Below are 461,373 nucleotides of genomic sequence, written 5' to 3' on the forward strand. Positions count from 1 at the left end.
TATGTCTCCGTTAGGATCACCACCACCTTTTGGACTCATATTTTCCCAAAAAAGACTATGACAATAATGACCCCCTCCATTGTTCCTTACTTTTGTTTGAATATCCTTTGGCAAAGAAGAAAGGTTAGCAAGAATCTCCGGTAGCGATTTTCCTTGTAATCCTTCAGTTGAGGACAGCGCATTATTTAAATTTTTTACATACGTTGCATGATGTTTACTATGATGGATCTCCAATGTCCTTGCATCGATGTAGGGCTCGAGATCATCATAGTCATATTGTAAATCTGGTAAGATATGAATCAATCTCACCTCCCTTTTGTTGTATTAAGGAAAAATTATTTCCTTAAGCAAATATTATAACATGTCCTAACTAATGTCAAACGAAAAACTTCTTTTTAAAAAAGAAAAAGTAGCCTCCTTTTTTAGAAAGCTACTTTTTATGTTTACACTGCTCCGCTTCGGTCTTTTTGTCGTCACCAATAAATATTAAACCAAGCTCATGATGCTCGCCTTCATACATTGAACGTTGAACAAAACGAACCTCTCCATTAAACCCGATCACATCAAGCTTACAATACGTACGATTTTTTTGTAAAGCCTCATAAAACCCAGAAACCGTCGTGACAGGTTGCCCATTCACCTGGATGATCATTTCCCCAACTTGTAAATTTAATTGATTCGCCGGGGAACTTGGAAGAATTCCTAATATGACTAAACCTTGATCTCTTTTAGAAAAATAAAAAGCAGCAGAATCATCATTCATGCGTTGTTTAATAGAAATAAATTGATGACCAACGAAGGAAAATCCAACACTCCATAAACAAGAGGAGTCCACCAAAGACTCGCAATCGCAAAGGTAAGCGTTAATAACCCTAGCCAAATGATTCTTCGACCTGTTACTTGAATACTTTCCTTCGGCATTGAACCTTGAATTCTTTGGTGAAATCCGACAAATAACGGAACACACAAAAGCCAAAAGGAATCTCCATGTAACGTAAAATGAGACCAGTCTGTAATTGATAGGCTTCCTCCTGGAATTAACAAAAGAGTCGGCAGCCATCCAAACTTTATCGGAACGATGGTTACCAATCGATTTTCCCCGACTACTCATTTTGATAGAGGGAGACGTTTTAAGATGACCTGAACGATAAACTAAAAACCCTTCTATTATTATTAGTAAGGCTAATAATATTGCTAATGTTGGCAAAGAAGTCGTCTCTACATTGATAAGATATTGACTAAACCAATATTCTTTTAAGTCAATCATAGAAAGGATGCTGACTAACAAAATTGTTCCACCCATTGTATACACAGGAGATAATAGTCTTGTCTGGAGTGTTATACATAGCAACAATGTCCATACAGTCATTAAAACAATGGTCCCAAACGGAAGCATTAATCCTGTTAATAGAATTACAAGGGAAAAAAGCACGCCAAGAAAAAGTCCTTTTAGAAAAGTGAACTTCACTTCCTCTAAAGTATCGTAAATTCTTATATGAAAAGACTTTCTCTCTCTCTTTACTCTAAGAACTCCAATTATTACACAATAAAAAAGCATAAAGTATAACAACGGATTCAGAAAAAAACGACCGATACCTTTCGATAACTCCATTAACCATTGTTCTAACAAATGATACACCGCCTTTGAAAGAAATAGCTTTATTTCTTTCATTCTACCAAATTTCTACTAGGCCGTGTTTAAAAAGTATTTCTAGATTGAATAGACTTCTGTGAAAACGATGAAGCTAAAATCTTGAAGAAGACTGTAAATTTGTCCATAAAGAAGTATTATTCAAGGAAAAATCAAACAAATAATTCATCGATGAAATGTTTGTAAAATCTTGAATGGCTAAGATCGTCCTTTTTATATCTGTCAAATTCACACCTAGTCTTTTTTGTTCCTTTATTAAGTAAGAGAAAAACTCTTCAACTGTTTGCTCATCAATTGAAGAAATTTCTTTAATAGAGGTGTAATTTGCAATATACAGACAAAACTGCTGTATACCAATAAAAATTTTTGTGTTTGAGAGGTTCGATTCTTGATCAACCGCTTTGAATTGATGAAACAAATCCTCAAATCTTTCTTTTCTTAATGCACTTGCTCGCTTACTCAATGAATCCCCAACTTTCTAAATTATTCTTCGACCCAACATTATAATAATAACGATTTTACAAGATTCATTTCAACCTTATAAAGACTCATTTTCATTTTTATGCAGGAATGAGAGTTAATATAAAAGAATACGTGAGAAGTTAAGAAAAGTGCAAGCGCCCGTTTAGCAACGAAGGATTAGGAACGTCAACTAAGTACAGTCACGTCCTGTGACAAACGTTGACGCTAGCACATCGTATGCGTCGGAGTTGCTGGCAATGGAGCTAGACAAAAATAAAAGCAACATCCAAATAAGGACAGATTTTTTTACTTTTTTACTCTGTAAAAAAAGCGTAGCACGAATCTTATGATTCAAACTACGCCTTAAGCTTTTGTCCCATAAAAGTTTCTAGTTTACTTGACTAAAATAACGTTTGTACAGCTGCCTTTAATTGCAAATCTTGATTTTTATCTCTTTTTAATTTTTCAATTTCCTCATTTATTTTTGCAGCCGTTTTTTTATCAATTATGCCTGTTGGATTCAATTCAACCTTTTTTTGAAAAGACTCCACGGCCTTCTCCATTATTTTGCTATAATACCCATCTTGTCTTCCTGCATCGTACCCTAATCCAGAAAGTAATACTTGCGCACGTATAATTTGTTCATTATTCATATCGAGTTTCAAAGGTTCTTCAATTTGAATAGGACTAGCATCGAAGAATGATGGCTGTTCCACCTTCAAAGTAGGTTCAACCCCTTTTTTTATGAATCCATTTCCCTTCAGGCGTTAACCATTTATACAGAGTAAGCTTAATATTACTGCCATCGCCCATAGGTATTGCTTGTTGTACCGTTCCTTTTCCAAAGGAGGTTTCACCCACAATAGGTGCATCATTGGTTTCTTTCAACGCACCAGCTAAAATTTCAGATGCAGACGCACTTCCTTTGTTAATTAAAACGGATACGGGATAATCTTTTTCTTTCTTTAACTCAGAATAGTGAACTTCTCGATCACCATCTCTTTCTTCGATTTGAATAATTGGTTTTTTGTTTGGAACAAACTTTTGTAAAATCTCTTCCACCGAAGTCAAGTAGCCTCCTGGATTTCCTCTCACATCAATAATCAAACCTTCAATACCGTCTTTCTCTAGTTGATTTAATCCCTTATTAAAATCCTCAGCAGTCTTCTCAGAAAAAGAGGTAATTTGTATGTACCCATAAGGGTGATTTTTATATGTACCTTTCTCTGCGTGCACCGTTTGAATTGGAATTTTATCTCTCTTCACTTTAAACTTTAAAGGTAATTCTGAGCCTGTCCGTTTTACCTCAATGTTGACACTAGTCCCTTTTTCCCCTCTTATCTTCAACACAGTTTCATGTAAGTCCAGCTCCTCAGTTGAATGGCCATCGACGGAAAGGATGACATCATTTGGCTTTAATCCAGCAACATCCGCTGGTGATCCTTTGAACGGTGAAATAATGACAACTTGTCCATCCACCATTCCTACTTCTGCCCCTATCCCCTCAAATGAAGAATCTAAAGACTGTGTAAATTGCTGAGCAGTTTCTTTATCCATGTAAACGGAGTAAGGGTCTTCCAAGGTAGAGAGCATCCCTTCTATCGCACCTTCTAGTAGCTCCTCATCGTCTACCTCTTGTACATATTTAGTTTTTATAGGCTCAAACGCTTTTTCTAATTTTTCAAAATCGGTCTCACTAGAAGATTCACTTACTTTTACTTCTCCAACTCCCGCATTTGCCATGATTGCTTCTGATTGTTGTTCAAGAGTTTCATTTACTATAAAAACAGCACCTGTCCCAACTAATATTGTCAAAACAAGCGTTCTAGTCAACCACAATCGCTTCATCCTTCTCCATCCTTTCAAGATTCATTCTCGTCCAAGCTATTGTGGTGATAGTATATGCAAGAAGGGAAAGAATCATACGATTAGAAAGTGAAAGGATGACGCTCAAACCATTCTTGATTACGCAAAAAAGCTTAAGGAGTTATTCCTTAAGCTTTTTCTCTTTATTGTATGAAATCAATTGGGTTAACAGGGTTACCATAGCCACCTACGTGAATTTCAAAGTGTAAATGTGGTCCAGTCGAATATCCCGTGCTTCCCATAATACCAATTGGTTGTCCTTTTGATACAGATTGACCTGCAGAAACCATCGGTGAATCTTTCATATGACCATACAGGGTTACATATTTTTGTCCTCCAATATTATGTGCAATTAACGCCCAATTTCCATATCCACCAGAATTCCAGCCAGCCTCGATCACGGTACCATCAGCTGCAGCGTATATCGCAACGTTAGAAGCACGTGAAGCAATGTCTACACCTTTATGCATTTTTCCCCATCTGTAGCCATATCCTGATGAAAGATAAGTAGCAGCTGATGGCCAAGTCCAGTCTCCACTCGAGATATTAGTTGCCATTGATAGAGTGGAACTACTGCTACTTGAACTAGATGAAGAGCTTGATGAACTAGAACCTTTCTTCGCTTTTACTCTAACTGTTTCTGCTTTCATTGCCGCTTCTTGTTGTTTTAATATCTCTGCTTCGTTTTCTAGTTCATCAATATGACCATGCAAATCCTCTGCTTCTGTCTCAATATCTTTTAGAAGCGCATCTTTTTCTTTTTTCGTCGTCTCTAGTTCAGCTTTTAATTCATCTAATTCTTCTTTTTCAGCTGTAAGCTTTTCTAACTCAATTGTTAATTCCGTTTCTTTTTCTTCTAATAGTTTTTGGTCGGCCACGTGCTCTTCTAAAATACGCTCATCCTCTTCAAGGATCGTAGAAATCATACCCACATTCGAGATAAAATCACTGAAGTTTTTAGAACCTAAAAGTACGTCGATATATTTGACAGCTCCGCCGCTATCTTGAATTGCAACAGCACGTTCTTTTAACAATTCTTCTCGTTGTTCAATTCGTTCCTTTACTTCAACAATTTGTTTTTTTAGCTCTTCAATTTTTTTCTCTGCTTCTGCAATTTTTTCCTCAGTATCGCCAATCTTAGCAGAAACCTCAATCATTTGATTATCGAGTTTTTCAATTTCAGCATTTAATTGTTTTTCTTTTTGTTCTAATTCAGCAAGTTCTGAATTTTTTTGATCTATATTGGATTCAATACTAGAACGTTCATTTTGAATATCTTTTAACGATGACGCAATCGCATCATTACTTAAAGGTATAAGGATGGCACTAGTTCCTAATAAAGTAGCTAAACTCAACGACATAATCTTATTAGATTTTTTCATTGTTTTTCCCCTTTTCCCTATGTATTTAATACTGTAGGAAAACTAGTAGAGAGTATTTTGGTGAATTTCTCTATAGTCTTAATAACTTTAAACACTCTCTACTTTATTTCCTTCAATCTATCAATCTATATTCTTAAAAACTTTCTAATGGACATTAAACTTCCCCAAACACCAATTATGGAACCAATTAACATGATAATACCAGAAACTTGGAAAATAAATGGGTTATAAGGTAAGATCTCATAAAATGTTCCTGCCGTATAATTTGTCAACCATTGATAAACTTTATCATAAGAAGTTAACAATAAAACAACTGGGATGACAGAACCTAATAAACCAAGAAAGATTCCTTCCATTAAAAATGGCCAGCGTATGAACCAGTTGGTAGCCCCAACAAGCTTCATAATTTCAATTTCATGACGACGAGCAAAGATCGTAATCTTAATTGTATTTGAGATTAGAAACATCGCTGTAAAGAGCAACCCAATCACAAGCACACTCCCAACAATTCTTGCATTATCTGTAAAACCAAATAGCTTTTCAACGGTTTCTTCACCATATGTTACTTTAGATACATTTTCTAGTCCCTCTGCTTCTTTAGCTATCACACTAGTATCTTGAGGAACTTTTGGTTTTATAATATAGACATCTTTTAATGGGTTGTTTTGTTCATAAAAGTCAAAGGCATCACCCATCGTCTCTTGTAGTTGCTCAAGCTGTTCATCCTTTGATGAAAAAACAACAGAACTTACTTTATCAATTTCTTGAAGCTCTGTTTTTAACTGTTCAATTTGTTCTTCGTCTGCTGCAGGATCAATTTGCACACTGACTTCAACCTGCTCTTCGACCTTTGACGCAACATGGTTTAAATTAAATATGACAACTAAAAAAGTTCCTACTAATAACAGTGTTACAGTAACGGCCGATATAGAAGCAAATGTCATCCATGCATTTCTTCCTAAACTTTTGATCGACTCCTGAAAATGACGTAGAAGAGTACTAATCATATAAACCATACTCCCCTCTTGTCTCATCTCGAACAATCGTCCCATCTTCAATCGCAATTACACGTTTTTTTAGCGTGTTCACAATCTCCTTATTATGGGTCGCCATCACAACGGTTGTTCCTCGATAATTTATATCTTGTAGTAATCTCATAATCTCCCATGAAGTTGAGGGATCTAAGTTACCAGTCGGCTCATCACATATTAATACTGATGGATTGTTTACAATGGCCCGTGCAATCGACACCCTTTGCTGCTCTCCACCTGACAACTCACTTGGGTAAAATCTAGCTTTATGCTTTATTTGCACTAAGTCTAAAATATCTAGTACTTTTTTTCGTATACTCGCCTTCGATTCTCCAATAACTTCTAAAGCAAAGGCAACGTTTTCATAAGCTGTTAAATTAGGGAGTAATTTAAAGTCTTGAAAGACAACTCCTATTGACCTTCTTAAAAAAGGGACGTTTTTCTCTTTTATTTGTGAAAGGTTCTGTTTTTTTATCGTAATCTCACCTTTAGTGGGTTTGACTTCACGATAAATCATCTTTATAAACGTCGATTTTCCAGCACCACTGGGTCCAACGATATAGACAAATTCACCAGAACGAATCGTAACGCTAAGGTCGCTAATGGCTAACACACCATTTTTATATTTTTTACTTACATTTTTCATTACTATCATTGTTGATCACCTGAAGGATTAATTTTTAGAAGCTGTTCAAGAAGCCTATGATCTTTTTTATCGACTTGTTAAACAATCACTTTTAGGGATCGTATAAGATTTTTTAGCAAATACGAAACTTTTTTAATAACTCAATCGTCTATAGTATTTGATACCATTTGAAGCCTTTTCACAAAAACCATTATACCATCAAATTTCATCAAAAATAGACTTTTTCGTGTTACAATTTCATTTCATTTGTCGGTAAATATTGTTACATTGTTTGACAATTCTATAGAACTCTCTAATTTTTCAACCTAGGTATAATGACCTTGTTATTTTCAAGAACATTGGACGTGACATATTTCGACAAATATCATAAGTAATCATATCGTACTTTTAAACAAAATGGAAGGCTATCTGGATATCACGTTAAAATTTCAGTCATTTACCAAAAAAAAGAACACTCCATGAAACTTTCTCATTAAGTGTTCTTTTTCTCTTTATTTTTTTTCTGCTAACCATTTGGCTAAAGCCTCGGCTTCGGCATCTTCTACTATTCCACCTGGCATTGCCCCTTGTCCGTTCACAATAATGGCTTTAATTTCTTCCTCACTGTATTTAGAGCCAATTCCTTTTAACGTAGGACCTGATGCGCCTTCCAAGTTGTTACCGTGACAACCAAAACAGGTTTGTTTATAAATTTCTTCTGCATCGGACACATCCACCGTATCTGAAGATGAATTTGTCGAATCACTTGATTCAGTACTTTCTTTACTCGAATCATCACCATTACTTCCACAAGCGGATAACAATATAATCATTCCAATAAGGATTAAACTTAACATCTTTTTCATGTTAAGACCCCCTCTTATAAATGGTCTCTCTTAAGAAGGTATTCAAATTTTGTCGCAATCAGAGCAAAGCTAAACACCTTCTACTGAAATTATATCGTATCTACGTCCGTTTGAAACCTTCTCCGAACACCTCATATGCGTCCATAACAACAACAAAAGCTGATGGGTCTATGCTTTTTACTAATTGTTTCAATTTCGTGAACTCTGTTTGGTCCACTACACACATTAATACTGACTTGTTAGAGTCAGTGAACCCCCCCCTTGCGCTTTCAGTTTCGTGACTCCACGATCAATTTCATTCAACAAAGCATGCCGTACCTCTTCTTCTTGGTTAGATATAATCATCGCCGTTTTCGAGCGACTGAATCCAATTTGAACGATATCGATGGTTTTTCCTGTAACATATAATCCTATAAGTGCATATAATCCAGCTTCAATTTCAAAAACAAACGCAGCTGATAAAACAATTAATCCATCGATAATAGCCACGCACGTCCCTAAAGTCAAACCTGTATACTTATGGATGATTTGAGCAACTAGATCAACTCCACCAGTAGAGGCATTCCCTCTAAAAACAAGTCCTAATCCTAATCCAACACCTATTCCACCAAAAAGAGCCCCTAGCAAAGGTGTTTCTGTCGCAGGTTGAATATCTTTCGTTACTATAACCACAAAAGGGAGAAATAACGTTCCTACTAGAGAACGAAATCCAAATTGTTTACCAAGAAAAAGAACACCTAAAAGAAAGAGTGGAATATTTAATGCCCATTGAACATAACCTGGCTCCCACCCGTATAGTTCTTCTAATATAATACTGATTCCACTAACGCCACCTGAAGCAACATTATTTGGTTGTAAAAACAAATTGAATGAAATGGCTACAATACTGGAACCGATAAGAATATAGATAATTTGAAAAACAAGCAGTAACCATTTATCTTCTGGTTTATCCAGAAATGGCGTTTTTCTTTTATTTCTTTTCATTCATTATGTACCTCCGTCTATGCAAGTCCTCAAGCAGTATATCACCAACAACTTCATGGTGTAAATAACATTGGTATAACGCATTAATAGCTTAAAGAGGTTGTTCAAACCTCATAAAACACAACTGTTAGATTGTTATAGTTTTCTTCAAGATTGCGAAAATAAACCAAAAAACCTAGTTACCGTGTTATAGTAACTAGGCTTCTTTGTTTGATTCGTTAAATTCTTGAGCGAAGATAAGCATCTATGAATGGATCAAGGTCTCCATCCATTACCGCTTGTGTATTGCCTATTTCTACATTTGTTCGATGATCTTTTACCATCGAATAAGGGTGGAAAACATAGGAACGAATCTGGCTTCCCCAGCCAATCTCTTTTTGCTCTCCTCTGATTTCATCTAACTCTTGTTGCTGCTCTTCAATTTTTCTTTGATAAAGCTTAGATTTTAATGTTTTCATCGCTTTTTCTCGGTTTTTTATTTGCGAGCGTTCTGTTTGACATGTAACCACGATATTGGTTGGCAAATGCGTGATCCGCACTGCTGAATCAGTCGTATTAACGTGCTGACCTCCAGCTCCACTAGAACGATAGGTATCGATTTTTAAATCATCGGTACGAATATCGATCTCAATCTCTTCATTAAATTCAGGCATTACTTCACAAGAAACAAAGGAAGTGTGACGACGGCCTGAAGAGTCAAAAGGAGAAATACGAACTAGACGATGTACCCCTTTTTCAGCTTTTAAATAACCATAGGCATTATGTCCTTTAAGAAGTAAAGTCACACTTTTAATCCCTGCTTCATCTCCAGGGAGATAATCCAGTGTCTCTACTTTAAAGCCTTTCTTCTCTCCCCATCGAGTATACATACGAAGAAGCATGGAACCCCAATCTTGGGACTCTGTCCCTCCTGCACCTGGGTGAAGCTCTAAAATAGCATTATTTTTATCATGAGGGTCACTTAACAATAATTCTAGCTCAAAGGCATTCATATCATTAGTTAAAGAAGTTAATTCCTCTTCTAATTCAGTTTGAAGATCTTCATCCTCTTCTTCTTTTAACAATTCTAACGAAACTTCTATGTTTTCATAGCGACTGTTTAAGTCATTAAATTGGTTGACTTGCTCCTTTAAACTGTTTGCCTCATTTATGACTGTTTGAGCTGCGTTTTGATCATCCCAAAAGTCAGGTGCCGTCATATCATGGTCTAATTGTTCGATTCGTGTCTGTTTTGTTTCTAAGTCAAAGAGACCCCCTAAAGTCTTCTAGTCGTTTTTCCATTTTTTCTAATTCATTACGGATATCTGCTAATTCCATTATTACACCTCTATTATTTTTATACTAAAGGATCTTAGGTCTGAACCACTTAAAATAAAAGATAACCGGACAGATGACTGTCCGGAACATGATCATTGACCATGACATTGTTTATATTTTTTCCCACTTCCACAAGGACAAGGATCGTTTCTACCTACCATCACTTTTTTTCGAACAGGTTGCTTTTTCGCCTTGTCCTCTCCATCTTTCGGCTGAACAGCCTCACCTTTAGCGACTTCTTGTCGTTCAAGATTCTTTTGTATTTGTGCTTTCATAATATACTTAGAAACGTCTTCTTGAATAGCCGCAACCATGTTTTCAAACATGGAGTACCCTTCCATTCGGTACTCTCGAAGTGGATCATTTTGACCATAGGCTCTTAAATGAATTCCTTGACGAAGCTGATCCATCGTATCAATATGTTCCATCCACTTAGAGTCTACTGCTCGAAGAACAACCACTCGTTCAAATTCCCGCATTTGTTCTTCCCCAAATGATTCTTCTTTCTCATCATAGGTATGTTTTACTTTTTCCCAAACTACTTCAACGATTTCATCAGGTTCTTTCCCTCGAACATCGTTTAATTGCAGAGCACCTTCAGATAGAAGATTAATGTTGAACCATTCAACAAGTCCATCTAGGTTCCAGTCTTCAGGTAATTCTTCAGCCGTATACAGTCCGACTTTATTTTCAATCGTGCCATGAATCATCTCTTCAACGCTCTCTCGTAAGTTTTCTGAAGAAATGACATCAAAACGTTGTTTATAAATAATTTCCCTTTGCTCTCGTAACACATCATCATATTGCAAAAGTTGTTTACGAGCGTCAAAGTTATTGCCTTCCACACGTTTTTGAGCAGATTCGACAGCTTTAGAAACCATCTTACTTCGTATAGGTTGAGTATCATCCATTCCTAAACGATCCATCATATTCATCATGCTATCTGAACCAAATCGGCGCATGAGTTCATCTTCCATCGATAAATAAAATTGAGTGATACCAGGATCTCCTTGACGTCCAGAACGACCACGAAGCTGATTATCAATCCTTCTTGATTCATGACGTTCAGTCCCAACAACAGCTAATCCACCAATTTCTTTTACACCTTCACCAAGCTTAATGTCAGTTCCACGACCGGCCATATTCGTTGCAATCGTAACTGCTCCTTTTTGACCTGCTTCTTCAATAATTTCTGCTTCACTTGCATGTTGTTTCGCATTTAAAACATGGTGTGGAATCTTACGTTTTTTTAATAACGTTGAAATTAGTTCTGATGTTTCAACAGCGACTGTACCGACAAGAACTGGCTGACCAAGATCATGCCTTTGAGCAATCTCTTCAACCACTGCATTGAACTTCCCTTCCATTGTCCTGTAAACTAAATCGGAACGATCATCTCGAACAATGGGTCTATTGGTGGGAATAGCAACTACTTGCATATTATAAATATTACGGAATTCCTCTTCTTCCGTTTTTGCCGTACCCGTCATACCTGAAAGCTTTCCATACATTCTAAAATAGTTTTGGAATGTAATTGTAGCTAAAGTCATACTTTCATTTTGAATGGTCAATCCTTCTTTTGCTTCTATCGCTTGGTGCAATCCGTCGCTATAGCGTCGACCTTTCATTAAACGACCTGTAAAGGAGTCAACAATGACGACTTCCTCTTCTTGAACGACATAATCAACATCCTTTTGCATAACAAACTGTGCCTTTAAAGCATTATTCAAATGATGATTAAGGGCAACATGTGATAGATCGAATAAATTTTCAATCCCGAAAGCTTTTTCCGCTTTTGTAATACCTTCTTCTGTTAATTGAACAGCTTTTGTTTTTTCATCAAATGAAAAGTCTTCTTCCTTATTTAAGGTGCGAATAAAAGCATTTGCTTGCAAATAAAGTTTCGTTGATTTCGCTGCTTGTCCAGATATGATAAGCGGTGTTCTCGCTTCATCAATTAAAATCGAGTCAACTTCATCGATAACGGCAAAGTGAAGAGGACGTTGAACCATTTGTTCTTTATAAAGAACCATATTGTCACGTAAATAATCAAACCCTAGTTCATTATTAGTTGAATACGTGATATCAGCTGCATAGGCTTCTCTTTTGGCATCTTTATCAAGACCGTTAAAATTAAGGCCAACCGTTAATCCTAAATACTGAAATAGTTCCCCCATTTCTTCTGCATCACGCTTCGCTAAATAATCATTCACAGTCACAACGTGAACGCCTTTTTGAGTAAGCGCGTTTAAATAAACAGGCATGGTAGAAGTTAAAGTTTTACCTTCCCCTGTTTTCATCTCTGCAATATTACCATCATGAAGGGCCATACCACCGATTAATTGAACACGGTAAGGATAAAGACCTAATACACGCTTTGCCGCTTCACGAACAACAGCAAAGGCTTCAAAAAGAATGTCATCAAGGGATTCCCCTTTTTCAATTCGTTCCCGAAAATAAGGCGTTTTCTTCTGCAATTCAGAGTCAGAAAGACCTTCCATCTCTTTGGCAAATGCCTCAATCTTGTCTGCCATTTTTTCATATCGATTTAACGTACGCTTATTAAAATCAAACACTTTATTTAACATACCAAGCATTGTAAACGCTCCTCTTTATGGTGCTAATATCACTCTATTTTAAAAGATCTTTACCCTTAATTTTTTAATAGTGTGTTCAAAAAGTAGAGGAAAAAAGGGCGCTGAAGAACGAGGCGGAGTAGCTTTGAGCACTCACAGTGTATGTACAGTATGGTTCACGGGCTAAGAACGTCCCCATCCTAGGGACAACACCCGTGCTAGCCAATCCTGGCGTCGGAGTGTCGGAAAAGCAAACCAACAAAGTTATTCATCCGACATTTTTTTAGGACTTTTTGAACAACCTCTTAAAGGAAAAGAATCTTTTTGAAAATAACAAAATTTCCATTACACTAACCTACATTTTAACACTATTCAAATAAGAGGACAACATAGAATCATTTTAAAGAAACGTACATTTAAGAACACACAGCTTCTTCTATCTCTGCTATAATAAACAAATCTACTAAGTAAAGAAAGTTGTGATTGAATGAGTAACCATAATGTAACGATTGTTGAATTAAACTCAGAGAACTGGTACGACTGCTGTCAATTAGACATATCAGTTGAACAAAAAGCTTTTATTGAATCAAATGCAGTCTCAATTGCTCAATCCAAATTTCAACCTACATTAAAACCGTATGCTATATACGACAATGACCAAGTGGTAGGTTTCTTAATGTTTAACTCAGAAAAAGAAGAACTAGATGGCTACTGGATCTATAGAATTATGATTGATCAAAAATACCAAAACAAAGGTCTCGGAAAAATAGCAAGTCAACAGATGTTTGAGGAGATGAAAAATCTACTTAATGCAAATAAAATTATTGTAGGTTATCATCCCGAAAATTTAGGGGCACACCAATTATACAAAAGTTTAGGCTTTGTTGATGAGGGACATCGATTCGGTAAGGAAATGGCCGTTATAAAATATATTTAATTTTGTAAAAACCCCTTGGACTAATAATCCAAGGGGTTACTTATTTAAATTATTCAGTTGGTTCAATTAAACCGTACCTGCCATCTTTTCTTACATAAACAACATTTGTTTTGTTTGTTTCTGCGTTAGTGAAAACGAAGAAGTTGTGACCTAACATATTCATTTGTAGAATTGCTTCTTCACTATCCATTGGTTTTAAATTAAACCTTTTTGTACGAACGACTTCCATTTTGTCGTCCTCTTCTTCCTTTACTCCACCATTTCCATTACTATTATTTAAAAAGAACTTTCCGTTCTCTTGATCTCGTAATTTACGGTTCACCTTCGTTTTATGCTTTCTAATTTGACGCTCAAGCTTATCCGTTACTAGGTCAACGGCTGCGTACATATCCGCATGATGTTCTTCAGCTCGAAGAACAAGTTGTTTCATAGGAACCGTTACTTCCACCTTAGATTCCTTATCATTATAAAATTTCAAATTAACATTTGCATTCGCATTCAGTTCTTGATCAAAGTAACGCTCAAGCTTACCTATTTTCTTTTCTACATGCTCCTTTAAAGCTGGGGTTACCTCAATATTTTCTCCTCTGACGTTATAGTTCATGTCTGTGTTCCTCCTTTATTAAGGATATGTAAACTTATTTCTATCGTTCCCTCTTAAATTCCTGCCTAAACAAAAAAATCTTGTGTCCAAATTGTGAAAAATGTTGAAAAGTAACGAAAAACCACGGAATTTCTGGGGAATTGAGACTCAAAAAACATAGGAGCTTATCCTATGCTTCAACTATTGTCTCTTATCATAGAAGACACCGTCAACCGTCTTCTGATTATATGGGTTTCGATAATTTTTCGAATATGCTTGAGTCTTCTTTACACTCAATAAATCCTTTTGCACCATTACCTTCATTTTTTCTATTTTTATCTGTAGTTCATCATTCATTTTGATGATCTCTCTCCCGAGCTTCTTTTCTTCCCTCGTAAAGTTTTCCTTAAGCTGAGGAAACACGTTTTCTCTTTCAAGTAGTAAGTTTTCCACTTCAATCATCTTTTCACTTCGATTTTTAGGAGTAATATCTTTAGTAGCAACTAACAGCCTTTTAGTGATTTCGTACAATTTACTAACGCTTTCGCTCACTACACTCGACCACCTTGTGTGTATATTTGCTGGCGATTTTCTACTATGACTTGCTTCCACGTATCCCTTAGATCAACAATTAAGCCTTGAACCTCTTCTAATATTGTGACATCGTTATGTACGTTCGCTTCTAATAATCTACGATTCATATAATCATATAAAGAGGCCAAGTTGCCTGAAATGGAGATGTCATCATTTAACGTATTTGTTAGCTCGTTGATAATTTTTTGTGCTTTTTGTAGATTGATATTTTTATTTTCAATTTGATTATTTTCGATTGATATTTTAGCGATATTAATAAACTTCAAGCATCCATTATATAACATGAGCGTTAACTCTCCTGGAGAGGCGGTACTCACACTATTTTCTTTGTACGCTTCATATGGATTTATCACAAAGATCCCCCTATCAAAACAGATGATTGTATTTTGGTGTAACGAATCACTTAAGATTCACTACTAAAATAGTTGTATAAATACTCCATCTGTGAATTTGCTTTTTGGATCGCTTTTTCCATAGCCGTAAACTGGCTCCAATAACGTTCTTCTATTGTTTCTAACCTATCCTCCCAAGTATCAATCGCGTCTTCCACATCCACAATACTATTCCCAATAGTATAAGAGCTTTGCACAGATAAAGAAGTACCTGCCTTATCCACTAGCAAAGAATACGCATTTGTTAACCGATCATATACACGTTGCATAATCCCTTGATTACCATATGCGTCATCACTAGCTGTAAAAAGATTATAAATAGACTGAGGATCATTTTCGATCGCCTCTTTTAACTGATCTTCATCAATCTTAAGTTTCCCTCCTTCTAAATAGTTAGAGGTCGTCGTAATGCCTAATTCAGATAACTGGTTATATTGAGAAGAGACGACATCATCCTTTACTTCTGTATACATGTCTATCCGCAATTGACTTAGTAGATTAGATAAAGTAGAATCATTTCGGATAACACCACTCTTTGCTAATTCGTCCCACTTTTCTTGCTGCGTCTCTGTTAATTCTGCTCGTTCACCGTCTGTTAGAGGCTCATAATCGGAATATTTCTCTTCAGAGAGCTTGCTATTTATTTCTTCAATCAATTTATTATATTCTTCGACAAAGTTTTTTATATTTTCAAATACAGCATTCGTATCGTTTGAAACTCCAATGGAAACAGATTGATCCGTAAATTGGCTCTTTAATGTAAACGTTACTCCATTAATTGTAAACGTGTTTGAAGGCCTTGATGTCTCTAAACCATTCACTGTAAACATAGCATTTGTTCCACCTTGCTCTACCGTTTCACCTAATTGGAGAATCTTTTCAAAAAATGCTCCTTCTCCAACAATTTCATCCCCATCAAGAAAGTCACCTGTTTGAGAACGAGTGAAGGAAACCTTATCAGAAGATTCATCATAAAAAGCGGTTACGCCAACATCAGATTTATTCAGTTTGCTGATGACGTTATTTAACGATTCATCTCCTGTAACAAAAAACGTTTCTTCAATATCTCCTGATTTTGAAGCTGTTTTTAAACTGAATTGAGAATAATATTGTTGATATTCAACCAGAATACTCTTACCTTCTTCAACGAAACCTTCTGTAAAAGTAATCAGACCTTCTTGTTCATCAACTGTACCTAAAACTGCACCTTCACTATTAACAAACTGACCATCTTCAGAAAGATTATATGTAATACCATCATAAGTGACTTTCATGAGAGAATCGTTACTTACATCCATAAATGGTGACGATAGTTTCCATTCTGTTTGCTCAGCAGTTATTTCACTTTTCTCGATTCTTTTATCCGTAATAAAATCAACTTCAATCTTGCTTCCTTCATCAATTTCCTCACCGAATGTAAGCTTTCCATCACTACTCATGATGACTTCACCGCTCTGTGGCTCACCTGAAGAGACTACAGTATATCTTTTCCCATCTACTTTCACCTGAAAATTCTCAGTATCAACCACTACACGGTCTTCAATCGTTAATTGAAATTCTTTACCTTCTGAATCAACATCTATATACTCGTTTCTAACAGATCCTTTTTGCCAATCAAAGTCTCCGTTTTTAAATTCATCTTTAATGTCGTATAAAGATGAATCCGCATCAATCTGATTTTCACTACTTGAAGATAACCGCTCTTTACTGTTTCTTGTAGCAGCTGTAGCAAGCTGAGTAACAGATGAAACCGTATAAGAGGATGCATCCGCACGGCTAGAAGCAGTTGCCGTAACTAAATTGCTATTTGACGATGTTGTTGTTCTCACTAAATAATTTTTTGACAACTTTAGATCGGAAACTTTGCTTCGAAAGTCGTATATTAGTGAGTTCATCTCACGATACGCGTCACGCTTCCATTCCAGCGTCTGCTTTTCTCGATAATATTTATTAACCTTATAGCTCTCGGCCTTGACTAACTCTTTAACCATTGATTCTGTGTCCATACCACTAGCTAAACCACTGATTCGTAACGTACTCATACTCTTCCCCCTCACACTTTTTGATCAATAAATAACCCAAAATACTCTGACATCATCGCGTACATATCCAACATCTTTTCGGGGGGTATTTCTCGAACAATCTCTTTCGTCTCTTTATCAATGACCTTCACATAATATTTACCTATTCCTTCATGCCATTCAAACTGAATGCTTCGCCAACTAGGATCATGACCGTTTTCTTCTGGTGAATTTTGAAAGACCTTCTGATGGACAGTAGAAGTTCTATTTACCTCATTGGCATATAACTTACTGCTAGTCTCTTCAATCTTCATATTGGTTCCTTCTTTCTCACTTTTCTTAATAAAATACGAAACTAATCCTTATTTAAAGACTGACTAAGCTGTTTCAACAATTGTTCGGATGCTTCTATACTTGCTTCATTATTCTCTGTTAAAATTTCTTCGTATACTTCCTTACGATGAACATCAATCGATTTAGGAGCTTTAATGCCTAACTTCACTTGATCACCTTCAATTGAAACTACTGTCACTTCAATCATCTCGTTAATAATAATGGACTGATTTCGTTTTCTTCCTAATATCAACAAAATCATTCACACCCTTTAATAAGCGAATATTTCGTGTCATATGGTTCTTCTTGTAAAATCATTTGTTTTCCTCGATTATTATGTTGATTCATAATAATCGGTGCTTTTAAGTTGGCTGTCGTACGTTCAAAAGGTTCAACAATAGTTAAAATACTATAGACGAGAGCATCTGTCGGATTAAGAATATTTAGTTGATCAATCGTTTGTTGATCCAATTCGAATTCATAGTCTTGTTTGAAAAGGAATGGATTCGTAATAATAAAAGCAACCGAAACCTCAGTTATTGATTGAAGTACATATAAAACTTGTTGCTCATCAAATGGTAGCACGATAAATTTTTTTTTGATCAGCAAAGCCAGGCAAGCCATTTTCAAAAACGAAGATGTCTTGTTCGTTAATATTGATATTGTCATGATATTTTGTTTTTATTCTCATAAAGCATTCCACCTCATTAATCGATGAAATCAATTGTTAACTGATTTTGCTGCTGCATATACACATCTACGACACCTGGTCTATATATATGAACAGGTTTATGCGTCCACACATCAATGCTTGGCATTCGTCTCTCCCACTCAATGTTCACTTCACTCTTGACATAGGAGATGTCCACAGCATCTGCAGAAGGCATCCAGCCAAGCGAAAATTGCAGAGTATCAGGACGAGTATTTTCTTTTGCCATTTCTGCAATAGGATTTTCGCTATTCTCAATTTTCATCAACCTGTTCCCTTCTTGTACTCTCCGTGCAATTCCTTCTAAGCAGTCTTTTTCACCCTTTTCGGCAGCCTCTTTTGCTTGAACAGCCACTGATTTCATATTCATATCTTGCTAAGCTTTTGTTTGATCAATTAAAAGCTTTGACGGTGTTTTATTCACTTTCATCTTTGCCTGATCCTGTTTGATTGAAACAGTCGCATCTGACTGCTTAATTTGTTGCTCAGGTTTAGACATACGAAGGTCAATGATTGCTTGTTCACTATTTATTTGCAGTTGAGGAATTCTCATCATCTATCACCTTAAAAAGTCAATTAACGTAGGTTGAATGACCTTCGCACCTATAGCTAAAGATGCTCGATGTATAGATTCTTGAACCGTCATATTGATAATGACCTCTTCTAAATCGACATCTTCATTTTCCGATAATATTCGATTTGCTATAACCTCTTGTTGTCCTAAGCGATTTTCTATTAATTCAAGCCGATTATACTTTGCTCCGAGTTCCGCTCTTTCTCCATTCATACTTTCTAAATGCTGATCAATTTTAAATAAAAACTCATCTCCATCAGAAAAATTTCCTGACTGTAATCCAGCCAGAATCTCATCCAGTGTTTCAAATAACGTTGGATTCTCTCCACCAAATGCTTTGATAGGGTTTGCACTTACCCCCATTTGAACACCGCTTGACACTTCTACTTTTATTTCATTTTCATTCATATTCACTAATTGGCTATAAATGTCAATAGGTGGTTCAGTAATATTCGTTCCATTAAAAATATAATTTCCAGCCACTTTTGTATTGGCAACACCGATTAAATCTTCTTTTAACTGGGCAACTTCAGCTGCAATGGACTGAAGATCATCTTTACTATTGGACCCATTACTTCCTTGAACAACAAGCTCACGAACACGCTGCAAAATTTCCGATCCTTGCTCAATTCCACTTTCAGAGTTCTCGATCCATTGATAGGCTGTTGATAAGTTTCGTTGGAATTGTTCAATTTCAGTTAAGTTGGTACGATAAAACATCCCTTTCATCGCTACTACTGGGTCATCTGAAGGTCGGGTGATCTTTTTCCCCGTTGATAGCTGTTCTTGAAAGCTCGACATTTTATCATAGCTTTTACTAATATGATTGAAAGAATTGCTCGCTAACATCGATTGAGTAATTCTCATCTTCATTCACCTACCTTCCACCAACACCTAGATTATTAATAATGGTACTTAGTAATTCATCTTGAGCAGAAATCATTTTGGCCGCTGCATTATAAGCATGCTGAAATTGAATCATATTCGTCATCTCTTCATCAAGTGAAACAGAGGTTACCGATTGTCTACGTTCTGTCACAGCATTCGTTAAAGTCTCACTATTTCCTTTCATTCGTTCTGCCTCTTGGGTGTTAACAGCCATTTCGCCAATCATACTCTCATAAAAATTTTGAAGACTTCGCGTTTGACCCCCGATAGAATAGGAACTATTTTTCACTTCTGCCAGCTTGATTGCATTAGCTCCATCACCTGCAAATTGAGATTCAGCAGCTGCAATATTATTATTATCATACATATCCTCACTCACCTTCATTAAAGAAGCTGCACCTTGGATTTTGGTTAATTCATTAAAAAAATTGAAGTCATCTTGTGATCCTTGTTCAATTTCAGCAAGACTCCATCCCTGCTCATGCGTTGCATTGAATTCATTAACAAAAGTAAACGCCATTTCATCAAGCTTTTTAGTCATCTCTGGATATAAACCCTTTTGCTCGGCACCTTCCATGTATCCATAGCTTTCAACTAGAGCCATTAGCTTTCCCACTGAAGAATATTCGTCTGCTTGTATATCGGTGGTACCAATAGACAATGAAGATACAAGGTTTGTATTCTCATCAAAATCAACAGAAACCATATTCACGCGATCACCTTCGATCAAGGAATGAATCGCCTTACCATTTTGATCGACTATGTCAACTGACACAATCCCTTCAGCTTGATCAAGGGCATTTCCTCCCACAGGTGTTTTTGTCACCTTAATATCTACTAACGAAGATAATTGATCTAACAAAAGATCTCTTTCATCATATAAGCTATTTGGCAATAACCCGTTCGGTTCAACAGAGGTAATCTGTTCATTAATATTCGAGATCTGCCGTGTCAACGAATTGACTTCTTCTGTTGTAATTTGTAAATCATTTTTCAAATCTGTCTGAATGCTGCTCAAAGATTGAGAGATATAGTTAAATGTTTCAGCTACAGCAATACCTCGTTCCCTCACTACAGATCTAGCACCCGAATTTGTAGGATTTGTCGCTAAATCTTCTAACGAGCTCCAAAACTCATCCAATGTACTTGATAAACCAGTACTAGACGGTTCGTTTAAGACTTCCTCCATCATTTGTAAAGTATCTGATTTTGAAGACCAGTAGCCTAATTGATTGTTTTCAGAGCGAAATTGCATGGTTAAAAAATCATCTTTTACCCTTTCAATCGTTTGAACCGTAACCCCTGTTCCTATTTGTCCTGCTGAAGCAGATTGATTAGTAGAAGGATATGTATATGGATTTGTTTGTTTTAATGAGACTCGTTGCCTTACATACCCTTCCGTATTTGCGTTGGCAATATTATTAGAGATCGTTTGCAAAGAACTTTGTTGTGCATATAGCCCCCGCCTCGCTGTCTCTAAACCAAAAAAAGATGAAGTCATCTGATTATCCTCTCTTTCAGAAGTTGTACAAAAAAAACGTCGCCCTATATTTTTGAATCAAAAAGAACCGTCCGCTCCGATGAATTGAACTTATTGTTTTTCCCATAATTAAAGCTTTCTTCCTTTGGAAGTATAAAGTTCAAAGTTGAAGAGGCAAATTGGAGTCCCTGTTTCAATAGTTGTTTATTAAGGTCATTAATGAATATTAATTGTTCCATAACAGATTCTAGTTGTTCTCTCATGTTTTCAAAAGAACACTTTTCCTCCCCAGACAACCGTTCAATACAAGCAGATATCGTTAAGTGGTCATCCTCACCTAAAAATTGTGAGGTATGTTCGATTCTCTGTTTTTCTGTCTGAGTAATTAGCTTCATCATCCGTTGCTCTTCTATTAGGAGAGTTCTTAATTCATCCATATTACCGTTTCTTAAATGAGTCGTTTTTTGTTTTCCAAGCTCAATTAACTGCAGATGCTGATCAAGGAGTGATTGGAGTGAAGTTAGTAGTTTTGTAGAGTTCATGTTTCACCATCCTTTTAATGGACCTGAATCGACACTCAATTATCATCCTTTTTTTCCTTTGAATAATGATTAATTAAGCTATGCGCAATTGCCTTTGAATCCAGCTGATATTGTCCCTTTTCTATTTGTTTTTTCAAATTCTCCATTTTGACTTCTCTGTCAGTAGTCATGTTTTCCTTTAATTGTAGCTTCTTCGCTTCATTGGATATTTCAACCTGATCCTGTTCTTGGTTGGAGGGTTTCTTTGATTGCACTTGATGATTTTTTTGTTGTAAACCTTGAAGCTGAACTTGATATAGGCTGGCATTAATTTTCATGAAATGACTCCTCTCTAGCGCTAACGGCTAATGATCCTTATGCAAATCAACTGAGTAATACGTTTTATTATTAGAGTGGATTGGTTCTTCCTTTTCTATAACCGACTGTTCTAATCCTTTTTTGATTTCATTTGCACAATCCAAACAAATTTTCCCTTTTCTTATAGGTTCACCGCACTTTTCACACGAGTAACAGATATTCGGAAAATGAGAGAGTTGAAGACGACGTTGGCGAATAAATTTAAGAATTAGTTCTTCCTCTATTCCTGTTTGTTCAATCACGTCTTGCATGGTTGCCATTCGATTTTTTTTGGTTTTTAAAAACGTATGAACTTGTTGGAATTTCTCATCCTCATTCTTTTTACAATGTAGACATATAGGTTGAAATTGAGTTTGAATAAATAAACGATTACAATTTGGACAATTTGATAATTCCTCCAAGTGATCATCTCCAATCAGAAGTTGTTCAATTGTTCCCTATACCTGTTGTGAAACATAACATGTGAAGTATCAATTTCTATATCGGAGATAATGATTAGAAGTTTAACTACGAATTAATGTAAGAGAATCGACAGACGATGCCCCATTCATTTTTAGGATTTTTGACGCATGTCTTAAGGTTGATCCTGTTGTGTATAAATCATCAACTAGTAGGATATCATACCCATTAATTGATGGATAACTAGGTAATATATATAGGTCCTTTAGATCAATTCTTTCTTTTTTCGTTTTTTTTGATTGTTTTAAAGAATTTCTTTTGCCTAAAGGTTCAAAAATAGGTTTTTTTAATAGTTTGGCTAGTAATAATGCTTGGTTAAAACCTCGTTCTCTTAAACGCTCAGGACTTATTGGAATAGGAACCACTTGATATTTTTTATGACTATAGTATTTTTTAAAACCTTCTAAAAATGGTTGTTCAAAACAGTTTACGAGTTCCGCATCTCCACGATATTTAAATGTAGCTAATACATCCTTCATAAACATATTGTACGTGAAAACAGAACGATTTTGTCTTAACGTATTTTTCCACAGGTCGTTGTTATTCCATTCTAAACAATCACGACAAATACGAGTGTCCTCCATTCTTCTTCCACAGACCTCACAAATCGGCTCATTAATAATTCAAATTGTTTTAAGCAATGATCACATAGTACAGATGGTTTATCTAACAATAAAACCGTTCGCCAAGTGATGGTGAGTTTCCATTCTTCTATACAGATTAAACAGCGCTTCATAAAGGCCCCCTATTTTAAGATTGTGCGTTTAACAACCCTTGTTTCATTGCCAATTGATTCATTCTAATTACATGACGTCTAGCTTGTACCATAGCTGCTGACTTCCCAAAGTGAAAAAAAGAGAATGGTTCCCGTTGGACATTCTTTACTTCTTCCCACTCTTCCGCTCATTTGAACAAGAGCACGATCAGTGAAAATAGAGGATTCTGCTCCTAACACACCGACATTAGCTCCTTTTATAGTGACGCCTCGTTCTAATATAGTCGTTGTTACAATTACAGGAACCTCTCCTTTTCTAAACGCACTCACTTTCTCTATCCGATTCGGATCTTCAGCATGAACACCAACAATTCTTTCATCTATCTTTTGTAAAACTTTAACTACTTCTTCAAGAATAGACACGTCTGGCACAAATAAAAAAGCTTGATTATTTTCAGATACCTGCTCCTTTATCCATGTCACCACTTTTCTGTTTAACTGGTTTGCGACTTTTAATTTTTTCTTCCAACTACCAATCCAAACAAATTGAGGAATCGGCAAAGGATGGCCATGATGCCTTACTGGGATAATAACATTCTGATCGTGACAAAATTGTTTTTGAAAGGGTTTAGAAGGGGTGGCTGTTAAGTAGATGAAGGAGGACTGAGGTTTACATGCTTTTTTAACAGCAAAAGCTAAACTTCGATCAACAGAATAAGGAAATGCATCCACTTCATCAATGATCATGACATCAAAGGCATGTTTGTAATGAAGAAGCTGATGGGTAGTAGCAAGAACAAGAGGGCTAATTTTACCACGGTCATCACTTTCGCCAAAAATACTTAATACATCAACTCTAGGAAAGGACTCCTTAATTCGTGGAAAGAGCTCTATAATCACATCTTTCCTTGGTGAGGCAATGCACACATACTTTCCAGAGCGAAGGGCATGTTCAATTCCTGAAAATAGCATTTCTGTTTTCCCAGCACCACATACAGCCCAAACTAAAATAGATTGCTTCTTTTCAATGGTTTCTACTATTTTTCTTGAAGCATACTCTTGAGACTTCGATAATATTCCTTTCCAAGTTAAACATACATCTTGTGAAAATCGCGGCATTTCTCCTTTCCACGTTACTAATCGAGTGCAGCTAGAAACTCTTCCTAACGACACACACTTCCGGCAGTAAGCGCACGATTTGTTACATAAAGCACATTCAAAGCTAGCAAAGAGTCCCTGATTTTCATTTCCACAACGACGGCAAAACCAGCTCCCTTTTGAATATATGATCGCTTTTTCCGTTTGAATCCCCGTTTCTTCTACAGACATATGAGGAGGTAGGGTAATGTGCCTTCCATAATAAGACAATGACATTCATTCCTTTCTCTAGAAAAATACAACTACTTCTCCCTCCTATCATCGGCACTTTCAATATAGTTTTTAGAAATTAAAAAAGAGAACCTTAACAGTTCTCCTCAAAATAAAAAATATAATTATATTAGTTCAAACACCAACCGATACCAATTGCACCTTCACCTAAGTGCGTTCCAATAACAGGTCCAAAATAACTTAATATAAATTCAGCATGTGGATACTTTTCTTTTAATTCATCTATCATTTGCTTGGCCTCTTCTTCTCGATTAGAATGAATGACGGTAACCCTTATAGGCTCACCCTTACTAGCATCCTCATCCAGCAACTGATAAATCCTTGCTAACGCCTTTTTTCGAGTACGAATTTTTTCAAAGGGAACGATTTTTTTATCAACAAAGTGCAACAATGGTTTGACCTGAAGCAAGCTCCCTACAAAAGCTTGAGCTCCATTTAACCTTCCTCCACGTTGAAGATGTGACAAATCATCAACCATAAAATAAGCTCTAGACGACTGCTTCATTGCTTCTAATTTAGACAAAATCTCTTCAGGTTCTTTACCATTTGAAGCCATTTCTGCAGCTTCTAATGCATAAAACCCTTGAACCATACAGCTTATTTCTGTATCAAAAGTATAAACCTCAATATCATCAACCATATCCCCTGCAGTGGTACTCCACTATATGTTCCACTTATACCGCTTGAAAGGTGAATTGAAATGATTGTATCATATTCTTTCGATAATCTTTCAAACAGTTCTACAAAATGACCAATGGAAGGCTGAGACGTAGAAGGAAGTTCTCCATCAACACTTTTGATCTCCTTCCAAAATTGATCTGCTGATATTTCTATCTCCTCTTGAAAAGATTGATCTCCTATGATGACATTCAAAGGAACCATATAAATAGAATACTTCTCTCGCAGCTCTTTCGGAATATAGGCTGTACTATCCGTTACAATTGCTGTTTTCATGAACAGTACCATCCTTACTTTTAAGTATAAACTCATTATATTACTTCTTATTGTAAAAGAAACTGTAAAAAAATGCACCCTTTATATGAAATGATCATTTTTTAGTCCCTTATTTACGATACTAGCTTTTCAAAAGAAGGTGTATTCTTTGTAAAGTGAATAGCTTTTAAAGATGAAAAAACCTGATCCCAAATGACGAAACCAGGTTCAAGCCCCCCTTTATATTTTCAATTATCGAACCTCTACCCAACCATTTTTAATAGCAACAACAACTGCTTGGGTTCGATCATTCACACTCATTTTTTGTAAAATATTACTCACATGGTTTTTGACTGTTTTTTCACTGATAAAGAGTCCTTCTCCTATTCCTCGGTTACTCTTCCCATCAGCAAGCATTTGTAGTACCTCACATTCTCGTCTTGTTAATATATGTAAAGGACGTCTAATCTCTATAGCAGCAACTTGTCCCTTTGGAGCCGTTCCGCTTATCGCAAGTCTTCTATATTCATTGACTAGATTATGTGTGACCTTCGGATGTAAATAAGAACCACCTTCTGCGACTACTTTAACTGCCTCAATTAAGGTATCTGCATCCATTTCCTTCAACAAATAACCTCTGGCACCAGTCTTCAACGCATGTGTGACATAGTTTTCATCATCGTGTATGGACAGAATGATAACTTTTGTTTGTGGATTTGCTTCTACAAGTTGTTTTGTCGCTTCAACCCCATTGACATTTGGCATGTTAATATCCATTATCACAACATCAGGATTATTTGTTTCCACAATAGCCAAAGCTTCCTCTCCATCGTCACCCTCTGCCACCACTTCAAATGTCGGTTCAAAATCTAGTATTCTCTTTACACCTTCTCTAAACAATTGATGATCATCAATTACCACGATTTTGGTTTTTTTATTACTCATACTAATGCCTCCCCCATTACCATTTTAAACTAATTACCAGTACTTTGGTCAAGATGTCTATAGTCATTATTTTTAATAACTTTCTAAATATTGAGTGGTACTTGTATTATAATAAATGTTCCTATGTTTGGTCGAGAATCAATTGTCATTTTCCCCTCTAATAATTCTACACGTTCCTTCATTCCTAGCAAACCAAAGGATTTTTTATTTCGATTGTTTACTTTAGACTGGTCAAATCCTTTACCATTATCTTTAACTACTAGGTTCACTAGGTCATCTTTCACTTCTACTCGAACATGTATTTTTGTCGCCGCCGCATGTTTTAAAGAATTCGTAACGGCTTCTTGAACTAGACGAAATAGGGCTACTTCGAACTGTGCAGGTAAACGATGATCATCATCTTCTTCTCCACGATAGGAAAATTCAATGGACGTTTTTCCATTATAGTCTTCTATCGTTGATAAATACTTTCTCAAAGTAGGGATTAATCCTAAATCATCTAGAGCCATTGGCCTTAAATCATAGATGATCCTCCGTACTTCATATAACGCATCTCTTACCATTACGCGTAAGCTTCTCACTTCTTCTAAGGCATGTTCAGGTCCTTGTTGACGCGAGATTCGATCAATTAATTCGGAACGCATCAATACATTTGCAAGCATTTGAGCAGGTCCATCGTGGATTTCTCGAGAAAGTCGTTTCCTCTCTTCCTCTTGAGCCTCAATGATTCTTAGTCCAAATTCTTGTTTTTGTTTTGCGTCTTCAATAATTTCTCCCACTTGCCTCAAGTCTTGATTTAAATAGTTAATAACGACGGATATTTGCCCGACTAAAGAATCTGCTCGCTCAATAATTCCTTTCAAGTTAACTAATCTTCTTTCAAGTTCGTCCCTACGATCACGAAGCTGTTTCTCCTGTTGATGAAGCATAGCAACATCCACTTGCAGCTTATGCGCTTTTTCGTATGCTTCATGAACTTCAGGCTCTGAATATTTTTGGAAGTTTTTACTTACTTCGGATAACCTTTGTCTCGCAAGCCTAGAATGAGCACCTAATTGGTCACCTTGTTCAATAATATCATTTACTTGAATTTTTATATTGCTTAGTTCTTGAAGTAAATCATCATACTGTCTTCGAGAATTTTCACCAATCTCAAATATTTCATCCTTACTAGTATGAACGGTCTTAACCATTTTCTCCAAAATTTTATCCAATAACTTAGCATCAAGTTTTTGTATACTCAACATCCACCCTCCAAAAGCGGTTTTTGTTCTAATAAATGTAATAAAGCTAATAACAAATCAAGAACGCATATTAAAACTTCAACAACTTCTTTGATATAATTGAACATTTCACCTTATCAAATTATAATAAAAGAATATTGTCATTTAGAAAAGCTCAGGGCGCACGTTTAACGACACACAACAATTGGAACGTCAACTAAGAACAGTCACGACGCGCGAACTAACGTTGACGCTAGCACTTCCTATGCGTCGAAAAACTTACGAGTCGTTGAGCGCTGGAGCTAGACAACAATAAAGGCGCAACCTAAATAAGGAAAGATTTTTTTACTTTCTTACTTTTTAAATGCCCCTCTCAAAATTATGGAGGTTTAATTAATATGCTTTCTCACTATTATACAGTAATTGAATACGGAGAACATGAAATCATTGTTCAGAAATCAAGATTTATTTGTCATATTGGTAGAGTCACTAGCGAGGAAGAAGCTCAATCTTTTATTGAAAAAATAAAAAAGAAACACCGTCAAGCCAATCATAACTGCTTTGCATACCTTATAGGAGAGCAAAACCATATCCAAAAGACTAGTGATGACGGAGAACCTACTGGTACAGCTGGTGTCCCTATGCTTGAAGTCTTAAAAAAGAAACATTTACACGATACAGTAGTAGTTGTAACAAGATATTTTGGCGGAATAAAACTAGGAGCGGGCGGACTCATTCGTGCTTATGGAAGCGCTGTATCAGCCGCTCTAGATACACTAGGAGTCGTCAAACGTTCATTAATGAGAACAATTCGAATGACGATAGACTATCCTTTATTAGGAGTGGTGGAAAACGCCTTACATAGTCAGAATATCATCATAAATAACATCGATTATCAAGAATCAGTGTGTATAGAAATATTCATTCCCGAAATCGACAAAGAATCCTTCAAAACGTGGATAATTGATAAAACAAATGGAAAAAGTGTCATTAACGAAGGTATGTTAAACTATACAGAGGAAATTTGCAAAACTGAAGGAGAACACAAATGACCAACCAGAAAGTTAGAAGAGTTGTAAAAAGAAGAAAAAAGAAGAAAAGACCTATTTTAAAACTTATTATTACCGTTGCTTCCCTACTTCTTATTAGTGGTTGTATTTATTCCGTTTATGTTGTATCAAGTACATGGCAAGCTGCAAATAAAACATATGATGATCTTGATCGGGAACGCTCTAAGCTTAGAACTGAAGCAGTTACAGTTTTAGATGATCCAGTATCCATACTAATAATGGGTGTGGAAGATTATTCAACTGGTGGTACTAGTGGAAGATCGGATTCTTTAATGTTAGCCACCTTTAATCCTGACGATACTAGTATGAATATATTAAGTATCCCTAGGGATACTCGTGTGGAGTTAGCTGAAGAGGGTACGATGGAGAAAATTAACCACGCCTATGCTTATGGGGGAAAAGAAAACACAATTGAAACAGTTGAAAACTTCTTAGACATTCCTGTTGATTATTATGTAACCATTAATTTTGAAGCCTTCAAAGAAATTGTTGATGGAGTAGGCGGCATTACTGTGGATGTACCTTTTGACTTTACAGAAATTAGTGATGATGGAATGGAAATATTGAAGTTTTCTGAAGGTGCAATGAAACTAGATGGTCGAGAAGCATTAGCCTACGCAAGAATGAGAAAGCAAGATCCTCTGCAAGACATAGGACGTATTGAGCGTCAAAAGCAAGTAGTGATGGCAGTAGTGGATAAATTAACTTCAGTCAATACATTACTTAGAATTGATAAAATTGCTGGAGCGGTTGGAGACAACGTCGAAACTAACTTAAAAGTAAGTGATGCCATAGGATTTTATCAAAAATACTCTAACTTTAATTCATCTAATATCGAAACTTTAACTTTAGAGGGTCAGCCTAATAATACAGACTATCACCTTGACTATTACATAGCAAATGAAGAGGCACTTGAAGAACTTAAAAAAGAACTTAAATCACATCTAGGACAATACTGAGTATGAACTAAATACACAAAGGAAGGCAATTGAGTCCATTCCTTTGTGTATTATTTATGTGATAGGACCTCCTACTCATTACGCCTATCTTTTCTTAAAACCATAATATGCATAATGAACAAAACAATATAATGCCTTCCAAAAAGGAAGCCCTTCAATCTTTCGATACACTTTCCAATTTTGCTTAGCTGTTTTGATTTTATTGCTTGAGATTGAGCCTGGGACTTTTCTATAGTATGCAAGTGACTCATTTAATCCATAAGCATTTATCCCCGTTTTCAAGATGCTTAACCACAATACAAGATCCTGCCTTGTCCTTAAATTTACCATTTCAATCTTCTTAATTTTACGTTTATCCAACACTACCGTTAAGCAGCCTATAAGGGTATTCTTCAGTAAATACTCATAATCTACTTCCCGTGGGGCTTGAACTGTTTTCCCAGTTTGTTCTCCATTCTCATCAATTATACTGTATGAGGTAAAAGTAAAAGCATAATCATGTTCAATCATATATGCTATCTGTTTCTCCAATTTTTTTTGATGCCACATATCATCACTATCTAAAAAAGCAACATAATCACCTGCTGCTCTTTTAATTCCAGTATTTCTTGCAATAGCGGCTCCACTATTAGTTTGAAGCTCGATCAGTTTAATGCGTTCGTCCTTATCGACATAAGGCTTAATCCGTTCTCTACTTCTATCAGTAGAAACATCATCTATTAAAAGAAGTTCCCATTTAGCATAAGACTGGTCCAACACTGATTGGATGGTACCTTCAATGAACCGTTCAGCGTTATAGACCGGTGTAATAATTGAAACTAAAGGTTGACTCATATCTTCAAAACGCTCCTTAAATAAAAATCTTATTTAACAAAAAACTTGATTTCACAAAAAGAACTCAGCAACAACACTATTCCTCTATTTTTTTTATAATTAAATAAATGACAACCTCATCTTCTAACTGATAAGACAACTCAAGTCCTTCTTCTAATTGCATCTTTCTATTTTTAAAGGTATAAACGTTCAATAGTTCTTCTTCTTTAATTTCTACTGGAATAATGAACTCTTGTAAAACCCCTTCATTCATCCCAAGGTACGTATTTAAATGATTATAGTACATATAGTATTCACTATCGGAAGGATAAACACCAATATCATCTAGAAGAAATCCTTCATCTAATTTTTTTTCAACATAATATTCCCTTGCTCCCACAGGGACAGGAATATCTTCCACTAACCCTATTTTGGCATAGTTCAGAAAGGAATCTTTTACAACTCCCCTGTTATTCTTTTTATAATTTATCTGTAAATTAACACCTTTACTCATAAATTTTAATTTTTCGTCTTCAATATCCGTCTCTTTTTCTAATACGTAAGGTGCATACGGCTGATTCTTTTGAATTATTACAATACTATCTATTATTTCTTCCTTAATATCTAATATTACTTTGTAGTCTTTTTTAGTAAAGAATACTTTGGAATGAGCTTGACTTAATTCATACTCATACAAGATCGTCCACTCTTCATGACTAATAACTTCATTGATATCTGCTCCAACCTTGATAACATCACCAATATTAAAATTTTGATTATAAACTTGATAATAAGTAATTGAATCTTCATCTAACTCAATTGTGATATCCTTGTTAGGTATTTCAAACTCAACTTCATTATTAGGAATGTTAATATTAAGATCTCTTTCAAGACTAGCTTTATTGAAGGTGAATTCCATATCTAACGTTTCTATTTCGTCACCAACTTGTTGGTATTTTTCTGCTTCTTCTTTATAGATTAATTCACATCCTGTTAAAAGAAGGGTTAGAGTCATTAATAATATTAATCGTTTTCTCATAAAATTACTTACCTCCTTCTTTCCCAATAGAAGTGGCCGTTTTGTTACTTTCAAATCTACTTAATAAAAAGATAATAAGTAACAATACCCAAAATCTTGGCGTAGAGTAGTCTGATCTATATAAAGAAGTAATCATTAAATGAACAAACTCTGTCAAAGCAATAAAAGTATAGATGTTTTTGGTAAACCTCTTCCACAAATAAATGAATAAAAAAGTCAATCCAACAATTAATAAACCAACACCAACAACACCTGTTTCAAATAAAAAATCTACAAATATATTATTTGATGAGACGCTCAAGTTGTTTAAACTATAAGGAAGAATTTTTGTATTAGATAGAAAATCATAAGAGCCAGGTCCGTATCCAAATAATCCAGAAAGGAATGAATGATCAAATAACCAAAAAGCAGGCATAACATACATATACATTCTGCTCGATTTATTTATATCTAGAAGCCCTCCGAATCTTCCGATAATTGGAGAAAAGAAACCTAATAATAAATCTTGAAAAATGAAAATGAAAACGAATAAAACGACTAGCATGATCCCACTTACAATGGCAACTTTTTTATAGTTTATATTAATAACATCTATCTTTTTTAATAATTGAATTAGAAGAAAAAGTGTAATAAGCAGTAAATTAGCGTATGCACTAACTGAAAAAGAAAATAATAATACAACTGTTGTAGGTATTGCAATAAAGACAACATACTTCCATTTTTTACAAAATACAAGAAAACCTAATATTAAAAAGTCGATAAGAAGCGGACCTAAATAACTAGGTTCATCTAAAAAAGAGGTAATTCTAAAGTCGAACATACTCGTTCCTTGAATACTATGTACGTAAGATCTAGTGTCTAAACCAATAAACGGAATAAAATCTGTGGTGAAATAAAGAATCTGCCAAACCCCAATTAACATAAGTAAAAACAGGGAAATAGGGTAGAACTTGATCCACTTCATAAGCTTATCTTGACTATAGTCCTTTAGTACATTAAAACCAAAAAAGAGTAAGCTAACAAATGTAATATAATATAACATACGAGTAATAAGTGATGACTTTATATAAGCAGTATACTCTACACTATGAATTTGAAAGGCTGTATAAATACTTGATAGTGCAGATAATGTTATGGCGATTACAAAAAGTAATATAAATTGGTTAACAACTTTATTTTGTTGATAATCAAACTGCTTATTTTGATTACTCATAAAGGATAATACAAAGAAACCAGCAGCTAAAAATGCTAGTAGAGCCGTACTAGGAATTGGGGTAATGTTAATAAACCATTTTGCTCCGGTAAACTGAATTGTACATAACAAAAAACAAAACAGAATAATGGCACCGTATCTATAGTAAGCTGTTATTCCATAAGACTTCACGATTAAATCTCCTTTTTTGTTCATAGTCAATCAATATAATGAATACTGGATAAATAAAGTGTACCATCTTCCACTGTCCATTGAGTCATATACATAAAGCTTGCTTCTTGATCATAGATGTATATTCTATCTTCAACAACAATATTTGACCAAGTACTATTTTCATTTAGCATTTCTTTCAAAAAAACAAACTGTTCCTCTGAAATTTCATTCTTACTAGCTAATAACTTCTCGAAATTATTCCAATCCATTGATTGAATATTATTTTTCATATACTGGTTTGCTTCCACTAAATTACGAAATTTTAATGGTTCTTCTCCACATCCTGAAAGCAAAAACATAAAACATATACTAATAAGAAACATTATCCTTTGCATCATCTCACACCTTAATTCATGATACTTTTCATTACATCTAAATAATTTGAAAGGACCTTATCTTGCTCATAAGGAGTTAGATCAACATCCTGTCTTTTTTGAGCCATTCCATTATTCAGTATCTCTTTAATCCCTATTGACAATTCTTCTACATCATTAACAGGGACCAACATTCCATACTCACCATTTTTCAGGATCTCCCTAGGCCCACTTTTGCAATCTGTAGAAATGACAGGTACGTTAAAGTATAAGGCTTCAATTAAAACATTCCCCAATCCTTCACTGTTAGAAGTCAGTGCAAATAGGTCCGCTTGTTTTAAATAAGTGTATGGGTTGTCTAGAAAACCTAAAAAAAATACTTTTTCTTGAATTTTAAATTTATTCACTAATTCCTCTAATTTTTCTCTCTCGGGTCCATCACCAATAATATAAAGCTTCGTTAATTCATCTATTTTAGCACGGTGAAAAGCTTCAATTAATAATTTTATATTCTTTTCTTGAGATAGTCTCGCGATTGTGACAATCCATCTCTCATCCTTCTCTTTCAGCATAGAAGGGATCTCGTCTGCTTTCTTTAAAAAAGAAGGAGTAATCACAGGATTATAAATCACCTTAACTTTTTCTTTAGAATCAGGTGACAATTCAATAATTTCAGCTAATACTCCTTGAGATACACATATAATAACATCTGAGAAAGGATATACGCTTTTAATCAGTTTTTTCATAACAAATTCTTTCAATCCACTTCCAATATGACCATGAACGGTAGCCATAATCTTTGCTGTGGACTCTTTCAAGAGGTATTTTTTAGTAATTAAGGTTGTCAAGTTTAAAAAATGTTTAGCACTAATAATAAGATCAGGGTTTTCCTCCGTAACAAAACGTTTAATAGGAAAAGCCATTTTATATGCTCGTTTTACATTACAATTTACAACTCTAATATGTGATAGCAATTCATCCTTTAATTCACCAGAGTGGCTCATTGCCAGTATCGTAATATGATGTGTACGGCTTAGTTCATTAGCTAAGTTAATAAGAACTTTCTCTACTCCCCCACCTTCAAACGATTGCAAAATGATAGCGATCTTTTTCAACAAACCCACTCCTATTACTGTTGTATATGTCAGCTTAAAATAGTTTTTTTCGTATAATTTGAATTTGTGAATATATATACTTTCTTAATGGACTATCTACCATTAGGACAAAAGAAACAAATAATATTTCAACCAATACCATTTCCACTAAAGGATGCATACTGATATTGATATAAAAACTTCCCAAAATAATCATAATAAATGTTACAAAATTGATAAATGCTCCGTCAAACAATACCTTTATACTACCTCTATAGAAAATAATAAAGAGAGTCATCATAGTAGCTTCTGTGGATATGGCTGCTATCGCTCCGCCTATACTCCCATATTCTCTCCCAAGAATAATATAAAGAATAACGGCAACTCCTAAAGCCACTAACTGAGACATTGTTCTTTTTATTTGTTGCCCACTTGTTGTTAATCCATCAGCCAATGGATAATTAATGGATTGCAATAAGAGTAAAAATGATAATATTTTTAAAACAGTGGCAGTTTTATCCCAACTCGGGTCTAAAAATCCTATTAAATAGTCACTATATAAAAATAAAGGCAAAACAATGGAGATTCCAAGAAAGCTCATTACTTTTAATTGGATTGTATTTGTACGACGATGTTCATTCCAACTTTTCTCGTTGCCTAATCGAAATAATATTGGGAAAAAAGCCATCGCCACAATCCCAGGAACTTGATAAAGTAAGGAAGGAATCTTAAAAGCTAAAGAAAAAGTCCCTACTTCACCTTTTGTTGTTACTTTTTCCATAATAATTGGAGCAACTTGTGCTAATAACAACACCGTTAACCCACTGATCATAAACGAAGGCAAATGATGAATAATTCCTCGATCCCAACCAGAAAATAGCTTTATTCTTTTCCTCACTAAACTATAAGCAACAATTCCCGCAAGTATGTTTGCCACTCCATATATAGGGGCGATCCATTCTAACGGTAGTTGAAAAATAATTCCTGCAAACAAAGAAACGGCAGTCGTCAGGCCTGTTATTGCTTTAATTAAAGCCGTGTACTTCATTTCCTCTATTAAAAGAAAATAGGCAGTACCCAATCCTTGTAAGGCTGCCCCTACTATAGTAGGAATAACAGAAACAAACAACACGTAGCGCATAAGTGGATCTGAATAGAAAAAGTTGATAATGAAAATGGAAACAATAATCGTAAGTATGGCTAATATTATTCTTACTGTAAAAAAGCTACTCACAATCACGTTATGATTGCTTCCTTTTTTCGTTCCTTCTCTTACTAAAGTTTGAGTCAGACCCAGTTCAGTAAAATAACCAGCAATAGCTGCAAATGAAAGAGCAACTGCTAAAACACCATAATTTTCTTTCCCTAAATATGTAGCAACTAAAATAGCCTGCCACTCCTGATAATACTCTTACTAGAACATTACTCGTAAATAAATAAAGAATATTTTTAAAAATTCTCATACTATTAGCCAATTACTACACCTCATCGTTCAACAAGTAATGGCTTAAAATTAGGGACCAATATGTCTCCCTGCCATTTTTGAACGTATATATATGATTTATTTTTTACAATCTGCTTAGACATGTATATAATGGTCATTCATCAATCGTAATTAGGTATGATAGCGACTACTAGCTTACGCATCCAACACAAGGTAAAATAAAAACAAACAACCTTATTATATCACAGGCAATTGATGAACTAGTTTAGTCCTATTTATATTTAAGGACATTTAAAACAAGAAAACATTTTTTGGATGATCTTCTGATCAACCTCTACTTAAACAGGAGGAATTTCACCTATGATTAGTGTTATTATCCCTACATTAGGAAATCGAAAAGCAGAACTAATTCGCCTATTAATCAGTTTAGAAAAACAGACCGATAAGAATTTTGAAGTCATTGTTGTTTCTCAAGACAACCACCTATTAGTTAGTGAGTTACTAGCAAATACCTCTTTTGTGTACAAACACATAAAGTTAGAAAAAAAGGGCCTTTCTATCGCTAGAAACCAAGGTTTGAAAGCCATTTCTGGCTCTATTGTTACCTTTTCAGATGATGACTGTTGGTACCCATCAGATGCATTTATTAAAGTAAATACTTATTTTAATCAAAATGATGGGGATGTATTATGCTTTAAAATTTATGATCCCGTTCAGAATACTTATTATAAAGAGTATTCCAATAAAGAAAACCCTACTATTTCCCAAAGAGATGTGTTACGAAAATCTTCTATAGAAGTCTTTATAAAAACATACTCTATTTTTTCAAACAGGATTCAGTTTAACGAGAACTTTGGACTCGGCGCGAAATATCCTTCTGGTGAAGAAAACATTTTTTTAACTAAACTCCTTAAATCAGGAGTAAAAATAAGTTATTTTCCTGAAATAATTGTATATCATCTTAAACCATCTCAAGAGTCTCGTACCACTGAAAAACAAGTCATAAGTAAAGGACCTTTATTTAAAGAACTATATAACACGCCTATTGCTATTTTTTTATTAACATTTTTTTTCATTCGTAAGCATCATTCTATTCAGGAACCTATCAAGACCTTTAAAAAAGCAATAGTCGAAATGTTTTCTTATAAACAATAAAATGCTTTTTATGAATATTTAATAATTCTGGTGAATATTTGTCTTTTGTAGATTCGCCAGAATTATTAGCTACTTAACCAATACATTTCTAATAGCTCCATCAATTTGTTTTGCATTCTGTTCCCAAGTGTACGAATTGATAATAAACTCTCTAGCATTTACTCCTAATCGTTCTAATTGCTTTTTATCCATAAAAATTCTTTTTATTGCTACTATTAATTGTTCATTTGTATTTTCTGGCAATAATATCCCATTATGGTTATTAACAATTAATTCTTCACACTGCCCTAAAGCGGGTGCAATTACTGGTTTTCCCATCGCCATATACTCAAATATTTTAATAGGCGAAAAATAAAAATGATCAATATTGTAATACGGTGCGATGCAAACATTTACTGACTTTAATGCTTTAGGAATATGATCATAAGGTAAATTACCAGTAATATGAACGTAGTTGGAGAGTTTCTTGTCCATAACCAGTTGACTCAGTCTTCGATGTTCCTCGCCATCTCCTATAATTAGCAACCTTATTAAAGGATTGTCTTCAATTAAGACTGGTAATATATCAATTAGTCTTTCAACACCATGCCAAGATTTTAAGCTACCTAAAAAACCGATTATTTCTTTACCCTCCCATTCGTCAAAAGGGTATCCTTCTAATTGCTCTGTTCTTTCAGAGTTGAATTTCTCTGCATCTACACCATTTGGTATAACAATCACATTATCAGTACGATATTCATTTTCTTCAAAATATTTCAAGAGTTCTTTGGACACGACAGTAACAATATCTGCTTTTCTAAAGATATATTTTTCAATTAATCGAGCTGTTCTCTTAAAATAAAATTGTTTTGTAATATCCTTTTCCACAATGCTAGAAGCATTAACCTCAGCTACATATGGAATCCTATAGATAAGTCTAATAATAATAGCGGATATGTCATATATCGAATAGCGATTAATAACAACATCTGGATTAATTTTTTTAACATAATTCCTTAATCTGAGGAACCTAGGAATAACACCGAATAACTTGCTGATTTCAGTAAAAAAAGGTTGGATAAATATAGCGTTCTTTTTGTGATACATATTATTATTTTTATAATTTTTTCTATTGGAGAGGTCAACTGGTATTACCTCATGTCCAATCTTCTCCATTGCATTCATAAATTCATTTGCATGAATTCTAGAACCCTCATTCGAAGAAAACCAAGATATGTATAAAATTTTCATTCATGAACCTCTTTCAAATTATTTTTAGAACCCCCCATCCCGTTCATTTGAGACAAAACTCAGGAGGGACGATAGAATAAACACCAATATAAAATATTACGAAAAAAATGGATAAAATATATCAATCAGACCTCAAGTGACCTAAACCATTTGAGTTTTTGTATAAAAAGCAATATAATTGCAAAGCAATAATTTCATTAAATGCACAAATAAATCAATATCATTCTAACAGCAATATAAGTAACTCACAACTTAAACTAATAATTGATAGGGAGAGTTTTATTTAACTATAAATAATAAAGTAATCTTATACAAAATCAACTAGTTAGTGAAATGATTTTCTATTTACAGACAACTAGTGTTAAAATAGATGCTAGTTTAACCAATAAAAAGGGATATTATTTATGACCAAAAACATACTAATTTTTAGAGATTCTATTTTACCCATTTCAGAAACGTTCATTTATAATCAATTTATTTCTTATCAAAAGTATTCCCCTTATATTGCTGGTTTTAAAAAGCCCAAAAATAGCATTGTCATTCCGAGTGAAAAGGTATTTATTGATGATCTTAAAAAAGAAACCAATACAATATCAACCTTCTTTAAAAAAATCAACATCTATCCATCCTAAAATGACGAAGTGGATAAAAGAGAAGCACCCTTTATTGATCCATGCCCACTTTGGTCCGGATGGTGTTTTAGCATGGCCAATGGCCAAAAAATTAAATATTCCTTTGTTTGTCACCTTCCATGGTTATGATGCTACCGCAAAAGACGATTCTTTATTAGAAGGTGCTTTTAATTCACGAAACTATGTAAAAAACAGACGAAAATTATACAATGAAAATGTTTATTATATAGCGATCTCGAAATTTATAAAAGGAAAATTAATTCAAAATGGCTTTCCATCAGAAAGAATCTTTGTCAACTATATTGGAACGGACACAAAGGAATTGACACCTGCAAGCTCTTTAAATAAAAAAAACAAAATATTATTTGTAGGTAGATTGGTCGAGAATAAAGGTTGCTCATACTTAATTAATGCCGTTAAAAACCTTAAACAAATCGAAGACCTTGAAGTCGAAGTAATTGGAGACGGACCGTTAAAAAAAGATCTTTTCGCTTTATCAAAAACCATTAGTTTTAATATTCAATTTTCAGGTCCACAACCTCATAAAGTTGTCCTTGAACGTATGAAGGAAGCAAAGATATTATGTGTTCCTAGTGTTGAGGTTGAATCTGGGGCATCCGAGGGTTTGGGAATGGTTTTTGTTGAAGCTGCTGCTCTAGGTATTCCTGTTGTTAGCTTTCAAACAGGTGGAATACCAGAAATTGTTCAACATGGTCAAACAGGTTATTTAGCAAAACCAAAGGATGTTAATCAACTTAGTACATATCTAGACTTACTTCTTAAGGATGATTCTAAATGGAAAGAAATGAGCCTTGAGGCTAGAGTGTTTGTGGAGAAATTCTTCGACCTAAGTAAACAAACGCAAAAATTGGAAAATATATACGATGTAGTCTTAAAAAACGTTTAATACATTCCAGTATCAGCTAGGTTTTAGTGGAATATAAAAGGGAACAATAATTTACTGAAAACTTTCATTGATTTCATCATTTTTTGTTCGAGAGGTGTCTAATGTATTCATTAGCTGACTATATTACTGCTTTTATTATTTCATTAACAGTATCCATTATCGTTACTCCCTTCGTTATGAAGTTCGCTCGAAGGTTTGGCTTTATTGATCATCCTAATTATCGAAAAGTTCATAGTAGAGTAATGCCCAGGTTAGGTGGCGCTTCTATTGTCATTGGTACATTATCTGGCTTGCTCTATTTACATGAACTAATCATTCACCTGTGGCCTATGATAATTGGTGCAAGTATTATTTTACTTGTTGGAACACTCGATGATAAATACACACTGAATGCAAAAACCAAATTTATTGGTCAATTATCAGCATCTTGCATCGTGTCTCTTTCTGGTATAACCATTGATTTTATAACACTTCCTTTTTCTTCAGAGAGAATATATTTAGGAATATTTAGTTATATTTTAACGATTGTTTGGATTGTCGGGATTACGAATTCCATTAATTTAATTGATGGACTCGATGGTTTAGCATCAGGCGTCTCAATTATTGCAATGACGTCTATTTTATGTCTAGCAACTCTAAATAGTCAATTCCTTATCATATCTCTTACGACCATATTAATTGGAAGTACACTTGGCTTTTTAATTTATAATTTTTACCCAGCTAAAATTTTCATGGGAGACACTGGCTCACTATTTTTAGGCTATTGCATCTCCATCATATCACTGTTAGGTTTGTATAAAAGTGTGACGATTTTTAGTCTTGTTATCCCTATTATTGTTTTGGCTATTCCTATTTTTGATACTTTTTTCGCCATCCTTAGAAGATTATTAAATAAACAAAAAATATTAGATCCCGATAAATCACACTTACATCATCGCCTATTACAACTTGGATTTAGTCATAAACAAACCGTTCTAATTATTTATGCCATCGGAACTTTTTTTGGAATAAGTGCCATCATTTTTTCCAGATCTACTTTATGGGGCTCTTTCATTTTTGTTGTATTTCTTACTTTCACGATTCAAATAACTGCTGAATTAATCGGATTAATTGGCAAGCATCAACCGTTGTTAACGATGTTCAAAAAATTAAAGGATTAATAACAAGCATCTTCGAAAACATACAGTGTATAGTAATGAATCCTACTTCAACCTCCACTATTTTAGAATTGCTAATTATTCCTAAAGTTAAAAAATGTATTGCTTTTTTCTATCAAAAGCTGAATAATAAAAGATATGCATATTACTTTTGAACCATTTTTTACAAAAATATTCATACAAGGTGATTAATGATGGGAAGAGCAGAGAAAACGATAAAGAAAAAACGCAAATGGTTATGGATCACTTTATCTGTAGTTGGTGTTTTATTGTTAAGTACAGCAGGATATGCGTATTCCGTATGGTCAACAGCAGCGAAAACAGCTGATAGTATCCATGAAGAATTAAATCGTGAAAAATCAGATAAACGTGACGAAGAAGTTGATTTTGAAAACTTAGATCCTATCTCCATTCTTTTAATGGGGGTCGATGAGCGAGAAGGAGATAATGGAAGAACGGATTCCCTCATCCTTATAACCGCTAATCCGAAAAAAGAATCAATTGAAATGGTGAGTATCCAGCGTGATACCAAAACAGAAATTATTGGAAAAGGTATAGAAGATAAAATTAATCATGCTTACGCCTTTGGTGGAGCAGAAATGACCATTAATACGGTTGAAAACTTTCTGGATATACCGGTAGATTATTTCGTTAAAGTAAATATGGAAAGTTTTAAAGATATTGTTGATAGTGTAGGTGGCGTGACCGTTGAAAATAGTTTTGCTTTCGATTATGAAGGCGAATCATTTCCAAAAGGAACGATCGAGCTTAATGGAGAAGAGGCACTAAAATATTCAAGAATGAGATACGATGATCCTAATGGAGACTATGGGAGACAAGAAAGACAACGTCAAATTATTGAAGCCGTTATTCAAAAAGGGGCTAGCATCTCATCGCTAACAAAATTTGGTGATATGTTCGCAGTGGTTGAAGACAATGTAAAAACCAATCTTTCTTTTGATGATATGTGGAAAATTCAATCAAACTATCGTTCCACTATAGGAGACATTGAAACACATGAACTCCGTGGAACGGGTGATAAGATTAATGGGATTTGGTATAACATCGTATCTGAAGAAGACCGTCTTGAACTATCAAACATGTTAAAAGAACATCTTGAAATCAGCACATCAACGGCAAGTCAATAAGACTTTCATTTAAATTAATCCTCGATTGTTTAAACAATTGGGGATTTTTTTATACCACCACATTTCCAAAGAACCTATTTTTGTTGTTTTTTTGTTAATATAATCTGTTGTTTTGATTTATAATGATTAATAGAAGGAATGATGTTATGAAAAAAAGAAAGCTAAAATGGCTTTGGATTACTTTATCCGTTTTCGGCGTATTAATTTTAGGAACAGGCGCTTACGGATATTACATGTGGGATAAAACTCAAAAAACAGTAGCTACTATTCATGAGGATATTGACTCTAATTTAACAGAAAAAGCCATTAAGGAAGATAAAGTACCTATTTCAGTTTTATTAATGGGCGTTGATGAACGAAGCGGAGATCGAGGGCGAAGCGACTCACTTATTCTACTTACCGTCAACCCAAACAAGGAATCTACTAAAATGGTCAGCATTCAGCGTGATACCCGGACAGAGATTATTGGAAATGGAACAATAGAAAAAATTAACCACGCCTATGCTCGTGGTGGTGCGCAAATGACCATTGATACAGTTGAAAATTTTCTTGATGTTCCAATCAATTATTTTGTGAAAGTGAATATGGAGAGCTTCCAAGAAATTGTTGATGCTGTTGGTGGTATTAATGTATATAATGACTTACAGTTTTCCTATGGAGGCTACGATTTCCCTGTTGGGGATATTACCCTTGAAACAGGTGAAGAAGCATTAGCCTTTACGAGGATGAGAAAAGGAGATACTCGTGGCGATTACGGACGCATGCTTCGTCAGCGTGAAGTCATTGAAGGAGTTATAGAAAAAGGCGCAAACATAGCCTCGATAACGAAATTCGATAATATTTTAGAAGTAGTTGAAAACAACATTAAGACTAACTTAACGTTTGATGAGATGTGGTCCATTCAATCAAATTACACAGCAGCCATAAAGAACATTGACAAACAAGCTCTTGAAGGAACAGGGAAATACATTGATGGAGTTTCGTATCAAATTGTCACTGATGAAGACCGCAATACTCTTTCACAAAAACTAAAAGAGCACTTAGAAATATCTTCTGATACAGCAAAAAATAATGAATAGCAGGTAAAAGTGGTGCTTCTTAATTGAAGCACCACTTTCATTATCGGTTAATAATAATCATTTTCCCGATAATGTTCATTCTTTTCTAGACCATTAATACGATAAGAAGATTGTCGCTCTGCGATATAGTGACTTCTTAAATAATTGTTTCGGATGGAGTATATCATCATTAGATGAGAACATGATTTAAATCGTTTCTGTAAAATATGGTAAGCGATCTCTAGGGGAATGAGCTTGTCATCAGATAATTGTAAAAACGCCATGTCATCGACATTTTTTATTCGATCTTGATAGTCATAGGAAATAAAATGACTATCTTCACAAGACCAAGATTTTGTAGTCACCATACAGATGTGATGCTCGTATGAAAGTAGAATGGGTAGCATATATTCGTTTGTGAGTATTTTTTTCGTAGCAGATAGACTAGCTTTTAAAGTCGTATTGTTATATAAGCAATTGTTTTCAATCACTTTTCTAGAAGAGGACTCTAAAAGTTTTTGGCCATCACAATCAATCTTTAAGCAATTCGACTCTCCTTGTTCGTTCAACTTTGAAATCAAGGCAATTGTTTTTGGTATGATAATCATTTCGTTCACTGTTAATGGCCGTTTTGAGAACGGTTTTGTTATCCTCAGTCGTTCCCATCCAGTTCGGTTCTCTTCCTGCTTCCACGTGGTACGAAAAAGGATCGCTAGGCCAGACACTCCACAGGCATAAGTTCGGATGCATTCACCCTACAAATTAGCAAAGCTAATTAACGGCATATCACTCCTTTTTAATAGAATTAGGCCAAAAGATTTAAAAAATTCTGTTAAAACTTAGTGGATCATAGTCTATTATAACTATTTTCTACTCACTATCAAATTACATTTACTTTACATAAATTTGTCTAATATAACAAATAATATCCTTTCTCAGTTGCCATTTGTGACAAGGAAGTGCTCATTTTTTAAGGTAGCTTTATTGTAGGAAAACCTTTTACTCGTATAAGCATGAATCATTTGACCTCCTGCTAGTTCGACAATGACTTGCCCTGCCGCTGTATCCCATTCCATCGTAGGAACAAAACGAGGATAAAAGTGAGCAAATCCTTCGGCCACTGCACAAAACTTTAAGGAACTTCCTCTATTAATTACTTCGATGTCTTGATGGTTTTCTTTTAGTTGCTCAATAAATCGATCCGTTTCTGGGGAAGGGTGAGAACGACTAGCTACTACACGAACAGGCTTCCTTTCTTTTGTCAATGGTAGTTGATCTGATTTGGATAATAACTGCGCTTCGTTTGCTGGATTGAATCCCGCTAGATTTTTTAATTTAAAAGAACCTACTCCTTGCTTAGCAAAATAGAGTGTCTTTAACACTGGAGCATAAATCACTCCAACGACAGGATAGTGCTCATGAATAAGCGCAATGTTTACGGTGAACTCTCCATTTCGCTTAATAAATTCCTTCGTCCCATCTAATGGGTCAACAAGCCAAAAAGCAGGCCACTCCTTTCTCTCTTCATAAGAAAAGTGACTCCCTTCCTCACTTAAAATTGGAATGGATGGAAAAGAAGCTCGTAATCCTTTCATAATTACTTCATGAGACTTTTGATCTGCCATGGTTAACGGAGATTGATCTTTCTTTTCTACTACATCAAAGTCCTGATTATAGATGTCCATGATTGTGTTCCCTGCCTCTAAACAAATTTGAACCAAGGGAAGTAAATTAATTTCCATCTGATTTCATTCCTTTAATTAATATGTCTGCGACTTCTGGTCTTGTAAACTCTTTTGGTGGTTTAGTGCCGTTTCGAAGCATTTCTCTTACTTTTGTGCCGCTTAAATGAACATGGGATTCACCTTTGTGAGGACAAGTCTTTTTAGTGGCCATATTTTCACAAACCGTACAATAAAATGCATGCTCATACTTTAAAATGTTGATCCCCAGCTCCTCTTTTTCAAACTGATCAAATATATGTTGCGCTTCATACGTTCCATAATAATCTCCTACCCCAGCATGGTCGCGACCTACAATAAAGTGTGTACACCCATAGTTTTTTCTGACAATCGCATGAAAGATCGCTTCCCGAGGACCCGCATAACGCATTGCCGCTGGATAAATAACAAGCTCTACACGTTCTTTGGGATAATAATGTTGCAAAATCACTTGATAACTTTCCATTCGAATTTCAGCAGATATATCATCAGCCTTTGTTTCTCCGACTAAAGGGTTTAACAATAACCCATCGACAATTTCTAACGCCGACTTTTGAATGTATTCATGTGCTCTGTGAACAGGGTTTCGAGTTTGAAAGCCGACAATCGTTTTCCACCCTAATTTTCTAAATCGATCTCTTGTTTGCGACGGATCAAGGTAAAAGGAAGAAAATTGATCATGCTTAGGCCGATTTAATAATGTGATCGGACCACTGACATAGACATCCTCCTTTTCATAAATTTTTTTCACTCCAGGATGCTTTTGATCCGTCGTCCCATAAACATGCTGCGCTTCAAGTTCCTTGTCATAAAAGAACTTTTCTTGTACAACAATTGTTCCATAAATGATCCCGTCCTTACCTTTTAATGAGATGACTTCACCAAGACTAATCTTAGATGCATTCTCTTTTGAAACAGGTAAGGTAATGGGGATGCTCCAAATAACACCACTTGAAAGGCGCATACCTTGAATCACATGTTGATAATCTTTTGAATTCATAAATCCCATTAATGGGCTAAATGCCCCAATTCCAATTAACTCTAAATCAGAAAGACTCCAAGACGACAACGTGAGAGTCTTATAGCCCTCTGCTTTTCTCAATGGCTCTTCTCTAATATCATCGGATGCCTCACAATTGATTAGTTCCCCCCCGTGAGCATTCACTGACAATCAGATCTCCTCCTTCAAACTGGTTATCTATTAATTATATGAGAAGAAGATGGAAATGAACATTTATATTTCAAATGAGAAGTCAAAAAATTAAGTTTGAGGTACTTGTATAAATAAGGGTCTATAGTATAAGGTTAGAAGACTGCTCTAAATAAGCATTTCGCTCAGTTGTAGTAGATTAAAGGTGAAGCCTTGAAAGAAGTTACCGCAAAATTGAAGTAAGGTTACATTTGAATTCGTTGAATGCATACGAAGATGAAAAAATACAATACATCGGTGATACAAACTAAAACTTTGATGGATTAATGAAAAACGAATATACTTCATCAGCTGCATCCTTTCAAGGTGTTATGTAGGTAACAGAAATGATATAGGGTTATTATGGATCAAATAGTGGTGATTATTCAGACCATATAACAAAAAGCAGCCACTTTGTCTTATGAACAAAATGACTGCTATTTAACCTTTAATACCGTTACCCTTTATTTAAGCACCGTTTGTACCTTTTCCTTTGCCCACTGGTATGAACCCGGAAAGTAATGAAGACGTCCACTTTCAAGCCAATACGTTTGATTAAAGAGCTTTTCTAAAAAATATCGATCATGGGAGATGGCCAAAACCGTACCTGTAAACTTTTCCAAAGCGTCTTCTAATACTTCTCTTGAATCAATATCTAAATGATTCGTCGGTTCATCTAAAATAAGGAAATTAATGTTTTCATGCATAAATTGAGCAAGCTTTAACCTCATTTTTTCCCCACCACTTAGAGATTTTACTTTTTTAAAGACATCGGGACCGTAAAACATAAAGGTAGCTAAAATCCCTCTTGCTTCCCCTTCATTTACAAAAACTTTCTCCCTGAACTCATCAACGACCGTATTGTTTTCATTTATAGCTTTAAATTCTTGAGATAAATAACCGATGTTCAAGTGATTACCTAATTTCATTTCACCACTGTCAGGCTCTAATTGATTCATTAACAATTTTAATAAGGTTGATTTACCGGCTCCATTTTGACCGATTAATGCCACACGTTCTCCATGACGGATATGCATATTAACACCGGAGAACACCTCTTTTCCATGAAAAGATTTACTGAGTTCTTTAACCACCACTAAATCGTTACTTGTTCTTTTTCCTTCATTAAATTTTAATCCCATCGTTTTGTTTTCCATCTTCGGTTTTTTCAACTTTTCCATACGCTCAAGCGCCTTTTCCATGCTTTTTGCTCGTTTAAACAAGTCCGCATTTGGAGGTGTTGCCTCATTTGCCCATTGCCTTAGCCTTTTAATCGCTTCTTTTATTTTTTTTATCTTTTTTTGCTGTTCTTTATAAGCCGCAAACTCAGCTAATAATCGCTCTTCCTTCTCTTTTACGTAACCTGAATAGTTCGTTTTATAGCTGTGCAGACATCCATCCTCCATTTCAATGATTCGATTGGAGATTTTATCTAAGAAAAAACGATCATGTGAAATAACGACAATCGCCCCATCATAGTCTTGAATGAACTGCTCTAACCATTCAATCGACTGCATATCTAAATGGTTAGTTGGTTCATCTAACAATAAAATACCCGGTTTCTCTAACAAGGTTTTCGCTAAACACACTTTCGTCTTTTCTCCTCCACTTAACAAAGCAAACGAACGAGACATGAATTCATCAACCTTTAACCCTTTCACCACCTTTTGCACAGTTGCTTCCATTTCATACCCCTCTTGTAACGCAAATTGCTCCTGTAAATGAGCATATTTTGTCATAATAGACTCAAGTTCCTTTTCAGTTTGGGGTTTCGCCATCTCTCCTTCAAAGTATCGCATCTTCTTTTCCATTTCGATTAGTTGTTGAAAAGGACTATAAAGAACTTCTTTAACCGTTGTTTCAGAAGAATAGCCCGGAATCTGTTCTAAATATCCAACTGTACAATCTTTTTTTATGAAAATATCCCCTTTATCAACTGGTTCTACTTTGGCTAAACAGTTAAATAAAGTCGTTTTCCCAGAACCGTTCCTGCCAACTAACCCAACCCTATCTTTTTCATGAATATCAAGAGTAATGTCATCGAAAACTCGATTTCCACCCATCGTCTTCGTTATTTCTTTAACTGCACATATAATCATCGTCATTTCTCCTTTTGAGTAAAATTAAAAAAAGCCATAGGTAGACGAAACCCACCCATGGCTAAAAATTGAAATCTTGAAGACAGTTACATGAACCATCTGCAAATTTTAAACAATAAAAAAAGAAGACATAGACGTCCTCTCTTCATCACACTTCTTTAATTTTCACGTAGGGTTAAGAGACCTCTTATCGTTCACTGTAGCTATGCAATTGTCTAAAAAAGGGCATACGTATCCCGTCTTTAGCAATTGCATGAACAATCAAACAAAATATGGAAACTGATTTCAAATACTTTGCTCGACCTGCTCCAGAACGATCCATCTCTTAACACCTCCTTTTCATCATTAGTACCATTATAAAACGGTTGGTGAAAAATAACAAGATCTTGTTAACTTATCGTGACACGATCCACTTGTTCTTTCATTATACTCATATTCGACTTTACTTTTTTAGAAATCTCACATAACTCATCAATAGCGGTTGCTTTTTGATCTGACAATTGGTAAACAATATCGTCAAAGAGCATTTCCATCTCTTTTAAAATACTAATGCTAGCTGTATTATAATAGTGGATATTTTTATAGCCTTCCTCTTGAAAGATCGCATTATCTATGTATGGTTTAAATTCTTCAAGAAGCATTGGAAACCCAGTTAAAAGCTTCATCAGTCCTTTTCGAATTCCTTCAGTCGATTCCGCAATCATATCAAGAAAATCAATTATAGGTTGAACTTTTGCTTGAACTCGATCTTCATAATCTGTAAATACACTTAATATTAAACTAGATGGACTTCCATAAGATGCTACCTTTGCTCCCCCCTTGAACAGCAGCCAGAGGCAATTTCAAGTCCACCTTCAATTTTAGTAGCGATATCAATGGCGATCACTATTAATGGAATAGCAATTGCTGTTGCAACTGCGGAAAAGTTCTGAAATGAAACTTCTACATGCATTTCCTTTAGCTTCATTCTTACTTTCATATAAGGAGAGTCCTCTAATACATATTCATTTGTTGATTGAACAGAGTCAATTTCCGCCATTCCAACATGACTCTTTATTGCATTTCCTAGAGATTGATCCCGATTGGTAAAAGCGGTAGCAACATCTTGAACTTGACTTTTATACTCTGCTATATGTGTAAGAAGCTTTTCTGAATTACTATGTACAATTTGATAATGCTCATCTATTTCCCCTACCACTGCATCACGCCAGGACTCCGCTCCTCCTTTTAAAATTTCTTGAATTTCATCTGAGATGGCCGTGTTTAAACTCTTCGTAAATTCATCTATCTTATCTTGTAAATCGTAAAGTTTGTTTCTAGGTACAGAAAATATACTTTCAACACTAATATTCGTTCGAGTCACATGTTCCAATAGTTCAGATGGAGGTGAGTTTAAGATTGCATTTAGTGACAGACAATGTTGCTCTGCTTTATCTAACCAATCAATAAGTTTCCCTATTTCACGTTTCAGTGCATTTCCTGGTGAAGAAAGCCCAACAAACAAAGGATCTTCTACCCAATGATCCACTAAATCATCAAAAGCACGCTGCAAGTCATGTAATCTTTGAAAATACTTTGATTCTTCATCTTCTACTATTTCATATGAATTTCCTAAATAACCATTAGCAAGCTCTAATCGTTCCCTTACTTGTTCTTCTATAGAACTCGCTAGATGGTCAAGACTCTGCTTGTTGATGTCAATCCGGTCGGAATGACCCCCATAAAGTGGTTGTCCAGTCCAAATACTTGTGACAATGGATGAATCAGCATCAATGTAAATTCGTCCATACCCTGGCTGACCTTTCTTGCCTATCGTGTAATACTGTTTTTCAATATCTCCCCCACGATAGCCGGTATGATTTGTTCCGATCTTTGACATATCAGGAATCCCATTATATATTTCATACTGCTTTCCTGGTATTCTATTTCCCATCCATAATGAGGTAATCGACCCAGTGAGAACATCATATTGACTAAAATAGTTCGTAATATGATCATCGTAGCTTTTTCCTTCTTCAATCATGCCATCTGGCAAAAGAGCAGGATTCAACGTCACTGTTCTTAAACCCGGATGCTCCACAGCAACCGCATTGGCCAACCCACCTCCAAGCGAATTCCCCGTAACGGACGTCACACCGCCAACACCTTTAAATAATTCATCCATTTCATTATAATATTTTCTTGCTTCTTTTATTTGAGAAGGCGTTAGTTCACTTAACAATTGAGCGTCAGTGATTAAATCTGCTTTTTGTGATGTATCGGTTCCGACATAGACAACTGTAATTTCATTTGTTTCAACATTTCTGACTGTTAAAGCATCGAGACCACTTTTGTGGTTATAACGAGTATCTACAACTTTAAAGGTAGTATTATTAACTGATATCTCTGTTTGCATCTTATATTTTCTGTAAGCATGGTACCCGGCTAACTCAACTAAATCATTATGGGTAGTATTATTATCAACATACTTCACATTAGTAATATCCATTTTTATCCTCCCCATTAGAATTATTCTTTAATAATAAGTTCGAAATCTCTTAAAATGATAGAATTCTCTTTTGTGCCAATTCCGCTTGTTTTATTAATTCGATTATCATTAATTATGACAGCATATGCCCCTTTAGGAACTCCTTGAAGACCCTCTATATCGCTAACAATACTTTCAAATATCTTTTCATCTGGACTTTGATTTTCTTCATTCATGTATAAATCTATCGTTATCCCTAAAAGGTTGGAATCATACTCAAAATTAGAAAAGTTTTCTTCCCACTCATCTTTTGTCATATTAGGGTTTTCTATATATGTGTTATATAGCTCACTTGAAAGTGGTTGGTACCAATCAGTATAGTATAAAGTTGTACTATAGCCACTAGCGCTTACTTTCTCTAAAGCGTCCTGAGTAATACCTGTAACCGGATATTTGTTTACAGCCTCTTCTAAATAATTTTCGAGCACTCGATACTTTTCTTCAAAAATCATGGCTAAAAGCCCTGTTATAATCGCATCTTCCACCTGTCCTTTTTGAGACCAGACCTCGTCTTCTAAAATTTCTTCCTCGGACAAATCTATAGGTATAATAGCTTCTGTGTAAAAGTGAGGTTCACCAACAGATTCCACAATAACAGCAGCTCCATCTTGTGCACCTACAATATTATGGACAATTACTTCTGTCTTATATTCTTCTGAAAAATAGTTCTTTACGGCCTTTTCAACAACTAAACGATTTTCTTCTGCAAATTTATCGATTTTTTCGTTATAGGTTGGTGTCTCGTATTCTTCCCCAGTATAGTCTTGCACACTCATATAAAGATCGCGTTCATGTTGGTTTTGGTTTAATTCTTCATTATCAGTAGATCCAGTCTCTGTATCTACGTTCTTAGTGGTTTGTTCGTCTTCTACTTTTTTATCCATATTCATACATCCTCCAAGTAGTAGTGATAGTCCAATACTACATATAAGTAATTTTTTTAGTTTCAATAGGTAGTACCTCCCTTTAAAAATGTTCGACACTTACAAATTATATGACAATCAGAATGTAATCCCCAGACGTTTCCTGATAATTTTTTTGATTTAAACCAAAACGGTAGGTTCGTAGGGGGTAAGGATAGTTCTATAGAATCAATTTTGAGGAATAATATAGAGGTTTGATTTGTGGTTTTAAATGTTAAATTATCAATATGTATTTCTTAATAGATGATATTCAATCACATCCGCCAAGCGAATTCCCCGTAACCGACGTCACACTGCCAACATCTTTAAATAATTCATCCATTTCATTATAATATTTTCTTGTATCTGTAATTTGAGCAGGTGTTTGTTCACTTAACAGTTGGACATCAGTGATTAAATCTGCTTTTTGTGAAGTATCGGTTCCGACATAGACAACTGTAATTTCATTTGTAGTAACATTTTGAACTGTTAATGCATCGAGACCATTTATTCCATCGTACCTTGTATTAATTTTTCTAAAATCTTTTCCGTTTACTTTGAAAATCCTATCTTCTTCATATTCTTTATAAGCATGAAATCCAGCTAGCTCAACAAGATCCGTGTCCTTAATTTCAGTTGTATATGCATTAGCATTTGTATAAATGATTTTTATGTTACTCATTCCAAACACCCCACAATATAATATTTATTCTTTTTTAATTTCATCTGGATATGCTCTTTCCAAACTATTGTCTTTAGTACCAAATCCGTTCGTCTTATTTACCCTATTATCATGAAATGGAGAGTCAAAAGTTCTCCGGAATTTTTCAAAGCTTTTTCCCCATACTCGATGTTTTTTATGTAATGGTAAGGGATTCCCCTCGCTTTCCGCGGACGACCTGTCAAGCCTCCTCGTTCGTGCCTCACATTGCGGGGTCTTGACTAGCCCGTTTTTCCGCAGGAGTCTTGGGGTCCCTTACAAAGTCCATTTTATAAAGATGACTCAATCCCTTAGAAAGAGAATTTTCTGCATAAAAAATAACCCTTCTGCTTGATTTCATGTTAACCTATTAAGCGACTAAACAAAATAAGGAGACATGTCATCCGAGAAGAGTTATCTTTGATATTGTATCAAACTCAACAGCGAATGACCATAGTGATTATGTGGAAAAGAATAGATAAAGAACTTTCAGAATTTAGGACCTGTTTTACACGACAAGCTACCTATGAATGGTTTGTCGTCATGATTATTGGATTGATGTTACGTTCCGATCAAGTAGGATTAACCTCCATCATTCGTGAGCTTTCGATCTCACCCAAGTCCTATCCTGCTATGATGCATTTTTTAGGTCCCAAGCTTGGAAGTTAGAGGATCTTATTCAAACATGGACGAAGCTTGTTTATCGTAAGGCACCCATCTATAAGAAAGACGGCATCACCATCTTGGTAGGAGATGGCGTGAAGCAATCGAAAGAAGCACGAAAAATGCCTGGTGTGAAGAGGTTACATCAAGAATCAGAAAATTCCTCAAAAGCCGAGTTTATCTTTGGGCACATGTTTGGTGGGATAGGTGTTCTCATTGGCGATCCTTCTAAGAAACTATTTTGTCTTCCTCTTTCGATCAGGCTCCATGACGGTGTCAACATGATTCGAAATTGGAGAAAAAAACAGAACAATTATGAATGTGAAGGTTCTCACATTGTTCAAATCATAAACGATGCGTTTCAAGCAGCTAAATGTATGGGAGAATCGCTCGTACTGCTTGATGGCTACTATTTATCCATTTTTGCTCTTATGAAACGGGCAGAACTGTTAGAGAAATCAGAAACGATGCTTCACCTTTTGACTAAAGCCAAGAAGTCTTGTAGGGCTTATACAAAGCCCGGTGAATATAAAGGGAAAGGTCGTCCTCGTAAAAAAGGAGAGACCATCAAACTTCAAGACCTCTTTACATCAAGGAAGAGTGAATTCGTAGAAGCAACCGTCCGTTTATATGGAAAAGAAGAGACCGTTCGTTACCTTTGCCTTAATTTATTATGGGGGCAAAAGCTTTATCAAGAACTGCGATTCGTCCTTGTCATGTATGGAGAAAAAACAGCCATTCTTGTTACAACGAAGCTCGATTTAGATCCCGTTAACATCATTGAATTGTACAGTTTTAGGTTCAAAATTGAATGTACGTTTCGAGAGCTGAAACAAGTGATGAATGGATTTGGGTATCAATTTTGGTCAAAAGCCATGCCTAAACTGAGACGCTATGCAAAAAAAGGAATGATTCATCCATTAGAAGAAATGGAGGATGAAAAAGAGAAAGAACTCATCTTGTCCGCTTTGAAAGCAATCGAGGGATTTGTCATGTGTAGTTGTATCGCCATGGGGATGCTTCAAATGTTGTCTCTTACTTTTTCAACTAAGATTAATGAGAGTCCTGTTCGATTTTTACGAACGAAGTCCAACCCTATTGTCTCAGAAGCGACCGTTGCCTATTATTTAAGGAAGACGACTTTTTCGCTTTTTAGTAAAACGAGCCGTTTATGCATAAGTCGAATAATGAAAAAGAAGCAATCAGACCCTTTTTTTGACGAGGATCTGAAGGCTTCTTAAAGGTGAAAACTTTTGACTGACAAGTCATGAAGATAAATTGAATATATTCCCTGTGGAATCCCCTGCATATTTTCTATATCATATGAAATTTTGTCAAAAATTTCTTTATCCGGCTCTACATTTTGAATTTCCATAAAAAGATAAATGGTAATTGAAAAATCTTCAGGATCGTAATCATCTTTGGAAAACTGTTTTTTTAATTGTTCTTTCGTAACATGTGGATTTTCCATATACATATCATAAATTTTCTGAAAGTCTGTGTGAAATGCATTTGTATAATAATAAGGCGTACTATATCCATTACCATACACACTCTCTAGAGCTTCCTGTCTAATACCAGTGACAGGGTATTCATTAACTATTTTTTCCATATACTCATCAAGCTTTGCAATTTCTTCATCAAAAATCATAGCGAAAATACCAGTAATCAACGTGTTTTCAACAATTCCTTCATTAGACCACACTTCATCTGTTAACACTTTCTTCTCACGATCATCGATAGGCACAAACGCTTCTGAATAAAAATGTGGCTCCCCTACAGATTCAACATAAACAAGGGCGTTATCAATTGTTCCTACAACATTTTGTACAATCACTTCTGTTTTATATTTTTCTAGAAAAAACGTTTGAACAGCTTCTTCAATCTCTTTCCGATTGTCTTGCGCAATTTCATTAATTTTTGTTGCTCCTTTAGGATCATATTCTTCCCCAGTATAGTCCTGCACACTGACATAAAGATCGCGTTCATGTTGGTTTTTGTTTAATTCTTCATTATCTGTAGATCCAGTCTCCGTATCTACGTTTTTAGTGGTTTGTTCGTCTTCTACTTTTTTATCCATATTCATACATCCTCCAAGTACTAGTGATAGTCCCATACTACATATAAGTAATTTTTTTAGTTTCAATAGGTAGTACCCCCTTTAAAAAAGTTTATCAATTACAAATTATATGACAACCAGAAAATAATTCCCAGTCGTTTCCTTATATTCTTTTAGATTTAAACCAAAACGGTAGGTTAGTAGGAGGTAGAGATAGTTCAATAGAATCAATTTTGAGGAATAATGTAGAGGTTTGATTTGTGGTTTTATATGTTAAATTATCAATATGTATTTCTTAGTAGATGATATTCATTCACATCCGCCAAGCGAATTCCCCGTATCGGACGTCACACCGCCAACACTCTAATTATTTGTATATTTTTACTAATATATAAATTTATGAAAAGTCAGTTAGCAACATATACTAGTAAAACAATTCTGCCTTCATATTAGTTTATTAATTCAAAAAACATTTTAAATATAGATGTTCAACAATATCCGCCATCTTGATTTTGTCGATCAAAACTATATCAATATACCTTATTATACTAATAATTCTAGTAAATATACCCTATTTTATTGTAAGTCCTTTTATTCATTTCTATTTTTTTCTACATTTACTATTCTAACATTAAATAAACATTGGTAGAATCATAGCGGAAATACCAATATTAAGGAGTGTGAAATATGAATAAATTTGTAATGTCTATTATCAGCTTGTTGTTAGTTTTTTCAATGTTAACACCATTTCAACAAGTAGAAGCAAGTGAAAGTAAGTCTTACGAGCGTATAGCTGGGGATAACCGTATCCAAACAGCCATTGAAATATCCAAAGAAGGTTGGCCAAAGGGTGTAGGGCACAACCAATTTGGTACCAAAGTGGTTATTCTAGCAAGAGCAGATGTACCTGCTGATGCCTTAGCAGCAGCTAGTTTGGTAGGTAAAAAAGACGCCCCTATACTACTTACGTATTCCGACAAACTACCTGAAGAAACCTTAAAAGAAATAGAACGATTAAAACCTGAGCATATCTATATTTTAGGTGGAGAAAAAGCAATTAGTGAATCAATTGACAAAAAATTAGATGATAAGGGTTTCATTCCTATTAGAATTGCTGGCGACGATCGTTTCCAAACTGCCAATTGGATTAATATATTTTCTGGAGGTCACCTTGATTCTACTGACACCGCAATAATTGCAAATGGGGAAACAATTGTAGATGCACTTTCTGCGAGCAGCTTTTCAGCCTTAAACAATATCCCAATCTTTTTAGCTAAAAAAAGATGAATTACCTGTCAAATTGCCAGATAATATTAAAAAAGTTTACATTTATGGAGGAACTGCTGTCATTTCAGAAAAACTCGAAAGAGAATTAACTAATAAAGGAATCAAAGTTGTAGAACGATTTGCTGGAGAGAATCGTTATGAAACAGGATTATTGGCAACTTCTTTAACCAAAACAGATAGAGTCATTTTAGCACGCGGAACATCAACAAATCCAAAATCACCCGAGTTCCCTGATGCAGTAGCCGCTAGTGGATTAGCACTTAAAAAGAACGCAAATATTGTTCTTACAGATCCAAACAAACCAAATGCTTTAGTAAAAGATTTCGTACAAAAGCAAAAGAAACATTTTGTTTTAGGTGGTCCTGTTGCAATTAGTAACTCTGTTATTAAAAGCTATGGTTTAACCAATGAAAAAGATGTAGACACTACTGAGGCTCATTTTATTGATGTTGAACAAGGAAATAGCACATTGTTTCTTTTACCAAATGGTAAAAATGTTCTCATTGATGGTGGTCTAAAATCAGAGGGGGACAAAGTCGTTTCCTACTTGAATGATTTGGGAATTGATAAAATTGACCTCATGATAGCTACTCAACTCGACGAAGAACATCTTGGTGGATTACTTACAGTTTTAGATGAAATTTCAGTTAAAAGGTTCATGAATTATAGTGGAACATACAATGGATATGATAGTGAATTAATAGATGAGTTACGTAGGTTAGATGATGACTTATACTATGAAATAGCTAAAGAAGGAAATTCTATCACAATTGATAGTTCTGTTGATATTCAAATTTTGAATACCAGGGATTCTGACAGCTCTAATATGGATGATTCCTCTACTGTCCTAAATGTTACGTATGGTGAAACTGATTTTCTTCTAATGAGTGACGCTACTAAAAAGGTAGAAGATAAAATGATCGAAAAATATGATATTGATGCTGAAATATTACAAGTAGGACAGCACGGAGCAAATACAGCAACTAGTAGCGCGTTTTTAAATGAAGTCAAACCTGAACTATCCATTATTTCTTATGGGGAAAATTCAAATGGACTTCCAAGTAACGATGTCATCAAACGATTGGAAAAAGTGAATTCACAAATTAAATCTACTAAAAACCATGGCGACATTAAAATCGTGACTGATGGAGTTAACTATACAGTTAAAACAAGTAAAAACTAATGACGTTAAAAAGAAGATTGCCTTGAGCAATCTTCTTTTTTATATGCAAACTATTGTACTTTCGAAACTACATCTTCTTTCAATGCTTCAAGAAGGTCTTTACTCTCCGTAAAGGTTTCTCCTTTAACTCCGAAGTAGAATTTAATTTTCGGCTCTGTTCCTGACGGACGAAGGCAGAACCAAGAACCGTTTTCAAGGTGGTATTTTAATACATTTGACTTTGGTAACTTGATTTCGGACTTTTGCCCCGACAATAAGTGATGGGCTTCAGATGATTGATAGTCCTCCACAGAAACAACCGTATAACCTGCCACTTTAGTCGGGGGATTTTGACGGAAATCAGCTAACATTTGTCCGATTTTTTCTGAACCAGCCTTCCCTTTAAAGGTCATGGACACAAGGTCTTCTAAATAGAAGCCATACTTTTCCCAAATCTCGAACAGACCTTCATACAACGACTTTCCTTGTTTTTTATAAAAGGCAGCTACTTCAACGGCCATGACAGCCGACTGAACGGCATCTTTGTCACGAACAAAGTCGCCAATTAAATAACCATAGCTCTCTTCATAGCCGAATTGGAACGTATGCTCACCTGATTCTCTATATTGTTTAATTTTCTCTCCAATAAATTTAAAACCTGTTAGTGTATCCACGGTTGGTAAACCATAATGCTCTGCAACTGCTCGACCCATTTCTGAGGTTACGATTGTCTTTAAAACAACTCCATTTTCAGGTAGTGTACCACCTTGTTTCTTTTGCGATAAAATATACTCAAGCATAAGGGCACCGAGCTGATTACCGGTTAATACTTGGTATTCTCCTTGATCATTTTTCACCGCTACACCAATGCGATCTGCATCTGGATCGGTCGCTACTAACAAGTCTGCTTCCTGCTCGTTTCCGTAACGAATGGCAATTTCAAAAGCATCATGCTCTTCCGGATTTGGAGAACGAACGGTCGAAAAATTGCGATCTGGTACTCTTGTTCTTTGACCACCGTTACATGTTGATAGCCTAATTCCTTTAAGGCTCTACGGACAGGCTTATTCGCTGTTCCATGAATAGGAGTAAAGACAACCTTCAGCTTGCCCGACATTTCTCTAATTAAAGAAGGATTCACAGCTAAGTTAGTTACTTTTTCCGTATAAGCCGTATCCACTTCTTCTCCAATCATCGTTAATAAGCCTGATTCTTTTAGCTCATGCTCACTTAACACCTCAATTTCAAGCTCATTGTCAATACTCTTCACATGTTCAATCACTTCACTTGCTACGTGAGGAGGAAGTTGTCCGCCTTCTTGATCATATACTTTATAGCCATTATACTCGGGTGGATTATGGCTCGCCGTAATGACAATACCTGAAAAAGCATGTAAATAACGAACAGCAAAGGATAACTCAGGAGTTGGCCTAAGTTCATCAAAAACATAGGCCTTGATCCCATGCTTCCCTAACGTTTTGGCCGCTTCCATCGCAAATTCCGGTGATTTATGGCGTGAATCATAGGCAATCGCCACGCCACGCTGTTTCGCTTCCTCTCCAAACCCTTTAATAAATTTCGCTAGTCCTTCCGTCGCTTTTCGAATGGTATAAACATTCATACGATTCGTTCCAGGACCTATTTCACCACGCATTCCGCCAGTTCCAAATTCTAGCTCTTTATAGAATGCATCTTCTAACTCGGTTTCATTTAAGCTCGCTAATTGCTCCTTTAATTCAGGCTCTAAGCTATCAAAGTTGTTCCATTTTTCATATGTACTTTTCCAGTCCATAATAACCTCCACTATAGTAAAAGTGTGTGTGTTCAAAAATAAAAAATACGCTGAATAACAAGGTAATCTAAATATAAAAAGCCAATACAAAAGATCAACAACTTAATAGAACCACGTCTTTTGGCAAACATTAATTTTAGAACCTTTTGTTCATCGTAGGACTTTTTGAACAACGAAATAAGATATCTATTATTTTATACTAAAAAAATGCAAGAAGAAAGAAAAGCCACGAAAAACCATCTATTTATATATAGTTAAAAAGGTTGTCAATCAAACCGTAAATTGTTAATATATATATTTGAGATCCTTAATTTGGTTAGACAGGGAGGTTTCACCCTAAAATTACAGTTATCTCAGAAGTAGCCCTAAAACTGGTTCGAAATTTTTAAAAGTTAGCTTTGTTTTTTAAAATAACATCTAGGAGGGATTCAATTGAAAAAACTAATCATAACATGTATTCTATTTATTACCGCTTTTTCATCCTTACCAACCTACTCGTCTGCCAATACGGCAACAAACTCGACTAAAATCCTTCAACACAATGTATTTTTACTTCCCAGCTATATAACTCGTTGGGGACAATCTGAACGTGCTAAATTAATTGGCGAAGCCGACTATATGAAAGGGCAAGATGCCATTATTTTAAATGAATTATTTGATAATAGTGCATCAAGCACATTACTTGAAAAACTTAAGGATGAATATCCACACCAAACCTCTATTTTAGGAAGAAGTAAAGATGGTTGGGACCAAACACTAGGTGATTACTCTAATTTTGTTCCTGAAGACGGTGGTGTCGCAATTATAAGCAAGTGGCCTATTGAAGAGAAAATACAATATGTTTATGAAAGTGCTTGTGGATCTGATAAGTTTGCCAACAAAGGATTTGTCTACATTAAGATGAATCAAAGTGGTGAGTACAAACATATTATCGGAACCCATGCCCAAGCAGATGACACAGGTTGTGGTGAAGGAGAAGACGCAACTGTACGTCACAACCAGTTTAAAGAAATTGCGAAATTTATTGAGTCAAAACAAATCCCAGAAGATGAAATGTTGATTATTGGAGGAGACTTTAACGTTATAAAAGACAATACGGAAGAATATGATTCTATGCTAAAAACACTAAATGTTACAGAGCCAAAATACACCGGTCATACTTCTACATGGGATCCTGAGACGAATGCCATTGCCGAATACGATTATCCTGATTTTGCCCCACAGCATTTAGATTATATCTTTGTTTCAAGCGGTCATAAACATCCTTCTACATGGATAAACGAGGTATTAAATATTAAGTCCCCTCCGTGGACAGCGGTATTTAACGAATATAATGAGTATTCTGATCATTATCCTATAGCTGCTTACTCAAACTAAGGAATGTGCAAGCACCCGTTTAACGATGAACCACAAGGGAAAATAATGTAAAAACAAACATTAAAAAATGAGGAGGTTCAATTCTTTTTGAACCTCCTCATTTTATTTCAAATTGTTCCCACCAACGACCGTTTTTCATATACCATTGAATAGTTTGCACAATTCCTTCTTCAAAAATAAATTTGGGCTTCCAGCCTAGCTTTTTTAATTTGGACGCATCAATCGCATAACGTTCGTCATGACCTGGGCGATCTTCTACAAATTCAATTAAAGTCTCTGATTTATTTAACTCTTTGATTATGGTTTTGACCACATCAAGGTTCGTTCGTTCATTGTTACTACCAATGTTATACACTTGACCTATTTCTCCATGATGCAATACGGTATCAATGGCCGAACAATGATCATACACATGAAGCCAATCCCGAATATTTTTTCCATCACCATAAACAGGGACCTCCTGATTGTTCATGACACGTGAAATCGTAAGAGGAATTAGCTTTTCAGGAAGATGAAAAGGACCATAGTTGTTTGAGCAACGAGTGATCACTGCCGGAAACCCGTACGTTTCACAATAAGCTCGAACTAATAAGTCACTCGATGCTTTAGATGCACTATAAGGGCTATTTGGTCTCAAAGGCGTTTCTTCTGTAAAAAGCTCCGCACCTTCTTTCGGCAATTCCCCGTACACTTCATCTGTAGACACATGGATAAACTTTTCAACCTGAACCTTTTTAGCTGCCTCTAATAAAATTTGCGTTCCTATTACATTTGTGTAGACAAAGGCTTGTGGGTTTTCAATTGAACGATCAACATGACTTTCAGCCGCACAATGAATAACGTAATTAGGTTTTTTTTCATGAAATAAAGCCCTCATTGCTTTATTATCCGCAATATTTGCTTGGACAAATTCATATTGATCGCTACTTTGAATATGTTGATGCTTTGTCAGTTCACCTGCATACGTCAATAAATCAACATTAATAATGTCATAATTACGATATTGATCAAGAAAGTAATGAACTAAATTACCACCAATGAACCCAGCGCCACCGGTTATCAAGATTTTCTTTCTTGTCATACATTTACCCCCAAACGTTACATCTCTTCGTAAATAAAATTATTTTCTGCCTCAACCAACAATGGAGCAACCTGATCTTTCTGTGATAACGTCGGTTCCTTTTCCAGATCCCACGTAATATTAAGAGTAGGGTCATTCCAACTTATGACTCGATCAAGCTCTGGTGTCCAAAACTGATCGACTTTATATTGAACTTCTACATCTTCTGTTAGCGTTTGAAAGCCATGGGCAAACCCTTGCGAAACAAAGAGCTGTCGCTTGTTTTCTTCATTCAATTCCACCCCAAACCATTGACCATAAGTAGGACTTCCTCTGCGAATATCAATGGCGACATCAAAAATGGCCCCTTTACTACAACGAACCAGTTTCGCTTGTGCCATAGGGTTCAGTTGATAATGTAGCCCTCTAATCGTGCCTTTTTGGGCGGAAAAAGAATGATTATCTTGTACAAACGAGACATCTACGCCCATTTTTTCAAAAACCTCTTGATTATAGATTTCGAAAAACCAACCACGATGATCACCATACACACAAGGCTCGACTATCCACACACCTTGTAGTTTAGTATCCGTAAGCTTCATTGAAAGCCTCCATACTTAATATTTTAACTCTCCTTGAGCCACTCTTAATAAATAATGCCCATAAGGAGTTTTTTGTAATTTTTCCCCGCATTTTAATAGCTGATCTTTTGTAATCCAGCCATTGATAAACGCAATTTCTTCTAGGGCGGCTATTTTCACGTCTTGATGCTCCTCAATGGTTCTCACGAAATTTGTCGCCTCCACCAAACTTTCATGTGTTCCTGCGTCAATCCACGTGTAACCCCTACCTAACAATTCTACTTCTAACTGACCAACATCTAAATAGACCTCATTTATAGAAGTAATTTCAAGCTCTCCTCGAGCAGAAGGCTTCACACTTTTAGCTATATCTACTACTCGTTCATCATAAAAATACAAACCTGTTATCGCATAGTTTGATTTCGGTTCTTTTGGTTTTTCCTCTACACTTGAAACCTTTCCATTTTCATCAAAAGCAACCACACCAAACCGCATAGGATCATGAACATGGTGAGCAAAGATCGTTGCTCCTTTTTCTTTAGTAGCAGCGTTGATGAGCTTTTTTCGAATCCCACTTCCATAGTAAATGTTATCTCCTAAAATCATCGCTACAGAATCACCGTTAATAAACTCTTCCGCTAATAAAAACGCTTGAGCAAGACCATCTGGACGAGGTTGAACTTTATATTGAAGGGATAAACCGAATTGGGAACCATCATTGAGTAGGTTTTGAAAGCGCGGGGTATCTTCTGGTGTCGAGATAATTAATATATCTTGTATGCCAGCAAGCATTAATGTTGACAAAGGATAATAAATCATCGGCTTATCATAAATTGGCAAGAGCTGTTTACTCGTTACAAGCGTTAATGGAAAAAGCCTCGTTCCGCTTCCTCCTGCTAATACAATCCCTTTCATGCTGTCACCTCATTCCCTATCATTGTATTCATGTTATGAGGGATACATGATAAGAGTGACTCATATGAAAACATAAAAAAGGATGTTCCCTTTACTAGGTAAGATGATTCACTCAAAGGTACGACCAAAGGAATAATGTGAGACTGCCTCTATTAATCATTTAGGTCTTTCATCCCTTTCTCTTATTTTTCATTGTCATACAAATAATGGTTTGCGATAATGTACTTTGCAGAACACACGAAGGGGAGAAAAATGAAAAAATATTCACTTGCTTCTAATATGTCAATAACTCTTTTCATAATTACATCCATATTAACGTTTACCTTTCTCATATTAAATGTAGCCAGCTTTCAATCAGAGGAAATAGCGCAATTTTGCTATAATACGAACTCTATTACTATATAATTGTCATCACCTTAATCATGGGTTTAACCAGCTCACTTTTCGAAAAAGAACAAGACAAAAAACGAAAATTGCTCGTCCTACAGCAATTAAATGTATATATTATATTAGGAATAGGGTCATTAATCCTATTAAGTTACTTTTATATTCGAATCCTCTTCTCAGAATCTCAGATGTAAAAGAAAAAACTATTTTGTGGAGTGTCATGATGAAAAAAAACAAAAATCATTTTATTTTCAATTTCAACATTGATTTATGTACTAACCATTACGTTATTCATTCTATTTTCTATATGGTACCTTCCATTTGGAGGAGACAAATACATGAAACCAATGGATGAGAGTCCAGCTATTTTAATATGGATGCTTCTTCTCTTACCTCTTGCCGGAGCAGTCATATCTTTTTTCGTCAAAGGTCTCTTTGGTAAGATAAGTTTGATCTTTCTACATTTAAAGAATTATGTCTTATTATTTTGCTTATTGTTCATCTATGTATTATTTGAGGTCTTCTTTGAGTTTTTAAACATTTTTGCAAAATGATTATTTGGAGGAAAAAATGTTTGCATCAAAATCAATCTTAACCACGTGGAGAAAGTTTGATAACTTTTCAATGGATACATTAACTAAAGCTTGGTACTATCAAAGAATAGGACAAGCTTTTCAAAGAAATGTTTCATTAATGAAAGAACACCGAGAACAATTTGGAGTCGCAGGTAACTGTTTTGATCTTGCTATTTGGTTATTAGAGGAATTTAAGAGTGATGGAATGAAAGCGTATCCCATTGGCCACGAATTAGGAACGGAAGCGGCTCATGTTGCTGTAATTGCAGTTGACGAGGAAGGTCACCGTTTTTTATGTGATTTAGGCGATCAATGGTTGGAACCGATCTTAATTGATAAAAGCGCTCCAGATTATTCGAATGAAAAGCTAGCTGGATTTTTCCCAGCTGCTCACGTTCAAGTAATACCTAAACCTGAACATGTGGAAATACTTTACTTTAGACCGAATGGAAAAGTATCGAATCAACGGTATATCACAAATCCCGTTCCACTGAGTGATTTCATTATTGCTGCTAATTCTTCACAAAAAACATTCAAACAAGAGCCACTCGTTGAAATAAGAACACCACATCAAGATGATATGGCCCATTGGGAGTTTGGACATTGGCGAAGCTTTCTTAGTACGAATCAAGGAGTTATCGAGGATCACCCTTTGTCTACGATAGAAGAATGGACTGAACGAATTCATGCAAAGACTGGATACAATGGTCAAGTCATTCGAGAGGCATTAATGTTTTATCGACAAATGCAAAAAAGCTGATTGAACTTTTATCTTCAATCAGCCCGTCTAATTTTTATTTTGTTAGCCCCTCAGTCACAACAGGAACGATTTGTTTCTTACGGGAAACCACACCCTTTAATAAAGCTGTGTGATTTGTTAATTCAACGTCGAATGATTGAGCTGCCTTTTCAGCTTCGTTTCCGAGAAATAAACCTACAGAATCATTTTCTAAAATGTCTGTAATGACAAAAACAAATAAGTCTAACGATTTGCTTTCAATAAGTTTGTTGATTTCTACTTCTACTTCTTCTTGGCGTTTTAACACGTCGTTCGTATCGACCACATTAATTTGCGCAACCTCCACTTTATGAGTACCCATTTGGAATTCTTTCGCATCAATTGTGATCAGGCTCAAGAGCCGTTTTATCACTTACATCCGCCCCTGCTTTAAGCATCTCAAGTCCATAGCTATTCGCATCTACTCCAGCAATTTCCGCAAGTTCTTTCGCCGCTTTTATATCTTGCTCCGTACATGTAGGCGACTTAAATAACAATGAGTCAGAAATAATTGCAGAAAGCATTAAACCGGCAATTTCCTGTTTAATCGCAATGCCATTCTCTTTGTAAAGTTTGTTTAAAATTGTTGCTGTACAACCAACTGGCTCTGCTCGATAGTATAAAGGATCACTTGTTTCAAAGTTGGCAATTCGATGATGATCAATGACTTCTAACACTTTTACTTGATCAAGATCGGCGACACTTTGTTGACGTTCGTTATGATCCACTAAAATAACTTCATTCACTTCATTGGCCACCGTTTGGATTAAACGAGGGGCTTCAGCTGAGAAAGCTTCCAATGCATATTTCGTTTCTCCATTCATTTCTCCTAAACGAACAGGCTCAACCTCTAAGCCTAATTCTTTCTTTAAATCTGCATAAGCAATTGCTGAACAAATCGAATCTGTATCAGGGTTCTTATGCCCTAAAATCAACGTTTTTGCCATAACAACTCGACTCCTTATATAAAATTAAGATTTCACTCGATATGTAATTAATACGTGGACAATCCTCATTAAATTTTACATTACGCAAGCGATAAAACCAAATATTTTTTGCCTCAACTAGGTCATTTCATATGAAGAATTTCTTTTAACCTTTCCCCTTTTTCTTCATCTAATTTTGCATATCTATCATTATCCTCATCGTAAATAATGACTTCTTGATCATCAACGTAAATCTCAAAAAAAAGTTAGCCTTTCAGGAAGGTTTTCATCGAACTTGAAGGAAAATGTTAATTGAACGTCTTGTTGGATTAATTCCGCTTTTAAACCTTGAGACCATTTTCATATATTTTGAAATTCGTACAGTTTTTCTTCTTTCATGATGTGACTATCTTCTGGCAAGCTCGTTGAAATCAACTTCATCATTTGTACATCCAATCAAAGTGACAAGAATGATAAAAATAATAAATACGTTAAAAACCAGCTCCAATATGGATGGAACTGGTTTCTTTTCTTTATCCCGCTTCATGCTGATAGGCAATTTCATATTTTGATAGCTCTGCTCCTAGCATGATGCTTTCCCCTTTGTTTTCGTTTCCTTCTGTTTTACGTTTATGGTGAGCATTCTTGAATGCATCACTTTCAGTCCATGCTTGGAATGCCTCATCATTCTCCCAAGTGGTGCAGACTTTTAATTCATCGTATTCTTCTAAACCTTTCGTAATTAATACTTCCAGACGAACAAACCCTGGTGACTGATGGACAGCTTTTGGTTGCTCAAATCGTTTGGCTACTTCTTGGACATGACCTTTTTTCACTTTAATTGTATTCGTAACTAAAATCATCCCTCATCTACCCCTTTCAATAAAAAAGATTGTAAAATGCACTATAGCTTTGATCTCTCCCTGAACCTTACAAATGATTATATTATTACTTTCAATATAATCATAGAAAAAACCTTCAAAGAACATGCTAGAAAAGGAAAATCCGACCAGACTAACGAATGCAAGAATCAAAATAGCCGAATACCAAAAAAGCTCTTTCCTATTCTTTTTAACACATAACATCTCTAAAGCAATCCCTCTTAGTGCAATCAATATAAAAAAGAAAGTAAACCAAGAAGGATTATAATCCGTTCCACTTGGATAGGAGAAGATACAAACTGCCACAAATATAGGAACCATAAACCAATTTGATCGTTTAAAATATTTTTTCTTTTTCTCTTCTTTCAAAACAAAGAATCTCTCTACTTTTTAATAATTATAGCAAGGTGATTCCGCAACACCAATCCAAAATACGGTCGTTTACTATTCAAAAAGTATTTTTACGTAATCTCTTTTAAAGTAGAGAACTCGATATATAGAAACCGATATATTATCTTGTTTATAGAAAATTATATCGTCCTCGCAAAGTAAAATCTAAGTTTCAACTTTATTTTACAATTACCATCCTAATAAATGGAACACATTTAACTTTTCCATACAATCAAAAATATCTTTCAGTTTCTAATTACCCGGATTCTTCAGTAATATATTCCTTTAAAGTAGGTCCCGCTTTGCTAACGGATTAATTCTTAATTCAGGCATAAAAATTAAACCTCAAGTTCTTTTTTCACTTCATCTAAAGTAAGCCATTCTTCACCTGTTTTTATTGCTTTCTCAGCTTCCATTAGTTTTGATAATAACCTAATGGTATCTTGACTCTTTTCGTAGTCTTCAATATTTACAATAGCAAATCTACCTCGTCCATTTTTCGTTAAAAATACCGAATTTCCAACGCTGATGTCCTTTAATACTTCATTGTAATTTCTTAAGTCAGACACTGGTTTTATGTTAGGCATAGACTCAACTCCTTTTTGTTGTTAATACTTTTAAAGCTAAATCAAGCCCAAATTTCCCTTAATCTTACTATTTTTTAACCAGCGAGCTAAATATACTGTACTTTATCAAAAATGAGCCAAACCACTATGATTGAAATGAAAAATAAGGCAATGGAGTTTCTTACGATCACTTTTTCAACTCGTTTACACCTTTTCAACTCAAAAAATTTCTTTAATGGTAGGTGAAGGAATCTAATAGTATGATTTATAGTACATATTTACATCCTACACAGTTATCGATGGATGGGATTTCAACCTTTTCCATTATAAATATCGAATAACTTTCTTCCATATTCAAGAGGGTCATGCTCCTCTTTAATTTTCACCAATGCATTTCTAGCCCTCTCGATAATATGCTCCGGTTTAGAACAAATCTCAACAATCGATTTTTCTAACTCTTTTTCCAGAGTCTCGCTGAGAATTTTTCTAGACGACTCTGTCGAATATAATGCCTCACCGAACTTATTTCTAGGGATAGGACATATCCAGCCACATGTATCATTATTTATTTCAGGAAGTGCTCGTATGTTTGTTGTCAAAACTGGACATCCACTTGCTTGCATTTCCAAAACGGAATAACCATACGTATCAGCCCATGTCGGTAATAAACCAACGTGACTTTTTTTACATAAAGCTAGCACTTCTTCATTAGTTAATGCATCAATCCAAGTGATCCAATCATCGTTTTGTTCAATGATTTTCAGCATGTCTTCTTTATCTTTAATTGTTGTCTGAGTCGCATAATCACCAAATGTAAGACTACTCACAATCGTAAATTTCACATTAAAGTGCTTTCTTATTTTAGCAAGGACATGAATTAATTCTCTTCCACCTTTTCGAAAAAACTGACGACCAACGAAGATAAATCTAATTTCTTTATGGATATCCTTCATTTTTAATTCGATGTCACGCTTCTTTACCAAAAGAGGTTGAGGTGGAGGAATAACCACGGTCTTGTTCATAATATCATTAACTGCCTCCGGGAATACTTCTTTTACGAGTGCTTCTTGAATGGACCAATTACATTGTGATAAAGCTATCAATTTTTTGCACGAATCTTGTTGTAATAATTGTAATGTCTCTTTAATTTGACGGTCTATTTGTATCGTGCTGTTTTCATGATGATAATTCATTGTTTGAATTAAACGCGGAATTGTCGTTTCAAAGGTCGATACCCATGGGGTTTTCGTATCACAGACAGTATTAAACGTATGTAAAACATCAACCTTTAACTGGTTACTTGATTTAAAAATGAAATTTGATCTACTCTTAGCTTGATCTGTTAAAGGAACACCAAACTTACTAATCCCTTTTAATATCAATCCTGTATGATCTTTTGAAGGAGGTATTTTTTTTGTACTCTACATGATCGATTTTTTCTAGTATGCATCTTTTCTCAGGATAATTTTCTGTCAAAAAACCTACTCGCAATTTAATACTCCTTTTTAATGAATTCTGTTATAAATATGTGTTCAAAAGGAGGAAAAAGAGTCGCCAGAAACAAGGCGATCATTCACCTCGTCTTATGACAACAATGTTGTTAGCTCTCCTGTCCCCCGTAGGACTTTTTAAAAAGCGGAAATTTTTATTTTAAAACAACCCTTTTACATTTCCTTGTTCATCTAAATCGATTTTCAAAGCTGCAGGTGTTTTAGGGAGTCCTGGCATGGTCATGACATCCCCTGTTAATGCGACTAAAAACCCGGCTCCTACTGAAGGCTTAAACTCACGAACGGACAAGGTAAAGCCATTTGGTCTGCCTACTTTCATTGGATCATCGGATAACGAAAGAGGGGGTTTTGGCTACACAAATCGGCAACTGATCCCAGCCGTACTTTTTAAATTGCTCGATTTGTTTTATCGCTTTTGCGCTAAAATCTACTCCTTGTGCCCCATACACTTCCGTTGCAATGGCGTGAAGTTTATCCGGGATGGAATCGGTAAAATCATATAAATAATTCAAGGAGTGATGTGAATCTTCAAGCGTGTCGATTAAAGTTTGCGCCAGCTCGATACCTCCTTTTCCCCCTTGCCCCCAAACGTCACATAAAGCTACAGGAAACCCCTTCTTCTTACACCACCCCTGCAATGCATCGATTTCCTCGTCCGTATCGGTTGAAAATTTATTGATTGCTACAACGAACGGAAGACCAAAAGCTTGAATCGTTTCAACATGCTTTTGTAAGTTTTCTGCTCCTTTAATGAGAGCTTCTATTTTTTCATTTTGCAAGTCTTGTTTAAGGACACCTCCATGCATTTTCAGTGCTCGAATGGTGGCAACAATAACAACGGCACTTGGATCAATGTCCGCTTGACGAGCTTTAATATGGAAAAACTTTTCCGCTCCTAAGTCAGCACCAAACCCAGCTTCTGTAATTACATAATCGGCGAGCTTACTCGCCATTTTGGTTGCGACGACGCTATTACAGCCGTGAGCAATGTTTGCGAACGGTCCGCCGTGTACAAGAGCGGGGGTATGTTCTAACGTTTGAACAAGGTTTGGATTAAAGGCATCTTTTAATAACACGGTTAATACACCATCTGCTTCTAAGTCGCGCGCTGTTACAGGTTTTTGGTCATATGTAAACCCAACGACAATATTGCCTAGCCGTCTCTTTAAATCATCGAGATCGTTTGCTAAACAGAAGATGGCCATAATTTCAGAGGCAACAGTAATGTCAAAACCGTCTTCACGGGGAACTCCATGAACAGGCCCCCCCATCCCGACAACCACATTGCGCAACGACCGGTCGTTTAAATCCACAGCTCGCTTCCAAGTAATACGCCGTGGATCGATGTGTAACTCGTTGCCTTGATGGATGTGATTATCAATTAAAGCTGATAATGTATTGTTTGCTGTTGTGATTGCATGAAGATCTCCCGTAAAGTGAAGATTAATATCTTCCATTGGAACAACTTGCGAGTACCCTCCACCAGCTGCTCCCCCCTTTATTCCCATTGTGGGACCTAACGAAGGTTCTCGTAAGGCAATGATCGCTTTTTTATCGAGCTTTTCAAAGGCTTGTCCTAAACCTACAGTAACCGTCGATTTTCCTTCTCCTGCAGGAGTGGGGTTTATAGCTGTCACTAAAATGACTTTTCCGGCAGGATTATTTTTATGCATTTCCATTGTATGTAAAGGAATCTTTGCCTTGTAGCGTCCATACATCTCAATATCTTCTTCCTGTAAATCAATTTTTTCTGCAATTTCTTTGATCGTTTTCATTTCAGCTGATTGAGCAATATCAATATCGGACATCTTTTTTGATAGGGTCTTCATAACCGTCCCTCCATATTTTTGTCGAATTATTCCTATGTTTATTGTATCATTTTTCAATTAAGGGAAGTATGGGGATATGGTTTATTTGATTTCTACAAAACACCTGGGAAACTCTTGTTTTTTATAGATAATATTAATATAGTAGTAAAGTGGTGTTTTACACCTCAGTTTTTTCGCATTTAAAGTTAGTAGGAGGAGTAGTATCTTGTTCTTTAACTGGTTACAAAAAAGTATATTTGCAATTTTCACAGTTGTTTTAGCTATCATTGTAGGGTTAAACATCTATACAAGTAGAGGGTTTCAAACAATTCAACCTAATGTACCGCCTTTTTTTAATTTAATTACACTTTTTTGTGCCTTAGGTATAGTGATATTAATTTTGAAATATCGAACGACCATTAATAAAATCCTGAATAAAACTCATCGTTTTATAGTACCTATTTGCTTAGTTTTTAGTGTTTTTTTACAACTATTAATTGTTAAGTTATATGCCGTTAATCCAACATGGGATTTTGGTGTTATTGTGAATAGCTCTAAAGAAGTCCTAGAAAATGGACAATTAAATGAATACTTCATCCATTATCCAAACAACATTTTCATGGTCTTAATCTTAGCTTTTATTGGAAATATCTTTTCTCCAACACTACAAACGTATATTTTGGCAAATATTTTTGTAATTACATTATGTCAATTTTTAATTTATAGAATCGGGACAAAAGTAGCAGGTAAATCAACTGGATTGGTCACTCTTTTTATAAGTGTCAGTTTTTTCCCATACCTTTTCTTTGCTCCAATTATTTATACCGATATGTTCTCGTTACTTTTTACTTATACCTTTAAATCTAATAGTAGACTCTAATGGTAAGTTTAAAAAAAAGCTTCTTTACCATTTTAGGAGCATCTATTTTACTTACAGGAGGATTTCTTCTAAAGGGATCTTTAATCATTTTTATTATCGCTTTAAGCATTGTACTTTTTATATATGCTAAAAGATGGAGGAAACTATTGTTATTCGTTCCTTTCATCAGTCTGTTTATTCTTAAGTCTCTTTTCTCGTTCTCATTATACAATTATGATTTGTTAGATGAACAAGACGTAGAGAAATATAGTTTTCCTGTTACACACTGGATTATGATGGGACAAAATGAAAATCGCTTTGGAAGATATGCGCAATCCGATGTTGAAATGACCTTACATTTATTAGAATCCCATTCAAAAGAAGAGACTTCCAAAATTCATTTAAAGGAGACTCAAAAACGAATTCAAGAAAAGGGGTTTAAAGGAAATATTCTATACAATAAAGAAAAACTTGCTCATACGTGGACAGATGGGACCTATTACTTAGTTAATAAACTGCAACGACAACCAATGCATCCAGAGAACTATCAAGAACTAGTTGATAACAAATCAGGTGTCTTACTACAGGGCTACGCTAGGATTCAACACCTTTTACTGCTGTTTGGGTTGTTGTTTATATATAAATTAAAGGACCATAGAGAGTTTATTATATATTCCACTTTATCTATAATTGGGGTTTTCTTTTTCTTTATCCTTTGGGAATCTTGTTCTCGTTACTTAGTAAGCTTAACTCCTTTACTGATAATACTAAGCACGATGGGTTATTTTGGTGTTGATCAAAAACAGCAAACACATCAGACGAAAATGCATAAGGTATGAAGGAGTTATTATAATGAAGCGGTTTATTAAATTCGGAACGGTTGGTATTTTTAACACACTTATTACGATTTGTAGTTTTATCCTATTTCTCAATATAGGTATCCATTATATAGTCGCAAATGGCCTTTCCTATGGATTAGGCGTCTTAAATAGCTATTATTGGAATAGGAATTGGGTCTTTGGATCAAACTCAAAACATTTATCCTTAATTAGCAAATTTATAGTTGTTAACCTCGTTACACTCTGTTTTAATACAGGTATTCTTTTTATATTTGTGAATCACTTTCATTTGCACCCAATATTATCAAATATTGTTGCTGTCGGAATGGGATTAGTTATCAACTTTCTTTTAAATTATAAGTGGACCTTTAAATAAAGTGGAGGAATATGTAATGAACAAATTAATATCCATTGTTATTCCAATGTATTTCGAAGAGAATGTAGCCCATGAATGCTATCGGAGGCTAAAACAAGTCATGGAGGATCATTTATTCCAATATGAATTTGTCTTTGTTAATGATGGGAGTAAGGATAAAACTGAAGAAATTCTAACTGAGCTATCGTCAGTTGATAAACAAGTAAAAGTGATTAACTTCTCTCGAAACTTTGGTCATCAAACAGCTGTAACAGCAGGAGTCCATTATGCAAGTGGGGATGCTATTGTCATTATTGATGCAGATTTACAAGATCCTCCCGAGCTCATACCTTCCCTTATTAACAAATGGAAGGAAGGGTATGAAATCGTTTATGCCAAAAGAAAGAAAAGGCAAGGAGAAACATGGTTCAAACTACTAACAGCGAAGTATTTTTATAGATTTCTTAACTATATGTCAGAAATTGAAATTCCTAAGGACACAGGAGATTTTCGTCTCATTGATCGAAAAGTAGCCAATGTGTTTATTCAAATGAGTGAAAGAAATAGATTTGTTCGAGGAATGTTTTCGTGGATTGGTTTCAATCAAACCTATATTGAATATGAACGCGACGAAAGGTTTGCAGGTGAAACAAAATATCCACTTAAAAAGATGATCCGTTTTGCTTCTGATGGAATCATTGCCTTTTCCACTAAACCTTTAAAAATCGTTATGACTTTAGGGTTTTGTTCTGTACTTGTTTCTATCTTCGTGTTGCTCTATACACTCGTCATCAAATTAACCGGTCAGCAAGTACAAGCAGGGTGGGCATCCATTATGGTCGCAATCACTTTTTTCAGTGGGATTCAACTTTTAGGGATGGGAATTGTCGGACAATACATTGCGCGTATTTATGATGAAAGTAAGAATCGACCAATTTATATCGTCAAGGATACAATTAACATTGAAGAGATGGATAAAAATAGGGACTAGTAAAGTTAATAATGCAAAAATTGCAAGCTAATTAAACTGTTTTGCATATTCGGTCTGTCTGAAAAGTAACTTTTTAGAAAAAAAAAAACCCAAAAATGCTGTTTTATCAACATTTTTGGGTTTTCAATATGTCCTCATTTTTATGATATTGGACTTTCTGGACTATCCTTTTCAATCAATTATATAGACTTATTTCATATCCACTAACGCTTGATATTGCTTTTCAAATCTCCAAGCATCCGTGCACATAGCTTTTAAATCACGTTTCGCTGTCCAGCCTAATGCTTTTTGTGCTTTTGAAGCATCTGCATAACAATAAGCAATATCTCCCGGGCGACGATCCACAATTTCATATGGAATTTCAATACCATTCGCTTCCTCAAAGGTTTTTACTATTTGTAAAACACTCGTTCCCTCACCAGTACCTAAATTATAAATATGAGCCCCTTCATCGAGATGATCGAGTGCTGCAACATGACCTTCAGCCAAATCCATCACATGAATATAGTCCCTTACACCTGTCCCATCTACAGTGTTATAATCATCACCAAATATTCTCAGCTTGTCCAACTCGCCTTTAGCAACTTTTGTAACGAAAGGCATCAGGTTATTCGGAATTCCGTTTGGCGCTTCACCAATGAACCCACTCTCATGAGCTCCAACTGGATTAAAATAACGAAGGAGCGCAACTGAAAATTTTGGATTAGCATGGGCAATATCCATTAAAATTCGCTCACTCATGGCCTTTGTTTCTCCATAAGGGTTGGTTGTTGGTAAAAGCTCCATCGACTCTTTAAAAGGTACTTCATTTTCTCCATAGACAGTTGCCGATGAGCTAAATACAAAACGATGAACACCATAATGCTGGCAAACTTTCGCAAGTACCATCGTACTCACCAAATTATTATAGTAGTAATGTAAAGGTCGTTCTACTGACTCACCAACTGCTTTAAAACCCGCAAAGTGAATCACACCGTCTAAAGCGTGCTTAGCAAATATGGCCTCCACAGCCTGTTCATCCGTCACATCTATTTGATAAAATAAAACGTCCTTATTAGATATTTCTTTTATCCGATGGATCGTTTCTATCTTACTGTTACTGAGATTATCAGCCACAATAACTGAATGCCCCGCTTCTAGCAGCGCCACACATGTATGCGAGCCAATATACCCTGCTCCACCTGTTACTAAAATATTCATTGTTTTTAACCTCACCTTTCCAACTTGCTTGTATATAGGTTATTCATTCTTTCTATTTTTATCATTTAGCCTTTCAATACCAATACTAGACATTTTATCAGAAATATCATTATAAAGGAACAAGCCTCAGATTAGTATGTAATGTTTCCAAAACATAGATAGGTCGTCTATCTTGATATTCAAAGCTACTTAGGAGGGATAGTTTAACGATTCTTATCTACAAAAAAACATAAAACCTTGTCTCCCCTCCAATTGTACCGTACACTTAGTGTATAAAAAATGGAGGGAAAATGTAATGATACTTCAATTAAAAGTAAGCTTAAAAGATATGAAGCCCCCTGTTTGGCGAAGGCTTCAAGTAGATGAGAAAATGACCTTTTACGATTTTCATGACGCGCTTCAAATTGCATTTGAATGGAATGATGCTCACCTTCACGTTTTTGATGTAAGAAAATCTAGAAGTGAACGGATTCCTTATCCTACCATGATTGGATTAAATGAGACGAATGATTTTATGAATTACCAGTACGATGAAAGAGAAGAAAGACTCGGAGACTGGCTCGTCAATGAAAAAGATCGGATTGTTTATACATATGACTTTGGGGACGATTGGGAACATGAAATTGTCCTTGAAAAACGGCTACCTATTGATGAAAACACCACTTATCCAAATTGCGTGAAAGCCATGCGAGTAGCACCTCCTGAAGATAGTAGAGGCGATCTTTTTGAAGGATTCGTTGAGATAGAGGAGATTCCAACAAAAGAATTAACAGCGGATATTTCCGAAGAGTTAGCCTTTTTTTTCACCGATGAATATGCTTATGGAAAAAAGGAGAAGGATGACTGGCCTTTGCTTCTTTCCCTAGCTGAAGAATTTAAAGCACTACAACCGTGGCAGTGGATGAGTGATTACCAGTTATTCGCTATAGAAGATCCGGAAACAGAAGAACTATGCTTTTGCTCCGTAATGGGCGCTGCTGGTGAAGAATTCGGACTCGCTGCCTATATAGGTGCTGAAGGATTTCATTTTTTGCGCAAGCTTTTTAACGATGAAATTGATGAAAGTAACCATTTGAAGCAACGGTCCATTGTTTTCTGCTTATCAGACCGTAATGAATTGAGTAATGATGATTATGACCTTTTAAAAACGCACGGGTTCTCGTATCGCGGAAAAAAACAATGGCCTCAATTCAGAAGCTTTCATCCGAATCATTTCCCATGGAAATTAGACTCGAGAGAAGTACAACTAATGTCTACCATATTAAAACAAGCGATAGAGGTGTGTAAACAAGCCAAACTAAACTCTATACTATTTGATGTCCCAGATACTGTGTTTATAGGAAGGAGACTAGATGAGAACACTGGTAAATGGAAGGATGTCAATTTTGAAGTGGCATATGCTGGCTTAGAAAAACCAATCGTTCCATTACTCATCAACGAAATGGAGCTACAAAAATTACGAAATGAAACAAAAACCTTAAATATAAAAATTGAATTTGGAATAGAACACTTGCCAACTCCCACTCAAGATTCACCAGATGAACGCCCCTACTATCCAACTGTTCTCATTGGAGTGGATAAAAAAACAGGCATGATCGTCTTCAACGAAATCATAAATCGGAATCAATTTAACTTAGAGGAAGGCATTCAACATGGAATCGTGAATATGATAGAGAGACTCAAAGGTATTCCAAGAGAAATATGGATTAAAGAAAATAACGAATATTTAATTGACGCAATCGCTCGCAAATTAAAGATACGACTAATGACGGTTCAGTCTCTTCGCCATATTGAAGAAGTCATGAACCACATGAAGGCGTTTTATTGATAACAATCCCAAGGATGTATAGAAGTCTAATTTTTTGTTAGAAAATTATAACTAGAAAAGACAAGAATGTTGAAATAACAGTATTCTTGTCTTTTACTTTTATCAAAATGAGGGTTTAAAAATTATTTTCAGGAAAGATCATTCTTTCTCACGCATTCTTTTTTTGAGCCATACACTTTTACACAAATCAAACTTAGGAACTTCATTAATTATCTGAGTAATATTTTTGTTTTGGACTTGTCGGTTTATCTGGTATCGTTAATTTTAATTACCCTGCTTTAATTAAGGGATTGAGTATTTTTGTTCTTAAATATCTTTTACTTTTAATTTGCAAGAAACCTTGTATATCACTTCTGCTTTTGGGAATTTTGCAAAACTCTAAAATCTCATTCGTTCGATCAAATTGGTCACTAGCTTGGTCACTACGCCGAGAACCTAAAGGGATGATTGTAATAAAAACGTCACCTTCAATAAATGTAAGCTCTGTTCCTGAATAAATCTTGTTGTATTTGTAAGTATTTCTAACTCCTGAACCAAGCTCATCTACACGTCCTATTCCTTTAAAGAATCTTGCGATAGTAGGATTCTTGGGGAATGGGGAAAAATTCGTGGGATCAATCGTACCATTTCCATGTGGCTTGTTACTGTTTTCAACAAATACTCTTTCTTTTTCAATTACCAGCTTAGCTAGAAAATGATTGGAAAACTCGCGGTGAACAAGTATATTCGATACTACTTCTCTAAAAATTTCTTTCCATTTTAATCAACATCCCGCTCTAGTTTCTATAGATTTATTCATAGTTCTCTTCTTACTATAGATTGTCTACTCTTACCATAGAGAATTCTATTGAAAACAAGGACCTCCTCTTTTAACCCTAATTAGTTGGTTACCGAATCAAAATCCCGTAGCATAAACTAAGTCACTGTGACCTTTTCACCTTGTCACTTCACTTCTCATCAACTAGACTAAATAGTAACCGCAAAAATAGGGAGGTATATTAAAAATGATCTTACAGTTAAAAGTAACACTTAAATATATGAAACCACCTGTTTGGAGACGAATTCAAATGGATGAAAATATGACGTTTTACGATCTCCATAAAATTCTTCAAATCGCCTTTAATTGGGACGATTATCATCTACATGGGTTTGAGATTAAGAAAACAAATGGAGAAATTCTTCGTCGCAAAGTTCTTGTGGAACCCGATAATCCAGATGATTTTATGGCTAAACTAATGGGAGCTTCGTTTGATGAACAAGAAGAAAAAATAGGGAAATGGCTAGTTGAAGAAAAAGATAAATGCATCTATACATACGATTTCGGAGACGATTGGGAACACGAAATCGTCGTTGAAAAAAAGCTCCCTGCTCAAATAAATACTAGTTATCCCCATTGTGTGAAAGCAATGCGAGTAGCACCAGAAGAAGATAGCCGTGGAGACTTTATGAATATTGAGGAAGTGGCGACTAAAGAGTTAACAGCACAAATTAATCAGCAGCTAGCGAGACTTCACAATACTAATAAAGAAACAAAAGCAAAATAACCAAAGAAGTAGATTCAGAAGCTTGACCTTCCTCACAAAGGAAAACCCAAGCTTCTTTTAAAATCCTTTCAAGTGTAAACAAATGAGTGCTCAAGTATATTAGTGAATGGCTGAAGTAACCCAAGATTTTTAAACAAAAACAGACAATCATTGCCGAAGAAGGTTTATTGTCAACCTCATATTTTAAGCATCCCATTGATTTGATTAAGATCAAATTCCTTATACCCTTGCATTTTCCCCCAATTCACCATCTCGTCGTGTTCAGGATGATCCTTATCTTCTATAATTTTCAAGAAATCTTCGTAGCCAGGTTCTCCGCCAACATCCTCTGGAGGACTATTGCCCTCTCCATCGAGACACTTCGGGTAATTCACATCGTAATCTTCAATGGTTTTAACCACCTCTATTACATGCTGCCAATTATCACCGAAATCATAATTATAAACAATTTTAGACGGAAGAAAATCGATTAGTTTTAATCCTTCTTCCTTCTTCATTGGCGTGTTGCCTTGATAATCAAAAGCCTCTTCATTACTGACAATGTTTAAGATAGGCTCTGCTACATCTTTATCTGGGTACAGTAAGTAATCATGTAAATGCGAATCTCGCCAGCCAAAGCAGACTTGCAACGTTTTATGTAAACGGCTGAAGGTGATATTTGAAGGAACGACGAATTTTCGCCAAACGGAATGGTTCTCTAGTAATAGAGTCACTTTTAACTCAATGGCTTCTGAATAAAAAATTGCCTGATTCGCCATTTCTTCAAGTTGCTTGTAAATTTCTTTGTTTGGATAAATATAAGCATTTTTTCCGTTCCCTACTAACAATTTACTTACTCTAAATCCTAGCTCGGATTGAATCATTTGCTCTTCGTTGATGAGATCTTCAAAATAATACACTTCTTCGCCTGATTTGTTCATTCTCGCAACATACGTCCGGTCTTTCGTTTTCGAGAAAATGATACTCCCAGCATTTTGAATATACTGTTCGATAACCTCTTCTTTTATGTTCTCTGCTTGAAACGTCTCCTGAATGGCTCTAGGGATCAACGTTTCAATCTCCCTAATATCTTTTGCTTTTAATCCAAAAAGGACAACCATATATCGGGTTAAATCGTTCACTAACACAACTGTCTTTTTCCGCCCCAGCTTGATAAGGTTGGCATGCCATGAATAGAAAGGATCTTCCTCTTCTTTTACAGCGACTGGCACGTTTAATTCATCGAGTAGCTTTTTCGTACATTGAATACGCATGAAGTTACTCCCTTCAACGTTTTATATGATAATTTTACCATAAGTTCCTTACTTTTTTAAAAGGATCTTACCATCATCTATTAGATTATTGAGTATACATACCAGAAAATCACCTTGATAATCCTTCTTATTCATGGGTTTAGATTGTGTTCCGAGCCTTCTATTTACATGATTAAAATCCTATTTAAGAGAGAAAATACTTCTAAAACAAATGAACAGCCAGTTACTCGATTCATAAAGACTTTTCAATTACTTTCCTTTTAAAAAAGTCGTTGAACATGTACAATTGATTCAATAGGTATGTGTTATCGACAGTCCGAATAGGAAAGATAAAAATAGTCCTGATGATTAAGGTAGCCCTCCAGCAAATAAGTTAAAATTGAGTTAACAACAGAAGAAAATTTTCTATTAATACAATGTTTGATATAAACGAATAATGGAAGGGGGATAATAATGAGTTCCAATTTTAATGGTCAAATTAACCACACGATTAAGGAACTTTTAGCGGATGGTCAAGAGCACAGTAGAAAGGAAATTATCGAGTACATCATAGAAAAATTCAACAATAAGGATGTAACAAAGGAGTTATGTTCATCAAGACTAAGCGAATTAATTGTAACGAGAGAGATTACAATCGTAGAACGAGGCATTTACAAATTGACACCAGAAACAATCACACTGCACGAAGAGTGCATCGACACCTTAACGAATGCCATTTTAGGCTTACAACGTACGGCAAATAAGATCAATATACTTTCCATTTCTGATGAAGAACAAAAAACGCTCGAAAAGATTAAACTATCAATCAGTCACATTAAAGATGACATAAAAACCTTCGATGAAGTGTAAGTATTTGTAGATAGCCCCTTTCAAAAGCTAGCTTTTCTTTTTCAAAAAATAACTGCTGGCTTTTGTCATTCTTTGTGGTTCGAAGACGTTTTTCTTTCATAGACTATGGAGAACAACAGAAATAAATCTTGCAAATCAAGGACCGTCCCTATGCTTCTCCTGCTTGCCTATAAGCTTCTTTCACTTCATCCTCAGTAAATTCCCCTGATTTAATCAATCTATTAATTCCTGATTGGGTCTCACCTTCTTTAATTGCCTCAACAAGTTGCTTAAATATATTTTCCCTTACTTTACTAATCCCTTTATTTTCTCCTTGTTCATACAATTTTTTAAATTCTTTTTCAACGATAGACATTCTACTCATAACCTCCCATATTTTCTGTTCTCCTTCTGAACTTAGGAATCGACGAACTAACACATAAACCATCCCAGATAAATGAGCTTTTAATGATTCATCTGCCAGCTCTTGTAGGCTTCGAATAATGAAATAGGCATCCTTTTCAATATCTTGTCCTTCCACATTATACAAAGGGCGTTATACCAAATTCATTCTTTCTTCATAGGTTAAAGGTGTCTCTGGATCTTCCTTTATTCTATTTAATATCTTCTCAATTGGACTTTCATTTTGTATATTTGCCAAAAATATAGCCTCAAATGTAAATTTCAATGAACCATAACTAAAGGAAGTAAGCACATCCTTTTCATTTACTAGAGGAGAATAAATCACTACTGTTTGCATTATTGGATTTTCTTTTTCCGATTTCTCCCTTATTTTATTATATAACCTTAAAGAGTAACCAGCAAATCGAAAAACATCATCTTTTTTTTGATGTGCTCTGATATTCCACATGAAGAAAGTTCCCATCCTCAGGTAAATAAAGAGTATCAGCTTTGTCATCAGCTGTTTCTATCTTTGGTACATCCGTAGACAGGACTTCTTTTACTCTTTTTGAATGGTATCCAAAAACTTTTAATGGCTCGAAGCCCTTCATCGTTGCAGCCATCAAGCGTTGTATAATATCCAAGTTGTTAGGATGAACTTGGATATCTGGGTTTTTCATTGTCAATGAATCATCACCTCGAATAGTATAGACGTCATTTCTTCGCATAAATAAGTGAAAAAAATACGAGCGTTTCATGAGAAGCTATCATTCAACTATAAAAAAATAACAAAAAATTTACCAAAAATAGATCTACAAGTATAGGATATATCTACTTTGGATTGTCAAAACACAGTAAGGAATTTCTTTTATTAGGGTAATTTGGAATGAATGTAGTGTGAAGGTTTGAGAAGGAAACATATATGCAAGGTACTTATAAAAAGGGCTATAGAACCTATAGTGGATCTGGAGGCTATGGAAAGCGCAGGAATGAATTATGCGAATTGAGGACCGTCCCCACGCTTTTTTATTTCACTCAGCAACGTCTCCATAATAATGGTAGTGCTGTGACCATTTTTATGCTAGAATATATCAGAATCCCATACTCTAATACTTTATGTAACTAAGATTAAGAGTATGTAAATCATATTTCACTTCTATGTATGTCTAATAATACAATAGCTTTGTTGGACGAATTAATATATTATTGTAGATAAATGTATAATAACAACTTGTTTTTATACGCGGATTAGTTTTAATTTACTTGTGTGAGGTGTAATAATGTATACACTACTTGACTATATTGTTGCTTTCTTTATTTCTTTAACTATGGCCATTGTCATAACTCCATCTGTTATTAAATTTGCTCATAAATATAACTTTATCGATATTCCAAATAATAGAAAAGTTCATAACGGATCTATGCCTAGGATAGGAGGATTATCAATTGTCATAGGAGCTGCATCAGGTCTTCTATATTTGAACCAATTGATTATTCAAATTTGGCCAGTTATCGTCGGAGTGGAATTATCTTATTGGTCGGTTTAATTGATGATAAATATACAATATCCGCAAAAGCAAAATTCCTTGGGCAAATAATTGCTGCCTGTTTTGTTGTTTTTTCTGGTTTTACGATTGAATTTGTAACGCTGCCGTTCTCTTCGGAAAAAATATACTTAGGAATATTCAGTTATATATTGGCTGTTTTTTTGGATTGTCGGTATTACTAATTCAATCAATTTAGTTGATGGTCTTGATGGCTTAGCTGGAGGGGTCTCCGTAATTGCAATGACTTCTATTCTAGTGCTAGCTTCAATAAACAACGATGTAATGGTGATCGCTCTTACAGTGATATTAATTGGAAGTACATGTGGATTTCTCGTGTTTAATTTTCATCCCGCTAAAATTTTCATGGGTGATACAGGCTCATTATTTCTAGGCTATTGTATCTCTATTTTGTCATTGCATGGCCTTTATAAAAGTGTCACTTTATTCAGCTTAGTTATCCCAATTATTATTTTAGCAATCCCGATATTTGATACTTTTTTTGCCATAATCAGAAGAATACTAAACAAGCAAAAAATTTCGGATCCTGATAAATCTCATCTTCATCATTGTTTACTACAATTAGGTTTTACTCACAGACAGACGGTTTTAATCATCTATGCAATTGGAACATTTTTTGGTATTAGTGCCATTATCTTTTCAAATTCGACACTATGGGGTGCTTTAATCATCATAAGTGTTTTAGTCCTTCTCATTCAAATTACGGCTGAATTAATAGGATTAATAGGAAAACACCAGCCGCTATTAAACACATTTAGGAGAATAATGGAGCGTTCGTAGTTGGACTCACCATTTTAACTAAAATACGGGATTATAAAAAGAGGCTATACCAAAGAAGTCCATTATGTTTCATGTGGGTTTCTTTGTATTTTTATTTTTATATAGCAGAAAAATCAAAACTAAGAATTCAAAGGATCTAAATTAATATATGGTGTATTACCCTTCAAAAAATCAAAATATATGGATTGGTTTAACTATTTTTGGTATAGTCATAAATAGAGTTTTTTACTATTAGAAATAAAAGGTTGGAGAATACTATATGAATAAAATTACATTATTTGATTTAGATAAAACGTTGATTAAAAGTGACTCTATGTTCCTATTTTTATGTTATGGAATTAAAAAGAATCCTTTTACTTCCTTTATCATTTTTCCTATACTCGTATCCACAATCCTTTACAAACTTAAATTTATTTCAGCAAAAAAAGCAAAAGAATATTATTATTACCCTATTAATTATCTACAAGAAGAAGAAATTAAAACGTTTTATGAACAAATACTTAAAGATAAGCTTTATAAAGAAGCCGTTAAAGAGCTAAAAAGAAGAAAAAAAGAAGGATATTATAATTTGGTCATATCCGCCTCTCCCTATGCTTATATAAAGTACTTTAAGGAACATCCATACATTGATGATGTAATTGGGACTGAACTTTATATGCATGAAGGGAGATATACAAATAAAATTTTAGGGAATAATTGTAAAGGGAAAGAAAAGGTAGTAAGGATCAATAAACACTTAGAAAATAAAGGTCTAAAGATCAATTTTGAACAGTCCTATGCCTATTCGGATTCATTATCAGACTCACCTATGTTTTCACTCGTACAAAACAAGTATGTCATTAATTATAGAGGTAAAACAAACTTGCAAAAGAAAAACTGGAAGTGATTTAATTTTGTATATTATTTTTTGACTACGTTTTAAAAAGAATATGCCTATTTAGTTTACTCATGGAGGTTCATTGTGAATATTTATAAAGCAGCAGAAGTCGTGGGGACAATCCTCATTTCATTTATATTCTTTACACTATTTTTATCTACCCTTCTTTTTTTCGTTGGTATTTCAATTACTACATTAACTATATTTATATCATTGCTTTTGTCTTTGTTTATAGGTTGGATCATGGGTAAAAATCGCTTGAATACTATGCCCTATAAAGTTTTTACAATATCTTGCTTGTTAAGTGTCATCAGTATCATTTTTTTCACTTATGTAAGTGGAAAAATGTTAGATATAACATGGGATGGTCAGTCCTATCACAAACCTGCCATTCTTTTTTTTGAAAAAGGGTGGAATCCCTTTTATGATTTTTTAGGGAAAGATGTTATAAATCACATTTGGATTAACCATTATGCTAAAGGTCCGTGGATTTTTTCATCGACTTTAATGAGCATTACAGGAATTATTGAGCAAGGTAAGTCGATTAATCTCTTATTAATCTTCAGTGCCTTCTTGTTTTCTCTCTCGGCATTTTACAAAATTACAAAGAATCATGTATACAGCTTTATCTTCGCCTTATTCGTAGCCTTAAATCCTGTAAGTGTGAATCAAGCAAGTAGTTTTTACGTGGATGGTCAAATTGGTTCACTCATCACTTGTTTAGTAGCTTTATCTATTCTCTTATATCACGAGTACAATAAACTATATTTATTATTGTTTTGTTTCTGTCTTACTTTACTCATAAATGTGAAATTTACTGGGTTAGTCTATGCAGTTATACTTTCAATAGGGTTAATCGCTCTCTTATTTTTCACTAACAAGACGAAGCTTAAAAAGATCATCCCAATATTATTAATTACTGGCATCATCGGTTCCTTTGTCGTAGGATACAATCCCTATGTAACAAATATGCTCTCGAAAGGACACCCTTTTCATCCACTTGCAGGAAAAGAAACCGTAGACATTATGACCGGAAACTCTCCTGTTGATTTGTATGAAAATAGATTAGCGAGCCTTTACCAATCCGTATTCTCTTACTCAAGTAATTATAGAGTAAAACCTGAAATGAAAATACCATTTACTATTCATCGTTCTGAAATTGATGCCTTTCGTGGGGTTGATACTAGGATAGGAGGGTTTGGCCCACTTTTTGGGGGCATAATAATCATAACACTATTGTCTTTATTATTTTTAATTAGAAATATGCATAAAAAAGTGATTCCATACTTTATTATATTATCTGTTATCTTAGTATCAATTTTCATTAATCCTGAACCATGGTGGGCAAGGTATATTCCACAACTTTGGATCGTCCCTATCCTTGTTTTATCCCTTTGTGTATCAGGGTTATACAAATTGAATAAAACAGTAAAATGGATCGCGATACCACTCATTCTTTCTTTATATACGATTAACATAGTATTCACCACTGGTGCACACTATTTATTTGTTTATGAAAGTAGTCAAACTTTAAACCAACAATTGAAGATCCTTCGTGACCATTCTATTGAAGAACCACTTAAAGTTTCACTTCAAAGATTTAAGTATTCCACTGAAAGAAGGTTGTCGGAGGGAGAGGTCAACTACAATCATGGTGATATTGAAGGATGTTCATATAAAGTTACTTTACTTGGAACAACTCCAGATGACCAAATTTGTATACAAAACCAAGAAGTCTATAATGATTTTATTAATATATCTAAGGATTAACATTAAAAGGTAATTTTTAAAAAATAGCAACTTTTATAAAAAAAATATTTAATCGTAACGCGGCATTTTAATTAGGAGGACTTTTATCTAATGACTTCGACAAGCGAAAGAAATATATCTGAAGTAACTTATGGAGAAACGAACATATTTAAACTTCTTCTGTTACAATTACGGCCTAAGCAGTGGACGAAAAATTTACTCGTTTTCGCAGCCTTACTCTTTTCTTTTGAAATGATTAACGTTTACACCATTAGTAAAACAACAGTAGGTTTTTTTCTGTTTTGTTTTGTTTCGGGATGTGTATATATTTTAAATGACTATGCAGATCGTGAAGCAGATAAACTGCATCCAGAAAAAAAAAACATCGCCCTATGGCATCAGGAGCACTGAACCCTACTGTAGCCATCTGTTTTGGTGTATTCCTGTTTTCTTTTTCCCTAATAACATCCTTTTTCTTAATTACTCCTACGTTTACTTTGCTTTTAATCGCCTATTTTATCATGAACGTTTTGTATACATTTAAACTAAAACAAGTGGTTATTATAGATGTGATGATTATTGCGGCTGGATTTGTTTTTAGAGCAATAGGAGGTGGACTCATAATTGAAGTTCCATTTACCCCATGGTTTTTGTTATGCACCATGTTACTTTCATTATTTTTAGCCTTAAGCAAAAGGAGACATGAACTCCTGTTATTAGAAGAAAATAAAGGGAGCCATCGGAAAGTACTACATAGTTATTCCGCACCTTTACTAGATCAATTAATAAGTATTGTTACGACAGCAACTATCATCAGCTACTCATTGTTTACATTTACCTCTGGACGGACGGTCCATCTCATGTGGACAATCCCAATCGTAATTTATGGCATCTTTCGCTATCTTTATATCATTCACATTGAAAACAAAGGTGGATCACCAGAAAAAATATTGTATAAAGACAAACACATATTAGTAACCGTTATAATATATGTATTATCTATCCTGTTTATTTTTTGGTATTTTGAATAATACTCCTCTAATAACTGATTTTTATTTTTACAAATGAACATAGAATAGGAGGTGTTTCATCACCTCCCCCTACTCTTCGCATAAAAGAAGCAAGTGATTCGTTTCTTGATCTTGGAGGGTTATCTAAAAACCGTTCTGTATTAACTAATGGAGTCCCTGGATTAGTTATTTCCATTCTATCGGTAAAAATTTCAATCATTGGACCAGTTCCACGTAACGCTAAGTCTTGATGAATAATTCCATTTGCCACTAACTCTTGGACTGAGAGTTCAGGGTACATAGTCACTTCTTTTCTTAGAGCTTTACCGATCACTTCATTTCTTGGTAAAAGGTTATCAATGAACCCTATTAAACCTTCAAACCCAGCAGCATAACCCTTTCCACCTTCTTGTTCACGAACAGTTTCAATTCTATCTTTTCCCTTGTAAATAATTACTCGGACTGATTTTCGCTTTTGGTTAGGGAATTTAGATAGATCTTTTGCAAGTAAAATAGCCCCCAAGTTTGTGATGTCGTATCCCCTGCAGCAGTATTTTTTATTATCATTTTATCTTCAACTAAACGTTCTAAAATTAAATTTCGATTTTCTGGCAACGGGCTGTCCTGCAATTCAAAATACGTAGGATAATCTAAATAACTAAGACCCTAACTCTCTGGTACATTTTGCAATGAAATTAAATCTTCATATGGAGTTTTATCAAATACACGCCATAATTCACGTTCCTTTTCCGGATATTCTTTTAAGTTCTTTTTACACGAACCAACGCGAATAAATTCTTGACCAGAAAATTGCACTGGCTTATTAGTAGCTCTTTCAATTTTCAGTAATACTACAAAACCATGTTCAGTCTCCAGTTCAAAAAACCTGAACATAATACGTCGAGACAAAAGTCTCTATAACCAGTTCTCAAGCTCTTCATTTCCCTTCTCTATTTCACTAGGTCGAAAAGTAGTACCTATTGATTTGACCGTCCCTATATTTATATATTTATGCTCTATAAATCAAATGAGGCGAAACACCTAATATCCTGGCAACTTGATGTTGAGTTATTCCATCAATTGATTTTATTTTCTTCAATACTTCATTTCTTGTTTTCTTAGGCATACTTTTTACTTGCGGTATCTCTAGATCTCCAAGACATATTTTAATTTGTACTCTTGCTTCTACATCTGACAATTTTCTTTTTACGTCATTGTCTCCTTCTAAACATTGGTCATTATTTTTCCTTTCATTAAAACCTTTAAATCGTATTCTGGCGTCAACTAGGTTTGGTGAGAATATCTTAAGAATGTAATAACAATCAAGTAGTCCATTCGGATAAACTAAATGGCCGTAGTAACCTCGGCAACTACTCCACCACCATTCATCCTCATGTGGAGTTATTCCAGCTTTGACTGGATTTTGATGAATATATCTTACAACAGTAAGAAGATATTGTGTTGTTTCTACGCTATCGCTTTTGAAACGGTTTTAGAAAAGGGGACCTGTTGTTTTGTACTTCCTGTGATAATAAGAGACATAGCTTACGCCAATTCGTTTCATAGTAGTCGAAAGACTTTCTTCCCCCTCTTTTAGTAAAAGATGGACATGATTATTCATTAAGCACCAGGAATACACGGTCATCCTTGCTTTGATTTTATATTTTTTAATCGTGTCAAGAAATTTCCTAAAGTCGTCATCATCATGGAAAATTTCTTGGCGATTAGCTCCTCTAATAATGACATGATAAATCCCACTTTTACTTCTCTCCCTTGGTCCTCTGGGCACAAATTTCACCTCACTTTTTAGAATAAGAGGATGTTATTCATATGGCATGTCACACTCTTCTCCCGTCATCATGTTCGTATTTAATGAGGAACCCTGAAGAGTTTTATTTCTCAATTTCATCGCTTCCTTAAGGGCTTCGTTCGTAATTATGTTTTCTCCTTTTAAATCTGAGATGGTTCTTGCTAAACGGATGATTTTGATTTGAACACGATTACTTAACCCATACCTTAAAGAGATTGACTGTAAATAGTGTTGCTGTTTAGATGTTAATGGGCTACTTTTAATCAGTTGCTCAAAAGGGACACTCCCATTACAAACTTCCTTATCATATCGGTTATATTGTTTTTCTCTGGCCGCTACGACTCTTTTTTTGACTACTTGTGATGATTCAATGTCTTTGAAGTTATGTCCTTCAAGGTTTATTGGGCGTAAGGTAAGCAAAATATCAATTCTGTCCAGTATCGGTCCAGAAACTCGACTTTTATAGGCTTTAATTTGTTTTTCTGAACATGTGCAATATTGCTCACTTGAACCTAGATAACCACAAGGACAGGGGTTCATAGCTGCTATAAAGATGAAATTCGCGGGGTATGTCACGGTGGAGTGAACACGACTTATCGTTACTTTTTCATTTTCTAATGGTTGCCTTAACATATCTAACGTTTTTTTGGAGAATTCACCTAATTCGTCAAGAAAGAGGATTCCACGATGGGCAAGTGATACTTCTCCAGGCTTTGGATTTGTCCCTCCACCTATAATGGATACATCTGAAGCAGAATGATGGGGGTGGCGATAGGGTGGTAGAGTAAGAGAGTGATACGGGGCACCTGCTAATTGATGAAGGCTGATCTTCTCTAGTTGTGCTTCTTTCGATAGTGGTGGAAGAATGGATCGAAAGGTTTCTGCAAGTAAACTTTTCCCACAACCTGGTGGACCATCCATTAGTACATAATGTTCACCACTTGCAGCAATTTCTAATGCTCTCTTTGCAAAATCATGACCGATAATTTGATTGAAATCTCGCTCCATTTCAGATGATTCTTCTTCCTTTTCGGTAGGTTGGATAAAGGAAAAGTGTTGTTGTCCACTCAAAACATCGATTACATCTTGTAGAGTTTCGATGTATACAAGTTCTAAATCTTGAAAGTCTACTTGTGGAATCGATGAATCGAAAGGTAGAAAGAGTTTTTTGAGGTTTAATTTTTTCGCTGCTAGAATGGCGGCGATCATTCCTTCAACAGGAAGAACACTTCCGTCTAACGATAAAGCGCCAATAAAACCAGCATCACGTGGTATCTTGTGCTTTAGAAAACCTCCACTTTTTAAAACACCAAGCGCAATCGCAAGATCAAAAAGAGGTCCGTTTTTCTTTTGCTCAGCAGGTGATAGATTAATGATGACTTTCATATCGACTAGAGAGTATCCAAGACTATGGAGAGCAGCAGAAACGCGTTCCTTCGATTCCTTTACCGATGCATCTGGTAGACCTACAATGGTTATAGATTCGAATCCTTCCGTTACTAGAACTTCAACTTGAACGTAATATCCTTCTAGTCCTTTTAGACCAACACTAGTTATTTTAGCTGACATGTTTCAACTCCTCAATTCATTTGTTCTATTTTTGATTTTTGAAAATACGGTAAGGGTTTTTCATTATCAGAGGGCATTCATTTGGTAAAAAAGATGAAAGATAAAGGTTTTTTTGAGGAAAAACTTAAAGGGTGAACTTATCTAATTGGCAACTAGTAAATTCTACACAATATCACTGAACTCTATCATGACATTTTGGTTAAATTGATCATATTAGATAAATATTAATAATAATCACAGCAGATGAATAAGCATTTATGGTTGCCATTCCCATACTAAGATTCTAAAAACTTAAATAGGATCATATTTTTTGATGACCACTATTAAACATGATAAGCTAACTACTTGCATTTCCTGGATTTTAATATTCTTTCTGCATTAGCAATTCTTTCTGATTGAGTCAACTTTACATCATTAAACACATTTGTTTCTTTAATAATAGTCCGTGGTGAAGAGATAATTTTGTTCACATCTTCTTCGTCAAGAGTATGTCGCTGAAAAATAGTTTCAGTTGCCATTTGAATATCCTCTTTATCACACATACTATTCACCCCATCTAAAAAAAGTAGTAATTAGTATATGCACTGAATACTCAAATTATAACACTAAATTACTGTTTCTCCCACCAATATTTACTTATGCATTGAAGAAACATACCCATTCTTAAAGACCAATTAAAGCAACGATATTTTCTAATCTTTCTTGAATCGGCCCATCAAACGTAACAAATGGTCGCTCATTTAAGAATAACAAACCAACAAACATCGTAATTAAAATCAGACTATAAACAGCAAAACGTTTAGAAATAAAGTGATGTCTATTTCTGAATACATATGAAATAAACATAGGAATTGCTAAACCTATGGTTACACCTATCATATTGGCAGTAGCATCTAATAATTCAGCACTTCTATTGGGTAATAGATATTGTCTATACTCCTCGAAAATACCGAAAGTGACTAGAGTATCCATAAGTAGCTCATTCTCCTTTTTAACAGCATGTTTATTCGAGAAAATAACAATAACCATTCCTAAAATAACTGAAAGAACAGCATAACTAACCAGATGCATCTGCTTATCCATGCCAAAAATAAGTTCATAATCTAACTCCATGTTTATCACCCTCTACTATCAGGCTTGCCATTAATAAAAGGTGTTAGACCTGTGCGGCAATCGAGGCTATGGAAAGCGCAGGAATGAATTATGCGAATTGAGGACCGTCCCCACGCTTTAAAGACAAGTGTTTTATAGTTACCTAGTAATATATATACTCTTACTTTTAATGCTCTACTTAGCTAAATTGGATTATCTGGAAATTCATTGTGGTATTTTTTAATTAAATCCTTATCCTTTTCATCACTCGGTACTTCACCTAAGTATTTATTTTTCCAAATAATCATTTGGTCACTGAAACTATATTCTGTATTAAACCAATTTGTATAGTCAAAATGAATGTTTAATTTACCTGTTTTATCTAATATCAATGTAAAAGAGTACCAAAGTTCTTGTGATTCACTTTTAAATACTTCTCTCATTTCTTCTGCTTTAGCAAATAACTTTCTTTTATTTATTTTGAACGATTTTTCATCAACCTGATATTTAAAAGGTATTTCCAGACTATATATACTCATATCAGGATTAGATGATGGTTGGTAGAAAAAATATGTCCCCCCACCATCTTCTGAAATTTGAGCATAAAAGTATAATTTTTCCCAATTTTCTGGGATCATCTTATTAACTGTTTCAGCTATTGTTCTATATAGTTCGTTTAGTTTTTTTTCCAACTACTTCAACCTCCTGATTTATTTTTAATAATTTTCTCAAAAATTCCTTTCCCTTCAATTTTATATACTATTTCAAATGAATCTGGCCTTAATGAATTTTCTATATATATAGGTTCTATTTTTACAGATACTTTCCTGGGTGGTATTTCTTTCAATGCATCAGCCCATTCTGATTCCATTTTATACCACTGACCTCCAGAACGATTAATTTGGCTATTCTGAGCAACAAGATTATCAATGTCGCCTGAACCATGAAACTGACTCCCAATCAAATGTCCACCGTCATCATCAGGTAATCTGTTTTCTCTACCAGCCGCTCTTTGCATTCCTAAATTTCTATCCGCTTCCTGTAATATTAAATTATCTGCTTCTACATCAATAATCCGTCCTAATTCATCCGTTGTATATTTATATCCATCTTGAGTAACATAGCGAACATTTGGTGCAAGTTCTTTTCTTCCTCTTTTGCCTTTAGTAAAATGGTCTCCATAGGATACTTCATTTAATTCTTTAATTTTATTACCCTTAGCCCCAACTCCCTCAGCCTTCATCATAACCTGCTGCTTCACGTCACTCAACGTCTTCGTATTAAGTTTAAAGTTCGTGACTTTCCCTGCACTTGTGGCGAGTTGCTGGGCTTCAACGCCAACCGGAACTCTCAACTGACCAATATTTGACCTTAATTTCGATAACGCTTGTTGGGATTGGGTGACTTTTTGTCCTACATAAGCCTTGCTGTATGGGAATAATGTCTGACCTGAAGCCTGCCTATTCAATGAATGAGCGGCTGTACCAATGGTTAAGCCTAGTAAGGCACCATGTAAACTATCTTGTCTTTGGGCATCTGTTAAAGGATTGCCAAACATATCTTGACCCGTTAAGTATTCACCGAAGCCATTGGCGGTCACTAACCCGTAAATGCCCATTTCGGTTTTATAAAGGACATCAAATGATTTGGCTCCTTTATACGCATCTAAGGCATGTGTGGCGGCACTGACGCCTTTAAACGTTTTTAAAGCACCTAATCCACCTTTACCGAGACGACCTCCCCAACCTGCGATCGGTATAAAACCAGCTAGAGCCATTCCGCCTGCCTTTACTCGTTCTGCCGTTGATAACTCTCGCCCTGTGATGGGATCGACGCCTTCTGTTGCTCTCTTATAATCATAATAGCCCGTCAGTTCCCCTGTAAAGTTCTTAAATCCATCTACCATTTTTAAATACAAAGGTTTATTTTTCTCTGCTTCGACCGCTGCTTGTAGTTGTCTGTATTCCGCTTGTTGATCTTTTAACGTTACGTATTCGTCTGTCGCTTTTTGTACGTCGTCTCTTAATTGATATACATCGCTTTCCTTAAATGCCTTTAGGTTAAAGTGGATGGGGGAGACGTTGCCCCCTTTTGTCGTAGCATCAATGAGTGCGCTATAGAGCTGGACGACGAAGCCTTGGTTTATTTCTGATTGTTGATATTCATTCAACAAGTTTTGATTGAGTTGTTCAACGGCTTCAATGGTCTCTTTTCGCTCTTTGTCGGCGTTTTCCATGGCTTCTTCAAATCGGTCAGTTGAATACACATCAATGTCCACCAAATCGGAAACACTTGATAGGATGGTGCTGATATCATCTTGTTGCTGGTGAACCATCTCTTTTGATTGTTTAATTGATTTGGATAATTCATCTTCAAGAAAAGGAACGTAGACAGTCGTTTCACCGCCTAAACCTGCCTCTTCTGTATCGCCATCAATTCCCTTTAAAAAGGCGATTTGCCTATCAATTAAACCGAGCCAAGCATTAATCACTTCGCTTTGCGCTTGGTAAAATCCTTTAATGGCGCTGGCTCCTTTTCCTTGAAACTCATCCATTTCTACTAGACTTAACATGGCCTTTTTTACTTCTTCAAACTGTTCTTTTAAATTTTCATATTCATGCATCCTTGACTGTGAAGCAGAAACAAGAGAATCTCGTTCATAGATTAGGTTTTCCATTATTCATTCCCTTTCTTTTTAGAACATAAACACTAAACTTTGATAAGATAAAACTAAACGACTCCGCACTAAAGTACGGAGGTTTGTCGTAGGCGGACTGAACCGCCTACGAGTTTTATCGGCTAAAGCCGACTAAAAGAAATGCTACTAAAAGTAGGTGGTTTTATACCACACCTCCTGCTACGCAGGTGCTTCCGCAAGCTAAAGCTAGGTATAGAAAATAAAATTGCATCCTTATTAAGATAATGCTCTTATTGGTGTCTAGCTCCAGCGCCCAGCGACTGGTAATGCTTCGTCCTCCTCTCTACGATAAGTCAACGGAGACGCCTCCAGGATGGAGGTGGATCTACGTTAGTCACAGGACGTGACTGTACTTAGTAGATCTTCCGAAATAGTGTTTCGTGTTTCCTTTATCTCATGCGGCGATGCACACGATGTGCTAGCGTGGGCGTTGCCACAGGACGTGGCGGTAGTTAGCCCACGTTCCTCAAGTTGCGTCGCTATACAGGCGCTTCCGCTTTTCTTTTGATGGCTTCGTCTTGATCTTTGATTAACTGAACATTGGCTTTTGTGTCATCGATACTTTTTAAAACTTCTTCTTTATATTGACGGACAAGTTGGTTTATGGAGTCTTCTCGTTCGTCCCACTGTTCGATAAATGGAAATTGGTTGACTCCAACGGAATAACAAGAAAGAGAACCTTCTAGCCTCTGAACCATCCCCTCGATCTCCTCTAACTGTTTGATGACCATTCCATAGTCTAATTTAATGTTTGTCATTAAAATAACACCTTTCGAATTTGAGCAAATTTATCTTCAATGGCATCAAAGGCGTCTTCACCTACCTCTAATAAGTCGCCAATTTGATCGGTCAAGGTACTCGCAAAGCCAAGTGCACCCTTTTGAAGCGTTAATTGATTAATTTTCGAATCGATTTCCCAGCCATAATCATCGATTTTGTGATTCACAATTCGGTCCATTTCTTCATAAGCGGCTGCTCTTTCATCATCAAAGGTCACAGAATGGTCACCCGTCCATTGAGGGCCTAGCTCAGGACGCTCAATTTGTTTCATTTCATTGAAAGCTAAACTTTGTTCTTCTTGAAGTTTTTTCTTCGCCTTTCCCAATCTTGAAATATCTTCCTGAATATTCTTTGACTGTCCACTTATTTGGTTCGAAAAAGAGTGGAGAAAATCTGAATATCCCATGAGCTTTTCCTCCATTTAAAGGGTGAATAGCAGGTGATACACATATTTTCCCATATTTATTAGTATAAAATAGCAACCTCAAAATCTACATAGGCAGAAATGACCTATTATTTTTGGAGGAATCAGGATAAAAGATTGATTAATCAGGTGTGGATAATGAGGGGATTAGGATGTTAATACTGATTACCTTTGGGTGAATAGGACTAAAAAAGGCATCATTGTTTGATCTATTATACTAATCATTCTAAAACGCCAGAGGGCGTGTAATGTGCTGTTTGATTTTTGTATATACACAAAAAAAGAGACCTTATAGACCCTTTTTGTGACTGATAAATAAAATGATACAATTATCGCTATTTAATTTGGTATGCCTTTTTCAATTAGAACCGTGCGTTTTACAGAGAATAGCGTACATAATTGCCTTAGATAAAATGGCTGGAACTATACCAGGACCGTGTTTTCAAGAAATTTTGTCCGCAGAGGTTCCAAGTCAAACGACATGGGATACGCACTAGTGACCAATTAAGTGTCCTATTTAAAATAGCGAAATCTGTTCAAATTTAAAAATCGCTTACAACGCGGATCGCTTGCACGCGCTGCAGCTTTACCGATAAAATTCAAAGAGAAACTATTAAGTAATATGGAGGTAATACAATGAAAAAAAGTTCTTGTTACTTTAATTGCTAATGCATTTCTTTTTACATTCAGTAGCACCATTACCTATGACAATGTCAGTAACAACCCCAAGTCTGATATAACACTATTTAGTGATATCCAGCTTGATAGTTAACTAGTATAGAATAAGAGGATGTGAGACTTTTGTCTATACTCCTCATGGCAAATTAAGGACCGTCCCCAGTTTACTTCCATTGAATAAATGATGTATAATAAGACAAATTAATTAAAGTTGGTGATGTTAATGGAGCCTATAAAAATTGAACATGATGGCATAAAAAAAGCAATTCAATCTGGTCATTCATATATCCAAGTTGGGAAAAAGAAATTTTTATTGATTGAAGTAGAGGATGTTGGTAACGATGATTACTACGAAGTTACTGATCCCGAAGAAGAAAAACAATTAAGAGTATCTTTGAATGAAAATAACCCATTATTATCAGATGAAGAAATCAATAGCATGTTATAGAGTTAAGCATGAACATAGTTTGGAGAAAGTCCTCAATTACTTAATTATTAGAATTGGATCGTTGGAGAGATCGTATTGAACTTGAACCAATTGCCCCCCTACTTAAAGGACACTATTCAACAGTATTTTGCAAAACAAGATTTTTCAATCTATATCCCTGGTCGCCACGTTCTTATTCAAAAAATGCCAGTAGACCTTCGAATGGTTCTAATTGCTATTGGAAAATCAGATCCTTACAAAGTTTTTTACAGAATAACAACAAACGAAATTGAGATTTTTTTAATTCGCCACCCACATCAAAAATCTTTAGCATGACACATGTTTAATTATGAATGTTATCTTCCCCACCATCTCCTTCATAACTTCACGAAGAAATTCAAAAAATGATCCCTTAGACCTCTTTTTCTAAACTGAAAGAATATCAATACCAACTATCCTTTAATATTAAGTTGCTATTTGAGTTTGTCGCATTCACACAACTTGAATCTCAACTCATTTTCGATAAATTTCTGAATGTCACTTTTCCATTCAATCGTATCTGCTTACAATACAATTAAATGGTTTGTTATCTAAGTTTCCATCCAATTAATTAAAGATGGGTAGTCTGTTACTATATTTAAATAGAAGAAGCTTTATTTGCAAACCAAGGACCGTCCCTGTGCTCTTTTAGCGTAGCGTGGTACATACCTTGGAAAACAGTGGTAAATAAGATGGCATGGGTGGTAAAATCTCTTGGCTGTAATTAGCTTATCCATTCCAAATATAAGTTCATAATTAAAATTCATTGTTATCACCCTCTTTTAACAGGCTTACCATTAATAAAGGGTATTAGACCTGAGTGTTAATGAACTAGAGGGCTTTTGAAAGCGCATAATCCAATTCGGAAAATTTAGCAATAACCCTATACTTTCTTACTTGAAAAAAGAATTGAGACAAAATAAGATATTAAAAAACCGATCACAACAACATTAAAAAGAAAACCTACAATAAATTCAAAGAATGCAACTAATGATAAAGGTTCTTCTAATGTGATAATACTGTAGTCTGGAAAAGTATAAAAATAGACTAAACCATTATATATAAGAAATATAAAGCTGGATACGTTTTCCTCATAATCATGTATAAACATACTATATTCTGCTTCCGAATACATTTTAAAAATTTCATTGTTCTCCAAGTAAAATAATCCGAATGTTATACCAACAGCAAACAAAATTAAAAAGAATCCAATAAAGATATTTAAAACTTGAAACCACCTACTCTTAAAATCTTTTAAAACATTCATAATTAAAATTAATGAAAAAGCAATTGAAAAAATAATTGTTACAATAACGCCTTTAACATTCATTTCAAGACTATCAATTGTCTCTATAACTAATGATAAAACAAAAACTAATAGTATGAACCATTTCAATAGCAAATTCAAAAATTTACCTACAGGGTCATCAATAGACAAATGAAAATATTTAGCCAGTCCATAGAAAAATATTAATATAAAAATCAATAAAACTGGTTTAGGTATCCAATCCTCTAATGGAGTATCTATTATAAGCAACATAGTAGATAAAGCAAAACCCAATATAACATAGTCTCTACCCTCTACAGAATTAATAAGAAACAACTTCGGAAATAGGAATTTAGTTTTTTCTTTTAATAAACTTGGTCTTACATAAGATTTAGTCTCTACAGTCTTTATTTTTCCATTATTTATACCCTTTGAATTTTTCCTTAGTTCTTTAAAGCGAATTATTTTTCTTTCTATTATCACAACACTTGTATAAAGTAGGCAGGCTGCTGTATACAAGAAAATCAATAACATAAAAATTTTCAATAACACATCCCATACCTCCTGCATCAATATTTAATATACTGTTATTTTGATAGTTAATAATCAAAAAAGCGAAAATATTATAAATAAAGAACCTATATACCTGTTACTCTTCACTACTTAAAAATCTAATTGGAATAAACACCTAATATTCTGACATCATTACATTGATGTTTCATCGGTTGTTTTTATCTCTTTCAACATTCCGAATTAAAAACAGCGCTGAATAACTAGTTTACTTCAAAGAAAGTCCTATACTGTTTAGATAACAATTTATAGGACTTTTTAATAGCTGCTTAGTTTCTTGTCGTAGCGTGATAAATATCTTGTCAAACAGTGTAAAATAGGAAAACGAGGGTGGTAAATCTCTTTTCCGTATTGAGAAATCCGGGCTAAGGAGAACAGCAGAAATGAATCTTGCAAGTCAAGGACCATCCCAGCTCTTTCAAAGATCGAAGCAAGAATATCTTAATCTATTCCTTTCCCGTAAAAAGCCTCGCTCCTCTTCCTAACTTATCTGATTCCATATGAAATAACTTATTAATTACTCTGATATATCTATAAAAAACATATAACAATTCAATTCCTTCGATGATATTATTATTAAGTTGATATTGAACAAATCTCCGTTTTTTTTCTTCATAGATTTCTTTAATTATTTGTTCTTCTCCCCTTATTTCTATGTTGTTATATGGATTTTTTTTAATAATCTGATTGAATCCTTTCTTGGTAAAAAAACATCTTTCATATTCCTCTAAGGGGGTACGCCCATAATTAACCTTACGGACTAGTTCTTCAATCTCAAATTTATACCATGAAAACCACTTAGCAGTTTTTTTATTATCTAGAGAAAATAAATTTTCTAAATCCATAACTAATTCTTCAAGCTCGGGAATTGTTTCAAAAGAAATGAAATCTGATCCGTTCTGCAACCAACTTGCTTCCATAATACCTCCTTTAATCTTAAAATTATTAAAAGCCCAATACGCCTGAATTAAATCATAGTTTTTTATAGCATATTGGATATTACGAGACCCTTTTATTACTACATTTGCAAGAGGAGCATCTAGTTTTTTTATACACCTGAAGAACATCTTCAAGATTTTTCTTATTCGTTTGAGCAATTGCCCTCCTTATCACACCTCTTTTACTCACGAAATACCATAATAAAATGAATAAAATAAAAGCAATTAATGCAGAAAATTTAGAAAAATCGCTCCATAAAAATTGAACCCAAAGTTGATAATTAATTTGTCTCACATCTATACTAGTTATAATAGACGAATCTCTGTAAGTTAACATGGTCAAGAAAACTGCAAATAATGATATCCCAGACAAAAGTGAAGACAAAATATTTACTAACCAATCTGTTAATCTTAGAGATATAATTTCGTCAATTAAATCTTTATCTTGTTTTCCTCCCCTAATACCCACAACACCTATTTTTAAAAAGTAGTACAATTTTTTAAAACTATATTTTATTCTTATCGCCTTGACTAAAAACCATCTGTGCTTTATTAAATGACTCTTCAGTCCGTTGTACAGAGATTCTACCCAATAGTATAGTCCATACAATAATAAGTCCCACAAGAAACATATGACAAATATCTCCACTGCATATATTACATAGAGTCCATACCATCTCTCAGACCATTCCATACTACTATTCCAATTAAGTATAATCATAAATAATTCAAAAGGGGACTTTATAATGAACAAGTAAAATGTAGAGAAAATTAGTATGCTAATAAAACTTAAACCAATTACTGTTTTTCTTTCTTTTAGGATTGCATCAAGTAGCTTTTTCATATTTTCCTTCACTACCTTTTTATATGTAATACATCAGGGTTTATTATAATTTATACTCAAATCGCCTCTTGAACTCACTTAGTCATTTCCATATATAAATAAAATCAGAACACCTACAAGTTTTTTTCATGTAGGTGCTTTCTTTCTTATTGGATCAACTCTTTATGATTTAGTAGAAACTTCAATTATAGTATCATGTCCTACCCTATAATATTCCACATACCAATCAGCAAATTTTTGCAAGCCTTCGCTAATTGAAGTTTTTGGTTTAAATCCTACTGCTTTTTGTAATTGATCTGTTGACGCATAGGTAGCAGGAACATCACCTGGTTTAATTGGTTCGAATACTTTGTTAAACTCAATTTTTGCACCTGTAGCATTACTTAAACAACTCTCTAATGTATGAATAAAGTCCATTAGTTTCTCAGGGTTGTTATTTCCTATGTTAAACACTTTATGTGGAACATCCCCTTCAGTTGGGTTACTAAGGAGTCTTTCAATTCCAATGACGATGTCATCAATATAGGTAAAGTCACGATAAAGATCATTTTCGAAATCACCATTGTTAAAAATCTTAATTGGCTCACCTGCAAAATGTTTATCCGCAAAACCGAAATAAGCCATATCTGGTCGTCCCATTGGTCCATAAACCGTAAAGAAACGAAGACCTGTTGCTGGAATTTTGTATAGATGACTATATGTATGTGCCATTAATTCATTAGACTTTTTAGTCGATGCATAGAGAGAGACCGGATGATCCACAAAATCAGTTTCTTCAAATGGCACTTTTTTATTGGCCCCATAAACAGAACTCGAGGATGCATAAACGAGATGATCCACTGGATAGTTTCTACAGGCTTCTAAAATATGATGAAAACCAACAATATTACTTTGAATATAAACATCTGGATTTTCAATCGAATATCGAACACCTGCTTGTGCTGCTAAATTCACCACAATATGAGGCTTGTACTCCTCAAAAATTTCCGTAACGAAAGATTTATCTGCTAAATCACCTTTAATAAAGGTGAAGTTATCAAAAGAAGCCAGTTTCTCTAATCGAGTATATTTCAGGTTAACATCATAATAATCATTGACATTATCGATTCCGATTACTTTACAACCTTGTTCTAATAGCTTTTTAGATAAATAATAACCGATAAATCCAGCAGCTCCTGTTATAAGATACACTTTACTAGGATTAAGAGGTTTGTAGTCCAAGATTTTTTTCCTCCTCCATTGAGCTTTTCATTGCAGGTCTTCTACCAATAGAGTAATATTCAATACCAGACTTAGCCATTTCATCTACGCTATAAATATTTCTTCCATCGTATACAAGTGGTGTTCTCATTAATGTTTTATAGACTTCAGGAGCAATTGCTTTTACTTCTCCCCATTCGGTAAAAATAAAGCAGACATTTGCTCCATCTAATGCATTCTCAATGCTATTTACATAAGTAATACTACCTTTTTTATTTTTTCCTTCTGGATGAACTTTGGCGAAATTATCTGCTCCGACAGGGTCATAGGCATAAATATCTGCACCTTGTTCTAACAGTAAAGGAACATTTTCTAACGAAGCGGCTTCTCGTAAATCGTCCGTTCCCGGTTTGAAGGTCAATCCTAAGACAGCTACTTTTAATCCATTAAAGGTAATGAGTCTTTGACTGGCTTTTTTATATAATCTTGTTTTTTGCTCTTGGTTCACATCAATAGTAGCTTTAATCGTCTTAAGGTCATAACCATTCTGTCTAGCAATATACTCTAGCGCTTTTGTATCTTTAGGAAAACAGGAGCCACCAAAACCGATCCCTGCATTTAAAAACTTACTACCAATTCTCTCATCATAACTCATTCCTTTAGCGACATCTTGAACATCCGCACCAACTAATTCACATAGGTTGGCAATATCATTCATGTAAGAGATTTTAAGAGCTAGAAAGTCATTAGACGCGTATTTTATCATTTCCGCTGATCGTCTATTTACAGATACTATTGGTAAGTTAAAAGGTTCATATACTTTCATTAATAGATTCTCAGCCCATTTACTTTCCGTACCAATAATGATTCTTTCTGCATTCAATGTATCTTTAACGGCAGAGCCTTGAGCTAAAAACTCTGGGTTAGATGCTACTTCCACTTTCACATCGTTTATCAAGAAGTCTTGAATAAACTGTTCAACTTTATCATTGGTTCCAACTGGAACAGTAGACTTAACAACAACTAAACAATCTTTTTCTACGCTCTCAGCAATTTGTCTTGCAACTGTTGCTATGTAGGATAGGTTAGCCGATCCGTCTGGTTGTTCAGGAGTTCCCACCCCAATAAAAATGGCATCAGCATCTTTATATGCAGATTGGTAATCGGTTGTATAATCCAATCTACCTGCATTATAGTTTTTTTGCATTAGTTCTTCTAAACCTTCTTCATAAATTGGCGAAACACCTGACTTCATCACATTGACTTTGTCTTCATCAATATCTACACAAGTGACTTGATGACCCACTTCTGCAAAACAAACGCCGGCTACTAAGCCGACGTATCCAGTTCCTGCGACTGCGATTTTGTACATATTTATTTTCCTTTCTGAAATTACTTATCTTTTTATTAATCTCGATCCTTTTAAGTTATTTTTGTCATATAAAAAAAGGTGGACTTTTATCGAACATAAAAATAAACAGAGACTGAAGAAAGCAATTTCTATTAATTTTTAACGTACTTTTTCGGAAAAAGGGTTAGAATTTCACTCTTCGAAATAATATTTAGCTTTGTAATTAATAATATATAACTAGTAATTCCTACAAAAATAGATAGAATTAGACTGATAAAATCATCTTGGATAAATAAATTACATGAATATACGAAAATACTCATTATAATGGACGCTAAAAATATTCTAAAAAAGGTTTTCCTTATTTCAAGATAAGACGTGTTATCTTCAATAACATGTGTGAAAACTGTTTTAATTATAATTATTGAATAAATTGAATACGTGAATAAAGTACTATACACTGCACCCACGATGCCAAATTGAGGTATAAAAAACATATTGAGAAAAATATTTAAAGTCGCAGAAATACCAACCATTATTGCTCTTTTACGTGCGAATCCTAAATAATCTAGTACAGGGCTAAGGACAGAATTTACACTGTAGAAAAAAAGAAAAATAGTTAATAATTGTAAAGTTTGCACGGTTGGCAAAAAACTTGAACCAAAAAATACTAGGATAAATTCCTTACTAACTAAGAATAAACCCATGCATATTGGTAAAGTTAGTAATAACGTTACTCTTATTACTTTTACTAGTTGAGTCGATCTTTTATTTTTATCTATTGAAACAAGCGCAGGTCCTGTAGCATGCCCAATAGCTACCATGGGCATATGAACTTTTCCAATTATCATTGTTGCTAAACTATAAAAACCTACTGAAATATTATCCATAAAATACTGAACCATTAAAATATCGGTTTTCATGTAAAGATAAAAACTCATGGAAATGAAGAACATTGGAACAGAATAAATCAATATGTTTTTAAGAATATTCTTCTCTAATCTATGATATGAAAATATTTTCGTCCTTTTATTCATAAAAATAAATATAACCAATAATAATAAGGTTATTCCAATTTCAGATAATAATACAGAATTTACCCCAAAATTCAAATATAACAAAGTAGCAATTAACGACATATTACCTACATTATAAAATAAATTAAACTTTGTACTTAAATCAAGCCTTCTTAACCCTTGCAAAATTTTCAATAAAAATTCTCTTAAGGATCTAAGGAGTGTTATAACTATCAACAAAAAGCTGTATTCTTCTAATTCAATATCTAAAAATCCTTCTAAGAAAGGCAGGACATTAATTAATAATAAAACAATTATTAAAGAAGTACTCATTTTTAATATTAAACCATTAATAATATACTGTGATTTACGTCTGGGATCATTTTGATTTTCAGCAACGTATCTTGCAACAGATGAAGAAAAACCAAAATCTGCAACCATGACAGATAACACAGTTAAAGTAAGTATTGTCTGTAATAATCCATACTGATTGGGTCCTAAAAATCTAGTTGTTAATATTAATATTATAAATCCAAATACTATATTCACGACTTGGCCTATCATAGACCATATCGTACCAGTCTTAATTGAATTTACCTTCACTTACTCATCACCACAATATATATTTAGTAACCTCTGCGAACTTGCATTAATATCATATCCGCAATCTATTAAAGCTAGTTCTAAGTTGTCCCATTTTGGCGTATCTATAATCATCGACTCTTTTATAGCACTAATCCAACTTTGTGTTCCATCAGAAAGATTTAGACTTTTAACTAATCCAATATCCAAATCTGCCTCAACAGGAATCTGCTTAGATATAACACATGGCACCCCTGCTGCTTGTGCTTCAACTAACACGATACCTAGTCCTTCATATAAAGATGGGAAAAGAAAAACATCAATTGAAGATAATATATATTCAATATCTTTTCTTAGACCTAAGAAGTGTACGTTATTTCCCAATCTCTTTTCATGAACCAGTTTTACTATATTGTCTCGCTCATCCCCATCACCAACTAATACAAGGTGTGCATTTGGGTCTTCCTTTAGAAAAGCAGAGAATATCTCTATAATAAAAACATGATTTTTTTGTCTTGTAAATCGACCTATATGCCCTATAATTGTGGCATCAGTTGATATCTCAAGTTCCTTTATAAGATAACTTTTATCTTTACTTAAATTTTTATATTTTGTTAAATCAATTGCATTAGGAAAATGTTTTGCAGCCCCTAATTTAACTGGTGAATTACCAAAAACATATTCACCTGCTTCTTTTGAACAGCCTATCAAATGTGTGGAATTTTTCAAGATTTCTTTTCTCATGAATTGTCTATAAATTTTTCGCAAAATAGAATCAGTTTTACTGTCGCTAGTATTATGACTGTGAGCTATTCTTATAGGTATATTTTGTTTTTTGGCGACAGGTAATACTACACCACTGAAAAACAAAACGTGGCTATGAATAGCATCGTATGGACCATACTCTTTAATTGTTTTTTCTAGTGCATCTTTGTACCTTCGTAAACCTTTCTTCGGTTTAGGGTGCGATATTATACGGCCACCCATTTCTATTATTTCATCATCATAAAAGCATTTTTCTGTTGTTTGTACAACAAAATCAAACTGAATTTTTGAACGATCAATATTTCTATAAATATTCATTATAAGTGTTTCTAAACCTGCTGCATTCATGGCACCTACTACATGTAATACTTTAATCTTTTTCTCCAACACCTCTCTTGACAAAGTCTAACAACTCCCTCTTCCTAACATTAATATTTTCTATAACTTGAGTATCTAAGTGATGGTTTTGCTCTAGTTTATTAATAATTTTATTTATAACTATATCAACTTCTTCATTAAAATCGATAATGTAATCACTTAGCCCCAATTCATTATAAATACTCTTTAATTTTATATCCCATACTAATCCAAATGTCTGTTTCATTAATGAAATTGACGGTAAACATGCATGTAATCTTTGTGCAATCACTACATCTTGTTTTTGAATACAAGATAGGACGTCTTTATAACTAGTAGGATAGTCCAAGAATGAAACCTTTTCAACGGTTGCTAATTCTTTCTTTATAAAGTATTCAACAAAACCATTATCAGTAGATGCGCCATTTGTGAAAATATTTACTTCATACCCTCTAGCACTAAGTTTCTTTGCTAAAGACACCCACCAAATTTTTGCATCCTCTCTACTCCAACGATATTTACTATGCCTCCTTATCACATTAGGATCCATTATACCTAGTCCAATTTTCGTAGTCTTGGTATGGGTATTTTTTTCATCATCTCCAATCATATCATTTACAAATATTGCGGGATCTGAAAGAGTAACTACTTTATTACTTAAGCTCTCACTTAAAGAAACCAAAAACCTCCTTGATTCCGAATCTCTTACTGAAATGTAGTCTGCGTATTCAAGTGCATCTAATAACAACTTTTTAGCAGTTTTACTCCAAGGACCTTTTGCTCCAACAAAAGCAAAAATAACAGGAATATTATTTAAACGCGCCTCTTTAATAATATTACTTATTCCAATCGGAAAGTTTAGATAATTATCTATTAATAGATGGCCTCCACCAATAACTATCAAATCTGCTTTAGCCACGCTTTTTTTCAATTCTGTTTCTAACCCTCTATTTTTTTTATATTTCCTATATACTTTCAACCTTCTCATATAATCTGGAGTAAGTTGTTTTAATAATCCAGTAGAGTTTAATTTGATAATAGATTTATTATCAAAATCCCTTACTTTCCCATCTGTTAAATCAAAATTATAAATTTGAGTTAGTTCATTTGTACTGTGAATAATATAGTTTACGGTTTCAGCAATTATTCGGTCTCCCAGATTTGCCGAGTTTGCCACACCACATACTAATATTTCTTTCATAATTATCAACACTCCAAAATTATATAATCTTTGAACACAAAAAAATAAAACCTGGAAAACGTATCATCTAACAAAAAGAATGTAAATCTTATTCCTCTAAGTTAAATAAAACATTTTTGTAAGGAAGCATGTGCTCCCCTCTAAATGAGTCACCAAAATAAGCATAATAGCTATATATCAAACAATAAGATATCAATAACAAAAGTAATATTGCTTTTACTCCTTTATCTTTATTTAATCGAATTGTAGCAGGGAACAAAAAGCAAATGCTCAAATTTACATACCACACCATTCTTCCTATCCCTATTAAAGGTGCAAAAATCTCTGTAAGTACCTTTATAACAAAAAGAAAGAAATAAAATTGAAGATTTGCGCTTTCTTTACTTAACTTATTATAATGGAGAAGAAATAATCCCAAAAAAGGCAATGAACTGATAAAACTTGTTCCAATTACTCCAGATGATTCAATATAAGCCTGATAGCGGCCGATCGTTATAAAAGGGAATATTAGATACTTAACCGATAATAAACCAACTGGTATTACAGTAGCTAGTTTTAATAAATTTGATTTTTTAAATAGATTTTTATCATTTTTACTTAAAAATAATAAAGCCACACTAAATAAAGCAGAGTAGTGAAACATTGTTGCAAAAAGAACAAACATAATAAACTTTTTTTTTCGCCCCTCAATAATATACCTATAAGCAAAAACTACTATAGAAACGGCAATTCCCATTCTCATTATTCCAAAGTAGTAGAAGTATTGTGTTGTTGCAAAAATAAAAATTGCTAGAGTAAAATTTATTTTATCAATTTCGTAACTAAGAGCCTTATAAAAAAAGAAAATTGTTATTGCAGCTGACAAAATAAATAACCATTGTACATCACCCAAAATATAGGAAATTCTGTACAATAAATAGAAGCCAGGTTCAGTATAATATGTTTGGTAGTAAGAAATTATATCGATATTATTTGCAATTATATAATTACGATAATAATTTAAACCATCGACTCCAACACTCATATCTCTAAATCCTATAATATAGATCATGATTAACATAGATAACCATAAGAATAAAGAATTAGGGATTTTTTTACCTTCTTTGTCTAGCGATGAATACCTCTGCGCCAATGCTGCAAATAACACTGCAAAAAAAACAGTAAAAATATAAATTAAATATGATGCTACCACAATAACTACTCCTAATCTAAGATATAAAAAATTATAGTATAAGTATAAGCAACCAGCTTATAGTTAAAGAGGCTAAATTAATATATTTGTATTTTTAAAACACTCGCCAATGCATACGCGTCTATTAATAAATTCAAAATGTAAATGATTCTCTAAATTAATAACAAACATCTTATCTCATGGTACCAATTTTGATCAAATTATTTTTTCTCAATAGCACCAAACTCTTTTAAAAATTTATTCCTACGCTTTTCGATTATTTTTTTATCATAGTTTTTTGATTCCAAGTAATTTCGTTTAGATGTTTCGAACATGCTTTTTTTATCAAACTTGTCTAATATCAAACAAATCTCATTTATATTTTTTCTTGTATTACTAAAAATATATTCATTTTCTAGTAGTTCAGGAATCCCTGCAGTATTAGCTCCAAATGCAGGTAACGCCCTACTCATAGCTTCAATTAACCCACGCGGCAAGCCTTCCTGCCGACTTGGTTGGGCATAAATATCAATTGTATCTAACCACTCAAATACTTTATTATGTGATAAAGAACCTATAAACTTTACCTGATCAGTTACATCATTTTTCTCAGCGACAGATCTCAAAAAACTTGAATCTCCTCCACCCACTAACTGGTATTCAAATTTTGTATTTCCTTGCTTCTTCAACTTACCTAGTGCTTCAATAATATACTGTTGTCCCTTATACCTCACATTTATCGCTGCCGTAGTACCAATTACTAATCTGTTTTCTTGATTAAGCTCCTGTATTTTTTTAAGACGTATATCTAGTATATAGTCATCAAATTCTTTTAATGCCACGTTAGAACAATTTTCAACCTTTCCATTAGTGGGGTATCTTCCCTGCAAAAATTGATTTGTAACATATATTGAATAACTTGCTTCTCGGACCAATTTCTTTGTCTTAAAATACTTAAATGGAGCTATTACCTTTCCTTTAAAGCTATGATTCCAAAATGCGTCCCATGGACAAGCAACAACTTCTACTAAATAGGGCTTATTGTTTTTTTTATCTGCATAAACTGCTAATTCACCTATAGAACTCGGGAGCCTTGCTATTAGCGAATCACTACTTAAAACCTCATCATAAATAATTTTTTTTGCTTTAAATATCTTTGGGGAATTATCAATCGATTTAAAATTTGGAATTTCTACAAATTTAACATTCTTGGTAGAAGCAAGTGTGAGTTTATCGTTATATGTTTTGATATGCTTCTGTCTGCTTATAACTATTACCTCATCAAACACAGCAGTATATCTTTCTAACATTTCCTTAGAAAGTCCACCCGTACTATAATATTGGTTATTAAACTTATGAAAAATATGGTCATGTGCAAATACAAGCCTCATATCTATTTCCTTTCCTTGATAATTTTCGCAGGAACTCCTCCTACTATTACATTTTTTCGAACTTCGTTTTTCACGACAGCTCCTGCCGCAACAATACTACCTGAATTAATTTTACATCCAGCTAGTATTCTACAACCTGCTCCTATCCAGACATTATTATCTATTACTGTTTGTTTCAGTTCACATCCCTGGTCTCTAATATTTAATTCTATACTTGAGAACTTATGTTCTTCAGATAAAATTGTAGTACCGTGTGCTATAGAAACATCATTTCCAATCTTTATTCCACCCGAAGCATTGATATAACACATTGGGTGAATACTCACATTATCACCTAGCTCAAGTTGGTGAACCCTATGAAGATATACTCCTGAAAAAACAGCAACATTTTCACCACAATTTTTAGCGATATTTTTTAAACATATATATCTTATAAACATTGCTATGTAGTTATCATGATGTCTTGTAAACTTTAATAAAAAAAGATAAAAGCTTTTAGGAAAAATTTTCGATAACATTATAACAATATTAATTATGCCAGAGAGTTTTTCAATGACTTCTCTTTTTCTTTTCATCAATATCACCTTTTCATTAATAAAGTCTCAATTTAACTTTATTAACCGTTATTTATCTCTTCTATATAAGCATCCACAACAATCTGCCTATCAAACGATTTCTCAACCTTTCTCCTACCAGCTAGCCCCATTTTCACTTTTTGTTCATTAGTTAATGTTAGGAAATATCCTATCTTATCTATTAAACCTTGGGTATCCTTCTCTTTTATAATAAAACCATTAATACCATCATAGACTATTTCTTTACAGCCACTGCGATCAGTTGTAATAATTGGCCTACCACAAGCTGCACTTTCAAGCAAAACATTGGACATACCCTCTGGATAATAGGTAGGGTGAATTGTACAATGTGAAATTTTGTGGAAGGTTCTTATATCACTTTGTTTTCCGTGATATATTATAATCCCTTTCTCTTGCAATTCAAAAAGTTTTTCTTCATATACGTCTTCACAAAATCCTATAATATGAAAAGCAGTATTTGGATATCTTTTTTTAATATAACCTGCAGCATCTAAATATTGATCAATTCCTTTTTCTTTCATCACGCGTGAAATAAAAAGAAAATTAATAGTAGTATTGTCTGATGGATAATCGAATAGCGCATAATGACTTAGGTTCACGCCGGAGCCGGGTAACACTTTATATTTCCCTTTAATCACTTTTTTCTTAGTTAGAAAATTCATGTTACTTTCATTTTGAAAAAAGACACACTTTGCTTTTTTTAAGGCTGTTTTATATAACAGTAGAGTGACCTTTTGCAATATACCCCCATTTTCAACAGCAGTTCCTAATCCAGTAATATTTACAAGATAAGACACATTTGCTAACCTACAGGCTAATCCACCATAAATATTAGGCTTGATAGTATATGTTAAAACCAAATCAGGTTTAATACTTCTAATCACCTTTTTGTAATTCAATAATAATTTAAAATCGGTTATTGGATTGGTCCCTCTTCTACTTATTGGTGTATTTATAAAATTACAACCCATTCTTTCTAATTTCGGTACATACTCTTCGTCATTTGGTAAAGAAATAAAAACCTCATGATTCTGTTCAATCAACTTTTCTAATAGTTCTTTTCTAAAGTTATATAATCCCATACCGAAATTAGCTAATACTAAGATCTTCATAATTTAAACTCTCCTAGCCGGAACACCTACATAAGTTCCAGTTTCAGTTATATCTTTAACTACCACAGCTCCTGCACCAATAGTACAATCACTAATGATATTTAGGTTATTGTTTACTACACTACCAATCCCCAACCACGAACCTTGTCCAACCTTGACTGTTCCTGCTAAATGAGCACCTGGTGAAATATGAACAAAATCCTCTATGTTATTGTCATGATCTATAGTGGAACCCGTATTAATAATGCAGCCCTTTCCTATTTTAGTACAGCAATTAACAACTGTTCCAGCCATTAAGGCTGTTCCAGCTCCTATTTGCACTTGTTTCCCAACTAAAGAATTGGGATGAATTAAAACAGGAATACTAGCACCGCTTGACTCAAGCCTATCATAAATTCTTTTTCTAACAGTATTATTACCAATCCCTACAAAAATATCGAAATCAGCAATATGGGTAAAAACATCTTCTGAAGTACCAATGACCTCTATACCCATTGATGATTTAATACACTCATCATCATCTAAAAAGGAAATGCTTTTCCATTTATCCATCGTTAAAGCAATGTCTGCAACTACTTTGCCATGTCCGCTTGCTCCAATTATAAGTAATTTGTTTTTCATAGTTTCATTCTTCTTTCTTTCCTTGTCCCCTTAAAAGGTTCCATTGTCGCCGCAGCCTCTGAGTTAATTCCTTCTCTAACAAAAACCTTTTTAATTGTAGAAAAAATAATCTTCCAATCATTTATAAAACTTACACTTTCAACATATTTCACATCTAAATCAAATTTTTCTTCCCAACTAATCGTATTTCTTCCACTAACCTGAGCCAAACCAGATAACCCCGGTCTTACTTCATGTCTTCGTTTTTGATATTCATTATATAAAGGAAGATACTGAACCAGTAATGGTCTCGGACCTATAATTGCCATATCTCCCTTAAGGATATTAAAAAGTTCTGGAAGTTCATCAAGAGATGTCGAACGCAGGAACCTTCCAAACTTCGTTAACCTAACACTATCTGGTAATAACTCTCCGTGCTCGTCTCTTTCATCAGTCATCGTTCTAAATTTATACATCATAAAAATCTTTTCATTAAATCCAGGTCGCTTTTGCTTAAATAGAACTGGACTACCTAACTTCGTTCTTACAAGTAAAGCAACAAATAAAATTACTGGACTTAGAACGATAACTGCAATTAAAGATAATATGAAGTCCGTTGGTCTTTTTATAAACCTTTTATAAATATTTCCTTTAGAGATCATCATTACTTTAACCACAATCCTTTTATAATCTTCACTACTCTTTCTAAATCTTCATCAGTCATCTTCGTATCAGATGGTAAACACAAACCATTCTCAAATAGATTTTCAGAAACACCTTTACCAATAAAGTCATACTTCTCAAAGAATGGCTGCAAATGCATCGGCTTCCAAATTGGTCTTGCCTCAATGTTTTCATTTTCAAGAGCAACCATTAGATCAAGTGGTCTAATAGGACCTGTAAGTGTCATAGAACTCAGCCAATAGTTTGGCTTATCCCACTTGTTTACAGGCATAAAGGCAACCCCCCTCAAGTTCACCAAGTTCTCTCTTATAAAATTCATAAATATATTTCTTCTTTACTACTCTTTGTTCTAACACTTTAAGCTGTCCTCGTCCGATCCCAGCTACAATATTACTCATACGGTAGTTAAAACCTAGTTCACTATGTTGATAGTGCCTTGCTTGATCTCTTGATTGAGTCGCCCAAAATCTCACTTTTGCTATTTTATCTTCATTATTAGAAACTAGCATACCACCACCTGACGTAGTAATGATTTTATTTCCATTAAAAGAAAAAATGCCATAATCACCAATAGTCCCAGTGTGTTGTCCTTTATAATAACCACCTAATGATTCTGCAGCATCTTCAATTACTACTACATTATGTTTCTTACAAATATCCATTATCTTGTCCATATCTGCAGAAAGACCATACAGGTGAACAACTATAACAGCCTTGACGGCTGGATACTTCTCGAAAGCTTCTTCCAATGCTTTCGGGCACATATTCCAAGTTTCATAATCACTATCAATAAAAACCGGAACCGCATTTTGATAAATGATCGGATTTACTGTTGCAGAAAACGTAAGAGAAGGACAAAAAACGATATCTCCCTTACCTACACCAGCTGCTCTTAATGCTAGATGTATAGCCGCTGTACCAGAAGATAGGGCGGCAGCAGCTTTAGAACCAACTTTATTCGCTAGTTCTTTCTCGAACTCATTTACATTTTCCCCAAGGGGAGCGATCCAGTTCGTTTCAAAAGCTTCTTGCACATATTGCATTTCATACCCTTCATCGCTCATATGTGGGGATGAAAGAAAGATTCTGTCATTCATTATAGACTCCCTTTCTTATGTTCTCTTTTTAGGTAGCTAGGGCTTATTGAAAATATACGTTTCAAATAACTCCTAGCCCTCTAAATTTTTTCACATTAAAATTCTATTTTTTACTAATATTAATCTTGCCATTAAGGAAGTGTACTTGATACCTTCTATATTATCTAAGAACTCTAATTGAGCAAAAATCAATACAAAAATTACCAACAAAAATGAAATGACAAGTACCCTAGGCAACTAAAAGCTCTTTTTTAATCTTTTCAAGTTCTTCTCCTTTAGTTGCTTGATCATATACAAACCTAATGATGCTACCAAACTTTTGATTCCTGATTTCATGGAGAGCTTCGAAAAATTTTGTGCCTTTTAAAAGGCTTGCGAAAATATAGGTGAAGTTTAAAATTGTCCAATATCTCAAGATCGCTTTTTCACTGCGAATCTGATATCCATCAAAACCTAACGATCCTTTTATTTGTTTAAAATACGTTTCAATTGACCATCGTTTGGAGTAGTAGTCTAAGATTTTCTTTGTGGATAGCTGTATATCTGTACATAGGAAGCTGCGTACGTTTTTAGGCTCCATTGGTTCGCCTTCTTTGAAGCAAAGCAATACAACACCAAGCTCTAAATCATTCAGTTTTCCTTCGTAACGATAGACTCGATAGGTTTCATCACCAACGGTCACAAGGTCGGTTTCTTCCATTGAAATATCAGGAACAAACTGTTTGATTTGTTTTCGCTCGCCTTTTGGAAAAAAGATGCGATTGCTTCTAAGAGCTCCTATCGTATGAATTCCTTTCCCTAGTCCAGCTTCAATGATACGTTTAGAGGTATACCAACTATCACAAAGAATATAAGTTGATACAGTTCGCTTTACATAAGAGTCAATCATATCAACGGCCATTTGAATTTTACTCTTTTCTTTCGATTGGTTATATAGGGCGAAATCATAGGGATAGGCTAAATCCCCGCTTTGCATCATCATTCCAACGACTTGATGTCCGTAAACAGGTTTTCTTTCTTTGTGACAAAAATGGTACTGACAAGATTCAATAGGAGACTGAGCCTGTGACGAAGGTTTGGTCTTTTGTCCGATTGTGTCATCAAAAAGAAGGAATACAGGTTCCTTCTTTGTTTTCGCATTTTTATGAATGGTTTGGGTGGTTTTTTGTTTGGAAATTTCATTTAAAAAGTTTTCGTCCCAAGCACCTTTATTTAAAAAATAGCTTAATGTTGTACGATGTTTTTTACAAAAGCTTAGCGCATGAATTTGCGATATCTTTCCTGTGAAACCGAAACTCAGCATCCCATCAATCATAGAAACAAGATGGTTCATAGACGGCTTGGATAAAGTGGTAAACGCCATTCCTCTAAAATATTGTGGATTTTTTCTTGGTGTGATAATCTAGTCATTGGACATGAACACTCCTTGGTTAGGGTTATGGTGTTGGAGCTTTAATTTTAACCCAAGTTAGTGGTCATGTCTTTTTCTATTTAATTTAATGGAATTTTTTTTGATCTGAATTTGCTCATTTAAAGTAAGAAGTTGAAAGTAGAAAGAATATTTCTTCCTACTTTCTGAAAAGTGCGCTTTCACACCACACTCTTCTCAACTTCACTTTTATTCGCATACGACAACAACGTTTCTCGAATCTCGTTCTTTTCCATCTCCTCGAAACGATGAATGAACGATTGGATTACACCAAACTCTATTCCTGTTGTTTTGCCAATATGAATCTTTGGAAAGACTTGTTCTTGTTGAACTTCGTTTTCGTTCAATAGTTCTTCGTACATTTTTTCGCCTGGTCGCAAACCAGTAAACTTAATTTCGATATCGTCGAGTGAATAACCAGATAAAACGATCAGGTTCTTCGCCAAATCGACGATCTTCACAGGCTCGCCCATATCAAGAACGAAGATTTCTTCCCCTTTTGCGAGTGCACCTGCCTGAATGACGAGTCTAGATGCTTCAGGAATCGTCATGAAATAACGGGTAATCTCAGGATGGGTAACCGTAATGGGTCCACCGCTTTGAATTTGCTTTTTAAATAGGGGGATGACGCTTCCTCTACTACCAAGTACATTTCCAAAACGTACGGCCACAAACTTTGTCTTGCTGATGGAGGCATAGTGCTGAACAATCATTTCTGCCACACGCTTCGTTGCGCCCATCACGTTCGTTGGGTTGACTGCTTTGTCTGTGGAAACCATCACAAACGTGTCTACACCGAACGTATCCGATGCTTCAACGACGTTTTTCGTACCAATGATATTATTCTTAATCGCTTCCTCTGGATTACGTTCCATTAACGGTACATGTTTATGTGCTGCCGCATGGTACACAATCGTGGGTTGATGATGTTCAATAATGGAGAAGATTTTATCACGATCTTGAATATCAGCAATTTCTGTCAAGAGTTCAACTTTATTTTTGAAACAGTTTAAAAGCTCCATTTCGATATGGTAGATACTATTTTCACCATGACCAAGTAAGACTATTTTTTTCGGTTTATATTTTATCACTTGTCTACAAATCTCAGAACCTATCGATCCACCTGCGCCGGTTACAAGGATCGTTTTACCAGTCACGGTTCCACTAATTCCTTTGTCATCTAATCGAACAGATTCCCTTCCTAATAAGTCCTCTACTTGGACATCACGAAGCTGGTTGACAGAGACTTTTCCTTCGATTAAATCTTCTAATAAAGGAATAATTTGTGTCTTGACATTGGTCTTTATACACTGTTCAAAAATAGTGCTTATTTCACTTCTTTTTAATGATGGAATCGCTATAATAATTTTATGTATAGTATATTCTTTGACAATTGATTCTATTTCATGAATAGTGCCAGCGATTGGGATATTGAAGATCTCCAATCGCTGCTTTTTTGGATCATCGTCCACAAAAGCAACAGGACAAAGCTCTGAATCTTGATTGCGTAACAATTGTCTTGCCACCATCGTTCCTGCTGAACCCGCCCCAACAATAAGGACACGTTTTTTTCCTTTTCCCGTTAAAAGATATTGATCTCGAACCACTCTCCAAGCAAATCGAGAACCACCAATTAACAACATATGAGCCATCCACGTAATCGCGAGCACACGCACATAAATGTCTCCATCAATGATCCACTGGACTGAAGCTGTGACAATCACGGAGAAAGAAACTGCTTTAAAGATATTGATTAATTCCATAATGCTAGCGTATTCCCATGCTTTCACGTAAAGTTTATATATGTAGGCAAAAATATGATGACTAATTAATAAGATTAAAGAACTTAAAACAAGTGTAGATGGAACATCTTGTAGCAATCCTGGTCGAATAAACCAATAACTAATATAAACTGATGTTAACACGATAAATGAATCTAATATAAATAATAAAGATAACCGTTTTTGATAACTCACTTCACTCGCCTCCTTTTCTAAAAAATGCATAAAAAAAGAACTAGGAACCTAGTTCTTCTCCAATCTTTATGAACCTTACTTTTTATCTATTTCCTTCACTTTCTCTTCAAGAAAAGAAAGGACATCTCCTTTTAACTCATCATTCATTAACGCGAACTCAATTTGCGTTTTAATAAATCCTAGTTTTTCTCCTACGTCGTAACGCTCCCCTTCAAAGTCATAGGCAAACACGCGTTGAATCTGATTTAGCTGTTCAATCGCATCCGTTAGCTGAACTTCCCCACCTGATCCTGTTTCTTGTTTCTCTAAAAACATAAATATTTCAGGTGTTAGCACGTAGCGACCCATAATGGCTAAATTAGAAGGCGCGGTTCCTTTCTTTGGCTTCTCCACAAACTTATTGACTTGATACGCACGATCCTCTTGAACAAGCGGGTCGATAATCCCGTATCTGTGGGTTTCTTCATCAGGTACAGCTTGTACGCCAATCACGGACGATAACGTTTTTTCATATTGATCCATTAGTTGCTTTAAACCAGGTTTCTCCGCAACCACAATATCATCACCGAGTAAAACCGCAAACGGTTCATCACCTATAAACTTACGGGCACACCATACCGCATGACCTAACCCTTTTGGTTCTTTTTGACGAATATAATGAATATCGACCTTAGAAGACTCTTTAACCTTCTCTAAAAGATCGAATTTTTGCTTCGATACTAAGTTCTCTTCTAGTTCAAAAGAAAAGTCAAAATGATCCTCAATAGCCCGTTTTCCTTTTCCTGTTACGATAATGATGTCCTCAATTCCAGAAGCAATCGCCTCTTCTACAATATATTGAATCGTAGGTTTATCAACAATTGGTAACATTTCTTTCGGCATTGCCTTTGTTGCAGGTAAAAATCTTGTTCCAAGTCCTGCAGCAGGAATAATTGCTTTTTTTACTTTTTTCATGTCATTCACCTCAAATTAATTCAGTACTATTAAAATATACCATTTTCCAATCAAAAAACCTATGAACGATACAATTTCAATCAATATTTTCACTTTCATATCGTAATTTAGCATCAAAAAACTATGTTTTTACATGATAACAAAATGGAATTGAAACTAGTTTCCATCACATAATAACACACTTTTTTTGATCATGAAAGCGCTTTACAAATGATCAGATTGTTGTATAATGTTTTATAACTAGCTTTAAAAATTGGGCATCTAACCCCTCCTCACACCACACCTTTGACGACGAGCGTCTAAGCCGACCGATATGGACCCGCGATGTAGTCGAGTGCCTCCATTGATAACGGTGAGGAGACATCACCAAACCTTTTATATAAATTAATGTCTAGGTAAACCTTTATGTTTATAATCATCTAGTTGAAAATACACTATATATATTCCTAACATTCAAAAGATTCCAAACACCCTTTTTCGTATGGGAGTAGGCCTGATTCTATCAATCGTTTTATTAGCAATTAATAGTTGGGCATTTTCTGTAAAATAAAAGACCATATCTTGTCCGAGTTTTTTTTCAATCACATGTAAAGCCTCTCTCGTGTAGAATGGTCGATTTGTTAAGTTATGTGCATCTGACGCCACTATATGTGCTTGTCCATGTTCTAAAAGTTGTAGTGAAAATTTCTGGATTTTTCGTCCGAAATCACCAATAATGGATGCATTCGTAAGTTGAGCAAGTGCTCCCTTATCAATTAACTGAAACAACAAGTCTGGTTGCTGAATGATTTCCGCATTTCGTTCTGGATGAGCGATAATCGGCGTGATTCCCTTTAGCTTGAGTTCGAAAAACAACTCTGTTACATAACGTGGGACATGATTAGATGGAAACTCAACTAATACATACGAACTATTGTGTAACGTTTGAATATCAAGGTCTAAGTCTTTCGCCAGTTCACCATATAAACGAACTTCCTGTCCTGGGACAACCTTGATAGGAACTCCTTCTTGCTGAAGGACCCCATTTAACCGAGTAACCCATTCAGATACTTTTTCTTTAGGATTGTGATAATGACGAGTTTGATGATGAGGAGTGGCAACAATCACCTCAATGCCTTCCTTAGAAGCCATTTTTGCCATCGCGATACTCTCTTCCATATTCGCTGCTCCATCATCCACACCAGGTAATATGTGACAATGACAATCAATCATTTTATTTACCTGCCTTCCCTATATCACCCATAGTAATAATACAAGTGTTGATCATCATGCTTTTTCCCGTTTAACACAGCTCCTAATAGCTTTGATCGGGATTGTTCAAGTGCTTCCTTTGCTTTCACTGCTTGGTCTTTGTCAGTTTTTCCACTTGAGACGACAAGTAACGTCCCATCTACATGATTGGCAATAATTCGTGCATCGGCTACCGCTAAAATTGGCGGTGCATCGATGATGACGATGTCATAATGCTCTTTAACCGATTCAATTAGTTCAAACATTGCCTTTGACGACAATAACTCTGCTGGATTAGGAGGTGTCGGTCCCCCCGTTAAAATATGGAGGCGGTCTTGTTCACAATCTTGAATTGCTTTTTCCATTGGTACTTGCTTTAATAAAACGCTTGTTAACCCGTACAGGTTCTCTACTCGAAACGTATAATGAACAGTTGATTTACGTAAATCGCTGTCAACAAGTAGAACTTTTTTCCCTTGCTGAGCGTATACACAGGCTAAATTCGCGGCAACCGTTGATTTTCCTTCCCCAGGACCTGTTGATGTTACTAAAATGGACCTAATTTCTTCATCAATCGATGAAAAATCGATATTGGTACGAATCGTCCGAAATTGTTCTGAAACCGGTGATTTAGGCGTTCTTAAGGTCACTAAACTGCGGTTATTATGCCGAAAATGACGTGGGCCTTTTTTACGTTTAAACATGACGGGCTTCTCCACTCCTTTTCAAAGACTCTATTTGTTTCTGGTCTTCTTGCTGATTCATAATCATGATTGAACCTAGAACAGGTACTCCGAGAATCTTTTCAATATCTTGCTCCGATTTGATCGATGTATCTAAGTACTCTAATAAGAAGGCTAGCCCGACAGAAATCATTAATCCTACTACAAACGCAATCGCCACATTTAATGTCTTTTTCGGCTCAACCGGCGAAGGGTTGTCACCCAATTCCGCTTTCGACAAGATCGAAACATTCTCTACATTCATCAGTTCTTGCACTTCTTCTTGAAAAACGGACGCGATCGTATTTGCAATCGTCACCGCTCGCTCTGGGTTTTCATCCTTCACAGTAATGGACACCACTTGCGAATCTTGCTCGCTACCAACGGTGATTCGATTATTGAGCTGAGAAGAGGTTTCCGCTAATTCCAGCTCCTCAATGACTAAATCTAATATTAATGGACTCTTAATAATCACGTTATATGTCTTAATCAATTGCAGGTTGTATTGTATTTCACTCACCTGCGCATTATTCTCTTCATTCGATTGGTTTACTAACAATTGTGTAGAGGTTTGATAAATAGGCGTCAAAAAAAAGTAACTAATAATTCCACTTACCATCGTTACCGTTAGCGTAATGAATATGATTAACTTCCATCTCTTTACTAACATTTGATAGATTTCCTTTAAACTAATTGTCTCCTCCATGTAGTCCTCCATCTATGTAAATATTATTTATGCTCTTCAAAGAATTAACTTTTTCTATTATAAAAGTAATAGAGTCATATTTCTACATTATTTTCAAAAAAATAATAGTATTTTAAAGTTTTACAATATTAAAATAACATATTTCATTGACTTATCAAGGTCATATCCTACATTCTTTATATATTTCCGTCCTCTTTTCCTTTACAATTTATTAGTTAAAAAAAACCTATAAAGAGTTATCCTAATTATTATTCTTATATAGGAAGTATAACTTTAGAACCATTATTTATCAATTAATCCCCTTAATTTTTTTTGCAAAAAGTAAAAGAAGAACATCTACAATGACTCCATTTGTAAACGCTCTTCTTTCAGTCTAATCTCTACTATAAATATCTCTTGTATACACTTTATCTGCTACTTCTTTCAGTTCATCCGTAAGGCGATTGGCTACAATCACATCACTATTCTTTTTAAATTCACCAAAGTCTTTAATTACCTTCAAACCATTAAATTGATGTTCGGTGAGTGTAGGCTCATAAATAACCACTTCAGTTCCTTTGTCACGCAAGCGCTTCATTACACCTTGAATCGCTGATTGCCTAAAGTTATCCGAATCCATTTTCATCGTTAGCCGGTAGATACCAACAGTCTTTGGCTTACGCTTCATAATCATCTCAGCAATATGATCTTTTCTTGTTCGATTGGCGTCTACAATGGCACCCATAATATTATTCGGCACATCTTGATAGTTAGCAAGTAACTGCTTAGTATCTTTTGGCAAACAATAGCCTCCATATCCGAAGGATGGATTGTTGTAATGTGTACCAATTCGAGGATCAAGACCTATCCCATCAATAATTTGTTTCGTATCTAGTCCCCTTACTTCCGCATACGAATCTAGTTCATTGAAGAAGGCAACACGCATCGCTAAATACGTATTAGCAAATAATTTGATCGCTTCCGCTTCCGTAGCATTCGTGAATAATACATCAATATCTTCCTTTAATGCGCCTTGCTTTAATAAATCAGCAAATATTTCAGCACGTTTTGATTGTTCTCCTATAACAATACGTGAAGGATAAAGGTTATCGTATAATGCTTTTCCTTCTCGCAAAAACTCTGGAGAGAAGATAATGTTGTTTGTTTGATATTTTGCTTTCATGCCTTCCGTATAGCCCACAGGTATGGTTGATTTAATGACCATCACAGTATCTGGATTGATCTCTAACACCTTTTCGATCACGTCTTCCACTGTGCTCGTATTGAAATAATTTTTATCAGGGTCATAATTTGTCGGTGTTGAAATAATCACATAATCTGCTTTTTCAAATGCTTCATGATGATTGGTTGTCGCTTTAAAGTTTAACGTCTTGGTTGATAAGTATTCTTCAATCTCCTTATCAATAATAGGTGATTTTTTATTGTTCATCATATCGACTTTTTCTTGAACGATATCCAGCGCAACCACCTCGTTATGCTGCGCTAAAAGAATCGCGTTTGATAAGCCAACGTAGCCTGTTCCTGCAACGGCGATTTTGTACATAGTCAATTCTCCTTATTATTTAATAAAATAACCAAGATCAATTCGAGTTAAAATAATTATCATCCTATGAAATTCGGTTTGATAACATCAATTTTATGATGATTAACTTCATAAAATGTCATGAAATACCTATTACAGTTTTAGCAAGATGTGAACTTATTCAATATTATTATATATAGAAAACAATAATAATTTTTGATAAAAAAGCTAAATCCACATATTCATTTTAGTAACTCATGTTTAATTTTTGTTTGGAAGCCAAGGCATTTTAAAAGCTCTACTAGAAATCAACCAAGTCAATATAAAAGAGATCATATAAGCAATCATAGTAGCTTGAGAAGCACCCACTGCCCCATTCATTTTTATTAATAGAAAATTTAATCCGATGTTTATTATTGCTGTGACACCAGTTACATAAGCTAGATAGATCGTTTTTTCTACATAAAAGATATAATTCGTGACCATTTTATACATACCATTAAACGCATAACCAAAAGCTAACCAAGCAATATATACAGAGGCATTCCTATACTCTTCTCCAACTAGAAAGCTTAATAACCAAGGTGATAATAGAGATAAAATAAAAGCAATAAAAAGGATAGTTACAAAATATACATATGTTATCTTCACTATTTTCCTTTTAAATTCAAAATCATTTTCCTTCAATCTTTCAAATAGCCAGGGAACCCAAGCTTTATTAAAAGAATCTTGTAAGATCATTAGGATCATCCCTACTTGGTATCCTGTAGCATAAATACCAACCTCATAAACCCCGACCATATTATTAATAAAAAAACGATCACTTGCAGTAATAATATACATTCCTAATACATGTGGAATTAATGGAATTCCAAACTTCAAAGCGTGTTTCATATATTGTTTGTTTAAGTTAAACGAGAGTGATTTGTTCTTCCTAAGAAAAAGTAAACTAAATAGACCAAACAAACCAAATGATATCGCTTCAGCTAATATAGGTCCCTTCCAGCCCATATATAAACTAATCACAAACACTAAGCTAATTGCGAAGTTAATAACTGTTTGTGACACTTGAAACAGCCCAAACGATATTGGTCTAAATTTTACTTGCCAAACGACTAAAATTAGTTGAAACAGAACTTTCCCATAGGATGTGACAATAATTAACCAGATCCAGCTATTGGGTAATGAGCTAATAGAACTAATAAAATCAGGAGCTACAGCAAAAAGAAGAAATATAATAGTCGTACTGATGGTAACTAGTATGACGGAATTACCAATGTAACTAGGAAAGTCTATATCATCTTTTTCATAATACATTCTTGTTATTGCCCCGTTAATACCTATTCCTATCACTGAAAATACCAAGCCCACAAACACTTTAAACATAGAATAAACACCGAATTCTTCAGGTGATAAATACCTTGTCAAGACTGGTAACAGAAGAAAGGGTATGGATGCATTAAAAATGTTAGCAATGGTGAATATTCCTGCTGACTTAAATAAAGATGATGAAAAGAACTTTTTTATCATTTTGTTCACCTTTCAAAATCGAAATTTACAATTACTATCGAAGAAATTTCTACAATAAAAATCCCCATCAACAGCAAAATGCACTTCTGGGGATTATCATTAACTCCTATTTAATCATGAGTTTTAATATTTCTAAATCTAATGGCTCATCAATATCTAAATCATATTCCTTACTCATAATATAAGCTAATTTGTTGTCATTTAAACTAGATTGCAAGCCGAATTGATCATCTATTTTATTTATATAGATTGCACCATTTACTTTATAAAAATCAGGGAAATCCTGCCTTCTAACTGAGCTATTAACATCCAATAAATTGATCACCGACCCATCATCAGAAATCTTTCTAACGAGAATAGGATGATCATCTACCTTCGAAACACTCACCAAATCACTATATGAGCTATTAACTATCTGTTCAATAGCTTCATCAATATGCCAACTTTTTCTTAATGGTTGCGTAGGTTGTAATAAGACAAGGTAATCATAGTTCCTTCCGCTTTCTTCCAACTTGTTTACTGTATAAACAAGGACCTCTATGGTCTTGGCCGTATCACTAGCGAATTCATTTGGCCTTAAAAATGGTATCTCTGCTCCCAATTGAGTAGATACCTCAGCAATTTCCTGATCTTCTGTAGAAACTATTACCGAATCTAGATATTTAGACTTGAGAGCTTCTTCAATAGAATAAGATATTAGGGGAGCACCTTTTACATCTGCTAAATTTTTTCGAGGAATACCCTTACTTCCTCCTCTAGCTGGAATAATTGCTAAGAATTTTTTATTATTATACATAATTTTCACCCATCAGTATTCAACATCAATAAAGCTTTTTTGGATTTTTAACTCCCAAATCTCTTCACTTTCTAATATATCAATAAATTTTTTGTCACTTTTTCCATCACCAAACGTACTAAGTGGTTTTAAAACGTTTTTATCTATCCTTTTTATCGCTTCTTTTATTGCTCTTTCCTCTTCATGAACATGTATAATATGGTTTGGGTAATTTAAATCGTACCTATTTTTCTGTCTATTACCGATATCAATTGTTGGGATAGCGTATACTCCTGCCTCTCTAATACCAGCACTAGAATTCCCAATAATAAACTCACAATGCTTTAACAAGGTTAAAAAGTATTCAAACTTAATGGATGGAAACACCCTAAACTTTTCATTACCTTCGAACCTTTTAAATTCAGATAAGATTATTTTACTTCCTTCGTCATTATTAGGATAAACAACAACGTAATTTAGACCCGACTCAATAGCGGAGTTCACTAATTGTTTCACATGATTTCCTAATTGATCCACTTCTGTTGTTACAGGATGATACATTAAAATCGCAAATTTATCAAAAGGAATTTCATACCTTTTTTTAGATTGAATAATTGAAGGCAATTTCTCTGAATTCATAATGTCAATATCAGGTGATCCAATAATGAATATTGATTCTTCCTTTTCACCTAGCTGAACAATTCTCTTTTTAGCTTCTTCGTTACTTACTAAATGAATATGAGAAAACTTAGTAATGGCATGTCGGATTGATTCATCAATTGTCCCTGAAACTTCTCCGCCTTCAATATGAGCTACCTTAATATTATTAAATGCACCTACTATAGCACCGGCCAGAGCTTCTAAGCGATCTCCATGAACAATAATTAAATCAGGCTTTAATTCATGAACATAATTTGACAATCCCATTATCGTATTACTTAAGGCCGAATCCATATGTGAATCAGTTTTTTGATTGATAAATTGATACAAATTTTCAAAGCCATCTTTTTTAAGTTCTTTCCATGTGGATCCATATTTCGCCAACATATGCATACCTGTTACAAAGATGTGCAGGTCAAACTTGTCACTTTTCTCCACTCGTTGCATAAGCGATTTAATTTTTCCGTAGTCTGCTCTAGTCCCTGTCATAAATAAAATTTTCTTTTTCATTTTTATTACTCCATTATTTTTCAATGTCTGTCCAACACAAGTGAGTATCATCTTGGATATTATTAGTTACTTTTTTTCCCAAGAGTTATTATAGTGCTCTGCTTTAATTTCTCCTGTACCTGGTCTCTTAACCCAAATGTTTTCCATAGTTAAAGCGTCACCAGCTTTAATATCTTTAATAGCCACTACGGTTGCAAAAGCAAAATCTATCGTCACTCTTTCTTCTTCAGCAGCTTCTTTTTTCCCACCTCTCATCTGAGCTATTTCAACACTTCCTTTAACTAAATCACATAGCTCTGTTGGAACCATTGAACATAAGATATCCGGTCCTTTTCGATCTTTAGAGTCAGTAAAATGCCTTTCTAAAACAGAAGCACCTAGAGCAGTTGCTGCCAAACACGCATTATTATTAACAGTATGATCAGATAGCCCAATTACTGCATTAGGAAATTCTTTTTGTAGTTCTTGCATTCCACCTAACCTTACTAACGATGCTGGTGTTGGGTATAGGTTTGTACAATGTAATAATGCATATTGAACGTTATACTTTTCTAAAATTTCTACAGTTTTCTTTATACTTGGGATATCGTTCATTCCAGTAGAAACAATCATAGGTTTACCAAAAGAAGCAACATGCTCAATTAGTGGATAATTGTTGCATTCACCAGAACCAATTTTATATGCTAACACACCCATCCTTTCGAGTCTTTCTGCCGCCGCTCTTGAGAATGGTGTACTTAAATAAATCATCCCTTTTGATTCGACATATTCTTTTAAGGTTATCTCATCCTCTTCATTTAGAGCACATCTTTCCATAACATCATATATAGATACATCTGTATTTCCTGGAATAACTTCTTTTGCTTCTTTACTCATTTCGTCTTCAACAACGTGCGTTTGATGTTTAATCACTTCTGCTCCTGCAGACGCTGCAGCGTCTACCATCTCTTTGGCTACTGTTAAACTCCCTTCATGATTAATACCAATTTCCGCTATAACGAAGGGTGCATGATCTTCTCCTATCTTTCGGTCTCCTATTTGTATAAAAGGTTTCATTACTTTTTATTCTCCTTTAAATTCATAAGAAATTTTTCATCTACATTAAATTTTTCTTTTGCATCTATTGTGTTTATAGCACTAGTACATATTCCAATTGCTTTACTGAATTTAATCCCAAGTAAAGAAAAAAGTTCACTAGGAAAACTAGCATCGATCTCTAATATATTGTCAAAACAATATTTAGTTGTTTCACGAGGGTGCTTTTTAATAATTATTTTATGACCATCACCATATTCTTTAACCAATTTTTTATAGAGGGTGATCTTTTCTTTTTCGGAAATAAAACCATCTTCTGATAATGGCTGTGTTAAGAAAATAATACTATTGTCAGTTGATAGAGCATTCAACTTCTTCAGTTCATCATTGGTTACAAAAGCCTGTATGATTTTCTGTATTTCAATATCTGACAATTTACTGACAAGACTATTTAGGTTAAGGTGTTCCAACTTATTTTTCAGGTGAGATTGGTACTTTTCAGGATATTGAACGAGTATTTTTTTCACTTTTTCATTTTTATAGAAGTCCGAATTAATTCCATACAAGTACTTCTTTAATAATAAGGTTCTTTTTGTAGGTTTTGCAAAGGCATATACATTTGCTCCGTCCTCTACAAATATAAAATTGTTGAGCTTTTTATAAAGAAAATTTGATGATACAAAAAGAGTATAAGGATTCCATCCAAAATTATATACTGTTCCATTTTCAACTTTCCCCTTAAACTTTTTGTATTCGTTTCGATCTATAATATTTTCAATATATAAATGCTCTTTTAAACGTCCTCTGTGCCTAATTACCACTTCATCCATTAACCCAATTTGCAAAATCTTTTTTTCTAATTCAAGAAAAACCTTATATGTTTTTTTATTGTTTGTGGTTAAATATAATATACCTTTTTTGCGACTCGCCATATGAATACATAAACTAACATAAATATGGTAAGTAGTAGAACAAATATACAAGTTCACATTCAGTACCTCGAATCTATTAGAACTATAAGACCTAGAACTAAAGGAGAGAATCTTCTCTTAGGTGAACTGTACCACCTTCGAGTTTATCAGCCAAGCCTATAAAATGCTATTAGTAGCAGTTTGTTATGAGCTACACAAATGGCATCACAGGCACCTTAGCCCTAGGTAGATTTGAAAGGATAAAATAAACAGTACCACTAAATTTATATTTAGTCGGTTATCAAATCATCTGCAATCTTCCCAAACTTATTAAGGAAATTCAACTTATTTGAAGCGGAACCTATTAGGGATTTCCCGGAAACTTCTGCATCATAATTTTCAATTAAAGTCTTTAATTTTTTTATATTATAAATAGGAATGACTTTATTTTCACTATCTAATCTTTCACAAAATAAAACCTGATGATCGTCTACATGTTCTTCAAATTGAGATTGTCTAGGAACAACAATCGGTATCTTATTTAAAGATAGAGGTACCATAATACTACCCGGTCCTCCATGAGTAATTACAATTCTAGCTTCATTCATTTTATTTAACATATCGTCATAATTGATCATTTTTTCATGATCACAATACTTAGGTTCAAATGAACAATAGCCACTTTGAATAAAAACTTCCTCTTTAATAAAGCCATGTTCTTTTAATTTATCTACTTCTTGAATTAATCTATCAAATTGTTGTTCGTGAGTTCCTACTGTAACAAATATCATAATAGTCCTCCCAGCACTTTACCCTTTGGATAGTGTTTCTTTTGCTCTTCCCATTGTAAAATAAATGAGTCAGTAATAGGATAGACTATTTTTCCTGTTAGAGTTGGAAGATCAATTCTATCATAAACTTCAATGTAAATTAATTTAGATCCAAGCAGCTTTCCAAGATAAAAGAAAGGAATTGCGGGTGCAGCACCAGTTGAAATGATAACATCTGGCCTTTCTATTAATAACAATTTTATAGCTAGAAATGTGTTCCTTATTAAATTTTTTATATTTCTATTCGTTGGATGATAACACCAATAAACCCTTTCTCCATTTAAAAGTGACCTACTATCTTGTTTATCAAAGGTAACCCAAAACCGGTCATACTTACTGTACCAATCTTTTAACTGGTATAGTTGTATTAAATGTCCACCACTTGAACCTACTAAGCAAACTTTCTTAGACTTATGACTTTCTTCTTTACGAGAAGAAATAGCTTTTGCTACTAAGAAAACAAACAAGAGTCCAATTGGATAATAAAGTAAATTATGCACACTTCCCAATAAGAGCAAAATCCAACATGGCCATAGAAATGGTTTATACATCACAAAAGGGATGAGTAGCATACACAAAAGACCTAGTATCCCAAAATCGACAATAACAACTAATAAATCGAAGTGAAGTGGTATTCTCGAACCTGTTAAAATAGTATTGATTTCAAAAGCTTTCCCAGAGCCCATCCCAGTGAAAAAATGCAAAAAGTTTGATGTAAACTCGTTAAAAGCATTCACTAAAAATTTTACCCTAGTCATGTTACTGTATTGGGCACCTTCTCTAAGTACAAGCTTATTCGTTAGGACCGCATAACAAAAGCCTACAATCACTATAGTAACTAAGGTATAAGTAACATACTTAAATGTTGCTTTTTTATCATCTAATAATTTCTTCATAATGAAAACTGAAACAATAAAAATACAAGCAACAATTGTAGATCTACTATCAGATATAAATATTAAACAAGAGGCAGTAACTATAAAAAAGATGTCTACTTTGCTAATTTTTTTAGGATTGAAAAGAGTATATACAATGGTAATTAACATTAGAAATGAAAACAGAGTCGGACTTGTAGCTAGCGAACCTGAAACTCTTTCTACTCCACTAAATACATCTATTATAGTAAAAAAGAAACCAATTACAACTACACTCCTGAATAAAAGAACTAGGTTCAAGTTATTTACATTGATTATTGATATTAAGTAGACAATCATAAGAATTGTCAGATATCTAACCGCTTCTTTTAAATCACCATTTAGAAATAAATAGCTAACTATTATTCCAAAAGATACTGAAACAAATATAACCAAATCTCGTTTATTAATAGTGTATCCATTAAAAAAGATATAAATGCAAATAGTAAATAAAATTAAAATAGTTACCAGTATATTGTTACTTCCTGTAACAAAACCATTTGTCATATACGCTTTCTCTGTAGATAATATTATCCACATCAGAACGACAAACAAATTAACAAAAACCTTAATGCTTTGACTCTGCTTAATTTCATTTAACAATTTATGATTACTCCTTCTAGCTAGCTCTTATATTTTGCTAAATATGACTTACATGAAAGTTCAAGACCCTTGGTTACATATTCAAATGTAAGACCATAAGGGCTAAAAAATGATGAAGTTTTTCCACCTCAGAATACTTCATCACCAAGGTATGCACAGTAGCAAAAAGTTATTCAAAAAACTGGGCTACAAATAACTATTGTTACTATGCCGCACTATCCGAACGGACAATTTCTTTAAACGTTAAAAGAATGATTTTAATATCTTTTAAAATTCCTCTTGTTTTAATATACCTAATATCCATATCAACCATGCCTTCAAAGCCAACATTGTTTCTTCCACTCACTTGCCACAGACCTGTACAGCCAGGCTTTACAACTAACCTTTGTTTATCATAAGAAGTATATTCATCCACTTCTCGTGGCAAAGGAGGTCTTGGTCCAACTAAACTCATTTCACCTTTTAAGACATTGATAAGCTGTGGAAATTCATCAATGCTTGTCTTTCTAATAAACCTTCCAATTTTCGTTACCCTTGGATCCTCTTTCATTTTAAACATGGCACCCGATACTTCATTATGTTCTAATAATTTATCTAGTTCTTCTTCTGCATTGACAATCATCGAACGAAATTTATACATCATAAATTCTTGACCGTTATGCCCTACTCTTTTTTGCTTGAAAAACACGGGTCCTTTGGAGTCTTCTTTTTTAATTAATAGAGCAATAATAATTGAAGGAATTATCATAATTATAATTCCACATAAAGCTCCCATGATATCTAGCAACCGTTTAAAGAAAAGATAATATTTTGTATCACTTGCCTCTACCTTTTCGAATGTAACATCATTTACATATTGAATTCGTCTTTCAACTGTATCAGCCATCATTCACCCCATCCTTACGCTTTTATATCGTTTTTTTGATTTTTTGTTATTTCTTTAATAAAAGTCATTACATCATCTTTTAGTTCGTTATGTTGCAGAGCAAAGTCAATTTGTGTTTTGATGAAACCTAATTTCTCACCTACATCAAAACGATTTCCTTCAAAATTGTAAGCAAATACTTGTTGTAGTTGATTCAACTGTTCAATTGCATCGGTTAATTGAATTTCTCCACCTGAACCAGTTTCTTGTTTTTCCAGGTACGTGAAGATCTCCGGCGTTAAAATATATCTTCCCATAATAGCTAGATTAGAAGGTGCTGTCCCTTGCTTCGGTTTTTCTACAAACTTATTTACTTTATAGCTACGCTCTTCCTGTGATATTGGGTCAATGATGCCATATCGATGTGTTTCATAGTCAGGAACAGGTTTTACACCTATCACAGAAGATTCAGTTCTCTCATATTCATCTATTAATTGCTTTAAGCAAGGGTTTTCAGAAACAACAATATCATCACCTAAAAGAACAGCAAAAGGCTCATCACCGATAAATTTACGGGCACACCAAACCGCATGTCCAAGTCCTTTTGGTTCTTTTTGACGGATGTAATGAATATCCATTTTCGAGGTTTCCTGTACTTTATGCAAGAGGTCAAACTTTTGTTTTGAAGCTAAGTTCTCTTCTAGTTCAAAGGAAAAATCGAAATGATCTTCAATTGCACGTTTTCCTTTTCCAGTCACAATAATAATATCTTCAATACCCGATTCAATTGCTTCTTCAACAATATACTGAATCGTCGGTTTATCCATAATGGGTAACATCTCTTTTGGCATAGCTTTCGTTGCAGGTAAAAACCGAGTTCCAAGTCCAGCAAAGCAGGAATGATCGCTTTCTTTACTTGTTTCATAGAATTACCCCCTTCTCAACCCTATCTTTCTCTCAATTATATAAGATAGTTGACTACAAACATTTCTACTCTATCTATTAAAATTATAAATATCCTGATAAATTATAACAGGTGAATCCATTCCTTTCAAACCCAATAGGTAAAAAGGCTTAAATAAGGTTTGATACTTCGACCGCTCTAATTATAGAAGTATAAAAAAATAATTGCTATCTTTTCCACAAAAGATTACTTATTGTCTCAAAAAAGTTGAATAAAATCTCATAAAACTGAAAAAAAGACTAGCAACCTCGCTAATCTCTCTATGCAAAATCTTTTTTTAATTCCATTGTCATTTGTTCAATGATATCGCTCATCGTGATGCCATCGTTCGTTTCCCCTTTTTGATAGGCATCAATTAAAACTTTCAAAAGCTTTTCGCGTCTCATTTGTTCATGTTCCATCACTAATACTCCTCTTTCATCTGTGTTATAAAGTAATAAAGATTGTTATCTTTTGAACATTCTTTTTATCAAAGGTATTTTTAATTATACGAAACTCTTCCAGCTGTTGACAAGTAGAAAATTCACTAAAGAGAGGAAAAAGTTGCTTTATGCTACAATAATTCGATAAATATTTCTTTTTTTCGACCATTGGAAAGATAATAATCTCTCTTTTTCTAGAACGATCTTCAAATTGTCTCCGTTCCCATACAATGAAGAATCTTACTCACCTTAGAAGACTCCTGTTCCCTCAAGGAGACTTTCATGTTTATTTTGTGTGAAAAACACCGGTATTCATTTTTATAAAAGAAAGGGAAGAAATTCTCCTCATTAAAACATCGAATTTTAGTTCGTTTCTCGCTTCCCACACAATAACTCGCTTAAACTTGACAAAAGACTAAATTTTTTGTTCTCCTTTTAACTCTGTCCCCGAGCTTTTAAAGACTTTCCTTGCTATTTCAATCTGCGTTATAATGAAGGAATGAATATAAATCAACTACGAGTTCATTATAAAGGGACTTAAAACTATACCCCTTTTTGAACAACGATATTTATATAAGGAGCGGTTTTTATGCCGACGTACGGTATACCAAAAGAATCGATTTTAACGTGTAGTAAGGAACTGGTTAAGCTGTTGCCTCCTAGCGATCTGGACAATCAAGAAATCATTAAGGACGGATTACACCTTTATCGGGATGGTCGAGTGTATAATGCTTCCATCGAATTTTTAACAGCGAAAGTTCAAGCAAGTCGGAGTGAATCTGTCCGACTTTCTTTAGACCATTTTGAAGAGAGCCGCTGTTCCTGCTCGGATTCAGGCATTTGTTCTCACATGATTGCTTTCTTTCTTTATCTATATGCAAAAGTCGATACAGTCGGAACTTATGTCAAGCAATGGCGTAACCCATTAGGTGAAAATCCACTTGAGATGTTTAAGAAGCTTGGCCTTCTAAAGAAGGGCATTGATATTGTGGAAGAGGAAGAGGAAGAAGAAGAAGAAGAGATTTCTGTAGATTCATGGTATAAGCAATTTGAAGCGGCTTTTCAAGAATGGGATGAAAACACAAATAAAAGAAGCATTCACCATGTCGTTCAAAGCTTTTATCATCAATATACGGCTAAACTAAAACGAAAAGCTCCACGACATAAAGATTTTAGAGAGCTTTACTTCGTTCACGTTGCTCTATCGTCTTTTAATCAATTAACAAAAGTAGTTGAAAAGCTCGATTATGACGAAGCATCGATTCATCATTATGTGATCCCTTACCTTGATCAGTATTTTAATGAAATCATCGACCTTCTTCCAGATATTCAAATAAATAAACATAATCAATCCTTACTCGAAGGAAGTATAAAACCGGTTCAGAAACTTCTTTTAAATGAGGGACTGTTTCCTTATTTTCGGCTCCATATTTATCGAGAAGCTTGGTCTTCTCTCCTTAATCAAGAACACTGGCTTATTAACGAAAAAGAACGATTAAATGGAATGAAGGGCGATAACGATGAATTTTATGGATTAGCCATTGCTCACATTGAATTTTTACTCAAAGAGGACCAAGCTGCTCTTGATCGATTAAAGCCTTATGGAGGAAGTTTACTTGATTATACTTTGTTGTGGTTAGAGGATTTATATCATCAGGAAGACTGGATTAGGTTTAAAAAATATGTTCCTTATGTGATGGAACAAGTTCCAGCTTTTTTGAGGATACCGCTGTCATTTGAAAGAAAGTATCAATCTATCGATCAACTTCTCGATTATTTTAGTCTATTTATGGAGAGTACGGGAGATCAAGCCACCTTCGAAAGCCTTTGTAAGCAAACTTTACCGTTTAGTTATAAACAGTATGATCTGCATTTATTAAACGAAAAAAAATACAAACGTTGGATAGAGCTACAAACGGTACTTAAATTTCAAATAGATGATCTACATAATAGAGATTTGATTGAAGTAGGCAAGGAAGACCCTGAAGCGATTATTCCTGTTCTTCATCAAAGGATTGATTATTACATTCAAAAGAAAAACCGATCAAGCTATCAAGAGGCAGTGTATTATTTAAAGGTGTTACGAAATGCATATACTCATGCAAAACAACATACTGATTGGAATGATTTTATCTATTTTTTACGTGAAAAATATAAACGCCTTCGCGCATTCCAGGAAGAATTAGAGAGAGGATTTTTATAATATAAGGAGAGGTCTCTATGCCGACATATGGCATTCCAAAGGATTCAATCTTAGCCTGTAGTTACGAAATACTTGATTTGTTAATCCCTGAAAAAACACAAAACCAACAATTAATGAAAGAAGGGGTTCGACTTTATCGAGAAAATCGCATTTATCAAGCTTCGATTGAGTTTTTAACTGCAAAGATTCAAGATAAAGGTACAGAAACTGTTAAGCTTTCTTTAAATCACTTTAGAGAGAGTTCTTGCACATGCAAAGAGAAGGACGTTTGTTCTCATATGATTGCATTTTTCCTTTATCTTTATTCAAAAATCAATCCGATTGAAAATTATATAAGTCAATGGAGTAAATCGAACGTCAACAACCAACTATCGATGTATAAAGAAATGCATCTTTTACAAACGCTTGGCCTCGCGGAGGAAGATGGAGAAATGGATGAAGCCTCTGTTGATTTATGGTACAAACAGTTCGATATCTTTTATAAAGAATGGGAAAGAGGAGTAAACAAAGAAAATATTGATAACCTTGCCGACCTATTTTACCGAAGATATTATATTAAACTGAGAAGAAAAGCTTCAGACACTTATGAACATAGACATTTATACTTAATCCATGTTGCATTAATATCATTTATGAAACTAACAACCTTACTAAAAGAGCTCCATGTTGATGAAGAGAATTTGATCAACGACTTTACTTACTACGCGAATAAATTTCTCGTTAAAATGAACGACTTGCTGCATTCTCTTCAACGAAGTACGGTCCATCAATCCCAGATAATTGAGAGCATGGGACCTTTTCGAGAGCTTCTTTTATGTGATGGAGAGTTTTATTATCCACCACTTTACCTTTATCGAAAAGCTTGGTCTACCTTGTTTAACCAAAAAGAATGGCTGACTGAAGAGAAGAAACGGTTATCAATGATGAAAGATCCTGCAACGAAGAATGTGAGTTTAGCGATTGCCCATCTTGAATTTCTATTAGAAAACGACCATGTCGCCTTCCAGCTTTTAAGTCAGCATCAAGAAGATGAATTTGACTATTCGTTACTATGGTTTGAAGAGAGCCTTGTTAAAGAGAAAAACTGGAATCGTTTTAAGATGTGGATTTCATTTATTTGCGATCATGTCACACATCTCAAAGAAAAAAGCGATCCCTATAATAAAATGAATGATTCTATAGAGGATTTTCTTCGTTATCTACATGCATACACACTTGCAACTGGAGATGAGGCGTTATATGAACGTTTTTGTCAACAAACGTTTCCAATAAGCTATGATTTATATCATACTTATTTACTTGATAAACAAAAATATCAGCAGTGGACGGAATTGCAAATTTTATTCGATTACCATACATTTGATATAGATGATCAAATCATAGATCAAATAGTGAATAAAGACCCTAAAGCAGCCTTACCCATTCTCCATCAAAAAGTAGACAAACTTATACAAAAACGAAGAAGACCTAGCTACCAAGAGGCTATATATTATTTGAACATGATACGGCGTGCATATGATCTGTTGATGGAATCATCAGCATGGGATGATTATTTAACATTTTTACGTTTGAAATATAAGCACTATCGGACATTTCATAAAGAATTAAAGAAAGGACTCTTGCTAAATGAATAGCCAACAAACACTCTTTATCCATATTGAGCCCATCGAACAGCATCACTTCACGTTATGGTGTACAGATGAAGATGACGAAACTATTCCATTAGAAGAATGGAAACACTCTTTGTTCATGTGGCACTCATCCTCTTACTACGGAACGGCTTTAGAAGATATTAGCTTTATTGGTGCACCAGCTGTTCAGCTTACCCCGTGGATGGCTATTGAATTATTAGGTAAGCAATCCTTTAACTCATTAATGCCTATTCATTTAACGGAGGAAGCAGAAACGATTGCTAAAAGAGCCGAATCATTATTAAAGACCATTGAAAACACAACATGGATGCCTGATTATCAATCATGGAAGAATAGCAAGATCGGCTTTAAAGATGAAGACGGACAGTTAGATGAAGCTGATCGCGGATGGTTAACCGCCGCCTTGAACGAGCTCATCGAGAAAAATTCATCAATTCAGCAAGCGTGGCAAGAGCTATCAGAAACAATTCCCGATGTCACGTTAGAGAAAAAATATTTTTTAGATGAAGTCGATTTCCTCGAAAAAATTGGCTGGCACAAGATTGACCTTCCTTTTTCGATTGGCATGAGACTGAATGAACCCGATCAAGACGGAGACTTATGGAAGCTCGAGCTGTTTTTAAGAGCGAGTGAGACAGAGGTTTTTTCCTTAGATGAAGAGCTCCCTCATAAGTGGGAGCCTTATTCCTCCTTTATCGAAAGAGAAGAGGAGAGGCTGAACACGATTTTACCTTGGTTATCTTTTGAAGAAGGGAAAAGCTTTTTGACAGAGGATGAAGCGTGGCGCTTTTTATCAGAGAATAGCGATACATTTGTTCAAGCGGGAATGGAAATTTTACTTCCTTCATGGTGGAATGTCATTAAAGAAGCTGGTATTCAAATGAAGGCAAAGCTTTCCTCCACACCTAGAGGGACGAGTTCCTTGGCATGAATGCAATTATGGACTTTAATTGGCAATTTTCCACGAACGGAATTGACTTAAATGAAGAAGAGTTTCTAGCTTTAGTGAATGAAAAACGTCGCCTCGTTAAATGGAAAGGGCAATGGATTAAGCTTGATCCCGAATTTATTAAACACGTGCAACAGCTTTTGAAAAAAGCCGAAAAAGAAGGCTTACACATGTATGATATCTTGCAGCAGGAGCTAGAAGAAGAGAAATCCTTAAGTAAAAATGAGGAAGATCCTCGGGCGTTTGCAAAAATTGAAATCGAACTGAATAAACAAGTGGAATCACTTGTTAAACAAATAAAAGATATAAAAGAAATTCCTTCAGTAGACATACCTGCTTCTTTCAACGGAAAGCTTAGGCCTTATCAGCAGGAAGGGGTTAATTGGTTATTATTCTTACGAAAGTTTGGATTCGGTGGCTGTTTAGCGGACGACATGGGACTCGGAAAAACGATTCAGCTGATTGCTTACTATGCGTATATTAAAGAGCATGAACAGCCGCAATCACCGTCCTTAATTATTGCCCCTACGTCTGTACTTGGCAACTGGCAACGAGAACTTGAAACGTTCGCCCCTCATTTAAATGTCCAGCTCCATTACGGACCTAACCGCGCAAAAGGCGAGGAATTTAAAGCTTATTGCGAGAACGCTGATGTTATTTTAACATCTTATGGCATTAGTCAACTAGATGTAGAGGAGCTTAAACAAGTTCACTGGAGCTCGGTCAGTATTGATGAAGCGCAAAATATTAAAAATGCGCAAACTAAACAGTCAAAAGCCATTCGTCAAAATCTAAAAGGTGACCATCATATTGCGCTTACAGGAACCCCGATGGAAAATCGTTTAACGGAGCTTTGGTCGATTTTCGACTTTATTAATAAAGGGTATTTAGGAACCTTGCATGCTTTTCATAAACAATACGTGCTTCCGATTGAAAAAGACCGTAATGAGGAACTGATTAAAAAACTGCAAAAGCTCATTAAACCTTTCTTATTGAGAAGAACGAAACAAGATGAGCAAGTGGCGTTAAACCTTCCTGAAAAACAAGAACAAAAAGAATTCGTTCCGTTAACGGTTGAACAAGCGTCGTTATACGAGCAGCTTGTCAAGGATACGTTCGAAGAGATGAACAAATTAACAGGGATGAAACGTGCGGCGATGATTTTAAAAATGCTCGGTCGTTTGAAGCAGCTTTGTGACCACCCTTCGTTATATTTGAAGGAAACGGATGCAACAGATTTAGTTGAACGTTCTTATAAGCTTGAAAAGCTCATGGAATTAATTGAAGTCATTTCGGATCGAGAGGAAAGCTGTTTAATCTTTACCCAATATATTGACATGGGCAACATGATCAAAAAACTACTTGAAGAAAAGTATGATGAGCAAGTGTTATTTTTATACGGAGCAACGTCAAAACAAGAAAGAGACAAAATGGTTGAGCAATTCCAAAACAAGAAAAACCGCCTGTTCATTTTATCGTTAAAAGCAGGAGGAACCGGACTCAACTTAACAGCCGCCAATCACGTCATTCATTTCGATCGCTGGTGGAACCCTGCCGTTGAAAACCAAGCAACAGACCGCGCGTATCGCATCGGTCAAAAACGGTTTGTCCACGTTCATAAAATGATTACAACGGGGACCATTGAAGAGAAAATCGATAAAATTCTTGAACATAAGCAGTCATTAACCGACGATATTATCCAGAGTGATCACTGGATTACATCCTTATCAACAGAAGAACTGCAAGATTTATTTACGTTATCAAACCGCTCGTAAGGAGGGAAAACGATGACAAAAGAAACACCTTCAAAATCAACCGAATGGCAAAAGCTAATAGAGGCCATTCAAAAAAAAGTGAAGAAGTAAGTTTCGTTGAGCACTTTCTATTAGAAGGTGCTTTTTTCTGTGAAAGTAAACGGGGTGCTCCAAACCTATTTAGGGGTATTGAACAGCAGATTAACAAAAGGGATTTAAGGGACTGTTCAGAAAGCCCATGTTCATAGGAAATGATGACAAATTGAAAACCCAAAAATGTCGATATATAAGCATTTTTGGGTTTTACTTTTATCAAGGGCAGTCTAAAAAGTTACTTTTCAGACAACTCCATTTTCTGCGAAAGAAAAAGGAGGTTCTCTTAACCTATTTTTTCACAATTCAACTTTTCTATTTGATTTGCAGATAACGAACATGTGTTGATATTAAACTTTATTCCTCTACAAAAACACCTAACATTTCTATTACATTTTTTACAACACTAGTAATAAAAATGTCATATTATAATCAACCTATACATTCGACAAGGTGTGCTATACTGTTTGATAGATTGCTGTTTTCCAAGCTGTTCTTACAGTTTCACATTGTCACCATTGTCATTCCGGTGCAACCATTTACATTTTAAAGAAACAGCCGATATAAACGTAGTAAGCTATCACACAAATGGTAGAATTTTGAGATGTTTCTGCATCCAAAATATATAAAAAATAAAAAGGAGGAGGACGTGCATGCTAAAACAACTAGCATCCATTTTTGCGTTGACTATTTTGCTGACGCTTTCGCTTCAATTAAATGGCCAAGCTTCCACGCTTCAAGTAGTTGACCTTGAAGATGGGAAACAGACGGTTCAATTAACCAATCCATTAGATGCAACCATTACAAATGAATTAACATCATCGACTCTCTCTATCACTTCATCTGGAAAAGAACTGTTCAATGATTCTATTGACTTTTCTCATTATCAATCGATCTTTTTGTTTGAACAAAACGACAACGAATACATCTTGATAGAAAAACGAGTGGATGGAACATCTAATGAACTAACCTTTGAGCTTCTAAAGTATGAGGATAATCAAGTCAGCTCTGTTTTTGTATCCGATGCGTATCAAAAAGCAACACTAGAAGTCGAAAATGACTCTATTACAGTTGGTTATCCTGTCTATGATGATAGTGACAATTTGGCTACACCGTCTTTTACAAAAGAAGATATCTACAAAATAACGAACCAAAATCAACTAAATAAGATTGAAAGCAGTAACCGGTCTTTTTTGAGTGACACTTCAACAGAAGAGACATATAAAACTGAAACGGAAAAACTAGCGGTCACATTGAAAGGTGAAAATCCTTCTTATGACGAGATTAGTAGAATACTAACCAAGAAAGCACTCGAAAATAATATTCCTCCAGAGATTCTCAAGGCAATTGCATGGCAAGAAAGTGGTTGGCAACAATTTCGTACAGCGAATTATCAAGATAAATGGTTTGTCGGTCACCCTGTAATTTCTTATGATCGTGAAGGAATTGGGATTATGCAGGTAACCACTCCAAATGTAAGTATAGAAGAAAAAAAGAAACTCATGTTGGACATTGAATATAATATTCAGCGTGGAATTGAAATTTTGCTAGGAAAATGGAATCAAGTCAATGACCCTGGTGTATATTTTTTACCGAATCTTAACAACGGGGATCAAGAAATTTTAGAGAATTGGTATTTAGCCATCTTAGCTTATAATGGTCGCTCAGAAAAAAACGACCCTTCCCAGTTAACTGACGAAGGTCTTTATGTTGACGAAGATTCTGAAACAGGTAATGACACCTATCAAAAAAGAATATATACACATATTGAAAAGTATGGTCTCTTCAAGACAACACCATTTCCTTCTAGACTATTGAAAGATTACATCTACTATAATAATAGCACGTACATTTATTTCAACAATCGTAATATTGTTACTAGTGGGCCGTTTCACAAAACGTCACACAGCTTCCAAAATGGGGATACTGCTTATGTGAATACACATGAAACACCCTACTACTCATCTGCAAATGGCGATCAAAAAGGAACATTAAGAGTTGCGGAAAAAGTAAAGGTCGTTGGCTCATATGTTACGAATCCATCAAGATTGAATCATTTTGTATGGTATCCAATAAAAAAAGATGGGGATAATACGACTTATTATGTGAAAGCCCCTTATTTGACAACGACTAATTTAAGAACGGATTTATTCGGAGATGATCGTTATAAAACGAGTGTGGCCATCTCAAAAGATTGGTGGACAAACACATCGAATGTTGTGGTTATCGCTAGAGGAGATAATCCAATTGACGGATTAGCTGGAAGTAGCATTGCCAAGAAATACAATGCTCCGCTTCTTTTAACGGAGAGCGGAACACTTCCTTCTTCTGTTGCTGATGAGCTTAAAAGACTTAAGCCTTCAAAGGTTTATCTTTTAGGTGGGACGGAAGCTATCAATACTAATGTAGAAACTAGCATCAAAAAGGCAACAGGAGCGACCATCACTCGTCTTTCAGGACAAAGTCGCTTTGGAACTGCGATAAAAATAGCGGAAGAAGTGAAGGATTTTTCAGACGTTTTCCTTACAACGAGTAATGAAATGTCTCCAGATGCTTTATCCATTGGACCTGTTGCAGGGTTAAAGCAAGCTCCAATATTACTTACAAATGAACAAGGCTTAACAGATGAAACAATCGATTTTCTATCCAAGCATAAAGATGTCAATGTTCATATTGTGGGTGGAACCGCAGCTGTTCCAGAGGGAACCGTTTCTCAGCTAAAAACGATTGGAATAGAGAGTATATCGCGTGTCGCAGGTGCAAACCGTTATGCAACAAGTGTAGAGATTGCCAAGAAATTCTTTACTGATCCAGATAACTTAGTGTTTGCTAATGGAGACGTCTTTATCGATGCTCTTCCTGGAGGACCGTTTGCGGCTTTAAATGAGGCACCGATATTATTAACGGAAGCTAAAAACGTACCGTCTGAAATTAACAGCTGGTTACCAACCGTGAATACACTGCCACATTTTTACTTCTTAGGTGGAGAAGTTCGTCTAAGCGAACAACTAAAAAATGATTTGCAAGAAGTAACTTATACACGAGATTAAAAAAACAGCAACTTCCAAATTTATGGAGGTTGCTGTTTTTTTATGATGAAATGGTTTCAGACTTCGTTATTTGATGCACTCTACTAGTAGTAACTATTTTACGTCCGTTAGGATAAATTCCTCTGTAAATCCTTGCTCACCCGTTTGATCATAAATATACTTCACGACACCCATTTCTGATGCATAGTACTGCTTATAGGTCGTCATTTCACCTACTACTTCTTCGGATTCTTTTTGAACTAGAATGACTTCATCATAATCTCCTATAGGTGTTGTTACTGTCTCATTTTCGCTTGTTAATTCCCAAGATGCATTTTTACCTAAAATAGGTTCACTTACTTCAATTAGCTTAAAATTATCCAATATGCTCTCAACTGTATCAAGACCGTTTTCTTCATACACTAAAGTGACTTCATTTTCTGTCCAGCGATATATTTTGGTCGTTGCCGAACTACCGAGCTCCACTAGCTCTTGAACATATTCATCATTTATGTCAACAATGGTTTCCGTTCGTATTGTACCGTCCTGATTTTCAAACGTTTTGACGACCCATTTTTGAGGGCGGAAGGATCGATAATCTATTCCTTGTTCATCTGTTTCTTCCTCTTTTTTTGCTTCTTCTTCCTCTTTTTGCTCATCCTCTGAAGATATGGATTCTTCTTCCTGTTTGTCTTCTTTCTTAGTAACTGCCCCTTCTTTTGATTGCTCTGAATCTTGGGTTGTTTTCTTTTCAGCTTGTTCAGAGTCATTTGAACAGGCTGTTGTCACTAAAACCATCGCTACTAAAACGAATAACCATTTTCGACTTATCATTCGTGTTTCCCCTCCTACTTTATATCTTTTTTAAAGTAAACAAGGAGCTCATCAAATAACCTCCTTGTTTACTCAAAGCCTATTTTAAATCCGTTACAACTTCATTTATTAATTGATTATCTAATGTTCCACCCACTAAATGAATATTGTTTACAGATTGTTCAGCTGAATATACTTGAATAAATGACTCAACGCTCTTGTTATAATTTTCACCCATTAGAACCATTAATGAATTCTTACCAACAGCTAATGGTGCAGCTGTTAGCGCATCCGGGAAGTTTTCCCCAGTTGAAACAATCATTTCATTTGATTTCATTTGATCTTTAAATTCCCATAATACTTTCGCTAACGTTTCATAGCGGTCCGCTCCACCAAGTCGTTGGACAACCGATGTTTTACTCTTAATTTGGTTTTCAACATGACTTGATATCACAGCTGTCCCACCGACAATGTTCACTTCTTTTCCTTGAACGGTTGATAAAGCTGAACCAGAAATCTTATTTAAGTCGGAAAGAACAATTCCCCAATTTTGTGAAGTTGCAATTGGCCCTACTGATAGAGCATCTGGAAACCTTGATCCTGATGCAACGAAATAACCAGTGACGTTAGAAAGTTTGTTTAAGATTTGTTCGTTTGTTTTATAACGGTCTTCCCCTTCTATTCTTTCCGTTTGATAGCCTAATTGATTCAGCTTTTGCTCTACTTGAGGATCAATAGCTTCGGGTCCACCGATAATAATGACTTTGTTTGCTTTTAGACGGATTAATTCTTGTTGAACATTTCCTTTAAGAGTATTAGACCAGTTTAAGAGAATTGGAGCATGACCGTAAACATTCGTTAAAGGAGTGGCTGATAAAGCATCTGCAAACTTCCCACCAGTAGCCAAAATAACCGTTTTTTGAGCTTTTTCAGTTGGAAACCCATTTGGATAAAGCTGTTTTGACACTTTAATTGAGGTATCAACGCGATCTTGTCCGATTAATTCATTTAAGCCCGTATGTTTTGTAATCGGCTCTCCATTATTGGACCAAATAATATCATTAGAAGATTGACGAATAATTTTCGCATCATCTTGATCTTCTGCTTCACTTAAAGCTTGGTTATAATCATAATATTCACCAATTTTTTTATCTCCTACATATACGTGATAATTCTTTGGCAAATAGTTTGATGATATAGTCCATCCAGTTTTGTCATTGACGACTCTTGTATTGGACTTGGTATTTGAGTAGTTCATAGCATCAAATGCTGTATAAAAAATTTCATTCAAGCTTCCTGTTTTATTCCATACAGAATAACGTGGTACAACCTCTTGATTGTCTTTATCCCAAATAGTCACATACTCATTTTGTTTCTTTGCATAGTTAACTGCTTCATTTTCAGTTTCAAAGGTTTGTAGTTTATTTTTGTTTTCATCATAAACTTCGAACACTTTAAAATATTCCACAATGCCATCCTTCAAAGCTTCTGCAGCTTTATTTTGATAAGAGCTTGTTTTTATTTTTGCCTCTTCATCAGGATTTGTCATATAGCCTAATTCGACTAAAACGGCTGGCATTTGCGCATTACGAATGACATAGAGACTTTGATCTTCCTGGATTCCTCGATCAGCGGTTCCTAAATAATCTACCACTCTATCATGAACTTCATTTGCTAATCTCTTATTATCATTCAAATACGTAATTTGCAGGGGATCATGAGGGTATTCTTCTTTATAATGATCCACTCCATTGTAAAGGTATGTTTCAATTCCATTGATACTGGAACTTGATGTAGTACCATTGTGATGAACAGAGATAAAAATGGTTTCATCATTGTTCCCTTTCGCATACTCATTTGCTACTTTGGTACGATTCACTAAATCTTGAGAGATATTATCCGAAAAATCGACATCCGTTGTTCGTGTCATATACACTTTAATTCCTGTTCCTTTTAGCTTCTCTTGGAGCTTTAAAGCAACAGAAAGGTTTGCATCTCTTTCACAATAACGAGTGGATTTCCCTGAATATCCACACGTCCCCGTATGCTTTCCTCCATGACCAGGGTCAATGACAACTGCTTTTTCTGCTGCAACAAACCCTGGAACAAAAAACAAAGCAAAACTAAATAAACATAGTTCAAAAAGCTTTTTGATCAATTCATAACCTCCAATACTTTTAAACTCTTAGGAATTATAACATATATAGACAAATTTCTATATATCCCTATAATTCTGAGACTATTCTACCTACTATATCGACAGTTATAGGATAATATATAGTTTTTCAATTAAAAGCAGACTATATTATATAAGTTGAACTAAAGACATTTCAAACTAGTTTCGATTCCACCCGTGCACAAAGCCAATCAATGAATTAGAGGAAAATATATCTATATGGGAATTCTAAAGTTCATTCTATATAGAGATTCATCACCAAATTTTGTTATCGCACGTAACATAAAAAGAGACCATCCATTCACGGATAGCCTCTTTTTCTTTGAAACTTATTTTAATAAAGAATTTAACTCATTTTCGACTTCAGGAGTTACCGCTGCTTCTCCGCCGAAGATGGTTAATAGATTTGGCTTCTTCTCATCAATAAATCCTTTTACTCTTCATGTACAGAAGAACCTACGAGTAAGACACCCGTGCCTTCTTTTGCTGCTAAAGCTGCACCGGATAAGGCATCGGCGAATTTTTCTCCTGTTGCAATATACTGGTGGTCGGCACCTTTATCGAAGTAATTAGAAACGGCTACTGACGTTTTATAACGATCTTCTCCTGCTAACCTCTTCGCTTTAGGTAATTGATCCATTACACCAGGTGTTACTACTTTTTCCCCACCAATGACATAGGTTGACTTCACGTTTAGTTCTTCTAATGCTGTTTCTGTAGGATCAGCTAATTCATCTGCTCCTGTTAGTAGGATTGGATAACCATGTTTCGCCGCATAAGAAGCTACAGACAATGCATCAGGGAAGTTTTGACCATTTACGACTACTGCTGTTTCAGTACCATTTGGCGCTACTTCTTTTGCAATCTTTTGTGCCGTTTCATAACGATCGTCTCCCCAAATGCGTTCAACGCCGATCTTTTCGGCTTTTAACACATCTGCGACATCTTGACTAATGGCTGCTTTTCCGCCAAGAATGATGACTTTAGAAGCTTTTAATCTACTAATTTCATCAAGCGTTACATCTGTAAGTGTATTTGACTCAGTTAACAATAGTGGAGCATCTAGTTTATGAGATAATGGAACACCCGCTAGAGCATCTGCATAATTATCTCCACGAGCTAAGATAACCGTATCTGACTTATTCCAGCCTGCTTTACTAATTTCAACAGATGTTTCATAACGATCGACACCTTGAAGGCGATTTATTTCTTTTTCTATATTTAGTCGATCAATTGTAATCTCTTTTGAAACTGTAGTTCCACCTAAGTCCGTTACTTTTACCGTAAACGTATTTTTACCTGGCTCTAAAGATACTTTATGCGTTAGCTTTTCTTCTCCTGCTTCAAGTACATCTGCAGGTGAATCCATTTTGGTTGTCTTTACTTCTTTTTCACCTTCATAAATGCTGAAGTATGAGAAGTTATCTTTCGCCGTAATCTCTAGTTCTGTTTCTGTAACATTATAATCAACAGATTCTGGTGCATTAAGTTCCAGTTCAGGGCCCACCGAATCAATAAACACATCTTGTTCTAAACTAGATTTATTTCCAAGTGTATCTTTTGCTGTTACTTTGACGACTTGTTTTCCGTCTTCTTTAAATCCTACTGTAGTTGAGAACTCATAATATCCTGTTTCCTCATTTAATGACAATTGGATAGGACTATCATTAACCGTTACTTCTTCAAGCTCAAATTTTGCATGAATGGACCCTTTTACAGGTACCTCTTTTGTATTATAAGCACTGTCTTGTTTTGGTTCTTCACCAAGTTGAATCATTGGTTTTTCTTCATTACCAGTTGGACGATAGATGGAGATTTCTTCTGTAACCGTAGTTCCACCTAAGTCCGTTACTTTTACCGTAAACGTATTATATCCTGGTTCTAAGGTAACTTTTTCTGTAAAGGACTCTTTTCCAGGCTCTAACACTTGAGCTGGCGTTTCGATTTCTGTTTGCTTCAGATGATTATCATCTACATAAACGGAGAAATAAGAGTAATTATCTGATACATCAAATGATAAGTCATATTCTGTTGTCTTTTCGTCCACAAACTTTTCATTGCTTTGTTCTATGATTGGTGCTGTTGTATCAATAAACACTCGACGTGAAATAGAGATCTCATTACCTGATGTATCTGTAGCAGATACTATGATATCCTTCATTCCTTCTTCGTCAAATGTTGCCGTTGCTGAAAAGTCATAGTTTCCTGTTTCTTCATTTAATTTGAAATCAACAGACTTTCCATTCACTTTTACTTCAGATAATCCTGTTTCTTCTTGCACGTATCCTGTAACAGGTAATTCTAAAATATTGTAAGAACCGTATGGTGCTGGGTCTGTATCTCCTAAATAAATCACTGGAGAATCGCTATCCGCAACAGGAGTGGAATCCATAGCAAAGTTATTAGCATAATCTACTGCAACAACTTCCACAACAGCGTTCTCGATTGAGTCAAACGTATAAGAAGTTTGATCACTACTGATTGTTGCATCCAACTGCTCTCCGTTAACAAAGATTAAATATTTTTCGATCCCTACTCCTTCATCAGAAGCTTTCCAAGAAATTTTATTTTCTTCTTCTTCAAATGAGGTAATCTCAATCGTTGGGCTTTTCGTATCTACATACACTGGAATTTTCTTCGATTGCCATTTAGCATCTTTATAATCAATAGTGGACTTAATCTCATAATAGTAAATTCCATCTTCTACTGTCTCGGATTTAACCGTTCCATCCCAAGCACGCTCAGGGTTAAATGAATAATAACTTCCTGAACCCTGATCATAATACGTCTTTCTTACATTTTCTTCTGTTAGGACACGACGAAGCAATTTATTATTTTTATCATACACATTATATTGTACTTCTTTTGCATTTCTTAAGAATGCTGGGAAAGGATAAATATCATCATTTAATCCATCTCCATTCGGAGATACTGGATAATACTTTTCACCATCAACCGGTGCTACAAAGTTTCCATCTCCAGTTAACATATCATTAAAGTCATCCATAGCGTAAAGCTTATCCTCGCCATAATCCTTGAATCCGTCAAGGATTTCTGGACGGTCCCACTCACCATAAAATCCGTTATATGGAATGCTTAGCTGAGGAGCTCCATTTTCTTTGTCTGTTAAGTAAACAAAACCTTCAATAAACATATCTTCTTCTACTGATTTCGTTACTTCATTTCCGTCTTGATCTTCACCTTTTACTTTTGCTTCAGAGAAATCTACAGTAACGGTGAACTCTTTTGAACCGCCAGCCGGAACGGTAATTTCGTCTGGAGAAGTAATTTTTGCTCCTTCTAAATGATCAGCTAGGGCTAAGTTGTATAATACTTCATTATCTTCCCCAAAATTTTCAGCTTTGAATCTATCTGCTAATACATCTGTATGAACGTTATAGGTAACCTCTTCATTTGAAATATTAACTGCTTCAAACGTCATAGTAAATGAAGTTTCTTTAAAATCAAACAACTCAACTTTTGATTCGTCTGTTTGTTTATCCACTAAATATGCAGGTGAGTATACTGCACTTAACGTTTGCATCATTCCTGCACCTTGACGTCTAGGCGAGAATGGCTTTCCGTCAAGATCTTCAATAACCTCTGCCGTACTCATTAACAATTGTTTCGCCAAACGCGCACGATCTCCTGAAGATGTTTCATTAAAACGTTCGTCGTTTTGCAAATATTGTTGAACAAGTGCCGCTCCACCAGCAACATGAGGAGAAGCCATAGATGTTCCACTCATTAATCCATATTGATCATCTTGAAGTGTTGAATAAATTTTTCCACCTGGTGCTGTTATTTCAGGCTTTAATTCTAAACTTGGTGTCGTTCCCCAAGAAGTAAAGTCTGTCATTCTACCCATTTCAGGATCATTGCTCTTATCAAGTTCAGAAGCGTTAAGCGTTAAAGAAGACCCATCTTCTAAACGTTTAGCTAACGTTTCTCCTTCTTCTTTGGACACTTTCATAAATGGAATGTTCCATCCACCTTGGTTTTTATAAAACGTTGAAGTTCCATGATCATAAACGATAATGCCGATTGCACCTGCTGCTGCAGCATTATTTGTCTTTGCCATAAATGAAAGAGCTCCACGTTTGACTAATACTACTTTGCCCTTCACATCTACATCTGTAAAATCTTCAGGATTTCCACATACAACACAGCTTTCACCTGAAGTTTCTTCTTTTTCATTTAAAGCGGATAAGCTAACAACCTCAAATTCTGGAACATCTGCCCAGCTATCAATACCGTATCCTACTAAATTAAGATCCGATCCATCAGTAATTGAATGTTGATACCAATAAGAAGTATTTCCTGATGCAGCTACTTGAATTGTATCTGTATTCAGCCCCGGTGCTCCTACGACTCCTATGTCAGGATCATTATAGTAAGGATCTCCCCAGCCTGAAGCAATATGACCTGAGTTCCCTGCAGATACTGCACACACAATCCCATTTTCAACGGCACGAGTGATTGCTAAATCCTCCGCACTTTCTGGCTCATAGAAAGATGCCGTTGAGCCTAAACTCATATTTAACACATCTGCGCCAAGCTTAATTGAATCATCAATAGCAGCTAAATATACGTCAGACCATGTAGATGGGTAGTCAGGATCATTACTGAAAACCTTCATTCCTAACACTTGTGCTTCCGGTGCAACTCCTTTAAGTCCGCCGTTACTTTCATCACCATTTGCTACTACTGTCCCTGAAACATGCATTCCGTGCATGGATGCATCTGGACCTTCATCTGTAATGATGTCGTTCTTGTCATAATAGTTGTATCCATAAGGTACTTTTTCCGTAAAGAATTTACCAGGAAGTTCTTCTTCTTTCACAATGGTGCCAACTTTTTCACTTGTCAGCTCCTCTTCTGTTTCATCACTTAAAACAAAATCTCTATGAGAAGGATCTACACCGCTATCAATAACAGAAACGACCATTCCTTCTCCTTTATATTCAGCATCTGCCCATGTCGAGCGAGATTGAATATAATCGTGAGATGTATCCATATCAGGTGTTACTTCTGGTCTATTGTACTCATTTGCTAAGAAGACTCTTTTAACACCCTTCGTTGATTCTATTTTTTCAACATCGCCATATTCCACTTCTCCACTGAATCCGTTAAAAGCCGTGTCGAATGATTCTGAATATTCAATGTCTACTTTTTTAGATTTCAAACTGCTTTTAATATCTTTTTGTTCCTCTTGAACCTGTTCTGTTAAAGAAGCTTTTTTTGTTTCAGATAGCTCTTTAAACAAAACACCTTTTTCTGTCGCGTATTCTAGTGGGGTTGTCCCATCTAATTCGACAATGACGCGAACATTATCTGAATCTTTAAAACTATTTTCAACATCTTTTTTATCTAAGCTTTTCATTTCTTTCGAAAGGAGTTTTTTAATCTCCTCCTGTTTCGACTTTTCTTCTGCTTGTACAAAAGAAGTCGTTAGTCCTAAATTACTAAAGACTAACAGAAAAGCTAGTAAGCTAACAAAAATTCTCTTCATTTTTCTATTCATTTGTTTTCCCCTCTCTAGATGAGTTATATAAACATGAAATAATTTTACGTGATCTTTACAAAATAGTCAAACTATTTAGAAGCATTAAAGATATTAGTATATTATTACAATTTCACTCATTATATTAAAAAAGCTAGTCCTTATTACTCGTTTTCTTTTTCATTCTTTTATAACAAATCCTAAATTTAATTGGAAAAGTATTAGTAATCAATATATTTCGATTATTTCTATTCATACGAAATCTATTTGAAAAGGTTCCACCCCAGGATCAATGACATAACAACCATTGCTTCTCCTTTTATATTCGCACCTCCCATGTTTGATGGAATTAAATAAATCCGAGATGTGTTTATATCAGTTATAGCAGGATTATTATACTCATTTGATAAATAAGTTTTCTTACTATACAAGAAAGCTAGAAAACTAACAATCTTTTTTGAGTTATTTCAACATAATTTTCTCCTTTCTGAGTTTTATAGATAGATAATCTTTATTTTGAAATATGTTAATAATAGAGGTTGTTCAAAAAGTCCTACGATGGCCTGGATGGCTTAGCATCATCGTTAGCCACAGGACGTGGCTGTATTTAGCCCGTGTTCTTTAAACAGACCGCCTTGTTCTCTTCAACGCCCTTTTTCCCCTACTTTGTGAACACTCACTAATATTGAAATTTTTAAATGTGTTACATTTAAGAAATTTAAAACTATTTTAAAACCATATATAAATATTTTTACAGATTTCCAGTTCCTATTTAATGATTAGGTAATTCGTATTATAATAAGATAGTTTAATGAATTAATCATTGGAGGATACTATGAAGAAACTTTTAGCATTTTTAATTTTGATAGTTAGCTTTATCAGCTTCCATTCTATTCATGCAAAAGCTGAAACCATTGTTGAACACCCAAACCTTGAAGAAGCGATTAAATTTCAACTTAATATAGATGAGAAAGTATCCATTACAAAAACTCAACTGGAGAGCTTACCATATCTTGAAGCCAGCTGGTGGGGTATTACAGATCTTTCAGGATTGGAATTCGCAAAAAACATTGGTTCTCTTTATTTAGAGGGGAATGGACTTAAGGACATTGATCAATTAAAGGAATTAACACAAATAAGTCATCTTTACTTGACCGATAACGATATTGTTGATACATCCGCTTTAGGTAATTTTAAAAACTTATCAGTTCTTGATCTTAGTCAAAATCAGCTTTCTACTGTTACTAGCCTTAGTCAAATTAGGTTCACTAGTAGTGGAGGGCTATCGTTAGCAGACAATTCTCTTACTGATTTAACTCCACTAGGAAAGGTTGCTTTCCCTAGTAATACCGGCTATTTTTACATTGATGTATCTAAGAATCAGGTAACCAAGTTAAACGGACTAGAAGCGGCAAAAGGATTAACTGAGCTTTCGGCTTCGGATAATAACCTTACTAACATTGACTCCCTTCGCAGCTTAACAAAATTAGATTATGTCAATCTCTCAAATAACGATCTATCTTCTTTAAGTTCTCTTGGGAGTAGCCATATTCACTCATTGCTAGCAGCTAACAACAAATTAACGTCCTTGCAAGGAGTAACAATTAAAGCAAACGAAAGTTATTACTTGGACTTTGAAAACAACCAATTAACTGATATATCTTCGTTATCTTCCATGACAGAAGGATATATTAATCTAAAAAACAACCCATTATCCTATGAATCTCGATTTATAATTCAAGATTTACTTGATAGAGGGGTTACCGTTATATATGATCCTATCACCTCTAAAGGTTCCAAGCGCCTTTTTGGAGAAGATCGATTTAAGACAGCCATTGCTATATCTAATCAAGGTTGGTCTAATGGAGCAGATACGGTTATTATCACAAGATCCGATTCCTTTCCCGATGCGTTAGCTGGAGCTCCGTTATCCTATAAGCTAAATGCTCCTATTTTGCTGACTGATTCAAAGACATTGACAGATGCAACGAGTGAGGAAATTCAAAGGTTAAAGCCAACAAAAATCATTGTCTTAGGGGGGAGAAGCGGCCGTTTCTCGTACAGTTGAAAATAGTCTTCGCCAACTTACTGATTCATTTCAACGAATTAGCGGCCAAGATCGTTTTGAAACAGCAGCCAATATAGCGAAAGAACTTGGCTCTGACATGCAAACAGCGATCATTTCTTACGGTTACAATTTCCCTGATGCTTTAGCCATTGCTTCTTATGCAGCACAAAAGCAATATCCAATTTTATTATCAGAAACAGAAGTTTTACCGACAGTTACTCAATTAGCAATGGGGGACAACAACATTAATAAAACGATTATTGTAGGAGGCACGGCTGTTATATCTAAAGATATAGAAAGCAAACTACCAAACCCTACTCGTATTGGTGGAGTAGATCGCTATGATACGGCTTCCAAGTTAATTAGCCGTTTGAAATTAAATACAGAGACTCTTTTCTTTACTTATGGAGGAAATTTCCCCTGATGCTCTTACAGGGTCTGCCTTAGCGGCAAAATATGATGCTCCCACTTTACTCGTAGACAAAGAGACCGTTCCGACTTTTACAAAAAATGCTTATTCACCTAATCAAACCTATTCCATGTTGTTTCTAGGTGGGGAAGCTGTTATTTCCAATCAAGTCATGAATGAGTTAACAAATACTATTAAATAATGACCGAATGAATTCCTTAGGAGGGTATTTAAAACGTATGAAACGATTTCTTTTCGTATTTAGCCTGATTTGTATAAGCTTTCTATGTTCTTCCCCAGCTTATGCTAATCAAACAAAAACAGCGGTCTTTTATTCTCCTCATCAAGATGACGAAATTTTATCGATGGGGCATGCAATTAAAGCTTATTTGCAAAAGGGGTATGATGTTCACGTTGTTCTTATTACAGATGGTGCATCTTCTTACGCATTAAACCATGTGAACACGGAGTTAAATAAGCACCAGATCTCTTCTTTATCGAAAGAGGAATTTTCTCACAGTCGAAACTTAGAGTTTATTCGCTCTTCCGTAGCACTTGGAGTCACACGCAATAACATTCACCTTTCCTATTTACCAGATGGAGGTACAACGCAAGATCAAATCGAAGCAATCATGTTAAAATACAAAACTCGCTTCCCAAATGCAAAGCATTTGAGTTTCAGTTATTATGATGGACATATTGATCATGCTAATAGCGGAAAAGCGTTGCAAAATCTATATAGAAACGGCATAATATCCGAGCCAAAGTATTATATTAAAAATATTGAACAAACCGCTGAATTTGGCTCTTATGAACCTTACGATTCATCTTATTCAAATAGCTTAAATACCGCAATGAGCTATTATCGAACATTGGATCCATTGATGAGGATGTACGCAATTGGTGAGTTTTCGGTTGGAAGTCATTTCAACATATTAGAAAAAGCTATTAACAGCAATCAACCACAAAGTAAATATCATTTAGATGGACAATAAGAAAAGAGAAAACACCCGTCTAACGATGATTGATTATGAACATAGGCGTTTTACAACAAAAGGATATTTATTCAAAAGACATAATGTAGCCATTCTTATAAATAAAAAAGAACGCTCACAAGCGTTCTTTTTTATTGTTTATTCGGCGTACTATTTAGAAGTTGTTGATCTTCTGAAATGGAATAAAACGTGTATCCATCACTTACCCTAAAATTCGACTCTATTTTATCTCCATTAATCGTAAACACTGACCATAATTTCCCCCGTTGATCCGTTGGAACGTAATACTGTTCTTTTAGTTCATTTCCTTTATAAACATCAATGGTAGCGTTTGAAGACGTTAATGCTGTTGAATTATTATGAAGACGATAGGAATAGTTAAACACATAAAATCGATATTCTTCATTGTCCTTTTGGTGAAAAAGGTCAACAGACTCTATTCCCTTTTTCTTTTCATCATCAAAGAGATTCATTTGCGAGATAAGCGTGTTGTTTTCAACATGTTGATTTTGATCCCAATAAACATGGAATCTACCCTTATCGCCAGGACCCGTAAAGTGAGCATCTAAGTCAATTAAATCTCCGTTAAGTAATTGGCCATCCCACGTCAACACCATTTTCCATTGGTCTTCCTCTAGAATCGGCGATACGTACACATCTTGATTTGTTTGTTCACCTGGGTTAACTGATAGGCTAAAATAACCCGTAACGTAAAGGTCGCTTATTACTTCTATTGTATACATTCCAGGATCTAACTCATTAAAAACATACGTACCATCTTGTGATTGGATGGTCTTTTCAATCTGACCGTTATGGTTTCTCGTCCCTTTACGGAGGTTAACGGTTGCATTCTTTATTGTTGATAAAGACTCCACATCAATTATTTCTCCATTGATTTCTCCTTGAGAAGAATAGAACGTACTGGCTAACTTAATATTTGGTGCTTTTACGATGTTTCCTTCTGACACTGCTACGTCATACACTGTTTCTGGTTGAAAACCTTGCTTTTGGTATTGTAATGTGTAATCCCCTTCTTCGAGATCGATCGAAAACGTTCCTTCAGGAGAGGTTTTGGTTTGCTTAACGATTTGATCATCCTTATAAATATCAATTGAAACATCATTTAATTGATCGATTACTTTCCCTTCAATTAAACCACTTTGATTAGGAAGAAGCGCCGCTAAATCATTCATCGTTTCGTCTGAAACAGCTTTTTCTAATCCAAAAACTGTGAAAGAGTCTACAGTCAATTCTTTAAAAAGTTGAGAAAGGTCATCAGATAATAGGGGTTGGTCTACCAATAAGACCCCTGTTTGTTGACTTGCAGCTAAAACAGAACCTGTTAAAGCATCTGCAAACTTTGCTCCAGTACTCATAAATAGATGCTCATTTGTTCCATAAAACTCATCTAAAAAGTTAATGGACGTTTCATATCGGTTTTCTCCATCGATACGCGCTACATTACTTGTCAACGATCTTTCAATTGTTGTTGATATAGCAGCCGGACCACCGACTATATAAACCTGTTCAAAATTTGATAAGTATGTGTGTAAATCCCCATCTGTCACATCTTGTTCTGATAAAAGTATCGGTAGTTGTTTTTCAGCTGCATAAGCTGCTACAGATAAAGCATCAGGAAAGTCCTCTCCAGTAACTAAAAAGGCCTTCGTTTGATCAGCAGATACCTCATTAGCAATCTTTACAGCCGTTTCATAACGGTCTTTTCCAAAAATTCTACTCGTTTTTGAGGTAATTGCTTTCAACTCTGTCTCTACTTGTTCATAGATCGCTTTGTCCCCACCAAGAATAATAATTTCTTTCGGTTCCCACTCTTGGAGTAAGTCTTTTGTATCTTTTGTCAACTGGTGTTTTTCAGTCAATAATATGGGCGCATCCAACTTCTTGGCTAGAGGTGCTCCACTTAATGCATCAGGAAAATCATCTCCACGTGCCAATACCACTTTATCAGAACCAGTTGGGTACTGTTTTTTTGCAATTTCAATTGCTGTTTCATATCGATCTTGTCCACCAATACGAGTAAATTCATTTGCCTCAACATTAGGGACAAAAGCCACAAACAATAATCCTACTAACATACTAATTATATATTTATATACCTTCACTTTTTTCCTCCAGTCTCTCATTCGTTATTATACTAAAATATTTGAAAGTGCGCGCTCAAAAAAAACAAAAAGTCTATTCACTGAGGTGAGAAATTTCACTTCGCCCCAAATACTATTGGCGTTTACTTTTATTTATAATTGGGATTAAATTTTCTTGAATAACTTCGTTGCCACCTAAAATCGTCGCATGCTCAATCGGATAGCTTTTTACTATTTTCAACGAAGAAGCTGGTAGGTTATCTCTCTCCGTTAATAATAAAAACGCTTGGTCTTTGGCAGCTAAAACAGAACCCGTTAACGCATCAGGAAAATTAGTACCATTTGCCATCATTACTTTATTTTCACCTTTATAAAAGTGATCTACAATCTTTTGTGCCGTTTCAAAACGATCCGCTCCTCCTACTCTTGTGGGAGAAGGAAGTTTAGAAGATACATTGTGACTAATTACTTCTTGTCCACCTACGACAATGGTTTTCTTTTTAGAACCAAGTGTCCTTTCTGTACTTGCTGGCACTTTATTCTTTTCCGTTAACAATATCGGATAGCCATTCTCTGCTGCAATGGAAGATGCGGCTAAAGCATCAGGAAAATTGTAACCATAAGCAATAATGGCCGTGTCAGCGGGTAGGTGCTGTGCGATTTTTTCTGCTGTTTCAAAACGATCCGCCCCTGAAATTCTACTAACCTCCAACCCTAGGTCGTTTATCGATTTCTTTACGGAATCACTAACTGCTTGTGGACCACCCAAGATGATTGCTTGTTTAGCTTTTAATCTTATAATTTCTGCTTTTGTTTCCGGTGATAATTGCTTTGTCTCTGTTAGCAAAATTGGTGCATTCTTTTTATAAGCTAAAGGAGCACCTGCTAACGCATCAGGAAAATCATTTCCTCTTGTAATGACAACTGTAGATGATTCAATCCAGCCCTCTTTTGAAATATCTACTGCTGTTTGATAGCGATTTTCTCCAGCTAACCGTTCAGAACTAATTCCATATGAACGGTCCGTTGTTTTGAATGCGCCATTGTGATTAATCCACTTTGCCAAGTATGACCACGCAGCATGATGAGCTACCCATTCTTCCCGACCATGATAAGTGTCTTCTGTGGTAGAACTATATGTGCGCGCATCCTCATGCCTTCTTTGCATATCTAACACCTTTTGTGCATGATAATCTTCCCAATAATCTCCCTTTGTACCTACCAGATTGTCATATCCAAAAATACTTGCAAAGATGTCCATATTTGCAAACTGCATCCGACGATCCGTTCCCCAATCGTTCCCTTCAGGGTAATAAATATCCGATGAACCTTCACGGTAAATTGTCCCACCAGAAAATGATAAATCTACTAGGGCACGATACACTTTATCTGAATTAAAAAAAGCTGCTTTAGGAGTCTCCATGTTAGCAAGTGTATAGGTTAATGCAGCCGTATTATTAAATAGTATAAACTCCATATAGTCTGGATGAATAAAGCCATGGTTTGTAACTGTGCCATTTTCGTTAATGTTACTCCCCTCTAACCAGCTTTGAACGGCTTTACCGTTCAACTGCTGATGGTTGGTTAGATCACTAGGAGCGGCACCTGCTGAAATCATTAATTCCACACTCTTGTCCATCCACACTTGCCAATTTTCATGACTAGGCATCATCGCCGTTGCAAGTTGAAGGATTTGAGCATTCCAGGCGTTTTCCTCTGCTTTTGTATCACCTTTACTTAACAATGTACCGTCTTGAGCTTGGTAATAAGGAACGTTATAGCCAATAAAACGATTTGCCTCATATTCAACCATGTTGGCAACCAACTGTTGGTCTTGGGCTGATAGTTTATCCCACATCAACCAACCCGCTAGCCCTGTAAAATGAGCCCAGTGAGCGGACTGCCAATGGTCTCCCCAACCACCTGATTGATTTGCTTTATGATTATATGCTAAAGAGGAAATTAGTTGTAATGACTTATTTATCGCTTCTTCTTCTGAAACACCTGTTTTCGTCTCATCATACACATTTAACGACAGAGATGTTGATAGTCCGAGCAGCATTGCAGCGGGATGACGAACTTGCTTTTCTGATGTGCCCCCTAAGCTCAAATATTTGACATTACTTTGGTTGGAAAATTTAGCATTCCACCAGGTTGTTAATGCATATTTATTTGTATTAACAAGAATCTCCTCTATTCGTTTTGAATCAAGATCATTTGGAATGTTTTTTGACAGGTTTGACCATTGAATCGGTTTAACGTTTGTTGCAGAAACCTTTGTTATCGGTAAGATTGCTGTTAGTGATATCGTTATACTAATAACTACTAGTTTAATAGAATTTTTATTTATAAATTTCATTACAATCCTTCCTTTCCCACCAGTAATTTATGTATATTTTTGTCCATTCCATTTCTTTTCATCTTCATTTATTCCCACAAATAGTCATTATACAGAAAATAACACTATCCGACAATATTTGATTTAATTATGCATTAACAGACATTTAGAATTAGATTAAAGGAAGTCAACTCATTCTCAGATTACAGGAGAAATTGACTACAAAATGAATGACATGTTTATTAAAAACCACCTTTAAGTAACTTACCTAAAGGGCAGTCCGAAAGTATCTTATAGACGAAATGTGTTTAATAGAAAAAGCCAAAAATGCTGTTTTATCTCAACATTTTTGACTTTTTAATTTTCGCTCATTTAACACGATAATAGACTATTTAGGCAGCCTCTTCGCTATTGCAACTATTGAATCGCTTTTATATCACTAATCACTTTCTCACTAATGACTTTATGACCACCTAAAAATACGTGACGATCAATCGTATAATCTTTCACTACATTTAATGTTTCTTTTGGAATGTGATCACTTTCTACTAATAAAAGAGGAGCACTATTTTTTGCTGCTAATACAGATCCCACTAAGGCATCAGGAAACTTATTTCCATTCGCGTAAAAAGCTGTAGATGTATCTAAGTTCAACTCCGAGACAATCTTTGCTGCTGTATCAAAACGGTTTTCTCCACCAATTCGTGTTGCCTTAGGTAACATATTCTTAACATCTTCAGAAATAACCGCTTTTCCTCCAACAACGATGGTTTGATCTATTCCCTTTAATGCCGTTTTAGTCGCAGATGGCAATTGTTCCTTATCTGCCAATAAAATCGGTAAACCATTTTGGGCTGCAAAAGAGGCAATGGATAAAGCGTCTGGAAACTTTTTGCCGTATGCCACAACAGCTGTATCTGGTGAACCACCTAAATTTTCTGCAATTAACTGAGCAGTATGGTAACGGTCATTTCCACCTATTCTTTCAACCTCTAAACCTTTATCCTCTAATTTTTGTTGTACACTCTTGGATATCGCTTTTTCCCCACCAAGTATGATTACACGATAGGCACCTAAACGATCAATTTCTTTTTCTGTAGCAAAAGGTAAGTGATCTGCTTCGGTAAGAAGAATTGGGGCATCCTCATTATAAGCTAGTGGTGTTCCAGCTAACGCGTCTGGGAAGTCACTATTTTTTGCTAAAACAACTGTGTCTGCTCCATATGGCCATCCTTGCATCGAAATGTCAACAGCTGTCTCAAAACGATTGTCTCCCGCTAATCTTTCCTTTAAATGTATAAATTCATCTGCATAAACAGCAACCCCGCGGTCAGAAAGCTCGTACATAATCCCTTTAGCATCACTATTCAGTGGATTTTCGAACAAAACTACTTCTCCAGATTGTAAGCTTTTTAAAGGAGAAAGATCTGAAATTTGATTATTACTTAAATAAAACATTCCAGATTTGACCCCTTGTAACGCAGAGATCGTGTTTATATCATTTTCCATAAAACCATAAGATCCCCCATCTACGAATGTTAAGCCCTCTAACGATGTTAACTTATTGGCCGTCATCCATAAATCAGAAACACTACTAGGTATATTTTTTAATTGTTGAGAATCAACGTTGTTATTATCTAAATCTAGTACGTTTAAATTTTCTAATGATTTAATATGAGAAAGATCTGATATATTATTATTCATTGCTACTAATATCGTTAATTGACTGAAGTTTTCAAGTCCACTGAAATTGGTTAGTTGATTATCAGACACCTCTAAGTGGAATGATTCAATCTCTGTATCTATATTCATCGATTTAAGTACAGAAAGATCCGTTAAATTCAGATTATTTAACCCTAGATAATTCCAACCTTCTTCTTTGTTCAAATTCAACCCATTAAGAGAAGAAAGGTCTAAAGGATTGTCACTTAAATCTAATCCTGATAATGTGGAAAGCTCTTTTAAAGGTGCAATATCCGTAATCTTATTGGACCTAAGACCAATATACTGTACCATTTCTAAATGCTTCAGTTGATCAATAGAACTTAGTTTATTCATCCCCAGCTCAATATGTTTTACGTTTTTAGCATATTGAATACCTTCTAGGTTGGAAATTTCATAGTCAAATAAGTATATTTCTTCTAGTTGAGCAAGGTTCTCTGCTGTCAACGCTTCACCTTCAGGCAGGTTGTCCATCAAAGCCTCTCTTAAGTTCTGATCTGGGATGTTCAGCTCTCCTGCGTGAGCAAATGGAACTGCTGTCATCATTACTAAAGAAAAAACAAGAACTAACTTGAAAAACAGTGTGTTTTTTTTCATTGATTGTTCCTCCATCATTATTTAGTTTTTACTATCTGATTATACTCGAATTACTAGACTGTAATTATATCAAAAAGGTTACAGTTTTTTGATATATGTTCAATTTTTTTGAAATATATATACACTCTTAGTTCAGTAGTATTAAGAAAAACGCAAGCACACGTCCAACGACGATTAATAAAGAACAAAGGTTAGCTTCAGCTTTTCTATTCAGCGTCCTTTTTTCCCTACTTTTTGAACACGCACTAAAAAAACACCCCGAAGGGCGCTTATATGAATAATTTAGTTAATATTTATCACTTCTGTTTTGTAAGGTTCAGAAGCTATTGTTTCTTTTTGTTGTGCTTGAGAGGCTATTCGTGCACTATTCTTTGCACTATTCTCTATACTATAATAATCTAACTGTAGATGAAGATCAGTTCCATAATCGGCTGTGTATGTTCCTTTACCACTAAAAAGCACTTCTCTATTTTGATGATCTAATGTTAGAGTAGAAGGGAGTTCATATCCGCTATCAATTGTTGCGTTAAACACATCATAAATATTATGATTTCCAACAGGATGGTACATATCGCCTATAGGTAATTTTATCGACATCACAATATTCCCACTAAGATTAGCTTTAAGTTCTGTTGTGCCCGTCGCCTGTACTTTTTGATAAACAGCAGTTAAAACTAATTTGGTATTAGCCGGGACCGTAATTTCCTGAGAAGGAATACTAACAGTAGTACTGGTTGTATTTGATTTTTCTTGAGTGCTACTGAATGAGTATTCTGTGCTCAAGGTGTTATTCATTCCTAGTCCCCAAAGTGAGAACCCAGCTTCAATTTCGTTCCCTATAGTAATTCCCTCTGTTACAGAATTGCTCACTGTTTGATCCATCTGAACATCAATAGATTGGCTCTTCAACGTTTGTTCTGTATTGGTGTTATTCATTAGATAAGTTTTACCTGCGTATTGTGTATCTCTATTACTTATTTGAGGAGAACCAAGCTCTTCCACACGTACGTTATTAACTTCTACTTCTTGAGAAATCTTATGTTGACTTAAAATATGATCTCTCAGTGGCATGAAACTTAGGCTTTCTCTAAACGCTTCATTTAATTCACTTTCAAAATCAACTATTTCCGAAGGTGTTGCATAAGAATTTGACGAGAACGATAAAGCTAATAATGTGCAAAGTAGACCAGAGATTACAAATTTCATTTTTTTCATTGCTCTTCCTCCTAAACTATTAAAATACTTATTATATAAATTAAGACTATACTAAATATTATTCATTGTAAAACGTTTTTTTGAGAATTAAAAACTTTTTTTGTTATTCATTTTATAGGAATAATGTCGATAATGCTTATACAACCATCAATTCTTAGTATGACAACTCGTTTTTCTTTTGTTTCTTGATACGGTATTTATTATACTGATATAAAATTTATGTATGCATTTCATACACTTGCCAAGCACAGGTTCATTCAAAATGAGTGTGCCTGTTTTTTAGTTGCCCACAAAATGTTGATGACTGCATCAGTTCATTGCATTTTGCAATCATTTTATTTTTTCCTATATATGATATTATGTGAAATTGAATATTAATTAGTGATTGTGAGGCAGTATAAACGTGAAAACAATTAAAACAATAACAAAATATTTAAGTTATCTATTTTTATATTTTCCATAATTTATTATATGGAATTAATTTACGGAGTTGCAATATTTGTCGGAATACATCTTTTGGTTTTATTAACAGAAGAAAAGGATTGGAAGATCATAATGCAGTTTAATTTGAAAACGACTAAGAATGGAATAAAAAACATAACACTGTATTTAAGTTATCTATTTTTTGTACTATCTTTACTTTTTTCGAACAATTTAATTTATGTAGTTGCAATTGTTTCAGTTGTTTTACAAATATCATAAGAAAAGCGCAAGCGCCCGTCTAGCGATGCAGGTGCTTATAGACCCCCGCATGAGATAAAGGAAACACGAAAAGCCGCAGGCTTCGATGTTGACTTATCGTAGAGAGGAGGGCGAAGCATCACCAGTCGCTGGGCGCAGGAGCTAGACAAAAATAAAAGCACCATCCAAATAAGGACAAATTTTTATACTTTCTTACTCTGCAAAAAAGAAGGGCTTCTCATAATTAAAATGAGAAAGCCCTTCTTTGAAGATCAAATTTATTTTACTTGTCCATTTAATAACTTAGGATATTCTTCACTTAATGCAGCTGGTCCACCTAGTAAGTGGAACTGCTCATAAGCACTTTGTTGAAGATAGTTTTGAATACCTGGTTCTGGCACTTCTACTTTATCGTTGTAAAGTAGTACAAGAGAGGCATTTTCTTTAGCAGCTAAAACAGATCCAGTTAAAGCATCAGGGAATTTATCTCCTCGCGCAAAATAAACTACTTCTGTGTCCATATTGAGCTTAGCAATTTCACCTGATGTGTCATAGCGGTCATCCCCACCATAACGGTGTTTTGTTCCAAATAGCTTGTTTGCTACATTTTCAGAAACAACGGCCGTGTCTCCTACAATTATGAAATCGTTAATTGCTTCTTTCTTAATATGATTATCTATATCTTCATGTAATGTATCTTTGTCCGTTAATAAGATCGGCATCCCGTGTTTGGCTGCATAAGGAGCAATGGAAAGCGCATCTGGGAAGTTCCATGCATAAGCAATGACAGCTTTTTTGCTATCACTATCTAACTCTTCAGCAATCTCTAACGATGTGAAATAGCGATCTTTTCCAGATACACGGTCAACAGCAATTTTCAATTTTTCTTTAATATACGTTTCAACTTCTGATGGTACGGCTGAAGGTCCACCTACAATGATGATGTTTTTAGCGCCAAGACGCTTAATTTCATTTTCTGTATCCTTATTCAGAGTCGTCTTAGTAGTTTCCGTTAGTAGAATAGGTGCATCTTCTTGGTAAGCTAATGGTGTTGCAGCTAATGCATCTGGGAAGTTTTGTCCTGTAGCTAAAATAACGGTATTCGCTTGATCCCAACCTCTTTGAGCAATATCCACGGCTGTTTTATAGCGATCATCTCCATATGAACGAGTACCTACTTTTTCAGTTAGTGCTCCAGCAATATAGTTATCATTAACTGGCAACCATGCAAACTGATTAGCTTTGTTGTTTGATTGGTCTAACTCATATGAGCCCGTCACTTTTAAAATATCGCTAATACCTACTTTTGTTTCTTTTCCACCTGTAGAAGGCATTGATCTTAGTTTAGTAGTATGTGTTTTCACATAATCATTTTTACCAATTGTGTAGGTAGTTTTTGTTTCATCCTTACTACTAAGCTCATATTCCATTACTTTAAATTTGATATTCTCATCTGAATCTGGATCATAATCAAAGTCATCTGATTCAAAAGGAACTTCGCTATGTTTGCTATAAAGAGTTTCTACTAATTGATAATTATCAATGTACTTATAAACCTTTTCTTGATAAGACTCGTAATATCGTTTATTTTCTTCACCATTTTTCTTTTCAAATGGACTATTAACAGGCTTAATGCCGTTGTACGCCATAATCGCGAAATACCAATGCTCAATCACTCGTGAATCTTGATTTTTAAACTTTGGAAGATCATTGCGTTCTTCAAAGTTATATTTGAGCATTTCTATTCCTTTTTGGATATTGTATTCCACACTGTCTTCTATCTTTTTCTTTTCGTCATCTGATAAACCGTCAATATTGGTAATCTGCATAATACCAATACCACCATCATCACTTTTATTCACTTCACCATTACTTTCAAAATGCTTCCAATCGCCATTTTCTTGCGTGGCAATTCCTTTAACAATCTCTGGTGGTACTTCATTTTCTAACGCAATGTTTGTCAACAAGCAATCCATTTGTTGTTTCGTTGGATTTTTCTTTGTTGAAGAGTCATACTCACAACCTTTGCTGTCGGCTGCCTGAGCAGCTGGAATAGCTGAGATGACTAATAACGCAGTTAAACATAAACTCAACAGCTTCTTCATTTGGTTTCCCCCTTCAAATCTAGCGTACTGTCAAAAGTTTTATAGTAAAAAGCGTTAAAACACTTGATTTAAAAGCTTTTAAACAAAAAAACTTGTCACCCCCCTAAAATCTAAGGATAATTGAGGTTACCACAACACCCAAAAACCTAGATAAGGAAGTGACAAGTTGTACCCCTCAAATTATAACCTATTTACTTGTATTAATAAAATATCAAGATCAAATGATTCGGACACTGTTAACCTTGTTGCTTGGTAAAAGTGTGTTTGAAAAGTCTACTGAAAAACCCGTTAATAAACCCTACCGTAAGCTTCAAGTGGATCACTTACCGATTGTTGAGATTCCAGAAAAGCTGGACTTTAATCAACTGTTAGCGGAGCACCTTGAATCAAAAGGAAAACCTTTAAAACCCGTTAAAAGGCGTTCTGGTAAACCGATTCCTTCTTCTATTCAATGTCCAAAGTGTGGTGCACCATCGTCGTATTTGTATGCGAATAATGGTGATAAAGGACAGTATCAATGTAAGGTGTGTTCCTGTCTTTTCAGTGAGAAAAATCGATATTTGAAAGAAGCGATTTTCAAGTGCCCTCACTGCATGAAATCCCTTGAAAAGATTAAAGAAAGAACCGATTTTAATGTGTGGAAGTGTCGACATAACCACTGTTCTTATTATCAAAAGAAAATCAAGGCCATGACATCAAAAGAGAAAAAACAGTTCAAAGAAGATCCTCATGATTTTAAGGTTCGTTATATTTTCAGAGAGTTCACCCTTGATTTTAAGCCTTTATCTAAACAATCACCTCAAAAGCCCAAGGTTGATTTATCAAGGCTTTACGTGTCTCCACATACACTCGGACTTATTTTGACCTATCACGTCAATTATGGTCTTTCTGCGCGCAAAACGGCTGCGCTCATGAAAGACATTCATGGGGTATCGATCTCTCACCAAAGCATTTTAAACTACGAAAATAGCGTTGCTTTATGGCTTAAACCTTATGTGGATCATTATCCTTATGGCTCTCAGACCAATTTTGCGGTGATGAAACGTATATTCGTGTCAATGGTCGCTGGCACTATCTTTTTTTCTTTTTCGATGCCGTCAAAAAGGTGATTCTTTCTTACCCTGTTTCGCCTAATCGGGATACAACAGCTGCCATCCAGGCCATCGATGAAGTCTTACTTAAGATGAAGAAAATACCCGAAGATCTCACGTTCATTGTTGATGGAAACCCGATCTATTTACTGGCTCAGCATTTCTTTTCCCAACATCACATTTCCTTTGATATCAAGCAAGTCATTGGGTTAACGAATGAAGATGAAGTATCAAGAGAATTCCGTCCTCTTAAGCAAATCATTGAGAGACTCAATCGAACGTTTAAAAGCAATTATCGGTCGACACATGGATTTGGCTCTGAACAGGGATCGGTTTCTTATGTTACTTTGTTTGTGGCCTACTTTAACTTTCTAAGACCACATTCTGCTTTAGAAGGAAAAGTACCGGTCATCATCAAAGACTTAGAAAAGCTTCCAAACATGCCGGCTAAATGGACCAAGCTGATTGAGTTGTCTCAACAATGGGTCATTGATCAGTCCCAAACAGCCTAACTTTTTGTTTTGCAGAGCCCTTTTCGCAATAGGCGTAGCGAACTCTTGACAAACCAAAGGAAGAAAAAGGTTATAATTGGTTGTCGTCAAGGGCTATTTGGTATGCCTACTTTTTGTCCCCTTCGCCCTTTGACACCTGTCATCCAACCTTTTTCGACTGTTTGTCAAGAGCGATTGCGATTATAGAGAGCTTCACAATCCCAAAAAGTCTTTAAAATGTTTTTTTCATAGATCTTTTGACACTACCAAATCTAGGATGTTATAGGTTAATTCTCCTATTTTAACACCCTCTTTATCTTGTAAAACACTTCAAATTGTAAATTGTAAATATATTAGAAGTTTTTTACCCTTTTTTTACTATACCAAACTGTGGAACTTTATTTCAATCTATTTCCTAAAGTAAACTTTACAATTCTATTACACCTATCGACGAGATTTATAAACTCTAATTGAAACTCCTAATCCTATTAAAACTACGGCTAGCAATAACAATGAATATAGGTTCGTAGCCGTATTTGGAAGTTTCCCCTCACCGCTTTTATTATTAGATGAGTTCGTATTAGCGTCTTCTTTTCCTAAATTGTTGTTAGCTGTTTTTGAATCCGTTTCGTTTTCTTTACTGGAATCTTTTTCAGAATCTGCATCTTTATCATTTTCGTCCGTATCGCTGTTTTCATTACCTGAACTGGAATCTGGTTCAGTGTCTTCTGAATTCGAATCACTATCTCCATTATCTGACCCATTTCCTTCTCCCTCAGAGCCAGCATCTTCATCATCCGAATTTGAGCCTTCATTTTCTGCATCTGATCCTGTATCATCTTGAGCAGTTTTCACAATGGTATAAGTATAAGTTTTTGTATTCTTTTCAATGGCTCCACCATCGTTCTTAAAGATCGTGGATTTACTTTCTTCACTAGGCTCAATCGTAACCTCGATATGATTTTCTCCATCCTGTAATTGAACATCGTGAGAGAAGGTCATATCTTCATTAATAGGTACAGGTTCTCCTGCTATCGTTAATATGCCTTCTTTAATGGCATTTCCTTTGAATGTTATCGAATCAGATGAGACTTCCTCCCCATTAATAGGTTCATCGATTACCACAGGTTGATCAATCCAACGTAAAATTCGATCATCGATGACCATTTTGTTGTTGCCTTGGTTCACTACGGTAACCGTTAAGTCTGTTCCTGGAGCACCGTATCCATAGTAGCTTACGTCATCGTCTTCACTGTTGTCTGGTGTATGGTCTGCTAAACCTTCATGATCCCATGAACCGTTTCTTACATATTTATACGTAATTTGCGTTCCCTCTTGCACCTCTACTGTATAAGCCCAATCATGAGACACATTGCCCCCACGTGACATTTCCCAGGCACCTGTACTCCACCCATTGATACTATTTGGAATGGTGATTTGCGCATCTAGAGGTGTATACTTTGGTGCATTCACATTGAACGTAACTTCCACCATCACAATGTCTGGCGTCACTTTTATACTATTTGACTCAACCTTATTACCACCTTGGTCATACACAACCACTTTATATTGATATTCCGTTCCGTTTTTCACTGCCAAATCTTTATAGGCGTTTTTATTTACGTCTATGAATGTATCCAGCAGCTCTTCATTACGATAGATGGCGATCATATAGAGGTCTATGGGATCTTTTATCGACCAAGATAAGTTTACTTGTCCAGATTCTTGTATTGGCTGCTCTAAAATCACGCTACTAGCCGGTTTTTCTGTATCCGACCGGTCTTTTTCCATGATTACTTTTTTTGTTTCACTTGTGATCCAATTCCGACCAGCATCAGAAGAGATTGATAGACGATAATCATACGTCGTTGCTTCTAAAGGTAAGAAAGATGCTTCAAAAATATGATCTCCTAGATGAGAAGCCTCGTAATCTACCCAGTTATCAGCATTTTCTTGCTTCACTTGAAGTTTAGCTTGGATTCCTTGTCGTTCAGTATTTGATCCATCCAAATATAATTTTCCTTGAACCACAATTTGTTTTGATAAATCAATCGTTCGCTTTCCAAGGTCTGTTACATTTTCAATCGTTGCATTAGTTAAATCGATATGAGGAATCACTGCGTCTTTTAAATATGTTTTCTCCGATCGATTGCCTTCTTTATCAATAGCCACAACCGCATAATAGTATTTACGTCCATTTTCTAAATCATTAATGGTCATTTGATTGGTAGTTGATGTGGCAACTTGCTTGTAAAAGGCTCCTGCAATATTCGTTTGATAAATCGCGTAGCTTTCTGCATCCCCATTCCAAGATAGCGTAACCTCTGATTCTCCTTCTGTCACCATTATATCTTTAACTGGTCTAACTTGCGCTGGAAGCTGACTTGCGATCAGCATTTGCCCAGACATAGCTGATATATTTAGTTCAACTTGATCATTCCTAGAAGTTACTTTTACATTTGATAGTTGATCTTGAAACTCTACACCGTTAGGCAAGACGTCTTCAATGTCTACTTTTACCGTTTGGTCATTTTGTCCTCTGTTTATCGCTATTAATGAGGCTTTTTTATCATTCGTACGTGCAAACACCATCACATCATCTTTTGCATAAACGTGGTGCAAATCACCGTAAGCAAACAAATCTTGATGATCTGTTCTCACTTTTCCAATCTTTTTGTAATGATCAATTAGCTCTTGATCTTCTTTTCCCCAAGGATACGTACGCCTGTCATCTGGATCGGCTGAACCCGTCACTCCTGCTTCGTCTCCATAATAAATTGTTGGTGCCCCTGGGTAGCCCATTTGTATCATAGATGCTAGCTTTAATCGGTTTTTTCCTAATTCATAATTATAGTTGGGATCGAATTCCGCACGATCATACGTACTTGTGCCTCCTCCTAAAAGAAATACAGCTCTTGGCGTATCATGAGACCCTAGTAAATTCATCAAGGCATAATAAGCTTCTTTCGGATAATCTTCTTGTACTGCTAAAAGATCTGCTTCATGTTGTGCCGCATTGCCATTCTTTAAAAAATCTAACACCGCTCTTTCAAAACGATAATTCATAACAGAGTCATACTGATCCCCTAAGAAATATTTCGAAGCATCATCCCATATCTCTCCTAAAATTAACGGTTTTTCTCCTTTTTGAAGAGTCGGACCCGCTCCTTCTATTTCATCTGCTTTCATTTCATCTCGGAACACTCTCCAAAACTGTGGATCCACTTCATTGGCTACATCTAAACGCCAACCAGATCCTCCGTCAAAGATCCATGATTTTGCAACTGAATCCTCTTCTTTAAAAATATAATTAACGAGCTGATCATTGTTATATTCACTATCATAATCAACATTATCTCCGGCTACCGATTTAAACTCTGGTAAACTATCAAAGCCCCACCAAGCTTGATATTCATAATGCTCGGTACCATCTTCTTCCTTCACTTTGTTGTTATCAATATTAAACCAATTATGAAAGCCGTACTCACTAAACCCTTGTCCTTCATTTATAAACTGTTTCGTTACTTTTTCTGTTGCTTCTTCTTCCGATAAACCTTCCTCGTTCATTAAATCATAGATGGCTGACCAGTATTCGTACGCTCCAACTGTGTCATATTTTTTATAACGATCGAAATAAATCGAGTCATCCGCCACATGATTAAATACCCCATCTAAAATTAAGTACATGCCTCTCTCTTCTAGTTCTTTTGTAAACGCTTTAAACTCTTCAGGTGTCCCAAACATGGGATCAACTATTTTATAATCCGTCGCATCATACTTATGATTAGAGGCCGCTTTTGCAATAGGATTTAAATAAAGTGTATTAACCCCTAACGATTGTAAGTAATCAAGTTTGTCAAGAATGCCTGCGATATCTCCACCAAAGAAATCATTCGACCATTGTCCATCTCCCTCATAACCAGCAGAATCTTTCATACGTGGATTATCCGGTAATTCTCCCCACTCTTTATCTTCAATTGGTTGCTTCCCTCGTGCATACTCTTTTGCTTCATCATTCTTTTCATTCCCATTATAGAAGCGATCCGGGAAAATTTGATACACAACCGCTTCCTTCATCCAATCAGGCGTTTGATAAGCTGGATCATAAACCGTGAGCTGGAATGTTCCTGCATTCGCGTCGACCGCACGACCAATAGATCCTTCCCCACTATCTTCTCCGTATTCCGCTATCACATTTCCGTCCATTGCAATAAACTTATATCCATATAATCCTTTTTGTTCTGGTGTAAAAGTATATTCCCAAAATTCTAGTTCTCCTTTTCCTTCTACTTCTGTCCATCCAGCATAATCCATATTATATGTTAAAGAGTTTCCAGATGTTGAATCCTTAAGGTAAAGGTTTGCCGCAGTTAAATCCCCTTTTTCAGCTGCTAAACGAAGCGTCACTTCTTCTCCAGCAGGAATCGCTCCGAATGGACTTCTGTAAGCTTTATTCCATGTATCATGGTAAAGAAGTTCCTTATTAATAGAGGCACTCTCCTTTCCTGAATCCGACTTTCCGCTTGTTGTGACGGTTTTCGCATTATGGTCGTAAGTAAAAGTTATTTCGGAATCTTCTTCTACAGTCAATTTATAATTTTCTTCAGGATACGCTTCAGTATCATCCCACGTATCCCCTAAAACAATTTTAAATTGATATTCTCCAACTGGGACCATTGTGGAAAACTCATATATTTGATTATATGTAGAATCCTTCAAAAAGGCAGTTGATTCAGATAGAGACCATTCTCCTCCCTCCCCAATAATAGGCTGAAGGTTCCCAACAAGCCTAGGCTGTTTTTCAGTTTCAATTGGTTGATATTTTGTCGAGTCTGTAATCGCATTCGTCCCATCATGATAGTAGAACGTTACCTCCGTATCTTCACTAATTTCTAATTCTATGTTTCTTCCATTAAAACCTCCTTCCCCGTAATTTTCATCCCAGTTTCCACCAATCGCAACTTTATACACATAGCTTCCAGCAGGTAGGTCTCCGGTTAATTGATAAAACCCATCACCCTGATAAATCATTTGAGTCATTTTTGCTGCCGGGTCCCATTCACCCGAATGTCCTAACTCATCTTGAAGATCTCCAACTAAAACGACTCGTCTTTCAGCTAGAGTATCCGCTTTGTTTGAAGGGGATTGTTCAGCAAAAACAGATATAATCGGATGTGCAAACGTTTGCAAAAGTAAGCATACAATAGCTATAAATGAAAATAATCTTAACTTATTCTTTCTCACAAAGATTCCTCCTCTATATATCGTTTGGAAAATCGAGAATATTAAAAATTTGTTTATAATCTGTAAATCTCCTCCTCTCCCTTTTTTTGCGCAAACGCTTGCAAAAAAATATTAAGAAAACGTTTACATTCATATCAAATTAATATTGTCACAATCTAGTTTAAATTTCAAGAGACTTTTTGTCCGTTGGATATTTATAGAAGAGGCTATATTGGGTTCTAAGAATAAAAATAACGCAATTGATTCTTACTATAGATAGCATTAATAGGATGTTAGGTGAACACTATTCATTAGCATGGATGTTTCGAGGATAATATACTGTTACATTTTATTGTTTTTTCTAAATTGGGCTATATGGATCATAATTACAGGCTTTGATTTGAGATTTGCGATGTTTGCCTGTTGATATATAATAGAATAAAAAGACTCCTATCGATTTCTTATATTTTGTAAAGTTGACACCATAGGATGTCATAGCATTATTGACCGGATTATCTAACCCTTCATCATATTTCAACCCGTTATTTTTGTTACAAGAAGTTGTTCAAAAAGTCATGAAAAATTGCTGTCGAATAACTTTGTTGTCTCGCTATTCCACTCCTCATGTACAGAGAACGTACACTGTGGTGCTCATAGCTTCGTCGCCTCGTTCTACTCGGCCCTTTTCCCCCTACTTTTTGAACACGCACTACAACGGTTTTACATGGAAGTAAAAACTCCTGATTATAAAGAAAATTAGGCAGAAACTTTCTTGTGATTTTATGAACAACTTTGATAATCATTGAACTACTTTCGTTTCTTTCTCCTATATATAAAAACAATAAAAACAACTACCAGAATTAGTGAAAAGTAAATTATTTTTGAGTATGCTTCCATATAAACGATAACTATCTCCCAAGAAGATCCCAAAAAAGCCCCTAAACAAACAAGAACGGTATTCCAAATGAGAGTGCCTAACGTTGTTAACACTAGAAAAATAACCATATTCATGTTTGACATTCCTGCAGGAATAGAAATGAGACTTCTTATGAGGGGAACAAATCGACAGAAAAACACTGCCCATGGCCCGTATCGATCAAACCAACTATCTGCTTTGTAAATGTCATTCTTAGTAAGACGTAGGAAGCTGCCCCATCTTTCAATTACTTTCTCCAATCTCTCTACATCTAACTGCCTCCCCACTCCATAAAGAGCTAACGCTCCAATTACAGATCCTACAGTAGAAGATAACACAACACCTACCACTCCTAGTTCAGAAGTAGTAGTTATGAATCCTCCAAAAGTTAAAATGACTTCTGAAGGAATAGGAGGGAAAATATTTTCTAGTGCTATTAAAAATAATATACCAAAATAGCCGTATTCATTAATGATATTTATTAACCAATTCTCCATAGTAGGCTCCTCAAAAATTATATTATCTATAATACCCTTCGTATTTTAGAAGCACTATTAACTTGAGTCAATTTCACAATTACTTTCTATGAGCTTAAATGCGAATATAACTGAAACTTTAATCTGTTTCATTACAGAAAAAAAGAACATAAATTTAGGCTTATTTTGTTCGTGATTTTTGTTTTTGAGTTATGAAATTGATTCACTTATTGGTTACAATCTAAAATCTATGACTAGTGTAGTTAGTTTCTTTTTAAGTGAATTATTAGATGGGCTTCACTGTCCTTCCTTTGAGTACGAAATATAAGGTTCCCCAGTTTTTCTTTCAAAACTACTAGCACCTATTCTATTACTGACGGTTTAGGGATTCTTCTTTTGTTAATTTTTGAATCTCAACCAGTTTAATTTGATGTGCATTCTTAACAGCAACTTTAAATTCATATTCGTCTATTACAACAGATTCCCCTTCTTGTATACTATAATTTTGCATCATTATCCAGCCACTAATGGTATCTACATTCTCAGAACTAATGTCTAATCCGAACAAATCATTTACTTCTTCAATTAACATTTTGCCATCAACAATTTTATGCTGTTCACTTAAATGACGAACAGATGGTTGTTCATCCTCATCATATTCATCACGGATTTCTCCCACTATTTCTTCTAAAATGTCTTCTAATGTGACAATCCCAGATGTACCTCCGTATTCATCATAAAGTACCGCGAGAGGAATTTGTTTTTTTTGCATTTCTACAAGCAAATCATGAATTAAGATTGTTTCTATTACTTCTATGACAGGACGAATATAGGATTGCTCATCATTCCTAACCCCCTGCACAAAAGGAATAATTAAATCTTTGAGATTAATCATACCAATAATGTCATCTTTATCTGTGCCAAAAACAGGGTATCTTGTATATTTTTCCTTTCCAATAACCGCCATCTTTGTTTCAAAGGTATCGTCAACATATAGCCCCACAACTTCTGTTCTAGGTACCATTATTTCTTTAGCAGTACGATTGTCAAATTCAAATATGTTCTCTACATATTTATATTCTGATTGATTAATTTGACCACTTTTATAACTATCGGATAAAATTAAACGAACTCTTCTTCTGAGTGTACAACTTCATGTTCTGACGCTGGCTTCATCCCAAACAGTCCAACTAATAAACGGGCTGATCCATTTAAAATCCAGATAAACGGATATGCCAACTTATAAAACCAAATTAGTGGCTGAGCAAATAATAATACAACTCGCTCTGCTTTTTGAATAGCAACAGTTTTCGGTGCTAGTTCCCCCACAACTACGTGTAAAAATGTAACAAACGAAAATGCAAGAATAAACGAAACTGTGCTCGCTGCTGAATTAGAAAAATTCCAGCTTTTAAATAATGGCTCTAACAAATGATGTACCGTAGGTTCCCCAAGCCATCCCAGTCCAAGTGCTGTTACCGTAATACCAAGTTGACATGCCGATAAATACTCGTCTAAGTTTGATACTACTTTTTTAGCTGCCAGTGAACCACGTCTTTTTTTCTGCAACAAGTTGATCAATACGTGTACCTCTAACTTTTACCATGGAAAATTCAGATGCCACGAAAAATCCTGTAAGTCCAATTAAAACCGCAATTAAAATTAAATTAAATATCTCCAAATAATACTCTTAGTTCGTTGAACTAAGAGCTTCACCTCCTGTAAAACTATATATATTTAAATTTTCTCATTACCCGCATCAATTTCATAACTCGAAAAATAAACAAAAACACGAACGATATATTCAAATAAGTGTATCTATGTTCTTATTTTCCATAATAAAATTGATTCATATTAATTACTTGTCAGTCAAAAGTTTGACACTATACATAACGCAACCTTTGCAATAATATAATTAATAAGAGACATTTCTTCTCCTGCCTCTTACTTTTTATTATACTTTATCTATGAACTTACGGTAAAGTTCGTCCGCTATCTCATGTATAGATACAATATTCTGCAGTGCTTATAACAAAAGTTTTTTATTTTTGAGTAGGATACGGTTTTCCTGCTTCACGATAGGCACTCTTCTTTTCTTCATCAGTAAAATCTCCAACTTCAAATAAAGCATCAATTACTGCTTCTGACTGATATTCTTTTATAGATTTTACAAGTTTTTTGAAGATATTTTGTTTAAGTTCATTTTTCCCTTTACTTTCTGCTTCTCGACGTATTTTTTCTAATTCTCTTGCCACGACAGACATATTTTGAAAAACATCCCATATTTTTCTTCCGCATCTTTACTTAAGAATCCACTTACCAATACGTAAATCATCCCTGATAACTGAGCTTTCAACGAATGATCAGGTAATTCCTGAAAGCTTTTAATAATATAATAGGCGTCGTTTCCAATATCTTGTTTTTTCTTATTATACAAAGGAACATAAACTAATTCCATTCTTTCTTTAGCATTTTAAATTGTCCCTGAATCTTTCCTTATCTTATCTAATATTTTTTGGTAGTTTTTCTTATTATATTACATCTCAAAGATGATGTTATTAATTAATCACTAAAAAGCAACAACATTTTGAAAAAACAAAGATGCTGACAATAAATGCTCTAGAGGATGAACATTTAATATTGTCAGCTACATTGCGAAGGATTTTGGAGTCAATTTTTGATTTTTTATATTAAAAGAGGTTGTTCAAAAAGTCCTAGGATGGCCAAGCATTATCGTTAGTCACAGGACGTGGGTGAACTTAGCCTGTGTTCCTTTAATTCACCACCTCGTTCTTGTCTAGCTTCAGCCCTTACATCGGAGACGCCTAAAGGATTTAGGTGGATCTACGTTAGTCACAGGACGTGACTGTTCTTAGTAGATCTTTAGAAATAGTCAAACATTTAGTGAAGGTAAAGAACACCTTCACGTTATGTTCGCCTTATACTGGTCGGCGATGCACACGATGTGCTAGCATCATCGTTAGCCGCAGGACGCGGCTGTTCTTAGATGATGGACTTACAAAGAGCTTCAGCTTTTCTATTCAACGTCCCTTTTTCCCTACATTTTGAACATGCACTAAAAGGATTACGTGGATAAGAGACATTCAATAAAAAACTTTGGATTACATTTTTATTATTCTGCTAATTCTTTCGAGGATTGTTGATGATTTGGCGAGCTCATAAAGCGAACAGATTCAGCGACTACTTCTGTTACGTACACTTTTTTACCTTCCGCATTTTGATAATTGCGTGTTTGAATTCTTCCTGTCACCCCTATAACAGATGCTTTTTGACAATAGTTCGCCGTATTTTCAGCCGTTCTCCCCCAAACTGTACAATTCACAAAGTCGCTTTCAATAATACCGGCATGACTGCGGAACGATCGACTAACAGCTAAGTTCATATTGACAACAGCTTTCCCTTCGGGGGTATACCTTAAATCAGGGTCTCTCGTCAATCTTCCAACTAATATCACTTCATTAATCAAATGATTTTCCTACTGAAAGCATGAACGGACCTTACTTGGACACCACCGTAAATACCGTCTCAGTAGCCCCTCCTTCCTATATAAAAATGGCGCTTTTCCATACAAATTTTTTTATTATCCCCCTCTCTTATTTGTATAATCTAAGTATATTGGGTAGCATCTCATTTGAAAAACGACGAAAATTATATTTTTTTGTTCTATTTCTTAGGAAAATGGAAAATTTCCTCTATAGAAAAGAGATATTTCTAAAGGTAATAAAGCAATAATCGACAGTATTTAATTATTTTCAACATTTTCTTCCGTATTATCGAGCATATGGAGATATATGTTATAATTTTAGGCATAGTGAATAGGGTTATCAGGATTTTTACTTAGTTCTATATTAATTTAATGAAGAAAGTGAGGGTTTTTGATTGAAAACATTTAAGCTTGTCGGTCTAAAAACAGTTAGAAAAAACAATGAGAATAGTTTAGAAGAGCTTCCATTAGCAGATGGATTAGTCATTAATAAAGAAGATGGTGAAAATTCTTGGATGGTAGAGGCCTTGCTCTCTAAAAATTACCGATATTTTTTTGAAAAAGCTCAACAAACTGGGGAAGAAATACGCATTTATGTCACCATCACGAAGAAAAGTAATAAACCAGCTCAAATAATGGCAAAGGTTCAGAAAATCACAACACTCTCCGAACATGTCTCTGTACTATTGGAAGGAAGAATGCTTACTGGACGTAATGAAATAGACTCCGAAAAGCTACTAAGCGACTTAATTGTAAAGGGATATGCAGGTGACCAGTTATTAACTGCTTTTAAGAAGGAATTTAACAATAGAAAGAAACTCCTTACCGTTGAAAATAAAGATTAATTGGTTTTCCAATGGGCCGTCACCTTTTACATAGAAAGGCTGTGGAACCAATGAGATCACTATCAAAATTTGGAAAAGTAAATTTGTTTATCGGAGTGTTTTTTACTATACTTGGGGGCTTTCTAGTAATATCAGAATTGAAAGAAAACTCTTTCAAACTAACTCAAAGTTCAGGGGTTGCGATTATACTAGGCGGCATAGCCATATTAATATCCACTAGTTGGTTGAAAAAAGATGATGACGACTAGATTTAGGAGAAAGATTGGGTGCTTATTATAAGTTGGTCATGATTAGTTAAAAGGAAAAATGAATGAAAAGTAGAAGAAGGACTAGATGAAATCTTCACCAATAAAGAGATATTAAAGTATGCACATAAATACAAATATATAGGGGTGGCGGTTTTATGATTTTACATACAGAAATAGTTGGAGATGGAGAGACTATTGTTTTTCTTCATACTGGGTTACAGACAGGATTGACTGATTTTGAATCCCAAAGGAACTACTTTTCTCAAAACTATCAGGTAATAGTTCCTGATTTAAGAGGCCATGGTAAGTCCAGTCATGATGACGTATCTAATTTCTATTATGACTCTGCAAACGACCTTTTAGAAACATTTACCTATTTAAACATAGAATCTGCACACATTGTTGGCTGTTCTTTAGGGGCCGTAGTTGGGTTACTTTTTGCTAAAACGAATCCTCAAAAGGTAAAAACGTTAACCCTATCTGGTTTAACGGCTGAAAAACCTTCAAACTGGGCCGAATTACATCAAGAGTCTGTAAAACACCAATCGGAGCTCGTAAGGAATGATGAAATAGTCACTTATTTTAATCAACTTCATGGAGAAGGATGGCAGAGGTTTATCGAAATGGGGAAAGACGAGAACTTCTATCCTTTTGATGAAACTAGGGATCTAACAAACTTACAGATGACTACCTTATTTATGGTTGGAGAAGGTCTAGAAAGTGAGAGAATAGGAGCAATTCTTTATCCAAAATTGAATAAAAACGTCCATGTCTCTATCATCCCTTTTGCCTCGCATTTAGTTCATACAGAGCAACCTGAACTGTACACCAATGTACTTGAGGCTTTTCTCGACTCTAATATGAAAACCGGATGAAATAACATTTCCATTTTGGAAGGAGGGATATTATCAAAAAATATGGATTTATCTCGATTTTGATCTTCTTAATGTCCTTGTTGGTTTATGCTAGTGAATTCTTTACTGATGAGGATCTATTTCCAGGTCCTTTGTTAATGTTTTCAGTGACAATTTTACCTGTTATTGGTTTAGTTGCCTCTCTAAAAAGTAAAGGAATCATAAAAGTCATTGGTATTATTGGAAATTCTTTTATTCTTGTTTGGGCAGTCATTCTCCCAACCATCGTAACCACATTTTTTTGGAATCAACCGTAAACTATATATAGATAAAATTTTTTTTTAAACAAAGTACAGTCTCTTCATATACAGAATTGGATCATATGTATTTATTCTATCTTTTTTTCCCAAAAAAAGAATGGCAAGAGCCTTTTCACCATTCTCCTCTATACATCTTTTAAGGCAAACGTTATTTCGGCTTCACAGGCCACTTCTCCGTTCACTGTGGCAGTTCCTTTTCCTTTACCTATAGCGCCTCTTGCTCGTGTAATTTCCACTTCTAAACGTAGTTGATCTCCCGGCTTGACCTCTCGTTTAAAACGACAGTTGTCGATTCCAGCAAAAAAGCCAATTTTCCCTTTGTTTTCATCCTTTTTCAACATGACCACTGCTCCAACTTGAGCGAGTGCTTCAACCATTAATACTCCTGGCATAACGGGATATTCAGGGAAATGTCCTGGGAAAAAGGGTTCATTCATTGTCACATTTTTAATACCAACCGCTTTTTTTCCTTCTTCAAATTCGATTATTTGATCTACCAATAAAAAAGGATAACGATGAGGAATAATCTCTTTAATTTGTTGTATATCGAACATTTTTTACCACCTTTACTCATCCGTTTCTTTTTGAACTAAATCTACGATATGCCGCCATGTAGAAGCTTTAAAAACATTTTTAGGTTCACCATCACCGATTACACCGTATCCAATCATTGCCCCAGTAACGGCGGCAAGCGCCATGAATACAAGAACGAGAACGATTCGAAACCAAATCGGGATGAGACGGATACGAATTCTTTTTGGTTTTTTCTTTTTATTCGTCTTCGTCTTCTCTTTTCGTTTAACTCGTGTATCATTCTTTTCTTTCGTAATTGGTTCAGCCACCATATTTAAAACTCCTTCTTACTATCTCACCGAATTTATTAGCCCTAACATTTGGTCACCTATTGTAATGGATTTTGCATTGAGCTGGTATGCTCGTTGAGTGACCATCATATCTGTCATTTCTTTTGTCATATCAACATTTGAGCTTTCGAGAGCTCCTGGTTGAACTTTCACTTCGTTTCTCTCTAAATAGGTTACCACATTTATAATCTCTTGGTCACCTATATTTTTTAAGGAATATAGATTATTTCCTTCCTTTGTCAGTAGTTGTGGCTGATCCAATTGTACGATTCCTAACTGATTTTGCAGGTCATTTTCAGATACGATAGTCCCCTGTTCTGTAATCGTGAGCCCATGATTATTTTCATCAATGATGATAGGATTGTTGTCATCTCCTAGTACAGGGTGCCCATTTGCAGTCGCTAACATAAATTGATTATTCTTTGTTTCAGAAAGATAAAGCGACCCATCTCGCGTATAGTGCACCTCACCATCCACCAAAACTTGCAAAAAATGTTCTGGAGATGTAAAAGCAAAATCTAGTTCTCTTCCTGTCATCTTCAAGGATCCTTGCTGAAAATTCAGTTGACTTATCGCCTTTGCTCCAACACCAGAACGAATTCCATATTCGGTCATTCGCCCTACTTCTTCACTTTCCTCTGGTCCATTATTCATTTGTTGTCTAACAAGTTCAGAAAAAGTAGTAGTTGTACTTTTGTACCCATTTGTATCGGTATTCGCTAAATTGTTACTTATTGAATCTAATTGCGTTTGAAGTTGTCCCATCGTATTTGTTGCGGTAATCATTGACCTAAGCATTTAGCTTCCCCCTATCTTAACCGACCAATTTCATTTACTGCCTTATCCATGCTTTTATCGTAAGCTTGTACTACCTTTTGATTGGCCTCAAACGTTCGGTACGCTGTTAACATTTCAGTATAAGATGTTTGAACATCAACATTCGACCCTTCTATGAAACCTTGATTCAATGTGTAGCTTACGTCTGCAACATTAGCTAAAGGTAAAGTTTCCTCATTATTTATACGATATAAATCATTACCTTCCTTTACTAAAGTCGATTCATCCTCTGCAACATAAACTCCGATACTTCCTACCTCTTGACCATTCACTATAATTTGCCCATTTGTATTTATTTGATAATCATGATTTTGAATGACCAATTCGTTTCCTTCAGATGAAAGGACAGCACTATTATGTAACGTTAAAACACCTTGATCATTAATAGTAAAGTTCCCATTTCTCGTATATTTAATATCCCCTTGTTCATCCTTAACGGCAAACAATAATACTCCTTGCTCCATATTGTCTTGCATAATAGCAACATCACTCTTTATGCTAGTTTCTCTCAAATCCCCTTGTACAAAAGAAGGAATAAATTCTTGTACATAAACACCTGTATTGAGGTTTCCAATTGGCTTGCGAGTAGTATATTTCATCGAGGAATCAGCAGGAAGTTCTTCAGATTTATTGAGTGATATGAGCATTTCTGGAAAGGATCGCATGGTGGATTGATCTGCTTTATAACCAGTTGTATTAGCGTTGGCAATATTATTCGAGAGCATTTCCGTTCTCCTTTGCTGCGCTAACATTCCTGAAGTTGCTGTGTAAAAGCCACGAAACATTTTTAAATCCTCCTTACAAAAATTTGTCCATTCGGCGCACACGCCTCCGGGATTGAATGAATCAACATTGCCACAGAACGTGTGATGACCTGAACGTGACTAGCGCGGTCGTTGCCACAAGACGTGACTGTATTTAGTTGATGTACTTTTTATTCGCTTGAGGTCCTTCTTACTTATTGTGGCTTAAAAGGTGTTAACGACTCTCTTCAACAACCAGTTTTAAACACACAACCTTTCAAAAACACTTTCTACTTTTATCGGTTCATTTTAACCTAATCTTGAGCTAAATATTATGAAAAATGGACCGATAATTAAACTATGTGAAACGAATACAATTAATTAGTATGAAAAAAGGCAATCTCACATGTGTTAAGACATATGGATCACCCGTCAGTTTTATCCTAATTTACGCTTCGCTAGCTTGTCAATATTCTCTAGCATGATTCCGGTTCCAATTGCTACGCATTGCATTGGATCATCAGCAACAATTACAGGAATCTTTAATTCGTCAGTTAAGAGTTGGTCTAATCCATGTAACAAAGCACCGCCACCTGTTAAAATAACGCCCTTATCGATAATATCTGCTGATAATTCTGGTGGAGTTCGTTCTAAAACGCCTTTTGCTGCTTGTACAATTAAAGCTACTGATTCTCTTAACGCTTTTTCAATTTCTTCAGAATTTACTGATATAGTTCTTGGTAAGCCTGTCACCATATCTCGGCCGCGAATGTCAATCGATTCATCTCTTCCACCAGGGAAAACAGTGGCTACCTTCACTTTAATATCTTCAGATGTACGTTCACCAATTAAAAGCTTGTACTCTTTTTTAATGTAATTTAAGATCTCATTATCCAATTTATTTCCAGCCATTTTTATAGAGGTTGAAGTAACAATATCTCCTAAGGACAATACAGCAACATCAGTAGTACCTCCGCCAATATCAATGACCATATTCCCGCTCGGCTGAATAATATCCAACCCAGCCCCTATAGCTGCTACTTTAGGTTCATCTTCTAAGAAAACTTGCTTTCCACCACTTTTTTCCGCCGCCTCTTTTATTGCCTTTTGTTCAACAGATGTAATATTGGTAGGACAGCAAATTAACATCTTCGGTTTTGATAAAACACCTTTAACATTAAGCTTGTTAATAAAATGCTTTAACATTGCTTCAGTTACTTCAAAATCCGCAATAACTCCATCTTTTAAAGGGCGTATTGCCACAATATTACCAGGAGTTCTTCCGACCATACGACGAGCTTCCTCACCAACAGCCTTCACTTTTCCAGTGTTTTTATCAATTGCAACTACAGAAGGTTCGTTTAAGACAATCCCCTTACCCTTTACATGTATAAGCACATTTGCCGTACCTAAGTCAATGCCAATATCCCTAGCAAACATCTTCTTATCCTCCTTAAATAGTTCGAAAACAAGTTATAGCCAATAAAAAATTATATCATATATTGCTAGACTATGTAAGTTTTTGTCGTTGACTTTCTATATATTTATGGGAGTTAAATTGCATATATTTCTAAAATAGAACTCAACATAAAACAGCGTGAACACAGCAGAACTTTTTACAGACAAGACTTAAACTCGTTTTTGAATTTATTGGGATTTTATTTTTAGATTTGTGTATTTGTACTATCAATGCATTATAACGACATAAATACTTGGCCTTTCAGAGAAGGTAAACAAGCATTTCACATGACAGTATCTAAATAAAAATAGGATATAAAAAGAACCGGTCATTAACCGATTCTTTTTTTTACTTTTTCAAGATTTCTTCTTTTTTGTATTTCATCTTAGTTGCTTCTCCACCTCTTAGATGACGAATGGACTTATGATAATCCAAAATCTCCTTCACTTCAATGGCTAACTCAGGATTAATTTCAGGCAATCTTTCTGTTAAGTCTTTATGAACGGTACTCTTGGAAACTCCAAATTCTTTCGCAATTACGCGAACGGTCTTTTTCGTCTCCACGATATATTTCCCTATCTTGATAGTACGCTCTTTGATGTAATCGTGCACACTACTCTACCTCCCTAATATGGATGTGAGAAGTGTGAAATGAGACTCGCATAGAAAGGGTATGTTAATAAATCCATCGAATTATTGGGTGTTTTACTAATGTAATCATGTTTATGATAGATCTTCACGATCTCTCACCTCATACACTCTCTTTGTTGGTTTGTAACATTTTATTAGCTTGGTTGAAGATATATGCTACAAAAGTCAAGAGGGACGAGGCATTATTTATAATTTTATCATATTTAGCTTTTTAAAAAATTAGATAGCGCTTGTCTTACAACGATGAGCATAATGAATAACTTGGAATGATTTTATTAAGAAAGGCGCAAGCGCCCGTCTAGCGACGCAGGTGCTTATAGACCCCCGCATGAGATAAAGGAAACACGAATAGCCGCAGGCTTCGATGTTGACTTATCGTAGAGAGGAGGGCGAAGCATCACCAGTCGCTGGGCGCCGGAGCTAGACAACGATGAAAGCACTGTCTTATTAAGGACAAAGTTTATACTTTCTGATCTTATAAGAAAAGCGCAAGCGCCCGTTTAGCAACGCAGGTGAAAAGGTACCTCAACTGAGTACAGTCACGACGCGCGAACTAACGTTGACGCTAGCACTTCCTGTGCATCGCCGTATGAGATAAAGGAAACACGAAAAGCCCGAAAGCGGAGGATCTACTAAGTTCAGCCACGTCCTGTGGCGACGTAGATCCACCTCCCTCCTGGAGGCGTCTCCGTTGAATTATTGTAGAGAAATGGAACATCATCTAAAGGCGCCGCCCACGTCCTGTGGGCAACGATGATGCTAGCACCTCCTGTGCGTCGAAAGCGCTACCAGTCGCTGGGCGCTGGATCTAGACAAAAATAAAAGCACCATCCGAATAAGGACAGCTTTTTATGCTTTCTTACTCTATAAAAAAATTACATGCGCATCTGGAGTTCATTACAAGTTATAAATTAAACTTATTCATGTCCAGAAAAATCTAGTTTGAGATCCCACTTTTTAGGTCAGCTTGGACTTAATTGTCACAAAAGTAATGGAAATTGTATAAACAAATATTAAAACAACGACAAATTTCCCGAGAAATAAATCAATTAAAGTCGAAATACAGTTAATACTTTTTATTTCACAAATGATTCACCTACTTGTTAACAGTCGCTATTCATAAGTAAGATGAGATATTATCATTTCATCAACAACAAAAAAAAGCCACCTTATCAGGTAGGCTTCATCATTTAAGAATCAATGGAGTCGTCAGAAGTTTCAGGTTCATTTGAAGACTCTTCATTATCATCTTCTGATGAACCATCCTCTGTCTGTTCTTCTTCACTTTCCTCTGTGTCAGCTTCAGATTCCTGTGCATCAACAAAGGATGAGAGAGATTTTTCTATCCATTTTTCTGGGTTGTATGCCATATCATCTTTGCGAACTTCAAAATGAACATGGATCCCATCTTCTGTATTAAATTGGTTTTCGCCAGCTTTACCTAGGACTTGTCCTTGCTTCACTTCATCGCCTTTTTCTACTTCGACAGACTGCAGTGATAAATAGCGTGTGACCACACCTTTTTCATGCTCAAGTTCAATTACATAGCCGAAAAGGGGATCTTCCTTAGCTTCTAACACAGTTCCACTAAGAGAAGCTACGACGTCAAAGTCCTTTCCATCTTCACTTGCAATGTCGATACCTTGGTTTGGCTGATAAGTGTTATTATAAAAAACAAGGGCTGCTTCTTGCTCTTCTGGTGTTCCATCATCTTCATAGAACTTCTTCACAATCTTAGTTGAAGCGACATCATTTATTGGCATTTTAAAGTTTTCTAAAGCTGCATTTACTTCTACTGCCGGCTCATCTCTGAATGAAATATCTGTACTTTTCTCTTCTTCATTTGATAAAGATTCGTCATTGCTTGCACTTTGATACCATAAAACTCCTGACAGAATAGCGGCAGCACTAAGTAGATAAATTGCGGGTAATACCCACTTCTTTCTCAAAATCTTTCGAAAATCAAATTTTTGAGAAGAACGATTTTTTTCTTCCTCTCTCATTTCATCATCACCTCAACAACCATTCTGAACCAGAATCAAACAATCTATACATAAAAAAATGAATTTTTTGCATTTAGTATCTTCAAACCCTTTCGATTTTATGTATTGAAAAATAAAAACAGTTAGACTGAACAATGAAATTCTTAACGAGGAGACATTACTGTAAGAGAGGTGGGAAATCCCTTATCATTTATTCTCATTAATTTCAAAAAAGTTCAAGTTGTTGAATGGTCATCCTTAGGATCAGAATAAAATAACCCTATTTGTTAACTACACTAGTAGTGTAAAATCACTTCTCTCATAACCTTTCAAAGTAACTAGATAGATTCCCTTCTATTCCAGACTGATTTTATCTATATTCATATCATTCGCACTATCAGAATCAGATTCCAATACCGGTTTACCATCACATTTTCACTAAGGCTAATTCCACTACTAGAATGACTTGTGGCTGAAAAAACAACGGCAACATTGATTAACACAGTAAAAAACTTTGAAAACATATAAAATTCCCTATTTTTCTCAAAGGAAGCTAGTTCTTGATGTTTAATATAAATTATTATCTATAGATTATAGAAAAGAAAGGGGATTATTAAAAAAGTGTATCTTTTGTCATTCACTATCATTTATTGTGTAGTAACACAGGTTTTGAGTATAGGCTATCTACCTGCTATGGGAGTTTATTTAATAAGTTTAGGCATGATCAAAGGATTTTCTAGCGAAGAATTAAAAGATGTCTTTAACTTCAGAAAGACTAAATATTTGTACGAAAAAAACGGATTTAAAGCCTCGATAATAGAGTTATTGTCTTTAATGCTCATTTTTATCCATTCATATATAATTGATTATGAGCCCTTATCATTTTTTGAAATTATATATTTGTTCTTTCTGATTTCATTTGTATACCGCTTTCTATTTTGGGGGACAGCACAGACAATTGAGGAAGAATTCAACTCTAAGAGGTCGTTAAGATAAGATCTAGCATTAAGGAGGAATGACTATGAATAACAAACAATGGAGTGTCGGTATTCTTTTATTTGATGAGGTAGAAGTGTTAGATTTTGCAGGACCATTTGAAGTTTTTTCTGTTACTTCAATTGATGATAACGAATATCCATTTGATGTTAAAACAGGATCTCAACAAGGAGAACTAATACGCGCCCGAAATGGGTTGAAGGTACATCCTGATTATCGTTTTGAAACAATGCCATCGTTTGACATCTTAATCATCCCAGGAGGACCAGGTGCTAGGAAAAACGAGTTTTACAATGAAGATGTAATTGAGTGGATTTTTAATCAAATGAAAAATGTTCAATTGATGACTTCTGTATGCACAGAGGCTTATTTATTAGCAAAAGCAGGATTATTGACAGGACGACAATGCACCACTCATTGGAGAAGCATTGAAAAATTACAAATAGAATTTCCAGAAGTCGATGTAAAACAAGAGGTTAAATTTGTAGATGAAGGAAAAATCATTACATCTGGAGGTATTTCAGCTGGAATAAATATAACCTTTTATATTATTAACCGCTTATTGGGAGCTGAAACTGCTCAAAAAACCGCCAAAAGAATAGAATATGATATTATAATTAAGTAATCATAATCTTTAGGAGAAGATCAATGTTATACCTTCGAAAAATAGTCATAACTACACTACCTTTTATCTATATGCTTTTAATATGGTATCTATCTAGTCATCCTAGTGATGCGATTGTTCAAACTCCTTTTTCATTTGATTCTTTCTTTAAGGAGTCACTACATTTAATAGAGTTTGCCATTCTTTATTTTTTATTTATTTGGGCTTATTCCTATTACCGGCCGATTACTAATAAAGTACAACTCTTATTTGCTTCTTTGGCTATTATTTATGGGTTGATAGATGAAATTCACCAATCTTTTGTTCCATCAAGGTCAGCTACTCTCATAGATTTCGTGAAGGATACAATCGGAGTAGTCGTTTGTTGGTGGATATTAAGAAAGTCGAAACTTTTTAAATAAACGCCTCCTCACTAAAGTACAGAGGCAGACTAAATCCCCAACGAGTTTTGTGGGCTAAAGCCGACTATAAAAAAACGACTTTATACCCCCCTGCTGTTACACAGGTTTTCCGCAATTTAATTTTGGTATAGAAAATAAAGAAACTAAGAAAAACCAGGTGTGATTAAAAATCACACCTGGTCCTTTTTGGTGCTCAGAATATCCTCAATCCTGTATTCCTTCCCATGAATACCTTTATAGTATTCAGGATACATGTCTTCTCCACATTTTTCACAGGAGAACATAGGGGGGACGGCTGGATCACCTCCATCCATTAAATCAAAATCTCTTACCACTTGTTGTGGAATCTCTTCTTTTTCATGACACACTAAACAAACAAAGTTGATGCTCTGTTTTGATTGGGCCATTTTTTTTTTTTTTTCTTGCCTTTTTTCGGTGTTTCGATACTGGTGAAATGATGAATCACCCTTTCTAAATAGGCTCTTGTCGTGGTACACAAGGCCACCTTGATTTCTAGTCTACCATTTTCAAGACAGACTTCTCCCTTGTATTCATAGTAACACTGGCATTTTTCACAAATAAGAGGGTCTCTCTTACCACTTGATACGATTCGTTCCCTCCATGTCTGACGGCGCATTGTTTTCTTTGCTTTCACTATCCAGCGTTTCGCTTTCTGTTGCCATTGACATAAGACTTTTTTACTCAAGCCCTTGCATCTCCTTGAATACATCCCATAATGACGAATCGTCTTAAACTGTTCATCTGGGATATGACGAATAAGCCTAGAGATAAATTCCTCTACACTGATCGTTTCTCTCTTTTCTTTTCCGCCTGTCTTATCATGATACGTAAAGGTTACCTTTTGTCCGTCATATGCCTCGATCCGATTCAGTCCTATCGCAGGTCGACGAATATAACGGCCAATATAGCGAAGTTGTTCTTTTACATTCCCTTCCTGTTTTGGCGCATGCACATAGAAGCCCTTCCCATTATTGTGAAACGCCTGTTGTAATCGAGGTTGTATTCTCTTCTTTTCTTTTTCTGACACACCTCTGCGTATGAACTTTAACACCACGGTCTGCCACTGCTTTCTTAACATTTCAAATGGCAGATAATCGTACTGTTTCCATTCCCCCTTTTTCGTAAGACCTCCCATCGTCACTAGCATATGTACATGGGGATTGAAATTCACTCTGGATCCGAAAGTATGTAAGCCTGATATGATTCCAGGGGTCACTTTCGCTTTCTTTTTGAAAAATCCATGATTAATCGCACGCCTCGTCCATCAAATCTTTTAACAGATGGCGATGAAGCAAAAACACATCACGCAGTCCTTCATCAATTGTAAAGATGACATGACGATGATTCACCACCTGTAAGACCTCTTCTGTTAGTAGTCGACTCCATTCTTCGCTTTCTCCTACTGAACAAGTGGTACAAAATCGCCCCTTACAACGATACGGAACCTTCCTGACATCATGGCAACCTTCACAAACAAATAGCTTAAATCCATTTTTGGGATTCCCACACCCTCTGAATTTCTCTATTTCCTTTCTTACTATTGGACGGATTTTAGCTCCATGTTTCTTTTGAAAGTGATCCCAATGGTTATGTTTATCAAAGAAAATTTGTTTTAATATATTATTCTCCATGACATCAAAATACCACAGTTTCTAAGACTGTGGTAGACCCGAAATTATATACTTTCTTATCTTTTAAGAAAAGCGCAAGCGCCCGTTTAGCAACGAATGATGAGGAACGTCAACTAAGTACAGTCACTTCCTATGACTAACGCCTGTGCTAGCACATCGTGTGCGTTGGAGTTGCTGGGCAATGGAGTAGACAAAAATAAAAGCACCATCCGAATAAGGACAGATTTTTATACTTTCTTACTCTGTAAGAAAAGCTGTTTGATCGCTAGGATCAAACAGCTCTTTCACCCGAACATGAACTCATTCACTTTTTAGCCGTTTCTATGTAGGCCGTTAATAGTGGGTCTGCATTATTAATTGCTACCCCTTTATAGTAATGATTAATGATTTCATTATACGTCTTTCCTTCTTGAGCCATGAAATGTGCTCCGTACTGACTCATTCCAACTCCGTGACCGTACCCTTTTGTCTCGACTACCACTTCATCTCCATTGACTACCCACGAGAAGTCAGAAGACTTTAAGCCAAGCTGTTCTCTTATTTTTCTACCTGTCAGTTTCTTACCATTTATATTGACTGCTTCTACATAGCCGCCTTCCGTTTTTCCTACAATTTCACCTGCCGAATCCGCCGTTATTTCTACACCTAGCAATTGTTCAAATTGGTCAATGGAAAAAACCTTCCGATCTAAAAATTGAGGGGATTGCGAATCCCAAGAACTATCCACACTCTTTAAATAAGGTAACTCATTCTCCCAATAAGATTCAGAGTTTTGTGTCTTTCCGTTAGATGTAGAAAAAAATGCAGCATAAATAGGTTGATCATTAAAAGTTAAAATTTGACCTTGTGTCGCCGCTACTGCCTCAGTAATTTTTTGAATATTTTCTTGATACTGTTTTCCCCATTTGGTTTTGAGCTCTTCTTGACTACTATATACTTGGTGGTTTTGCGTATCGGTCACATCCGCCCCTTCAGGTACACTGTCTCTTTGATTAGACAATAGTTGTTTAACAATGAAGGTTCTTGCTGCTAGGGCTTGAGCTTTCAGTGCTTCTAATTCAAAATTCACAGGCATTTCAGATGCAACGACACCAACAATATATTCCTCTAAAGGAACGGTTTCTATTTCCTTTTGATTTGATCGATACACTTTAATAGCAACGGTTGACTCTTCTAAATTTAACGTTTTGACCTCCCCCTCTTGCTGGGTTCCTTCTGAAAGTACAAGTTCTTTTGGTTCATTGACAAAGAGCACTAATATAGCAGGTATTAAGAGAATAATTAAAAATGTTAGGGAAAAAACAAGTGCAATGATTTTCATCCTGTTCATTAAAGAACCCCCATTTCAAAAATGACTATATAGTTCATAATATGGAAATGGACAAGCTTTTATGCTCGAGTTAATGATAATTTTATTTCTTTGACAATCTACTGTTTAACGCTCCATTCATTGGTTGCATCTTTTATCATCCCCATCTTAAAATCAACTATTTCTTTTATTCTCTTTTCTGAAGTATAGCCTAAAAAATACTTTTCAATTTCCCATGCTAGCATCATAGATGTATGATCCATTAATAAATAATAAAAATCCTTATAATAGCTTTCATTTTCAATATGAAGGCCATTTTCAAGTAAGACCTCCCTATAAATTTTCTTCACAAACGTTATCAGACGCCTATCATATATATCTTGCATCAAGATAGTAATATCCCTTAATGGTGAACCTAATGAAGCCCATTCCCAAATAAGAAAAGCGTAAGCGACCGTTTAGCGACGCAGGTGCTTATAGCCCCCGCATGAGATAAAGGAAACACGAAAGGCCGTAGGCTTCGATGTTGACTTATCGTAGAGAGGAGGAAGAAGCAACACCAGTCGCTGGGAGCTGGAGCTAGACAAATATATTAACTATGTCTTACTAACTTCATTATTTGAGGCTTTCTGAATTTTTAACAAAAATGTGCACTCTTATTCTAAATGAGGGTCTCCATGTGTCAAAACATTGGGACATTTGATTTTATAGTTATGTATATTATATTTTTCATACATTTTCTTTACTACTTCGATCCAATTAGAGTCAACCCACTCTAAATTCAGTGAAGATAGCCTTTCTAATTGAGCACAGCACCAGTCATACCATTCTGTAGATAGTTGATGTACAGGTAATCCTTGAGAAGAGACTGTATGTACCTCTGCCAATTTAGATAAGATTTCTCTTAAACACTGTTTTTTATCTTCTAGTGCAAGTTGGTTAAATATTTCTTTTAATGGTTGCCCGAGATCTTCCATTAAAATCGCTTCTGGATACTCATTCCATACGTGTGTGACTGGAAGGAATTTATTTATTTTTGGTAAAAGTTTATTATATATTTCTATTTCATTGTTTCGATCTTCAGCGAATTCCTTATAAATGAGGATCCTGGTCTTTTTATTTTCATCTAATAACTTAAGCCGTTTAATACACCCCGCGTGTAATCCACTGAGTGGTTCTTGTTCTAGTAACATCCAGTTATTTTCTATTATACGTTTTTCTAAATACATGATTATATTAATACTTCTCCTCCGAGTGCATTTGATTTTTGTAAAATTAACTAACTTCACTAAACCTTACTATTACCTTTTCTTCACTGACAACCAAATCCCCTTTTAAACATGAATACTTTTATTATTTAAAAATTAATTATATTAAGAAAAATAAATCTTTATACTAAAAAAGACTTACCAAAAATATATCGATAAAAATGTATAACTTTAACGAAGAAAGGAATGATATATAGGGTAGTTGAGGAATAAAGAAAAAAAATGGATATAAAAAAGAAGCTAGAGATAATCTCTCTAACTTCCTTTATCGATATTCTTATGCATTCAAATCTTGCACAAGAGGTGTCTCCACTGTTGGCATTTCGACTGTTTCTTTTACTCGTTCGATATCTGCACCAATACTTCTTAATTTTTGGTGGAAATCTACATAGCCACGATCTAAATGCTTTAACTCTGTTACACGAGTGTAACCATCTGCTGCCAAACCAGCAAGCGTTAGGGCTGCAGCCGCTCTTAAATCAGTAGCAGCTACTTCAGCGCCTTGAAACAGGACTGGACCGTTTAAAATAACGGATCGTCCTTCAATTTTTATATTGCCATTCATACGTCTAAACTCTTCTACGTGCATGAAGCGGTTTTCAAAAACAGTCTCTGTTATCATACTTGTTCCATTAGCACGTAATAATAAGGCCATCATTTGAGACTGCATATCTGTTGGAAATCCCGGGTGTGGCATTGTCTTAATATCAACCGCTTTAACTCATCTGGACCAATGACTCTCAGTCCTTCTGGCTCTTCAATGATTGTTACACCCATTTCTTCCATTTTCGCTACGAGCGAAGATAAATGTTCAGGAACAGCTCCTTCAACAAGGACGTTTCCTCCTGTTATCGCTGCAGCCACCATAAAAGTTCCTGCCTCAATACGGTCAGGAATAATGTTATGATTTACTCCTTTAAGCTCTGTAACTCCCTCAATTCTAATAGTTCCAGTTCCTGCACCTCGAACCTTTCCACCCATAGCGTTAATATAATTCGCTAAATCAACAATCTCAGGTTCTTTTGCACAGTTTTCTATTTGAGTCGTTCCTTCTGCTAAAGCAGCCGCCATCATAATATTCTCAGTTGCTCCAACACTAGGAAAGTCTAAATAAATTTTTGCTCCACGAAGTCTTCCATCAACTTCCGCATCAATAAATCCGTTTCCGACCTTTATTCTAGCTCCCATAGCTTCAAAGCCCTTAAGATGTTGATCGATAGGGCGAGAACCAATGGCACATCCACCAGGAAGCGCAACTCTAGAATGACCTAATCTAGCCAAAAGTGGTCCCAATACAAGGACAGAAGCTCGCATTTTGCGGACATATTCAAACGGTGCTTCGGTTGTTAGCTCCCTTGATGCTTCCACGATTACTGTGTTATTGTCAAAGCTGACATCAGCACCTAAATGCCGTAAAACCTCATTGATCGTATAAACATCGGAGAGCGCGGGTACATTACATATAGTACTTTTTCCTTCACTTGCTAACAAGGATGCAGCGATTATTGGTAAAACAGCATTTTTAGCACCTTCTACTTTTACTGAGCCGTTCAACCTCTGACCGCCACGGACGATGATTTTTTCCAAGGCATTCCCCTCCGCGTCCCATTTTCTCTATATTAATATTCAGATGTAATGATTGGTGTGCCTACTACCACCGTAGTAATTTCATCCAACCCTACTTTTTTTTCTCTTAAAGCAATTTGAATGTTCAATTCTTGGTTTGATGTTTGTAGCTTTTGTTCCCACTCTTCATTGTATGCAGATACAGAAATGAAGTTAGGTTCATTAAGCATTTCGATTGTTTTTGCGTTAAATTGTTTTAAAAGTGAGTTTGCTTGTTTTTGCAAAACACCTTCCATTTTACCACTAAGTGTGCCGTTCACACAAGCAAAAATTTTCACATCTTCTCCCATTATGTCGACTATATGAGAGCTGACTGTTTGTTTTAAAAGGTTTTCCATGCGTGAAGTTCTTTCTTGTGTAGCCTGATAAAGGATATACGATTGAGTTGATTGATTTGTGAGGGTCGTAACAATCTGCAACGTTTCTTTAAGATGTATATCAGTATTGATTCTCTCTCCCACTAATTTGGACGTTTTTTCGTCCTCTATCATGCTCCAAGTATAAGGACGCTCCAGATCCTGAATTTGTTTCATTAATTCTTTACGTTCTTCTCCATCTATGTTGACTCGTTTTTTTGCATACAATGACCAGCCACTTATGTCAACATGCTCATCTTCCAATCCTTTTACAATTTCTTGAACTTTCCCTACTTCATTTTCAACCTTATATAATGAATGAGCTCTAAATGCTTTCGGCACAATTAAAAATGTAAGGGTCGTTACTAACATCAAAAATATGATCCACCGTTTCATAACCGCCACTCCCTCTCCTTAGTACCATTTTTACCTTTAGAGAGAAGAGCATACGTGGAAAAAGTCGTCAATGCTTGACAATTTTCAAAAAGAAAAGCGCAAGCGCACGATTTGCGACGAAGGGGCTTGAGCACTCCGCATGAGATAAAGGAAACACGAAAAGCCGAAGGCTTCGATGTTGACTTATCATAAGGAGGAGGGCGAAAACTTACGAGTCGCTGAGCGCTGGAGCTAGAAAAAAGTAAGGCGCAAGCGCTCGATTAGCGATGACAACATGGCTATGAACATCATCTAAAATCAGCCACGTCCTGTGGCTAACGATGATGCTAGCACTTCCTGTGCGTCGAAAAACTAACGAGTTGCTGAGCGCTGGAGCTAGACAAAAGAAAAGCGCAAGCGCTCGATTTGGGACGAAAACAAAGTTAAAGAGTCCATCTAATTAAAAACAAGGAATTAGCACCTTATAACTAAAAAAGATTAGGGGATCTGCTGAGACCAAAGTAAATAATCTAAAAAGAAATTGGAAACTGTAGAAGCTATGACAATGGTTAATAAAATAAGTAAAAGCCTTGCCTCAACCACTCTTCCTTTTCTGATGAAGTATTCTAAATTTAACGCTTGTAGAGCCCACCATGTAATCGCAATAAATACAAGGTGTGAAATGATACTAATTAAAGATATTTGTTCAAAACCCATTTTAAGCAACATCCTTCCGTCAACTAACAAAACAATAAAACTTCATTTAAAGTCACTATGTGATAAGTGTGACCCCAAATGAAAAAAGAGGTGTCGAGCACCCCTTCTATTATATAAAATCAATCTTAAAGAATGACTTCATTTTAGTCGTTCACAAAAACTTTACACTCATAACCAATCAACCATTTGTAAACAGTAATTGACTTTTCTGTTTCTCAGATTATCACATGTTTGATTTGTTATCAATGTACTGTTTTTGGAACTTTTATATCATCGACATGATTGAATAAAGAAGATTTGGAAATAAACCGAATATACAAGTCGCTACTGAACATAAAACGGTAACAAAAGCAAGTCGACCGTCCATTTTGATTGGGGTTAAGTGGTTTTGTTTGTTAAAAAATATTTGCTCCAATATGCGAAAATAAACGGCATACGAAATAATTGTTGCCATAACCATCACGCTAGCAATCATAATCATGGCAGGGTCACTGGAAATTACACTTAAAAAGATGGCGAATTTCCCAATAAACCCGCTCGTTCCAGGTATCGCCGCTAATGAAAGAAGAAAGATGGTCATTAAAATGGCGAGAAGTGGCGACTTCTTTCCTAAGCCAGCAAAAAGAGAAACCTCCTCATGCCCTTCCGCATTTGAAAGAAAATAAGTGATGACAAACGCGCCCGTTGTCATAAATAAGTACGCAAACAAATAAAACCAAATTCCCTCTATATAGAGTGGACTTTGAAAAGCTGAAAAGGCAGCCAAAATATATCCTCCATGTCCGATTGATGAATAGGCTAACATTCGTTTAACATTTGTTTGGCGAAGCGCCATAATATTTCCTATTAACATGGTTACACAAGCAATTCCACCAATAATGACTTGGTTTTCAAGCAAAGCTGCTTCATAGACGGACAAAAACAACCTCATAAAAAGAATAAAACCAGCTGTTTTTGACACAATATTCAAAAATAAAGTTGATGAAATCGAAGACCCTTGATAAACGTCCGCAACCCACATTTGAAAAGGGAATGCACCTATCTTAAACGTTAAGCCGACAAAAATAATAAGAAAAGACACGGCCGATAAGTATAACAACTCACTATTTTGAGTCGTTAAAAGAGTTGAAGCTATGACCTGGAGATTTGTTGAGCCTGTTATTCCATATAAATAACTCATTCCAAATAACGTAATAGCCGTGGACACTCCCGCGTTTAGAAAAAGCTTAATAGCTGCTTCATTCGCATGAAGGTTCTCTCGATTAAACGCAACGAGTAAAACACTACTAAGCGTTAGTAATTCAAGCCCAATGAATAATGTCATTAAATCTCCGCTGGAACTGATGATCATTGCTCCTAATAGTCCCATAAGAATAAAGTAAAAAAATTCACTTTTTGGAGGTGCCGTTAATATAACAAAGCTTGCCCCTATTAAGAGGAGGAGTTTGAATATCTTTGCAAATTCATCTAAAACAAACGTGTCATATAAAATAACAATGGTACTTTCCTGATATAGTAAAACGAGCAGAACTAGTGCTGTTAAGGTTGCCATCAAGCTTAAATAACGAAATGAAGATCTTTGTTTTTTTGAAGGTAAAAATAAATCAAGCATTGTCATAATGGTTGCCATACCAATGATCACGAACTCTGGAAGCATCCCTTGCCATTGAAAGCTTAAGAGCGTTTCAATATTCATCGATTCACCTCATTCCTTTAACTAAAAGTTCAATTGGCTCTGCTATTGCACTAGACACTACCGAAGGAAACACACCGATAGCAATAATCATCAAAACAAAGAGGAGAGCAGATGAGAGCTCCAATCCGTTCAAATCGGCCTTTGGCTGTTTTGCATGTCCTTTTTGCACAACTGAAATAAAGCGAACCATATAAATGACCGTCACAAGAATGCCCACTACGGCTATAGATCCGAGGAGAAGATTTTGGTTGAACACACCTGTAAAGACTAAAAATTCACTAATAAAACCTGACATACCGGGTAATCCAACGGAAGCTAGACAACAAACGATAAACATACTTGCAAGTTTTGTCATCGAAGAAGACATCCCTGAAAGCGAGTTATAATCGAGTGAAAGTCGTCGGTCTTCTAAAATGACAATTAAAAAGAAAAAGAAGGCGGTGATAAATCCATGCGAAATCATTTGAAAAACCGCCCCTTGAACACCAATCTCATGGATCGAACCAATCCCAATTAATACGACGCCCATGTGAGAAACACTAGAATACGCGATCATACGCCTCAAGTTCGTTTGCGCTAAAGCAATAAATCCCCCATATAGAAAGTTGATTGTTCCTAAACCAATTAGCCAACTACTAGCCATTGAAGCTTGCTCAGGAAAAAAACTAAGGGAAAAGGTAATCAGTCCATACCCGCCTATTTTTAATAAAACTCCGGAGTGGAGCATGACAATCGAAGATGGAGCATGCTGATGAACGTAGATCATCCATGAATGAAAGGGTACGATAGGTAGTTTAATTCCAAATCCAATCAAAAAAACTGTGAATAGAACTGTTTTTTCAACGTTTGTTACGGTAGATAAAGTAGGGATCATTTTTTGAAGTTCAGAAATCGAAGTCGTTCCTGTTTTCGAAAACAAATAAACAAAAGCCATTAAAAGTAAGAGAGAACCTAGTCCATTGTAGAGCAGATAATAAAAACTGGTTTTCCGTTTTTCTCCCTCTCCCCAATTTCCAATTAAGAAGAACATGGGAATTAAGGTTATTTCTAAGAAGATAAAAAACAAAAATAAATTATCGGCTAAGAAAACACCTAGCATGCCAAATTGTAAAATAAACAGCAAGGTGTAAAACCCTTTCACATGTTGCTTCACATAAACGGATGCAATGGCAGATAAAAAGGCTAAAATAGAGGTGAATAAAATCATAATGACCGATAAACCATCAACCCCTAATTGAAAGGGTAAAGAAAACGGCTGATCCACTCCTAAAAAAATCCAAGTGCGAAATTCGGAAAAACTTTGCAAGCTTCCTTCCCTCATGTAAAAGATATAAAGAAAGAGAGATAAAATAAGAGAAGGAGTCGTGCCTACGACAGCCATCCACCTAATCAACCGTTTCTTTTTTAATAGTAGGATAATGAAACAAGCGATTAATGGTGAAAACAACAAAATGGATAAGTACAACTACATCCACCCCCTGATCAAGAAAGAAACCATTAAAATGATGGATAAACCGATAAATGAAAAACTAATGTACCTTTGAACTTGACCATTATGAATGGTTCCTCCCACTCTACCTAGGAAAAGAGGCATTTGCACCATCCACTTCGTCATCCCTCCTACTACATACCGTTCAATAAAGGTGAGCAAGTCACTGAGCTTTTTAGTCCCTAATACAAACGTATGTTGATAAAATTCATCGATATAAAGCCCGTTTTTAAGTAAAGGGAGAGCGAAATACGATCGTTTTTTTTGATCGTTCACATAGGCTAAACCCGCACCAACAAGCGTCATTATTATTGAAATAATCATGATCCAGATTCCTTCATGGTTAATTGAAGGGAGCGTTATTTCAGCCATGATCCAATCATGAAGAGGCTTATAGACAAATCCGCCACCGAAAGAAAGAACCGCTAAAATCGCTAATGGGATCACCACTGTAAGAGGAAACTGAATCGTTTCATCAGATAGCTCTTTTTTAGGTAAAACAATGCGAAAGAATAATCGAAACATATAAAAGGAGGTTAAAAATGTTGTAAGGATCGCAATAAAAAACAACAATAAGGAACCTCTTTCCCATAAAGCGTATAAAATTTCTTCCTTACTATAAAAACCTGCAAAGAAAGGAAAACCACTGATAGATAACGTTCCAACCAAAAGGAAAAGACTGATGATTGGCATCTTTCTCCAAAGCCCCGATATTTCATTTATCCTTTGTGTATGAAGGGCACAGATAATACATCCAGCTACTAAAAAGAGCAGTGCTTTAAAAAATGCATGAGTCATTAAATGAAAGATGCCTGCAAAATATCCGAAGGAACCTAATGCTAGCATCATGTAGCCAAGTTGACTAATGGTCGAATAAGCTAATATTCGTTTAATGTCATCTTGAACAGTCGCCTGTAAAGCTGCAAACAGAGCTGTAATTGCACCGACTATAGAAATGATCAAGAGCGTCGATTCAGACTGGGCAAACAGTGGATAGAGAGCTGCTACTAAATAAACACCTGCGGCCACCATTGTCGCTGCATGAATTAAAGCGGATACTGGAGTAGGTCCTTCCATTGCGTCTGGAAGCCAAATATGAAGGGGAAACTGCGCTGATTTTCCTACAGCTCCCCCAAACATTAAAACCGTAATTCCTATAAGAGAGGACTCCGAAATCTCATTATTTTGCACAGCAAGGAATATTTCCTCAAACTGAAGGCTTCCTACTTCCCAAAACAGAAGAATCATGCCAACAAATAGAAAGAGATCTCCGATTCTCGTGACTAAAAAAGCTTTTCTCGCTGCTTCAATGGCTTCTTTTTTATGAAAATAAAAGCCGATTAATAAAAATGAGCCGACGCCAACCAGTTCCCAAAATAAATAGAATTGAAGCAGGTTTGTCGTCATGACTAACCCGAGCATAGCAAACGTGAAAAAGCTAACATATCCAAAATAAATGGGGTATCGGGCTGTTTGAGCCATGTAATGAATGGAATATAAATGAACGCAAAAACTGACTAACGATACAATTAAGAGCATTAATGCGTTTAAAGGATTGATTTCAAATCCTACATACAATTCCATAGAACGAATATTCACCCATTCAACATTGGTTGTGAAAGACCCATTCTTTATTTGCAGAAATAAGATTATGACTGAAGACAAAAAAGTAAGAGCTACAAGACTCGTTGATATAACCGCCACCCGCCTGTTATTTGACCAAATAAGACAAATCAGAAACGACAGAAGGGGTAAAACAGGAATAATCCAAGCCCAATTCATCATTATGGATGCCGTTATAAAACCTTTTAGATGTTGTTCAAAAAGTGTAAGTTCATACACCTGTTGCCCCACCATCCCTTTTGAACACACGCAGTGATAAGGTTTTTCCTGCTTCATCATAAACAATCTTGGTCTATTACTCCACAGGCGTAAATTCGGATGCGTGGCACCCTATAAGAACGGCGTTTTCAACTCCTTGTCAAAGATTGACCGATTTCTTATTTTATTGAATCGTAGTCCTTCAAGTCGACTGATTTTTTCAGTCGATAAAAAGAGAGAATGATGGCTAACCCTACTGCTATCTCTGCAGCGGCTACCGTAATAATGAAAAGAGAAAATACTTGTCCTGTTATTGACGGAAATGCTCCATAGCGACTAAACGCCACCAAATTTAAATTAACGGCATTTAACATCAATTCAATGCAAATAAGGACGACGATGATGTTTCTTTTTGTCACTGCGCCGTACAATCCAATACAAAAGAGAAACAAGGCAAGCAATAAATAGCTTGATAAAGGATTCATCGCTCTTCCTCCTTATTTGGTTTTTTAGCAACCACGATTGCACCGACTAAAGCGACTAATAATAATATAGAAACTAATTCAAAGGGAATGATATAGTACGTATAAAGCATCAAGCCAATCTGTTCGGTATTGTTTTCATGGAAATCAACATTCACTACATCAAGGTTTAATGGAGCAACCCCCATGTATATAACAGTAGCGAAAACGACGAGAGATCCTATAATAATTAATCGTTTGAACCATGTAGAGAATGCACTCGCCTGATCTGTATGATCCGTTAACATAATGCCAAATAAAAGCATGATGACGATGGCCCCTGAATAAACGAGCACTTGAACAACGGCCACAAACTCCGCAAGCAACAAAACATATAAACAGGCAATACTTAAAAAAGTGACAACTAAAGAAAGAATCATATGCACCACTTTGGTCACATTTAGCATCATCACACTACCGGAAATCGCAAACAAGGAAAGGACTAGAAAGGCAACATATTCCCCGGTAGCCACCTTAATTCTCCTTCCTTACGTTTGTATCATTTTCATCCAACCACTCCAGATCCTTAAACAGTTCATCCCGACTATATTCGGCAAGCTCAAAGTTATTCGTCATGACAATCGCTTCTGTCGGACAAACTTCTGTACAAAGATCGCAAAGAATGCAAATCTCAAAATTAATATCATATGTCTCAATGATTTTTCCTTTTTTGTTTGGATCAGGATGCTTTTTTCCCGTTAAATGAATGCAGTCCGTTGGACAGACATTGACACATTGATTACAAACAATACATTTTTCAGGGTAAAACTTTTGAATCCCTCGAAATCGATCTGGTAAAGACAGCGGTTCATTTGGATAATCATAGGTGACTTTTTTCTTCGTTAAATTTTTTAGCGTATACGTTAACCCTTTTGCTAGACCAATCATTTTATCACCTCAATTAATTCTTGAAAAATGACCGTTACAAATATATTCACGAGCGCAACCGGCAACAACACTTTCCACCCGAATTCCATTAACTGATCCGCACGAATCCGTGGGAAAGATACGCGAATCCAAATTAAAATGAAGACAAAAAAAGCAAAGCTTTAAGGCAAACCATATTGGGCCAGGAATAAACCCTAAAAAGATTACTGGATACCAGCCACCAAAAAACAAAATTGTCGTTAAAGCCGCCATGGCAAACAAATATACGTATTCTGAAAGCATGAAGAAAGCAAATCGAAATCCAGAATATTCCACGTGATAGCCTGCGACGATCTCCGATTCAGCTTCTGGCAAATCAAAAGGCGTTCGATTGAGCTCAGCAATAGAAGCAATGAAAAAGATCATAAATCCCACAGGCTGAAGAAAAACAAACCAAACGTCCTTCTGTGCATGAACAATATCCATTAAATTTAAACTGCCCGTTAACAAAATTACTCCAATAACAGACATGACAAGAGGAATTTCATAAGAAATCATTTGCGCGGCTGCTCGCATCCCTCCTAACAACGCGTACTTATTATTGGAGGCCCAACCAGCCGTGACAATTCCAATCGTAGAGATTCCAGAAATCGCGATATAATAGAGTAATCCAATTCCAACATCGGCAAAATGAAAAGTGTCTGTAAAGGGAAGAACAGCTAGCACAAGAAAGGCGGGAACAAAAGCAACAACTGGAGCTATCATAAATAGTGGTTTATCCGCCGCTTTCGGAATCGTATCTTCTTTTAAAAGTAGCTTTAGTACATCTGCAACAGTTTGCAATAACCCCCATTTCCCTCCAACTTGATTTGGCCCTATCCTCCCTTGCATAAACCCCATGATTTTACGTTCAGCTAGAATACCATATGTAACAAATCCTAAAATACCTGCCATAAAAACAATTGTCATCGAAAAGAAAATGATCATCGTATTCCAGCTCGGAGACGCTTGTAACAAATCACTGACCATTATCCATCCACCTCTCCCAGCACAATATCGATGGCTCCTAAAATGGTAATTAAGTTGGCAATGTTTTCACCTTTCAATAAGTACGGAAGAATTTGCAAGTTAAAAAAAGAAGGCCTTCTAAATTTTAATCGATAGGGCTCTTTTTTCCCTTCACTGGCAATATAGCAGCCAATTTCTCCTCTTGGCGACTCAATTCGAACGTACACTTCCCCTTTCGGCGGCTTGATCATCCTCGGAACCTTCGCTTGAATTTGTCCTTCATTCGGAAACTGCTCAACAGCCTGCTCTACTATATTCAAGGATTCCTCTATTTCTTCTAATCGGCATTGATACCTAGCAAACGCATCTCCTTTTTGTCTAATAGGAACGTTGAAGTTAAATCTTTCATAAATTGAATATGGCTCCTTTTTGCGAAGATCCCAGTCAACCCCTGTACAGCGTAGATTTGCTCCACTTAACGAGTAGCTGATGGCTTCTTCTTTTGAATAAATCCCAACACCTTTTACACGGTTTAAAAAGATTTCATTTCCTGAAACGAAATCATGATAACCTTTTAGCTGTTCTCGCATATAAGGAATAAAGTCACGAACCTTATCGATCCAATCATCCGGAGCATCCCATTTAACCCCGCCTATTCTCATATAATTAAACGTTAGGCGCGCTCCCGATAATTCGGTTAGTAAATTTATAATCATTTCTCGCTCCCGAAAGGCATAAAGAAATGGACTAACCGCGCCTATATCTAATAAATAGGTCCCCCACCAGACAAGGTGACTGGCAATTCGTCCAAGCTCCATCGCAATGACGCGTAAAAATTCTGCTTTCTCTGGCACTTCTAAACCCATCAACGTTTCGACGGCGTGGCAAAGGACATAATTATTGGTCATTGCTGACAAATAATCCATCCGGTCTGTATAGGGAATGATTTGCGTATAAGTCAAGTCTTCAGCTAGTTTTTCAGTCCCCCTATGTAAATAGCCAATCACCGGTGTTGCTTCTGTAATGATTTCTCCTTCAATTTTAATGACTAACCGAAATACACCATGCGTACTCGGATGTTGAGGTCCAACATTTAAAAGCATTTCCTCCGTTCGAATGACCACCTGCTACACCTCCACATCGTAAGGCTCATAATCTTTTCTAAGAGGATGTCCTTCCCATTCTTCTGGGAGTAAGATTCTTTTTAAATTAGGATGATTAAGAAAGGCAATACCCAATAAATCAAACACTTCCCTCTCTGGCCAATTCGCTCCTGGCCATAGCGCGACAAGTGATTCAATTTGTGGGCTCTCCTTGTCTATCTTTACTTTGATCGCAACGGATTGATGGTGCTCAAAAGAAAATAAATGAACGTAAATTTCAAGGTAATCTCCATAATCTGTCCCATGCAAGGTCGATACAAAATCGAAAGCTAGTTTTGGATGGGTTTTTAACAGCTTAGCTACTGAAAAATAGGGATCTTTTTTTTACAATCAATGTTGGAACATCTTTGGAGTGTGAATTAATAAAGGCTTCTTCTAGTGCTTCTACTGTGAGGTGGTGATTGATAATCGATTGGTATTTTGATAAGTAGGGATCTTGTGGTGATGGTATTGTCGATTCTTCTTGTTGGGGTTTTTGGTCTTGCTCATTTTTCTTGGCTAATGCTTTTGCTTTTGCCGCTGCAGCGGCTTTTTTCTTAGCAAGTTCATCCTTGTTTGATTCGTTGCTAGTATCCGTCATTTTAGCACCCCTCTCCTATTACTAATATGCTTTATTAGAGGCCTCTTGTCTTATCTTCACCTTTAGCTTATTAATTCCGTAGATTAAAGCAGCCGGATTTGGGGGACAACCTGGGATATAGACATCCACTGGAACCACTTGGTCAACACCTTTGACAACCGCATATGATTTCACATAAGGCCCACCCGCAGTTGCACATGACCCCATAGCTATAACCCACTTTGGTTCTGGCATTTGATCATATAACCTTCTTAAAACAGGTGCCATCTTTTTCGTTACTGTACCAGAAACAATCATGACATCAGACTGACGAGGAGATGTCCGAAAAAAGGAGCCAAAGCGATCCAAATCATAATGTGAAGCCCCTACGCCCATCATCTCAATGGCACAACAGGCCAATCCAAAGGTCAGCGGCCATAACGAATTGCTCCTTGCCCAACCTTTCAATTGTTCCAAAGTCGTTAAAAAAACATTGTCCTTTAACTTTTCCATTTCTTGATCTGAAATTGAGTTTAAATTTATTTCCACGTTAACACCTTCTTTTTCCATGCATATAACAACCCTACTAAAAGCATAAAGACAAAAATCAGCATTTCTACTAGTGCGAATATTCCTAATTTTTGATATGCAACAGCCCAAGGATATAAAAAGATTGTCTCAACATCAAAGATCACAAATAACAAAGCGACCATATAATACTGAACATTAAATTGAATCCGTGACGAATGAAACGGCTCAATTCCACTTTCGTATGTCGTTTGTTTTTCAGCATTTGGAGCTTTGGGCCTCAGAATCCTTCCTATTGTTAACGCAGCTAGAGGTAATAGAATCCCTACCACAAGAAAAACGAAAATCAACAAGTAGCTATTAATATACGTATTAATATCATCACCACCTTATTCAGTTTCTTTAAAGTTAGGAAAGAGATTTTATACTGGATTAGTTGTTTGAATGATTAGTAGTGGGATAACTTTGAGGAGAAATTCCAAAAATGTAACCGCTATCATTATATCATTACTAAGGAAAAATTGGAATCTATTCTTATATGTATAGAAAGGAGAGGTCGTTTATGAGTAGTTTTTGGAATAAACCAATCCCTCTAGCTTCTGGCCAGAGGGATGTTTATACTGTCTATTCGTATGCTTTGAATGAACTTAGTAAAGGCTTCAATTCTTGAAAAGATACATTTTCATCTACTATCTCATAAATATAAAAATTAGATTCTCCTATAAGATGAACATTTTGAGGTGAATTTAATTGGTACCCCTTCCACTCAATGTCGTTGACCGTTAATTCTGCGATCTGCTTTCCTCTTTCTGTATCAAATTCTCCATGCGAACGAACATAGGAATCTTTCCGATATTGACGAACATGTAGTAGCTTTTTTCCAGAATTTCCTTTGTAACGGTAGGTTAAATAACCATGCTTAAAATAATCGTACTTTTCATAGCTTGCAGAGTATAGTTGAAGACTCGGATGTTCAAATTCATAGAGAAAAGGAATTTCTTTTCTAAGAGTTTCTAAGACATTTTCAACATCGCTATGATCATTATTTGATGACTCTTCAAGATGAATTTGATAATCTCGTGGATCAACCTTTTGAAATCCTTCTAAATTTGGTTCAAACTCATTATAGTCAATATCAACATTCACTTTTAGTTCCTCAGGATGAAGGTAATTCGTCATTTGACCTTGTCTATCATACATTTCGTACTTAACCAAAATTCCTGAATCCTTATCTATCCAAAATTTAAAGGTATCTGTATCAAGCACCTCCTCCAATAAAGGAGATTCATTATATTTCCCTTTCAAAACAATGGTATTGTGTCCTAATACGGTATCATTTTGTTTTTCTATCTCCCAGTTTTTAAAATTTTTCAATTTATCGTAAACCATTCCAACTGGATATAATGTTTTGGAAGCTATCGGTGGTACTTGCCAATTATACCTTTCCTCATATAGTTTGTAGATATCTTCATAAAGAACTTCTTCATTAAATACATCATCCAAATGAGCTGTTTTTTTCAGCGGTGTGTCCTCATATAATTCATTCGTATATGTCTGATCCAAAGGAGATTTTTCCCATATTTGACCCTCATTAATAAATGTTTCTACCATTTGAGTTTGTCCATTATATTTAAACGTAGTTTTATGATAGCCTGCAATTTTATTGTTATTACTCAATTTATACTCCGTATTAAACGTTACACTGTCTACCTTCTCCCCATCATAAAAAATTTCGTGATGTTTAAACTTACCAGTTGCTGTGGAAAAATGATGGGCAGAATTCAACATTTTCCTAACCACTTCTTCTTTTGTCATATCACCGTAATACTCTTCTTTTTCTGGAGGTGAATACAAACCTTCACCCTCTGCACCATTAGGTTGTTGTTCAACATTTTTTGGACCTGTTGCATTTTTATTATCATTAGTTGATCCAAGCTCCGTAAAAACGTAATACCCTAATCCAAATAATAAAAGAAAGCTAGCACATAAACTTACAATTTCTTTCATGTACCCATTCTTTTTACGGGACGTAGTAGTGATTGCTCTTCTCACCTTTTCTTTACTATGTTCAGTAAAATCAACATCTTTTAAAACCGTTTGATCCATTCTCCCCTTTAGATGATTAAACATATCTTCCATTGACTACTCCCTCCTCCATCTGTCTTTTTAGTAGAATACGTCCTCTATGCAACCTCGATTTCACGGTCGACGCTTTAAGGTCTAGCATTTCAGATATTTCACTGTATGAAAACTCCTCGTAATAAAAGAGGATAACGATTTCTCTATACTTAATAGGTAAACCCAACACCTTTTCTGATATATACCGATTATCTTCTATGTCGATCAATCTCGTTTCTGGCGATTCCGTTGTTTTAGTCCATGTAGAAAACAGATCAGTAAAAATAAGATTCCTAAAGCTCCAACTCTTCACTTTATCTTTGCATAGATTTACAGTTATACGATAAAGCCATGTCTTATAGGAAGATTCCTGCCTAAATTGATCTAGATTTTGATAGCATTTTATAAAAACTTCTTGGGCGATGTCTTCTGCTAATTGTTTTTGTTTTGTGTATGTATAGGCCAGTCTCGTAATACTTTGACCATATTCATTCATTAGCCATTCTAAGGTTTCATCTTTATTGACTTGACCTTTATTTCTGATTGATTCCTCCATCCTTTAACCCCCTTTCAATAGTTAGACGACGCTGTCCGGATTTAGTTGTACTTTTATTTTAATATAAAAAAGATCCGCAACCCTTTCATTTTGGATAACGACCTTTTACTAGAATTGACGCATTAATATCATCATTAAAGGCATAAAAAAACCACCAACCCATTTTCGGATTGATGGTCTCTCTGTAATTAAAAACCGTTATTTTTAATATTAAGGCGGTTGATGGCACGTTGAAGTGCTAATTCAGCTCGTCTGAAATCAACATCTTCTTCTTTTTGGCTTAGTCTACGTTCAGCACGTTCTTTAGCCGCTTTTGCTCTCATGACATCAATTTCATCTGATTTTTCAGCGGTTTGTGCCAAGATGGTTACCATGTTAGCACCCACTTCTAAAAATCCGCCACTTACGGCAATTAACTCTGTTTCTTTTCCATTTTTAAGGCGTACCGCACCTATTGCAAGCGGTGCAACCATTGGAATGTGACCCGGTAAGATGCCAAGTTCACCACTTTCTGCTTTTGCGCTTACCATTTCAACTTCTGCATCAAAAACTGGGCCGTCGGGAGTGACAACATTGACTTGTACAGTCTTCATTCTTCGTTCCTCCTAGGTCCCAAATTTAAGCTTCTACGCCCATTTCTTTTGCTTTTTCGACTACTTCTTCAATACGTCCTACTAAACGGAACGCATCTTCTGGAAGATGGTCATATTTTCCTTCAAGAATCTCTTTAAATCCTTTTACCGTCTCTTGTACTGGTACGTATGAACCTGGCTGACCAGTAAACTGTTCGGCAACGTGGAAGTTTTGCGATAAAAAGAATTGGATACGACGCGCACGGTGTACCACTAGCTTATCTTCATCCGATAGCTCATCCATCCCTAAAATCGCAATTATATCTTGGAGCTCTTTATAACGCTGTAAGGTTTCTTGTACTTGACGAGCAACACTGTAATGTTCTTCTCCTACAACTTCTGGAGATAATGCGCGAGAAGTTGAGTTTAATGGATCCACCGCAGGATAAATCCCCATCTCAGAAAGCTTACGCTCTAAGTTTGTTGTTGCGTCTAAGTGAGCAAATGTTGTTGCAGGTGCTGGGTCTGTATAGTCATCGGCTGGTACATAAATCGCTTGAATCGATGTAACCGAACCAACACTCGTTGACGTGATACGTTCTTGAAGCTGACCCATTTCTGTAGCAAGTGTTGGTTGATAACCAACCGCAGAAGGCATACGACCTAGTAAAGCCGAGACCTCTGACCCTGCTTGTGTAAAACGATAGATGTTGTCGATGAAGAACAGAACGTCTTGACCTTGTTCATCACGGAAATATTCAGCCATCGTTAACCCTGTCAATGCTACACGCATACGTGCTCCAGGTGGCTCGTTCATTTGTCCGAAAACCATCGCTGTTTTCTTTATAACTCCAGAATCGCTCATTTCATAATATAAGTCATTTCCTTCACGCGTTCTTTCTCCGACACCCGCGAATACAGAAATACCACCATGCTCTTGAGCAATGTTATTGATCAATTCTTGGATTAATACGGTTTTACCTACTCCCGCTCCACCGAACAATCCGATCTTTCCACCTTTAATATAAGGGGCAAGTAAATCAACAACTTTAATCCCTGTTTCTAAAATCTCCACCTCGGTAGAAAGCTGATCAAATGATGGTGCTAGACGGTGAACGGGGTCACGACGAGCATCAGATGGAATCTCGTCATCTAAATCGATCTTTTCTCCTAATACATTAAACACTCGACCAAGCGTTACATCACCAACAGGTACGGAAATAGGAGCTCCTGTATCTAAAACCTCTGTTCCACGAGTAAGACCATCGGTAGATGACATCGCGACTGTACGTACAGAGTTGTCACCTAAATGAAGAGTACCTCTAACGTTAACTCGATGTTCGCTTCGTCATTCGTTTTAATAGTCAAGGCGTTATAAATATCAGGAAGGTGTCCGCTTTCAAATGTTACGTCAACAACTGGACCCATTACCTGACTTACGTGTCCTTTATTCATGCTTTTCCCTCCTAACGTTCTTTACAAATCAACTAATTATTCTAGTGCTGCCGCTCCACCAACAATCTCTGAAATTTCTTGTGTAATTGCTGCTTGGCGCGCGCGGTTATAAGATAAAGTAAGTGAATCAATAAGATCTTTCGCATTATCAGTTGCACTTTTCATCGCTGTCATTCGAGCTGCATGCTCAGAAGCTTTACTGTCTAATAATGCTCCATATATTAAGCTTTCCGCATATTGTGGAAGTAGCGCTCTTAAAATCTCTTCTTGATTCGGTTCAAATTCATAAGATGTTCTTTTTTTTATCACTTTTCACTTCTGATAAAGGAAGTAGTTTTGTCTCTGTCACATCTTGTTGGATCGCACTTACATAATGGTTATAGTACATGTAAATTTCATCAACAATTCCGTCTGCAAATAATTCAACCGTTTTATTGGTGATGTCCTTAATATCAGAAAACATGAGTTCGTCACCGATTCCGACGATTTCATCTATCACATGATAGCCACGTTTTGCAAAAAAGTCTCGACCGATTCGTCCAATTGCAATAATCGTAAACTCATCATTTGTTTGATGACGTTCTTGGATCTTCTGGTAAACAGAGCGTAAAATACTACTATTAAAAGCACCTGCTAGTCCTCTATCCGAAGTAATGACTAAATAAGCTGTTTTTTTGACAGGTCGTTTTTGTAACATCGGGTGCGTTACATCATCACTACCGGAAGCAATATTCGCTACTACCTCTTGAATTTTATCCATGTAGGTTACAAAAGATTTTGCATTGATTTCCGCTCGATTAAGTTTTGAAGCCGAAACCATTTGCATCGCTTTTGTGATTTGACTCGTCTTTTTTGTAGATGTTATTCTACCTTTTATATCGCGTAAAGATGCCAAAGATTCTCACCACCTTCTTGGTTGGTCATTCCTTAACAAAAAGTGTTAGAACTAATTTACACTTTTTTCTAGAGACAGGCTGTGAAATCTTTATTCACAACCCATCTTCACATTTATTCAGAAATTGCAAATGTCTTTTTGAATCCATTGATTGCTCGTTCCATATCCGTATCTTCTGGTAAGTTTCCAGTCGATTGAATACTATTGAGAAGGTCTTTTTCGTTTTCATCTAAAAAGCTAAAGAACTCTTCTTCAAAACGACGAATATCTTCAACAGGAATGTCATCCAAAAATCCTTTTGTCAATGAATATAAAATCATCACTTGTTTAGCAACTTGGATTGGTTTGTTTATTCCTTGTTTTAAGACCTCAACTGTTCTTGCTCCGCGGTTAAGTTTCGCTTGTGTCGCTTGATCGAGATCTGAACCAAACTGAGCAAATGCTTCCAGTTCACGGTATGCCGCTAAATCAAGACGCAACGTTCCGGAAACTTTTTTTCATTGCTTTAATTTGTGCTGATCCACCAACACGAGAAACCGATAGTCCGGCATTAACAGCTGGACGAACTCCGGAGAAGAACAAATCACCTTGAAGGAATATTTGACCGTCTGTAATGGAGATTACGTTTGTTGGGATATAAGCTGAAATGTCTCCTGCTTGCGTTTCAACAAATGGAAGGGCTGTTAAAGACCCTGCACCTTTCGCGTCACTTAATTTAGCTGCGCGCTCAAGTAAACGTGAATGCAAGTAGAAAACGTCCCCTGGATACGCTTCACGACCTGGCGGACGGCGTAATAATAGGGAAAGCTCACGATAAGCCGCTGCTTGTTTAGAAAGGTCATCGTAAATAACGAGTACGTGCTTGCCGTTATACATAAACTCCTCACCCATTGTTACACCTGCATATGGAGCTAAGTATAATAATGGAGCTGGCTGTGACGCAGACGCTGTAACAACAATCGTATAATCAAGCGCACCGTGCTTACGAAGCGTTTCAACCACTCCACGAACGGTTGATTCTTTTTGACCAATTGCGACATAAATACAAACCATATTTTCATCTTTTTGGTTTAAGATCGCATCAATAGCGATCTGTGTTTTCCCTGTTTGACGGTCACCGATAATAAGCTCACGTTGTCCACGTCCAATTGGAATTAACGCATCAATCGCTTTAATTCCTGTTTGTAATGGCTCATGAACAGACTTACGATCCATAACTCCAGGTGCCTCAGATTCGATTGGACGAGTCTTTGTTGTTTCAATTGGGCCTTGACCGTCTACTGGCTGACCTAAAGGATTCACAACACGACCGATCAGCTCTTCACCTACAGGAACTTCCATAATACGTCCTGTACGACGAACTTCATCGCCTTCACGAATATCTTTATAAGGTCCTAAAATAACGATACCTACGTTACTTTCCTCTAAGTTTTGCGCCATACCCATAACGCCATTTGAAAATTCTAACAGCTCACCAGCCATGACATTGTCGAGGCCATGAGCACGAGCGATACCATCACCGATTTGAATAACAGTACCCACATCGTTCACTTCTATTTCAGACTGATAATCTTCTATTTGCTTTTTTATCAGCGCACTAATTTCTTCTGCTTTGATGCTCATGAGTATCACCCCTATCTTTATTTAACTAATTGTTGCTCGATTCTTCTTAACTTTCCTGCAATCGAACCGTCAAAAATGCGGTTACCAATTTTGATTTTCAACCCACCGATTAGCTCTTTATCAACGACATTGTCGATCTTTAACGACTTTTTGCCGACTTTTTTAGCGAACACTTGTGATAATGAAGCAAATTCATCATCTTTTAACGGTCTCGTTGTGTATACAGTTGATTCTGCTACCCCGCGGTATTCATTTACTAGTGCAATAAATTCATCGATGATCAGTTCAATTGCATTAATTCGATGGCGATCCACTAGTAAAAAAAGAAGATTTTGAACAGTCTCTGAAAGTGATGAAAACGATCCTGTTAAAAGAGTCTTCTTTTTTTCCAAAGAAATCTTCGGATGAGCGAGTATTTCTTGTAAACCATCAGTACCTGTGAAAACTTGTTTTACTACACGTAATTCATCTTCTAGTTGAGTTAACGAATTTTTATCTTGGGCGATATCAAAAAGAGTAACGCATAGCGCTTCGCAATAACCTCTTTGCTCATAGCTCTTCTCCTGCCTCTTTTATGTAATCGTTAATCAATTTCTCTTGGTCCTGTTCACTCAATTCTTTTTCAATCACTTTAGAAGCCACTAATACTGATAGAGATGCAACTTGCTCACGTAAAGCCGTAACCGCCTTTTCGCGTTCTTGTATAATTTCCTTTTTCGCTGCTTCTTTAATACGTTCAGCTTCTGTCTTCGCAGCTTGAATAATATCATTTTTCTGAGTGTCACCAATTTTTTTCGCATTTTCCACCATTGCTTGAGCCTCTTGACGAGCTTCCTTCAACATTTCACGTTGTTCTTCTAAGTAATTCTTGGCTTCGGCATGTTTGGCTTCCGCACCATCAATTTCACTCGCAATGTGATCTTCACGTTGCTTCATGAGATCCATAATTGGGCCCCAAGCATACTTTTTCAACAATGCTAACAAAATGAGGAATATAACTAACTGATATATTATTGTACCTAATTCAGCACCACCACCAGAACCAAGTACTAAAAAATCAAATGATAACACGGCCTCTTTTCACTCCCTTCAAGTTGTCAATAAAACGATAAAAAAATATTTTCTCGTATACATCTTTATGGAAAGCGGTGATGAGTCTCGCTCCTTTCACCGCTAAAATCCAAATTTAAGACTTATCGACCTAAAAGGATGAAGCCGAAAACTACACCGATAATCGGAAGTGCCTCAACTAAACCTACACCAATAAACATAATCGTTTGTAGAGCACCACGTGCTTCTGGTTGACGAGCTACACCTTCAACTGTACGAGATACGATTAAACCGTTACCAACACCTGCTCCTAATGCACAAAGTCCTATAAGAATTCCTACTGCTATTTCAATCATTAATAAGTCCTCCTTTTATTATCAATCATACTTTTTACTTTATTATTTTTAATGGTCATGACTCACTTTGTGAGACATATAAACCATTGATAACATGACAAATATAAATGCCTGAATGGAACCTACAAATATACTAAAGCCTTGCCAAACTAACATTGGGATTGCCCCACCCAAAATACCAAGCACTTCATAATGTATTAAGCCTGCTATGAGGCCTAATAAAATTTCTCCTGCGAAAATATTTCCATATAGACGTAGACCTAACGTTAATGTGTTTGCAAACTCTTCAACTACTTTAATTGGGAAAAAGAACCAAAATGGTTTGATAAAGTCTTTACCATATTCGCCAATTCCCTTCATTTTGATTCCATAATAGTTTGTTAGTACAATTACCATGGCTGCTAACGTTAATGTAACGGTTGGTGATGCAGTTGGAGATTTCCACCAGAGATCACCTTCTGCATCATGAATAGCAAATGGAATTCCAAGCATATTGGAAACAAATATGTATAGAAACAACGTCAGTGCGAGCGCAAGAAAGCGTCCACCTGTTTGCCAATCCATCGTGCTTCCAATGATGTTTCGTACAAAATCTACAACCCACTCGATAACGTTTTGCTTACCAGTTGGCTTCATTTGAAGTGATCTTGTACATATTAAAGCTATTATAAATACAATTACACTTGCAATCGTAATCATTAACATGTCAGCACTATTGAAGGTTAATCCATAAAGATCAAATGTAGGAGCATTGTGTTCCAACAAAGTTCACCTCTTTTCCCTATTATGAGCGTAATGAAAAACAAAAAAATCTATGATAATAACGACATACATCGTCATTAAACCAATAATCACACTGTAGATTTGAAAATACTCTGGAAATTGAAGCGCAATTAAAACAGCCAACGCTGCTAAAGCCATTCTTGAGATCGTGCCAATGGAAGGCGCTTTTTGGCCTTGTTCAAGAGCATGTCTAAATTTCACATATTTTTTCTCCATTAACCATAATTGATAGAGACTAAATACTGTCCCAAGAATTAAACCGAGGAAGATTGTTTGAAATGATAAAAATATCCATCCAAAAACATAAATGACAAGCAAAAAAAATATGTACTTACGTGACCTTGTTGCGATTCGTTGAAATTCATCCTGCAAGGTTCATTCTCCTATGATTCATATCATTTTTTTCATTCTTTTGAAAACCCTATCATAAGTCCCCGTTTAGCATACAATAGGGTAAAATTGATGTCAATTAGTTTACCAATAAAAGTGTAATAAAAACGTGATTTTTATCACAAATTGTTCACAAAGTATTATTGACTTTCATTCATTATCTATCCATAAATCCCTCTCTAATGTATCCTCTTTTTCGCCTTTTTTTACAAAGATGAGGGCTTTATATTGTCCTTTTTGGATGGGAAGGTCTTCTTCTTTTACCGTTCTTTCATACAAGCCACGATCCATGTTGTTTTGCCAGTCTAAAAAACCTTTAAATCTGAGTGTGTCAGGATCATACAACGCAATACCCATTTCATCTGCTCCTCCAGGCAAATACATTTGGTACATAAAACTTTTCTCATCATCCCCTAATCCAAATGTAAAACCCATAATTCTTGGATAATCAGGTTCGTCCACAACGAATAAGTATGGAATCTGAATCTTTTCATTTTGACAACTCACTTCGATTCTACCTTCCTCTAACCCTTGTTCAACTAGAAGAGGGCTAATATCAGCCGTAATCAAAACCTTTTTTTTCTGTTGTGGATTTAAAACGAACTTCTTCGGTAGCTTCCATTGAACTCCTTTTTTCTTTTCGGGAAGTTGAAAAGTCACCACCTGTTTTGTTTCAGAAACATTATCAATCGTAAGTTGAAATTGCTTTTCTTTCCTCGTGCTATCGGATCGAATTTGACGAAACGATATCGAGGAAGGATAAATAAGTACGTTCGCATCCACCGCTCGATCAACCTGAATACGTCCTGCTCCTTGATCATAAACAGCATACTTTTTTCCGTTTTGGTTTGTTAAAGGGAGGGCCGAGTTCATTAATGCCGCTTTTACTTGCTGTGGATTCCAGTTTGGATGAGCTTGTTTGAGTATAGCCGCTGCTCCTGCTACATGAGGGGCTGCCATGCTCGTTCCATGCAAAGAAAGGTAACCATCTGGTATCGTACTTTGAATGTCAACTCCTGGAGCTAAAATATCTGGTTTTATGTCCCAAGTTGAAGTGACAGGTCCTCTTGAGCTAAATCTCGCCAATGTATCTGCTTCCGTTCTATACACCGTTTGAAGAAGATTGTTTTGATGAATATTTTCCTTTAACCATTCCCCGTCCTCTTGTGAAATAGAAATGACCGGAATGTCTACTTGCCATTCTAATGAGCCGATAAAAGGACCAGGACGATTATTGTAAATGATGACTCCCTTCGCTCCTGCATTTTTCGCATTTAAAACTTTATCAATGAAATCTAATTTTCCTCTTTCAATTAAAACAAGGGAATCTTTCATTTCATCATGAAAATCTCTCTCTTCCCCCAAATTGGCGAATATGATATCTTCACTTTTTGTAAAATCCCATTCTTTAACCCCTTGAAAAGATTCTGTTTCAATTTCTTTTCGATTACCTGAAAGCTTTATGTACGCTCGTTTTATTGGGGGAGAAGAAGCGCCAACCGTAATAGCCTGATTCGCTGACCCTGGCGAACCAACGGTCCATGGAAGAGGTCCACTGTTTCCACTTGATGTTACCGCTACAATTCCTTTCTCTACCGCTTTATTAATTGCTATACTCGTCGGCCAATCCGGACTATTTACACTGTTTCCAAGAGATAGGTTAAGAATATCAACCTTATCTTTTATTGCCTGTTCGATCGCTTCAAGTATTTGGTCAGTCGATCCTAAACCATGAGGGCCGAGTGCGCGATAAGCAATTAAATCCACTTCTGGGGCAACCCCAGTTATCTTTCCATTGGCTCCGATAATTCCTGCAACGTGAGTTCCATGAAAGGTTCTTGGCACTTGATTCATCACCGTTTCCATCGGATCCTTATCATCATCTACCGTATCAAGGCCACCCTTGTAATTTCTTTGCAAGTCCGGGTGGGAATAATCGATGCCAGTATCAATGATTCCCACTTTCACTCCTTTTCCAGAAAGGCGTCTATGTTGCGCGTCAAATTCGCCTCGAACCGCATCACCTCCTATAAATGGAACGCTTTCATCCATTTGCACAGAGTAGTCCTTTACTTCATGCACCTGATCGACAGCATGATGCTCCTGAATCCTGGCGATTTTATTGTATTTTCCTTCTATTGAAAAACCTTCGAATATATGTTGATAGCTGTTGTCTATTTTAATGTCTAGGTGATCCAATAATTCTTTTACTGCTTTTGATTCCCCTTTCTCTGCAATGACAATCATATGCTTTTGTTCATTTTCATTCATTTGTGGTTTAGGTGGCCTATGAGGAAATGTATAAGCTTGAACAGGGAAATGCACAAACATGATGAAAATAGTCATGATTAAGATCGTTTTTTTTATCAACAACATCCCCCTCTGTCAATAAATTTTTACTCTTACCTGTAATATGTACAGAGGGATTTTTTTCATGCGAAATCGTTGTAAATAAGGAGAGATGTAATTTAAACAAACGTTTGATTAAAGACTATCCTGTTTTAATCAAACGTTTGTTTAAATCATTAAAAAAGCTCCTCTATACATAATAGAAGAGCTTCGCTTCTTTATTTTGTTCCGTATAACCTGTCTCCAGCATCGCCTAGTCCTGGAACAATATAACCTTTTTCATTTAGCTTTTCATCTAATCCAGCGATAAAAATATCAATGTCAGGGTGCGCTGTTTTTACTTCTTCTACCCCTTCTGGAGCCGCAATTAAACACATGAACTTAATGCTTTTTGCTCCTCGCTTTTTCAAACTATTAATTGCTTCAACCGCGGATCCTCCCGTTGCCAACATGGGATCAACAACGATAAAATCACGTTCTTCTACATCTGAAGGTAACTTAACATAGTACTCTACAGGTTTTAACGTTTCTGGATCACGATAGAGTCCGATATGACCTACTTTTGCCGCAGGAATTAATTTTAATATGCCATCTACCATCCCAAGTCCAGCACGAAGAATAGGAATAATACCCAGCTTTTTCCCTGACAAAATTTTCGATGTTGCTTTACTAACAGGGGTGTCAATTTCAATGTCTTCAAGTGGCAAATCACGCGTAATTTCAAATGCCATTAAGGTAGCGACTTCATCCACTAGTTCTCTAAAGTCTTTTGTACCCGTTCCTTTTTTTCTTATGTACGTTAATTTATGTTGAATAAGAGGGTGATCAAACACATAAACTTTACCCAATTTACTCCAGCTCCTTTTAGTTGTTTACAGGCGAATAGGCTCGAGATTAACTCAAGCCATGTTAGTATTACTCATATAAAGGAAATTTGCTCGTTAATGCTTCAACTTTTTCTGCCGCTTGCTTTAGCTTTTCTTCATCTTCATGATTCTTTAAAGCAAGGGCCATGATAGAAGCAATTTCATCCATCTCTTCTAAACCGAAACCTCTGCTTGTCACGGCAGCTGTACCAATACGGATTCCACTCGTAACAAATGGGCTTTCCGGGTCAAAAGGAATGGTATTTTTATTTGACGTCACACCAATGTCATCTAAAACCTTTTCTGCTACTTTCCCTGTCAAACCAACCTTACTTACATCAATTTGTAGTAAATGATTGTCTGTTCCTCCAGAGATAATCGTAAGACCTTCTTCTTTCAGTTTTTCAGCTAGTCTTTTTGCATTGTCGATGATGTTTTGTGCATATTGTTTAAAATCAGCTTGGAGGGCCTCACCAAAGGCAACTGCTTTTGCTGAAATAACATGCATTAACGGACCACCTTGAATGCCAGGGAAGATCGATTTATCAATTTTCTTTGCAAATTCTTCTTTACAAAGAATCATTCCACCACGAGGACCACGGAGAGTTTTATGAGTCGTTGTTGTCACAAAATCAGCGTATGGAACTGGATTTGGATGAAGTCCAGCTGCAACTAATCCAGCAATATGGGCCATATCCACCATTAAGTATGCACCAACTTCATCAGCAATATCTTTGAATTTAGCAAAGTCAATTTCCCGAGGATACGCACTAGCTCCAGCAACAATAAGCTTCGGTTTATGTTCAATCGCTTTTGCACGAACATCATCATAATTGATACGATGAGAATCTTCATCTACGCCGTATTCTACGAAATTATATTGAACTCCACTAAAGTTAACCGGGCTTCCATGTGTTAAATGTCCACCATGTGACAAGTTCATTCCTAATACCGTATCGCCATGCTCTAAAACGGTAAAATAAACAGCCATGTTCGCTTGAGCACCTGAATGAGGTTGTACGTTGGCATGCTCTGCCCCAAAAAAGTTCTTTCGCACGATCGCGAGCAAGATCTTCGACCACATCTACATATTCACAACCACCATAATAACGACGTCCCGGATAACCTTCTGCATATTTATTGGTCAAAACGGAACCTTGAGCTTCCATAACAGCTTCTGAAACAAAATTCTCTGAAGCAATCAATTCAATTTTCGTTCTTTGTCTACCTAGCTCTTGTTGTATCGCCTTATATACTTGTGGATCTTGTTTTTCAATCAGACTCATAACGTCTCCCCCCTTAAATATGATGTCCATTGTCTCGTTGACCTATCATTTTAACTTCTTTATTGTAGCATGACTAATTAACAAGTGGAAAACCTTTTAAACAACAAAAATCTGTCCTTTTGGTTAAAGACAGATCCATCCTTTACATTCACTTAATTCATCGTGACACGGTCAACTTGCTCATGTAATATTTCCATATTTTTCTTTACTTTTTTAGAAACGTCACATAAGACTTCAATGGATGTTCCTTTATTATGAGATAACTGAAAAACGATATCTTCAAAAAGCTTTTCCATCTCTTCTAATATAGCCATCGCGGCATAGTTTTATTGATGAACAAATTGATATTGTCCAGGATGGAAGATGGCGTTATCAACATAAGGTTTAAACTGATTTAGTAAGGTAGGGTACCCCTCACCCAAACTTTCAATTGCATCTTTGAGACCTTCAAGGGTGAGTGAAATTTCTTTTAACGGACCCAAAGCAAGTTCAGCACCGTTCTTTATGTTTTCGTCATAATCAGTAAAAATACTAGCAACAATGTTTGGCAAACCTCCGTAACACATAACATTTTTACTAGTATTGATGGTCCTAATAATATCATTAACATACTTTTTTAATAAGAGTATGATTGCCTTTATAGCCAATAGTATTGGACTAAGTTTGTTTTGTGTAGAAGTTGAAAACTCTAAAAAAGCATTATCTGCATGTTCTTCTTTTTTATGTAACTTTGTAAGCATATAAGGTGATTCTTCAAATCAAAAGTGTCCGTATTCTTTACTTTTTGAACTTCCGAAACACCAGAATTACCGTTGATTGCATTCCCCAATGAACGGTCTCTATGATCAAATGCCTTCAGAACATCTTCTACTTGCGTTCTATACTCGGATAAATGGACCATCATATTATCTTTATTCCTATTAACAACCTCAAAGTGTTCCTTTAATTCTTCTACGACAGCATCTGACCAAATATCTTTTCCATCTTCAAACAATTCAACGATATTTTTCAAAATCAAATCTCTTAATGAATAGGTTAAATCACTTATCATATCTCTTAAATCATATAATTTCTGTCTAACACTCTCAAACAAACTCTCTACACTAACATCCGTACGAGTAATAAACACTAATAATTCCATCGGTGGAGAGTTTAATAATTTATTAAGGAACAAGCTTTTTTGTTCAGCTTCAGAAAGGAGTTGCAGAGCATCCTCAACCATATTTTGTAACCCATTGCTAATGTGAGTAATATTCAAACCCTCACCGATAATATAATCCAATAATCCTTCAAATTTCTCTTGCAATTCATTTACCCGCTTACTATATTTACTTCCTTCATCATCAATAATTGCAAACGAGTTCCCTAAGTAGTCTTGTGCAAATTGGAGGCGCTCTTTTACATTCGTATCAAGAGATGACGCTAAAAGGATCATGCTTTTCTTTATCAATATCGATTCGCTCGGAGTATCCTCCATAAAGAGGTATTCCCGTCCAAATACTTGTCACAATATGCGAATCCGCATCTATATAGATTCTCCCATAACCTGGCTTCCCCTTCTCACCAATGGTGTAATATTGTATACCATCTTTTGTATTACGGTAACCGGTATGATTCGTTATCGCCTGATCTATCCCTGGAATCCCGTTATTTATATTATATCTCTTCCCCGGAATTTGATGCCCGTATCCACCTGCATCTAGCGACTTCGTCAACACATCAAAGTCACTACAATAGTTGGTAATATTATCATATGGTTGACCAGGTTCAATCATATGCTCTGGTAGCGGCGAAGGATTTAACGTAACAGCCGTAACACCAGGATTTTGAACAGCAACCGCGTTCGTTAGTCCACCACCAAGTGAGTTTCCCGTCACATAGGATACGCCACCCACTTTTTTATACTTCTCATCCATTTCTTCATAATAATCAACAGCGGCGCGAACTTGATGAGGAGTGAATTCACTGACTAATTGAGCATCCGCCCTTATGTCATTAAAACTGCCCATATCTGTTCCGACGTAGACGACGTAATCTCCTGTGGTGACGTTTTTGACTGTTAGAGAGACTTTGAATCTTACTGTATTTACTAAAAACACAGCTTGGATTGGATATTTTAAGTAAGTATGTAACCCTGCTAATTCAACAAGAACTTATTTGGAACGACTGTATTTCTTAATCCATTGAAGCCTCCGTTTACTAAAATCAAAGGTATGCTATTGCTGGTTCTACGTCAAACATTCCACTTTCTTTTAGAAATTGGGAAACTAAATGGATGTGAGCAGCTCCGATAATTAAAACGGTTCTGTCTGAAGGAGAGCTGTTTAACTTTGCCAAGTTGGAGTATATTATTAAATTTCTTTGATACCACCACCTGAGCCAATCAATGCCTACATAGTCATTTTCACTTCCGATACGTGCTAATGCCAAATACATCTCGTGTTCTCTTTTCACACTGCTTTCTCTATTCATTTCTTTCATTAGGTCCACAATGCTTTTGTCGGCTAAGTTGAAATCTCTTCCTGAACGATACTTTTCATTTATATATTCATAAAGGTCAGGCTGTTCAGTTTTTGCCCATTCAAAAACCTCTCCAATCCCTCTATTTCCAACAGTTTTCATCCAATCAACTGCATAAACCTTTTGGTGACCCAATTCTGAAGCTATTCTAAAACCATATTGATGTATTTCGTCAATTTTCAGTTCGAACTCACTATTCAAATATTGCCAGTATTCTTCATTTATTTCTTCTTCATTTTCTTTTACAACTTCAAAAGCCAGTTTAGTTGGATTAAATCTTTTTACCTTTTCTACAACTTCCCTTATTTCTTTTTGCCTTCTTTCGTTTAGTAAATCATCAAATTCCACTTTATAAATATCGGGCGTATATCTCATATGAAATGTACCTAATACCATAACTTTAGGTTTATGTTGCTCCATATTTATTCCCCTCCGGAATTTACGTACTGTCAAAAGTTTTATAGTAAAAAGCGTTAAAACACATGATTTAAAAGCTTTTAAACAAAAAAACTTGTCACCGCCCCTAAAATCTAAGGATAATTGAGGTTACCACAACACCCAAAAACCTAGATAAGGAAGTGACAAGTTGTACCCTCAAATTATAACCTATTTACTTGTATTAATAAAATATCAAGATCAAATGATTCGGACACTGTTAACCTTGTTGCTTGGTAAAAGTGTGTTTGAAAAGTCTACTGAAAAACCCGTTAATAAACCCTACCGTAAGCTTCAAGTGGATCACTTACCGATTGTTGAGATTCCAGAAAAGCTGGACTTTAATCAACTGTTGGCGGAGCACCTTGAATCAAAAGGAAAACCTTTAAAACCCGTTAAAAGGCGTTCTGGTAAACCGATTCCTTCTTCTATTCAATGTCCAAAGTGTGGTGCACCATCGTCGTATTTGTATGCGAATAATGGTGATAAAGGACAGTATCAATGTAAGGTGTGTTCCTGTCTTTTCAGTGAGAAAAATCGATATTTGAAAGAAGCGATTTTCAAGTGCCCTCACTGCATGAAATCCCTTGAAAAGATTAAAGAAAGAACCGATTTTAATGTGTGGAAGTGTCGACATAACCACTGTTCTTATTATCAAAAGAAAATCAAGGCCATGACATCAAAAGAAGAGAAAAAACAGTTCAAAGAAGATCCTCATGATTTTAAGGTTCGTTATATTTTCAGAGAGTTCACCCTTGATTTTAAGCCTTTATCTAAACAATCACCTCAAAAGCAAAGGTTGATTTATCAAGGCTTTACGTGTCTCCACATACACTCTGACCTATCACGTCAATTATGGTCTTTCTGCGCGCAAAACGGCTGCGCTCATGAAAGACATTCATGGGGTATCGATCTCTCACCAAAGCATTTTAAACTACGAAAATAGCGTTGCTTTATGGCTTAAACCTTATGTGGATCACTATCCTTATGAGCTCTCAGACCAATTTTGCGGTGATGAAACGTATATTCGTGTCAATGGTCGCTGGCACTATCTTTTTTTCTTTTTCGATGCCGTCAAAAAGGTGATTCTTTCTTACCCTGTTTCGCCTAATCGGGATACAACAGCTTGCCATCCAGGCCATCGATGAAGTCTTACTTAAGATGAAGAAAATACCCGAAGATCTCACGTTCATTGTTGATGGAAACCCGATCTATTTACTGGCTCAGCATTTCTTTTCCCAACATCACATTTCCTTTGATATCAAGCAAGTCATTGGGTTAACGAATGAAGATGAAGTATCAAGAGAATTCCGTCCTCTTAAGCAAATCATTGAGAGACTCAATCGAACGTTTAAAGGCAATTATCGGTCGACACATGGATTTGGCTCTGAACAAGGATCGGTTTCTTATGTTACTTTGTTTGTGGCCTACTTTAACTTTCTAAGACCACATTCTGCTTTAGAAGGAAAAGTACCGGTCATCATCAAAGACTTAGAAAAGCTTCCAAACATGCCGGCTAAATGGACCAAGCTGATTGAGTTGTCTCAACAATGGGTCATCGATCAGTCCCAAACAGCCTAACTTTTTGTTTTGCAGAGCCCTTTTCGCAATAGGCGTAGCGAACTCTTGACAAACCAAAGGAAGAAAAAGGTTATAATTGGTTGTCGTCAAGGGCTATTTGGTATGCCTACTTTTTGTCCCCTTCGCCCTTTGACACCTGTCATCCAACCTTTTTCGACTGTTTGTCAAGAGCAATTGCGATTATAGAGAGCGTCACAATCCCAAAAAGTCTTTAAAATGTTTTTTTCATAGATCTTTTGACACTGCCGAATTTACCTATTAATATGCGTTCTTTGGGTAACCGTGAAAACCCTTTTTCTTCTGTTAAACTGATCCGTTAGCTGAATAAGCCCCTCTTTATATAATACCATAAAAAGTAATTTATTCCTTATCATAATTAATAGAATTTTTTTTATGAAAACATTATTATAGAAGAAACAAGAATTGATTTACAAATTATCGGTGTAAAATGATGATATTAGAGGAGTAAATGATATTAATTTCAAAGCAAAGAGAACGGAAAAATAAAGGTGTATGTCAAAACAGCTCTATCACTAATCAGATCATAAAGTATTCATTGATCCTAAAAAGGCCACCTTACACTTCATTCATTAATGAGGTGCAAAGTGACCAATTTCGTCATGAGGAATCGTACTTTCATTACATTGCCTCGAGAAATGTAATCTGAAGGTTATTGATCGAATGAGGTTCAACATGAGCTTTTACTCGAAACACATCCTTAAGCATGTCCACCGTGAACACATCAATGGGTTTTCCATCCGCAACAAGATTTCCATTATTCATCACAAGAACCTTATCACAAACTCTTGCTGCTAAGTTAAGATCATGCAGAGCGGCAACGGTAGTAAGGTTGAATCCTTTGATCATATCTAACAGTTGAATCTGGTGGTGGATATCTAAATGATTCGTCGGCTCATCTAAAAATAAAATTGACGGCTGCTGTGTTAATGCACGTGCGATGAGAACTCTCTGTTTTTCACCGCCTGATAGCTGACTGTATCGTTGGTGACGCTTCTCCCACAAACCAACCGTTCGAAGGGAACGATTCAAGCATTCTCGATCTTCTTTTGTATCAAACTCAAATAACCTTTTATGGGGTGACCTTCCCATCATCACCATTTCTTCAATAGAAAAGTCGTAGTTCTCTCCGTTCTCTTGCATAAGAACAGCTACTTCCTTTGCTAGTTCCTTCATACTAATATTTGAAGTTGACTGCCCATTCACATATACAGTACCGGAATTTAGCGTTTTCACTTTGTATAATGAACTTAACAAAGTAGTTTTCCCACTCCCATTAGGGCCGACAATTCCAACAAAAGTACCAGAATCTACCTCAAAACATATATTTCGGATGATGGACTCACCTTGAATTTTGACCTCCACTTGTTCACTAGAAACAGTCATTCTCCTCCACCTCCAAACGAATAGGAACCTCTTCTAAGAAGCCATATGAAGAAAGGACCTCCAAAAAGGGCAGTGACGATCCCTATCGGTAGTTCTTGAGGGTCTAAAACAATTCTTGCGGCGACGTCGCACCAAATGAGAAAAATCGCACCTATAAGCATACTGAAAGGTAAAACTCGTAAATGATTGGAGCCAACCATAAGTCTCGCAATATGAGGAATCATTAATCCCACAAAACCAATCGAACCGCTTACCGCAACTAAAACGCCAGTCATTAGAGATACCATTACAACTAGGATAATTCTAAAACGATCAACATTTACGCCCATACTACCAGCTGCTTCTTCACCCATCAAAAGCAAATTTAAATGCCTATAGTGAAGAAGTAAATAGATGAATCCTATTAAAACAATCACACTTGGAATGGGTAAATACATCCACTTTGCTCCTGCTAAACTTCCCATCATCCAATACAATGCATTTTTGATCGCTTCTTCTCTCGGCGCAGAAATCACAATAAAGTTAGTTAAAGCAGAAAGGATCATTGAAACGGCTATCCCAGCTAACAAGATGCGAGTAGTGGACATTCTTCCTTTTACTTTTGCAAGGAGTAAAACTAAAAATAATGACAAAAGCGATCCTAAAAATGCAGCCATAGAAAGGGCATACTGACCAAACATGGAAAATAACCCGAGTAAGATCACAAGTGTTGCTCCAACTGAAGCTCCTGATGAAACGCCTAATATATAAGGGTCAGCTAAAGAATTTCGAACAAGCGCTTGAATGGCCACTCCACAAATAGCTAGTCCTGCCCCAACAATCCCGGCTAAAAGAACTCTAGGAAATCGTATATCCCAAATAATATGATATTGTGCAACTGACCAATCTGCAGAACCTAGCTGTGTTCCTCCTGTTAATTCAGAGAAAATTATTTTCCATACAGTGAAGGGATGTATATCCACTGGACCTGCCGTTATTGAATAAGTAATCGATACTACTAAGAAGATTATTAATCCAGCACAAGTAATAAAGAAGGATTTCTTTGATTTATTTTTTAGCATGATATTTGGCTACTCTCAATTTCCTGAAAACTCATCAGGATAAAACCCTTTAGCTAACAGCTCTACTGCATCATCATTCTGAATCCCTTCAAAAACTGATGAAAGAGGTAAAATGACGAACCTTTCATTTTTAATCGCTTCTACATCTTGTAAAGCTGGATTAGTAAGTAATTCCTCTATTTTATCTTCGGTTGGCATTTCCGAATATTCATTAATAACAATGACTTCCGGGTTTCTTTTTACTAACTCTTCCCAACTTACTTCCGTCCATGTTTTTTCAATATCATCAAATACGTTTTTACCACCTGCCAATTCAATTAAATGAGTTTCTAATGATTGAGCAGATGTAAAAAGTGCTTCCCCTCCCATATCCATAACGGCTACTTTAAGAGGTTCTTGCTGATCATTTATTTTTTCTTGAACAGAGGTAATGTTACTTTCCATTTCAGTTATAAGTTCCTCAGCGCGTTCTTCAATATCAAAAATCTTTCCTAATTGGCGAATGTCTTCATACACATCTTCCATCATTGCCCCTGGTGTATAGGTCCCTTTGGATACTAATACATCAATACCATATTCCTCTAATGTATCAGGAGTCCCAATCGCTGTATCATTAAAGGCGCTTTCTCTACCGAACATAAAATCTGGTTCGTAATCTAAAATAGCTTCTAAAGCAGGATAATTATGATCAGATTGTGAAATTGTCGGGATTTCGTCAAACTCTTTCTTTACCTCTTCTGCAATGATACTTTCATGCCCTATTACCTTTGCAACTATTTTATCTCCAAGCCCTAATGCAAGTAAAATCTCGGTTGTATGATCATTCGTACTAATAATTTTTGATGGTGTTTCCTCAACAATAAATTCACGGTTATAGTTAGTGATTTTCACAGCAGACTCATCTTCATTTACAGTCTTTTCAACTTGCTTGTCCCCTGTCTTTTGTTCCACTTTTTCTACTTGACCACATGCTCCTAATAATATCGTTAAGGTCGTAGCAACCATCCATACCTTTTTCATGCTCATTTTCTTCCATTCCCCTTTTTTGTCAAAATACTTTTACAAGAATAAATTATAAATAGAGAATGTGAAGAAAGAATGAAGAACAGTGAAATTTGATAGATATTTTTAATAGTTTAAAATTCATAGTGTTGCAAACTTCATAACACTCGAACATAAAAGAACTTACTTCATTTATTGAAAACAAAATTTATAACTTCTCTTCTAAGGAATCCCTATCTCTCCTATTGGAAAATATCTAAATTTAACTTCACCAATGACATCGTCTTCAGAAATAAACCCAAAAATTCGACTGTCTAGACTGACTTCGCGATTATCTCCCATGACGAACAACGATCCTTTGGGTACGGTTATTTTTAAATCTTCTGTTAACACTTCATGTGATGAAAGATGATTTTTGTATTCGTCTAAATAAGACTCATCCACTTTTTCACCATTAATATATAAAACATCGTCTTTCACCTCGACAAGATCACCTGGTAGTCCAATTATTCTTTTAATTAACGATTCTTCATACTTGTCAGTTTTAAAAGCAACGACATCGAGTCTATCAAATTCACTCACTTTAGAAACAATAAGCATGTTGTTATTTTGCAGCGTTGGTTGCATAGATTCACCCACCACTTTAACGGGCGTGAAGAAAAATTGACGGCAAATAAGGGCAATGATAAATGCAATGATGATAGACTTCCCCCAAGCCCAAATTTCTTTCTTTATATTTTTTCCAAATTTCTCGCCTCTTCTTTCATTAGAAAATTTCTAGACTAAACCTTGACTTCTATTAATTTATTACAAATAATAATAAATAAGGAATTAAAACATAATTGATGGAGGTTACCCTTTTTGAATATAACCATTAGCGAACTCCAAACCTACATAAAAAACAAAGACCATCAACCAGACTTAAAGAATGCCTATTTTCAAAAACTGATTGAAGAAATAGGTGAACTATCAGAAGCTTTAAGAAAAGATAAGAAAATGGACAAGCAAGGAACCATTAAAGGGACCATTGATGAAGAATTATATGATTGTCTTTACTATCTTATTGCTCTTGCTAATGTATACGACGTTGATTTACAGCAGTCCTTTAATTTGAAAGAACAACTTAACAAAGAAAAATACAAATAGGAGGAGTTCCATTGACAACGACCTATGTGAAATGGGGAGAGGCTACGGTTAAACTAACATGGGAACAAAATACAAGCCTTCCTCCAAGAGAATTAACTACTAGTGTTCATGGATTTTGTTTTCGAGAAGGCCAATTACTATTAGTCAATCTCCATCATCGAGGATGGGATTTTCCAGGTGGACATATTGAAACCGGAGAGACAGCCGAAGAATGTATCATCAGGGAAGCTTATGAAGAAGGGTATGTAAAAGGAGCTATCCAGCCATTAGGTTATATTATCGTTGATCATAGTGATAATCCAAGCTGGGACGAAAACAGTCCGTACCCGAAAGTTGGTTACCAAGTATTTTATCGACTCAATGTTGATCAACTCTATGACTTTGAAGGCAACTATGAATCTTCAGAAAGAATCTTTATTAACCCAAAAGATGTTGAGCACTATTATCATGATTGGAACGAAGTCTATAAGAGGATTCTAGATTTCGCTCTGGAATCTTAACGTTTTTAAGATTTAATACCCTATTAATATAAATCCGTTCCATTGTTATTAGACTGCTGATTGGTAGAAAACATGCGCAAGACTTCCCATTTTGAAAATGAGGGTGTAAGGGTGTACTTTCTGATCTTATAAAAAAGGGCACTTGAACTTTACAAGCACCCTCATAACCTATTTCAACTGTAATTCAATTTCATAATCATTTTGCTCAATTTCATCATAAGGTGTGTCATAGTCACCAGTCTGAGCATCAAAGTTGATTTTTACCCATTCAATTTTGTCAGCTTCACCACGTTGTAAGTTCCAAATAACATTTCCTTCTTTAATTACACCCTTATCAATCTCTCCACCAACATCATCAGTTCCCCAGAAAGCAGTCATTTCAATTTGTTCTCCAGTTGATGTAACTAATACTGCTTGGTCGGGAAATGTTGTGAACTTTCCATCAGTAGTGTTCTCCAATTTGAATTTCATCCCTACTGCAGAAGTTAATGCATCAGGGTCATCGTCACTAGGTGCTTCATTTGTTACAAAAATCTTTTGAATCTCCATTTTTAGACCCTTGAAGTCATCTGACCAAGTTGCATCTTCATAATAAGTCCAGATGTCATCCTCTTTTGCTTTTTCTTTATCATCATCCGAAACTGGTGTAGCGTCATCACCTGTTTTTGCTTCAGACTTCTCTTTATCGTTTTTTTCCAATTCATCAGTAGCTGCACTCTCGCTACATGCTACCGTAGATAAAGATAACACCGCAATAAATAATAAACTTAAAAATTTTTTCATATAACTTTCCCCCATAGTATTTTCGTACTGTCAAAAGTTTTATAGTAAAAAGCGTTAAAACACTTGATTTAAAAGCTTTTAAACAAAAAAACTTGTCACCCCCCTAAAATCTAAGGATAATTGAGGTTACCACAACACCCAAAAACCTAGATAAGGAAGTGACAAGTTGTACCCTCAAATTATAACCTATTTACTTGTATTAATAAAATATCAAGATCAAATGATTCGGACACTGTTAACCTTGTTGCTTGGTAAAAGTGTGTTTGAAAAGTCTACTGAAAAACCCGTTAATAAACCCTACCGTAAGCTTCAAGTGGATCACTTACCGATTGTTGAGATTCCAGAAAAGCTGGACTTTAATCAACTGTTAGCGGAGCACCTTGAATCAAAAGGAAAACCTTTAAAACCCGTTAAAAGGCGTTCTGGTAAACCGATTCCTTCTTCTATTCAATGTCCAAAGTGTGGTGCACCATCGTCGTATTTGTATGCGAATAATGGTGATAAAGGACAGTATCAATGTAAGGTGTGTTCCTGTCTTTTCAGTGAGAAAAATCGATATTTGAAAGAAGCGATTTTCAAGTGCCCTCACTGCATGAAATCCCTTGAAAAGATTAAAGAAAGAACCGATTTTAATGTGTGGAAGTGTCGACATAACCACTGTTCTTATTATCAAAAGAAAATCAAGGCCATGACATCAAAAGAGAAAAAACAGTTCAAAGAAGATCCTCATGATTTTAAGGTTCGTTATATTTTCAGAGAGTTCACCCTTGATTTTAAGCCTTTATCTAAACAATCACCTCAAAAGCCCAAGGTTGATTTATCAAGGCTTTACGTGTCTCCACATACACTCGGACTTATTTTGACCTATCACGTCAATTATGGTCTTTCTGCGCGCAAAACGGCTGCGCTCATGAAAGACATTCATGGGGTATCGATCTCTCACCAAAGCATTTTAAACTACGAAAATAGCGTTGCTTTATGGCTTAAACCTTATGTGGATCATTATCCTTATGAGCTCTCAGACCAATTTTGCGGTGATGAAACGTATATTCGTGTCAATGGTCGCTGGCACTATCTTTTTTTCTTTTTCGATGCCGTCAAAAAGGTGATTCTTTCTTACCCTGTTTCGCCTAATCGGGATACAACAGCTGCCATCCAGGCCATCGATGAAGTCTTACTTAAGATGAAGAAAATACCCGAAGATCTCACGTTCATTGTTGATGGAAACCCGATCTATTTACTGGCTCAGCATTTCTTTTCCCAACATCACATTTCCTTTGATATCAAGCAAGTCATTGGGTTAACGAATGAAGATGAAGTATCAAGAGAATTCCGTCCTCTTAAGCAAATCATTGAGAGACTCAATCGAACGTTTAAAGGCAATTATCGGTCGACACATGGATTTGGCTCTGAACAGGGATCGGTTTCTTATGTTACTTTGTTTGTGGCCTACTTTAACTTTCTAAGACCACATTCTGCTTTAGAAGGAAAAGTACCGGTCATCATCAAAGACTTAGAAAAGCTTCCAAACATGCCGGCTAAATGGACCAAGCTGATTGAGTTGTCTCAACAATGGGTCATTGATCAGTCCCAAACAGCCTAACTTTTTGTTTTGCAGAGCCCTTTTCGCAATAGGCGTAGCGAACTCTTGACAAACCAAAGGAAGAAAAAGGTTATAATTGGTTGTCGTCAAGGGCTATTTGGTATGCCTACTTTTTGTCCCCTTCGCCCTTTGACACCTGTCATCCAACCTTTTTCGACTGTTTGTCAAGAGCGATTGCGATTATAGAGAGCTTCACAATCCCAAAAAGTCTTTAAAATGTTTTTTTCATAGATCTTTTGACACTACCAGTATTTTTTTACACATAATATATAATATAAAGGAAAGTAATAGATTTCAATAGATATTTTTACATTTTTAACATAGAAAGCATTATTTTAAAATAAAACCTTCTCTATCACAGATTTACAAATGAGTGATTCATGAATTGGCTAGATATAATTAAAAACGATTGAGTAATTGCTTATTCTATTTGTTAAAGGCAATATATTAGTATTCATTCTTTTTTTGAAGTGATGTACTTCATATTCGCTTTTCTAGTATATAAAATTGAAAAAAGGCCCTAAATGTTTCTGGTTAAAAGAGATAGTACAAGACTGTGCAAAAAGGCCCTAAATGTTTCTGGTTAAAAGAGATAGTACAAGACTGTGCAAAAAGGCCCTAAATGTTTCTGGTTAAAAGAGATAGTACAAGACTGTGCAAAAAGGGATGTTTCTAATATTAGAAACATCCCTTTTCCTTTTAAGTACAAGATTGATTTTCTTCTGTTTCCTCATATACAGCTCTCGCGCCACCAATTAATTTTGGACGTGTCGTTGCTAGTATGACATGGGCACTACCGACTGAATGTAGGTTGACTCGTATTGGTACAGCGACATGTCTTAAATGCATGCCAATAAAAGTATCTCCTATATCCATACCTCCATGTGCCTTAATCGATTCAACGACAACTGGGTTATTGAACTGGCGATATGCGTAAGTGGCCATGGACCCACCAGCTGAACGAACGGGTACAACCGTGACTTCATTTAAGTTGTATTTTAATGCCGCTTCTTCTTCCACAACGATCGCCCGATTCAAATGTTCACAACATTGGAACGCTAAATAAACATGATGTTTTTTAGAAAAAGTTAAAAGCTCCTCATAAATCATTTCAGCTATTTCTTCTGCACCAGCTGTCCCTATCCTTTTTCCTTGGACTTCACTCGTACTACAGCCTACGACAAAAAGCTGATCTCTTTTAAAAGAAACTTGTTGTTCGTAATCTAAGAGTATAGTTTGAAGATTGTCTTTCCACAACTGAAGCTCAGTCAAAAACCATCATCCTTCCTTATTGATTTTCATAGGAAGTAATTTTCTCTACTCGATTTGCGTGACGTCCTCCTGTAAATTCCGTGTTTAAAAAGGTTTGGACAATTTCCCTAGCCAATCCAGCTCCTATTACACGCTCACCCATGGCAAGCATATTGGCATTATTGTGTTCTCTTGTTGCTTTAGCGCTAAATGTATCATGCACAAGTGCACAACGAATTCCTTTGACCTTATTTGCGGCAATACTCATACCAATGCCCGTTCCACAAACTAAAATCCCATAATCATATTCTCCATCGGCTACTTTTTGAGCAGCAGGAAGGGCGTAATCTGGATAGTCAACGGACGTTTCACAGGAACAGCCAATATCTTCATATTGAATATTCATTTCCTCTAACAAACGTTTGATTTCTTCTCGAATAGTGATACCACCATGATCTGATGCGATGATTACTTTCATGTTGTATTCCTCCTATTAGTATATGTTCAAATTTTAGAACATCCCCTACACTCTATTATAGGTGGTTCAAAAAGCCCTGAAAAAATGTCGGATGAATAACTTTGTTGGTTTGCTTCTCCGCTCCTTCGATGCACACGATGTGCTAGCACAGGCGTTAACCACACGACGTGGTTGCTTTTAGCCTGTGATCCGTTTTTCCCCTACTTTTCGAACACTCACTATTATATTTTAAACTGTTTAATTGATAAATTCAGCTGATTCGCACTTTTTGTCAGCTGTTTTGTTAATTCATTAATATAAGCCATATTTTCTGCTTGTTGCTCTGTAGAACTGGTTACATCTTGGGCACCTGCCGATGTTTGCTCAGCAATTGCAGCTACTTCCTCTGACTGAGCGCCCGTTTGTTCAATACTGACCATTTGTTCTTGAACTAACGATCGAATATGATGAACAGCATTGGATACTTCTTGAACAGATTGATTCATCTTCCCGAGAATTTTTTCTGTCGAGCTTGCCTCCTCTGCCTCTTGACGAGCCTTGTCAACATTATTTGAAATATGCTCGACGACGTTTTTCACTTCATTTTGAATCGAAGTGATCTTTTCTGTAATCCCGTTTACCGCATTCGCACTTTGATCTGCAAGCTTTCTCACTTCTTCTGCTACAACAGCAAATCCTTTTCCATGTTCACCAGCTCTTGATGCTTCTATTGACGCGTTCAATGCTAATAAATTCGTTTGATTGGCAATATCACCAACAAGAGACACAATTGATTCCACCTCGTGAGCATGTTCTTCAAGCCTGTTAACTGCTTTCATAGATGTCTCATTTTCTTGAGCTAGAGATTGAATACCAGTTATCAGTGAATGAAATACACTAATACTTTGATCAATCATGTTTACCATCTCTTCAGCAAGTTGTTCAGAGGTATTTGCTTTCCTTTCTACTTCACCTGCTATTTTAATGACATCCTCAACTGCCTCCGCCGTTTGTTGAATGGCGGCAGCAGATTGTTCCGCTCCCTTCGAAATTTCAAAAACGGTTGAAGAAATATTGGTTGCTTGTTCAGATGAACTCTCGGATAGATCACAAATCTTCTGTAGTTGGTGGTGTGAATGATTAAAATTTTCTTCAATCATAATGACAATCTCCCGAAAACTAGTAAGCATGCGATTAAAAGCTTCACTTAATGAACGGATTTCGTCATGATTTTTAGGCACCGGAACAGTTTCTTTAATATTCCCATGAGAAGCATTTTCTACAACTTTTTCAATGGCCTTTAATGGTTTAACGATAAAACCTGCAGCAAAATAAGCGAACAAACTAGACCAGAATACACCGAATGCTAATACGAGACATGTGAATAGAAGCTCACTCATCTGCTCTTCAAAAAAAGGATACACTTTATATAAGAATAAACCTGTTGTTGTGTAAGTAATGATAGCTAAAATCGTAACAAATATAAAAATTTTCTTTTGTAATCCAAAGCGGTAAACTCTTTTTTCTCCCATCAATATCCTCTCCAAATTCACCCAATTAGGATATTCACGCGCAATTCCAGCAAGAATATCCTTATATCTTTATTTCGGCTTATCTTCAAGGATTTTGATAAGTTTCTCCAGTAATTTTTCTAGATCGTCCCGAGTATTTTGGTACGTTTTCAAATCTCCACCAAATGGATCTCGAACATCTTCTATACTTTCTTCTTCACTACTAATAAATTCGGATAATGTATATAGTTTTTGATGAATAGTAGGGAACCATTGTAATACTAATCGTTTATGTTCAGAAGTCATGGTTAATACACAATCTGACCAATCTATAAGTTCATTTGTTAACATAGAGGACTGATGATCAAGCTCAATTCCTTTTTCTTTCAGTACTTCTTTGGCAAAGTGGCTAGCCTCTTGTCCAGATACTGCAAAGACTCCTGCAGAACGAACGTCCATACCTTCTGCTTTCATCTTCCGAAACAAAGCTTCCGCCATAGGACTTCTACACGTATTTCCCGTACATACAAATAAGACGTTTGTCATCATTCTATGCCTCCTCTTCTATCTATTATTATAAATCAGAATCACGATTATCTACAAAAAAATGCTCTTCTATGACATGAGTATCAGCTTCAACCCAAAAATAACGAGGATACACCCTCCTAATGCTTCACTATACGAACCAAACCATCCTTGAACCTTACTGCCAAGAAATAGCCCGATCCACGTTAATATCATACTAGTAAAAGCAAATAACATAAGCGTCACAGCCATTTTCGCCCCGAAAATCCCCAAACTTAGTCCAACAGAAAAGCTATCTAAACTCACACTTAAAGCGAAAAAAAATAAACCGATTCCTTTTCGTATATAAAACATCGTTTCTTGATTGGAAAAAGACGAAGAAACCATTTGTAGGCCTAATATTAAAAGCAAACTCCCACCTGTATATGTAGCCAATGAACCTAGTGTATCTGTTAAAAACCGACCAATTAAAATTCCAATTAAGGGCATCCATAGATGAAAAAAACCAATAATGAGTCCGATATATAGGATTTGCCAATTTTTTAGTTTAATTAAACCCATTCCTAAACCTACAGAGAATGCATCCATACCCAATGCGATCGAAATAAGGAGTATGGTTATTAATTCTTCTAGCGACAACAACAGGAGCCCTCCCCTTGGACAGACCTATTGTTAATCTATGCTCGTTTTATTTTCGCTAGAAGTGCGTGTTCAAAAAGTAGGGGGAAAAGGGCCGAGAAGAACAAGGCGACGAAGCTATGAGCACCACAGTGTACGTTCTCTGTACATGAGGAGTGGAATAGCGAGACAACAAAGTTATTCGACAGCAATTTTTCATGACTTTTTGAACAACCTCTAGAAGAAGTAGTTAAGAAAAATCATTCTTTTACCAATTGATAACCGGCTGCTTTTAACAGACGATTCATAATGGCAAGTCCTACTCCATTTGACGGAAAAGACTCACTGAAGATTAAATCAACATCCGTATCATTAAATTTTCTTAGCGTATCGTAAATACTGTTCCCAATCGTTCTTAAATCGCTTCTTTTCCCGCATATCATGATATAATCTGCATCATAAGCATGACGATTCTCCTCTGTCGTCAATATGCCTACTTTAAACCCTTTTTGGTGATTCTCATCTATTAATGATTGAATAAACATCGGACTTCCTTCAACTATCGTTAACGGTTTATCCGGTGCATAATGTTTGTATTTCATCCCTGGTGACCGTGGATTTTTCGTTTCTTCCATAATTGATTTATCCACAGAGATATCCCCAACTACTTGCTCTAGTTCCTCTTTTGTCACTGCACCTGGTCTTAAAATAACTGGTGGGTATTGGGTACAGTCCAGCACCGTTGATTCTAACCCTATCCCTGTTTCACCCCCCATCCACTATACCAGCAATTTTTCCATCTAAATCACTTTTAACATGGCTTGCAGAGGTAGGACTTGGCTTTCCAGATAGATTAGCACTTGGTGCTGCGATAGGAATATTCGCTTCTTTGATGAGCTTGCAGTGCAACAGGATGATCAGGCATACGTACACCTACTGTTGACAATCCAGCCGTTACATATCGTGAAAGATTCTCTTTTTTATGTAAAACTAATGTTAACGGACCAGGCCAAAATTTATCCACTAACTTATCCACATAATTAGGGGGGGATAAGACAATATCCTCAAGTTGATTCACCTCGCCAATATGAACGATTAGTGGATTATCACTCGGCCTCCCTTTTGCTTCAAATATCTTCTGCACAGCCTTATTTGACAAGGCATTCGCTCCTAACCCATACACTGTTTCAGTCGGAAAAGCGACGACTTCTCCTTTTTTTAATAGCTGTGCAGGTTCGAGTAGTTGTGGATAATTATCTTGTTTTGTTAACAAGTTGTCCACAGTCCAATATTTTGTATCCATTTACGTTCTCCCTTTTAAAGGTTGTTCAAAAAGTTGCCATGCAAGCATGATTACAATTCAAACATACACATAGATTAAAACTTTGTTTGTTGAAAGTATAATAGAAAATTCTATCATGACGCAACTAACGATAGTATAAGAAATTTACTAGGAATAGTTAAAATATTAAGAATTCTCAATCGTCCACAAATGAGAAATTTTTTCTAAAAAATGTTTACGATTTGTGGATAAATCTTTTACACACAGGGTAAATGTTTGAAGACGGTAAAACCTAGCTTTTTACTACTTTTTTTCTTACATTTAATCTAAAAGAAAGGTAGTTACCCACATTTTGTGGATAACTACCTCGATTTTGTTAATAACTTTGTGGATTGTAACCGTTTTATTTATTTTGCCATAATGACCGTTTCCTCCGATAAATCTTTCATTTTCTCAGCAACCTTTTCAGGTATATCGCCTTTCTCCATTTTATAATAACCAATAAGTCCAAATAGTTCTTCTGCTGGTTCCGTACTTGCCTTTACAAATAGTTTTTCTAGTTTATACTTAGCCTTCAATTGTTCAATTCCTTCGATTAAGGACAAGGCATAAGCTTGACCAATTTCTGGAGTGACAATTAACAAGCGTACTAATCCATTGTTTTCAACTATTTCTAAACCAACCGATGCCACCACTTTATCATCTTTATCTTGTAAGATAATAAATGCCTCACATATTTCTTTAAAGCGATCCCAGTCTACCTTTACGTAGCTTATGAATTCTGCCAACTTACTATAATCTTGTTCCTCTGCAATCTTTAAACGATACATAGCCTCTCCACCTCATTTTCATATGTTATTACATTCTATGAGGTAGGATAAGGATTAGACTAAAAAGTTGGGATTAGTAACTTAATTGATCCTATTATGAAAACAATCCTTCAAACCATTCTACTAGGAAAAACTTCACTTCTACTTTATCCTCTTCTTCTTCCTTTTTTGGCTTTTCAATTTCTTCTAATAACGTTGCAAGCTGGTCATTGTCCTCCTTTTCTTCTTTCTTCTTTGCTTCTTCCTCCTCTTCTACCGCCTCTCCGTTTGAAAAATCGAGGAAACATAGTGGAGGAAACAGTACACACCACCAATTCGCTCCTTCTGCTTCTCCTAATGAGATCAGGAGCGCTTGATAGGTTCCTGCGGGGTAAAGATAGTTTCCATATAATTTTGTCGGAAACTCTACTCGTTTAAACGACACGGAATAACTTTGAATATTGCTTTCTTCTATCATTGTCTCTTCCACTATTTTTTCTATGTCCACTAACTTTTCTTCAATCAGCTTATGGGCTTCTTCAACGGATGTTAGTTTTTCTACCCACACATTAATTTCTTCATTCACTTGATCTCTTATTTTACGCTTAAGTTGCTGATCTTCTTTTGAGTCACTATTTGCTAATATTCTTAAACGAATTGCGTCGTCTGGAATGGTCACCGTTTCATTACCGTTCGCACTTGTTGGAGACTGATAGGCTGTCCCTAATGCTCCTACTAACAAAATACATATGTATATTAAAATGCTTCTTTGCATATTTTTCTTTTTCATCACTAGATCTCCCCCTTACACGACATTATGGACAAGAGGGAAGGAATTTAAACATAGAAAGAGATTAATAGGTTGGGGAAGTGTTTAAAAGCTATCACTCTCAATGATTGAGAGTGATAGCGAGGTTTATTCTTGAATGATGAAAGCATCGATACCCTTTGCTTTTAAGCTACGAACATGCCGTTCTGCATTATTTTTTTCTTTAAATGCACCTACCTGAACTTTATATAACTTCGAAGATATGTTTAGTTCTTTTATGTTTCTTTTCTTTTTTAATTTATATTGAGAAGCGATTCCTTGAGCAATCGCATCAGCACACTTTTGTCGATACTGATCAGACTTTAAAAGTTGGGATTCTTCTTTGTTTGTCATAAAGCCACATTCACAAAGAATAGCGGTCATTTTCGTTTCTCTTAGCACGTGAAAATTAGCAGCCTTCACTCCTCGATTTCTTCTTCCCGTCTCATGAACTAAATTCTTTTGGACTAAGGATGCAAGAGATAACGCTTCTTTCGGTCTAGATGGATATATATAAGTCTCAATGCCACTAGGATTAGTGAATCCCCTTCCGTATGCATTCGCGTGAACAGATACGTAACAGTTTGCCGCAAATGAATTGGCTTTATTTGTTCTTTCTACTAATGGAATATCTTTTTCTCCCGTATGGTCATCAACTCGCAAAATCATGACATCTTGGTATTCTTTTAACTTTCTTATAGTCTTTTGGACAACTTTACTATTAAACTCCCATTCTCTCATAGTTCCGTCTGGTACTCGCTTTCCTGGCGTATGCATTCCGTGACCAGCATCTAGGACGATTTTAATCAATCAGATCTTCCCCTTTCATCTTTTTTAAAGTTCCAGATTATCTTTATATCCTCTACCAAGCGAAGGATTGTTCACTATTCCTCCCGCTACTAAAACAGCTAAGATAGCATCAACAATTTCTTGGTATCTTGCTGGTGCAATTAAATCATTGACAAAAAGACCGATGAGAGAGAATAAAGCAACCCATAATCCATAGTTTCTAAAACGATCCATATAACATTCCCCCGTTCATAACCAAACCAATGATGGCAATAACAATGGCCCCTATTACGATTCTTAGGAGCCAAGTCGTATTGGATTTAATAGAAGAAAGATCCGCTTTGATATCGGTGATGTTTGATTCGGCAACAGCAATACGTGTCTTTAAATCCGTAATATCATGTTCTAACTGTCTGATTCTTTCTTCCATATCATCACCTCTTTCCGTAAGAAAGCAAGGGATTCTAGTACGTTGAATCATGTAATAAAGTCCTTTGCTAGCTCCTTTAATGAGTCCTTTTAAAATTCGCCAAAAGAAAAAGCCCTATCTGGACTCATTTTGTTCTTCGTTATTTTCATTTTTTGATTCCATTACATGCTTTAGTTGGGCTTGAAGAATCGCATTTTCTTTCGTTAGTTCCGCCACACGGCTACTCATTACATTTAAAATTTCGTTTACGTCAATTTGTTGTTGTGTTTGTTCCATTTTGATCTTCTCCTTGTAGTTGGTTTTCTAAATCGATTACTTTATCGTTTAATTCTTGGATAGCTTTCCATAAATACGACACCATACTATAGTTACTGATCCCTGCTCCACTAGGACTTACAATGTCTACAGGTGCTTCGTCTAAGATTATTCCAAGGCGTGGCATTTCTTCATCTAAATCATTCAGTAAGTGGTAGTTATAAACAGGTGTGCTTGCAATGCTTTCTAGTACGCTATCTTCATAAGCTACTATATTTTTCTTCAAATCACGGCTAGATGTTTCCGTTAAATCGGAACAGTGTAAATCAGCATAACCATTATCACTACTGTTCCTTATCTGAACAGTGTTTGACGTTTTTAGGAATTTGATTACCGCCCTATTTGCCCCTTGTAAGGTAGAATGCCCGTTCCCATCAGAACTCGTTTTAAATCGAAACCAAAAACCTTTTTTACCTCCAATATTGAAGTCTGAATCACTATGAGTATTATCATTATAGACGGTCATTCTATATGGACTAGAACTAGAAGGAAAACCAAAAAAACCTTTTCTAACTACTTCACCAATGTCACCATATTCTCTTGCTGTAAACCTCATATCTTGATAACCACTTGAATAACTACTTCTTAATTCTAATGTTGTTCTAGGATCACCACTAACTATTTCATGAATTCCAGTACTCCAATATAGAGTTCTACCTTTACCATCACCTTTAGTTACCTTAAAATCTGGGTAAGACGAACTAACAAACGGTCTTCTATATTCAAATCCATATTCAAAGACGGTTGCCCTTTCTTCATACCCGTTACGATTTTCAAAATCATACGAATCATAAACATTTAACTCACCGCGTTCTAATATTACTGTTCTATTACTTTCTGCATTTCCATTGTCCTCATAAGTCAGTATTCGGTCACCTTCTATTTGTGTATACCCATCACTATTATTTGATGTTATTTTAACCCCCTCAAGATGACCTGTTGTAACCTTGCCTAAGTTTGCAGTTAAAGAAGATAGAGAGGTTATATTGATATGCCTAGCTGTTATAGTATCTGTATATATTTTCCCACCATCAATATAAGTTCTATTTGAAGAATGTGTCCAATTTGTTATTTTACTAGAAGTTGAATCCCAGTTATTTATTTTACTTTTCATATTTGTGTCAAAACTACTAAACGTTACTGCCCCGCTAATATCAATTTTACTAGCATCAATTTCTATACGTTCGGGTGATTGATTAATAGTTGAAATAATCTTGTCAGTAGATACCTTTAACGTTAACCCATCAGCCGTCTGTTCAATGTTTGATTCTGCTAGTTCTACACGTTCCCCCAAATCAGTCACAGTTGAATTATCAGCTTTACCGTTTAAAGCATTTGTGTAAGTGGAAGACTTCGTCACTGTTGAAATAATAGCGGTATCCGTTGTTCTAAATTTAACGTCATTTACAACACTTGTTAATGTTTCTATCTCACCGTCAGTATGTGCCTTTGCCTGTGTAAGTGCTTCACTAGCCTTTTCCTCCGCGTGTGAGTTAGCCCTACCTTCAGCTTCACTAGCTTTAGTTTCTGCATGACTTTTAGAGTTAGCATTACTATTGGCTATTATAGATTCACTTGCTTTTTCTAACGATTCAACAAGACTTGATAGCATCGTTTTATACGTAGAAAACTTAGAATCTACATTGGCTTTCTCACTAGCTGTTGTTTTTCCATCTGCTATAGCACTGTTTATAGCACTAATTAAAGTTTCATGACCATTATTAGCAAAGTCAGACCATTTAGTAGCCAAGTTACTCTTTTCAGTAGAACCAATAAAACCGTTGTTATAAGCGTTATTCTTACGATTCTCTAAATCTGTATAAGCTGTCTCCAGTTGAACTATATACGTTTGTAAGACTTTAGCTTCAGACTGTTCAATGATTCCATCTTTAAAGCTGTTGTCCACATAAGTTTGTAAACTCCCTACAGCCTCTTCAGAATTCGCCTTAGCTTCAGTGATAGCTTCGGTTTTTGCCGTAGCCACATCACCTGGATTCGCTTTTTTCGATGGATCATATTCATCCGACTCATACGTTGTTTTTGATCCGATTCGTACAAACTGGGCATCTAATATCCCTGCATTAATTTTATCGGCATTTAAATTATCAATATGGGCAGCGGTAATGGAGGCCTCTGCAATTTTTGCTCCATCTATCGCCGCGTCTTCAATCTTTGCTTTTTTAATCGCTCCATCTTTAATTTGCGCTGTATCTATAGCTGCCTTTTCAATTTTTGCATTTGTAATGGCCCCATTTTGAATGGCTGCATTCCCAACGGCTAACTTCCCTATCTTTTCTTCTGTAACAGCCTCTTTTGCCAGCTTTTCTGCATCGATAGATAAATCTACAATTAAGTCTGCGTTTATTGCGCCAAGTAAAATATCGTCTGAGACTATTTTTGCAGTTGTAGCCGTTACTTGTGGAGAAAATGCACTCGTTGTCCCGTGAGTATTTACTGCTCTCACTTTGTAGTACCACTGGTCATTCGTATCAACTTTATGACCATAGCCACCTGCTTTACCTCTCCAGAGTAAGTTGCTTTCATCCGGGTTGAAGTTATTAACTTGCGAAGCAAACAACTCATAGCAAGCAACTGATGATGAAGGATCGAAGTCCCATTTTAACGCGATCGTCCGGAAACCTCCTGAAGCACTGAAGTTAGTAGGAATCCTTGGCACTTGATCAACAAAGCTTGCATCATCGATTTGCGGCTTTTGACTCCAAACCCCTGCCTGATCGTTTACTTTGGCTTCTAATTTATCTAAACGTTGATCATCCGTAAATAAAGGGAGGAAGTTGCCTAGTTTAACGATAGTTCGTTCAGGTTTGTGTAACAAACGTTGAATTTCGATCACTCTAGCTTCTATTAATATCTCTGGAACAAACTGACGATCAATAACAAAGACTGTATCTCCTAGGCGAACCTTTTCATGTTCAAAACCTGATAATTCTTCTAATGCATTCACACTTAGTTCGTAAGATACTAAAGGACTGGTTCTTTCCTGTAAAGCTTGCCACGTCTGTCTTAAGAGATCCTGTTCATCTTCTATATCAGATGCGTCAAAAAAACCAAAGCGATGCCTCGTCCCATTTTCTCTCCCATATCGTGATAATGCATCTTTATCTCCTATCCATTCTTGTCCTATCGGCTTATTAGCAGGATCACCCGCTTCCATTTTCCATTCAACATTCTTAAAACTTCTTCTTACTGTCAATCCATCTGCCGTTTCTTCACTTTTCCCGCGTCCAATAAGAGCGGTTTTAGGGTATGAAACGATCGTTCTACGAATCTTTTGAAGATCTTTTGTCATTTCAAATCTTTTTCCCGTATCTTCGCCTCGCCTAGTCAAAAGATTGATGTATCGACCAGAGATTTGATTATCTTTCACTACAATGTGATCCTTTATCTCTCCACCCCAAGTTTCAACTATCTTTTGAATCCCATCTAGTACACTTTCATAATGAAACTGAATACTTTTTTGTCCTAACTCAGCTACTTCACCTTTTTCAAAACGAGTATCCTTCAGTACATCTGAAAGTGCCTCACTTAAAGTTACTTCTTGTAAACTCATCTCGCTTAAAGGCTCATCTGCCAATTCATCTTTCCATGCTACCATACAAAATACTTCTTTATATAAAAGATCCTCATGAACTTCATCCAGCTCTTTTATGACAAATAAACGAAAATCACCATCTTGATCTTTCATGGCTACCAATTTTTCTTCTTTTATAAAGTTTGAGTCAGGATGATTAGCTGGAACCCAAAACGTAAACGAATGATCTTTATTTAGTTGTTCTATATGCTCGGCTTCCTTGTAGTAGAAAGGCGTTGACCTTTGTTCTTCTCCTGCTCCATTCGCCATAATAATGGTCTCTAGTTGTTCATTTTTATTAAAGATGTATAGCACAATCTGTCACCTCACTTTAAAAATCAACTCTCCCTATCTTGATATAGGAAGAGTTGCTAATAATTCGATTTAGATCCACCTAGGTCTCCATATTAGCTCTGTTGTCGTTCCATCTGTCACTGTAATCGTTTGTTTACCCGGCAATAAATCAAAAAACTCGCTGCTCGCCCAATCAAAAGACGTCATTGCGAGTTGATCATTGATTAAGATCTTACCGTTATGAAAATGGACTTCTAAAATATCTTCTTTCTGAAAGTCCCATTTAATCTTGACATATTTGTCCTGTTCTTGATGAAATACTTTGTATTCTTTCACAGGTTCAGTGATGGTTGCCACTAAACGTAGTGGGGTTTGATAGGAGCCGAGTCCCGTTTGATTGACCGATTGAGTAAAAGAAACTCTTTTTTCTATGCCATATTTAAACGGATCTGTACAAACAAATGTTAAAGTCCCTTTACCAACAGATGCTATTTCTTCTAAATCTGAATTCCCTTCTAATATTCCATAATAGGTCATATTCGGTTCATCGGAAAAAACAATGGGAACTTCAAAGTCTGTGTTTAGGACTCCGTTTAACTGATCTACCTTTTTCCTTAAATCATTGAGAGAGTCTGCTATCATCAAAAACGAAACAGAAAGGACACGCTCTGTTAGCTGTCTCCGTTGAAAAAAAGACCCGTCCTTTCCTGGTATAGACTGACGAATCGTAGTTTGGGATAAGGGACCTCTCCCGTTTATTTCAGTCACTCTGATTAATTCACTTAAATCTTTTCCATTGAAGGTTAACATTTAGTATGCCCCCCTTACTCGTAAGCGTCCAAGCTCTTCAGCGGTATAACGAACGGTACTTTTAGCAAGTTCTCGCCCATCAATCGGAACAGATAAATGAAACTCATAAACGCCTCCGCTTCCTAGCGAACCTCTTATTCCTCTGGCTTTCTCACTTGCCGATAAAGGAGTCACCTTCACAGAAGAACCAGATTTACTTAATAGCTCAGGTCCGGCTTCACCAACGATCGCTGCACCACTACCAAACAAATGACCACCCGTTGCTAAAAATGGAATATTCGGAATTATCGGAGCATTAACTTTCGGTATATTATTTAGAAGCTTTGCAGGTGTATTAAAGCCATCAATAAATTTATTCACCATTCTAATAATTCCATTGATCACCGTTTTCATGCCTGTTTTCAGCCCTTCCCATGCACCTAACGCTGTATCTTTCATTCCAGTAAAAGCTGAAGTAACGTGATCTTTAATGGCATCCACAGGGGTTGAAATAGTCGTTTTCAATCCGTTCCATAAAGTTGATGCCGTGGACTTAATAGAATTCCATGTATTCGTTAAACTATTTTTGACTCCATCCCATACACTAGTTGAAACACTCTTAATCGTGTTCCACACATTGCTGATGGTGTTTTTAATCCCATCAAAAATAGGACTAACTAATGCTTTTAATCCATTCCAAACGGCTGTTAATTTTTCTTTAATCCATTCCCATACAGTAGAAGAAACGGTTTTAACCGATTCCCAAACATTCTTAATAATTATTTTTATATTTTCAAAGACTGGGGATAGAATATAGATCAATGCAGTCCATATAGCTTGCAAATATTGAGTAATAAATCCCCAAACAGCTGAGGTTACTGTTGAAATAACATTCCATACATTTTCTATAATTGTTTTAATACTTTCAAAAATAGGAGATACAAAAGAAAGAATCCCTTGCCAAATAACGGATAAAAATTCTTTGATCCCTTCCCATACCACACTTGTTACAGCTGAGATTCCATTCCAAACTTCTATGAAGAAAGCTTTAAGCGCATTAAGCGAAATCCAAAATAACTCTTTGATAACCTCCCAAAAAGCAATAAAAAACTCTTTGATTTGCTCCCAATATATTAAAACAGTCAATATAGCCGCTAAAGCTAATATAATTCCAACAATCCACCCTAAAGCAACTGAGAAGGTTATCCCTAGAGTCGTCACTATTCCTACTAAGGCTGAGATTATCGGAAGAACAATTCCTGCTATAGCAATTAATCCTCCTAAGATAATTATGAACATTTGAGCTTGAGGAGAGAGATTACTAAAAGCATCTGCCATAAAGGTAATACACTCTACTATTTTCTCTAATGCAGGTTGTAACGATTCAAAAATGGTGATTCCCGCTTCTGCTAATGCACTTTTCATTTCTTCCACTCTACCAGAAAGATTATCTCCCATTGTTTCGGCTAAAGTTTGAGCAGATCCCTCACTATTATTCATTGCTTCGCCAAGCTTAATGTATTCATCTTCACTTGCTGTAACAACTGCCATAGCACCACTCATCGCTTTCTCTCCAAAAAGAGTGGCGGCATAAGCTGCTTGTTGATCTTCATCTAACCCTTTAAATCCAGAGCGTAAATCAGCCATTACTTGATCAAGTGTTTTCATCGAACCATCACTGTTTTTAAGCGAAACCCCTAATTGATCCATTGCTGATTTTACTTCAGACGTTGGATTCGATAAGTTGGTCATCATCGTTTGTAAAGCTGCTCCTGCATCCTTACCCTCAATGCCTGCTCTAGACATCATTGCTAAAGCTTGTGTTGTATCTTCAAAAGAATATCCTAGTTTACTAGCAAGAGGTCCACAAACATTCAAACTATCCCCTAAAGAACCTACCGATGCTTCCGCATGGGTAGAAGCAGCCGCTAATGCATCAGCAACTTCTCCGCTATCAGCGCAGATTTTCCGAAAGCATTTAGTGAATCAGCCACAACATCTGCCGTGCTTGCTAAATCTTGATTTGAAGCTGCTGCTAAAGCTGAAATATTGTCAATTCCACTTAACATTTCTTCAGTCTCCCAGCCAGCTTTAGACAATGCAGTAAAAGCATTAGCTGCTTCTGTGGAACTAAACTGGGTTGTTTCACCAATTTGTCTCGCTTTTTCTTCAAAGGAAGTAAGTTCACTACTTGTTGCATTCGTCACAGCAGCTACTTGCGACATCCCAGCTTCAAAACTCATTCCAGTTGAAATGGCTGATTTTCCAGCACCAACAATAGGAACTGATAGAGAGGCAAACAAATCACCAATACTGTCTAACTTTTGCCCAAGTTGTTCCAATTTCGTTTCTGTTTGCGCAACAGCTATGTTAAATTGATTAATTTCAGTCATACTAATAAACGTGTTACTCATCTTTTCACCACCTAAAAAAAGAACTGATTTAGCTTAGCTACCAAACAGTTCCTTCCGATCATTTAATACATCCTCTGTAACCCTCTCTGCACTTTCATTAAATAAAGGAATGATACGAGAATTCTTTTTTCGATTCGCGTTAACAATAGCATTGTAAATCACATTTCGCTCCATCTCGTACTCATTTTTTTTCATCTCATTATATTTCTCCATTAAAATACTAAACTGCTTATACGTTAAGTCTCCTACTTCAGAAGGAGAAAATCCAAAGACAATTACACCTTGTGCGATAATCTCTTCATACGTTAGTTCTTTTTTTTAGATATCTCCTTCTTCGCCTGTTGATGCTTTTGATGATTAAATCCTTTCGTAATAGCTTCTTGGATCTGCTTTGTGAAATATTCCATGCCATGTTCATTAATCACATCACCCATGATTTCCCCTGCTTCATTAATGGAGACAGGGTTTCCACCATATTTCAGCCCGACAAACACTAACGTCCTAAATTCTGTCATTCCTGTATTTTTCTCATTTAATTGTGTAATAGGAAAACCAAGCATCTCCTCTGCTTCGCAATGAGCATTAATAGGGTATCTTAAAAAGAATGCATTCTGATTCGTCTTAATAATCGTTTTATCCATTTGGGTAAACCTCCAATATTTTTTTAAAACTTGAAAAGAGGTGAACAAAAAACGCTCACCTCTCAATTATTTTATGCATTTGCCACTTTCGTTTTTGCTAATGCTCCTGAACCTGTTAAAGACATGGAATAAGTGACTAAATCGTCATATGGCATATCAATTGGGAAATCCGTTAAAATCGCATTTCCTTCATATTTTGTGCCACTTCCCATCACAACAACTATTTCTACATTTTCAGAGTTCAACCATTTATCTTCTAGGATACCATAGGCTTCATCTGACTCTACTAATGCACCATCACAATCAATGGACCACTCTTTAAATCCTTGAAGATTTTCTTTCCAAAAACCATTTGAATCTTTTGATGTACCATCAAGTGTTTCTGATGAACGATTTAATGTTGCATTTCGTTGACCCGCTAATACTTTATCTGTATCGTTGTCCTTAATGTATACTTTACATTTCATTCCTTGCATTTTACTCATAATTATTCCTCCGACTCAATTTTAAATTTATAAATGATTTTTCCATAGTAAATCTTTGATTCTTCTTCCTGTAATACTTCGAAACTTTTTAGATTTTGAGACAATAAAAATACACCTTCAACGGAAAGATCCTCCGATAAAGATGCTATAATAGACTCAGCAATTGCAATCAATTCTTTCTTACCTTGAGCTTCGTGCCGGATGTTCAAGGTAAGTTCTATTTGTTGATCCATAGATGTTTTTGTTTCGTTCGGTTCAATTAAAATATCTCCTAACACTGCATAAGGATAAACCGCTGCATCTGATTCATAGTCATAAACAGATGTAATGCGATTCATCACGTCTGGATTATTGACTAATCGATCATAAACAGCACTGTATACTTTTGTAAACTGGTTCACTTTCTATCAAATCTCCTTTCTGAATGATAGACTATTCATTTTCAATTAGGAGAGATCCTTGATCTCCTTTCTACCCATGGTCACCACCTCCTTTCAAAGAATTAAAAACACATCCTATTCGGATGTGTTTAAAAAGTTTTTAGTTTTTCTACACTACCATCTTAGCACTTACATTTGGGTTTGCTTTGCCCTTTGTCTGCCATTTTTCGTCTCACTCTTTTTGAACGTTGGATAGAACATTGTTTTCGTCAACCTCTTAAGATTTTTTCTACATTACCATCTTAACACCCAACTTCAGCTTTGCTTTGCCCTTTGTCTGCCACTATTCGTCTGCATGCACTTAATAAAAACTATGGATTTATTCATTAATAAATCAATGATTAAGAGATGTCTCAAAGATTAATCATAGTATTACTACCATTATTCATTCCTCAATGACAAGTAGAAGAACCGTTAAATAACTTTGAATGACTTTACATTCTCTAATGAAACGTTTCCATTCATTCTCGGAAAAGTCATTGGGAAATTGTCTTTTATCAGTTTAAATGACTATAATATAAAAAGGCTACTGTCGAACAACCTTTGCTAGGAGGATTATTTTCAATGAAAATTGCTGTATTAATTCCTTGCTTTAATGAAGAGCGAACAATTGGAAAAGTAATTAATGACTTTAAACAGGAACTACCTGATGCTGAAATTTACGTCTATGATAACAATTCCTCTGACCGCACGTCAGAAATTGCTATTCGTCATGGAGCTATTGTTAAGCATGAACCAAGACAAGGAAAAGGAAATGTCGTTCGCGCTATGTTTAGTGAAATTGATGCTGATTACTATGTAATGGCTGATGGAGATGATACATATCCTGCAGAGTTTGTACATCAACTACTCCAACCCTTAATAGAAAAAAAGGCCCACATGGTGATAGGAGATCGATTATCAAACAATACCTATCGTGAACAGAATAAACGTCAGTTTCATAATTTAGGGAATAGATTGGTGAAGGGTCTCATTAACTCTTTATATAAAAGTTCACTTTCGGACATCATGACGGGGTATCGAGCTTTTAATCGCTTCTTTGTTAAATCTATGCCCGTATTAAGTCCTGGTTTTGAAATTGAAAGTGAGATGACTATTCATGCACTTGACAAACGATTTATAGTTGAAGAAATACCCATTGTTTATCGAGATCGACCTGAAGGAAGTGAATCAAAGTTACACACTTTTTCTGATGGGTATAAAGTGTTAAAAATGGTATTTGTTCTATTTAAAGATTATAAACCACTAATGTTTTTTTCACTTTGGTCAGCCTTTTTTTTAATTAGCGGATTAGCAGTTGGAAGCCCTGTCATAGTTGAGTTTATTCAAACTTCTTTCATCACAAAGGTCCCATCCGCAATACTAGCAGTTGGGTTAATTCTTGTGTCAATCATGTTTATGATAAGTGGGTTAATATTGGATACCGTAGCTTCTGTCCACCGAAAACAATATGAGTTAGAGTTGAAGAGGATTTATGACACTATCGAGGAACAGAGAATTGATTAAATATGTTAGAGAAGTTGTTCAAAAAGTCAGTTTTGAATATTCACTTACAGTCATTTTATTAATTGTTACTTCTTTTTCCGTTCAATTGTTTTATATCCCTTTTCACTTATGGGGAGCAATTGGTTTATTGTTTTTAATCGTCACTGCATATACTTTCCTTCAAAAAAGGATAAATCACCTAACCGTTTATAACAAAATCGTCATTGCAGGATTCACTCTTTTTTTTATTGTTAGCAGCTCTGGGCATCCTGCTCATCATGAAAACTTATCGTTATTTATGAAAGTTTTAATTTTGTTTGGTGCATTCATCTATAGTTATTTCATTCTATTGTTTATTTTTTCTTTATTCCTGACAAGACAATCATCCAATCCTCATAAAGAAGTAAAAGGTTCAAAAATATTACTATACGCTTCTCCTAGTTTATTGGTTTGGACTGCCTTTTTACTCGCTTTCTTCCCTGGCGTATTGACACCAGATTCATTTGCTCAATGGGGACAAGCACATGGGGAACCGTACAATGATTGGCACCCACTCATGTACACTCTATTTATAAAGATGATGATTCAAATTATTGATTCTCCTGCAACAATTGCTATAGTTCAAATTCTTTTCATGGCATTCGTATTCGGGTATATTCTTTATCGTTTTGAAAAAAAAGGATTTTCCAGTAAAGGACTATTCATTATTGCCGTTATACTAGCGATACTCCCAATGAATGGTATTCATTCTATTACGTTATGGAAAGATGTATTTTACAACAGTTTTTTATTTTTGTTTACTTTTTGCCTTATAGAAATTTCCCTTTCAAAAGGTAAATGGCTTTTAAACCAAAAGTACTTGTTCCTTTTTATTTTTTCATCTTTTGGACTTGTATTTTTCCGTCATAACGGATTCCCTGTATTTGTTATTACAATACTAATCCTACTGTTTACTTTTAGATATTATTGGAAGAGAATTGTAATTGTTGCAGCTTTAACAATTGGAGCTCACAGCCTGTTTACTGGCCCTATATTTTCTCTTCTAGACGTAACACCATCTGATCCAAATGAGATGCTCAGTATACCAACTCAACAAATAGCCTATGTTTTAGTTCAAGATGGAGAAGTCACTGACAGTCAGTTAGGTTACTTGAATGAGATATTGCCTATTGAATTATGGAAAGAAAAGTACCACCCCTATTTATCAGACCCTATTAAATTTTCAAAAGAATACAATAGACAGGCTATCTTTCCTAATAATCTTTCTACTTTTATTAAAACTTGGAGTGAGATCTGTATACAGAACCCTAAGCTCGTTACAAAAGCTTTTCTTATGCAAACTTCTCTTGTCTGGCAGATTAATGAGCCAGACGGTTTAGGCAAGCAAACTACCTATGTAAACTATGTTTATAAAAATGACTATGGTATAGTGAGAGAACCTATTTCTTTAAACTTATCAAAATGGTTACACGCTTATTTGGAAGCTACTAACCAAGGGGTAGTAAGGATGGCCCTATGGCGGACTTCTATGCATACTTTTCTTTTCCTATTTTTAACGTATGTTGCTATTATTCGATTTGGAAAAAGGGCAATAATTGTAGTATTACCCACTCTTCTGAACACTGCTAGTGTGTTTGTTGCCTTACCTGCCCAAAGTTATCGATACTTATATGGCACTACATTAGTGACAATATTATTACTTTTATTTTTATTATCCAGTAAAAGGGACGAGAAGAATGTTGAAATCAATTAAACAATCAATTTCAAAGAATAAAAAAGGGATTATCTTGATGATTATTGCTTCCTTTTTAATTTCTATTGGACAGCTTCTTTGGAAGCTGTCCAATGGAACGATCTCATTAGAATTATTATTGGGATTAGTTCTATACGGATTAGGTGCTGTCATCATGATTATCGCTTTTCAATATGGAAGTTTATCGGTGCTCCATCCTCTCCTTAGTTTGAGTTATATTTTCGCTATTCTACTTGGATTATGGATATTGGATGAAAAACTTCTGTTCGTAAATTATTTTGGTATTCTCCTCATTATAGTAGGGTCTATACTCATTGGTGGAGGAGATGTAGAGTAATGAAAATTTTTATTCTTGTTATAACAATGACACTTTTAGGAGCTTTAGGAGGCTATTTTTTCAAACTCGCTACCTCTTCTGGCTTAAAGTTAAACAAACGTTTGTTTTTTTATGTTGGACTAGGTATCGTTCTATATTTATCAGGTGCTTTTCTTAATATTATTTTATTAAAACACTTGCCATATACAATTGCATTTCCACTCACATCATTTACGTATATTTGGACAATGGTCATTTCCTACTTTGGATTAAAAGAAATAATGACTGCTAGAAAAATTGTGGGTACTATATTTATACTCTTAGGTGCTTTTTTATTAATACTATAAAATATTTCTAGTCCTATTTCTACAAAGAAATATAGATTAACCTCATTACAAAACCTTATTAGAGTGAGGAGGAAGCTAGAGACTTTACTTTTTATCATGCTATTCACTTTTTTCTTAAAAAGAAGAATCTTTAGCTCCTCCCTAATTAAATGTTTAATTCTTTTCATCTTCCTCACTATACAAGGTTAATCATACACTTCCACGTTTAAGATAAGAGCTAACTTGTAAAACATTTTTGCCTTCATTCGATAATATTTCCTCTCACTTAACCCAAGTTCGTTATACACTTCATAATCATAAACATCATCACCTGAGAGATAACGTTTCACTACGATGGCTCTTTCAAATTCATCAAGTCTATTAATTGCCTTTTGAACATTTTCAATGAGTTTTTGCTTACGTCTCATGAAGTCAATGTTCTTAATAGCGATATCTTCTGTTGAAGAATAAAATTGATTTGTTTTTGTCGGCGGCAAAAGAGAATAAGAGGCTGTTATTTTTGGTTGACGTTCCTCTGGCTCTGACAACATATATATTTTATATTTTTCTAAAATACTTTCTGTTGCTTTTTTCGTCTGTTTCACATTTATTTTCAAATCTTCTACTAAAAGTGTTCCCACACCATTACCCCCTTGTTACTGAATCTATTACTACATATGTCTGCATTACTATAAAACCAATCTAGATATTATCTTTTGTGATCCATAAACTTTCTTTCACACTCTCTTCTTCTTTTAAATGTTTCACTACTCTTAAACCTTTCTCTCTTAACGCCTCCTCTAAATCATCTAAGTAATGTCCTTCTATCTCTATTTCTTTTAGTCTATTGTGTAAGCAACGATTGCTCATATGAACTGGTACTTCAATTACATGCTTTGTCGAAAAGACAATTACTTCACTCGTTGATATTGTGACTTCCTTATAAATGTTCATACTATCCCCTCCTTTTATTGTAAAAAATGCTAATCATTCATCTTGAACAATACCTTTTCTTTTTTCCATTTTTATAATATGATTTTTTAGTAAATAACCGTAAAATGTAGAAAGGACAATGCATTTTTCTATGCATTGTCCTTTTGCCTATAGGTAGTCTGTCATCTCTGAGTAAAGTAAATTTCCTTGTTGCTTAAACCACCATTTTGCTTTTTCAAAATAAACCGTTTTTAATGTTGATTCAGTTAATCCTGTTAGCATAATCAAAAATCCTTCAAAATTTGGATCATATTCAATGTTAGCTAATTCTCTCTTCGCTGCAGTAAAATTTCCTTTCAAAGCGAAATAAAACGCTTTATTTAAAGAATATTCGACTTGGTTATTGCTCACTTTGTGTAATACAGAAATAAATTCTAATGTAAACATAACCGTTTCATATTCAATTTGCTGGTTGACGCTGTTATAGAGCCTAGCTGACGTTTGAAGATGCTCTATACACTTCTGTACATCACTGTAAATAAACAAATGTGCAAATGAATAATGAGCTGCGCTGCCTTATAATAAGGAGAACAATCACCTTGGAAGATTTCGTTTAACCATACCCTTGCTTCATCAAATCTCTTTTGCAAAACTAAGTGAAAACTATAAATATTGATTACTTTTATTCTGAATATCTTTAATAGATATTGACCTTCTCGATCAACCATTTCTAATAAATCTTCACATGTTTCGATTAGTTTTTTATGGTGACTACCTTTTTCATTTAAGTAATACAGCATTTCTATATAGCGCTGGATAAAAAGGATTTGTTTATGTGTACTCTTTATTCGTTTACTTTCTTGATAAAGGTCTAAATAGGTCATTTTTTTTTCAAATGTTGTGTTTAGTAAATATGATAATAGAGTAGTGAACTTATAGGTAACTGCATCCATCTTCTCTCCGATTTCTAACAGTCTACTCAACAGATTCCAATATTGAGCCTCATAACAAAAACTCATTAGTTCCCTCACTGTTTGCGGCTTAATATTATCAGAATAGCCATTAATAAAATCCTTGATTATTTCCCTCTCATGTCCGGGAAAGTATAGTGAGCTTAACTTTAACAGTGTTTCGAGAGAAGGACGCTTCCCCTTACCTTTATTTAGTATAAAGTTCTTAAAGTTCGTGATAGTTGGGGATTTGATCCCTGTTTTCCGTTCAATTTCTTTATATCCTTTAGCATCTTTTTGAACGACTTTAACTAAATCTACTAACTTCATGTTTGATATTCACATCCATTCCGAAACGAGGAAGACTTTCATCATGTTCGATAACCACTACTTGCATAGGAACAAATGTTCTTATTTTTATATACATTATACCCTTCATCTAAAATGAATACAACACTAAATTCAACAAACTTTCCTTTTATGCCTCATTAGTCATATATTTTTATCTAAAAGTAAAAAATTAATTACATAATGAATAAAATATATTACCATTTAATATAAGGGAGGAAATATTAGTGAAAGAGAAAGGGAAGCTATATAATAACCTTCACGTTTTAAGAGCTCAAAATAAATGGTCACAAAAAGATGTAGCGGAGAAAGTTGGTGTTAGCAGGCAGACAATTGTTTCTATTGAGGCAAATAAATATAACCCTTCGCTTATTTTAGCGTTTAAACTGGCCAACTTATTCGATGTCGATATTAATAATGTATTTGAATATAAGGAGGAGATCAAAGATGGAAACATTGATCAATGATTTGCCAACTATTTGGATGCAACTGAAGAAACAATTCTTGTTTTTCCTAGTCGTTTTATCTACTATATACTCCATCATACTATTGGCTTCTATTGGTAAACCTGATGAGAGACAAGTTAAAATTATGATGAGGGGATACTATTACCCTTATACTTTTATATTTTCATCCATATTTTTCTTATTTATCATGAATTGTCTAAAAGAGTTATCCTACCAATCTTTTCGTGATGGGATTTTGATTATCATATGTTTGAGTAATATGTTTCTTGCAAGCTCTGTTTTTATTTTAAATAAAAAGATTTGAATAATAAAAAAGCGCAACCGCTTGTTTAAAGTTTATTAGAACATCAACTAAAAACAGTCACGTCCTGTGATTAACGTTGACGCTAGCACATCGTGTGCGTCGGAGTTGCTGGGCGTTGGAACTAGACAACGATGAAAGAACCTTCTTACTAAAGGCCAAAGTTTAAAGATTCCCTGATCTTATAAAAAACACCCCTTAGGGTGTCTTATTTTTCTGAACAAAAACCATTCGGTCCTTGCCATTTATGTCGTTAACAATTTCTACTTGAGCTAAAGGAAACGCATTATGAAAAATCGTACTCACTTGTTCGCCTTGACCTACCCCAATTTCAACTCCAATTAAAAACTGCTCTTTCATGATTTGTGGCAAGTCGGATGCTAGTCTTCGGTAAAAGTCCAATCCATCTTCTCCACCAGCAAGAGCACGTCTCGGTTCAAAGTCTTTGACCACTACTTCAAGCTGATCTACTTCTGCTATGGGGATATATGGAGGATTGGATACAATGACATCAAACTTCAACTTTGACTCAACCAAAGGCTGGACAAGATCCCCTTGTAAAAAGGTTACCTCCACCCCTAATTGAGACGCATTTTCTTTTGCTACTTTTAGTGATTCCGCTGCAATATCCGTTGCATAAACGTTCATGTTAGAATTTTCTAAAGAAAGGGTAACGGCAATGGCTCCACTTCCCGTTCCTATATCTGCAACTATTAATTCACGGTTAAACGTGGTGATTCTCTGTAAGATCCCTTCAATGAGTTCTTCAGTTTCTGGTCGTGGAATGAGCACTTCTTGATTGACAAGAAACGAACGACCATAAAAACTTTCTGAACCAATCATGTATTGAACCGGTACTCCTTTTGCATGCTCTTTTACATCAGATTGAAAAGACAGCCAAATTTGTTCATTTACTTCTTTACGCGATTCACTAAAAAGTTGAGCTCTCGTTAACTTCATATGGTGACGTAATAACAATTCCGCTGCATTATTATCTCGATTCGCCTCTTGTAAATAAGAAGAAGCCCAATTAAGGGCTTCGTACACTTTTATACTCATGCTTGATCGGCTGCTTTCAGACGTTCGGCATGATCTTCGTGAATGAGCGCTTCAATCACTTCGTCTAATTTGCCTTCTAAGATTTGATCGAGTTTTTGAATCGTTAACCCAATGCGGTGGTCTGTCACACGATTTTGCGGGAAGTTATACGTGCGAATTCGTTCTGAACGATCGCCTGTTCCAACGGCCATTTTTCTATTTTGATCGTATTCAGCTTGAGCTTCCTGTTGAAACTTATCATAAATACGTGCCCTAAGAACTTTCATGGCTTTGTCTTTATTTTTAATTTGTGATTTTTCATCTTGGCATGATACAACGATACCAGTTGGAACGTGCGTTAACCTGACGGCAGACATCGTTGTATTCACACTTTGCCCACCAGGTCCACTTGAAGCGAACGTATCGACACGAATATCCTTATCGTGTACTTCAACCTCAACTTCTTCAGCTTCTGGTAAAACAGCAACTGTAGCAGTAGACGTATGGATACGTCCACCCGATTCTGTCTCAGGTACCCGTTGGACACGATGTGCTCCGTTTTCAAATTTCATACGTGAATATGCACCTTCACCATTTATCATAAAGATAATTTCTTTGTATCCACCTGTACCTGTAGGGCTTGCTTCCATTACTTCTGTTTTCCAGCCTTGCGCTTCAGCATAGCGGCTATACATACGATAAAGATCTGAGGCAAACAAAGCTGCTTCCTCTCCTCCAGCTGCACCGCGAACTTCCATGATGACGTTTTTATCATCATTCGGATCTTTCGGAATGAGAAGGACTTTTAGTTTTTCTTCTAATTGATCCTTCTGTTCAGTCAATTCATCGACTTCATCCTTGACCATTTCTCTCATATCCGCATCAAGTTTATCTTCTAACATTTGTTTTGCATCTTCTAGTTGTTCCGTTACTTCCTTACACTCACGATATACTTCAACCGTTTCTTGAAGTCCCGATTGTTCTTTCGAGTATTCCCTTAGTTTCTTTGGATCATTTACTACATTAGGATCCATTAATAACTCATTTAATTTTTCATAACGATCTTCAACAGCTTGTAAACGATCTAACACAGTTCTTCACCTCAAACGTTTCTCCATAACAGATTAATTATAGTATAGAGACGTCAATAAAAGCAAATAGAGGTTACTTTCACTTACGGAACGACAAAAGAAGTAGGAATGTGTCCTACATCCACTTTCTTTGCCGAATGACTACTTGTTTTGTCAACCATAAAGGAAGACTGGTTAAAAAGAAGAAAAGATTAGTAAACCATAAATGAAAGGAGAATGAATGATGAATACAGGGGCCGTAGCGAACGAAATTGGGGTATCGACAAAAACGATTCAACGGTGGGTAAAACAGTTAAATATTGAAATGAATCGCAATGAATTAGGGCACTACTTATTTACAGATGAAGATGTAAACATATTAAAGAATGTCCATCAACAGATCAAATCTGGAACTCCCTTTCAAGAAATTAAAGTGTCTAAAAAGAAAAAAAGGGTAGGATCTGTCAAACCTACCTCCATGCCGACAAACGATTCTATTAAACATGTATTAAATAAAGTTGCTGAGCTTGACGTTCGAATTAATTCGAAAGCAGATGATGTTGTTACCTATCAAGTCCTTCAGCATCGAAAGGAAACAGAAGAATTACTAGGGCGCATCGACCTTTTGGAAGAAAAAATAGAAAGAATGGAGCACCTATTAAATCAAACTCTCAAACAAACCTCTGAAACTCCCATACAGGAGCCTCTTCCACAAAAACGCAGGAATTTCTTCCATTCCATTTTAAATATAATCTCATAACGCCTACCAAAGTAACTAGGAGGAGAAGTGCTCTCTTCCTAGTTCTTTATTTATCACAATACTTTACTTAAAAATTCCTTCGTCCGTTCCTCTTTCGGGCTTTCAAAAACATCTTTTGGAAGTCCTTCTTCGATAATCATGCCGTCATCTAAATAAACAATTCGGTCCGCGACCTCACGAGCAAAGCCCATTTCATGCGTCACCACCACCATGGTCATTCCTTCATCCGCCAGTTCCTTCATGGTTGATAATACTTCTCCAACTAATTCAGGGTCTAAAGCAGAAGTTGGTTCATCAAAAAGCATGACTTTCGGCTGCATCGCTAAGGCTCTGGCAATAGCTGCCCTTTGCTTCTGACCACCAGAAAGCTGAGAAGGATAGGCTTTGACCTTATCACTTAAGCCTACTTTATCTAAATACTTTTTCGCGATTGCTTCTGCTTCTTTTTTTTCCATCTTTTTTACTTGAATAGGTGCTTCCATGACATTTTCCAATACATTTTTATGAGGAAACAAATTAAAATGCTGAAACACCATGCCCACTTTCTGTCTCACTTGATTAAGATCGTCCTTTTTTGGATTGATGAGTTTGCCATCTATCGTCACATCGCCCTTATCTTTTATCTCTAAAAAATTTAACGACCTTAACAACGTACTTTTTCCTGATCCACTTGCGCCAATTAAGCAAACAACATCACTTTCCGCCACTTCCATATCAATTCCTTTTAATACGTGAAGACGCCCAAATGACTTATGAAGATTTTTTACTGTAATCATACGTGGCTCCCCCTTGTGTCGACATCCATTCTTTTTTCGATAAAATTAACAATGATCGTAAAAATTAAAACTAATGCAAGATAATAGAGTCCATTTACGGCGTAGGTTTGAAACTGCTTGAAGTTACTTGCCGCTTCTGATAAACCTTGTCCCCATAGTTCCTGGACACCAATATAAGCTACTAAGGATGAATCTTTTAAGCCAATGATGAATTGATTGGCAACAGGTGGAATTGAACGTTTAAAAGCTTGTGGTAAAATGATTCGTTGCATGGCTTTCGGATAGGACATTCCTAATGAGCGAGCAGCCTCCATTTGACCACGATCGATCGATTGAATCGTCCCTCGAAAAATCTCTGCAATATAAGCTCCATTATGAAGGGCTAGTGCGCATACCCCGGCCCAAAAGGGTTCCAATGTAATTCCAAATGAAACAAGGCCAAAATAAAAGATAAACACTTGTACAATTAACGGTGTACCGCGCACAATCGTAATATAAATATTCGCAATCCAATTCAAAATTTTTATTTCGGAAATTTTTAAAAAGGCCGCAATTAATCCAAGTATTGAAGCGAAGATCAATGAAAAAAACGTAATTTCAACGGTGATAATAGCTGCCTTTGAAAACTGTTCCACCGTCTTGGCTGCAATCTCTCCCATATCAGAAAATTGCTCTATTATATTAGCAATATCCATATCTATTATCCTCCTGCTCTCGATGAAATGAAAAGAGAGGGAATCTCAGTCCCCCCTATTGTCAACGTAATGATTACTGCTTTTCTAACATATCTTTACCAAACCATTTTTCACTGATTTCTTGATACGTGCCGTTATCAATAATGGCTTGAAGAGCTTTGTTAATCTCTTTTAATAATTCTTCGTCCCCTTCATTGACAGCAATGGCCATCTCATCTTGAGAAATAGGTTCTTTTACACGTTTCACTTCAAGTCCAGCATCTTGGATTGCGTAGTTACCTACCCCTTCGTCGGTAATGACCGCATCAATACGTCCTGTTGGTAAATCTTGAAGGGCAACTGGGTCACTTGTATACTCTACAATATCATCGGTATACTCTTCAGCAAGGTCTTTATAAGTAGTTGCCTTCACAACCCCAATTTTTTTCCCATTTAGATCATCAACCGTTTCAATACCGTTATTATCAGAAGCAACAAATATTTGGGCCCCTGAACGATAATACAGATCGGAGAAGTCTACTACTTCATCTCGTTCTTCTGTAATCCCCATACTTCCAATAATCGCATCATATTTTTCTCCTTCTAATCCAGCTATGATCGATTCCCATGGGTTCGTAACCGGATTAGGCTCAAGTCCCATTTCTTCCGCTATCGCATTTCCAATTTCCACATCAAACCCTGTTAACTCTCCACCATCCTGGTAATTATAAGGTTTGTACAACCCACTCATAGCAAAGGTTAATTTACCGTCCTCTTTCAAATTTAACTCTCCATCACCACTTGCGGATTCAGAGTCGCCACACGCAGTTAAAACACCTAAACTAAGAATCAACAAAAATACGACTGAAAAAATATGTTTTTTTCGAATAATAACAACCTCCTAAAATTTTTAAAATAAATACTTGGAGACTACTTTCCTCCATATTATTGACTTATGAAGAATAAAGACAAAACATTCAGAAAAAACAAAACAAGCTAGTGGTATTTTAAAAAATCTGGCTAGATGATTGTTTTCAAAGCAATTCTTTCATTGTCTTTTCTATTCTTCATACTTCAAGTGAGAACATGATTCACTATATAATGGGGATTTACATGATGTATGGTGATGAAATTCATGGAGTCTAAGAATAAGGTTTTTTAAATAGAACAATATCCCTAATTTTACTTACATTCACTTTATTAGAACCTATTCTCTATTAATATAGTATCAAACTAGCTAAAAAAGTCAAATAATTCCCTCTTTTTGACCAGAAAAGGTGAAGGATCATGTTCCAACACCTTTACTCTGATTTTGCCATTTTCAAATGGATATCAAATCGTGGAAGTGCATTTTGCATTTTCTCTTTTATTCTTTGCACTAAGGTTTGACTTTCTTCAGATGTCAAATCACTTTCCGATGAAATCGTAACGTAGGCATCCTTTCCATTAAACCAAACAGATTTTAAGACAATGGGCTCATCTTTAACAGCATTCTCTAATTGCTTCTGATCATCTCCAGTGTGAAGGTGATTGTGCGTAATATTTACGTTAGGGTTTGGATCTCCGTTATACGTGGCATTTCTTTCTAAGGACTTAATATTCATCCCGTTCTGACTTTGCTCATCTTGTCCTACATTATTGCATCCGGACAGATAAACAGCCATACATACATTTATCATAAAAAGAAGGATCGATCTCATGTCCAAACACCTCCTTAGTTGTAAGATGGCTCTAGCAAGGTTAAATATACTCAAATAAGCTTGATTCCATAAAATAGAATCAAGCTTTCGTTCAAATGGGATTAAAATGTGAAGTCATCCTTATAAAGAAGGGCTATCGTGGCATTTTCGACAAACAGGATAATACGAATCGTTACCGCCAATTTGAATTTGATCGCCAGTATAAACAGGCTTTCCTTGCCCATCTACCCTTAGATTCATGGTTGCTTTCTTCTGACAAAACCAGCAAATGGTTTTCATTTCCTCGATTTTATCTGCATAAATCAACATGTACTTGCTACCTTCAAATAATTCATTTTGAAAATCGTTTTTAAGTCCGAACCCCATCACTGGAATCTTTAATTTATCGACAATTTCAGCTAATTGTAATACGTGGTCTTTTTTTAAAAATTGGACCTCATCGACCAATACACAATAAGGTTTAGGATCGTATTTTTTCACCATATCGTAGATGTTCGTTTTATCAAATATACAAAGAGCCTTTCTTCTCAAACCAATTCTACTCGAGACGTACCCGACCTCATCTCTTGTATCTACAGCAGAAGTGAATATTAATACGGGCTTGTTTTGCTCTTCGTAGTTGTGAGCCACCTTTAATATTTCAATCGACTTCCCGCTATTCATCGCTCCATATTTAAAAAACAGTTGCGCCATTTTCATTACTCCTTATTCAGTCAGTCCAACTATGTACACGAGTTTGAAGTGAATCACCATTAACCGATGTTTCTAAGTTGGATTAACTATTCGTCGTCCTTTTGCAGCATTTAAAAATTATATAAACATGAAAAAACAGGCAAGATGAACTTACCTGCTTTCTTAATAATTTGGGTCTTATCTTCTTTCTTTAAGACCGTATTTTTTATTAAATTTATCAACACGTCCGCCTGCGTCTGCGAATTTTTGACGGCCAGTGTAGAATGGGTGACATTCAGAACAAACCTCTACACGTACTTCCTCTTTTACAGAGCCCGTTTCAAATTCATTTCCGCAAGAACACTTAACCATTGTTTTTGAGTAAGCCGGATGAATTCCAGTTTTCATTATTATCGTCTCCTTTTGCCCTGAGTCATTTCGAAACAGAGTTATCTATTCTAAAGATGTTATCTCTAGAATGCACATGAATGAATTATATCAAGGGTGTTTCATATTTGCAACCATTCGTTAAAAATTGTATGATGGTACCCTTATTGTTAAAAATACCCTTTATCCTCAGGTCATTTAAACGCGCTTGACACCTTGTCCATTACGCTTTCTTTCTTCTAATATTAAATGGAAAAACTCTTCATTCGTTTTTGTTTGTTTAAGTTTCCTCACAAATCGATCGACAAAATCAGGTGAATCCACCATTGACTTTCTAATTGCCCATAAAGATTCAAGGTGATCTTTTTGAATGAGTAACTCTTCCTTACGCGTTCCGGATCTTCTCACATCAATCGCTGGGAAAATACGTTTTTCGGCAAGTGTACGATCTAAATGAAGTTCCATATTACCCGTTCCTTTAAACTCCTCATAAATAACATCATCCATACGAGATCCCGTATCGACTAAAGCCGTTGCTAAAATCGTCAAGCTTCCACCTTCTTCGATGTTACGAGCTGCTCCAAAGAACCGTTTTGGACGGTGGAAGGCAGCAGGATCAATCCCTCCTGATAGTGTTCTTCCACTTGGAGGAATGACTAAGTTATAAGCACGGGCTAAACGAGTAATGCTGTCCATCAAAATAACAACATCCCGCTTATGCTCAACAAGGCGCATGGCTCTCTCTAATACAAGCTCTGCAACTTTAATATGGTTTTCAGGGACTTCATCAAAGGTAGAACTAACCACATCACCTTTAACCGAACGCTCAATATCTGTTACTTCCTCAGGACGTTCATCAATAAGCAAAACGATTAATTCTGTTTCAGGGTGATTAGTTGTAATACTGTTGGCAATTTCTTTTAAAAGCATCGTTTTCCCTGCCTTAGGAGGAGCAACGATTAATCCACGTTGTCCAAAGCCAACAGGTGAAATTAAATCCATTAATCTTGTCGACATTTTTCTCGTTTCCGTTTCTAAAAACATTTGTCGATCAGGATATAAGGGAGTTAATCCAGGAAAGTGGACTCGTTCCTTCGCTGATTCTGGATCATCTCCATTTACAGCTTCTACATGTAACAGCCCATAATAACGTTCATTTTCTTTTGGTGGACGAACCTTTCCAGATACTTTATCTCCGTTTCTTAGATCAAAACGACGAATTTGTGACGCAGAAATATAAATATCCTCTGAACTAGGAGAATAGTTAATCGGTCTTAAGAAACCAAACCCTTCTGACTGGATGATTTCAAGAACACCTTCCATAAATAAAAGGTCCTCTTTTTCTGCGTTTGCTTTTAAAATAGAAAAGATTAATTCTTTTTTTGATAATTTACTGTAATAAGAAATTCTATACTCTTTTGCTAACTCATAAAGCTCTTTTAACTTTAAGTTTTCAAGAGTAGCAATGGATACCTTACTCATGTCTACACCACACTTTATTTACTTTTATAACAAAATCTATACTTTAGAGTTGACCATCATAATCAATGCCCATAAAACTTGGACCTAAATAATGATCTCTTGCAACGCATTCTCATTTTCCAATTCTTTTTTTCTTACTTGAACACGCACTAAAAATGAATTAAAGACAGATATAGTGAGAGCTATAATAAAAAGTTCAGAATAGCTTTTGTAGAGGTTGTTCAAAAGTCTTACGAACAATAAAAACACCTTACCTACATAGCTTTTTACTCTATCAAAGGATATAAGTACAAAGGAGAACATGGATTGACCTTTCTACCTTCAAACCAGTTATTTCGTTCCATAAGGAATAATAGATAGAGAAGAAAAAGAAGAAGAAACAGAAGTAGTTTCGCAGAAAAATGATTGTTTTAAGTAAGTATTCCACTCATAATGAAGAACACTATTTAGTTTTACCTTATTTCAACACATTAATCAATACATTTTATTAATTAAGAAGAATTTATACATTTTAGAACCCACCTTGATAAAGGAGGGTTCTTCCTTTTTACAATTATTACTTGATCACTAAGTTTGGCTTTTTCTTTAGAGAATGGCGTCCGTCTACAAAACGAACAGTACCTGACTTAGCTCGCATAACTAACGTTTGCGTCGTCCCAATTGTACCATTAAATTGGACACCTTTTAGTAACTCGCCATCTGTTACGCCAGTAGCCGCAAAAATGGCATCGTCACCCTTCACTAAATCTTCCATCATTAACGTTCTATTCACATCTATACCCATTTTTTCACATCTTTTTAGTTCTGCTTCGTTTTGGGGCAAGAGCTTTCCTTGTATTTCTCCACCTAAACATTTTAAAGCAACGGCCGCTAGAACCCCTTCAGGAGCTCCACCTGAACCAAATAATATATCGACACCCGTATTTTCAAAGGCTGTATTATAGGCTCCTGCAACATCCCCATCGTTAATCAATTTGATTCTGGCACCTGCGTCTCTAATTTCTTGAATTAGTTTTTCATGACGTGGACGATATAAAATCGTTGCGACAAGATCTTCAATATCTTTATTTTTCGCTTTCGCTACAGCTTTTAAATTATCAATTGTAGGTGCTTCAATATCGATGCAACCTACCGCTTCTTTACCTACTGCTATCTTATCCATGTACATATCTGGAGCATGCAACATATTACCATGGTCTGCTACTGCAATAACGGCTAATGCATTCCAGCCTCCAGAAGCAACAATGTTCGTTCCCTCTAAAGGATCTACAGCTACATCTACACGTGGACCATAGCCATTTCCAAGCTTCTCTCCAATGTAAAGCATAGGAGTTCGTCCATTTCTCCTTCACCAATAACCACGGTGCCTTTCATTGGAATCGTATCAAAAACATCTCTCATAGCAGATGTTGCTGCATCATCTGCTTCATTTTTCATACCTCTTCCCATCCAACGAGCAGATGCCATAGCAGCTGCCTCTGTTACACGAACCAATTCCATTGATAAACTTCTTTCCACAATAAGTTCCCCCCTCAAATTGTAGTTAAAACTAGAAAAGCGTAAGCGCCCGTCTAGCGACGCATGAACAAGAACGCGGGCTAATACAAAGGATCATCAACTAAGTAAAGCCACGTCCTGTGGCTAACGTTGATGCTAGAACATCCTGTTCATCGCACGTCCTGTGACTAACGTAGATCCACCTAAATCCTTTAGTTGTCTCCGGTGTTAAGGGCTGGAGCTAGACAATCGAAAAGCTATTAAGAATTTTGCAGCTGTTCAATCTCTTTATCTGTTAGCGTTTCGCGCCAAATTTTCGCCCCTAAGTTCGATAGCTTCTCTTCAAGATGACTATATCCTCTATTGATATGCTCTAATCCTGTTATTTCAGTCACACCATTTGCTAGTAGTCCTGCACACACTAGTGAAGCTCCAGCTCTTAAATCACTTGCTTTAACTTTAGCTCCTTGTAGCTTCGTCGTCCCTGTAATAATAGAAGAACGACCCTCAACCTTAATATCTGCACCCATTCTACGTAATTCATCAACATGCTTGAACCTAGCAGAATAAATGGTATCTGTTACAACAGACGTTCCCTTAGCTTTCGTTAAAAGGGTTGTAATCGGTTGTTGTAAATCAGTAGGAAAACCTGGATACACAAGTGTTTTTACATCTACAGGTTTCAAATAGGGTTGGTTCCCTAAAATATAGATTTGGTCATCACTTGTCTCTACATGAACTCCCATTTCGCGAAGCTTTGCTATTAATGACTCCATATGTAAAGGAATGACATTGTCAACAATTAATTCGTTAGCTACAGCTGCACCAATTACCATATAAGTCCCAGCTTCTATTCGATCAGGTATAATCGAATGGCGACACCCAGAAAGCCTTTCTACACCTTCAATTCGAATAACATCTGTTCCTGCACCTTTTATTTTCGCACCCATACTCGTTAATAACGTCGCAACATCAATGATTTCTGGCTCTTTGGCTGCATTCTCTATTACCGTTTTTCCTTTAGCCAAGACAGCTGCAAGCATAATATTAATGGTTGCACCAACACTGACGACATCTAAATAAATTCGAGCACCTCTTAGCTCATCTGCCCGTAAGTAAATCGCTCCTTGTTCATTCGTAACAGATGCTCCTAAGGCCTCAAAGCCTTTAATATGCTGATCAATAGGACGAGGACCTAGATGACATCCTCCAGGTAGCCCAATAACAGCCTTTTTAAATCTCCCTAACATAGCCCCCATCAAATAATAGGAAGCTCGTAACTTTTTCACTTTACCGTTAGGAAGGGGCATTGAAATCATTTTTGAAGGATCCACATGAATATCATTTTCATGAAGGGTAACATCTCCGCCTATTTCTTCTAGCAATTCTTTTAAGATGTGAACATCTGATATATTCGGTAAACCTTCAATTGTAACTGTTGATTCTGCCAATATCGTTGCCGGTATTAATGCTACTGCACTATTTTTTGCTCCCGCCACTTTTACTGAACCCTTTAACGAATTTCCTCCAGCAATTTTAAGCTTTTCCATGACAGTCTCCTTCCTCCTGCAATGACTTGCTAAAGAAAACAGCCGCTCTTTTCTTTAACAAGTCAATAACCATAAACAAAAAATGTACCCGATTGTTCAAAAGTCGGAAAAAGGCGTTAAAAGAAATGCGTTATTAAAGGAACAACATCTATATGCAACCATTTTCAATCGTGATGGGTATATTACAATGATTAGTCCACCGTTTGACTTTCTGAACAACCCTTAAAGCACTTAACAAATATATTAACACTTTTAACGAATAACTTCCAAATACCACTATAACTTTATCAACAATTTTTCCTCACATTTTAAAAAGATAAACGTAGAAAATAAATTTTTCTATTAATAGTGCTATAAAAAGAACACATTGCATCCCCAAAAATGAGTGGTTCCGTCAATGTGTTCATCCAAAACAATCTAGCTGCGCGTCTTCCAATCAGCCAAGAATTTTTCAATTCCTTGATCAGTTAAAGGATGCTTACAAAGCTGAACAAGAACATTATAAGGAATTGTTGCAATGTGAGCTCCTCTCATAGCTGCTTCTGTTACATGCTGCGGGTGACGAATCGATGCAGCAATGATTTCTGATTCTATCCCATGAACATTGAAGATTTCAGCAATTTCCGAAATCAAATCTAATCCATTATGTCCAATATCATCTAATCTACCTAAGAAAGGTGACACGTATGTAGCTCCAGCTCTAGCTGCAAGCAATGCTTGATTAGCACTAAAAATTAACGTAACGTTCGTTTTAATCCCTAATTCTTTAAAAACTTTCACTGCTTTTAATCCCTCAAGAGTCATTGGAACCTTGACCGTGATATTTGGTGCAATCTCAGCTAACTCTTTTCCTTCAGAAATCATTCCTTCTGCTTCTAAAGAAATAACCTCAGCACTAACAGACCCCTTTACTACTTGTGTAATTTCGCGAAGGCGATCATGAAAAGATACATCTTTTTCTTTTGCTACTAAACTAGGATTTGTTGTAACTCCTGCTAATAACCCTAATAACTCCGCATCTTTAATTTCATTAATATTAGCTGTGTCAATAAAAAACTTCATTATTGTAATCCTCCTATAAACTGTTAAACCACCCCTAATATTTAGAGGCGGCTCAACGTTGAATCTTTCAGAGGTTGTTTAAAAGATTTCCATTTAAACATTCTCTCTCTTAATATTAAGCTTTACCTGAAGATCCGAACTCTCTCATTTTACCGATTACTGTTTCTTTAATTGCTTCTCTTGCAGGTCCTAAATATTTACGTGGATCGTACATTTCAGAATCAGCAGCTAACACTTCACGAACTCGTTTAGCAGAAGCAATTTGATTTTCAGTGTTAACATTAATTTTCGCTGTACCGTAAGAAACAGCTTTTTGAATATCTTTTGTTGGAATTCCAGTACCACCATGTAATACAAGAGGCAAGCCAGTCGTTTCACCAATTTCTTGCATTTCTACAAATCCAAGATTTGGTTCACCTTTATATGGACCATGAACAGACCCTAGAGCTGGAGCTAAACAGTCAATTCCTGTACGTTCTCCAAGCTCTTTACATTCTTGTGGATCAGCATAAATAACACCATCAGCAATGACATCATCTTCTTGTCCACCAACAGTACCAAGCTCAGCTTCAACTGAAACACCATGGAAATGAGCAAGCTCAACTACTTTAGAAGTAGTAGCAATGTTCTCTTCGAATGGATGATGAGAAGCGTCAATCATAACAGAAGTAAATCCTGCATGAATAGCCTTTGCACAAGACTCAAAGCTTGAACCGTGGTCTAAATGAATAGCAACTGGAACAGTTATATTGTAGTCTTCCATTAGTGCTTTCACCAATGCCACAATCGTTTTGAAGCCACCCATGTAGCGGCCAGCACCTTCAGAAACTCCTAAGATAACAGGGGAATTCTCTTCTTGAGCAGCTTGAAGGATCGCTTGAGTGAACTCAAGGTTGTTTAGGTTAAACTGACCAACAGCATAACCCTTTTCTTTTGCAGTGATAAGCATTTCTTTCATTGATACTAAAGGCATTATTAAATATCCTCCTTGTAGAGCCTGATTTACACCAACCGAAAAACTCCAGTATAACCTTTATTCTAGCCATAACTAGTTCATGTTATGTAAGAGACAGAGGAACCTTTCTAAAGAGCTTTTCTCTCTCATAGAGTACCACCAAAATCCCGTTTCATCAACTTTTCGAAATATTTTTATATATTAAAAAAGCTTATTGATTTGATGAAAGCGGAATGTATTCTTTGACTGAATTTCTAATCTCATCAATGTCGAATGGTTTTGCAAAGTGAGTGATCGCTCCTAAATCTTTGGCTTCTTGAATCATATCAAGTTCACCATAAGCGGTCATGATAATGACTAATATATCGTTATTAATTACTTTCAATCGTTTTAAAATTTCGATTCCATCCATTCCAGGTATTTTCATATCAAGTAAAACTAAATCAGGTGAATGTTTTTCAACAATTTCAAGCGCTTCATACCCACTTGCAGCTTGAAATGTTTGATACCCTTCTTTATGGAACACTTCATTTAATAATATTCGGATGCCGTATTGGTCATCGACAATTAATATTTTTCTCATCTATTGTTCACCGCTTTGAAAAGTTGTAAAGGAAAGAATCATTCAAATATTTAAAGATCATTAATTTCTCCTTATTGAAACTATATTTGAATACACCTCTACTGTTTTCTTCCTGTTTCATTGTGTTCGAGTTCATGCTAGAAAGAAGTACATTACTTTCGTTTGGTCTAACACTCCACAGGCGTAACTTCGGATGTTACACACCCTATAATTAGCATTTATAATATGGAACAAAACGCTAAGCGGCTTCCCCAACTCCTTTTCCTAATTTGACCAAATTTAATATCTTCGTTTTTTTCTGTTTAAAATGTTTATTCACTAAAGCATGTCCGATAACTGTTTTCTTTTGTTATTTATTCTTTATTTGATATGCTATTCCTGCTTGAATATTTAAAAAGTTGTCAACGGAAGTGTCTTTCCAATGATGTATGGGCTTAAAGTCTGCTCTTGTAAAATTTGAATTTTTCATCATTTACCAAAAATACTATATATTTAACAACAATAAGGAGGATCCAAATGTTAAAAATTTTTTCAACTCAGCTTATTGGTCATTTTAATCGCATACAACAAAAAGAAGAGCTATCCATTGAAGACGGTGCCCGCTTACTTGCCCAAGCATCCGTTGGAGAAGGTGATATTTACGTCTATGCAACCGAACAACTAAAGCCATTAGTCGATATGAGCATTAGTGAAGAAGAAGGGTTACCGTCAGCAAAAAAATTTCCAACTGATCTAACCAATATACAACCTGAGGATCGGGTGCTTCTTTTTTCACCTCTATCTACAAATAAAAATGCCATAAAGATAGCGGAATTTTTAAGAGAGAGGCAAGTTCCAACAGTTGCTGTAACTGCAATTGAAAAGGAGTCCACTAACATTTTAATTAATTTGGTAGATGTCCATATAGACTCTAAACTAAACAAGCAGCTTGTTCCAACAGAGGATGGCACACGTATCGGTTTTCCAACACTCATGACTTCCCTTTATGTATATTATGGATTATTATTTTCCATTAGAGAAATGATCTCGGAATATGATCATGATTGAGGGTTAAATAGGGAGGTGCTACGTACTAGCTCCTCCCTATCACATTATCCTTCATTCTTTAATGACGCTTTTACAAAATCTCTAAATAATGGTTGTGGACGAGTCGGTCTAGATGTAAACTCAGGATGGAATTGGGATGCTACAAACCAAGGGTGATCTTGTAATTCGATAATTTCTACTAAACGACCGTCTGGGCTTGTACCAGAAAAGATAAATCCATTCTTCTCCATCTCTTGTCTAAATTGATTATTGAACTCATAACGATGACGATGACGTTCATAAATCACTTCATCATGGTAAGCTTCATACGCTTTTGATCCCTTTTCAAGCTTACATGGATATAAACCTAATCTTAAAGTTCCACCTAAATCTTCAATGTCTTTCTGTTCCGGTAATAAATCAATGATAGGATAGGGTGTGTTTGGATCAATTTCAGCTGAGTGTGCCCCTTTATATTGAAGGACATTTCGAGCAAATTCAATAGAAGCCACTTGCATCCCTAAACAAATACCTAAAAACGGCACCTTGTTTTCTCTAGCATAGGTTGTTGCAATAATTTTCCCATCAATCCCTCTATCTCCAAAACCTCCTGGGATAAGGATCCCATCTACATCTTTTAACTGATCCTTCACATTTTCACTTGTAAGCTCTTCTGAATTTATCCATTTAATATTGATATCAGAATCATATTCATATCCAGCATGCTTTAATGCTTCGACAACTGATATATAAGCATCCTGTAGTTCAACATATTTACCGACAAGCGCAATTTTTGTTGTTTTCGACAAGTTGCGGACTTTCTTTACTAACCCTTCCCACTCTGTCATATCCGCTTCTTTGCAGGCTATTTTTAAATGCTGACATGTTATTTCATCTAAACGTTGTTCTTGAAGATTTAATGGAACAGCATAAAGGGTATCTGCATCAAGTAATTCAATGACGGCTTTTTCATCAATATCACAAAATAGAGCAATTTTATCCTTCAACTCTTGTGCGATCGGTTTTTCTGTACGAGCCACAATGACATTTGGTTGGATCCCTAAACTTCTTAATTCCTTCACACTATGCTGTGTAGGCTTTGTTTTCATTTCTCCTGCTGCACGTATATAAGGAACGAGCGTACAGTGAATATACATGACGTTATCTCGACCCATATCACTTTTAATCTGCCTGATCGCTTCGAGGAAAGGGAGAGATTCAATATCACCAACAGTACCACCTATTTCCGTTATCACAACATCTGCATTTGTCTCTTTACCTGCACGAAACACTTTATCTTTTATTTCGTTTGTAATATGTGGGATTACTTGTACAGTCCCCCCTAAATAATCTCCTCTTCTTTCTTTTTGTAAAACAGTCGAGTAGATCTTTCCAGTTGTGACGTTATTATAGCGAGTTAAATTAATATCAGTAAAACGCTCATAATGCCCTAAATCTAGGTCTGTTTCAGCACCATCATCCGTTACAAACACCTCTCCATGCTGATAAGGACTCATCGTTCCAGGGTCAACATTAATGTATGGATCAAATTTTTGTATGGTAACATTTAACCCTCTATTTTTTAATAATCGACCTAATGATGCGGCCGTAATCCCTTTACCAAGTGACGAAACGACTCCTCCAGTTACAAATATATACTTTGTCATTGTTTTTCCCTCCAGTAGATGATTTCTTTATTGTTTACTATTCAAAACAAAAAAATTTAAAAAAGAAAAAAGCCCCCCTTTCATCTGAAAGGGAGCTTATTATTTAAATAATAATGAATAAATGCTTTTAAAGAGCCCAAGTAAAATATTAGCGACCTAGATAAATAAAGTCAAGAAGATTATTCGTCCTCGTCTTCTTCTTCATCATCCAATAGATCATCGTCGTCATCACTTAAATCCTCTTCATCTAAGTCATCATCCAATAGATCATCGTCGTCATCATAATCTTCGTCTAAATCTTCAAGGTCGTCAAGGACCAACTCTTCTTCTTTTTCTTCAATGACCTTTTCTTTTTTAGTCGTTTTTTTCTTTGTTTTTTTCTTTTTCTTCTGTTTGACTACAGGTTGTGTTTCATCTTCTAGTTGATCAAATGGATACCAGCTTTTCAAAGCCCACCTATTTTCACCCATACAAATAAAACGTCCATCTATGTTTAAATCCGTATAGAATTGAGCAAGTCGACCTTCCATTTCTTGTTCAGATATAGATAGTCTCTTCTTTAATTCAGTAATGATTTCTTGGAAAGGGATTGGCTGTTTTTTTTCTTCTAATAGAAGATGAACAACCTCTATTAAAGACATCTTTTTTAACTCGTCAGTTGAAAATTGAGCAATACTCAAATTCAGGCACATCCTTTCTATATATCGTCCTCTATACAAACCGCGCATTATGTAAAATTTGCTGACATACCATTCATTATAAACAGATTATTTCCGTTTATGCTACCTTATTCTTAAAAATATTCCCTTACCCTATACATATTATCTATTCCTATTAGAAAATAGCAAGAACAATCAACTATAATTAAGAAGATCTACAAAGAACACCGCTTTGATGTCTTACAAGTAGATCTTTTAAAACCTTCAAAAAAGTTACATATTCCTTCTGTATTGTCCCCCAACCTCATATAAAGCATTTGTAATTTGTCCTAAACTTGCTACTTTGACCGTTTCCATAAGTGCTTCAAACGTATTCCCACCGCTTATTGCCGTTTGCTGCAATTGCTTAAGAGCTTCCTCACATTCATCTCTATGCTTCTCTTTAAACTGATCAAGATTTTGGATTTGCTCTTCTTTTTCTGCTTTTGAGGCTCTGGCAATATTCATTTGATCTGCTTGATTAGCTTTTGCATGTGGATTTAAATAAGAATTTACACCGATGATTTGATGCTCACCACTATGCTTTTTCATTTCATAATACATCGATTCATCTTGGATTTTTCCTCTTTGATATTGACTTTCCATTGCCCCTAAAACACCACCACGCTCATCTATTCTCTCGAATTCCTGTAGCACAGCTTGCTCAACTAAATCAGTTAATTCTTCAACAATAAACGATCCTTGAAGAGGATTTTCATTTTTTGTTAAGCCATGCTCTTTTGTAATAATTAATTGAATCGCCATGGCTCTTCTTACCGATTCTTCAGTTGGTGTTGTAATGGCTTCATCATAGGCATTCGTGTGAAGAGAGTTACAATTATCATGTAGTGCCATGATCGCTTGTAATGTCGTTCGAATATCATTAAAATCAATTTCCTGTGCATGCAAAGATCGACCCGAAGTTTGCACATGATATTTTAGCTTTTGACTTCGTTCATTGGCGCCATATTTATCTCTCATCACAACAGCCCATATTCTTCTTGCCACACGCCCAATGACTGTATATTCTGGGTCCAATCCGTTACTAAAAAAGAAAGATAAGTTAGGAGCGAAATCGTCTATATCCATCCCTCGGCTCAAATAGTATTCCACGTATGTAAAACCATTGGCTAACGTGAAAGCTAATTGCGTAATCGGATTCGCTCCTGCTTCAGCAATATGGTAACCAGAAATGGACACGGAGTAATAGTTTTTCACCCGATGATCAATAAAATATTGCTGAATATCTCCCATCATTCTTAAAGCAAATTCCGTTGAAAAAATGCACGTGTTTTGACCTTGATCCTCTTTTAAAATATCCGCTTGAACCGTGCCTCTTACCGATTGGAGTGTATACCTTTTTACGTCCTCTTGCTCCTCTATTGTTAACGAGCGATTTAGCTTTTTTTGTTTTTCCATGATTTGCTGATGAATGGCTGTATTTAAATACATCGCTAAAATCGTTGGAGCAGGTCCATTAATTGTCATGGAGACAGAAGTCGTCGGTGAGCAAAGATCAAAACCATCAAACAATTTCTCCATATCATCTAACGTACAAACGCTGACACCACTCTCCCCTATCTTCCCATAAATATCAGGACGAATATCAGGATCTTCTCCATATAACGTAACAGAATCAAAAGCTGTGCTTAACCGTTTCGCTTCATCCTCCTTCGATAAATAGTGAAAACGCTTATTGGTCCTCTTTGGGGTCCCTTCTCCTGCAAACTGCCTTTTAGGGTCCTCTTCTTTTCGTTTAAAAGGAAAAACACCTGCGGTGAAAGGGAAATAACCTGGTAGATTTTCTTTATACAACCACTTCAATAGTTCACCTTCATCTTCGTATGTAGGAAGACTAATTTTAGGAATAGATAATCCTGATAAAGACTCTGTCGTTAAAGAGATTGTGAATTGTTTCTCTTTTCTTTTGAACGTTAACTCTTTCTTTTTATATTCCTTCGATTTTTCTTGCCAAAAATCTAAAAGCTTTTTAGACTCACTTGTTCGTTTTTTCTCTAGTTGCTCTTTTAGTTGTACGAGAAGTTCTATATGAGATTCGTCTACTTTATCTTCTTTTAATAATTGAATTGTACCTTTTAGTTGAAAAATCCGTCTGGCGAGTTTGACTTGCTCTGAAGCATTATTGTGGTAATCTTTCACTGTTTTACTGATTTCTCTGAGGTAAAAACGTCGTTCTGGAGGAATAATGGCCTGCTGCCTTGTCATATCTCTTTTTTGTTCTATTTTTACGTCCCATTCTTTCTTCTTTTTCTCATTGATCAATTTCACCAAATGTCCAAAGGCGATATTTGTTCCAAGATCATTGAATTGACTTGCGATCGTCCCAAAAACAGGCATCTCATCTAACGTTTGATCAAAAAGTCCATGTGAGCGTTGAAATTGTTTCTGTACCTGCCTCAACGCATCTTCTGATCCTTTGCGATCAAATTTATTAATAATGACCATATCCGCAAAGTCAATCATATCAATCTTCTCTAATTGTGATGGGGCTCCGTATTCACTTGTCATGACATAGAGTGATAAATCACATATAGTTGAAACTTCTGCATCACCTTGCCCGATTCCACTTGTTTCAACAATAATTAAATCATAGTTTGCCGCTTGAACTATTTTGATTGCCTCTCGAATCGCAAGGGAGAGTTCTGAACGAGATTTTCGAGTCGCTAAGCTTCTCATATACACTCTTGAATCAAAAATAGCATTCATTCTAATTCGATCTCCTAAAAGAGCTCCACCTGTCTTTTGCTTAGATGGGTCAATCGACAAAACAGCCACTTTCATATCCGAAAACTTAGTTAAAAACCGCCTAATCATCTCATCAGTTAGTGAGCTTTTTCCCGCACCACCTGTACCTGTTATTCCTATAATAGGCGCATGATGAGACACCGTGTCCATTCCTTGTAAAGACAGGCTCTCTGCTGCTTGTTCATCTCTTTTTAAGTTCTCTGCTATTGTTATATATTTGGCAATAGAAATGACATTCCCCTCACTCAAATGTTGGAGCTGCTCTGGGTCTATGGTCTGGTTATCACACTGCTCAAGCATAAGATTAATCATGCCTTGCAATCCCAATTGTCTGCCATCTTCAGGAGAAAAGATCTTTTTTACACCATAATCATGTAACTCCTTTATTTCACGAGGTAAAATGACACCACCTCCTCCACCATACACATGAATATGGGAAGATTGATTTTCCTTCAACAGATCAATCATATATTTAAAAAATTCTACATGACCACCTTGATAAGAGGATATAGCGATTCCTTGAACATCTTCTTGAATAGCAGCAGTAACAATTTCCTTTACAGAGCGATTATGCCCTAAATGAATGACCTCTGCTCCACTTGACTGAAGAATCCTTCTCATAATATTAATAGATGCATCATGCCCATCAAACAAACTAGAAGCTGTGACAAACCTAATCGCATGTTTCGGTTGGTATACAGTTGTCAATTTGCAAACTCCTCCTTTTCTTTTTTGAAAAACTTGGAGATACAGAGTGTGAAAAAAGGCAGTAAAAAAAGAAACTAATCTAATTACTGCCCTATTCATAAACACCCTTTTATTTTGTTAACATTCTTGAGATCACGAGTTTTTGAATCTCCTGGGTTCCTTCATAGATTTGCGTAATCTTCGCATCTCTCATGAATCTTTCAACTGGATATTCCTTTGTGTAGCCATACCCACCAAATACTTGAACAGCCTCTGTCGTCACTTTCATCGCCGCATCTCCAGCAAAAAGCTTCGACATCGCGGATTCTTTTCCGTAAGGGAGTCCTTGAGACTCTAACCATGCTGCCTGATAGGTTAATAGTCTAGCAGATTCAACTTGAGTCGCCATATCAGCTAATTTAAAACCGATTCCTTGCTGATGAGCAATTGGTTTCCCAAACTGGACTCGTTCTTTTGCATATTGAACAGAGGCGTCAAGTGCCCCTTGTGCAATCCCTACCGCTTGGGCAGCAATACCGTTTCGCCCACCATCTAGCGTCATCATAGCAATTTTAAAGCCCTCTCCTTCTGCTCCTAGAAGGTTTTCTTTCGGAACTTTACAATCTTCAAAAATAATTTCGGTTGTTGGAGAGGAACGAATCCCTAACTTCTTCTCTTTTTTCCCTACAGAGAAACCTGGAAAATCAGCTTCGATAATAAATGCACTTTGTCCTTTATGCTTTTGTTCTTGATCTGTTATTGCAAAAACAACATAAATATCCGCAACTCCGCCATTTGTAATAAAGATCTTGGAGCCGTTCAAAATATAATGGTCACCCTCTAGGCGAGCTGTTGTCCTCATTCCACCAGCATCAGACCCTGAACCAGGCTCTGTTAAACCGTAAGCACCAATCTTTTCTCCTTTCGCCATTGGCTTTAAATATTTATGCTTTTGTTCTTCTGTTCCAAATTTATAAATAGGCCAGCCAGCTAAAGACGTGTGTGCAGATAAGGTTACACCTGTTGAGGCACACACGCGTGATAGTTCCTCTACTGCGATTACATAAGCTAAATAATCACTGCCAATTCCGCCATATTCCTCTGGCCAAGGAATTCCCGTTAAACCTAACTCTGCCATTTTATTAAAAAGCTCTTGGTCGAACCGCTCTTCCTCATCTCTTTCAGTAGCCGTTGGTGCAACTTCATTTATACTAAAATCTCGAACCATTTTTCTAATCATTTCATGCTCTTCTGATAGTCTGAAATTCACTTTGATTCGCCCCATTCAATCATAATTATTTCGACAATAATGCCTTGTTAATCACTATTTTTTGAATTTCACTCGTACCTTCATAAATTTCGCATACTTTGGCATCACGGAAGAACCGTTCAACAGGATAGTCTTTTGTATAACCATAGCCTCCAAATATTTGTACGGCCTCAATCGATACATTCACAGCCGCCTTAGAGGCTAAAAGCTTTGCCATCGATGCTTCTTTTCCACACGGAAGATCTCTTGCGCGTAGATCGGCGGCTCGATAAGTCATTAAGCGAGCCGCTTCGATTTCTGTTGCCATCTCCGCCAGCTTAAAGCCGACCCCTTGTTGGGCTGCAATTGATTTACCAAATTGCTTCCGTTCTTTTGCATAGTTAACGGAGTGGGTTAAGGCTGCTTCCGCAATCCCGAGCGATTGAGCGGCAATCCCAATCCTTCCAACATCAAGGTTCGCCATCGCAATCTTAAATCCTTCTCCTTCTTTACCTAATAATTGCTCTTGTGGTATCTTGGCATCTTCAAAAGATAGTTGTACCGTTTTCGAACCGTGTAACCCCATCTTTTTTTCATCTTTTCCGATCACAAACCCTTCGGTTTCTTTTTCAACAATGAAGGCGGATATTCCTTTACTTCCCTTTTCCTCACCAGTTCTCGCAAACACAATATAAGTATCTGCTTCCCCGCCATTTGTGATAAACACTTTCGATCCATTTAACACATAGTGGTCCCCTTTATTAACGGCTCTTGTTTTTAAGCTGGCCGCATCTGACCCTGAACCAGGTTCTGTTAAACAGAACGCACCCAAGTAACGACCTGTCGCTAATTTAGGGATATATGTTTGCTTTTGTTTTTCAGAACCAAAATAAAGAATCGGATTTGTCCCTACCGATGTATGAACAGACAAAATGACCCCTAAGGTCGCACTTACCTTGGATAACTCATGAATCGCAAGAATGTAAGAAACAAAATCCATTTCAGACCCGCCGTATTTTTGAGGAATTGGAATCCCCATAAGACCGAGCTCTCCCATTTTTCGCACTAAATGTTTAGGGAAATTCCCTTTCTCCATCTCGTTGATAAATGGTTCAACTTCATGCTTAGCGAAATCTTGAACCATCTTTTTCATCATCTGTTGTTCGTCAGTTAAACAAAGGTCCAATCCCACCACCCCTTTACTATTCACTACAAAAGTTCCGTGACCTAAACTATGATTATTCGTAAATGTAGAAGCCTCTCTTTGTTTTTCTACCTAGCCAACCTGCTTTTACATATTTTTTCAAAAGCGGACAAGGACGGTACTTGTCATCACCAAAACCGTCATACAAGGTCTCCATAACATACAAACAAGTATCCAAACCAATAAAGTCAGCAAGGGTAATCGGTCCCATTGGGTGATTCATTCCTAATTTCATGACCTCATCTACCGCTTCTTTCGTAGCAACACCTTCGTAAATCGTATAGATTGCTTCATTGATCATTGGCATAAGCACCCTGTTTGACACAAAACCAGGAAAATCATTTACTTCTACTGGTGTTTTATTTAGCTTTAATGTTAAATCGTGAACGATTTGATATGTCTGTTCTGACGTTGCTAACCCGCGAATGATTTCTACAAGTTTCATAACAGGAACCGGATTCATAAAGTGCATCCCTATGACGTTTTCTGCTCTTGTTGTCACCGCCGCGATTTCAGTAATTGGAAGAGAAGATGTATTCGTTGCTAAAATAGTATGCTTTGGTGCAATTTCATCAAGTTGCTTGAAGATCGACTGTTTAATCTCCATATTTTCAACAGCTGCTTCAATTACTACATCAGCATCCTGCGCATCTTGAAGAGAGGCTGAAATCTTGATTTTCGTTAAGATTTCATTTACTTGGTTTTGATCCATCTTCCCTTTTTGGAGCTGTTTAGATAGCTGCTTTTCTATTTGACTCAATCCAATTCTTGCCTTTTCTTGACTGATATCATTTAAAATAACGTTAAATCCAGATGAAGCAAGAACTTGAGCAATTCCAGAGCCCATTTGCCCTGCCCCAATAACCATTATTTGTTTTAAACTCATGTACTTCTCCCCTTATTTCAAAATGAAACGTTATTGACAGACACTAGCCGTTTTTTTGTGTGTGGCAAAAAAACCGCGTACTTATACTTGAACCATGATGGCATCACCTTGGCCACCACCACTACAGATTGCAGCAATCCCGATACCGCCCCCACGTCTTTTTAACTCGTGAATTAACGTAATGATGATCCTTGCACCACTTGCTCCAATCGGATGTCCAAGAGCAACTGCCCCACCATTTACGTTCACTTTTTCTTCCTCTATCCCAGCAATTTTAAGACTCGCTAATCCAACAGCTGAAAAAGCTTCATTCACTTCAAACAAATCAATTTCTTCAGGAGTTTTACCCGTTTTCTCTAAAAGTTTATTAATGACTAATCCAGGTGTCTTGGGGAAATCTTTCGCTTCAACTGCTAAAGTTGTATGATCAACAATCGTTGCTAGTGGCTGTAAGCCTTTCGCTTGTGCTTGTTCTTCATTCATTAACACAAGAGCAGCCGCTCCATCATTTACACCAGGAGCATTACCAGCTGTAATAGTGCCATTATGCCCAAATACAGGCGCTAATTTCGAAAGCTTTTCATAGGAGGTATCTTTTCTTGGAGCTTCATCTTGATTGACAATCATTGGGGTTCCTTTTCGTTGTGGAACCTCAACTTGAATGATTTCATCATCAAATATTCCAGATTCCATTGCCTGAACGGCTCTTTCATGACTTCTTACAGCAAAACGATCTTGTTCTTCTCTCGTAATCTCTAACTCTTCCGCCGTTAAGTTTCCGTACTCACCCATATGTACCCCTTTAAAGCTACAGGTTAAGCCATCATTGACCATCAAATCTTTAACCGATGCATCTCCCATTCTTAACCCCCACCGTGCTTTTGGTAACATATAAGGAGCATTACTCATCGATTCCATCCCACCAGCAACTACAACCTCGTGATCTCCTAATCGTATGAGTTGATCAGCTAAGGTCACACTTCTCATTCCAGAAGCACATACTTTATTGATCGTTTCAGTCGTCACTTCCCATGGCAAATCTGCATTTCTTGACGCTTGTCTTGATGGAAGTTGTCCTTGCCCCCCTTGTAATACAGTTCCTAAAATGACGTGGTCAACAGCATCTGCACTTACACTCGCTTTTGTTAATGCTTCTTTTATAGCCATCCCCCCAAGCTGTGACGCTGTTAATGAGCTTAAGCTTCCCCCAAATTTCCCAAAAGGTGTACGTACACCACTTAAAATTACCGTTTTCGCCATTTCTCATATCCCCTTTGTTTTCGTTATTATAGAAAGCGTTTTCATAAACCTTACCCATCCGATACAAGATACGTCTATATCTTGTTATGTGTTTAAATTTCTATCATTCTAAAACATTTTGAAAACACATTATAAAGTATGGCTAAAGGAAGGTAAAAATACCTTCCTTAGCCCATATAGCTCAAGTTTTCAAGCAAGGCTAACGCCTCGCTCTTCTCAGACAGATTCAGTAGCTCCTCACAGTATGTCCCGTTATCTCGCCTAATTTTCGGGTTCCATGTTAAAAAAGTGAATGAACCTTTCATGTGACAAGCACATCATTATTTTCTTATTTAAGATGCCATTTCGGATGAATCACTTGTTCCGAAAATCGATTTCTCTAAAAGCTCTGCAACATCATAAGTTCCGACTTTTTCTTCTACCTCTTTTGCTTTCGTACCATCACTTAACATCGTTAAACAGTATGGACAGCCAGAGCTGATAACCGTTGGATTTACTTCTAGCGCTTGTTCAGTACGCGAAACGTTTACACGACTTCCCGTATCTTCTTCCATCCACATTAATCCTCCACCAGCTCCACAGCACATGCCAGTTTCTCTGTTTCTATCCATCTCTACTAGCTTCACACCAGGAATCGCTTTTAAGATTTCACGAGGCGGATCATAAACTTCGTTATATCTTCCTAAATAACAAGAGTCGTGGAAGGTGATTGTTTCATTTACTTCGTGATTAGGTTTTAATTTTCCTTCTTTCACAAGATCCATTAACAGTTCTGTATGATGATAAACCTCTGCTTCTAAACCGAAATCTGGGTATTCATTTTTAAATATATTGTAGGCATGAGGATCTGTTGTAATAATCTTTTTCACACCATTTTTTTCAAACTCTTCAATATTTTTTGTCGCTAGCTCTTGGAATAAAAATTCATTTCCAAGACGGCGAGGTGTATCTCCAGAGTTTTTCTCTTTGTTTCCTAAAATAGCAAATTTCACGCCTGCTTCATTTAATAGTTTAGCAAACGACAAAGCTATTTTTTGACTTCGATTGTCATAGGATCCCATTGAACCAACCCAGAATAAATAATCAAATTCTTCACCCGATTTTTTCAATTCTTTAACGGTCGGTACGTGAACATCTTCCCTAGCCTCACGCCACGTTTCACGTTCTTTTCTATTTAATCCCCAAGGATTTCCTTGACGTTCGATATTTTGCATCGCCCGCTGAGCATCTGGATCCATTTTCCCTTCTGTTAAGACGAGATAACGGCGTAAATCAATAATCTTATCCACATGTTCATTCATAACTGGACATTGATCCTCACAGTTACGACAGGTCGTACAAGCCCAAATTTCTTCTTCCGTAATGACTTCACCGATAAGGCTTGGATTATACATAGAAGTCGCTGCTGCTTCTTGTGAGGCTGCAGACATTTTGGCAATTTGATTTCCTTGAGTGTTGGAAAAAGCCATTGCCGGAACCCATGGTGACTTGGAGGTCACTGCTGCCCCTGTAAAAGTTAAATGATCACGTAGCTTAATAATTAAATCCATTGGTGAAAGCATTTTTCCTGTTCCAGTAGCCGGGCACATGTTTGTGCAACGACCACACTCCACACAAGCATATAAATCAACTAATTGGTCTTGACGGAATTCCTCAATTCTACCTACCCCAAATGTTTCTTGCGTTTCATCTTCAAAATCAATTTTCTCAAGTTTACCAGGGTTCGATAAACGGTTTAAGAAAACGTTAGCAGGTCCTGCTAATAAATGAGCGTGCTTTGATTGAGGAACATACACTAAAAATGTTAGTAAAATTAATAAGTGAATCCACCAAGAAATATAAAAGATGGTGATAGCAGCTCCTTCAGGTATAGAGCTAAAAATAAAGGCAACTCCTGAAGCAATTGGCTCAGTCCATGATAATTCATGACCGTGCCAAATTTTATCCATTCCATTCCCAAGTAGTACAGATAACATTAATCCGCCAATAAAAATAAGCACAAGTCCAGCTTTGAATCCTCGTTTTAAACGAACAAGCTTTTCAATATAGCGGCGATAAAACGCCCAAACAACAGCCACTAAGATTGTAAACGTGACGATTTCTTGAAAGAAAGTAAACGCAGGGTAAACCGGTCCTAAAGGAAGGTGTTTCCCAGGCACCAAACCTTTAATGATAAAATCGATCGCCCCAAATTGGACAAGAATAAAGCCATAAAAAAACATGACATGGATGGCTCCACTTTTCTTATCCTTCAATAGTTTTTTCTGACCAAAAACATTCACCCATATTTTTTGCAAACGTTCCTTCACTTTATTATCAAACTCTACTTTTTTACCAAGTTTAATATATGCGACTCTTGTTTTAACCAAGTAGACAAATAAAGAAATGCCGTAAGCGGTTACAAGTAAAAATGCGATGAAGTTGATCCAAAGTAGCACGTTCATTAAGATCCCCCTTTGTTGTTGTGAATTTACATAACTCCCTATGTCAAAAAAATAAAATTTTCTGACGTCTCCCTACTCCCATTATATAATGAATGAGCATTCAGTCAATCCTTTGAGACATTTTTTTCATAGAGGATTGTAAGTTTATTGCTTTATTGATGTTCATTTATTTTGATGAAGTAAATTTTGTTCATGGTACTTTTATGGGGATATTCATGACCTTAGGATCTTGGTGTGGTTCTATTTTTGCTCTATGAAAAGGGTAAAATATTTGAGAATCTTGTTTATTTGCATTTCAATTATTTTAGTTTGCAAACATATTTTTGATTATTTAAAAATGATTTAACCAGAATGGTAATTTAAGTGCAACTGCAGAAAGAAAATTAAGAAACATTGTTCCCTAAACAGTTCAAACTCTTTTTCCTAAAACGTCAATTATATGATTTTTCATCAAGTTCTTCAACCATACTTAAAAGTTTATTTATTGTCCTCCAATTACGGATAGTTGCTGGAACATCAAGCTTTGTTAAATTATTGTTAAGCTTAGAGTTTCGAATACTGTCATGAAATAAAAGGTAGACATCTCTCCCTATTATGACGCAATGTTCTTTATTATTTGTATAAGATAAGAGTTTATCTTTACTGACCACTGAAGGTGCTTCTGGTAACATAGCAACATACAAACATTCGCCCTTTGCTGAATCAGATGCACTTGAAATATCTTGTTCATTAAAAGGTAGTCCATAAACAATTCCATGAAGTTGTTTTGCCGTCCTGATAACAACAGTACTTACCACTCCAAAATCTTCTTTAATTTTATAGTGGATTTTCTTTTGTAAACTCTCTTCTGATTCCTCGGACTCAAAGAGAATATTTCCACTTTGAATATATGTTTTGATGTTCTCTAGACCTAGTTGTTTAAGTGAATTCTTTAATTCTGCCATTCTTATTTTATTATGTCCTCCAACGTTAATCCCTCTTAGTAGTGCTATATATCTAACCATCCTAACTCTCCCTTCATTTAGCTTTTTAATAGATAAGACACGTTTCACATTATTTGAGGTGTTGTGATTCTTGACACTTACCAGTTATGTGATTCTTATTCCTAATAAATTCTACAGTCGTTAATGTCTTAGTTGTAAAACTTCCATCCTTATATGCCTTTTAACAAATTCTTTTTCAGGAGAAAGTAAAATGGCTCATTTAATACAATAAGAATCAATTCTTTGTAGTTCATTTTTTTCATTAAAAATATAGACATCACAGGCAGAAACAAAAGATAGTTGTTCACCATTGCGAATAAATTCAGCTGTTCCATTTACTGCAACACAGTTTTTTTCAGAAATTATATTCAAAGTAGTGAAATTTGTCGTTATTGTTTTGAAATAATTTGAAGTTTGTTTGCATTTTTCTATCACAGCTTCCCTGCCTACTAAGGTTTTTTCACCAACAATATTCCATTCAATCATTTTTGACAAGAATGGGAAAGTAGGCTCGAAATTCCCTCTCGAAAATGACTCTGCTATTTGTTTTTGCTTAAGAACAAAGCTTTCTGAAGTCATAGTTCACATCCCCCTCGAATAATTAGATAACCTTTATTACTTAATTTCTTCAAATTCTCTTTTAATCCTGTATATCGTGTTTCGAGCAAGTCTATTTCATTCAGTTGTTAGATAATTAATTACTGCAATTACAGCACTTAAACAAACTTATGTACTGTTTTTTATAAGATGAACAACCATATATTTTATTCCAAATCACTCTGGGAATTCTTACATAAAACTTGATTTGCATACTTTCTTAATACTTTCTCTATAAAGCCTACTGCATTTTTTCTCACTTGGTAATGTTATTTGAATAAATACTTCATCACCCATTATTAAGGTAACAGTTGGTACATTTCATCTCTCTATCTAGAAACATAGTAATCTTCCCATTTTCTTTTCAGTCGTATTCAAAATCATATCATCATATTAAGGTGTTTTACGTGTTGCCTTTCTCTTTCTCCTCTTTAAAAGCCTTATATATCAGAGTGTTTTCAATGCGTTCAATCTCTTTTTTGAGATAGTCAATTCCTTCTGTGCTCACAGATAATTGACCATTACACAGATCAAAAAGGTAGTTCGATTTTTCGCCAGTAACTATACAAGAATCAGGTGGTTCATCATATTTCTTAAGTACAATAGAATCCTCATCAATAAATATTTCCAAAGGATCATTTAGCTTTATATCTAATCGTTTTCGTATTCCGCTAGGAAGGGTAACTCTACCTAATCTATCCATTTTTCTGCTCATAAAAGAAGTATCCATTTAATGTTCCTCCTATGCTGTATATAACAATAAATATGTGCGCACTTACTTTAAAGTTTAGACAAGATACCTTGTCACTAGTCCCGATACATATTAAACTTGTGGGACTGTTAAACTTCTAAACTAGATTTCTGCACCATTTTCTTTTGATGTTCTACTTTAAAATAAACGATGCAACTTAAAAAAATGAATACTACACTTGATAAATACATGAGCCCATATCCTATGTAATTAGCGATTAATCCAAGAATAATGGCTCCTGAAGATATTCCAATGTCAATCCCCATAAAATAAGTAGATGTTGCTGTTCCTCTTTTTTCATTTGGAACCAACTCTAACATCGTAGCATGTAAACTTGGAAGGATAAATCCGAAACCTAATCCAATTAGTAATGCTGAGATCTGGAAGGTAAGTGCTGATTCAGTTAAACCTAGGAACAAAACCCCCATAAATGAAAAGATAAATCCAGGATATACTACATATAAAGAATTCAATCTATCTGCAATTTTACCTGATATAGGACGTGACAGGATTAAAGCAATGGACATAATCCCTAAAAAATAACCTGATAAATCAACATTCCCTTTTTCTTGAGCATACAATGAGATAAAAGAGACAATTCCTCCATAGATAATATATAGAAGTCCTGATGCGATTGAAATTGGCAAAACCTTCACCTCAAAAAACTCTTTCCATTTGGTTTTTGATGTTTTATTGCTTTCTTCTTTTTTTAGTTGAGTTCTCATTCAATTCTACTTTGATAAAGTATCCAAGTAGTAAACTAAGAATGGCAAAAGATGAACAAGTAAGAAACAAAATATTGTAGTTAAAGATTTGGAGTATAAATAAACCTAATAGTGGGCCCACAATCATAGCAATGCTTGCAAATGAACTATAATATCCCATTCCCTCAGCTCTACGTTCTTGCGGGATAATATCTGCTGCCATAGTTCCAGAAGCTGTTGTAGCCATACCAAATCCAAACCCATGCACAAACCTTAAAAAGAAAAAGAAAAGAAGTCCTTTGATACCTATATAGAGGAACATACATACTGCAAATAACATTCTAGCAATCAAAAACACTTTTTTTCTTCCATATTGATCTAGCCACTTTCCAGATAAAGGACGAGAAAAAATCTGCGCGCTGCTGAAAATAGACCAATAATAAGACCTACGTGCTTTTCTTCCCCATTCAATATTTCTACAATAAACAGAGGCATAGTAGGTAATAACATATAAAAACTTCCATACATAAAAAGGTTACTAAGGGATAGGAATATAAAATCTTTCGTCCATAGTTTTTTCAAAAAATCTCCTCCTCTATTAAAATATATCAAATATATAAACAAAATTAAATATATAAAATATATTGACAATTTAATTTCAGAATATTAAACTAATTATATTACATATGGAAAGGGGTGGATTAATATGATGAAATTTACTACTTCTACTGTAGACAAACTTCTTGCTCTTTTCCCATAATATTTAATGGCCTACAAAATAGTGAATCCTTTTATTTGAGTGAACTCTCTTATAAGGGGATTCACTATTTGTTTTATATTTTTAAAAATAAGGAGGAATATATATGGACAATGCGTTTATATCAGCCCTTTTACATATTAAAGAAACAGATCATTTATCTTCTATTTGGACAAGAGGCGTTTGTAGAACGATTCAGTACCAAATTCCTTTTCACTTAGGACAAGTACTTGAACCTTCAACTCTAATCGAGGCATCAAAAGTAATTCCTATAGATACAAGACATTTGATGAATTTAGAATATGAAACAGACGGTCCAATGCTTAAAATTAAGCAAGAAATTGAAAATAGTTCCTCTTTATCTTCACTAGAAAGATTAATATTGTCCTATCGCTTAACGTATCTAGCACGATTTGATTTAGCCGCTTCTATGCATTCATTAGTGGATATTAACAAGCTTACTGCAGAAGAACAAATTCGACATTACCTATTAAAGTTTGTTTTATTAAATCGCCAAGACCAAACCAACAATGTTGAAGAATTTACGAAAATGAAGAATTTATTTGAATCTCATCTGCTTCCAAACTACTTGTTCTTAACCATTGCTTCAAATGCAATCGTCTGGGAACTAAAGAAAAAGAGTATTGGAGAAAGTTTATTTAATTGGTTTGTAGAAAAGGGCTTTAACATCGTTGATGACATGGGAGATGGGAAAACCTTTACTGATCATATTGCTTTATCTCAATTTTTCCGAGCCTATGCTATGATACCAGCTGAGTCACTCAAAATAAATGAAACAAGAGAAGCTATGAAGAAATCCCTATATTTTGCTGAGTTAGCTGACCCTAAAAATGATTGGGAAGAGTATCGAAAATCTGATGCAATTAAAACGATTTATGAATCTGAAATAAAAGAACATATTTTTGTATCGAAAAATTTAGAGGAAGCTGAAAAATCTGGACATCACCTATTAAAGTTAGATCCGAATTGGAGCATATCATACCATGAAATGGCAGATGTGTACTTTGCCAAGAACGAGATAGAAAAAGCATTAAACATGTTTGAAAAATCTCTGGAAGTTGGGCTTCCTCGACTTGTTTTCACACAATATATGATCGGATATTGTTTGGGGACTTTACAACGAGAGGAAGAAGCAATAGAGGCATTCAAGAAAACATTAAATTTAGATCCAAATAACATTTCATCTGGAATCAATGGATATAATTTAGCACGGAAGATGAACCACAGTACTGAAGGGTATTTTAAATCCATTCTCGATGAATGGACTCACAAAGGAATCTTAAATGAAGAACATAAAGAGTACATACATTCATAACCAAGAGAAATTTTTTGAAAATAAATTGAGATGATTCTCTCTCCTTTTAAGGCGAATCATCTCAATTTACTTTTTTGAAACACACATACATATTTATGCGTGGTTTTTGTTAAAATAATCTATTTATTACTAAAAATTCATAGGAACTACACATCCCAAAATAAACATGATAGTCCGCTCTGAAAAGGACACTTATATCAATATCGTTTTCTTCTAAAAGACCTTTAATATCAACGTCTTGTTGATCCCCTTCTAAATCTGCATACACAAGTTGTTTAGATCTATTTTTTCAATCAGTGATCAAAACAGTATGACCACTTACCACGATAATCATTTTCAACCCTTAGTCACTTAACTTAAAACTTCCATTTTCTTCGCCCTGCTTTTTGGATTGGATTGGATTGGTTTTTGTCAATTACTATTAAAAAATAAGACACAAGTCCTTAAAGCATTATATTTGTATTTATAAGAGAAATCAGGTTAAGCTATACCAGAATATTTTCAAATCAAGATTAGGGAGCCTAAAAAAATGATAAAAAAAGAAAAAAATCAATTAATCATAGTCGTTCTTTTGCTTGCAGGGGTTTTTATTGCGATCTTGAATCAAACATTAATGATTACTGCAATCCCTCCAATTATGGAAGAAATGAACGTTACTGCAAATAGCGCACAATGGCTGACTACTGTCTTTATGCTAGTAAATGGGATCATGATTCCCATCAGTGCCTTTTTATTAGAAAAATTTACGACAAGACAGTTGTTTATCTCTGCTATGAGTGTATTTACAGTGGGAACGGTTATCACTGGAATTGCGCCAAATTTTGAAATCCTCCTTTTAGGAAGAGTCATTCAGTCTGTTGGAGCAGGAGTCTTGCTTCCATTAATGACTACCGTATTTTTACTCATCTTCCCAGTCAATAAGCGTGGTGCAGCAATGGGGCTTGTCGGCCTTGTGATATCCTTTGCTCCAGCCATTGGTCCAGCATTATCAGGGTGGGTTACATCTCAATTTTCATGGAGAGTATTATTTTTTATTATTTTGCCTATTGCTCTTATCGATATTATCGTTGCATTCCTTTTTTTTAAAAAATGTCACTGAGGTTTCTAATCCTAAATTGGATGTTCTTTCAATCCTATTGTCTTCATTTGGTTTTGGCGGGTTACTTTATGGATTTACAAGTGCTGGAAACTACAGTTGGTCCCATTCCGCTACGTTACTTTCACTCATAATTGGCGTTTTATCGTTGCTTTTATTTATTTTCCGTCAATTAAAAATGAAACATCCTATGCTCGAATTCCGTGTTTTTACGTTTTCAATCTTCCCATATGCCATAGCAATTGGAATGATCAGTTTTATAGCCTTATTTGGAGCAGAGACAATCATTCCACTCTATATGCAGAATATGAGGCAATTTTCTGCCTTTGAAGCAGGTCTTGTTTTATTACCGGGTGCACTGATTAACGGGTTGATGTCACCCATTGTTGGAAGTATTTTCGATAAATTTGGTGCAAGATGGATGGTGATGATTGGCTTAATCATCATGACCGCTTCATCATTTGCGTTTACAACTTTAAGTCCATCGACAACGCTGACTTATCTTACTGTCCTCTATGGGGTTCGAATGTTTAGTATTTCCATGGTTATGATGCCTGTCGCAACAGCTGCTTTGAATCAGTTACCAAAAAGACTAATTCCACATGGGACAGCCATGGATAATACGTTGAAAATGATAGCTGCTTCGGTAGGAACTGCTATTCTCGTTACAGTTATGACCAATACGGCGGATTCAGCAAAACAAAGCTCGAACATTCCCTATCCGGACATATATGGAGCAAACATTGCTTTTATGGTCCTTTCCATCCTTTCCTTATTAGGACTAATTCTCTCTTTTTTCGTTAAGTATCATCATCAAAAATCAGAGAGTGGGAAAGATGAGAGATGACAGAGGAACGTACCATCTATTAAATTTTTTAAAACCTGATTCCTAAATAAAAAACAAGGATAATAAGTGGTGAAATTTCAATACCAGATACCTAGACGATTTCAGAAGTAAGATGGGTGAACTTAAAAACAGCGGATAAAATTAAGCCATATTATAAATTTTTCAATGAACTAATCATTCTCTTTCATTAGCTGGATCTGAGTCAAATTTTCGGACACAAAAAAGTTAGTTCACTTTAATACCTATGCTCGAAGAAAACTTGTTTTATTTTGACGCTTGACAGGGTCCCTCCGCGGGCATGATTCTGTTGCCGAGAAACCAGATGCTCCGACATCGGCATCGCCAAAGGAGGCTATCATGCCCGCTACCCCTATAAGGCATAGTGACAGGGTTCTTGCTGTAGTCCGCAAGATTATTTACAAAAATAGGTAAAATAATTTCATATAAACTCTAAATGTGTTCAATAACTTAAATCTCTTTAGGTTAATGGACATTGATTAAGTTACGAGTTTCTGAACACGAACAAAGCTTCCAAAACCTTATAATATTTTCAATTCGTTTGTGTTCTAAAACTAAGGGTTTCTGAACAAAACAACTTATTAACCATTTAATAGGATTAATCCTGCGGACTAGAACAGCTACCCTGTCACTACCCCATAAGGGTTGTTCCTGTGTTTTTTGCTAGTTCTTTTGCGGATTTTGTGAAGTAGTTATTGGTGATAACCCATGCGTCTAATGCATTGTAATAAGCTTAAGCGGATGCGATTTCTTGTATTGCTTTGATTTCTACTTTATTGAAATATCGTTTTGCCTGAACAACAATTTTTTCTCCATCTTTTGAAATGATCAGATCTGCTCCAAGATCATTACTTGCTTGAGTAACTTTCACTTTGTACCCAAGACCTTTTAATAGAGCAGCTAAATAATACTCAAATTGATAACCATTCATTTTACCAATCTCTCGAATCCCACTATTGCGAAGCTTTTTCTCATATCTCGATTGTTCAAGCGTTTTAATCATTTGACTTAGGATGATGACCGATAAACCGCTATATATCGTATATGAGACTGACCTCGTATATAGGTATGTCCCTGCGACAACGACAATTGTAACCAGTTTTGTCAGACTAACGTCTTTTTTCTTACGATATTTTTTTCTCCTCATTAGCTCCTCCTTCATTCTTCCCTTTCAGGCTCTTTAATCAAAAGTTCAAAATATACTTCAAGGAAAATACCGCACATAATTCTACTTATGTGCTGAAAAAAGTTACCTTTAAGCAAAAAAAGAACGCTATTATGTTAGCGTCCTATCCAAACGTTTTCTTAAGGTACATATTAACGTTTAACCCACGTCTTTTTGCCTCTCGCCAAATTTCACCTCCATTATCATAACTTCTTGTACTGTATTCGCCATGATCAATGACTATATCTAGGGTTTCATCTATAGTTCTTTCTATCTCTATAATTTCACCATCACCATATTTATGTTCTATAAGAATTACCGGATTTTCATTCATCTTTACATCACCTTTGTTCATATAATTACGACTATGAGTTGCATATTAATAAGTAGCTGCCTTTAATGCTTGACATTACTTTGCGGCCTAGAACAGCTACCCTGTCACTAAGCCAAATAAGCATCAAAGATTTTTTAGTAATTTTAAATAATTAACAATATTTCTCATATTATGGTCAACCGAATCCATTTTTTCAGCTATTCTCCACAAAAAGTATGCAATGAATAACAAAGAAATTGTTTGTAAATATTTGTTTAATTTTTCCAAATAAATCCCTCCGATCTCTTGAATTCCCTTATATATTCCATTATACTTTACACTGAAAGCATTAAAAATTAAAAAGGAGTGGTTGTAGTTTTGAAAAAATTGTTTGGTTTGTTACTTTTGTCAATGGCGTATTTTATAGTTTTTCCTTTCGCTGCATATGCAATTAACGATGAAGAACTTGGAGAAATTAGGTTTATGACAGAAAAACAAGTCCTAAAAAACGTTGAGGATGTCAAAGATTTTCTGAAAATACAAGATAACACTTTAGTAATTGAAGGAGATGATATTGATCGTGATAAAATTAACAATGAAATTATTCAAGACAAAAAAATACCATCATTAACCAAATATGATAATACTAAAAGTAAGAATCTAAATTCTCCTAAGAAAATTTCCCCACCAGAAAACAATTTGAAAAACGTCGTACCTACTAAATCTGTAACCACTCAAATTACTATTCATAATATTTATGGTAAATTAACTTTAGATTATGAAACAGTATCTTTCCCTAACGATTCTACCAAATTTGAAGTAAAAAATATCATGAATGAATATTTAAAAGATAAAGAGAATAATCTAAAAGAAGATAAAATAAATATGTTTATAGAAGATATGAAAGAAATTTATGAGAACCCTAATAAAACTGTGAATACAAGTTTACAAACAACCACCCAAGGTGAATTCCAAGGAATTGTAAGAAAAACTGTATGGGCATGGGATACTTGGTATCATCACGATATTTCTGAACAAGTGTTGGTAGGTAAAGCAATAACCGATTATAAAATATATGATAACGGTGGTACTGAATCTGATTATGACTATTTTAGTGTAGTTCAGGATACACAAGGATGGACAGGTAAAGGATATTACAGCAATGAATATTATCAAACTGTGACTAATGCTTTTCAGACTGATATTGATAACTATTGGGTAGAGGATAAATTATATGATTGGGCACCTGATACCGATGATGTAGAGTTAAACAATGGACAAGATTATTCTTTTAACTTCGGTTTCCCAGCATCTTTATCTATCGATTTCGAATGGAACGCTCCTAGTGGTATCAAGATGCGTGGTGAAGGTGACAAAACAAATGGTTATTTTACTAATTTCTTTTACACCCCGAGTGGAGGGGATTTTGATAATGATGGTTCCTTTACGCTAGAAAATGGAGCAAATTACAAATTAGATTGGTCAATGGTAGATTCTTCTTACAATAGAACACTTATTTTGGACATACTTACTCACTTTAGAGGTTACGTTATTAACGAAGATGTAATGCAATGGTATTCTGACATTGATGTATTACATTATGATTATTGATAGGTATATACACTTCTAACACATCTAATTATATAACTAGCTATCACTAAAAGGGCATATTCCGTAAGGAAAAGTTCATTCATCAATTTCAGAACTTTTCCTTATCTTTTTTTCTTGTTTAGTACAACATATACTGAGTTTTAGCATCATAATAAGAAGGCTTGTGTGCGGTTAGTCTTATAGACATATATTATGAACCTAAGGAAATAACTGCTATTGTTAAGACAACAAGTGCTTTTCAAGATATAGATAAGGGGTCTGACATATCTAAGGTGGCTTCACCTTCGAATGCACCACCTGGATATGGGTATCTACTTACTTATAATGCCTTTATACCACTAAATGATGCAGTTAACCCTTTTTGTGCAGCCCTAGCAGTTACTTGTATCAATGGTAATTATAAGTTTCACGGAGACGGTAGAGGGTTTTCTGTATGGGATCAAGATGATAAATTTAGGGTTCGTTCTACTGTGTGGTTAACAAAAACCCATAGTGGGAAAAAGTATATTAAACAACGAAGAGAAATTGGTGAGACAATAGGATATGATATGTTTGGAAGAGTAAATGATAGAGATACAGCTCCAATTTCTGATATTCAACTAACTTACAAAAATACTACATCTAGTAACTGGTATCATAGAGTAGAGATTGCTTCTAATAATCCTCTTGCTCCTCTTTCACCAGATATTAATGTGGAATATTATTCAAGAGTAAATGTAAATGGGTCAGGCTATCATAAAGTTGTTCATGACCGAGCTCCTTCACATGAAATGTATCTTCATAATTATCCAGGAGATGATTATTATGTACTATATCGACATTCTCATGAAGGATTTAGGTTTTTATACCCTGTCTCTAGAAAAGAAAAAGAGATATATAATGATCCATTCTTTTAAAAGAGGGAAAGAAGATGACTATAACAAATATTTTAACTAGAAAATTTTTTGTAGGAATAATAGTATTAATATTATGTTCTTCAATATTTCTTCTAAATAGTTTACTAATGGGGATTGATATTTTAGATGCTTTATTTTATATCGCTTTGTTTGCAATTCCAATTCTTTTGTTTTATGCACCTTTGTGGTCTACTATTTCAGAAATATTCGTAGACAAAAGAGTCAAATATAAAAAAAATAGTACAATGCTTATCCTGCATGCTCTTGGTGGGGCAGTATTACCTTATCTATTAGCGGCTGTTTTCAAGCCAGAAGACTTTTTGAATTTTCTAAAAAGTAGTTCTTCTATATCTGTAGTTCTTGTAGGAATTTTGTTTTCTCTATTATATATGCAGGTTGATCGCTTGTTTCTAAAATTCAAGCATAGATAGTGTTACTTTCCATGAAATCCGAGTTTCCACTCCTTTAAAAAATGAAGGATAGTGGTCACTCGGTTTTTTAATCTAGGTCTTGATAATGGAATAAAGTTTGATCAAAAATCTTTTAAATCCTTTTCTATTAGCATTTACATTGGAAAATTCTATTTAAAACGGTTCGTCTTTTTTCAAAACGGTTAAACTTTTATATAAACGATCAAACTTTATTACAAATGATCGATCTTTATTATAAATATATAATGTGTTTACAATTAGGTTGGTTAAATTCACCAGTCTATGTCCTATTTTTACACGTATCTCCCTGGTACCCCTTTAAGATGTGTGGAAGTTGTTTGTATAAAAAAGAGTTTTGGTCTACACTCCAAAACATTCATCGTTTACCCCAAATAGAATAAGAAATCAAATTTAATTCTAAAATATTACATTTAAAAACTGGACTTATCACCATAGGAGGAGTCTGCCCTTTTTTAATGATTAATTCAAAATAATGGTTATTATATAGAGGGATCTAAACAAACTAACTGATTTCCTATCCAATTTTTCATTTCATTATGAAAAATCGAGCGTATCTCACTAATAAATTCCAAATAATGCATGCGAATTTTATGCTATGAATAATTCAGGGTAATTGTTTAAGAAATTTCATAAACAATACAAAAACGGTTAAAAAAACAATTAAGGATAGTAGAAAAATCCCATACAACCTAACGTTTTTTTTATCTTCATTACTTCCTATAATATATTTTACAATTACACCGAAGACCAGCGATACAATCTGTATGATAATAATTGCTAAAAAGACATTGTTACTAACATCCTCTACAAAATTATCAAATATAAAGGCTATACTCAAAGATACCATAAAAAAAATAAATGAAAATGATATCAACTTTGCTGCCAAATCTCCTTGTAAGAAAAGTTTTATTAAAAATGGCATTACTATAACAGATATAATAAAAAACACAAAGAATTGAATCATGATTTTTTCTCCTTTGATCATTCATCCTCTAATCCCAAAGCTTTCGAAAAACTCCAACCAGTAGTACTATTAATTATGCTATATCCCACACCAATGCCAACACCTACTGCTCCGACTGCCAATGCTGGTGCACCAATAAGAGCTATTCCAACACCCACGCCGGCACTTATTCCCATTAGGGTTCACGTACCCCTTTTTTGTCTATAATCGAGCTTAGCATACGTTCTGCACGAAATGATACGGTGCATCCTATTTGTAAGTGGCTCAAAAAAAGAATTCTTGCCGCACCCCTTCAATCATAAAAATCCTAATTTCCCAGATTTAAACTGAGAGCAATTAGGCTTTTTCAGTATTAACAAACCATAAATCACAATTTTCTTGCTGAAGCCATTAAATACTTAATGAATCTCTTAAAATTTTATTTTCTATTTCATTAAGATTATCTATGACAATCAAACATAGATTGTTTTGTTCATCAAACCCAAAACTAACCCTATCATTGGTTATTATTAAATTAACCTTAAAATTATCAGAAAAGAAGATATGCAACACATTATTGCTATATCCAACTTTAACTTTTATTATCTCATCCTCAAATCTTTTTTTTGGCCATCCACTAATATTGAAAGCTGGTAATCCTTGTTGAATTCTAATGTCATCTCCAATATTTTCTTTTATTTCATTTCTTACATCCTGAATAATTGTTAATGTAATAGAATTTATTAATCCATCATTTGGTTCAATTCCAATTTCTAGTAAGGATGTTTTGTCTGTCGCCCTCCAGTACAAATTACCATTTCCTTTTGGCCTATCAGTATGCCAAGTAACATTAATTGGAATAAACTGATCTATTTCTAAATGTTCTCTAACTGGTTCAGTTACATAGGATAGTTTTAGCAACTTTATTCCTCCTTTAAGGTCTAAACACCGCATGTTTTACTACTGGGAATTGACCAGGACCCCTTGGTTTACTGAATATTAATTCCCATTGATCAATATTCATTATTTCTTCAAATTTAATTCCTTGAACTGGAGCATGTTCTACTGCAGAATTAAAACTTTTTAACATTCCTTGTTCTGTCATGCCTCTACCATGTGAATAATACCTAGTTTCTGAATATTCAACCATGTGCTTAGTTGCATTCGCATGAACCCAAAATTTACCATTATCAGTTGACATTTCAAAAGATTTTGGAATATTAGTACCAGGATTCACCGGTTGAGTAGCTTTTATTTTGTTCCAAACAGTTTTGTTTTTTGCTGTACTTTTAGCAAAACCAACTCCATATTTTGTTTCTTTAAGGCTATCACCAAAAGGAAGTATGGATACTAAACTTATACCTGCATTCTTAAATTCTCCTTTTGCAAGAAAGATACCTGCGTTAAGTAAGTCTGCTCCCAAAGCAATACCTTGAACAATCGGACTGGCACCCATTGGAGTAGATCCGGCCATTCCTAAAACATCTAACCCCTTTTGTATCCTGTCTCCTGCTGACTTACTTTTTTCAGCATATGGTGCTCTCCAAGTAAATGTACCATCCCCTTGATGAACGGGAATGGCTACATGAGCTTTTCCATCTTGTCCGATATAGGCAGGCGCATGTCCTGTTGGATCAATATAATTAACTGGATTATTGGTCGTATACGAATACAAATGTTGTGACCAAGGATCATGAGCCACACCTTTATACGTATCTTGAGAAATAAAAATAGAATCACAAAGGTAAACAATCCTAATATAAATAGAAAATAAAATCTCACAATTTTTTTATCTTCTTCATCACCGGTAAAATATTTAATAATCATGCTTATAAATATTGAAATAGGTAACATAATCATTAGTGTCCAAATAATATAGTCATCAACATGATAGTCAAAAAATATTTCTGCCCCTAAAATAAAGTTTACTGCTACAAAGAAAAAAGCAATTGAATAGCCTAATATTTTTGCAACTATATCACCTTTATAAGACCATTTTATTAATGATGGACTTACTATTAGAGTTATAATTAAAAATAACAAAGATTTTATCATTTCAACTCTCCTTAGTCTTATTCCAACCCTATCTCTTTAGAAAAACTCCAACCTGTTCGACTATTTAAAACACTGAATCCTACACCAATTCCTATTCCTACCCCTGCAACTAGCAAAGCGGGTGCACCTGTCGCAGCTAACGCAATACCTGCTCCAGCCCCAATGGCTGAAACGGCTACATTATTAAATGCAGAAGCCTTCAAGTTGAAACCATCTAAACTTCCATTGTTAGTTCCATAGAAGACCGCTGCATCCGCTGCTACTCCAATCCCTGGACCATAAGTAAATGACTTCCCTGCATTTAAAGCTAAGTTTTTTACATCTTTTACTCTTTTCATCCGTTCTGGCATATTCCAGAATTTTTTATTTCCATCATCGCCTATCCAAGTATGCATTTTAGACGATACTGTACTCCACTTACTTTCTGGAAGATCGGGTATAATTTTCTCCACGACTTTACCCATCAATTCAGCAGCAATACCTGAACTAAATCCAGCCCCCACAGCTACCGTCGTAGCATGTGCTTCTGCCCATTTTGCCGCATCTTTTACTGTAACGATGTGATACTTACAATTCCAAGTGGTGTGTGCTAAACTATTCATGTCCTTCAAAGGGACATACCTCCTTCTATGGTGAAATGGAGTGGTCGGGAAACCAACTTTATCCTACCATGAAGTGAGGTTTTTTTAATACCACGCTGTAAGCTTTCCTGAACCCCCGGCATAGCCAGGGGTTTTCAAAACCACTAAAAAAAGAACTTGAAAGACGTATAGTCATTCAAGTTCTAAAAACTTAGTTTGATATATTATTTCTTAACTGATCTCGCACTTCCATTAAGATTTTCCCTAGCATGTTTTTCCCAGATCCATCTTTTCCGCATCCCCAATAATAATCATTTGAGGTTTTTTCAACAATAATCTTATTTCCTGTTGAAAGCAAAATTTCTTGTATATCATTATTAGTCGTAAACTTACTTAATACAGCCAACCTCATAACATCATCTTTAACTTCCTCCCAATCTGTCCTTAGTGGCTTATTTCTATCTCTCCCCATAATGGCCGCTTCCATTGGAGATACTGCCCGTCTAATTTGTTCTTCATAATTGGTACCAGCAAATTTTTGTGCTTGAAAATAGTGTTCACTAGTCAACCAAAATTGTTTATCGATCTCAAATCCATAAGATGAGAAATTTGAAAAACAACCGTATTCATCGTTAACCTTATAAAAAAATACCTTCATATACTATTCCTTTCCAAAGATTTATTTAAATCTCTTTTTTAAATGGAGAATCCCAAAATATACGACTTAGGTGATCTTCTAATTTAGCAACTTCCATAAAAATTGAACTTGAATGCGAGTGATCTGCTTCCGATGCAACTGAAATGTATATAAAATATAACATTCCAACTAAATTCCTTCTTATCAATTCCTCACCATTTACTTGTAGTATTATTTCATTTAATATATTATATAGCTTATTAAATGCATCATGATTTATAGATTTAGAAGTCCTTAGAGGTACCAGTATATCAACCATTAAATTATCAATGATTTGTTCAATTTCAATTATCCTGCCATTTATCATTTCACAAACCCCTTTATAGCATTATTAGGTATACTTTGGTATATAGAAATTTCTTGTTGCCAAATTGAATAGTGATATGGTAATCCTTCTTTTCCATTTTGTCTAGGGTAAATTTCATACCCCTTATAATTTTGAGATGGAACTTTATTCAAATCAATTTTAGCTATTCCTAAATTACTTCCGGAATTATTAAAACCTCTAGCAATATTTTTATCAGTAGTTGTAGATATGAATGGATCATTCGCCCATGAAGATCTACTTGAGCCACTAACCAAGTGCTCCTTCAGACCCCATGTCCCATTTGGATTCTTAGCTTCTAATCCAAGTCCCTGACTAACCCTTTCAGCATCTTTTTGATTTAATGCACGATATACTACATTTTCACTAGATTTAGTTCCATTTTTAACAAAACTATTCGTCGCCCTACCAGCCTTCAAGTAATCAAGGTATGGTACCGCAGATGCTGCTGTTAGTCCAGCATTCTTAAATTCTCCTTTTGCAAGAAAGATACCTGCATTAAGTAAGTCTGCTCCCAAAGCAATACCTTGAACAATCGGACTGGCACCCATTGGAGTAGATCCGGCCATTCCTAAAACATCTAACCCATTTTGTATCCAGTCTCCTGCTGACTTACTTTTTTCAGCATATGGTGCTCTCCAAGTAAATGTACCATCCCCTTGATGAACGGGAATCGCTACATGTGCTTTTCCGTCATGTCCGATATAGGCAGGAGCGTGTCCTGTTGGATCAATATAATTAACTGGATTATTGGTCGTATACGAATACAAATGTTGTGACCAAGGATCATGAGCCACACCTTTATACGTATCTTGAGAAATAAAGCGACCTGTATTTGAATTATAGTGACGTGCATTCATATAGTGTAAACCCGTGGACTGATCATGAACAGCCCCTGTGAACTTCACTTCGTTTAGGAACGATTTATCTCCTACTTCCTCTAAATTACCGAATTCATCATAGTCGTATCCTTTTACCCGTTCACCGGTGGGCTTTAAGATCGAAGTAACACTACCACGCATATCATAGTGATAAAAGAAATAGTTATTTTTGTAGTTGCCATCAAATCTCTTGGACGTCACAATTCCACCATATGGGTCTAACACATGTTCCGTCGCTTTATTATGGTTGTTATCTGATGTATACAGAAGATTCCCTCTATCATACATATATTTCCATGAGGTTCCGTTAACCTTTTTTTCAATACGTTGTCCATCGCCATTATAGAAATTTTGAGTGATTATAGGATCTTGTCCATCCATGATTTGCTCCACCGAATCCAAACGATTCGCCCGAAATGGTACAGTCACCCCAATATGTGGGGCTTCTTTTTCAGCAGAGCTGATTACTTTATAAAATAGCGATAATTGTATCATTTTATTTATCAGTCACACCAGGGTTCTAAATCAAAAAAAAGCTCCCTTGTGATAGTAAGTCATCACAAGGGAGCAGTATACCTCAATACACTAGCTTTTAGTAAAGTACTTCTTTAAGGAACTTCATTAATATAACAAAAAGAAAAAATGAACCTAATAAACAAAATAGAAAAATAAAATATGTCCTTACATTTTTTTTATCTTCATCATCACCAATAATATATTTAATTACAACTCCTATAATAACCATAATTGGTAAACATATCATTAAAATACAAATAATATAATTATTTACGCTATAATTAAAAAATACATCCGCCCCTAAAATTATGTTTACTGCTAAAAAGAAAAAAGCAATTGAATAACCTAATACTTTTGAAGCTAAATCACCTTTATAAGACCATTTTATTAATGATGGAACCACTATTATGGTTATGATTAAAAATATCCCAAACTTTATCATTTCAACCCTTCCTTACATCAGTCTTTTTCAATCCCTAACGCTTTAGAAAAACTCCAACCTGTTTGACTATTGACGAAACTATATCCAACACCAATACCTACACCTACTCCCGCACCAATAACAGTAACCGCGCCATTATTAACAGACGACGATATCCAATCAAAACCTTCTAAATTCCCATTGTTATATGCGTATACACCAGCATCCGCTGCTACTCCAATCCCTGGACCATAAGTAAATGACTTCCCTGCATTTAAAGCTAAGTTTTTTACATCTTTTACTCTTTTCATCTGTTCTGGCACATTCCGGAAATTTTTGTTTCCATCATCGCCTATCAAAGTATGCATTTTAGACGGTACTGTACTCCACTTGCTTTCCGGAAGATCGGGAAAAATTTTCTTCACTACCTTACCCATCAATTCAGCAGCAATACCTGAACTAAATCCAGCCCCCACAGCTACCGACGTAGCATGTGTTTCTGCCCATTTTGCCGCATCTTTTGACTGACAAAACGTTTTAGATAAACGCTTATATATTAAGGGTTTCCCCCTTAAAGCAAAAAAAGAACGCTATTTTATTAGCGTCCTATACAAAAGCTTATTCATCAAATAACACTTGAGCAATTACATATAATTTAAAATAATCACATCTAATTGTCATTTTCCAACCCATACATTCTCATAAGTTTATTTACATTTCAATGTGAGGAAAAATCTTTTCTAATCCCTAGTAAAGACTTATATATATTTCAATATAATTCCAAATAAAAAAATACACGCAAAAACTATAGAAAAGACCAAACCAACTGTTTTTAAATTATTTCTAACCACTTCTTCACTTTTTATATACCCTATTACTATTCCTAAAAAAACCATAAAAGCATGAGTAAACAAAATGATTAATATCACCATTTTGGGTACATACGATTTTGTAAGCTCATTTATTCCCATCACCACAGTCATCGCTATAAACAAGATAATAAATGAAAGGAAAAACAACTTAAAAGGTGACTCCTTGAAAAAAACAAACTTCACTAAGTGTGGGCCTGTAAGTATTAAAATTAAAACAATTATTAAAAAATATATCATTTCCCCAGTCCTCCTGCAGTTTATTGTGAGTTAATAGTTTCTAGGGCTTTAGGGGGCACGATAACATTTGTTGTTGATGACGATGTTGAGGTACCTAACTTCTTAGCTTTAGGATCATTTTAAAATTTTTCAAGTGAATCGCAAAGTGTTCCTGCTAAAAAGTAGCACAAACCATAACAATGATCTGTGCTACTTTTGAATATTATTATGTTTTTTGAAGCTTGTAACAAAACACATAATTTGTTTACATGCCACACATTATAAGTGTTTTTTATAATATAGTTATTGTGACTTCAACTAAATATACTTCAAAAATAACCCAAATAGAATCACAAAGGTAAACAATCCTAATATAAATAGAAAATAAAATCTCACAATTTTTTTATCTTCTTCATCACCGATAAAATATTTAATAATCATGCTAATAAATATTGAAATAGGTAACATAATCATTAGTGTCCAAATAATATAGTCATCAACATGATAGTCAAAAAATATTTCTGCCCCTAAAATAAAGTTTACTGCTACAAAGAAAAAAGCAATTGAATAGCCTAGTATTTTTGCAACTATATCACCTTTATAAGACCATTTTATTAATGATGGACTTACTATTAGAGTTATAATTAAAAATAACAAAGATTTTATCATTTCAACTCTCCTTAGTCTTATTCCAACCCTATCTCTTTAGAAAAACTCCAACCTGTTCGACTATTTAAAACACTGAATCCTACACCAATACCTATTCCTACCCCTGCAATTAGCAAAGCGGGTGCACCTGCCGCAGCTAACGCAATACCTGCTCCAGCCCCAATGGCTGAAACGGCTACATTATTAAATGCAGAAGCCTTTAAGTTGAAACCATCTAAACTTCCATTGTTAGTTCCATAGAAGACCGCTGCATCCGCTGCTACTCCAATCCCTGGACCATAAGTAAATGACTTCCCTGCATTTAAAGCTAAGTTTTTTACATCTTTTACTCTTTTCATCCGTTCTGGCATATTCCAGAATTTTTTATTTCCATCATCGCCTATCCAAGTATGCATTTTAGACGATACTGTACTCCACTTACTTTCTGGAAGATCGGGTATAATTTTCTCCACGACTTTACCCATCAATTCAGCAGCAATACCTGAACTAAATCCAGCCCCCACAGCTACCGACGTAGCATGTGTTTCTGCCCATTTTGCCGCATCTTTTACTGTAGTATTGTTTGATAATGATTGTTTATATTCTTCAGTCGCATATGGCGCTCTCCACGAAAATGTCCCATCACCTTGATGAACAGGGATGGCTACATGTGCTTTTCCGTCATGACCAATATAGGCAGGGGCGTGTCCTGTTGGATCAATATAATTAACTGGATTATTGGTCGTATACGAATACAAATGTTGTGACCAAGGATCATGAGCCACACCTTTATACGTATCTTGAGAAATAAAGCGACCTGTATTTGAATTATAGTGACGTGCATTCATATAGTGTAAACCCGTGGACTGATCATGAACAGCCCCTGTGAACTTCACTTCGTTTAGGAACGATTTATCTCCTACTTCCTCTAAATTACCGAATTCATCATAGTCGTATCCTTTTACCCGTTCACCGGTGGGCTTTAAGATCGAAGTAACACTACCACGCATATCATAGTGATAAAAGAAATAGTTATTTTTGTAGTTGCCATCAAATCTCTTGGACGTCACAATTCCACCATATGGGTCTAACACATGTTCCGTCGCTTTATTATGGTTGTTATCTGATGTATACAGAAGATTCCCTCTGTCATATATATATTTCCATGAGGTTCCGTTAACCTTTTTTTCAATACGTTGTCCATCGCCATTATAGAAATTTTGAGTGATAATAGGATCTTGTCCATCCATGATTTGCTCCACCGAATCCAAACGATTCGCTAAATCATAGGTATACGTGGATGTAACACTTTTCATTTCCCCTTCTATCTTCTTTTCTGTTATTTCTTTCGTTTGATTTCCTCGTTTATCGTACTCATATGAACCATAAAGTTGAGTATTTTTTGTGATATTCTCTAACTGATTGAACTGGTTATAAGTATAAGCGTACGAATCTGCATTCTCTTTTTTGGTTAAACGATTCCCCACTAAATCATACGTGTATGACGTTACTTTATCATCTTGTTTGGTTGATAGAAGTCGACCGACTTCATCATAGTCATACTCTTTCTTTACCGTTTGAGATTTGTCATAATTTGAATAGATATTCTCTGTCTTAATAAAGCCACGTTTGTCATAAGTCATCGAATAAGTTTCAAGCTGTTTTCCGTCCTTGCTGTATTTCATGGACTCTGTTAATCCCGCTGAATTATAGTCATAGTCCACTTTCACAAAAGAACTGCCACCTGTATCAAACTCAAGGAAATTCTTTGTATAATTGACTTTACCAGCATGGGTATAAGAAAGTTGTTGTGCTTTCTTCCCTTCTACTAGGATTTCCTCTAACAAGTTTCCATCATCATATTTATATTCGATATCTTTTTGACCATCCTCTTCATCAGCTGAAGGGTAATAGACATGAGTAATGTTATTACTATCATCATATCCATAATTGATGGTTTGCCCATCCTGAACGATTTGAATCAATCGATTTTTAGAATCATAATCATAGCTTGTTGTTACACTTTTTCCATCTTTATAATCAACCATCTTCTCTCGATTTCCGTTTAAATCATATCCATACTCCGTATAATGATCAGCACCATACGTCACTTTTTCTACCTGATTTAACGAATTATAATCATAGTTAACGGTTGTTCCGTCATTTCTGGTTTCTATTTTTACATTTCCATTAGCATCGTATTGATAAGAATGTTCCATTTTTTTATCGTCACTTGTGACACCTACATTGACTTCTTTCACTACACGTCCTAGTTCATTTAAATAGGTGTGTTTGACTTTTCCTTCGGCATCAGTAACTTGATTTTTTATCAAGTTTCCTTCTTTCAGATCATATTGATAGCTTGTGACGATATTCTGGCTTCCTTGTTTTTGAGTGACATTGAGGATACGGCCAAGTCGATCATATTGATAATTGGTTGTATACCCTTCGCCATCTGTTGATGAAATGACATTCCCTTGTAAATCATAGGTATTCTCTTTTACAATGTTTTCACCATCTGGATCCACAACCACTTTGGTCTGACGGTTAAGCACATCGTATTCAGATTGTACACTATTTCCTTCACCATCCATGACTTTAATCATATTACCAACAAGATCATATTCATACGTTTTAGAAACGTTACCAGATGTTTCTTTCTGTAAACGACCCATCTCATCGTAATATTGGATACGTTTTCGCCCTTCTCCATCCGTATAGATGGTTTTAGGGTTGTTATTGTCATCAAAAGAATAATCAACTGAGTCGGTAGAACCGTCTGGATAAAAAGTTTTTTCAATACGACCAACTGGATCGTAGTGATAGCTTGTGATGTTTCCTTTTTGATCCGTTACGGAAATTAAATTGTGATTTAAATCATACGATTTTTTCACTGTGTTTCCATCGGCATCTGTTGTCTCAATTAGTCTATCTAGTAAGTCGTATTCATTTGTTGTCACGTTCCCATTCGCATCTTTTATTTTGGTTGGATTTCCTCGATGATCATATTCTAGTACTTCTGTTGTTTTTTCTAAAGGTTCCTTAATTTTGATTAATTGACCTTTTTTATCGTACTCAAACGATGTCATATCATTATATTCATTCGTTACGGAAGTCTGATTTCCAAGTTTATCATACGCATAAGAAATCGTTCTCCCTTCGGAATCAATCGATTTTAATATATTCCCATTGGAATCATACTCAAAGGAAGTTGTGGCATTGACCCCATCTTTAATTGGTTTTATGATTTTGCCGACCAAATTCCTCTCATTATAACCTTCATAGTTCGTTACATTACCAAGAGGATCGGTTGCGGTTAAAACATTCCCTCGATGATCATAGGTGTAACGATAATGAAGTGTTTTTTTCTGTCCCTCAATCACGTTATCGTAATACAAATGATTGACCAACATATCCTTTGTATATTCATAATGAATCGTATGTTTAGATGGATCGGTCTTGGATGTAATATTCCCATCCTTATTATACGTAAAATGAACTTTTTTCCCTTTATCTGACGTAATCGTTGTTTCCTTTTCATCATACGTAAAAGTTGAATGTTCTGAGTTAGGGTCGGTTATTTTGTGAATTTGTTGACCTTTATACTCTAACTTCGTTTCTTGCCCCATAGCATCAATCAATTTTTCTAACTGGAAATTTGTTTCATCATATTGATAACTTTCAGCATATTCCACATTTCTTTCAAGAATTCGATAGGATTTCGTTAATCGATCTGATACGTTATCATATTCAAAAGTGTGTTCTTGATCATATGGATCTACCACTCTGTTTAGACGATCCTTCTTATCATAATAGAATGTCGTCTTTTCATTCATATTATTAACAACCGACTCTAAATTCCCTCGTGCTGAATCATAATAGAATGTTAGCTTATTTCCGTTAGGTTCATTTAACTCCCGTAGTTTCAACTGTGAGTCAAATTCATATTTAATTTGATCTTTTCGTACAATTTCATAGGAACCATCTTGTTTCTTCGTTAATTCCATATGAATCCCTTTTGGGGTTGCATATGTTCCGTCAGAGTTTTGGGAAAAACGATGTAAACTCCCGTCTCCGTCTTTTAGTATTAAACCAACTTCAGTTCCTTGATCATCATATTCTTTTAATAGCGCCGTATTAAAGGAGAAATCCCAACCATAGCCCAGTGGTGTTTTAGTGGTTGACTGACTATTAAAACTACGTCTAAATACCATGGCTAGTTTAGGAGATACATTGACAAAGTCCGTCGATTGATAAACAAGGTTCCCAGTACTAATGTTAATATACCCTTCTCCTCTTGCTGTTGAAAAAGAACTATATCCCCAATAATCTTGTAAACCTAATCGTTTGTCTACTTCATTTTTATCCACTACTGTAGCCCAAGCCTCATTTGAAGGAAGACTGATACGCTTTTCTCCATCATAGTCTTTGACAGCAGAGACTTTATAATAGAATTTCTCACCAAAATTTAAGTTGTAATCATGCCAATATAAATCAGTCACATCTTCAGCAACTAACGTTTCTTTTGAAGGTGTAAAGGTCGATTTTGATCCTCGATACACATTATACGTAACATGAGGTGTTTTAGATGCTTCCCACCTTAACAATGTCATATAGTTAACGTTTGGTGTCGCTGTTAAATTCTTCGGTTCATCCATTAGTTGAATTTTAAATTTTCTACCTGTATTGACATAAACAATTGACGAGTCCCAATTCAAAAGCTTTGGTGAACTTTCTCCAGATGAAAGTAAGGTCGCCCTTACTTTCAATTCGTTTCCGACAAAATCAAAAGCAATTACTTCATTAGGAGTGACTTCTTTCCAATGGGCTCCTCCATCAGCAGATGCTTCATATGATATCTCTGTTCCTTCTGGCTTCTCTTCTTTTGGTAATAGTAAAATGGTTTGAATATCTCCTGCAAACTGCTGATTTTTCGATTCAAATGTTCCTTTTGAATGATTGGATAGTAACTGTATATCACCATTATCTAATTCTGTTCCTTTTAAATTTTCGATTTTACTCTGATTCGTAAAATAATCCTTTACTCCTGCTGTTTGATACGAAGTTGAACTAAATTGATATCTTCCTTTTTTATCTTTTGCACGAATATAGAAATTATTTTCACTTCCTTCAGGGTACAAGGAAGCTTCAAAAGACATCCCTTTTCTCTCTTGATCTTCACCATCGACTAGTTTTGAGTTAACAAAAAGATCAGCGTCATAATCACCTGTAACATATTTTAATACAAGGTCATCAAACCATACATCTCCTGATGGCTCATAGCTGCTTGAAGCAAGGTTAATCTCTGTACTTATTTCTAACCTTGTCGCATTTTTAGGAGTGGTAAACTTAAATTCTTTTTTACTCCAATCAAGTTCTTTCGTTCCACCAAGAAATACGAGTGATGTAGGTTTTATTAAGCTGTGTTCATCTAAAAGCTTTTCATCTTCATATACTCTTACCATTATATTAGGATTTGCTTTTTTAACATGATATTTCATTCTTGCTGATAATTCATACGTAGTATTTGGTGAAGCTTCAAGCGTTTGTGTATTTCTAATAACATCCGTATCAAGTCCCCAGTGAGGACCGATAGAGTTAGTACTATTACTGACTACTGATAAAGATTGATTAGTACTAAATACACCATCATCACCTGTACCTGGCAGAACACATGGCCAACAATTATCCCCATCATCAGGATTCAATGATTGTTCTTTATTTACTTTAAAATTAACATGAAGAGCATTGGATTCTATATTGCTGGAATACGTATGTTCCTCCCAATATTCCATTAATTCTTCATATAATTCAATGTTACTATACCAAGGACTTTTCCCCTCATCAAAGCTACCATTTTTAAGTAGATTTGTTGGTGTCGTTTTTCGAACCGTATCTGGATCTACTCCATCAATCAAATAGTTTATATCCGTCATTTTTTCTATAATAGATGCACCATTTTTAGGGGAAATCACTTTTATCTTTGCATCATTCGCTCGTGTATCTTTACTTTTTACTAGTTTACTTGTTTTTATAGCTTTGTTACCTGCTAGATCATAGACCGTTAATTTTAAAGTATAAGTTGTTTGGTCTTCTAAGCTAGATGTATCCCAGTTATACAATACTTCATTGCTATTGACTGACTTAATCTCTTCGTACTTTTCGGGATCTTCCCCTTTCCCTACTTCGAGGGTCCATTTTTCTATATCTGAATGCTCATCTTTTACCCCAGCTTTTATATTTTCCATTCCTTCTAATACATCGTCATCACTTGGCCATAAATACCATATTGTTGGAGAAGTTGTATCTTTATAATAAGTGGCTGATTCAGAATATCCGATATTGCCACTGTCATCATAACCTCGTACGTATATCTCTGTTTCTCCTTCATCGAAATTTTCAGAAGAAATTTCTTTCGTTCCTTCTTGGGTACTTTCCCCTATATCTATCCATTCGCCACCTTCAATACAGTATTGAACACCTTCTAATTTTCTATCATCTTTGATTCCTTTCCAAGATAAGATAAAAGTGGATCCATTGTCCCATGTAGAAGGATTAATTTCAACACTAGTAGGCGTGCTTGGCGCTCTTCTATCCTTAGTTATATGATTACTTGATGTAGCATAACTAGATTCATTTTGGTTTTTATCAACCGCTTTTACTCGAAAATCCACTGAATCAGTACTAGGCATAATGGTTTTTGGATTAAATTCATATAGATTAGATCCATCTTCTTGAATTCTATCTAATACTCTCCACGAAGGATATTGTACATCACTACGAAACTGAATTTCATAATAATCCACACCACTTGCATGTTTCTCAGGTAGGTCTTTAACTCTATTCCATTTTATTTCAGCAAACTCATATTTTTTTCCATCAAATTGCTTGAATTTCACTCCTGGCTTATTGGGCACAAAAGGTGCGGTACTATCTGGTAGTTTAGCTGAAACACGATCAGATAACTGTGATTCGTTCCCCTTTTCATCGTACCCTACTATTCTGAACCAATAGTTTTGATTTGTTTTAAAATTACCACCAGATACGCTATAAGTACTCATGGGGCTATCGGGTAAGTCAGTTCCTTTTCCATCATGATGAATTCCATATCTTCCATCTTCGATTTCTTTGGTAGTTGGCCATATTTTTTTGTTCTTAGTCGACCAATAAACCCTATTATTTTTTATCGAATCACCATCTTTAACATCAAAATAGTCATAACTTTTTCCATTAAAAATGGCGACATAGTATCCTTTTGCTCCCTCGATTTTTTCCCAAGAAAGACCTACGTATCCTTTAGAACTATTTTTACCTAAGCTATCTATTTTTTCAATTTTAGGAGCCTTGGGCCTTTCAATAGGAGATACTTTCGATCCATTATGATTTTTATCTATCACAGTCAGCTGAAATTCTACTTCCGTATTTTCAGGTAAATTATAGATTTTATGCTTGTAAGATTTGGCTCCTGAGTGCCTCACTACTTCCTCTGTTTTCCAAGCTGAGCCTTTTTTTCGTGATTTAAGTATATAGTCTCGTATACCCGAACTGTTTCCTTTTGGTTGATCCTCCACACCTTGCCAAGTAACCACAACATCAGCATTGTCATTTTCACTTTTTAATTCTTCACTAATGATATCGACTTGTAGTATTGGTTTATCTGGGGCCGAACTATCTGGAAGTGTTGCAGTTGCCTCATCAGATTCTTCTGTGCGTATTTCACGTTCTGCATCATAGGCTTTATAAGCTAATACTTTAAATCGATAGTTTTGCTTTTTATATCCCCCTCCAGATACAATATAAGTATTCAAAGGACTATCGGGAAAGTCAGTGCCCCCACCTTTCTCAAAGATTCCAAAACGACCACCTTTAATTTGAGATTTTGAAGGCCAAAGACCTTTCCCTTTTGTTGACCAATAAACTCGTTTATTACTCGTTTTATTCCCTTTTCCTACATCTACGTATTGAAAAAACTTCCCATTATAGATTCCAATATAATACCCATCTGCCCAGTCTATTTGCTCCCATGAAAGATCTACATATCCTTTAGAACTATTTTTCCCTAGGCTACCTACTTTCTCAATCTTAGGAGCTTTGGGTTTGGATAAATTCAGTGAATATTCAACTGATAAGTAAGGTTTTATGGTTTTACCAGGTTCATCATAATCAGTAGAAGAAGATACAATCTTTTTCCAGTAAGACGTTCCATTATTATCGGTATGCAATTTAAAACCATAATTCTCCCTTTTGCCAGAAAACCATTCTCTTACAGTGTTGGTTACATCAAATTTAGCCCACTCACCTTGCCTTGTGTTTGTTTTAGCTATATCTGTCGAAGTAGGCATATTATCCCAATTTATTTTTCCTACATTCCAAGAACTATCTACTCTATCAACCCATAATCCAGTTCTTTTTGTGGGCTCCCATGATTTCTTAACTAATACGTTTAATTGTGCTTTTTTAACTTCAAATGGTTTAGACACTTTTATATCCTTAATGGGTATATGTATAAAAGCATAGCACCTTCCTGTTGAACTACCTGCTGTTCCTACTTTCAGCAAATATTCTCCATGTTCTGCATCCCATTTTCCATATGCATTTTCATCTTTACTCAAACTACTATAGTTTGTATTTTTGTATTTACTCATTACAAATGTATCTTTATCAGCAATTGAAGCACCTGTTGATGGATCAATATACACCGGGTATTTTCTATTTGGATCCGAAAGCCATTCTGGATCGGCTTGAATAGTTAATAAGTATCCAGACTCGTTTTTTTCTAGTTTATAAAATACATCGCTGGAGGATTGCGTTTCTCCAGATTTTTCGTGATAATTTGAATCCGACATTGATGGAGGTGGCACTACAAAAATCAATTCTTCCTTTTCATCAACAAAATGAATAGCTCCACTTTCCTGTTCTATAGCTTCTAAGTCAGTATCAATTTGAAAAATAAAATCGTGATAACCTTTATATGACTGCAAGATAATATCTTCTTTTGTTTCTTGACTAAACGTTACGTTACGCAAGTCCACGTTTGGGAAAATATCTCTATGAAATATCTTATTTTCTTCATAAGTTGCCACTACGTCTGTTACTTTTTTCGTACCAACTTCATGCCCATAAGCTTCTAAAATAGAAAAAGACATGTCATAACCATTTTTTTGAAAGGTCACATATTTCCCTTTATCCATCTTCTCTAAGAAATTTGATTCAAACAAAGCGTTTTCAGTTTTCACTTCGTTACTCTTTTCATCTTCCTTTACTAGATCTGTTGAAATTTCTTCTAACTTACCATTCTCTTCTTTCTTATGAATTTGTTCAGAATAAATTTCTTGAGTTACTTTATCACCTCCATTAAAAATAAGTTTGGAGTTTTCCGTCCTTTCTTCAACAATTTCATCTCCTGGTTCTAACTCTTTTAATAGTTCTTTGTCCAGTGATGGCACTTCTTGACTTTCTTCACTTGCAATTGGAGATTCTTCAGATACATCTGTAGGAACATCCTTTTCTTCTTTTTTTTGTAGCTCTTCTGCCAGTGCTGAAAGAGGTAAAGATGAAATTACCATCATTATCACGATCAACAACGACAAAACTTTTTTCATTGACTTCCGCATTTTATTTCTCCTTTTTAAATAATTTTATCAACCAACCTTTTTCTGTATATAAGTTGGGATAATAAGCAACAGCGACAATAATTCTATTAAAGTGGAAAGTAAATAACCACGTTAATTATAGGAAATATATTCTACCCAGTTACAAAAAGGAGAATTAAAGGATTTTTCATATAATAATGTAATCATTGAAAATGATGAAGGTACAAAATTACCTCCTACTTTGATAGAAAAATAAAAAAAGACCGTAGAATTGATTATCTACGATCTGTGCTTATATTCATTACATAATGCAAACTGAAATAATGGATTTTTAATCACGGTTGCAACATGTAAGAATGCTTATGTTCGGAAAAGTTTACTCATTTTGTTGTACCATTTTGAATGATCTCACATAAGGATCATTATGTGTTGCTTTACTCACCATTTAATCCACATCGAAATACATTTCAAATTGTTTCCCGCAACCATCTTCCCACATACCACCACAGTCAAGTGTATAAGTTTCTCCACAATCTGATTTCCCTGTTTCTTGCCATTTTAGACCACAATAAGGACACTGTACATTTACTGCTAATTCAACTACTTCTGTATCATCATAAGTTCTATAAATAGTTTCCATTTCAAATTCCCTCCTTTTTTCAACAAACGCATAATAATTTTATGTGCGGTAGACCGTACTTTTGGGTTTATAGCAGCTACCCAGTCACTATCCCATTGGTAAAAGAAACTGAATATATCCTTCGCTTTAAAATTTAGTTAAAATTTTAACATTTTCATCACTATGTTTTTCAATTAGACTAAGTAATTGACATTTATATTAATTTAACGGAGGTAAATTATGAGAATGCTAAAAAAGTTATTTTTATTATCTATTTTAGTAGTTTTAGGTTTAGCAATTGTCCCTACAGAGAAGGCAGAAGCAGAAGAATCTGGCTCATGCGCAGATGGTTCTTCTTGGGGATTTAGTAATTATGATTTTTGTTTAAAGTCCTATAGTAGTGGTGATGATGTTTTTGCATCAATTACAACCACCAGCTCTATAGAAAGACATTGGGAGATGTCTTTACAGCGTAAAGTTAATGGGAGTTGGACGACAATCTCTACTCGTACTGGCTATGTCTCTAAATCGAGTCCATCCAATGAAACATTTACAAACGTAGAAAGATCTAATAGTCCTTTAAAAATATATGTGAAGTTTTATAATGACTCCTCTTTCAGTGATTATTATGGTGCTGCTCAATCACCATACCTATATCATAAAAGTAATTCTAACTCATTGTCGTATACTGGTACAGTAAATGATACAACGGTTCTAAAATATTCATTTGAGATTGATGAACAGGGAGTTTTAAATGTATCATCTATTTCAAATTCAGAAGAAATTAGCTATACAATCTTAAATTCGAAAAATGAATCGTTTGACCACGACGATACGTTAGTAGCTGGTAAATATGAGTTATATGTTACTGGATTGTCAGCTGAATTTAAAGAATATAATATATCTTTGTCAGGAGTAAACTTTAGTAGGTATTCAACTACACTTCCTAGTTTAAATATCACTAACCCTCAAAATAATTATGTCAGACTTTCAAAGAATACAGACCAAATTAATATCAAAGGAAGCTCTAATGGCGACATAACTTCAATATCAACACCTTGGCTTTCACAAGAATTTAATGTTGGAACAAGTTTCGTTAAAAATGTATCTCTTGGTCTTGGAATGAATGATTTATCTATCAGTACTGAATTAAATAATGGAAATGCTAGAACAGAAGTTAAGAAAGTAGTCTCACCAACAAGTAAACGTATTACAGGGTCTGATCGTATAGAAACTTCTACATTAATAAGCAAAGAAATATCTAAGTGGGGAATACAGACCGATACAGTTGTCCTTGCAAATAGTTTAGGTTTTCCAGATGGAGTTTCTGCTGTCACACTTGCTGCAAACAATAATGCTCCTATACTTTTATCAAATCCTGATACATTAACAAGTGAACTTAAAAATGAAATTAGTAGAATAAACCCTTCAAAGGTTTTAATTATTGGTGGAACAGATGTAATATCCAGTAATATTGAAAATGAATTAAAGGGCTTAGGCGTAACAAATATTCAAAGAATAGGTGGATCGAACCGCTATGTAACAAATACCAATATTGCTAATGAAGTAGTTAAAGAAACAACCACTCAGGCTTTTATTGTTAGAGGAGATGATTTCCCTGATGCTATTGCGATTGCTTCATATGCAGCGATGTTTGGACAGCCAGTATTGTTAACTACAAATGACCAACTATCCAACGAAGTAACTTCATTTTTAGATGAAAATGAATCTATAAGTAGTTTTTTAATTGTTGGAGGCATTAATGCTGTAAGTGAAAGCGTTGAGGATCAATTATCACAAGAAGGAACTGTTCATAGAATTTCAGGGGTTGACCGTTACGATACCTCTCATAATGTAGTTAAATTCTTTCAAATTAACTCTTCATCCGCAATTATATCTGATGGAACAAATTTCCCAGATGCAATCTCTGGTTCAGTGTTTGGAGCTCTAAATCGATACCACTTTATTCTTTCTGATCCAAATACACTCAATTCTAGTACACAGAGTGCACTGGATTATCTTTCATGGAAAAACCCAAGTGCAGATAGTTTGGATGGACTTTATATATTAGGAGGAATTTCAAATAGTGTTCAATCAAAAATTGACTCTACCTATATAAAATAAAGCCTTACTATTTTATTGTTTTCATTGGATACCTGAGTTTATGAATAGAAAAAAACAATCAACAGAATAATAATGAAGATTCTTTATGGGGGTAAACTACAGTATGAAAAAACACAATTCATTTCTATTTATTATAACATTTCTAACTATAGCTTTTGTTAATACAAGTATTGTTAATGCAGATACAATAAACTGGAAACCTACGTATGATTTAACCTCAACTTCCATTCAACTGGAATGGTCAGAAATTGCAGATTCCTATGAGGTTATAATGTTAAATAAAGCTGAAACAGTTAAGGACAGTCACACAGGTGAAGAAAACACAAAATTAACAAACAAGTCAATATGGAAAGGGAAGGATACTACCTACACAATAGAAGGGTTAATGCCTGAAAGACCTTATCAAATACAAATATTAGCGATTGAAAATGGTAAGGGTATCAACTCTGTATTATTAGATTTAATGACTTTAAAAGAAAGTACAAAATCGGATAAAGAGAGTTTTAAACTGCAATCGTTCACTTCAAATATTAACGAGAATCAAATGTTAGATGCGTATATCAATAGTACACTTAATGAAGATGAACTAACACTCAATTGGACAGGATTACCTGATGAAGACCTTGTATATGAGGTATATAATGGATCTACATTATTAGATACGGTTGAAGGAAACTCTTATACTACTAAAGTAACAGATGGGGAAGTTTATTATTTTTCTGTAAAAGGGAAAGTTAAACTTGATGAGTCAGCAATTTCAGAAAGGATTGCCCAAGCAAAATCACTTGATATAAGCATAACACAAGATATAGAAGCAAGTTTATCCTATCAAGATTATGCTTTATACTATACTAAAGAGATTTCTATTGAAAATGATTCTTTAGCTAGTATGAATTTTAAAGAGTATGTTGATACTTTTGTATTTAAATACATGACTTTTATACCGTTAAAATATGGTGAAACTCCTTATCCTTATAGAAAATGGGATAACATGTACTATTTTGGAGGCGATACAAGAACACAACCAGACTTTTGGTCTAGTGATTATAGAACAATGTTTGTAGTTTATGCTTTTTTGGGTGAAGAAAAGGGTATTATTGATTATTCTATAGTTAACTATAGTACTGCGTATGACAAGAACAAAAAATTGGTAGCAGTTGATACGGAAGAAGACGGTGAAATTTATGTATCTAATATTATAAAACGTAGCGACTATATTTTCTTTCAACTAAATCATAGCGTAGATGTACCTTTTGATCTAATGGATAACCCCTTATTCACTCCACCTAATATTGACTATCGAGTTGGTACGACTCTCTATACAAATGGTGATGTTGTTATCCAGGGTTCTAGGGACAAAGCTCCTTCACATGAATATTGGGGTATTCCATATGGAAGTGATTTCCCAATACCACTGTATTTTGGAAAGCATAGTGGTAACTTTAATTCTCTATTTGGTATTGATTATGAGATATTTACAGCAAGAAAAAACCTTGTAAAATAACTCAAGTGGCCTCAAGAAGTAGTTTGAATATTAATTCTTCATTCTTAAAATATCATAGGTTATCATTAAAAAGTCTCAATAAAAAGGATGAAAAACTATGAGTAATACCAGTGATTTAGAGATGAACTCACAGGGAACCATTCTAAAAAAAAAGATTACCTAGAAAAATCCTTGCGGGATCAATAACAATTATTATAATGGCTTTATTGGTCTTTTTTCTTGTTATTTTCACTGCTGAATTGGATGATTCAGTCCCAGGTGAAAAGGAAATTTCATTTACTCTCTTTTTATATACAGCATTTTTTTATGTAGTTTATCTTTATGGAGTTTCTGTATCAATTATCAGTGATTTGATTTCAAAATTTTTAACTTCAGAAGTAGGAAAAGGAGAATTTTACTTTTCTTTTCTACTTCATTTGTTTTTCGGTTCATTATTTTGGCCATTATTAAGTTGGAGTAGCTTGTTTCCAGCAATATGTTTTTTTTCTAATAGATCAATTTTTCTATAGGAAAAACATTCATAGCTGGCCAATAGATCTTTTATTTTTCTTTTCCCTTTCAATTATTACAATTGTTTGCTATTTTATTGATATTAATTTTTTTGACTTGTTTTTTTATTAACAAACTCAGTTTTTTTACCTAAATTCTATGGTCATATGAGTGAGCTTAATATCTGATTACGGTCAAGGTATTTACCAGCTATTAAAAAGTCCTACAGATTGCTGTCTTAACTGTAGAACTTTCATTGTAGTTATCTAGTTAATTAGCTGTTTTATTAATATACTCTTCCGTTATTTCCTTAGAACTTCTGTCGTCATTATTGTCAGATCAAATATCCTGGCTGCCATTATGGCAGCCTTATTTATTTTTTTAAAAAAGAACGCTATTAGCGTCTAATTTCGGTGGCCTAAATCACCTTAAGGAAATTACAATTGAAAATCCCAATATCTTAATTTTTAATGAGAAAATGGGATTTTTTCATTACTCGGAAAAGCTCTTTTTTCTAGAATAGCCTTGTTTAGTGAAACATCAGGATTGTGATAACCACCTATAGAAAGGGTTATAGCTTATAATCAGCTGGTATATCCCTCTCCCTAATAAAGTGTAGGTCTCCTTTGGTTCTAGTGCAGGCTACATAAAATTTACTCTTTGTTATTGCTGCTAAATCTATTAACTTATTCTTCTCGAATAACTTATAGGTTGTTTCATTCAACACCACACATACATGTTCATAAGAACTTCCTTTAGAGTTCCCCCAATTTTCACTATTTACTTTAAAACGTTTTGCATTTTGATAGAAAAGTTTTTTTATTCTTTTATTCTCCAGAATATTAATCATCTCTACCTGATCCGATGTTAAGCCTATTTCAGAATGGCTGGCATTTGCTGACTCAATACTTATGCCTACTTTATCCTTGACGAAATTACAAACAGTTGGTGTACATCTATGACTATAAACCAATGTAGTACCATCGAAATGAAAACCCGACTCTTGAATTTTACGCTGATATAAATTTAAGTTGCTATATAAGTTACTTAAATGATTGCCTCGTCTACTAGAAGAGAATGTAGCTTGAAAAAAATCACCAACCAATGTGACTGGAATTTGTAAATTCGCTAAAGACAACATCCATAAAAAGTCATCCGAACCCAAATCTTGCATTTCGTCAATATAAACTTCATCAAAATAAGTATCCATTCTTTTTTTAAAATCAGGGAGATACTCAAGGATATATTTAGCCACTTTATTTGAGTAAATCATTTTCTTATCCTTGGTAAATGGATTTCGGTCTCTAAAGTGAGGGTTCTCAAAACATATGTCTCTTACTGTGTATGGACATAGGGGTTTAACAATAAATTTTAATAAGAACTCAAAATATCCAAATATAAAGATATTGTTTGGTATATGTCCGAATTTCCCAATTACTTTTCTTTTCAAATTTTCTTGGTTAGCTGTCGTATATGTAATGATTAGAATCCGCTTATTGTCGTCATTCGATAACTGATTAATAATGAACGATGTTTTTCCTGATCCAGCTACAGCGTTAAGTACTTTTTTGTTTTTTAATTCACTATCCATTTTATCGCATCCTCAATATATATAGGGATTGAAAATTTATCAATATTGGTGTCTGGATTATCGTTGGTAAACAAGCTTAATAGTCGAAATGCTGATTCCGCTTTATTTTTTAACATATAACTTAGAACACCTTTGGTCATATTAGCATTTGCCAAATGCTCCTCAATAAAGGAGCGATTGCTATCATATAAATTGACCTCAAAAGTATATAAGTTATTATCTTCCTCTGCAAAAATTTTTATTTTTTCTGTTTCATAACCAGAATAACTTTTATGAATATTTTTCTTATAATCACAATCATTATCCGTAATAACAGCTACTTTTTTGTTCAATATTTTAGCTAATTCTAAATATCTTTTAAATGTCTTTCCTCCACATGATAATATAGTCACCGAATCGTTATAAGGTTCTTTTCCATGTATCCTTTTATAAAATTCATTAAGAAGAATATATTCGGCATCACCCTCTACTAAGAGCGCCCGATCTGAAAGGATAAAATTAAGGACATTATTGTGCGGAGCTTTTTCAAAAAACTTTGCTGTTTCTAATGTTAAATTGTCTAGCTTAGTAATACCCGATTCACTAAAAAACACAGCATTCTTCAGATCCAACCTAGAAGCAATCATATTGCTATGAGTTGCAATGAAAGTTTGTTTTTCATCCTCTACAGCTATTATCCTATCAATTAATTTATGCATATTAAGATAACTTAGATGGTTTTCTGGTTCTTCAATTATTATTACATTTGTATCTTCGTTAGAGTTAGCAAGCATAAAATCGGTATTAATAAAAGTCTTTTCACCTTGGCCTAAATTTTCTATAAATATCCCTGATTTTTCTACTGAAATATTGTCTTGAAAACTGTTTTCTGATTGTGTATTTAGTTTGATTTTTAAGTTATCTGAGCTCTCTAAAATAGATTCTTTATAAAGATTATTTGAGAATTGATCGGTTAAATCTCTGTATTCATTGTTGATTTTATATCTCAAGGATCGGTCTGTCTTACTTTCATATATACGATTTATAAATTCCTTCATAGCATGTTTTGAATTTATTTTAGTGTTATCCATATATGAATATCTAATAAAACTTGGATATTTACGGAAACTACTGTACGAACGATCAGAAAAGGTATTAAATTCTACATTATAATATTCAAACGGAAATATTTTTGTTTTTTGAAGAGAATCTGTTATTAGCTCTGAAAGGTCATCATTGGGACAAATCCTCATTTTCAAACCATTCTTCTCAGTACCTGTAGAGTTTTTATTTCCATTTATTTCATGATTAATCTCATCATTAGTAATGAATAATTCAACCTCAACTATTGGTAAATCACTATACTTTTTATCACCTTTCATAAATTCTTCAATAACTTCAACGTTAAAAAGAGTATGTACACCCAATTTCTCTATAAATGAATAACTCCCACTTAAAACGCAAGATATGGCCATTAATATTGACGACTTCCCAACACCATTTTCCCCAATTAACATATTCCTACCACTATTAAAAGAAATAATAGTATCTTTAAACCTTTTAAAATTAGTTAATTTTATTTCTTCAATCATACAAATCCCCCTTCACAATACTCAGGTGTTTAATTATCTTTATAACTCTCCACTCTTTCTCTATCCATCACTTTATTTAAATTATTTCAAATAAACTACTTTTGAGCAATCCCCTCATTCAACAATTTGGCCCTTCTCTGGAATATAGAGCAAGTAACGACTATTTGTTCCCTTGTATTAGCTTCCTATATAATGAACCTCTAGACACATTTGTTTCGGCTAATAGCATTGACGGATATTCTCTTCTTTAAATGTGTTCAGAAAACCGCATCAAATCACTTTCAGTAATTCACCAAATATCATTAACGTTGCATAAAACTTCACAATAAAAATCAAGCAGCTTTTGATTCGCAAATACTATTAATAACTGAATTTTCCGTCTTTTTAAAATTAAAAAAAGATAACCTCTGCATCAAGTAGCCTTTATCCATATTTTTAAATAATTATACTTTTATTATGAAAAATGCACAAAAAGAGGTTCGCCTGTTGGCTCGTCTAAAAAGTCCACCTCCCCTCTAAGTACTTGTTGCTCGAGCATCCTGTATTCTACTTCCCAATTTTGCTTCCTTCGTCCTATGGAGGTTCTGGTTTTTTCTTTGAACAGCGCTTTAACAAATGTATGAAACGGCTGATATAATAAGGTTTCCAGTCTTCTCTTAAAGGTTAGTAGCGAACCGTCATCATTTAAGGAAAGCTTCAGTAATACCTCTAGGCAATACGTAATAAGAGCGATCCAAATTTGATTATAAACGGCGTTTGGACTCTTTCCATAAAAAGAGGTGATGTTAAGATGTTGCTTCATCCATTTGAAAAAGTTTCGATTTTCCAACGATATCGATAAAGGTCACCGATTTCTTTTGCGGTTAAGTCAAAACAACTTGTAATGAGGATAACTTCATTACCTTCACGATCCTTTGTTTTGATTAAACGAACCGTGTGCATCATCTTTGTCCCTGTTTGTTCACCGCCAAGATACACTTCAGCGTCTTGAAAAATGAGATTTTCGGGATCCGGCACTTGTTCATTTAAATACTCGATTTTGGCGTTCTTCTTTAACCTTGTAATAAATCGAATGTCTTTAAAACAATAGTGATCAAGCTGTTTATAATCCATATACCCACGATCAAAAAGATAAAGGCAATCAGGGTCTAATTCCACTAACGAATCCATCTTAGAACGATCAGAATGGTTCGCAGGAGATAACACGACCTCATCTGGAATGGTCATTTCTTTTGTCACAACGACTTTAAGATGCAGCTTAATACCGGCTTTTGTTTTTCGAAACGTGGCCCATGGATACTGAGATAGAGACATGGTCATCGTAGAAGAATCGATCACATGTAAACGACTGATCTCTCGAATAATAGGCTTGTTTTTTAATCGAGAGTGAATTTTCATCAAAAGGTGGCGAAAAACCTTTTCAAAAACAGAAGAAGGAATGGCTTTAAGCCTTCTGGATAATTGAGAAGTACTAATGGAATCAAGTTTGATCATTTCCTGCAGTTGTTTCTCGTCTTCTAAATAAAGAGAAACATGGGTTAAACTTTCAATCTCTCGAATATGAGCAACAATGGAAATCTGAAATAAACAGTAGGTCGTCAGTTTCTTTATGTACTTATCTAAATTGTGAACGTTGGTTATTTTTTTAAACGTATCTTCATCTAAAAATTCTAGTAGTTTATTTAAAGTAGGATGTGTGCTACAATTGTCCATGCTTGTTTCCTTTATAGTTTGGATTTGGACATGTGCTACTTGTTCTCCAAATTATAAAGGATTTTTTTATACCTAAAAAGACTTGTATTTTCCATAATTTCAATAATATTTAAGTTTTTTCTTTCAATAAAGGTATTGACATTTTGAAAAATAGTTAATGCAAAGCTAATGACCAAATATCCTTTTTGCTTATTATTTTCTAATATTGCAATAAGATGAATGGTATAGATATAATCTAAGATCATTTTTTCTTCTTCTGATGTAATAGTTGTTCTCAATTTCATTCCTCAATTCTAATGTGTAAATTATTTTCCTAGTTCCCTTTTAATCTTGTATATCGTATTACGAGCAACCCCCGTTTGTCGGCTAATATCCATAACGGACGTTCTTTTCCTTAATTCACTGATAATCCTGTCATACATTACTTTGTTCCTTCCAGTGGCATTCTCATGATACTGGACTTGACCGCCTTTGTACTTTCCTTTCCTTTTAGCAATTTTGATACCTTCTTTTTGAGCAGTCTTAATTCTCAAACGTTCTTCTTCCACAAGCCAAGACATGACTGAAAGGAAAATCTCACTTACTAACTTGCCTACACCCTCCATGTCTTTGTATTGAGCAGTATTCAAGACTGGCAGGTTAAGGACAACAATATCAATGTTATCCTCAATCAAACCTTCCCACTCTTTGATGATCTCTTGTTTGTTACGTCCAAATCGGCTTAGATCGTGAACAACAAGTGTGTCTCCAAACCTTAATTGCTTTCTCATTTTTCTATATTCAGGACGTTCAAAATTTTTACCACTTATCTTTTCTCGAACAATATGTTCACAACCATGTTTTTTCAAGTCCTCAATTTGCCGATCTAAATTTTGTGATTGACTGCTAACTCTTGCGTATCCAATAATCATCTTTTGCACCTCATTAACATTCTTCGTGTTGATATGGATCATTTAAAGGAAATTAGATTTTTTCTTAATGGGAATAGGTAATTAACTTAGTCTATTTATTCTTTTAAATCCCATTATGAATAAACAACCCTATTTGAACAAATTGGTAAAATATATGAAGTGTCTATAAATCTATGTATAATCAGCCTTCAGGGACTCATTTCTATATTATACCATAATGTTTAATTAGAGTAGAGTCTGTTTGAACAATCAATTCAATAATAACCACCTTTTATAAAAGGTGGTTATTTCAATACTATTACCCTATTACTTGGGCTATCAAATTTCTTATTAAACTAACTCTTATTTAAACTGAACCCGAAATCTAAATAGTTTTCATACGATATTCCCAAACACCAATCACCTTCTAAAGGTATGAAATAATGATGCTGGGGAATATCTAAAAAGAAGACTAATATCTTTTCTATATCCTTTATCTCGAATTGATACCCAAACTCTGTAAGGCTATCGCCTATATACATTACTGGAATGTTATTATTCAAATATTTTTCTTTTAACTCAGCAATAAATAGTCTAGCATCACTTAGTAAAGATTTATTATTCGACTCTTTACAATAGTGTTTATCAGTTTTAAACCAATCTATTTGTGAACCACTAAATTCAAAATTTTGTTCTATTAAATTAATAAAGCTTTCAGGGTCTTCTATTTTTTTAAAGCACTTTTTTAAATCACTTTGTAATAAATCCTTGATTAGTTCATCATCATAAATACTCATATAAATGATCCCCCTTATCAAAAACGATTTTGTATTTTTTTAACGGTTTTCTCAGATGCATCATATTCATAATGAGGACCTTTTTCTTTTCCAGCCCAAACATTAATATGAGCTCCACTTCTAGTGTCATGCTCAATTCTAAAACCTACTTTACCATCCTTTGTTTGCCTACCAATGGGTTTATTCTTAGTATACCCAAATTTCCCTAGAGTTTGTTTTTCGGATTTAAAACCTTTTCGTCCTAACCAAGACAGTGCTGCATTTCGAGCTTGCTCATATGATTTACCTTTACCCATACCCTTAGCAGCAAACTTTAACCCCTTCGCTGCACCTGTCGCATATTTTGCACCTGGTATCATGCCCGTCGCACTTATGGCGGCGTTCTTATAATCGCCTTCAAATGCATAAAGGGCGGCATCGACTCCTGATGCAATCTGTCCTAAACCTGGGGCATATCCTACAACATCCAGTGCTTGATGGGCTACGTTACTTACTTTGTTCCAGAAGCTCTTCCCACTTGACTTTTTGGTCGTTGGTTTAGTCGCATCATTTTTCTTCGGACCATTTGATCCACCCTTGTTTTTTCCATTATCATTACTAGGCGGCGTTGGTTTATTAGGTGGGATAACCTTACTCCCTCTTGTTAAGATCTTACTCCCATCTGGGGAAGCATGATAATGACCAGTTGGATCCACAAAATTCACAGGATTATTTGTTGTATACGTATAGAGATGCTGCGTCCATGGATCAAATGGTGATCCTTTATACGTATCTTGAGAGATAAAACGCCCTGTGTCTGAGCTATAATATCTCGCGTTCATATAATGAAGTCCGGTAGACGCATCGTGAACGGCTCCTGTAAACTTCACATCGTTCTTAAACGTTTTATCGCCAACTTCTTTTGGATTCCCAAAATCATCGTATTCGTATCCCTTAACGCGTTTCGCTTCTGAATCAATAATGTTTGTGACACTGCCTCGCAGGTCATACTGATAGAAGAAATAGTTGTTTTCATAGACTCCATCAAAACGCTTCGATGCCGCAATCAAACCTGCTCGGTTTAAAATGTTCTCGGTCACCTTTTGATTATCTTGATCGGCTGAATACAAAAGAGATTCATCATAATAGTAATACTTCTCGATCAATCCATCCACATCACGACGAATCCGCTGTCCATCACCATTATAGAAACTCTTCGTCACAGAAGTGGCTTTTCCTGGCGTTTTGGTTTCCACTTTGGTGAGCTCATTGGCTAAGTTATAGGTGTATGTCGTTTGAACATCTTTCCAAGACCCATCAACCTCTTTTTTTATCGTCTCTACTTTCTGATTTCCTCGTTTATCATACTCATACGACGCATGCGCTTTTCCATTTTTCGTTGTGGTCTTTAATTGATTGAACTGATTATACGCATAGACATAAGAGTCGCTTCCTTCTTTCATCGTCTTTCGGTTTCCGACTCCATCATACGTATAACTGGTTGTTTTTTGTCAAAATAGTAATTATAACTATAAAACAAATCGAATAATATATGGCATTTTCCCATAAACCAATTAAACCCTCAAAAGAGAATTAAACTATAAATTCTCTTCCAAGGGTTATCCATATTTTACTTTAATCCTACTCTTACTTCTCCATCATGAAATATCTCAATAACATACCCTGTAGACGGTGAAAATATCCATGTGTCAAAACTTACAGCAGTGACATCATCTATAACATCAAATACCTTGTTTAAATCAGCTTGAATTATTGGTAATATCTCTTCATCCCAAATTACATATATAACATTATTGTATTCATTAATGTTTTGGTTTATAAAAGAAACTATTTCATCAAATGTATTTACTTCAACATGTTTTAAAACTTTATTCCATTGAATACGTCCCCACTCTGTAAATGGGAAAGACCTCTCAAAATCCCTTAGTAAGAGCTCCCTATCTCTCTCAAGTAATATGTCAACATCCTCACCTAGCGCTTCAATACACTCATCAAATAAACTCATTCAAACTCTCCTTATCTATTCAAATGTTTTAATAAAGATTTATAGGTACTTTCGTTACCTTCAAATGGAATTGCTATTTTTTGAGCATTTGACCCTTTTCCATTACGAAAATCTTCAACTCGCAGCAAACCTTAAACCTTTCGCTGCACCTGTCGCATATTTTGCACCTGGTATCATACCCGTTGCACTTATGGCGGCGTTCTTATAATCACCTTCAAATGCATAAAGGGCCGGCATCCACTCCTGATGCAATCTGTCCCAAACCTGGCGCATATCCCGCAACATCCAGTGCTTTATGGGTTACGTTACTTACTTTGTTCCAGAAACTTTTGCTCTTAGATTTTTCTGTCGTTGGTTTGGTTCCAGTGTTATTGGGTTTATCTTTTTCTTTATTAACATTTCCTGAATTCGGATTCTTCGGATCATCATAACCATCTACAAAAATATAGCTATTGGTTTGTGAAAAATGTCTTAAATCCCTTTCTATCACCATTTAAATTAATATCGGCTGTTAAAAATGATTAAATTTTTTTGTAAACGATCAAACTTTATTACAAATGATCGATTTTATTATAAATTCACAAATATGACAATAACATATTTAGTAGTAAGCGCTCTATGCAAGTTTAGAGCAAGTTTTTGGAGTATCGGAAACAACTAAACTAAAAATCCCCTTGGAGGTATAGAAATGAAGGTAAAGCGAATTGTTGCAAATATTGAAACACAGGACATTTCCAAAGCAAAACACTTTTACGAGAAAATACTAGGACTTCATCAATTAATGGAACTTGGATTTATTGCAACCTATGGGTCTAATGAGAAAATGGCCACTCAAATCAGTTTTTCATCTGAGGGAGGGTCTGGCACACCAGTACCTGATTTGTCAATTGAAGTTGATGACCTCGATGATGTACTCACTCGCATAAAAGATGTTGGAGTTCCAATTGAATATGGACCAACTATAGAGCCATGGGGGGTTCGGCGTTTTTATGTTAGGGATCCGTTCGGGAAACTCCTCAATATTTTAACTCATCTATAAATGAATCAGGCAGAGTTAAGGGCATACCCAATTGAATGCTGCTGATAACTACTATGTTTGTAATTCCTGAGTAGGGAACGTTAGTTTAAAATCTACTTTAATATTTGGAAATCAAGTTTTTCACAATCTCGGGGCTTACTTTTAATAAGAAAGATGTATCGTTTTAAAGAAAGTTATACCGTTTTAGCCTTCTTTTCATAAAAAAACCTCCTCTATATCTAATGTTGTAAGGAGATTATCTCACGGGTTAAACGTAAATAGTATGTAGAGATTAACTTGACGCTTACATTTAATGAATAAGCTACCTTAAAGACAGCTTTATATTTTATGGTATATTCCATTGTTGGAAGTCAATAAATCAGGAGAATTCAAAAAGGATTTGTGGTATAATTTTCTTTATAATGTTAATTATTTCAATAAATCAAAATCTATGTCGATCAGTCTTTAAGATTTTTTACATATTATACCATAATATTTATTTAGAGTAGAGACATACTTATCATTAACAATAAATCCAACCACAACCATCTTACAAAACCATAACCTCATCAATCAACCAACTTCCATCTCCATTTCATAGAAAAAGAAAAGAAGGACAACCTAACAGGAACCACTCACCAAAATATTAAATCAAAGGTGATCAAAATGCTTCTTCTAATAGCAACCTTCCTTATTCTTTTGCTGTTATATTTTGAACTTGTTATTGGAATGAAAAATATGACAAATAACAATAAGAGTATTGTTTTTCCCTTAAGAAAGAGTGAGGTTATTTTTTTTGATGAGGGAAAATCTTTTTACGACTCTCTTTTCAATGATATCCAATCCGCCAAACAATCCATCCACATATTGTTTTTCATCGTCAAAAATGATCAAATCAGCAATACATTTTTTAATCTTCTTATTGAAAAAGCGAATAGCGGAATAGAAGTCGTTCTTCTTTTAGACTTTGTAGGTTCTTTTTCATTAAAGAAAAAAACAGTTAACACCTTAAGATCAAATGGGGTGAATGTAGCATTCGCTAATTTCCCTTCCTTCCCATTCTTTTTTAATTCCCTACAAAGGAGAAACCATCGAAAAATCACCATTATTGATGGGAAGATTGGCTATCATGGAGGATTTAATATAGGAGATGAATACATTGGAAAAAATCCAGAGCTTGGCTTTTGGAGAGATTATCATCTTCGTCTTACCGGTGAAGGTGTGTTAGATTTACAAGCTCAGTTTTCCAAAGATTGGGATTTAGCTACAGGAGATAAAGTTCTTTACCATAACCGACCTTTATTAAAAGGGGAAACTCTTTTACAATTTCTCAGTACCACGGGCATCGGTATTGAAGAACAATTTCTGAACTTAATACGCCAAGCAAAAGAAGAACTAATTATTGGATCACCTTATTTCGTTCCAAGTAAGCAGTTACTTTATGAGCTTCAATCTGCTATCGAAAGAGGCGTTATTGTCAAAGTCATCGTTCCATTAAGAGAAGACCATCCTCTTGTTAAACAAGCTTCCTATCCATATTTACAGTCATTATTAGTAGTAGGGGGAGAAATTTGGGAATACTATCAAGGGTTTTATCATTCGAAAGTATTCATCGTTGATCACATTGTATGTGATATTGGAACAGCTAATTTTGATAAACGAAGTTTGTATCTCAACGAGGAAATGAATTGCTTTATTTATGACCCGTCTTTTATTACCTTAGTAAAGAAATCGATCCAAAACGATTTAAATGAATGTGTAGAGTTAACCATAAAAGAATTACAAAAAAGAAGGAAGAAAGAATTTTGGAAGGAGTGGATTGCTCGTCTGATCTCTCCTTTCCTATAGAAAGGTGATAGGCATTGAAACTCGGATATGCATGTATCAACACGACTTTACCGACCAAGTTTAGAACTTGTCGCTTAAAAACCATACAAACGGAAGGATTTCAAAAAATAAAAGAACTTGCTTTACACAATCTTCAGCAAGTGGTCAGTGCATTGAATTGGAATGTTGAACATGGCATTCTTTTTTATCGTCTCTCAAGTGATTTAATTCCATTTGCTTCTCATCCGATAACAAACGAATGGAAATGGTATGAGGATGACGATCTTTTAGAAGTAACAGAAGAAATTAGAGCTATACGAAAGAAACACGGATTGAGATTAAGCTGCCATCCCGGCCAATATACCATTCTCAATTCGAAACGAGAGGAAGTCGTAGCTAATGCGACCCTTGATTTACAATACCACTCTCACCTGATGGATTTAGTAGACGGTGAAGATATCATCTTACATGTTGGCGGAGCATATGGCGATAAAGAATCTTCAAAAAAACGACTCGTCCATGCGTATGAAAAATTAGAAGAAAAGATAAAGAAAAGGCTAAGGTTTGAAAATGATCATCATACGTTTCATGCTAAAGATCTTGTTGATATATACGAAATGAGCGGAGCCTCTATTTGCTTCGATATTCATCATCATAATTGTAATCCGGCACCTGAAAACATTACTACTTTACTCCCGATTATTTTTAGTTCTTGGACAAATACTCCTAAAGTCCATATTAGTTCAGGTCAAAAAAGTAAAACAGACCCTTCTCATCACAACTATATTTTAGAGAAGGACTTTATAGAATTTATGAACTTACTAGGTGACCAACCGATTGACATGATGTTTGAAGCTAAGAAAAAGGAACAATCTGTTCTTCGAGTTATGGATTGGAGCAAACAGCATCGCCCATCTATTTACGAAAAAATAGAGAAAGGATGAGGCGACTAAGTACAGTCACGTTCTGTGACATCGATGATGCTAATAGATCCAGTCCATTTTAATACTTTTATAAGTTCTCCATCCCCATCGCTCATTATTTTTGTTTCATTGTTGTAAACATTTGAATTTACAGAAATGTTACATTGACACTACAAAGATTAACAGCATTTAAAATTTAAAACAATTTAATGAAACTTCTAAATAAATGCAGCGTATATACATATATAACATTATTACGTTAGAGAGGGGCCTGGGGATGGAAGAAAGTGATATTGTCCAAATTCTAATATCCCATCGTAAGCATATTGAAAAAACCGTTTTTTTTTATTGTGAAAAATCCATCTTTAGTAGATGATATCGTCCAAGATACTTGCATTAAAATTTATAAATACCTACAAACACACCAAATGCCAGACAACATTGAGGCTTGGGTTACGACCGTGGCTAAAAATATGGCGACTGATCACCTGCGGATGGTGAAGAGAAATATAGATCTTTTAGAGCATATGCAGGAACATTGCTTCGAAGTGAACCTACAAGAATATTACCGTACACCGGAAGCGAATTTATTAAGTAAACAAACTACTTCTGATATAAAGGAAGCGTTAGATTCATTCGACCAACAAACGAAGGTTATTTTGTTATTAAGACAACAAGGGTATTCGTATAATGACATCTCCCAAAAAATCAACCTTCCTTTGAATACGATTAAAACAAAGATTCATAGAGGAAGAAGACAGCTCGTCACTCACCTGAAAGAAAAAGAATGCTACTAGATTTTGAACAGTATCATCCTCTATAAGAAACTGATACTGTTCTCTAACTTAACTCAATGACTTTCGCCCATTTTCTTTTGATTAAAAGACTCTGACTCTCCTTTAGGAATGCTGAGATTTTTCCACCCTTCTGCTTTCAACTGTTTTCCGATAGATAGGATTTGCCCAACATGACTGCTATAATGAGTCGACTGCCTTAAAAGTGCTTGAATGACGGTATGTGGTTCATTTCGAATGGTTACTTCTTTTAACAAATCATGTTCTGTAAGAGAAGAAATCGTCGAGAATAAACAAGACCATCCCTTTTCCCAATAATCCAACATTTCTTCTCTCGTCATGACGAATTCCTCAAACTCTAAATCTCGCTGTCTATCTCGTTTTTCACCATCTGAATGTAAAAAATTTGTCCATCTTGAATGCATATTGCCACTTAAATGTTTCATAATAGTCGAAATACTATTTGTATGCTCATGAGGCCTCCAATAAAGCTCTTCTATAGAAAGTTGGTCAATGGCTAGGTCGGCTTTTCTCTTTATAGCTTTAAACTCTTTTTCAATACTTGTTAAATAATGATTTCCTGCCGTTTCTTTTAGTTCTTTTTTCATCACGAAGTGGGAACCGATAAAAGGAATTTCAAATTTATCTCCTGACACAGTAAAGCCATTTCTTTTATAAAAGTTTAGTGCTTTCAGACGGGCGTTACACCAAACGACTTCTACTCCACGGCGACGTAGCTTCTCTTCAGCATACGCAATAATTTGAGACCCTATTGAATTACCCTGATATTCACTATCTACTGCCATTCCCCTTAACCGATAAGCCCTTTTACTCGGCATCGCTAAACATTTCTCCTCATAGAAAGAGGCGATGCCTATGATTTTTTCTTGCTCAATTGCAGCAAGGTGAACGGTGGATTCTTCGTAATCTCCATTATAAACACATTCTTCTAGTGTTAAATGTGAGCGTAATTGTTTATGACGTAGAGACAATGTTTGTTCTGGATTTATTTGTTTTATTTCCAAATTCCAATCTCCTTTGTGGTTAAGAATTGAAAACGGTTATTTTTAGTTTCTATATCATTCAAATTTCCTGAATGTAGTATATAGATTAATATACAGAATATTTAGTGATAATTCAAAAAATGATTCAGATATAAAAAACCCTCTTAGTTCAACCTAAGAGAGTTCATTCATCTTACATTTTTTCTGGTGCCGAAACGCCAATCAATTTAAGAGCGTTCTTCAATGTAATTTGAGTCGCCTTCATCAAAGCTAAGCGGGCTTTTGATTTTTCTTGATTGTCTATGTCTATGACCTTTTCAGCATTGTAAAAGCTATGAAGAGCAGAAGAAAGTTCATATATATAGTTCGTGATTCGGTGTGGAATTCGCTTCTCTGCTGCCTCTGCAATGGCAGAAGGAAACCCTCCTAATAGCTTAAGAAGCTCGATTTCTTTTTCAGAAATTAATTCCTCCAAAGAACTATTGTCCTCAAAAGACCATCCTTGCTCCACTCCTTGACGAAGCATACTACATATACGAGCATGTGCATACTGTGCATAATATACAGGGTTATCATTTGATTTTGATACAGCTAAGTCTAGATCAAAATCGAGATGAGTGTCTCCACTTCTCATGGCAAAGAAGTAACGAACCGCATCAAGGCCGACCTCATCAACGAGTTCCCGCATCGTGACTGCTTTCCCTGTTCGCTTACTCATCTTTACTTTTTCCCCATTACGATAAAGATGAACGAGCTGAATGATCTCCACCTCAAGTGTCTCCTTATCATAACCTAGCGCTTGTATAGCAGCCTTCATTCTTGGAATATACCCATGATGATCCGCGCCCCATACATTAATTAATGTATCAAATCCTCGATCTAACTTATCTTTATGATAAGCGATATCAGGTGTTAAATACGTATATGTTCCATCCTTCTTAATTAAAACACGGTCCTTATCATCACCGAATGTCGTTGAGCGGAACCAAGTCGCTCCTTCCTCTTCATACAAATGACCATTCTCTCTAAGGATTGTAAGTGCCTCGTCAATTTTCCCACTTTTATATAGAGACGTTTCTGGGTACCAAACATCAAAGTGGACACGGAATTCTTCCAAGTCTATTTTTAGTTTTTCTAATTCATATTGGAGACCATACTCACGAAAAAAGCTTAAACGATCTTCTTTTGCTTCAACAAATTTATCCCCATATTCATCTGCCAAACATTGACCAATTTCAATAATGTCTTTCCCGTGGTAACCATCTTCAGGCATAGGGAAGTCTTGGCCAAGCGCTTGCATATAACGGGCTTCAACAGAATACATTAAATTATTGATTTGATTGCCCGCGTCATTAATATAATACTCTCTAGAAACATCATACCCTGCCTTTTCAAGAATATTACAGAGCGCATCCCCTAATGAGGCGCCTCTTGCGTGTCCTAAATGCAGGTCTCCAGTTGGGTTTGCCGACACAAACTCATTTTGAATTTTATGTCCTTGTCCAACATTAACGGAACCGTAATCACTACCACTCTGAATTATTGTAGAGACAAGGTCCGTTAAATATCGATTGTCCAAATAAAAGTTAATAAATCCGGGTCCGGCAATTTCTACTTTTTCAATCGATGCCGTGCTCGTATCCAAATGGGCAACAATGTCTTCCGCTATTTTTCTTGGGGGTTTTTTCGCGATTCTTGCTAATTGCATAGCCATATTCGTTGAATAGTCTCCATGAGCTTTTTCTTTTGGAAGCTCCAACATGACGTCTGGTATTTGGTCTTCAGTCGCAAGGCTAGCGGATAAAACGGCTTTTTTAATTTCTGCCTTCAGCTGTTCCTTCTTTTCTTCCACAATATTCATTCAGTTCTCCTCCTTGTACGTAACGGATAATGTATGTAAATGATTTTGCCCTTCATCCATATCCAATTCATATTGAATATAAATGGCTCCCTTTTGATTGTCTGATTCTACTTTAAGAGACTTAGTGTAAGCATCTAACCTTAAATTCCCATATTTTGTCTTATACAGAGTTGAAGAGCTCTCTCCTTCTTGAAATCGTTGCTTCATACTAACAGCACCCGACCTCATAATTAACGCTTTTTCTTCAGAAGCTTTAATTGTTGTCTGAATGACCTCATCATCCTGCACTTCATCGTATACTAAAAAAATATGGTCATTTTTTTTATAAAATACACCCGTTGTATGAAATTCAATGGTATCTTCGTCATGTCCATTATTTATCTTGTTTTTTATATGTAATTTAATTTGTGTCTTATTCAAAGTAGACACTCCCTTAATTTATATCAATAATTTCGATAACCTTTTAATTATAAAGGAACAGAAGGACTCAATTCAAGTATGTAAAGAAAAGCGGAAGCGACCGTTTAGCGACGAAGGTGAAAAAGGAACGTCAACTAAGAACAGTCACGTCCTGTGACTAACGTTGACGCTAGCACATCGTGTGCGTCGGAGTCGCTGGGCGCTGGAGCTAGACAATAAGAAAAGCGGAAGCGACCGTTTAGTGACGAAGGCATGAGGAACGGGAGCAAATCTTGGTGCTAGATCACCTTTGAAATTGAATTAGAAAAACACGGTTAATAAAACCGTGCTTCCCTTGATCTATTTCGGTTGTTTTTTTACCCATCCCAATAGCATTTCACGAACAAACTTACTTGCAGCAATTTGAGTTTGTTCAGAGTGATCATAAGCAGGAGCAACTTCAACTAAATCGCAGCCGATAATCTGAACCTCTGAGTTTGAAATAGCGGTAATTGCCTCCAGTAATTCCTTCGAAGTAATGCCACCCGCTTCAGCGGTTCCTGTACCAGGTGCATGAGCTGGATCTAGAACATCGATATCAATTGTTATATAGACCTTTCTTCCAGCAAGCTCTGGTAACACTTTCTTTAAGGGCTCTGCTACGTCAAATTTAGACATGTGCATACCTGATTTCTTAGCAAATTCAAACTCTTCCTGTGTACCCGAACGAATGCCAAAAGAATAAACGTTTTCCGCCCCTAATAAATCGCACGCTTTACGAATCGGAGTTGAATGTGACAAAGGCTCCCCTTCATAATCCTCTCTTAAATCAGCATGGGCATCAATATGGATAACGGCCATATCGGGATATTTTTCAACCATTGCTTTAAAAATCGGTAACGATACAAGATGTTCCCCGCCAAGACCTATCGGAAATTTTCCTTTTTCTAATAGACTTGTAACGTATTCTTTAATCATGTCCAAGCTTCTTTGTGGATTGCCAAAAGGTAAAGGAATATCTCCAGCATCAAAATATTTGACCTCTTCTAAATGGCGGTCAATGTAAGGACTATACTCTTCTAAACCGAGGGATACCTCACGTATACGAGCAGGCCCAAATCTTGATCCAGGCCTAAAAGAAACCGTCCAATCCATCGGCATGCCATAAATGACAGCCTCACTTTCTTCAAAGTTAGGGTGACTTTTAATAAATACATTCCCTGAATATGCTTCATCGAATTTCATGTTCTTTCCTCTCCCTACTCCACTAAATCTTGAACAAATTTAGGTAAAACAAAAGATGCTTTATGAAGATCCTTTGTATAGTACTTTGTGTCTAACTCATGGAAACGTTCTTCTTTTACTTCAAGTGGATCATATTTTTTCGACCCAATTGTGAACGTCCATAGGCCACTTGGATAAGTTGGGATATTTGCCATATATAATCTTGTGATTGGGAATATCTCTTTCACATCTTTTTGAACGTTCTTAATGAGCTCAGGGGTAAACCATGGGTTGTCCGTTTGAGCTACAAAAATACCATCGTCTTTCAACGCTTTTGAAATTCCTGCATAGAAGCCTTTTGTAAATAAGTTCACGGCTGGACCGACAGGCTCTGTTGAATCGACCATAATTACATCATATTCGCCTTCACTTTCAGCAATGTGCATAAAGCCATCACCTACTTTTACCTCAACGCGAGGGTCATCAAGTTGTCCTGCAATCTCAGGTAAGTATTTTTTTGAATACTCAATGACCTTTCCATCAATTTCAACTAACGTCGCTTTTTTGACACTTTTATGCTTTAGCACTTCACGTATAACGCCACCATCTCCGCCACCTACTACTAATACATTTTCTGGACGAGGATGGGTAAATAGCGGAACATGAGCAACCATTTCATGATAGACAAACTCATCTTTTTGAGAAGTCATCACCATTCCATCAAGGAACAGCATATTCCCAAACTCTTCTGTTTCAGCCATTTCAAGTTTTTGAAATTCTGTTTGCTCTGTATGTAAAGTTTCTTTAATTTTCATTGTAATGCCGAAATTTTTCGTTTGCTTTTCTGTATACCAAAGTCCTGACATTTCAATCTTCCCTTCTTCTAACAATAATAAATCCTCTAGGGTTTCTAATCGACCTTATTGTACCCTCGCTCTAGCCTACCATACTAGCCTCAGAAAAAGTATAGAGTAATCTAGCAAAAAATCAAGATTTAATAGGAATAATAGGTTTAAAAAATTTTAGCAAGTACCATACTTAAATAATAAAACTAAAAGCATTTCCCCTTAATATGAAGGAGCGAATTTTATGGAGGTCATAACAACAAAAAGATTTAAAAAAACCGTAAAACTATTACGTGCTTTTTTATTTTTAAGCGCAATCGCAACGACCTTCTTTTTATGCCTTTTGTTGGTAGTAATTATCATTGCCAAAATTCAAGGTCCTCCTTCTCTTTTCGTTCCTCAATCAACCATAATATATGCTGAGGATGAACAAAAAATTGGAGAGACTACTAATCAAAAACGATATTGGGTTCCATTAGACCAAATATCAACAGACGTAATTAATGCAACGATTGCAACGGAAGATCGAAAGTTTTATCAGCATCATGGTTTTGACATTATACGAATGGGTGGAGCAGTTATTGCCGACCTTAAAGCAATGGCGAAGGTACAAGGAGCAAGTACCATTACGCAACAATACGCTAGAAATTTATTTCTATCAAATGAAAAGACATGGGTCAGGAAGGTAAAGGAAGCCTTTTACACCGTTCGATTAGAATTGAATTATGAAAAAGACGAAATATTAGAAGGGTATTTAAACACCATTTATTATGGGCATGGACTATACGGAATAGAAGCGGCTTCTTTATACTACTTTAATAAACATGCACATGAATTAACCGTAGCGGAGAGCGCTCTATTAGCTGGGATTCCAAAAGGTCCTAGTTATTATTCACCTGAGACGAACTTTGAGAAAGCAAAAAATAGACAGGAACGTGTCCTTCAATCAATGTACAACGAAGAATTCATTACTAAAGCTCAGTTTGAGGAAGCTCTAAATGAAAAAATAGTATTAAATGGAAAAACAAAGCAATCTAATGAAATGGTTGCCCCCTACTTTCAAGTTCAAGCCATTAAACAAGCAGCTGACATTTTAAATGTAGATCGTGAAAAAATAGATTCACTAGGTTTGAAGATTTATACTTCTTTGAATTTAGAGAGACAGCAAATAGCTGAGAAGTACATGAAACAAATTTTTGCTGATGAATCAACGATACAGCTTGGATTTTTAGCAATGGATCCTTTAACAGGGAAAGTTGAAGCCATGATAGGGGGTAGAGATTATGAAGAAAGTCAATTTAATCGAGCCATTCAAGCAAAAAGACAGCCTGGTTCAACCATCAAGCCATTTTTATATTATGGAGGGATTAAAGAAGGGGTGACTCCTGTTACGCCATTAAGAAGTGAACCTACTGTCTTCACTTATGATGACGGAAGGAAAAAATACCAACCTAGTAACTACCATGATTACTATGCATACGATGATATTGATCTCATGCATGCTATTGCGTTATCAGATAATATTTATGCTGTCAAAATGCATATGTTTTTAGGGATGGATACCTTAACAAATAGCGTGAAGGAGTTCGGGGTTCAAAGCCCAATTAAAGAAGTACCTTCTGCTGCATTAGGAACCTCTCCCGTCACCTTAATTGAAATGGTGAATGGATATGGTCATTTTGCTAATGGTGGAAAAGAGATCGAACCTGTTTTCGTAACAAAGATCGAGGACACTAATGGGCAGTTATTGTATGAGTTCAATCCAATAACCAATCAAAAATTAGATCCTAAAACCACTTTTGTCACAACTCATCTAATGACGGGTATGTTCGATTCTCAATTAAACGATTACACGAAAGTAACTGGTAGTGGAATTGCTGACCTTTTAACGCATCAGTATGCTGGAAAATCTGGCTCTACACAAACAGATAGTTGGATGATTGGTTTTTCCCAAAACCTAGTCGCTGGTGTTTGGACTGGATATGATGATCCTAAAGAAATTGAGTCTTCGGAAGAAACTCAATATGCGAAAAAGATGTGGGCTTATTTTATGGAAGAAGCGTTAAAGGAAGATCCACCTAAAGAAGCGCCAATTCCAGATGGTGTCGTCGGGGTTATGGTCAATGTTGAAAATGGCCTTTTAGCGACTGAGGCATGCCCTGTCTCCCGACTTACCTACTTTATAGAGGGGACGGAACCAGAGAATTATTGTAAGGAGCATCTATTCGATCAGCTTCCTACGGAAACCCAGCAGCTCAATGAAAACAAAGAAAGATCTTGGCTAGATCTTATTCCATTCTGGCCTTAAGGAAAGCGCAATCGCCCGTTTAACGTCAACAAGTGATCTGAAATGAAAAAGGCCCAATCTCCTAAAAGGAAATTGAGCCTTTTTCGTGTCCTAGTTTTATAAACTATACTCAGTTTACTAAATAACCTATGTAATTCACAATCACATAACACATTGTTCACAAGATTGTCACAATAAACGATCCTTTAATTCCTTTAAAGAACGGCCCCACATTCCCTCATCGTGATTTTTTAAAAACTGTGCCAACACTTTTTTAGAAGACTCATCCATATGATCAACGATAATTTTTCTCTTCATTGATTTATCCATATAATTAACATGCTCAGGTAAATTCTTATATCCTCGTCTAATTTCTCGATCTACGGTTAACTCACAAGCAGTCACACCAGCATAATAAGGCCCTTCTTCTTGTCGATCAATCGTCACCCACACTAGCCAGAAGGGTTTTCCATTTGGCACCTCTTCTTTATTTGGTAAAAAATTTTATCCCTTTTTCAACACTGCTTCGTGCATGCATCGCTCCAATATCTACAAATGCCTCTTTTGCTTCAACATCAATAAAAACAGGCGATATATTTTCTAAACTTAGCGCCCCAATACCATACCCACCATGACCGTCTGTCGGGTCATTTTTTATGATATTAAAACCAATGTTTTTCTTTTTTTTCTCTTCAGCCATTCTCACTACCTCCAATTCTTTGTTCTTGATTCTCCAGCAAGTAACCCTCTACTTAAGATAATAGAGGTTGTTCTAACATAAGGCAACGTCAACCAAATAACTGGAATAAACTATAGACAAAATCTTGACCATTCCGCATGATCGGATAAATCGTATAATTACCTAATGGAGTAAACACCAAAATTAAAAAAACAAGTGCTCCGTATTGCTCAAACCGAGTCATTTTTGCTCTTATTTCTCGGGAAACAATATCTTCAACAATTCGATAACCATCTAAAGGTGGTAACGGCAACAAGTTTAAAAACAAAAAGTAACACATTTAACGAAAGCAGCCACATTTAAAAACGTCCAAACAATTTCTGAGAAAGGTTGAGGGATGTTTCCAATTAAAGATGGATTTAGTAACAGGTAAGCAATAAAAGCAATCAATAGATTCACTAAAGGTCCTGCAACAGAAACAAGTATACTAGCTACTCTAGGGTTTTTAAAATAAAAACGATTAACTGGAACAGGTTTTGCCCAACCAAAGCCAGCGATAAAAATTAAAATGGTTCCAATCGGATCAAGATGCTTCAAAGGTGAGAGAGTTAGTCTCCCTTGATTTTTAGCGGTAGGGTCACCAAATTGAGATGCCACCCACGCATGAGAAAATTCGTGTAGGGTAAAAGCAATTACAAGGGCTACAGCTACGTAAGGGAGCCTCTCTAAATCATAAGCTAAAAAGTCCATTATTATTATCTCCTCTAAACAATATTTATTAAAACTATCCTTCGCGGACTTTGCTGTTCGATTCCAGTCTACTTAAAGCCAATATAGATGTCTAGACTTAAATAAGCACCCTTCAAGGGTGCTTATTTGTATAAAATATTAAATCTCTTGTAAACTAATGTCGGAAACGCAGATCATTTTGAATCTCGTTACTTTATCTTCTTTAATAAAGTGAGTTTCACCTTGATCTTCGATTTCGATCCAACCGTTCTCACTATTTTTTAAGTTTTCAACGGTTTCTGATGATTCACTATCAATCAAATAGTTATGCTCGTCTCCGTTCGTCATTTCAAACGTAACTTTATAACGATCCAATTGTAAAACACCTCCTAGAATTACACCTTCAACATAAACAATAAAATTCCTTCAAAAAATATATTTTCATTTCTAATATACTCTTTAAGCACGTCAAGTATTAGTGAAATCCCTGAGGAGTTATGAACCAATTCTATACAAACTTTTCTTTCAGCTGTTCGATATATTGGAAAGCATGTTCAAACTCTTCTTCTGTAAATCGCAGCTTACTTTTCACTGTTTTTACTTTCTCTACGATTTCTTCTGTCGGTAAATAGTCAAAGTATAAAATGGTTGAGACTAACTCTAAAAAGCGAGAGGATTGTTTATTTAAATCCCCCATAGCAGAGCTGATTTCTGGAAGGTTTACTTCATGTTGTTTCAAAAATTCTTCTCCCGCTCCCGTTAGCTCATAAAGATATTGAAAATAACCACCCTTTTTTTCCTTCGTTTCATGAACAAACCCTAAATTACACAACTCCTCGACTTGAAGTGTTAGTTCTTCAGAATAAGGACCGTAAAAATGAAAGTCAAACTTTTCGTTAAAGGGTATATGAAATTTCTTTGCAATAAAAATCATTTTTTGAAGCTTCTTTCGTCCAACAATTTGTTGACAATCATTAAATACCTTCATTAATTTGGCGTGCTGATCAAACAATCCCTTCATCCCCTCTTTATCCTCTTCTCTTTTCTGACCATTACTTATATCGTAAAATACTTAAAATCTTTTTTTTGATTGACGGATTTGTCGAAAAGTCTTTTAAAAAGTCATAAGGAAAATACAATTTATGATCCGTACGTCTTTTTCCAGATATGGCATCGACGATATCCGATTCTCTCGACAATTCTTTTAATTTGCCATTTGGCATCGCTAAATGAATAGGTACTCTCTCTCCTTCTTCACCTGGTCGATAAAAATCATACGGTAAATCAGAAGAAGAATCTAAAATTAAATAATAATCTGGATCAATCCCAGCTTCTAAAAATAACCCTCTTAACTCAACTAGCTTCGTTAGCTGTTCATTATTTGGAATATATTCTATATATTTAAATAACCTTCTATTGACAAATCGGTTACATAAATCTTTTAATATAGGATCTTCTTCTTGTTGCCATGATTGAAGATAAAATAAAATAACAGATTCATCTAACTTTAAATAATCTTCTAAGGTGACATCCTCCACAAAGATGGAATGAAAATGGGTGGGTGGATATTGGAATTTGTAGTGGTCTTGGTATAATTGCTTCGCTCTATGAAGAATTTTAGTTAATATCACTTCTGCACTTCTTGTTACTGGATGAAAGTAAACTTGCCAATACATTTGATACCTGCTCATGATGTAATCTTCCACAGCATGCATCCCACTTCTTTTGATGACTACTTGATCTTCCCTAGGCCTCATCACTCTTAATATACGCTCCATATCAAAGTGACCATAGCTGACACCCGTGTAGTAAGCATCTCGTTGAAGGTAATCCATACGGTCAGCATCGATTTGACTTGAAATTAAACTGACCACTTGCTTATCTTTATACGTTTTGGCAATGACTTCTGCCACTTTTTGAGGGAAAACGGGATCCACTCGTTTTAATACTTGATGGACTTCGGTATCTCCGAGCAAAATCGCTTGTGTAAAAGCTTCATGATCAAAGTGGAAAACTTTTTCAAATGAGTGAGAAAAAGGGCCATGCCCTAAATCATGCAACAATGCAGCACATAACGAAAGAAGTCTTTCATTCTCTTTCCATTCTGGACGTCCAATAAACACGTTATCTACAATTCTTCGAACAATTTCATAAACCCCCAGCGAATGATTGAAGCGGCTATGTTCAGCTCCATGAAACGTTAAGAAAGTCGTCCCCAGCTGGCGAATTCTTCTTAAGCGTTGAAACTCTTTCGTCCCTATTAAATCCCATATAACGCGGTCCTTAACATGGATATATCGATGTACTGGGTCTTTAAAGACTTTTTCTTCATCAAGTTTCTCTTCAGAATATGACACCTTTTTATCCCTCTTCCATGTGTACTCAGTTTTCATTATATACCATTTTTATTTTATATTTTTAAAATGAATAAAAATAATAAAATCACCCATGTGTTATGTTTCATACATAGGCGATTTTTTTGAATGTATAGATGATTAAGCTTCACTTTATTCCTAAAAGTTATGGTTTCACTTTAATTTTTTGCATATCTTTTCAATTAATTCATCCTCTGTTGGAGCTGCTACGGGACGGTTGTTGACAAAAGCAAAAGATTTTTTTCGACCTGGTCCACAGTATGATTGACAACCAATTTCAATCGCTGCATTTGGATCTACTGTTTTCAACTTAGGAAGTAAAGTTTTCAAGTTTGTTGCTTGGCAATCATCACAAACACGGAATTCATTGCCCATGTTTAACAACCCTTTCATCTCATGTTGACACTAACAGGTATTTTACCTGTTCTGATTAGCTATATCAAGTGTCAAAATCCTCCCTGCTCAGACATTTAAGTTCAATAAGGTCTGACAAAAAACAAAATAGAAACTGATACATTATGATCTTTTTAGAAAAATCTACTATCCTTGTATAAAAAAATAAGAGATGGACAAAATGCTAGTAGAGGTTGTTCAAAAAGTCATAAAAAATTGCTGTCGAATAACTTTGTTGGTTTGCTTTTCCGACACTCCGACGCCAGGATTGGCTAGCACGGGCGTTGTCCCTAGGATGGCGATGCACACGATGTGCTAGCGTCAACGTTGGTCACAGGACGTGACCGATATTAGTTGACGTTCCTCCTTTAGCCCGTGAACCATACTGTACGTACACTGCGAGTGCTTCGATGCCCAGGACGGGCTAGCGCAGGAGTTGTCACAGGACGTGACTGAACTTAGCCTGCGTTCCTTTAAGCAGTCGACTCGTTCTTCAGCGTCCTTTTTCCCCTACTTTTTGAACACGCACTAGTAGTGAATCTTTAAGGAAACGCTTGTTCAAGAGTGAGTCCTCAACCGTTTATAGTGGACAAAGTCATCTAACCACTTTTTGAACAGCACTAAAATGATTGTTAGGGAGTTGAGAATAAGTGAAACAAAGACAAGATGCATGGTCCGAAGAAGATGATTTGTTATTAGCAGAAACCGTCTTAAGACATGTAAGAGAAGGAAGTACACAGCTGAATGCTTTTGAGGAAGTTGGTGACAAATTAAACCGCACCTCTGCAGCCTGTGGTTTCAGATGGAATGCAGAAGTACGACACAATTATGAAAAGGCTCTTCAATTAGCGAAAAAGCAACGAAAACAAAGAATGCGTAGCTTAGGGAATGGAAAACCAGCCAAAAAGCAATTACTTTATACACCACCAGAAATGGAGTCATCAGTTACTAGTAGCCAGGAAGAAAGATCCCAACCAGAACCTTCAACGTATACGACAGACTTGCATAGCTTCGAAAAAGCGTTACAAGAATCACAAAAGCCTACGGTTCAACCTAGCGTGCCGTTGGCAAGTAATGATGAGCTAACAATGGAAAGAGTCATTTCTTTCTTACAATCTTTCAATGATAAAAAAGTATCAACTTTACAAAATGAAAATAGTCGTTTGAAGCTTGAGAATCAAGAATTAGTACAGAAAACAAAAGAACAAGAAAAGACAATTGCTTCTTTAAAAGAAGACACTGTTGCCGTTCAAGAAGATTACGAAATGCTTATGAAGATTATGAATAGAGCGAGAAAACTAGCTTTATTTGAAGAAGAAGAGGAACGAGCGAGCAGCCACAAAATTCAAGATGGATAGAAACGGAAACTTAGAGCAAGTAGCGGAATAACCTGAAAAAGACTGGAGTCATAACCCAGTCTTTTTTATTGTGGTTTTTATTAACATCTAATACAATTAATAGAATACTTTGTCATTCCGTTTATTCATTCGATCTACATTTTTTTCATATAGCGATAGTTCTTCCGGATTAAACGATTCTGGAACGATGACAGCTCCTAAGCCTTTTAATGTAACAAGCAATTTATACATAAGATCATTGATTGATAGTGGAACGCCTATTAATTCAGATAAAGATGCCATTGTGCCTGGTACGATATTTGGATACTTAAAGGACGTTGGCTGATTATTAATAGCTAGTTCATAAAAGCGTTTAATATGCTCCGCACGTTCTTTTCCACTACCAGATACACATAAATATATTTGAACAGCAACCCCCCCTCTTAAACGTCTTTGTGAAATCCCAGCAAATTTTTTTGAATGAATGCTTAAGTCATAGCTTCCTGGACAATAAGATCCTTCTACTTCGAAAGCATTTATTTCTATGTCATCATCAGCAAACATTAACTTCATTAGCGCAAACATCGCATCATATCCCCGATTAATGTCCATAGATTCTTCAGGAAAAATCAATGATATATTGAGAATTTCTTTATCTAAAACAACAGCTAAGCCACCTGAGTTTCTAACAATCACATTGTAGCCAGCTTTACGTAAATAGTTAACTCCTTCTGATAAATGAGGAGTACGAGTGTCTTGTATTCCTAAGACTATGGTTTTTTCATGAACCCATGTTCTTACAACTGGGGCATTTGTTCCTTTTCCTACTACTGCACATAATGTATCGTCATATGCAAAAGAATGCTTAGGATCAAAGGTTAAACCTATACTCGAATGATCAATCAATCGCCACTTCGGCTGTTTTAATAGCTCTATGTTCATTCCTACACCTCTTTAGAAAGCAAAGCAAAATGGGGGCTGGAGCTAGACAAAAATAAAAGCACCATCCGAATAAGGACAGATTTTTATACTTTCTTACTCTGTAACAAAGTTTATTGTTAGCCAAGAAAAACTCAGGAATTTTTTACTGAAAACATCCCTGAGCTTAAAACTAAAATTCTACTTTTTGTTTTATATCAATGAAATAAATGATCCCTACTACAATACTTGAGCCGCAGTCAGTAAGGCTAGTTTATATACATCTTCTGAATTACAACCCCTAGATAGATCATTAACTGGAGAATTCAATCCTTGTAATATTGGTCCAATTGCTTCAAAATTCCCAAGTCGTTGAGCAATTTTATAACCAATATTTCCCCGCTTCAAGGCTAGGGAAAACAAAAACATTTGCATCTCCTTGGATGATTGAATTAGGTGCTTTTTTCTGAGCGACTTCAGGTACAAATGCAGCATCAAATTGAAACTCACCGTCAATTTTTAAGTCCGGATTCATATCTGCTGCAATTTTGCTTGCTTCAACCACTTTTTCTGTCTCCGGTGATTGAGCGGAACCTTTTGTTGAAAAACTAAGCATCGCAACTAGTGGGTCAATATCAAACATCTTTGCTGTATGAGCGCTTTCCGTCGCAATTTCAGCTAAATCTTGACTATTTGGCGAGATATTAATCGCACAATCTGCAAAAACATACTTTTCATCATCCCTGACCATGATGAACACACCAGACGTTTTCTTAATTCCCTCTTTTGTTTTAATAATTTGCAATGCCGGTCGAACCGTATCTGCAGTTGAATGGGCTGCACCACTAACTAAACCATCTGCTAAACCTTTGTAAACAAGCATGGTGCCAAAATAATTCTCATCTTTTAATATTTCTCTTGCTTTCTCTTCTGTTACTTTTCCTTTTCTTCTATCAACAAAAGAGTGCACAAGATCTTCGTAGCTTTCATACCTTTCAGGATTGTATATTTTAACTCCTTCAATTGAAACATCTATGTCTTTTGCTTTTTCTTTTATTATTTTTTCGTCTCCAATTAAGATGGGTTCTAGTAATCCTTCTGTTGAAAGGCGGCTTACTGCTTGTAGAATACGTTCATCTAATCCTTCAGGAAAAACAACCCTTAAGTTTTTTCCAGTTATTTTCTTTTTTAATGTAGCAAATAAATCAGCCACATCTTCACCCTCCTTCAGCTTCTACATAATAAATATGTTCGTCTACATTATCGTCCACATATAGCATACTTCACTTACTTTAAAATTAAAATAAAGACGTACAAATAATAACGCTTACAAATAATATTCTTTTAATTCGAAATTTTTATGCTTTATAATGTTGAACTATGTTATAAAGACCCTACTAAAGGAATATAGAGGGTAACTATGGTATAGTTAGAATTGTAAATAAACATTTTGTCCAACAGAGGTGATAATAATGAGTGAAACAAAACATTCAAATGAAGCCGCACAGACGTTAGATGGCTGGTACTCTTTTCATGATTTCCGCGCAATAAACTGGACAGCATGGAAAAGTTTAACGAGCGATGAAAGAGAAGCAGCGATCAATGAATTTTTAGGTTTATTAGAAAAATGGAATATCGCTGAACAAGAGGAACGTGGTAGTCAAGCTTTATATTCCATTGTTGGCCAAAAAGCCGATTTTATGCTAATGATATTAAGACCAACGCTTGAAGAAATTAATGAAATTGAAATGGCCTTTAATAAATCAAAACTAGCTGAGTACACGATTCCTACATATTCTTATGTATCTGTAGTTGAATTAAGCAATTATTTACCTGGGGATGAGAACCCTTACGAGAACCCACATGTTCGAGCGAGACTATATCCTTCATTACCAAAAGCCAATCATGTATGTTTTTATCCAATGGATAAAAGAAGACAAGGAAATGATAATTGGTACATGCTCCCAATGGAAGAGCGTAAAAGTTTAATGAGAAGTCACGGTATGATTGGACGTCAATACGCTGGAAAAGTCAAGCAAGTGATAACAGGTTCTGTAGGTTTTGACGATTATGAATGGGGCGTTACCTTATTTGCAGATGATGTGCTTCAATTCAAAAAGCTTGTTTATGAAATGCGTTTTGATGAAGTTAGCGCACGATATGGCGAATTTGGTTCCTTCTTTGTTGGTAATATATTATCAGAGGAAAAAGTCCATCAATTTTTACATGTATAAAAGGAAGTTTTAAGCCCCACTAAAAGGGGGGCTTTTTTATTTGTATAAGTATTCCATTTTTTGATGGTAGAAAAAAGTGTTTAATTAATTGATATAGATATTAAATAAATTAATATAGATATTGATTTTATTAATTTAAAACAATACAATAACAATAAGGTGAGTGAAAAAACTAAACAAAAACAATTCCAACATAAATCCCATTCCCAAAACAACCCCTACTGTAATAATCATTGTCTTTCCAACATACTCATTCACTTAAACAATCATTTTAATAATGAAAGGATTTGAAATCATGTATTCAAACAAACAGCTTGCGAGAATTGCTGGACTTTTCTACTTAATTCTTATCGTATGTGGGGTGTTTGCAGAATTTTTTGTGAGATCTAAGCTGATTCAAAAGGATAACGCCTCAATAACTGCTGAAAATATCTTGAATTCTGAGACTCTTTTTCGTTTAGGATTCGTCAGTGACCTCATGATGATGACCGCCTTTTTATTCTTGTCTTTCGTGTTGTATATCCTTTTCAAAAAAGTTAATGCAAATGTTTCATTATTTATGGTTCTTTTCGTATTAGCTAGTGTATCTATCCTGTGCATCAATATGTTGAACCAATTTGCTGCGCTAATTATACTCAACGAGCCCACTTACTTTAGTGGATTTTCATCAGAGCAATCCCATAGTATGGTACTATTCTTTCTTGATATGCACTCATATGGTTATAGTATTGCACAAATTTTCTTCGGTCTTTGGTTATTACCACTTGGTTACCTCGTTTACAAATCAAGATTTTTCCCAAGATTTTTAGGTGTTTTATTGGTAGTTGGTTGTTTTAGCCATCTAATTGATTTCTTTTTCTTTTTCCTTTCTCCTAGTATTGCTACTTCTATTTCTTGGATCGTCACTTTACCTGCCGATATTGCAGAATTTTCGTTTGTCTTATGGCTTTTAATTATGGGCGCTAAAAACCAACTAACATCTTAAACTTTCAAAAAAGAGACCTACTACTTCCTATCCCAATCAAAATTTTGCATACAACTCCTTCCTTTGACATACATTTGAATGAAAAGAACTTATTTATTGTTGAATCAACCTTAGAGAAAAAATAGAAAGGTTGGATTAATAAATGGCTGTTATCCAATACAATGATAAACAACTTAAATTATTGGCAAGGCTGATGAGAGCGGAAGCTGAAGGCGATGGACAGCTAGGCATGCTTCTTGTTGGAAATGTTGGTGTCAACAGGGTGAAAGGAGATTGTCTAGATTTCAAAGACATCAATACAATAGAGAGGATGGTTTATCAGTCACCTGGGGGATTTGAAGCCACTACCAAAGGCTATTTTTACCAAGCTGCTAGGGAAAAAGATATCGAATTAGCTAGAAAAGTATTAAAAGGCAACCGCTATGATCCCGCTGAAGTATCTTTATGGTTTTTTAAACCTTCGGGCCCATGTCCCGCTCAATGGTTTAATCAATATAACTCCGGTCGCTTTAAATCCCATTGTTTTTATTCACCTACGTACTCAGATTGTTCAAGTGTTTATTAGTTTAACGACAAAAGTTTAGAAAAACTCACACCTATTTTATAAGGAGGTTCACCATGTCTTTCCCTTATAATCAATACCCTTTCAGAACGACAGGTACACAACAACAAAGTACGTATCCTTATCCACAAACCCCTAGCGGAACTCAAATTCCATATGTTCCAGGTTCTCAAACGCAAACGCAACCTTCCGTTCCAGGAATGCTTCCACTCGAAGAATCTTATATTGAAAATATTTTACGACTCAATCGTGGCAAGCCCGCTACTGTTTATATGACATTTGAAAACAATAATGAATGGAATGCGAAGATTTTCAAGGGGATCATTGAAGCTGCAGGAAGAGACCATATTATTTTAAGTGACTTAGACACAGGGACTCGCTACTTACTGTTAACCATTTACTTAGACTATATTACGTTCGAGGAAGAAATTAATTATACCTATCCGTACTCGTTATCGACTTACACACCGAGATAATAAGAAAAGCGCAAGCGCCCGTTTAGCAACGAAGGGGCTTGAGCACTCCGTATGAGATAAAGGAAACACGAAAAGCCGCAGGCTTCGATGTTGACTTATCATAAGGAGGAGGGCGAAAACTTACGAGTTGCTGGGCGCTGGAGCTAGACAAAAATAAAAGCACCATCCAAATAAGGAAAGATTTTTATACACTCTTACTCTGTAAGAAAGTCGCAAGAGCCCGTCTAGCGACGCAGGTGAAAAGGTACGTCAACTAAGTACAGTCACGACGCACGAACTAACGTTGACGCTAGCACTTCCTGTGCATCGCCGCATGAGATAAAGGAAACACGAAAAGCCCTAAAAGCAGAGGATCTACTAACTACTGCCACGTCCTGTGGCTAACGTAGATCCACCTCCCTCCTAGAGGCGTCTCTGTTGACTTATCGTAGAGAAATGGAACATCATCTAAAGGAGGCGCCCACGTCCTGTGGGCAACGATGATGCTAGCACTTCCTGTGCGTCGAAAGCGCTACCAGTCGCTGGGCGCTGGAGCTAGACAATGATCAAAGCACTCTCTTATTAAGGACAAATTTTATGCTTTCTGATCTTACAAAAACCTACGGACCAAAATCATCCGTAGGTTTTTCCTTTTATTCCGTTCAATTTGACCCCTTATTTCTTTTTATATACCGATCATTTATTTGTTACCAGAGCTTAAACCCTTTTGAACCTGGAGGTGCATACTCAATCATATCGTAGATTGGAATGGTATAGGCAAAGATGATAAGAGCTACCGTAATCACTAACCATATTTTCCAATTTTCAAGGAAGTTAGGTGTGACTTCAGCAGATTCTCTAATCTCACCTACTGGGAATTCTTCATTTCCTTCTGGTGCAACAAACGTTAAATAAAGAACAATATGGATGACGATTAAGATAGCGACAAATAAAATTGCCCCGCCAATAGCCATGGCTGTTTGGTAAGGAATCCAGCCTAAAGCTGTTGAATGGTCTCCATAAGTCGTATAGGCTGTTCTTCTCGGTGCTCCCTGTAACCCTACTGTATGCATCGCACCTGACATGAACAACATTCCTACTACCCATAATACCGTTTGGAAAATACCTAATCGGTTCATATTTTTTGAAAGTGTACGCCCAGTTAAATGCGGAATTAACCAATACGAAATTCCGAAGAACGTTAGTGCAACAGATGTTGCAACCGTTAAATGAAAGTGACCGGTAATAAACAATGTGTTATGAACAACCTGATTCATCTGGTTACTTGCATTAATAATACCGCCTGCTCCTGCAGGTATGAAGATTAACATACCCATGAATGGAGCAAAAAAGCGAACATCTCCCCCAAGGAAGCTTTTTAAACCAACCAAATATTCCTTTTCCTCCTAATTGACGACCTCTTATTTCGAAAGTGGCAAACAATGAAAAAGCTGTCATAAAGGAAGGTACGATAACCATGAACGTTAAAACAATTTGAATGAACTTCCAAACAGGATCAATCCCTGATTCTGTAATTTGATGGTGAAAACCTACTGGTATAGAAAACAATAAAAATAAGACGAAGGCCATTCTTGCTAAGGAATCACTAAAAACCTTCCCACCGATAACCTTTGGTACCACAACATACCAGCACATATAGGCAGGTAATAACCAGAAGTACACTAATGGATGTCCAAAATACCAAAATAGTGTTCTACTTAATAATATATTAATATCTTCTACCCAACCAAAAGACCATGGGATAAATTGAAATAAAACCGTTGCTGCTACCCCTAGAGTCGCAATGAGCCATAGAGCCATTGTGATAACAGCCATAAATGTTAATAGTGGTGAGATTTTTTTCTGATTCGTTTTTCTCCAATAAGAATACTGTCTAAAAATGGCTAAACCACTGAACCAGCTTCCAACCACTAAAAATGTTAAAGCGATATAAAAGTAAGGTGAAGCTTGCAAAGGTGCATAAAAGGTATATAGAACCGTAGCTTTATTTAATACAATCATAACAGTAGCCATGGTTGTACCAATGGTCATTAAAATAAAGCCGATCCAACCAGATCTTCTAGAGAATTTAATTAACTCTCCTGATGTACGACTTACACATGCAAATAAAAAACCAATAATAAAGAATGTTGTGAAGACAAGGCCTAATAACACACCATGTGCCGTAAGTAATTGGTAATACCCTATTCCAGCTGGTAGTTCTAATTGTCCACTTCGAACAAATGTCTGTAATAAACCTGCAAGCGCCCCAATAAATAAGGCAATAAATGCAATTGCTATATGAGATAAAATTAACTTCGAATCTTTAGGACTTACTCTTTCCGTTACGTTCATTTATTCCACCACCTTTATTTGCGCACTCATGACTTGGTGTCCATTTCCGCAATATTCATTACATAAAATTAAGAAATCCCCTGTCTCATCAAAGGTGTGTGTTAATTGATTTATATGTCCCGGTGTAATCATCATATTAACGGTTGTCCCCGCTATTTCAAAACCGTGAACGACATCCTTACTTGTTACGATGAATGTTACTTTTGCTCCTTTAGGAATTTCCACATCACTTGGTAAGAAAGCAAAAGCTTGAGAAACCATCACAAGTTCGTATTCATTTTCACCAACCTTATGTAAACCTGGGTCATTAAATGGAGTAATGTATCGACTTTTTCAGGATCAATCGTTTCATCTTCACTTGGAGGTGTATGTCCTTGCGCAAAAGCACTAATTCCTAATATAAATAGAAATATGACCAATGTTGTAATTCCAAACCCAAGCCAAATCTTTTCATACTTATACATATGCATCTTTTGTCATCCCCTCTCTACTCTATGTTCTTGTTACAAATAGATAATAAACACCTAACCACGATATAATAATCACAAGACCTACAAACAGTACAGAAATAAAAGCACCTTTTAATTCAGGTTCATTTTGACTTTCTACTTTCACTTGTCTTTGTGTTTCCTTTTGTGGAACTACTCCATTTGTCATACGTCATCCACCTTTCAAAACAAGATTGTACTACCAGTTTATAGCACTATGACCTAACTTAAATGTGATTATCATCACACAATCACCTAAATAAATGTGAAATAAATGTGAAAACTAGAAAGGCGGAAGCGCACGTTTAGCGACGAATGATAAGGAACGTCAACTAAGTGTAGTCACGTCCTGTGACAAACGTTGACGCTAGCCCGTCCTGGGCATCGCACGTCCTGTGGCTAACGTTGATGCTAAAAATAAAGCCTAAGCGTACAGGTAACGACAGAACAATTTTTCACAAAAAAAGCACCCTCATGTTGGATGCTTCATTTTAGTTGAATTTAGATTCTACAAATCTCAATAGGACAACCTTCACAATGGCATATTTTTTTTAACTCCTCTAGATCTAAAATCGTAATTTTTCCAGTATTCACTTCAATTAATCCATCTTCTTTCAATGTCTTTAACATTCTATTGACCGTTTCTCTTGTGGCACCGATCAAATTGGCTAATTCTAGATTCGTAAATTTCTTTTTAATAAAGACCTTGTTGTCTTTTTTTTCACCATAAGTATTCCCAATTCGAATAAGGGTAGAGGCAAGGGCACCGTTTTTCCCGTAAAACATTAAATCACGTAACTTCAATTGGGTAAAACGTTGCATATAGCCCATCCATTTCATAAATTCAACTGCCACATCACCATTTTGCCAAATTAACACTTCTAAATCTTGTTGCTGTATGACGCCAATCTCACAATCTTCAGCTGCAATTGCATTAAAAGACGTTAGTTTCTCTTCTGTATGGTCAAATTCACCAAATAAATCGCCAACACGAAAGACATAAAACGTGAGGTCTTTTCCGTCATCCGTCATTTTAGTTAAATTGACCGTTCCTTTTTTGACAAAATAGATTTTGTCTGCTTCGTCGCCTTCCCAATAAATATTAGAGCCTTGTTTAAATTCATGCTCATACATATAGTCCCCCAGTTTTTCCAAGGTACTAGTTGATAACAAGGTGGTATTTCTTGTATTTGAAGCTTTTTCACAAATCGGGCATATTTCCATAATTTATCCCTCTTTTTTAAAAATTAGTCGTTGTGATTAATGTAACAGATTAACAAATTTATATAAGCTATATTGACAACAAGACATAGAATAAAAGGAGGCGTTCCACATGCTTTCAGGCGTTATTATCGCTGATCGACCTCTTGACATAAATTTATTACTATCAGAAAATGCTAAAGGAAAAATAATTGATCTCTACATTGAAACCATGACCTCTATTTGCGATGAAATCATCATAGTATGCCCAAACCCCATGCAAATCGTTGGCCATGTACCTTCAAATGTACGCCTTATTACAGCTTACTATAAAAACGCCTCACCTTTAGGTAGTATTCATGCGGCATTAAGCTTATCCAAAAAGCCCTACGTTTGGTTAGTAAGAGCAAGTCAGAGCGAGCCTTCATGCGTCATTGCCTTAAACAAGCTTCAAAAATTGCAAGAAAAACAAGTCACACCGTCCATAAATAAAATTTCTTTTCCTATAGTATGGCCTGTAACTTTGAAGCATACGTTAGAAAACCATTTAAAAAAATATCAACGCTATATTCAATAGTTGCCTTATAAATACTTAACTACTGCTACAATAAGTAAAACCCAAGCCGCTAAGAAGGATATTCCTCCTATAGGTGTAATCGCTCCTAAAACCTTTATTTGTGTAACACTTAACACATATAAGCTTCCAGAAAACAAGATAATTCCGATAAACATCAGCCATCCTGCTGATGTTAAGGAAGTTACTTGTGAAACCTTACCACTTACAAGAGCGACGACAAACAAGCCCATTGCATGAAACATTTGATATTGAACAGCTTTTTCCCATGTGTTCAAATACTTATCTGGAATTTTCCCTTCAAGTCCATGTGCCCCAAATGCGCCTAATGCTACAGCTAAGAAGGCATTAATTGCTCCTAATATTAAAAAAAAGTTCATTCTCTTTATCCCCACTTTTTTATTTAATCTTACCGCAATATGATGTTAAATCCAATCCCTTCTCATATATTTACATCTATTCACTACCAAATATTTATTGAACATCGTTTACAAGATAGTGTACATTTGTTTAAAATGGAGAGAACTTTTTGTATTCTCAAAAAGGGGGATGACCTTTTTGAGATTTTATTTTTTAAAGATAAGAATGTATAAACTTTGTCCTTTATAAGAAGGTGCTAACATTGCTGTCTAGCTCCAGCGCCTAACCACTCGAGGTCATAAGTCACGTAGAACAAAAGATAAAGAACACCTTTCTTTTCTCCGCGCCTTATGCTTGTCGTGGCTGAGCAAGGCGCTTGCGCTTTTCTTATAGAATGCACTCATGTATAAACAATCTCTTATAGAGTAAAACAATATGGAGGTGGAAAAATTGATAGATATTTTACTAATTTTACTTTTGCAACTTGTTTTTGTTCCTATTTACACATTAAGGACCATTTTCCTTGTAAAAAACGTAACCATTCTTGCTGCACTTTTAGGTGTAGTAGAAATGCTCATCTATGTGTTCGGCCTTTCGCTTGTTTTTAGTGACGACGCAAGTGTCTTGTCTATGATTGTGTACGCAGTTGGGTTTGGCCTAGGAATTCCTTTAGGGACAAAAATCGAAGAAAAGTTAGCGATTGGCTATATCAATGTTACAATTAATACAATGGATCGAAACCAAGAACTTATCGACACCTTAAGGAGTAATGGCTTTGGTGTAACGATTTATGTTGGCGAAGGTCGAGATAGTAGTCGCATTAGGATGGATATCCTAACAAAAAGAAATAAGGAAAGTAAGTTAATCGATATGATCGAGCAGTTTGAACCGAGAGCCTTTATTATCTCCTATGAACCAAGAACCTTTAAAGGTGGCTTCATATTAGAACGTATGAAAAAATCAAATCGAGGGAAGGCAAAGAAAAAGAGCGAATAACATAGGAGGTAGCACCCTTTTGATTTGGGTTTTAGTTATTATTTATCTTATCATTTTCTTAATTACATGGTTAGTTGAAAAATTAATCAAGAAAAGATTTGACTTAAGCAAAAAAAGAAAATACAACAAACGATTTAGTAGGGAACAATTTTCTACTGAAATGAAGATATTAAGTATTTGGAGCATTTGTGTACTCCTTGCGAGCACGACCATCGATAGTATTAGCAGGAAACCGTTACTTCCCATTCCCATGTATTTATTAATTGCAATTTTCTTCAGTATACTCAGCACTTATCGAGGGTTAATGGTCAAAAAGCATGCGCCAAGTTCAAAAGAGTATTACCTTGATTTTGCAGCAGCTATTTGGGTTCCAATTGGAACCATCTTGTTAGCAACTACTACGCAATGGATTCTGGGCTAAGAACGAAATGGATTCCTCATCGAAGGAATCCATTTCCTTTAAAAATCAAATATAGAATCATTGCTTGAATTTTCGGATGGTGTCACAGTCTCTTTTGGCTTTGCTCCCATCATTTTGGCTAATTGTTGCTCACTTGAGGTGTGAACCTGCTCGGATTGACTATTTTCTAATATGACATTACATAACGACCGAATCGTCATGATATGAGATTGTATATCTTTTTCTGATTGTCTTGCTTTTGTTAACTCTTTCTCCATCTCATTTAAAATACTTGAAACGGATATGTTCATTTTTTTCACCTTCTTACTTCATTTTTAAGCATCCATTTCTAGTTTTTTGATGTCCTCTCTTTCACCAAAAACGAAAATTATATCCTTTTCCTTTAAAACAAGTTCAGCCGAAGGATTATGTAAGACTTTCTCTCCTTTTTGAACCGCTAAAATCGTAACTCCATATTGATCTCTTATTTTATTTTCAGCTATGCTCTTATTAATAAATGAACTCTGATGAGATAAAATAAGTTCCTCAATATCTAATTTTGTTCGATTGTTAACGAATATCGTTTCGACATATTCCGCACTTTTCGGTTTTAAGATCGACATGGCCATTCTTCTCCCGCTTATCGATGTCGGGTTAATTACCACGTCTGCTCCAGCTCTTTTGAGTTTGTTTTCAGATTCCAAATAAGCCGCTCTCGCCACAATATGGAGGTCTTGATTGAACTCTTTAGCTGATAAAGAAACAAAAACGTTATCTGCATCCGTCGGAAGTGTTGCAATTAAGCCTGTTGCCCGTTCAATACCTGCCCTAACTAACACTTCATTAATTCTAGCATCACCGTTCACATACAAAATGTCTTCATCCATTGTTTCCAAAACGTCTTGATTGTTTTCAATAACAACAACTGATTGATTTTCGATATGTAACTGATTATACACCTGTCTTCCAACTCGACCAAATCCACATACAATAATGTGACCTTGTAAATGCTCAATTTGACTCACCATTTTTTTTCTCCTTAATGACCGTGATAATTCCCCTTCCAATATGAGCGCTGTTACTGCTCCGATGGCGTAGGTAACAATTCCTATACCCATAGGAATAATAAACAAGGCAAAGATTTTCCCCGCTTCAGTTCGAGGGACGGCGTCACCATATCCTACAGTTAAAACCGTAATAGCTGTCAACCAAAGGGCATCAAAAGTCGAAATTCCTTCCGTCAAATAAAAACCTACTGTTCCAAATATGATGACCGAAAGCATACTTAACGTGGCGTACATCACATGCCGATACCGTTCAATCATAATGCTTCACTCCTCTGAGTACTTACCAGTCAATCGGTGTTTGTCCCGTCTCTTTCAAGTAAGCATTTGCTTTTGAAAATGGATGACTTCCAAAAAAACCACGGCTTGCTGATAACGGACTAGGATGGGGAGATTCTAGAACAAAATGTTTATCTTTATCGATCATTTCCTTTTTGTTTTGTGCATGCTTTCCCCAAAGAACAAAAACAACGGGGGAGTTCTTTTGATCTATTAACTTAATCACTTCATCCGTAAACCTTTCCCATCCTTTATTTCGGTGAGAATAAGGTTCTCCTTCTCTTACGGTTAAAACCGTATTTAATAAAAAGACTCCTTGCTCTGCCCAGTTCAATAAGCATCCATCCTTAGGAAAGGGGATTCCTAAATCATTTTCTCTCTCCTTGAAAATACTTCGTAATGAAGGAGGAAGCTTTATCCCTTTTTTCACAGAAAAGCTAAGACCATGAGCTTGATTCGGTTGATGGTAAGGATCCTGTCCTAAAATCACCACCTTTACCTTCTCGAGTGGGGTTGCTTTAAAAGCTGTAAAAACCTCATCCTTTTGAGGGTAAATCATTTCCGTTTCATATTCATGCTTAATAAAAGTCATTAATTCTTGATAATAGGGCTCTTCAAGTTGTCGTTTAAGGTGTTGAAACCAATCATTTTCTATTTCTAAAAACATAACAACGTGCTCCTTCCTCTACAACCATCATAAAGGATTTTGGACTCGGCGTCATTTCGAGAAAAAGTCTATTAAACCCAAAAAGCACAACCAAGTAACTCCTGTTACCAGTTAAAAAGATAAGCATTTTTTTCAGTTTATTGAATACTCTTTAAGGAAACCTATCTAAATATCAAAAATCTACCTTTACACTTGTTATTATATCCAATTATGCTATAGTATTGTAAGCAACCAATAAAATTAGGAATCTACTAGGGGAGCTCTGATTGCAAGAGCTGAGAGAAGAACGATGCAAGTTCTTTGACCCTTCGAACCTGATCTGGCTCATACCAGCGTAGGGAAGTAGTGGGGCTTTGTTTATCATGATGACAAAGCTACTATTACATACTTACTGAGAGGATGACGCCCTATGTCATTCTCTTTTTTTGACCCAGATATCCGATTCCAAAAATTAAGGAGGAATTTAGATGTCAAATTGGAGTTATCAATTTCCAAACAGTCAAAAGCAGTATAAAAAAGGAAGCAGAGAAGATATTCAAGTTCCCTTACGGACCATCAGCCAAGAAGATACAGACGGAAGCTTTGGCGTTTCAAAGAATCCACCCGTTGAAGTATATGATACAAGTGGACCATACAGTGATCCTCATTATTCAGTCGATATTGAAAAAGGATTACCTAATCTTCGTTCGAACTGGGTTTTGGAACGTGGAGACGTAGAATCCTATCAAGGACGCAAGATAAAGGCAGTAGACAATGGCTATCAAGAAGGGGATCCGCGTTTCAAACAAGAGACACCTTTTAAAATAAGGAAACCACTCCGAGCAAAAGAAGAACAATCCGTCACACAAATGGCTTATGCCAAAAGAGGAATCGTTACTCCTGAAATGGAATATGTCGCGATCAGAGAAAATATGGACCCTGAGTTCGTTCGAGAAGAAGTCGCCAAAGGAAAAGCCATTATCCCATCAAATATTAATCACCCAGAAAGTGAGCCAATGATTATTGGACGAAACTTTCACGTTAAAATAAATGCAAATATAGGGAATTCTGTTGTATCCTCCTCTATAGAAGAAGAAGTAGAGAAAATGACATGGGCAACGAGATGGGGCGCTGACACACTTATGGATTTATCTACAGGAAAGGATATCCATACCACAAGGGAATGGATCATTCGAAACTGCCCTGTTCCTGTAGGAACCGTTCCTATTTATCAAGCATTAGAGAAAGTAAACGGGATCGCCGAAGACTTAACATGGGACGTTTACCGTGATACGTTAATTGAACAAGCAGAACAGGGAGTCGATTACTTCACAATCCATGCAGGTGTCCTCCTTCGATACATTCCAATGACAGCAAAAAGAACGACAGGGATTGTATCAAGAGGGGGCTCGATTCTTGCCCAATGGTGTCTCGCTCATCACAAAGAAAATTTCATCTATACGCACTTTGAAGACATATGTAAAATCTTAAAGAAATACGATATCTCCGTTTCATTAGGGGATGGGCTCCGTCCTGGCTCCATCGCAGATGCCAATGATGAGGCTCAATTTGCTGAGTTGAGACGCTTGGAGAGCTGACCAAAATTGCCTGGAAGCACGATGTTCAAGTAATGATCGAAGGTCCTGGTCATGTTCCCATGCACCAAATCAAAGAAAATATGGATAAACAGTTAGAAATATGTGATGAAGCTCCGTTTTACACGTTAGGGCCGCTAACCACCGATATTGCGCCTGGTTATGATCATATTACATCAGCCATTGGTGCTGCTATGATTGGATGGTATGGAACAGCCATGCTCTGTTATGTGACGCCAAAGGAGCATTTAGGACTTCCGAACAAAGAGGATGTCAGAGAAGGAGTGGTTACCTATAAAATTGCTGCCCATGCTGCTGATTTAGCGAAAGGACATCCAGGGGCTCAAAAAAAGAGATAACGCCCTTTCAAAAGCCCGCTTTGAATTTAGATGGCATGATCAATTTAATTTGTCTCTTGATCCAGAAAAGGCCCGTGAGTATCATGATGAAACGTTACCAGCAGAAGGAGCAAAAACAGCCCACTTCTGTTCTATGTGTGGACCTAAATTTTGCTCTATGCGAATCTCTCATGACATCCGGGAGATGGCACAAAAAGATGATAAATCTGTAGAGGAAGTCATTGAAGAAGGGTACAAAGAAAAATCAAAGGAATTTGTTCAAGATGGCTCACGAATATACTACTGATGTAACTGAACTTCAGAAGCAAATTAAAGATCTTGAAAATGAAGTGAGTAGCCTAAAGAAAGAGATCTCCTCTATACAGCAGCAATGTCAGCATAGCTTTTTTGAAACACCGCATATGCGAAGGTGTTATAAGTGTATGAAAACAGAATCCCTTTACTATTAATGCTCACATAAGACTCTCGAGGTATTTCAACTCTTGAGTCTTTTTAAAAAAACCACTTTGTCGGGAGCAAATATGTCCATGGAAGGGTCATGATCGCAATCGTGATTGATACTCTTCTCCTAACCTTTATATCTGGAATAATGTGTTTGAATGTATATTTATGATTAAACCAATAGATAAAAAAGCTCGCAACGCCCATGGCAAAGACTATAATGACGACGGCGAGAGGATGACTGAATGGATCGTAGGAAATCGCCGAGGCTAGTTCGTAATAGTCAAAGAAAACCCCATCCAAAAAGGTTACAGCAAGCAATACCAACATTCCTATGAAATCCGATAAAAAGCCAAACAGCCAAACCTTTCCTATGCTGTTATTATAAAAATCCTTCACCCCAAAATACAGCTTTGATATTTTAAATAAATAAAAACAAACGAGAATAACGATCGAATCAATAAGGAAGTTTCCAATTAACGAAATAAAAATAACAGGTGGGGAAAATAATACGAGCCAAATCGGGAAAATGACATTATATAATTTAACCTCTTTCCATTTCATCTCTTGCTCTCTCCTTTAAAACTAAATAGTATATCAAGTTAACATATGTGTAATTTTACACTAAAGGTCACTTTATTTCAATGCTTTTCTGTAAAAATAGCCGCAAGGAGAAAATCACTGTCCATACTTATCTACTCAAAATACTAGAAAAATAGAAAAAGACGAACCCTTAAAAGAGTTCGCCTTCGTCTTGTTTATTTATGATTAATTTTCATATCCATCAGGATGATTTTGAAACCACTGCCATGCGCTCTCGATGATCGTTTCCATTTGTGCATATTTAGGGTTCCAACCAAGTTCCGAAATCGCTTTTTGTGAGGAGGCCACTAATTTAGCTGGGTCTCCTGCTCTTCTAGGTGCCACTTCAGCAGGTATTGGATGCCCAGTTACTTTTCTAGCCGCATCAATCACTTCTTTTACTGTAAAGCCATTGCCATTCCCTAAATTATAGGTCGCACTCTTACCGTCAAGACGTAGTTTTTTAATAGCTAATATATGAGCATTAGCTAAGTCTGTGACATGAATATAATCCCGAATACAAGTGCCATCATGTGTATCATAATCATCTCCATAAATCATGATCTTTTCCCGTTTTTCTAATGCCACTTGAAGAATGATAGGGATTAAATGTGTTTCTGGACGGTGATCTTCTCCTAAAATCCCCTTCATATGGGCTCCTGCAACATTAAAATAACGGAGGACCACATAGTGAATACCATAAGCATTTTCTGCCCATTTCAACATTTTTTCTACCGTCAGCTTTGTTTCCCCATATGGGTTTGTTGGTACTGTCGGGTCACTTTCCAAAATCGGAATATTTTTAGGTTCTCCATACGTTGCAGCCGTTGAAGAAAACACAATTTTCTTTACTCCAAATTCATTCATCACTTTTAATAACGAAAGGGCTCCTGTTACATTGTTATCATAATATTTAAATGGATTTTCTACACTTTCCCCTACGAGGGAATCTGCCGCAAAATGAATCACAGCTTCAATCGTATATTTCGAGAAAATTTCCTGTAAGAATGATTCATCTCTTAAATCACCTTGATGAAACTTTGCTTTTTCTAACACTGCTTGCTGATGACCTGTTTGTAAATTATCCACAATAATAACATCTTCGCCAAGATCTAAGAGCTCAGAAACGGCATGACTTCCGATATACCCTGCTCCACCACAAACTAAAATCGACATAATCTTTCCTCCTCTGCTTGCATCGTACTAATTTTCTTTTCATCTATTGAACGTTTTAATTTCTATAAGAGTACCCTCTTGAATACATATATCCTATCATTGCTAAACGTCAATCATATGTCAAATGCTCACAAGAAAAATCTATTGAGTGACAAACTACAATAAACCAAAAGGCCTATTTCGCAAAACTATCCTTCTATTAAATTGGTATATTTGACCCTTTACAAATCTTTTACATATTATGTACGATCAAATCATATACATTTAGAAAAATAAGGAACTTATATGACAAATATTATCTTCGTTTCATTTTAGGAGGAGAACTATTGAAGATTGTAAAAATAAGCTTATGTTTCATGCTTCTTTGTTTAGGATTTTTGGCTCCAATAGAAAACGTGTCTGCAAAGACGAATCAATTAATTATTATTAACAAAAGTACGAATCAACTTGCATTCTTTGAAGATGGTCAACTTGTTAAAACATTTTCTGTTGCAACAGGGAGAAATAATGGGGACTCCAAAACACCAGAGGGGATCTTCCCCATTGTGAATAAAATTAAAAACCGCCCTTATTATAAAGAAAATATTCCTGGCGGTGATCCTAGTAACCCTTTAGGAGATCGTTGGTTAGGATTACACGCTAACGGTACTCCTGGAACAACCTATGCCATTCACGGCAATGCCAATTCTAACTCCATTGGTACGTACGCGAGCGCAGGTTGTATAAGAATGCATAACGAGGAAATTCGCTGGCTCTTTGACAGAGTGAAAAAACAGACCGATGTCTATATCCTTCAATCTTCGAAAAGTTTCGCACTGATAGCTGCTGATTATGATTCTTCCCTTTATGCTTCCGTGGAAACAACAGCGGAAGAAACGAAGAAGGAAGAACAAGAAGAAGTCAAAAAACCAGATCCAGAACCTACGAAAGCTGAAGTTTTTTATGATCGTTTGTCTCAAAAGTATACAAAAGTCTTTGATTATATAGAGAGTTAACATAATTGACAGCGTCTATTTTTATTGATAGACGCTTTTTTTGTAACTACATGGCATTTACATAAGAAACACAAAACCGATAGCCCTTACTTTATCCACAACCTACTCCTAATTTCGACATATTCTTTACTTATCTACACCTATTCACAAGTTATTCTAAAGATAAGAACAAGTTATACACAGAACTTATCCACATATCAACAGTATTCATCCACAAATTGTGTGGGTATGTGTGTTCGCCACTATATATGATGATCACTATCCACAGGTTCAACTTCTACTTTTAGAGACAATCTCATACATTTAGAAAAAACGAAAATTTTTACTATTTATATTTTTCTATAAATTTCGTATGATAAAAACTAGTATACTTTTAATAATATTTTTCCACTTGGCAGTTTAGTTGTTATGCATTAAAATGAAATATTATTAATAATTATACGAAACAAAAAGAGAGGACGATGATATGAAAAACTTAACAACGAAAAACATACTTACTTTTCTAATACCTTCATTATTAGGTATATTCTTATTTATGGTTCCAATCCCACATGGAGAAACAACTAGAATTCCTATTGCTATTCTTGCAGGATTCATCCAAGAATTATTAAAAGGAACTATTCCAGCTATTATGACAGTTATTATTTTGATTTCTTTTTTAGGATCTATAGTTGTCAAGTTTATCAAAAAAACTGATTCTGTTCTGCTTAAAAACCACCCCTATTTTCTTAAACTTTTTGATGTAACGCCGTTTTGGTTTGTCGTTCGCCTTATTGCTGTTGTATTTGCCATCATGACGTTATATCAAGTTGGTCCTGAAGAGATTACGGCAGATTTTACTGGTGGACTAATATTAAATGAGTTATTACCCATTTTATTTAGTGTGTTTTTATTTGCAGGGATTTTATTACCATTACTTTTAAATTTCGGTCTATTGGAATTGTTCGGAACTCTTCTAAATCGTTTTATGAGACCCGTTTTCGGATTACCTGGACGTTCCTCCATCGATTCTTTAGCATCATGGCTAGGAGATGGAACCATCGGTGTTTTATTGACGAGCAAGCAGTATGAGGAAGGGTATTATACAAAACGAGAGGCTGCAACCATCGCCACTACCTTCTCCTTTGTCTCGATCACCTTTAGCATTGTAGTACTTGAAAAAGTAGGCTTAGAAGATATGTTTCTTCCTTACTACGGAACGATTGTCATTGCCGGACTGGTAGCTGCGATTATTGTTCCGCGTATTCCACCTTTATCTCGAAAGGCAAATACGTATGTTACAGAGAAACCACCAAGTGAAGATGCAGAAAAAATACCTCAAGGATATAATCCTTTTAGTTGGGGGTTTTGCCCAAGCTCTAAACACAGCAGAAAAAGCCAAAGGAATTAAAAGTTTTTTTAAAGATGGAACTAAAAATGTTTTAGACATGTGGTTAGGGGTAGCACCGATTGTTATGACACTCGGTACAATTGCTGTTGTTATAGCCGAATTCACACCATTTTTCGAATATATCGGAATGCCGTTTATTCCCTTATTGGAGCTAATGAATGTGCCCGAAGCAGCCAGAAGCTTCTAAAACAATGTTAGTAGGGTTTGCCGATATGTTTTTACCCGCTATTTTAAGTGAAGGTATTCAAAGTGATATGACTCGCTTTATTATTGCATGTTTATCGGTTACGCAGTTAATCTACATGTCTGAGGTTGGTGGATTACTGTTAGGCTCGAAATTACCTATTAACCTATTAGACTTGCTAATCATTTTTATTGAACGTACTATTGTCACTTTACCTATTATTGTCTTGATGGCTCATATCATTTTTTAATTATCAAACAGGGGCTACTTCATTTGAAGCAACCCCTGTTTTTTATTTGTATTTCCGAGACTTCCTGATTGTTTTTTTAATCTGCCTACTCCGTTCTTTTACTTGTTGTAAATAGGCCTTCTTATCTGCAAGGTAGACCATTTCTCTCTGCAATTTGAGATAACTCTCATACCGCTCACCCGATACAACACCCTCTTCTATCGCCTGCCTCACTGCACAGCCTGGTTCGTTTTGATGTTGACAGTCGTTAAACTTACACATAGAGGAAAGTTCAGAAATATCATCAAAAGCGGAATGGACAGAGGCCTCATCACCCCAAAGTTGTATTTCTCTCATTCCAGGTGTGTCCATGATTAGCCCGCTTTCTAAAAGAATCAGTTCACGATGAGTGGTCGTGTGTCTTCCTTTATGATCATCTTCACGTATATCTTGAACTTGTTGTTTTTCTTCCCCTGTCAACATGTTAACAATAGAAGATTTCCCAACACCTGATGACCCAATTAAGGATACAGTTTCTCCTTTTTGCATATAGTTTTGTAGATCATCAAACCCCTGCTTTGTCACACAGCTGACAAAAATAATCGGGACGCCAAAGGCAATAGCTTCAACATCCTGACGTTTATCTTCTAGATCATCAGCTAAATCTGCTTTATTTAAAACAATGACAGGATTCGCTCCACTTTCCCAAGCAAGGACTAAATAACGTTCAATTCTTCTAACGTTAAAGTCTTGGTTTAATGCTGACACTAAAAACACCGTATCCACATTTGCCGATATCACTTGTTCTTCTGTTGTATCCCCTGCAACTTTTCGAGAAAACTGACTCTTTCTTTGTAAGATTGCTTGAATCGTTGCCCTTTCTTCTCCTTCGTGCATCGATATAGCAACCCAATCTCCGACAACAGGAAACATACTTTTCGTCTCAGCTTGATAACGAAGCTTTCCAGAAACATTGCCAGTCACTTTTCCTTTTTCCGTCCATATTTCATACAGGTTTCGGTGTTGTGTTGCCACTCTCCCAACAGCTAAGCAATGTTGATCATTTAACTGTTTAAATTCTTGTTCTAACTGTTCATTCCATCCGATCGATTGTAAATTCAATTTGTAAGTTCCTCCTGTTTTTTTGAGGAACCCTACACTTTTATTAAACTGTAGTGAGAATTCCTCGATTTATTTTATTGGTTAACGTAATCAGCTTTTTTACACGCATAATACACCACTCCTTATATAATAGTAGATAGATTATATACCATTTTTCCATTAAATACAATATTTTATTATAACAAATATATTTCAACAAAAAACGATATTTATGAACACATTTTTTTGTGAGGCTCGTCTAATTGGATGAAATGGGGGTGACGACATTGATTCAAACCGATGTGAACAATGTTAATTACGAAGACATATTATACGAACTCGTCCTAGATTATTCAGACGAGTTAAAAAGAATTGCATACTTATACGTTAATATCCATGTAGAAGCGGACGACATCGTCCAAGAAGTCTTTATTAGTTGTTATAAAAATCTTTCGAAGTTTCGTAGTGATGCAAGCTATAAAACGTGGCTCATTCGCATCACAATCAATAAGTGTAAAGATTATCGTCGTAAATGGCATGTGAAGAACATCATAAACAAGTCTGAAATTGAGATAAATGATGTAGAAAAATCGAGCGACGATCTAATCATTGAACAAGAGAATAACAATGAAATGATTAAACAATTATCCTTATTACCACCGAAGTATAAAGATGTGTTAATTCTTCACTATTATCAAGAGATGACCATGGAAGAAATAAGTACGGTCCTTAAACTTAATATAAACACCGTAAAATCAAGAATTTACCGAGGAAAGGATCGTTTGAAAGATCAGTTAGAAAGGAGGAATATTATACTATGAAAAACTTTGATGAACAAATCAAAAAAGCCATTCATAAATCATTAAATGACCAAAAAATCCAATATACTAGTGCTGAAAAACAAAACCTGGCGGTGAAAGCAACACAAGGTCGTCCCAGTTATATGAAAACGATTCAATATTCTTTTGCTACCGTGATGGCAATTGCTATTATGTTAATTTTCGCTATACCGTTTGTTCAAGATGTAATTATATCCTCTAACAATCAAGCGGACGAACCGGATACACCTCTTGTTGAGGAGGAAGAAATAAAATCACCTACAAAAGAGATATTTATAGATTTAGTGACGAAACATAACGAGAAAGTAGAAGAACTGAATAAAAAAGCAAACGAAACCACGCAAATGTACGATGGTTATGAAAATTTAGAAGATCTTTATAAAGAATTTTCAACTATTGAAACACGTTCGATTTTTAATAAGTTAATAGCAAGTTCTATAAAACAAACAGAAGAAGTGCTAGTAAAAGAGGATGATTTAATTAGCATATATCCTTCACCAGAGGAGTATACAGGTACAATTAACAAGGTATCAGAGGAACAATACGAGTTTACTTACTATACAAACGAGAATACTGAAGAACCATCTAAGGTTTCTATTGTTTATAAGGATGAGCGATGGATGCTTAGTGGTTATGAGTATCCGAAAATTGAAGAGATAGTAGAAAAAGGTATCCCTAATGAGATAGAGGAACAGACAAAAAATCCGGACGAGAACACTACTATTGAGGAAGAACCACAAGAAAAGCAAGATAATGAAGATGAAAAAGATATTCCAGTAGTAGAAAAAACAGATAAACATGAAGTCGAATTTTTGGACCCTTCGATCACTCGAACGGAGGAAGGATACAATCGTTATTTAAACTATTTACAAGGGAATCTTAGGAGTGGAATGACACAAGATGAAGTAAAATCTATATTAGGTGACCAATACCAAACGGCACAAAGCATGGTAAATCATTCAACTGTAAATGAATATTGGAGTTATGATATTGGAGGAGAACAAGGCTATTCATTCCATTCTAAATATGAAGATGAAATGGATGTTGAGGGTATCGTTAGTGGAAAAGTAATGATGATCGTGAATGTATTCTTTAAACATGATGAAAATGGACAAATTGTAACACAATTAATAAATATTAATGTAAAAGATGGAGAATCATCAAAAGAAATAAAAATATATTAACTCAAAGGAGCTTGTTGAGTTCCCCGCTCAACAAGCTTTTTAATCTTTATCCCCCTACAACCTCCATCTTTTCTCTAATTGGTGTCCTTTCTTTCGCTTTTGGCACTTTCTTTGGGTAACCAATATGTAAAACCCCTACGATTTTTTCATCCTCTGCTAACCCGATGGAATCACAAAATTCAGGATCATAAATATAAGGATTTGTCTTCCATACCATCCCAAGCCCTTGCTCCCAAGCAAGCAGTTGAAAGTTTTGAATAAAGGCAGCTGTCGCTAAAAAGTCTTCTTCCCAAACCTTTTGAGTATCCTGCTTCTTCATGTAGATTAATAGATGAGCTGGCGTATTCAAGAAGAAATCATCCATCACCTTTTTATATTTAATCAATTGCTCTTCCGTATATTCCTTTGTAATTCCGATGCGTTGATAACTTTTAACAATTTCATTTAATAAGGTTTGCTTAGCCCCTTCAACAAACAATTTAAACTGCCATGGCTCGCGATGGCCATGATTAGGTGCCCAAGCCGCTTGATCTAATAAGTTAATTAATGAATCCATATCGATAGGCTGTGATGTAAAGTCTCTCACAGTACGTCTTTCTTTAATGATATTTGCTAATTGTGTCATGTGTCCCCTCCACCATCTATATCTTGATATTGATAATCATTATCATATTACTTCTATCTTAGTTGATCCTCCGATTTTTCTCAACCTTTTTATCAAGTAGAAGTTCCAAATTAGAAAGAAAAGCATAGGGTAACCTTTTTACAAAGTCCATCTATATTTTACATTTAAATCAGAAGGTCCTCTATTTGTTTTAAATTCCCACTATAATAGCTATTGACAGCTTTCTATTCGAATAATAAAATGAACTAGAAAACGTTTTCATTGTTAATATATGAGTTTATTAAACAATTTTACTGACCACATCATTACCTTTTTATGTTTCGTTATAAGTAACCATGTATCTTTAATAACGTAGCACTTTTCTTTCCATTAAAACGAAAACGCTTTCGTTCCCTTATCCAGAAGAACAATCTTCCCTACTTGTATGTCGGCATCCCATTTATTTATCGACTCATCTTTTATCTTACTATTGAAGGTACTTTAACGTGGTAAGGAAAACGACAACAAGGTATGGTAGAAAGGGTTATTCAGCAATAATAACCTCACTAGTCATTTTTTCGAAAGCGGTTTCTGTATTTTTGTTAGCTCTATTATCTTAAACATATTTGAAACAAATACCAAGGAGGGTGAAACATGTCACGAAAAAGAAATATACTTAATAGATTTATAGCTTTAAGTCTTTGTTTCTTACTAATTATCCCTAGCTTTTCTATGTCAATTCAGGCTGAAGCTGCTGATCAAGTAACAACAAATTTAGCTTTAAACAAAACGGTAGTTACTTCTGGTTTTGAACCAGGGAATGATCCAGAGAAAGCTGTTGATGGAGACGCAGGTACAAGGTGGTCTTCAGGATTTACGGATGATGAATGGATCTATGTCGATCTTGGAGAATCTATGGTGGTAGACAGTGTCTCACTAAACTGGGAAGCTGCTTATGGGAAATCCTATAAAATTCAAGTATCTGAAGATGGAAATGAATGGACTGATGTTTACTCAACCGAAGACGGTGATGGGGAAATTGATGAAATTCATTTCGATCGTACATCAGCTAGATATGTGAAGATGCTTGGTGTTAAACGCGCAACAGTTTATGGCTACTCTTTATATGAATTTGAAGTGTATAACTCAGATAATGATGAAACTGTTAATGATGACGAATCAAATGAAGAAGAAGATTCTAATGATGAACAGTCAAGTGATGAAGAAGCTAATGATGATGTAGTGAACAATGAATCAGATTATAGCGATTGGACGCTATATTGGAATGATGAGTTTGATGGTGATGAAGTAGACCCCTCAAAGTGGAAATACGAAACAGGGAACTGGATCGTAGATGAAGACGGAAATGGTGTTGCAGCCGGTTGGGGAAACCAAGAGCACCAATACTATACTGACTCATCTGAGAACGTTACTGTAAAAGACGGAGAATTACTGTTAACTGCAAAAGAAGAACAAGTAAGCGACCAATTCGGTACGTATCAGTATACGTCAGGTAAACTTGTAACCAATGATATTTTCAGTAAAAAATATGGTAAATTTGAAGCTAGAATGAAGCTCCCTGAAGGTCAAGGGTTATGGCCAGCTTTTTGGATGATGCCGGATGATGATGTCTATGGAGAATGGGCATCTTCTGGAGAAATTGACATTATGGAAGCTGGTGGAAGTCATTCAGATAAAATAGGTGGAACCATTCACTATGGTGAAAATTGGCCAAACAACCTAGCTACAGGGGCGGATTATGAGTTCCCTGAAGGACAAAGCATTACAGATTATCACGTTTACAGCATTGAATGGGAGCCAGGCGAAATTCGCTGGTATGTCGATGGAAACTTGTATCAAACACTTAATAACTGGTATTCACAAGGAGAACATCAAGCAGATAACTATTCTTATCCTGCTCCTTTCGACCAAGAATTTTATATGATTTTGAATTTAGCTGTTGGTGGCTGGTATGATGGTGATCCTGATGGAAACACAGAATTCCCAGCACAAGTAGCCGTTGATTATGTGCGTGTGTACGAGCTTACAGGTAGAGATTACCGCGAAGTAACAGAGCCGGAATTCGAACCACAAGAGCTTCCTGAAGACGCAAAAGTCGCCTTAGAAGATGGAAATCTCGTCTATAACAATAACTACGATGGAACGAATGTAGGAGATATAGATTACGACACTCTATACAAAAACATTTACACGGATGGAATAGATGGCGTTGATAACACCAAGTTTTGGTACTTCCTAGAAGGTCCTGATTTCGGTGGAGACAGTACATTTTCTATCGACACGATTGAGGATACAAATTACGCCAAAGTAGACATTAATCGTGTCGGCGGACAAGCTTATGCTATTCAGATGATTCAAGATGTTTCTCTAGCGAAAGGAAATTACTACAAGTTGAGCTTTGATGCGAAAGCTTCAGGTAAGCGAGATCTCTCCATTAACATTGGTGGAGATGGAACGGATGAAGATGGTGGCTGGGTTTCTTATGAAAAAGAAACATTCCAATTAACGGATGAGTTTGAAAGCTATGAATTAACGTTCCAGATGTCTAATGATACAGATTTAGACTCGCGTCTAGAATTTAATCTAGGGCTTTACCCTGAATCGGTTTGGTTAGGAAATGTTCGTGTTGAAGCTGTTGAAAAACCTGTAATAGATGAAAACGCCTCTAAAACTCCTTTAGGAAATGGCAACCTCATCTATAACGGAACCTTTGATCAAGGAGATATGGATCGACTAACCTATTGGAATTTAGAAGTTGATAACGATGCAGAAGCAAGCTATCAAGTTGATGAAGATACTCGAGACCTCCAAGTCGCAATTGAAAACGGTGGAAGTAACGCATCTAGTGTACAAGTAAATCAACAAGGTCTTCAATTAGATGCTTACCAAGAGTATACTCTATACTTTGATGCTAAAGCATCAGAGAGCAGAAATATGGATGTTACTATCGTGAATGAAGATGGGACAGAGTCCTATGCTTCAGAGTCATTTACTTTGAATAAAGGAACAGACCAATACAGATATTCGTTTGCTATGCCTGAAACATCCGATCCAATGGGACAACTACAATTTAATGTTGGCGGACAAGATGGGGAAGTTTTTATCGATAATGTGCAGATGTACAAACTAGCACCAGATATGAGCTACTTATTCCGTGAAGGTTTTGAAGAAACAGAAGGTATAACTGGGACGTTAAATGCCCTAGAAAATACGAGCGTAAGCATTTCATCGGATGCAAAAGATGGATCTAGAGCGATTGCTTTTAATCATGAATCGGGTTCATGGGGTGGATTTTACGTTCCACTTAGCAAAAAAATTGATGTTAGTCAATATGGGGAGTTAGTATTGAGCGTTAAAAACCCAGATGACGTCGATTTTCTTGCGATCAAACCAGAAGGAAACGGAACGGAACCACTTAAAGACGTTAATTTATTTGACTACACACCTGTAACAGATGGTGAATGGGAAACATATACGATCCCATTAGATGAATTTATTGGTGTAGATTTTACACAGCTTGACTACTTTGGATTGTGGAATCCACAAAAAGAAGGAAAATATATCGACAGCCAAATTATGATCGATGAACTCTATTTTAAGGGTGAACCAGCTGAAATTGTTGGCGGTTTTGACAAAATGACCTTTGATTCTACAGATGACGTTTGGTCAAAATGGGACGGAGATTATAACTCTGGTTATGGTTCAAGTACCATATCTGTAGTAGAAGGAGAGCTTATCGCAGATGTGACAGCGGTTGGTACCAAAAGCTATGCTCCACAAATTTATTTTGAAGGTTTTACTTTAAGAAGAAGGCAAGACATATACAGTAAGCTTTGATGTCAAGGCAGACGATGCAAGAGCGATTAATTTAAACATCGGAAAATCGTTAACTCAAGACCCTTGGTTCGTACCATATATGGACACAAAAACGATTGATGTGACAAAGAATTATCAAACAGTTACTCATACGTTTACTGTCGAAGAAGAGACAAACAAGTATCTCAAAATGGTATTTGAACTTGGAACGATTAATGACCAAAGCATCCCAACAAAGCTTTACTTCGATAATATTGAACTGTCAGAAGAAATAGAAGATACAGACCCTCCTGTTGTTGATACAGAAAAGCCTGTTATTGAACTAAACGATTTAAAACAAGACAGCACGTTCAATTCAAAAGAAATAGCTGTAAAAGGACATGTCACTGAGAATACTGCTTTAGAGTAAATAACCGTTAACGGAGATTCAGTTGACTTTTCATTAAACGAAGAAACCGGAAAATACGAATTCTCAACAAAAATCACATTCGAAAATGACGGTAAACAAGTGATTGTGGTAACAGCAAAAGATAAACATGGTAACGAGTCCGAACTTTCAAGAGAAGTATATATAGATACACAAGGACCAGAACTTGAAATTAGCGCAACAGAATCTGTTGATTACGAAGTAACAGAGACAGAACTAGAGATTAAGGTAAAAGACAACTTCTCTTATTTCAGCATTTACGAAGGTGACCATGAAGTGAAAACAACGGAAATGGATTCACCAGAAGATGTACTTGAAGCAGGAGAAGAATCAGTAAAACATAGCGTTTCCTTAGAACCTGGAAACAATACGTTTACCGTAACCGTAACCGACTTAGGTGGAAATACAGTTACTCAAAGTATCACTATTGATCGTGCCCTAGGTGAAGATGACGAGCCAATTACCGATGAAGAAGATCCAGTTGTTGAACTACAAATCGATCGCATTAAAGGGGCAGACCGTTTTGAAACATCTGTAGAGATCAGTAAAGACGGATGGGATACATCTGATATTGTCCTTTTAGCTCGTGGAGACAACTACGCAGATGCACTTGCAGGTGTTCCTTTATCCCATAAGCTTGATGCACCTTTATTGTTAACTGAATCAGATTCACTTACTGACGTAACAATGGATGAAATCAGTAGGCTAAACGCTTCAAAAGTAATTATTCTAGGTGGAGAAGTCGCCATTAGTGAAGATGTTAAAGCATCATTAAAAGATATGGGCATAAGTGTAGAACGTATCGCTGGCCAAGACCGCTATGAAACAGCACAAAAGATTGCTGAAGTAATACTCCAAACGGAGCAGAAACAGCAGTAGTAGTAAATGGTCAAAACTTCCCTGATGCCTTATCAGTCGCTTCCTATGCTGCGAAGCACGGTTATCCAATCTTATTAACAGAAGCAGATGAATTAGCAGATGCTACGAAAGACGCATTAATAGAGCTTAAAGTGAAAAACACTTATGTTATTGGTGGAAAGAAAGTAGTAACAGCTGATGTCATGGCCCAGTTACCTGAAGCTACTAGATTAGCTGGGGATGATCGCTACCAAACGTCAATAGCCGTTTCCAACCATTTTGATGAAGGAGCAGACCATCAGTACATTGCAACAGGTGAAAAATTCGCTGATGCGTTAACTGGTGCCGCTCTTGCAGCAAAAAATGGTACAGGAGTGTTATTAGTAGGGACATCTGTCCATGAAGAATTACAAGACTTTCTTACTGAAAAACAACCAAACCTTTTAACCATATTTGGTGGAACAGTAGCTGTTTCAGAAGATGTTGAAGGTAAGCTTCACTCTTTGTTTAAATAATTGAGTGAAAAAATTGAAGCAAAAGAGACTATCTACTCAAAGATAGTCTCTTTTGCTTCACTTCATCCATCTCTATTTCTTAAATCATGAGAAACCTTTCAAAATCTTTTACAAAAGGTTTTTTGCTAATTTTTTTGCAATCTTGTCAATTTTCTCTTTCATATAATCATCCTCTATTTGCTCCATATAAACACTTTTAACTACTTGTCGTTTTTTCATCTGATAATATTCCCATAATGCCGTTTTTAACGTTAAGTCTTTCTCCATTAAAAATTGTGGATCAACGATGAGTTTAATCATTTGATAATCTTGTTCTAACCATAGCTCTACGTTTCCATCATAGAAAAATCCCTTTTTTTGCCCATCTCTATAAAATACTAAAAGGTTTTTTTCTCGTTTTTGAAGCGCCTCTTCTAGTTGCTCGTATTTTTCAGGATATAGTGAACGGACATCACTTACTAACTTTTCGGAAACGTATAAGACGATATTAATCGTTTCGTTCAATGATTCTTGGAACGAAATCGCCATGTTTTGAAGCTCCAATTCTTCTTTTTCAGAAACTTTATTTATATAGGCTAAATATTGATCAATTATTTTTAATATAATGTTATCCTTTGACGAAAAATACTTATAGACCGTCGCTTTACTCAAATCCATAATTTGAGCAATTTGATCAGAAGTAATCGATTGTAGTCCTCTCTCTCTCGTTATAGGAATTAGCTTTTGAATATATTGTTCTTTTTTCTGTTCGTTCATACATGAACACTTCCTGTCTCGGTTTACTCATACCTTATTATACTAGAATTTCATCCAAAAAACTAACTAAACTATTTTAGTTGTTTTTGGTTTACTAAGTTTATATCTTATGTTACACTCTAATCAATCGAAAAAAAGAATGAAGGTGGCGAATAGAATGAAAAAAATCAAACTAGGATCACAAGGGTTAGAAGTGTCGAAAATGGGCTTAGGCTGTATGGGAATGTCTGAGTTTTACGGTAAAACAGACGAAACAGAGTCCATCCAAACCATTCATAGAGCCATCGAATTAGGTGTCACCTTTTTTGATACAGCGGACAGCTATGGTTACGATGAAGATGGAATGGGAGTCAATGAAAAGCTTGTTGGTAAAGCGCTACTCCTTTTCGCTCTCAAGTTCAGATCGCGACGAAGTTTGGTCCTGTTCGCAATAAGACACAAATGTTAGGCCTTAATGGCTCTCCTGAATATGTAAAAGAAGCTTGTGAAGCAAGCCTTAAAAGACTCAATGTCGATACGATTGATTTATATTACTTACATCGCGTAGATCCAAACACACCGATTGAAGAAACCGTTGCTGCCATGGGTGAGCTAGTAAAGGAAGGTAAAGTAAAATATATTGGTTTATCAGAAGTAACATCTGAACAAATTAAAAAAAGCACACTCCGTTCACCCGATTACCGCCATCCAAACTGAATATTCCATTTGGTCTAGAGATGTTGAAACGGATGTTTTAAAAACCATCAATGGATTAGGAATTGGATTTGTGCCTTATAGTCCTCTAGGACGTGGTTTTTTAACAGGAAAACTAAAGAGCAGACAACAATTAAGCAAAAACGATTGGCGTTTAAACAACCCTAGATTCACAGATGAAGCGTTTAATCACAACTTAAAAATAGTGGAAGGAATTGAAACACTAGCAACGCAAAAAGGCGTCACTTCTGCTCAAATTGCTTTAGCTTGGGTTTGTGCACAAGGGGAAAATATCGCACCCATCCCTGGAACAAAAAGAATGAAATATTTAGAGCAAAATGTTGCTTCTTTAAATGTAGAGCTAACAAAAGAGGACTTACATTTTATTAATGAACTTGCCCCAGTTGGGAGTACGTTTGGAGAAAGATATTAAGTAGTCAATTAAAAACCTTAGAAAAGAGATGAAATAACCATGACATTTAAATCTACTAAAAACTCTCACATTGCTCAATCACTTGCCCATCGTTGGTATGTTATTTATGAAAGTGAAATCACAGACAAAATGATCGAAAATCAAATAGACATTCTTTCTCCAAATGTAAAAATTTCTTCTCCTAATGGGGTCGCAACTAATGCGGACGAATTTATTGCAAGCTTACATCGTTTACCAAAGAACAACAGGCACTCCCATCACATGAAGTCCTTTTCTTTCAATGAAATAAGCGAAAATGAGGGCGAATTAGCTATAGACATTGTTTATCAAAATGAAAATGAAACAGGTGATTTAAATGCCTTTAAGATTCATTATGACAACAAGATAAGCTTTAATGGAGAAAACTGGACTTTTAATGAAATCAATATTAACATTGTTGAACCCGTTGAGATTACTTCTTTTGAAAGTGCTCATCACTACAATCGAGTAAACAGTTTTGCGCATTACTATCTCTATTTAATGGAACAACTAAACGGGAATGCCGAACCATATAAAGAACTGTTTTCAACTGAAGGGTTTGAATTTGTCTTCTCTCCTAACCCACCGATAACAAGCTTTGAAGGGTTTGCAGATTGGTATATGGCAATCCCTAATCGGATTAAAAAGAGTAGCCACCGTATAGAGAATATTGATATTAAGGTCGAAAATGACAACCTGTATAAAGTATCAATCGACATGCATTGGGACAGTGTAACGACTGATGATCAACAAATGGCTTTAGACACACGACAAGAATGCATCTTAGAAGAAACAGGCGATAGATTCCCTAAGATTAAAGAAATTAAAGTGGTACCAGCGGACCAATAAGACCATTACACCCTTTTAAGGACCCAAATCTACATTGGGGTCCTTTTTCTTATGTCAACTATCGCATAGCCCCTTACGATTTGTTACACCTGTATGCTTAAGGTATAATTAAATAACTAATGACAAGGAGTTGTGAATATGATTGCGAAGATGGCAGTAGATGATTTGTTTAATCAACAAAAAATCTAGGGGGTGTTCCTCCAGCTGCACCCCTTACTAAAGGGAGAGTTAAATGAAACAGTTTTTCAATCACTTTCTAACAGGTCGTACCATTCTTTTAAAACAAATGGAGCAGCACCACCTTGAACAATTTGCTCAATTCGAAAATGAAACAGGAGCTTTACTTCTTGCGAATGATGATATACCATTTCCAACAAAGATTGAAGATACAGCTACTTTTTTCAATAATATCAGTAGCAAAAAAGAAGAATTTATTTTCGGTATATTCGATAAGGAGTCCAATGAGCTTATAGGCTCATGCGGTGTTTTCGCAATTAATTGGAAAAATAGCACTTGTTATGTTGGTATTTCTATCGGAAGCCAATGGCAAAACAAAGGTTTTGGCACTGATACAATGAACACTTTAATATCGTTTATATTTCATTACATCAACATTAATAAAATTAAACTACAAGTGTTTAGTTTCAATTCTAGTGCCATTCGTTCTTACGAGAAGTGTTCCTTTAAAAAAGAAGGCATTTTACGCAATGAAATATTTAGGTTTGGAACATTTCATGATGTCTATTTGTATGGTCTTTTAAGAGAAGAGTGGAACGAAGGGCAAATAATATAAAAAAAAAGCATTAACCTAGTTTTTAATAGGTTAATGTTTTTACTTACTCTGGTCATCTCTCATCAAAAAAATTGATGATTACGTCAATCAATTCCTTTGGATGATCAAACATCATGGCATGAGACGTTCCAGGTATAACAACAGTGCTACTATTTTTAAGGTTAGGCTCAACACTTTTAATAAACTGTAATTTTTTATTAAGATCGCCTTCTTTTTCTGCTGGCAAGAATAACACACGACATTGAATGTTATTATAAAATTCACTTATTCTCGTATCGTAAAGATCCTCAGCTATTTCTCTTAAATTTTCTTTCTTGGATGTGAACGTTACTTTTCCATTCTCTAGTTTCCTAGGCTCATAATCTACCAATACCCTTTCACGTTCTTTATTCCAAGGAAGCCAAGTTTCCTTCATAAACTGTATTAATTCTTGTTTTGACTCAAATTCTTGTTCTGGAACAGAAAAATATTCTAAATGTTCTTCTTTCGTTTTATCTGGATCAATTTCAACTAAGGCACCTTCAGAATTTACTAAAGAAAGGACCCTCTCTGGATATATTGAAGCAAATTTAGTTCCAACGTAACAACCGAGTGAGCTTCCTACAATATTTACCTTCTTTATACCAAGAGTATCTAACACCGTTCGAACATCTTCAGCTAAGGTGACAAGTTGATAGCCTGTTTCGGGTTGATCAGATTTCCCATGTCCTCGTAAGTCGATCGCGATTACATGATATTTTTCTATAAAGCTTGGAATGATTCCCCTCCAAATGGCAGAGCTTCCTCCCATATAGTGAAGAAACACCAATGGTTCACCTTTTTGGCTATATTCATAAACTTGAATTCCTATTCCATTTGAATCTATCATATGTTCTTTCATTTACTATAACCTCCTATTATTTTCGTGACTTCCACTATAGCTTATCGTATGATGGTGACAAATCACGTCACTAATAGGAGAGACTTTTATGTCTAGAACGGCAAGACTACTTGAACTATTAATTTCCTTAAATACTAAACATCGATTTACAGTTCAAGAATTAGCGGATGAGTTTTTGGTATCACGAAGAACGATGCTTAGAGACTTACAATTATTAAGTGAAATGGGAGTTCCGCTTTTTTCTTCACCAGGACCGAATGGTGGGTATACTCTTATAAGGGAACAGAAACTTCCACCCATATCATTAACAGTAGAAGAAGCTACAGGCCTGCTTTTATCATATGAAATTCTAGAACAACATGATGGACCTTTCCAATCTGAAAATATGTCTACCCTTACGAAAATACGTGCAACCATGTCAGTCGAAATGCTTCAAAATGTGGCACAATTAAAGGAGAGATTAGCTATCGACTCTCCTCCAAGAAGCTTTAAAAATCATTATTTAAAGGAGCTATTGAACGCGTCACTAGAAAAGAAACATCAAGAAATAGAATATGATTCTCGCTCAGGACTTTCCGTTCGTATCATTTTTCCTTTTGGACTTTTTATTTCTAATGGATTATGGTACTGTCTAGCGTTTTGTTATAAACGAAAAAGTAATGTAACGTTTCGAGTTGATCGAATTATCTCCATTAAAGAGATTGAAAAGTTCATTGGCCCAAGTCCTAAAGATGTAACCGTTGACAAGTGGTTAAAACAAACACATGAAACTTCAAGGAAATTACGAATAAAAGCACAATTAACAAAGTTAGGGTGTAAAATTCTAGACCCTCATCCTATAGGAGAATGGATTCAAGTTTCTTCTGATGGGAGTGGCATAATTGAAGAAAAGATTAAAGAAGAAGATATTCCTTTTGTAGGTAGAATGTTTCTTAGTCTTGGTAGTGAAATAGTGATTGAGGAGCCTGTTGAATTAATTGATTTTATTAAAAGAGAGGCTATCAAACTGATTCAATATTATTCGAAAGAGCACTGAGCATCTACTTTTGTGAGAAGCAAGAAGACATTGAAAAGCCAAGAATGTTGATATAACATCATTCTTGGCACTCACTATTCGTACAAGTTAGTTTTCCCCATTAACTTCTATCCACTTCTTCTGTAAAGAGGCTAATGTCAATTGTTCAGAAGACTTGATCCACCATCGTGCTCTTTGTAAATACTCGGCTTGTCCGATTCCAACTGAAAACATAGGTGTAGCCAATATTCCTTCGAGGCCCGCCTCACCATCTTCAATTGCCACACAAGATTCATAGGGAACGTTAAGTCGATCCGCCGCTGTTAAAAAGATTTCTGGGTCAGGTTTCCCTTTGATCAACGTCTTTGGATCAACTATAACATCAAAGTATGAGTCCAAGTTAAGCTTGTCTAACACGAATTTTGCATTCGAGCTTGATGAGGCAAGTCCCGTCTTAAGATTCGCCTCTTTCACTTCTTGTAAAAATTCTTTTATGCCAGGCAAAAGATAAGTTTCGTCTAGTTTCTCTAACCATTCTAGGTAATACGCATTTCTTTTTTCTCCTAAAGTAACAAGCTCTTCATGAGAATAATGTTTACCTGATCTTTTCACTAGCTCTTCCATTAAAGAAAGTCGCGAGCGACCTTGAAAATATAAATTGTCTTCCTCTGTAAATGGAACATTTAGTTCATCTGCCACTCTTTTCGTGGAATGATAGTAAAATTGAATTGTATCCACAATCACTCCATCTAAATCAAAAATAACGGCTTTCATTATGATATCAGTTTCACTTTCAACTTTTGTAGCATATCTTCCGTCATGGCTTCTAAATCGTATTTCGCTCTAAATCCCCACTCTTGCTTCGCTGCGGATGCATCAATCGCATTTGGCCAGCTCTCAGCAATTTGTTGCCTAACAGGATCTACTTTATAACGAAGAGTAAAATCTGGAATAAACCGTTGGATTGATTGTCCAATCATTTCAGGTGATACACTCATCGCCGAAACATTAAAGGCATTACGATGTATTAGTTTACTTGAGTCTGCTTCCATGAGATCAATAATTGATTTGACCGCATCAGGCATATACATCATATCCATAAAGGTACCACGGTCAATAAATGATTCATAATGACCCTTCATCACAGCTTGATAATAAATATCTACAGCATAATCTGTCGTACCGCCACCAGGTAATGTTTCATAAGAGATCAGCCCTGGAAAGCGCAATCCTCTCGTATCTACGTTAAATTTGTGAAAGTAATAATCACTTAATAATTCTCCAGATACTTTATTCACTCCATACATGGTCGTTGGTCTTTGGATTGTATCTTGGGGCGTTTGATCCTTTGGTGTACTAGGGCCAAAAGCACCGATGGAACTAGGCGTAAAAAATTGTAGGTTCAACTGCCTTGCTATTTCTAGTGCATTGACTAATCCCCCCATATTTAAATTCCATGCTAGGAGAGGTTTTTGTTCAGCCGTTGCTGATAACAAAGCCGCTAAATGAATGATCGTGTCCACTTGATGCTTTTTAGCTAAATCATGCATCCTTTCTCCATCTGTTACATCGAGTAATTCAAACGGACCCGATGTCACTACCTTACTTCCATTATCGCGAATATCTGTTGCAATTATGTTTTCTTCTCCATAGATACCTCTCATTTCCATGACAAGCTCTGATCCTATTTGCCCAAGAGCCCCTGTCACTAACACTTTCTTCATATCTTCATTCCTCCATCAGTCAAAACTTTGATGACATTGAATATGAAAAGCGACCATTATTAAGCCGCTTTTCTCTGTTGTTTAAATGACGTCTAATTCCTTCCCCACTTTCTCATAGATCTTCAAGGCTTCATCAAGCATTTCTTTACTATGAGCGGCTGTCGGCATATTTCTTACTCTTCCTGTTCCTCTAGGGACCGTTGGAAAAACGATAGATTTCGCATAGACTCCTTCTTCATTCAGCCTTTTACTGAACGTTTGAGTCTTCACTTCATCCCCAATAATACAAGGAGTAATCGGCGTTTCACTATGGCCAATATTAAAACCAAGTTTTTTCAGGCCCTCTTTTAAGTAGTCTGCATTCTCCCATAGACGATCGCAAAGCTCTGTACTTGAAGAAATTAATTCAATCGATCCGATACAAGCTGCGATATCTGCTGGTGACAATGAAGTAGAAAATAAAAACGGACGGCTTCGCACCTTTAACCAGTCGATTAACTGTTGTTTCCCTGCGACATAACCGCCAACAACACCAATGGCTTTCGATAACGTTCCAATTTGAAAATCAACTTTATTAGACAATCCAAAATGCTTAACTGTGCCCGCTCCCTTGCCAAGAACACCTGAGCCGTGCGCATCATCTACATATGTAATTAAGTCAAATTCCTCGGCAATCTCAACAATCTCAGGTAGTTTGGCAATGTCCCCATCCATTGAGAAGACACCATCCGTAATCACCATGATTTTATTATAGTTGCCTGATTCTTTCGCTTCTTTCGCTTTTTGTCGTAAATCATCCATATCAGAATGATTAAACCGAATCACCTTTGCTTTAGACAATCTGCAACCATCAATAATAGAAGCGTGGTTTAATTCATCAGATAAGATGGCATCGTTTTTATCCATTACAGCAGAAATGGCGGCCATGTTACAATTAAAACCAGATTGATAAGCAATCGCGGCTTCTGTATGTTTGAATGTTGCAAGAGCCTCTTCTAATTCAACGTGCAGCTTTAAGGTTCCATTAATCGTTCTTACAGCTCCAGCTCCAACTCCATATTGATCAATAGCGGCTTTTGCTTTTTCTTTTAAACGAACATCTGTTGCAAGCCCTAAGTAATTATTTGAAGATAAATTAATTCGCTCTCTCCCATTTATCTTTATCATTGGACCATTCGCACTTTCAAGGGGGTCAATCTCATTGTAAAGACCTTTTTCTTTTAAATCGTGTAAATTATCTTTAAGAAAATCTGATAATAAATGACTTGTCATAAAATCGCCTCATTTCAATGTAATTTATAATACATAAACACCTGTCCATATAGAGAGAACAAATATTTGTAATAATCCTTATATTTTACCGCTGTTCATTAATTATAATTTAACATAAATACGATAAATTGTTTACCCTACATAGACACAAAAAAAACTTTGAAAAAATATGATTTCATTTTCCTTTAATATTTGTTAAAATTCATTTTGTTATTATGTGTATTTATTCACAAACTAAAATAAAAAGTGTGTATTGAAAATGTCGGGATAAAGGAAAGATAATAAAAGTATTCTATTAGTGCGTGTTCAAGGCAATAATTTTTCATGACTTTTTGAACAATCTCTATTAAATAAGACCAATTTACTTTTTTAACAACCATTATAAAGGGTGATTATTATGAACTTTATTGAATTAATAACAGCATCAACGCCAATATTAGCTGTCTTTATTTTTCTTGTTATTTTAAGATTACCAGCAACGAAAGCCATGCCAATTAGCTTAATTATTACAGCACTCCTTGCTTTAACGGTGTGGAAAATTCCAACCATTCAAGTAGTCGCTTCTACTTTCGAAGGGATTATTATCGCCATTTCGATTTTATGGATTGTGTTTGGTGCCATTCTTCTTCTCAATACGCTAACAAATAGTGGTGCACTTGATTCGATTCGAAACGGATTTATGAGTATCTCAGGAGACCGCCGCGTCCAAGTCATTATTATCGCTTGGTTATTCGGTTCATTCATTGAAGGTGCCGCTGGGTTTGGAACGCCTGCTGCGATCGCAGCTCCTCTGCTGGTGGCTTTGGGGTTTGCTCCTCTTGCTGCCGTTACAGTTGCGCTCATTGCTGATAGTAGTGCGGTTTCATTCGGAGCGGTCGGAACTCCAATTATCGTTGGGGTTGAACAAGGATTAAGAGAAGAAGGTCAAATTGCTTCTCATGTCTCTTCTTACATTGGAGATGGCTCAATGGGCGAGTTACTCCAATCGGTTGCGACCGGGGCCGTTTTAATCGATGTAATTGTCGGGTCGTTCATTCCTTTAATTCTAGTCGTTATGCTCACAAGATTTTTTGGCGAAAATCGTTCTTGGAAAGAAGGATTGGCGATTTGGAAATTTGCCTTATTTGCAGGGTTAAGCTTTACTTTACCTGCCTTAACCGTTGCTTTCCTTTTAGGGCCTGAATTCCCTTCGATCATAGGTGGTCTTGTCGGACTAGCGATTGTAGTACCGGCTGCTAAAAGAGGATTTTTACTTCCTGATAAAGTATGGGACTTTGATGGAGAAAAAGAAATCAATGTAAGTGAAGAGGAAAGTAAAGAAAACAAAATTCCAGTCTGGTTAGCTTGGACGCCTTACTTAATTGTTGCGATTTTACTTGTCTTAACACGATTAGAAGTGCTGCCTTTAAAAGAGGCTCTCACGTCTATTAAAGTTGGATGGGACAATATCCTTGGAACTGATATTAAAGCTAGCTTCCAACCTTTATATCTACCTGGTACGATCTTTTTAATCACCGTTTTAATAACAATCTTATTACACAAAATGCAAGGAGCGGCGGTTGCAAAGACGTTTAAAGAATCAGGTATTGCTCTTATTGGTAGTGCCATTGCTCTTGGAACAGCAGTACCAATGGTTCGAATATTCATAAACTCAGGATTAAATGACGCAGGATTGATGAGCATGCCGATGGAACTTGCCACGCTTGTCTCCAATCTTGTTGGTGGCGCATGGCCGATTGTTGCTCCTTTTATTGGTGCGCTAGGTTCGTTTATTTCAGGAAGTGCTACGTTTAGTAATATGATGTTCTCTCTTTTCCAATTTAGTGTGGCGGATCAGCTCGCCATTGACCCAGAGAAAGTACTATCTCTTCAAGTGCTCGGTGCCAACGCCGGTAACATGGTTTGTGTGTTAAACGTTGTTGCGGCAGCTTCCGTAGTAGGATTAGTCGGAAAAGAAGGATCCATTATTCGTATGACACTTGTACCAATGATTTATTACTCTCTATTCGCAGGAATCATTGGATTTATTGCTATACAGTTCATAATGTAAAGTTTCGAAGATACAACCTTTCTTTTTCTAGGAGGTTGTTTCTTTTTTTGTTTTAATACTGTAATATTTTAGTATCAACACCCTTATTGGAGGACACGTCTATGTCTAAAAAAAAGAAATACATATCGAAAAAGAAATGGTCCATTACTTTATTGCTCTGCTTTTTCCTCCCCTTTTTTGGTGCACATCGTTTTTTTGTCGGTAAGGTTCGTTCCGGCGTATTCATGCTCATTACTTTAGGTGGACTTGGCATCTGGTCTGTCGCCGACCTCATTATGATTATCACTGGTAATTTTAAAGATAACGAAGGAAAACTTATAAAAACACCTTAATTAGAGGAGCTGTTTAAGAAATCGGGAACTCACTTATCTTGGAGCTCCCTATCTCTGATACTTCCTACACCATTAAAAAAATAACATAAAGTTTTTGAAATAAATGAAATGATCCGTCCACTCTTCACCCTCGTAACTAAACGACTCCGCACTAAAGTACGGAGGTTTCTCGTAGGCGGACTGAACCGCCTACGAGTTTTATCGGCTAAAGCCGACTAAAAGAAATGCTACTAAAAGTAGGTGGTTTTATACCACACCTCCTGCTACGCAGGTGCTTCCGCAAGCTAAAGCTAGATATAGAAAATAAAACCTTTTCGAATACATTCAAATTCCATCCCCACACTCTCAGCTAATTTCATAGAAGGTGTATTATCAAGGTTAATATGAGCTTCAATTCGATGGAATTTCAAGTGGTTAAATGCAAAATTTAAAGCTTCTTCTACGGCTCCTTTTCCGTATCCGTTTCTCCAATGTTGATTATGAATGGTATACCCTATTGATAAGTTTTTAGTGATTTAACAAAAGCAAAATTCCAGTAGTAAAACTAATAAACAGTAGATTAACAATAATCATTTCCTTATTTGGTTCAGACTTCTTCGATTCTATAAAAACTCTTCTCAATATTATTGATACAGTAATTACAATAAAGCTATAGAGAATCACCTTGTTTAATACAGGAAAGTAATCTTTGGTATATAAAAAAACAATCAAAAATAAAAAAGAAAATAAAAATGTAAATAATTCTTTGAACTTATCCATAACAAAATCCCCTTTCCTCATCCATTATACGACAGAAAAGAGAAAAGGTTTCAAACTGACCTACGAATATAATGTTTAGTAGTAATTAGTTCAAACAAAAAAACACCCTTATCAGGATGCTTTTATCGGATTACCTTCTTTATCTTTGAAACTACCAACAATGATCATAATAAAATCAATCAATACCCATATCCCAAATCCGCCACCTGTAATAAGCATTAGAATTCCTGTACCGATCTTTCCGACATAGAAACGGTGTACACCTAGTACACCTAGGAAGAAACATAATAATAACGTGGCTACCCAATTTTTCTCTGACATATTGCATCTCTCCTGTTTAAATAAAATAATTGCAAAAGACTTTCATATTAAATTATACGATATAAAGGAGATAAAGTTTCAAATACATAATATTTAGTTTTTTTAAAAATAATAATATTAAGAGCCACCACGCATCCACGTTTATTCCCTGTTTAGTTCACGGTGGCTCGCACAAAAAAAGCACCCTGTTGGATGCTCCTATTTCATAGATTCATTATGACAAAATTTACTCTCTTTCAATCTGAAATCTCCTCTTCATGCACTTTTCTCTAAAGATGAACCCTGTTTTCTCCATATGATTTAGTTTGTATACACTAGGACATCACACACTCCATTATGTATCTCCTTCTTTTAAAAAAATGATAGAAATTTAATTTATCATAGGTTACTTTTGTGGAAAACCATTTTCTTTCAACAATTAATGAACTAACATTGTACTTCTTTAAAAATTACTCTGAATAAGGATAGAGGTATACCTTTCATATTATAAAATCGAGCTTATTCATTAATTGTAGTCAACTTTTTAGTACAATCACTAAACGACTCCGCACTAAAGTACGGAGGTTTCTCGTAGGCGGACTGAACCGCCTACGAGTTTTATCGGCTAAAGCCGACTAAAAGAAATGCTACTAAAAGTAGGTGGTTTTATACCACACCTCCTGCTACGCAGGTGCTTCCGCAAGCTAAAGCTAGGTATAGAAAATAAACCCCGAATTTTTATATATAGATAAAAAGATGCCTGATTCAACAGGCATCTTTTCTCATTCATCAATCTTTATTCCTTTTAAAAGTTCTGCAAACGGATTGTTCGCTGGTTCTTCTTTATTTTGTTGATTCAAATATTTTTTCACCGTACGTTTATCGACTTTTCCTTTTCCTTCTTTTTTACGACGGGCTTCAAAAGAAGATAACTTTTCTCGGTATCCACACTTACACGTAAATATTTGCCCATCCCCTTCGCCCCGTAGCTCCATTTTCTTTTTGCAACGTGGACAACGGGCATTGGTGAAACGAGCGACGTTTTTCTTATGACCGCATTCCCTATCTTGGCAAACGAGCATCTTCCCTTTCTTCCCATTTACCTCGAGCATCGGCTTTCCACAATCAGGACACGACTTCGTTGAAACATTGTCATGGCGATATTTTTTATCACTTGCTTTTATTTCCGATACAACTTCTTTCGTGTACTCTTTTATTTCATTTATAAATGTTTCTTTCTTTAGCTTTCCATTGGCAATGAGCTCTAATTTTTTCTCCCATTCGGCTGTAGTCAATGGAGATCTCAGTTCCTCTGGAACTAAATCTAACAGCTGGCGACCTTTGGAGGTAATATAAATTTCCTTCCCTCCACGTTTTTCTATTAAGAAAGAAGAAAACAGCTTTTCGATGATATCTGCACGAGTCGCTACTGTTCCTAATCCCCCTGTTGATTTTAGGGTGTCAGCCAATTGCTTATTTTTCGTTTCCATATATTTTGTCGGATTTTCCATGGCTGATAGGAGTGTCGCCTCCGTAAAGCGTGAAGGAGGCTTGGTTTGACCTGACGTTTGCGACATCAATTGCACCTTCATTACATCGCCTTTTTGAACACGTGGGATCGTTTGATCTTTAATGTCATCAGATAGATCTTCATCATCCATTCCACTTTGAAAAACTTCTTTCCAACCAGGTTTAATGACGGTTTTTCCTTTTGCAAAAAACTGTTCCTTCCCTATCTTGGCTTGAACTGTTACTTGTTCATATTCATGGGGAGGTAATAAGACTGCTAAGAAACGTTTAACAACAAGGTCATATATTTTTCTTTCCTTATCAGTAAAGGCTTGATAGTTAACAAATTGTTCTGTCGGAATAATTGCATGATGGTCACTAACTTTCGCATCGTCAACGAAACGTTTTGAAGGTTTAATTGGTTTTTGTAAAACTTTATTTGCTATCGAACGATATTCACCTATTCCACAAGCTTTTAAACGTTCGGGAATCGTCGAAACAATATCGGATGAAAGATAACGCGAATCTGTACGTGGATAGGTTAACACTTTATGCTGCTCATAAAGCTTTTGCATAATGGACAACGTTTCTTTCGCTGAATAGCCAAACCTTTTATTAGCTTCACGCTGAAGCTCTGTTAAATCATATAATGCTGGTGCATTTGTTTTTTTCGCTTTTCGATCAATGGATGTAACCGTTGCATCTAGTCTATCCAATTCTTTAATCATTGTATCGATTTTGTCTTTATTGAAACTTCTCGTGTTTCCTCGTTCATCTTGCCAGTTTAAAGTCAATAGATTCGTTTGCGCCTCAATACTATAATAGGTTTGTGGTTTAAAATGATTAATTTCATCTTCTCTCGCTAAAATCATCGCTACCGTAGGAGTTTGCACACGACCACAATTCAATTGTGCATTAAAACGTGTCGTAAGAGCTCGAGTAGCATTTAACCCAATATACCAATCAGCCTCAGAACGTGCGACTGCAGCTTGATATAAGGTTTCGTAAGCTTTTCCATCCTTTAGTTTATTGAACCCTTCCTTTATCGCCTTATCAGTAACAGAAGAAATCCAAAGACGCTTAATTGGCTTTTTTACTTTTGCATTGGCAATAATCCAACGAGCCACTAACTCCCCTTCACGCCCTGCATCTGTTGCGATAATAATCTCACCTACATCCTTGCGGTGAAGTTGAGATTTTACTGCATGGAATTGCTTACTCGTTTTCTTTATGACAGTCAATTTCAACCGCTCTGGCGCATTGGTAAATCCTCAAGCTTCCACGATTTATATTTTTGATCATACGTTTCTGGATCGGCTAAAGTCACTAAATGGCCTAACGCCCAAGTCACGATATATTGATTTCCTTCTAGGTAACCGTTGCCCTTTTTCTTACATCCTAAAACGCGTGCAATGTCTCGAGCTACTGAAGGCTTTTCAGCTAATACTACTGTTTTACTCATAAAAACATCCTTTCTATTTACCCGCTTCTAGTATATCACGTCAGTAAGATAGACATTACTTTGATTGAAGGGATTAGAGACCTTTAAAACCAACAGGAAATAAAGTATTTTTAAAGTGATTATCCTTACATTTTTACTAGGATAAATTTAGTATGATAAAATAGAGGTAGAAATTATCAGTTTGATCAACTAGGGGGAATGGATAATGACACATCAATATGAGAAAATTCTTGTGGCAGTAGACGGTTCTAATCAAGCAGAGTTTGCTTTTAAAAAAGCGATAGCCATTGCAAAAAGAAACCATGCTGAGTTAATCATTGCCCATGTATTGGATACACGTTTTGGAGCAGTAGAAGCTTATGACCCAGGTATTGTCCATCGCGTAGAGTATCATGCAAAAGATTTATTAGAAAAATACGAGAAACAAGCAGAAGAAGCTGGTTTAACAGAAGTGACGATCCATTTAGGACATGGTTCAGCTAAACATAAAATTGCTAAAGATGTAGCTCCGATGTTTGACGTTGATTTGATCATTTGTGGTGCTACTGGATTAAATGCCGTTGAACGATTCTTTATGGGTAGCGTCTCAGAACATATTACACGTCACGCGCAATGTGATGTATTAATTGTTCGTTCAAAATAAGAAAAGCGCAAGCGCCCGTTTAGCAACGCAGATGAAAAGGTACGTCAACTAAGTACAGTCACGTCCTGTGACTAACGTTGACGCTAGCACTTCCTGTGCATCGCCATATGAGATAAAGGAAACACGAAAATCCATAAAATGGAGGTTGCGCCAACTCCAGAGACTTCCTGTGGTTAACAATGAAAGCAGCATCCAAATAAAGACAAATTTTTATTCTATCTTACTCTTAAATAACGACATAAATTACTTGAAAGATTTGATTGCAAGTTATAATATATAAGGATCACAGTTTTTTACTGTGATCCTTTTTCTATTTTTTGATATCTAAATCATCAAAAACCTCTTATAATTGAACGCAAATAAATTTCAACATAAGATTATATCATCCGTCAAAACTATACTTACATACCCTTCATTCCCTGTCTTCTTTTCAAAAAGCAAAAATTAATAGTAGGTGATAAATAATAGCATGAAAAATATTGTCTCGATCTTTACTTCTGATATTAGAAGAATTGTCAAAAATCGATCCGCCCTCATTATTGTGATAGGATTAGCTTTCTTACCGTCACTTTATGCCTGGTTCAATATCTTATCTTCTTGGGATCCTTATGGAAATACAGATGCGATTAAAATTGCGGTTGTCAACCAAGACAAGGGTAGTTCGATTAATGGTGAAAGCTTTAATATCGGTAATGATATCGTTCACTCTTTAAAGAATAACGAACAAATGGGCTGGACGTTTGTAACGGAAGAAGAAGCCACGCATGGTGTAGAGCATGGCGACTACTACGCAAGCATCCTGATAGATGAGGATTTTTCAGAAAAGATTAGTACCGTAATAACCGATGACCCTGTCAAGCCCGAAGTCATTTATACGGTGAACGAAAAAATTAACGCCATTGCACCAAAAATCACCTCATCAGGTGTCTCCAGCTTAGTAGAAATCATTAGCTCTAACTTTGTTAAAGAAGCAAATAAAGTAATTTTTAAGACTTTTAATGACTTAGGCATTGAATTAGAAGAAAACTTACCGACGATTGAAAAAATATTTAACTTTATTTTCGAAATAGAAAAAGAGTTCCCCAAAATTATTGAAGATGTTAATAAAGGTAGTCAAAAAATTGATGAGTACCAACAAATTGTTTCAGACATGAATGAGCATCTCGACGAAGTGAATGCCGTTTTAGGGAATTATTATTCAACCGCCGTCGATTTAAATGAAAAAGTTACAAAATATGAAGATTGGTTCAATACGATTTCAGGTTCACTAAATATAAACTATGAGACACTCAATAGTTATCTACAAGAAAGCCAATCCTTCCTCGAACAAATGGAAAGCGGAGAGCTTCCAATCGAAGAGTTAACGGCTAAAAAAGAAGAACAAATGGAAGGCATTACTTCTAAAATATCAACCATTGAACAAACGGTAAGCATATTGGAAGCCGTTCAAAACTGGTCAAATACATCCCTTTTTCAAGAAGAGATTGATCAACTACAATCATTAAATACCCTTCTTACGATGCAACTGCAAACGCTTGAGTCCCTAGAAGGTCAGTTAACAGAGGAAAACCTTAAAGACTTTATGGACAACGAGCAAAAAATAAAACCGATCATTCAGGAGCTTTCAGACAACTTTGATGAAACAACATTAAAAGACCTAGAATCTGCTTTTCAAAAAGGAACAGAAACAGCGGACAAAATGATGGACTATTTACAAACAGGAAAAGAACTCGTCCCTCAAGCTGAAGAACGCTTAGGAAGTGCCCAACAACAACTAAATGCCTTAGACAAACAATTGACAACTATTGAAGAAGAACTTCCTTATTATCAAGAATCTTTACAATCAATTGCAGATAAAATTCGTACCTTCCAAGCCGAATATGACCTTTTAGAAATTATTGAGCTGTTAAAAAATAATTATGAGGAAGAAAGTGATTACTTTGCCAATCCCATTCTTTTAAAGGAGAACAAACTGTTCCCAATTCCTAACTATGGTTCGGCAATGTCTCCTTTTTTCACCACACTGTCATTATGGGTTGGTGGGCTCATTTTAGTTTCTGTTTTAACCGTTGAAGTGCATGTAGAAAGGCGAATGAAAGCAGGAGAAGTTTATTTTGGCAGACTCTTCACTTTTCTCACAATCGCCATCATGCAAGCTGTTATTGTCTCTTTAGGGGATATCTTTTTATTAAAAACATACGTAGTCGATAAATTTTGGTTTGTGATATTCTCAATCTTTATTAGCCTCGTGTTTATGACGATCATTTACACGTTAGTCTCTGTCTTTGGAAATATCGGAAAAGCATTAAGTATTATCCTACTAGTGCTGCAATTAGCAAGCTCAGGAGGGACGTTCCCCGTCCAGCTTGTTCCTAAGGTTTTCCAATATTTCCACCCCCTCATGCCGTTCACATATGCCATAAGCATGATGAGAGAAGCGGTTGGCGGGATCCTTTGGGGTGTGGTCATTGAAGATTTGCTCTATTTATCAATTTTCCCTACGATTATGATTCTAATGGGTATATTCTTAAAGAAACCGATTAATAAGCATACAAGGAAAATGATCAAAAAGGCAAGAGAGAGTAGATTGATGGCGTAATTAAAGGGCTGTCCAGTAGGTGTAATAGCCACTTATTGGAAGCCTTTTTTCTTATTATTGCTGTCCATCTTTCCTCAACTCTCCTACTATGTGTCCAAGCTCTAGTAAAATCAACGATTCCAATGCTAGTTTAACCGCACCTGTTGATCCTGGGATTGAAAAGACCGCTTTCCCATCCACAATACCGGCAGAAGCCCTAGATAATATGGCCGCAGATCCTATATCCTCTAAATAACTCTTCATACGAAAAATTTCTCCAAAACCTGTGAGCTCTTTTTCATAGAGTGGCTCAATCGTTTCAATTGTGACATCACGTTTTGAAATGCCGGTTCCCCCATTGGTTATAATCACATCGACCTTTTCACTATGTTGGATTTGCTGTTTAATTTCATTTGGTTCATCCAGCACAATGACATAATCAACGACTTGATGCCCGTTTTCCTCCAATAATTGCTCGATAAGTTGTCCACTTTTATCTGTTTGTTTTGTACGAGTATCACTCACGGTCACAATCTTGCATTTAACCGAAGATACTGCCTGGTTTCTATGTGCTTTTAACATTCAAATCCCTCCCTTATTTAAATAACATTTTTCTTTCAATTCTCTAATAAAGAAAATATCGAAAGTTTATTGAAATCACCTTCTTGTAATTGATTAATATTTAAAGAAATAAACCCTATCAATACAAAAACAAATAAGAAATGACCAGTTTTAACGTTCATCGTAACCCCCATCCCGCATATAACGAAATTTCTATACATATCTAAATCATACAACAAAATCATCCCATTCGACATGTACTATACATGTTTCTTTTTCATATACTGCCTATGACCACCATTGAAGGGAGATATTCTACTTGAGAACATATTGGGGTGTAGATTCATCAAAAAAAGTAACGAGACAATTGTATGAATGTGTGAAGAATAATTATGGAAAACCAAGCTTTTGGGGAAGATATTTAACAAGGGTCGAAGATGCATCAGCAGGATTAACAACAGAAGAAATAGAAATGCTGAGAGGTTATGGGATTAAAATTATGCCTATTTACAATGCTTTTTCAAACGCAGTTGGTTATGATAAGGGAAAAGTAGTTGCCAGAAATGCGGCCTTTCATGCAAGAAGACTTGGAATACCAAAAGGAACACCCGTTTTTGTTAATGTAGAAAAGTTTTTTGAAGTCGATTCTGCATGGATCAGAGGGTATGTTGATGGGATGTATGTAGCGAACTATAAAGTAGGAATCTATCACGATCCTGTTAACGGAGATTTTCGTCCGGCCTACTGCCAAGCGGTCAAGGAATCAGATCAAGTAGCTCTACAAAGTATTTTGTGGAGCGCCGAGCCAGAGCCAGGAATTACAACGAAGAGAAAGGCTCCTTCCTATGCTCCAGCCAAGCCGCCATGTAAAGCAAATGTTTGGGGATGGCAATACGGTCGTGACGATAACACATGTGGAATCGATACAAACCTCATTGATTCGAGATTATATGAAACCCTTTAGATGGAATTTAAAATGATTAGAGAGAGCGATCCTCTCTAATCATTTTTTTATGTCACCTATATCAAAACTTATCCTTCCTTTTCATGGTGAAATCATATATAATACATCTGTACTAATAAACATAGTACAGATAAAACTTGAAAAGAAGGTGCCTTATGTTCGAATTAGACGTTCGGAGCCGTACACCCATCTACGAGCAATTAGTTGAACAAATTAAAGGGTTAATTGTTCGCCAAGTTTTAAAGCCCGATGAACAATTACCTTCTGTTCGTTTATTGTCAAAAGAGTTAACGGTTAATCCAAATACGATTCAAAAAAGTTATCGAGAATTAGAACGAGAAGGCTACATATATTCAGTCAAAGGAAAGGGAAGTTTCGTCGCACCCCATTATGAAGAATTAAACGAGCTTTTAAAAAATGAAATGGCAGAGAAACTACGAAACTTTTTTATTGAAGGGTTTTATATAGGATGGACAGAAGAAGACATTTTGACCATTTATTATGAGGCAAAAGAGGAACTACGGAAAGGAGCAGAAGTAAATGATTAAAACTGAGAACCTTTCAAAATCATTTAACTCCGTTCAAGCATTAAAAAACGTGAAATTACATGTGAAAAAAGGCTCTATTTACGGTTTATTAGGAACGAATGGTGCTGGAAAAACAACCTTGCTCAAGCTTCTTGCAGGAATCTATAAACCGAGTAATGGAACCATAACAATCAATGAACAACCTTCATATGAAAACACTGCTGTAAAAAAACAAGTGGTTTTAATCCCAGACGTGACTTACTTTTTACCTCATTCATCCATTAAACAGATGGGGGATTTTTATCAACATTTTTACCCTACTTGGAATCAGGAAAAGTTTGAACGACTTGAATCAATTTTTAATATTGATCCTAACAAAAAGATTCACCGCCTATCAAAAGGGATGAAAAGACAAGTTGCTTTTTGGTTGGCCCTTTCTATCATGCCCGATATTCTCATCCTAGATGAACCGATTGACGGTTTAGATCCTGTGATGAGACAAAAGGTGAAAAGTTTACTCTTCCAGGACGTTGCCGAACGTCAATTAACGATTTTAATTTCTTCCCATAACTTAAGAGAGATCGAAGACCTATGTGATCATGTTGGAATTATGGATCATGGAAAATTAATTATCGAGAAAGAATTAGATAATTTAAAATCCGATACACATAAAGTTCAAGTCGCTTTCTCATCCGATGAACAAGAACAAGAAATAGAATCGCAGTTAAGAGTGCTTTATAAAGAAAAAAGAGGCAGTGTCACATTATTTATTGTTAAAGGGACTGAACATAAAATTAAACAAACGATTTATCGTAAAAACCCAATTTTATTCGACCTCCTCCCTCTAACATTAGAAGAAATCTTTATTTATGAAATGGGGGACATCGGTTATGATATCGAAAAAAAGCTTCTTTAATTGGGGAATCATCAAGCAGGACTTGAAACAACATGGTTGGCTTTCCTTCGCTTATATAATTGGACTCTTTTTCTCTCTACCCTTGCAAATCATGATCTTTGAGTCTCAATATCATAACGAACCAACAAGTTTCTCTTCGTTTTTTGACATTTACGGAACAGAAATTCAGTTTCTCACTATTGCTATTATACCCGTATTAACAGCGTTATTAATTTTTCGTTACATTCAAAACGAACAATCTGTCGACATGATGCACAGTCTCCCTATTCAAAGAGACACATTATACATTAGTCATTTAATTAGTGGTCTTGCTATTTTAATTATTCCTATTTTAATCAACACCCTCATTACCTTTTTTGTTTGGGGACAATCATCGAAAATTTTAGGCCTATCTTTTTCTCACCTCTTAAGCTGGGGAGGCTGGGTCATTTTATTATCCATCTTCATTTACTTATTTACGGTCGTTGTTGGTATGATCACAGGAATGTCCATGGTACAGGCCGTGTTAGCTTATATTTTATTGGCTATACCTTTTATTTTATTTCTCCTAATTGACCGTTCATTGGAGATGTTCTATTACGGATACTCCTCTTTAGAACATTATATTGATTTAATGGGAATCATTAATTTTGCTGATTCTTATAGCCTAAAGGAAGCCATTTTATATAGTAGTTTAAGCATCATTTTATTTATCATAGCCTACATCTTTTATCTAAAAAGAAACTTGGAAAATGCCACTCAAGTCATTGCTTTTCAATGGATTAAACCGATTTTTAAATATGGTTTCACATTTTGTTCAATGCTTGTTAGTGGACTTTATTTATTCCGAGCAACATCTGACAGTCTTCATCTCGGTTACTTAGGATTTATTTCAGGAACGGTCATTGGCTATATCGTTGCCGAAATGATCTTACAAAAAAGCTGGCACATCTTTCAGTTAAAAGTGTTTAAAGGATTAATCTATTATATCGTTTGCATTGGTATTATTTTCACTTGTTTAACGTTAGACGTCTTTAATTACGAAGACCGAGTTCCCAAACTAGATTCAATTGCCAGTGTTTATATTGGAAACCACCCTTATGAATTAGATGAGATGGAGGAATTAGAAATAGACCCATTCATGTCAAAATCAAGCTTTATTAAAGGGGTTCAAACTTTTCATACAGCTATTGTAGAAGAAAAACCAAAAGTCGAGCTTAATAATGGTTATGACAATATCTTTATAGCTTATACGCTCCATAATGGACAAAAAGTGTATCGTGAATATCGAATACCATCCAATAAATTCGACGAATACTGGAAACCACTTCATGAAACACCTGAATATAAAAGGCGGATGTTTAGAACATCACTATTAGATCAAGATATTCAGCTTATCGACATTTATGGTGAGCAAAGTGGATCTTCTGTCGTCATTAAAGATCCACTAGAAGTTCAAGAATTGACAAACATTTTAAAGTCTGAACTTTTATCTCAAACTTACGAACAAATAACAGATCTTCGTTCACCAATAGGCCGGATTGAAGTTTATCCCTTTGATCCAAAAAAACCTGCAATAAATATTGATCCATACTATTATTCACGTCAATATGAACTAAAAGGATCTTACAATGCTTTACTAGGATGGCTTGAAGATAAAGGCTACTTAGAAAAGATTAAACTCAATCTTGAAAAGATTCGTTCTATGAAGGTGGTTAAAACGGATGAGTTCATTCATGGATTAGATGCTGGGCCTATATTTAATGAAAACCTATATGAGAAAGAAATAATATCGATTGATGTGAAAGACCAACCCATGCTCGTTGACGATATCTTAACTAATTATACAAGTGATTATTATGGTTCCGGAGATTCTGCACAATATTTTATAAAAATTGAAGTTGATTCATATGATATATATGGTGTTATCCTTGATCAGTATGTTTCGGAAGATGTAAAAGAGTTATTTGAATAAATCTAAAGGGGGGTGGATTTTTTCCATCCCCTTTTAGTTCACGTTGATTCTTAAGAAAAGAGCAAGCGCCTTGCTCAGCCACGACAAGCATAAGGCGCGGAGAAAAGAAAGATGTTCTGTATCTTTTGTTCTACGTGACAATTGCAGAAGATCTACTAAGAACAGTCACTTGGTGTGACTAACGTAGATCCACCTACTTCCTGTAGGCGTCTCCTGGCTAGGCGCTGGAGCTAGACAACAATGTTAGTACCTTCTTATAAAGGACAAAGTTTATACATTCTTATCTTTCAAGAAAAAGAATTCTCCCCTTATTCTTTCATTGAAAAATACAAATGGTTATGCTTTTGACAACCTGCGTTGAAATCTGCCTTACAGGTAGGGCATTGATGTTGACCGTTCATGTACTCATTGATCGTTAATTCTTTCCCACAGTTTCCACATAAGATGGCTTTCATATCCCATTCAGCTTTTTTCCATTTAACCGGTGGGTGTTCGGCTACTTCTTGATGACATTGGTAGCAAGGGTAGTAAAATCCGCAACAAGGAAACTTAATCGCGATAATATCAAACTGCGAATGATAATGCTGGCAACGCGTCTCATGATCTAGTAATTTTCCTTTTACTTGATGTCCGTTAATAAATATACTGACCACCCCCTATTGTTGATAATAATCCAGCAATGATTGTACGAACTGAAGCTGGAGCTCATATTGTTTAAAGATATTATCAAAGGTCAGCTCTGTTACTTTATCTATTTCCATCACTTGTTCTTTTATCTCTTTTCCTTGCCTATGAATTTCCAACTGCTCCTGTAACTCCTTTTGATGCACTGATAAACTTTTCACCACTTCATCCTTAGGTAAAAAAGACACAAAGCTTAATCCTGTATAAAGATCAGTAGGTAAATGAACGGATTGAACCTGTAACGATTCCTTTAATAATTGCTGGAATTCCTCTTTCCCTTTATCTGTAATTTGATAGATTGCTTTTGTCCGATTTCCTTGTTGTTGAATAGAATCAATTTCTACAAGGGCTTCTTTCTCCATTTTTTTTAACGCATGATAAATTGAACCTGGCAAAATATTGGCCCACCGATCTGTCTGACTTTGTTGCATAATTTGCTGAATATCATAGCCTGTCATAGGCTTTGCCATTAAAAGACCTAACACCATTAATCTCGTCATCTTTTCACCTCAACAAAAATTATTCAATGTTGAGTATAACGTTAGCATAAAAAAACCGTTTACACTAGAAGTGCGTGTTCAAAAAGTAGGGGAAAAAGGGCCGAGGAGAACGAGGCGACGAAGCTATGAGCACCACAGTGTACGTTCTCTGTACATGAGGAGTGGAATAGCGAGACAACAAAGTTATTCGACAGCAATTTTTCATGACTTTTTGAACAACCTCTAGGAGTATAAGCTAGGTTTACCTTTCTTTTTAACAAGACTCTTTTGTTCCCATTTAAACGTCTTAACGGCTAATAATGTCATGATAATAAAATAACTTCCTAGCGAAATGATCGCCATAATCATCGAATCATACTCACTTGTTAGCATCCCTTTCAATGCTTTTACATAGTATTCAAATGGAAGTATTTTTCCTAAAACAACTACCCAGTCAGGCGCACTGTTTAACGAATAAAAAGCCTCACTCATGAGAATCATAGGTAACTGAATTAAATTACAGTACATATTAATTTGTCCTTCATTGTTAGCCAGATTAGCAATGAAAAATCCAATACTTGAAAAGCATAAACAAGCAAGCATGGTCAGTAACAAAGGAGAAAAAATCATTTCTAATGATAGCTCTAATTGAAAAAAGAGCATCCCTGCTAGCCAAATGACCATATTTATCATTACACCTAGAAAAGTTCGAGCTAACGTCATAATCGTGACAAATGAAAAGGTCGTAAACGGAGTCAAGTTTAATAGCTTATAAACGCCTCGGTTTCGTTGAAAGTGAATTTGAAAAGCAATCCCCTGCATGCCCCAAATGGTCGTGCTAATGGCGGTCACACCAGCGACAATGTTTACAGGCATTGCTCCTTCATCAAAATAGAGACCTAACCCAATTAACAAAACGAAAGGAAAGATTAGTGAATAACCTAAAGATATCTTATCTCTTAATGAAGTAGTAATCATTGAGCGAAAGATTACACTAATCATTGGTCATCTCCTCCTTATCCGTAAGGTGTAAATAGAGACTTTCTAAATTGTCGACATCATATTGTTGACATAACTCTTGTGGATGTCCTTCGGCGACAATCTTTCCTTGATCAATCATAAGTAACCTTGAGGCTAGATTCATGACCTCTCCCATATCATGAGATGTAAATACAATTGTAGTACCTAATTGGAACAACTGCTGAATTAGCTGGTGAATTTCTTTTCGAGAGCGTGGGTCTAGTGCTGAGGTTGGTTCATCTAAAAATAATAATTTTGGGTTGTGGACCATCGCGATGGCAATGGCTAGCCGTTTTTGCTGCCCTCCTGATAACCTAGTGGCTTCTGTGTCCCCTACTTTCTCTAATCCACAAGAAGACAGTAATGCTAGCACTTTTTCCGTAGAAATCCTCTTTTTATAAAAAGCAGCAAACAATTTAATATTCTCTATCGTGGTCAAGCCAGGGAAGAAAGGAACAGACTGCAGCTGAACACCAATATATTCCTTGAAAAGAGGATCCCAATAATTCACTTCCCCTTGATCTGCTTTTCTCAAGCCAACGATGATTTCTAATAACGTTGTTTTTCCTGCTCCATTGGGACCAATGACCGCCAAAATTTCATTCTCAACAATATTGAGGCTCACGTCATGGACTACGTGGCGATCACCATACCTCTTTTTTTTAAGTGCTTTCCTTTAATAAACAACTTTATCACCTCATTAAGGTTTAATCAAAGATATATACTCAACGTTGAATAAATATCTTTGACTTTATTCTAACCTGAATATCTTAAAAAGAAAAGGTGAAAGTTTCGACAAAAAAGCACCCCTCAGGATGCTTATAAATCCTCTAACTCTACCATTACTAGGTCAAAAATCGAGTTTGCAAATGTGAGCGTATAATAGAGTGTAAATCAGAAGATTTTCTTAAAAAAGAGAGATTGACAGAAATTATTCACTTGAGTAAAATAAGGAAAATACAATTAGGTTGGTGATAAATATGCTGGAAACGAAACCTATATTTGAAGACTTACCTACTATAGAAACAGATCGTTTAATACTTAGAAAAATGTCAGAGGATGATGTTGATGACCTTTTCCATTACGGTTCTGATAAAGAAGTGACAAAATATTTAACGTGGGAAACGTATCATTCAAAAGAAGACGCTCTTTCATTTATCCAATATGCCTTAACACAATATGAGAACAAACAGCCTGCTCCTTGGGCCATTGAGTATAAAGAAGACAATAAATTTATTGGGACGATTGACTTTAGATCCAAACAAGGGATAGGTAAAATGGGCTATGTGATAGCAAAAGAGTATTGGGGAAAAGGGATCATGACTGAAGTAGTTTCTGAGGTCATTGCATTTGCTTTTAAAAATACTGATGCCGTTCGCATTCAAGCAGAATGTTTTCTTCATAATATCGGTTCCGCTCGTGTAATGGAGAAAGTCGGGATGACCTATGAGGGAATTTTAAGAAAAGCCCTTTATGCAAAAGGAACTCACCATGATGTGAAGATGTATTCTATTTTGAGAGAAGAATTCATTAAACATGAGAAGTGAACTACTTTACAATGAATTTATAAATATAGCAAAACGATTGAACCGAACATTAAATATAACCCCTATCCTCTATTGTTCTTTAGGACTTGAGGTTGTGACCGAACTAGAGATGTCACCTCAAGATATAGATATCCTAGTTCCTATAAGGTACATTGAAGATGATTGGCCAATGTTAAAAGAAACGATGGAAGGGTTAGAGTACAAATTAGTCGATTTGCATGAACATAAATTTGCAAATGAAAGGTTTGAAGTGGGTTTTGCTTTCGAGGAAGATTTATTACCATTTGCAGGCGTTAATGATAAGGGACTAGACGTATTAAAGGATAGTGATGCATTCTACCGTCTGTTAACAGTCCGAGACTATCTCAAAGTATATAGAAAATCCTCAATTGATGGTTACCGAAAAACAAAAAATAATGGAAAGGATCTCAAAAAGATCGCACTTTTAGAAAGTCTTTTATAGCTCCATCAAAGGAGGTGTTCTCTTCATTAAACAGAGCTCACCTTTTTAAATTCCCCCTTAATTTGTTCTTTATACATTAGCAGTTAGCAAAAGATGAAGATAGCCTTCCAAGTACAATCAACAAACCGCATCTTACTTTCCTTACAAGATAAATTTTCGTCTCTTCTACTTTTTACACAATCAATTTACTTATAGAATCCGGTGCTCCCCTTAATGGGAACCGGATGGTTTTTAGTGATAAAAACCAATAAATGTTCACTTGATAAAATACTTGTCAAGGTAGTTCAAATAGAATTTTATTATCTCCCCCAGCTATAATAGACAAACTTCACCTTTTTCCCATTCATATCATATTCATCATTACTAACCGAAATTCGTTTGAAGTCATTGTTTTGTAACGTTTTTTGTGAAGCCAAATTGTTCGTCGTTGTTTTAGCCTTTATCTTTTCTATTCCAAATTGTTGAGACTCCTCTAATAAAAGCTTTAACGCTTTTGTTGCTATCCTCTTACCTATATAATTCTCTCCTATCCTATAACCAACATGAGCAAGATTTTCTTTTTTATCAATATTGACTAAGTTCATTCTACCGACAATTTGATTTATGTTGTTCTTTATCAAATAAAAATGAGACAAACCACCTTCTTGTTCAGTTAATAACTCTTAAAGTCTTAGATTGAAGGTATTGTAGCTATAGTAATCTTCTCCTCTACTTGGTACCATTTTTTCAAAAAAAACTCTGTTATCACACTCAAACTGAAACAAATCTTGCGCGTCTCTCTTTTTTAGTTTACCGATTCTAATTTCCACGTCTTCATCCCCTTCATTTGCTTTCTTATAGCTTTTCTTTCCTAATTCCTTTTCGCACGAACAAAATTGATCCGATCGACATGATTAATAATGGGTATCCCAGTAAGAAAAGCGGAAGAGCCCGTTTAGCAACGAAGGGGCTTGAGTACTCCGTATGAGATAAAGGAAACACGAAAAGCCGCAGGCTTCGATGTTGACTTATCATAAGGAGGAGGGCGAAAACTTACGAGTTGCTGGGCGCTGGAGCTAGACAACGATGAAAGCACTCTCTTATAAAGGACAAAGTTTATACTTTCTGATCTTTTAAAAGTAAACCAACAGCTTCCCATCCTCTCACGACAAAATACCCCCAGCTACCTATTAGGACTGATATAACGCAACCTATATAACCAGGAATTTTTGCAACCCAAGAACGATATCTAATCCTTAGAACGACTGAAACAATAAGGACTACAACACCAATCACTAGCCCCATTCCGAATGGAAAGAAGTTCATTGTATTCCCCTTTACATAAATGACTTTTTTCATCCCAAAAGATGAGTGATTAAATAATGAAAACTAAGGGCTCCTAAACTAGTCACGCTTAATACTAAAACTGAAAACGATAAATAAACATAATTTGCAGTCTCTTTTCTTGATCGAAAAAGAACCAAGATAGCTAGACAAAAGCTAGTAATAAAAAAGATCGTCCACATAATAGGAGATCCCAAAGTTTCAAACATCATTATGTAGCGAACAAAATATATCACATGGACTAAGATCAATAACATCAGCACTGTATTTTTCATAACTGTAACACCATTATTATTCATAAAAACAAATCCCTCTTCCAGTAAAGCTACTAAAAGACCTTTCCCTATTCATTCGCTCTCGTATTTTTAGTTTATTATACCATAAATGGGATAAAACAAATCTTCCTTTCTTGTAAATTACCTTTCACCATACTAATAAGATGTGACTGTCCTTTTCGACAAACCTTTGCAATCACTCATTTGCGGAAACCTTATCTGTTCAACTGTTCACAAAGAAGTCAAAAAAAGTTGTTTGCTCATTGATTCACACAATGTATAATTAAGACGTATTAATAATTGTTCAGTATTTCACAAACATAAGTATTTGATAAAGGAGCGATTTAAAATGAAACAAAAAAACCGTTGGCTCATTGCTTTATCTGCCATCGCTATTCACCTTTCCATCGGTTCTGTCTATGCATACAGTGTATATAAAACACCAATTCATGATGAACTAGGATGGAGTAGTACCCAAACAGCTTTAGCTTTCACCATTGCTATTTTCTGTTTAGGTACATCCGCTGCCTTCTTTGGTAAAGTCGTTGAAAAGAAAGGGCCAAGGTTTTCGGCTATTGTCGCAGCGATTCTTTTTGCTAGTGGACTAATCGGAACTGGATTTGCCATTCAATTCGAATCTTTAATTGGTTATTACTTAACATACGGACTATTAAGTGGAATGGGACTTGGGATTGGTTATATTGCCCCTGTTTCAACATTAGTGAAATGGTTCCCAGATCGTCGCGGTCTGGCAACAGGTATGGCGGTTATGGGCTTCGGTGCTGGTGCATTAATTTGTAGCCCTGTTGCAAACTACTTAATTCAAACCGTTGGCTTATCACAAACATTTTTCATCCTTGGTGTCACTTACTTTATTTTAATGATTTCTGGAGCTTTATATATTGCTAGACCGGAAGAAGGCTGGAAACCAGCAGGTATGGAAGAAAAAGCAGCCAAATCGAAAGTGAAAGTAAAAGAAGACTTGGCCCAACTAACAGCAAACGAAGCAATTAAAACAAAACGTTTTTGGATGCTTTGGATCATGATGTTTATTAACATCTCTTGCGGAATCATGTTAATCTCTGTTGCCTCTCCAATGGCGCAAGAAAAAGTAGGGATGACAGCCGTTGCCGCAGCAAGTATGGTTGGAATTATGGGCTTCTTCAATGGTGGTGGTCGTATTGCGTGGGCGACAGCTTCTGATTATTTAGGAAGAACAAACGTATTTACCATATTCTTCGCTATCCAGCTTGTAGCTTTTTTAATTTTACCGAACGTTTCAAGCCAAGCGTTGTTCATCACACTCATTTTTATTATCTTAACAATATACGGTGGCGGTTTTGCTTCTTTACCAGCCTTTATCGGCGACTTATTCGGAACAAAGCAATTAGGAGCGATTCACGGTTACTTACTAACTGCATGGTCCATGGCAGGCGTATTCGGCCCCATGCTTGTATCCTATATTAAAGATACAACAAATAGTTATAATGCTACTTTCTATATCTTTGCTGTATTCATTACAATTGCCCTAATCACTTCTTTTATGATTCGCTTAGATATTAAGAAAGTAAGAGAAGAATCAAAAGGACAATTAAAGGAAAAACTAGCATAACTATATGAAAGCTATACTTCTCAATCAGGGGTATAGCTTTTTATTTTTGACTATTAAAATATTGTTCTCATAACATTTTCTTTTTGGACCAGCAAGAAAATTTTTGATATTGTTTAAGACTAGGGTAAGTATTAGACAGGAGCGTAAACAATGAGAAAATCAGTTATTTTTGATATGGATGGGACGTTATTTCAAACAAATAAAATCTTAGAGTTATCATTAGAAGATACGTTTAACTATTTGAAATCATTAGGAAAGTGGGATGGTCACACCCCGATAGAAAAATATCGTGAAATCATGGGAGTTCCTTTACCTGAAGTTTGGGAGACGTTATTACCTAACCACACAATGAAAATCAGAGAAGAAGTCAATCAATATTTTCTTGAAACGCTAGTGGAAAATATCCATAGAGGAAAAGGTGCATTATACCCTCATGTAGAATCCATTTTGACCCATTTAAAAGAGAATGATTATTCGTTATTTATAGCCAGCAATGGGTTAACAACGTATTTAGAAGCAATTGTAACCCAGTATCATTTGGATCGTTGGGTCTCTGAAGTATTTAGCATCGAACAAATTCAAACCTTGAATAAATCGGATTTAGTAAAGAGGATTATAGATAAATATGACGTAAAAGCGGGAGCAGTCGTTGGCGATCGCTTGTCAGACATTAAGGCCGCTAAAGAAAATGGATTAATTTCAATAGGGTGTCGTTTCGATTTTGCAAAGGAGGAGGAGCTTTCTCAAGCTGATTTTGTGGTAAATGACCTGATGGAATTAGAAAACTTATTGATTAAGAAATAGACCACCTAAATATCTTTCTAAAAGGAAAATTAGACGGTCCCTTTCAACCCTAAATCGCTCTCTATTCCCTTTTGGTAAAGTGCGAATTAGGTTCCTTATAAGGGGTGAAACATAAACCTTTTACAACACACTTACGTAAAGATTTAGGGAATCTTCAACTTCACTGGCAATAAGGCGAATAAAGTCGTCGTAATGATGAGTAATATGTGACTCATCTAAAGCTTCATAGTAAGCTAAGCAATTTTCCACCTTAATAATAATAGGCGGATAGCCATTTTTCATTAATTCTAAGTTGAGCAAAAGTCGTGCGGTTCGACCGTTACCGTCTATAAATGGGTGAATACCTACAAAAATAGCATGAAGCATAGCCCCTCGTTCTATAGGGTGGAGACTTTGTGATTCTTTATGATACCACCACAACATTTCCTCCATTTTTTCTTGAATGATTATAGGAGGTGGAGGAGTATGCTTGGCTCCAGCAATGAAAACTTGTTGGTCACGATAAATACCTGCATAGTCATCATCAATTCCTTTTAGTACAAGCCGATGAAGGTTTTTTATTTGCCACTCAGAGAACACTTCTTTCTTCTGAACAATCTCTTCTACATAAAGAATCGCATCACGATGATTAATCACTTCTAAGTGCTCTCTCATCGTTTTTCCTCCAACCGTAATCCCTTCTAAAACTACCTTCGTTTCATTGAGTGTTAAAGTATTGCCTTCAATTGCATTTGAATGATATGTCCATTCTAATAACATTTTCTCTCGTAAGCTTTTTAACGTGTATTTTTCTAGAGGTCTACTTTCATCTAGCTGTATTTTCATTTCTTCTATCTTTTCAAACATGGTTATTTTTCGCCCCCTTACGATCCACCATATTTAAACTAATTATAATATATATTCCAGAGTAATCAAAGTTGCACTACCAACAGGTAAACCATTATGAAAAAGAATCAGGCCTTTTGATCAATAAATTATGACCAACAGCCTGTATAAAATTCATTTTATGAAAACAGAACACCTTTCTCAATTTGCTTCAGTTGATAAAAATGGCCTTGAGCCTCCATCAGCTCTTCATAACTACCCTTCTCAACAATTCCGCCTTCTTCCATCACGACAATTTGATCCATCTTTTCTAGTCCGGTTAGGCGATGACTGACTAATACAAGCGTATCGTTTTTCGCATACTCAAACAAATGATCGTACATATGCTTTTCGGTTATGGCATCTATTGAGGAAGTTGGTTCGTCTAAAAACCAAGTATGGGATTTCTTCAAAAAAGCTCTTGCGATGGCTAACCGTTGTTTTTCTCCACCAGATAAGTTTTCACCCTTTTCTAACACCTGACTGTCTAGAGAAAAATGACCCAGCTTGACTATACGTAATGCTTCGGTAAGTTCTTCATCTGATAGGTTGTCTTTTGCTATTTGTAAATTATCACGAACCGTTCCATAAAAGAAATGGTTTTTTTGCAGTACTACGTTAATTTCTTTCCAAAAAGAAGCCTCTTCAAGCTGCTCAGAAGGAATTCCATTAAACTCAAGCTGTCCACTTGAAGGAAGACTAAGCTTCATTAAAAGCTGTAGCAACGTCGATTTCCCAGAACCACTTGGACCGACAATCGCTGTTTTAGAGCCTGCCAGAAGGTCGAGATTGATTCCTTTCAAAATGCTTTTTTTCTGACCTGGAAACTGATACTCCACATTGTTGATTGATATGGCTATAGCTTGATTTTGAGTATCGAGCTTTTGAGTCGGTTTTTGTTCTTCATTTGGAATGGAAGTTAGCCTTTCTGCGGCAAATTTACTCTCTTCATAATAAACCGGAATGAGCGCCATAGGTGTGGCATTTTCAAACACCGTTAACGAGAGCATAACCATCATCGCAAGAAATATTCCATCTAACTGGTCCGTGCTTACTAAATAAACAGATACGGCTAAAACTACCCACGTTACGATAAATGAGATCATCGCATTCACCGATTGATTAAAGGCTAACTGTATTCCTTGTTTTTCTTGCTGTTTAACATAATCATGGGCATGACCCATTAATTTTTGTTGCTTTTCTTCAATTTTCTGGTGAATCTTCAAATCTCTGAAACCATAAAACCATTCTGTCACCTCTGTTGAGAATAAACCCCGGTTCTGGCGAGCATGCTGACTCACTTTTGTTTGATTAACGGCTAAAATACCCGGAGCAATAAAACTTGTCATGATTAAACCTACTAGTAAAATGAGGGCTACATAAATCGAATAAAAACTTGTAAATAGGATCGTTGCGATAAAAATAAAAATGGCTAAAATAGGAGGATAAACCACTCTTAAAAAAAAGTTTTGTAAGCTTTCGACATCCCCTACGACTCGGGCTAACAAATCGCCACTTCGATACGTTTGAAAAATACGCGGGGCAATCGGTTCGAGTTTCTCATAAAAGGCCACCCGTAAATTACTCAACATCGTAAACGTCGCTCGATGAGAAAATAACCGTTCACCGTAACGACTAACGGCCCTTAGTACACCAAAGAGTTTAATCGAAGCAATTAACACCATTAAAGCATATAAAGGAACTTCTAAAGCCGCTTTTGAAAGCATATAACCACTCGCTGAGAAAAGCCCAACTGCAGAGATTCCTGCTAAAAAACCAAGAAAAACCGAAAGCCAAATATCTTTTTTTTCGATAAATAGAAGCTTTACAATAGGCATTAATGCTTTCATTGCTCCATCACTCCTTGCTGAATTCGCACCATTTCTTGATAGTCCTTGACCTTCTCAAGAAGCTCATCATGATCTCCCGTTGCGATTAACGTCCCTTCTTTTAAGAAGACAATTTTGTCTGCGTCTTTAATCGTATGCAAGCGGTGAGCCACTGTAATAACGGTAGACTTTTCAGATAGCTCTTTAATTGACTCTTGAAGGATACGCTCCGTTCGTAAGTCTAGCCCCACCGTTGGTTCATCAAACAAAATAATCGATGGCTTCTTTAAAAAGGCACGCGCCAAGGCCACTCGCTGCTTCTCTCCACCAGAAAGGGCTTGACCTCCCTCACCGATTTGCGTATCAAGACCATCTTCTAATGATTCAATAAGATCCGTTAGTCCTGACTGTTGAGCTGCTACTCTAATATCTTCACTTGATGAGTTTGGCCTACCAATAGCAATATTCTCTGCAAGAGAGCCCGAAAAAAGAAAGGGTTCTTGAGAAATATAACTAATTTGTTCAAACCAATCTTGTTCTTTATAGGAATACAAAGAATTCCCTGCAACTTCAAGCCTACCATGATGCGGCTCAATGAGACCCGCGATCATATGAAGAAGCGTCGACTTCCCTGAACCACTTGGTCCAACGATCGCCACTGTTTCATATGGGGAAAAATGAAGATTTATTTTCCTTAACGTAAAGCCCTCTTCACCATAAGAGAACTCAGCCTCATGTATATCGATTGTTGGTGGTTCTTTTTGTTGAGGCAGCTTTTCCTCTCCCCACGCAACAGATTGAACAGATTTATTTAACTCTTCCATAATCTTTTTTGAAGCACCTAAACTTTGTCTTCCTGTATGAAAAGCACTTCCTAAATCCTTAAGCGAGACGTAAAACTCAGGCGCAAGAATCAAAATAAAAAAGGCAGTAAAAAAAGAAATACTATCAAAAACGACGAGCCTAAGTCCAAGCTCAAGGGCAATAATACCGATACTTAACATCGAGATAAATTCTAGCGTTAACGAAGATAAAAACGCTGTTTTCAACACTTCCATCGTTTGATCACGAAAATCATTACTTTGCTTTTTTAATCTTTGTTTATGCTGATGAGACCGGCCATATAATTTTAAAGTAACAAGTCCTTGTAATTGATCTAAAAATCTTCCGGAAAAGGCGGTAAGTTGGTTAACCTGTTCTTCAGATTTCTCTTTTGTTTTCATTCCAATTAGCGCCATAAATAGAGGAATAAATGGTGCTGTTACAAGCATAATAAGCCCTGATGGAACATGAGCAAAAAACACCGCTACAACGACTATTAGTGATACCATCATCGTTTGATTGACTTGTGGAATATAACGACTAAAGTAAGAATCAACTTCATCGACAGCATCCAACATGACGCCGACCTTTTCACCAGACTGACCTTGAATAAAGGTTTGCAAAGGGCTGTTTGCATACTGGTGTACAAGCTTTTCTCTAAGGTCTATTTTCACCTTCGTTGCCATTTTGACACCCACTCTTCCACTAACGAAGGTAAGCAAAGCCCTTGCTACAAATAAACCTAATAAAATCCATAATTGCAAGGAAACATCTACAATGGTTTTCCCTTTTAAAAATACTGCATCTACAATAGAGACAATATAATACGCTTGTCCGACAACAACTAAACCTGTCATAATAGCCATGATTGTTAATAGAAATTTCGTCCCTCTATATTGTTTGGCGATTGCTTTTAACTCATCCATCGTTTGCTAACTCCCTATATATTTAGTGACATATTTCACATAGTTGTACATTATTATATTCTATATTGTCATCAAATGATTAACATGAAAATGACGTTTCTATGAAATCACCACGAATCAATTGGTTGTGCTGTTAGTATACAAATAAAACAGAAGAAAAAGCAAAAATGAAAGTTATGGTAAGATTACTTTATGAGAGAGGAGAGTGGAAGGTTCATGAAAAAACTCGACATTTTTGATGGTCTAATTTTGCTATTTTTTGTTTATTACTTTTTCGCAAGAGTGGATTATGCGAACATTACGACCTTTAACATTCTCATTTTTATTTTAGGGCTCGTATGGTTTACAACCGTTGCAGTCACCTATTATTTGCGTAAAAAAGGAAAAATAACAAATCCAAAGAAGCCTGATTAATTACATGATAACCAAGCAACCTTTCAGATTTGCTTGGTTATTATTCGTTTACATACTATATATGTCTTTTGTTAATAAGATCGTTAAGATCCATGATGTATGTAGAATGAGGACAAACAAGATTGACATCAAGGTAGATTCCACAAGGGTACTTATTATGAGAATGGCGATTAGAAGACATCACAATCAATTAAGAAAAACCAGGTGTGATTAAAAATCACACCTGGTCCTTTTTGGTGCTCAGAATATCCTCAATCCTGTATTCCTTCCCATGAATACCTTTATAGTATTCAGGATACATGTCTTCTCCACATTTTTCACAGGAGAACATAGGGGGGACGGCTGGATCACCTCCATCCATTAAATCAAAATCTCTTACCACTTGTTGTGGAATCTCTTCTTTTTCATGACACACTAAACAAACAAAGTTGATGCTCTGTTTTGATTGGGCCATTTTTTTTTTTTTTTCTTGCCTTTTTTCGGTGTTTCGATACTGGTGAAATGATGAATCACCCTTTCTAAATAGGCTCTTGTCGTGGTACACAAGGCCACCTTGATTTCTAGTCTACCATTTTCAAGACAGACTTCTCCCTTGTATTCATAGTAACACTGGCATTTTTCACAAATAAGAGGGTCTCTCTTACCACTTGATACGATTCGTTCCCTCCATGTCTGACGGCGCATTGTTTTCTTTGCTTTCACTATCCAGCGTTTCGCTTTCTGTTGCCATTGACATAAGACTTTTTACTCAAGCCCTTGCATCTCCTTGAATACATCCCATAATGACGAATCGTCTTAAACTGTTCATCTGGGATATGACGAATAAGCCTAGAGATAAATTCCTCTACACTGATCGTTTCTCTCTTTTCTTTTCCGTCTGTCTTATCATGATACGTAAAGGTTACCTTTTGTCCGTCATATGCCTCGATCCGATTCAGTCCTATCGCAGGTCGACGAATATAACGGCCAATATAGCGAAGTTGTTCTTTTACATTCCCTTCCTGTTTTGGCGCATGCACATAGAAGCCCTTCCCATTATTGTGAAACGCCTGTTGTAATCGAGGTTGTATTCTCTTCTTTTCTTTTTCTGACACACCTCTGCGTATGAACTTTAACACCACGGTCTGCCACTGCTTTCTTAACATTTCAAATGGCAGATAATCGTACGTTTCCATTCCCCCTTTTTCGTAAGACCTCCCATCGTCACTAGCATATGTACATGGGGATTGAAATTCACTCTGGATCCGAAAGTATGTAAGCCTGATATGATTCCAGGGGTCACTTTCGCTTTCTTTTTGAAAAAATCCATGATTAATCGACGCCTCGTCCATCAAATCTTTTAACAGATGGCGATGAAGCAAAAACACATCACGCAGTCCTTCATCAATTGTAAAGATGACATGACGATGATTCACCTGTAAGACCTCTTCTGTTAGTAGTCGACTCCATTCTTCGCTTTCTCCTACTGAACAAGTGGTACAAAATCGCCCCTTACAACGATACGGAACCTTCCTGACATCATGGCAACCTTCACAAACAAATAGCTTAAATCCATTTTTGGGATTCCCACACCCTCTGAATTTCTCTATTTCCTTTCTTACTATTGGACGGATTTTAGCTCCATGTTTCTTTTGAAAGTGATCCCAATGGTTATGTTTATCAAAGAAAATTTGTTTTAATATATTATTCTCCATGACATCAAAATACCACAGTTTCTAAGACTGTGGTAGACCCGAAATTATATACTTTCTTATCTTTTAAGAAAAGCGCAAGCGCCTTGCTCAGCCACGACAAGCATAAGGCGCGGAGAAAAGAAAGATGTTCTTTATCTTTTGTTCTACGTGACTTATGACCTCGAGTGGTTAGGCGCTGGAGCTAGACAGCAATGTTAGCACCTTCTTATAAAGGACAAAGTTTATACATTCTTATCTTTTAAGAAAAGCGCAAGCGCCCGTCTAGCGACGCAGGTGCAAAGGAACGTCAACTAAGTACAGTCACGTCCTGTGACTAACGTTGACGCTAGCCCGTCCTGGGCATCGCCGCATGAGATAAAGGAAACACGAAAAGCCGGAAAGCGGAGGATCTACTAACTACTGCCACGTCGCGCGAGCAAACGTAGATCCACCTCCCTCCTGGAGGCGTCTCCGTTGACTTATCGTAGAGACATGGAACATCAACTAAAGACGCCCACGTCCTGTGGGCAACGTTGTTGCTAGCACTTCCTGTGCATCGAAAGCGCTACCCGTCGCTGGGCGCTGGAGCTAGACAATAATAAAAACACCATCCGAATAAGGACAGATTTTTATACTTTATTACTCTGCAAAATAGGGCGATTTGCTTTCTTCGATCAGGAGCTTTTCCTTTATTCATCAATCTGTCACCTTAAAGTCAAAGTTCCCAGAACTGATGTTTACTTTAACCTCATTTTCTCTTGATCCAAGCGTACCTTTAATTCGATTGCTACTTTTTATTTCATAATCCATTTGCACATCAACATTCCCCGTTCCTGCAAAAGAATTGAAGTCTAAGTTTAATGAAGTTGGTTCCTCCTCTACATTCAGAAAGACATTCCCACTAGACAAATCCACTTCAATAGTTTGATCGATTTCCTTTAAGATGATCTCCGCATTCCCTGAACTAGACTCAACAGTTAGGTCTCCTATCAGATGGTCAATCTTAACGTTACCAGAAGAAGAATGCAGTTGACTAGAGCGGCTTATCACATTTTTTAACAAAATATTTCCCGAAGAATTTTCGACCACTACATCGTCAGCTTTGAGAGACTCTATTTTGACATTCCCGCTAGCACTATTGATTTTAACTTGTTTATATAGTCTATCAGGTAAAGCCATGTTTAATTTTGCTTCTCGTAAAGTAAAAATCTTCAATAACCGGTCAGAACTTACCGATATCTTTAATTGATCACCAACTTCATCCACTGTTAAAGTGAGATCTTCAATCACCTCTTTTTTTCCTTTACAGTTGAATTCAATCAAGATTTCTTCTTTATCGTTAGGATAGACTTGAATGTTCCCTGATCCTAATTCAACATCGATCTTGCTCACCTTATCATTTGTAACCATTTTTCTTTCCTCAAATTCTTCAAGTTCACTTACCGAAATAGTTGAAGGTACTGCCCTTTGAAACAAAAAAGTAGCGATTATTACCAAAAAATAGAAGTTATAACCAATATTACTTTCTTCAAACAACCGCCCCTTTCTAAAATTACCTTTTCCTCTATAATAATAGTAAACACTATATACTTGAGAAACACAACAAACAGTTAGGAATTTTCAAAAAACAGTATTTAAACGATTTGCGATGTAGTCATTTGTTATTTGGAACTAGTAATCTATCTTTTCATTTTCTTCACTTAAAATTCATCAAACGTTAATATCCCTTTCATTGACATCATATTTTGTTATTACCATAATTTAAGTAGATAGAAAATAAAATGCAAGGGAGAGATCAATGATGAGTTGGTTGAAAGGACCTCAAATGGCCATTGTATGGACAGTGGTTCGACTTTATTTAGGCTATGAATGGCTGACAGCTGGTTGGGAAAAGATCACTGGAGAGTTTGATGCAAGCGGTTACTTAAAAGGAGCGATTGGAAAATCGACTGGTGAACATCCTGCTGTACAAGGTTGGTACGCTTCTTTTCTAGAGAATGTGGCCTTACCAAATGTCGGGGTATTTAATTTTCTCGTCTCATGGGGGGAGTTCCTTGTGGGCTTAGGGTTAATCCTTGGTGCTTTAACGATTCCTGCATTATTGGCAGGCGCATTCATGAATCTTAACTTTATGTTAGCAGGTACGACTAGTACAAACCCAATTTTATATACGTTAGCGATGATTTTATTGTTTGCTGGATCAGCAAGTTATTATTACGGAGTCGATCGCTTTCTTTTACCTAAACTTAGAAAAGATAAAGAAGAAGATATGAAAGTAAATGTATAACCATCAGGGAGGAAACTAAGCAATTCCTCTTATCAAAAAGGCTGCCCTTTACTCAGGACAGCCTTTTTTTATTTCATTATTTCTTATATACGACGATCTTACCAACCGTACCATCTTTAGCTTGGTCTAATACTTTCACATGCAAGCCTAACTCAGGAAGGAGTCTACCTGCATCAGGAATTTTAGAACTCATATAAGATTTGCTATCTTTAAATACACGTTTCTTTTTCACATGGTTATCCTTTAAGAATAGACCATTAATATCAACGTAATCCAAATACATTTTGTTCCCTTTTTTGTTATTAAAAGCAGCGTCATGAACTTGATAACGTGTTTGTGCGATTGATTTATCGCTCCATTTTAATACTTTCTGATCTGCGTCGACTACTCCTAGGAAGCCTTCACCAGGATGATTACCAACCCAGTTGTCCGTGTAAGAGTTATCTACATACCAAACAATGAGACCTGGATCAAAGCTCATCAAGCTATTACCACGTTTAATATGACCTAATCCAGCATCGACACCATTTTGACTTCTCCACTCTAGTAGGTAGTAATTTTTCGCTGTAACAAATCCTTCACTTTTCTCAAAACCATCAAAAGTAAAGACCGTATCACTTTCACCATCGTCGCTTAGGAGAGTTTGATCGTCTCCTGTAATCACAACATCATCAACGAAAATACCATCTAGCATATAGCCACCATCGGTTAAATAGTTGATTCGTAATTCAATATCTTTCCCAGCATAGCTTGATAAGTCAAACGTTGCATCGATCCAGCCATCCGATTTACCTGTAATTCCATGTCCAGGGTTAATATCAAAAGGATCTTCTGTTGTTGTGATATTCCCAGGGATGCTTGTCCACTCATCACCCTCTAGTACTTGAACAGAAGCATAGTCATAATCACTCTCAATATCGTACCATGCTTTAAATGATAGATTCGCATTCGTCACATTCGTTAAATCGACGGATGTCGTCATAGAGTTATTAAGATTATCACCTTTTTGGCTATAATACTCATATTGTCCACTAAAAGGCGTATTAATCTCGATTTTCTTATCTGGTAAATTAACGCGTAAAGCATCTAGATTTGTCCCTTTTGTATTGGCTTGGTCTAGGAAATATTCATAACCTCTTTTATCAAGGTCATCAATGTCTACTTCACCGTATTTCATCCAGTTTCCACCCATAGACGTTTGTAAAAATTCTTTTGCCCACGGACTAAACCCTGTAGGTTCTGTTCCAGGAACTTGTCCTGCCCAGCTACCACTAGACATAATGGACCAATAACTTACCGGTTCACCTTGTCCAGTATATTGCGTATCATACTCATCAGGAAGACCTAAATCATGACCATACTCGTGAGAGAAAACACCAGCTGCTCCATCTGCAGGCTGAACCGTATAATCGTATGCGGCCATCATTCCACCCCAATTGTCAGAAGGAGAAGTAGTTCCAGCAATAGGATAAATTCCACCAAGGTTCCAGCGATGAGACCATATAGCATCTGATCCAATGGAACCTCCACCTGCTTCTTCACCAACTGCAGAGTGGACAATCATTAAATGATCGACAAGTCCATCTGGCTCACGAGTGTTACCATCACCATCTAAGTCATATCGATCTTCTTGGTCAAAATCACTTAAATTAAGGTTTGGGTCATGTGCAGCTGCGTCTAACGCTTCACGAACCAATGAACGTGCATCTTTGTCATTGTCGCCGCGTTCTGGATCGTTACCGCCGTATTCAGCATAAGGCTTAGTAGCTGTATACCAACCACCGATTTGTCCATCGACCGTATAGCTTCCTCCGGATTGTTGTTCATAATATTGTTTCATAGAAATAAGCGTTTCACCGTTTGGCCCAGTATAACCATTTTCTCCAAACACCATTTCTTGATAATGCTCTTTTACATAGTCTTCATAATACATGTCTGTATCTTCAGGTTGAATGGAGTTGTGAGGATAGTCAGGGAACTCAATAAGAAGAACTAATACATTGTCCTTTCTGACTTCACCATTAAAAATTTCTTCTTGCACAGGCGCAACTCCACCACGTTTTTTCGCTTTTTCTTTCACAACTTTTTCTTGCTTGTCCATCTTTTCCTTTTGTTCTTTATTTAGCTCTCCTTCAAGTTCATGAAGTTGACCTAAGCCTTCGTCTTTCATGCCTTCCTGCTTTTCCTCTAAAAACTGTTGCAACGCTTCTTCAGCTTCTTCAATTGAAGCATCCTTGGATACTTTCCCTTCTTCTTTCAGCATTTCAATCAGCTTTTCATCATTGGCAATCGCTAAATCAAAAGGCCCTTTCGTGTGTTTGTGTGATTCCGTTTCTTGTGAATATGTAGTTTTCGCCAAAGCATCAGTATAGCTACCAACTGGGGCAACTAACGTACCAACACTTAAAGCACTAGCCATAGCTAGAGAAAATAGTTTCTTCTTATTCAAATGATAACCTCCTAAAATATAAATAATGAAAAAATTCTCAATATTAAGTATAAATAAATTTGAAGATATAATAAATGGTAGAATATAAGTGTTTTTTTTACAATTAATAATAGAGTTCATGATAAATCAGGACTATTTATATAGTTTTAGTACATTTTTTTACATTTAAAAATTAAATGATTTAATTAATTCACATGATTACCCTCATTTATTAATAACCCTCTCGAATTTTATGTTAAAATAAGTAAAAATCATTTACTAGTGCTTATACCCTCACTATGGGTGAAAACTTTTTGAGAATGGAGTGCTTAATGATGAAAAACCTAAATGCTCATGCTTTAAGTATTGGCTATCTCTGTTTGATCGGACTTCTATCAACCTACATTCTCATTTATGATCAAATCCCAAATTTAACTCCGATTATTGTGATTAGCCCCATGTTAGGGATTCTAAATGAGGTCAAAAGAAATCTAAACATTTTTAAATATCCTTTGATTGTCATTTACAGTCTGATGTTAATTATTCCACTCGCCTATATGACGAGAATAGAGTTTTTACTAAACAGCCTCCCACCCGGATATGGTGTTCCCATTTATATCATTGTTACACTAGTATTCTCGCCATTACTTGGTTTAATAAGCGCATTAAGAGATCCAACATGGACGAGATGGGTAGGGTTAATTATTCAAGGAGGGATAATTGTTTTGTATATTGTTGATTTGTTAATTGGAGAGGGGGTTTCTTTTTTAAAAGCCCTATTAAACTAGGTGACTTAGCAATGAATATAGCATTGCATCTATCATGTGGACAAAAATTGAAAGCATGTTAGATGAAAAAGAGCTCGTCTAAATTTTTTTAGAAAGGATATTACCAAATGATAGGACTGAAAAGGTTGTATTATTTTTATACTTCTCTACTTTTACTCGTTATAATCCTCGGGGGGCTGTTCAGGTACAGGAAATGACGTTTCAAACACAGATTCTACTATAGAGTCAACATCCCAAACTGAATCAACTGATTTTACGGCGGTTAATCAAGAAAGTACAGAAGCTGTTGAAACGGCTATATCAAATGAAAACTCATTCAACAATGAAACTAATAACCCAGAAGAAACAAGTTCGGATAAATATAATGATCAACAACAAGAAAACACTTCTAGTACACTAGGTGCGAGTCAGGAAATCCAAGATACAGCAACAGAAATAGAAAAGCAGCAGGCTGTATCCATAGTTGAATCTTATTTACGTAATAAAGAGGAATTAGAGGAAGATGAAAATCATTTTGTAGAATATGATGGAGTCGCTAATCACTACATAGTTGTAAGGTATTCTACTCTAGTATCCGGTCACTCTTCAACTAACGGAAGATATGCAGTAGATTTAAAGACGAGTGGAGTTGTAGACGTAACCTCTGCAAATGATTTCGATAAATTATTTGATTAATTAAGTTGTAATGAACGTACATACAACCAAATAGAGAACATTTTTTATTAATTAACGTATTAGACAAGTGCCCTACATAGATCGCCACATTATGGTAAAATAAACAAATAACTCTACTTAAGCTTGGTGATTCGATGTTTAAACTACTACTAATTGAAGATGATATTTCTTTATATTCAGAAATTAAAAACCGCTTATCACTATGGGATTATGATGTCCACGGCATTACGAATTTTGAAGAAGTCATGACTGAGTTTACAGAAATCAAACCTGAACTCGTCATTATTGATATTCAGTTACCTAAATACGATGGGTTTCATTGGTGTCGAATGATTCGTAGTCATTCAAACGTTCCGATTATCTTTCTATCTTCACGAGATCACCCGATGGATATGGTGATGTCTATGCAGCTTGGAGCAGATGACTATATTCAAAAACCTTTTCACTTTGATGTATTGATCGCAAAAATACAAGCGATTTTACGGCGAACGTATAATTATAATACTGATGAGATCGCCCTTAAGACGTGGCGAGGAGCAAAGATTGACTTTGAGAAAAACCTTGTCACCAATAGCTTAGGTTCCGTTGAGTTAACGAGAAATGAGATGTTTATTTTAAAAGTTTTACTTGAGCATAAAAACAAGATTGTCAGCAGAGAAATGTTAATGAATAGCTTATGGAATGATGATCGTTTTATTAGCGATAATACTTTAACGGTCAACGTCAATCGTCTACGAAAACGTTTAGAAGAGCTAAAACTAGATCCATTTATTGAAACAAAAGTTGGGCAAGGATACTTATTAACAGAAGAGGACTCTCTCTATGATTAAGCTATACATACTAGAACGAAAAAGCTGGATTGCCTTTATCCTTTTCACGCATATTGTCATTCTGTTTATTGCTTATGTAGATTCATCGATTCCTTTACAATCGTATTTGTACATCGTCTTTTTAGTCACGATTTTTTTTAGTCTTTTCGTCATTTTTCGATACTTCAAGGAAACTAAATTTTATAAGCAGTTAAGTGAGACAGAAATTAGTAACCTTATAGAAGAAGTGCAACCTACAAGCTCATTCGAAAAGATCGTCAAAGAAAAACTCGAAGAGCAAGAAGTACAGCTAAAATCGCTCATAACAAAACAAAAAAGCATGCTTGAACAAGAACAAGATGAATTACTTTCATGGGTGCACGAGGTGAAAACACCCCTTACTTCTTTACACTTATTAATTGAACGAATCGAAGATACACAGCTTAAAAGCCAACTAACGTATGAATGGCTAAGAGTTCATCTTTTACTAGATCAACAAATTCATCAAAAAAGAATCACGTTCATTGAAAACGACCTCTTTATGGAAAAGGTCAATTTACAGCAGACCATTCATCAAGAAATCAAATTTCTGCAATCATGGTGCTTTCAAAAAGGAATTGGTTTTGATCTTGATTTAAAAGAGGCAGACGTCATTAGTGATGGGAAATGGCTTGGCTTTATCATTAGACAGCTTTTAACAAACGCAGTGAAATATAGCCGTCATGATGATATTTTTATTAAAAGTGACCTTTATGACGGTCATATCAGGCTTATTATATCAGACAAGGGTCAAGGAATTGATGTGAAAGACTTGCCACGTATTTTCGAAAAAGGCTTTACTTCAACAACAAACCACCAAAACCATCAATCTACGGGAATGGGATTATATTTAACCAAGAAAGCAGCAGACTCCTTACATATTAATGTTAAGGTGCGATCTAAAGTCGAAGCTGGAACAACCGTTGTTTTAACCTTTCCAAAACGAAATGAGTTTACGTTGATTAGGAGCAAGTGACAAAATTGTCACCTGCTTTTTTGATTTGTTCGCTCATTCGAAGGAAGAGTGAAAAAATTCCTCTTATAATGTGAACTATACTATAACAAAAGGGGTTAGAAAGATGACTATTTTACAAGCAACAAAGATCCATAAAAGTTTTGGAAATAAATTCAACAAACAAGAAGTATTAAAGGGAATTGACTTATCTGTTCAAAAAGGGGAGTTTGTCTCAATCATGGGCGCTTCAGGATCAGGGAAAACCACGTTACTTAACGTGCTTTCTTCGATTGATAAAGTAAACGACGGCTCCATTTTAGTAGAAGGAACGGAAATGACAAAAATGAAGGAGAAACAACTGGCAGAGTTTCGAAAAAATCACTTAGGGTTTATATTTCAAGAGTACAACTTGCTTGATACGTTAACCGTAAAGGAGAATGTTCTCTTGCCTTTATCGGTAACGAAAGTATCCAAACAAGAAGCAGAGCAACGGTTTTCTTCACTAGCTCAATCGCTTGGTATTGAGGAATTGAAAAATAAATATCCAAATGAGCTTTCAGGTGGACAAAAGCAGCGAACATCAGCCGCACGCGCGTTTATTGACAATCCTAGTTTGATTTTCGCAGATGAACCGACGGGAGCACTCGACTCAAAGTCCTCTTCCGACCTACTTCATAAACTAAGTGAATTAAACCAACAATATAAAGCAACGATTGTGATGGTTACACATTCTGCCGTAGCCGCTAGTTATTCTACGAGAGTGATCTTTATAAATGACGGACAAATTTATACGCAATTAAATAAAGGAGATCAATTGAGAAAAAGCTTCTTTAATGACATTTTAAAGACCCAAGCTGTTTTGGGTGGGGTGCAAGATGACGCTTAATAGACTGATAATCAAGAACTTAAAAAAGAATTTCAAAAACTATTATTTGTATATTTTTGCGCTCACCTTTAGTGCCGCCCTTTATTTTTCCTTTGTCACCTTGCAATACGATCCTGCCTTAGACGAAACAAAAGGAAGCATTAAAGGAGCCGCTGGACTAAAGACAGGTTCCATTCTTCTAATTGTCATTGTCACTGTTTTTCTCTTATATGCCAATCGTTTATTTATAAAAAGACGCAGTCAAGAGATCGGCCTTTTGCAGCTTATCGGAATTACTAAATCAAAGGTGTTTCAATTATTAAGTGCTGAAAACTTTGTTCTTTATTTCAGTTCAATGATTCTTGGTGTTTTTCTTGGATTTTCTATTTCCAAATTAATTATGATGATTTTATTTCGAGTAACGGGTGTAGAAGATATTGCCCAGCTTCACTTTTCTTATCAAGCATTTTTCCAAACGCTTATTGTTTTCACCTTTATATATATCGTTATGATGCTTTTAAACTACCTATTTATTAAGAGTAAAAGTATACTGAGTTTGTTTAGAGTTAATTCGTCAACCCAAGCAAAGGTAAAACGATTATCTTGGATTGATATCGTAATTGGGGTGTTAGGAATAGGCTTAATCTGTTTAGGTTACTATTTGTCGACTATTTTATTTGATGGCGATTTTGCCACCCAAAACGCTCTATTCTTCACCATGATTACCATTTTAGGTTCAGTCATTATTGGAACATACTTATTTTATAAAGGGTCGGTTAGCTTTATTTTTCATTTAGTACGCAAACGAAAACACGGTCATCTATCCGTACAAGATGTGACTTCTTTATCGTCCATTATGTTTCGAATGAAATCCAATAGCTTTTTATTAACGATTATTACGACGATATCAGCCTTGGCGATTGGATTATTGTCGTTAAGTTATATTGCTTATTACTCTTCAGATAAAGAAGCGGAGCGAGCAGTTCCTGATCATTTTTCCTTCGTTAGCGAAGAGGAGGCAGAACAATTTAAAGAAGATCTGCAAGAAAATCAGATCAACTTTCATGAGGTAAACATAGAGGTCATTCAAACGTATATGAATGTAGAAGCAATTATGACAAAAAAAGATGGAAATGATTGAAAAAGAACCTTTTTTACCGACTCCTATTATTAGTGATGAAGATCTTAACGGAGTAGACGTAACCGAAAAAGAGCTTGTCTTAACAGGCTATAATGATTTATTAGAAAATTTATTTCCTTTAAAAAAAATCTGGTGATGTTGAATTAAAGGGGAAAGATCATACGCTTTCTCAACATTACAATGGCATTAAACATCAGTATTACTTATCCTCTTATTTTTCACCAGGAATAGCACCCGTAGCCATTGTGGATGATAAGATTTTTCAATTATTAAAAGAAGACCTTGACCCAGAAATACAGCTTGAATCATCAACTTATATTGGAATTGAGTTAGAAGATGAAGATCAGGTAGAAAAGGCAAATGCGCTATTTAACGAACAAAGGTTTACAAGTGAAGCCCAGTCGCAGCTTAATATGAAGAATGAACAAAAAAGAGCATTGGGTCTAGTCATGTTCATTGTCGGATTTTTAGGACTAACTTTCCTCATTACTTCAGGATGCATCCTCTATTTTACAGATGGATGAAGCGGAAGATGAAAAACCTAACTATACGATTTTAAGAAAGCTCGGTTTTACCCAAACAGACCTACTGAAGGGAATCATTCGCAAGCAACTATTTAATTTTGGTATTCCTCTAGTGGTTGGCCTTCTCCATGGTTATTTTGCCATAAAGTCAGGCTGGTTTTTATTCGGTTCAGACCTTTGGACACCTATGATCTTAGTGATGCTTATCTATACAGGACTATACTCAATTTTCGGATTTCTATCGGTGCTTTATTATAAAAGAATCGTGAAAGAAGCTTTGTAATTATGTCACTCCTAATGCAAAAAGCATGCTTGGCTAGAGCCAAGCATGCTTTTTATCTGATTTATCCTTTTTAATCAATAGATTGGGATTTTCTAACTTATTTAGTTTCGCTAATTTATCAACACTGACATTATGTGCTTTTGCAATTTCTGATAGAGTGTCTCCCTTTTTCAAAAAATAGTATACATTTTTGCTTGCTTTTCCCCCCATTTAGCTTGCTAATTATTCCATAGTTGGTGTAAGTTAAGCAAATAATTTAACATTTCAAATGTTATAATTGGTAATGTTACTATTTATATTCATTTTTTCTCATCAAGTTTTTTATATCACTGTGTCATTCATTACATTGCTTTTAATCAGCTTAGCATCGTAGACAAAATAGCCAAATGGAATTAAGGCGACAATGACAGCTCCCGCTAACCAACGAAACGGCCAACGAATTTTTATTGTCACCCAGAAGATCATGATCATATAAATAACAAAAAGAACACCATGGGCCATCCCAACAATGGAAACAGCCTCTGGAATATCAAAAAAGTACTTTAACGGCATGGCAATGAAAAGCAATACTAAGTAAGAAAGTCCTTCTATCATTCCTGCCAAACGAAACTGACCAGATGTCGTTTTCCACATACCTTTCTACCTCCTCTTCTCTCTTCTTTCATAGTAGCAGATTTTTAGAATGAGAGGGTTTAAGAAAGTAACAATCCTAGATAAATCTCATCGCTAATATGGGTGAATCAGAAACTTGTTGTCCTATCTCAAAGATCCAGATGGGAATACACATGCACTGATGAATGAAAAAACAGAAAATCTCAGTTGTTTTTAGCTCTGAGCCTATGCTTCTGGACTTTAAGAGTATTCAAATAATCTCGAAAATGAAATGAAGAAAAGTAGTGCCTAGTGCCAATAATAGTAGCATAAACAATAGTTGGAGGATTGTAAAAAGAGCATAGTTTTTATTCTCTATATATTTCCACTCCAACCTAGATTGTAAAATACTAGAGAAAATTATATATATAAAAAATAGAAAAACCGGTTCTAAAAACCAATAGTTGTGGCGTGGGTCGATCTCGTAGTTTAAAATATATCCTAGAAAAATAAGCATAAAAGTAATGATTCTAATTGTCCAATCCACTTTTTTATGTCGTTCATTTAGATGGTCATCTCCATATGAACGAATATCTTTTTCAATATTAAGCCACTTTGTCAAAAGCTTATGAAACATATACCACAATAGTATAATGAGAATTAACATGACCACTAGAAATATAATTGGTAACAAAACTATATTTAAAAAAATAGTAGACACTCCTTTATTATCTATTCTCATTATTTACCTTAACATACTCTTTTTTTATCTTCTAATTCTCTTTCTATCAAGTATGAGGAAGTGATTCACTACTCCACAGTCGATATATTGCGGTTCAATTTATCTCTGAAAGGTTTATAAGTAAACATTTTCCTGTTTAGCATTTTGTAGAATGTTGTTTTTACAATGGATGACCCTCATTTCTCTGAGAATCAGAAACGTGGATGTCTTTTAAATTATTCAAAGGGAAATAGCAAGAATCACAGTTTTTTTACCGCTAGCCTACACCTCTGGAAATTGAATTGGGTAAAACAAACCAAAAAATCCAGTAATAAACATGGAAGCAACAAAGATAACCATAAACAGTAAATTCATTATAGTAAATAGGGCGTTATTCTTATTCTCTACATATTTCCACTCCATGATCGCTCTCGCTATTTCTGATACAATCAAAAACACAAATATAATGGTATAGGGCTCTAAAAACCAATAAACTTTCAGAGGATTAATGAAGTGGTTAATAATCAATCCTAGGGTTATAAGCACAATGGAAGAAATTCTTATAGTCCAGTCCACTTTCTTATGTTCTTCATTTAAATGGTTATAACCCCAAAAATAAAATCTTTTATCAACCTGAAGCCACTTTCTCAATAAAATGTGAACAATATACGACACTAGGACAAAGATAGCTAACAAAAGCGATAACTTTACTACAAACCATCCCATACTATTAAGAAAAGCCAAGAATAAACACTCCTTTTTAAACTATTCTCACTATTTACCTTAACATACTCCTTTTTACCCTTCTTATTTTTCTTTCGACAAAAAACCGAGTATTAAATCATACTCGGTCCGTTTGTTTTTCAATAAATACCACTTTTAAATAATTTCCTTCTTTAAATGATTTTGTTGTAGCAAAATCTTCTGGTAGAGAGAATTGTTCGATGATTTTATATGCTCACGTTTTTGTCTTTGAATGCTTGGTCGATGAAAGATTTAAATTTACGCATGTCGAACTGCGCGCAGTTGGTGGAAGCCACGATTACTCCATCATCCTCTGTAATATCAATGGCTTCTTTTAACAGGTTGGTATAATCTTTTTGCGGCACTAAAGGTCATTTTTTTCGTTCTTGCAAAGCTCGGTGGATCTATAATGACTAAGTCATAGGACAATTTCTTTTTCGCCGCGTATTTAAAATAGTGAAAAACGTCTTCGACAATGATTTTTTGCTCCTCATAATCAATTCCATTGACGCTAAATTGTTCGATGGTTTTTGGTTTGCTTCGATTCGCCACGTCGACACTAACCGTTTGTTTCGCTCCTCCTAAAGCAGCAAAAACAGAAAAAACACCTGTATAAGAAAACGTATTTAAAACCGTCTTTCCTTTCGCATACTGATCAAAAATCTTTTTTTCGAACCTCGCGTTGATCAAGAAAGACGCCGACCATCGCCCCTTCATTTAAATAAACAGCGATGTTAACACCATTTTCTTTCACAATCATTGGTGATTCTGCTCTTTCTCCAACGACAAAATCATCGTCTTCAATATACTTTCCGCCCGTATTAAAACGCTTTTTCTGATAAATCCCCTTAAAGCCAACGGACCTTTTTAAAGCAGACAAAATCTCTTCCTTAAAACGAAAAATCCCTTCACTATACCACTGGATGACGTAATAGCCCTCGAAGTAATCGATGGTTAAGCCACCAATACCATCACCTTCTGCATTAAAAACACGAAATGCGGTTGTTTCTTGATCATTAAAAAAGGTATCTCTTTTTTTAATGGCTGCTTTGATCTTCTTCTCAAAAAACAATCCATTTATTTGTTCATCCTTTTGTTTCGTGAGGATCCACCCGTACCCTTTATTTTGCTTTCCATAATAGCCTCTACCGATAAACTGACCATCTGAGGCCACTACGTTTACGATCGCTCCTTCGTTCGTTAACGATTCAAGGTTTTCAATGTCATCTTTTTTAATCAATGGGTAACCATTTCGATATTTTTTTATATGTTTTTCTTTTATTTTTAATTGGACTTGTTTTTGCATCATTGTCATCCTGACTTCAATTATTTTCTGTTCCAGCATTGATTATATCATTAGGGATCGTGAAAACAAATGATTTGGAAATTTCTACTTTTGAGGTGGTATAGAGAGTTTCAAGTAAGCAATTCTATTAATCTGCTTAATTTTACCTTACCATGGTATACTAGTTGTAACACATAATAGAGCAGGTTTTTGGATGGGGCGGTCACTTCCTTGAGAGAGGAGGTGGCGGTTATGACAACATACGAATCTATATCTTTAATGATCATGTTTGGTATGTTTGTTATTGCAATGCTGTCTTTCGAGCAAAAAAAATAACCATCCCTAAGCCTGCCAGCTAGATGGTTATCGTTCAATCTCCATAGACCGCCCGTTTAAAGGGCATTCTATTATGTGTGGCCGTAGGTGTTGGTAGCACCTACGGTTTTTTATAGTATATACATTTAAAATAAGAATTAGACGTACAAGTTGCTGTTTGCAACCTGTAAGGCGCATATCACGCACCCTGTTCACCATTAGTATACCACAATTAGTGCGAACAACATTAGAAAATGATCTTTTTGACGTTTTAGAGTGCTTATCTGGTGATAAAAAAGCATTTTTTGGTTTTGGTTTGTAAACTTCTACTTTACAAAAGGAAAGTTCCTCATGTATACTTAGTTACATAAGTAACTAACCAATTAACTATGGAGTGTGGCGCTAATGAAACCAACATTAGATGAAGACCAGCCCCTTTTTCAGCAAATCGCATCCATGATTATGGACGACATCGTCGATGGAAAGCTAAAAGCTGAAGATCAAGTTCCTTCTACAAATGAACTATCACGCTATTACAATATTAATCCCGCAACCGCACGGAAAGGATTACAAACCCTTGTAGATAAAGACATTATATATAAACAGCGAGGGCTGGGGATGTTTGTTGCAAAGGGGGCAAAAGAAACCTTGCTTTCCGAAAGAAAACAGCAATTTTATGAGGAATATATAGTTCCTCTCCTTAGAGAAGCGAAGCGAATTCATATGAATGAAGACATGATTATCCATTTAATCAAGACAAAAAAGGAAGGTGATTCAAATGATTAACGTGAAAGCAGTCACGTATGGGTATGATAAAAATTCCGTGCTTAAAGAGTTATCCTTTCAAGAGGGTCAGCCAATTATTACAGGTTTATGGGGGCGAAATGGAGCAGGAAAAACCACTTTAATGAGTTTACTGGCGGGTCATCATCGTCCAGACAACGGAACTATTCAAATTATGGGGGGAAAATCCTTACAACAGTATAAATGCAAAGCAGCCACATTTGTTATATTCAAGAAGACCATCCATTCGATCGAAAATGGACGGTTAAAGATTTGTGTAGATTCGGAGGATATTTTCATCCTAATTGGAATCAGGGTCTAGCTGAACAGTTAATCGACCTATATGAACTGCCCCTTAATAAAAAGGTTACTAAGTTTTCAAAAGGAATGAAAACAGCCGCACAAATTTTGTTAGGAATTGCGAGTCAAGCACCTATCACCGTCTTTGATGAACCCACTAATGGACTTGATGCAGTAAACCGGACCTTATTTTACGAAACGTTATTATCAAGCTATGAAGAGCAACCACGCATGTTTCTGCTTTCTTCACACCATATTGAAGAAATTCAACCTTTATGTGAATCCATCATAGTCCTTCACGAAGGAAAGATCGTCATTCATGAAACAATGGAACAAATGCGTCAAAGAGGAATTCTCTTAACAGGTTCTACAACAGACATTCAACAAGCTACTAAACTAGTCCCCATCATAGAATCTTCAAAACTAGGCTCTACTTCAACTGTGATGATTGATGCACTATATTCAAAGGAATGGAAAGAACGTGCGCACTCGCATCACCTTGATATTGAAAAGACAACCGTTCAAAAGTATTTAGTCAACAAAACGAAAAAGAAGAAGGAGGTAATCAAATGAACGCGGTAAAAGGAACGTATCGATTATTGTATGAGGATATGCGCTTTTACTTAATCCTGTTCTCGGCGATCACAATTCTAATGGCTGCGGTGTATTTGTTTATTGGAATTTTTTTTGACGCTGATTACTATGGTACTTTATTTGGTCCCCTATATGGAGCGATTTGTACAGTTGCCATCTATGAATTGGTTGTGACCTTTCCAATTGCTATAGGATTAGGCAGTACAAGGTCCCTTTTTATAAAGTGTTATTTTTTGATGGGTTTCCTTATGGTCTTTGGCACCACATTTGTTTTAAATAGCCTTTATTTCATCATCTACCTCTTAGAAACCAATGGCTTTCACAAAGTAGGGGTTTTTCATCCGGGAATGTTTTATTCGTATGAACCTAAATTAATCCCCTTCTTTTGGATTGATTTCATGGTCGGTTTGACCCTATTTGGCCTTTCGTCATTCATAACCATGAGCTGGCGCAGGTTAGGAACGGTTCAGTTTTTCATTTATTTCTTTATCATTACCATGTTTATCACATCCATTATTGCTATCCTTGGAACCAATCAGTCTATCGAGTGGATTTCAAAATTTAGTCCTCTAGAAATCTTTAATACTATAGGGTTGTTTGGGTTAATTCTCATTTTATTAACGTATCCATTAATGAAGAATGCCCCGCTGAAAATGAAAGGAGCAAAAGCTTGAAACGCCTAGACTTTAGGCGTTTTTTCTTATGCGATCAAACGTAACGAATATAGCCAAGACATACGTCAACAAGAAGATAGAAAATAAAACCAAAGAAATATCATACACCTTTCCCATCACACTGACACACCAAATAAAAATGAAACCAAAAAAATATATCCATTCCTTCTTTTCTTTAAATAGACTGATTGAAAAATGGATATGACTAATCCCAACATCACTAAATGAGCCAAAAATAATATTACGTTTAAGACTAACGTCTCATCCATTCTATCGCCTCTAATCTTTGTATTGATCTATATTCCTTGATTGTATCCGTTTTTGGGTTAACACAGGTGTTTGTATAATTAGGAAAAACAATCTAAAATATTGTTACTTTTAGTGCTTTATCACCATATTTAGGCGAGTGTGACATTTTTAACAAAATGTATTAAAGACAAATGTTACTATACAAGTGAGGACAGAAACAATAAAAAATAAAGAGAAAAAAATAAAAATTAGGAGGAGATTAAAATGAAAAAGTTGGTTAGTGTACTTAGTTTGTTGGTTTTCATATTCGCTGTGTCACCAGTTGCAAACGCTTACGGTTTCTGGGCAGGCACGATTGAACCAAGCATAGAATTAGGTGTTACTGAAAACGACGTAGATGTTACCTATACTATTAAAAATCAAACTCCTTACGTTTATGATATTTCTTTTCATTCTGGTCAAATGATCGAATATGAGTTATACAAAGATGGGGCACTTGTTGAACGCTATTCAGATTTATACATGTTTGACGCTTCAATGCATACGATTACTCTTATCCAAGCGGAAGAAAAAAGCTTTGACTTCACTATTCAAGATTTAGAACCGGGTGATTACGAGCTCAATGTTTGGCTTCATTCTGAGGCTTTAATCTATCAAACAACTTTAAGTGAATCTTTCACCATTGAGTAATCTTGAAATGAATCTAATTCTATGCGAAACCGTGAATAGGGGTTATAAGAAAAACCAGGTGTGATTAAAAATCACACCTGGTCCTTTTTGGTGCTCAGAATATCCTCAATCCTGTATTCCTTCCCATGAATACCTTTATAGTATTCAGGATACATGTCTTCTCCACATTTTTCACAGGAGAACATAGGGGGGACGGCTGGATCACCTCCATCCATTAAATCAAAATCTCTTACCACTTGTTGTGGAATCTCTTCTTTTTCATGACACACTAAACAAACAAAGTTGATGCTCTGTTTTGATTGGGCCATTTTTTCTTTTTTTTTTCTTGCCTTTTTTCGGTGTTTCGATACTGGTGAAATGATGAATCACCCTTTCTAAATAGGCTCTTGTCGTGGTACACAAGGCCACCTTGATTTCTAGTCTACCATTTTCAAGACAGACTTCTCCCTTGTATTCATAGTAACACTGGCATTTTTCACAAATAAGAGGGTCTCTCTTACCACTTGATACGATTCGTTCCCTCCATGTCTGACGGCGCATTGTTTTCTTTGCTTTCACTATCCAGCGTTTCGCTTTCTGTTGCCATTGACATAAGACTTTTTACTCAAGCCCTTGCATCTCCTTGAATACATCCCATAATGACGAATCGTCTTAAACTGTTCATCTGGGATATGACGAATAAGCCTAGAGATAAATTCCTCTACACTGATCGTTTCTCTCTTTTCTTTTCCGCCTGTCTTATCATGATACGTAAAGGTTACCTTTTTGCCGTCATATGCCTCGATCCGATTCAGTCCTATCGCAGGTCGACGAATATAACGGCCAATATAGCGAAGTTGTTCTTTTACATTCCCTTCCTGTTTTGGCGCATGCACATAGAAGCCCTTCCCATTATTGTGAAACGCCTGTTGTAATCGAGGTTGTATTCTCTTCTTTTCTTTTTCTGACACACCTCTGCGTATGAACTTTAACACCACGGTCTGCCACTGCTTTCTTAACATTTCAAATGGCAGATAATCGTACTGTTTCCATTCCCCCTTTTTCGTAAGACCTCCCATCGTCACTAGCATATGTACATGGGGATTGAAATTCACTCTGGATCCGAAAGTATGTAAGCCTGATATGATTCCAGGGGTCACTTTCGCTTTCTTTTTGAAAAATCCATGATTAATCGCGCCTCGTCCATCAAATCTTTTAACAGATGGCGATGAAGCAAAAACACATCACGCAGTCCTTCATCAATTGTAAAGATGACATGACGATGATTCACCTGTAAGACCTCTTCTGTTAGTAGTCGACTCCATTCTTCGCTTTCTCCTACTGAACAAGTGGTACAAAATCGCCCCTTACAACGATACGGAACCTTCCTGACATCATGGCAACCTTCACAAACAAATAGCTTAAATCCATTTTTGGGATTCCCACACCCTCTGAATTTCTCTATTTCCTTTCTTACTATTGGACGGATTTTAGCTCCATGTTTCTTTTGAAAGTGATCCCAATGGTTATGTTTATCAAAGAAAATTTGTTTTAATATATTATTCTCCATGACATCAAAATACCACAGTTTCTAAGACTGTGGTAGACCCGAAATTATATACTTTCTTATCTTTTAAGAAAGGCGCAAGCGCCCGTCTAGCGACGCAGGTGCTTATAGACCCCCGCATGAGATAAAGGAAACACGAATAGCCGCAGGCTTCGATGTTGACTTATCGTAGAGAGGAGGGCGAAGCATCACCAGTCGCTGGGCGCCGGAGCTAGACAACGATGAAAGCACTGTCTTATTAAGGACAAAGTTTATACTTTCTGATCTTATAAGAAAGGCGCAAGCGCCCGTATAGCGACGCAGGTGCTTATAGACCCCCGCATGAGATAAAGGAAACACGAATAGCCGCAGGCTTCGATGTTGACTTATCGTAGAGAGGAGGGCGAAGCATCACCAGTCGCTGGGCGCTGGAGCTAGACAACGATGAAAGCACTGTCTTATTAAGGACAAAGTTTATACTTTCTGATCTTATAAGAAAGGACCTTACTAAATGGAGGTAAGGTTCTTTTTGTTTTAACGAACTTTTTAGAGTACATTACCTTTCTATGCTTCACCTTTTTTGTTTTAGCTCGACCTCATCTATCTTTCTGTTAATCTTTTCTTGAACCTCACATCACTAAAGTGACGTGATTCCTGCGAACACCAGCGTAACCGCTAGTTATTTAGCAGGCTCTACCCGTAGTTCCTACGGTGAAAGACTGAAAAATTGTACGTTGAACTCACCACACGTCCTACTTTGCTTGGTTTTCGCTACTTCGGTACGTGTGGGGCGAAAGAACGTTGAAGATTTTACGTAGCAGACGTGTTTCCTGCTACAACCCTATATCTTCAGTTTTCAAAGAGCAATCTGTACACCTATATTTTACTATGTCGGATACTTATAAAAAAGTAATAAATCGCTACAATTGCTACTTGATCAATCAAACATGTCTGCATAGGCTTCCCTGAAATAAAGTACCCCCACAGCACCCCAACAAGAAAATGGACAGCGGGGGTAAAAATTGCAGCTACTAGAAATACCATCTTCCGTATATTCATCATTCTCTATCACCTCAAACCTACATGCTCATCTTATGTTAACAATGAATCTTACTTTTATCAAAAAATTCTAATTTTGTCATATGAATGATTGATTATAGAATACGAATGTACTCGCCTTCTTTCAATTTAAAATGAATGTCCATTGATCCTGATTCAATAAAATGAATAGGGATATCTGATATATCGATCAACTCGTTAATTTGAATTCGCTGTTTTTGGTTGGCTTCTAGTTTGATATGAAAAGGCCCCTTTTCATTCATGAGTGACTCCTTTCTCTCTCCTTCTTCCACAAAAAAATGAATCTAAAAATTCCAGCTCAAACGAAATCTCTTCATTACTTCGATTATGTAAAACGAATTCGCATTGTCCTTTTAGTAAGAATTCATTTCCTTTCTCAAAATCACATGATCCATTTCCATCGTATGATATCGCATGAATTCCAGTTGCCAATGTTTCTTGATAGCCTCCAATAATCAATTTCGGGATAAAAACATATAGCACGATAACCAGTATAAAGGCTATAAAATGATATTTTTTCGTGCTTTTCACTAGTAGAATAAGAGAAGCTATGAATAATATTGAACCTATAACACCTAGAAGAATAAACCCATCTTGATTACGAACTGGGTTAGACATAAAAATCATAGTTGCTTTATATGTCTTATTTTCTGGAAACATAAAATATATACCTAAAATAATAGATAGGGTTAGCGTTATGATGGAGCTAAAGAACATCTTTTTATTTTCCACCATTTTATTCCACATCCATTCATTAACAATGATAAAAGAAAACATCAGTAATTCAAGTGTCATTTAGGGTTGTAAGAACGGTCCGAAGGTGAAAAATGGATCAAGATGATCAATTTTTTACGTATCTGTGCTCACCTCGTCCCATTCCTGTTCCATATAATTTACGATCCAATTTAATGCATAATGCCGCTCATAAACAACACCTGGATCTAGATTAGAAGGAATTGTTTTTCCGTTAATCTGTGCCTCCCTCACTGCCCAATGAGCTCTATAAACATAATCAACAGCATCCATAATTTCACTAGTTGGTCTAAGATCTGCTTTACTTAATAACTCCTGTATTGATGAAGTTAAAACCATCTCATAAACCAAATCTACGTCACAAGTGGTTGATAGGTCTTCGACATTAGATATTAAATGAATAGACCAAAGTAGTACCCAAACACATTCTATTTTCCAAGAAAAGTTCATTATGTCATTTTGGTTTGGATTTTTACTTTTTAAAAAATTATGTTCATCTTCTGTAAATAATTCACTTGCTTTAAACTGCTCTATAAATTCTGCTAATTTTTCATTTGGTGCTCCCATTGATTTTGCTGAAACAATCGTTAATGGAATAATTCTGTTTATGATGTCTTCTTTTTTTCTAACAGTCACTTGTTTCGTATCCTCTGTGAAAGGTAAATGATGGTTTATAGGAATGTTCATTTCACTTAGTTTGCGCTCTGATTGATGTTTTCTAAATTCTACACTTTTCATATGCACGCCTCCAAGAATGTATTATAGAAACACTATCTTTATTATACACTTTACACCTTATACAGCCTTATTTTTAGAATTATTTATAACATATTTTACTTTTTTAGGTACACTTTTCTGATATGATTTAAGTGTTAAAAAACGTCATTATTAAAATAAAGAAGGAGAAGGCTAGATGAATAATAAGCTTGGGTTACTAATCAAAATCTTTGTCATTGCCAATCTTTTTATCTGGCATAATACTGATATATGGAACAACGAAAACGCTACTGTAGTACATATACCTATAGAACAAGCAAGAGAAGATATTACGACATTTACAAACAGTATTATTGGTCTTCACCCCACTATGCAAAATAGCGAGAACAGAGAGGTTTTTTTAAATCAAAGTGAATTACTTAAGCAAGAACTTAATTCATTTATTACCAAAACTGAGCTTTATATGAATTTATCTAAACTAATGGTTCAATTGGAAGACTCTCATACCACGCTAAAATTTGAATCTTCATCAGTCCTTCCGATTTCTTTCAAGTAGATAAGTGAGGGTTTAATTATTACCGATGGTCAATCTAACATTGAACCGGGAGACAAGGTCGTTGAAATTGGAGGAATAGATGAATCCATTATACTAAACAAGTTTGAAGAGGTTATCCCTCGAGAGAATGACTATTGGTTAACATATCGAGCTGCAAACATGGCAAGAATGGAGGAAGTTCTGACGTGGTTAGGGTGTGAAATTAAGAATGACGGAGTGAAGATCAAAGTAGAAAAACCAAATGAAACAATACTAGCAGAAGAAGTCAAATTCACTTCCATTGAAAAGGTGACCAAAAGCGAAAACAACCAATTGGTTTACTATCAAATCTTGCCAGAGTATCAAACGGCGATTTTAACCATAGCTGAATGTAGATTCGATGAAAACTATAAACAGACTTTAGAGCAATTTTTTCAAGAAGTAGCAAAATGGGATGTAGAAAGAATTGTCGTTGATTTACGAAAAAATACGGGAGGTAACTCTATCGTTGTCAACGAATTTTGTAGATATTTAGAACATGAAAATGCAAAAATGGTTGCTTTACCAAACACACAAAGTATAGAAAACCTTTTTAGTGGTGACGTTTTTGTAGCCACTTCAAATCAAACGTTTGCTCAGCTAATCTATTTGCTGGAATGATAAAGTATTATCATATAGGTAAAACCGTGGGAGAACCAACAGGTAATGCCCCAAACCATTTTGGAGAAATCAAGACCTTCACCTTACCAAATTCACAAATAAACTATCGTGTTTCTTCAATGGCATTTACAATGCTTAATGGAGAAGATAAGGATACCATCACACCTGATATTCCTCTTTCTTATTCTCGACAACATATCGTAAATGGAGTTGATCCATTAATGGAATGGATTGAGGATCATGACATTAAATAAGATAAAGGTTAGTTTTTATTTCATCAATCCCTCTTTAATATCCAGAAGATTCGTTGATCAATCCGATATTATGGCTCTTTTTAGGCAACGTTTGAGGGGCCACTTTCTAATATTTCCTCTCAGGTTCTAATTTCATCATCTCACCAAAATCGTGACAAGCAGATGTAAATGCAACAAAAGCACAGAGTTCACTAATCTCCTCATCCGTAAAGGTATCTTCTAATAATTGAAAGATTGAATCAGAAATATCTCCCCTTTGTTTTGCAAAAACTTCTGCAAACCCAATGGCAATTGATATGTTTTCATCGAATTTGTCCATCTCTGGCTCTCCTTTTGCTTTAAAGCTAAGATCACTTTTCAGAAATTAAGACGATTCCACGTAAAAAGCACAACTAGCTTTCTTTTTCGCTCATTGTGCTTTTCTTTTGTTTTGCGATACTTTCGGTAAAAGACTATTTGATTGATTATTCAAATGAGAGGTTTAAGTTAATGTTTTTCGCTTCCTCTGCATAAACACCAACTTCATAGTCGCCAATTTCACCTTCGAAGGTAATCTCTCCACTTCTAGAAGAATCTATTTTCCGTTCCCAAATAACGTTTCCAGAATGTTCGAGATAAATTACAACGTCTCCTTCTTTGACTGAAGCTTCATAAGGAATCACGACAACCGATTGAGGTTTCTCTTGAAAGTGAAAACTCTCTACACTACTATGCCCTTTTAGTGATCCGATTGTTAACTTTACATCTCCATTAATAGAGGTTTTACTGACATTCATCGCTACATTTTCGCCAAAAAAGAACACGGAAGCAAAGATTGCTCCTGTCGATAAGGTTATAAACAAAAAGAACGATCCAAAAATGATGATGAGGCGCTTAGATACCTTCTTATCCGATCGATGGAATAGCCGATTCACGCTATATACCATTCGAAAGATAATGGGGAATAAGGTTATTGAAATTAGGTTGATGACCCATTCACCACTGATGAAAGATTGAGCTATAAGGATCGGGATGGCTAAGAAGTAAAATACTACCCCAAACCAATATACCCCTCTAAAAAACATATGTTCTAAGTTAGGCTTTCCAAAAATAAAGTAGATGATAGTTTTCATGTCTTTTCCTTTCTAGATGAGTTAAAGATGATTAATTCAAGTAGCTTTAACTCTACTTTTTCAACATGCTCAGCAATGGTTTGATAATATTCTTTTTTTGATAATCGATCATAGTCTCCTACTATATAAAACTCTTTTTTCGCTCTTGTTACGGCAACATTAATCAAGTTGGGCTTTGAGCAAGACCAATCGGCCGCACTATCTTTATTTTCATCCGTACCTACGACGAAATAGACAATATCAGCTTCTTTCCCTTGAAACGTATGAACGGTTCCAATATTTTTATTCACCCAACTTTGAGCTGTTTTATCTAATACACCTTCGCTCACTAAATGAGACTTTACAATTTTCCTGAGTCCTTCTTTTACTGCTGTAAAAGGCGTAATGACATATAAACTAGGAGGTTTTGATTGTAATTTCCACTGGTAAGTAATCTTTTCTGCTACGAGATAAGCTTGTTCTTCTACAAACTGAAGGTTAACGGCCGTACCTTTGCAATCAAACCAGCTACTTTTTCCTTTCTTCTTCAAAGCTAGGACCATGTTGTTATCATAGGCAATTTCATTTGAAATCGTAAACATTGGATCTTGACATCTTCTATGCACCCATAACGGGATACCAATCCATTGTCCATCTTTTGTGTACATGCCAAAAGGATTCGCATGATCTGCTAAAGATTGTACAGACGATCCAATATCAATATACCGGTCATGAATTTGAAAATGTCTCTTTACATCCGCTAAAATGGTTTGATCAATAGTGACAACCGGTTCAATTTGAATAGGATCTCCTACGACAATCGCTCGTTTTGATCTCCACATAGCACCAGCCGCTTGCTGGGGAGTTGCTTGACCTGCTTCATCAATAAACAAATAGTCTATAAAATCTTGATCGATCCCCTTATACATGGAACGAAAGCTAGCAAACGTGGTACTTACTAATGGCGTTACTAGATGAATCGTTTTCCATGCGTTTTCTAAATACGTTCTATGCTCACGTTGATTTAAATCTAGTTTATTTCTAAAATTGATTAACCGTATACTGGATTTAATGGCTTGATCATTAAATATCATGATCAGCTTATGTATGTTCATAGCTTTTAAAAATAGTAACCCTCTTTCATAGTTAAGTTGATCTGTAACCCATGGTGTTTTTTCTTGTCTGTTCTCATAGGCATTTATGTTGTCTTTCCAATATTCATCATCCGGTATGATAAGATTTTGTTTTCTATAATTCTTTTCTTTTCCTCTTAAAAAATTTAAAGCTACATCTAACTTAGCGACTTTATTATTCTTCTCCTCCAACCTCTTTTTCGCATGATGTAGCTGTTTTTGATCTCTTTTTAACCTCTCCAACGTCTCATAGAGCTCTTTTTCTAGTTTGATTTTCTTTTCGTCTTTTTTTCGTAAAAGTCTTTTGAAAAAGGGTTGTTTCGGTAACGTTTGTAGTTGTTGCTTTATTAATCGTCTATTTTCTTCATGATGATTAATTTCTGTTTTTAAATAGATTTCCTTTTCCTCTAGGAGCATCCCTTCTTCTTTTATACGATTTAACTCTCTCTGCAAGTCCTGCTCTTTTTTATAAAGTTCGGAAAATTCCTGTAAATCATGTTTCATATCCTCAACTGATCTTAACGTTTTTTGAAAATCCTCCACTGCTTCTTGCCAATCTGTTAATTCTACAGTCTTTTTGTCTTCTTCTAACTGTTTAATGAAAGTTTTCTTGTCTTCGGCACAACCATATAAGGCTTTATAATAGGTAGAAATATTTTCTGATTTCCCAAGAGCGGCAGAAAACAAGCCCCATGCATCTACTGACTCGTCATCAAGGAGTCTTTTTGCAGCTGTGGGGTATAGATCTGTTTTCGTACAATAGTCCAAATAACTGTTTTCATATTCAGTTGCCTCACTTTTATCTTTTTCTTTAATCATTGGACTATCTACTGGAATGTCTTTTGATATATTTTCAACAGCCCCATTGTTACTAGACGCAACAACCATAGAATAGTTACTGATGGACTCATCTATTTCATAAATAGCATAAGGATAAGTATCTAATTTAAGCGTTTTTATATGTTTGAAGGCTTCCTTAGGATCTGCAAAACAAGTCATTTTTTCTGCTCTTTCAACCATGAGTTCGGCAAAAATATCTTTTAATAAGGTCGTCTTTCCTGTTCCAGGAGGCCCATTTACGGAACTGATCTTTTGATTCATATGAAAAATTTGATTAACTGCCACTTGTTGCATAAGAGATAAGCGGTGTTTAATTGGTGATGGCCATCTTCCGTTCGGCAGATTTTTTGGTTGCAAAATATCCTCAAGTAGTTCTCGATTTTCATTAATTACTGTTTTATTACGTTGTTCCCCTTCGATATATTGACGAAGCGTTTCATTTTCACCTTTCTCTATGATTCTCCCCAAATCATGTAAGAAGAAACTGTTAAAGTTTTTGTCTCCCTGGTCTTGACCGTTTTTTACGATCTCCTTTTCAACATAATGTAGTGACTCCTGGTCAATTTGGAAAAAGTACTCCTTATAAACGTTAAGGACTTTACGCAAGGCAACCTCTGTCACACCATTTAAAAGAGACGCATCTACCTGTTCAGAGAACAACTTTAATTGATCTTGATAATGCTCCATCATATTTTCATAGTTACCTCGATGACTCCTACCCACTTCTTTCAATACGTACATAAGGATGGGGACAAAAAGAGAGTCTTTTATATACTGACCGTTTTGATCAACTAAGATAGAAAAACTAAAGAGTTTTTGATTATTTTTATTGATAATCTCATCCTTATTTCCAAACACTTCTCGCAAATAGCAGACAAGTGTATCTTGTTTAAAACATGATAAATAGTAACGAAATTGAATTCGGTGCTTTTCTGGATTAGCTAATTGTATCTCTAACCAAGGCCTATCACTTAATGAAACTTGTTCTGTTTTTATACGTTTCTGTTGATCTAAAAATTTCTTTTCACACATAGATTCGGAAATCCCTTTTACTTCACTAGGTGACAATGCCTCAACTGTATGCCACGCTTTTAATACAGACTGTACACTCGATTTCTCCACCTTCTCACTCCCCATAAACATCCTGATACTAACATTTTATAGTTATATGATACCATATTTATAAATTTGTGATTTAAATGACTGTTTTTATTAAATAGAGAGAGGTAAACTTTTTTTGATGGACATCAAACATTACTATAAATATGTAATTGATTAGGTCGCAAAAAATTCCACAGACAAACACGAGCCAACAAGAAGAAGGTGGAGTTGTACATTCCTTTACATAGCAAAAAAATTATCAATAAAGCTAAAGTCCATAGTTTTACTGGTAAGGTCAAGACACATATTCAAGTAAACGTGTAGGGAGAATGTTTTGCTTTTATATTTAGTGAATTACATTATATGTGTTAAAACTAATATAAAAAGGAAGTGATTTTTTGCAACCATTTGATTGGAAAGTAACTAAAGTAGGAAATAGCTTTAGAGTTACGCTCCCCAAAGAATTACTTAAACAAGCTGGTTTATCACAAGGGGATGAAATACAGGTATAAGCTAAAAACGGAAGTATAGTCATAAGAAAAAAAAGAGCATGTAACACTCCCTGAAGGTGTCGATGCTCAATTTATGGATTTATTAAATGATGTTATGAAAGAACATGATCAAGCATTTAAAGGGTTAGTGAACAGATAATGGATGAAATCATTTATTTAACAACCGGCCAATTGATTATTATTAACACTGTTCAAATTTACCTTTATAACTTATAGGAGTAAAGGACCCAAACTTACTTGATTCAGCTATTAATCCACCAAAACAATTCCTTTTTGGAAGAGATGCTTATCCTACCATTTATGAAAAGATAGCCAAAAACCATGCATTCCATAATGCTAACAAGCACACAGCACTTTCTTCAATAATTGTGTTCTTGAAAATAAATCATTATCGATGGACAACGTCCCTCGATGAAGAACAAGACTTTGTAGTGGATGTAGTAAATCATAAATACTCACGACGATAGAAAAGTATACGGAAAGAGTATAGACTAATCACACAATACAACTACAATATCCGCGTCCCATTCTCAACATGTTCATCTGGCTTTAAAAGAACGACGTCTCCATCTTCTGGAACCCCACCGATTACCAAAACTTCCGATTTAAACCCTGCGATACGTCTAGGAGGAAAGTTCACCACTCCAACCACCTGGCGACCAATCAACTCTTGAGGCTGATACCTTTTTGTAATTTGAGCTGACGATTGCTTAAGGCCCATCTCATCACCAAAATCGATCTCAAGCTTTATCGCTGGTTTCCTTGCCTCAGGAAAAGGCTCTGCACGAATCACGGTACCCACCCTAAGGTCTAACTTTAAAAAGTCTTCTATATTCGCCATGTGCATCAAACCACCTTTCACCCTTTATCATAGACCAAAGACATTCATTTTTCTTGACCCAGTTTAAGGTTCTTCTTATCTAATATTAAGATCTCGATATGTTTGTGGAGGAATCCCTTCACATTTGACGAACCATCTTGTGAAGGAGGAGGCATTTTCAAAACCTAATTCCTCACTAATATTCGACATCGACCATGTTGTCGCCAGTAATAAGTTTTTAGCCTCTTTCAAACGCAGATCAGAAATATAAACTTTAGGACTTTTTCCCATCTTTTCTTTAAACCAAGTCGAATAATAAACAGGATGATAGTGCTCTATACTAGCTAACTTTTCAATAGAAATAGGCTGCTTATAATGCTTATGAATATAATCAATGGAAGGCGAGATAGACTTTTGTAGTTGATGGCTCACATATCGGGTCAAATCTGTTAAAGAGGAAGAAACTTGATGATTTCTCGCTTCTTCCAATAATAAATAACGAATCGACGTCCATTTTTGATCTAATTGAATATACACACTAGCCGCTTTTTCGGGTAAATAGTGATTGGCAATGTCCAATATTAAAAATTCATTGCGATCGACCGAACGAAAAACATGCTGAAAGGAAGGAGGAAGATAAAAACAATATTCCGTGCTAAGGCGAATCTCTTGCCAATCTGTTTTCATCTCTAATGTTCCTTGTAAAGGAAAGAGTATTTGACCATAGTCATGTTGATGTGAGTGAAACTCCCGAGAATACGATCTCTTTTCACATACGATTTGGTTCATCCGATATTCCCCCCCTTCTTCAACGATTGTGTCTATTATATAGTGAAGTCATAAGAAAATAAACGAAAGGAGAATTTTTCATATATGATCATTTTAATAGCCGGAGTTAGCAGCCACTGGAAAAACGTTAATGGCACAAACCTTACTTGAAAAGTATAAGATGCCTTATCTTTCAATTGATCATCTAAAAATGGGCTTGTATAGAGGAACGGACAACTGTGGTTTTACCCCGTTAGACAGTGATGAACGAATTGGTGAGAAGCTTTGGCCTATTGTAAAAGGAATCATCATGACGAATATCGAGAATAACCAAAGCCTTATAATTGAAGGGTGTTATTTACAGGCCGAGTATATAAACGAATTAGAAAAGCCCTATTCTGATAACATAATTTCCGTATTCTTAGGCTTTTCCACTCCTTACATAAACGAAAACTTCACGTCAAATATTATCAAACATCGGAATGTTGTTGAAACTCGCCTCAATCCAGAGGAAAGAACAATTACGCGATTTATTGAAATGCATGATAAGTTTAGAAACAAGTGTTTAGAACATGGCGCCAATTACTTTGAAATTGATCAAGATTATGAACGAGAAATAATCAAAGTGTATGAGTTTATTGAAGGTCAAATGCAGATCATGGAAGGTGAGTGAAGGGCGATGTTGCAAAAATGCGCGACCAAGGATTATAACAAACGATGGAATTCAAACACGTTTAGTGGTAACAACCTCATTTTGCTGGTGCAACCAGTGAGAGGAGTCAATACCAGTTAATTTCTAATAACGGAACCTTTGGACAAAAAGGAAAGAGATTAATACTTTCTCATCGGAACTTTATCAGCAAAATGTCATATAGAAATTTGATAGTGTTGTTGAATAGCATCACCCAACTCGTAATACAAACCCTTCATTTGTTGCACAAGGTAATGAAGGTCAAAAACATTGTACACCTGCTCTTCCTCCCATATTGACTTTAATCGAGCTTTATCGTTGAACGGGAGCAATTCAATAATTGGCTGATCTTCTTCATATTCCAGAGTATAGTATTTAAATTCAATTATTTTATGTTTCTTCTTTATATTTTTAAACCAATCATCTAAACACAAATAAAATTCTAGTAGAGCAAGATTCTCTTTAAAATATAGTCTATTATTAATTCGAATGATGAGATCTCCTTCTATCATATATGCTATTGAAGGATCCTTTCTCCTGTTCTTTGGTATTTCCGATGCACCAGATGTGAATTGATAGTTTATCTCTATTTTATTGGATAAGTGGTTCATGTTTCTATTCCTTTCAAAAACTTTTTTTAATTTGGGAGGGTAGCATTTATTATTAGCGTTCCTTAATCGGGAAGAAAACTGAAACGATTGCGGTTAACCATTTGGTTACCTCAATTTTTGTTTTAGATATCCAATTAATGATTATTTCTCATGTATGATCCTCTAAGAAGATATCGGGATATTAATGAAGATATTGAGATAAGTGTAAAAAAGGAGCTACCCAAACGGTAGCTAATGTTCATCAAGAAACTCATTTACTTGTGAAACGGTTCAGAGTGATGTATCTAAAAGAGGTTTTCAGGTCTAATTTTCAAAATATTATTTCAACCTTTTTTCTATGTTTTCAATCATTATTTCTGCACGCTGATTAATTATTTGAGTTTTCTCTCTTATATAGTTTTCTGCCTTCTCGAATGTTGGGGGACCTAGAGCACTCGGATACCCCTTAGTGAGCTCTCTACAATTTTTTCCACCAGCACCAAAGTATGAATTCAGAAAGAGAATTTCTCTAAAGTAATCAAAGTTTTTGGGGAAAAGCTCTTTGTTTCCATCTAATAATTTTTTCCAATCATCAGAAATTTCATCTGAATAATAGTACCATTTTTCTAAAACAATAAGAAACTGGTCAAAATAATCATGAAGTTTAGATGACTTGTTGCCTCGATATCTATTAATTGTAGTTGGTTTTAGTTTTTCTTTATATTCTCCTTCTTCTCTGACTGTTATTCTAATATCTTCAATCTCGTTATTTGGTAAAATCGCAAAATTCCCTATTGTGTGATAGATTTTATTAAAACCCTTCACTTTATTTTTAAACCTATCTTTCTCAGAATAGTCCTGAATGTTTGTCAAAATCTTTTCAACTTTAGCTCCATATTTTCCAAATAAAGTATTTAACGAATTCAAGGTATCTCCGCGATATGTTTTATCTTTTATAAGTTCTGATACACAATTAACTACAAGCTTTTCCTGCCAAAGCACACAATATATTGCTCTCGCTAGTTTCGTATCATCGCAATAAAACCAGAAACCTTGGCTACCAAATTTCTTATCACCTTGCAGTTTTTTGAAGTCAAAGGAAGCCAAATTAGAAGGTTCATAGTTGAGTTCTTCATTTATAAACTCCTTCACTAAAATAGCACAATTACAATTTTTATTCTTCGTTTTTGAACTAAAATGATTTATTCATCGTAATACCCTCCTTTATTTTTGAACTATTTTACTAATAAAAGGGGATAATACCAGATACGATTTTTTCACTCTTATTTGAAAAATCCGTCTTTACTTGTGGTTCAGTCTCCGTTGAGCATCTAAATATGATTATTTATAAACGTGTTGGTAAATTGTATAATCTTGAATAAGTACCCATTCATTTCCTTATTCCACAGAGCTAAGAACACCAAGAAACTTCCTAGAAAAATTACAACCTTTTTAAATGAAAGCCGGCTTCTCGAATCATCCACAAACATTACTGCACCAGGGGATAAAATCCTCGTATATATGGTAGTTTTTAGTGGAACATCTTTTCTTTTTTCTGATACTACAATTAGATTTTCACCATTTTCACCGTGTGCAATATTAATATCGTAGAATAAACTTAATACTGGATTGATATGGTAAAGGTTATTATGCATATATAAATATCCTATTACTAGAAAAAGCACTAAAAATGCAAATATTGTTGGGATATTAAAGTCCCCGTCGCTGTTAGTGATATTTGAGTTAAATGAAATGAAAGGAATTATATAAGTTACTATATAATTTAAAGCTTCACTGCCCTTACTGTATACCATATCTAATTTAATTGGAAAATTAGGAGTTGCCTTTAACGGTTTGTCTAAATACATCTTTAAAGTCAAGATAGTGACTGTGATAATCATCCAAATGAAAAGACATAGCAAAAGGTTATTTATGTTCATTAGGAACAATATAATAAAAAGAGGCAAGTAAGAACTTAAGAAAAGCATGTACCTAAATACTCTATTGATCACAAATTCTACTTTATCCCCCATGATATTATCCTCTCTCCTCATAAGTTAACCTATGTTTATTCTTTGGTTAGCAAATATCCTTGTCTCACTTACTAATGTTTCTGCTGCCTCATCATTAATAATCCGTATTATTTGGTCTACTGATTTATGACTATTTTCTTCATCGATTCTAATTGTTTTCTTTTGCGAATCTAAACTGAAAAATAGACCTTCATCTATTGCTTCCTTGACTTTCTGAAAGGTATCAAAAGTAACATTGTCAAACTTACTCGCAGAACTTATCGTAAAAAGCTTCCTCTTAAAGTTCTTATTTCTACTACAATGAGATTCTAAAACAAGGAAGTTATCTATTAAGCCGCTCCCATTAATACTCCCTAAGATAGCCTCAGAATGCATGTTAATATGTTCTTCGTATTTAAATAAGCGTTCAAAGAAAAAACTGTGCGTTACAAAAATCTCATCATCAATACTAAAAGCACAACATTTTTCATTTAACTCTAGGTGTGATACTTCTACTTTTTGAAGCAGGTCACCATCTTCATTTCCAAAACTATATAAGCTTTTTTTCGGCTTATAGAAGTTCGATTTTGAAAGTGTCGAAAATATTTGAACACGAAATTCTTTTGCTGTGTTATTATCTGTTACAATTACATCAATAACGTACCCCTTCATAGAACTTGAAGATTCTTCGAAAATCTTCTTTGTAAGTCCAGTGGAGTTATCTTCAATAATGAGTTCCTCAATGTCTAGAAAATTCGGTACTTCAACTTTCTTCAAACATGAGACACTTTCGTTACCATCTGGTGCTGTGTTGTTTTGGTATTCAAATAATTGAGCATCCATAGCATTTTTTAGATTCATATAAATGATTGCTCTTAAATCTTCATGGGTGGACATATTCAGCTTATATAATTTAAAAGGTTCCTCTTCATCTGAAAGTAGAAATGCTGACAAACCATTAATTGAATAGTTACCAGTACAATTAACGAAAATCTCTTGTAAAACCTTAAAGTTAATTTCCATACAATAACCTCGTTCAAAGTATTTTATTGAATCATATTTACTATTTTATCACAATTTTCTTTAAACGAAAGCTTTGGAATTTACAGATTCCATCCATAATGGAGTTGGATATCTTGATAGCTTTGTATTCCGATTCTTTCAAGGAATTAGGATTTTAACTGTAGAAAGGTACATTGGCGAATGCTCATGAAGCCTGAACGTAGACAGATTCAACATGCCATTCTTTAAATTGATAAAGTTGCGTCCTGTGTTCATCTCTTCAACAATAGGTGCTTCACGTTGGAGAGTTCTAATAATCTCAGTTTCATATGTGTTTTTCCAACTGTTCCATCTACCCTCATGCATCACTGCCCTGATTATTTTTCCGAGATTCTCTTCAGAAAACTCTTCATATACACCCGTATTTGTTGTATAGAAAGAGTCTTCCGTCTCTTGTTGAACGCACATGGCAACGCTTGAGGAAATGCCTTGCAAAGACGTTGGCGTTAAAGTGGTATCGTTTCTTTTTGTCATCGTAAAGAAACCCTCTTTCTTCCGCCTTTCCAACCTTCAGAACTTGCCCCAGTTCAAAAGCAATGCTTCCGGAACCAGTGAGTCGGCAATCAATTCAGCAGACTTGAATCGTTCTAAAGACTTGTGTTTAGGCATATCGTGGACATGTTCCATTAAAGCGGAGAAGAACGATTCTTCCTCTCCAACCGCCTCCATGCTAACAGCAGTTACCAATAAGGATTGTTTTTCTGGAACATCAATCTCCTGAACCAATACTCTAAGCGTCTCCGAAGATTCTAACAATCTTAGTTTGCTTATTGGATGCTTTGATAAAAAGTTGTGAGTTTCTTTTTTATATAGAAGAACATTCTCATTTTTACTTACTTTTACCTGTGCTACATCAAATCGCTCGTTTGCTTGAATAGGGTAGGTTTGAGAAGCACTTGACTCCTCATTATTTGTTTTAGGTTTACTTTTGTGAATCACCGGTCGCTTAACCTTTTTCAATGCCATTACGCCACCTCCCCATACAATTCAAATGAACTGCAATTAATAATCTCAATTGGCTCATTTTCCCTTGCTCCAAAACATTTTGAGTTTAACTCAGGGAAGAAGTTAATTAAGTCATTACATGCAGATTTCACTGTATCTTCAGGGTCATCCATGTAACAACCATCTTGAATTACAATTCCCCAGATTCCGGTTTGGTCTAGAAACTTAGCAAACTCTAGTTGCAAACCAGCGTATTGACCTCTTGTCATTACCATCTCTGAAAACCCTTAGGATAGAAGTCAATCTCTGATGAATCTTCATGAATATTGATTCGATTCGCAAGTACTTTCTGAACTAAAAGGTCTTTTACTAATCGTTTTATAACTCTTTGCATTCCATCAGGAGAAGTCCCTTCAGGAATCAGAACCTGAGCTGCTAGACGATAGATTGCATTGACACCATCATAGTGGTCTCTTCTTGCATCAGTTAGATATGATACTGCAATTTGGTAGTTATTTTTTTGCGAACTATAAACTTTAGCTTCTTCGCTGTTTAAGATGGTGCAATAGTGACGATACTGGATTCTAAAACAATAGAATGCAGGTGATCAAGATGTTAATAGAAGTGAAGGGAATAGAAGAGGTCTTTCACATTTCGGAACCATGGTATATAGAAAGTTGTATTTTTAACAATGAACATCAGCAATTAGACGTCTATGTAGATATTCGTAAGGGAGCTAGATTTTCCTGTTCGAATTGTGGAGCAGAAAACCAATCTGTATATGACATAGCTGACTACAACCGAACGTGGAGGCATTTAAACTTCCTTGAATATCCCTGCTATATCCACGCAGAATTACCTAGGACGGATTGTCAGAACTGCCAAAAGGTTCATCGCGTAAAAATCCCCTGGGCAATTAAGAGTCGATCTAATTTCACGATCCTTTTTGACGCATGGATTATGACCCTGGCAAAGGATATGCCTATGAGTGCGATCAGCCGTTTAGTTGGTGAACACGATACCCAGTTGTGGAGAATTCTTCACTATTATGTGGATCACGCCATTGAGTCTCAAGATTTATCAGAAGTGACGATGATTAGTACAGATGAAACCTCTTCAAAGAGAGGGCATAACTATATCACGATTTTTATGGATCCCCAAAAAAAGAATGTCATCCACGTCACAAAGGGAAAGGACTCTAGTACATGGGGAGAGTGTAAGAAACATCTAGAATCTCGCGGAGGACAGGCAGAGAAGATAACTGAAGTTTGTATGGATATGTCGCCCGCTTTTATTAAGGGAGCGAAAGAAAACTTCCCCAAAGCGTCCATTACATTTGATAAGTTTCATGTCGTCAAAGCCGTAAATGAAGCAGTAGACGATGTGCGTCGTAAGGAACAAAAAACGTGTAAAGACTTAAAAAACACACGATATGTCTGGTTAAAAAATGAGAAAAACTTAACAAGCCCTCAAAGAGAAACCCTTGACCGTTTAAAAGATTGTAACTTAGATACAGCGAAAGCCTATCGTATGCGAATAATCTTTCAAGAAATCTTTCAATACCCTCGTGAAATTGCCCCTATGGTATTAAACGACTGGATTGAGTGGGGACTTCGTTGCAGACTGCAGCCCATGGTAGATGTTTCAAAGACCATTATGACGGAATTATCAGGTGGTTCTCATCCAAGCTAAACAATGGATTATTAGAAGGAATTAATAGTGTCTTTCAGGCTGCCAAAAGAAAAGCACGAGGCTATCGTTCGCATAAAAATATGGTGGCCATGGTCTTTTTACTCCATGGAAAACTGGACTTCAAATTAAATAAATAAAAAAGAACAAGTAACAGTTTGGAGCCATACCTTGCTTCACAACTAAACTCATTCCCTTGTCCGGTTTTAAGTCTTTTAGAAAAGGAGTTTTTTATTTTCTAAATAATCATTCTAAATGTCGAAGAGCCAAATAAAAATGATAGGTTAAATTATCAGAGATTGTATGATGTTAAATGCTCAAAGTGCGATTCGATTCTATATTCTCAACCATACGATTATGGATCAAGTTTAAATGAAGTGGAAAATTTTAGAAATTTAGTCCAAAAGATCTCATCTTTTGGACTAAATTTCTAATGCTAGTTGATTATAACCGTCAATCGTATTTCGTTTCCTTGTTTCATTTATCAAAGTAAATATTTCAGCAAGGATTTCCTCATCAAATTTATTTCCATTGATATAAGCGTTAAATACATAATCTGCTTTTATATAGAAGAGAATGATCGGGAGTTTACCCAATAAACCTAGATTAACTCTTCCAATAATCTTATAAATATAATCCATATCATCATTGGGAAATAATAGGGCATTTGCAGTGTTACATCCTTTAAATATATCACTATAAATCATTTCATAAATGTGTTGCTTTGCTACGTCATTAATACCTGGATTACCTTTAAAACCACTCTCTGATGATGTAATATTATAATATTTTGCATCAAGGATCATTATGGAGTTTTCTTGAACAGCAATAATATCGGGTTGATATTCATCTGAATTACCTACACTATTATTTAAGTAATTCTCCCAAAATGCCGTATATTTTTTCCAAATACTATCTGAAACCATCTTCCTCAATTTATCTTTTTGATCGTTTAAGACCTTTTTTAATACATACTCCCAAACATATTCAAAACTTTTTGTACCAAAGAGAGACAACTCTTTATTGTAATTTACATACTCTTCATTTAAATAATGAATCATCGCATTTAACAATCTAACTTTTTGGTCATTAAAAACTACTTGCATTTCCTTTTTAATAACACTAATTAGGAATGTTTTATCTCCTAATGAACTAAGTGCCATGCTTGGCGTTAAAATGTTTGTAGGCTCATATCCCAGCAACCTACTAAAGCGTAAGAAGCAATCATATATGATATTCTGATGGATAGCTGTTACGGTGTTGGATTCATCATTCTTGTATTCATTATTTTTTGTATTCAAATAAAATGGTTGTTTATTTACAAAGTAAGGATTTACATCAGAGATTGTATCTTCCCAGCTTATTTCATCTTCACCATCATCAATAATTTCTTCTACTTCTCTTTCATAATAACCATAGTAAACAAAGTCTCTTAAAAATAGATCGCTTAAGCCAAGGGTACTATTGTAGTCACTCTGGTTATTTAAAGGATAAAAATCAGATGTCAGCTTTCGATAATTTGCTTTTTCATATTTTTTAAACACTTTAATTAGTCTAATTGTATTCTCAAGCTTTATCTTCTCATCTTTTGTTGTTGAGTATTTTGGCAATACACTTATTGTAATATCTTTGTATGCAATTAAGCCTACAAAATTAATGGTAATATAATCATTATCTTTTTTTTGACATATGGATTCATGAAATAATATATTGAGTAATACCTCATCAAGTAAATTGCTTAAGTAACTTTTTTTATAGGGTTTTAACTCCTGTAAAAAAATCATTTTATACAAGACCTTCCAAAGCCTCATGGACTTCCTTAACGAAGATTGGCTTTTTATCATCGCTTAAATAATCTTGTACTATCTTTGAGAATGTACTTTTCCTAAAAAGAATTGTTGGATTATGTCTTAGTACATCGTCCCTCAAATATAATAGTATTTTATTAACAAAAATTTCATCATTTTCGAATTCATCATTTTTCAGAAAGAATGGACCTATCAGCTTATCCTCTGGTATGTTTTCGTTTGATAAGAAATCATTAATTACTTCTCTAAATCCATTCCAAGAAACTCTTACATCTAGGAAGTTCAAGAATATTTCTTTATCATTAACTTCATTCTTGTATTTATCAAGTAATAAGTATTTAAATGTCCACCTTCTCTTAAATGCTGCATCCATAGGTTGTACACCCTGATCGCCACTATTCATCGTAGCCCATATGTATAGATTTGTTGGAATCTTAATCTTTTCATCTATATAAGTACCCATTCTTGCTCTTAGAGCATTAAGAATATTATCCTGGACTGTAATAGAGTAAGAACTTTCACCTTCAATATTTCTATCTAATAATTGAAAAAAAGTCGCCAAAAACACTAGCTGCATTCGCTCTATTAATCTCTTCTATTATTAGGATAAAATTATGTCCTGGATTATCTATTGCTCTACAAAGCATCTCAAGAAAAGGTCCAATTTCAAACTTATAGTCAATTAATGGCTCATACTGATAATCTGCTTCTCGAACCATACTAGCATCATATACTCTTGAAGTAGCTTCTTTATAAATTGGAGTAGGTTTATATACACCTGCAAATTGACTATATGAATACTTTGGATAGAACGTAATTCTTTTTCGCAAATAATTATCTGGGAATAGTTCTGTTGCTACTGAATCTAATTCATGGCTTTTCCCCGTTCCAGGAGCACCATATACGATTAAATTTCTCGGAAATTCACTAGGAATCTCATTAGGTTCAAAATTTAACTGTTGTGTTTGTTCTTCATTGCCAGTATTAGCATTTTCATCAAAATCATTTTCATAAAAATTATCTAGATTTAACATATAAGACAATAAAAAATTAGGTCTAAAAGCATATGAATTTCGTTTCTTTTCCGTTGAAATCTTGAAAGTGGAGAAGCCATCTCGCATTGCTTGTGCAACTTTTTTAACATGAATTTTTGCTGAGTGATTTTTCCCTGGTTCAGAATAAGCATTTATATTCCAACCAACAATAATGGCATTCTGATTTCTTTCATAGACACCTAACAACAAATTAATTGTCTGTTCATCATCGACTATTTCTAAATCCTTTAGCTGAATTCTTTTATCATTAGGACTAGTTCTACCTGTATTCGATAACGGTTTACAGTATATGTTTAAATTGAAGGTCTCTCCTTCACCATTAGACATTGTTCCTTGTAACTGGGCTCTTTCTTCTAATGTCCAGTTTATACTCCAATTTGAATTTGCAAGAGCACCTTTGACTATTTCCTTTACTCTAGCAGGTTGTAAAACTGGTTCATCATCAACTACAAGTGTCCCATCTGGATTGGCTTGATTATATTCATTAGTCATTGTATACACTCCCTACAAAACTTCTTTCTATATAAAGAATAATATTCGTGGTTTTTTTTTGTAAACACCTCTATCACATAAAAAAGAACAACCCTTATTAAACAGGGTTGCTCTCAAGTAAATCTTCTATCGTTAATTGCTCTTGCTGAAATTTTCTAATGGGATTTTTATCTGAAGTGAAATACTGATTTTTTATTTCTTGAGCTATAATTTTGACTAATAAAGGAGGAACAGCATTACCAATCTGTCTCCATTGGGTTTTCATATCTCCATAAAATTCATAATCATCGTCGAATGTCTGTATCCTTTTAATTTCTGAAATTCTTAAGAACCTATTCTTCCAATGAAAAGGACCCATATTATTTGAAAAACTAGCTTGTATAGTCCACGATGGTCTATCTGGTGACAATTTTAAAAGGAATGACCAATATCGTGATCTCCATTTAAATATTGGATTAGGGTGTCCTCTTTCTTCAGTGAAATACAAGTAATTATCTCCTGGCGGAACCTCTTTTAACAAATCCTTGTGCTTTGAACCAGCTTGCATCTTTTCATCTTCAGGGAAATCATAGTCTATGTCGCTAAGAACATCACCACACGTTACCCAGGGTTTCTTGTTTTTGTCATTGATTGGGTCAAACTTTTCTGGAATATAATGAGTTTCTTCTGGAAAAATAAACTTATCTCCTGAATCTTTTTTTACTCCGACACATATAAACCTCTCTCTTGTTTGAGGTACGCCATATTCAGCAGTATTAATCACTTTCCAAGATATTGTATAACCAAGTTCTTCAGATCTTTCAATTAAGTAATTAAAAGCTGCTTGATGTGGTTTATATACAAATCCGTGTACATTTTCAAAAAAGAATACTTTGGGTCTTAATTCTTCAATTCCTCTAAAGTATTCAAATAACGTGAAAGAATTTTCGTCTTCAAGTGCCCTTTTTTTATCCTTTCGATAAAATCTTGATTTAGAATAAGCAGGGCAAGGAGGTCCACCTACAAATAAGTCAACTTGCTCAATATTTAACCTTGAAAATAAATCTTTGAAATCAACTTCTCTTATATCCTTACATTCCACTATTTCCCCAATTTTATTCTGCTCAAGAGTTTCACAAGCCTCTTTAAAAAAGTCAGTAGAATATAATACATTATATCCAGCTTTTTTGAAGCCAAGATCAATTCCTCCTCCACCTGAGAAGACGCTTATAACATTAGGCATTTATACCAAACTCTCCTTCAGAAAATTAATCATTTCTTTTGCCATAAGCGGTGGAACGGCATTTCCTATTTGTTTTTGAATCGATCTTCTACTTCCATAAAACACATAATCTTTAGGGAACGTTTGAATAGCAGCAATCTCAGGCACTCTTAACCTTCTAGAATTCCAATGGAAAGGTCCAACCCAAGGTCCAGGTTGAGCAGTAATAGTCCAAGATGGTTGTTCAGGGTGTAGTTTTAATAAGAAATTCCAAAACCGTTTATCAGCTACAAATTTGGGATTAGGATAACCTGCCCAGGCAGTTAAAGCTTTATAATTCATCCCAGGAGGCACTTCTTTTAAGTCTTCATGATAAGTTCCGCCCTCGGTTAACTCCTGTTTTTCAATATACTCATCAGTATCATATTCACTTATAACTTCACCAACATTGACGTATGGTTGGAGATTTTCTTTACTTGCTATCTCGGGAGGAAAATGTGTTTTGATTGGTTCTTTTGTCTTGAAGGTCCCTTTGGTTCCAATAATAAATAATCGTTTCCTTTTCTGAGGAACACCATAGTCTAAAGCATTTGCTCTAATAACGTTAGTTTCAAATCCCTCGGATTCTGCAATTTCTAAAAATGAATCCACAATTACTTTATTTGTTGGGTGCAATAAACTTTCTACATTTTCAAAAACAAAACCATCTGGTTTTATGTCAATTAAAACTCTAAGGTATTCATTTACAAGTTGAGCTCTAGGATCATCTATTCCCTTCCTAATTTTATGTGTAACCCAATAACCATTTTTAGAGAATGGCTGACATGGAGCTCCACCAATTAAGATAGATTTCCCCTTATAATTATCACCTAAAGAATTCTTTATTTCATCACTACTGATTTGAAATAAATCTCCAGAAATTTTAATTGTATCTTTAAATATATCATTCAATTTCTGCGTCTCAATACAATCGTCTTCAATATCTACACTAAATACAACAGGTATATTAGCCATATGGCTGCCAATATCAAATCCACCAGCACCCGAAAATAGACTGATAGCTTTAATTTCTTGTGTCATTTTCTAAAACTCCTTTAACCCTATTAATCTAATACTATAATACCAAACATTAGCTCTCATTTAAAGCAATGTATATTTTAAGTACTAGTAATTGTCTGATTTCGACAATAAATGCCATTATACTATTTTAATCTTATTCAAACATTTATTCAATGACCTGATTTTGTTAACCACTTATTAAACCCTTGCTTTTTTCGAAATACACTTCTATTTATATAAAAAGCCATAATTGAAATCCTATGATGTGAACTTTAAACACTAGAAATTAACGCTGCCTTTTCTTCATGTGAAAAGGCTTCTTCGCTGTTTAAGATGGTGCAATAGTGACGATACTGGTTTCTAAAACAATAGAATGCAGGTAATCAAGATGTTAATAGAAGTTAAGGGAATAGAAGAGGTCTTTCACATTTCGGAACCATGGTATATAGAAAGTTGTATTTTCAACAATGAACATCAGCAATTAGATGTCTATGTAGATATTCGTAAAGGAGCGAGATTTTCCTGTGCGAATTGTAGAGCAGAAAACCAATCTGTATATGACATAGCTGACTACAACCGAACGTGGAGGCATTTAAACTTCCTTGAATATCCCTGCTATATCCACGCAGAATTACCTAGGACGGATTGTCAGAACTGCCAAAAGGTTCATCGCGTGAAAATCCCCTGGGCAATTAAGAGTCGATCTAATTTCACGATCCTTTTTGATGCCTGGATTATGACTCTGGCAAAGGATATGCCTATGAGTGCGATCAGCCGTTTAGTAGGTGAACACGATACCCAGTTGTGGAGAATTCTTCACTATTATGTGGATCACGCAATTGAATCTCAAGACTTATCAGAAGTGACGATGATTAGTACAGATGAAACTTCTTCAAAGAGAGGGCATAACGATATCACGATTTATATGGACCCCAAAAAAATAATGTCATCCACGTCACAAAGGGAAAGGACTCTAGTACATGGGGAGGTAAATGGGGGAGAGTGTAAGAAACATCTTGAATCTCGCGGAGGACAGGCAGAGAAGATAACTGAAGTATGTATGGATATGTCGCCCGCTTTTATTAAGGGCGCCAAAGAAAACTTCCCCAAAGCATCCATCACATTTGATAAGTTTCATGTCGTCAAAGCCGTAAATGAAGCAGTAGACGATGTGCGTCGTAAGGAACAAAAAACGTGTAAAGACTTAAACGACCACCTACTAAAGTAGGTGGATTTAGACATAAATGTCGACGACTAAAGTCGTTTCTTACGACTGAAGTCATCTGAAAGTCCATTGCTTAAGCAAACTTAACTTAGAGTGAACTCATTCTTCAATCCTAAATATTTCATCCTTTCCTTCATTAAACTGGTTAGCAATGTAATTTCGAATGGTTTCTTCATCTACATTGCCTACTGATGCACAAAAGTAACCTCTTGCCCATAAATGTTGTCCCCAGTATTGCTTTTTTAATTCTGGAAATTGCTCTTGTATTAATCTTGAAGACCTTCCTTTCAAATATTGAACTATTTTACTAGGTGCCATGCTTGGGGGACATGATAGCAATAAATGAACATGGTCTTTTCCTACACTTCCTTGTAATATGGTGATGCCTCTCGCTTCACATCCCTGTCTTATTAATTCTCTTGTACGAAAGGCAATGGAACCTCGTAACACTTTATATCGATATTTTGTTGCCCATATCACATGGTATTTTATATCATATACTTCATGACCATTCTTTTTATATCCGTCCATACTTTCACCTCACAACTTAAGTATGGACATCGATTATGAAGGCTAAAAGCTTATACCGTCTAAAGACGGTGGAGTTAGACCACGCTTTTGGAAATTAAAAAACACACGATATGTCTGGTTAAAAAATGAGAAAAACTTAACAAGCCCTCAAAGAGAAACCCTTGACCGTTTAAAAGATTGTAATTTAGATACAGCGAAAGCCTATCGTATGCGAATAATCTTTCAAGAAATCTTTCAATACCCTCGTGAAATTGCCCCTATGGTATTAAACGACTGGATTGATTGGGGACTTCGTTGCAGACTGCAGCCCATGGTAGATGTTTCAAAGACCATTATGACGGAATTATCAGGTGGTTCTCATCCAAGCTAAACAATGGATTATTAGAAGGAATTAATAGTGTCTTTCAGGCTGCCAAAAGAAAAGCACGAGGCTATCGTTCGCATAAAAATATGGTGGCATGGTCTTTTTACTCCATGGAAAACTGGACTTCAAATTAAATAAATAAAAAAGAACAAGTAACAGTTTGGAGCCATACATCGCTTCACAACTGAACTCATTCCCTTGTCCAGTAAATAGTGTACCCACAAAAACCGGTTTTTTAACCCTGTAACAGGTGGAGAATACTAAGCGATCAAATGTTACCTTTCTTTTTCTCTTTTAAACAAAGTTTACCATCACTTGTGGTAAGGCTCCCCCCGATTAATCCGAAACGCTCGATACACCTGTTCTACTAACATCAACCTCATGAGTTGATGAGGGAACGTCATTTTGCTAAACGATAAGGATTCGTTGGCACGGCTCATCACTTCTTGACTTAGGCCTAGCGATCCGCCTATGACAAAGACGATTTTACTTTTGCCGTATGTCGCGAGTTTATCTAGTTTTGTTGCTAGTTCTTCGGAAGAGAATTGCTTTCCTTCAATGGCAAGGGCAATGACGTGTGCCTCAGGAGAGATTTTTGCTAAGATTCGTTCGCCTTCCTTTTGTTTGACTATGGTCATTTCTGTCTCGCTTAAGTTTTCTGGTGCCTTTTCATCTGGGAGTTCGACGATTTCTACTTTTGCATAAGAGGACAGTCGTTTTAAGTATTCATTTATTCCTGGCTTTAAATATTTTTCTTTTAATTTACCAACCGAAATTATTGTGATATTCACAAATCATCCCCACTTTTAATACAGTTTGTGCACAGGGGTTATCCACAGATGTGAATAACTCCCCTATATTTTGTGTATAACTTTTTATTCTCCTACTATATATTCCGCAGGATTTTCACACAACTCACACTTTGTTGATAACGTGTGAGTATGTTCAATTTTATTAATAATAGGTGCTTCTTCCTTCTCATCGACATACATATCGATTGCTAGTTCAACATGCTCTAAACAACATTTCATTTTCTCAAACCTCCAGCCTGTCCACATCTTGATGACGATATCTTCCCCTTATTGTACCCAAAAAGAACGCTTGAGAAAAACATAAAAAAGCAGAGGAGAATGAATCCCTCTGCTTGCCAATCTAATTAATACGCTTGTTCAGCTAATTTCATCGAAGTTGTTTGTAATTCTCCTTCACGATAATAGTTAACCTCAATGGTATCACCAATGTCGTTTTTATATAACTGTTTACGCAAATCGATCACGTTGTCTGTCGGTTCTCCATTGATTTCGACAATTACATCTTTCTCCTGAAGTCCAGCGTTAGAAGCAGGGCTGTTCAGTTCTACACTCATGACGACGACACCTTGCTTCACATCTTCAGGTAAAAACAACGTATTTTGATAATGGTAAGAAGATATATCTCCTAATGACTGTAGCCCTAAACCCATGTATGGTCGTTTTACTTCACCGAACTCTTCAAGGTCTGCAATGACAGGTTCCACAATGCTTGTTGGAATCGCGAGTCCAATTCCTTCAACAGCTGATTCAGCTATTTTCATTGAGTTAATTCCAATTACTTTCCCGTCTAAATTAACTAAAGCTCCACCACTATTTCCTGGATTGATCGCGGCATCTGTTTGCATAACCTCAGCTTGCCAGTCATACGTTCCATCACCATTAATATCTACTGGAATCGCACGTTCTGTTCCAGAAATAATTCCTTGTGTCACCGACCCAGCAAAATCTAAACCTAGTGGATTTCCAATTGCAAGAACCGTTTCACCGGTCTTTACTGAATCAGAATTTGCAAACTCTGCGACCGTACTGACCCTACTTGCATCGACCGTAACCACTGCTAAATCAGTTAAGGCATCCGTTCCAATGAGTTCTGCTGGAATATGTTCATCATCACCAATTATGATTTCTAATTGAGAAGCACCTTCGACCACGTGATTATTCGTTACAATATAGGCTTTGTCTCCTTGAGTTTTATAAACAACCCCTGATCCTGTTCCACTTGTTGTCTGTTGAGTTTGATCCCAAAAGCTTTGTTCTTGTATATTACTCACTCCAACAACGGCATCTGACACTTTTTCAACAGCCTCTGTTACAGAAGAATTAACATCGACATTTAACGTTTTTACCTCTTCAACCGTGGTTTCTCCATTTTCATCTGATGTAATACTTGAGGCATTATTACCTGTACCATTATCAAACTGAGAAAGTAACGGCCCTGAAGAAATAACGAGAACTCCACCTATAATTGCTCCAACTAATCCATAGAAAAATGGCTTTCCTTTCCCACCTTTTTTTTGATTATCGTTTTGAATGTAATCTTGATCATAGTAACCCATGACCCACCATTCCTTTCTCTCCTCTTAAATATAGTTACACTTAGCTTATGTTTATGGGCAAATTATAAAACAACAATATGGGAATAATATGTGAACCTTCCTTTACTTTTCCCAAACTCAACAAAAAACAAACAAGTGAAAAAAGAAAAGTGGAAGCGCACGTTTTATGACAATAAGAATAAGAACATCCTGTTCATCAACGTCCTGTTCGACGAAAAAATTACAAGTCGTTTGACGTTGAAACTAAACATTAAGAAAAGTCGTGCACACGTTTACCTTCATAAAAACAGAACTTTCCACAAGTCAAAGTCCGCCCCTAAACAAAATGCACCCCTCTATTCCCCTTTCTTTCATTATGAAAGGATTAAATAGAGAAGTGCAAATCATTTGATCGCTAATATGGTTCAATTTTTTAAAAAATATATAAGTCCATAATCTAGATCATCTATATCCTATACCGCCACTAACTCTGTAGGTTTGAGAGGATCGGTATCGAAAAGATGAAAGGTTTCGCCGACGATGATATCCCTAGTGGCTAATGTTTGTTCGACGGTCATTCTTGCCAAGTCTTTCATGTTGTTGTCTTGGCTTAAATGGGCTAAATAAATGCGCTTTGTTTCGCCTGTGATGACATCGGCCATTGCAAGCGCGGCATCCTCGTTTGAGACATGGCCGACATCGCTTAAGATGCGCCTTTTAATACTCCATGGGTACTTCCCCATCCTGAGCATGTCCACATCATGGTTACTTTCAAAGACAAAGGAATGGGCCCCTTTTATGACGCCTTTCATGCGGTCGTTGACATATCCCGTATCGGTGATGAGAGCAAGCTTACGACCATTGTGATGAAAGACAAAAAACATCGGCTCCGCTGCATCGTGGGAGACGCCAAATGACTCTACTTGTAATGATCCAAACTCTTTCACGTGACCAATTTCAAACGGGAATTTCTGTTCTAGATTGACCTCACCAATTACCGAATCCATGGCATGCCACGTTTTTTCATTGGCATAGATGGGCAGTTTATAACGTCTTGCTAGTATCCCTAACCCTTTAATATGGTCGCTATGCTCATGTGTGACTAAAATGCCTGAAAGGCTAGCAATATCTTTTCCTATTTGTTCAAATCTTTTTTTCGAGTTGCTTTCCACTTAGACCTGCGTCGACAAGGAGCGAATGCTCCCCCGATTCAACATAAATGGCATTTCCTGTACTCCCGCTAGCGAGAACACTAAATTGTAAACACATTCTTTCCAATCACTCCGTCTCCTTGCTATCTTGTCCAAATAACCTGAGCTGCTCTGCATCCACATAAAAATGCTCTTCTTCATTCACTTTAATATGCCAAGCAGGAATTAAAAACTGCCCTTCCGCAAGCTCCTTTTGGTTATTTCCCCTGGATATAATAACCTAACTCAATTTCATTTATTTTGCTTCCTTCTTCTATCTTTTGAAAGACAACTCTTAACGCTTGTTCAGCAGAAAAAATATCGACTTCCGTTTCACTTTTTATCTCACCTAAAATCGATCGTTCATAATCAGTGACTTGATTATCTTTCACTCTCAATGTAATTCGACCAGGATCAGAGGCGACTCCATCATTGAAATTCGGGAAAACTAATTTATTTTCCAATACTTGCACAAAGTACACTTCTTTTCCATCCTCTGATTTTCCCCAGTACTCAAATTTTTGCCCTTCTGCCAACTGTTCGTTAACATAGGTAGTGAGTTCGGTCTCCATCGTTTTTTCTTTAAATGAAAAGGGATTCTCTAAACTTTTTGCCTCTTGATAAGTATTGGATTGAGACATTTCGATATTTTTATTCAAATTTTGATTTTTGTTTACTGATTTATCTTCCTCACTAAATTCGACCATTTCCAAAGTCATCAAATGAGCTTTCGTCTCTTCTGGGATCTCATCATAGACAATCTCAATATCATTAGTCTCCAATTCACTCTTAAACGTTTGTTCAGTTAAAGTGGGAGGATTTTCTTTTTTCTCATAATACTGCATAATTAAAAAAGCATTTAACACTAAAAATACGAGGATAAAAAGAGTTTTGGCTCTACTCCAATTCACTATTTTCACCCTCCTTATTTAGCTTTTCGATGCTATCATATTCTGTGACCACATACCACTCTGGAGTTAGATCAACCCTAGAATGGGCACCTTCTTTTAACTCATCATAGCCTATAAAAATATTTTTGAGTTCGGTCTCGGAATAATTTCTTTTGATTAACTCTTCAATTACTTCAGCATTTTCCATCTCTCTAGTTTGATTAGAAGTCATGCTTCCGAAATAAGTAATGGGACGGCTAAATGATTCTACAACCAATTGGTTTTCCCCATTTGACAACGTTACCTTAATAGCATAATTATTCTCATCCAAAATGACAGGGACATTATCAATCGTCTGTTCAAAAATAACCTCTTGTTCCTCTATCATTTTTAAACGAAAATCTTCACTTACCATCCATCCTCCTACTTGATTCACATGTGTAACGGCAGACGTAAGCATTGAAACGGAATCCATTTGTTCATTATTAAAATCTTGTACTTTTGGATATTGAAAAGTAAAAATGAGATCATCTTCGATGGTTAACGTATTCCTTGCATCCCTAATAATGGTCGTCTTCCCTAACGTATTTTCTTCTAAATTGCGAGTATCAGTAAATAAGGCTTGTTTCAATTCATTTTCAGTAATTTCTTCTTTGCTCACGTATTTTATATCAATTTCAGGAGCCTCTTTTGGTAAAAGAAGATTATTGAAAACAATAAATTCACTCCAATTCTTCTTTTCATCCGTTGTTTGGATAAGTTCTTGCCATTTGTTCGGACTACTCGAGATAGTAAACGACCTTATACTACTGTTACTCGTGTTTACAAAACGAATTTTCTCTAGACGATCATTTTCATATTCGATGACAATTTTGTTAAACATATAATCATAATCATATAATTCTTGTGTTCCAAACCACTCAAGTTGATTTTTCAAAACGGTGAAAGGAACCTCTCCAAAGAAGCGCATTTCGATATAGTTTTTATTTGTTTGATTAATATCTTTCTCGACTTGCATGTCATTTTTTAATTTTAATTCACCTACTTGATCCCATAACTCATCCATTATTCCTTCCTCATACGTACCATAATATTGCCCTTCTTTATGGACAAACACTTGCATCGGTTTGATGAGAGATGCCATATTTTTTTCATATGGACTCAATGGCTCCAAGCTCTCTTTCTCTTCATCCGTATTTTCTTGAAAAGGATAACGGTAGCTCCATATGCTCCAAGTTAAAGCGATACTCATCAAGACTAAGACAACGAGTAGTATCGTTTTTAAGTTTTCTTTACTGTTCATGACCAATCATCCTCTTGTTCTTCTTTCGGAAGAGAAAAATGAATGGTCGTTCCAATCCCTTCCTCACTTTCTGCCCAAATGTCGCCCCCATGAGCTTGAATCATTTCTTTTGCTATTGCTAAGCCTAGTCCAGTTCCTCCTAATTTACGAGATCTTGCCTTATCTACTCGATAAAAACGTTCAAATATCTTATCTAAATTCTCTTTTGGAATCCCTACTCCTTGGTCTCGAATTGAAACAACGATGGATTCTGCATCAACATTCATTTTAAAGGTGACTTGTCCTCCTTCTGGAGAATATTTCATTGCATTTGAGATAATATTATCTATCACTTGCGTAATTTTATCTGTATCGATATCGACATAGACAATCTCTTTAGGGATCATTCGTCTAAAGATAATATCTGTTTTCTTCGACATTTCGAATCGATCAATTATTTTATTTATGAAATCGGTAAAGTTGATATAATCTTTATTTAATTGGTAGTCTCGACTATCAAGCTTGGACAGTTTTAATAAGTCATTTACAAGTCGAATCATTCGTTCTGTTTCACCTTGTGTCACTTGTAAAAACTGCGGAGCAATCTTTTCATCTCTCCATCCACCCTCTGATAAAACCTCTAAATAGCTTCGCATCGTTGTCAAAGGGGTTCGTAATTCATGTGAAACATTCGCAACAAACTCCCGGCGCTCTTCCTCCACCTTTTCCTGCTCCGTCACATCATATAGAACGGCAATCAGTCCATGTGGATGGCCTTCTTCTTTTTGGATTATCGTAGTCAAAACCTTAATAACCGTTTCTTCTTTTGACGTACCTAGCTCTAAAAATAACGGCTCTTTTAAATCTAATAATTCTTCAAAAGTATACGTCTCTTCTAATCCTAATAAAT

The 461,373-nt window shown here is 35.6% G+C and carries 408 protein-coding genes, 47 pseudogenes and 1 riboswitch (2 of these 456 running past the window's edge); of the genes and pseudogenes, 126 read left to right on the top strand and 329 right to left on the bottom strand.

Annotated features, from left to right (window positions below):
- The 11 genes and pseudogenes from LC087_RS11260 to secA form a co-directional block, all read right to left on the bottom strand.
- Positions 1–303 carry the start of a superoxide dismutase gene (locus LC087_RS11260; RefSeq protein WP_226541579.1) on the bottom strand. Its footprint begins 324 nt before the window's first position, so 303 of the gene's 627 nt are visible here — the first part of the coding sequence; it begins with the start codon at positions 301–303; its stop codon lies off the left edge, out of view.
- Between the two features lie 127 nt (positions 304–430).
- Entirely contained in the window at positions 431–1,630 is a 1,200-nt protein-coding gene (locus LC087_RS11265; protein WP_306019571.1) for a PDZ domain-containing protein, read from the bottom strand.
- 115 nt (positions 1,631–1,745) lie between these two features.
- Positions 1,746–2,114: a swarming motility protein SwrAA gene (locus tag LC087_RS11270; RefSeq protein ID WP_226541584.1), complete on the bottom strand. Its 369-nt coding sequence runs from the start codon at positions 2,112–2,114 to the stop codon at positions 1,746–1,748.
- A gap of 400 nt (positions 2,115–2,514) precedes the next feature.
- Positions 2,515–3,961 (bottom strand): annotated as a pseudogene (locus LC087_RS11275) (S41 family peptidase).
- A gap of 161 nt (positions 3,962–4,122) precedes the next feature.
- Complete coding sequence (locus LC087_RS11280; RefSeq protein WP_226541588.1) at positions 4,123–5,361, bottom strand: murein hydrolase activator EnvC family protein; 1,239 nt, start codon at positions 5,359–5,361, stop codon at positions 4,123–4,125.
- Between the two features lie 125 nt (positions 5,362–5,486).
- Positions 5,487–6,368: a permease-like cell division protein FtsX gene (ftsX, locus tag LC087_RS11285; RefSeq protein WP_226541590.1), complete on the bottom strand. Its 882-nt coding sequence runs from the start codon at positions 6,366–6,368 to the stop codon at positions 5,487–5,489.
- Positions 6,361–7,047 carry a cell division ATP-binding protein FtsE gene (gene ftsE / locus LC087_RS11290; RefSeq protein ID WP_226541592.1) on the bottom strand — a complete coding sequence of 229 codons (687 nt, stop codon included), beginning with the start codon at positions 7,045–7,047 and terminating at the stop codon, positions 6,361–6,363. Before ftsE ends, ftsX begins: the two co-directional genes overlap by 8 nt.
- Before the next feature lie 482 nt (positions 7,048–7,529).
- Positions 7,530–7,883: a cytochrome c551 gene (gene cccB / locus LC087_RS11295; protein ID WP_226541594.1), complete on the bottom strand. Its 354-nt coding sequence runs from the start codon at positions 7,881–7,883 to the stop codon at positions 7,530–7,532.
- 100 nt (positions 7,884–7,983) lie between these two features.
- Positions 7,984–8,867 (bottom strand): annotated as a pseudogene (locus tag LC087_RS11300) (YitT family protein).
- A 218-nt stretch (positions 8,868–9,085) separates the two neighbouring features.
- Positions 9,086–10,184 (bottom strand): peptide chain release factor 2 gene (prfB, locus tag LC087_RS11305; RefSeq protein ID WP_371932591.1). Its coding sequence is split into 2 segments (ribosomal slippage): positions 9,086–10,111 and positions 10,113–10,184, totalling 1,098 coding nucleotides; the frame shifts between segments, so codons are not numbered across the junction.
- A gap of 92 nt (positions 10,185–10,276) precedes the next feature.
- On the bottom strand, positions 10,277–12,781 hold the full coding sequence (gene secA / locus LC087_RS11310; protein ID WP_226541600.1) for a preprotein translocase subunit SecA: 2,505 nt from the start codon (positions 12,779–12,781) through the stop codon (positions 10,277–10,279).
- Positions 12,782–13,247: 466 nt separating this feature from the next.
- On the opposite strand from secA, the gene LC087_RS11315 reads away from it, so the two are divergent.
- Positions 13,248–13,697: a GNAT family N-acetyltransferase gene (locus tag LC087_RS11315; protein WP_226541602.1), complete on the top strand. Its 450-nt coding sequence runs from the start codon at positions 13,248–13,250 to the stop codon at positions 13,695–13,697.
- A gap of 49 nt (positions 13,698–13,746) precedes the next feature.
- Here LC087_RS11315 and hpf read toward each other — a convergent pair whose 3' ends face one another.
- The 19 genes and pseudogenes from hpf to LC087_RS11410 form a co-directional block, all read right to left on the bottom strand.
- A complete protein-coding gene (gene hpf / locus LC087_RS11320; RefSeq protein WP_226541605.1) occupies positions 13,747–14,301 on the bottom strand; it encodes a ribosome hibernation-promoting factor, HPF/YfiA family in 555 nt (184 codons plus the stop codon).
- A 180-nt stretch (positions 14,302–14,481) separates the two neighbouring features.
- Positions 14,482–14,832: a flagellar protein FliT gene (locus LC087_RS11325; RefSeq protein WP_226541607.1), complete on the bottom strand. Its 351-nt coding sequence runs from the start codon at positions 14,830–14,832 to the stop codon at positions 14,482–14,484.
- The gene (gene fliS / locus LC087_RS11330; protein ID WP_226541675.1) at positions 14,832–15,233 is read right to left on the bottom strand and encodes a flagellar export chaperone FliS; all 402 of its coding nucleotides are present in this window, start codon (positions 15,231–15,233) and stop codon (positions 14,832–14,834) included. Before fliS ends, LC087_RS11325 begins: the two co-directional genes overlap by 1 nt.
- 44 nt (positions 15,234–15,277) lie before the next feature.
- Positions 15,278–17,308: a flagellar filament capping protein FliD gene (fliD, locus tag LC087_RS11335; protein WP_226541609.1), complete on the bottom strand. Its 2,031-nt coding sequence runs from the start codon at positions 17,306–17,308 to the stop codon at positions 15,278–15,280.
- Between the two features lie 11 nt (positions 17,309–17,319).
- Positions 17,320–17,601: a flagellar protein FlaG gene (locus tag LC087_RS11340; RefSeq protein WP_226541612.1), complete on the bottom strand. Its 282-nt coding sequence runs from the start codon at positions 17,599–17,601 to the stop codon at positions 17,320–17,322.
- 41 nt (positions 17,602–17,642) lie between these two features.
- A complete protein-coding gene (csrA, locus tag LC087_RS11345; RefSeq protein WP_371932592.1) occupies positions 17,643–17,882 on the bottom strand; it encodes a carbon storage regulator CsrA in 240 nt (79 codons plus the stop codon).
- Positions 17,879–18,205: a flagellar assembly protein FliW gene (gene fliW / locus LC087_RS11350; RefSeq protein WP_306019572.1), complete on the bottom strand. Its 327-nt coding sequence runs from the start codon at positions 18,203–18,205 to the stop codon at positions 17,879–17,881. Before fliW ends, csrA begins: the two co-directional genes overlap by 4 nt.
- A gap of 122 nt (positions 18,206–18,327) precedes the next feature.
- Positions 18,328–18,885: pseudogene (locus LC087_RS11355) on the bottom strand (DUF6470 family protein).
- A 3-nt stretch (positions 18,886–18,888) separates the two neighbouring features.
- On the bottom strand, positions 18,889–19,770 hold the full coding sequence (flgL, locus tag LC087_RS11360; protein WP_226541678.1) for a flagellar hook-associated protein FlgL: 882 nt from the start codon (positions 19,768–19,770) through the stop codon (positions 18,889–18,891).
- A gap of 10 nt (positions 19,771–19,780) precedes the next feature.
- Positions 19,781–21,292 carry a flagellar hook-associated protein FlgK gene (gene flgK / locus LC087_RS11365; protein WP_226541618.1) on the bottom strand — a complete coding sequence of 504 codons (1,512 nt, stop codon included), beginning with the start codon at positions 21,290–21,292 and terminating at the stop codon, positions 19,781–19,783.
- 44 nt (positions 21,293–21,336) lie between these two features.
- On the bottom strand, positions 21,337–21,813 hold the full coding sequence (locus LC087_RS11370; RefSeq protein WP_226541621.1) for a flagellar protein FlgN: 477 nt from the start codon (positions 21,811–21,813) through the stop codon (positions 21,337–21,339).
- 35 nt (positions 21,814–21,848) lie between these two features.
- Positions 21,849–22,130, bottom strand: coding sequence for a flagellar biosynthesis anti-sigma factor FlgM (gene flgM / locus LC087_RS11375; RefSeq protein ID WP_226541623.1), 282 nt, complete (start codon positions 22,128–22,130; stop codon positions 21,849–21,851).
- 27 nt (positions 22,131–22,157) lie between these two features.
- Complete coding sequence (locus LC087_RS11380; protein ID WP_306019573.1) at positions 22,158–22,571, bottom strand: TIGR03826 family flagellar region protein; 414 nt, start codon at positions 22,569–22,571, stop codon at positions 22,158–22,160.
- Positions 22,572–22,673: 102 nt separating this feature from the next.
- On the bottom strand, positions 22,674–23,213 hold the full coding sequence (locus LC087_RS11385) for a ComF family protein (protein ID WP_306019574.1): 540 nt from the start codon (positions 23,211–23,213) through the stop codon (positions 22,674–22,676).
- A complete protein-coding gene (locus LC087_RS11390) occupies positions 23,180–23,365 on the bottom strand; it encodes a hypothetical protein (protein ID WP_306019575.1) in 186 nt (61 codons plus the stop codon). Before LC087_RS11390 ends, LC087_RS11385 begins: the two co-directional genes overlap by 34 nt.
- A 78-nt stretch (positions 23,366–23,443) precedes the next feature.
- Positions 23,444–24,463, bottom strand: coding sequence for a helicase-related protein (locus LC087_RS11395; protein WP_306019576.1), 1,020 nt, complete (start codon positions 24,461–24,463; stop codon positions 23,444–23,446).
- Between the two features lie 379 nt (positions 24,464–24,842).
- A pseudogene (locus LC087_RS11400) lies at positions 24,843–25,687 on the bottom strand (DegV family protein).
- A 231-nt stretch (positions 25,688–25,918) separates the two neighbouring features.
- A complete protein-coding gene (locus LC087_RS11405; RefSeq protein WP_226541631.1) occupies positions 25,919–26,611 on the bottom strand; it encodes a two-component system response regulator DegU in 693 nt (230 codons plus the stop codon).
- A gap of 83 nt (positions 26,612–26,694) precedes the next feature.
- Entirely contained in the window at positions 26,695–27,855 is a 1,161-nt protein-coding gene (locus LC087_RS11410) for a sensor histidine kinase (RefSeq protein WP_226541632.1), read from the bottom strand.
- Positions 27,856–28,232: 377 nt separating this feature from the next.
- Between LC087_RS11410 and LC087_RS11415 the strand changes: the two genes are divergently transcribed.
- Both LC087_RS11415 and LC087_RS11420 read left to right on the top strand, forming a co-directional pair.
- Positions 28,233–28,886 carry a YigZ family protein gene (locus LC087_RS11415; RefSeq protein ID WP_226541634.1) on the top strand — a complete coding sequence of 218 codons (654 nt, stop codon included), beginning with the start codon at positions 28,233–28,235 and terminating at the stop codon, positions 28,884–28,886.
- Positions 28,883–29,863 (top strand): LCP family protein, encoded by a 981-nt coding sequence (locus LC087_RS11420; RefSeq protein ID WP_226541635.1) that lies wholly within the window; start codon positions 28,883–28,885, stop codon positions 29,861–29,863. Before LC087_RS11415 ends, LC087_RS11420 begins: the two co-directional genes overlap by 4 nt.
- 84 nt (positions 29,864–29,947) lie before the next feature.
- Here LC087_RS11420 and LC087_RS11425 read toward each other — a convergent pair whose 3' ends face one another.
- The 6 genes from LC087_RS11425 to LC087_RS11450 form a co-directional block, all read right to left on the bottom strand.
- Positions 29,948–30,697, bottom strand: a complete 750-nt coding sequence (locus LC087_RS11425; protein ID WP_226541637.1) for a glycosyltransferase family 2 protein — start codon at positions 30,695–30,697, stop codon at positions 29,948–29,950.
- A gap of 76 nt (positions 30,698–30,773) precedes the next feature.
- Positions 30,774–31,715: a hypothetical protein gene (locus tag LC087_RS11430; protein ID WP_226541639.1), complete on the bottom strand. Its 942-nt coding sequence runs from the start codon at positions 31,713–31,715 to the stop codon at positions 30,774–30,776.
- A 4-nt stretch (positions 31,716–31,719) separates the two neighbouring features.
- Entirely contained in the window at positions 31,720–33,099 is a 1,380-nt protein-coding gene (locus LC087_RS11435; RefSeq protein WP_226541641.1) for an O-antigen ligase family protein, read from the bottom strand.
- A gap of 26 nt (positions 33,100–33,125) precedes the next feature.
- Positions 33,126–33,476 (bottom strand): hypothetical protein, encoded by a 351-nt coding sequence (locus LC087_RS11440; RefSeq protein WP_226541645.1) that lies wholly within the window; start codon positions 33,474–33,476, stop codon positions 33,126–33,128.
- Between the two features lie 11 nt (positions 33,477–33,487).
- Complete coding sequence (locus LC087_RS11445; protein ID WP_226541647.1) at positions 33,488–34,570, bottom strand: glycosyltransferase; 1,083 nt, start codon at positions 34,568–34,570, stop codon at positions 33,488–33,490.
- A 34-nt stretch (positions 34,571–34,604) separates the two neighbouring features.
- Positions 34,605–35,936, bottom strand: coding sequence for an oligosaccharide flippase family protein (locus tag LC087_RS11450; protein ID WP_306020816.1), 1,332 nt, complete (start codon positions 35,934–35,936; stop codon positions 34,605–34,607).
- 417 nt (positions 35,937–36,353) lie between these two features.
- Here LC087_RS11450 and LC087_RS11455 point away from each other — a divergent pair, with 417 nt between their 5' ends.
- Positions 36,354–37,148: a glycosyltransferase family 2 protein gene (locus LC087_RS11455; RefSeq protein ID WP_226541652.1), complete on the top strand. Its 795-nt coding sequence runs from the start codon at positions 36,354–36,356 to the stop codon at positions 37,146–37,148.
- A gap of 69 nt (positions 37,149–37,217) precedes the next feature.
- Here the strand turns inward: LC087_RS11455 and LC087_RS11460 are convergent, their stop codons facing one another.
- A complete protein-coding gene (locus LC087_RS11460; RefSeq protein ID WP_226541653.1) occupies positions 37,218–38,378 on the bottom strand; it encodes a glycosyltransferase family 4 protein in 1,161 nt (386 codons plus the stop codon).
- A 404-nt stretch (positions 38,379–38,782) separates the two neighbouring features.
- Here LC087_RS11460 and LC087_RS11465 point away from each other — a divergent pair, with 404 nt between their 5' ends.
- From LC087_RS11465 to LC087_RS11485, 5 genes are all read left to right on the top strand, one after another.
- Positions 38,783–39,010, top strand: a complete 228-nt coding sequence (locus tag LC087_RS11465; protein ID WP_306019578.1) for a hypothetical protein — start codon at positions 38,783–38,785, stop codon at positions 39,008–39,010.
- Positions 38,943–39,917: a glycosyltransferase gene (locus LC087_RS11470; protein WP_306019579.1), complete on the top strand. Its 975-nt coding sequence runs from the start codon at positions 38,943–38,945 to the stop codon at positions 39,915–39,917. Before LC087_RS11465 ends, LC087_RS11470 begins: the two co-directional genes overlap by 68 nt.
- Positions 39,918–40,018: 101 nt before the next feature.
- Positions 40,019–41,077: a glycosyltransferase family 4 protein gene (locus LC087_RS11475; RefSeq protein ID WP_226541655.1), complete on the top strand. Its 1,059-nt coding sequence runs from the start codon at positions 40,019–40,021 to the stop codon at positions 41,075–41,077.
- A gap of 191 nt (positions 41,078–41,268) precedes the next feature.
- Positions 41,269–42,222 (top strand): polyisoprenyl-teichoic acid--peptidoglycan teichoic acid transferase TagU, encoded by a 954-nt coding sequence (tagU, locus tag LC087_RS11480; RefSeq protein WP_226541656.1) that lies wholly within the window; start codon positions 41,269–41,271, stop codon positions 42,220–42,222.
- Between the two features lie 146 nt (positions 42,223–42,368).
- On the top strand, positions 42,369–43,301 hold the full coding sequence (locus LC087_RS11485) for an LCP family glycopolymer transferase (RefSeq protein ID WP_226541657.1): 933 nt from the start codon (positions 42,369–42,371) through the stop codon (positions 43,299–43,301).
- Positions 43,302–43,348: 47 nt separating this feature from the next.
- Here LC087_RS11485 and LC087_RS11490 read toward each other — a convergent pair whose 3' ends face one another.
- The 8 genes and pseudogenes from LC087_RS11490 to LC087_RS11530 all read right to left on the bottom strand — a co-directional run bounded on the left by LC087_RS11490 (position 43,349) and on the right by LC087_RS11530 (position 52,400).
- Positions 43,349–43,888, bottom strand: a complete 540-nt coding sequence (locus tag LC087_RS11490) for a competence protein ComK (protein ID WP_226541658.1) — start codon at positions 43,886–43,888, stop codon at positions 43,349–43,351.
- Between the two features lie 327 nt (positions 43,889–44,215).
- Positions 44,216–45,022 (bottom strand): 3'(2'),5'-bisphosphate nucleotidase CysQ, encoded by an 807-nt coding sequence (gene cysQ, locus LC087_RS11495; protein ID WP_226541659.1) that lies wholly within the window; start codon positions 45,020–45,022, stop codon positions 44,216–44,218.
- Positions 45,012–46,172 carry a sulfate adenylyltransferase gene (gene sat / locus LC087_RS11500; RefSeq protein ID WP_306019580.1) on the bottom strand — a complete coding sequence of 387 codons (1,161 nt, stop codon included), beginning with the start codon at positions 46,170–46,172 and terminating at the stop codon, positions 45,012–45,014. The genes cysQ and sat overlap by 11 nt, the downstream gene beginning before the upstream one ends.
- Positions 46,173–46,654: 482 nt before the next feature.
- Positions 46,655–48,289 (bottom strand): ribosomal protection-like ABC-F family protein, encoded by a 1,635-nt coding sequence (abc-f, locus tag LC087_RS11505; protein WP_226541662.1) that lies wholly within the window; start codon positions 48,287–48,289, stop codon positions 46,655–46,657.
- 187 nt (positions 48,290–48,476) lie between these two features.
- A complete protein-coding gene (locus LC087_RS11510; protein ID WP_264189964.1) occupies positions 48,477–48,611 on the bottom strand; it encodes an RAxF-45 family protein in 135 nt (44 codons plus the stop codon).
- Between the two features lie 67 nt (positions 48,612–48,678).
- Positions 48,679–50,777, bottom strand: a pseudogene (locus LC087_RS11520) (SA1320 family protein).
- Between the two features lie 20 nt (positions 50,778–50,797).
- On the bottom strand, positions 50,798–51,766 hold the full coding sequence (locus LC087_RS11525) for a DUF1672 family protein (RefSeq protein WP_226541666.1): 969 nt from the start codon (positions 51,764–51,766) through the stop codon (positions 50,798–50,800).
- Between the two features lie 223 nt (positions 51,767–51,989).
- Positions 51,990–52,400 (bottom strand): hypothetical protein, encoded by a 411-nt coding sequence (locus tag LC087_RS11530; protein ID WP_226541669.1) that lies wholly within the window; start codon positions 52,398–52,400, stop codon positions 51,990–51,992.
- 438 nt (positions 52,401–52,838) lie between these two features.
- Between LC087_RS11530 and LC087_RS11535 the strand changes: the two genes are divergently transcribed.
- Entirely contained in the window at positions 52,839–53,087 is a 249-nt protein-coding gene (locus LC087_RS11535; protein WP_306019583.1) for a hypothetical protein, read from the top strand.
- Between the two features lie 89 nt (positions 53,088–53,176).
- Entirely contained in the window at positions 53,177–54,322 is a 1,146-nt protein-coding gene (locus LC087_RS11540; protein ID WP_306019584.1) for a transposase, read from the top strand.
- Here LC087_RS11540 and LC087_RS11545 read toward each other — a convergent pair.
- Positions 54,319–55,161 carry a DUF1672 family protein gene (locus LC087_RS11545; RefSeq protein ID WP_226541817.1) on the bottom strand — a complete coding sequence of 281 codons (843 nt, stop codon included), beginning with the start codon at positions 55,159–55,161 and terminating at the stop codon, positions 54,319–54,321. The two genes, LC087_RS11540 and LC087_RS11545, sit on opposite strands and share 4 nt — an antisense overlap.
- A 666-nt stretch (positions 55,162–55,827) precedes the next feature.
- Here LC087_RS11545 and LC087_RS11550 point away from each other — a divergent pair.
- Together LC087_RS11550 and LC087_RS11555 are read left to right on the top strand one after the other, a co-directional pair.
- Positions 55,828–56,427, top strand: a complete 600-nt coding sequence (locus tag LC087_RS11550; RefSeq protein ID WP_306019585.1) for a cell wall-binding repeat-containing protein — start codon at positions 55,828–55,830, stop codon at positions 56,425–56,427.
- A 13-nt stretch (positions 56,428–56,440) separates the two neighbouring features.
- Positions 56,441–57,610, top strand: coding sequence for a cell wall-binding repeat-containing protein (locus tag LC087_RS11555; protein ID WP_306019586.1), 1,170 nt, complete (start codon positions 56,441–56,443; stop codon positions 57,608–57,610).
- A 50-nt stretch (positions 57,611–57,660) separates the two neighbouring features.
- Here LC087_RS11555 and LC087_RS11560 read toward each other — a convergent pair.
- Positions 57,661–59,381: pseudogene (locus LC087_RS11560) on the bottom strand (phospho-sugar mutase).
- Positions 59,382–59,807: 426 nt separating this feature from the next.
- On the opposite strand from LC087_RS11560, the gene sph reads away from it, so the two are divergent.
- On the top strand, positions 59,808–60,758 hold the full coding sequence (gene sph, locus LC087_RS11565) for a sphingomyelin phosphodiesterase (protein WP_371932695.1): 951 nt from the start codon (positions 59,808–59,810) through the stop codon (positions 60,756–60,758).
- Positions 60,759–60,855: 97 nt separating this feature from the next.
- On the opposite strand, the gene rfbB is transcribed toward sph, so the two are convergent.
- The 3 genes from rfbB to rfbA are packed head-to-tail and all read right to left on the bottom strand — an operon-like array spanning position 60,856 to position 63,314.
- Entirely contained in the window at positions 60,856–61,839 is a 984-nt protein-coding gene (gene rfbB, locus LC087_RS11570; protein WP_226541821.1) for a dTDP-glucose 4,6-dehydratase, read from the bottom strand.
- Positions 61,840–61,856: 17 nt separating this feature from the next.
- Positions 61,857–62,420: a dTDP-4-dehydrorhamnose 3,5-epimerase gene (gene rfbC / locus LC087_RS11575; RefSeq protein WP_226541823.1), complete on the bottom strand. Its 564-nt coding sequence runs from the start codon at positions 62,418–62,420 to the stop codon at positions 61,857–61,859.
- A 15-nt stretch (positions 62,421–62,435) separates the two neighbouring features.
- On the bottom strand, positions 62,436–63,314 hold the full coding sequence (gene rfbA / locus LC087_RS11580) for a glucose-1-phosphate thymidylyltransferase RfbA (protein WP_226541825.1): 879 nt from the start codon (positions 63,312–63,314) through the stop codon (positions 62,436–62,438).
- Between the two features lie 725 nt (positions 63,315–64,039).
- Here rfbA and LC087_RS11585 point away from each other — a divergent pair.
- On the top strand, positions 64,040–64,255 hold the full coding sequence (locus tag LC087_RS11585) for a hypothetical protein (RefSeq protein ID WP_306019587.1): 216 nt from the start codon (positions 64,040–64,042) through the stop codon (positions 64,253–64,255).
- 16 nt (positions 64,256–64,271) lie between these two features.
- Positions 64,272–65,036, top strand: coding sequence for a hypothetical protein (locus LC087_RS11590; protein ID WP_226541829.1), 765 nt, complete (start codon positions 64,272–64,274; stop codon positions 65,034–65,036).
- A gap of 34 nt (positions 65,037–65,070) precedes the next feature.
- On the opposite strand, the pseudogene LC087_RS11595 reads toward LC087_RS11590, so the two are convergent.
- From LC087_RS11595 to LC087_RS11620, 6 genes and pseudogenes are all read right to left on the bottom strand, one after another.
- Positions 65,071–66,001 (bottom strand): annotated as a pseudogene (locus tag LC087_RS11595) (manganese-dependent inorganic pyrophosphatase).
- Positions 66,002–66,513: 512 nt separating this feature from the next.
- A complete protein-coding gene (locus tag LC087_RS11600) occupies positions 66,514–66,843 on the bottom strand; it encodes an antibiotic biosynthesis monooxygenase (protein WP_226541833.1) in 330 nt (109 codons plus the stop codon).
- 3 nt (positions 66,844–66,846) lie between these two features.
- Positions 66,847–67,230: a hypothetical protein gene (locus LC087_RS11605; RefSeq protein ID WP_226541835.1), complete on the bottom strand. Its 384-nt coding sequence runs from the start codon at positions 67,228–67,230 to the stop codon at positions 66,847–66,849.
- Between the two features lie 359 nt (positions 67,231–67,589).
- The gene (locus LC087_RS11610) at positions 67,590–67,838 is read right to left on the bottom strand and encodes a type II toxin-antitoxin system prevent-host-death family antitoxin (protein ID WP_226541837.1); all 249 of its coding nucleotides are present in this window, start codon (positions 67,836–67,838) and stop codon (positions 67,590–67,592) included.
- Between the two features lie 290 nt (positions 67,839–68,128).
- The gene (locus LC087_RS11615; protein ID WP_306019588.1) at positions 68,129–69,199 is read right to left on the bottom strand and encodes a glycosyltransferase family 4 protein; all 1,071 of its coding nucleotides are present in this window, start codon (positions 69,197–69,199) and stop codon (positions 68,129–68,131) included.
- Positions 69,200–69,467: 268 nt separating this feature from the next.
- A pseudogene (locus tag LC087_RS11620) lies at positions 69,468–71,157 on the bottom strand (formate--tetrahydrofolate ligase).
- A 205-nt stretch (positions 71,158–71,362) separates the two neighbouring features.
- Between LC087_RS11620 and LC087_RS11625 the strand changes: the two are divergent.
- The 4 genes from LC087_RS11625 (at position 71,363) to LC087_RS11640 (ending at position 74,180) form a co-directional block, all read left to right on the top strand.
- Complete coding sequence (locus LC087_RS11625; protein WP_306019589.1) at positions 71,363–72,016, top strand: hypothetical protein; 654 nt, start codon at positions 71,363–71,365, stop codon at positions 72,014–72,016.
- Positions 72,017–72,162: 146 nt separating this feature from the next.
- Entirely contained in the window at positions 72,163–72,834 is a 672-nt protein-coding gene (locus LC087_RS11630; protein ID WP_306019590.1) for a glycosyltransferase family protein, read from the top strand.
- Between the two features lie 13 nt (positions 72,835–72,847).
- Positions 72,848–73,210 carry a GtrA family protein gene (locus LC087_RS11635; RefSeq protein WP_226541846.1) on the top strand — a complete coding sequence of 121 codons (363 nt, stop codon included), beginning with the start codon at positions 72,848–72,850 and terminating at the stop codon, positions 73,208–73,210.
- Positions 73,211–73,226: 16 nt separating this feature from the next.
- Positions 73,227–74,180 (top strand): glycosyltransferase family 2 protein, encoded by a 954-nt coding sequence (locus tag LC087_RS11640; protein ID WP_226541848.1) that lies wholly within the window; start codon positions 73,227–73,229, stop codon positions 74,178–74,180.
- Between the two features lie 189 nt (positions 74,181–74,369).
- Here LC087_RS11640 and galE (LC087_RS11645) read toward each other — a convergent pair whose 3' ends face one another.
- Positions 74,370–75,380 carry a UDP-glucose 4-epimerase GalE gene (gene galE / locus LC087_RS11645; RefSeq protein ID WP_226541850.1) on the bottom strand — a complete coding sequence of 337 codons (1,011 nt, stop codon included), beginning with the start codon at positions 75,378–75,380 and terminating at the stop codon, positions 74,370–74,372.
- 295 nt (positions 75,381–75,675) lie between these two features.
- On the opposite strand from galE (LC087_RS11645), the gene LC087_RS11650 reads away from it, so the two are divergent.
- Positions 75,676–77,208: a plasmid pRiA4b ORF-3 family protein gene (locus LC087_RS11650; protein WP_226541852.1), complete on the top strand. Its 1,533-nt coding sequence runs from the start codon at positions 75,676–75,678 to the stop codon at positions 77,206–77,208.
- 1,004 nt (positions 77,209–78,212) lie between these two features.
- A complete protein-coding gene (locus LC087_RS11655; RefSeq protein WP_226541854.1) occupies positions 78,213–78,752 on the top strand; it encodes a plasmid pRiA4b ORF-3 family protein in 540 nt (179 codons plus the stop codon).
- A gap of 176 nt (positions 78,753–78,928) precedes the next feature.
- Here LC087_RS11655 and LC087_RS11660 read toward each other — a convergent pair whose 3' ends face one another.
- The gene (locus tag LC087_RS11660; RefSeq protein WP_226541856.1) at positions 78,929–80,005 is read right to left on the bottom strand and encodes a plasmid pRiA4b ORF-3 family protein; all 1,077 of its coding nucleotides are present in this window, start codon (positions 80,003–80,005) and stop codon (positions 78,929–78,931) included.
- A gap of 453 nt (positions 80,006–80,458) precedes the next feature.
- Between LC087_RS11660 and LC087_RS11665 the strand changes: the two genes are divergently transcribed.
- Entirely contained in the window at positions 80,459–80,854 is a 396-nt protein-coding gene (locus LC087_RS11665; RefSeq protein ID WP_226541858.1) for a winged helix-turn-helix domain-containing protein, read from the top strand.
- A gap of 148 nt (positions 80,855–81,002) precedes the next feature.
- On the opposite strand, the gene LC087_RS11670 is transcribed toward LC087_RS11665, so the two are convergent.
- The 3 genes from LC087_RS11670 to LC087_RS11680 are packed head-to-tail and all read right to left on the bottom strand — an operon-like array spanning position 81,003 to position 81,921.
- Positions 81,003–81,383, bottom strand: a complete 381-nt coding sequence (locus tag LC087_RS11670; protein WP_226541859.1) for an RpnC/YadD family protein — start codon at positions 81,381–81,383, stop codon at positions 81,003–81,005.
- A 6-nt stretch (positions 81,384–81,389) separates the two neighbouring features.
- Entirely contained in the window at positions 81,390–81,704 is a 315-nt protein-coding gene (locus tag LC087_RS11675; protein ID WP_306019591.1) for a hypothetical protein, read from the bottom strand.
- Positions 81,670–81,921 (bottom strand): hypothetical protein, encoded by a 252-nt coding sequence (locus LC087_RS11680; protein WP_306019592.1) that lies wholly within the window; start codon positions 81,919–81,921, stop codon positions 81,670–81,672. The genes LC087_RS11675 and LC087_RS11680 overlap by 35 nt, the downstream gene beginning before the upstream one ends.
- A gap of 594 nt (positions 81,922–82,515) precedes the next feature.
- Between LC087_RS11680 and LC087_RS11685 the strand changes: the two genes are divergently transcribed.
- From LC087_RS11685 to LC087_RS11710, 6 genes and pseudogenes are all read left to right on the top strand, one after another.
- The gene (locus LC087_RS11685) at positions 82,516–82,782 is read left to right on the top strand and encodes a hypothetical protein (RefSeq protein WP_306019593.1); all 267 of its coding nucleotides are present in this window, start codon (positions 82,516–82,518) and stop codon (positions 82,780–82,782) included.
- Entirely contained in the window at positions 82,770–82,964 is a 195-nt protein-coding gene (locus LC087_RS11690; RefSeq protein WP_306019594.1) for an MraY family glycosyltransferase, read from the top strand. The genes LC087_RS11685 and LC087_RS11690 overlap by 13 nt, the downstream gene beginning before the upstream one ends.
- A complete protein-coding gene (locus LC087_RS11695; protein WP_306020818.1) occupies positions 82,936–83,580 on the top strand; it encodes an MraY family glycosyltransferase in 645 nt (214 codons plus the stop codon). The genes LC087_RS11690 and LC087_RS11695 overlap by 29 nt, the downstream gene beginning before the upstream one ends.
- Before the next feature lie 259 nt (positions 83,581–83,839).
- Complete coding sequence (locus tag LC087_RS11700; RefSeq protein ID WP_226541862.1) at positions 83,840–84,466, top strand: HAD-IB family hydrolase; 627 nt, start codon at positions 83,840–83,842, stop codon at positions 84,464–84,466.
- 75 nt (positions 84,467–84,541) lie between these two features.
- A complete protein-coding gene (locus LC087_RS11705) occupies positions 84,542–86,227 on the top strand; it encodes a hypothetical protein (RefSeq protein ID WP_226541863.1) in 1,686 nt (561 codons plus the stop codon).
- A 90-nt stretch (positions 86,228–86,317) separates the two neighbouring features.
- A pseudogene (locus LC087_RS11710) lies at positions 86,318–87,237 on the top strand (decaprenyl-phosphate phosphoribosyltransferase).
- A gap of 7 nt (positions 87,238–87,244) precedes the next feature.
- Here the strand turns inward: LC087_RS11710 and LC087_RS11715 are convergent.
- The 10 genes from LC087_RS11715 to LC087_RS11760 form a co-directional block, all read right to left on the bottom strand.
- Entirely contained in the window at positions 87,245–87,739 is a 495-nt protein-coding gene (locus LC087_RS11715) for an ATP-binding protein (RefSeq protein ID WP_306019595.1), read from the bottom strand.
- A 143-nt stretch (positions 87,740–87,882) separates the two neighbouring features.
- On the bottom strand, positions 87,883–88,125 hold the full coding sequence (locus LC087_RS11720; protein ID WP_226541868.1) for a putative DNA binding domain-containing protein: 243 nt from the start codon (positions 88,123–88,125) through the stop codon (positions 87,883–87,885).
- Positions 88,126–88,708: 583 nt separating this feature from the next.
- On the bottom strand, positions 88,709–89,005 hold the full coding sequence (locus LC087_RS11725; RefSeq protein WP_226541871.1) for a transposase: 297 nt from the start codon (positions 89,003–89,005) through the stop codon (positions 88,709–88,711).
- A 33-nt stretch (positions 89,006–89,038) separates the two neighbouring features.
- The gene (locus tag LC087_RS11730; protein WP_226541872.1) at positions 89,039–90,595 is read right to left on the bottom strand and encodes a YifB family Mg chelatase-like AAA ATPase; all 1,557 of its coding nucleotides are present in this window, start codon (positions 90,593–90,595) and stop codon (positions 89,039–89,041) included.
- Positions 90,596–90,936: 341 nt separating this feature from the next.
- Positions 90,937–91,137 (bottom strand): hypothetical protein, encoded by a 201-nt coding sequence (locus LC087_RS11735; protein WP_226541873.1) that lies wholly within the window; start codon positions 91,135–91,137, stop codon positions 90,937–90,939.
- A 121-nt stretch (positions 91,138–91,258) separates the two neighbouring features.
- Positions 91,259–91,708, bottom strand: a complete 450-nt coding sequence (locus tag LC087_RS11740; protein WP_306019596.1) for a VanZ family protein — start codon at positions 91,706–91,708, stop codon at positions 91,259–91,261.
- A 182-nt stretch (positions 91,709–91,890) separates the two neighbouring features.
- Positions 91,891–92,379 carry an antitoxin YezG family protein gene (locus LC087_RS11745; RefSeq protein WP_226541875.1) on the bottom strand — a complete coding sequence of 163 codons (489 nt, stop codon included), beginning with the start codon at positions 92,377–92,379 and terminating at the stop codon, positions 91,891–91,893.
- Between the two features lie 5 nt (positions 92,380–92,384).
- Complete coding sequence (locus tag LC087_RS11750; protein ID WP_226541876.1) at positions 92,385–94,364, bottom strand: T7SS effector LXG polymorphic toxin; 1,980 nt, start codon at positions 94,362–94,364, stop codon at positions 92,385–92,387.
- Positions 94,365–94,864: 500 nt separating this feature from the next.
- Positions 94,865–95,143 (bottom strand): DUF5344 family protein, encoded by a 279-nt coding sequence (locus LC087_RS11755; RefSeq protein WP_226541877.1) that lies wholly within the window; start codon positions 95,141–95,143, stop codon positions 94,865–94,867.
- Positions 95,143–95,571 (bottom strand): YwqH-like family protein, encoded by a 429-nt coding sequence (locus LC087_RS11760; RefSeq protein WP_226541878.1) that lies wholly within the window; start codon positions 95,569–95,571, stop codon positions 95,143–95,145. The genes LC087_RS11755 and LC087_RS11760 overlap by 1 nt, the downstream gene beginning before the upstream one ends.
- Before the next feature lie 919 nt (positions 95,572–96,490).
- On the opposite strand from LC087_RS11760, the gene LC087_RS11765 reads away from it, so the two are divergent.
- Together LC087_RS11765 and LC087_RS11770 are read left to right on the top strand one after the other, a co-directional pair.
- A complete protein-coding gene (locus tag LC087_RS11765) occupies positions 96,491–96,715 on the top strand; it encodes a hypothetical protein (RefSeq protein WP_226541880.1) in 225 nt (74 codons plus the stop codon).
- Between the two features lie 75 nt (positions 96,716–96,790).
- Positions 96,791–97,030 (top strand): hypothetical protein, encoded by a 240-nt coding sequence (locus LC087_RS11770; RefSeq protein WP_226541882.1) that lies wholly within the window; start codon positions 96,791–96,793, stop codon positions 97,028–97,030.
- Between the two features lie 586 nt (positions 97,031–97,616).
- On the opposite strand, the gene LC087_RS11775 is transcribed toward LC087_RS11770, so the two are convergent.
- The 22 genes and pseudogenes from LC087_RS11775 to LC087_RS11880 all read right to left on the bottom strand — a co-directional run bounded on the left by LC087_RS11775 (position 97,617) and on the right by LC087_RS11880 (position 123,499).
- The gene (locus LC087_RS11775) at positions 97,617–98,552 is read right to left on the bottom strand and encodes a hypothetical protein (RefSeq protein WP_226541883.1); all 936 of its coding nucleotides are present in this window, start codon (positions 98,550–98,552) and stop codon (positions 97,617–97,619) included.
- Positions 98,553–99,016: 464 nt separating this feature from the next.
- Entirely contained in the window at positions 99,017–99,667 is a 651-nt protein-coding gene (locus LC087_RS11780) for a hypothetical protein (protein WP_306019597.1), read from the bottom strand.
- Positions 99,668–100,514: 847 nt separating this feature from the next.
- Complete coding sequence (locus LC087_RS11785) at positions 100,515–101,573, bottom strand: GDP-mannose 4,6-dehydratase (protein ID WP_226541885.1); 1,059 nt, start codon at positions 101,571–101,573, stop codon at positions 100,515–100,517.
- Positions 101,554–102,924, bottom strand: coding sequence for a UDP-glucose dehydrogenase family protein (locus tag LC087_RS11790; RefSeq protein ID WP_226541886.1), 1,371 nt, complete (start codon positions 102,922–102,924; stop codon positions 101,554–101,556). Before LC087_RS11790 ends, LC087_RS11785 begins: the two co-directional genes overlap by 20 nt.
- 131 nt (positions 102,925–103,055) lie before the next feature.
- A complete protein-coding gene (locus tag LC087_RS11795) occupies positions 103,056–104,522 on the bottom strand; it encodes an oligosaccharide flippase family protein (protein ID WP_226541887.1) in 1,467 nt (488 codons plus the stop codon).
- Positions 104,523–105,668 (bottom strand): glycosyltransferase family 1 protein, encoded by a 1,146-nt coding sequence (locus LC087_RS11800; protein WP_226541888.1) that lies wholly within the window; start codon positions 105,666–105,668, stop codon positions 104,523–104,525.
- Entirely contained in the window at positions 105,637–106,824 is a 1,188-nt protein-coding gene (locus tag LC087_RS11805) for a polysaccharide pyruvyl transferase family protein (protein ID WP_226541889.1), read from the bottom strand. The genes LC087_RS11800 and LC087_RS11805 overlap by 32 nt, the downstream gene beginning before the upstream one ends.
- 88 nt (positions 106,825–106,912) lie before the next feature.
- Positions 106,913–108,016 (bottom strand): EpsG family protein, encoded by a 1,104-nt coding sequence (locus LC087_RS11810; RefSeq protein WP_226541890.1) that lies wholly within the window; start codon positions 108,014–108,016, stop codon positions 106,913–106,915.
- A gap of 200 nt (positions 108,017–108,216) precedes the next feature.
- A complete protein-coding gene (locus LC087_RS11815; protein WP_306019598.1) occupies positions 108,217–109,386 on the bottom strand; it encodes a glycosyltransferase in 1,170 nt (389 codons plus the stop codon).
- A 2-nt stretch (positions 109,387–109,388) separates the two neighbouring features.
- Positions 109,389–109,961, bottom strand: coding sequence for an acyltransferase (locus LC087_RS11820; RefSeq protein WP_226541892.1), 573 nt, complete (start codon positions 109,959–109,961; stop codon positions 109,389–109,391).
- Positions 109,962–110,002: 41 nt separating this feature from the next.
- On the bottom strand, positions 110,003–111,097 hold the full coding sequence (locus tag LC087_RS11825; protein WP_226541896.1) for a glycosyltransferase family 4 protein: 1,095 nt from the start codon (positions 111,095–111,097) through the stop codon (positions 110,003–110,005).
- Positions 111,098–111,715 carry an acetyltransferase gene (locus LC087_RS11830; protein WP_226541893.1) on the bottom strand — a complete coding sequence of 206 codons (618 nt, stop codon included), beginning with the start codon at positions 111,713–111,715 and terminating at the stop codon, positions 111,098–111,100.
- Complete coding sequence (locus LC087_RS11835; protein WP_264189975.1) at positions 111,712–112,359, bottom strand: sugar transferase; 648 nt, start codon at positions 112,357–112,359, stop codon at positions 111,712–111,714. Before LC087_RS11835 ends, LC087_RS11830 begins: the two co-directional genes overlap by 4 nt.
- A pseudogene (locus LC087_RS11840) lies at positions 112,359–113,475 on the bottom strand (DegT/DnrJ/EryC1/StrS family aminotransferase). The gene LC087_RS11835 and the pseudogene LC087_RS11840 overlap by 1 nt, the downstream one beginning before the upstream one ends.
- Positions 113,476–113,704: 229 nt before the next feature.
- The gene (locus LC087_RS11845; RefSeq protein ID WP_306019599.1) at positions 113,705–114,838 is read right to left on the bottom strand and encodes an IS701 family transposase; all 1,134 of its coding nucleotides are present in this window, start codon (positions 114,836–114,838) and stop codon (positions 113,705–113,707) included.
- A gap of 227 nt (positions 114,839–115,065) precedes the next feature.
- Complete coding sequence (locus LC087_RS11850) at positions 115,066–116,880, bottom strand: polysaccharide biosynthesis protein (RefSeq protein WP_306019600.1); 1,815 nt, start codon at positions 116,878–116,880, stop codon at positions 115,066–115,068.
- A 75-nt stretch (positions 116,881–116,955) separates the two neighbouring features.
- Positions 116,956–117,834, bottom strand: a complete 879-nt coding sequence (gene galU, locus LC087_RS11855) for a UTP--glucose-1-phosphate uridylyltransferase GalU (RefSeq protein WP_226542233.1) — start codon at positions 117,832–117,834, stop codon at positions 116,956–116,958.
- 453 nt (positions 117,835–118,287) lie between these two features.
- A complete protein-coding gene (locus tag LC087_RS11860) occupies positions 118,288–119,046 on the bottom strand; it encodes a tyrosine-protein phosphatase (protein ID WP_226542231.1) in 759 nt (252 codons plus the stop codon).
- Between the two features lie 23 nt (positions 119,047–119,069).
- Positions 119,070–119,768, bottom strand: coding sequence for a CpsD/CapB family tyrosine-protein kinase (locus tag LC087_RS11865; RefSeq protein ID WP_226542230.1), 699 nt, complete (start codon positions 119,766–119,768; stop codon positions 119,070–119,072).
- Positions 119,761–120,492 (bottom strand): YveK family protein, encoded by a 732-nt coding sequence (locus LC087_RS11870; RefSeq protein ID WP_226542229.1) that lies wholly within the window; start codon positions 120,490–120,492, stop codon positions 119,761–119,763. The genes LC087_RS11865 and LC087_RS11870 overlap by 8 nt, the downstream gene beginning before the upstream one ends.
- A 373-nt stretch (positions 120,493–120,865) precedes the next feature.
- Positions 120,866–122,035: a nucleotide sugar dehydrogenase gene (locus LC087_RS11875; RefSeq protein ID WP_226542228.1), complete on the bottom strand. Its 1,170-nt coding sequence runs from the start codon at positions 122,033–122,035 to the stop codon at positions 120,866–120,868.
- A 240-nt stretch (positions 122,036–122,275) separates the two neighbouring features.
- Positions 122,276–123,499 carry a flippase gene (locus LC087_RS11880; protein WP_226542238.1) on the bottom strand — a complete coding sequence of 408 codons (1,224 nt, stop codon included), beginning with the start codon at positions 123,497–123,499 and terminating at the stop codon, positions 122,276–122,278.
- Between LC087_RS11880 and LC087_RS11885 the strand changes: the two genes are divergently transcribed.
- Positions 123,465–123,602, top strand: coding sequence for a hypothetical protein (locus tag LC087_RS11885; protein ID WP_226542240.1), 138 nt, complete (start codon positions 123,465–123,467; stop codon positions 123,600–123,602). The genes LC087_RS11880 and LC087_RS11885 overlap by 35 nt on opposite strands.
- Before the next feature lie 48 nt (positions 123,603–123,650).
- On the opposite strand, the gene LC087_RS11890 is transcribed toward LC087_RS11885, so the two are convergent.
- The 9 genes and pseudogenes from LC087_RS11890 to LC087_RS11930 all read right to left on the bottom strand — a co-directional run bounded on the left by LC087_RS11890 (position 123,651) and on the right by LC087_RS11930 (position 132,012).
- Positions 123,651–124,340, bottom strand: a complete 690-nt coding sequence (locus LC087_RS11890; RefSeq protein ID WP_226542236.1) for an acylneuraminate cytidylyltransferase family protein — start codon at positions 124,338–124,340, stop codon at positions 123,651–123,653.
- A gap of 12 nt (positions 124,341–124,352) precedes the next feature.
- Positions 124,353–125,489, bottom strand: a complete 1,137-nt coding sequence (gene neuC / locus LC087_RS11895; RefSeq protein ID WP_226542227.1) for a UDP-N-acetylglucosamine 2-epimerase — start codon at positions 125,487–125,489, stop codon at positions 124,353–124,355.
- Between the two features lie 66 nt (positions 125,490–125,555).
- Positions 125,556–126,545: an N-acetylneuraminate synthase family protein gene (locus LC087_RS11900; RefSeq protein WP_306019601.1), complete on the bottom strand. Its 990-nt coding sequence runs from the start codon at positions 126,543–126,545 to the stop codon at positions 125,556–125,558.
- Positions 126,545–127,513 (bottom strand): alpha-2,8-polysialyltransferase family protein, encoded by a 969-nt coding sequence (locus LC087_RS11905; protein WP_226542225.1) that lies wholly within the window; start codon positions 127,511–127,513, stop codon positions 126,545–126,547. Before LC087_RS11905 ends, LC087_RS11900 begins: the two co-directional genes overlap by 1 nt.
- Before the next feature lie 212 nt (positions 127,514–127,725).
- Positions 127,726–128,226: a glycosyltransferase gene (locus LC087_RS11910; protein ID WP_226542222.1), complete on the bottom strand. Its 501-nt coding sequence runs from the start codon at positions 128,224–128,226 to the stop codon at positions 127,726–127,728.
- The gene (gene pssD, locus LC087_RS11915) at positions 128,223–129,782 is read right to left on the bottom strand and encodes a PssD/Cps14F family polysaccharide biosynthesis glycosyltransferase (protein ID WP_226542220.1); all 1,560 of its coding nucleotides are present in this window, start codon (positions 129,780–129,782) and stop codon (positions 128,223–128,225) included. The genes LC087_RS11910 and pssD overlap by 4 nt, the downstream gene beginning before the upstream one ends.
- 205 nt (positions 129,783–129,987) lie before the next feature.
- Entirely contained in the window at positions 129,988–130,668 is a 681-nt protein-coding gene (locus LC087_RS11920) for a sugar transferase (protein WP_371932593.1), read from the bottom strand.
- A 14-nt stretch (positions 130,669–130,682) separates the two neighbouring features.
- Positions 130,683–131,572: pseudogene (gene galU / locus LC087_RS11925) on the bottom strand (UTP--glucose-1-phosphate uridylyltransferase GalU).
- 299 nt (positions 131,573–131,871) lie between these two features.
- Positions 131,872–132,012, bottom strand: coding sequence for a YwzD family small protein (locus tag LC087_RS11930; protein WP_226542214.1), 141 nt, complete (start codon positions 132,010–132,012; stop codon positions 131,872–131,874).
- Positions 132,013–132,622: 610 nt separating this feature from the next.
- On the opposite strand from LC087_RS11930, the gene LC087_RS11935 reads away from it, so the two are divergent.
- The 4 genes and pseudogenes from LC087_RS11935 (at position 132,623) to LC087_RS11950 (ending at position 141,734) form a co-directional block, all read left to right on the top strand.
- The gene (locus LC087_RS11935) at positions 132,623–134,236 is read left to right on the top strand and encodes an SWIM zinc finger family protein (protein ID WP_226542211.1); all 1,614 of its coding nucleotides are present in this window, start codon (positions 132,623–132,625) and stop codon (positions 134,234–134,236) included.
- Between the two features lie 17 nt (positions 134,237–134,253).
- Positions 134,254–135,870, top strand: coding sequence for a hypothetical protein (locus LC087_RS11940; RefSeq protein ID WP_306019602.1), 1,617 nt, complete (start codon positions 134,254–134,256; stop codon positions 135,868–135,870).
- Positions 135,863–138,612: pseudogene (locus LC087_RS11945) on the top strand (DEAD/DEAH box helicase). The gene LC087_RS11940 and the pseudogene LC087_RS11945 overlap by 8 nt, the downstream one beginning before the upstream one ends.
- 725 nt (positions 138,613–139,337) lie before the next feature.
- Positions 139,338–141,734 (top strand): cell wall-binding repeat-containing protein, encoded by a 2,397-nt coding sequence (locus LC087_RS11950; protein WP_226542205.1) that lies wholly within the window; start codon positions 139,338–139,340, stop codon positions 141,732–141,734.
- Positions 141,735–141,827: 93 nt separating this feature from the next.
- On the opposite strand, the gene LC087_RS11955 is transcribed toward LC087_RS11950, so the two are convergent.
- The 3 genes from LC087_RS11955 to LC087_RS11965 form a co-directional block, all read right to left on the bottom strand.
- Positions 141,828–142,547 carry a hypothetical protein gene (locus LC087_RS11955; protein ID WP_226542203.1) on the bottom strand — a complete coding sequence of 240 codons (720 nt, stop codon included), beginning with the start codon at positions 142,545–142,547 and terminating at the stop codon, positions 141,828–141,830.
- A gap of 79 nt (positions 142,548–142,626) precedes the next feature.
- Positions 142,627–144,684: an N-acetylmuramoyl-L-alanine amidase gene (locus LC087_RS11960; RefSeq protein WP_306019603.1), complete on the bottom strand. Its 2,058-nt coding sequence runs from the start codon at positions 144,682–144,684 to the stop codon at positions 142,627–142,629.
- Positions 144,685–145,135: 451 nt separating this feature from the next.
- Positions 145,136–150,226, bottom strand: coding sequence for a cell wall-binding repeat-containing protein (locus LC087_RS11965; RefSeq protein ID WP_306019604.1), 5,091 nt, complete (start codon positions 150,224–150,226; stop codon positions 145,136–145,138).
- Positions 150,227–151,040: 814 nt separating this feature from the next.
- Between LC087_RS11965 and LC087_RS11970 the strand changes: the two genes are divergently transcribed.
- Genes LC087_RS11970 through LC087_RS11985 form a run of 4 tightly spaced genes read left to right on the top strand, consistent with a single transcriptional unit; the run spans position 151,041 to position 153,677 of the window.
- A complete protein-coding gene (locus LC087_RS11970; protein WP_306019605.1) occupies positions 151,041–152,273 on the top strand; it encodes a leucine-rich repeat domain-containing protein in 1,233 nt (410 codons plus the stop codon).
- Between the two features lie 37 nt (positions 152,274–152,310).
- Entirely contained in the window at positions 152,311–152,697 is a 387-nt protein-coding gene (locus LC087_RS11975) for a cell wall-binding repeat-containing protein (protein WP_306020821.1), read from the top strand.
- Entirely contained in the window at positions 152,678–152,884 is a 207-nt protein-coding gene (locus tag LC087_RS11980) for a cell wall-binding repeat-containing protein (protein ID WP_306019606.1), read from the top strand. The genes LC087_RS11975 and LC087_RS11980 overlap by 20 nt, the downstream gene beginning before the upstream one ends.
- Before the next feature lie 37 nt (positions 152,885–152,921).
- The gene (locus tag LC087_RS11985) at positions 152,922–153,677 is read left to right on the top strand and encodes a PIG-L family deacetylase (RefSeq protein WP_226542195.1); all 756 of its coding nucleotides are present in this window, start codon (positions 152,922–152,924) and stop codon (positions 153,675–153,677) included.
- A gap of 131 nt (positions 153,678–153,808) precedes the next feature.
- Here the strand turns inward: LC087_RS11985 and LC087_RS11990 are convergent, their stop codons facing one another.
- From LC087_RS11990 to LC087_RS12010, 5 genes are all read right to left on the bottom strand, one after another.
- Positions 153,809–155,800 carry a cell wall-binding repeat-containing protein gene (locus LC087_RS11990; RefSeq protein ID WP_226542193.1) on the bottom strand — a complete coding sequence of 664 codons (1,992 nt, stop codon included), beginning with the start codon at positions 155,798–155,800 and terminating at the stop codon, positions 153,809–153,811.
- A gap of 112 nt (positions 155,801–155,912) precedes the next feature.
- A complete protein-coding gene (locus tag LC087_RS11995) occupies positions 155,913–158,138 on the bottom strand; it encodes a cell wall-binding repeat-containing protein (RefSeq protein WP_226542191.1) in 2,226 nt (741 codons plus the stop codon).
- Between the two features lie 396 nt (positions 158,139–158,534).
- Positions 158,535–160,436, bottom strand: coding sequence for a cell wall-binding repeat-containing protein (locus LC087_RS12000; RefSeq protein WP_306019607.1), 1,902 nt, complete (start codon positions 160,434–160,436; stop codon positions 158,535–158,537).
- Between the two features lie 282 nt (positions 160,437–160,718).
- A complete protein-coding gene (locus LC087_RS12005; protein WP_306019608.1) occupies positions 160,719–161,651 on the bottom strand; it encodes an ETX/MTX2 family pore-forming toxin in 933 nt (310 codons plus the stop codon).
- A 959-nt stretch (positions 161,652–162,610) separates the two neighbouring features.
- Complete coding sequence (locus LC087_RS12010; protein WP_226542185.1) at positions 162,611–164,437, bottom strand: cell wall-binding repeat-containing protein; 1,827 nt, start codon at positions 164,435–164,437, stop codon at positions 162,611–162,613.
- A 221-nt stretch (positions 164,438–164,658) separates the two neighbouring features.
- Between LC087_RS12010 and LC087_RS12015 the strand changes: the two are divergent.
- Positions 164,659–166,040: pseudogene (locus tag LC087_RS12015) on the top strand (IS6 family transposase).
- Between the two features lie 423 nt (positions 166,041–166,463).
- On the opposite strand, the gene LC087_RS12020 reads toward LC087_RS12015, so the two are convergent.
- From LC087_RS12020 to LC087_RS12045, 6 genes and pseudogenes are all read right to left on the bottom strand, one after another.
- Positions 166,464–171,263, bottom strand: a complete 4,800-nt coding sequence (locus tag LC087_RS12020; protein ID WP_226543069.1) for an alpha-amylase family glycosyl hydrolase — start codon at positions 171,261–171,263, stop codon at positions 166,464–166,466.
- Positions 171,264–172,049: 786 nt separating this feature from the next.
- Positions 172,050–172,655, bottom strand: a complete 606-nt coding sequence (locus tag LC087_RS12025; protein ID WP_226543068.1) for a DedA family protein — start codon at positions 172,653–172,655, stop codon at positions 172,050–172,052.
- Positions 172,656–173,004: 349 nt separating this feature from the next.
- A pseudogene (locus LC087_RS12030) lies at positions 173,005–174,315 on the bottom strand (hemolysin family protein).
- Positions 174,316–174,676: 361 nt separating this feature from the next.
- A complete protein-coding gene (locus tag LC087_RS12035) occupies positions 174,677–174,898 on the bottom strand; it encodes a hypothetical protein (RefSeq protein WP_226543065.1) in 222 nt (73 codons plus the stop codon).
- On the bottom strand, positions 174,874–175,092 hold the full coding sequence (locus tag LC087_RS12040) for a hypothetical protein (RefSeq protein ID WP_226543062.1): 219 nt from the start codon (positions 175,090–175,092) through the stop codon (positions 174,874–174,876). The genes LC087_RS12035 and LC087_RS12040 overlap by 25 nt, the downstream gene beginning before the upstream one ends.
- 675 nt (positions 175,093–175,767) lie before the next feature.
- Entirely contained in the window at positions 175,768–176,121 is a 354-nt protein-coding gene (locus tag LC087_RS12045) for a single-stranded DNA-binding protein (RefSeq protein WP_226543060.1), read from the bottom strand.
- A gap of 413 nt (positions 176,122–176,534) precedes the next feature.
- Between LC087_RS12045 and LC087_RS12050 the strand changes: the two genes are divergently transcribed.
- The 3 genes from LC087_RS12050 (at position 176,535) to LC087_RS12060 (ending at position 178,403) form a co-directional block, all read left to right on the top strand.
- Positions 176,535–176,984, top strand: coding sequence for a YwpF-like family protein (locus tag LC087_RS12050; protein ID WP_226543058.1), 450 nt, complete (start codon positions 176,535–176,537; stop codon positions 176,982–176,984).
- A gap of 403 nt (positions 176,985–177,387) precedes the next feature.
- Complete coding sequence (locus tag LC087_RS12055) at positions 177,388–178,107, top strand: alpha/beta fold hydrolase (RefSeq protein WP_226543054.1); 720 nt, start codon at positions 177,388–177,390, stop codon at positions 178,105–178,107.
- Between the two features lie 59 nt (positions 178,108–178,166).
- Entirely contained in the window at positions 178,167–178,403 is a 237-nt protein-coding gene (locus LC087_RS12060; RefSeq protein WP_226543052.1) for a hypothetical protein, read from the top strand.
- A gap of 128 nt (positions 178,404–178,531) precedes the next feature.
- On the opposite strand, the gene fabZ is transcribed toward LC087_RS12060, so the two are convergent.
- The 7 genes from fabZ to LC087_RS12095 form a co-directional block, all read right to left on the bottom strand.
- Positions 178,532–178,960 (bottom strand): 3-hydroxyacyl-ACP dehydratase FabZ, encoded by a 429-nt coding sequence (gene fabZ / locus LC087_RS12065; RefSeq protein ID WP_226543050.1) that lies wholly within the window; start codon positions 178,958–178,960, stop codon positions 178,532–178,534.
- A gap of 12 nt (positions 178,961–178,972) precedes the next feature.
- Entirely contained in the window at positions 178,973–179,251 is a 279-nt protein-coding gene (locus LC087_RS12070) for a DNA-directed RNA polymerase subunit beta (protein ID WP_306019609.1), read from the bottom strand.
- Positions 179,252–179,269: 18 nt separating this feature from the next.
- Positions 179,270–180,067 (bottom strand): flagellar hook-basal body protein, encoded by a 798-nt coding sequence (locus tag LC087_RS12075; RefSeq protein ID WP_226543046.1) that lies wholly within the window; start codon positions 180,065–180,067, stop codon positions 179,270–179,272.
- Positions 180,068–180,078: 11 nt separating this feature from the next.
- The gene (locus LC087_RS12080) at positions 180,079–180,891 is read right to left on the bottom strand and encodes a flagellar hook-basal body protein (protein ID WP_226543044.1); all 813 of its coding nucleotides are present in this window, start codon (positions 180,889–180,891) and stop codon (positions 180,079–180,081) included.
- Positions 180,892–181,287: 396 nt separating this feature from the next.
- Positions 181,288–182,289, bottom strand: a complete 1,002-nt coding sequence (locus tag LC087_RS12085) for a rod shape-determining protein (RefSeq protein WP_226543041.1) — start codon at positions 182,287–182,289, stop codon at positions 181,288–181,290.
- Between the two features lie 367 nt (positions 182,290–182,656).
- Positions 182,657–182,920 carry a sporulation transcriptional regulator SpoIIID gene (gene spoIIID, locus LC087_RS12090; RefSeq protein ID WP_226543039.1) on the bottom strand — a complete coding sequence of 88 codons (264 nt, stop codon included), beginning with the start codon at positions 182,918–182,920 and terminating at the stop codon, positions 182,657–182,659.
- Positions 182,921–184,149: 1,229 nt separating this feature from the next.
- Entirely contained in the window at positions 184,150–184,962 is an 813-nt protein-coding gene (locus LC087_RS12095) for a stage II sporulation protein SpoIIQ (protein WP_226543038.1), read from the bottom strand.
- 1,000 nt (positions 184,963–185,962) lie between these two features.
- Between LC087_RS12095 and LC087_RS12100 the strand changes: the two genes are divergently transcribed.
- Positions 185,963–186,562 carry a DJ-1/PfpI family protein gene (locus LC087_RS12100; protein WP_226543037.1) on the top strand — a complete coding sequence of 200 codons (600 nt, stop codon included), beginning with the start codon at positions 185,963–185,965 and terminating at the stop codon, positions 186,560–186,562.
- A gap of 23 nt (positions 186,563–186,585) precedes the next feature.
- Positions 186,586–186,963, top strand: coding sequence for a VanZ family protein (locus LC087_RS12105; RefSeq protein WP_226543036.1), 378 nt, complete (start codon positions 186,586–186,588; stop codon positions 186,961–186,963).
- Between the two features lie 170 nt (positions 186,964–187,133).
- On the opposite strand, the gene LC087_RS12110 is transcribed toward LC087_RS12105, so the two are convergent.
- The 39 genes and pseudogenes from LC087_RS12110 to LC087_RS12305 all read right to left on the bottom strand — a co-directional run bounded on the left by LC087_RS12110 (position 187,134) and on the right by LC087_RS12305 (position 221,157).
- A complete protein-coding gene (locus LC087_RS12110) occupies positions 187,134–187,298 on the bottom strand; it encodes a hypothetical protein (protein ID WP_306019610.1) in 165 nt (54 codons plus the stop codon).
- A gap of 22 nt (positions 187,299–187,320) precedes the next feature.
- Positions 187,321–188,615, bottom strand: a pseudogene (locus LC087_RS19915) (IS91 family transposase).
- 304 nt (positions 188,616–188,919) lie between these two features.
- Positions 188,920–189,945: a stage II sporulation protein D gene (gene spoIID, locus LC087_RS12125; RefSeq protein WP_226542674.1), complete on the bottom strand. Its 1,026-nt coding sequence runs from the start codon at positions 189,943–189,945 to the stop codon at positions 188,920–188,922.
- Between the two features lie 98 nt (positions 189,946–190,043).
- Complete coding sequence (locus LC087_RS12130; RefSeq protein WP_226542675.1) at positions 190,044–190,313, bottom strand: hypothetical protein; 270 nt, start codon at positions 190,311–190,313, stop codon at positions 190,044–190,046.
- 267 nt (positions 190,314–190,580) lie between these two features.
- Positions 190,581–191,153, bottom strand: coding sequence for a hypothetical protein (locus LC087_RS12135; protein WP_226542676.1), 573 nt, complete (start codon positions 191,151–191,153; stop codon positions 190,581–190,583).
- A gap of 316 nt (positions 191,154–191,469) precedes the next feature.
- A pseudogene (murA, locus tag LC087_RS12140) lies at positions 191,470–192,779 on the bottom strand (UDP-N-acetylglucosamine 1-carboxyvinyltransferase).
- Positions 192,780–192,811: 32 nt separating this feature from the next.
- A complete protein-coding gene (locus LC087_RS12145; RefSeq protein WP_226542678.1) occupies positions 192,812–193,570 on the bottom strand; it encodes a YwmB family TATA-box binding protein in 759 nt (252 codons plus the stop codon).
- 477 nt (positions 193,571–194,047) lie between these two features.
- Positions 194,048–194,266, bottom strand: a complete 219-nt coding sequence (locus LC087_RS12150; RefSeq protein ID WP_371932594.1) for a DUF1146 family protein — start codon at positions 194,264–194,266, stop codon at positions 194,048–194,050.
- Positions 194,267–194,531: 265 nt separating this feature from the next.
- Positions 194,532–195,962, bottom strand: a complete 1,431-nt coding sequence (locus LC087_RS12155) for an NADH-quinone oxidoreductase subunit N (protein WP_226542680.1) — start codon at positions 195,960–195,962, stop codon at positions 194,532–194,534.
- A gap of 4 nt (positions 195,963–195,966) precedes the next feature.
- On the bottom strand, positions 195,967–197,427 hold the full coding sequence (locus LC087_RS12160; RefSeq protein ID WP_226542682.1) for a complex I subunit 4 family protein: 1,461 nt from the start codon (positions 197,425–197,427) through the stop codon (positions 195,967–195,969).
- The gene (gene nuoL / locus LC087_RS12165) at positions 197,428–199,293 is read right to left on the bottom strand and encodes an NADH-quinone oxidoreductase subunit L (protein ID WP_371932595.1); all 1,866 of its coding nucleotides are present in this window, start codon (positions 199,291–199,293) and stop codon (positions 197,428–197,430) included.
- A gap of 158 nt (positions 199,294–199,451) precedes the next feature.
- Positions 199,452–199,757 (bottom strand): NADH-quinone oxidoreductase subunit NuoK, encoded by a 306-nt coding sequence (gene nuoK, locus LC087_RS12170; protein WP_226542684.1) that lies wholly within the window; start codon positions 199,755–199,757, stop codon positions 199,452–199,454.
- Positions 199,754–200,203: an NADH-quinone oxidoreductase subunit J gene (locus LC087_RS12175; RefSeq protein ID WP_371932696.1), complete on the bottom strand. Its 450-nt coding sequence runs from the start codon at positions 200,201–200,203 to the stop codon at positions 199,754–199,756. The genes nuoK and LC087_RS12175 overlap by 4 nt, the downstream gene beginning before the upstream one ends.
- A 64-nt stretch (positions 200,204–200,267) precedes the next feature.
- Entirely contained in the window at positions 200,268–200,681 is a 414-nt protein-coding gene (nuoI, locus tag LC087_RS12180) for an NADH-quinone oxidoreductase subunit NuoI (RefSeq protein ID WP_226542688.1), read from the bottom strand.
- Positions 200,678–201,689, bottom strand: a pseudogene (gene nuoH / locus LC087_RS12185) (NADH-quinone oxidoreductase subunit NuoH). The gene nuoI and the pseudogene nuoH overlap by 4 nt, the downstream one beginning before the upstream one ends.
- Positions 201,689–202,771, bottom strand: coding sequence for an NADH-quinone oxidoreductase subunit D (locus LC087_RS12190; protein WP_226542721.1), 1,083 nt, complete (start codon positions 202,769–202,771; stop codon positions 201,689–201,691). Before LC087_RS12190 ends, nuoH begins: the two are co-directional and overlap by 1 nt.
- A gap of 24 nt (positions 202,772–202,795) precedes the next feature.
- Positions 202,796–203,125, bottom strand: a complete 330-nt coding sequence (locus tag LC087_RS12195) for an NADH-quinone oxidoreductase subunit C (protein WP_306020823.1) — start codon at positions 203,123–203,125, stop codon at positions 202,796–202,798.
- 1 nt (position 203,126) lies between these two features.
- The gene (locus LC087_RS12200; protein WP_306019615.1) at positions 203,127–203,411 is read right to left on the bottom strand and encodes a hypothetical protein; all 285 of its coding nucleotides are present in this window, start codon (positions 203,409–203,411) and stop codon (positions 203,127–203,129) included.
- A gap of 21 nt (positions 203,412–203,432) precedes the next feature.
- Complete coding sequence (locus LC087_RS12205) at positions 203,433–203,903, bottom strand: NuoB/complex I 20 kDa subunit family protein (RefSeq protein WP_226542722.1); 471 nt, start codon at positions 203,901–203,903, stop codon at positions 203,433–203,435.
- A 26-nt stretch (positions 203,904–203,929) separates the two neighbouring features.
- Complete coding sequence (locus tag LC087_RS12210) at positions 203,930–204,295, bottom strand: NADH-quinone oxidoreductase subunit A (RefSeq protein WP_226542723.1); 366 nt, start codon at positions 204,293–204,295, stop codon at positions 203,930–203,932.
- Between the two features lie 247 nt (positions 204,296–204,542).
- Positions 204,543–206,057 (bottom strand): hypothetical protein, encoded by a 1,515-nt coding sequence (locus LC087_RS12215; RefSeq protein WP_226542694.1) that lies wholly within the window; start codon positions 206,055–206,057, stop codon positions 204,543–204,545.
- Positions 206,041–206,592 carry a sigma-70 family RNA polymerase sigma factor gene (locus LC087_RS12220; RefSeq protein ID WP_226542695.1) on the bottom strand — a complete coding sequence of 184 codons (552 nt, stop codon included), beginning with the start codon at positions 206,590–206,592 and terminating at the stop codon, positions 206,041–206,043. The genes LC087_RS12215 and LC087_RS12220 overlap by 17 nt, the downstream gene beginning before the upstream one ends.
- 188 nt (positions 206,593–206,780) lie before the next feature.
- Positions 206,781–207,185 carry a F0F1 ATP synthase subunit epsilon gene (locus tag LC087_RS12225; RefSeq protein ID WP_226542696.1) on the bottom strand — a complete coding sequence of 135 codons (405 nt, stop codon included), beginning with the start codon at positions 207,183–207,185 and terminating at the stop codon, positions 206,781–206,783.
- Between the two features lie 25 nt (positions 207,186–207,210).
- A pseudogene (gene atpD, locus LC087_RS12230) lies at positions 207,211–208,619 on the bottom strand (F0F1 ATP synthase subunit beta).
- A 36-nt stretch (positions 208,620–208,655) separates the two neighbouring features.
- Positions 208,656–209,514: pseudogene (gene atpG / locus LC087_RS12235) on the bottom strand (ATP synthase F1 subunit gamma).
- 113 nt (positions 209,515–209,627) lie between these two features.
- Positions 209,628–211,137: pseudogene (gene atpA / locus LC087_RS12240) on the bottom strand (F0F1 ATP synthase subunit alpha).
- Positions 211,138–211,154: 17 nt separating this feature from the next.
- Positions 211,155–211,690 (bottom strand): annotated as a pseudogene (locus tag LC087_RS12245) (F0F1 ATP synthase subunit delta).
- Positions 211,687–212,208 carry a F0F1 ATP synthase subunit B gene (locus tag LC087_RS12250; protein ID WP_226542701.1) on the bottom strand — a complete coding sequence of 174 codons (522 nt, stop codon included), beginning with the start codon at positions 212,206–212,208 and terminating at the stop codon, positions 211,687–211,689. Before LC087_RS12250 ends, LC087_RS12245 begins: the two are co-directional and overlap by 4 nt.
- Positions 212,209–212,330: 122 nt before the next feature.
- On the bottom strand, positions 212,331–212,543 hold the full coding sequence (atpE, locus tag LC087_RS12255; protein WP_226542702.1) for a F0F1 ATP synthase subunit C: 213 nt from the start codon (positions 212,541–212,543) through the stop codon (positions 212,331–212,333).
- A 48-nt stretch (positions 212,544–212,591) separates the two neighbouring features.
- The gene (gene atpB, locus LC087_RS12260) at positions 212,592–213,305 is read right to left on the bottom strand and encodes a F0F1 ATP synthase subunit A (RefSeq protein ID WP_226542703.1); all 714 of its coding nucleotides are present in this window, start codon (positions 213,303–213,305) and stop codon (positions 212,592–212,594) included.
- Between the two features lie 6 nt (positions 213,306–213,311).
- Positions 213,312–213,698: an ATP synthase subunit I gene (locus LC087_RS12265; protein WP_226542705.1), complete on the bottom strand. Its 387-nt coding sequence runs from the start codon at positions 213,696–213,698 to the stop codon at positions 213,312–213,314.
- A gap of 168 nt (positions 213,699–213,866) precedes the next feature.
- The gene (locus LC087_RS12270) at positions 213,867–216,086 is read right to left on the bottom strand and encodes a S8 family serine peptidase (RefSeq protein ID WP_264190011.1); all 2,220 of its coding nucleotides are present in this window, start codon (positions 216,084–216,086) and stop codon (positions 213,867–213,869) included.
- A gap of 197 nt (positions 216,087–216,283) precedes the next feature.
- Positions 216,284–216,913: a uracil phosphoribosyltransferase gene (gene upp / locus LC087_RS12275; protein WP_226542707.1), complete on the bottom strand. Its 630-nt coding sequence runs from the start codon at positions 216,911–216,913 to the stop codon at positions 216,284–216,286.
- Positions 216,914–216,980: 67 nt separating this feature from the next.
- Positions 216,981–218,217 (bottom strand): annotated as a pseudogene (gene glyA, locus LC087_RS12280) (serine hydroxymethyltransferase).
- 152 nt (positions 218,218–218,369) lie between these two features.
- Positions 218,370–218,513: a hypothetical protein gene (locus LC087_RS12285; RefSeq protein WP_226542711.1), complete on the bottom strand. Its 144-nt coding sequence runs from the start codon at positions 218,511–218,513 to the stop codon at positions 218,370–218,372.
- A gap of 30 nt (positions 218,514–218,543) precedes the next feature.
- A complete protein-coding gene (locus tag LC087_RS12290; protein ID WP_226542713.1) occupies positions 218,544–218,957 on the bottom strand; it encodes a hypothetical protein in 414 nt (137 codons plus the stop codon).
- Positions 218,906–219,667 carry a hypothetical protein gene (locus LC087_RS12295; protein ID WP_226542715.1) on the bottom strand — a complete coding sequence of 254 codons (762 nt, stop codon included), beginning with the start codon at positions 219,665–219,667 and terminating at the stop codon, positions 218,906–218,908. Before LC087_RS12295 ends, LC087_RS12290 begins: the two co-directional genes overlap by 52 nt.
- Positions 219,627–220,226 carry a dienelactone hydrolase family protein gene (locus LC087_RS12300; protein WP_226542717.1) on the bottom strand — a complete coding sequence of 200 codons (600 nt, stop codon included), beginning with the start codon at positions 220,224–220,226 and terminating at the stop codon, positions 219,627–219,629. The genes LC087_RS12295 and LC087_RS12300 overlap by 41 nt, the downstream gene beginning before the upstream one ends.
- Positions 220,227–220,422: 196 nt before the next feature.
- Entirely contained in the window at positions 220,423–221,157 is a 735-nt protein-coding gene (locus tag LC087_RS12305; protein ID WP_226542719.1) for a DUF5694 domain-containing protein, read from the bottom strand.
- A gap of 166 nt (positions 221,158–221,323) precedes the next feature.
- Between LC087_RS12305 and LC087_RS12310 the strand changes: the two are divergent.
- Positions 221,324–222,753: pseudogene (locus tag LC087_RS12310) on the top strand (IS6 family transposase).
- Between the two features lie 639 nt (positions 222,754–223,392).
- Here the strand turns inward: LC087_RS12310 and LC087_RS12315 are convergent.
- The 4 genes from LC087_RS12315 to lepB form a co-directional block, all read right to left on the bottom strand.
- A complete protein-coding gene (locus tag LC087_RS12315; RefSeq protein ID WP_226543413.1) occupies positions 223,393–224,157 on the bottom strand; it encodes an ABC transporter ATP-binding protein in 765 nt (254 codons plus the stop codon).
- On the bottom strand, positions 224,154–225,218 hold the full coding sequence (locus LC087_RS12320) for a FecCD family ABC transporter permease (protein WP_226543415.1): 1,065 nt from the start codon (positions 225,216–225,218) through the stop codon (positions 224,154–224,156). Before LC087_RS12320 ends, LC087_RS12315 begins: the two co-directional genes overlap by 4 nt.
- Before the next feature lie 15 nt (positions 225,219–225,233).
- Positions 225,234–226,238 carry an ABC transporter substrate-binding protein gene (locus tag LC087_RS12325; RefSeq protein ID WP_226543417.1) on the bottom strand — a complete coding sequence of 335 codons (1,005 nt, stop codon included), beginning with the start codon at positions 226,236–226,238 and terminating at the stop codon, positions 225,234–225,236.
- Between the two features lie 204 nt (positions 226,239–226,442).
- The gene (gene lepB, locus LC087_RS12330) at positions 226,443–226,955 is read right to left on the bottom strand and encodes a signal peptidase I (RefSeq protein WP_226543423.1); all 513 of its coding nucleotides are present in this window, start codon (positions 226,953–226,955) and stop codon (positions 226,443–226,445) included.
- Positions 226,956–227,081: 126 nt separating this feature from the next.
- Between lepB and LC087_RS12335 the strand changes: the two genes are divergently transcribed.
- Both LC087_RS12335 and LC087_RS12340 read left to right on the top strand, forming a co-directional pair.
- Entirely contained in the window at positions 227,082–227,366 is a 285-nt protein-coding gene (locus LC087_RS12335; protein WP_226543419.1) for a MazG nucleotide pyrophosphohydrolase domain-containing protein, read from the top strand.
- An 11-nt stretch (positions 227,367–227,377) separates the two neighbouring features.
- Entirely contained in the window at positions 227,378–227,866 is a 489-nt protein-coding gene (locus LC087_RS12340) for an NUDIX domain-containing protein (protein ID WP_226543421.1), read from the top strand.
- A 168-nt stretch (positions 227,867–228,034) separates the two neighbouring features.
- On the opposite strand, the gene LC087_RS12345 is transcribed toward LC087_RS12340, so the two are convergent.
- On the bottom strand, positions 228,035–228,649 hold the full coding sequence (locus tag LC087_RS12345; RefSeq protein WP_226543422.1) for a hypothetical protein: 615 nt from the start codon (positions 228,647–228,649) through the stop codon (positions 228,035–228,037).
- Between the two features lie 166 nt (positions 228,650–228,815).
- Here LC087_RS12345 and LC087_RS12350 point away from each other — a divergent pair, with 166 nt between their 5' ends.
- Positions 228,816–230,252 carry a DDE-type integrase/transposase/recombinase gene (locus LC087_RS12350; protein WP_306019616.1) on the top strand — a complete coding sequence of 479 codons (1,437 nt, stop codon included), beginning with the start codon at positions 228,816–228,818 and terminating at the stop codon, positions 230,250–230,252.
- Between the two features lie 699 nt (positions 230,253–230,951).
- Here the strand turns inward: LC087_RS12350 and LC087_RS12355 are convergent.
- From LC087_RS12355 to LC087_RS12450, 20 genes and pseudogenes are all read right to left on the bottom strand, one after another.
- A complete protein-coding gene (locus LC087_RS12355; RefSeq protein WP_226541545.1) occupies positions 230,952–231,524 on the bottom strand; it encodes a TIGR01440 family protein in 573 nt (190 codons plus the stop codon).
- A 16-nt stretch (positions 231,525–231,540) separates the two neighbouring features.
- Positions 231,541–231,981, bottom strand: a complete 441-nt coding sequence (gene rpiB, locus LC087_RS12360; RefSeq protein WP_226541542.1) for a ribose 5-phosphate isomerase B — start codon at positions 231,979–231,981, stop codon at positions 231,541–231,543.
- Positions 231,982–232,202: 221 nt separating this feature from the next.
- On the bottom strand, positions 232,203–233,150 hold the full coding sequence (locus tag LC087_RS12365) for a methyl-accepting chemotaxis protein (RefSeq protein ID WP_371932697.1): 948 nt from the start codon (positions 233,148–233,150) through the stop codon (positions 232,203–232,205).
- Positions 233,145–233,492: pseudogene (locus LC087_RS19725) on the bottom strand (HAMP domain-containing protein); the annotation flags it as partial. The gene LC087_RS12365 and the pseudogene LC087_RS19725, both read right to left, overlap by 6 nt.
- Positions 233,493–233,561: 69 nt before the next feature.
- Positions 233,562–234,017 (bottom strand): low molecular weight protein arginine phosphatase, encoded by a 456-nt coding sequence (locus tag LC087_RS12370; protein WP_226541555.1) that lies wholly within the window; start codon positions 234,015–234,017, stop codon positions 233,562–233,564.
- Positions 234,018–234,086: 69 nt separating this feature from the next.
- Positions 234,087–234,584, bottom strand: a complete 498-nt coding sequence (locus LC087_RS12375) for a manganese efflux pump MntP (RefSeq protein WP_371932698.1) — start codon at positions 234,582–234,584, stop codon at positions 234,087–234,089.
- 290 nt (positions 234,585–234,874) lie between these two features.
- Positions 234,875–235,917, bottom strand: a pseudogene (locus tag LC087_RS12380) (L-threonylcarbamoyladenylate synthase).
- 386 nt (positions 235,918–236,303) lie between these two features.
- The gene (locus LC087_RS12385; RefSeq protein ID WP_226541533.1) at positions 236,304–236,726 is read right to left on the bottom strand and encodes a hypothetical protein; all 423 of its coding nucleotides are present in this window, start codon (positions 236,724–236,726) and stop codon (positions 236,304–236,306) included.
- A gap of 94 nt (positions 236,727–236,820) precedes the next feature.
- Positions 236,821–237,495 (bottom strand): stage II sporulation protein R, encoded by a 675-nt coding sequence (gene spoIIR / locus LC087_RS12390; RefSeq protein WP_226541530.1) that lies wholly within the window; start codon positions 237,493–237,495, stop codon positions 236,821–236,823.
- Positions 237,496–237,621: 126 nt separating this feature from the next.
- A complete protein-coding gene (locus LC087_RS12395; RefSeq protein ID WP_226541528.1) occupies positions 237,622–238,323 on the bottom strand; it encodes an N-acetylmuramoyl-L-alanine amidase in 702 nt (233 codons plus the stop codon).
- Between the two features lie 24 nt (positions 238,324–238,347).
- Positions 238,348–238,536 carry a holin gene (locus LC087_RS12400; RefSeq protein WP_226541526.1) on the bottom strand — a complete coding sequence of 63 codons (189 nt, stop codon included), beginning with the start codon at positions 238,534–238,536 and terminating at the stop codon, positions 238,348–238,350.
- On the bottom strand, positions 238,523–238,732 hold the full coding sequence (locus tag LC087_RS12405; RefSeq protein ID WP_226541524.1) for a hemolysin XhlA family protein: 210 nt from the start codon (positions 238,730–238,732) through the stop codon (positions 238,523–238,525). The genes LC087_RS12400 and LC087_RS12405 overlap by 14 nt, the downstream gene beginning before the upstream one ends.
- Positions 238,733–238,846: 114 nt before the next feature.
- The gene (locus LC087_RS12410) at positions 238,847–239,008 is read right to left on the bottom strand and encodes a hypothetical protein (RefSeq protein WP_226541521.1); all 162 of its coding nucleotides are present in this window, start codon (positions 239,006–239,008) and stop codon (positions 238,847–238,849) included.
- A complete protein-coding gene (locus LC087_RS12415; protein ID WP_226541519.1) occupies positions 238,983–242,954 on the bottom strand; it encodes a phage tail protein in 3,972 nt (1,323 codons plus the stop codon). Before LC087_RS12415 ends, LC087_RS12410 begins: the two co-directional genes overlap by 26 nt.
- A gap of 69 nt (positions 242,955–243,023) precedes the next feature.
- Complete coding sequence (locus LC087_RS12420; RefSeq protein WP_226541516.1) at positions 243,024–243,743, bottom strand: distal tail protein Dit; 720 nt, start codon at positions 243,741–243,743, stop codon at positions 243,024–243,026.
- Positions 243,744–245,995: pseudogene (locus LC087_RS12425) on the bottom strand (phage tail tape measure protein); the annotation flags it as partial. It lies immediately after the preceding gene.
- A 174-nt stretch (positions 245,996–246,169) separates the two neighbouring features.
- Positions 246,170–246,331: a hypothetical protein gene (locus LC087_RS12435; RefSeq protein WP_226541513.1), complete on the bottom strand. Its 162-nt coding sequence runs from the start codon at positions 246,329–246,331 to the stop codon at positions 246,170–246,172.
- 110 nt (positions 246,332–246,441) lie between these two features.
- Positions 246,442–246,777 carry a hypothetical protein gene (locus tag LC087_RS12440; protein ID WP_226541512.1) on the bottom strand — a complete coding sequence of 112 codons (336 nt, stop codon included), beginning with the start codon at positions 246,775–246,777 and terminating at the stop codon, positions 246,442–246,444.
- 71 nt (positions 246,778–246,848) lie between these two features.
- Complete coding sequence (locus tag LC087_RS12445; protein ID WP_226541510.1) at positions 246,849–247,262, bottom strand: phage major tail protein, TP901-1 family; 414 nt, start codon at positions 247,260–247,262, stop codon at positions 246,849–246,851.
- Positions 247,263–247,264: 2 nt separating this feature from the next.
- Positions 247,265–247,663 carry a DUF3168 domain-containing protein gene (locus LC087_RS12450; protein ID WP_226541508.1) on the bottom strand — a complete coding sequence of 133 codons (399 nt, stop codon included), beginning with the start codon at positions 247,661–247,663 and terminating at the stop codon, positions 247,265–247,267.
- 603 nt (positions 247,664–248,266) lie between these two features.
- Between LC087_RS12450 and LC087_RS12455 the strand changes: the two genes are divergently transcribed.
- Genes LC087_RS12455 through LC087_RS12470 form a run of 4 tightly spaced genes read left to right on the top strand, consistent with a single transcriptional unit; the run spans position 248,267 to position 251,603 of the window.
- Positions 248,267–249,208 carry a glycosyltransferase family 2 protein gene (locus tag LC087_RS12455; RefSeq protein ID WP_226541507.1) on the top strand — a complete coding sequence of 314 codons (942 nt, stop codon included), beginning with the start codon at positions 248,267–248,269 and terminating at the stop codon, positions 249,206–249,208.
- Positions 249,201–250,940 carry a DUF6020 family protein gene (locus tag LC087_RS12460; protein WP_226541505.1) on the top strand — a complete coding sequence of 580 codons (1,740 nt, stop codon included), beginning with the start codon at positions 249,201–249,203 and terminating at the stop codon, positions 250,938–250,940. Before LC087_RS12455 ends, LC087_RS12460 begins: the two co-directional genes overlap by 8 nt.
- Entirely contained in the window at positions 250,924–251,277 is a 354-nt protein-coding gene (locus tag LC087_RS12465; protein WP_226541502.1) for an EamA family transporter, read from the top strand. The genes LC087_RS12460 and LC087_RS12465 overlap by 17 nt, the downstream gene beginning before the upstream one ends.
- Positions 251,277–251,603 (top strand): EamA family transporter, encoded by a 327-nt coding sequence (locus LC087_RS12470; RefSeq protein ID WP_226541500.1) that lies wholly within the window; start codon positions 251,277–251,279, stop codon positions 251,601–251,603. The genes LC087_RS12465 and LC087_RS12470 overlap by 1 nt, the downstream gene beginning before the upstream one ends.
- A 185-nt stretch (positions 251,604–251,788) precedes the next feature.
- On the opposite strand, the gene LC087_RS12475 is transcribed toward LC087_RS12470, so the two are convergent.
- From LC087_RS12475 to LC087_RS12490, 4 genes are all read right to left on the bottom strand, one after another.
- Complete coding sequence (locus LC087_RS12475; protein ID WP_226541498.1) at positions 251,789–252,223, bottom strand: ArpU family phage packaging/lysis transcriptional regulator; 435 nt, start codon at positions 252,221–252,223, stop codon at positions 251,789–251,791.
- 61 nt (positions 252,224–252,284) lie between these two features.
- Positions 252,285–252,536, bottom strand: a complete 252-nt coding sequence (locus LC087_RS12480) for a hypothetical protein (protein ID WP_226541495.1) — start codon at positions 252,534–252,536, stop codon at positions 252,285–252,287.
- A gap of 147 nt (positions 252,537–252,683) precedes the next feature.
- Positions 252,684–252,962 (bottom strand): hypothetical protein, encoded by a 279-nt coding sequence (locus LC087_RS12485; protein ID WP_306019618.1) that lies wholly within the window; start codon positions 252,960–252,962, stop codon positions 252,684–252,686.
- A gap of 65 nt (positions 252,963–253,027) precedes the next feature.
- Positions 253,028–253,795, bottom strand: coding sequence for a hypothetical protein (locus tag LC087_RS12490; protein ID WP_306019619.1), 768 nt, complete (start codon positions 253,793–253,795; stop codon positions 253,028–253,030).
- A 245-nt stretch (positions 253,796–254,040) separates the two neighbouring features.
- Here LC087_RS12490 and LC087_RS12495 point away from each other — a divergent pair, with 245 nt between their 5' ends.
- Both LC087_RS12495 and LC087_RS12500 read left to right on the top strand, forming a co-directional pair.
- Entirely contained in the window at positions 254,041–254,280 is a 240-nt protein-coding gene (locus LC087_RS12495; RefSeq protein WP_226541490.1) for a helix-turn-helix transcriptional regulator, read from the top strand.
- Positions 254,261–254,584 carry a hypothetical protein gene (locus LC087_RS12500; protein ID WP_226541488.1) on the top strand — a complete coding sequence of 108 codons (324 nt, stop codon included), beginning with the start codon at positions 254,261–254,263 and terminating at the stop codon, positions 254,582–254,584. The genes LC087_RS12495 and LC087_RS12500 overlap by 20 nt, the downstream gene beginning before the upstream one ends.
- Positions 254,585–254,779: 195 nt before the next feature.
- Here LC087_RS12500 and prmC read toward each other — a convergent pair whose 3' ends face one another.
- Together prmC and prfA are read right to left on the bottom strand one after the other, a co-directional pair.
- Complete coding sequence (prmC, locus tag LC087_RS12505) at positions 254,780–255,634, bottom strand: peptide chain release factor N(5)-glutamine methyltransferase (RefSeq protein WP_226541552.1); 855 nt, start codon at positions 255,632–255,634, stop codon at positions 254,780–254,782.
- 2 nt (positions 255,635–255,636) lie between these two features.
- Positions 255,637–256,710, bottom strand: a complete 1,074-nt coding sequence (gene prfA, locus LC087_RS12510; protein ID WP_226541485.1) for a peptide chain release factor 1 — start codon at positions 256,708–256,710, stop codon at positions 255,637–255,639.
- Between the two features lie 223 nt (positions 256,711–256,933).
- Between prfA and LC087_RS12515 the strand changes: the two genes are divergently transcribed.
- Positions 256,934–257,449 carry a MerR family transcriptional regulator gene (locus LC087_RS12515; protein WP_226541482.1) on the top strand — a complete coding sequence of 172 codons (516 nt, stop codon included), beginning with the start codon at positions 256,934–256,936 and terminating at the stop codon, positions 257,447–257,449.
- 53 nt (positions 257,450–257,502) lie between these two features.
- Here the strand turns inward: LC087_RS12515 and LC087_RS12520 are convergent, their stop codons facing one another.
- The 12 genes and pseudogenes from LC087_RS12520 to LC087_RS12575 form a co-directional block, all read right to left on the bottom strand.
- Positions 257,503–258,225: an amino acid ABC transporter ATP-binding protein gene (locus tag LC087_RS12520; protein ID WP_226541480.1), complete on the bottom strand. Its 723-nt coding sequence runs from the start codon at positions 258,223–258,225 to the stop codon at positions 257,503–257,505.
- Positions 258,222–258,884, bottom strand: a complete 663-nt coding sequence (locus LC087_RS12525) for an amino acid ABC transporter permease (RefSeq protein ID WP_226541551.1) — start codon at positions 258,882–258,884, stop codon at positions 258,222–258,224. The genes LC087_RS12520 and LC087_RS12525 overlap by 4 nt, the downstream gene beginning before the upstream one ends.
- A 109-nt stretch (positions 258,885–258,993) precedes the next feature.
- Positions 258,994–259,788, bottom strand: coding sequence for an ABC transporter substrate-binding protein (locus LC087_RS12530; protein ID WP_226541549.1), 795 nt, complete (start codon positions 259,786–259,788; stop codon positions 258,994–258,996).
- A 412-nt stretch (positions 259,789–260,200) separates the two neighbouring features.
- Positions 260,201–260,599, bottom strand: coding sequence for a hypothetical protein (locus tag LC087_RS12535; RefSeq protein ID WP_226541477.1), 399 nt, complete (start codon positions 260,597–260,599; stop codon positions 260,201–260,203).
- A gap of 120 nt (positions 260,600–260,719) precedes the next feature.
- Complete coding sequence (locus tag LC087_RS12540; protein WP_226541475.1) at positions 260,720–261,292, bottom strand: thymidine kinase; 573 nt, start codon at positions 261,290–261,292, stop codon at positions 260,720–260,722.
- Between the two features lie 177 nt (positions 261,293–261,469).
- Entirely contained in the window at positions 261,470–261,679 is a 210-nt protein-coding gene (rpmE, locus tag LC087_RS12545) for a 50S ribosomal protein L31 (protein ID WP_226541472.1), read from the bottom strand.
- Between the two features lie 177 nt (positions 261,680–261,856).
- Complete coding sequence (gene rho / locus LC087_RS12550) at positions 261,857–263,140, bottom strand: transcription termination factor Rho (protein WP_226541470.1); 1,284 nt, start codon at positions 263,138–263,140, stop codon at positions 261,857–261,859.
- A 556-nt stretch (positions 263,141–263,696) separates the two neighbouring features.
- Positions 263,697–264,658, bottom strand: a pseudogene (glpX, locus tag LC087_RS12555) (class II fructose-bisphosphatase).
- 239 nt (positions 264,659–264,897) lie between these two features.
- Positions 264,898–266,187 carry a UDP-N-acetylglucosamine 1-carboxyvinyltransferase gene (locus tag LC087_RS12560; protein WP_226541465.1) on the bottom strand — a complete coding sequence of 430 codons (1,290 nt, stop codon included), beginning with the start codon at positions 266,185–266,187 and terminating at the stop codon, positions 264,898–264,900.
- A gap of 417 nt (positions 266,188–266,604) precedes the next feature.
- A complete protein-coding gene (gene fsa, locus LC087_RS12565; protein ID WP_226541463.1) occupies positions 266,605–267,249 on the bottom strand; it encodes a fructose-6-phosphate aldolase in 645 nt (214 codons plus the stop codon).
- Between the two features lie 115 nt (positions 267,250–267,364).
- Positions 267,365–268,222 (bottom strand): class II fructose-bisphosphate aldolase, encoded by an 858-nt coding sequence (locus tag LC087_RS12570; protein WP_306019620.1) that lies wholly within the window; start codon positions 268,220–268,222, stop codon positions 267,365–267,367.
- Between the two features lie 193 nt (positions 268,223–268,415).
- Positions 268,416–268,787, bottom strand: a complete 372-nt coding sequence (locus tag LC087_RS12575; RefSeq protein ID WP_226541458.1) for a response regulator — start codon at positions 268,785–268,787, stop codon at positions 268,416–268,418.
- A gap of 516 nt (positions 268,788–269,303) precedes the next feature.
- Between LC087_RS12575 and LC087_RS12580 the strand changes: the two genes are divergently transcribed.
- Positions 269,304–269,834: a DUF2529 family protein gene (locus LC087_RS12580; RefSeq protein WP_226541456.1), complete on the top strand. Its 531-nt coding sequence runs from the start codon at positions 269,304–269,306 to the stop codon at positions 269,832–269,834.
- A gap of 44 nt (positions 269,835–269,878) precedes the next feature.
- On the opposite strand, the gene LC087_RS12585 is transcribed toward LC087_RS12580, so the two are convergent.
- From LC087_RS12585 to LC087_RS12650, 14 genes are all read right to left on the bottom strand, one after another.
- The gene (locus tag LC087_RS12585; protein ID WP_226541454.1) at positions 269,879–271,480 is read right to left on the bottom strand and encodes a CTP synthase; all 1,602 of its coding nucleotides are present in this window, start codon (positions 271,478–271,480) and stop codon (positions 269,879–269,881) included.
- Between the two features lie 179 nt (positions 271,481–271,659).
- A complete protein-coding gene (gene rpoE / locus LC087_RS12590; protein WP_226541452.1) occupies positions 271,660–272,160 on the bottom strand; it encodes a DNA-directed RNA polymerase subunit delta in 501 nt (166 codons plus the stop codon).
- Between the two features lie 252 nt (positions 272,161–272,412).
- Entirely contained in the window at positions 272,413–275,652 is a 3,240-nt protein-coding gene (icmF, locus tag LC087_RS12595; protein ID WP_306019621.1) for a fused isobutyryl-CoA mutase/GTPase IcmF, read from the bottom strand.
- Positions 275,653–275,761: 109 nt separating this feature from the next.
- Positions 275,762–276,901, bottom strand: coding sequence for an acyl-CoA dehydrogenase (locus LC087_RS12600; protein ID WP_226541448.1), 1,140 nt, complete (start codon positions 276,899–276,901; stop codon positions 275,762–275,764).
- A gap of 25 nt (positions 276,902–276,926) precedes the next feature.
- On the bottom strand, positions 276,927–278,066 hold the full coding sequence (locus LC087_RS12605; RefSeq protein WP_226541446.1) for an acyl-CoA dehydrogenase: 1,140 nt from the start codon (positions 278,064–278,066) through the stop codon (positions 276,927–276,929).
- Between the two features lie 52 nt (positions 278,067–278,118).
- The gene (locus LC087_RS12610; protein WP_226541444.1) at positions 278,119–278,970 is read right to left on the bottom strand and encodes a 3-hydroxybutyryl-CoA dehydrogenase; all 852 of its coding nucleotides are present in this window, start codon (positions 278,968–278,970) and stop codon (positions 278,119–278,121) included.
- Between the two features lie 81 nt (positions 278,971–279,051).
- The gene (locus LC087_RS12615) at positions 279,052–280,230 is read right to left on the bottom strand and encodes an acetyl-CoA C-acetyltransferase (protein ID WP_226541443.1); all 1,179 of its coding nucleotides are present in this window, start codon (positions 280,228–280,230) and stop codon (positions 279,052–279,054) included.
- A 332-nt stretch (positions 280,231–280,562) separates the two neighbouring features.
- Positions 280,563–282,674 carry a (Fe-S)-binding protein gene (locus tag LC087_RS12620; protein WP_226541442.1) on the bottom strand — a complete coding sequence of 704 codons (2,112 nt, stop codon included), beginning with the start codon at positions 282,672–282,674 and terminating at the stop codon, positions 280,563–280,565.
- Positions 282,675–283,105: 431 nt separating this feature from the next.
- Positions 283,106–283,678 carry a DUF1697 domain-containing protein gene (locus tag LC087_RS12625; protein WP_226541441.1) on the bottom strand — a complete coding sequence of 191 codons (573 nt, stop codon included), beginning with the start codon at positions 283,676–283,678 and terminating at the stop codon, positions 283,106–283,108.
- A 195-nt stretch (positions 283,679–283,873) separates the two neighbouring features.
- Positions 283,874–284,236, bottom strand: a complete 363-nt coding sequence (locus LC087_RS12630) for a hypothetical protein (RefSeq protein WP_226541440.1) — start codon at positions 284,234–284,236, stop codon at positions 283,874–283,876.
- A 421-nt stretch (positions 284,237–284,657) separates the two neighbouring features.
- Positions 284,658–284,984 carry an AbrB/MazE/SpoVT family DNA-binding domain-containing protein gene (locus tag LC087_RS12635; RefSeq protein WP_226541439.1) on the bottom strand — a complete coding sequence of 109 codons (327 nt, stop codon included), beginning with the start codon at positions 284,982–284,984 and terminating at the stop codon, positions 284,658–284,660.
- 110 nt (positions 284,985–285,094) lie between these two features.
- On the bottom strand, positions 285,095–285,730 hold the full coding sequence (locus tag LC087_RS12640) for an MFS transporter (RefSeq protein ID WP_306019622.1): 636 nt from the start codon (positions 285,728–285,730) through the stop codon (positions 285,095–285,097).
- Positions 285,696–286,181, bottom strand: coding sequence for an MFS transporter (locus LC087_RS12645; protein WP_371932699.1), 486 nt, complete (start codon positions 286,179–286,181; stop codon positions 285,696–285,698). The genes LC087_RS12640 and LC087_RS12645 overlap by 35 nt, the downstream gene beginning before the upstream one ends.
- Positions 286,088–286,291 carry a hypothetical protein gene (locus tag LC087_RS12650; RefSeq protein WP_306019623.1) on the bottom strand — a complete coding sequence of 68 codons (204 nt, stop codon included), beginning with the start codon at positions 286,289–286,291 and terminating at the stop codon, positions 286,088–286,090. Before LC087_RS12650 ends, LC087_RS12645 begins: the two co-directional genes overlap by 94 nt.
- Positions 286,292–286,572: 281 nt before the next feature.
- Between LC087_RS12650 and LC087_RS12655 the strand changes: the two genes are divergently transcribed.
- Entirely contained in the window at positions 286,573–287,802 is a 1,230-nt protein-coding gene (locus LC087_RS12655) for a tetratricopeptide repeat protein (RefSeq protein ID WP_226541436.1), read from the top strand.
- Between the two features lie 529 nt (positions 287,803–288,331).
- Positions 288,332–289,745 (top strand): annotated as a pseudogene (locus LC087_RS12660) (DHA2 family efflux MFS transporter permease subunit).
- A 751-nt stretch (positions 289,746–290,496) separates the two neighbouring features.
- Here the strand turns inward: LC087_RS12660 and LC087_RS12665 are convergent.
- Positions 290,497–290,910: a restriction endonuclease gene (locus LC087_RS12665; protein WP_226541432.1), complete on the bottom strand. Its 414-nt coding sequence runs from the start codon at positions 290,908–290,910 to the stop codon at positions 290,497–290,499.
- 142 nt (positions 290,911–291,052) lie between these two features.
- A complete protein-coding gene (locus LC087_RS12670) occupies positions 291,053–291,262 on the bottom strand; it encodes a hypothetical protein (RefSeq protein WP_226541430.1) in 210 nt (69 codons plus the stop codon).
- A gap of 357 nt (positions 291,263–291,619) precedes the next feature.
- Between LC087_RS12670 and LC087_RS12675 the strand changes: the two genes are divergently transcribed.
- From LC087_RS12675 to LC087_RS12685, 3 genes are all read left to right on the top strand, one after another.
- Positions 291,620–292,852, top strand: a complete 1,233-nt coding sequence (locus LC087_RS12675) for a hypothetical protein (RefSeq protein ID WP_226541428.1) — start codon at positions 291,620–291,622, stop codon at positions 292,850–292,852.
- 161 nt (positions 292,853–293,013) lie between these two features.
- Positions 293,014–293,748 carry a hypothetical protein gene (locus tag LC087_RS12680; RefSeq protein ID WP_226541426.1) on the top strand — a complete coding sequence of 245 codons (735 nt, stop codon included), beginning with the start codon at positions 293,014–293,016 and terminating at the stop codon, positions 293,746–293,748.
- Positions 293,749–293,762: 14 nt separating this feature from the next.
- Entirely contained in the window at positions 293,763–294,179 is a 417-nt protein-coding gene (locus tag LC087_RS12685; RefSeq protein WP_226541425.1) for a hypothetical protein, read from the top strand.
- A gap of 625 nt (positions 294,180–294,804) precedes the next feature.
- On the opposite strand, the gene LC087_RS12690 is transcribed toward LC087_RS12685, so the two are convergent.
- The 14 genes from LC087_RS12690 to LC087_RS12755 form a co-directional block, all read right to left on the bottom strand.
- Positions 294,805–295,185, bottom strand: a complete 381-nt coding sequence (locus LC087_RS12690; protein WP_226541424.1) for a hypothetical protein — start codon at positions 295,183–295,185, stop codon at positions 294,805–294,807.
- Complete coding sequence (locus LC087_RS12695; RefSeq protein WP_226541423.1) at positions 295,182–295,340, bottom strand: hypothetical protein; 159 nt, start codon at positions 295,338–295,340, stop codon at positions 295,182–295,184. Before LC087_RS12695 ends, LC087_RS12690 begins: the two co-directional genes overlap by 4 nt.
- A 214-nt stretch (positions 295,341–295,554) precedes the next feature.
- Positions 295,555–296,064 carry a hypothetical protein gene (locus LC087_RS12700; RefSeq protein WP_226541422.1) on the bottom strand — a complete coding sequence of 170 codons (510 nt, stop codon included), beginning with the start codon at positions 296,062–296,064 and terminating at the stop codon, positions 295,555–295,557.
- A 13-nt stretch (positions 296,065–296,077) separates the two neighbouring features.
- Positions 296,078–296,845, bottom strand: a complete 768-nt coding sequence (locus tag LC087_RS12705; protein ID WP_226541421.1) for a hypothetical protein — start codon at positions 296,843–296,845, stop codon at positions 296,078–296,080.
- A gap of 370 nt (positions 296,846–297,215) precedes the next feature.
- Positions 297,216–297,809 (bottom strand): hypothetical protein, encoded by a 594-nt coding sequence (locus LC087_RS12710; protein WP_226541420.1) that lies wholly within the window; start codon positions 297,807–297,809, stop codon positions 297,216–297,218.
- A 181-nt stretch (positions 297,810–297,990) separates the two neighbouring features.
- Positions 297,991–298,437 (bottom strand): riboflavin biosynthesis intermediates N-glycosidase, encoded by a 447-nt coding sequence (locus tag LC087_RS12715; protein ID WP_226541419.1) that lies wholly within the window; start codon positions 298,435–298,437, stop codon positions 297,991–297,993.
- Between the two features lie 25 nt (positions 298,438–298,462).
- Entirely contained in the window at positions 298,463–298,783 is a 321-nt protein-coding gene (locus LC087_RS12720) for a hypothetical protein (RefSeq protein WP_226541418.1), read from the bottom strand.
- Positions 298,780–300,177 (bottom strand): RHS repeat domain-containing protein, encoded by a 1,398-nt coding sequence (locus tag LC087_RS12725; protein ID WP_306019624.1) that lies wholly within the window; start codon positions 300,175–300,177, stop codon positions 298,780–298,782. Before LC087_RS12725 ends, LC087_RS12720 begins: the two co-directional genes overlap by 4 nt.
- A 97-nt stretch (positions 300,178–300,274) precedes the next feature.
- Positions 300,275–300,640 carry a hypothetical protein gene (locus tag LC087_RS12730; protein WP_226543463.1) on the bottom strand — a complete coding sequence of 122 codons (366 nt, stop codon included), beginning with the start codon at positions 300,638–300,640 and terminating at the stop codon, positions 300,275–300,277.
- 17 nt (positions 300,641–300,657) lie between these two features.
- Positions 300,658–301,044: a hypothetical protein gene (locus tag LC087_RS12735; protein ID WP_226543460.1), complete on the bottom strand. Its 387-nt coding sequence runs from the start codon at positions 301,042–301,044 to the stop codon at positions 300,658–300,660.
- 333 nt (positions 301,045–301,377) lie between these two features.
- Positions 301,378–301,728: a hypothetical protein gene (locus LC087_RS12740; RefSeq protein ID WP_226543458.1), complete on the bottom strand. Its 351-nt coding sequence runs from the start codon at positions 301,726–301,728 to the stop codon at positions 301,378–301,380.
- A 297-nt stretch (positions 301,729–302,025) separates the two neighbouring features.
- Entirely contained in the window at positions 302,026–302,376 is a 351-nt protein-coding gene (locus LC087_RS12745) for a hypothetical protein (RefSeq protein ID WP_306019625.1), read from the bottom strand.
- A 17-nt stretch (positions 302,377–302,393) separates the two neighbouring features.
- Positions 302,394–311,969 carry a DNRLRE domain-containing protein gene (locus LC087_RS12750; RefSeq protein ID WP_306019626.1) on the bottom strand — a complete coding sequence of 3,192 codons (9,576 nt, stop codon included), beginning with the start codon at positions 311,967–311,969 and terminating at the stop codon, positions 302,394–302,396.
- A 424-nt stretch (positions 311,970–312,393) separates the two neighbouring features.
- Positions 312,394–312,588, bottom strand: a complete 195-nt coding sequence (locus LC087_RS12755) for a hypothetical protein (RefSeq protein ID WP_226543100.1) — start codon at positions 312,586–312,588, stop codon at positions 312,394–312,396.
- Between the two features lie 219 nt (positions 312,589–312,807).
- Between LC087_RS12755 and LC087_RS12760 the strand changes: the two genes are divergently transcribed.
- Both LC087_RS12760 and LC087_RS12765 read left to right on the top strand, forming a co-directional pair.
- Positions 312,808–314,691: a cell wall-binding repeat-containing protein gene (locus tag LC087_RS12760; RefSeq protein WP_226543103.1), complete on the top strand. Its 1,884-nt coding sequence runs from the start codon at positions 312,808–312,810 to the stop codon at positions 314,689–314,691.
- A 103-nt stretch (positions 314,692–314,794) separates the two neighbouring features.
- Positions 314,795–316,195: a fibronectin type III domain-containing protein gene (locus tag LC087_RS12765; protein ID WP_226543105.1), complete on the top strand. Its 1,401-nt coding sequence runs from the start codon at positions 314,795–314,797 to the stop codon at positions 316,193–316,195.
- Between the two features lie 1,060 nt (positions 316,196–317,255).
- Here LC087_RS12765 and LC087_RS12770 read toward each other — a convergent pair.
- From LC087_RS12770 to LC087_RS12815, 10 genes are all read right to left on the bottom strand, one after another.
- The gene (locus LC087_RS12770; RefSeq protein ID WP_226543109.1) at positions 317,256–318,275 is read right to left on the bottom strand and encodes a hypothetical protein; all 1,020 of its coding nucleotides are present in this window, start codon (positions 318,273–318,275) and stop codon (positions 317,256–317,258) included.
- Positions 318,260–319,846, bottom strand: coding sequence for an ATP-dependent nuclease (locus tag LC087_RS12775; protein ID WP_226543111.1), 1,587 nt, complete (start codon positions 319,844–319,846; stop codon positions 318,260–318,262). Before LC087_RS12775 ends, LC087_RS12770 begins: the two co-directional genes overlap by 16 nt.
- Before the next feature lie 454 nt (positions 319,847–320,300).
- Positions 320,301–320,648: a hypothetical protein gene (locus tag LC087_RS12780; protein ID WP_306019627.1), complete on the bottom strand. Its 348-nt coding sequence runs from the start codon at positions 320,646–320,648 to the stop codon at positions 320,301–320,303.
- Positions 320,645–321,559: an IS4 family transposase gene (locus tag LC087_RS12785; protein ID WP_306019628.1), complete on the bottom strand. Its 915-nt coding sequence runs from the start codon at positions 321,557–321,559 to the stop codon at positions 320,645–320,647. The genes LC087_RS12780 and LC087_RS12785 overlap by 4 nt, the downstream gene beginning before the upstream one ends.
- A 35-nt stretch (positions 321,560–321,594) precedes the next feature.
- Positions 321,595–321,837, bottom strand: coding sequence for a hypothetical protein (locus LC087_RS12790; protein WP_306019629.1), 243 nt, complete (start codon positions 321,835–321,837; stop codon positions 321,595–321,597).
- Positions 321,838–321,864: 27 nt separating this feature from the next.
- Positions 321,865–322,470, bottom strand: coding sequence for a recombinase family protein (locus LC087_RS12795; protein ID WP_226541198.1), 606 nt, complete (start codon positions 322,468–322,470; stop codon positions 321,865–321,867).
- A gap of 335 nt (positions 322,471–322,805) precedes the next feature.
- Positions 322,806–323,246, bottom strand: a complete 441-nt coding sequence (locus LC087_RS12800) for a rhs-associated protein (protein WP_226541200.1) — start codon at positions 323,244–323,246, stop codon at positions 322,806–322,808.
- Between the two features lie 17 nt (positions 323,247–323,263).
- Positions 323,264–324,688, bottom strand: a complete 1,425-nt coding sequence (locus tag LC087_RS12805; protein ID WP_226541202.1) for an RHS repeat-associated core domain-containing protein — start codon at positions 324,686–324,688, stop codon at positions 323,264–323,266.
- Between the two features lie 167 nt (positions 324,689–324,855).
- Positions 324,856–325,251, bottom strand: coding sequence for a CDI toxin immunity protein (locus LC087_RS12810; protein WP_226541203.1), 396 nt, complete (start codon positions 325,249–325,251; stop codon positions 324,856–324,858).
- 114 nt (positions 325,252–325,365) lie between these two features.
- Positions 325,366–325,524 (bottom strand): hypothetical protein, encoded by a 159-nt coding sequence (locus tag LC087_RS12815; protein ID WP_226541204.1) that lies wholly within the window; start codon positions 325,522–325,524, stop codon positions 325,366–325,368.
- Positions 325,525–325,939: 415 nt separating this feature from the next.
- Here LC087_RS12815 and LC087_RS12820 point away from each other — a divergent pair, with 415 nt between their 5' ends.
- The 4 genes from LC087_RS12820 to LC087_RS12835 all read left to right on the top strand — a co-directional run bounded on the left by LC087_RS12820 (position 325,940) and on the right by LC087_RS12835 (position 329,816).
- Entirely contained in the window at positions 325,940–326,290 is a 351-nt protein-coding gene (locus LC087_RS12820) for a VOC family protein (protein ID WP_226541205.1), read from the top strand.
- A 645-nt stretch (positions 326,291–326,935) separates the two neighbouring features.
- Entirely contained in the window at positions 326,936–328,117 is a 1,182-nt protein-coding gene (gene cls, locus LC087_RS12825; protein WP_226541206.1) for a cardiolipin synthase, read from the top strand.
- 14 nt (positions 328,118–328,131) lie between these two features.
- On the top strand, positions 328,132–329,040 hold the full coding sequence (gene uvsE / locus LC087_RS12830; RefSeq protein ID WP_226541207.1) for a UV DNA damage repair endonuclease UvsE: 909 nt from the start codon (positions 328,132–328,134) through the stop codon (positions 329,038–329,040).
- A 329-nt stretch (positions 329,041–329,369) separates the two neighbouring features.
- Complete coding sequence (locus tag LC087_RS12835; protein WP_306019630.1) at positions 329,370–329,816, top strand: RNA polymerase sigma factor; 447 nt, start codon at positions 329,370–329,372, stop codon at positions 329,814–329,816.
- 53 nt (positions 329,817–329,869) lie between these two features.
- On the opposite strand, the gene LC087_RS19730 is transcribed toward LC087_RS12835, so the two are convergent.
- The 5 genes from LC087_RS19730 to speE all read right to left on the bottom strand — a co-directional run bounded on the left by LC087_RS19730 (position 329,870) and on the right by speE (position 335,167).
- A complete protein-coding gene (locus LC087_RS19730) occupies positions 329,870–330,838 on the bottom strand; it encodes a GNAT family N-acetyltransferase (RefSeq protein WP_371932596.1) in 969 nt (322 codons plus the stop codon).
- Positions 330,839–331,010: 172 nt separating this feature from the next.
- Positions 331,011–332,678, bottom strand: a complete 1,668-nt coding sequence (gene argS, locus LC087_RS12850; RefSeq protein WP_226541209.1) for an arginine--tRNA ligase — start codon at positions 332,676–332,678, stop codon at positions 331,011–331,013.
- Positions 332,679–333,098 (bottom strand): YwiB family protein, encoded by a 420-nt coding sequence (locus LC087_RS12855; protein ID WP_226541210.1) that lies wholly within the window; start codon positions 333,096–333,098, stop codon positions 332,679–332,681.
- Between the two features lie 339 nt (positions 333,099–333,437).
- Positions 333,438–334,322, bottom strand: coding sequence for an agmatinase (speB, locus tag LC087_RS12860; RefSeq protein WP_226541211.1), 885 nt, complete (start codon positions 334,320–334,322; stop codon positions 333,438–333,440).
- 14 nt (positions 334,323–334,336) lie between these two features.
- Positions 334,337–335,167 (bottom strand): spermidine synthase, encoded by an 831-nt coding sequence (gene speE, locus LC087_RS12865; protein ID WP_226541311.1) that lies wholly within the window; start codon positions 335,165–335,167, stop codon positions 334,337–334,339.
- Positions 335,168–335,390: 223 nt separating this feature from the next.
- Between speE and LC087_RS12870 the strand changes: the two genes are divergently transcribed.
- Complete coding sequence (locus LC087_RS12870) at positions 335,391–337,454, top strand: transglycosylase domain-containing protein (protein ID WP_226541212.1); 2,064 nt, start codon at positions 335,391–335,393, stop codon at positions 337,452–337,454.
- Positions 337,455–337,622: 168 nt separating this feature from the next.
- Here the strand turns inward: LC087_RS12870 and LC087_RS12875 are convergent.
- The 6 genes and pseudogenes from LC087_RS12875 to LC087_RS12900 all read right to left on the bottom strand — a co-directional run bounded on the left by LC087_RS12875 (position 337,623) and on the right by LC087_RS12900 (position 341,591).
- A pseudogene (locus LC087_RS12875) lies at positions 337,623–338,133 on the bottom strand (YwhD family protein).
- 88 nt (positions 338,134–338,221) lie between these two features.
- Positions 338,222–338,862: pseudogene (locus LC087_RS12880) on the bottom strand (site-2 protease family protein).
- A 138-nt stretch (positions 338,863–339,000) separates the two neighbouring features.
- Complete coding sequence (locus LC087_RS12885; RefSeq protein WP_226541215.1) at positions 339,001–339,216, bottom strand: hypothetical protein; 216 nt, start codon at positions 339,214–339,216, stop codon at positions 339,001–339,003.
- Between the two features lie 133 nt (positions 339,217–339,349).
- Entirely contained in the window at positions 339,350–339,853 is a 504-nt protein-coding gene (locus LC087_RS12890) for a YwgA family protein (protein ID WP_226541313.1), read from the bottom strand.
- A 40-nt stretch (positions 339,854–339,893) separates the two neighbouring features.
- Complete coding sequence (locus LC087_RS12895) at positions 339,894–341,198, bottom strand: HD domain-containing protein (protein ID WP_226541216.1); 1,305 nt, start codon at positions 341,196–341,198, stop codon at positions 339,894–339,896.
- Between the two features lie 171 nt (positions 341,199–341,369).
- A complete protein-coding gene (locus tag LC087_RS12900) occupies positions 341,370–341,591 on the bottom strand; it encodes a YuzB family protein (RefSeq protein ID WP_226541218.1) in 222 nt (73 codons plus the stop codon).
- Positions 341,592–342,259: 668 nt separating this feature from the next.
- On the opposite strand from LC087_RS12900, the pseudogene LC087_RS12905 reads away from it, so the two are divergent.
- Positions 342,260–342,998 (top strand): annotated as a pseudogene (locus tag LC087_RS12905) (RsfA family transcriptional regulator).
- Positions 342,999–343,063: 65 nt separating this feature from the next.
- Here LC087_RS12905 and LC087_RS12910 read toward each other — a convergent pair.
- On the bottom strand, positions 343,064–343,888 hold the full coding sequence (locus LC087_RS12910) for an octanoyl-[GcvH]:protein N-octanoyltransferase (RefSeq protein ID WP_226541221.1): 825 nt from the start codon (positions 343,886–343,888) through the stop codon (positions 343,064–343,066).
- Positions 343,889–344,104: 216 nt separating this feature from the next.
- Positions 344,105–345,077 (bottom strand): annotated as a pseudogene (gene pta / locus LC087_RS12915) (phosphate acetyltransferase).
- Positions 345,078–345,336: 259 nt separating this feature from the next.
- Here pta and hemQ point away from each other — a divergent pair.
- The 4 genes from hemQ to gerQ all read left to right on the top strand — a co-directional run bounded on the left by hemQ (position 345,337) and on the right by gerQ (position 348,121).
- The gene (gene hemQ, locus LC087_RS12920; protein ID WP_226541223.1) at positions 345,337–346,098 is read left to right on the top strand and encodes a hydrogen peroxide-dependent heme synthase; all 762 of its coding nucleotides are present in this window, start codon (positions 345,337–345,339) and stop codon (positions 346,096–346,098) included.
- Positions 346,099–346,393: 295 nt separating this feature from the next.
- Positions 346,394–347,083 carry a DUF4386 domain-containing protein gene (locus tag LC087_RS12925; RefSeq protein WP_226541224.1) on the top strand — a complete coding sequence of 230 codons (690 nt, stop codon included), beginning with the start codon at positions 346,394–346,396 and terminating at the stop codon, positions 347,081–347,083.
- Between the two features lie 142 nt (positions 347,084–347,225).
- Positions 347,226–347,648, top strand: a complete 423-nt coding sequence (locus tag LC087_RS12930) for a cell wall hydrolase (protein WP_226541225.1) — start codon at positions 347,226–347,228, stop codon at positions 347,646–347,648.
- Positions 347,649–347,701: 53 nt separating this feature from the next.
- Positions 347,702–348,121: a spore coat protein GerQ gene (gene gerQ / locus LC087_RS12935; protein ID WP_226541226.1), complete on the top strand. Its 420-nt coding sequence runs from the start codon at positions 347,702–347,704 to the stop codon at positions 348,119–348,121.
- 686 nt (positions 348,122–348,807) lie between these two features.
- Here gerQ and LC087_RS12940 read toward each other — a convergent pair.
- The 4 genes and pseudogenes from LC087_RS12940 to LC087_RS12955 all read right to left on the bottom strand — a co-directional run bounded on the left by LC087_RS12940 (position 348,808) and on the right by LC087_RS12955 (position 352,167).
- Positions 348,808–350,455, bottom strand: a pseudogene (locus LC087_RS12940) (b(o/a)3-type cytochrome-c oxidase subunit 1).
- Positions 350,456–350,925 (bottom strand): annotated as a pseudogene (locus tag LC087_RS12945) (cytochrome c oxidase subunit II).
- A 22-nt stretch (positions 350,926–350,947) separates the two neighbouring features.
- Positions 350,948–351,112 (bottom strand): cytochrome c oxidase subunit 2A, encoded by a 165-nt coding sequence (locus LC087_RS12950; protein WP_226541231.1) that lies wholly within the window; start codon positions 351,110–351,112, stop codon positions 350,948–350,950.
- Between the two features lie 332 nt (positions 351,113–351,444).
- A complete protein-coding gene (locus tag LC087_RS12955; protein ID WP_226541233.1) occupies positions 351,445–352,167 on the bottom strand; it encodes a Crp/Fnr family transcriptional regulator in 723 nt (240 codons plus the stop codon).
- Between the two features lie 109 nt (positions 352,168–352,276).
- Between LC087_RS12955 and LC087_RS12960 the strand changes: the two genes are divergently transcribed.
- Positions 352,277–352,720 (top strand): glycosyltransferase family protein, encoded by a 444-nt coding sequence (locus LC087_RS12960; protein WP_226541235.1) that lies wholly within the window; start codon positions 352,277–352,279, stop codon positions 352,718–352,720.
- A gap of 5 nt (positions 352,721–352,725) precedes the next feature.
- Here LC087_RS12960 and LC087_RS12965 read toward each other — a convergent pair whose 3' ends face one another.
- On the bottom strand, positions 352,726–353,097 hold the full coding sequence (locus tag LC087_RS12965) for a DUF423 domain-containing protein (RefSeq protein ID WP_226541237.1): 372 nt from the start codon (positions 353,095–353,097) through the stop codon (positions 352,726–352,728).
- A gap of 430 nt (positions 353,098–353,527) precedes the next feature.
- Between LC087_RS12965 and LC087_RS12970 the strand changes: the two genes are divergently transcribed.
- Both LC087_RS12970 and LC087_RS12975 read left to right on the top strand, forming a co-directional pair.
- Entirely contained in the window at positions 353,528–354,073 is a 546-nt protein-coding gene (locus LC087_RS12970; protein WP_226541239.1) for a DUF2179 domain-containing protein, read from the top strand.
- A 19-nt stretch (positions 354,074–354,092) separates the two neighbouring features.
- Positions 354,093–354,494 carry a DUF4181 domain-containing protein gene (locus LC087_RS12975; RefSeq protein ID WP_226541241.1) on the top strand — a complete coding sequence of 134 codons (402 nt, stop codon included), beginning with the start codon at positions 354,093–354,095 and terminating at the stop codon, positions 354,492–354,494.
- 38 nt (positions 354,495–354,532) lie between these two features.
- Here LC087_RS12975 and LC087_RS12980 read toward each other — a convergent pair whose 3' ends face one another.
- Genes LC087_RS12980 through LC087_RS12990 form a run of 3 tightly spaced genes read right to left on the bottom strand, consistent with a single transcriptional unit; the run spans position 354,533 to position 356,483 of the window.
- Positions 354,533–354,784 carry a DUF5327 family protein gene (locus tag LC087_RS12980; protein ID WP_226541244.1) on the bottom strand — a complete coding sequence of 84 codons (252 nt, stop codon included), beginning with the start codon at positions 354,782–354,784 and terminating at the stop codon, positions 354,533–354,535.
- A 24-nt stretch (positions 354,785–354,808) separates the two neighbouring features.
- Positions 354,809–355,798 carry a potassium channel family protein gene (locus tag LC087_RS12985; protein WP_226541246.1) on the bottom strand — a complete coding sequence of 330 codons (990 nt, stop codon included), beginning with the start codon at positions 355,796–355,798 and terminating at the stop codon, positions 354,809–354,811.
- 22 nt (positions 355,799–355,820) lie between these two features.
- Complete coding sequence (locus tag LC087_RS12990) at positions 355,821–356,483, bottom strand: uracil-DNA glycosylase (RefSeq protein WP_226541248.1); 663 nt, start codon at positions 356,481–356,483, stop codon at positions 355,821–355,823.
- A 243-nt stretch (positions 356,484–356,726) separates the two neighbouring features.
- A riboswitch (TPP riboswitch) is annotated at positions 356,727–356,841 on the top strand.
- Positions 356,842–356,950: 109 nt separating this feature from the next.
- Between LC087_RS12990 and thiC the strand changes: the two are divergent.
- Positions 356,951–358,702, top strand: a pseudogene (thiC, locus tag LC087_RS12995) (phosphomethylpyrimidine synthase ThiC).
- Between the two features lie 206 nt (positions 358,703–358,908).
- Here thiC and LC087_RS13000 read toward each other — a convergent pair.
- Positions 358,909–359,421, bottom strand: a complete 513-nt coding sequence (locus LC087_RS13000) for a hypothetical protein (RefSeq protein WP_226541252.1) — start codon at positions 359,419–359,421, stop codon at positions 358,909–358,911.
- A gap of 204 nt (positions 359,422–359,625) precedes the next feature.
- Positions 359,626–360,615 (bottom strand): UDP-glucose 4-epimerase GalE, encoded by a 990-nt coding sequence (galE, locus tag LC087_RS13005; RefSeq protein ID WP_226541254.1) that lies wholly within the window; start codon positions 360,613–360,615, stop codon positions 359,626–359,628.
- A gap of 326 nt (positions 360,616–360,941) precedes the next feature.
- Here galE (LC087_RS13005) and LC087_RS13010 point away from each other — a divergent pair, with 326 nt between their 5' ends.
- Together LC087_RS13010 and LC087_RS13015 are read left to right on the top strand one after the other, a co-directional pair.
- Complete coding sequence (locus LC087_RS13010) at positions 360,942–361,610, top strand: L,D-transpeptidase (protein ID WP_371932597.1); 669 nt, start codon at positions 360,942–360,944, stop codon at positions 361,608–361,610.
- Between the two features lie 466 nt (positions 361,611–362,076).
- Positions 362,077–363,434: pseudogene (locus tag LC087_RS13015) on the top strand (YjiH family protein).
- 42 nt (positions 363,435–363,476) lie between these two features.
- Here the strand turns inward: LC087_RS13015 and rsgA are convergent.
- Positions 363,477–364,535, bottom strand: coding sequence for a ribosome small subunit-dependent GTPase A (rsgA, locus tag LC087_RS13020; RefSeq protein WP_226541257.1), 1,059 nt, complete (start codon positions 364,533–364,535; stop codon positions 363,477–363,479).
- 266 nt (positions 364,536–364,801) lie between these two features.
- On the opposite strand from rsgA, the gene LC087_RS13025 reads away from it, so the two are divergent.
- Positions 364,802–365,335, top strand: coding sequence for an RNA polymerase sigma factor (locus LC087_RS13025; RefSeq protein WP_226541258.1), 534 nt, complete (start codon positions 364,802–364,804; stop codon positions 365,333–365,335).
- Positions 365,332–366,537, top strand: coding sequence for a hypothetical protein (locus LC087_RS13030; RefSeq protein ID WP_226541259.1), 1,206 nt, complete (start codon positions 365,332–365,334; stop codon positions 366,535–366,537). The genes LC087_RS13025 and LC087_RS13030 overlap by 4 nt, the downstream gene beginning before the upstream one ends.
- Before the next feature lie 46 nt (positions 366,538–366,583).
- On the opposite strand, the gene LC087_RS13035 is transcribed toward LC087_RS13030, so the two are convergent.
- Positions 366,584–367,162: a nitroreductase family protein gene (locus LC087_RS13035; RefSeq protein ID WP_226541260.1), complete on the bottom strand. Its 579-nt coding sequence runs from the start codon at positions 367,160–367,162 to the stop codon at positions 366,584–366,586.
- 633 nt (positions 367,163–367,795) lie between these two features.
- Here LC087_RS13035 and LC087_RS13040 point away from each other — a divergent pair.
- The 5 genes and pseudogenes from LC087_RS13040 to LC087_RS13060 all read left to right on the top strand — a co-directional run bounded on the left by LC087_RS13040 (position 367,796) and on the right by LC087_RS13060 (position 372,778).
- A complete protein-coding gene (locus tag LC087_RS13040; protein WP_306019631.1) occupies positions 367,796–370,999 on the top strand; it encodes a discoidin domain-containing protein in 3,204 nt (1,067 codons plus the stop codon).
- 25 nt (positions 371,000–371,024) lie between these two features.
- Complete coding sequence (locus LC087_RS13045; RefSeq protein WP_306020835.1) at positions 371,025–371,387, top strand: hypothetical protein; 363 nt, start codon at positions 371,025–371,027, stop codon at positions 371,385–371,387.
- Between the two features lie 99 nt (positions 371,388–371,486).
- Positions 371,487–372,284 carry a cell wall-binding repeat-containing protein gene (locus LC087_RS13050; protein ID WP_306019632.1) on the top strand — a complete coding sequence of 266 codons (798 nt, stop codon included), beginning with the start codon at positions 371,487–371,489 and terminating at the stop codon, positions 372,282–372,284.
- An 11-nt stretch (positions 372,285–372,295) separates the two neighbouring features.
- Positions 372,296–372,454 (top strand): annotated as a pseudogene (locus LC087_RS13055) (cell wall-binding repeat-containing protein); the annotation flags it as partial.
- On the top strand, positions 372,434–372,778 hold the full coding sequence (locus LC087_RS13060) for a cell wall-binding repeat-containing protein (RefSeq protein WP_371932700.1): 345 nt from the start codon (positions 372,434–372,436) through the stop codon (positions 372,776–372,778). The pseudogene LC087_RS13055 and the gene LC087_RS13060, both read left to right, overlap by 21 nt.
- A 108-nt stretch (positions 372,779–372,886) precedes the next feature.
- Here the strand turns inward: LC087_RS13060 and LC087_RS13065 are convergent, their stop codons facing one another.
- Complete coding sequence (locus tag LC087_RS13065; protein WP_226541264.1) at positions 372,887–373,534, bottom strand: TetR/AcrR family transcriptional regulator; 648 nt, start codon at positions 373,532–373,534, stop codon at positions 372,887–372,889.
- 157 nt (positions 373,535–373,691) lie between these two features.
- Between LC087_RS13065 and LC087_RS13070 the strand changes: the two are divergent.
- The 3 genes and pseudogenes from LC087_RS13070 (at position 373,692) to LC087_RS13080 (ending at position 376,320) form a co-directional block, all read left to right on the top strand.
- Positions 373,692–374,660 (top strand): annotated as a pseudogene (locus LC087_RS13070) (aldo/keto reductase).
- 39 nt (positions 374,661–374,699) lie between these two features.
- Entirely contained in the window at positions 374,700–375,527 is an 828-nt protein-coding gene (locus LC087_RS13075) for a hypothetical protein (protein WP_226541266.1), read from the top strand.
- Between the two features lie 232 nt (positions 375,528–375,759).
- Positions 375,760–376,320 carry a GNAT family N-acetyltransferase gene (locus tag LC087_RS13080; RefSeq protein ID WP_226541267.1) on the top strand — a complete coding sequence of 187 codons (561 nt, stop codon included), beginning with the start codon at positions 375,760–375,762 and terminating at the stop codon, positions 376,318–376,320.
- 52 nt (positions 376,321–376,372) lie between these two features.
- Here LC087_RS13080 and LC087_RS13085 read toward each other — a convergent pair whose 3' ends face one another.
- Entirely contained in the window at positions 376,373–377,200 is an 828-nt protein-coding gene (locus LC087_RS13085) for an alpha/beta fold hydrolase (RefSeq protein WP_226541268.1), read from the bottom strand.
- Positions 377,201–377,288: 88 nt separating this feature from the next.
- Between LC087_RS13085 and LC087_RS13090 the strand changes: the two genes are divergently transcribed.
- On the top strand, positions 377,289–378,236 hold the full coding sequence (locus tag LC087_RS13090; RefSeq protein WP_226541269.1) for a helix-turn-helix transcriptional regulator: 948 nt from the start codon (positions 377,289–377,291) through the stop codon (positions 378,234–378,236).
- A gap of 87 nt (positions 378,237–378,323) precedes the next feature.
- Here LC087_RS13090 and pgmB read toward each other — a convergent pair whose 3' ends face one another.
- From pgmB to LC087_RS13105, 3 genes are all read right to left on the bottom strand, one after another.
- Positions 378,324–378,989: a beta-phosphoglucomutase gene (gene pgmB / locus LC087_RS13095; RefSeq protein WP_226541270.1), complete on the bottom strand. Its 666-nt coding sequence runs from the start codon at positions 378,987–378,989 to the stop codon at positions 378,324–378,326.
- Complete coding sequence (locus tag LC087_RS13100; protein WP_226541272.1) at positions 378,989–379,939, bottom strand: L-threonine 3-dehydrogenase; 951 nt, start codon at positions 379,937–379,939, stop codon at positions 378,989–378,991. Before LC087_RS13100 ends, pgmB begins: the two co-directional genes overlap by 1 nt.
- An 81-nt stretch (positions 379,940–380,020) precedes the next feature.
- Positions 380,021–381,211 (bottom strand): glycine C-acetyltransferase, encoded by a 1,191-nt coding sequence (locus LC087_RS13105; protein ID WP_226541274.1) that lies wholly within the window; start codon positions 381,209–381,211, stop codon positions 380,021–380,023.
- 397 nt (positions 381,212–381,608) lie between these two features.
- Between LC087_RS13105 and LC087_RS13110 the strand changes: the two genes are divergently transcribed.
- Both LC087_RS13110 and LC087_RS13115 read left to right on the top strand, forming a co-directional pair.
- Positions 381,609–383,261, top strand: coding sequence for an L-lactate permease (locus LC087_RS13110; protein WP_226541275.1), 1,653 nt, complete (start codon positions 381,609–381,611; stop codon positions 383,259–383,261).
- Positions 383,262–383,362: 101 nt separating this feature from the next.
- A complete protein-coding gene (locus LC087_RS13115; RefSeq protein WP_226541276.1) occupies positions 383,363–383,593 on the top strand; it encodes a TM2 domain-containing protein in 231 nt (76 codons plus the stop codon).
- A 290-nt stretch (positions 383,594–383,883) separates the two neighbouring features.
- Here LC087_RS13115 and LC087_RS13120 read toward each other — a convergent pair.
- From LC087_RS13120 to LC087_RS13135, 4 genes and pseudogenes are all read right to left on the bottom strand, one after another.
- A pseudogene (locus LC087_RS13120) lies at positions 383,884–384,090 on the bottom strand (GNAT family N-acetyltransferase); the annotation flags it as partial.
- A 10-nt stretch (positions 384,091–384,100) separates the two neighbouring features.
- Positions 384,101–384,352, bottom strand: a complete 252-nt coding sequence (locus LC087_RS13125) for a hypothetical protein (RefSeq protein ID WP_226541277.1) — start codon at positions 384,350–384,352, stop codon at positions 384,101–384,103.
- Between the two features lie 111 nt (positions 384,353–384,463).
- The gene (locus tag LC087_RS13130; protein ID WP_226540379.1) at positions 384,464–384,673 is read right to left on the bottom strand and encodes a TM2 domain-containing protein; all 210 of its coding nucleotides are present in this window, start codon (positions 384,671–384,673) and stop codon (positions 384,464–384,466) included.
- Between the two features lie 761 nt (positions 384,674–385,434).
- Positions 385,435–387,623: pseudogene (locus LC087_RS13135) on the bottom strand (DNA topoisomerase III).
- A gap of 205 nt (positions 387,624–387,828) precedes the next feature.
- On the opposite strand from LC087_RS13135, the gene LC087_RS13140 reads away from it, so the two are divergent.
- Positions 387,829–388,266, top strand: a complete 438-nt coding sequence (locus LC087_RS13140) for a universal stress protein (protein WP_226541279.1) — start codon at positions 387,829–387,831, stop codon at positions 388,264–388,266.
- A 469-nt stretch (positions 388,267–388,735) separates the two neighbouring features.
- Positions 388,736–390,865, top strand: a complete 2,130-nt coding sequence (locus LC087_RS13145; protein ID WP_226541280.1) for a YhgE/Pip domain-containing protein — start codon at positions 388,736–388,738, stop codon at positions 390,863–390,865.
- Between the two features lie 54 nt (positions 390,866–390,919).
- Here the strand turns inward: LC087_RS13145 and LC087_RS13150 are convergent, their stop codons facing one another.
- A complete protein-coding gene (locus LC087_RS13150) occupies positions 390,920–391,426 on the bottom strand; it encodes a MogA/MoaB family molybdenum cofactor biosynthesis protein (protein WP_226541282.1) in 507 nt (168 codons plus the stop codon).
- A 35-nt stretch (positions 391,427–391,461) separates the two neighbouring features.
- Positions 391,462–391,587, bottom strand: coding sequence for a hypothetical protein (locus LC087_RS13155; RefSeq protein ID WP_264189948.1), 126 nt, complete (start codon positions 391,585–391,587; stop codon positions 391,462–391,464).
- A 137-nt stretch (positions 391,588–391,724) separates the two neighbouring features.
- Between LC087_RS13155 and LC087_RS13160 the strand changes: the two genes are divergently transcribed.
- The 4 genes from LC087_RS13160 (at position 391,725) to LC087_RS13175 (ending at position 395,766) form a co-directional block, all read left to right on the top strand.
- Positions 391,725–392,369 carry a glycoside hydrolase domain-containing protein gene (locus tag LC087_RS13160; protein WP_226541284.1) on the top strand — a complete coding sequence of 215 codons (645 nt, stop codon included), beginning with the start codon at positions 391,725–391,727 and terminating at the stop codon, positions 392,367–392,369.
- 155 nt (positions 392,370–392,524) lie between these two features.
- On the top strand, positions 392,525–392,917 hold the full coding sequence (locus tag LC087_RS13165) for a GntR family transcriptional regulator (RefSeq protein WP_226541286.1): 393 nt from the start codon (positions 392,525–392,527) through the stop codon (positions 392,915–392,917).
- Positions 392,910–393,812 (top strand): ABC transporter ATP-binding protein, encoded by a 903-nt coding sequence (locus LC087_RS13170; protein WP_226541289.1) that lies wholly within the window; start codon positions 392,910–392,912, stop codon positions 393,810–393,812. The genes LC087_RS13165 and LC087_RS13170 overlap by 8 nt, the downstream gene beginning before the upstream one ends.
- Positions 393,787–395,766, top strand: coding sequence for a DUF6449 domain-containing protein (locus LC087_RS13175; protein WP_306019633.1), 1,980 nt, complete (start codon positions 393,787–393,789; stop codon positions 395,764–395,766). The genes LC087_RS13170 and LC087_RS13175 overlap by 26 nt, the downstream gene beginning before the upstream one ends.
- Positions 395,767–396,074: 308 nt before the next feature.
- On the opposite strand, the gene LC087_RS13180 is transcribed toward LC087_RS13175, so the two are convergent.
- The 4 genes from LC087_RS13180 to LC087_RS13195 all read right to left on the bottom strand — a co-directional run bounded on the left by LC087_RS13180 (position 396,075) and on the right by LC087_RS13195 (position 398,574).
- Positions 396,075–396,419, bottom strand: a complete 345-nt coding sequence (locus tag LC087_RS13180) for a CHY zinc finger protein (protein WP_371932598.1) — start codon at positions 396,417–396,419, stop codon at positions 396,075–396,077.
- 3 nt (positions 396,420–396,422) lie between these two features.
- Entirely contained in the window at positions 396,423–396,950 is a 528-nt protein-coding gene (locus LC087_RS13185; RefSeq protein WP_226541293.1) for a PadR family transcriptional regulator, read from the bottom strand.
- A 222-nt stretch (positions 396,951–397,172) separates the two neighbouring features.
- Positions 397,173–397,931, bottom strand: a complete 759-nt coding sequence (locus LC087_RS13190; RefSeq protein ID WP_226541295.1) for an ABC transporter permease — start codon at positions 397,929–397,931, stop codon at positions 397,173–397,175.
- A complete protein-coding gene (locus tag LC087_RS13195) occupies positions 397,924–398,574 on the bottom strand; it encodes an ABC transporter ATP-binding protein (RefSeq protein WP_306019634.1) in 651 nt (216 codons plus the stop codon). Before LC087_RS13195 ends, LC087_RS13190 begins: the two co-directional genes overlap by 8 nt.
- Before the next feature lie 355 nt (positions 398,575–398,929).
- Between LC087_RS13195 and LC087_RS13200 the strand changes: the two genes are divergently transcribed.
- Positions 398,930–399,496: a GNAT family N-acetyltransferase gene (locus tag LC087_RS13200; protein ID WP_371932599.1), complete on the top strand. Its 567-nt coding sequence runs from the start codon at positions 398,930–398,932 to the stop codon at positions 399,494–399,496.
- A complete protein-coding gene (locus LC087_RS13205; RefSeq protein WP_226541297.1) occupies positions 399,486–399,959 on the top strand; it encodes a hypothetical protein in 474 nt (157 codons plus the stop codon). The genes LC087_RS13200 and LC087_RS13205 overlap by 11 nt, the downstream gene beginning before the upstream one ends.
- Positions 399,960–400,258: 299 nt before the next feature.
- On the opposite strand, the gene LC087_RS13210 is transcribed toward LC087_RS13205, so the two are convergent.
- Positions 400,259–400,594, bottom strand: coding sequence for a GNAT family N-acetyltransferase (locus LC087_RS13210; protein WP_371932600.1), 336 nt, complete (start codon positions 400,592–400,594; stop codon positions 400,259–400,261).
- Positions 400,595–401,054: 460 nt separating this feature from the next.
- Positions 401,055–401,264 carry a hypothetical protein gene (locus LC087_RS13215; RefSeq protein WP_226541298.1) on the bottom strand — a complete coding sequence of 70 codons (210 nt, stop codon included), beginning with the start codon at positions 401,262–401,264 and terminating at the stop codon, positions 401,055–401,057.
- Between the two features lie 642 nt (positions 401,265–401,906).
- Between LC087_RS13215 and LC087_RS13220 the strand changes: the two genes are divergently transcribed.
- Positions 401,907–403,169 (top strand): L-lactate MFS transporter, encoded by a 1,263-nt coding sequence (locus LC087_RS13220; protein ID WP_226541299.1) that lies wholly within the window; start codon positions 401,907–401,909, stop codon positions 403,167–403,169.
- Between the two features lie 150 nt (positions 403,170–403,319).
- Positions 403,320–403,973 (top strand): HAD hydrolase-like protein, encoded by a 654-nt coding sequence (locus tag LC087_RS13225; protein WP_226541300.1) that lies wholly within the window; start codon positions 403,320–403,322, stop codon positions 403,971–403,973.
- A gap of 120 nt (positions 403,974–404,093) precedes the next feature.
- On the opposite strand, the gene LC087_RS13230 is transcribed toward LC087_RS13225, so the two are convergent.
- From LC087_RS13230 to cydD, 3 genes are all read right to left on the bottom strand, one after another.
- On the bottom strand, positions 404,094–404,819 hold the full coding sequence (locus LC087_RS13230) for a Fic family protein (protein WP_226541301.1): 726 nt from the start codon (positions 404,817–404,819) through the stop codon (positions 404,094–404,096).
- A gap of 158 nt (positions 404,820–404,977) precedes the next feature.
- Positions 404,978–406,687, bottom strand: coding sequence for a thiol reductant ABC exporter subunit CydC (gene cydC / locus LC087_RS13235; protein WP_226541303.1), 1,710 nt, complete (start codon positions 406,685–406,687; stop codon positions 404,978–404,980).
- Entirely contained in the window at positions 406,684–408,414 is a 1,731-nt protein-coding gene (gene cydD, locus LC087_RS13240) for a thiol reductant ABC exporter subunit CydD (protein WP_226541305.1), read from the bottom strand. The genes cydC and cydD overlap by 4 nt, the downstream gene beginning before the upstream one ends.
- Positions 408,415–408,630: 216 nt before the next feature.
- Between cydD and LC087_RS13245 the strand changes: the two genes are divergently transcribed.
- Positions 408,631–408,828 (top strand): hypothetical protein, encoded by a 198-nt coding sequence (locus LC087_RS13245; RefSeq protein ID WP_226541307.1) that lies wholly within the window; start codon positions 408,631–408,633, stop codon positions 408,826–408,828.
- A 217-nt stretch (positions 408,829–409,045) separates the two neighbouring features.
- Here the strand turns inward: LC087_RS13245 and LC087_RS13250 are convergent, their stop codons facing one another.
- From LC087_RS13250 to LC087_RS13275, 3 genes and pseudogenes are all read right to left on the bottom strand, one after another.
- On the bottom strand, positions 409,046–409,210 hold the full coding sequence (locus tag LC087_RS13250) for a hypothetical protein (RefSeq protein ID WP_306019610.1): 165 nt from the start codon (positions 409,208–409,210) through the stop codon (positions 409,046–409,048).
- Positions 409,211–409,232: 22 nt separating this feature from the next.
- Positions 409,233–410,522, bottom strand: a pseudogene (locus LC087_RS19920) (IS91 family transposase).
- 675 nt (positions 410,523–411,197) lie between these two features.
- Positions 411,198–412,037, bottom strand: coding sequence for a DUF4097 family beta strand repeat-containing protein (locus LC087_RS13275; protein ID WP_226543093.1), 840 nt, complete (start codon positions 412,035–412,037; stop codon positions 411,198–411,200).
- A gap of 265 nt (positions 412,038–412,302) precedes the next feature.
- Here LC087_RS13275 and LC087_RS13280 point away from each other — a divergent pair, with 265 nt between their 5' ends.
- On the top strand, positions 412,303–412,788 hold the full coding sequence (locus LC087_RS13280) for a DoxX family protein (protein ID WP_226543092.1): 486 nt from the start codon (positions 412,303–412,305) through the stop codon (positions 412,786–412,788).
- A gap of 76 nt (positions 412,789–412,864) precedes the next feature.
- On the opposite strand, the gene LC087_RS13285 is transcribed toward LC087_RS13280, so the two are convergent.
- Entirely contained in the window at positions 412,865–415,237 is a 2,373-nt protein-coding gene (locus tag LC087_RS13285) for an immune inhibitor A domain-containing protein (RefSeq protein WP_226543091.1), read from the bottom strand.
- A gap of 314 nt (positions 415,238–415,551) precedes the next feature.
- Here LC087_RS13285 and LC087_RS13290 point away from each other — a divergent pair, with 314 nt between their 5' ends.
- The 5 genes and pseudogenes from LC087_RS13290 to LC087_RS13310 all read left to right on the top strand — a co-directional run bounded on the left by LC087_RS13290 (position 415,552) and on the right by LC087_RS13310 (position 421,295).
- Positions 415,552–416,004, top strand: a complete 453-nt coding sequence (locus tag LC087_RS13290) for a hypothetical protein (protein ID WP_306019636.1) — start codon at positions 415,552–415,554, stop codon at positions 416,002–416,004.
- Between the two features lie 809 nt (positions 416,005–416,813).
- Complete coding sequence (locus LC087_RS13295) at positions 416,814–417,509, top strand: response regulator transcription factor (RefSeq protein ID WP_226543088.1); 696 nt, start codon at positions 416,814–416,816, stop codon at positions 417,507–417,509.
- On the top strand, positions 417,502–418,503 hold the full coding sequence (locus tag LC087_RS13300; RefSeq protein WP_226543087.1) for a sensor histidine kinase: 1,002 nt from the start codon (positions 417,502–417,504) through the stop codon (positions 418,501–418,503). Before LC087_RS13295 ends, LC087_RS13300 begins: the two co-directional genes overlap by 8 nt.
- Before the next feature lie 103 nt (positions 418,504–418,606).
- Positions 418,607–419,368: an ABC transporter ATP-binding protein gene (locus LC087_RS13305; protein WP_226543085.1), complete on the top strand. Its 762-nt coding sequence runs from the start codon at positions 418,607–418,609 to the stop codon at positions 419,366–419,368.
- Positions 419,358–421,295 (top strand): annotated as a pseudogene (locus LC087_RS13310) (ABC transporter permease). Before LC087_RS13305 ends, LC087_RS13310 begins: the two are co-directional and overlap by 11 nt.
- A gap of 33 nt (positions 421,296–421,328) precedes the next feature.
- Here the strand turns inward: LC087_RS13310 and LC087_RS13315 are convergent.
- From LC087_RS13315 to LC087_RS13335, 5 genes and pseudogenes are all read right to left on the bottom strand, one after another.
- Positions 421,329–421,505, bottom strand: a complete 177-nt coding sequence (locus tag LC087_RS13315) for a LysM peptidoglycan-binding domain-containing protein (RefSeq protein ID WP_226543080.1) — start codon at positions 421,503–421,505, stop codon at positions 421,329–421,331.
- Positions 421,506–421,616: 111 nt separating this feature from the next.
- On the bottom strand, positions 421,617–421,928 hold the full coding sequence (locus LC087_RS13320; protein ID WP_226543078.1) for a DUF3817 domain-containing protein: 312 nt from the start codon (positions 421,926–421,928) through the stop codon (positions 421,617–421,619).
- Positions 421,929–422,157: 229 nt separating this feature from the next.
- A complete protein-coding gene (locus tag LC087_RS13325; protein ID WP_306019637.1) occupies positions 422,158–422,628 on the bottom strand; it encodes a DUF4181 domain-containing protein in 471 nt (156 codons plus the stop codon).
- A 261-nt stretch (positions 422,629–422,889) separates the two neighbouring features.
- A complete protein-coding gene (locus LC087_RS13330) occupies positions 422,890–423,351 on the bottom strand; it encodes a DUF4181 domain-containing protein (protein WP_226543076.1) in 462 nt (153 codons plus the stop codon).
- A 97-nt stretch (positions 423,352–423,448) separates the two neighbouring features.
- A pseudogene (locus tag LC087_RS13335) lies at positions 423,449–424,657 on the bottom strand (class I SAM-dependent rRNA methyltransferase).
- A gap of 231 nt (positions 424,658–424,888) precedes the next feature.
- On the opposite strand from LC087_RS13335, the gene LC087_RS19735 reads away from it, so the two are divergent.
- The 6 genes from LC087_RS19735 (at position 424,889) to LC087_RS13360 (ending at position 428,241) form a co-directional block, all read left to right on the top strand.
- Complete coding sequence (locus LC087_RS19735; protein ID WP_226543094.1) at positions 424,889–424,972, top strand: putative holin-like toxin; 84 nt, start codon at positions 424,889–424,891, stop codon at positions 424,970–424,972.
- 384 nt (positions 424,973–425,356) lie between these two features.
- The gene (locus tag LC087_RS13340; RefSeq protein ID WP_226543073.1) at positions 425,357–425,737 is read left to right on the top strand and encodes a GntR family transcriptional regulator; all 381 of its coding nucleotides are present in this window, start codon (positions 425,357–425,359) and stop codon (positions 425,735–425,737) included.
- Entirely contained in the window at positions 425,730–426,056 is a 327-nt protein-coding gene (locus tag LC087_RS13345) for an ATP-binding cassette domain-containing protein (RefSeq protein WP_306019638.1), read from the top strand. The genes LC087_RS13340 and LC087_RS13345 overlap by 8 nt, the downstream gene beginning before the upstream one ends.
- Positions 426,008–426,607 carry an ATP-binding cassette domain-containing protein gene (locus LC087_RS13350; protein WP_306019639.1) on the top strand — a complete coding sequence of 200 codons (600 nt, stop codon included), beginning with the start codon at positions 426,008–426,010 and terminating at the stop codon, positions 426,605–426,607. Before LC087_RS13345 ends, LC087_RS13350 begins: the two co-directional genes overlap by 49 nt.
- Positions 426,604–427,302 carry a hypothetical protein gene (locus tag LC087_RS13355; RefSeq protein ID WP_226543071.1) on the top strand — a complete coding sequence of 233 codons (699 nt, stop codon included), beginning with the start codon at positions 426,604–426,606 and terminating at the stop codon, positions 427,300–427,302. Before LC087_RS13350 ends, LC087_RS13355 begins: the two co-directional genes overlap by 4 nt.
- A gap of 513 nt (positions 427,303–427,815) precedes the next feature.
- Positions 427,816–428,241, top strand: coding sequence for a BsuPI-related putative proteinase inhibitor (locus tag LC087_RS13360; RefSeq protein WP_226543070.1), 426 nt, complete (start codon positions 427,816–427,818; stop codon positions 428,239–428,241).
- A gap of 71 nt (positions 428,242–428,312) precedes the next feature.
- Here LC087_RS13360 and LC087_RS13365 read toward each other — a convergent pair whose 3' ends face one another.
- The 5 genes and pseudogenes from LC087_RS13365 to LC087_RS13395 all read right to left on the bottom strand — a co-directional run bounded on the left by LC087_RS13365 (position 428,313) and on the right by LC087_RS13395 (position 432,337).
- Positions 428,313–428,477, bottom strand: coding sequence for a hypothetical protein (locus LC087_RS13365; protein WP_306019610.1), 165 nt, complete (start codon positions 428,475–428,477; stop codon positions 428,313–428,315).
- A 22-nt stretch (positions 428,478–428,499) separates the two neighbouring features.
- Positions 428,500–429,790 (bottom strand): annotated as a pseudogene (locus LC087_RS19925) (IS91 family transposase).
- A 1,130-nt stretch (positions 429,791–430,920) separates the two neighbouring features.
- Positions 430,921–431,088 carry a hypothetical protein gene (locus LC087_RS13385; RefSeq protein WP_306019643.1) on the bottom strand — a complete coding sequence of 56 codons (168 nt, stop codon included), beginning with the start codon at positions 431,086–431,088 and terminating at the stop codon, positions 430,921–430,923.
- On the bottom strand, positions 431,081–431,581 hold the full coding sequence (locus LC087_RS13390) for a hypothetical protein (protein WP_306019644.1): 501 nt from the start codon (positions 431,579–431,581) through the stop codon (positions 431,081–431,083). The genes LC087_RS13385 and LC087_RS13390 overlap by 8 nt, the downstream gene beginning before the upstream one ends.
- Before the next feature lie 114 nt (positions 431,582–431,695).
- A complete protein-coding gene (locus LC087_RS13395; RefSeq protein ID WP_226541409.1) occupies positions 431,696–432,337 on the bottom strand; it encodes a DUF4272 domain-containing protein in 642 nt (213 codons plus the stop codon).
- A gap of 175 nt (positions 432,338–432,512) precedes the next feature.
- Here LC087_RS13395 and LC087_RS13400 point away from each other — a divergent pair, with 175 nt between their 5' ends.
- The 3 genes from LC087_RS13400 to LC087_RS13410 all read left to right on the top strand — a co-directional run bounded on the left by LC087_RS13400 (position 432,513) and on the right by LC087_RS13410 (position 433,765).
- Positions 432,513–432,872 carry a hypothetical protein gene (locus LC087_RS13400; RefSeq protein ID WP_226541408.1) on the top strand — a complete coding sequence of 120 codons (360 nt, stop codon included), beginning with the start codon at positions 432,513–432,515 and terminating at the stop codon, positions 432,870–432,872.
- Positions 432,873–433,031: 159 nt separating this feature from the next.
- Complete coding sequence (locus tag LC087_RS13405) at positions 433,032–433,511, top strand: S41 family peptidase (RefSeq protein ID WP_306019645.1); 480 nt, start codon at positions 433,032–433,034, stop codon at positions 433,509–433,511.
- 26 nt (positions 433,512–433,537) lie between these two features.
- On the top strand, positions 433,538–433,765 hold the full coding sequence (locus LC087_RS13410; protein WP_306019646.1) for a hypothetical protein: 228 nt from the start codon (positions 433,538–433,540) through the stop codon (positions 433,763–433,765).
- A 106-nt stretch (positions 433,766–433,871) separates the two neighbouring features.
- Here the strand turns inward: LC087_RS13410 and LC087_RS13415 are convergent, their stop codons facing one another.
- The 3 genes from LC087_RS13415 to LC087_RS13425 form a co-directional block, all read right to left on the bottom strand.
- Positions 433,872–434,084: a carboxymuconolactone decarboxylase family protein gene (locus tag LC087_RS13415; protein ID WP_226541404.1), complete on the bottom strand. Its 213-nt coding sequence runs from the start codon at positions 434,082–434,084 to the stop codon at positions 433,872–433,874.
- A 145-nt stretch (positions 434,085–434,229) separates the two neighbouring features.
- On the bottom strand, positions 434,230–434,877 hold the full coding sequence (locus LC087_RS13420; protein WP_226541402.1) for a hypothetical protein: 648 nt from the start codon (positions 434,875–434,877) through the stop codon (positions 434,230–434,232).
- A complete protein-coding gene (locus tag LC087_RS13425; RefSeq protein WP_306019647.1) occupies positions 434,874–437,951 on the bottom strand; it encodes a DEAD/DEAH box helicase in 3,078 nt (1,025 codons plus the stop codon). The genes LC087_RS13420 and LC087_RS13425 overlap by 4 nt, the downstream gene beginning before the upstream one ends.
- Positions 437,952–438,328: 377 nt before the next feature.
- On the opposite strand from LC087_RS13425, the gene LC087_RS13430 reads away from it, so the two are divergent.
- On the top strand, positions 438,329–438,442 hold the full coding sequence (locus LC087_RS13430) for an AbrB/MazE/SpoVT family DNA-binding domain-containing protein (RefSeq protein WP_226541398.1): 114 nt from the start codon (positions 438,329–438,331) through the stop codon (positions 438,440–438,442).
- A 308-nt stretch (positions 438,443–438,750) separates the two neighbouring features.
- Positions 438,751–438,909, top strand: coding sequence for a type II toxin-antitoxin system death-on-curing family toxin (locus LC087_RS13435; protein ID WP_306020842.1), 159 nt, complete (start codon positions 438,751–438,753; stop codon positions 438,907–438,909).
- 41 nt (positions 438,910–438,950) lie between these two features.
- Here LC087_RS13435 and csaA read toward each other — a convergent pair whose 3' ends face one another.
- Both csaA and LC087_RS13445 read right to left on the bottom strand, forming a co-directional pair.
- Positions 438,951–439,283, bottom strand: coding sequence for a chaperone CsaA (gene csaA / locus LC087_RS13440; RefSeq protein WP_226541396.1), 333 nt, complete (start codon positions 439,281–439,283; stop codon positions 438,951–438,953).
- 75 nt (positions 439,284–439,358) lie between these two features.
- Positions 439,359–440,051: a helix-turn-helix transcriptional regulator gene (locus LC087_RS13445; RefSeq protein WP_226541394.1), complete on the bottom strand. Its 693-nt coding sequence runs from the start codon at positions 440,049–440,051 to the stop codon at positions 439,359–439,361.
- A gap of 130 nt (positions 440,052–440,181) precedes the next feature.
- Here LC087_RS13445 and LC087_RS13450 point away from each other — a divergent pair, with 130 nt between their 5' ends.
- The gene (locus LC087_RS13450) at positions 440,182–440,703 is read left to right on the top strand and encodes a 2-phosphoglycerate kinase (RefSeq protein WP_306019648.1); all 522 of its coding nucleotides are present in this window, start codon (positions 440,182–440,184) and stop codon (positions 440,701–440,703) included.
- Between the two features lie 194 nt (positions 440,704–440,897).
- On the opposite strand, the gene LC087_RS13455 is transcribed toward LC087_RS13450, so the two are convergent.
- The 7 genes from LC087_RS13455 to LC087_RS13485 form a co-directional block, all read right to left on the bottom strand.
- Positions 440,898–441,332, bottom strand: coding sequence for a DUF7878 domain-containing protein (locus tag LC087_RS13455; protein ID WP_226541390.1), 435 nt, complete (start codon positions 441,330–441,332; stop codon positions 440,898–440,900).
- 318 nt (positions 441,333–441,650) lie between these two features.
- Positions 441,651–442,463 carry a hypothetical protein gene (locus LC087_RS13460; RefSeq protein ID WP_226541388.1) on the bottom strand — a complete coding sequence of 271 codons (813 nt, stop codon included), beginning with the start codon at positions 442,461–442,463 and terminating at the stop codon, positions 441,651–441,653.
- Positions 442,464–442,642: 179 nt separating this feature from the next.
- Positions 442,643–443,344, bottom strand: a complete 702-nt coding sequence (locus LC087_RS13465) for a hypothetical protein (RefSeq protein ID WP_226541387.1) — start codon at positions 443,342–443,344, stop codon at positions 442,643–442,645.
- A 24-nt stretch (positions 443,345–443,368) separates the two neighbouring features.
- A complete protein-coding gene (locus tag LC087_RS13470) occupies positions 443,369–444,346 on the bottom strand; it encodes a Kiwa anti-phage protein KwaB-like domain-containing protein (RefSeq protein ID WP_226541386.1) in 978 nt (325 codons plus the stop codon).
- 138 nt (positions 444,347–444,484) lie between these two features.
- The gene (locus tag LC087_RS13475; protein ID WP_226541385.1) at positions 444,485–444,859 is read right to left on the bottom strand and encodes a hypothetical protein; all 375 of its coding nucleotides are present in this window, start codon (positions 444,857–444,859) and stop codon (positions 444,485–444,487) included.
- A gap of 36 nt (positions 444,860–444,895) precedes the next feature.
- The gene (locus LC087_RS13480) at positions 444,896–445,351 is read right to left on the bottom strand and encodes a hypothetical protein (protein ID WP_226541384.1); all 456 of its coding nucleotides are present in this window, start codon (positions 445,349–445,351) and stop codon (positions 444,896–444,898) included.
- Complete coding sequence (locus LC087_RS13485; RefSeq protein WP_226541383.1) at positions 445,351–445,605, bottom strand: hypothetical protein; 255 nt, start codon at positions 445,603–445,605, stop codon at positions 445,351–445,353. The genes LC087_RS13480 and LC087_RS13485 overlap by 1 nt, the downstream gene beginning before the upstream one ends.
- Positions 445,606–445,927: 322 nt before the next feature.
- Here LC087_RS13485 and LC087_RS13490 point away from each other — a divergent pair.
- A pseudogene (locus tag LC087_RS13490) lies at positions 445,928–447,159 on the top strand (ISL3 family transposase).
- 282 nt (positions 447,160–447,441) lie between these two features.
- Here LC087_RS13490 and LC087_RS13495 read toward each other — a convergent pair.
- The 5 genes from LC087_RS13495 to LC087_RS13515 form a co-directional block, all read right to left on the bottom strand.
- Positions 447,442–448,830, bottom strand: coding sequence for an LlaJI family restriction endonuclease (locus LC087_RS13495; RefSeq protein ID WP_306019649.1), 1,389 nt, complete (start codon positions 448,828–448,830; stop codon positions 447,442–447,444).
- Positions 448,805–449,389, bottom strand: a complete 585-nt coding sequence (locus LC087_RS13500; protein WP_306019650.1) for a hypothetical protein — start codon at positions 449,387–449,389, stop codon at positions 448,805–448,807. Before LC087_RS13500 ends, LC087_RS13495 begins: the two co-directional genes overlap by 26 nt.
- Positions 449,361–450,374 (bottom strand): ATP-binding protein, encoded by a 1,014-nt coding sequence (locus LC087_RS13505; protein ID WP_306019651.1) that lies wholly within the window; start codon positions 450,372–450,374, stop codon positions 449,361–449,363. The genes LC087_RS13500 and LC087_RS13505 overlap by 29 nt, the downstream gene beginning before the upstream one ends.
- Before the next feature lie 97 nt (positions 450,375–450,471).
- Entirely contained in the window at positions 450,472–451,596 is a 1,125-nt protein-coding gene (locus tag LC087_RS13510; protein WP_226541379.1) for a DNA cytosine methyltransferase, read from the bottom strand.
- Entirely contained in the window at positions 451,597–452,655 is a 1,059-nt protein-coding gene (locus tag LC087_RS13515; RefSeq protein ID WP_226541378.1) for a DNA cytosine methyltransferase, read from the bottom strand.
- 367 nt (positions 452,656–453,022) lie between these two features.
- On the opposite strand from LC087_RS13515, the gene LC087_RS13520 reads away from it, so the two are divergent.
- A complete protein-coding gene (locus LC087_RS13520; protein ID WP_371932601.1) occupies positions 453,023–453,862 on the top strand; it encodes an ISL3 family transposase in 840 nt (279 codons plus the stop codon).
- Positions 453,863–453,958: 96 nt separating this feature from the next.
- Here LC087_RS13520 and tnpA read toward each other — a convergent pair whose 3' ends face one another.
- The gene (gene tnpA, locus LC087_RS13525) at positions 453,959–454,390 is read right to left on the bottom strand and encodes an IS200/IS605 family transposase (RefSeq protein WP_226541377.1); all 432 of its coding nucleotides are present in this window, start codon (positions 454,388–454,390) and stop codon (positions 453,959–453,961) included.
- A 52-nt stretch (positions 454,391–454,442) separates the two neighbouring features.
- On the opposite strand from tnpA, the pseudogene LC087_RS19740 reads away from it, so the two are divergent.
- A pseudogene (locus tag LC087_RS19740) lies at positions 454,443–454,888 on the top strand (transposase).
- A gap of 177 nt (positions 454,889–455,065) precedes the next feature.
- Here LC087_RS19740 and rlmH read toward each other — a convergent pair.
- From rlmH to walK, 7 genes and pseudogenes are all read right to left on the bottom strand, one after another.
- Entirely contained in the window at positions 455,066–455,545 is a 480-nt protein-coding gene (gene rlmH / locus LC087_RS13535; RefSeq protein ID WP_226541376.1) for a 23S rRNA (pseudouridine(1915)-N(3))-methyltransferase RlmH, read from the bottom strand.
- Positions 455,546–455,629: 84 nt separating this feature from the next.
- Complete coding sequence (locus LC087_RS13540; RefSeq protein WP_226541375.1) at positions 455,630–455,785, bottom strand: CxxH/CxxC protein; 156 nt, start codon at positions 455,783–455,785, stop codon at positions 455,630–455,632.
- A gap of 125 nt (positions 455,786–455,910) precedes the next feature.
- Positions 455,911–457,122 carry a S1C family serine protease gene (locus LC087_RS13545; RefSeq protein ID WP_226541374.1) on the bottom strand — a complete coding sequence of 404 codons (1,212 nt, stop codon included), beginning with the start codon at positions 457,120–457,122 and terminating at the stop codon, positions 455,911–455,913.
- Positions 457,123–457,574: 452 nt separating this feature from the next.
- Positions 457,575–458,370, bottom strand: a pseudogene (locus LC087_RS13550) (MBL fold metallo-hydrolase).
- Positions 458,371–458,509: 139 nt separating this feature from the next.
- Entirely contained in the window at positions 458,510–459,202 is a 693-nt protein-coding gene (gene yycI / locus LC087_RS13555) for a two-component system regulatory protein YycI (RefSeq protein ID WP_306019653.1), read from the bottom strand.
- Positions 459,189–460,484: a two-component system activity regulator YycH gene (gene yycH, locus LC087_RS13560; RefSeq protein ID WP_226541372.1), complete on the bottom strand. Its 1,296-nt coding sequence runs from the start codon at positions 460,482–460,484 to the stop codon at positions 459,189–459,191. The genes yycI and yycH overlap by 14 nt, the downstream gene beginning before the upstream one ends.
- On the bottom strand, positions 460,481–461,373 hold the 3' portion of the coding sequence (walK, locus tag LC087_RS13565) for a cell wall metabolism sensor histidine kinase WalK (RefSeq protein ID WP_226541370.1). It continues 940 nt past the right edge of the window; only the last 893 of its 1,833 coding nucleotides appear in the window; its start codon lies beyond the right edge, outside the window; it ends in the stop codon at positions 460,481–460,483. The genes yycH and walK overlap by 4 nt, the downstream gene beginning before the upstream one ends.

The sequence above is a fragment of the Bacillus carboniphilus genome (genome assembly GCF_020524035.2).
Classification (GTDB): Bacteria; Bacillota; Bacilli; order Bacillales; family JAIVKR01; genus Bacillus_CC.

Excerpts from the sequence above, each read along its gene's own strand:
- LC087_RS11930 (WP_226542214.1), bottom strand. The coding sequence starts at position 132,012 with ATGGAACATGAACAAATGAGACGCGAAAAGCTTTTGAAAGTTTTAATT.
- LC087_RS13075 (WP_226541266.1), top strand. The coding sequence starts at position 374,700 with ATGACATTTAAATCTACTAAAAACTCTCACATTGCTCAATCACTTGCC.
- LC087_RS13150 (WP_226541282.1), bottom strand. The coding sequence starts at position 391,426 with ATGTTAAAAGCACATAGAAACCAGGCAGTATCTTCGGTTAAATGCAAG.
- LC087_RS13035 (WP_226541260.1), bottom strand. The coding sequence starts at position 367,162 with ATGACACAATTAGCAAATATCATTAAAGAAAGACGTACTGTGAGAGAC.
- LC087_RS12690 (WP_226541424.1), bottom strand. The coding sequence starts at position 295,185 with ATGATCAAAGGAGAAAAAATCATGATTCAATTCTTTGTGTTTTTTATT.
- LC087_RS13040 (WP_306019631.1), top strand. The coding sequence starts at position 367,796 with ATGTCACGAAAAAGAAATATACTTAATAGATTTATAGCTTTAAGTCTT.
- LC087_RS12795 (WP_226541198.1), bottom strand. The coding sequence starts at position 322,470 with ATGATTATTGGATACGCAAGAGTTAGCAGTCAATCACAAAATTTAGAT.
- LC087_RS13445 (WP_226541394.1), bottom strand. The coding sequence starts at position 440,051 with ATGAACCAAATCGTATGTGAAAAGAGATCGTATTCTCGGGAGTTTCAC.
- flgM (WP_226541623.1), bottom strand. The coding sequence starts at position 22,130 with ATGAAAATTAATGCCAGCCTATATCAAGTTCAGCTTCAAGGTTTACAA.
- LC087_RS11935 (WP_226542211.1), top strand. The coding sequence starts at position 132,623 with ATGCCGACGTACGGTATACCAAAAGAATCGATTTTAACGTGTAGTAAG.
- LC087_RS11610 (WP_226541837.1), bottom strand. The coding sequence starts at position 67,838 with ATGCCTAACATAAAACCAGTGTCTGACTTAAGAAATTACAATGAAGTA.
- LC087_RS13325 (WP_306019637.1), bottom strand. The coding sequence starts at position 422,628 with ATGAGAATAGATAATAAAGGAGTGTCTACTATTTTTTTAAATATAGTT.
- LC087_RS13200 (WP_371932599.1), top strand. The coding sequence starts at position 398,930 with ATGCTGGAAACGAAACCTATATTTGAAGACTTACCTACTATAGAAACA.
- LC087_RS12365 (WP_371932697.1), bottom strand. The coding sequence starts at position 233,150 with ATGCTTACTAGTTTTCGGGAGATTGTCATTATGATTGAAGAAAATTTT.
- LC087_RS12695 (WP_226541423.1), bottom strand. The coding sequence starts at position 295,340 with ATGGGAATAAGTGCCGGCGTGGGTGTTGGAATAGCTCTTATTGGTGCA.
- LC087_RS11940 (WP_306019602.1), top strand. The coding sequence starts at position 134,254 with ATGCCGACATATGGCATTCCAAAGGATTCAATCTTAGCCTGTAGTTAC.
- tnpA (WP_226541377.1), bottom strand. The coding sequence starts at position 454,390 with ATGGACGGATATAAAAAGAATGGTCATGAAGTATATGATATAAAATAC.
- LC087_RS13205 (WP_226541297.1), top strand. The coding sequence starts at position 399,486 with ATGAGAAGTGAACTACTTTACAATGAATTTATAAATATAGCAAAACGA.
- LC087_RS12730 (WP_226543463.1), bottom strand. The coding sequence starts at position 300,640 with ATGATAAAGTTTGGGATATTTTTAATCATAACCATAATAGTGGTTCCA.
- LC087_RS11760 (WP_226541878.1), bottom strand. The coding sequence starts at position 95,571 with ATGGGATATTCAGATTTTCTCCACTCTTTTTCGAACCAAATAAGTGGA.
- LC087_RS12610 (WP_226541444.1), bottom strand. The coding sequence starts at position 278,970 with ATGAGTTTAAAACAAATAATGGTTATTGGGGCAGGGCAAATGGGCTCT.
- LC087_RS12305 (WP_226542719.1), bottom strand. The coding sequence starts at position 221,157 with ATGGAGCAACATAAACCTAAAGTTATGGTATTAGGTACATTTCATATG.
- LC087_RS12775 (WP_226543111.1), bottom strand. The coding sequence starts at position 319,846 with ATGATTGAAGAAATAAAATTAACTAATTTTAAAAGGTTTAAAGATACT.
- LC087_RS11870 (WP_226542229.1), bottom strand. The coding sequence starts at position 120,492 with ATGGAGGAGACAATTAGTTTAAAGGAAATCTATCAAATGTTAGTAAAG.
- LC087_RS11995 (WP_226542191.1), bottom strand. The coding sequence starts at position 158,138 with ATGAAATTTATAAATAAAAATTCTATTAAACTAGTAGTTATTAGTATA.
- LC087_RS13405 (WP_306019645.1), top strand. The coding sequence starts at position 433,032 with ATGGCAAGAATGGAGGAAGTTCTGACGTGGTTAGGGTGTGAAATTAAG.
- LC087_RS11340 (WP_226541612.1), bottom strand. The coding sequence starts at position 17,601 with ATGAAGATTGAAGAGACTAGCAGTAAGTTATATGCCAATGAGGTAAAT.
- LC087_RS13305 (WP_226543085.1), top strand. The coding sequence starts at position 418,607 with ATGACTATTTTACAAGCAACAAAGATCCATAAAAGTTTTGGAAATAAA.
- LC087_RS12760 (WP_226543103.1), top strand. The coding sequence starts at position 312,808 with ATGAGAATGCTAAAAAAGTTATTTTTATTATCTATTTTAGTAGTTTTA.
- LC087_RS12385 (WP_226541533.1), bottom strand. The coding sequence starts at position 236,726 with ATGTATCGTTTAAAGATTGCAGAGGAACAAGATTATAGTAAGTTGGCA.
- LC087_RS11700 (WP_226541862.1), top strand. The coding sequence starts at position 83,840 with ATGAATAAAATTACATTATTTGATTTAGATAAAACGTTGATTAAAAGT.
- LC087_RS11920 (WP_371932593.1), bottom strand. The coding sequence starts at position 130,668 with ATGGCTGATACAGTTGAAAGACGAATTCAATATGTAAATGATGTTACA.
- LC087_RS12950 (WP_226541231.1), bottom strand. The coding sequence starts at position 351,112 with ATGACAAATGGAGTAGTTCCACAAAAGGAAACACAAAGACAAGTGAAA.
- LC087_RS11405 (WP_226541631.1), bottom strand. The coding sequence starts at position 26,611 with ATGAGTAATAAAAAAACCAAAATCGTGGTAATTGATGATCATCAATTG.
- LC087_RS12285 (WP_226542711.1), bottom strand. The coding sequence starts at position 218,513 with ATGGAAAAGCTTTTTGAAGATATCGTTTTTCAGTTATCTCATAATAAA.
- LC087_RS12095 (WP_226543038.1), bottom strand. The coding sequence starts at position 184,962 with ATGAGAGAGGAAGAAAAAAATCGTTCTTCTCAAAAATTTGATTTTCGA.
- hpf (WP_226541605.1), bottom strand. The coding sequence starts at position 14,301 with ATGAACTATAACGTCAGAGGAGAAAATATTGAGGTAACCCCAGCTTTA.
- LC087_RS12500 (WP_226541488.1), top strand. The coding sequence starts at position 254,261 with ATGGAAACATTGATCAATGATTTGCCAACTATTTGGATGCAACTGAAG.
- abc-f (WP_226541662.1), bottom strand. The coding sequence starts at position 48,289 with ATGATTATATGTGCAGTTAAAGAAATAACGAAGACGATGGGTGGAAAT.
- LC087_RS12225 (WP_226542696.1), bottom strand. The coding sequence starts at position 207,185 with ATGAAGACTGTACAAGTCAATGTTGTCACTCCCGACGGCCCAGTTTTT.
- LC087_RS13125 (WP_226541277.1), bottom strand. The coding sequence starts at position 384,352 with ATGGATAAGTTCAAAGAATTATTTACATTTTTATTTTCTTTTTTATTT.
- LC087_RS11590 (WP_226541829.1), top strand. The coding sequence starts at position 64,272 with ATGTTTGCATCAAAATCAATCTTAACCACGTGGAGAAAGTTTGATAAC.
- LC087_RS12175 (WP_371932696.1), bottom strand. The coding sequence starts at position 200,203 with ATGATGCTAAATGTGACCAAAGTGGTGCATATGATTCTTTCTTTAGTT.
- LC087_RS13360 (WP_226543070.1), top strand. The coding sequence starts at position 427,816 with ATGAAAAAGTTGGTTAGTGTACTTAGTTTGTTGGTTTTCATATTCGCT.
- LC087_RS11475 (WP_226541655.1), top strand. The coding sequence starts at position 40,019 with ATGTATTCATTAGCTGACTATATTACTGCTTTTATTATTTCATTAACA.
- LC087_RS12765 (WP_226543105.1), top strand. The coding sequence starts at position 314,795 with ATGAAAAAACACAATTCATTTCTATTTATTATAACATTTCTAACTATA.
- LC087_RS11890 (WP_226542236.1), bottom strand. The coding sequence starts at position 124,340 with ATGTATAATAATAAAAAATTCTTAGCAATTATTCCAGCTAGAGGAGGA.
- LC087_RS12785 (WP_306019628.1), bottom strand. The coding sequence starts at position 321,559 with ATGGACAATTGTAGCACACATCCTACTTTAAATAAACTACTAGAATTT.
- LC087_RS12715 (WP_226541419.1), bottom strand. The coding sequence starts at position 298,437 with ATGAAGGTATTTTTTTATAAGGTTAACGATGAATACGGTTGTTTTTCA.
- LC087_RS13290 (WP_306019636.1), top strand. The coding sequence starts at position 415,552 with ATGAAAAACCTAAATGCTCATGCTTTAAGTATTGGCTATCTCTGTTTG.
- LC087_RS12070 (WP_306019609.1), bottom strand. The coding sequence starts at position 179,251 with ATGGTGGCTGAACCAATTACGAAAGAAAAGAATGATACACGAGTTAAA.
- LC087_RS12770 (WP_226543109.1), bottom strand. The coding sequence starts at position 318,275 with ATGGATAGTGAATTAAAAAACAAAAAAGTACTTAACGCTGTAGCTGGA.
- spoIIR (WP_226541530.1), bottom strand. The coding sequence starts at position 237,495 with ATGAAAAAGAAAAATATGCAAAGAAGCATTTTAATATACATATGTATT.
- LC087_RS13450 (WP_306019648.1), top strand. The coding sequence starts at position 440,182 with ATGGCACAAACCTTACTTGAAAAGTATAAGATGCCTTATCTTTCAATT.
- LC087_RS13415 (WP_226541404.1), bottom strand. The coding sequence starts at position 434,084 with ATGGACAAATTCGATGAAAACATATCAATTGCCATTGGGTTTGCAGAA.
- cls (WP_226541206.1), top strand. The coding sequence starts at position 326,936 with ATGCTTCTTCTAATAGCAACCTTCCTTATTCTTTTGCTGTTATATTTT.
- ftsX (WP_226541590.1), bottom strand. The coding sequence starts at position 6,368 with ATGATTAGTACTCTTCTACGTCATTTTCAGGAGTCGATCAAAAGTTTA.
- LC087_RS12150 (WP_371932594.1), bottom strand. The coding sequence starts at position 194,266 with ATGGGTTTTGAACAAATATCTTTAATTAGTATCATTTCACACCTTGTA.
- LC087_RS11875 (WP_226542228.1), bottom strand. The coding sequence starts at position 122,035 with ATGTACAAAATCGCCGTTGCAGGAACAGGCTACGTTGGCTTATCAAAC.
- LC087_RS13230 (WP_226541301.1), bottom strand. The coding sequence starts at position 404,819 with ATGTTTGAAAAGATAGAAGAAATGAAAATACAGCTAGATGAAAGTAGA.
- LC087_RS12470 (WP_226541500.1), top strand. The coding sequence starts at position 251,277 with ATGAAAATTTTTATTCTTGTTATAACAATGACACTTTTAGGAGCTTTA.
- LC087_RS12625 (WP_226541441.1), bottom strand. The coding sequence starts at position 283,678 with ATGGTTAGATATATAGCACTACTAAGAGGGATTAACGTTGGAGGACAT.
- LC087_RS12420 (WP_226541516.1), bottom strand. The coding sequence starts at position 243,743 with ATGTTAACCTTCAATGGAAAAGATTTAAGTGAATTAATCAGAGTGACT.
- LC087_RS13515 (WP_226541378.1), bottom strand. The coding sequence starts at position 452,655 with ATGACACAAGAAATTAAAGCTATCAGTCTATTTTCGGGTGCTGGTGGA.
- cccB (WP_226541594.1), bottom strand. The coding sequence starts at position 7,883 with ATGAAAAAGATGTTAAGTTTAATCCTTATTGGAATGATTATATTGTTA.
- LC087_RS12535 (WP_226541477.1), bottom strand. The coding sequence starts at position 260,599 with ATGAGATCGATCCTTCTTTTTATGATAAATGTATGTATGGCTGTTTAT.
- LC087_RS13300 (WP_226543087.1), top strand. The coding sequence starts at position 417,502 with ATGATTAAGCTATACATACTAGAACGAAAAAGCTGGATTGCCTTTATC.
- LC087_RS12900 (WP_226541218.1), bottom strand. The coding sequence starts at position 341,591 with ATGGGCAATGAATTCCGTGTTTGTGATGATTGCCAAGCAACAAACTTG.
- LC087_RS11910 (WP_226542222.1), bottom strand. The coding sequence starts at position 128,226 with ATGATATTTGTTACAGTAGGAACTCACGAACAACAATTTGATAGATTA.
- LC087_RS12525 (WP_226541551.1), bottom strand. The coding sequence starts at position 258,884 with ATGGGAGAGATTGCAGCCAAGACGGTGGAACAGTTTTCAAAGGCAGCT.
- gerQ (WP_226541226.1), top strand. The coding sequence starts at position 347,702 with ATGTCTTTCCCTTATAATCAATACCCTTTCAGAACGACAGGTACACAA.
- LC087_RS12955 (WP_226541233.1), bottom strand. The coding sequence starts at position 352,167 with ATGGAAATATGCCCGATTTGTGAAAAAGCTTCAAATACAAGAAATACC.
- LC087_RS11585 (WP_306019587.1), top strand. The coding sequence starts at position 64,040 with ATGAAACCAATGGATGAGAGTCCAGCTATTTTAATATGGATGCTTCTT.
- neuC (WP_226542227.1), bottom strand. The coding sequence starts at position 125,489 with ATGAAAAAGAAAATTTTATTTATGACAGGGACTAGAGCAGACTACGGA.
- LC087_RS11835 (WP_264189975.1), bottom strand. The coding sequence starts at position 112,359 with ATGATGATCTCTAAAGGAAATATTTATAAAAGGTTTATAAAAAGACCA.
- LC087_RS13245 (WP_226541307.1), top strand. The coding sequence starts at position 408,631 with ATGAAAAAACTCGACATTTTTGATGGTCTAATTTTGCTATTTTTTGTT.
- LC087_RS11830 (WP_226541893.1), bottom strand. The coding sequence starts at position 111,715 with ATGAAAAACAAATTACTTATAATTGGAGCAAGCGGACATGGCAAAGTA.
- LC087_RS13465 (WP_226541387.1), bottom strand. The coding sequence starts at position 443,344 with ATGGGGGATAAAGTAGAATTTGTGATCAATAGAGTATTTAGGTACATG.
- LC087_RS12755 (WP_226543100.1), bottom strand. The coding sequence starts at position 312,588 with ATGGAAACTATTTATAGAACTTATGATGATACAGAAGTAGTTGAATTA.
- LC087_RS12630 (WP_226541440.1), bottom strand. The coding sequence starts at position 284,236 with ATGACTTCAGAAAGCTTTGTTCTTAAGCAAAAACAAATAGCAGAGTCA.
- LC087_RS11440 (WP_226541645.1), bottom strand. The coding sequence starts at position 33,476 with ATGCAAAGGATAATGTTTCTTATTAGTATATGTTTTATGTTTTTGCTT.
- LC087_RS12965 (WP_226541237.1), bottom strand. The coding sequence starts at position 353,097 with ATGAACTTTTTTTTAATATTAGGAGCAATTAATGCCTTCTTAGCTGTA.
- csaA (WP_226541396.1), bottom strand. The coding sequence starts at position 439,283 with ATGGCGAATATAGAAGACTTTTTAAAGTTAGACCTTAGGGTGGGTACC.
- LC087_RS12560 (WP_226541465.1), bottom strand. The coding sequence starts at position 266,187 with ATGGAAAAGCTTAAAATTGCTGGAGGAAATTCGTTAAAGGGTTCAGTA.
- LC087_RS11900 (WP_306019601.1), bottom strand. The coding sequence starts at position 126,545 with ATGAAACCTTTTATACAAATAGGAGACCGAAAGATAGGAGAAGATCAT.
- LC087_RS13455 (WP_226541390.1), bottom strand. The coding sequence starts at position 441,332 with ATGAACCACTTATCCAATAAAATAGAGATAAACTATCAATTCACATCT.
- LC087_RS11740 (WP_306019596.1), bottom strand. The coding sequence starts at position 91,708 with ATGGAGTTAGATTATGAACTTATTTTTGGCATGGATAAGCAGATGCAT.
- LC087_RS13170 (WP_226541289.1), top strand. The coding sequence starts at position 392,910 with ATGATTAAAACTGAGAACCTTTCAAAATCATTTAACTCCGTTCAAGCA.
- LC087_RS13115 (WP_226541276.1), top strand. The coding sequence starts at position 383,363 with ATGTCTAAAAAAAAGAAATACATATCGAAAAAGAAATGGTCCATTACT.
- LC087_RS12720 (WP_226541418.1), bottom strand. The coding sequence starts at position 298,783 with ATGATAAATGGCAGGATAATTGAAATTGAACAAATCATTGATAATTTA.
- LC087_RS12315 (WP_226543413.1), bottom strand. The coding sequence starts at position 224,157 with ATGACTGTTTCTAGTGAACAAGTGGAGGTCAAAATTCAAGGTGAGTCC.
- LC087_RS12100 (WP_226543037.1), top strand. The coding sequence starts at position 185,963 with ATGAATAACAAACAATGGAGTGTCGGTATTCTTTTATTTGATGAGGTA.
- LC087_RS12925 (WP_226541224.1), top strand. The coding sequence starts at position 346,394 with ATGTATTCAAACAAACAGCTTGCGAGAATTGCTGGACTTTTCTACTTA.
- LC087_RS11755 (WP_226541877.1), bottom strand. The coding sequence starts at position 95,143 with ATGACAAACATTAAATTAGACTATGGAATGGTCATCAAACAGTTAGAG.
- LC087_RS12300 (WP_226542717.1), bottom strand. The coding sequence starts at position 220,226 with ATGGGCAGTTTTAATGACATAAGGGCGGATGCTCAATTAGTCAGTGAA.
- LC087_RS12220 (WP_226542695.1), bottom strand. The coding sequence starts at position 206,592 with ATGGAGGAATCAATCAGAAATAAAGGTCAAGTCAATAAAGATGAAACC.
- LC087_RS12155 (WP_226542680.1), bottom strand. The coding sequence starts at position 195,962 with ATGAATATTGAAACGCTCTTAAGCTTTCAATGGCAAGGGATGCTTCCA.
- LC087_RS11315 (WP_226541602.1), top strand. The coding sequence starts at position 13,248 with ATGAGTAACCATAATGTAACGATTGTTGAATTAAACTCAGAGAACTGG.
- LC087_RS12410 (WP_226541521.1), bottom strand. The coding sequence starts at position 239,008 with ATGGAACAAACACAACAACAAATTGACGTAAACGAAATTTTAAATGTA.
- speE (WP_226541311.1), bottom strand. The coding sequence starts at position 335,167 with ATGTCAGGACTTTGGTATACAGAAAAGCAAACGAAAAATTTCGGCATT.
- LC087_RS12055 (WP_226543054.1), top strand. The coding sequence starts at position 177,388 with ATGATTTTACATACAGAAATAGTTGGAGATGGAGAGACTATTGTTTTT.
- LC087_RS11845 (WP_306019599.1), bottom strand. The coding sequence starts at position 114,838 with ATGGCGTTTACCACTTTATCCAAGCCGTCTATGAACCATCTTGTTTCT.
- LC087_RS13165 (WP_226541286.1), top strand. The coding sequence starts at position 392,525 with ATGTTCGAATTAGACGTTCGGAGCCGTACACCCATCTACGAGCAATTA.
- LC087_RS12615 (WP_226541443.1), bottom strand. The coding sequence starts at position 280,230 with ATGGCGAAAACGGTAATTTTAAGTGGTGTACGTACACCTTTTGGGAAA.
- LC087_RS11655 (WP_226541854.1), top strand. The coding sequence starts at position 78,213 with ATGATCTTACAGTTAAAAGTAACACTTAAATATATGAAACCACCTGTT.
- LC087_RS12435 (WP_226541513.1), bottom strand. The coding sequence starts at position 246,331 with ATGAAAAAAAATGAGTACGAGATGGAGCGAAATGTGATTTACAATGCT.
- LC087_RS13495 (WP_306019649.1), bottom strand. The coding sequence starts at position 448,830 with ATGAGGCTTTGGAAGGTCTTGTATAAAATGATTTTTTTACAGGAGTTA.
- LC087_RS11665 (WP_226541858.1), top strand. The coding sequence starts at position 80,459 with ATGAGTTCCAATTTTAATGGTCAAATTAACCACACGATTAAGGAACTT.
- LC087_RS12930 (WP_226541225.1), top strand. The coding sequence starts at position 347,226 with ATGGCTGTTATCCAATACAATGATAAACAACTTAAATTATTGGCAAGG.
- LC087_RS12005 (WP_306019608.1), bottom strand. The coding sequence starts at position 161,651 with ATGAAAAAAATGAAATTTGTAATCTCTGGTCTACTTTGCACATTATTA.
- LC087_RS12985 (WP_226541246.1), bottom strand. The coding sequence starts at position 355,798 with ATGATTGAACGGTATCGGCATGTGATGTACGCCACGTTAAGTATGCTT.
- LC087_RS12405 (WP_226541524.1), bottom strand. The coding sequence starts at position 238,732 with ATGGAAGAAAGAATCAGACAGTTAGAACATGATATTACGGATTTAAAG.
- LC087_RS12215 (WP_226542694.1), bottom strand. The coding sequence starts at position 206,057 with ATGGAAGATATGTTTAATCATCTAAAGGGGAGAATGGATCAAACGGTT.
- LC087_RS13390 (WP_306019644.1), bottom strand. The coding sequence starts at position 431,581 with ATGGTGGAAAATAAAAAGATGTTCTTTAGCTCCATCATAACGCTAACC.
- rfbC (WP_226541823.1), bottom strand. The coding sequence starts at position 62,420 with ATGAAGCTTACGGATACTAAACTACAAGGTGTGTGGATAGTCGAGCCT.
- LC087_RS11600 (WP_226541833.1), bottom strand. The coding sequence starts at position 66,843 with ATGATTTTAGTTACGAATACAATTAAAGTGAAAAAAGGTCATGTCCAA.
- argS (WP_226541209.1), bottom strand. The coding sequence starts at position 332,678 with ATGAATATTGTGGAAGAAAAGAAGGAACAGCTGAAGGCAGAAATTAAA.
- LC087_RS12575 (WP_226541458.1), bottom strand. The coding sequence starts at position 268,787 with ATGAGAAAAATATTAATTGTCGATGACCAATACGGCATCCGAATATTA.
- LC087_RS12640 (WP_306019622.1), bottom strand. The coding sequence starts at position 285,730 with ATGAGAACTCAACTAAAAAAAGAAGAAAGCAATAAAACATCAAAAACC.
- fsa (WP_226541463.1), bottom strand. The coding sequence starts at position 267,249 with ATGAAGTTTTTTATTGACACAGCTAATATTAATGAAATTAAAGATGCG.
- LC087_RS11970 (WP_306019605.1), top strand. The coding sequence starts at position 151,041 with ATGAAGAAACTTTTAGCATTTTTAATTTTGATAGTTAGCTTTATCAGC.
- LC087_RS11530 (WP_226541669.1), bottom strand. The coding sequence starts at position 52,400 with ATGAGTAACATAAAAATCATTTATACAAATGCTAATGCATATACAACT.
- LC087_RS12820 (WP_226541205.1), top strand. The coding sequence starts at position 325,940 with ATGAAGGTAAAGCGAATTGTTGCAAATATTGAAACACAGGACATTTCC.
- LC087_RS13315 (WP_226543080.1), bottom strand. The coding sequence starts at position 421,505 with ATGGGGGGAAAAGCAAGCAAAAATGTATACTATTTTTTGAAAAAGGGA.
- LC087_RS12085 (WP_226543041.1), bottom strand. The coding sequence starts at position 182,289 with ATGTTTGCTAGGGATATTGGCATTGACTTAGGTACGGCAAATGTGCTT.
- nuoK (WP_226542684.1), bottom strand. The coding sequence starts at position 199,757 with ATGAATCCTTTATCAAGCTATTTATTGCTTGCCTTGTTTCTCTTTTGT.
- rpiB (WP_226541542.1), bottom strand. The coding sequence starts at position 231,981 with ATGAAAGTAATCATCGCATCAGATCATGGTGGTATCACTATTCGAGAA.
- LC087_RS12490 (WP_306019619.1), bottom strand. The coding sequence starts at position 253,795 with ATGAAGTTAGTAGATTTAGTTAAAGTCGTTCAAAAAGATGCTAAAGGA.
- LC087_RS11820 (WP_226541892.1), bottom strand. The coding sequence starts at position 109,961 with ATGAAAAGAAAAAGAGAAGTCATTGAAAAACTCTCTGGCATAATTAAT.
- LC087_RS13470 (WP_226541386.1), bottom strand. The coding sequence starts at position 444,346 with ATGGAAATTAACTTTAAGGTTTTACAAGAGATTTTCGTTAATTGTACT.
- LC087_RS12515 (WP_226541482.1), top strand. The coding sequence starts at position 256,934 with ATGAATACAGGGGCCGTAGCGAACGAAATTGGGGTATCGACAAAAACG.
- galE (WP_226541254.1), bottom strand. The coding sequence starts at position 360,615 with ATGTCGATTTTAGTTTGTGGTGGAGCAGGGTATATCGGAAGTCATGCC.
- spoIID (WP_226542674.1), bottom strand. The coding sequence starts at position 189,945 with ATGAACAGGATGAAAATCATTGCACTTGTTTTTTCCCTAACATTTTTA.
- LC087_RS11660 (WP_226541856.1), bottom strand. The coding sequence starts at position 80,005 with ATGCGTATTCAATGTACGAAAAAGCTACTCGATGAATTAAACGTGCCA.
- LC087_RS13320 (WP_226543078.1), bottom strand. The coding sequence starts at position 421,928 with ATGTGGAAAACGACATCTGGTCAGTTTCGTTTGGCAGGAATGATAGAA.
- LC087_RS12440 (WP_226541512.1), bottom strand. The coding sequence starts at position 246,777 with ATGGATAAAACGATTATTAAGACGAATCAGAATGCATTCTTTTTAAGA.
- LC087_RS11425 (WP_226541637.1), bottom strand. The coding sequence starts at position 30,697 with ATGAGTCAACCTTTAGTTTCAATTATTACACCGGTCTATAACGCTGAA.
- rfbB (WP_226541821.1), bottom strand. The coding sequence starts at position 61,839 with ATGACAAGAAAGAAAATCTTGATAACCGGTGGCGCTGGGTTCATTGGT.
- LC087_RS12345 (WP_226543422.1), bottom strand. The coding sequence starts at position 228,649 with ATGAAAAAATTTTTAAGTTTATTATTTATTGCGGTGTTATCTTTATCT.
- LC087_RS13085 (WP_226541268.1), bottom strand. The coding sequence starts at position 377,200 with ATGAAAGAACATATGATAGATTCAAATGGAATAGGAATTCAAGTTTAT.
- nuoI (WP_226542688.1), bottom strand. The coding sequence starts at position 200,681 with ATGATTGGTCTAGCAAAAGGGTTAACGTATACGCTAAAAAATTTAACG.
- flgL (WP_226541678.1), bottom strand. The coding sequence starts at position 19,770 with ATGAGAATTACTCAATCGATGTTAGCGAGCAATTCTTTCAATCATATT.
- galU (WP_226542233.1), bottom strand. The coding sequence starts at position 117,834 with ATGAAAAAAGTAAAAAAAGCAATTATTCCTGCTGCAGGACTTGGAACA.
- LC087_RS12135 (WP_226542676.1), bottom strand. The coding sequence starts at position 191,153 with ATGTATTTAGAAAAACGTATAATAGAAAATAACTGGATGTTACTAGAA.
- LC087_RS12960 (WP_226541235.1), top strand. The coding sequence starts at position 352,277 with ATGCTTTCAGGCGTTATTATCGCTGATCGACCTCTTGACATAAATTTA.
- LC087_RS11980 (WP_306019606.1), top strand. The coding sequence starts at position 152,678 with ATGGAGGAAATTTCCCCTGATGCTCTTACAGGGTCTGCCTTAGCGGCA.
- LC087_RS12580 (WP_226541456.1), top strand. The coding sequence starts at position 269,304 with ATGTTAAAAATTTTTTCAACTCAGCTTATTGGTCATTTTAATCGCATA.
- LC087_RS19735 (WP_226543094.1), top strand. The coding sequence starts at position 424,889 with ATGACAACATACGAATCTATATCTTTAATGATCATGTTTGGTATGTTT.
- LC087_RS13480 (WP_226541384.1), bottom strand. The coding sequence starts at position 445,351 with ATGGCATTGAAAAAGGTTAAGCGACCGGTGATTCACAAAAGTAAACCT.
- LC087_RS13220 (WP_226541299.1), top strand. The coding sequence starts at position 401,907 with ATGAAACAAAAAAACCGTTGGCTCATTGCTTTATCTGCCATCGCTATT.
- LC087_RS13295 (WP_226543088.1), top strand. The coding sequence starts at position 416,814 with ATGTTTAAACTACTACTAATTGAAGATGATATTTCTTTATATTCAGAA.
- LC087_RS12325 (WP_226543417.1), bottom strand. The coding sequence starts at position 226,238 with ATGAAAAAGGTATGGATGGTTGCTACGACCTTAACGATATTATTAGGA.
- LC087_RS13090 (WP_226541269.1), top strand. The coding sequence starts at position 377,289 with ATGTCTAGAACGGCAAGACTACTTGAACTATTAATTTCCTTAAATACT.
- LC087_RS13105 (WP_226541274.1), bottom strand. The coding sequence starts at position 381,211 with ATGACAAGTCATTTATTATCAGATTTTCTTAAAGATAATTTACACGAT.
- speB (WP_226541211.1), bottom strand. The coding sequence starts at position 334,322 with ATGAAATTCGATGAAGCATATTCAGGGAATGTATTTATTAAAAGTCAC.
- LC087_RS13100 (WP_226541272.1), bottom strand. The coding sequence starts at position 379,939 with ATGAAGAAAGTGTTAGTGACAGGGGCTCTTGGGCAAATAGGATCAGAG.
- LC087_RS13065 (WP_226541264.1), bottom strand. The coding sequence starts at position 373,534 with ATGAACGAACAGAAAAAAGAACAATATATTCAAAAGCTAATTCCTATA.
- LC087_RS11765 (WP_226541880.1), top strand. The coding sequence starts at position 96,491 with ATGGAGCCTATAAAAATTGAACATGATGGCATAAAAAAAGCAATTCAA.
- LC087_RS11545 (WP_226541817.1), bottom strand. The coding sequence starts at position 55,161 with ATGGATAAAAAAGTAGAAGACGAACAAACCACTAAAAACGTAGATACG.
- LC087_RS12480 (WP_226541495.1), bottom strand. The coding sequence starts at position 252,536 with ATGAACATTTATAAGGAAGTCACAATATCAACGAGTGAAGTAATTGTC.
- LC087_RS13185 (WP_226541293.1), bottom strand. The coding sequence starts at position 396,950 with ATGACGAGATTAATGGTGTTAGGTCTTTTAATGGCAAAGCCTATGACA.
- LC087_RS11395 (WP_306019576.1), bottom strand. The coding sequence starts at position 24,463 with ATGCCGCGATTTTCACAAGATGTATGTTTAACTTGGAAAGGAATATTA.
- LC087_RS11965 (WP_306019604.1), bottom strand. The coding sequence starts at position 150,226 with ATGAATAGAAAAATGAAGAGAATTTTTGTTAGCTTACTAGCTTTTCTG.
- LC087_RS12810 (WP_226541203.1), bottom strand. The coding sequence starts at position 325,251 with ATGAGTTTATTTGATGAGTGTATTGAAGCGCTAGGTGAGGATGTTGAC.
- LC087_RS13400 (WP_226541408.1), top strand. The coding sequence starts at position 432,513 with ATGAATAATAAGCTTGGGTTACTAATCAAAATCTTTGTCATTGCCAAT.
- LC087_RS13140 (WP_226541279.1), top strand. The coding sequence starts at position 387,829 with ATGACACATCAATATGAGAAAATTCTTGTGGCAGTAGACGGTTCTAAT.
- LC087_RS12805 (WP_226541202.1), bottom strand. The coding sequence starts at position 324,688 with ATGAAAGAAGGAAGCGACTCTTATGTCTATGCGTATAATCAGTTCAAT.
- LC087_RS13155 (WP_264189948.1), bottom strand. The coding sequence starts at position 391,587 with ATGAACGTTAAAACTGGTCATTTCTTATTTGTTTTTGTATTGATAGGG.
- LC087_RS12190 (WP_226542721.1), bottom strand. The coding sequence starts at position 202,771 with ATGCTTTTAAATGTTGGACCTCAACATCCGAGTACGCATGGTGTATTT.
- ftsE (WP_226541592.1), bottom strand. The coding sequence starts at position 7,047 with ATGATAGTAATGAAAAATGTAAGTAAAAAATATAAAAATGGTGTGTTA.
- LC087_RS13395 (WP_226541409.1), bottom strand. The coding sequence starts at position 432,337 with ATGAAAAGTGTAGAATTTAGAAAACATCAATCAGAGCGCAAACTAAGT.
- LC087_RS12750 (WP_306019626.1), bottom strand. The coding sequence starts at position 311,969 with ATGCGGAAGTCAATGAAAAAAGTTTTGTCGTTGTTGATCGTGATAATG.
- LC087_RS11460 (WP_226541653.1), bottom strand. The coding sequence starts at position 38,378 with ATGAAAATTTTATACATATCTTGGTTTTCTTCGAATGAGGGTTCTAGA.
- LC087_RS11685 (WP_306019593.1), top strand. The coding sequence starts at position 82,516 with ATGTATACACTACTTGACTATATTGTTGCTTTCTTTATTTCTTTAACT.
- LC087_RS11985 (WP_226542195.1), top strand. The coding sequence starts at position 152,922 with ATGAAACGATTTCTTTTCGTATTTAGCCTGATTTGTATAAGCTTTCTA.
- LC087_RS13000 (WP_226541252.1), bottom strand. The coding sequence starts at position 359,421 with ATGAAATGGAAAGAGGTTAAATTATATAATGTCATTTTCCCGATTTGG.
- LC087_RS11955 (WP_226542203.1), bottom strand. The coding sequence starts at position 142,547 with ATGATAAGTCGAAAATGGTTATTCGTTTTAGTAGCGATGGTTTTAGTG.
- LC087_RS13475 (WP_226541385.1), bottom strand. The coding sequence starts at position 444,859 with ATGACAAAAAGAAACGATACCACTTTAACGCCAACGTCTTTGCAAGGC.
- tagU (WP_226541656.1), top strand. The coding sequence starts at position 41,269 with ATGGGAAGAGCAGAGAAAACGATAAAGAAAAAACGCAAATGGTTATGG.
- LC087_RS13520 (WP_371932601.1), top strand. The coding sequence starts at position 453,023 with ATGTTAATAGAAGTTAAGGGAATAGAAGAGGTCTTTCACATTTCGGAA.
- LC087_RS11650 (WP_226541852.1), top strand. The coding sequence starts at position 75,676 with ATGATACTTCAATTAAAAGTAAGCTTAAAAGATATGAAGCCCCCTGTT.
- LC087_RS12740 (WP_226543458.1), bottom strand. The coding sequence starts at position 301,728 with ATGATATATTTTTTAATAATTGTTTTAATTTTAATACTTACAGGCCCA.
- fliD (WP_226541609.1), bottom strand. The coding sequence starts at position 17,308 with ATGAGTACGTTACGAATCAGTGGTTTAGCTAGTGGTATGGACACAGAA.
- LC087_RS12655 (WP_226541436.1), top strand. The coding sequence starts at position 286,573 with ATGGACAATGCGTTTATATCAGCCCTTTTACATATTAAAGAAACAGAT.
- secA (WP_226541600.1), bottom strand. The coding sequence starts at position 12,781 with ATGCTTGGTATGTTAAATAAAGTGTTTGATTTTAATAAGCGTACGTTA.
- LC087_RS12485 (WP_306019618.1), bottom strand. The coding sequence starts at position 252,962 with ATGTTTACATTAGAATTTATTTCTGTATTACACAAAGTGAGCAATAAC.
- LC087_RS12080 (WP_226543044.1), bottom strand. The coding sequence starts at position 180,891 with ATGTTTCGTGGCTTTTACACAGCAACTTCAGGAATGTTAGCGCAGCAA.
- LC087_RS12290 (WP_226542713.1), bottom strand. The coding sequence starts at position 218,957 with ATGCTTACAAAGTTACATAAAAAAGAAGAACATGCAGATAATGCTTTT.
- LC087_RS12105 (WP_226543036.1), top strand. The coding sequence starts at position 186,586 with ATGTTATACCTTCGAAAAATAGTCATAACTACACTACCTTTTATCTAT.
- LC087_RS12685 (WP_226541425.1), top strand. The coding sequence starts at position 293,763 with ATGACTATAACAAATATTTTAACTAGAAAATTTTTTGTAGGAATAATA.
- fabZ (WP_226543050.1), bottom strand. The coding sequence starts at position 178,960 with ATGTTCGATATACAACAAATTAAAGAGATTATTCCTCATCGTTATCCT.
- LC087_RS11860 (WP_226542231.1), bottom strand. The coding sequence starts at position 119,046 with ATGATTGATTGTCATTGTCACATATTACCTGGTGTGGATGATGGAGCA.
- LC087_RS11490 (WP_226541658.1), bottom strand. The coding sequence starts at position 43,888 with ATGATTATCATACCAAAAACAATTGCCTTGATTTCAAAGTTGAACGAA.
- LC087_RS12540 (WP_226541475.1), bottom strand. The coding sequence starts at position 261,292 with ATGGCGCAACTGTTTTTTAAATATGGAGCGATGAATAGCGGGAAGTCG.
- LC087_RS12570 (WP_306019620.1), bottom strand. The coding sequence starts at position 268,222 with ATGCCTTTAGTATCAATGAAAGAAATGCTTATCACTGCAAAAGAAAAG.
- LC087_RS12910 (WP_226541221.1), bottom strand. The coding sequence starts at position 343,888 with ATGAACATAGAGCTATTAAAACAGCCGAAGTGGCGATTGATTGATCAT.
- LC087_RS12040 (WP_226543062.1), bottom strand. The coding sequence starts at position 175,092 with ATGGAATTAGTTTATGTTCCTTTGTATAATAAGAAAAAACAAGATATT.
- cydD (WP_226541305.1), bottom strand. The coding sequence starts at position 408,414 with ATGGATGAGTTAAAAGCAATCGCCAAACAATATAGAGGGACGAAATTT.
- LC087_RS12400 (WP_226541526.1), bottom strand. The coding sequence starts at position 238,536 with ATGGATCGTTTTAGAAACTATGGATTATGGGTTGCTTTATTCTCTCTC.
- LC087_RS13340 (WP_226543073.1), top strand. The coding sequence starts at position 425,357 with ATGAAACCAACATTAGATGAAGACCAGCCCCTTTTTCAGCAAATCGCA.
- LC087_RS13485 (WP_226541383.1), bottom strand. The coding sequence starts at position 445,605 with ATGGTAATGACAAGAGGTCAATACGCTGGTTTGCAACTAGAGTTTGCT.
- LC087_RS11750 (WP_226541876.1), bottom strand. The coding sequence starts at position 94,364 with ATGGAAAACCTAATCTATGAACGAGATTCTCTTGTTTCTGCTTCACAG.
- LC087_RS13030 (WP_226541259.1), top strand. The coding sequence starts at position 365,332 with ATGAAAAACTTTGATGAACAAATCAAAAAAGCCATTCATAAATCATTA.
- LC087_RS13280 (WP_226543092.1), top strand. The coding sequence starts at position 412,303 with ATGAGTTGGTTGAAAGGACCTCAAATGGCCATTGTATGGACAGTGGTT.
- LC087_RS13130 (WP_226540379.1), bottom strand. The coding sequence starts at position 384,673 with ATGTCAGAGAAAAATTGGGTAGCCACGTTATTATTATGTTTCTTCCTA.
- LC087_RS11950 (WP_226542205.1), top strand. The coding sequence starts at position 139,338 with ATGCTAAAACAACTAGCATCCATTTTTGCGTTGACTATTTTGCTGACG.
- LC087_RS13345 (WP_306019638.1), top strand. The coding sequence starts at position 425,730 with ATGATTAACGTGAAAGCAGTCACGTATGGGTATGATAAAAATTCCGTG.
- LC087_RS11415 (WP_226541634.1), top strand. The coding sequence starts at position 28,233 with ATGCTTTCTCACTATTATACAGTAATTGAATACGGAGAACATGAAATC.
- LC087_RS13355 (WP_226543071.1), top strand. The coding sequence starts at position 426,604 with ATGAACGCGGTAAAAGGAACGTATCGATTATTGTATGAGGATATGCGC.
- LC087_RS11385 (WP_306019574.1), bottom strand. The coding sequence starts at position 23,213 with ATGGAGGACACTCGTATTTGTCGTGATTGTTTAGAATGGAATAACAAC.
- LC087_RS11865 (WP_226542230.1), bottom strand. The coding sequence starts at position 119,768 with ATGTTTAAACGTAAAAAAGGCCCACGTCATTTTCGGCATAATAACCGC.
- LC087_RS11550 (WP_306019585.1), top strand. The coding sequence starts at position 55,828 with ATGAATAAATTTGTAATGTCTATTATCAGCTTGTTGTTAGTTTTTTCA.
- LC087_RS11420 (WP_226541635.1), top strand. The coding sequence starts at position 28,883 with ATGACCAACCAGAAAGTTAGAAGAGTTGTAAAAAGAAGAAAAAAGAAG.
- LC087_RS11390 (WP_306019575.1), bottom strand. The coding sequence starts at position 23,365 with ATGAAGCGCTGTTTAATCTGTATAGAAGAATGGAAACTCACCATCACT.
- LC087_RS12445 (WP_226541510.1), bottom strand. The coding sequence starts at position 247,262 with ATGAGTAAAATGCAAGGAATGAAATGTAAAGTATACATTAAGGACAAC.
- LC087_RS13545 (WP_226541374.1), bottom strand. The coding sequence starts at position 457,122 with ATGGGTTACTATGATCAAGATTACATTCAAAACGATAATCAAAAAAAA.
- csrA (WP_371932592.1), bottom strand. The coding sequence starts at position 17,882 with ATGATTTTGTTGATATTAGGAAGAAAACGAAATCAGTCCATTATTATT.
- cydC (WP_226541303.1), bottom strand. The coding sequence starts at position 406,687 with ATGAAAGCATTAATGCCTATTGTAAAGCTTCTATTTATCGAAAAAAAA.
- LC087_RS12145 (WP_226542678.1), bottom strand. The coding sequence starts at position 193,570 with ATGAAACGGTGGATCATATTTTTGATGTTAGTAACGACCCTTACATTT.
- LC087_RS12800 (WP_226541200.1), bottom strand. The coding sequence starts at position 323,246 with ATGAGTATTTATGATGATGAACTAATCAAGGATTTATTACAAAGTGAT.
- galE (WP_226541850.1), bottom strand. The coding sequence starts at position 75,380 with ATGAATATTTTAGTAACAGGTGGAGCAGGGTATATTGGCTCGCATACA.
- flgK (WP_226541618.1), bottom strand. The coding sequence starts at position 21,292 with ATGACTTCATCTTTTTTTGGTTTAGAGACAGCGAGGCGGGGGCTATAT.
- LC087_RS11675 (WP_306019591.1), bottom strand. The coding sequence starts at position 81,704 with ATGTGGAATATCAGAGCACATCAAAAAAAAGATGATGTTTTTCGATTT.
- LC087_RS12725 (WP_306019624.1), bottom strand. The coding sequence starts at position 300,177 with ATGATACAATTATCGCTATTTTATAAAGTAATCAGCTCTGCTGAAAAA.
- LC087_RS11430 (WP_226541639.1), bottom strand. The coding sequence starts at position 31,715 with ATGAGAAAACGATTAATATTATTAATGACTCTAACCCTTCTTTTAACA.
- LC087_RS11635 (WP_226541846.1), top strand. The coding sequence starts at position 72,848 with ATGAAGCGGTTTATTAAATTCGGAACGGTTGGTATTTTTAACACACTT.
- LC087_RS12745 (WP_306019625.1), bottom strand. The coding sequence starts at position 302,376 with ATGATAAAATCTTTGTTATTTTTAATTATAACTCTAATAGTAAGTCCA.
- rho (WP_226541470.1), bottom strand. The coding sequence starts at position 263,140 with ATGAGTAAGGTATCCATTGCTACTCTTGAAAACTTAAAGTTAAAAGAG.
- LC087_RS12000 (WP_306019607.1), bottom strand. The coding sequence starts at position 160,436 with ATGAAAAAAAACACACTGTTTTTCAAGTTAGTTCTTGTTTTTTCTTTA.
- cysQ (WP_226541659.1), bottom strand. The coding sequence starts at position 45,022 with ATGGAAATTAATTTACTTCCCTTGGTTCAAATTTGTTTAGAGGCAGGG.
- LC087_RS11465 (WP_306019578.1), top strand. The coding sequence starts at position 38,783 with ATGACCAAAAACATACTAATTTTTAGAGATTCTATTTTACCCATTTCA.
- LC087_RS11790 (WP_226541886.1), bottom strand. The coding sequence starts at position 102,924 with ATGTACAAAATCGCAGTCGCAGGAACTGGATACGTCGGCTTAGTAGCC.
- LC087_RS11730 (WP_226541872.1), bottom strand. The coding sequence starts at position 90,595 with ATGTCAGCTAAAATAACTAGTGTTGGTCTAAAAGGACTAGAAGGATAT.
- LC087_RS11735 (WP_226541873.1), bottom strand. The coding sequence starts at position 91,137 with ATGTGTGATAAAGAGGATATTCAAATGGCAACTGAAACTATTTTTCAG.
- LC087_RS12465 (WP_226541502.1), top strand. The coding sequence starts at position 250,924 with ATGTTGAAATCAATTAAACAATCAATTTCAAAGAATAAAAAAGGGATT.
- LC087_RS13540 (WP_226541375.1), bottom strand. The coding sequence starts at position 455,785 with ATGAAATGTTGTTTAGAGCATGTTGAACTAGCAATCGATATGTATGTC.
- LC087_RS13175 (WP_306019633.1), top strand. The coding sequence starts at position 393,787 with ATGATATCGAAAAAAAGCTTCTTTAATTGGGGAATCATCAAGCAGGAC.
- LC087_RS11485 (WP_226541657.1), top strand. The coding sequence starts at position 42,369 with ATGAAAAAAAGAAAGCTAAAATGGCTTTGGATTACTTTATCCGTTTTC.
- LC087_RS12620 (WP_226541442.1), bottom strand. The coding sequence starts at position 282,674 with ATGAACGTGCTACTTTGGATCAACTTCATCGCATTTTTACTTGTAACC.
- LC087_RS12320 (WP_226543415.1), bottom strand. The coding sequence starts at position 225,218 with ATGCTAAAAAATAAATCAAAGAAATCCTTCTTTATTACTTGTGCTGGA.
- LC087_RS12025 (WP_226543068.1), bottom strand. The coding sequence starts at position 172,655 with ATGGAGAATTGGTTAATAAATATCATTAATGAATACGGCTATTTTGGT.
- yycH (WP_226541372.1), bottom strand. The coding sequence starts at position 460,484 with ATGAACAGTAAAGAAAACTTAAAAACGATACTACTCGTTGTCTTAGTC.
- LC087_RS11640 (WP_226541848.1), top strand. The coding sequence starts at position 73,227 with ATGAACAAATTAATATCCATTGTTATTCCAATGTATTTCGAAGAGAAT.
- LC087_RS13110 (WP_226541275.1), top strand. The coding sequence starts at position 381,609 with ATGAACTTTATTGAATTAATAACAGCATCAACGCCAATATTAGCTGTC.
- LC087_RS12990 (WP_226541248.1), bottom strand. The coding sequence starts at position 356,483 with ATGTTTTTAGAAATAGAAAATGATTGGTTTCAACACCTTAAACGACAA.
- LC087_RS13190 (WP_226541295.1), bottom strand. The coding sequence starts at position 397,931 with ATGATTAGTGTAATCTTTCGCTCAATGATTACTACTTCATTAAGAGAT.
- LC087_RS13225 (WP_226541300.1), top strand. The coding sequence starts at position 403,320 with ATGAGAAAATCAGTTATTTTTGATATGGATGGGACGTTATTTCAAACA.
- LC087_RS11885 (WP_226542240.1), top strand. The coding sequence starts at position 123,465 with ATGGATGCATTAAAAATGTTAGCAATGGTGAATATTCCTGCTGACTTA.
- LC087_RS13385 (WP_306019643.1), bottom strand. The coding sequence starts at position 431,088 with ATGAATGAAAAGGGGCCTTTTCATATCAAACTAGAAGCCAACCAAAAA.
- LC087_RS12780 (WP_306019627.1), bottom strand. The coding sequence starts at position 320,648 with ATGAAGCAACATCTTAACATCACCTCTTTTTATGGAAAGAGTCCAAAC.
- rpmE (WP_226541472.1), bottom strand. The coding sequence starts at position 261,679 with ATGAAAACTGGAATTCATCCGGCTTACTCAAAAACAATGGTTAAGTGT.
- atpE (WP_226542702.1), bottom strand. The coding sequence starts at position 212,543 with ATGATTGAAATAGCAGTAGGAATTCTTATAGGACTTTGTGCATTAGGA.
- LC087_RS13215 (WP_226541298.1), bottom strand. The coding sequence starts at position 401,264 with ATGAACTTCTTTCCATTCGGAATGGGGCTAGTGATTGGTGTTGTAGTC.
- rfbA (WP_226541825.1), bottom strand. The coding sequence starts at position 63,314 with ATGAAAGGGATTGTATTAGCAGGAGGAAGCGGAACGAGGCTTTTTCCA.
- LC087_RS12520 (WP_226541480.1), bottom strand. The coding sequence starts at position 258,225 with ATGATTACAGTAAAAAATCTTCATAAGTCATTTGGGCGTCTTCACGTA.
- LC087_RS11370 (WP_226541621.1), bottom strand. The coding sequence starts at position 21,813 with ATGAACTCTACAAAACTACTAACTTCACTCCAATCACTCCTTGATCAG.
- pgmB (WP_226541270.1), bottom strand. The coding sequence starts at position 378,989 with ATGAAAGCCGTTATTTTTGATTTAGATGGAGTGATTGTGGATACAATT.
- LC087_RS12205 (WP_226542722.1), bottom strand. The coding sequence starts at position 203,903 with ATGGAAAAGTTAAAGGACAATGTTTTTTTAACGACTTTGGAACAATTG.
- LC087_RS11455 (WP_226541652.1), top strand. The coding sequence starts at position 36,354 with ATGATTAGTGTTATTATCCCTACATTAGGAAATCGAAAAGCAGAACTA.
- LC087_RS12370 (WP_226541555.1), bottom strand. The coding sequence starts at position 234,017 with ATGACAAACGTCTTATTTGTATGTACGGGAAATACGTGTAGAAGTCCT.
- LC087_RS13510 (WP_226541379.1), bottom strand. The coding sequence starts at position 451,596 with ATGCCTAATGTTATAAGCGTCTTCTCAGGTGGAGGAGGAATTGATCTT.
- LC087_RS12815 (WP_226541204.1), bottom strand. The coding sequence starts at position 325,524 with ATGCGCCAGGTTTGGGACAGATTGCATCAGGAGTGGATGCCGGCCCTT.
- hemQ (WP_226541223.1), top strand. The coding sequence starts at position 345,337 with ATGAGTGAAACAAAACATTCAAATGAAGCCGCACAGACGTTAGATGGC.
- LC087_RS12200 (WP_306019615.1), bottom strand. The coding sequence starts at position 203,411 with ATGACGGATACTAGCAACGAATCAAACAAGGATGAACTTGCTAAGAAA.
- LC087_RS12375 (WP_371932698.1), bottom strand. The coding sequence starts at position 234,584 with ATGGATGCATTCTCTGTAGGTTTAGGAATGGGTTTAATTAAACTAAAA.
- LC087_RS12075 (WP_226543046.1), bottom strand. The coding sequence starts at position 180,067 with ATGCTTAGGTCAATGATTACCGCAACAAATACGATGGGACAACTTCAA.
- LC087_RS12455 (WP_226541507.1), top strand. The coding sequence starts at position 248,267 with ATGAAAATTGCTGTATTAATTCCTTGCTTTAATGAAGAGCGAACAATT.
- LC087_RS12665 (WP_226541432.1), bottom strand. The coding sequence starts at position 290,910 with ATGAGGAGAAAAAAATATCGTAAGAAAAAAGACGTTAGTCTGACAAAA.
- LC087_RS12980 (WP_226541244.1), bottom strand. The coding sequence starts at position 354,784 with ATGAACATATCCGTTTCAAGTATTTTAAATGAGATGGAGAAAGAGTTA.
- LC087_RS12670 (WP_226541430.1), bottom strand. The coding sequence starts at position 291,262 with ATGAATGAAAATCCGGTAATTCTTATAGAACATAAATATGGTGATGGT.
- LC087_RS12585 (WP_226541454.1), bottom strand. The coding sequence starts at position 271,480 with ATGACAAAGTATATATTTGTAACTGGAGGAGTCGTTTCGTCACTTGGT.
- LC087_RS12010 (WP_226542185.1), bottom strand. The coding sequence starts at position 164,437 with ATGAAGAAGCTGTTGAGTTTATGTTTAACTGCGTTATTAGTCATCTCA.
- LC087_RS11510 (WP_264189964.1), bottom strand. The coding sequence starts at position 48,611 with ATGGATCGTTCTGGAGCAGGTCGAGCAAAGTATTTGAAATCAGTTTCC.
- LC087_RS11470 (WP_306019579.1), top strand. The coding sequence starts at position 38,943 with ATGATCTTAAAAAAGAAACCAATACAATATCAACCTTCTTTAAAAAAA.
- LC087_RS11280 (WP_226541588.1), bottom strand. The coding sequence starts at position 5,361 with ATGAAAAAATCTAATAAGATTATGTCGTTGAGTTTAGCTACTTTATTA.
- LC087_RS11805 (WP_226541889.1), bottom strand. The coding sequence starts at position 106,824 with ATGAAAGAAATATTAGTATGTGGTGTGGCAAACTCGGCAAATCTGGGA.
- LC087_RS13145 (WP_226541280.1), top strand. The coding sequence starts at position 388,736 with ATGAAAAATATTGTCTCGATCTTTACTTCTGATATTAGAAGAATTGTC.
- LC087_RS13420 (WP_226541402.1), bottom strand. The coding sequence starts at position 434,877 with ATGAAAACTATCATCTACTTTATTTTTGGAAAGCCTAACTTAGAACAT.
- LC087_RS12635 (WP_226541439.1), bottom strand. The coding sequence starts at position 284,984 with ATGGATACTTCTTTTATGAGCAGAAAAATGGATAGATTAGGTAGAGTT.
- LC087_RS11815 (WP_306019598.1), bottom strand. The coding sequence starts at position 109,386 with ATGAGGCTTGTATTTGCACATGACCATATTTTTCATAAGTTTAATAAC.
- LC087_RS12035 (WP_226543065.1), bottom strand. The coding sequence starts at position 174,898 with ATGTCTGTCGTGGCAAGAGAATTAGAAAAAATACGTCGAGAAGCAGAA.
- LC087_RS13505 (WP_306019651.1), bottom strand. The coding sequence starts at position 450,374 with ATGACTAATGAATATAATCAAGCCAATCCAGATGGGACACTTGTAGTT.
- LC087_RS12870 (WP_226541212.1), top strand. The coding sequence starts at position 335,391 with ATGGAGGTCATAACAACAAAAAGATTTAAAAAAACCGTAAAACTATTA.
- LC087_RS13080 (WP_226541267.1), top strand. The coding sequence starts at position 375,760 with ATGAAACAGTTTTTCAATCACTTTCTAACAGGTCGTACCATTCTTTTA.